The sequence below is a fragment of the Streptomyces hyaluromycini genome (assembly GCF_002217755.1).
GTDB lineage: Bacteria > Actinomycetota > Actinomycetes > Streptomycetales > Streptomycetaceae > Streptomyces > Streptomyces hyaluromycini.
Map to the genome: position 1 here is coordinate 1 of NZ_BCFL01000026.1, position 377,823 is coordinate 377,823.

At 71.8% G+C, this 377,823-nt stretch carries 306 protein-coding genes, 4 pseudogenes and 1 riboswitch; of the genes and pseudogenes, 148 read left to right on the top strand and 162 right to left on the bottom strand.

The features are described 5' to 3' along the window. Both SSP29_RS34220 and SSP29_RS34225 read right to left on the bottom strand, forming a co-directional pair. Positions 1-691 (bottom strand): ABC transporter permease (locus tag SSP29_RS34220; protein ID WP_368669275.1); only part of this gene is annotated, 691 nt, incomplete at its 3' end. Then, the gene (locus SSP29_RS34225) at positions 691-1,710 is read right to left on the bottom strand and encodes a sugar ABC transporter substrate-binding protein (RefSeq protein ID WP_089104784.1); all 1,020 of its coding nucleotides are present in this window, start codon (positions 1,708-1,710) and stop codon (positions 691-693) included. The genes SSP29_RS34220 and SSP29_RS34225, both read right to left, overlap by 1 nt. 457 nt (positions 1,711-2,167) lie before the next feature. Here SSP29_RS34225 and SSP29_RS34230 point away from each other — a divergent pair. Beyond that, positions 2,168-2,494, top strand: a pseudogene (locus SSP29_RS34230) (methylmalonate-semialdehyde dehydrogenase (CoA acylating)); the annotation flags it as partial. 40 nt (positions 2,495-2,534) lie between these two features. Here the strand turns inward: SSP29_RS34230 and SSP29_RS34235 are convergent. The 8 genes from SSP29_RS34235 to SSP29_RS34270 all read right to left on the bottom strand — a co-directional run bounded on the left by SSP29_RS34235 (position 2,535) and on the right by SSP29_RS34270 (position 11,888). Then, the gene (locus SSP29_RS34235) at positions 2,535-3,383 is read right to left on the bottom strand and encodes a sugar phosphate isomerase/epimerase family protein (RefSeq protein WP_089105035.1); all 849 of its coding nucleotides are present in this window, start codon (positions 3,381-3,383) and stop codon (positions 2,535-2,537) included. 169 nt (positions 3,384-3,552) lie between these two features. After that, positions 3,553-3,711, bottom strand: coding sequence for a hypothetical protein (locus SSP29_RS58755; protein WP_167450059.1), 159 nt, complete (start codon positions 3,709-3,711; stop codon positions 3,553-3,555). Beyond that, the gene (locus tag SSP29_RS34240) at positions 3,693-4,655 is read right to left on the bottom strand and encodes an NAD(P)-dependent oxidoreductase (RefSeq protein ID WP_089104785.1); all 963 of its coding nucleotides are present in this window, start codon (positions 4,653-4,655) and stop codon (positions 3,693-3,695) included. The genes SSP29_RS58755 and SSP29_RS34240 overlap by 19 nt, the downstream gene beginning before the upstream one ends. 4 nt (positions 4,656-4,659) lie before the next feature. Next, complete coding sequence (locus SSP29_RS34245; RefSeq protein ID WP_089104786.1) at positions 4,660-5,877, bottom strand: Gfo/Idh/MocA family protein; 1,218 nt, start codon at positions 5,875-5,877, stop codon at positions 4,660-4,662. 193 nt (positions 5,878-6,070) lie between these two features. Then, positions 6,071-6,841, bottom strand: coding sequence for an HpcH/HpaI aldolase family protein (locus tag SSP29_RS34255; protein ID WP_089104787.1), 771 nt, complete (start codon positions 6,839-6,841; stop codon positions 6,071-6,073). Then, positions 6,838-8,808 (bottom strand): 3D-(3,5/4)-trihydroxycyclohexane-1,2-dione acylhydrolase (decyclizing), encoded by a 1,971-nt coding sequence (iolD, locus tag SSP29_RS34260; protein ID WP_089104788.1) that lies wholly within the window; start codon positions 8,806-8,808, stop codon positions 6,838-6,840. The genes SSP29_RS34255 and iolD overlap by 4 nt, the downstream gene beginning before the upstream one ends. A 33-nt stretch (positions 8,809-8,841) precedes the next feature. After that, positions 8,842-10,284, bottom strand: coding sequence for an aldehyde dehydrogenase family protein (locus SSP29_RS34265; RefSeq protein ID WP_150135448.1), 1,443 nt, complete (start codon positions 10,282-10,284; stop codon positions 8,842-8,844). Between the two features lie 290 nt (positions 10,285-10,574). Continuing rightward, on the bottom strand, positions 10,575-11,888 hold the full coding sequence (locus SSP29_RS34270) for a metal-dependent hydrolase family protein (RefSeq protein ID WP_089104789.1): 1,314 nt from the start codon (positions 11,886-11,888) through the stop codon (positions 10,575-10,577). A gap of 38 nt (positions 11,889-11,926) precedes the next feature. On the opposite strand from SSP29_RS34270, the gene SSP29_RS34275 reads away from it, so the two are divergent. Further along, positions 11,927-13,138, top strand: a complete 1,212-nt coding sequence (locus tag SSP29_RS34275) for an Lrp/AsnC family transcriptional regulator (protein ID WP_089104790.1) — start codon at positions 11,927-11,929, stop codon at positions 13,136-13,138. After that, the gene (locus tag SSP29_RS34280; protein ID WP_089104791.1) at positions 13,138-13,917 is read left to right on the top strand and encodes an alpha/beta fold hydrolase; all 780 of its coding nucleotides are present in this window, start codon (positions 13,138-13,140) and stop codon (positions 13,915-13,917) included. Before SSP29_RS34275 ends, SSP29_RS34280 begins: the two co-directional genes overlap by 1 nt. On the opposite strand, the gene SSP29_RS34285 is transcribed toward SSP29_RS34280, so the two are convergent. The 7 genes from SSP29_RS34285 to SSP29_RS34315 all read right to left on the bottom strand — a co-directional run bounded on the left by SSP29_RS34285 (position 13,893) and on the right by SSP29_RS34315 (position 22,782). Beyond that, positions 13,893-14,897 (bottom strand): ABC transporter ATP-binding protein, encoded by a 1,005-nt coding sequence (locus tag SSP29_RS34285; protein WP_089105037.1) that lies wholly within the window; start codon positions 14,895-14,897, stop codon positions 13,893-13,895. The two genes, SSP29_RS34280 and SSP29_RS34285, sit on opposite strands and share 25 nt — an antisense overlap. Beyond that, positions 14,890-15,927: an ABC transporter ATP-binding protein gene (locus SSP29_RS34290; RefSeq protein ID WP_089104792.1), complete on the bottom strand. Its 1,038-nt coding sequence runs from the start codon at positions 15,925-15,927 to the stop codon at positions 14,890-14,892. Before SSP29_RS34290 ends, SSP29_RS34285 begins: the two co-directional genes overlap by 8 nt. Then, positions 15,924-17,504, bottom strand: a complete 1,581-nt coding sequence (locus SSP29_RS34295; RefSeq protein WP_245883372.1) for an ABC transporter substrate-binding protein — start codon at positions 17,502-17,504, stop codon at positions 15,924-15,926. Before SSP29_RS34295 ends, SSP29_RS34290 begins: the two co-directional genes overlap by 4 nt. Positions 17,505-17,590: 86 nt before the next feature. Then, positions 17,591-18,478, bottom strand: a complete 888-nt coding sequence (locus SSP29_RS34300; RefSeq protein ID WP_150135450.1) for an ABC transporter permease — start codon at positions 18,476-18,478, stop codon at positions 17,591-17,593. Next, on the bottom strand, positions 18,468-19,430 hold the full coding sequence (locus SSP29_RS34305) for an ABC transporter permease (RefSeq protein WP_089104794.1): 963 nt from the start codon (positions 19,428-19,430) through the stop codon (positions 18,468-18,470). Before SSP29_RS34305 ends, SSP29_RS34300 begins: the two co-directional genes overlap by 11 nt. A gap of 11 nt (positions 19,431-19,441) precedes the next feature. Next, positions 19,442-20,776 carry a metal-dependent hydrolase family protein gene (locus SSP29_RS34310; protein ID WP_245883374.1) on the bottom strand — a complete coding sequence of 445 codons (1,335 nt, stop codon included), beginning with the start codon at positions 20,774-20,776 and terminating at the stop codon, positions 19,442-19,444. Between the two features lie 569 nt (positions 20,777-21,345). After that, positions 21,346-22,782: an alpha/beta hydrolase-fold protein gene (locus SSP29_RS34315; protein WP_089104795.1), complete on the bottom strand. Its 1,437-nt coding sequence runs from the start codon at positions 22,780-22,782 to the stop codon at positions 21,346-21,348. Positions 22,783-23,277: 495 nt separating this feature from the next. Here SSP29_RS34315 and SSP29_RS60245 point away from each other — a divergent pair. The 7 genes and pseudogenes from SSP29_RS60245 to SSP29_RS60255 form a co-directional block, all read left to right on the top strand. Then, positions 23,278-23,606: pseudogene (locus tag SSP29_RS60245) on the top strand (Gfo/Idh/MocA family protein); the annotation flags it as partial. 60 nt (positions 23,607-23,666) lie between these two features. After that, positions 23,667-23,927 (top strand): annotated as a pseudogene (locus SSP29_RS56920) (substrate-binding domain-containing protein); the annotation flags it as partial. Positions 23,928-24,465: 538 nt separating this feature from the next. Next, positions 24,466-25,641 (top strand): extracellular solute-binding protein, encoded by a 1,176-nt coding sequence (locus SSP29_RS34325; protein WP_245883378.1) that lies wholly within the window; start codon positions 24,466-24,468, stop codon positions 25,639-25,641. A gap of 98 nt (positions 25,642-25,739) precedes the next feature. Then, a complete protein-coding gene (locus tag SSP29_RS34330) occupies positions 25,740-26,591 on the top strand; it encodes a carbohydrate ABC transporter permease (RefSeq protein WP_089105040.1) in 852 nt (283 codons plus the stop codon). Next, the gene (locus SSP29_RS34335) at positions 26,588-27,418 is read left to right on the top strand and encodes a carbohydrate ABC transporter permease (protein ID WP_089104797.1); all 831 of its coding nucleotides are present in this window, start codon (positions 26,588-26,590) and stop codon (positions 27,416-27,418) included. Before SSP29_RS34330 ends, SSP29_RS34335 begins: the two co-directional genes overlap by 4 nt. An 85-nt stretch (positions 27,419-27,503) precedes the next feature. After that, positions 27,504-29,018, top strand: coding sequence for a glycoside hydrolase family 3 protein (locus SSP29_RS60250; protein ID WP_150135454.1), 1,515 nt, complete (start codon positions 27,504-27,506; stop codon positions 29,016-29,018). After that, on the top strand, positions 28,925-29,851 hold the full coding sequence (locus SSP29_RS60255) for a glycoside hydrolase family 3 C-terminal domain-containing protein (RefSeq protein ID WP_368669276.1): 927 nt from the start codon (positions 28,925-28,927) through the stop codon (positions 29,849-29,851). Before SSP29_RS60250 ends, SSP29_RS60255 begins: the two co-directional genes overlap by 94 nt. Here SSP29_RS60255 and SSP29_RS34345 read toward each other — a convergent pair. Then, the gene (locus SSP29_RS34345) at positions 29,814-30,857 is read right to left on the bottom strand and encodes a LacI family DNA-binding transcriptional regulator (protein ID WP_089104798.1); all 1,044 of its coding nucleotides are present in this window, start codon (positions 30,855-30,857) and stop codon (positions 29,814-29,816) included. The genes SSP29_RS60255 and SSP29_RS34345 overlap by 38 nt on opposite strands. Before the next feature lie 99 nt (positions 30,858-30,956). Continuing rightward, entirely contained in the window at positions 30,957-33,125 is a 2,169-nt protein-coding gene (locus SSP29_RS34350) for an RICIN domain-containing protein (RefSeq protein ID WP_438363829.1), read from the bottom strand. Between the two features lie 1,125 nt (positions 33,126-34,250). On the opposite strand from SSP29_RS34350, the gene SSP29_RS34355 reads away from it, so the two are divergent. Further along, the gene (locus SSP29_RS34355) at positions 34,251-35,639 is read left to right on the top strand and encodes a hypothetical protein (protein ID WP_150135458.1); all 1,389 of its coding nucleotides are present in this window, start codon (positions 34,251-34,253) and stop codon (positions 35,637-35,639) included. A 51-nt stretch (positions 35,640-35,690) separates the two neighbouring features. Here the strand turns inward: SSP29_RS34355 and araD are convergent, their stop codons facing one another. The 3 genes from araD to araB are packed head-to-tail and all read right to left on the bottom strand — an operon-like array spanning position 35,691 to position 39,744. Then, positions 35,691-36,431, bottom strand: coding sequence for an L-ribulose-5-phosphate 4-epimerase AraD (gene araD / locus SSP29_RS34360; protein ID WP_089104799.1), 741 nt, complete (start codon positions 36,429-36,431; stop codon positions 35,691-35,693). A 56-nt stretch (positions 36,432-36,487) separates the two neighbouring features. Then, on the bottom strand, positions 36,488-38,005 hold the full coding sequence (araA, locus tag SSP29_RS34365; protein ID WP_089104800.1) for an L-arabinose isomerase: 1,518 nt from the start codon (positions 38,003-38,005) through the stop codon (positions 36,488-36,490). Positions 38,006-38,061: 56 nt separating this feature from the next. Continuing rightward, positions 38,062-39,744, bottom strand: a complete 1,683-nt coding sequence (araB, locus tag SSP29_RS34370) for a ribulokinase (RefSeq protein ID WP_218036945.1) — start codon at positions 39,742-39,744, stop codon at positions 38,062-38,064. A gap of 357 nt (positions 39,745-40,101) precedes the next feature. Here araB and SSP29_RS34375 point away from each other — a divergent pair, with 357 nt between their 5' ends. The 6 genes from SSP29_RS34375 to SSP29_RS34400 all read left to right on the top strand — a co-directional run bounded on the left by SSP29_RS34375 (position 40,102) and on the right by SSP29_RS34400 (position 49,052). Further along, positions 40,102-41,241, top strand: a complete 1,140-nt coding sequence (locus SSP29_RS34375) for a LacI family DNA-binding transcriptional regulator (protein ID WP_089104801.1) — start codon at positions 40,102-40,104, stop codon at positions 41,239-41,241. A gap of 358 nt (positions 41,242-41,599) precedes the next feature. Next, complete coding sequence (locus SSP29_RS34380; protein WP_089104802.1) at positions 41,600-42,991, top strand: extracellular solute-binding protein; 1,392 nt, start codon at positions 41,600-41,602, stop codon at positions 42,989-42,991. A gap of 85 nt (positions 42,992-43,076) precedes the next feature. Further along, positions 43,077-44,015: a carbohydrate ABC transporter permease gene (locus SSP29_RS34385; RefSeq protein ID WP_089104803.1), complete on the top strand. Its 939-nt coding sequence runs from the start codon at positions 43,077-43,079 to the stop codon at positions 44,013-44,015. An 86-nt stretch (positions 44,016-44,101) separates the two neighbouring features. Then, a complete protein-coding gene (locus tag SSP29_RS34390) occupies positions 44,102-44,977 on the top strand; it encodes a carbohydrate ABC transporter permease (RefSeq protein ID WP_245883413.1) in 876 nt (291 codons plus the stop codon). Between the two features lie 56 nt (positions 44,978-45,033). After that, a complete protein-coding gene (locus tag SSP29_RS34395) occupies positions 45,034-47,193 on the top strand; it encodes a beta-galactosidase (RefSeq protein WP_089104804.1) in 2,160 nt (719 codons plus the stop codon). A gap of 53 nt (positions 47,194-47,246) precedes the next feature. Then, positions 47,247-49,052 carry an RICIN domain-containing protein gene (locus tag SSP29_RS34400; RefSeq protein WP_089104805.1) on the top strand — a complete coding sequence of 602 codons (1,806 nt, stop codon included), beginning with the start codon at positions 47,247-47,249 and terminating at the stop codon, positions 49,050-49,052. 107 nt (positions 49,053-49,159) lie between these two features. Here the strand turns inward: SSP29_RS34400 and SSP29_RS34405 are convergent, their stop codons facing one another. Further along, the gene (locus SSP29_RS34405; protein WP_150135463.1) at positions 49,160-50,134 is read right to left on the bottom strand and encodes an enoyl-CoA hydratase/isomerase family protein; all 975 of its coding nucleotides are present in this window, start codon (positions 50,132-50,134) and stop codon (positions 49,160-49,162) included. Between the two features lie 50 nt (positions 50,135-50,184). On the opposite strand from SSP29_RS34405, the gene SSP29_RS34410 reads away from it, so the two are divergent. Both SSP29_RS34410 and SSP29_RS34415 read left to right on the top strand, forming a co-directional pair. Continuing rightward, positions 50,185-51,204, top strand: coding sequence for a CoA transferase (locus SSP29_RS34410; protein WP_089104806.1), 1,020 nt, complete (start codon positions 50,185-50,187; stop codon positions 51,202-51,204). After that, positions 51,144-52,463 carry an amidohydrolase family protein gene (locus SSP29_RS34415; RefSeq protein ID WP_150135464.1) on the top strand — a complete coding sequence of 440 codons (1,320 nt, stop codon included), beginning with the start codon at positions 51,144-51,146 and terminating at the stop codon, positions 52,461-52,463. Before SSP29_RS34410 ends, SSP29_RS34415 begins: the two co-directional genes overlap by 61 nt. An 11-nt stretch (positions 52,464-52,474) precedes the next feature. Here SSP29_RS34415 and SSP29_RS34420 read toward each other — a convergent pair whose 3' ends face one another. The 13 genes from SSP29_RS34420 to SSP29_RS34480 form a co-directional block, all read right to left on the bottom strand. Further along, entirely contained in the window at positions 52,475-53,251 is a 777-nt protein-coding gene (locus SSP29_RS34420) for an SDR family NAD(P)-dependent oxidoreductase (protein WP_089104807.1), read from the bottom strand. Positions 53,252-53,254: 3 nt separating this feature from the next. Next, the gene (locus SSP29_RS34425; protein WP_089105047.1) at positions 53,255-54,403 is read right to left on the bottom strand and encodes an acyl-CoA dehydrogenase family protein; all 1,149 of its coding nucleotides are present in this window, start codon (positions 54,401-54,403) and stop codon (positions 53,255-53,257) included. A 14-nt stretch (positions 54,404-54,417) separates the two neighbouring features. Then, positions 54,418-55,554: a thiolase family protein gene (locus tag SSP29_RS34430; RefSeq protein ID WP_089104808.1), complete on the bottom strand. Its 1,137-nt coding sequence runs from the start codon at positions 55,552-55,554 to the stop codon at positions 54,418-54,420. Then, positions 55,551-56,354: an enoyl-CoA hydratase/isomerase family protein gene (locus tag SSP29_RS34435; protein WP_245883380.1), complete on the bottom strand. Its 804-nt coding sequence runs from the start codon at positions 56,352-56,354 to the stop codon at positions 55,551-55,553. Before SSP29_RS34435 ends, SSP29_RS34430 begins: the two co-directional genes overlap by 4 nt. Continuing rightward, on the bottom strand, positions 56,351-57,535 hold the full coding sequence (locus SSP29_RS34440; RefSeq protein ID WP_089104809.1) for a CaiB/BaiF CoA transferase family protein: 1,185 nt from the start codon (positions 57,533-57,535) through the stop codon (positions 56,351-56,353). Before SSP29_RS34440 ends, SSP29_RS34435 begins: the two co-directional genes overlap by 4 nt. Position 57,536: 1 nt before the next feature. After that, positions 57,537-59,120, bottom strand: coding sequence for a FadD3 family acyl-CoA ligase (locus tag SSP29_RS34445; RefSeq protein WP_089104810.1), 1,584 nt, complete (start codon positions 59,118-59,120; stop codon positions 57,537-57,539). A 13-nt stretch (positions 59,121-59,133) separates the two neighbouring features. Next, positions 59,134-60,282 carry an acyl-CoA dehydrogenase family protein gene (locus SSP29_RS34450; protein ID WP_089104811.1) on the bottom strand — a complete coding sequence of 383 codons (1,149 nt, stop codon included), beginning with the start codon at positions 60,280-60,282 and terminating at the stop codon, positions 59,134-59,136. Then, a complete protein-coding gene (locus SSP29_RS34455; protein WP_089104812.1) occupies positions 60,279-61,244 on the bottom strand; it encodes an acyl-CoA dehydrogenase family protein in 966 nt (321 codons plus the stop codon). The genes SSP29_RS34450 and SSP29_RS34455 overlap by 4 nt, the downstream gene beginning before the upstream one ends. A gap of 2 nt (positions 61,245-61,246) precedes the next feature. Then, positions 61,247-62,047: an enoyl-CoA hydratase/isomerase family protein gene (locus tag SSP29_RS34460; protein ID WP_089104813.1), complete on the bottom strand. Its 801-nt coding sequence runs from the start codon at positions 62,045-62,047 to the stop codon at positions 61,247-61,249. A 125-nt stretch (positions 62,048-62,172) separates the two neighbouring features. Next, entirely contained in the window at positions 62,173-62,940 is a 768-nt protein-coding gene (locus tag SSP29_RS34465; RefSeq protein WP_245883382.1) for a FadR/GntR family transcriptional regulator, read from the bottom strand. Positions 62,941-63,006: 66 nt separating this feature from the next. Then, positions 63,007-63,774, bottom strand: a complete 768-nt coding sequence (locus SSP29_RS34470; protein WP_089104815.1) for an SDR family NAD(P)-dependent oxidoreductase — start codon at positions 63,772-63,774, stop codon at positions 63,007-63,009. 10 nt (positions 63,775-63,784) lie between these two features. After that, complete coding sequence (locus tag SSP29_RS34475) at positions 63,785-64,948, bottom strand: acyl-CoA dehydrogenase family protein (protein ID WP_089105049.1); 1,164 nt, start codon at positions 64,946-64,948, stop codon at positions 63,785-63,787. Between the two features lie 340 nt (positions 64,949-65,288). Continuing rightward, positions 65,289-66,182, bottom strand: coding sequence for a TetR/AcrR family transcriptional regulator (locus SSP29_RS34480; RefSeq protein ID WP_089104816.1), 894 nt, complete (start codon positions 66,180-66,182; stop codon positions 65,289-65,291). Between the two features lie 167 nt (positions 66,183-66,349). Here SSP29_RS34480 and SSP29_RS34485 point away from each other — a divergent pair, with 167 nt between their 5' ends. From SSP29_RS34485 to SSP29_RS34495, 3 genes are read left to right on the top strand one after another with little or no spacing between them, the layout of a single operon-like run. Beyond that, on the top strand, positions 66,350-67,213 hold the full coding sequence (locus SSP29_RS34485; RefSeq protein WP_089104817.1) for an acyl-CoA dehydrogenase family protein: 864 nt from the start codon (positions 66,350-66,352) through the stop codon (positions 67,211-67,213). Further along, entirely contained in the window at positions 67,210-68,367 is a 1,158-nt protein-coding gene (locus tag SSP29_RS34490; RefSeq protein ID WP_089104818.1) for an acyl-CoA dehydrogenase family protein, read from the top strand. The genes SSP29_RS34485 and SSP29_RS34490 overlap by 4 nt, the downstream gene beginning before the upstream one ends. Positions 68,368-68,379: 12 nt before the next feature. Continuing rightward, positions 68,380-69,171 (top strand): enoyl-CoA hydratase, encoded by a 792-nt coding sequence (locus SSP29_RS34495; protein WP_089104819.1) that lies wholly within the window; start codon positions 68,380-68,382, stop codon positions 69,169-69,171. Here the strand turns inward: SSP29_RS34495 and SSP29_RS34500 are convergent. The 4 genes from SSP29_RS34500 to SSP29_RS34515 are packed head-to-tail and all read right to left on the bottom strand — an operon-like array spanning position 69,158 to position 72,304. Then, positions 69,158-70,225, bottom strand: coding sequence for an NAD(P)H-dependent amine dehydrogenase family protein (locus SSP29_RS34500; RefSeq protein WP_089104820.1), 1,068 nt, complete (start codon positions 70,223-70,225; stop codon positions 69,158-69,160). The two genes, SSP29_RS34495 and SSP29_RS34500, sit on opposite strands and share 14 nt — an antisense overlap. Next, the gene (locus SSP29_RS34505; protein WP_089104821.1) at positions 70,222-70,779 is read right to left on the bottom strand and encodes a carboxymuconolactone decarboxylase family protein; all 558 of its coding nucleotides are present in this window, start codon (positions 70,777-70,779) and stop codon (positions 70,222-70,224) included. The genes SSP29_RS34500 and SSP29_RS34505 overlap by 4 nt, the downstream gene beginning before the upstream one ends. Continuing rightward, the gene (locus SSP29_RS34510) at positions 70,776-71,501 is read right to left on the bottom strand and encodes an SDR family oxidoreductase (protein ID WP_089104822.1); all 726 of its coding nucleotides are present in this window, start codon (positions 71,499-71,501) and stop codon (positions 70,776-70,778) included. Before SSP29_RS34510 ends, SSP29_RS34505 begins: the two co-directional genes overlap by 4 nt. Continuing rightward, complete coding sequence (locus SSP29_RS34515; protein WP_089104823.1) at positions 71,498-72,304, bottom strand: TauD/TfdA dioxygenase family protein; 807 nt, start codon at positions 72,302-72,304, stop codon at positions 71,498-71,500. The genes SSP29_RS34510 and SSP29_RS34515 overlap by 4 nt, the downstream gene beginning before the upstream one ends. A gap of 144 nt (positions 72,305-72,448) precedes the next feature. On the opposite strand from SSP29_RS34515, the gene SSP29_RS34520 reads away from it, so the two are divergent. The 11 genes from SSP29_RS34520 (at position 72,449) to SSP29_RS34570 (ending at position 83,524) form a co-directional block, all read left to right on the top strand. Beyond that, positions 72,449-73,180 carry an SDR family oxidoreductase gene (locus SSP29_RS34520; protein WP_089104824.1) on the top strand — a complete coding sequence of 244 codons (732 nt, stop codon included), beginning with the start codon at positions 72,449-72,451 and terminating at the stop codon, positions 73,178-73,180. Further along, positions 73,177-74,643, top strand: a complete 1,467-nt coding sequence (locus SSP29_RS34525) for an aldehyde dehydrogenase family protein (protein ID WP_245883384.1) — start codon at positions 73,177-73,179, stop codon at positions 74,641-74,643. Before SSP29_RS34520 ends, SSP29_RS34525 begins: the two co-directional genes overlap by 4 nt. Then, the gene (locus SSP29_RS34530) at positions 74,640-75,845 is read left to right on the top strand and encodes a CaiB/BaiF CoA transferase family protein (protein ID WP_089104825.1); all 1,206 of its coding nucleotides are present in this window, start codon (positions 74,640-74,642) and stop codon (positions 75,843-75,845) included. Before SSP29_RS34525 ends, SSP29_RS34530 begins: the two co-directional genes overlap by 4 nt. Before the next feature lie 57 nt (positions 75,846-75,902). Next, positions 75,903-77,285, top strand: coding sequence for an ABC transporter substrate-binding protein (locus SSP29_RS34535; RefSeq protein WP_089104826.1), 1,383 nt, complete (start codon positions 75,903-75,905; stop codon positions 77,283-77,285). Positions 77,286-77,302: 17 nt separating this feature from the next. Next, positions 77,303-77,494 carry a ferredoxin gene (locus SSP29_RS34540; RefSeq protein ID WP_089104827.1) on the top strand — a complete coding sequence of 64 codons (192 nt, stop codon included), beginning with the start codon at positions 77,303-77,305 and terminating at the stop codon, positions 77,492-77,494. Between the two features lie 33 nt (positions 77,495-77,527). After that, entirely contained in the window at positions 77,528-78,898 is a 1,371-nt protein-coding gene (locus SSP29_RS34545) for a cytochrome P450 (RefSeq protein WP_089104828.1), read from the top strand. After that, on the top strand, positions 78,895-80,571 hold the full coding sequence (locus SSP29_RS34550) for a thiolase C-terminal domain-containing protein (RefSeq protein ID WP_089104829.1): 1,677 nt from the start codon (positions 78,895-78,897) through the stop codon (positions 80,569-80,571). The genes SSP29_RS34545 and SSP29_RS34550 overlap by 4 nt, the downstream gene beginning before the upstream one ends. A gap of 16 nt (positions 80,572-80,587) precedes the next feature. After that, positions 80,588-81,502, top strand: coding sequence for an alpha/beta hydrolase (locus tag SSP29_RS34555; RefSeq protein WP_089104830.1), 915 nt, complete (start codon positions 80,588-80,590; stop codon positions 81,500-81,502). Continuing rightward, positions 81,495-81,995 (top strand): DoxX family protein, encoded by a 501-nt coding sequence (locus tag SSP29_RS34560; RefSeq protein ID WP_089104831.1) that lies wholly within the window; start codon positions 81,495-81,497, stop codon positions 81,993-81,995. The genes SSP29_RS34555 and SSP29_RS34560 overlap by 8 nt, the downstream gene beginning before the upstream one ends. A gap of 15 nt (positions 81,996-82,010) precedes the next feature. Next, complete coding sequence (locus tag SSP29_RS34565) at positions 82,011-82,826, top strand: NAD(P)-dependent oxidoreductase (RefSeq protein ID WP_089104832.1); 816 nt, start codon at positions 82,011-82,013, stop codon at positions 82,824-82,826. Positions 82,827-82,912: 86 nt separating this feature from the next. Further along, positions 82,913-83,524, top strand: coding sequence for a TetR/AcrR family transcriptional regulator (locus SSP29_RS34570; protein WP_089104833.1), 612 nt, complete (start codon positions 82,913-82,915; stop codon positions 83,522-83,524). Here SSP29_RS34570 and SSP29_RS34575 read toward each other — a convergent pair. From SSP29_RS34575 to SSP29_RS34585, 3 genes are read right to left on the bottom strand one after another with little or no spacing between them, the layout of a single operon-like run. Then, complete coding sequence (locus tag SSP29_RS34575) at positions 83,500-84,351, bottom strand: NAD(P)-dependent oxidoreductase (protein ID WP_089104834.1); 852 nt, start codon at positions 84,349-84,351, stop codon at positions 83,500-83,502. The genes SSP29_RS34570 and SSP29_RS34575 overlap by 25 nt on opposite strands. Continuing rightward, positions 84,348-84,719, bottom strand: a complete 372-nt coding sequence (locus SSP29_RS34580; RefSeq protein ID WP_089104835.1) for a carboxymuconolactone decarboxylase family protein — start codon at positions 84,717-84,719, stop codon at positions 84,348-84,350. The genes SSP29_RS34575 and SSP29_RS34580 overlap by 4 nt, the downstream gene beginning before the upstream one ends. Before the next feature lie 18 nt (positions 84,720-84,737). After that, positions 84,738-86,153, bottom strand: coding sequence for an aldehyde dehydrogenase family protein (locus SSP29_RS34585; RefSeq protein WP_089104836.1), 1,416 nt, complete (start codon positions 86,151-86,153; stop codon positions 84,738-84,740). Between the two features lie 136 nt (positions 86,154-86,289). Between SSP29_RS34585 and SSP29_RS34590 the strand changes: the two genes are divergently transcribed. From SSP29_RS34590 to SSP29_RS34620, 6 genes are all read left to right on the top strand, one after another. Continuing rightward, positions 86,290-87,573 carry an aromatic ring-hydroxylating oxygenase subunit alpha gene (locus tag SSP29_RS34590; RefSeq protein ID WP_089104837.1) on the top strand — a complete coding sequence of 428 codons (1,284 nt, stop codon included), beginning with the start codon at positions 86,290-86,292 and terminating at the stop codon, positions 87,571-87,573. A 34-nt stretch (positions 87,574-87,607) separates the two neighbouring features. After that, the gene (locus tag SSP29_RS34595) at positions 87,608-87,937 is read left to right on the top strand and encodes a hypothetical protein (protein WP_089104838.1); all 330 of its coding nucleotides are present in this window, start codon (positions 87,608-87,610) and stop codon (positions 87,935-87,937) included. Continuing rightward, positions 87,937-89,199 (top strand): metal-dependent hydrolase family protein, encoded by a 1,263-nt coding sequence (locus tag SSP29_RS34600; protein WP_089104839.1) that lies wholly within the window; start codon positions 87,937-87,939, stop codon positions 89,197-89,199. The genes SSP29_RS34595 and SSP29_RS34600 overlap by 1 nt, the downstream gene beginning before the upstream one ends. 443 nt (positions 89,200-89,642) lie before the next feature. Continuing rightward, complete coding sequence (locus SSP29_RS34610) at positions 89,643-89,891, top strand: hypothetical protein (RefSeq protein ID WP_089104841.1); 249 nt, start codon at positions 89,643-89,645, stop codon at positions 89,889-89,891. Further along, the gene (locus SSP29_RS34615; protein WP_089104842.1) at positions 89,888-90,355 is read left to right on the top strand and encodes a nuclear transport factor 2 family protein; all 468 of its coding nucleotides are present in this window, start codon (positions 89,888-89,890) and stop codon (positions 90,353-90,355) included. The genes SSP29_RS34610 and SSP29_RS34615 overlap by 4 nt, the downstream gene beginning before the upstream one ends. 23 nt (positions 90,356-90,378) lie before the next feature. Then, complete coding sequence (locus SSP29_RS34620; RefSeq protein WP_150135477.1) at positions 90,379-91,599, top strand: low temperature requirement protein A; 1,221 nt, start codon at positions 90,379-90,381, stop codon at positions 91,597-91,599. Here the strand turns inward: SSP29_RS34620 and SSP29_RS34625 are convergent. Further along, positions 91,530-91,919, bottom strand: coding sequence for a helix-turn-helix transcriptional regulator (locus SSP29_RS34625; protein ID WP_150135478.1), 390 nt, complete (start codon positions 91,917-91,919; stop codon positions 91,530-91,532). The two genes, SSP29_RS34620 and SSP29_RS34625, sit on opposite strands and share 70 nt — an antisense overlap. Positions 91,920-92,219: 300 nt before the next feature. Here SSP29_RS34625 and SSP29_RS34630 point away from each other — a divergent pair, with 300 nt between their 5' ends. Next, positions 92,220-92,888 (top strand): TetR/AcrR family transcriptional regulator, encoded by a 669-nt coding sequence (locus SSP29_RS34630; protein WP_167450060.1) that lies wholly within the window; start codon positions 92,220-92,222, stop codon positions 92,886-92,888. A gap of 503 nt (positions 92,889-93,391) precedes the next feature. Further along, a complete protein-coding gene (locus SSP29_RS34635; protein ID WP_089104844.1) occupies positions 93,392-96,058 on the top strand; it encodes a winged helix-turn-helix domain-containing protein in 2,667 nt (888 codons plus the stop codon). Positions 96,059-96,237: 179 nt separating this feature from the next. Here SSP29_RS34635 and SSP29_RS34640 read toward each other — a convergent pair whose 3' ends face one another. Continuing rightward, on the bottom strand, positions 96,238-96,420 hold the full coding sequence (locus tag SSP29_RS34640; protein ID WP_145968983.1) for a hypothetical protein: 183 nt from the start codon (positions 96,418-96,420) through the stop codon (positions 96,238-96,240). A 74-nt stretch (positions 96,421-96,494) separates the two neighbouring features. On the opposite strand from SSP29_RS34640, the gene SSP29_RS34645 reads away from it, so the two are divergent. From SSP29_RS34645 to SSP29_RS34655, 3 genes are all read left to right on the top strand, one after another. Beyond that, positions 96,495-97,034 (top strand): HdeD family acid-resistance protein, encoded by a 540-nt coding sequence (locus SSP29_RS34645; protein ID WP_089104846.1) that lies wholly within the window; start codon positions 96,495-96,497, stop codon positions 97,032-97,034. A gap of 221 nt (positions 97,035-97,255) precedes the next feature. Further along, the gene (locus tag SSP29_RS34650; RefSeq protein ID WP_275539778.1) at positions 97,256-97,474 is read left to right on the top strand and encodes a WhiB family transcriptional regulator; all 219 of its coding nucleotides are present in this window, start codon (positions 97,256-97,258) and stop codon (positions 97,472-97,474) included. A 508-nt stretch (positions 97,475-97,982) separates the two neighbouring features. Further along, the gene (locus SSP29_RS34655) at positions 97,983-98,618 is read left to right on the top strand and encodes a class I SAM-dependent methyltransferase (RefSeq protein ID WP_089104848.1); all 636 of its coding nucleotides are present in this window, start codon (positions 97,983-97,985) and stop codon (positions 98,616-98,618) included. 386 nt (positions 98,619-99,004) lie between these two features. On the opposite strand, the gene SSP29_RS34660 is transcribed toward SSP29_RS34655, so the two are convergent. The 4 genes from SSP29_RS34660 to SSP29_RS34675 form a co-directional block, all read right to left on the bottom strand. Further along, the gene (locus SSP29_RS34660; RefSeq protein ID WP_145968984.1) at positions 99,005-99,247 is read right to left on the bottom strand and encodes a hypothetical protein; all 243 of its coding nucleotides are present in this window, start codon (positions 99,245-99,247) and stop codon (positions 99,005-99,007) included. Positions 99,248-99,523: 276 nt separating this feature from the next. Next, positions 99,524-100,258, bottom strand: coding sequence for an alpha/beta hydrolase fold domain-containing protein (locus tag SSP29_RS34665; RefSeq protein WP_089104850.1), 735 nt, complete (start codon positions 100,256-100,258; stop codon positions 99,524-99,526). Continuing rightward, positions 100,248-100,967: an enoyl-CoA hydratase/isomerase family protein gene (locus SSP29_RS34670; protein WP_089104851.1), complete on the bottom strand. Its 720-nt coding sequence runs from the start codon at positions 100,965-100,967 to the stop codon at positions 100,248-100,250. The genes SSP29_RS34665 and SSP29_RS34670 overlap by 11 nt, the downstream gene beginning before the upstream one ends. A gap of 47 nt (positions 100,968-101,014) precedes the next feature. Continuing rightward, a complete protein-coding gene (locus SSP29_RS34675; protein WP_089104852.1) occupies positions 101,015-101,998 on the bottom strand; it encodes a ferredoxin--NADP reductase in 984 nt (327 codons plus the stop codon). Positions 101,999-102,080: 82 nt separating this feature from the next. Here SSP29_RS34675 and SSP29_RS34680 point away from each other — a divergent pair, with 82 nt between their 5' ends. From SSP29_RS34680 to SSP29_RS34710, 7 genes are read left to right on the top strand one after another with little or no spacing between them, the layout of a single operon-like run. Then, positions 102,081-103,643 carry an AMP-binding protein gene (locus tag SSP29_RS34680; RefSeq protein ID WP_218036946.1) on the top strand — a complete coding sequence of 521 codons (1,563 nt, stop codon included), beginning with the start codon at positions 102,081-102,083 and terminating at the stop codon, positions 103,641-103,643. Positions 103,644-103,678: 35 nt separating this feature from the next. Further along, positions 103,679-104,857, top strand: coding sequence for an amidohydrolase family protein (locus SSP29_RS34685; RefSeq protein ID WP_089104853.1), 1,179 nt, complete (start codon positions 103,679-103,681; stop codon positions 104,855-104,857). Continuing rightward, positions 104,854-106,296, top strand: a complete 1,443-nt coding sequence (locus SSP29_RS34690; RefSeq protein ID WP_150135480.1) for a FadD3 family acyl-CoA ligase — start codon at positions 104,854-104,856, stop codon at positions 106,294-106,296. The genes SSP29_RS34685 and SSP29_RS34690 overlap by 4 nt, the downstream gene beginning before the upstream one ends. Further along, positions 106,293-107,870 (top strand): methylmalonyl-CoA mutase family protein, encoded by a 1,578-nt coding sequence (locus SSP29_RS34695; protein WP_089104854.1) that lies wholly within the window; start codon positions 106,293-106,295, stop codon positions 107,868-107,870. The genes SSP29_RS34690 and SSP29_RS34695 overlap by 4 nt, the downstream gene beginning before the upstream one ends. Next, positions 107,870-108,271, top strand: a complete 402-nt coding sequence (locus SSP29_RS34700; protein WP_089104855.1) for a cobalamin B12-binding domain-containing protein — start codon at positions 107,870-107,872, stop codon at positions 108,269-108,271. Before SSP29_RS34695 ends, SSP29_RS34700 begins: the two co-directional genes overlap by 1 nt. Before the next feature lies 1 nt (position 108,272). Beyond that, entirely contained in the window at positions 108,273-109,229 is a 957-nt protein-coding gene (locus tag SSP29_RS34705) for a TIGR03564 family F420-dependent LLM class oxidoreductase (protein ID WP_089104856.1), read from the top strand. Continuing rightward, entirely contained in the window at positions 109,226-110,278 is a 1,053-nt protein-coding gene (locus SSP29_RS34710) for a CaiB/BaiF CoA transferase family protein (protein WP_089104857.1), read from the top strand. The genes SSP29_RS34705 and SSP29_RS34710 overlap by 4 nt, the downstream gene beginning before the upstream one ends. 133 nt (positions 110,279-110,411) lie before the next feature. Here the strand turns inward: SSP29_RS34710 and SSP29_RS34715 are convergent, their stop codons facing one another. Continuing rightward, positions 110,412-111,179 (bottom strand): SDR family NAD(P)-dependent oxidoreductase, encoded by a 768-nt coding sequence (locus tag SSP29_RS34715; protein WP_089104858.1) that lies wholly within the window; start codon positions 111,177-111,179, stop codon positions 110,412-110,414. A 47-nt stretch (positions 111,180-111,226) separates the two neighbouring features. On the opposite strand from SSP29_RS34715, the gene SSP29_RS34720 reads away from it, so the two are divergent. From SSP29_RS34720 to SSP29_RS34730, 3 genes are all read left to right on the top strand, one after another. Further along, on the top strand, positions 111,227-111,820 hold the full coding sequence (locus tag SSP29_RS34720) for a TetR/AcrR family transcriptional regulator (RefSeq protein WP_167450061.1): 594 nt from the start codon (positions 111,227-111,229) through the stop codon (positions 111,818-111,820). A 73-nt stretch (positions 111,821-111,893) separates the two neighbouring features. Next, a complete protein-coding gene (locus SSP29_RS34725; protein ID WP_089104860.1) occupies positions 111,894-113,219 on the top strand; it encodes an acyl-CoA dehydrogenase family protein in 1,326 nt (441 codons plus the stop codon). After that, the gene (locus tag SSP29_RS34730) at positions 113,216-114,280 is read left to right on the top strand and encodes a phosphotransferase family protein (RefSeq protein WP_218036947.1); all 1,065 of its coding nucleotides are present in this window, start codon (positions 113,216-113,218) and stop codon (positions 114,278-114,280) included. Before SSP29_RS34725 ends, SSP29_RS34730 begins: the two co-directional genes overlap by 4 nt. A 75-nt stretch (positions 114,281-114,355) precedes the next feature. Here SSP29_RS34730 and SSP29_RS34735 read toward each other — a convergent pair whose 3' ends face one another. Further along, positions 114,356-115,123, bottom strand: coding sequence for an SDR family oxidoreductase (locus SSP29_RS34735; RefSeq protein ID WP_089105054.1), 768 nt, complete (start codon positions 115,121-115,123; stop codon positions 114,356-114,358). Between the two features lie 54 nt (positions 115,124-115,177). Here SSP29_RS34735 and SSP29_RS34740 point away from each other — a divergent pair, with 54 nt between their 5' ends. Further along, positions 115,178-116,608: a class I adenylate-forming enzyme family protein gene (locus tag SSP29_RS34740; RefSeq protein ID WP_089104862.1), complete on the top strand. Its 1,431-nt coding sequence runs from the start codon at positions 115,178-115,180 to the stop codon at positions 116,606-116,608. Beyond that, positions 116,601-117,731 carry a thiolase family protein gene (locus SSP29_RS34745; protein WP_089104863.1) on the top strand — a complete coding sequence of 377 codons (1,131 nt, stop codon included), beginning with the start codon at positions 116,601-116,603 and terminating at the stop codon, positions 117,729-117,731. The genes SSP29_RS34740 and SSP29_RS34745 overlap by 8 nt, the downstream gene beginning before the upstream one ends. A 50-nt stretch (positions 117,732-117,781) precedes the next feature. Here SSP29_RS34745 and SSP29_RS34750 read toward each other — a convergent pair whose 3' ends face one another. Further along, on the bottom strand, positions 117,782-118,657 hold the full coding sequence (locus tag SSP29_RS34750) for an NAD(P)-dependent oxidoreductase (RefSeq protein ID WP_089104864.1): 876 nt from the start codon (positions 118,655-118,657) through the stop codon (positions 117,782-117,784). Between the two features lie 146 nt (positions 118,658-118,803). Here SSP29_RS34750 and SSP29_RS34755 point away from each other — a divergent pair, with 146 nt between their 5' ends. Continuing rightward, positions 118,804-119,202 carry a carboxymuconolactone decarboxylase family protein gene (locus SSP29_RS34755; protein ID WP_089104865.1) on the top strand — a complete coding sequence of 133 codons (399 nt, stop codon included), beginning with the start codon at positions 118,804-118,806 and terminating at the stop codon, positions 119,200-119,202. Positions 119,203-119,317: 115 nt separating this feature from the next. Here SSP29_RS34755 and SSP29_RS34760 read toward each other — a convergent pair whose 3' ends face one another. The 5 genes from SSP29_RS34760 to SSP29_RS34780 all read right to left on the bottom strand — a co-directional run bounded on the left by SSP29_RS34760 (position 119,318) and on the right by SSP29_RS34780 (position 124,536). Then, the gene (locus SSP29_RS34760; RefSeq protein WP_245883387.1) at positions 119,318-121,042 is read right to left on the bottom strand and encodes a tannase/feruloyl esterase family alpha/beta hydrolase; all 1,725 of its coding nucleotides are present in this window, start codon (positions 121,040-121,042) and stop codon (positions 119,318-119,320) included. Between the two features lie 382 nt (positions 121,043-121,424). After that, complete coding sequence (locus SSP29_RS34765; RefSeq protein ID WP_089104867.1) at positions 121,425-122,225, bottom strand: acyl-CoA thioesterase; 801 nt, start codon at positions 122,223-122,225, stop codon at positions 121,425-121,427. 8 nt (positions 122,226-122,233) lie between these two features. Then, positions 122,234-123,022, bottom strand: a complete 789-nt coding sequence (locus SSP29_RS34770; protein ID WP_089104868.1) for an acyl-CoA dehydrogenase family protein — start codon at positions 123,020-123,022, stop codon at positions 122,234-122,236. Positions 123,023-123,028: 6 nt separating this feature from the next. After that, the gene (locus SSP29_RS34775; protein WP_089104869.1) at positions 123,029-124,123 is read right to left on the bottom strand and encodes an acyl-CoA dehydrogenase family protein; all 1,095 of its coding nucleotides are present in this window, start codon (positions 124,121-124,123) and stop codon (positions 123,029-123,031) included. Beyond that, complete coding sequence (locus SSP29_RS34780; protein WP_245883389.1) at positions 124,120-124,536, bottom strand: nuclear transport factor 2 family protein; 417 nt, start codon at positions 124,534-124,536, stop codon at positions 124,120-124,122. The genes SSP29_RS34775 and SSP29_RS34780 overlap by 4 nt, the downstream gene beginning before the upstream one ends. A 156-nt stretch (positions 124,537-124,692) precedes the next feature. On the opposite strand from SSP29_RS34780, the gene SSP29_RS34785 reads away from it, so the two are divergent. The 8 genes from SSP29_RS34785 to SSP29_RS34825 all read left to right on the top strand — a co-directional run bounded on the left by SSP29_RS34785 (position 124,693) and on the right by SSP29_RS34825 (position 132,373). Next, positions 124,693-126,804, top strand: coding sequence for a branched-chain amino acid ABC transporter permease (locus tag SSP29_RS34785; protein WP_089104870.1), 2,112 nt, complete (start codon positions 124,693-124,695; stop codon positions 126,802-126,804). Next, positions 126,782-127,495, top strand: a complete 714-nt coding sequence (locus SSP29_RS34790) for an ABC transporter ATP-binding protein (RefSeq protein WP_150135485.1) — start codon at positions 126,782-126,784, stop codon at positions 127,493-127,495. Before SSP29_RS34785 ends, SSP29_RS34790 begins: the two co-directional genes overlap by 23 nt. Then, positions 127,492-128,211 carry an ABC transporter ATP-binding protein gene (locus SSP29_RS34795; protein ID WP_089104871.1) on the top strand — a complete coding sequence of 240 codons (720 nt, stop codon included), beginning with the start codon at positions 127,492-127,494 and terminating at the stop codon, positions 128,209-128,211. Before SSP29_RS34790 ends, SSP29_RS34795 begins: the two co-directional genes overlap by 4 nt. Continuing rightward, the gene (locus SSP29_RS34800; RefSeq protein WP_089104872.1) at positions 128,208-128,633 is read left to right on the top strand and encodes a hypothetical protein; all 426 of its coding nucleotides are present in this window, start codon (positions 128,208-128,210) and stop codon (positions 128,631-128,633) included. The genes SSP29_RS34795 and SSP29_RS34800 overlap by 4 nt, the downstream gene beginning before the upstream one ends. Beyond that, on the top strand, positions 128,608-128,916 hold the full coding sequence (locus SSP29_RS34805) for a hypothetical protein (protein WP_089104873.1): 309 nt from the start codon (positions 128,608-128,610) through the stop codon (positions 128,914-128,916). The genes SSP29_RS34800 and SSP29_RS34805 overlap by 26 nt, the downstream gene beginning before the upstream one ends. A 21-nt stretch (positions 128,917-128,937) precedes the next feature. Then, on the top strand, positions 128,938-130,236 hold the full coding sequence (locus SSP29_RS34810; protein WP_089104874.1) for an amidohydrolase family protein: 1,299 nt from the start codon (positions 128,938-128,940) through the stop codon (positions 130,234-130,236). A 298-nt stretch (positions 130,237-130,534) separates the two neighbouring features. Further along, positions 130,535-131,572 carry a hypothetical protein gene (locus SSP29_RS34820; RefSeq protein ID WP_089104876.1) on the top strand — a complete coding sequence of 346 codons (1,038 nt, stop codon included), beginning with the start codon at positions 130,535-130,537 and terminating at the stop codon, positions 131,570-131,572. Positions 131,573-131,668: 96 nt separating this feature from the next. Next, on the top strand, positions 131,669-132,373 hold the full coding sequence (locus SSP29_RS34825) for a TetR/AcrR family transcriptional regulator (RefSeq protein WP_089104877.1): 705 nt from the start codon (positions 131,669-131,671) through the stop codon (positions 132,371-132,373). A gap of 109 nt (positions 132,374-132,482) precedes the next feature. Here SSP29_RS34825 and SSP29_RS34830 read toward each other — a convergent pair whose 3' ends face one another. The 6 genes from SSP29_RS34830 to SSP29_RS58760 form a co-directional block, all read right to left on the bottom strand. Then, positions 132,483-132,905: an SsgA family sporulation/cell division regulator gene (locus tag SSP29_RS34830; protein WP_150135486.1), complete on the bottom strand. Its 423-nt coding sequence runs from the start codon at positions 132,903-132,905 to the stop codon at positions 132,483-132,485. A gap of 175 nt (positions 132,906-133,080) precedes the next feature. After that, entirely contained in the window at positions 133,081-133,434 is a 354-nt protein-coding gene (locus tag SSP29_RS34835; protein WP_145968985.1) for a hypothetical protein, read from the bottom strand. A 250-nt stretch (positions 133,435-133,684) separates the two neighbouring features. Next, positions 133,685-135,187, bottom strand: a complete 1,503-nt coding sequence (locus tag SSP29_RS34840; RefSeq protein WP_089104879.1) for a carboxylesterase/lipase family protein — start codon at positions 135,185-135,187, stop codon at positions 133,685-133,687. Positions 135,188-135,273: 86 nt separating this feature from the next. Continuing rightward, positions 135,274-135,639, bottom strand: coding sequence for a helix-turn-helix domain-containing protein (locus tag SSP29_RS34845; RefSeq protein WP_089104880.1), 366 nt, complete (start codon positions 135,637-135,639; stop codon positions 135,274-135,276). 1 nt (position 135,640) lies between these two features. Next, positions 135,641-136,255 carry a tyrosine-type recombinase/integrase gene (locus tag SSP29_RS34850; protein ID WP_167450062.1) on the bottom strand — a complete coding sequence of 205 codons (615 nt, stop codon included), beginning with the start codon at positions 136,253-136,255 and terminating at the stop codon, positions 135,641-135,643. After that, entirely contained in the window at positions 136,195-137,418 is a 1,224-nt protein-coding gene (locus SSP29_RS58760) for a hypothetical protein (protein WP_107436300.1), read from the bottom strand. Before SSP29_RS58760 ends, SSP29_RS34850 begins: the two co-directional genes overlap by 61 nt. Between SSP29_RS58760 and SSP29_RS34860 the strand changes: the two genes are divergently transcribed. Then, positions 137,413-137,712 (top strand): hypothetical protein, encoded by a 300-nt coding sequence (locus SSP29_RS34860; protein ID WP_107436302.1) that lies wholly within the window; start codon positions 137,413-137,415, stop codon positions 137,710-137,712. The genes SSP29_RS58760 and SSP29_RS34860 overlap by 6 nt on opposite strands. Before the next feature lie 37 nt (positions 137,713-137,749). On the opposite strand, the gene SSP29_RS34865 is transcribed toward SSP29_RS34860, so the two are convergent. From SSP29_RS34865 to SSP29_RS61365, 27 genes are all read right to left on the bottom strand, one after another. After that, on the bottom strand, positions 137,750-144,259 hold the full coding sequence (locus tag SSP29_RS34865; protein WP_167450063.1) for a type I polyketide synthase: 6,510 nt from the start codon (positions 144,257-144,259) through the stop codon (positions 137,750-137,752). Between the two features lie 74 nt (positions 144,260-144,333). After that, entirely contained in the window at positions 144,334-145,377 is a 1,044-nt protein-coding gene (locus tag SSP29_RS34870; protein ID WP_089104885.1) for a ketoacyl-ACP synthase III family protein, read from the bottom strand. Positions 145,378-145,441: 64 nt separating this feature from the next. Continuing rightward, positions 145,442-146,179, bottom strand: a complete 738-nt coding sequence (locus SSP29_RS34875; RefSeq protein WP_275539779.1) for an HAD family hydrolase — start codon at positions 146,177-146,179, stop codon at positions 145,442-145,444. Continuing rightward, positions 146,122-147,471 (bottom strand): NAD(P)/FAD-dependent oxidoreductase, encoded by a 1,350-nt coding sequence (locus SSP29_RS34880; RefSeq protein WP_089104887.1) that lies wholly within the window; start codon positions 147,469-147,471, stop codon positions 146,122-146,124. The genes SSP29_RS34875 and SSP29_RS34880 overlap by 58 nt, the downstream gene beginning before the upstream one ends. A gap of 11 nt (positions 147,472-147,482) precedes the next feature. After that, entirely contained in the window at positions 147,483-147,761 is a 279-nt protein-coding gene (locus tag SSP29_RS34885; RefSeq protein ID WP_089104888.1) for an acyl carrier protein, read from the bottom strand. Then, positions 147,758-148,498, bottom strand: coding sequence for a class I SAM-dependent methyltransferase (locus SSP29_RS34890; RefSeq protein ID WP_089104889.1), 741 nt, complete (start codon positions 148,496-148,498; stop codon positions 147,758-147,760). The genes SSP29_RS34885 and SSP29_RS34890 overlap by 4 nt, the downstream gene beginning before the upstream one ends. After that, positions 148,495-149,946, bottom strand: coding sequence for an AMP-binding protein (locus SSP29_RS34895; RefSeq protein WP_089104890.1), 1,452 nt, complete (start codon positions 149,944-149,946; stop codon positions 148,495-148,497). The genes SSP29_RS34890 and SSP29_RS34895 overlap by 4 nt, the downstream gene beginning before the upstream one ends. Beyond that, entirely contained in the window at positions 149,943-151,073 is a 1,131-nt protein-coding gene (locus SSP29_RS34900; protein ID WP_089104891.1) for an acyl-CoA dehydrogenase family protein, read from the bottom strand. Before SSP29_RS34900 ends, SSP29_RS34895 begins: the two co-directional genes overlap by 4 nt. A 10-nt stretch (positions 151,074-151,083) precedes the next feature. Continuing rightward, on the bottom strand, positions 151,084-152,139 hold the full coding sequence (locus SSP29_RS34905) for a ketoacyl-ACP synthase III family protein (protein WP_089104892.1): 1,056 nt from the start codon (positions 152,137-152,139) through the stop codon (positions 151,084-151,086). A 292-nt stretch (positions 152,140-152,431) separates the two neighbouring features. After that, positions 152,432-153,091: a hemerythrin domain-containing protein gene (locus SSP29_RS34910; RefSeq protein WP_089104893.1), complete on the bottom strand. Its 660-nt coding sequence runs from the start codon at positions 153,089-153,091 to the stop codon at positions 152,432-152,434. A gap of 139 nt (positions 153,092-153,230) precedes the next feature. Then, complete coding sequence (locus SSP29_RS34915) at positions 153,231-154,148, bottom strand: TIGR03619 family F420-dependent LLM class oxidoreductase (protein WP_089104894.1); 918 nt, start codon at positions 154,146-154,148, stop codon at positions 153,231-153,233. Between the two features lie 116 nt (positions 154,149-154,264). Then, a complete protein-coding gene (locus SSP29_RS34920) occupies positions 154,265-157,060 on the bottom strand; it encodes an AfsR/SARP family transcriptional regulator (protein WP_245883391.1) in 2,796 nt (931 codons plus the stop codon). Positions 157,061-157,161: 101 nt separating this feature from the next. Continuing rightward, a complete protein-coding gene (locus tag SSP29_RS34930; RefSeq protein WP_089104895.1) occupies positions 157,162-158,241 on the bottom strand; it encodes an MSMEG_0565 family glycosyltransferase in 1,080 nt (359 codons plus the stop codon). After that, positions 158,238-159,074, bottom strand: a complete 837-nt coding sequence (locus SSP29_RS34935) for a carbon-nitrogen hydrolase family protein (protein ID WP_089104896.1) — start codon at positions 159,072-159,074, stop codon at positions 158,238-158,240. Before SSP29_RS34935 ends, SSP29_RS34930 begins: the two co-directional genes overlap by 4 nt. Beyond that, the gene (locus tag SSP29_RS34940) at positions 159,071-159,922 is read right to left on the bottom strand and encodes a carbon-nitrogen hydrolase family protein (RefSeq protein WP_089104897.1); all 852 of its coding nucleotides are present in this window, start codon (positions 159,920-159,922) and stop codon (positions 159,071-159,073) included. Before SSP29_RS34940 ends, SSP29_RS34935 begins: the two co-directional genes overlap by 4 nt. Continuing rightward, positions 159,919-161,427: an MSMEG_0567/sll0787 family protein gene (locus SSP29_RS34945; RefSeq protein ID WP_089104898.1), complete on the bottom strand. Its 1,509-nt coding sequence runs from the start codon at positions 161,425-161,427 to the stop codon at positions 159,919-159,921. Before SSP29_RS34945 ends, SSP29_RS34940 begins: the two co-directional genes overlap by 4 nt. A 1-nt stretch (position 161,428) precedes the next feature. Next, on the bottom strand, positions 161,429-162,544 hold the full coding sequence (locus SSP29_RS34950) for an MSMEG_0568 family radical SAM protein (RefSeq protein ID WP_089104899.1): 1,116 nt from the start codon (positions 162,542-162,544) through the stop codon (positions 161,429-161,431). Between the two features lie 10 nt (positions 162,545-162,554). Further along, entirely contained in the window at positions 162,555-163,076 is a 522-nt protein-coding gene (locus tag SSP29_RS34955) for an MSMEG_0572/Sll0783 family nitrogen starvation response protein (protein WP_089104900.1), read from the bottom strand. A 42-nt stretch (positions 163,077-163,118) separates the two neighbouring features. Beyond that, complete coding sequence (locus tag SSP29_RS34960; RefSeq protein ID WP_089104901.1) at positions 163,119-163,934, bottom strand: amidohydrolase family protein; 816 nt, start codon at positions 163,932-163,934, stop codon at positions 163,119-163,121. A gap of 5 nt (positions 163,935-163,939) precedes the next feature. Continuing rightward, positions 163,940-165,292 (bottom strand): MSMEG_0569 family flavin-dependent oxidoreductase, encoded by a 1,353-nt coding sequence (locus tag SSP29_RS34965; protein ID WP_245883393.1) that lies wholly within the window; start codon positions 165,290-165,292, stop codon positions 163,940-163,942. A gap of 223 nt (positions 165,293-165,515) precedes the next feature. Next, entirely contained in the window at positions 165,516-166,178 is a 663-nt protein-coding gene (locus SSP29_RS34970) for a transposase (protein ID WP_167450064.1), read from the bottom strand. A gap of 20 nt (positions 166,179-166,198) precedes the next feature. Next, positions 166,199-167,239 carry an LLM class flavin-dependent oxidoreductase gene (locus tag SSP29_RS34975; protein WP_089104903.1) on the bottom strand — a complete coding sequence of 347 codons (1,041 nt, stop codon included), beginning with the start codon at positions 167,237-167,239 and terminating at the stop codon, positions 166,199-166,201. Between the two features lie 13 nt (positions 167,240-167,252). Beyond that, entirely contained in the window at positions 167,253-168,956 is a 1,704-nt protein-coding gene (locus SSP29_RS34980; protein ID WP_089105059.1) for a dipeptide ABC transporter ATP-binding protein, read from the bottom strand. After that, positions 168,953-169,876 carry an ABC transporter permease gene (locus SSP29_RS34985; protein WP_089104904.1) on the bottom strand — a complete coding sequence of 308 codons (924 nt, stop codon included), beginning with the start codon at positions 169,874-169,876 and terminating at the stop codon, positions 168,953-168,955. Before SSP29_RS34985 ends, SSP29_RS34980 begins: the two co-directional genes overlap by 4 nt. Further along, positions 169,873-170,832, bottom strand: a complete 960-nt coding sequence (locus SSP29_RS34990; RefSeq protein WP_089104905.1) for an ABC transporter permease — start codon at positions 170,830-170,832, stop codon at positions 169,873-169,875. Before SSP29_RS34990 ends, SSP29_RS34985 begins: the two co-directional genes overlap by 4 nt. Before the next feature lie 3 nt (positions 170,833-170,835). Next, complete coding sequence (locus SSP29_RS34995; RefSeq protein WP_089104906.1) at positions 170,836-172,455, bottom strand: ABC transporter substrate-binding protein; 1,620 nt, start codon at positions 172,453-172,455, stop codon at positions 170,836-170,838. A gap of 228 nt (positions 172,456-172,683) precedes the next feature. Continuing rightward, on the bottom strand, positions 172,684-172,800 hold the full coding sequence (locus tag SSP29_RS61365) for a putative leader peptide (protein WP_368669277.1): 117 nt from the start codon (positions 172,798-172,800) through the stop codon (positions 172,684-172,686). A gap of 33 nt (positions 172,801-172,833) precedes the next feature. After that, positions 172,834-172,947, bottom strand: a riboswitch (SAM riboswitch). Positions 172,948-173,262: 315 nt separating this feature from the next. On the opposite strand from SSP29_RS61365, the gene SSP29_RS60265 reads away from it, so the two are divergent. The 8 genes from SSP29_RS60265 to SSP29_RS35030 all read left to right on the top strand — a co-directional run bounded on the left by SSP29_RS60265 (position 173,263) and on the right by SSP29_RS35030 (position 179,240). Next, positions 173,263-173,400, top strand: coding sequence for a hypothetical protein (locus SSP29_RS60265; RefSeq protein WP_245883395.1), 138 nt, complete (start codon positions 173,263-173,265; stop codon positions 173,398-173,400). Beyond that, complete coding sequence (locus SSP29_RS35000) at positions 173,397-174,083, top strand: MFS transporter (protein WP_245883417.1); 687 nt, start codon at positions 173,397-173,399, stop codon at positions 174,081-174,083. The genes SSP29_RS60265 and SSP29_RS35000 overlap by 4 nt, the downstream gene beginning before the upstream one ends. Before the next feature lie 166 nt (positions 174,084-174,249). Next, positions 174,250-174,894, top strand: a complete 645-nt coding sequence (locus SSP29_RS35005; protein ID WP_167450065.1) for a 2OG-Fe(II) oxygenase family protein — start codon at positions 174,250-174,252, stop codon at positions 174,892-174,894. A 22-nt stretch (positions 174,895-174,916) separates the two neighbouring features. Further along, positions 174,917-175,732 carry a DUF427 domain-containing protein gene (locus SSP29_RS35010; protein ID WP_089104909.1) on the top strand — a complete coding sequence of 272 codons (816 nt, stop codon included), beginning with the start codon at positions 174,917-174,919 and terminating at the stop codon, positions 175,730-175,732. Between the two features lie 48 nt (positions 175,733-175,780). Further along, positions 175,781-176,095, top strand: coding sequence for a rhodanese-like domain-containing protein (locus SSP29_RS51865; protein WP_107436304.1), 315 nt, complete (start codon positions 175,781-175,783; stop codon positions 176,093-176,095). 52 nt (positions 176,096-176,147) lie between these two features. Beyond that, the gene (locus SSP29_RS35020; protein WP_218036948.1) at positions 176,148-176,765 is read left to right on the top strand and encodes a GntR family transcriptional regulator; all 618 of its coding nucleotides are present in this window, start codon (positions 176,148-176,150) and stop codon (positions 176,763-176,765) included. 95 nt (positions 176,766-176,860) lie between these two features. After that, positions 176,861-178,153 (top strand): ergothioneine biosynthesis glutamate--cysteine ligase EgtA, encoded by a 1,293-nt coding sequence (egtA, locus tag SSP29_RS35025; protein WP_107436306.1) that lies wholly within the window; start codon positions 176,861-176,863, stop codon positions 178,151-178,153. A gap of 202 nt (positions 178,154-178,355) precedes the next feature. Then, positions 178,356-179,240, top strand: a complete 885-nt coding sequence (locus tag SSP29_RS35030; RefSeq protein ID WP_245883397.1) for a quinone oxidoreductase family protein — start codon at positions 178,356-178,358, stop codon at positions 179,238-179,240. Between the two features lie 32 nt (positions 179,241-179,272). Here the strand turns inward: SSP29_RS35030 and SSP29_RS35035 are convergent, their stop codons facing one another. Together SSP29_RS35035 and SSP29_RS35040 are read right to left on the bottom strand one after the other, a co-directional pair. Then, entirely contained in the window at positions 179,273-180,673 is a 1,401-nt protein-coding gene (locus SSP29_RS35035) for an NtaA/DmoA family FMN-dependent monooxygenase (protein ID WP_089104911.1), read from the bottom strand. Next, positions 180,670-181,770, bottom strand: a complete 1,101-nt coding sequence (locus tag SSP29_RS35040; protein WP_089104912.1) for an LLM class flavin-dependent oxidoreductase — start codon at positions 181,768-181,770, stop codon at positions 180,670-180,672. The genes SSP29_RS35035 and SSP29_RS35040 overlap by 4 nt, the downstream gene beginning before the upstream one ends. Positions 181,771-182,543: 773 nt before the next feature. On the opposite strand from SSP29_RS35040, the gene SSP29_RS35045 reads away from it, so the two are divergent. The 4 genes from SSP29_RS35045 to SSP29_RS35055 all read left to right on the top strand — a co-directional run bounded on the left by SSP29_RS35045 (position 182,544) and on the right by SSP29_RS35055 (position 192,604). Continuing rightward, on the top strand, positions 182,544-185,783 hold the full coding sequence (locus tag SSP29_RS35045) for an alpha-L-rhamnosidase (protein ID WP_245883398.1): 3,240 nt from the start codon (positions 182,544-182,546) through the stop codon (positions 185,781-185,783). A gap of 249 nt (positions 185,784-186,032) precedes the next feature. Beyond that, positions 186,033-190,208 (top strand): beta-galactosidase, encoded by a 4,176-nt coding sequence (locus SSP29_RS35050; RefSeq protein WP_089104914.1) that lies wholly within the window; start codon positions 186,033-186,035, stop codon positions 190,206-190,208. 403 nt (positions 190,209-190,611) lie between these two features. Next, on the top strand, positions 190,612-191,694 hold the full coding sequence (locus SSP29_RS51870) for a C40 family peptidase (RefSeq protein ID WP_107436308.1): 1,083 nt from the start codon (positions 190,612-190,614) through the stop codon (positions 191,692-191,694). A 4-nt stretch (positions 191,695-191,698) separates the two neighbouring features. Beyond that, the gene (locus tag SSP29_RS35055; RefSeq protein WP_107436310.1) at positions 191,699-192,604 is read left to right on the top strand and encodes a hypothetical protein; all 906 of its coding nucleotides are present in this window, start codon (positions 191,699-191,701) and stop codon (positions 192,602-192,604) included. A 21-nt stretch (positions 192,605-192,625) separates the two neighbouring features. On the opposite strand, the gene SSP29_RS35060 is transcribed toward SSP29_RS35055, so the two are convergent. Next, positions 192,626-193,531 (bottom strand): hypothetical protein, encoded by a 906-nt coding sequence (locus tag SSP29_RS35060; protein WP_089104915.1) that lies wholly within the window; start codon positions 193,529-193,531, stop codon positions 192,626-192,628. Positions 193,532-193,712: 181 nt separating this feature from the next. Then, complete coding sequence (locus SSP29_RS35065) at positions 193,713-194,375, bottom strand: aggregation-promoting factor C-terminal-like domain-containing protein (RefSeq protein WP_174856034.1); 663 nt, start codon at positions 194,373-194,375, stop codon at positions 193,713-193,715. A 271-nt stretch (positions 194,376-194,646) separates the two neighbouring features. Here SSP29_RS35065 and SSP29_RS35070 point away from each other — a divergent pair, with 271 nt between their 5' ends. Then, on the top strand, positions 194,647-196,143 hold the full coding sequence (locus SSP29_RS35070) for a glycoside hydrolase family 3 N-terminal domain-containing protein (RefSeq protein ID WP_089104917.1): 1,497 nt from the start codon (positions 194,647-194,649) through the stop codon (positions 196,141-196,143). On the opposite strand, the gene SSP29_RS35075 is transcribed toward SSP29_RS35070, so the two are convergent. Then, a complete protein-coding gene (locus SSP29_RS35075; RefSeq protein WP_089104918.1) occupies positions 196,121-197,353 on the bottom strand; it encodes a glycoside hydrolase 5 family protein in 1,233 nt (410 codons plus the stop codon). The two genes, SSP29_RS35070 and SSP29_RS35075, sit on opposite strands and share 23 nt — an antisense overlap. Before the next feature lie 88 nt (positions 197,354-197,441). On the opposite strand from SSP29_RS35075, the gene SSP29_RS35080 reads away from it, so the two are divergent. Together SSP29_RS35080 and SSP29_RS35085 are read left to right on the top strand one after the other, a co-directional pair. Further along, entirely contained in the window at positions 197,442-198,464 is a 1,023-nt protein-coding gene (locus SSP29_RS35080) for a BadF/BadG/BcrA/BcrD ATPase family protein (RefSeq protein WP_089104919.1), read from the top strand. 65 nt (positions 198,465-198,529) lie between these two features. Continuing rightward, a complete protein-coding gene (locus SSP29_RS35085; protein ID WP_089105060.1) occupies positions 198,530-200,641 on the top strand; it encodes a glycoside hydrolase family 3 N-terminal domain-containing protein in 2,112 nt (703 codons plus the stop codon). On the opposite strand, the gene SSP29_RS35090 is transcribed toward SSP29_RS35085, so the two are convergent. The 6 genes from SSP29_RS35090 to SSP29_RS35115 all read right to left on the bottom strand — a co-directional run bounded on the left by SSP29_RS35090 (position 200,605) and on the right by SSP29_RS35115 (position 209,881). Further along, complete coding sequence (locus SSP29_RS35090) at positions 200,605-201,483, bottom strand: carbohydrate ABC transporter permease (RefSeq protein ID WP_089104920.1); 879 nt, start codon at positions 201,481-201,483, stop codon at positions 200,605-200,607. The two genes, SSP29_RS35085 and SSP29_RS35090, sit on opposite strands and share 37 nt — an antisense overlap. Further along, on the bottom strand, positions 201,480-202,487 hold the full coding sequence (locus tag SSP29_RS35095) for a carbohydrate ABC transporter permease (protein ID WP_089104921.1): 1,008 nt from the start codon (positions 202,485-202,487) through the stop codon (positions 201,480-201,482). Before SSP29_RS35095 ends, SSP29_RS35090 begins: the two co-directional genes overlap by 4 nt. 2 nt (positions 202,488-202,489) lie before the next feature. Continuing rightward, complete coding sequence (locus SSP29_RS35100; RefSeq protein WP_089104922.1) at positions 202,490-203,860, bottom strand: extracellular solute-binding protein; 1,371 nt, start codon at positions 203,858-203,860, stop codon at positions 202,490-202,492. A 136-nt stretch (positions 203,861-203,996) separates the two neighbouring features. Further along, entirely contained in the window at positions 203,997-204,626 is a 630-nt protein-coding gene (locus SSP29_RS35105) for a malonyl CoA-ACP transacylase (protein WP_089104923.1), read from the bottom strand. Beyond that, positions 204,623-208,888 carry a glycoside hydrolase family 38 N-terminal domain-containing protein gene (locus SSP29_RS35110; protein ID WP_089104924.1) on the bottom strand — a complete coding sequence of 1,422 codons (4,266 nt, stop codon included), beginning with the start codon at positions 208,886-208,888 and terminating at the stop codon, positions 204,623-204,625. Before SSP29_RS35110 ends, SSP29_RS35105 begins: the two co-directional genes overlap by 4 nt. A gap of 108 nt (positions 208,889-208,996) precedes the next feature. Beyond that, on the bottom strand, positions 208,997-209,881 hold the full coding sequence (locus SSP29_RS35115; RefSeq protein WP_089104925.1) for a MurR/RpiR family transcriptional regulator: 885 nt from the start codon (positions 209,879-209,881) through the stop codon (positions 208,997-208,999). A 165-nt stretch (positions 209,882-210,046) separates the two neighbouring features. On the opposite strand from SSP29_RS35115, the gene SSP29_RS35120 reads away from it, so the two are divergent. Further along, positions 210,047-210,835 carry a sugar isomerase domain-containing protein gene (locus tag SSP29_RS35120; RefSeq protein WP_089104926.1) on the top strand — a complete coding sequence of 263 codons (789 nt, stop codon included), beginning with the start codon at positions 210,047-210,049 and terminating at the stop codon, positions 210,833-210,835. A 120-nt stretch (positions 210,836-210,955) separates the two neighbouring features. Here SSP29_RS35120 and SSP29_RS35125 read toward each other — a convergent pair whose 3' ends face one another. The 5 genes from SSP29_RS35125 to SSP29_RS35145 form a co-directional block, all read right to left on the bottom strand. Further along, complete coding sequence (locus tag SSP29_RS35125; protein ID WP_089104927.1) at positions 210,956-213,253, bottom strand: FUSC family protein; 2,298 nt, start codon at positions 213,251-213,253, stop codon at positions 210,956-210,958. A 102-nt stretch (positions 213,254-213,355) separates the two neighbouring features. After that, positions 213,356-214,126 carry a polysaccharide deacetylase family protein gene (locus SSP29_RS35130; RefSeq protein ID WP_089104928.1) on the bottom strand — a complete coding sequence of 257 codons (771 nt, stop codon included), beginning with the start codon at positions 214,124-214,126 and terminating at the stop codon, positions 213,356-213,358. 193 nt (positions 214,127-214,319) lie between these two features. Beyond that, a complete protein-coding gene (locus SSP29_RS35135; protein WP_089104929.1) occupies positions 214,320-215,009 on the bottom strand; it encodes a DUF2306 domain-containing protein in 690 nt (229 codons plus the stop codon). A 100-nt stretch (positions 215,010-215,109) separates the two neighbouring features. Next, entirely contained in the window at positions 215,110-217,878 is a 2,769-nt protein-coding gene (locus tag SSP29_RS35140) for a helix-turn-helix transcriptional regulator (RefSeq protein WP_089104930.1), read from the bottom strand. Between the two features lie 239 nt (positions 217,879-218,117). Beyond that, positions 218,118-218,660 (bottom strand): nuclear transport factor 2 family protein, encoded by a 543-nt coding sequence (locus SSP29_RS35145; RefSeq protein ID WP_089104931.1) that lies wholly within the window; start codon positions 218,658-218,660, stop codon positions 218,118-218,120. A 512-nt stretch (positions 218,661-219,172) separates the two neighbouring features. Here SSP29_RS35145 and SSP29_RS35150 point away from each other — a divergent pair. Further along, positions 219,173-220,519 (top strand): DUF3500 domain-containing protein, encoded by a 1,347-nt coding sequence (locus SSP29_RS35150; protein ID WP_089105061.1) that lies wholly within the window; start codon positions 219,173-219,175, stop codon positions 220,517-220,519. An 81-nt stretch (positions 220,520-220,600) separates the two neighbouring features. Here the strand turns inward: SSP29_RS35150 and SSP29_RS35155 are convergent, their stop codons facing one another. Then, complete coding sequence (locus SSP29_RS35155) at positions 220,601-221,575, bottom strand: alpha/beta hydrolase (RefSeq protein ID WP_089105062.1); 975 nt, start codon at positions 221,573-221,575, stop codon at positions 220,601-220,603. Between the two features lie 326 nt (positions 221,576-221,901). Between SSP29_RS35155 and SSP29_RS35160 the strand changes: the two genes are divergently transcribed. Next, a complete protein-coding gene (locus SSP29_RS35160) occupies positions 221,902-224,658 on the top strand; it encodes an ATP-binding protein (RefSeq protein ID WP_089104932.1) in 2,757 nt (918 codons plus the stop codon). A gap of 158 nt (positions 224,659-224,816) precedes the next feature. Beyond that, on the top strand, positions 224,817-225,107 hold the full coding sequence (locus SSP29_RS35165; RefSeq protein ID WP_089104933.1) for a hypothetical protein: 291 nt from the start codon (positions 224,817-224,819) through the stop codon (positions 225,105-225,107). 22 nt (positions 225,108-225,129) lie between these two features. Here the strand turns inward: SSP29_RS35165 and SSP29_RS35170 are convergent, their stop codons facing one another. From SSP29_RS35170 to SSP29_RS35180, 3 genes are all read right to left on the bottom strand, one after another. After that, positions 225,130-226,188 carry an LLM class flavin-dependent oxidoreductase gene (locus tag SSP29_RS35170; protein WP_089104934.1) on the bottom strand — a complete coding sequence of 353 codons (1,059 nt, stop codon included), beginning with the start codon at positions 226,186-226,188 and terminating at the stop codon, positions 225,130-225,132. After that, positions 226,188-226,694 (bottom strand): SRPBCC family protein, encoded by a 507-nt coding sequence (locus tag SSP29_RS35175; protein WP_089104935.1) that lies wholly within the window; start codon positions 226,692-226,694, stop codon positions 226,188-226,190. Before SSP29_RS35175 ends, SSP29_RS35170 begins: the two co-directional genes overlap by 1 nt. A gap of 107 nt (positions 226,695-226,801) precedes the next feature. After that, a complete protein-coding gene (locus tag SSP29_RS35180; RefSeq protein ID WP_089104936.1) occupies positions 226,802-227,302 on the bottom strand; it encodes a winged helix-turn-helix transcriptional regulator in 501 nt (166 codons plus the stop codon). Between the two features lie 209 nt (positions 227,303-227,511). Here SSP29_RS35180 and SSP29_RS35185 point away from each other — a divergent pair, with 209 nt between their 5' ends. The 3 genes from SSP29_RS35185 to SSP29_RS35195 all read left to right on the top strand — a co-directional run bounded on the left by SSP29_RS35185 (position 227,512) and on the right by SSP29_RS35195 (position 230,230). Continuing rightward, entirely contained in the window at positions 227,512-228,210 is a 699-nt protein-coding gene (locus tag SSP29_RS35185) for an SDR family oxidoreductase (protein WP_089104937.1), read from the top strand. Positions 228,211-228,276: 66 nt separating this feature from the next. After that, on the top strand, positions 228,277-229,674 hold the full coding sequence (lpdA, locus tag SSP29_RS35190; protein WP_089104938.1) for a dihydrolipoyl dehydrogenase: 1,398 nt from the start codon (positions 228,277-228,279) through the stop codon (positions 229,672-229,674). A 133-nt stretch (positions 229,675-229,807) separates the two neighbouring features. Further along, complete coding sequence (locus tag SSP29_RS35195; protein ID WP_089104939.1) at positions 229,808-230,230, top strand: tautomerase family protein; 423 nt, start codon at positions 229,808-229,810, stop codon at positions 230,228-230,230. A gap of 71 nt (positions 230,231-230,301) precedes the next feature. Here the strand turns inward: SSP29_RS35195 and SSP29_RS35200 are convergent, their stop codons facing one another. After that, positions 230,302-230,730: a VOC family protein gene (locus SSP29_RS35200; protein WP_089104940.1), complete on the bottom strand. Its 429-nt coding sequence runs from the start codon at positions 230,728-230,730 to the stop codon at positions 230,302-230,304. A gap of 339 nt (positions 230,731-231,069) precedes the next feature. On the opposite strand from SSP29_RS35200, the gene SSP29_RS35205 reads away from it, so the two are divergent. Together SSP29_RS35205 and SSP29_RS35210 are read left to right on the top strand one after the other, a co-directional pair. Next, positions 231,070-231,432, top strand: a complete 363-nt coding sequence (locus tag SSP29_RS35205; protein ID WP_150135507.1) for an ArsR/SmtB family transcription factor — start codon at positions 231,070-231,072, stop codon at positions 231,430-231,432. 117 nt (positions 231,433-231,549) lie between these two features. Beyond that, positions 231,550-232,557 carry a zinc-dependent alcohol dehydrogenase family protein gene (locus tag SSP29_RS35210; protein ID WP_089104941.1) on the top strand — a complete coding sequence of 336 codons (1,008 nt, stop codon included), beginning with the start codon at positions 231,550-231,552 and terminating at the stop codon, positions 232,555-232,557. 37 nt (positions 232,558-232,594) lie between these two features. On the opposite strand, the gene SSP29_RS35215 is transcribed toward SSP29_RS35210, so the two are convergent. Together SSP29_RS35215 and SSP29_RS35220 are read right to left on the bottom strand one after the other, a co-directional pair. Then, a complete protein-coding gene (locus SSP29_RS35215; RefSeq protein ID WP_089104942.1) occupies positions 232,595-233,227 on the bottom strand; it encodes a TetR/AcrR family transcriptional regulator in 633 nt (210 codons plus the stop codon). Between the two features lie 159 nt (positions 233,228-233,386). Then, the gene (locus SSP29_RS35220) at positions 233,387-233,908 is read right to left on the bottom strand and encodes a MarR family winged helix-turn-helix transcriptional regulator (protein ID WP_089105064.1); all 522 of its coding nucleotides are present in this window, start codon (positions 233,906-233,908) and stop codon (positions 233,387-233,389) included. A gap of 62 nt (positions 233,909-233,970) precedes the next feature. Here SSP29_RS35220 and SSP29_RS35225 point away from each other — a divergent pair, with 62 nt between their 5' ends. Beyond that, positions 233,971-235,248 carry a multidrug effflux MFS transporter gene (locus SSP29_RS35225; RefSeq protein ID WP_089104943.1) on the top strand — a complete coding sequence of 426 codons (1,278 nt, stop codon included), beginning with the start codon at positions 233,971-233,973 and terminating at the stop codon, positions 235,246-235,248. An 89-nt stretch (positions 235,249-235,337) separates the two neighbouring features. Here SSP29_RS35225 and SSP29_RS35230 read toward each other — a convergent pair whose 3' ends face one another. From SSP29_RS35230 to SSP29_RS35240, 3 genes are read right to left on the bottom strand one after another with little or no spacing between them, the layout of a single operon-like run. After that, positions 235,338-236,714, bottom strand: a complete 1,377-nt coding sequence (locus SSP29_RS35230; protein WP_089104944.1) for a sensor histidine kinase — start codon at positions 236,712-236,714, stop codon at positions 235,338-235,340. Next, on the bottom strand, positions 236,711-237,373 hold the full coding sequence (locus SSP29_RS35235) for a response regulator transcription factor (protein WP_089104945.1): 663 nt from the start codon (positions 237,371-237,373) through the stop codon (positions 236,711-236,713). The genes SSP29_RS35230 and SSP29_RS35235 overlap by 4 nt, the downstream gene beginning before the upstream one ends. Positions 237,374-237,418: 45 nt before the next feature. Beyond that, positions 237,419-238,087 (bottom strand): DedA family protein, encoded by a 669-nt coding sequence (locus SSP29_RS35240; protein WP_089104946.1) that lies wholly within the window; start codon positions 238,085-238,087, stop codon positions 237,419-237,421. Positions 238,088-238,511: 424 nt separating this feature from the next. Here SSP29_RS35240 and SSP29_RS35245 point away from each other — a divergent pair, with 424 nt between their 5' ends. Continuing rightward, a complete protein-coding gene (locus SSP29_RS35245) occupies positions 238,512-239,303 on the top strand; it encodes a COG4705 family protein (RefSeq protein ID WP_089104947.1) in 792 nt (263 codons plus the stop codon). A 97-nt stretch (positions 239,304-239,400) separates the two neighbouring features. Next, positions 239,401-241,845: a tetratricopeptide repeat protein gene (locus SSP29_RS35250; RefSeq protein ID WP_150135511.1), complete on the top strand. Its 2,445-nt coding sequence runs from the start codon at positions 239,401-239,403 to the stop codon at positions 241,843-241,845. On the opposite strand, the gene SSP29_RS35255 is transcribed toward SSP29_RS35250, so the two are convergent. The 4 genes from SSP29_RS35255 to SSP29_RS35270 form a co-directional block, all read right to left on the bottom strand. Beyond that, positions 241,840-243,639 (bottom strand): hypothetical protein, encoded by a 1,800-nt coding sequence (locus SSP29_RS35255; RefSeq protein WP_089104949.1) that lies wholly within the window; start codon positions 243,637-243,639, stop codon positions 241,840-241,842. The genes SSP29_RS35250 and SSP29_RS35255 overlap by 6 nt on opposite strands. A gap of 51 nt (positions 243,640-243,690) precedes the next feature. Then, positions 243,691-244,890: a glycoside hydrolase family 3 N-terminal domain-containing protein gene (locus SSP29_RS35260; RefSeq protein WP_245883400.1), complete on the bottom strand. Its 1,200-nt coding sequence runs from the start codon at positions 244,888-244,890 to the stop codon at positions 243,691-243,693. 196 nt (positions 244,891-245,086) lie between these two features. Continuing rightward, positions 245,087-247,357, bottom strand: a complete 2,271-nt coding sequence (locus SSP29_RS35265) for a M4 family metallopeptidase (protein ID WP_089104951.1) — start codon at positions 247,355-247,357, stop codon at positions 245,087-245,089. 433 nt (positions 247,358-247,790) lie between these two features. After that, complete coding sequence (locus tag SSP29_RS35270; protein WP_089104952.1) at positions 247,791-248,195, bottom strand: winged helix-turn-helix transcriptional regulator; 405 nt, start codon at positions 248,193-248,195, stop codon at positions 247,791-247,793. Between the two features lie 125 nt (positions 248,196-248,320). Here SSP29_RS35270 and SSP29_RS35275 point away from each other — a divergent pair, with 125 nt between their 5' ends. The 3 genes from SSP29_RS35275 to SSP29_RS35285 all read left to right on the top strand — a co-directional run bounded on the left by SSP29_RS35275 (position 248,321) and on the right by SSP29_RS35285 (position 251,502). Then, positions 248,321-249,211: an NADP-dependent oxidoreductase gene (locus SSP29_RS35275; RefSeq protein ID WP_089104953.1), complete on the top strand. Its 891-nt coding sequence runs from the start codon at positions 248,321-248,323 to the stop codon at positions 249,209-249,211. 213 nt (positions 249,212-249,424) lie between these two features. Beyond that, entirely contained in the window at positions 249,425-250,156 is a 732-nt protein-coding gene (locus tag SSP29_RS35280) for an ABC transporter ATP-binding protein (protein ID WP_089104954.1), read from the top strand. A 320-nt stretch (positions 250,157-250,476) separates the two neighbouring features. After that, positions 250,477-251,502, top strand: a complete 1,026-nt coding sequence (locus SSP29_RS35285) for an ABC transporter ATP-binding protein (protein ID WP_438363831.1) — start codon at positions 250,477-250,479, stop codon at positions 251,500-251,502. A gap of 22 nt (positions 251,503-251,524) precedes the next feature. Here the strand turns inward: SSP29_RS35285 and SSP29_RS35290 are convergent, their stop codons facing one another. From SSP29_RS35290 to SSP29_RS35300, 3 genes are all read right to left on the bottom strand, one after another. Continuing rightward, positions 251,525-254,374, bottom strand: coding sequence for a hypothetical protein (locus SSP29_RS35290; RefSeq protein WP_150135513.1), 2,850 nt, complete (start codon positions 254,372-254,374; stop codon positions 251,525-251,527). Between the two features lie 35 nt (positions 254,375-254,409). Then, on the bottom strand, positions 254,410-257,649 hold the full coding sequence (locus tag SSP29_RS35295; RefSeq protein WP_245883402.1) for an FtsX-like permease family protein: 3,240 nt from the start codon (positions 257,647-257,649) through the stop codon (positions 254,410-254,412). Between the two features lie 223 nt (positions 257,650-257,872). Then, complete coding sequence (locus SSP29_RS35300) at positions 257,873-258,871, bottom strand: GlxA family transcriptional regulator (RefSeq protein ID WP_089104956.1); 999 nt, start codon at positions 258,869-258,871, stop codon at positions 257,873-257,875. Between the two features lie 103 nt (positions 258,872-258,974). On the opposite strand from SSP29_RS35300, the gene SSP29_RS35305 reads away from it, so the two are divergent. Next, complete coding sequence (locus SSP29_RS35305) at positions 258,975-259,613, top strand: HD domain-containing protein (protein WP_089104957.1); 639 nt, start codon at positions 258,975-258,977, stop codon at positions 259,611-259,613. A gap of 18 nt (positions 259,614-259,631) precedes the next feature. Here the strand turns inward: SSP29_RS35305 and SSP29_RS35310 are convergent, their stop codons facing one another. Further along, positions 259,632-260,246 carry a TetR/AcrR family transcriptional regulator gene (locus tag SSP29_RS35310; RefSeq protein ID WP_167450066.1) on the bottom strand — a complete coding sequence of 205 codons (615 nt, stop codon included), beginning with the start codon at positions 260,244-260,246 and terminating at the stop codon, positions 259,632-259,634. 166 nt (positions 260,247-260,412) lie between these two features. Here SSP29_RS35310 and SSP29_RS35315 point away from each other — a divergent pair, with 166 nt between their 5' ends. Beyond that, complete coding sequence (locus tag SSP29_RS35315; RefSeq protein WP_150135514.1) at positions 260,413-260,967, top strand: cysteine hydrolase family protein; 555 nt, start codon at positions 260,413-260,415, stop codon at positions 260,965-260,967. Positions 260,968-261,009: 42 nt separating this feature from the next. On the opposite strand, the gene SSP29_RS35320 is transcribed toward SSP29_RS35315, so the two are convergent. Further along, complete coding sequence (locus tag SSP29_RS35320; RefSeq protein ID WP_089104960.1) at positions 261,010-262,284, bottom strand: cytochrome P450; 1,275 nt, start codon at positions 262,282-262,284, stop codon at positions 261,010-261,012. A gap of 10 nt (positions 262,285-262,294) precedes the next feature. Continuing rightward, on the bottom strand, positions 262,295-263,650 hold the full coding sequence (locus SSP29_RS35325) for a glutamine synthetase family protein (protein WP_089104961.1): 1,356 nt from the start codon (positions 263,648-263,650) through the stop codon (positions 262,295-262,297). Positions 263,651-264,012: 362 nt separating this feature from the next. Here SSP29_RS35325 and SSP29_RS56940 point away from each other — a divergent pair, with 362 nt between their 5' ends. From SSP29_RS56940 to SSP29_RS35375, 10 genes are all read left to right on the top strand, one after another. Continuing rightward, positions 264,013-264,201, top strand: a complete 189-nt coding sequence (locus tag SSP29_RS56940) for a ferredoxin (RefSeq protein WP_089104962.1) — start codon at positions 264,013-264,015, stop codon at positions 264,199-264,201. A 2-nt stretch (positions 264,202-264,203) separates the two neighbouring features. Further along, positions 264,204-265,403, top strand: coding sequence for an NAD(P)/FAD-dependent oxidoreductase (locus tag SSP29_RS35335; RefSeq protein ID WP_089104963.1), 1,200 nt, complete (start codon positions 264,204-264,206; stop codon positions 265,401-265,403). Positions 265,404-265,413: 10 nt separating this feature from the next. Beyond that, on the top strand, positions 265,414-266,226 hold the full coding sequence (locus tag SSP29_RS35340; protein ID WP_089104964.1) for an acetoacetate decarboxylase family protein: 813 nt from the start codon (positions 265,414-265,416) through the stop codon (positions 266,224-266,226). A 126-nt stretch (positions 266,227-266,352) separates the two neighbouring features. Further along, a complete protein-coding gene (locus tag SSP29_RS35345; protein ID WP_089104965.1) occupies positions 266,353-267,813 on the top strand; it encodes an aldehyde dehydrogenase in 1,461 nt (486 codons plus the stop codon). Then, the gene (locus SSP29_RS35350; RefSeq protein WP_089104966.1) at positions 267,806-268,741 is read left to right on the top strand and encodes a 3,4-dihydroxyphenylacetate 2,3-dioxygenase; all 936 of its coding nucleotides are present in this window, start codon (positions 267,806-267,808) and stop codon (positions 268,739-268,741) included. The genes SSP29_RS35345 and SSP29_RS35350 overlap by 8 nt, the downstream gene beginning before the upstream one ends. 10 nt (positions 268,742-268,751) lie before the next feature. Next, complete coding sequence (locus tag SSP29_RS35355; protein WP_089104967.1) at positions 268,752-269,606, top strand: fumarylacetoacetate hydrolase family protein; 855 nt, start codon at positions 268,752-268,754, stop codon at positions 269,604-269,606. A gap of 43 nt (positions 269,607-269,649) precedes the next feature. Then, positions 269,650-270,288 carry a TetR/AcrR family transcriptional regulator gene (locus SSP29_RS35360; protein WP_089104968.1) on the top strand — a complete coding sequence of 213 codons (639 nt, stop codon included), beginning with the start codon at positions 269,650-269,652 and terminating at the stop codon, positions 270,286-270,288. 186 nt (positions 270,289-270,474) lie between these two features. Then, the gene (locus tag SSP29_RS35365; RefSeq protein WP_438363830.1) at positions 270,475-271,920 is read left to right on the top strand and encodes an APC family permease; all 1,446 of its coding nucleotides are present in this window, start codon (positions 270,475-270,477) and stop codon (positions 271,918-271,920) included. A gap of 60 nt (positions 271,921-271,980) precedes the next feature. Continuing rightward, positions 271,981-273,471 (top strand): aldehyde dehydrogenase, encoded by a 1,491-nt coding sequence (locus SSP29_RS35370; RefSeq protein WP_089104970.1) that lies wholly within the window; start codon positions 271,981-271,983, stop codon positions 273,469-273,471. Then, a complete protein-coding gene (locus tag SSP29_RS35375) occupies positions 273,468-274,172 on the top strand; it encodes a gamma-glutamyl-gamma-aminobutyrate hydrolase family protein (protein WP_089104971.1) in 705 nt (234 codons plus the stop codon). The genes SSP29_RS35370 and SSP29_RS35375 overlap by 4 nt, the downstream gene beginning before the upstream one ends. Positions 274,173-274,196: 24 nt before the next feature. Here SSP29_RS35375 and SSP29_RS35380 read toward each other — a convergent pair whose 3' ends face one another. After that, positions 274,197-274,769 (bottom strand): MarR family winged helix-turn-helix transcriptional regulator, encoded by a 573-nt coding sequence (locus SSP29_RS35380; RefSeq protein WP_089104972.1) that lies wholly within the window; start codon positions 274,767-274,769, stop codon positions 274,197-274,199. 306 nt (positions 274,770-275,075) lie between these two features. Here SSP29_RS35380 and SSP29_RS35385 point away from each other — a divergent pair, with 306 nt between their 5' ends. Together SSP29_RS35385 and SSP29_RS35390 are read left to right on the top strand one after the other, a co-directional pair. After that, the gene (locus tag SSP29_RS35385) at positions 275,076-277,391 is read left to right on the top strand and encodes a glycosyl hydrolase family 95 catalytic domain-containing protein (protein ID WP_089104973.1); all 2,316 of its coding nucleotides are present in this window, start codon (positions 275,076-275,078) and stop codon (positions 277,389-277,391) included. Positions 277,392-277,416: 25 nt separating this feature from the next. Beyond that, positions 277,417-279,324 carry a glycoside hydrolase family 97 protein gene (locus SSP29_RS35390; protein WP_150135520.1) on the top strand — a complete coding sequence of 636 codons (1,908 nt, stop codon included), beginning with the start codon at positions 277,417-277,419 and terminating at the stop codon, positions 279,322-279,324. On the opposite strand, the gene SSP29_RS35395 is transcribed toward SSP29_RS35390, so the two are convergent. Both SSP29_RS35395 and SSP29_RS35400 read right to left on the bottom strand, forming a co-directional pair. Further along, positions 279,315-280,229, bottom strand: coding sequence for a squalene/phytoene synthase family protein (locus tag SSP29_RS35395; protein ID WP_089104974.1), 915 nt, complete (start codon positions 280,227-280,229; stop codon positions 279,315-279,317). The two genes, SSP29_RS35390 and SSP29_RS35395, sit on opposite strands and share 10 nt — an antisense overlap. A gap of 52 nt (positions 280,230-280,281) precedes the next feature. Then, positions 280,282-281,244, bottom strand: coding sequence for an alpha/beta fold hydrolase (locus SSP29_RS35400; protein ID WP_089105067.1), 963 nt, complete (start codon positions 281,242-281,244; stop codon positions 280,282-280,284). Between the two features lie 169 nt (positions 281,245-281,413). Between SSP29_RS35400 and SSP29_RS35405 the strand changes: the two genes are divergently transcribed. Then, complete coding sequence (locus tag SSP29_RS35405) at positions 281,414-282,349, top strand: LysR family transcriptional regulator (protein ID WP_089104975.1); 936 nt, start codon at positions 281,414-281,416, stop codon at positions 282,347-282,349. 111 nt (positions 282,350-282,460) lie between these two features. Beyond that, positions 282,461-283,213 carry a YoaK family protein gene (locus SSP29_RS35410; RefSeq protein ID WP_089104976.1) on the top strand — a complete coding sequence of 251 codons (753 nt, stop codon included), beginning with the start codon at positions 282,461-282,463 and terminating at the stop codon, positions 283,211-283,213. A gap of 63 nt (positions 283,214-283,276) precedes the next feature. Here the strand turns inward: SSP29_RS35410 and SSP29_RS35415 are convergent, their stop codons facing one another. Then, the gene (locus SSP29_RS35415; RefSeq protein ID WP_089104977.1) at positions 283,277-284,803 is read right to left on the bottom strand and encodes an APC family permease; all 1,527 of its coding nucleotides are present in this window, start codon (positions 284,801-284,803) and stop codon (positions 283,277-283,279) included. 178 nt (positions 284,804-284,981) lie between these two features. Continuing rightward, positions 284,982-285,449: a nuclear transport factor 2 family protein gene (locus SSP29_RS35420; RefSeq protein WP_089104978.1), complete on the bottom strand. Its 468-nt coding sequence runs from the start codon at positions 285,447-285,449 to the stop codon at positions 284,982-284,984. A gap of 75 nt (positions 285,450-285,524) precedes the next feature. Between SSP29_RS35420 and SSP29_RS35425 the strand changes: the two genes are divergently transcribed. Continuing rightward, positions 285,525-286,190 (top strand): TetR/AcrR family transcriptional regulator, encoded by a 666-nt coding sequence (locus tag SSP29_RS35425; protein ID WP_089104979.1) that lies wholly within the window; start codon positions 285,525-285,527, stop codon positions 286,188-286,190. Continuing rightward, the gene (locus SSP29_RS35430; RefSeq protein WP_089104980.1) at positions 286,187-286,852 is read left to right on the top strand and encodes a Rossmann-fold NAD(P)-binding domain-containing protein; all 666 of its coding nucleotides are present in this window, start codon (positions 286,187-286,189) and stop codon (positions 286,850-286,852) included. Before SSP29_RS35425 ends, SSP29_RS35430 begins: the two co-directional genes overlap by 4 nt. A gap of 4 nt (positions 286,853-286,856) precedes the next feature. Here SSP29_RS35430 and SSP29_RS35435 read toward each other — a convergent pair whose 3' ends face one another. Beyond that, on the bottom strand, positions 286,857-288,023 hold the full coding sequence (locus tag SSP29_RS35435; protein ID WP_089104981.1) for an MFS transporter: 1,167 nt from the start codon (positions 288,021-288,023) through the stop codon (positions 286,857-286,859). 269 nt (positions 288,024-288,292) lie between these two features. Between SSP29_RS35435 and SSP29_RS35440 the strand changes: the two genes are divergently transcribed. The 5 genes from SSP29_RS35440 to SSP29_RS35460 all read left to right on the top strand — a co-directional run bounded on the left by SSP29_RS35440 (position 288,293) and on the right by SSP29_RS35460 (position 294,808). Then, on the top strand, positions 288,293-289,372 hold the full coding sequence (locus tag SSP29_RS35440) for a terpene synthase family protein (RefSeq protein ID WP_089104982.1): 1,080 nt from the start codon (positions 288,293-288,295) through the stop codon (positions 289,370-289,372). Between the two features lie 5 nt (positions 289,373-289,377). After that, positions 289,378-290,754, top strand: coding sequence for a cytochrome P450 (locus SSP29_RS35445; RefSeq protein ID WP_145968986.1), 1,377 nt, complete (start codon positions 289,378-289,380; stop codon positions 290,752-290,754). A gap of 216 nt (positions 290,755-290,970) precedes the next feature. Continuing rightward, entirely contained in the window at positions 290,971-291,741 is a 771-nt protein-coding gene (locus SSP29_RS35450; RefSeq protein ID WP_089104984.1) for a dienelactone hydrolase family protein, read from the top strand. Positions 291,742-291,892: 151 nt separating this feature from the next. Continuing rightward, entirely contained in the window at positions 291,893-293,455 is a 1,563-nt protein-coding gene (locus SSP29_RS35455) for a glycoside hydrolase family 30 protein (RefSeq protein ID WP_150135524.1), read from the top strand. A gap of 123 nt (positions 293,456-293,578) precedes the next feature. Then, positions 293,579-294,808: an alpha/beta hydrolase family protein gene (locus SSP29_RS35460; protein ID WP_089104985.1), complete on the top strand. Its 1,230-nt coding sequence runs from the start codon at positions 293,579-293,581 to the stop codon at positions 294,806-294,808. A 33-nt stretch (positions 294,809-294,841) separates the two neighbouring features. On the opposite strand, the gene SSP29_RS35465 is transcribed toward SSP29_RS35460, so the two are convergent. Both SSP29_RS35465 and SSP29_RS35470 read right to left on the bottom strand, forming a co-directional pair. After that, a complete protein-coding gene (locus tag SSP29_RS35465; RefSeq protein WP_089104986.1) occupies positions 294,842-296,338 on the bottom strand; it encodes a tryptophan 7-halogenase in 1,497 nt (498 codons plus the stop codon). Between the two features lie 37 nt (positions 296,339-296,375). Next, the gene (locus SSP29_RS35470; RefSeq protein ID WP_089104987.1) at positions 296,376-304,322 is read right to left on the bottom strand and encodes a type I polyketide synthase; all 7,947 of its coding nucleotides are present in this window, start codon (positions 304,320-304,322) and stop codon (positions 296,376-296,378) included. Between the two features lie 305 nt (positions 304,323-304,627). On the opposite strand from SSP29_RS35470, the gene SSP29_RS35475 reads away from it, so the two are divergent. Then, positions 304,628-305,779, top strand: a complete 1,152-nt coding sequence (locus SSP29_RS35475) for a glutathione-independent formaldehyde dehydrogenase (protein WP_089104988.1) — start codon at positions 304,628-304,630, stop codon at positions 305,777-305,779. Between the two features lie 57 nt (positions 305,780-305,836). Here SSP29_RS35475 and SSP29_RS35480 read toward each other — a convergent pair whose 3' ends face one another. Together SSP29_RS35480 and SSP29_RS35485 are read right to left on the bottom strand one after the other, a co-directional pair. After that, the gene (locus SSP29_RS35480) at positions 305,837-306,316 is read right to left on the bottom strand and encodes an acyl-CoA thioesterase (RefSeq protein ID WP_089104989.1); all 480 of its coding nucleotides are present in this window, start codon (positions 306,314-306,316) and stop codon (positions 305,837-305,839) included. Between the two features lie 230 nt (positions 306,317-306,546). Further along, entirely contained in the window at positions 306,547-308,724 is a 2,178-nt protein-coding gene (locus SSP29_RS35485) for an MMPL family transporter (protein ID WP_089104990.1), read from the bottom strand. Between the two features lie 292 nt (positions 308,725-309,016). Between SSP29_RS35485 and hglS the strand changes: the two genes are divergently transcribed. The 3 genes from hglS (at position 309,017) to SSP29_RS60270 (ending at position 312,276) form a co-directional block, all read left to right on the top strand. Next, positions 309,017-310,408 (top strand): 2-oxoadipate dioxygenase/decarboxylase, encoded by a 1,392-nt coding sequence (hglS, locus tag SSP29_RS35490; RefSeq protein ID WP_089105069.1) that lies wholly within the window; start codon positions 309,017-309,019, stop codon positions 310,406-310,408. 24 nt (positions 310,409-310,432) lie between these two features. After that, on the top strand, positions 310,433-311,962 hold the full coding sequence (gene amaB / locus SSP29_RS35495) for an L-piperidine-6-carboxylate dehydrogenase (protein WP_089104991.1): 1,530 nt from the start codon (positions 310,433-310,435) through the stop codon (positions 311,960-311,962). Between the two features lie 155 nt (positions 311,963-312,117). Next, on the top strand, positions 312,118-312,276 hold the full coding sequence (locus SSP29_RS60270) for a muconolactone Delta-isomerase (RefSeq protein WP_275539780.1): 159 nt from the start codon (positions 312,118-312,120) through the stop codon (positions 312,274-312,276). Positions 312,277-312,285: 9 nt separating this feature from the next. On the opposite strand, the gene SSP29_RS35505 is transcribed toward SSP29_RS60270, so the two are convergent. Continuing rightward, positions 312,286-313,422, bottom strand: a complete 1,137-nt coding sequence (locus SSP29_RS35505) for a PP2C family protein-serine/threonine phosphatase (RefSeq protein ID WP_089104992.1) — start codon at positions 313,420-313,422, stop codon at positions 312,286-312,288. 403 nt (positions 313,423-313,825) lie between these two features. Between SSP29_RS35505 and xynA the strand changes: the two genes are divergently transcribed. The 3 genes and pseudogenes from xynA to SSP29_RS35520 all read left to right on the top strand — a co-directional run bounded on the left by xynA (position 313,826) and on the right by SSP29_RS35520 (position 316,971). Continuing rightward, complete coding sequence (gene xynA / locus SSP29_RS35510; RefSeq protein ID WP_089104993.1) at positions 313,826-314,494, top strand: endo-1,4-beta-xylanase XynA; 669 nt, start codon at positions 313,826-313,828, stop codon at positions 314,492-314,494. Then, positions 314,494-315,180, top strand: a pseudogene (locus SSP29_RS35515) (polysaccharide deacetylase family protein); the annotation flags it as partial. The gene xynA and the pseudogene SSP29_RS35515, both read left to right, overlap by 1 nt. Positions 315,181-315,312: 132 nt before the next feature. Further along, a complete protein-coding gene (locus SSP29_RS35520) occupies positions 315,313-316,971 on the top strand; it encodes a tetratricopeptide repeat protein (RefSeq protein WP_089104995.1) in 1,659 nt (552 codons plus the stop codon). Between the two features lie 97 nt (positions 316,972-317,068). Here the strand turns inward: SSP29_RS35520 and SSP29_RS35525 are convergent, their stop codons facing one another. Beyond that, complete coding sequence (locus SSP29_RS35525; protein ID WP_089104996.1) at positions 317,069-319,132, bottom strand: SpoIIE family protein phosphatase; 2,064 nt, start codon at positions 319,130-319,132, stop codon at positions 317,069-317,071. A gap of 211 nt (positions 319,133-319,343) precedes the next feature. Between SSP29_RS35525 and SSP29_RS35530 the strand changes: the two genes are divergently transcribed. The 3 genes from SSP29_RS35530 to SSP29_RS35540 all read left to right on the top strand — a co-directional run bounded on the left by SSP29_RS35530 (position 319,344) and on the right by SSP29_RS35540 (position 325,295). Next, positions 319,344-321,818, top strand: a complete 2,475-nt coding sequence (locus SSP29_RS35530) for a SpoIIE family protein phosphatase (protein WP_089104997.1) — start codon at positions 319,344-319,346, stop codon at positions 321,816-321,818. A 251-nt stretch (positions 321,819-322,069) separates the two neighbouring features. Then, complete coding sequence (locus SSP29_RS35535; RefSeq protein WP_089105071.1) at positions 322,070-323,587, top strand: DUF308 domain-containing protein; 1,518 nt, start codon at positions 322,070-322,072, stop codon at positions 323,585-323,587. A 43-nt stretch (positions 323,588-323,630) separates the two neighbouring features. Next, entirely contained in the window at positions 323,631-325,295 is a 1,665-nt protein-coding gene (locus tag SSP29_RS35540) for a serine/threonine-protein kinase (protein WP_089104998.1), read from the top strand. Between the two features lie 112 nt (positions 325,296-325,407). Here SSP29_RS35540 and SSP29_RS35545 read toward each other — a convergent pair whose 3' ends face one another. The 3 genes from SSP29_RS35545 to SSP29_RS35555 all read right to left on the bottom strand — a co-directional run bounded on the left by SSP29_RS35545 (position 325,408) and on the right by SSP29_RS35555 (position 328,173). Beyond that, complete coding sequence (locus SSP29_RS35545) at positions 325,408-326,349, bottom strand: D-2-hydroxyacid dehydrogenase family protein (protein ID WP_089105072.1); 942 nt, start codon at positions 326,347-326,349, stop codon at positions 325,408-325,410. Between the two features lie 213 nt (positions 326,350-326,562). Then, a complete protein-coding gene (locus SSP29_RS35550) occupies positions 326,563-327,180 on the bottom strand; it encodes an NADPH-dependent F420 reductase (protein WP_150135532.1) in 618 nt (205 codons plus the stop codon). A gap of 18 nt (positions 327,181-327,198) precedes the next feature. Then, the gene (locus SSP29_RS35555) at positions 327,199-328,173 is read right to left on the bottom strand and encodes a zinc-dependent alcohol dehydrogenase family protein (RefSeq protein ID WP_089104999.1); all 975 of its coding nucleotides are present in this window, start codon (positions 328,171-328,173) and stop codon (positions 327,199-327,201) included. A 299-nt stretch (positions 328,174-328,472) separates the two neighbouring features. Between SSP29_RS35555 and SSP29_RS35560 the strand changes: the two genes are divergently transcribed. The 3 genes from SSP29_RS35560 to SSP29_RS35570 all read left to right on the top strand — a co-directional run bounded on the left by SSP29_RS35560 (position 328,473) and on the right by SSP29_RS35570 (position 332,423). After that, positions 328,473-329,033 carry a winged helix-turn-helix transcriptional regulator gene (locus tag SSP29_RS35560; RefSeq protein WP_245883406.1) on the top strand — a complete coding sequence of 187 codons (561 nt, stop codon included), beginning with the start codon at positions 328,473-328,475 and terminating at the stop codon, positions 329,031-329,033. A 137-nt stretch (positions 329,034-329,170) separates the two neighbouring features. Further along, positions 329,171-330,415 (top strand): ThuA domain-containing protein, encoded by a 1,245-nt coding sequence (locus SSP29_RS35565; protein ID WP_089105001.1) that lies wholly within the window; start codon positions 329,171-329,173, stop codon positions 330,413-330,415. Positions 330,416-330,818: 403 nt separating this feature from the next. Further along, on the top strand, positions 330,819-332,423 hold the full coding sequence (locus SSP29_RS35570) for an MFS transporter (protein WP_089105002.1): 1,605 nt from the start codon (positions 330,819-330,821) through the stop codon (positions 332,421-332,423). 70 nt (positions 332,424-332,493) lie between these two features. On the opposite strand, the gene gap is transcribed toward SSP29_RS35570, so the two are convergent. After that, a complete protein-coding gene (gene gap / locus SSP29_RS35575; protein ID WP_089105003.1) occupies positions 332,494-333,489 on the bottom strand; it encodes a type I glyceraldehyde-3-phosphate dehydrogenase in 996 nt (331 codons plus the stop codon). A 108-nt stretch (positions 333,490-333,597) separates the two neighbouring features. Continuing rightward, positions 333,598-334,554, bottom strand: coding sequence for a GlxA family transcriptional regulator (locus SSP29_RS35580; RefSeq protein WP_089105004.1), 957 nt, complete (start codon positions 334,552-334,554; stop codon positions 333,598-333,600). 123 nt (positions 334,555-334,677) lie between these two features. Here SSP29_RS35580 and SSP29_RS35585 point away from each other — a divergent pair, with 123 nt between their 5' ends. Beyond that, complete coding sequence (locus SSP29_RS35585; RefSeq protein WP_089105005.1) at positions 334,678-336,249, top strand: FAD-dependent monooxygenase; 1,572 nt, start codon at positions 334,678-334,680, stop codon at positions 336,247-336,249. Here SSP29_RS35585 and SSP29_RS35590 read toward each other — a convergent pair. Then, complete coding sequence (locus SSP29_RS35590; RefSeq protein ID WP_150135537.1) at positions 336,215-337,309, bottom strand: LacI family DNA-binding transcriptional regulator; 1,095 nt, start codon at positions 337,307-337,309, stop codon at positions 336,215-336,217. The two genes, SSP29_RS35585 and SSP29_RS35590, sit on opposite strands and share 35 nt — an antisense overlap. Positions 337,310-337,567: 258 nt before the next feature. Between SSP29_RS35590 and SSP29_RS35595 the strand changes: the two genes are divergently transcribed. Next, positions 337,568-338,632, top strand: coding sequence for a glycoside hydrolase family 5 protein (locus SSP29_RS35595; RefSeq protein WP_089105006.1), 1,065 nt, complete (start codon positions 337,568-337,570; stop codon positions 338,630-338,632). Between the two features lie 176 nt (positions 338,633-338,808). Here the strand turns inward: SSP29_RS35595 and SSP29_RS35600 are convergent, their stop codons facing one another. Genes SSP29_RS35600 through paaI form a run of 3 tightly spaced genes read right to left on the bottom strand, consistent with a single transcriptional unit; the run spans position 338,809 to position 341,111 of the window. Then, positions 338,809-339,294: a GNAT family N-acetyltransferase gene (locus SSP29_RS35600; protein WP_089105007.1), complete on the bottom strand. Its 486-nt coding sequence runs from the start codon at positions 339,292-339,294 to the stop codon at positions 338,809-338,811. 42 nt (positions 339,295-339,336) lie between these two features. Then, positions 339,337-340,683: a phenylacetate--CoA ligase PaaK gene (gene paaK / locus SSP29_RS35605; RefSeq protein ID WP_089105008.1), complete on the bottom strand. Its 1,347-nt coding sequence runs from the start codon at positions 340,681-340,683 to the stop codon at positions 339,337-339,339. After that, complete coding sequence (gene paaI, locus SSP29_RS35610) at positions 340,680-341,111, bottom strand: hydroxyphenylacetyl-CoA thioesterase PaaI (protein ID WP_089105009.1); 432 nt, start codon at positions 341,109-341,111, stop codon at positions 340,680-340,682. Before paaI ends, paaK begins: the two co-directional genes overlap by 4 nt. Positions 341,112-341,318: 207 nt before the next feature. On the opposite strand from paaI, the gene SSP29_RS35615 reads away from it, so the two are divergent. The 9 genes from SSP29_RS35615 (at position 341,319) to SSP29_RS35655 (ending at position 348,911) form a co-directional block, all read left to right on the top strand. Beyond that, entirely contained in the window at positions 341,319-342,539 is a 1,221-nt protein-coding gene (locus SSP29_RS35615) for a thiolase family protein (protein ID WP_089105010.1), read from the top strand. A 2-nt stretch (positions 342,540-342,541) separates the two neighbouring features. Next, on the top strand, positions 342,542-343,351 hold the full coding sequence (locus SSP29_RS35620; RefSeq protein WP_089105011.1) for an enoyl-CoA hydratase/isomerase family protein: 810 nt from the start codon (positions 342,542-342,544) through the stop codon (positions 343,349-343,351). After that, positions 343,348-344,199, top strand: coding sequence for a 3-hydroxyacyl-CoA dehydrogenase family protein (locus SSP29_RS35625; RefSeq protein ID WP_089105012.1), 852 nt, complete (start codon positions 343,348-343,350; stop codon positions 344,197-344,199). The genes SSP29_RS35620 and SSP29_RS35625 overlap by 4 nt, the downstream gene beginning before the upstream one ends. 159 nt (positions 344,200-344,358) lie before the next feature. Beyond that, a complete protein-coding gene (paaA, locus tag SSP29_RS35630) occupies positions 344,359-345,330 on the top strand; it encodes a 1,2-phenylacetyl-CoA epoxidase subunit PaaA (protein ID WP_089105075.1) in 972 nt (323 codons plus the stop codon). Further along, positions 345,327-345,617 carry a 1,2-phenylacetyl-CoA epoxidase subunit PaaB gene (gene paaB / locus SSP29_RS35635; RefSeq protein WP_089105013.1) on the top strand — a complete coding sequence of 97 codons (291 nt, stop codon included), beginning with the start codon at positions 345,327-345,329 and terminating at the stop codon, positions 345,615-345,617. Before paaA ends, paaB begins: the two co-directional genes overlap by 4 nt. A 9-nt stretch (positions 345,618-345,626) precedes the next feature. Further along, positions 345,627-346,457 carry a 1,2-phenylacetyl-CoA epoxidase subunit PaaC gene (paaC, locus tag SSP29_RS35640; RefSeq protein ID WP_089105014.1) on the top strand — a complete coding sequence of 277 codons (831 nt, stop codon included), beginning with the start codon at positions 345,627-345,629 and terminating at the stop codon, positions 346,455-346,457. Continuing rightward, the gene (paaD, locus tag SSP29_RS35645) at positions 346,451-346,966 is read left to right on the top strand and encodes a 1,2-phenylacetyl-CoA epoxidase subunit PaaD (protein ID WP_089105015.1); all 516 of its coding nucleotides are present in this window, start codon (positions 346,451-346,453) and stop codon (positions 346,964-346,966) included. The genes paaC and paaD overlap by 7 nt, the downstream gene beginning before the upstream one ends. Continuing rightward, positions 346,966-348,078, top strand: coding sequence for a 1,2-phenylacetyl-CoA epoxidase subunit PaaE (gene paaE, locus SSP29_RS35650; protein WP_089105016.1), 1,113 nt, complete (start codon positions 346,966-346,968; stop codon positions 348,076-348,078). The genes paaD and paaE overlap by 1 nt, the downstream gene beginning before the upstream one ends. Positions 348,079-348,206: 128 nt before the next feature. Next, on the top strand, positions 348,207-348,911 hold the full coding sequence (locus SSP29_RS35655) for a DinB family protein (RefSeq protein WP_089105017.1): 705 nt from the start codon (positions 348,207-348,209) through the stop codon (positions 348,909-348,911). Here the strand turns inward: SSP29_RS35655 and SSP29_RS35660 are convergent. From SSP29_RS35660 to SSP29_RS35670, 3 genes are all read right to left on the bottom strand, one after another. Next, complete coding sequence (locus SSP29_RS35660) at positions 348,908-349,594, bottom strand: TetR/AcrR family transcriptional regulator (RefSeq protein WP_089105018.1); 687 nt, start codon at positions 349,592-349,594, stop codon at positions 348,908-348,910. The genes SSP29_RS35655 and SSP29_RS35660 overlap by 4 nt on opposite strands. A 51-nt stretch (positions 349,595-349,645) precedes the next feature. Next, positions 349,646-350,470, bottom strand: coding sequence for a DUF1684 domain-containing protein (locus SSP29_RS35665; RefSeq protein ID WP_089105019.1), 825 nt, complete (start codon positions 350,468-350,470; stop codon positions 349,646-349,648). 157 nt (positions 350,471-350,627) lie between these two features. Next, on the bottom strand, positions 350,628-352,418 hold the full coding sequence (locus SSP29_RS35670; protein WP_089105020.1) for a CocE/NonD family hydrolase: 1,791 nt from the start codon (positions 352,416-352,418) through the stop codon (positions 350,628-350,630). A gap of 456 nt (positions 352,419-352,874) precedes the next feature. On the opposite strand from SSP29_RS35670, the gene SSP29_RS35675 reads away from it, so the two are divergent. Continuing rightward, the gene (locus tag SSP29_RS35675; RefSeq protein ID WP_089105021.1) at positions 352,875-353,216 is read left to right on the top strand and encodes a hypothetical protein; all 342 of its coding nucleotides are present in this window, start codon (positions 352,875-352,877) and stop codon (positions 353,214-353,216) included. 54 nt (positions 353,217-353,270) lie between these two features. Here the strand turns inward: SSP29_RS35675 and SSP29_RS35680 are convergent, their stop codons facing one another. Together SSP29_RS35680 and SSP29_RS35685 are read right to left on the bottom strand one after the other, a co-directional pair. Continuing rightward, the gene (locus SSP29_RS35680; protein ID WP_089105022.1) at positions 353,271-354,017 is read right to left on the bottom strand and encodes an SDR family oxidoreductase; all 747 of its coding nucleotides are present in this window, start codon (positions 354,015-354,017) and stop codon (positions 353,271-353,273) included. 102 nt (positions 354,018-354,119) lie between these two features. Continuing rightward, the gene (locus SSP29_RS35685) at positions 354,120-355,016 is read right to left on the bottom strand and encodes an RNA polymerase sigma-70 factor (protein ID WP_089105023.1); all 897 of its coding nucleotides are present in this window, start codon (positions 355,014-355,016) and stop codon (positions 354,120-354,122) included. Positions 355,017-355,392: 376 nt separating this feature from the next. Between SSP29_RS35685 and SSP29_RS35690 the strand changes: the two genes are divergently transcribed. Continuing rightward, the gene (locus tag SSP29_RS35690; RefSeq protein ID WP_245883424.1) at positions 355,393-356,886 is read left to right on the top strand and encodes a purple acid phosphatase family protein; all 1,494 of its coding nucleotides are present in this window, start codon (positions 355,393-355,395) and stop codon (positions 356,884-356,886) included. Between the two features lie 63 nt (positions 356,887-356,949). Here SSP29_RS35690 and SSP29_RS35695 read toward each other — a convergent pair whose 3' ends face one another. The 3 genes from SSP29_RS35695 to SSP29_RS35705 form a co-directional block, all read right to left on the bottom strand. Next, entirely contained in the window at positions 356,950-358,569 is a 1,620-nt protein-coding gene (locus tag SSP29_RS35695; RefSeq protein WP_167450067.1) for an MFS transporter, read from the bottom strand. A gap of 156 nt (positions 358,570-358,725) precedes the next feature. Further along, complete coding sequence (gene ilvC / locus SSP29_RS35700) at positions 358,726-359,724, bottom strand: ketol-acid reductoisomerase (protein WP_089105026.1); 999 nt, start codon at positions 359,722-359,724, stop codon at positions 358,726-358,728. A 91-nt stretch (positions 359,725-359,815) separates the two neighbouring features. Beyond that, the gene (locus SSP29_RS35705) at positions 359,816-361,018 is read right to left on the bottom strand and encodes a PucR family transcriptional regulator (RefSeq protein ID WP_150135544.1); all 1,203 of its coding nucleotides are present in this window, start codon (positions 361,016-361,018) and stop codon (positions 359,816-359,818) included. Positions 361,019-361,256: 238 nt separating this feature from the next. Between SSP29_RS35705 and SSP29_RS35710 the strand changes: the two genes are divergently transcribed. Next, positions 361,257-362,720 (top strand): aldehyde dehydrogenase family protein, encoded by a 1,464-nt coding sequence (locus SSP29_RS35710; RefSeq protein ID WP_089105027.1) that lies wholly within the window; start codon positions 361,257-361,259, stop codon positions 362,718-362,720. A gap of 64 nt (positions 362,721-362,784) precedes the next feature. On the opposite strand, the gene SSP29_RS35715 is transcribed toward SSP29_RS35710, so the two are convergent. From SSP29_RS35715 to SSP29_RS35745, 7 genes are all read right to left on the bottom strand, one after another. After that, on the bottom strand, positions 362,785-365,655 hold the full coding sequence (locus SSP29_RS35715; protein WP_150135546.1) for a glycosyl hydrolase family 95 catalytic domain-containing protein: 2,871 nt from the start codon (positions 365,653-365,655) through the stop codon (positions 362,785-362,787). 32 nt (positions 365,656-365,687) lie between these two features. After that, positions 365,688-366,653: an ROK family protein gene (locus tag SSP29_RS35720; RefSeq protein ID WP_089105029.1), complete on the bottom strand. Its 966-nt coding sequence runs from the start codon at positions 366,651-366,653 to the stop codon at positions 365,688-365,690. After that, positions 366,650-368,353 carry a class I mannose-6-phosphate isomerase gene (locus SSP29_RS35725; protein ID WP_089105030.1) on the bottom strand — a complete coding sequence of 568 codons (1,704 nt, stop codon included), beginning with the start codon at positions 368,351-368,353 and terminating at the stop codon, positions 366,650-366,652. The genes SSP29_RS35720 and SSP29_RS35725 overlap by 4 nt, the downstream gene beginning before the upstream one ends. Positions 368,354-368,401: 48 nt before the next feature. Beyond that, complete coding sequence (locus SSP29_RS35730; RefSeq protein WP_089105031.1) at positions 368,402-371,056, bottom strand: glucosidase family protein; 2,655 nt, start codon at positions 371,054-371,056, stop codon at positions 368,402-368,404. Further along, entirely contained in the window at positions 371,053-371,913 is an 861-nt protein-coding gene (locus SSP29_RS35735) for a carbohydrate ABC transporter permease (RefSeq protein ID WP_150135547.1), read from the bottom strand. Before SSP29_RS35735 ends, SSP29_RS35730 begins: the two co-directional genes overlap by 4 nt. Before the next feature lie 44 nt (positions 371,914-371,957). Beyond that, complete coding sequence (locus tag SSP29_RS35740; RefSeq protein ID WP_089105032.1) at positions 371,958-372,863, bottom strand: carbohydrate ABC transporter permease; 906 nt, start codon at positions 372,861-372,863, stop codon at positions 371,958-371,960. A 66-nt stretch (positions 372,864-372,929) separates the two neighbouring features. Next, positions 372,930-374,201, bottom strand: coding sequence for an ABC transporter substrate-binding protein (locus SSP29_RS35745; protein ID WP_089105033.1), 1,272 nt, complete (start codon positions 374,199-374,201; stop codon positions 372,930-372,932). Between the two features lie 167 nt (positions 374,202-374,368). Between SSP29_RS35745 and SSP29_RS35750 the strand changes: the two genes are divergently transcribed. After that, positions 374,369-375,391 carry a LacI family DNA-binding transcriptional regulator gene (locus SSP29_RS35750; protein ID WP_150135549.1) on the top strand — a complete coding sequence of 341 codons (1,023 nt, stop codon included), beginning with the start codon at positions 374,369-374,371 and terminating at the stop codon, positions 375,389-375,391. A gap of 457 nt (positions 375,392-375,848) precedes the next feature. Then, positions 375,849-377,756: an FHA domain-containing protein gene (locus tag SSP29_RS35755; RefSeq protein WP_245883409.1), complete on the top strand. Its 1,908-nt coding sequence runs from the start codon at positions 375,849-375,851 to the stop codon at positions 377,754-377,756. Positions 377,757-377,823 lie beyond the last annotated feature (67 nt).

A 377,823-nucleotide genomic window follows, 5' to 3' on the forward strand; every position in this document is an offset into this window, starting at 1 on the left:
TCCAGTTGCCGTACTTCGTGCGCAGCAGCACCCAGGTCGCGATGGCCGCGAAGAACAGCCACCAGAAGATGGTGATCTTCACCTGGACGCCGCCGATGTCGAAGGACGAGGCGAACAGCGCCTTGGCCTGGTCAAAGCCGTCCATGTTGCTGATGTCGTCGGTGGCGACGTTGCCGGTGACCAGCTTGGTCACCGCGAGGTTCACGCCCTGCAGGATCAGGAAGCTGCCCAGGGTGATGAGGAAGCTGGGCAGTCCGGTCCTGACCACCAGCCAGCCGTTGAGGAAGCCGATCCCCAGCGACACGACCAGAGCGGCGATCACACCCACCCACACGTTCATGGTCAGCTGGTAACTGAGCATGGCGGCGGTCAGCGCCGAGGTGATCACCGCGACACCCGCCGACAGGTCGAACTCCCCGCCGATCATCAGCAGGGCCACCGGCAGCGCCATGATGCCGATGGTCGACGACTGGTACAGGATGTTCGCCATCGCGCTGGCTTCCCGTACCGGCGGGGCCGAGACCAGGAAGAAGACGTATACCGCGACCGCACCGAGGAACACACCCACGTCAGGCCGGGCCAGCAGCCGGACGACCGGCGGCCGTTCAGACGTGCGACCGTCCCGTTCGCGGGCCGGCGGGGCCGGCGACGGGGAGTCCGTCGCCGGGGCCGTGGTCTGGGTCATGGTCATCACCGGGTGCCCTTCGCGGCGAACTCGGCGACCTTCTCGACATTGGACTTGTCGACGAAGGCCGGACCGGTCAGCACCGGCGCCTCACCGCCACCGCTGTAGTTTCCGTTCGTCTTGTAGAGCCACAGCGAGTCGATCGCCAGGTAGCCCTGGAGGTAGGGCTGCTGGTCGATGGCCCACTGGATCTTGCCGGACTTGATGGCGCCGACCGCGTCCTTGTTGAGGTCGAAGGTGGCGAGCTTGGCCTTGCTGCCCGCGTCGGCGATGGACTGGATCGCGGTCATCGCGAACGGGGCGCCGAGGGTCGTCACGTAGTCGATGGAGCTGTCCTGCTTGAGCTTGGCGGTGATCGTCGCCCGCACCGACGGCATGTCGGTGCCGTTCACATAGAGGATGTCGGTCTTGCCGCTGAAGGTCTTCTTCACGCCGGCGCAGCGGGCCTCCAGGGCGACCTGCCCCTGCTCCATGATCACGCAGACCGTGTGCTTGGCGCCGACCGAGTTGAGCTTGCGGCCGAAGGCCTCACCGGCGATGCTCTCGTCCTGGCCGAAGTACTCGAGCAGGCCCTGCTTCTTCCAGTCGTCCACGCCGCTGTTGAAGCCGACGACGGGGATGCCGGCCTGTTCGGCCTTGGCGACCGCCGCCTTCATGGCGTCCGGCTTGGCGAGGGTGACCGCGATGCCGTCGACCTTCTGGTCGATGGCGTTCTGGACCAGGCTGGCCTGGTTGGGGCCACTGGGGTCGGACGAGTAGATGAGCTTGACGTTGTCCTTGGCCGCGGCGGCCTCGGCACCCTTGCGGATGGTGTCCCAGAAGGTGTCACCGGGGGCGGCATGAGTGATCATCGCGACCGTCATACGAGGGGTGGAGGCCTTGCCGGCGGAGACAGCGGACCCGCTCTCCTCGGCCTGCTTGCCCCCCGAGCTGCTGGAGCATCCGGTGACGAGCAGTGCGGCCGCGGCCGCAGCTGCGACGACAGGGGCGAATCTGCGGGAGCGGGGGTGGGACGAACGGTCCATCTTTCCGGCACCTCACTGTGCGGCGGGGAAGGGAGAGGCGGTTGACCGGGCGAACGCTCCGGATCACATGCCGTTAACACGGCTGTTGCCTATGACGGAGATGGAACCGTCACGCAACCTCGGGGTCAACGCTTGTAATGACATCATTTCTCCATCAGGGCAGGATGTCAGGACAATTACTTGACGCTGGTTGCGTGAGACCTCTACACCTGAAATAGCCAGGCGTCTCAGCCTTTTCTCCGCACGCTTGCGGCGGGCGCCGGGAAGGTGCCCGCCGGACACGGGGGGTCTCGAATGGGGGAGCCCTTTTGATGCATGAACCATGAATCGAACGAGGGTCGAAATGAATGGGTGCGGAACCTGAGACCGTCGGCCGGACCGCGCCTCCCCTGCACCGCACTCAACACACGCTGCGACCACATCCGCGTCCGGCCGCCCGAAAGGAAACCCGCATCCGATGAAGCGCCTCCGCCACTGGATCAACGGCAAGCCCAGCGAGGGTTCGTCCGGCCGCTACGGGCCTGTTCACAACCCGGCCACCGGCCACCAGGAGAAGCCGGTACCCTACGCCTCGGTCGACGAGGTGGACGCCGCGGTCGCGGAGCTGATCACGGCCGAGCACGGCAAGGTGCACAGCGACGCCCTGGGCGAGGTCGCGCACGGTCTGGAGATCGTGGACCTGGCGTGCGGGATCAACGTGCAGCTGAAGGGCGAGCTGCCGACGCAGGTCGCCAGCCGGGTGGACGTCTCCTCGATCCGCCATTGGGCGAGGCTTGTTCCTGGTCGCTCAGCTCGCCGACCGGTGGCCTGCGGTTCCTGCGGGCTTACTTGAGTACCGCCACGGCAGTGCGGTACGCGGCGTCAGCAGCGTCGCGCACCGGCAGTTCCCGGTGCGCGTCCGACAGGATCTCCACGCCCCAGGGGCCGTGCCAGCCCGCCGTCCGCAGCGCGGCGATGATCCCCGGCAGGTCGAAGGAGCCCTCCCCGCACAGCCGGCGGCGCCGTACGGTGTCCTCGAAGAGGCTGCCGATGACGTCGTTGTCGGCGTCGTTGAGCTCCACGCCCACGATGCGCGAGAGCGGCACGTCCGCCAGTTCGGCCGGGGGAGTGTGGGCGCGCTCGGTGTGCCAGACGTCGATGATGAGCCCGCCCGCCGGGTGGCCGGCGGCCTCGACGAGCCGGAGTCCGTCGTGCACGGTCTTGAGGTTGGACCAGGGCAGGAACTCGATCCCGAGCCGGGCGCCCACGCCGTCGGCCTGCGCCGCCAGCGCGGCGAATTCCTTGGCCCAGACGTCGAGATCCCATGGCTGGTCCTCGACGTCGGGCCCGATCTTGAGGTGCCGTGCACCAAGTGCCTCGGCCGCCCTCAGCAGGTCCCGGCGCACCGCGTCCGACGCGGAGCGCCGGCGTCCGTCGGCCCACCAGTCGGTCAGGAGTTCCAACTCGACGTGGACGAGCCCGTTGTCCTCGAAAAGGGACCGGACGCCCGTGAGCCCGTACTCGCGCTCGGCCTCCACCAGATCCGCGTACAAAAGTCCGATGCCCTTGAAACCGGCGGCGCCGGCCGCCTCCGCCCGCGCCCGCAGGTTCAGGGGGCTGCGCTGGTCGTCACGGTCGGGAGCGGTGTCGCCCGCGGTGGTCCAGCAAGTGGCCAGCAGATCCTCAGTATCCATGTCCCGCATTCTAGTCTTCTCGGTTATTTTCTACCTGCATCGATATAACAAAGAATAAGGATTCCAAGCCGATCGAAAGGGCACCGCGCGGAATATGATTCCGAGTGCGGACGCCGGCTTTCCCTGGAATCGGATGCCCGGAGCGGAGGACCGCCCGTGCGGCAGGCGGCTATACGACGTTCCGGAGTGCTGAACGCAGATGCTCGGCGCCGGCCCAGATGTCCTCGACCGGGCCCTTCTCCTGGGGTTCTTCGGTGAAGCCGGGTACTTCGCACACGCCCCAGGAGATGGGCGCGCCGACGATCCGGTTCAGCTGTGGGGTGGGCATGCCGTGGCCTTTCGGTGGATCCAGCCGGGGTCGGCGACCGCGGCCGGTTCGCGGCCCGCGAGGACGTCCGCGACACCGCGGGCGGCGTCGACGAAGGTCAGGGTCGTCGCGCGGCGGGTCATGCCCATCAGGTGCGGGGTGAGCACGACGTCGGGATGGTCGAACAGCGGGTGGTAGAGGGCCGGTTCGGGGTCGAACACGTCCAGTCCGGCGCCCGCCAGCCGGCCCGACTCCAGGGCGGCCAGGGTGGCGTCCGGGTCGAGCAGGCCGCCCCGGCCGCAGTTGATGAGGACGGCCCCCGGTTTCACACGGGCCAGCAGCTCTTCGTTCACGAGGTGCCGGGTGCCCTCGGTGAGCGGGGCGTGCAGGGTGAGCACGTCGCTCGACTCGGCGAGTTCACCCAGGTCGGCGCAGGCGATCTCGGACGGCACCGGGCTGAACGGGTCGTAGGCGAGGATCCGCATCCCGAACACGGCGGCCAGTTCGCCGACCCGGCGGCCGATGCGGCCGTAGCCGACGATCCCGATGGTGGCGCCGTCCAGGTCGCCGACCGGTACGGTGCTCCGCTCGGACCAGCGGCCCTCCCGTACCAGGTCGGTCAGCGGTGTCAGCCGTTTGGTCAGGTGCAGGGCCATGGCGAACACGCCCTCGGCGACCGCGCGGCTGCCGCTGTCCGGCGTGATGACCACGGGTATGCCACGGTCGGAGGCCGCCGCCACATCGACCAGGTCGATGCCGACGCCGGTGCGGGCGATGACCCGAAGCCGTGGGGCCCGCCGCAGGAAGTCCGCGTCGATGTGCCGGTCGGCGCGGACGATGGCGCCCTCGGCGACCGCGAGGTCCTCGGGGGTGGGGTCGGTGACGAAGGTGACCCGCTCGCCGAGGACCGGACGCACCGTGTCGGCGTCGACGGGGCCGAGAGCCACTACGACGTGCCTGCTCATGCGATCAACTCCGCACCGGGTGGCCGAAGTTCGCGCCGGGGATCGCGGGCACCCGCTGCCAGGAACCGCTTTCCGCGGAGGCGGCGGCCGCCGCGATCACCTCGGCGACGGCGTGGGCGTCCTCGATCGTCGAGTTGTGGTGCTCGATGCCGGCCACGGCGGCGAGGAACTTCTTGGCCTCGATGACCTTCAGGTCGTCGTATCCCATGCTGTTGCCCGGGCCGGGCTGGAAGCTGGCGTAGTCGCCCATGTGGCCGTTGCCGAGCACGGTGGTGTAACCCTGGTCGGGGCCGCTGCGGCCGAGAGCGACCCGCAGTTCGTTCATGCGCTCGAAGTTCCAGGTGACCGAGCCGTCGGTGCCGTAGATCTCGAAGCCGATCCCGCACTGCGGGCCGACGATGACGCGGGACGCCTCCAGCGTGCCGACGGCTCCGTCGGCGAAGCGGACGAGGGCGGCGGTGTAGTCGTCGTTCTCGACCTCCGCCATCTCGCCGTCCTCGATCACCGCGAAGTGCGTTCCGGAACCCATGGGCAGGAGCGGTCGCTCGGTGTGGACGGTGCTGGTGAGCGCGGAGACCTCGCTGATCGGGGAGACGACGTAGCTGACGAGGTCGACCACGTGGCTCATCAGGTCGCCGAGCGCGCCGTGGCCGGCCAGGTCCCGCTTGAAACGCCAGGACAGGGCGCCCTTGGGCTCGGAGGCGTAGCCGGAGAAGAAGGTGGCGCGCACGTTGGTGACACGGCCGAGTCCGCCCTCGGCGATCAGCCGGCGGGCCCGCTCGACGGCGGGGGCGTGCCGGTAGTTGTAGCCGATGGAGGTGGCCACTCCGGCGGCGCGGGCGGCGGCGGCGACCTCTGCGGTCTCCTCGGCGCTGCGCCCGACCGGCTTCTCGATCCAGAACGGCTTGCCGGCCTTGGCGGCGGCGATGCCGATCTCGTGGTGCAGGATGTTCGGCGCGCAGATCGACACGACCTCGACGTCCGGGTCGTCGAGGACGACACGGTAGTCGGTCGAGGCCCTCTCGTAGCCGAGGACGTCACGGGCGTAGTCCGCCCGGTCCTGGACCGTGTCGGCGGCGTGCACGAGCCGGGGCCTGAGGCCCAGCTCGGGGTAGACGGAGGGCAGTACCTGGTAGGCGCGGCTGTGCAGCTTGCCCATCCAGCCGACGCTGATCAGGCCGACGCCGATCTCGCGTGCGGCGCCCGGGGTGGTGGGGGTCATCTGTGCCTCCTGAGGTCTCTAGGGCCTGTCTGACAATTCCCGTCGTCGCCCGGAGGGCGGCCTCGCGGCGTCAGGTGCGTGCTCTCGGCGTGCCGGGCGTAGGCCCTCGTACTGGACGTACTTGGGTCTGCGCCCGGTGCGGCGAGAGTGCGTGCATGGCGTCGCGAGGCAGACGGGAATTGTCAGACAGGCCCTAGGCCCGGGCTTGGTCCAGTGCGCCGGCCATGGCGGCGGCGAGCAGGGTCGAGTCGGAGCCGATGCCGATGAACGTCCAGCCCTCGGCTCGCTTGGCGGCCGCGGCCCCGCCGTCGGGAACGAGGAGCCCGCAGGCCTTGCCGTGGTCGGCGGCGGCCTTGCGGACGCGCTCAAGGGCCTCCCGGTAGACGGGCGCGCCGAACTCGCCCGGCACGCCGAGGTCGTGGCTGAGGTCACGGGGGCCGACGAAGAGGACGTCGGCGCCGTCGAGGGCCGCGATCGCCTCGACCTCCTCCAACGCCCGCGCCGACTCGATCTGGACCACACCGAGGATCTCTCCCGATCGGTCCAGAGCCGCAGGGTCGAGCCCGAAACGGCAGGCCCGGTTGTAGGTGGCCACGCCCCGATCCCCCGCGGGCGGGTACCTCAAGTGCCTCAGTGCTTCCTCGACTTCGGCCGCCGTGTCGAGGCGCGGCAGCATGACTCCGGCGACGCCCTGGTCCAGGACGCGCCCGATGCGGATACGGGCGGCGGACTCGACACGTACGACGGTCGGTACGCCGTAGGCCGCCGCGGCCGGGACGGTCGTACGGACCTGTTCCTCGCCGCCGGCGCCGTGTTCGAGGTCGAGCAGCACCCAGTCGGCCCCGGCGGCGGCGCACACCTCGGCCGAGACCGGGGAGGCGAGGCCGACGAAGGTGCCCAGGGTGGCCTCGCCGGCCGCGAGGCGGCGGCGCAGGCTGCCGAAGTCCAACGGCGAGCGATTCATCCGTACCACCTCTGGGACGCCAGACCCTCTTCGTATTCGCTGCGCAGTTGCGCGACCGCTTCCTGCTCGGACACCTCGGCCGGGGCCACGTCCCACCACACGCCCGCGCCGGGCAGGTCGGCGTGCGGGATCACGGGGACGACGAGGACGACGGGACCCTCGTGGTCACGGGTCTCGGCCAGGGCGGCGCGTACCTCGTCGGCGGTGGTGGCGCGGAGCGCGCGGGCACCCAGGCCCTCCGCCGTCCTGACGAGGTCGACCCGGAGGTAGTCGCCCTCCAGGCGGGCGGGCTTGCCGGAGCCGATCTCCAGGCTGCCGTCGCGGTAGCGGAACTCGTTGCCGAACTCCCGTCCGTTGCGGCCCATCTGGAGCCGGTGGATGACCTGGTAGCCGTGGTTCTCCGGGATCACGATCGTGACCGGGAGCTTCTCCTGCGCGGCCGTGACCAGTTCGGTGGGTGCCATCAGGAAGGTGCCGTCGCCGAGGAGGGACAGCACGCGCTTCGACGGGTCCGGCTCGGCGAAGCGGACGCCGAGCGCGGCGGGCAGTTCGTAGCCCATGCAGGAGAAGCCGAACTCCAGGTGGGCGAAGCGGCCTTCGGTGGCGTCCCACACCTTCTGCAGGTCGCCGGGCGGACCGCCGGCGGCGGCGATGATGGTGTCGCCGGCCTGCGCGTGCTCCTGGAGCAGGCCGATCAGCTGGCCCTGGGTGAGGACCGCGTCGGTGTCGCGTACGACGTCGGAGTCGTCGGGCAGTGACGCGAGGTCGAAGGGCGAGTCCGGGTCGAGCGCGGCGGCGCGCTGCCGCTGCCACTGCTCGTCGAGGGCGCGCACCTTCTCCTGCCAGGCGGCGGACGTGCTGGTGCCGTCCGTGCGTACGGCGTCGGCCAGCGCGGCCAGGGCTCGCTTGGCGTCGGCCACGATGCCGGTCGCACCCAGGCGGCCCGCGTCGTGCACGTTGACGTTGATGCTCGCGAACCGCACGTCCGGGTTCTCGAAGACGGAGTGCGAGGCGGTGGCGAAGTCCGTCAGCCGGGAGCCCACGGTGAGGACGAAGTCGGCTTCCCGGGCGAGGGTGTTGACGGCCGGGGTGCCCTCCAGGCCGATGCCGCCGAGCTGCCACCAGGCGCGGCGCTGTACCGCGCCCTTGCCGGCGAACGTCTCCGCGACGGGGATCCCCGCCGCCTCGGCCAGCGTCTCCAGCTCCTCGCCGGCACCGGAGTACACGACCCCGCCGCCGGCGATGATCAGCGGCTTCTCGGCCTCGGCGAGCAGGCGTGCCACCGTCGCGACCTCGTCGGCGTCCGGCGCCGGGCGGCGGATCGGCCAGTCGCGCTCGGCGAAGAACTCCGCCGGGTAGTCGTAGGCGTGCGACTGGATGTCCTGGGGGAGGGAGACGACCACCGCTCCGGTGTCCACGTCGGTGAGCGCGCGCATCGCGGCGGGCAGTGCGGTCAGCAGCTGCTCGGGCCGGGTGATGCGGTCGAAGAAGCGGGAGACGGGACGGAACGCGTCGTTGACCGAGGTGTCGGCCTCGATGGGGTGCTGCAACTGCTGGAGTACGGGGCCCTGGTGGCGGGTCGCGTAGGTGTCGCCCGGCAGCAGCAGGACGGGCAGCCGGTTGACGGTGGCGAGGCCCGCGCCGGTCACCATGTTCAGGGCACCCGGGCCGATGGAGGCGGTGACGGCGAGCGTGGCGTGCCTGCGCGTCGCCTTGCCGTAGGCGGTGGCGATGTGGACGAGTGCCTGCTCGTTGCGGCCCTGGACGAAGGGGAGCTGGTCGCTGAGCTGGTCGAGGGCCTGGCCGAGTCCGGCCACGTTGCCGTGGCCGAAGATGCCGAGGGCGGCGGGTATGAGGCGGCGGCGGTGGCCGTCGGCCACCGAGTACTGCCGCGAGAGGTAGGTGACGACGGCCTGGGCGACGGTGAGGCGTACCGTGCGCGGTGGCTGTGGCGTCCGGTCAGTCATGGGTCGGCTCCTGACAAGAGGTAAGGGGCAGGGTCACCAGGGACGGCCGTGCAGCACGATGGTCTTGACCTCGGTCATCTCGCTGACGGCGGCGCGGGGGCCCTCCTTGCCGTAGCCGCTGCCCTTCAGGCCGCCGTACGGCATCAGGTCGGCGCGCCACAGCGGCGTCCAGTTGATGTGGACGGAACCGGCGTCGATCTCCCGGACGGCGCGGACCGCTCCGGCGACGTCGGAGGTGAAGATGCCGGCGCCGAGGCCGTACGCGGTGCCGTTGGCCTGCGCGATGGCGGACTCCCAGTTGGCGGCCGAGCTGACGGCGACCGCGGGGCCGAACAACTCCTGCTGGCTGAACGGGGATTGGGGGTCGACGTCGGCGACGACGGCGGGCTGTACCACTGCTCCGTCGCGCGCGCCGCCGGTCAGGACCCGCGCACCGTCCACGGCTGCCTGGGCGATGGCCCGCTCGACGCGCTCCGCCTCCGCGGTGGTGATGAGCGCGCCCATCGTGGTGTCGGGGGAGGAGGGGTCGCCGGTGCGGATGGCCTCGACCTTGGGGACGAGGGCGTCCAGGAAGTCACCGGTGACGGCGGGGTGAGTGATCACCCGCTGGACGGAGATGCAGACCTGTCCGGCGTTGACGTACCCGCCGAGGGCGACGGCGCTGGCCGCGGCCTCGATGTCGGCGTCCGGCAGCACCACGACCGGGCAGGAGGCGCCCAGCTCCAGGGACAGCTTCTTCACCCCGGCCACGCGGGAGATGTGCTCGCCGGTGGCGGTCGAGCCGGTGAAGGAGATCTTCCGGACGCGCGGGTCGGTGACGAGCGCGTCGCCGAGGACCGAGCCCGAGCCGACGAGCACGGAGAGCACACCTTCCGGCAGGCCCGCGTCCACGAAGCACTCGGCGAGTTCCAGGGCGGTCAGCGGGGTGCTGGTGGCCGGCTTCAGGATGACCGCGTTACCGGCCGCCAGGGCCGGGGCGAGCTTGTGCAGGACCAGCAGCGCCGGGTAGTTGAACGGCGTGATGGCCACGACGATGCCGCAGGGCTGGCGCAGGGTGAAGCCGATCTTGTCCTGGCCCGTGCCGCGGTTGGCGTCGAGCGGCAGGGTCTCGCCGTAGAGCTGCGTGCCCTCGAAGGCGGCGAGCCGGATCAGGTCGCCGGAGCGGGACGCCTCGGCGGTGGCCTCGGTGATGGTCTTGCCGGACTCCGCGCTGATGGTCTGCGCGGTCTTCGGGGCCCGCTCGTCGGCGAGTTCCGCGGCGCGCAGCAGGATGCGCATCCGCTCGTGGGCGGGCGTACGGCGCCAGACCGCCGCCCCGCGCTCCGCCGCCGCGAGGGCGGCCTCGACGTCCTCGGTTCCGGCGAGGGCCACCGTGCCCACGGTCGAACCGTCGAACGGTGAGGAGATCTCTCGGGTCTGCCCGGTACCCCGGGCTACCTGCCACCGGCTGCCGATCAGCAACTCCACGGGCGCCATCGCCCTCTCCCTTCAGGAGATCGTCAGAGCACGGCCGTGCGGGACATGTCACGCGGGTCCCACAGGCCAACGGCCAGGCCGTTTACGTGCTCGCAACGCTAGGGCGATGCCAAGGAATTACTGAAGCCCTCGAATAAATCATTTGTCCATCATCGGTGCCGTCTTTTCTCCATCATCGTGAGTGGCTTGAGACCCCGGGGGGGTCTGCTCATCGGAACGGAGCGGTTCGGCGGAGCTCGGGTCGTCCCTATGCTCCCGGCATGAGTGACGGTCTGGCGCGGTGGCGGAGCTCAGCGGGCCTCCGCAGCGCTCGCTCCGGTCGTTCCGACGGGCTCGGGCGTGGGCAGGAGGTCCTTGCGCACGACGCCGTCCTGGACCACGCACACGATGTTCGCGGGATCCCCGAGTACGCCGATGTCCGCGAGCGGGTCGCCGTCGCACAGGACCAGGTCGGCGGTCTTGCCCGCCGTGAGCGTACCGAGACTGTCGGCGAGGCCCAGGAGTTCGGCCGAGGTGCGGGTGCCCGCGACGATCGCGGCCATGGGATCCATGCCCAGGTCCACGAGGTGGCCGAGTTCCCTCAGGTTCCGGCCGTGCGGGCAGACGGCGGCGTCGGTGCCGAGCGCGATCCGGGCGCCCTGCTCGATGGCGCGGGCGATGTTCTCCTTGGTGACGCCCGACCAGCGGACCTTCTTGCGGTAGTGGTGCTCCGGCATCGCGTCCTTGTCGATACCGCCGAAGACCGTCGACAGCGTCGGCACGATGAAGACGCCCCGTTCGCCCGCCAGCTCCAGCGCCTGGGCGTCCAGGCCGTAGCCGTGCTCGATGCTGGTGACCCCGCCGCGGATCGCGTTCAGGATGCCCGCGGTGCCCTGGGCGTGGGCGGCGACCGGCTTGCCGCCGTGGCGCCGGCACTCGTCCACGACCGCGCGGATCTCCTCCTCCAGCAGGCCCTCGTCCTCGGGCTGGTCGTAGGGGCTGGCCATGCCACCGGTGGCGCAGATCTTGATCAGGTCCGCGCCGGCGCGCAGCGTTCTGCGCACGGCGAGCCGCGACTCGTCCACGGTGTCGGCGAGTTCGGCCATCTCGCCGCCGGTGAGGTCGGTGCCGTCGAGCAGCCGGAAGTCGGCATGGCCGCCGGTGTGACTGATGATCCGTACGGCCGTGTGCAGCCGGGGGCCGGGGATGCGGCCGGTCTCGACGGCGGTCCGGTAGCCGGTGGAGAGGCCGCCCAGGTCGCGGGCGGTGGTGACGCCCGCGTCGAGCGTCTGCCGCAGCCGGGTGGCGGTGTCGTAGGTGACCAGGACCGGGTCGAGCTCGGCACGGCGGCCGGGCGGCGAACCGTACGCGTAGGCCAGGTGGGTGTGGCAGTCGAAGAAGCCGGGGAGCACGGTACGGCCCCCGGCGTCGATGACACGCAGCGCCGAGGCGTCCCCGGTGGCCGGCGGGGCCAGGGCAGCGGGGCCGGCGTAGGTGAGGACTCCGGCCGCGTCGGCGACCACGACGGCGTCGTCCACCGGGAGGGCGCCGGTGCCGTCGACGAGGCGGGCGTTCTCGACCCGCAGCGCGGTTCTGGAGGTCTGGTACGTCGTGGCTTCGGTCATGGAGATCGCAGCACTCCTCGATATCAGGAACAGGCGAAATGGAGTGTGGAATGAACAAGAGCGCCTCGTGCCGTGGTGCAGCTTCGCGTGGGGATTCCACGGAGACACGCAGGAATACGCCGGTCCGGAAAGCGCAGGATTCCACCGCGGAAAACCTTGATGAGCTGGACCTCCGTGTCGTGCACGCGCTCCAGGTCCATCCGCGGGCCCCGTGGACGCTGGTGGGTGACGTGCTGGCGGTCAACCCGGTGACGGCGGCCCGGCGCTGGCGGCGGCTTCGGGACGCGGGCCTGGCCTGGGTGACCGCCTATCCCCGGCTGTCCGACTACCGCATCGTGGTGACCGGCATCATCGAGGTCGACACCGAGCCCGGCCGGGCTCAGGAGGTCGCCCAGGCCCTCGCCGCGGAGCACTCGGTGGCGAACGTCAAACTCACCGCGGGCGGCCGCGATCTGATGGCCACCGTGCAGGCCACGGACCTCAACGAACTCGCCCGCCTCACCACCCAGCTGTTCCAGCGGACGCCGGGGGTCCGGGCGACCCGGACACACGTCTCCACCGGCGTGCCCACCGAGGGCAGCCGCTGGCGACTGCGCGAACTGGACGACGCGCAGTGCGCCCGCCTGGAGGCCGGCCGCCTCTCGGACGTCCCGCAGGATCAGCGGGCGACCACCGTGCCGGCCTGGGATCCGCTGGACGCACAGCTGCTGGAACTTCTCAGCACGGACGGCCGGATGTCCATCTGCGACCTCGCGGATGCCACCGGCGGCGGTGCCACCACGGTGCGCCGCCGGCTCCAGTCGCTGCTCGCCTCCCGGGTGAGCCTGCGCTGCGACCTGGCCAGGCCGCTGTCCGGTTGGCCGTTGTCCGCCGTGTACTTCGCGTCCGTGCCCGCCCAGTATCTGGAGGAGACCGGCCGGGTCCTGTCCGGCGTACGGGAGGTCCGGTCCTGCGCGATCACCACCGGTCCGCACAACCTGGTGATCGACGTCTGGCTGCGCACGCTCGCCGATGTGCACACCTTCGAGGTCCACCTCGCACGGCGGCTGCCGCGGCTGCGGATCGACGACCGTTCGGTGGTCCTCAGCACGATCAAGCACATGGGGCGACTGCTGGACCGGGACGGCCACTGCGTGGGCGTCGTACCGTTGCGGCACCCGCAGGAGACCCAGCAGGCGCCGGAGACCGCGGTGTCCCCGTACAGCGGCTTCGGCAGCCTGGACGGCTTCGCCAGGGTGCAGGAGCGGTGATGCGTTCCCTGTACGTTCCCTCGGCCGACGCTCAGGTGCGCTGGACCGACATCCCGGGCGAGGGCGCCCCGCATGTGTACCTGCACGGGCTGGGGTCCGCCGGTTCCGCGGACTTCCCGGGCGTCGCCACGCATCCGGGTCTGGCCGGGCGGCGGGCGATCCTCGTCGACCTGTTCGGGCACGGCTACAGCGACCGCCCGGAGACGTTCCCGGGCACGCTGGAGGCGCATGCGGAGACCGTCGCGGCCGTCCTCGACCACTGTGCGGTCCGGGGCGCGGTGCTCGTCGGGCACTCGATGGGCGGCGCGGTGGCGATCGTACTGGCCGCCCGGCGGCCGGAGTTGTGTTCACGGGTGGTCGCGGCCGAGCCCAACCTGCTGGCCGGCGGCGGGCTCTACAGCCGCGCCATCGCCGCCCAGCCGGAGCGGGACTTCGTCGGCCATGGCTTCCGGGCCCTGCTGGCCGGCCTGGCACCCGAGTACGCGGCCCGCATGCGGACGGCGGATCCGGCGATCGTGCACCGCAGCGCCGTCGGCCTGGTGCGGGGCACGACTCCGGGAGTGGCGGAGCTGTTCCACGGCCTGCCGCAGCCGCGAGTCCTGATCGTCGGTGCCCGCAGTCGGCCGTATCCGGGCGAGGACGGGGTGCGGCGGGCCGGTATCCCGGTCGTGGAGGTGCCCGACGCCGACCATCACATGGTGACAGACGACGTCCCGGGCTTCGTGGCGGCGCTGCTGCGGGCGCTGCCGTCCGATCACCCGGCCTCGCCCGGCTTGTGACAGGCCGTCAGGTGGCCGGGGGCCTGCTCGACGAGCGCGGGCCGCTCGGCACGGCAGCGGTCGTCGGCGAGCCAGCAGCGGGAGGAGAAGGGGCAGCCGGCCGGAACGTCCGTCGGTGACGGCAGTTCGCCCTTCAGCTCGATCCGCCCGCCCGTGCCGGAGCTGTCGCCCGGTTCCAGGACGGAGGACAGCAGCGCCCGGGAGTAGGGGTGCTGCGGGGCCTCGAACAGCCTCCGCGACGGGGCGAGTTCGACGATCGAGCCGAGGTACATCACGGCGACCCGGCTGCTGAGGTGGCGGACCACGCCGAGGTTGTGCGAGATGAACAGGTAGGCGATGCGGTCCTGTTGCTGGATGTCCTGGAGGAGGTTGAGGATCTGCGCCTGGATGGAGACGTCCAGGGCGGAGGTCGGCTCGTCGAGGACGATCACGGCGGGCTGCGGGGCCAACGCACGGGCGAGGGCTAGGCGTTGGCGCTGGCCGCCGGAGAACTCGTGCGGGTAGCGGACGGCGGCCGTACGGTCCAGACCGACCTCCTCCAGCACCCGCGCCAGCCGGTCCCGCCGGTCGGCGCGCGGCACCCGCCGTGCCCGCAGCGGCTCCTCGATGCTCGCGCCCACGGGCAGCCGGGGGTTGAGCGAGCTGTTGGGGTCTTGGAACACCATCTGCACCGCACGGCGGAAGGCCTTGAGGTCGGTGCCGTCCGGCCGGTGGGTCATGTCCCGGCCCTCGAACCGCACGGCCCCCTGCGTGGGCCGGTACAGCCGGGTCGCGATCCGGCCGAGGGTGCTCTTGCCGCAGCCGGACTCGCCGACCAGGCCCACGGTCTCGCCGCGGCCCAGGGTGAGCGAGACGTCGTCCACCGCGCGGACGCCCGAACGGCCGGGTCCGTGCCCAAAGGTGTGGCCGACTCCCGCGAGTTCCAGCAGCGGCGGCCTGGTGTCGCCGTCCGTCCTCACCTCGACCGGCGTCTCATTCATCGCCGTCACCCTTCGTCGTCGTCTCTTTCTCCGGCTCGCGCCAGCAGCGCGACGTCCGCCCGGCGCCGACCTCGCGCAGCGGCTGCGGGGCGGTGCAGGCCTCCGCGACGCTCGGGCAGCGGGACGCGAAGCGGCAGCCGGGGCGGCGGCGGTCGTCGTCCGTGAGCTGGCCGCGGATCGCGGTGAGCCGGCCGCCGTCGGCGTCCCGCATCCGCGGCACCGCCGCGAGCAGCGCGCGGGTGTACGGGTGCCGGGGCGCGGTCAGCACCTGGCCGGTCGTGCCGGACTCGACGACCTGGCCGGCGTACATCACCTGCACCCGGTCGCACATGGCGGTGATGACGCCGAGGTCGTGCGAGATGAGCAACATGCCCATGCCGTGCTCCTGTTGCAGCGAGCGCAGCAGGTGCAGGATCTCGGCCTGCACGGTGACGTCCAGCGCGGTCGTCGGTTCGTCGGCCAGCAGCAGCTGCGGGTTACCCGCCATCGCGATGGCGATGACGACGCGCTGCCGCATACCGCCGGAGAGTTCGTGCGGGAACTGCCGTGCCCTGCGCTCCGGCGAGGGGATCTCCACCGCGTGCAGCAGCTCCACGGCCCGGTCCCGGGCCTCCTGCCGGTTCGCCCGGCCGTGGATCCGCAGCACCTCGGCCACCTGGGCGCCGATCCGCATGCACGGGTTGAGCGAGGTCATGGGCTCCTGGAAGACCATGGCCACCCGGTCGCCGCGCAGGCTTTCGAGAGCGCGGGGCCCGCTGCTCAGCAGGTCGGTGCCACAGGCTTCCAGCCGGTCGGCGCCGACCGAGGCGCCGGGACCGAGCAGGCCCATCGCGGCGAGGGCGACGCTGGACTTGCCGCAGCCGCTCTCGCCGATCAGGCCGACCACCTCACCGCGTTCCACGCGGAGGTCCACGCCGGAGACGACCTCCGAGCCGCCGAAGCCGATGCGCAGCCCGGAGGTGTCGAGGACCCGGCCCCCGGCGCCGGCCGCGGTGGCGGCCGGCGCGGTGGTCGGTGCACCGGCCGTCACGAGGCCAGCCAGGTGCTCTTGAGTTCGAGACGGGTGGCCGTGGCGTCCGGCCGGTAGCCGCCCACCTTGTCGGTCCAGGCCTCGCCGCGTACCGCCTTGGCGTAGGGCACCATCAGGTAGCACTGGTCGGCGATGTACTGGGCGAGCTGGTGGTAGAGGGTGACCCGCTTGCTGTCGTCACTCTCGCTCGCCGCGGCCGCCATCTGGTCCCACAGGTGCTGGTCCTTGACCTTGGTGGCCGGGCTGCCCTTGGCGAACCAGAGGCTGACGTACTGGCTCGGGTCGGCGTTGAGCACGCTCGTCATCATGATCATGTTGCTGTAGTCGCTGGACAGCACGCGCGGGACGACCGTGGCGAACGGGATCAGCTTGAGGTTGAGGGTGATGCCGACCTGGGCCAGCTGGGCCTTCATCAGCTCCATGGCGGAGATGTCGGGGCCGTAGGCCGGGTCGCTGGGCGCGACCAGTTCGAGGCTGACCTTGGTCTGGCCGGCGGCCCGGAGCAGTTCCCTGGCCTTGGCCTGGTTCTGCGCGTACACGGTGTCGGCGGAGGTCGGGGTGGTGCCGTACGGGTCCTGGGGCGGGATGACATAGCCGAGGGTGGCGGAGTCGCCGCCGCCGAGGGTCTTGATCAGTGCCTGGCGGTCGACGGCGAGGTTGAACGCCTGCCGTACCCGCTTGTCAGCAAGGGGCCCGCTCAGCGTGTTCATGTTGATCCAGACGCTGGAGACGAGCGGCCCGTTGGCCTCGGTGATGCCGGCCGTCTTCTTGAGGTCGTCCACCAGCCGCAGGTCGCGGAAGGCCATCAGCTGGACGGCGCCCGAGCGCAGGGAGGCCACCCGCGAGGTCTCGTCGGGGATGAGCCGGTAGGTGACGGAGGAGAGGTAGGGCTTCGGCTTCTGCCAGTAGCCGGTGTGGGCGGCGAGCTGGATGGAGACGCCCTTGGTCCACTTCGTGAGCTTGAAGGGCCCGGTGCCGTTCTCCGCCGTCTTGATCTGGTCCTCGGTGCGGGCCGTGGTCCACTTCTTGCTCATGATGGCGCCGCTCCAGGGGCGGGCCAGGAAGTGGTAGAGGGACGGCTGCGGGGCGCTGAGCTTGACCTCCACGGTGGTGGCGTCCACCGCGGTGACCTTCTTGATCTTGTACTGCTGGGTGAACGGCGACTTGATGGCGGGGTCCATCAGCCGTTCCAGGCTGAAGATGACGTCGTCGGTGGTGAGTTTGCTGCCGTCGTGGAAGGTCACGCCGTCGCGGAGGGTGAAGCGGTGGGTGGTGGCGTCGACCTGCCGGTAGCTCTTGGCCAGGCCGGGCTGCACCTGGCCCTTGTCGTCCAGGCTGAGCAGACCCTCGTAGAACTGGGAGATGATCTGCTGGTCGTTGTACGCCTGCGCCACCTGCGGGTCGAAGCCCGTGGTCGGCTCGGCGTCGAGGCCGATGGTGAGGGAACCGCCGCTGACGGGCTTGCCGTTGCTCTTGCCGGCCGTCGTCGCCGTGCCGCCGCACCCCGAGAGGAGAGCCGCGGCCAGCGTGCCGCCGCCGAGCGCGAGGGTGGTTCTGCGGGTGTACCCGTGGTTCATGATCATGACCGCCTGTGCCTGAGGGTTGGGTGAGCGAGGAGAGGTGCCAGGTGGTGGGGGAAATCGAGAAGCGGAGGGGGCGTGGATCAGGGCGTACGGCGGGTGCCGCGCGGATCGATCCGCTCCTGGAGGCCGTCGGAGATCAGGCCGAAGGCCGCCGCGGCCACGGCGAGCGTGATCCCGGGGACGATCACGAGCAGCGGGTCGTGCGCCATGTAGCGCTGCCCCTCGAAGATCATTCGGCCCCAGCTCGGTGTCGGCGGCTGGATGCCGAGGCCCAGATAGCTCAGGGACGCCTCCACCAGCACGCAGGTGGCAGCCGTGTTGGCGTACTGGACGAGCGCGGAGGACAGCACGTTCGGCAGCACATGGCGGCCGATGACCACCGGCGGGCGCACCCCGGCGATCCTGGCCGCCGAGACGAAGTCGCGTTCGCGCACGGTCAGCGCCGGGGCGCGGACGATCCGGGCGAAGTACGGTACGAAGATCAGCCCCATGCCCACGACGAGGACCGCCGTGCCCGGCGTGAACACGGAGACCAGCACCAGCGCGAGCAGCACCGAGGGGATGGACATCGCGATGTCCATCACCGCCATCAGCACCCCGTCCACCCGTCGGCCGCTGTAGCCCGCGAGGAGACCGATGGGCACGCCGATCAGCGCGGCGAGCGTGGTGGCCCCGAAGGCGACCAGAAGGGAGTGCAGCGCGGCGACGAAGGTCCTGGTGAACAGGTCGCGGCCGAGGTTGTCGGTGCCCAGCCAGTGGCCGCCGGTGGGTCCGCCGAGCAGGGCGTTGCCGACGTCCTCGGCGGAGTAGGGGCCGAAGCCGGTGACGACCAGGGAGGTCAGCACCAGGCCGCCGAGCAGGCAGACACCTGTGGTGAGGGTCGGGTTCCAGCCGCGGAACGGCCGTCGCCGGGCGGCCCTCGCGGTCACGGTCGCGCCCGCGTCGGGCAGTACGGTCTCAGCCGTCACGACGTGCTCCTGTCGTCCGGATCCGGGGGTCGATGAGCGGGTAGAGCAGGTCGGTCACCAGGTTGATCACCACATAGGAGGCGCCGAGCGCGAGGACCGCCCCCTGGACCACCGTGAAGTCGTGCTGGGTGATGGAGCTGACGATCAGCGAGCCGAGCCCGGGAAGCGCGAAGACCTGCTCGACGATGACGGTGCCGCCGACCAGCACCCCGAGCTGGAGGCCGCCCGCGGTGACCACGGGCACCAGCGCGTTGCGCAGGGCGTGCCGCAGCATCAGGCGCCGTCGCCCGGCGCCCTTCGCCGCCGCGGTCCGCATGAAGTCCTGGCCGACCACGTCGAGGACGGCAGCCCGCATGTAGCGGCAGAGCGTGGCGCCGAACGGGATGCCCAGCGCCACCGCGGGCAGCAGCAGGTCCTGGAGGTTGAGCAGCGGGTCCTGGTCGAACGGCACGAAGGAGAACAGCGGCCAGCCCGGGGTCAGTCGGCTCACCAGCAGGACCATGACCGTGCCGACGACGAACGGCGGGAAGGCGAGCCCCAGGAACGCGGTGCCGTTGACCAGCCGGTCGACCGCCCGGCCCTGGTGCATGGCGGACCAGATACCCGCCGGGATGCCCCACACGGCCGCGATCACCGCGGCGTAGACGGCGAGTTCCAGGCTCACCGGGAGCCGTTCGGAGACTTGGGCGGCGACGCTCTGCCCGTCGAGCAGGGACGTTCCGAGGTCGCCGCGGACGGCGTGCCCGAGCCAGCTGAGGTACTGCGACCACACGGGCTGGTCGAGCCCCAGCTCCCGGGTGATCTGGGCGCGCAGCTCGGGCGTGGAGTTCTCGCCGGCGATCAGGGTCGCCGGATCGCCGGGGATCAGATGCGCGAGCAGAAACACGACGGCGCTCAGGCACAGGACGACGGCGAGCGCCCGGGCGATCCGGATCAGCAGATAACGCAGCACTGGTCGTCTCCCTATCCCGCGGTGGCGGATGCCGGCGAGCGAGGCGGCACCCGGTCGGTCTCTGCGGTCCGGCGCCTCGCGGCCAGGCCCTGGGGGACGGACGTGGCCGCGTTCGGGTCCGTGGCCCGGCCCTCGCGCAGCACCGCGCGCAACCGCCGCCGGTCCCCGAGCAGACCCAGGTCGGCGAGCGGGTCACCGTCCACGAGCAGCAGGTCCGCGCACATCCCCGGGGCGACGGTTCCGGTCCGGCCGCCGAGACCGAGGGCGTCGGCGGCCGTCGAGGTCGCCGCCACCAGGGCCTGCATCGGGGTCATGCCGACCTGCTCGTGCAGCAACTGCAGTTCCCGGGCGTGGGAGCCGAACCGCATGGTGTTGGAGGAGTCGCTGCCCGCGATCATCCGTACGCCCGCCTGATGAGCCCGGCGTACGGAGGAGAGCCGGCGCTCGCGCAGCCGTTCCGCCTTGTCCAGGTGCTCGGCGGACAGCCCGCGCCGCTGCCCGTGCTCGGCCATGAACTCGCTGAGGGTGAGGGTCGGGCAGAGGAAGGTGCCCTGTTCCAGCATCAACTCGATGAGGTCGTCGTCGAGTTCGGAGCCGTGCTCCAGGGTGTCCACCCCGGCGCACAGGGCCGCCTCGATCCCGGCCCGGCTGTGCGCATGCGCCGCCACCCGCAGGTCCAGGGCGTGCGCCTCGTCGACGATGGCGTCGATCTCGGCGTCCGTGTAGTTGCGCCACCCGGTCTTGTCGCCGATGGAGAGCGTGCCGCCGCTGGTGCAGATCTTGATCAGGTCCACACCCATCCGGGCGTACTCCCGGACGCGTTTACGGCACTCGTCCGCGCCGTCGGCCGGAGCCCACATCCGCTTCTCGTCGAGCGTCGCCGGGCAGAACATGTCACCGTGTCCGGCGGTCATGCCGACCAGACCGGAGGCGACGACCCGGGCCCCGTCGAGGACGTGCTCGTCCATCACGTGCTTGACGGCCACCTCGGGCAGCGAACCCGCGGTGTCACGGACGGTGGTGAAACCCGACCGCAGCGCCTCACGGGCGTTGGCGGCGGCGTGCAGGGTCGCCTCCTCGACCGAGGTCAGCATGTTCCACAGGTGCACGTCCCGCGGCCGGGCGCCCGCGTTGGACCGCAGATGCACATGGCAGTCGATGAGCCCCGGCAGCAGTGTCGTCCCCGGCAGGTCGTACACCTGGTCCTGAAGAGACGTCACCGTCCTGTCGGCCGGGCCCACTTCGGTGATCACGGCGCCGTCGATCACCACGGACATGCCCGTCCGCGGGGCACTTCCCGTGCCGTCGATCAACGTCACGCCGGAAAGGACCGTTCGCTCCGCCATCCAAAGCTCCTCGGTCTGTGGCCGGAAACCGGGCGGCGCCCAGTGGCCGTCCGCGTGCCCGGCCCGGACCATGACGGCGGTGCACCGAGTGGTGGAGGCGGTCGCGGCCGGGCCGGAATGAGTGACCGTTCCCTCGGCGCGGTGATGATCGCGACGGCCGGGGCGCACATCGCCCCGGTACCGTGCACCGGCCGTGCGATCCGCGCACGGTGCGGTGCGCACACCCGCGAGCTCGGCAGATTTCGTCATGCTTTGTTCACCTCCCGGTGGGAACTGACACCGAGGAGTGTGGGCGGGGGATTGCCTGCCGGTGTTACGGCGCAGATTTCGCCGGAGTTCCGCACCGGACGCGCAGGAATCCGCCAACGCCTGGAGGCGCAGATTTCCGCCACGGCCGAGTCGCGTGAGCGCACGCTCCCGCGAGGTGCCCCGAGTGGACGGCGAGCGAGCGGTGCGCGGGCGGTGAGCGGGCTGTCGGCCGAGCGGCCGACTGACCAGCTGCACCTCAACGAAGCGAAGGGGCGGGTTCGCGCCGAGTCGGCACCGAACCCGCCCCTTGCAGCGGCGTCTTACTTGGACTGCCTCATGATCCAGTCCCGGATACCCGGAATGGTGTACGCGATGTGCCACGTGCCCATGTGCGCGCTGGTGCCGGAGCCGGAGGTGACCGTCGTGCCGGTGAGGAAGGAGGCGTAGTTGACCGGCGCCTTCTGGGCCTTGAGGTTGCGGACGTCCGAGGCGAACTGGGCCGCGGTGGACTGGCCGTCCCACACCGCGGTGGCGACCTGGGTGCCCGCGTCCTCGATGGCCGCGGTGATGGCGTTCTCGCCGGGGTAGGCCTTGTCGTCGTCCTGGGACACGACGATCCACAGGTTCTTGTCGGCCAGCGGTGCGACCTGCTCCGCGGGCCACTGACCGGCGACGATGAACGCGGCCGCGAACAGGTCCGGGTACCTGATGTTCAGACCCAGCGACATCATCGCGCCCATGGACTGGCCGGTCGTGTAGCGGCGGTCCTCGTCGATGGAGTACTGCTCGGTCACGGCCTGGACGAGGTTGGCCGTGGCGTCGAACAGTGTCGAGGGCGCGTAGTCGTCGTCGATGACCACGGAGCCGTACTCGGGGGCGAGGACGAAACTCTCGTGCTTCGCCTGGTCCTCGGCACTGGCCCAGCACACGGCTCCCAGACCCTGGACCAGCGGGCCCTCGGTGGCCACGTTCACGACGCTCGCGTCGTGCATGAACAGCACGAGCGGATACCGCTTGCGGGGGTTGTAGTCCTTCGGGATGAAGAGGTTGTACCTGAGGGTCTGCCCGGTGGCGGGGTCGTCGAAGGTGAACTGCTGGAAGTCGTCCACGATGAGGTTCACGACGGCACTGGTCGTCAGGGTCGTGCCGGTGGCCGCATAGCGGGCGCCGTGCGTCGTCCTCACGGTGTCCTTCTGGATCACCGAGGCCGTCGCCGCCACGATCGTTCCGCCCGGCGTGCTGTCGCCGACCTTCGGCCCGCCGGCCCCCGGGGCACCGCCCGAGCCGCTCGACTCGCTCGGGCTGGGGCTCGGAGAGCCCGTCGAGGTGCCGCCACCACCACCCTGCTGCGTCACCCACAGCGCCGCCGCGGCGTCGTCGGGCGAGAGCTCGACGACGACGAACCGGCCGTCCCTGCCCCGCTCGGCCAGCGCGGCCGTCCTGTTCGCGTACACCTTGGTGACGGTCCGGCCGGTGACGGCGAACGTGGACGTCGAGAGGGCGGAGCCGTCGATGTCGCGGTCGTACTCGACGGCCACGGCGATGAGCTTCTGACCGTCTCCGAACACCTTCGTGATCGCGGTCGCGCCTCGGACGTGGCCGTCCGTGGAAGCCGTTTCGTTCGGCTCGGCCGCGGCACCGAGAGCCGTTCCACCCACAACAGCTGCGGCACCGGCCGCCGCGGCTCCCGCTATGAACGTACGCCTCTCCACCAATGCAGACTCCTTTGTCGGTGACGACTGATCGCCACAATTCATCGGCCCGCGCAGACCGCCCGGACAACGTCCGCAACGTTAAGAAGTCCTGCTTGGAAAACACTGTGCGAGTTTCAGCCACACAGCTGCGGCACGCGTATTTTCCACAGGTTGCGCACATATTTCCTGGTCGTGCCGTCACGTCGTGGTGTGCAAACTCATCTTTCACGAGATGTACTTGGCATCCCGTGCCGTTCGCCGGACCATCTGACCCAGTCCTGCCGACGATTCGAATGGGCCGTGCGTTCCATAGTTGGCGACGAGAAATACGGGCGTAGGTGGCGCGTCGGCGATCGCTGCCCATCCCGCACGTCTTCTGCACGCCGGTCGGAGCGCCATTGCCTTCCTGGGCTCCGCAACCCACCGAGATGCGCGAGGCAGCGGACCGACTTCGCACCAATGCCCGATGAATGCGGCCTCCGCATGAACCACCGAAATTCCGTGTCGGGTCTGTGTCGTCGTTCTGAGTTTCTCGGACACGCCTGTGCGCGGAGGGCGCGGTGGATGCGGCGTGAGACACCTCTTGTCGAGGTCTGCGCCACCGGCTCGAACCGCGGCGAGGAGTGGATCCGCGACCTCGGCGACGTCGACTCGGCGGCCACCGTCCTCACCATGGACGACGGAACCCTCGCCGTCATCTCCAACACCCGTTACAGCGCCCGGGGGGTGCGACGTCCGCCTGGAACTCCACGGTTCCCGCGACAGCGTCGCCGCCGGACTGGAGGACAAGCTGCCGCTCCGCTCCGTCGAGCCCGGCACCCGGCTGGGTCGCCGAAGCGGCCACGGCCTCGCTCCGCGAGCACCGCCCGGTCCGTATCGAGGAAGTATGCCGATATCCCGTGCTCTCCTCACTCACCCGGAAGGCTCCTGACGTGAGCGCTCCTACCCTGTGCCTCACCCCCGCGCGTCGCCTCGCGACAGTCCTGACCGCCTCCACATCGGCTCTCGCGCCGACCGCGTGCGGTGTCATCGACGGCGTCGACGGAGGCGGACGCTCGGCCTCCCCGAAGAAGGTCGACATCATCCTGGTGGACGCGCTGGACGCCGGCATCCCCGTCATCGCCTACGACCGCCTCGCGCAGGGCCCGATCGCCGCCTACGTCTCCCATGACAACGAACTCGTCGGCGAGGTCCAGGGCCGCGACATCCAGTTCGACGCGCCGACCCAGGACGCGGTCGACAGCCCGACCGAGAAGAGATCTGCACCGCGCAGTACGAGGCGGCCTGCGTCGCGATCGGCCTGAAGTAGCGGCCCCCTCCGCACGGTGACCGCCGGGCCGCCCACCCGGCCGACGGAATGTCGACTGTCGTGCCTGGCCGGAGGGAGCTTCCGCGACCGTACCTCTGCGCGAAAGTGTTTCGTAACCAAGAAATTTCCCCTTCTTGTCCCGGCTGTGAATTCCGTGCCAGTGTCCCGGTCCAGCAGGCAGGCAGTCCGCGGTGACGGCGTGCGAAAGGGTTTCGTACCGGCCGCTCGACTGCCTGGCACATGAGTACGGCACGGCGAGAGACGAGAGGCACACCATGCGCAGATTCCCTGGACCCGGAGCGAGGTACGCGAGCACGTCGAGAACGCGGCGCGGTATCGGTGTCGCGGTCACCTTGACGGCGGCCCTGAGCCTTGCCGCGTGCGGGACCTCGGGGCCTGCCGGATCGTCCGGGGGCTCGTCGTCGAAGGGCCTGACGATGTGGGCGCTCAACGACCAGACGATCCTGAAGGATTCGGTGGACGCCTACAACAAGGACCACCCGGACGAGAAGATCACGCTGCGGCTGTTCGCCGGCGACGACTACAAGCAGAAGCTGCGCGTGGCCTTCGGCGCGAACCAGGCCCCCGACATCTTCTTCAGCTGGGGCGGCGGCGCGCTGGACGACTACGTCAAGGCCGGCAAGGTCGACACCCTCTCCGACGCCCAGGTGGACCTGCTGCGGTTCACCCCGAGCGTCCTGAAGAGCGCCACCTTCGACGGCCAGGTCTACGGCGTGCCGGCCAACGGCCTCGCCCCGGTGGTCCTCTACTACAACAAGAAGGTCTTCAAGGACGCGGGCGTAGAGGCCCCGAAGTCGTACGACGACCTGCTGACGGACGTCAAGAAGCTCAAGGGCGCCGGCGTCACGCCGATATCCCTGGCGGCGAACTCCAAGTGGCCGACCCTGATGTACCTGGAGTACCTGCTGGACCGCGAGGGCGGCTCGGACGTGTTCGACGGGATCGCCTCGGGGAACGCGGCCGGCTGGAAGGACGCCTCGGTCACCGCGGCCAACACCCGCCTCCAGGAGCTCGCCAAGGCCGGCGCCTTCGGCGACAACGCCTCCTCCGTCAGCTACGACCAGGGCGCCTCCACGGCCCTGCTCTACACCGGCAAGGCCGGCATGGAGCTGATGGGCACCTGGGAGTACGCCAACCTGGTCAAGGCCGCACCGGACTTCGTGAAGAAGGACCTCGGCTATGTCGCCTTCCCTTCCCTGTCCGGCGGCAAGGGCGACGCGAAGGACATCGTCGGCAACCCCTCCAACTTCCTGTCGCTGAACTCGAAGAGCAAGAACAAGTCCGCGGCGCTCACCTACTTCAAGAACTACGTCCTGAACGACTCCCAGGTCGACGCCTACCTGGCGGCCGGCAGCGTGCCCCCGGTCAACAAGCTGGACTCCAAGCTGGCGGCGGTGAAGTCGGCCGACGACAAGAAGTGGCTCACCTTCGTCTACGGCCTGGTGCAGAACTCGCCGAACTTCCAGCTGTCCTGGGACCAGGCCCTGTCCTCCGACCAGGCCGACCCGCTGCTGACCAACGTGGACAAGTCGTTCCTGCGGCAGATCACTCCCGAGCAGTTCGGCACGAACATGAGCAAGGCGGCGCAGTAGTGACCACCGTGGTTCGTACGTCGCGGCCGGTCGCGTCCCACAGGGCGCGGCCGGGCACGGCCCGTGGTGGGCGCCGCCGCCGTTACAGCGGTCTGCTGATGGCCGCGCCCGCCCTGCTCCTGTTCGGCCTGTTCGGCCTGGTCCCGCTGGTCGGCGTGCTGGTGCTCAGCCTCGCCCGCTGGGACGGCCTCGGCTCGATCGGATGGGCCGGACTCACCAACTGGACCGGCGTCCTGACCGACGGCGCCACCTGGCAGGCGCTGTGGCTCACCCTCAAGGTGATGGTGGTCAGCTGGCTGGTCCAGACGCCCCTGGCCCTGGCGCTCGGCCTCTTCCAGGCTCCCCGTGGCCGGCTGCGGGCGCTCTTCGCCGTGCTGTGGTTCCTGCCGCTGCTGCTGTCCGCCGTGGCGATCGGTCTGACCTGGCAGGCCCTGCTCGACCCGTCCTTCGGCATCGGCGCCGCCCCCGGGCTGCACTGGCTGGCCAAGCCCCTGCTCGGCTCGCCCGACCTGGCGCTGTACACGGTGATCTTCGTGATCGCCTGGCAGTTCGTGCCGTTCCACGCGCTGCTCTACCAGGCAGGCGTGCGGCAGATCCCGGTGTCGCTCTACGAGGCCGCCGCCATCGACGGCGCCGGCCCCGTCACCCGGCTCCTGCGGATCACCCTGCCGCAGCTGAAGTACACGTTCGTCACGTCGAGCACGCTCATGCTGGTGGGCTCGCTGACCTACTTCGACCTGATCTACGTGCTGTCCGGCGGCACCGGCGGTCCGGGCACCGCGACCCGGGTGCTGCCGCTGGCCATGTACATCACGGGCTTCCAGGTCCACGACATGGGCCGGGCCAGCGCGATCGCCACACTCCTGGTGGTCTTCGGCCTCGCGCTGTCGCTGTTGACCACCCGACTGTCCGGCTTCACCCGGATGGACAGCCAGCAGGAGGGCATGTGAGCACCGTCGTCGCGACCCTGCGCCGTACCGCCACCGGCGGCGCCACCCTGGTGTGGACCGCGCTGGTCGTCGTACCCCTGTACTGGGTGATCGTGACCAGCCTCCGCGGCCAGGCCGACTTCACCACGGGCAACCCCCTGGCGCTGCCCGGCCACCCGACCCTGGACAACTACCGGACCGTCCTCGACGGCGACTTCACGACCTACCTGCTCAACAGCGTGATCGTCACCGTCGCCACGGTCGCGATCGTCATGGTCGTCGCCCTGATGGCCGCGTTCTCGATCGTCCGCTACACCAACCCCTGGTCCCGGCTGACCTTCCGCCTCTACCTCCTGGGCCTGGCGATCCCCCTCCAGGCGGTCATCATCCCGGTGTACCTGCTGATCATCCGGCTCCACATGTACGACAGCCTGCTCGCGATCGTCCTGCCGTCGGCGGCGTTCGCGCTGCCGGTCACCGTGATGATCCTGGTCAGCTTCCTGCGCGACGTGCCGCGTTCGCTGTTCGAGGCGATGGTCGTCGACGGCGCGGGCGACTGGCGCATGCTGTTCTCCCTCGCGGCACCGATGGCCCGCCCCGCCCTGGTGACGGTCGCGGTCTACGACGGCCTCCAGGTCTGGAACGGCTTCCTCTTCCCGCTGATCCTCACCCAGAGCGGCGACAAGGCCGTCCTGCCCCTGGCCCTCACGCTCTACCGAGGCCAGTTCGGCATCAACGTGCCCGCGACCATGGCCGCCGTCGTCCTCTCCACCCTTCCCATGCTGGTCGTGTTCGTCCTCGCCAGGCGCCAGCTGGTCGCCGGACTCACCGCCGGATTCTCCAAGTAGCAGACGCCTGGAGGGAATCGGCCGGGGCGACGAAGCCGCCGGCCGCCCTCGGCATGCCCTGAACAACCCCCACGAGGAGTCGTGAATGACGACCACCACGCCGGACCACGCAGATCTCTCCCCGGCGGACGACGACCGTCCCTGGTCCGACCCCGCCCGCCCGGTCGAGGAACGCGTCGAGGCACTGCTGGCGAGACTCACCCTGGAGGAGAAGGTCGCCCAGCTCGGCAGCGCCTGGGAGGACGTCGAACCGGCCGGCCCCGAGGTCGCCCCCGGCACCAACCTGTTCGGCCGGGTCGGCGACCTCGACGAGACCGCCCGGCACGGCCTCGGCCAGCTCACCCGCCCCTACGGGACGCTGCCCCGCCCCGCCCTGGAACACGCCCGCCTGCTGGCCGAGCGCCAGCGGCAGATCATCGCGCAGAGCCGCTTCGCCATCCCGGCGATGGCCCACGACGAGTGCCTCACCGGCTTCACCGCCTACGGCGCCACCATCTACCCCACCTCGCTCGGCATGGCGGCCACCTTCGACCCCGCCCTGATCCGCCGGGTCGGCGCCGCCATCGGCGCCGACATGGCCGCGGCCGGTGTCCACCAGGGCCTCGCCCCGGTCGTCGACGTCATCCGCGACTACCGCTGGGGCCGCTGCGAGGAGACGTACGGCGAGGACCCGTACCTGGCCGGCGAGATGGGCGAGGCCTACGTCCTGGGCCTGCAGAGCGCCGGGGTGTACGCCACCCTCAAGCACTTCGCCGGCTACTCGGCCTCCATGGGAGGCCGCAACCACGCCCCCGTGGGCATGGGCCGGCGCGAGCTCACCGATGTCATCCTGCCGCCCTTCGAGAGGGCCGTCGCCGCCGGCGTGGGCTCGGTGATGAACTCCTACGCCGAGATCGACGGCGAGGCCCCGGCCGCGAGCCGCCGGCTGCTGACCGGCGTGCTGCGCGACCAGTGGGGCTTCGAGGGCACCGTCGTCTCCGACTACTGGTCGCTGCCGTTCCTGGTGAACGCGCACCGGGTGGCCGCCGACCTGTCGGCCGCCGGAGCGCTGGGCCTGGCGGCGGGACTGGACGTCGAACTCCCGGACCAGCGCGGCTTCGGCCCGGCCCTGGTCGAGGCGGTACGGCGCTCCGAGGTCACCGAGGCCGACGTCGACCGGGCGGTACGCCGGGTGCTGCGGCAGAAGGTCGCGCTCGGGCTGCTCGACCCCGACTGGAGCCCCGAGCCGCCCGCTCTGCGCGCCGGCGAACTGGAGCTGGACAAGCCGGTGAACCGGCAACTCGCCCACGCCGTCGCCCAGTCGAGCGCGGTCCTGCTGTCCAACTCCGACGGCCTGCCGCTCCCCTCGGCCGGCCGAATCGCCCTGATCGGCCCGTGCGCCGACGACGTCCGCACGATGTTCGGCTGCTACAGCTTCCCCAACCACGTCCTCGCCGACCGCACGACCTCGGCAACGGGGTGGGGGCGCTGTCGCTGCGCACTGCGCTCGCCGCCGAACTGCCCGACGTGGACTGGGTGTTCGAGCAGGGCTGCCCGATCCGAGAGGAGGACCGGTCCGGCGTTGCGGCGGCGGTGGCCGCGAGCCTCGCGGCCGACGTGACCGTCCTGGTCGTCGGCGACAAGGCCGGCATGTTCGGTATCGGTACGTCCGGCGAGGGCTGTGACGTGGAGGACCTTCGGCTCCCCGGCGTGCAGGAGGAGCTGGTCGAGGCGGTGCTCGCGACGGACCGGCCGGTGGTGCTGGTGGTCAGCAGCGGGCGGCCGTACGCCGTGGGGCGGTTCGCGGCCGATGCGGCGGCCATGGTGCAGGTCTTCCTGCCGGGGGAGGAGGGCGGCCGCGCGGTCGCCGGACTCCTCTCCGGCGCCGCGAACTTCAGCGGCAGGCTGCCGGTCCAGATCCCCAACTCGCCCGCCGGGCAGCCGTACACCTACCTCCACCCGCCGCTGGGCGACCGGCAGAGCTGGCTGTCCAACCTGGATCCGACGCCCGCGTTCCCCTTCGGGCACGGGCTGTCGTACACGACGTTCGAGATCGACGGGCTGGCGGCCGATCGTGAACTGGTGCCCACCGACGGCCGGTTCACGGTCTCGGTGCGGGTGCGGAACACCGGTGCCGTGTCCGGTGCCGAGACGGTCCAGCTGTACTTCACCGACCCCGTCGCCCAGGTCACCCGGCCGGTGCGGGCCCTGCTGGCGTACGCCAAGGTGCCGCGGGAACCGGGGGAGGAGACGACCGTCCGCTTCGACGTCCACACCGACCGGCTGGCCTTCACCGGCCTGGACGGCCACCGGATCGTCGAGCCGGGCGAGATCCTGCTGTACGCGGGTTCCTCCAGCCGTACCACGCCGAACGAACTGAGCGTTCAACTGGTCGGTGAGCAGCGTGACGCCACGGTCATTCGGCATCACGGAGTGCCGGTGGCGCTGACGTAGAGGTCCGCAGGACCAGCTCCGTGGCGAGTTCGATGCGCAGGGAGGCGGGCGGGCGGCCCTCGGCCACCGCCAGCAGCACCCGGGTCGCCTCCCGCCCCAGCTCCTCGAACGGCTGGCGTACCGCGCTGAGCGGCGGGGACGCCATCGCCGCCACCAGGGTGTCGTCGAAGGACATCACCGCGAGGCCGTCCGGCACACGCAGTCCGTGCTGCCGGGCGGCCTCCAGCACGCCCAGCGCCTGTGCGTCGCTGGCCGCGAAGATCGCCGTCGGGGGGCGCTCGCCGCGCAGGATGTGCCGGCTCGCGCTGAGCGCCTCGTCGTAGTCGAAGTCGGTGGAGCGCACGATCGCCGGGTCGTAGTCGATCCCGGCCTCCTCCAGCGCGGCCCGGTAGCCGTGCAGCCGCGCCGAGCCGGCCAGTGAGTGGGAGCGGCCCGCGACCATGCCGATACGGGTGTGGCCGAGGCCGAGGAGATGCTGCACGGCCTCCCGGGCGCCGCTCCAGTTCGTCACACCGATGCTCGGGATGTCGGCCGACGGCGCACTCAGCGGGTCCACCAGCACCACCGGGAGATGCTGCTCGACGATCCGCCGCTGGTCCTCCTCGGACAGCATCGAGATCACGATGACCAGCCCGGCGGCACCGAGCGCCACGCACTCCTCCAGCCACTGGGCGATGGACCGCCGGTTCGTCGTCCCGGTCACCACGTTGACGCCCAGCTCGCCGGCGGCGTCCACGATCCCGCGCACCACCTCCAGCGTGTACGGGCCCGACAGGTCCCGGAAGACGGCGATGATCTGCTGTGACGCCGTGGTCTCCTGGTCCCACGGGCGGACGTACCCGTACCGGTCCAGCAGTTCCTCGACCCGGGTCCGGGTCTTCGCGCCCACGTCGCGGCGCCGGTGCACCACCTTGGACACCGTGCTGAGCGACACGCCCGCCTCCTGGGCGATGCTCGTCAGCACGCCGTACTGCGCGTCCAGCTGTCCCTTGTCCTGAACGGTCACTGCCCTCGTTCTCCCACCGGCCCCTGACCTGGCACTCCTGCGCAAGCCAACCGCAGCGGGTGCCGGCATACAACCCTCCGGCACCCGCTGCTGTGACTACTAGCTCCTGCTCCACTGCTGGGTGGCGGTCCCGAGGCCGGTCCACAGCTCGACCTTCGAGCCGTTCGCCGTGCCCCAGTTGGTGACGTCGATGACCAGTCCGTTCGATCGGTTGACGATGGTCTTGTCCAGGCGGAACGACCACTTCTGGCTGCTCTTGCCGTTGCAGGCCCACAGGATCAGCTGGGTGCCCGCCGTGGTGCCGTCGCCGTTCGCGGCCAGGCACTTCCCGGAGATCCGCAGCTCGCCCGCGGCGGTCTGGGTGATGGTCTGGTTGGCGTTGCCCGAGCAGTCGTAGATCTGCACCTGGACACCGGTCGCGCCGTTCGGGACGTCGAGGCAGCGACCGGAGTACGCGCCCTTCAGCGTGAACGTCGAGTCCGTGGGCAGCGGATCCTGGACCAGCTGCCAGTCCTGCGAGCCGTCATCGGTCGACGCGGCCACGGTGACGGAGCCGCCCGCGGTCGCGCCCGTCATGTAGAAGCCCGTGTTGAGCACCGAGCGGAGCTTGTAGTAGCCGCTGGTCGAAGAGGCGACCAGGGTCCACTGCTTGTCGGTGGCGCCGTCGTCGACCCACTGGGCCAGCTTCTGCCCGGCCGTCGCACTGCCCGTCCAGATGGCGACCGAGCGGCCGCCGGCCTTGTTGAGCAGGGTGATGTTGGAGCCCTTGGCCGTGGTGTGCCAGCGCTGGGTGTCGTCAGAGGCGCTCACGGCGCTCGTGACCAGGTCGGGGACGTTGCCGGTGAGGTTGGCGTCCTGCGTCTTGCCGGAGGCGGGGGCGAGCGCCTGACCGGTCAGCCGGTTGACGAGGGTGTAGTAGGCACCGTCGGACCGGCCGAGATCGACCTCGGCGTACTTCACCGGGCCGACGCTCGTGCCGCTCCAGGACGCCTGGAGGACCAGCACGCGTCCGGTCCCGTCGACGTACTGGAGGTCGCGGCTGTACCCGGCGGCGATCGGCGTCTGGTACTGCTTCCAGGTGCCGGTGCTCAGTCCCGACTCGTTCACCCACACGCTCCCGCTGCCGGCCGCGTTGTAGACGATCCGGCCGTCGGGCATCGGGAGGAGTACCGGACTGCCGCCCGTCGCCAGGGTGCTGCCCCCTGAGGGCACCGGCAGCGAGGTGATCGCCGCGTCCGTGCCCGCGTAGAACTTGGTCGGGTCGTCCGCGATCCGGTACCGGACGTTGGTCCCGCCGCCCCAGTACTCGTACGTCATGATCCACTTGCCGTCGGTGGTGGGCGCGACGGTCGTCATGCCGGGGCGTCCGCCGCCGATCTCCGTCTTGCCGCTGCCCATGTCCACGGTCGAGCCGGGCACGTCGACGACCGGACTGCTCCAGGCCGACGTGCTGGTGCCGTCCCACGTCCGGTGCATCAGGACCTGGCCGCCGGAGTCCGTCGCCGTGTCGTTGGCGGTGTCGAGGGTCGGGGCTCCGGTGCTCGTGTTGTAGCCCGTGTAGTCGTTCTCGTCGGAGTAGTAGGCGATCAGCTGTCCGTTGTGAGCCAGCAGATGCGGCTCCCACACCGGGTCGACCTGCTTGTACGTATTGGCGGTCGAGGTGCGGCCCAGGCTGCCCGCACTACCGCCCTGCCAGCCGCCGGCGGCGATGATGTTCTGGAAACTCCAGGTCGCCCCGTCATCGGTGCTGGAGTACAGGGCCAGCGACACGTTCTTGCGGTCGCCGTCGCTGGTCGGCGTCCAGCTGGAATTCGCCGCCTTCTGCTCCTGGTAGTAGGAGTCGTCCCCCGAGACGATGCTCGCGAGAAGGAGCGTGCCCGCGCTCAGATTCCCGACGCTCTGCGGAAGAACATAGAGATACGGGTTCGTCCAGTTGCTCGTGTATTTCGCGTACGCGGAGTCGGTGGACAGATAGGCGGGCGCTTTCACATCGGAGAGCTTCGCCCAGGTCGTGCCGTCGTCGTCGCTCTTGTAGATGGGCATCGTCTGCCCCACCGGAGCGGTCTCGCTGTCCTCGAAGGTCGCCACGATGCGCCCGCTGGGCAGCTGGGCCGACTTCGGGTAGAGCACGCAGGGACTCTTGTTGCAGGCAGCGGAATTCGTCGCCGTATAGAGGTTCGCGGGGCTCGGCTGGTATGCCGACGCACCCGTCGCGGCGGCGATGGTGAATGCAACACCGATGCCCGCGGCTGCTACTGCCCCGAGCACCTTTTGTATCAGATGACGTCTCAACTCGGTTCCTTTGAGCGGTTCCTCTGGGGGGAATGAGCGGAACGGAAATGTGAGGACAGTATTGGGATACGGCGGCGGCGTGTCACGAGCAGGTTTCCGAAAGTGTTTCGCGTACGGCCCGTGACCGGGTCTTGACGCGGCAACCGCGGTGCCGAGGCGCGCCGTGGGCCGGCGGCGGCTGCCGAGGGTGCCTACGAGATCCCCGCGCAGACCAAGGCCGGTGCGCTCCGGACACGCCCGGCGGGGCCCGGGACGGCTCCGTGCGGGTTGCCGGATGCCGGGGCGCCGTCGGCGTGCTGAACGACCGTCGAGCAGGTCCGGGCGGAAACGCGTCGTCCTGCCGGGCGCCCCGCCGAATCCGGCGAAGCCGCCCTCCGGTTGCCGCGGCATTCCCGCGCGCGGCCGGTCCACCGGTCGGTCGCGGACGATGTGCGCCGGAAGCGCTCCGCAGGTCGCCCCCGGCCCGGCCGGGCCCGACACGAAGCCCGTGGCCTCCCCCTTCCAGGCCATGGGTTTCGCTCCGGTTTCCAGGCGTTTCCCTGCGGGGGCGGGGCCCACCCGGCCATGGCCGACCTGATCTGGCCTGCCATCCGCCCCTCGGGGTCGACCACTCCTGGTGCGGGTGGCCGTGCCGACGGTTCCGTCGAGCCGTGTGCGGGTATCCGTGGCGGCACTCCCGGCGGGAACGGGCCGGTCCTGGCGGGGACGGCCGAGGCGCCGCGGCACCTCGACGGCAGCTCCATCGCCCGGATCGCCGGAGGGCCTCTTCTCAGGGCTCGGGTCGGCAAGGCATCCGAGGCTCTGAGGAAACTGTGAATTCACCCTGTGAGGTTGCGCTGCATTCCGTGTGATGAGATCGGGCGGATTTACGGCGTGCCTCCGACCGGTGTTCTTGCCGGGCGTGGCGAGAAGTCTCCCTGCGAAATCAAGCCGTCGATACCCGCTGTGAAAGCTGAGCTTGCGTCCCGCGAATTGCTGTTTCCCGGAAGCGCTGTGATGCTTCCTCGGTGTTATGGCGCCGCTGCCGACGCACGCCGAGTCAATCGATCGAAAGCGCCGGCAGTCGGTTACGGACCTGTCTTTTTCCTGTGGAGGACTGCAATGCCTGAGCGCAACGAGAACGAGATGGACGACGCCGGCTATTCCGGGGACGTGAGCCGTCGCTCGTTCGTCGCGGCGACGACCCTCGCGGTGGCGGCCACGGCCGTCCTGGGCAGCGCGACGACGGCCGGAGCCGCCACGAACGCGGCGGCCGGGCTGAAGGTGGGCGCCGGCAAGGCCGCGTTCACGCCCAGTGCCTCGATCCTGCCCCTGGACAACTTCACCTCGGTGCACGACGACCTGTACGCGCGGGTCCTGCTGGTCGAGTCCGGCTCCCGCCGTGTCGCCCTGGCCGTGCTGGACCTCACCTCGATCAGTGCCGAGGCGATCGGGCTGATGCGCGAGGCCATCACCGCGGCCACCGGCATCGCGGCGGCGAACATCATGGTCACCGTCACGCACTGCTTCTCCGCACCGCACGTCGCGGACAGCACTTCGTCGGCGGGTGCCGCGACGTACGTGCAGAACATCGTCACCGCCACCAAGAGCGCGGTCGCCGACGCGGTCAAGAACCTTCAGGACGCCCAGGTCGGCTACGGCCGCGGTGCGGCCGACGTCAACGTCAACCGCAACGCGCCCACCGCGGACGGCTACTGGCTGGGCGTCAACGAGCAGGGCACCTCGGACCACGGCGTGTACGTCGCCCGGTTCAACGATCTCGACGGCAACCCGATCGCCGTCCTGACCAACTACAACGTGCAGTCCTGTGTGATGCAGGACTCCGTCATGAGCGACGGCAGCCTGCCGATCACCGCCGACCTGGCCGGCGCCGCCACCGCGCACGTGGAGAGCCAGTACCCGGGCGCCGTCGGATTCTGGCTCGTCGGCGCCTGCGGCGACCAGTTCCCGGCCTACCGCTCGAAGCGGTACACGATCGACAAGAACGGGGCGTGGACCTACGGAGTCGACCTGCACGACGCCGGCTTCGCCCTGCTGACCGCGCAGGGCGAGCGCCTGGGCAACGAGATCGTGCGGGTGTCCCAGGCCATCACCAGGTACGAGAGCGGCAGGAACGTCACGGTCCGGCTGCTCACCGACGACGTCACCACCACCCAGATGGAGACCGACCACCCCACGGGCCCGGTGAAGACCGCCACCTACACCCCCACCGACACCGTCGAGGTACCGGTCTGGGTCTTCCAGGTCGGCAAGGGCGTGTTCGCCGGCGTGGAGCCGGAACTGTCCACCAGCACGGCGGACGCCATCCGCAAGGCCTCCCCGTTCGCCGGCACCTTCGTCATGTCGATGTTCGAGGGCGGCGCCAAGAACATGCCCGACCGCTGGAACTACGACAACTTCACCTACGAGGCACGCGACGGCTTCTACGTCGAGGGCACCGCCGAGAAGGTCGCCGCGCGGATCGAACGCCTCGTCAAGTCCCTCAACTGACAGGGGAGTTACGGGTGTCCCTGGCCCGAGCGCCCGCGCCGGTGGCGGTCGTCACCAGGAGCGGGCCGGGGCCGGGGCCGTCACCTCCGGGTTGCCGTAGTACGCGTCGGGGCCGTGTTTGCGGGTGTAGTGCCGTTCCAGGAGATGTCGGGGCGGCGGGGCGGTGGGGATCAGGGCGAGGGTGTGGATGGCGATGTCGGCGACGGCTTCGCAGATGATCGCGTGTTCCAGGGACTTGCGCGCGCTCGCACCCCAGGTGAACGGGCCGTGGTTGGCGACCAGCGCGGCGGGCACCTCGGCGGCCGTCCGGTCGTCCGACTTCAGCAGGTCCACGATGACGCGGCCGGTGTTGTACTCGTAGTCCGTGGCGCACTGCTCCGCGGTGAGGTCCGGAGTACACGGTATGGGGCCGTTGAAGGTGTCGGCGTGGGTGGTGCCCAGGACGGGGATGTCCCGGCGGGCCTGGGCGAAGGCGACCGCGTGGGTGGAGTGGGTGTGGGTGACTCCGCCGACGGAGGGGAACGCGAGGTACAGACAGCGGTGGGTCTCGGTGTCGGTGGAGGGGCGCAGGTCGCCGTCGACGACCGCGCCGTCGGCCAGTCGTACGGTGACCAGGCTGTCGAGGGAGAGGTCGTCGTAGGGAACCCCCGAGGGCTTGATGACGAACACCCCCGCCTCACGGTCGACTCCGCTGACGTTGCCCCAGGTCAGGGTGGCGAGACCGACCTGGGGTATGGCCAGATTCGCCGCCAGCACCTCCTGGCGCAGGCCGTCCCGTACGGTGAGGGTCATCGGTGCTCCTTGTTCTTGCCGTGGTGACGGGACGGTTCCGTCCGAGGGCGGGGTGCTCACAGCGGCTGGTCGAGCCGGTGGTAGGCGGCGTTCCACCGGATCTCCTTGGCGAACTGCCCGGTGGTGGTGTTCTCGTCGATGGTCAGCAGTTCGACGCCGGTCATGGCGGCGAAGTCGGTGAGCGTCTCGATGTCGACGGCCGAGCTGAGCACGGTGTGGTGCGGGGCACCGGCGAGCAGCCAGCTCTCGGCGGATTCGGCGAGTGACGGGCGTGGCTTCCACACGGCCCTGGCCACCGGGAGCCGGGGCAGGGGCTGTCCGGGGGCGACCACGTCCACGGTGTTCGCGGTGAGCCGGAAGCGATCGCCCACGTCGGAGAGGCCGACGACCACGGCGGGGCCGGGGGCGGCGTCGAAGACCAGACGGACGGGGTCCTCGCGGCCGCCGATCGACAGCGGGTGGATCTCGCAGCTGGGGCGGTCGGCCGCGATGGACGGGCAGACCTCCAGCATGTGGGCGCCGAGGATGCGCGGTTCGCCAGGCCCGAGGTGGTAGGTGTAGTCCTCCATGAAGCTGGTGCCACCGGGCTGTCCGGAGCCCATGACCTTCATCGTGCGCAGCAGGGCGGAGGTCTTCCAGTCGCCTTCGCCGCCGAAGCCGTATCCGTCGGCCATCAGCCGCTGGACGGCGAGGCCGGGCAGCTGGCGCAGGCCGCCGAGGTCCTCGAAGTTGGTGGTGAAGGCGGTGAACCCGCCCTCGTCCAGGAAGGTACGCAGACCGAGCTCCAGGCGGGCGGCGTACCGCAGCGCTTCGTGGCGGACGCCGTCCGGTCTCAGTATCGGGCGGACGTCGTACTCCTCGACGTAGCTCGCGGCGAGCTCGGCAGCCGCCTTCTCCTCGACGGCGTCGACGACCTTGACCAGATCGTTCACGCTGTAGGTGTTCACGGAGAACCCGAACCGCAGCTGGGCCTCGACCTTGTCGCCCTCGGTCACGGCGACATCGCGCATGTTGTCGCCGAAGCGGGCCAGCCTGAGGGTGCGCGACGCATGCCGGCCGGCGGCGGCCCGGCACCAGGTGGCCACGCGGCGCTGGACGCGGGCGTCGCTGGCGTGGCCGGCCACGATCTTGCGGTTCACCCCGAGTCGGGACCCGATGTGCGCGAACTCGCGGTCTCCGTGGGCGGCCTGGTTGAGGTTCATGAACTCCATGTCGATGCTCGACCAGGGGAGCGACAGGTTGTACTGGGTGTGCAGGTGGAGCACGGGCCGGTCCAGGGCACTGAGACCGGCGATCCACATCTTGGCCGGCGAGAAGGTGTGCATCCAGAGGATCACACCGACGCAGGCGTCGCTGGTGGAAGCTTCCTGGCAGAGCCGGCGGATGGAGTCGGAGTCGGTGAGGACCGGCTTCCACACGATCCGCAGGGGGATCTCGGCGCTTGTGTCCAGTCGCTCCGCTATGCGCTGGGACTGGTGGGCGACCTGGTTCAGGGTCTCCTCGCCGTACAGGCCCTGGCTGCCGGTCAGGAACCAGATCTCGCCAGGGAGCCGGTATGTGGGGTCGCTCGCCATGAGGTGTCCTTTCAGAGGGGAGTGCTGGGGGCCGCGAACCGCAGTGAGCCGCGCGTTCAGGCGGAGGCTTCGGTGCGGATGCGGCGCAGTCGGTGCATGACGTCGTTGGCGCCACGGCCGAAGTGGTCGTGCAGCAGCCGGTATTCGGCGTAGAGACGGTCGTAGGCCGCGGCCCGGTCCGGGTCGGGCAGGTACATGCCGGGACGGGCACTGCCCATCGCGTGTGCCGCGGCCCGGATGTCGGGATACGCGCCGGCCGCGACCGCGGCGTGCATGGCCGCGCCGAGGGCGGGACCCTGCGCGGAGTCGATGACGCCGAGCGGGCGGCGGGTGACGTCGGCGTAGATCTGCATGAGCAGCGCGTTCCTGGTCAGTCCGCCGGCGATGATCAGCTCCTGCACCGGGACCCCGGACGACTCGAAGGCCTCGATGATGGTGCGGGTGCCGAAGGCGGTCGCCTCCAGCAGGGCGCGGTAGACGTCCTCGGGGCGCGTGGACAGGGTGAGACCCAGCACCACGCCGCTGAGGTCGTGGTCGACCAGGACGGACCGGTTGCCGCTGTGCCAGTCCAGGGCGATCAGGCCGTGCTCGCCCACCTTCTGCCTCGCCGCGAGTTCGGTCAGGTACTCGTGCGGGGTGCGCTGCATGCGCTCGGCCCGCTCGGCGTACTCGACGGGGAACCCCGTACGCAGGAACCACGCGAAGATGTCACCGACTCCGCTCTGGCCGGCCTCGTAACCCCACAGACCGGGCAGGATGCCGCCGTCGACGACCCCGCACATGCCTGGCACCGTGCCCTGCCGGTCGGAGCTCATCACATGGCAGGTGGACGTGCCCATGATGGCCACCATCCGGCCGGGCTCGACCGCCGTGGCGGCCGGCGCCGTCACATGGGCGTCCACGTTGCCGACACAGACCGCGATGCCCTCGGGCAGCCCCGTCCATGCGGCCGCTTCCGCCGTGAGCCGTCCGGCCAGGGCGCCGAGCTGGGCGATCGGCTGGTCCAGCTTGTCGGTCACGAAGTCGGTGAACGCGGGGTTCAGGGCGGCGAGGTAGTCGGCCGAGGGGTAGCCGCCGTCCTGGAACTGGCCCTTGTACCCCGCGGTGCAGGCGTTACGGACGTACGTCCCGCACAGCCGCCACACGATCCAGTCCGCCGCTTCGATCCAGCGGTCGGTGAGGCCGTAGATCTCCGGGTCCTCCTCCAGCAGCTGGAGGGCCTTGGCGAACTCCCACTCCGAGGAGATCCGGCCGCCGTAGCGCTCCAGCCAGGGTTCCGCGCGCTCCGCGGCCAGGGCGTTGATGCGGTCGGCCTGGCCCTGCGCGGCGTGGTGGCGCCAGAGCTTGACGTAGGCGTGCGGGCGGCCGGCGAGCCCGGGAAGTTCACACAGGGGGGTGCCGTCGGCGCATACCGGCAGCACCGTGCAGGCGGTGAAGTCCGTCCCGATGCCGATCACCTGCTCGGGCCGCACCCCGGAACGGGCCAGAGCTTCGGGAACCGCATGGCGCAGGACGCCGATGTAGTCACCGGGCACTTGCAGAGCCCAGTCGGGAGGCAACGGGGTGCCGTCGGGCAGCTCCCGGTCCAGGACCGCGTGCGGGTAGGCGTACTCGCCGACCGCCAGCTCCGCGCCGTCGCTCACCCGGACCACCACCGCTCGCCCGGAGAGCGTCCCGAAGTCCACACCCACGACGAACTGATCGGCGGGTCGGCGGTCCTTGTCTTCGACGGTCACCACGATGGCGCCCTTTCGTTCGATGGGTCGGTCACTGGCCGGCGGGAAGAACCCCGGGACGCGTCACCGGGCAATGGGCTGAGGGTCAGTACGGCACCAAGGGTGACTGACTGCGCAGTCATCTCCGACTGCGCTGTCATGTCTACGCAGTCATATTTCGGCCGTCAAGGGGTTTCGCGCACGTTTCTCGGCTCGCCGATCCGGCGCCCCTCGGGCGCTCCCGGACTGGTGCCGGACGCGGGAACGTCATATTACGAATATGTTCCGCACTCTTGACGGACATCTTCTGACTGCGTAGACATGGCTGCGCAGTCAGGTCGTCGGAGCAACCGGCGCGGAACGCGGCCATCGGGAGACATCATGACGCCATCAGCAGGACGGGCCGGCGTTTCCGGCGCGCCCCGGAGCGTGGATGTGGCCCGGCTGGCGGGCGTGTCGCAAAAGACGGTGTCGCGGGTCTTCAACGACGAGGCGTACGTCTCCGCAGAGGTGCGCAAGCGCGTTCTCGACGCGGCCGACGAACTCGGCTACCGGCTGAACCACGCGGCCCGGGCGCTGGCCTCCGGCCGGACCCGCTCCATCGGCGTGGTGACGCTCGGGACGGCACTGTACGGACCCGCGTCACTTCTCATCGGCGTCGAGCGGGCCGCCCGGGACACGGGTTACGCGCTCCGCGTGGTCAACACCCTGGAAGGCGATCCGGGGGGCGTCGGCGGAGCCATCGACTCGCTCCTCAAACAGGGTGTGGACGGCATCGTCATCTCCGAGCCGATCGACGAGGAGGGGGACGGGGGAGCGGTCCCCGCCGACGTGCGCGTACCGGTGCTGGTCCTGGGTGCGCCCGTGGCCACGACGGGCCCCGGCACCGTGGCCGCCGGCGTCGGCGCCGACCTGCTGGCACGGGCCGCCACCGAGCATCTCCTCGACCTCGGACACCGGACCGTCCACCATCTCGCGGGTCCGCAGCGCTGGTATGCCGCCCGCGACCGCCTGCGGGGATGGCGTGAGGCTCTGGAGGCACGAGGCTGCGACGAGCCGTCGGTCGTCGAGGGCGACTGGTCCGCGGTATCCGGCTACGCGGCCGGCCGGGAACTGGCCGCCGACCCCGGCGTGACCGCGGTGTTCGCCGCCAACGACGACATGGCCATCGGCCTCATGCGCGCCCTGACGGAGGCCGGCCGCACCGTGCCGGACGACGTCAGCGTCGTCGGATTCGACGACATCCCGGTGGCCGCGTTCGTGACCCCGCCGCTGACCACCGTGCGCCAGCCGTTCGACGCCGTGGCCCAGGAAGGGCTGAGACTTCTCGTCCACGCCATCGAGAAGCCCGAAGCCGACCTGCCCCCGGCAAACGATCCGCCTGTCGAGCTCGTCCTTCGCGCGTCGACCGCGCCCGCTCCGTCCCGTACGGATCCGGGCGGAGTACGGCGCTCCACCACGCCTCCCCGTCGTGGCGCGAAGGCCGCGCCGCCGAATGGAGGTCCATCCGACCGTTCCTGATCGACTTCAGCCCCCGTCGGCCCTGACCACGGTCCCGGGCCGGACCTGTGACGCACACGCAGCCGCCGCACGGCCCGCTGCCCGGTCTGCCCCTCCCTGCCACGCCGGCTCAGCCGCCCGCGGGGACTCGGGCACCGCACCATCTCCTTCTCGCCGAGCGGGTTGCTGCACCGGCGCCTGCTCCGACCGCCCTCCCCCTCGTGGTCCGCCATCCGCACCGCGAGCCGGGAGCAGCCGATGACGACGTGCCCTTCCACGCACCGCACCCGAAGTCCCGGTCGTCACCTCCTCGCGTTCCCTTGCCCGGTATGCCGCCGCAGGCATGCCCTCACCTTCGCCCAACCGGCGGGAGTTCACCATGCCCAGATCCATCGTCACGTCCTCCTCCCCGAGCCGTCGCGGATTCCTCGCCGCCGTGGGGGCGGCGACCTTCAGCGTCGCGCTGTCCGCCTGCAGCGGCGGCAGCGGCAGCGGGGGCAGCGGCGGCAGCTCCGCCAAGCCGCTCTCCCAGGCCGACATCGACAAGGCGATGAAGACGCCGACCGAACTCACCTTCTGGACCTGGGTCCCGAACATCGACAAGGAGGTCGCCCTCTTCCAGCAGAAGTACCCGGCCATCAAGGTCAAGGTCGTCAACGCCGGTCAGGGCGTGGCCCACTACACCAAGCTGCGCACGGCGATCAAGGCCGGCAAGGGCGCACCTGACCTGGCGCAGGTGGAGTACCAGGCGATCCCCACGTTCACCATCACGGACAGCCTGCTGGACCTGAGCCCGTACGGCGCCGCCGATCTGAAGAGCAAGTTCGTGGACTGGACCTGGGCGCAGGTCAGCGGTTCCGGCGGGGAGATCTGGGCGATCCCGCAGGACACCGGCCCGCTCGGCATGCTGTACCGGCAGGACATCTTCGACAAGCACGGCATCAAGCCGCCGACGACCTGGGACGAGTTCGCCGCCGCCGCGCGCAAGCTGCACAAGGCCGACCCGGGCGTCTACCTGACCAACCTCGCGGCGAACGAGGCCGCCGCCTGGCACGGCCTGCTGTGGCAGGCGGGCGCCCACCCCTACGCCCTGTCCGGCAAGAGTGACATCACCATCGACGTGAACGACGCGGTCTCCAAGAAGCTCGGCACCTACTGGGGCGGCCTCGCGAAGGAAGGCGTCATCAGCACCGACCCGGACTTCACCGACGGCTGGTACGCCGGGCTCAACAAGGGCAAGTACGCCACCTGGATCACCGCCGCGTGGGGCCCGGCGTTCCTCTCCGGTTCCGCCAAGGCCACGGCGGGCAAGTGGCGGGCCGCCCCGCTGCCGCAGTGGGACGCGTCGAGCCCCGTGTCCGGGAACTGGGGCGGCTCGACCAGCGCGGTCATCCGCTCGACCAAGAACCCCGTCGCCGCCGCGCAGTTCGCCCAGTTCCTCAACAGCGACCCCGCGAGCGCGAAGATGTTCGCCACCGAGCAGTCGTTCTTCCCCGCGACCAAGGCCCTGCTCGCCGACCCGTCCTTCGCCGGCGCCACGCCGACCTTCTACGGCGGCCAGAAGGTGAACCAGGTCTTCGCCGACATCAGCGCGACGGTCAGCGACGACTTCCAGTGGCCGCCGTTCCTCGACCAGGCCGCCACCGACTGGACCGAGACCGTCGGCAAGTCCCTCGCCGACAAGACCGACAGCGGTGCCGCCCTCGACGCCTGGCAGCAGCGGCTCACCACCTACGCCAAGGGCCAGGGCTTCACCGTCAAGTCCGCCTGACCGCCGGCGGGTCCCGGCCCCGGCGCCCTCCGCCCGGGCCCCGGGACCCGCGGCCGGCCCTCCCCACATCCAGAAAGGCCCGTTGATGACCGCCATGACCGCGGCCTCCACCGAGGACCCGCGCCGAGCAGGGCCGCAGCGCCGCCGGCTCGGTGGCCTGCGCCACGGTGCGGCAGGCCCGTTGTTCATCGCACCGTTCATGGTGCTGTTCGTGCTGCTCTTCCTGACCCCGCTCGGCTACGCCGCCTATCTCAGCCTGTTCCAGGAACGGCTCATCGGCGGGACGACGTTCGTCGGGCTGGACAACTACATGACCGCCCTGAAGGACCCGCTCCTGCGGGAGGGCCTCCTGCGGGTCGCGGAGTTCTTCGCGATCCAGGTCCCCGTGATGCTGCTGCTGGCGCTGCTCTTCGCGCTCGCGCTCGACAGCGGCCTGCTGCGGCTCGCCAAGGTCATCCGGCTCGGCATCTTCGTCCCGTACGCGGTACCGAGCGTCGTCGCGACCCTCATGTGGGGCTACCTCTACGGCCCCGACTTCGGCCCCTTCGCCCAACTGGGCCGCAAACTCGACGTGCCGGTCCCCCACTTCCTCAGCGACACCTGGATGCTGGGCAGCCTGGCGAACGTGGTGACCTGGGAGTTCGTCGGCTACAACATGATCATTCTCTATGCCGCGCTGCGGACCATCCCGGGGGAGCTGTACGAGGCGGCCGCCGTGGACGGCGCCGGCGCCTGGCGCATCGCCTGGTCGGTCAAGCTGCCCGCGCTCCGGCCGGCGCTCCTGCTGACCCTGCTCTTCTCGGTGATCGGCAGCTTCCAGCTGTTCAACGAGCCGAAACTGCTGCAGACCATCGCCCCCGACGTGATCGACAGCTCGTACACCGCGAACCTCTACGCCTACACCCTCGCCTTCACCGGACAGCAGGTGAACTACGCGGCCGCGGTCTCCTTCCTCCTCGGCCTGGTCATCGTGGTCTTCTCCTACGCCGTGCTGATCACCGCGAACCGCAGGAGGACCTCGTGACGGTTGTCTCCCAGTCCTCGACCCGGGCCCCCGCGACCCCGGCCACGACCGCCTCCGGGGCCACCGCGTCCCGTCGGGCGGCCAGGATCCCGCGCGGGCGCCGCTCCCCGGTCCGGCGCCGCAGCACCCCGCTGACGATCGTCATGCTGGCCGTGCTCGCCTACTTCCTGCTGCCGCTGTTCTGGCTCGCCGTCGCCTCGACCAAGAGCACCCAGGACCTGTTCAACAGCTTCGGCCTGTGGTTCTCGCACAGCCCGCGACTGCTGGCGAACATCAGGCAGACCCTGACCTACGACGACGGCGTCTTCCTGCACTGGCTGCTCAACACGGTCCTGTACTCGGTCGGCAGCGCCCTCGGCGCCGCACTGCTGGCCACCGCGGCCGGATACGGCTTCGCCAAGTACCGGTTCCGGGGCAACGGCACGGCCTTCAACCTGGTCCTCGGCGCCATCATGATCCCGACCACGGCACTGGCGATCCCGACCTACCTGCTCTTCGCCAAGGTGGGACTGGTCAACACCCCCTGGGCGATCGTCCTGCCCTCGCTCGTCAGCCCGTTCGGCCTCTACCTGATGCGCATCTACGCCCAGGACGCCGTACCCGACAGCCTGTTGGAAGCCGCCCGGATCGACGGCGCCGGCGAGCTGCGGATCTTCGTCCGGATCGCCCTGCGGCTGCTGGCCCCGGGTCTGGTGACGGTCGTCCTCTTCACGCTCGTGGCGACCTGGAACAACTACTTCCTGCCGCTGATCATGCTCAACGACCCGAAGCTGTACCCCGTCACGGTCGGGCTCTCCTCCTGGGCGGCCCAGGCCCAGAACGGCGGGGCCGGCGCCAGCAGCGACATGCTCGCGCTCGTCGTGACCGGCTCGCTGATCTCGGTCATCCCCCTCGTCGTGGCCTTCCTGATGCTCCAGCGGTACTGGCAGAGCGGCCTGGCCGCCGGCGGTGTCAAGCAGTAAGCGCCGGCGACCACACCCCTGCTCCTTCTCCCATCCCCCCTCTTGGAGGTCCCTTCATGGCGGTCCTGCCCGCCCGTGTCCTGTTCGGCGCTGCCTACTACTACGAGTACACGCCGGCCTACGGCGGCACGCAGCCCGACGACCAGCTCAAGACCGACCTCGACCTGATGGCCGACGCGCACTTCACCGTGATCCGCGTCGGGGAGTCGGTCTGGTCGACCTGGGAGCCGGAGAACGGACGGTTCGACCTCGACTGGCTGCAACCCGTGCTCGACGGCGCCCACGAACGCGGCATCTCCGTGATCCTCGGCACGCCGACCTACGCCGTGCCGCCGTGGCTGGCCCGGCAGTACCCGGAGATCACCGGCGAGCGGCGCACGGGCGAGCGGATCGGCTGGGGCGCCCGCCAGGAGGTGGACATCACCCACCCGGCGTTCCGGTTCCACGCCGAGCGCGTGATCCGGAAGATCGCCGAACGGTACTACGACCACCCCGCGGTCATCGGCTGGCAGGTGGACAACGAACCGGGGCTGCACCTGCTGCACAACCGGGGCGTGTTCGAGCGGTTCGTCGACCACCTGCGCCACAAGTACCGGGACGTCGAGACCCTCAACCGCGAGTGGGGCCTGGTCTACTGGTCGCACCGCCTGTCCACCTGGGCCGACCTGTGGACCCCGGACGGCAACGAGCAGCCCCAGTACGACGTCGCCTGGCGGGAGTTCCAGGCCCGCCAGGTCACCGAGTTCATCGGCTGGCAGGCCGACATCGTGCGCGAGTACGCCCGGCCGGAGCAGTTCGTCACCACCTGCATCTCCTACACGCGAGGCGGCGTGGAGGACGACCAGTTGTCGGACCGCCTCGACATCGCGTCCGGCAACCCGTACTACGACATGCAGGACGGCCTGCTGCTCCCCGACCCCACGCCCGACGCGCACGAACAGATCTGGAAGACCACCGGAGTCTGGTCGATGTACCAGACCGCGGACTGGATGTTCTCCTCCCGCCAGGAGCCGTTCCTGGTCACCGAGACCAACGCGAACTCCATCGGCTTCCCCTGGGACAACCGCCCCGGATTCGACGGCCAGTGGCGCCAGGCCGCCTGGGCCCATGTGGCGCGCGGCGCCCGGATGATCGAGTACTGGCAGTGGCAGACCCTGCGCTTCGGCGCCGAGACCTACTGGGGCGGCGTCCTCCCGCACAGCGGCCGCCCGGGCCGGACGTACGCCGAGATCGCCAGGCTGGGCGCGGAGTTCGAGAAGGCGGGACCGCTTGTCGCGGGGCTGGAGCCGGACGCCGACATCACGATGGTCTACTCGACGCCGAGCAAGTGGCTGATGCAGAAGTACCCGCCCCTGGCGACCGCGGACGGCGCCCCGGACCCGGCCTCCTACCACCGTATCTTCGACCCGTTCTACCGGGGTGCCTTCGACGCCGGCCGTCAGGTCCGCATCGTGCACGTCCGGCAGCTCCACGACCCGGACGGCGACCGGGAGGGCATGGCACCCGCAGAGGCGGCCCGTCGTCACCCGGTCCTGGTGGTGCCCGCCCTGTACCTCGCCCACGACACCACCGTGGACTGGCTGGCCGCCTACGCCCACGCCGGCGGCCATCTCGTCCTCGGCCCGCGGACGGCCTACGCCGACCACGAGGCACGGGCCCGGCTGGAACCGGCCCCCGGCGGTCTCGCCGCCGCGGCGGGCGTGACGTACGACGAGTTCAGCAACCTGCCCGCCGGGATCACCGTCACCGCCACCCCCGACGGCCCGCTCGACCTCCCCGCGGACGCGACGGCCACGCACTGGGCGGACGGCCTGACCGTCCACGACGCCGAGGTACTCGCCCACTACGATCACCCCCACTTCGGCAGGTGGCCGGCGATCACCACCCGCCGCCACGGCGAGGGGCGCATCACCTGCGTCGGCACCGCCCCGGGGCGCGGTCTCGCCCGGGCCCTCGCCGACTGGCTGGCGCCCGCCGCGCGCAGCGGATGGCAGGACCTTCCGGCGTCCGTCACCGCCACCACGGGCACGGCCTCGGACGGCCGCACGGTGCACGTGATCCACAACTGGAGCTGGCAGCCCGCGCGGGTTACGGCTCCCGTCGAGCTGACCGATGTTCTCGACGGCGCTCCCGTCCCCGCGGGCACGGCGCTTGAGCTGGGCGCCTGGGACGTGAAGGTGCTCGTCGCCGCAAGTTCCGACGGAGCGAGGGTCTAGGACGAAGGCCCGTCGGTGTCACCCCGAGGACCACCCACCTCAAAGGAGAGGCTGTGCAGAGAAAGAGACTGAGACACCTGCTGGGAGCCGCCGTCGCGGCCGCGGCACTGCTGGCGATCCCCGCGTCCGGCGGTGCCCAGGCGTACGCCCCGACGGGCGGGACCATCTACCAGCTCGGCAGTGAGGCGTGCCTCAAGGGCCGGGGGAACTGCGCGGTCTACCCGAAGTCGGCGGAACTGCCGAACGGCCGGCTGGTCGCGTCGTTCGAGAAGTCGACGGTCCCGGCCTCGGGCAGCGCCGACGGGCAGACGCTTCCCGTCTACAAGAGCGACGACGACGGTACGACCTGGCAGTCGCTGTCCGAGGTGAAGGCACCGGCCTATCTGTCCAGCGACGCCAAGTACGCGAAGTACACCAGCAACTGGACCAACCCGTACCTGTACGTCCTGCCGCAGGACGTGGGCAACCTGAAGCAGGGCACCCTGCTGCTGGCGAGCGTCGTGTCGGGCGACGACTACTACTACAAGGAGCACAAGGCGGCCGACCCGACCTGGACGCCCACCAACGACGGCGACCGCAAGGACGTGGCGATCGCGCTCTACTCCAGCACGGACAACGGGGCCACCTGGAAGGTCGAGAACGTCGTCGCCACCGGCGGCTGGCAGGGCGGCAGCGCGGGCGCGGTCGGGCAGAACGTCTCCTCGGCGAACACCAACCACCAGGTGGACCCGGTCTGGGAGCCGTACCTGATGGTCTACAAGGGCAAGCTCGTCTGCTACTACTCCGACGAGAACGACTACACCGGCTTCGACGCGACCACCGGAGTCGCCACCCTCGACTCCGCCAACGACACCGCCACGGACTCACAGGGCCAGATCCTCGTGCACAGGACGTGGGACGGCCAGGCGGCGCAGTGGAGCGACCCGGTCGTCGACATCGCCGGGCTGACCCAGGACATGGGAAGCGGCAAGTCGGAGATCGGCGGTGGCCGGCCCGGCATGACGAACGTGGTCCGCACCACCGACGGCAAGTGGATGATCACCTACGAGTACTGGGGCGGCGGCGCCAACACCCGCTACCAGATCGCGAGCAACCCGCTGGAGTTCTTCAAGGGGTCCGCCACCGGAACCGGCGTCAACTCCCTGCCCGTCGACACCGGCTCCCACACCCTGGCGACCGGCGGCAGCCCGGTCCTCGTCCGGCTGCCCGGCGGCCGCCTGGTCTACAACGCGGCCGGCAGCGCGAGCGTCTGGGTCAACCAGACCGGACGCAGCGACGGCACCTGGAAGGAGTACCAGACCACCTCGAAGGCCGGCTACAGCCGCAACCTCCAGTACGTCGACGACACGGGCCGCCTCGTGATCCTCAACAACCAGGGGACCTCGACGATCGCGTACGCCGAGACGGACCTCGGCAACTCGGCCGGCACCTACTACCAGCTGTTCAACCGCAAGACCGACCAGGTCATAGGCACCGGGAACAAGACCAACGACGCCAACCTCGGCAACGGTGACGTGCCCGACGTCCGGCTGGAGGACGCGGGTTCGGCGGCCAACACCGACACCCAGTTCTGGCACGTGGTGACCGAGCCGGGCGGCGGAACCACGCTGCTCAACAAGTCGGGCGGCCGCGCGGCGGCGATCTGGACCGGCAGCGCGACGGCCGGGCAGAAGATCGGCCAGTGGGTCGACAACAGCTCCACCGGCAGCTGGAACCTCGTCAAGACCAGCGACGGCCTCTACAAGCTCCAGGCGGTCAAGAACACGAGCCTGTACCTGACCGGAGCAACCGCCGGCGGGCAGCTCACCCTGCAGACGGCGACCACGGACGGCTCCCAGGACTGGGAACTCGTCCGGTAGCCAGTAGCCGCCGCTGACGCGAAAGGACAGTCGGCACGAACCTCGTCACCGGTCCATCGGGGGATGGACGGACTCGGTGGCGAGGTTCGTGTCGATAGGGGGGTCCTTCATTCGCCGATGCCGGTCCGCGACCGAGTCATGCGGGGCGCGGCGGCCGGACCGGGGGACAACGCGTCGACCAGTCCCCACCTCAGTGCCGTTTCCACGTCTGTCGCGGCACCCGACAGGGCCAGGTACGCGGCTCGTTCGCGGCCGATGCGGGCAGGAAGGCTGACGGTGCCGCCGGCACCGGGGATCAGTCCCATCCCGATCTCGGGAAGCCGGAAGGTCGTACCGGCGGCGGCCGTGACCGATCCCGCGAAGGCGGCCAGCTCGATGCCCGCGCCGACGCAGGAGCCGTGCACATGGGCCGTCACCTTGGGGGCGCACCGCAGGAGCAGTGCGGCGGGGCTGCGGTGAACTCGTACGTGGTGCGCTTCGGCAGGGTCGCGCGACGTGCCGAACTCCGAGAGGTCACCGCCGCTGCAGAAGGCGGGCCCGTTGCCGTACAGGTCGACGCGGGTGACCGTCGGGTCCAGCACGGCGACCTCCAGTGCCTCGCACAGGGCGTCCCGGGTGGCGGCGTCGAAGGCGTTGCGCACCCATGGGCGGTCCAGGGTGAGTGTCATGCGTGCACCGTCGCGGCGCACCCGAACGGGCTCGGTGGCGGGGCGCGAGGCGCGGGGGCGGGCCGAGGCCAGCCAGGTGCGGAAGTCCCGGCCTGCCTGGAGCGTGGAGTAGGCGAGGGATTCGAGAACGAGACGGTCGGACCCGGAGAGCGCGCGGCCCATCCGGAGTACCTGGACGAGGCTCAGGCTGGCTGCCGGATGGCGGGCCACGGTGGTGTGCAGGAGCCGTGCGGTGGCGTACGGATCGGCACAGCTCACCCACGGGCGCGGGGGATCGGGGGCGGCCGTGAGCAGGACGTCGAACTCCTCGCTCGTCTCCCTTGGTCGGGCCGCGACGGCGACCCGCACGTGGTCCGTCCCGGCCGGTGACGGCGGGGCGCGGTCCAGGTCGACGCAAGTGAAAGGCGACTCCACGGTCGGGAAGTGTAATCTGGCGTCTCCTGAAGGAGAAGGGCGTTCACTTCATGGAGAAGGTAGTTCTCGATCAATGGGCGGCCGACGTCGAGCCCTTCCTCGGACCGCTGTTCGAGGTCGTGGACGACTTCACCCGGCTCACGGGCGTTCCGGTCGAGCTGCCCGACGTCCTGTTCCGCCGCGCCACGTCGGCCTCGTTCGAACGGCCCGGGAAGGTGTCCGCGGGCGGCTCCTGCCACCTCATGGCCGCCGAGGACGGCTGGGTGGCGATCAACCTGGCCCGGCCGGACGACGAAGCCTCCCTCCCAGCGCTGCTCGCGCTCCTCGACGCCGTGCCCGGCACCGATCTGCGAACGGCCGTACTGCGATCGTCGGCCACCCGGGCGGCCCGCGCCGCCCAGTCGCTCGGCATCCCGGCCGCGGTGCACGCGGAGGCCCTGGGCGGTCGTGGTCCGGTACACGCGGAACGCCTCGGTGCACGCGAGCCGCGCGACCTCGACGGGCTGCGAGTCGTCGACCTGTCCGCGCTGTGGGCCGGGCCGCTCTGTGCTCGGCAGCTGGGGCTGGCCGGAGCACGGGTCGTGAAGGTGGAGAGCACCGAACGCCCGGACGGGGCGCGCTTCGGGCAGCCCGCCTTCTACGAGTGGCTGCACGACGGCCACGAGAGCCTGGTGCTGGACTTCGCATCCGGTGCCCTGGCCGCCGCGGTCGCCGAGGCCGACGTGGTCATCGAGGCCTCCCGGCCGCGCGCCCTGCGGCGACTGGGCGTACACGCCGAGGAGTTCCTGGCCGCCCGCCCGGGCAGGGTGTGGGTCGGCATCACCGGGTACGGACGCGACGACGACCGTGTCGCCTTCGGCGACGACGCGGCCGTGGCCGGCGGCCTGACCGGCCTGGACGCGTACGGAGCCCCGGTGTTCCTCGGCGACGCGCTCGCCGATCCGGTCACCGGACTGTACGCCGCCCACGCGGCCGTGCGTTCCCTGGCGCGCGGCGGCGGCGAGCTGGTATGCGTGTCCATGGCCGGCTGCGCCAGTGCCCTCGCGGCGAGCCGGGCGGCGCGGTGCTGATCAGGGCGGTGGAGGTCGAGGGACACGGCCTGGTGGACGTACGGATCGGGGCCGACGGCCGGATCGCGGAGCTCGGCCCCCGCCTCACCGGACCGGCGGACGTGCACGGGCGCGGCGCGGCGCTGCTGCCCGGGCTGCACGACCATCACGTCCACCTCACCGCGCTGGCGGCGGCGACCGCCTCCGTAAGGGTCGGACCCCGCGACGTACGCGGACCCGCCGGACTCGCCGAGGCGCTGCGCCAGGGGCCACCAGGCGCATGGGTGCGGGCCGTCGGCTACCACGAGAGCGTGGCCGGAGAACTCGACCGGTGGACCCTGGACGCGATCGTGCCCGACCGGCCGGTACGGGTGCAGCACCGCAGCGGCGCCATGTGGTTCCTGAACAGCGCCGCACTGCGGTCGGCCGGCCTGGGCGACGGCGCGGACCGTGACGGTCGGCTGTGGCGGTCGGACGAGCGGCTGCGCCGCCTGGTTCCTCAGGTCCCGCTGGACCTGGCCGGGCTGGGACTCCGTGCGGCACGGTGCGGCGTCACGGGGTTCACCAACGCCGACCCGCGCCCGGCGCCCGGCCTTACGCGGACCCTTGCGGTACTGCCGCAGCGGGTGCTCGTCATGGGAGCGGACGCCACGGCACCGGTCAAGATCATGCTCGACGACCAGAGCCTGCCCACACCCACCGGCCTCGCGGACACCGTCGCCGGAGTGCGGCCCCGCCCGGTCGCCGTGCACTGCGTCACCCGGGTGCAGTTGCTGGTGACCTTGCTCGCCCTGGAGCAGGCCGGACCGGTCGAGGGCGACCGCATCGAGCACGGGGCGGTGATCCCGGACGAGGTCCTGCCGTGGCTGCGGCGGCTCGCCGTGACCGTGGTGACGCAGCCGCACTTCCCCGTCGAGCGAGGCATCGAGTACGCCACCGATGTCTCCCCGGACGACCGGCCCCACCTCTACCGCTGCCGCAGCCTGGCCGAGGCCGGCGTCCCGGCGGCGGCCGGAACCGACGCACCGTACGGCACCTCCGACCCGTGGGCGGTGATGCGGGCGGCCGTCGCACGCGAGGACGGGGAGGCCGTCACGGCCCGCGCGGCCCTGCGGCTCTTTCTCGGTGCTCCCGAACAGCCCGCCCGGCCACGGCGGTTGGCGGTCGGCAGCCCGGCCGACCTGTGCCTGCTCCATGTGCCGCTGCACGAGGCGCTGGACGTGCTGTCCGCCGATCTCGTCCGGGCCGCCTACGTCGGCGGCCGGGCGATCACTCCTTGACACGCGTTGCCTCAGACGCTGTAGCCGCCGTCCACGGCCAGGGCCTGCCCGGTGATGAACGCGGCCCGGTCCGAGGCGAGGAAGCAGACCGCTTCCGCGATGTCCTGACCGTGCCCGAACCGGCGCAGGGGAATGTTGCGCCGGGTGATCGCGAGGGCTTCCGCGTCGAGTTCGCCGGTGTCGATCAGCCGGGCGGCGATGCCGTCGTCGAGCATGCCGGGAGCCACGCAGTTGACCCGGACCCCGTACCGGCCCTCCTCGGCGGCGAGGGCGCGGGCGACGGCCTCCACCGCGCCCTTGGCCCCCGAGGACAGCCCGTCGCGGACCGGGAAGCGGCGGGTGGCGACGGTGGTGACGGCGACGACGCTGCCCCCGCTCGCCCTCAGCAGCGGCAGCGCCGGATGGACGAGGTTGAAGAACGCCACCGCGTCGGCCTCCAGTTGGGCACGGTACCGGGCGGGTGTGACCCGACTCAGATGGGTCATGGGTACGTGCGGCCCGGCGGCGTACACGAGAGTGTGCAGGCCTCCGGAGGTCTCGGCGGCCTCGGTGACGGCTCGGGCCGTCGCCGCCTCGTCGGTCAAGTCGAGCTGCAGGTACCGGACTTGCCGGTCATGCGTCTTTGCCTCGTCCACAAGGGCCGCCGCGGCCTCATGATTGCCCCGGTAGGTGAACGTGACATCGCTGCCGTGTTCCGCCAGTGTCCTTACGACCGCTGCGCCGATGCCGCCGGTGCCGCCCGCGACGAACGCGGTGCCGGGCCGGGCGGCGAAGTCCTCCACGGACATGGCTCACAACCCCAGTGACTTGGCGATGATGACCTTCATGACCTCACTCGTCCCCGCGTAGATCCGCGTGATGCGGGCGTCCGCGTACAGCCGGGCGATCGGATACTCCAGCATGTAGCCGTATCCGCCGAAGAGTTGAAGACATCGGTCCACGGCACGTGCCTGCATCTCGGTGCAGAACAGCTTGACCTTCGCCGCGTCCGCCCCGGAGAGCCGGCCGTCGACCAGGTCCAGGACGGCCCGGTCCAGCAGGGCCTGCGCCGCCTCGATCTCGGCCGCGACGGCGGCCAGTTCGAACTTGGTGTTCTGGAAGGCGGCGACCGGCGAGCCGAACACCCTGCGTTCCTTGACGTAGGCGACGGTCGTATCGAGCGCGGCCCGTGCCTGTGCCACCGAGCCGACCGCGACCGTCATCCGCTCCTGGGGAAGATTGTGGCCCAGGTACCCGAAGGCCGCGCCCTCCTCGCCGAGTCGGTTGGCCACCGGCACCCGCACGTCGTCGAAGGCCAGCTCGACCGTGTCCTGCACCTTGATGCCCATCTTGTCGAGGACTCGGCCGCGCCCGAACCCGGCCATCCCCTCCTCCACGACGAGCAGCGTGAGCCCCGCTCGCCGGTCGCCCGGATCGGTCGCCGTACGCGCCACCACGATCACCAGGTCGGCCAGCAGCCCGCCGGTGATGAAGGTCTTGGCACCGTTGAGGACGTAGGCGTCGCCGTCGCGCACGGCGGTCGTACGGATGCCTGCGAGATCGGAGCCCGTGCCCGGTTCGGTCATCGCGATCGCGGTGAGCAGTCGCCCGGACGCCAGACCGGGGAACCAGCGCTCCCGCTGCTCCTCGTTCGCGTAGGCCAGGAAGTAGGGGAGCACGACGTCCAGTTGGGTGCGGACGGTGCCCAGGGTGACCAGGGCGGCGGCCGCCTCCTCCTGGAGGACCACGTTGTAGCGGTAGTCGGGCTGTCCGCCCCCGCCGTACCGCTCCGGGACCGCCATGCCCAGCAGGCCCAGCGAGCCGAGCGTCGCGAAGAAGTCGCGCGGGATCCGCCCCGCCTTCTCCCACTCGCCGTAGTGCGGCACCACCTCCTTCGCCACGACCTCCCGTACCAGTCCCCGAAACGCCTCGTGGTCGTCGGTGAAGACATCCCGTCGCATGCCGACCGCCCCCGTCATTCCGCGAGTTCGACGAGGGTGGCGTTGGCCGTGCCGCCGCCCTCGCACATGGTCTGGAGGCCGTAGCGGATCCCGTGGGCGCGCATGTGATGGATCATGCGCGTCATCAGCACCGCCCCCGAAGCGCCCAGCGGATGGCCGAGGGCGATCGCGCCGCCGAGCGGGTTGAGGAGCTCCGGGTCCGCCCCGGTCTCGGCGAGCCAGGCCAGCGGGACGGGCGCGAAGGCCTCGTTCACCTCGAAGACCCCGACGTCCGACAGCGCCACCCCCGCTTTCCGCAGCACCTTCTCAGTCGCCGGGATGGGCCCGGTCAGCATCAGCACCGGGTCGGAGCCGACGACCGCGCCCGCCCGGTACCGCACGAGAGGGATCAGGCCCAGCTCACGGGCCCGCTCCGGCGTGGTGATCAGCAGCGCTGCCGCGCCGTCGGAGATCTGCGAGGCGTTCCCGGCGTGGATCACGCCGTCCTCCTGGAAGGAGGGCTTGAGCCTCGCCAGCGTCGCCACGCTGGTGCCTCGCCGGATGCCCTCGTCCGCCGCGACCCCGCTCACGGACACGATCTGCTCGTCGAAGGCCCCGCCGTCCTGCGCGGCCGCCGCCCGCTCGTGCGAGAGCGCGGCGTACCCGTCGAGCCGCTCCCGCGTGAAGCCCCACTTCTGCGCGATCCGCTCCGCGGAGATGCCCTGGTTGAAAGAGAAGTCCTCGTACCGGGCGAGGACTTGGGGACCGTACGGCATTCCCGACGCCCTCGCCGAACCCAGCGGCACCCGGCTCATCACCTCGACCCCGCCCGCCACCACCACGTCCTGCTGCCCCGACAGGACCGCCTGGACGGCGAAGTCCAGGGCCTGCTGGCTCGATCCGCAGGCCCGGTTGACCGTCGTCCCGGGGATGCTCTCGGGCCAGCCGGCGGCCAGCACCGCATAGCGGCCGATGTTGCTCGACTGGTCGCCGACCTGGGACACACAGCCCCAGATCACGTCGTCGACGACCGCCGGATCGACACCGGCCCGTTCGGCCAGCGCGTTCAGCACCACCCCGGACAGGTCGGCCGGGTGGACGCCGGCCAGGCCGCCGTTCCGTCTGCCGACGGCCGTACGGACCGCCGCCGCGATCACCGCTTCCCGCGTCATGTGTTGTTGTTCTCCGTTCGTCTCGGCACCGCCCAGCGGCCGGTGAACAGCGGTTCGCGCTTGTCGGCGAACGCGGTGAACGCCTCCCGGACGTCCGCGGTGGCGAAGTTGACCGCCTGCGCCCGCGCCTCGTTCGCCAGCGCGTCCCGCAGGCTGCGGTCGGCGCCCTCGTCGAGCAGCGCCTTGGTCTGCGCGAGCGCGACCGGCGCGCCGGCCGCCAGCCGTGCGGTCAGGTCGTCCACGAAGGCGTCCACCTTGTCGGCGGCCACGACCCAGGTCACCAGGTTCAGCGCCCGCGCCTCCTCGGCGTCGATCGTCTCCGCCAGCAGGGCGAGCCGCTTGGCCTGCTGGAGTCCGACGAGCTTCGGCAGCAGCCACGAGCCGCCGCAGTCGAGCGACAGGCCGCGGCGCGCGAAGATCTGCGAGAAACGTGCCTCGGGCGTGGCCACCACCAAGTCGCAGCCGAGCGCCAGGTTCCAGCCCGCGCCCACCGCCACACCCGTCACCTTGGCGATGGTGGGGAAGGGCAACTCGTACAGCAGCAGGGTCACTTCGGTGAGCGTCCGCATCCGGTGAAGGGGGTGCCGGTCGACCACCGGCCGCGAGATGTCGGCACCGGAACAGAACGCGCCGCCCGCCCCGGTGAGGACGAGCGCCCGTACGGTGGTGTCGTCGCCGGCCTTCCTCAGGGCCGTCGCCAGCGCCTCCCACAGCTCGGCGTCGATGGCGTTCCTGCGGTGGGGCCGGTTGAGGGTCAGCGTGCGCACCCCACCGGCGTCGCTCGTCAGCAGCACGCTCACCGCACCGCTCCCTGCGCGCGCAGCACGTCGATCTCCCGCTCCTCGAAGCCCAGTTCGGCCAGTACGGCATCCGTGTGCTCGCCCAGCGCGGGCACGGCGCCCATCGGCGGGTCGTACCCGGCGATGACGGGCGGTGGCAGCAGCGCGGGCACCGGACCCGACGGCGTGCCGATCTCCCGCCAGCGGTCGCGGGCGGCCAGCTGCTCGTGGGCCAGGACGTCCTTCGGCGTGTTGTAGCGGGCGTTGCCGATCCCGGCGGCGTCCGCGCGGTCCTGGACGTACGCCAGATCGTGCCGTGCACACCAGGCACCGATCGCGGCGTCCAGCGGCGCACGGTGCTCGACCCGGCCGGCGTTCGTGCGGAACCGCTCGTCGTCCGCCAGGTCCGGGCGGCCGATCAACTCCCTTGCCAGGCGCTGCCACTCGGCGTCATTGGTGGTGCCCAGGACGACGGTCTGCCGGTCGGCGGTGAGGTAGGCGCCGTAGGGCGCGACGGCGGGTGAGCTCATCCCGAGCGGCTGCTGCTCGATCCCCGAGTGCAGGGTGTACGTCAGCGGATACCCCATCAGCTCGGCCATGGTGTCGAACATGCTCACCGCCACGGCAGGCGCCGGACCGCCCCGGCCCCTGCCGTACAGGAGGGCCAGTACCGACAGCGCCGCGTACAGCCCGCTGCACACGTCCGCCACGGGCGGGCCCGGTTTCGCCGGTTCGCCGGGGCGTCCGGTCACCGAACAGGCTCCCGACTCCGCCTGGACCAGCATGTCGTAGGCCCGCTTGTGGGAGAGCGGGCCGCCAGGGCCGTACCCGTCGATCTCGACGGCGATCAGCGCGGGGTGCCGTACCTCCAGGTCGGCGGGGGACAGGCCGAGCTTCGCCGTGGTGCCCGGGGTGAGGTTGGAGACGAGCACGTCGGCGCGTTCCAGCAGCCGGTGCAGGACCGCCAGACCGCCCTCCGACTTCAGGTTGAGCGCTACCGACTCCTTGCCGCGGTTGGCCCACACGAAGTGCGCCGCCAGCCCGCCCACCACGTCGTCGTAGTGGCGGGCGAAGTCACCGCCCTTCGGGTTCTCCACCTTGATGACACGGGCGCCGAAGTCGCCGAGCGTGCGCGTGCACATGGGGGCCGAGACGGCCTGCTCCAGGGTCACGACCGTGACGCCGGTCAGCGGTCCGCCCATCTCAGTGCTCTCCGAGAAGGGCGCGCAGCTCGTGTTTGAGGACCTTCTGGCTCGCGTTGCGGGGGAGGCCGTCCACGAACCGGACCCGGCGGGGGACCTTGAAGTTGGCCATGTGCTCCCTGGCCCAGGCGATGACCTCGCGCTCGGTCGGGTCCGCCCCGGGCCTCGGCACGACGAACGCGCAGCCGACCTCGCCGAGCCGCTCGTCCGGGACACCGACCACCGCGACCTGCGCGATCGCCTCGCAGCCGAGCAGCAGCTTCTCGATCTCGGCGGGGTAGGCGTTGAAGCCGCCGACGATGAACATCTCCTTCTTGCGGTCGACCACGGCCAGGTTGCCGCCCGCGTCGAGACGGCCGATGTCACCGGTGTGCAGCCAGCCCTCGGGATCGATCGTCGCGGCGGTGGCCTCCGGGTCCTCCCAGTAGCCGCGGGTGACGTTGTAACCGCGTACCAGGATCTCCCCGTCCCCGCCCGCCCCGACGTCCTGTCCGGTGTCGTCGGCGATGCGGACCTCGACGTCCGGTACGGGCCTGCCGGTGGTGCGGGCCACCGTCTCCTCCGGGTCACCGACGCGGGTACTGGTCACCAGCGCGCTCGATTCGGTCAGCCCGTAGGCGCTCAGCACGATGTCGAAGGTCAGCTCCTTCTTCATGGCGCGGATCAGGGCCTCGGGGATCGTGGTGCCGCCCGTCATGGAGACCCGCAGCGACGACAGGTCGTACGACGGCCGGTCGGGGTGGTCGAGGAGGTCGTGGAAGATGGTGGGCGGGCCGAGGAGGATGCTGACCCGTTCGTCGGCGATGATCCGCAGGGCCCGTCCCGCGTCGAAGACAGCCATCGGGATCACCGTCACGCCGTGCATCAGGGAGGCGAGCCAGCCCGCCTTGTAGCCGAAGCAGTGGAAGAACGGCGGGATGACCAGGAAGGTGTCGGACGCGTCGAAGGTGTACTCCGTGGACATCCAGCCGTACGCCCGCAGGGACTGCCCGTGGGTGAGGGTCACGCCCTTGGGGTGGCCGGTGGTGCCGGAGGTGAACATCACGTCGGACAGGTCGTCCGGGGCGATCCGGTCGATGGCGGCGTGCGCGGCCGAGGGCGCGGTCGCGGCTCCCGCGTCGAGGAAGTCCTGCCAGCCCAGGGTGGCGTCCGCCGGCGGCCCGAGGAGCGATACGGCGGTGGCCAGGGCGGGCAGCTCGGGATCGGCCCGCCGCAGGTCGGCGATGTAGTCGGTGCCGAGGAAGGAGGCGGCCGCGAAGAGCGCCCTGGCACCGGACTTGCGCAGGATGTAGGAGATCTCCTGCGCCTTGAAACGGGTGTTCAGGGGGACGACCACACCTCCCGCGCCCTGGATGCCGACGGCCGCGACGATCCACTCCGCGCAGTTCGGTGCGCACAGGCCCACCCGGTCCCCGGGTCCGATGCCGAGTGCGAGCGCCGCGCGCACCGCCTGGACCATCCGCTCCGCCAGCTCCCGGAAGGTCAGGCGCACCGCGCCGTCGACGAGGGCCGGGGCGTCGCCGAACCGCCGCGCGGCGACCCTGATCACGTTCGGGATGCTGCGGAACTCCTGGTCGTGTCGCATCGGCGGGCTCCGTTCAGGCGCGGTCGTCGGCCGGCAGGCGCAACAACCGCTTGGCGATGATGTTGCGCTGGATCTGGGACGTCCCGCCGTAGACGGACGCGGCCCGGGAGTAGAGGTAGTCGGCGAAGACCTCGCCGCCCTCCGTGTGCAGTTCGTCCGGGAACACCAACAGGGCTGTCTCGTACAGCCGTTGCTCGGCGCGGGTCATGAGCAGCTTGTCGACGGACGACTCCGGTCCGGCGACCTGACCGGCGAGCCGCTGCGCCGTCCGGCGCCGGGCATGGGCGACGAGAACCTGGTAGTCGACGACGCACCGGCCGATCTGAGCGAGGAGGCCGTCCGGCAGGCTGTCGCTCCGCTCGTGCGCGGTGCGGCGCAGGCGGTCGACGAGCAGCCCGTACTTCGACAGATGCCCGGTGTCGAGCGCGTTGCGTTCGTACGACACCGTCGTCATCGCCAACGGCCAGCCGTCGCCCTCCGCGCCGACCCGCTCGGACTCCTCGATGCGGACGTCGTCCAGGAACAGCTCGCAGAACTCCTCGTCGCCGCTCGCCGCGCGCAGCGGACGTACGGTCACGCCGGCCCGGTCCAGGGGCAGGACGAACGCCGAGAACGAGGCGTGCGCGGGCGCGGTGCGGTCGGTGCGGGCCAGGAGCAGGCAGAGGCCGGAGTACTGGGCGTAACTCGTCCACAGCTTCTGTCCGTTGACGAGGTAGTCGCCGTCGGGCCGCCGCTGCGCGCGGGTGCTCATGCCGGCCAGGTCGGATCCCGCTCCCGGCTCACTGAAGCCCTGGCACCAGACGTCGTCGCCGGCGAGCATGCGCGGCAGCAGCCGGCGGCGCTGCTCCTCGCTGCCGAACTCCATGAGGGCGTGGGCGAGATAGCCGATCCGGGGCACCCCGGGGGCGCCGCGTGCCCCCAACTCGTCGCTGACGGCGACCTGGTGGAGCGGGGTGAGGCCACGACCGCCGTACTCCTCCGGCACGTCGAGGCCGACCCAGCCGCCGGAGTGCAGGATGCGGTGCCAGCGGTGCAGGAACGCGGGGACCGGCTCGTCCGGCCGCCGCTCGGGCAGCGGGTGGTCGGCCAGCCAGGCGCGGAAGTCCCGCCGCAGCCGCTCCAGGTCCGCCGGGTCGCCGAAGTCGAGGGGGCCGTCGGTCATCGGGTCGCCTCCGGTGCGGCCAGGGCGGGCAGCAGGTCGGCCGTGGTCGCCAGCACGGTGGCGCCCACGAGAACCCTGCGGAGGTACAGATGGGCCGGGTGCTCCCAGGTCTGGGCGATGCCGCCGAACACCTGCATCCCGGCGTACACCGCCTCGACGGCCGAGGCGTTGACCTCCGCCTTGGCCGCGCGGGCCGCCGCGAGCGCCCGGTCCGGCGGCTCGTGGTCCAGGCACCAGGCGGCGTACCGGGTGGCGCTGGCGCAGGCCTCGACCAGGACGGTCGCGTCGGCGAGCAGATGCTGGACGGCCTGGAAGGAGCCGATACGGCGGCCGTACTGCACGCGGTCGCGGGCGTACTCCACGCTCTGCTCGACGAACGAGCGTGCCGCGCCGACGAGTTCGCTCGCGACGACCACCAGCGCGTACCCCTGCCAGCGCTGCCGGTCCTGCGCTGCGAGCCGGCCGAGAGGCTCGCCCACGGCGTAGGCCTGCCGCGCACTACGCAGCAGGTCGGCCGTCGGTGTTGGCGAACCGAGTTCGGCGCGGGTCACGGTCCCTTCGGCGTCGGCACACAGCGCTGCTTCGGCTCCGTCGCAGTCCCAGGCGCGGAGATCGGCCGCTTGTGGACCGGGGAGACGAAGGTCGGGGGCGAGGGCGACAGTGAGCCGCGGGCCGTCCTCGTCCGCACCGAGGAGCCGCAGCAGCTCCGGAGCCAGCAGAACGGTGCCGAGCAGCGAGGTGGTCAGCGGCAGGCGGCCGTGCTCCTCGGCGAGCAGGGCGCACTCCTGGGCGGTGGCGGCGGGCGGGGTGGTGCGGCGGAGTTCGGCGAGTCCCAGTCCGTCCAGCGCCTGCTGCGCCGCCGCGCGGGACTTGGGCGTGATGTCGTCGGCCGATGCGACGGCGTGCCGGGTCGCGAAGGCGCGGACCATGTCGCGGACCAGCGTGAACTCCTCGGACTCCACGTTCAGTCCTCCTCGCGTCCGGCCGGGCGGGGGCGGGCGCGGGAGGCGAGGTCGTCGATGATGCGGATGTGGTCCGGGCTGGTCATCGTGGACCGCTCCGCGAGGAGCGCCGCCTCCATGCCGCCGCGCGAGACCTGCTCGACCACCGCGGCCAGCGCCGCCTTCGTCGCGCGCAGCGCCTCCGCGGGCTGCGCGGCGAGCCGGTGCGCCAGCGCGAGGGCCTCCGGCATCAGGTCGGCGGCGGGCACGACCCGGTTGGCGAGCCCGAGTCCGACCGCGGTGGCGGCCGGGATGCGGTCCCCGGTGAACAGGTACTCCTTCACCCGGAGCAGGCTCGTCAGCAGCGGCCACAGGGTGACCCCGCCGTCCCCCGCCACCAGACCGACCGAGACGTGCGGGTCGGCGAGGTAGGCGTCCTCGGCCATCAGGACGAGGTCGCAGCCGAGGGCCAGTGAGCAACCCAGCCCCACCGCCGGGCCGTTGACGGCCCCGACGACGGGCAGCGGGAAGCGGATCAGCTCCGTCTGGATGGTCCGGTCGAGCCGGATCGACCGTTCGCGCAGCTCGGGGTCGTCATGGTGGCGGCGCAGATGGTCGAAGTCGCCGCCCGCGCTGAACGCCCGGCCCGCGCCGGTGAGGACGACGGCCCGCGCCTTGGTGTCGTCGGCGAGCTCGCGCCACACCTCGGACAGCCTGCGGTGGAGCTCCTCGGACACGCCGTTGAGGCGTTCCGGACGGTTCAGGGTGACGATGCGGACGTCGCCGTCGGCGGTCACGGTCAGTACGGGACTCACCTCGCTCATGCCAGCGATGCTATTAAAGGTCAGGCCGTAACTGTCAATGGTGTTGCGCGAAAATGAGAATGAGATTCTCGCATGCTGTGGTCACACCCCTGACCGGTGCGGTGTGCGTCAGCTTTCGGGGTAGGTCAACTTTCGGGGTCGGTCAGCTCCACGTGCTCGCGCACGTCCACCTCCGCCGCCGCTCGGGCGAAACCGCACACGTGCCGGGACATCCGCCGCATCGCCGCGGCCTCGTCGCCGGCCCGGATCGCGTCGGTGATCCGGGCGTGCGCCCGCGCGGTGACCTCACGGATGTCGGCCGCCGTGAACCGCTCCAGGTCGGTGGCCGCGTGGATCGACTGGGAGAGCGCGCTCATGAACCCGATGAGCAGCTCGTTGTCGCCCGCCCGCGCCACCGCGTTGTGCCAGCGCACGTTCGCCCGCAGGAACCGCTGGGCGTCGTCACCGGCCTCCGTCAACTCCGCGTTCGCGGAGTCCAGTTCGGCCAGGTCCTGCTCGGTGCGCCGCCGCGCGGCCAGCGCGGCGCACGTCGGCTCGATCGCCTCCCGGGTCTCGTGCAGCGCCTCCAGCCGGATCTGCTGGCCGCGGATCACCAACCGCACGGTGTTCGCCAGGGACTCGCGCCCCGGCCGGTGCACGAACGCCCCGCCACCGCGCCCCGGCCTGATCTCAACCAGCCGCTCGACCTCCAGGATCCGCAGCGCCTCGCGTACGGTGGCCCGGCTCAGCCCGGTCTGCTCGACCAGCTGGCGCTCCGGGGGCAGTGCCGTACCCTCGCCGATCTCCCCGGACAGGATCCGCTCGCGGACCTCCGCGGCCAGCACGTCCGACGCCTTCGGCACGGTCAGCGTGTCGAAGCGCGGGGTGCGGGGGGAGGGCTCGGCGCTGGGCACGGGTTCAGGCCTCTCGTCGTACATCCGTTTCGGCTGAACCATTCAACACACGGACGTCCGGGGCTGTCACATGACCGTCCCCCCGTCGACCGGCAGTACCTGCCCCGTGATGAAGGAGGCCGCGTCGGAGGCGAGGAAGACGAACGCCCCCGCGACCTCCTCGGGCTCCGCCCAGCGTCCGAGCGGGATCCGGGCGAGCATCTGGGCGGCGAACTTCTCGTTCGTCCGGATGGTCTCCGTCATCGGCGTCGCGGCCAGGGGCGCGAGGGCGTTCACCAGGATGCGCCTGCGGGCCAGTTCGCGGGCCAGGGACTTGGTGAGGCCGATGATGCCGGCCTTGGCGGCGGAGTAGTTGACCTGCCCGAGCGTGCCGACGATCCCGGCCGACGAGGTGACGTTGATGATGCGGCCGCGTCCGTCGTCGGGCAGGAAGGGCAGCGCGGCCTGCGCACAGTGGAAGCTGCCGAGGACGTGGATGTCGAGGAGCCGCCGGAAGGCGTCCTCCTCCAGGTTCGCGAACATGGCTGGCGCGGTGATCCCCGCGTTGTTGACGAGGATGTGCAGGGTGCCGTCGGCGAGCGCGGCCGCCCGGGACACCGCCGCGTCGGCGCTCGCGCGGTCGGTCACGTCGAGGGCGGCACTGTCCGCGGTCAGTCCGGCCGCGGAGATCTTCCCGGCGACGGCCGCCGCGGCCGCCTCGTCGACGTCGGTCACGAGCACCGCGGCCCCGGCCCGGGCGAGCGCCTCGGCGACCGCCGAGCCGATACCGCCCGCGGCACCGGTCACCAGCGCCGAGCGCCCCGTGAGGTCGAACAGATCCGTTCGGTCGGTCATCTCCAACTCCTCAGTAGCTCCTGGGCAGTCCCAGCGTGTGCGACCCCAGATAGTTCAGGACCATCTCCTGGCTGACGGGCGCGATCCGCATCAGCCGTGCCTCGCGGAAGTAGCGGGCGACCGGGTACTCCTCGGAGTAGCCCATGCCGCCGTGCGTCTGCAGCGCCCGGTCCGCGGCGGTGAACCCGGCGTCCGCGCACAGGTACTTGGCGGTGTTCGCCTCACGTGCGCACGGCCGGCCCTGGTCGTAGAGCCAGGTCGCCTTGCGCAGCACCAGCTCGGCCGCGTCGAGCCGGGCGAGGGAGTCGGCGAGCGGGAACTGGATGCCCTGGTTCATGCCGATCGGCCTGCCGAAGACCTCCCGCTCCCTGCCGTACCGCACCGCCTGGTCCAGGGCCACCCGGCCGATGCCGAGCGCCTCGGCGGCGATCAGCATCCGCTCGGGGTTCAGGCCGTCGAGGAGGTAGCGGAAGCCCTGGCCCTCCTCGCCGACCCGGTCCTCGACCGGGATGCGCAGCTCGTCGATGAACAGCTCGTTCGACGTGACGGCGTTGCGGCCCATCTTCGGGATGGGGCGGATGTCGACCCGCTCGCGGTCGAGGTCGGTGAGGAACAGCGTCATGCCGTCCGTGCGCTTCTCGACCTCGTCGGCCTTCGACGTACGGGTCAGCAGCAGGATCTTCTCGGACTCCATCGCCTTGGAGATCCACACCTTGCGGCCGCTGACGACGTAGTGGTCGCCGTCGCGTCGGGCGTACGTCGTGATGCGCGTCGTGTCCAGGCCCGCGCCCGGTTCCGTCACGCCGAAGCAGACGTGCAGGCCGCCGTCCGCGATCCGCGGCAGGGTGCGCCGCTTGAGCTCCTCGGAGCCGTGTACGACCACGGGGTGCATGCCGAAGATCGACATGTGGATGGCGCTGGCCGCGTTCATCCCGCCGCAGCGGGCGACCTGTTCGAGCAGCAGCGTCGCCTCGGTGATGCCGAGGCCGTGGCCGCCGTACGCCTCCGGGATCGTGATGCCCAGCCAGCCGCCGCCCGCGACGACGTCGTAGAACTCCTCGGGGAAGGCGTGGTCGCGGTCCTTCTCCATCCAGTACCGGTCGTCGAAGTCGCGCAGGAGACCGGACACGGCCTTGCGGATCGTCTCCTGGTCCTCGGTCAGCTCAAAGTCCACGGCGGGGAACCCCTCTGCCGGCGGCTGATAGTGAAACATATCAAAGGTCAGACCAAAAGGGTCCGTCAAGAGGGCGAGGCTTCAAGGTCCGGCTCTGCCTGGGAAGTTGGGGGAGGGGGACGGGGCCTGGATGGGGGTGAAGGCCACGGGGTTGATCCGAGGGGGGCGAAAGGGCGTCGCCCGCGGGACGGCGAAGGGTCCTGCGGCACAGGGAAGGGGCCTGTGGGGCGGCGAGGTTCCGCGGTACGGCGTGAAGGGTCTCACGGTACGGCGTGAAGGGTCTCGCGGGACGGCGAAAGGCCTCCGCGGAAAATCCCGCGGAGGCCCTGGACCGGTCAGGTCACGCCTGGGAGCGGGCGGCCTTCGTGGTGGTGGTCGCCTTCTTCGCCGGCGCGGCCTTCTTCGCGGCGGCGGCCCGCTTCTGCGGCGTCGCCGTGGTCTTCTTCGCCGGGGCCGCCTTGCGTGCCGTCGCCGTGGTCGCCTTCGTTGCAGTCGCCTTCGTCGCGGGGGCGTCCTCGGCCGGTGCCGTCGTGGCCGGTGTGGTCGTGGCCGGGTCCTCTGCCGTGCCGGGCCCCCTGAGTCCGCCCAGGCAGAACGCCCACACCTCCTCGGCGGTGATGGGGGAGGGGTGCGCCCCGACCGGTGCCGCGGGGGCCTGGGCCGTGAACATCGCCGTCTGCATGATCAGGGACGCGGTGCGCCGCGGCTTCGCGGTCACGGCCTGACCGGCCGCGACGGCCTCCTCCACCAGCTCCGTGAAGTAGGCGAGCAGCGGCAGGTGGGCGGTGGCCACCTGGTCCGGGTGGGTGACCAGCAGCTGGATCGCGAAGTCGGTGAAGAGCGGGGACTGCTGGCCCTTGCGTGGCGTGGAGGAGCCGTACAGGAGGTCGACCGCGATCTTCAGCCGCTCCAGCGGGTCCCGCCCCGCGGCGGCCTTCTCCCGGATCTCGGCGGCCGAGGTGGAGAGCGCGTCCTCGAAGAGGGCGAGCAGCAGCTCGTGCTTGCCGTCGAAGTGCTGGTAGAAGCTGCGCAACGACTGCCGGGAGCGCTCCACGACCTCCTGCACGGTGAAGTCGGTGGTGCCCTTGTCGGCGATCAGCTCCTGGGCGGCGTCGAGGAACCGCTGGACGCGCTGCTCGGCGCGCAGCTTCGCGGCCCGGGTGGAGCGCTCGACGGCGCGCTGCCGCCAGGCGGGCTCGGGGGTCTCGACCGGTTCTGCGGGGACGGCACTCATGAGTAGAACGGTACTCCACGCATGTGAAAAGCAGGGGCACTCCCCCTACCGAATCGCCCTCTGTAAGAAACAAGAGCATTACTTTCGCGTAGCAAGAATGCTATTCTCGCCCGACGCGGGCTCGCGCCCGGCGTGCGGCCACCGGTACGGACAGGGCGGAGGCGGGCGTGGAGTTCGAACTCGACGAGGACCAACAGCTGCTGCGGCGCACGGTGCGCGAGACGGTCGCCAAGGTCCGCGGCCGACCCGAGGACCAGCAGTGGAGCACCTACCGGCGGCTCGGCTGGCTGGAGGCGCCCCCGCTCGAACTCGCCCTCATCCTGGAGGAGTTGGGCTACGCCGCCGACCCGACCCCGTTCCTGGCCACGGCCACCTGGTTCGCCCCGCTGACCGGCCGCCTCCCCGAAGGCAGCGGCACGGCGGTCTTCGACGGCACCGGGCGGTACGTCCTGGACGCCGACCGCGCCGACGAGGTCGCCCTGCTCACGCCGGACGGGGTGGTCGTCGTACCAGGAGCCGAACTGGCGGTGCGGCGGATCCCCGTGCTCGACCCGAACCTGCACCTGGCCCAGGTCGAGGCCGTCGAGGCCGGTGCCCTCGCCGAGGGTGTGCCCGACCTGGCGTTGACCGGTCTCGCCGCCACCGCGGTCGGCGCCTGCCGCCGGATCCTCGACCTGACCCTGGACCACGTGAAGCGGCGGGTGCAGTTCGGCCGCCCGCTCGGCTCCTTCCAGGCCGTCAAGCACAAGGCCGCCGACATGCACGTGGCGATCGAGCGCGCCCGAGCCCTCACCCACTTCTCCGCCCTGACCATCGCCGAGGACGACCCCCGGCGCACCCGGGCCGCCCACATGGCCAAGGCCGCGGCCGGGGAGTGCCAGCGCCTGGTCTTCCGGCACGGGCTGCAGCTCTTCGGAGCCATGGGCTTCACGTGGGAGAACGAACTCCAGTACCACCTGAAGCGGGCCCAGGCCTGCGACCTGCTCCTCGGCACCGCGTCCGCGCACAGGAAGGCTCTGCTGGCCTCATGAGACTCGCCGACGATCCCGAAGTGGCCGACTTCCGCGCCGAGTTCTCCGCCTTCCTGGACGCCAACCTGCCCGCCGAGGGCGAGGCGCGGGACCGCTCCCGCTCCAGCGCCCACGTGCCCGACTGGGCGCGCCGCTGGCAGCGCACCCTGTTCGACGCGGGCTGGCTGCTGCCAGGCCAGCGACCGGAGTTCGGGGGACGCGGGGCCACTCTGCCGCAACAGCTGGCGTATCTGGAGGAGTTGGCCCGCCGCCGGATCTACCACAGCTTCAACCCGCAGGGCCTCGGCATCATCGCCGCATCCCTGATCACCTTCGGCACCGAGGAGCAGAAGCGCCGCTGGGCCGTGCCGATCCTGCGCGCCGAGATCACCGCCGCGCTCGGCATGAGCGAGCCCGAGGCCGGCTCCGACCTTGCTTCCCTGCGCACCCGGGCGGTGCTGGACGGCGACACCTTCACCGTCAACGGCCAGAAGATCTGGACCTCCGGCGCCCACGACGCCGACGTCCTGCTCACCTTCGTCCGCACGGACCCCGACGCCCCCAAGCACAAGGGCATCAGCGCCCTGCTGATCCCCACGGCCACCGAGGGCGTCGTACGGCGTCCCTTCGGCTCGATCGCCGCCGCGGACGACCTCGACTTCAACGAGGTGTTCTTCACGGACGTCCGGGTGGCCCGCGAGAACCTCGTCGGGCCGCTGAACGAGGGCTGGCGGGTGGCCAACGGCTCCCTGGGGCACGAACGCACCCTGCTGTGGCTGTCGTTCGCCGAACGCCTGGAGGACCTGGTGCAGGACGCCGCCGACGTCGGCGCGGGCCAGGAGTGGTACGCCACCCTCCTCATGGACCTCCAGGCGCTGCGGCTGCTCGGCTACCGGCAACTCGGCCCGGACCGGGACCCCGCCGAGCTGTCCGTGCTCAAGCTGCTCGGCTCCGAGGCCGTCCAGTCCGCCTCCCTGCACGCCCTGGAGGCCCACGGCGCCGACGGACTGCCGCATCCCGCCGGTACCGGGCCGTACCACCACATGAACAACGAGGCGTTCATCTCCAGCTGGTTCGAGCGGTACGCGCGCAGTTTCGCCGGCACCATCGCGGGCGGCACCAGCGAGATCCAGCGCAACATCGTCGCCGAGCGCATCCTCGGCCTGCCGCGATAGAGGACACCCGCCATGGACCAGATCCTGTACGACGCCGAGGACGGCATCGCGACGATCACCCTCAACCGGCCCGAGGCCGCCAACGCCCAGACCATGGCCCTCCTCGACGACCTCGACGCCGCCTGGACCCGCGCGGCCCGGGACGAGACGGTGCGGGTGGTCGTGCTCAAGGCGAACGGCCGGCACTTCTCCGCCGGTCACGACCTCAAGGACCGCTGGCCCGGGCCCGGCGAGATCACCCTGGAGTGGATCTACGACGCCGAGACCCGCCGGTACCTCGAATACTCGCTGAAGTGGCGCAACATCCCGAAGCCCACCATCGCGGCCGTCCAGGGCAAGTGCATCGCCGCCGGGCTGATGCTGTGCTGGCCGTGCGACCTGATCGTGGCCGCCGAGAACGCGGAGTTCTCCGACCCGGTCGTCCACATGGGCATCGGCGGGGTCGAGTACCACGGCCACACCTGGGAGCTGGGGCCCCGCAAGGCCAAGGAGATCCTCTTCACCGGCCGGGCGCTGACCGCGCAGGAGGCCGAACAGGTCGGCATGGTCAACAAGGTCGTCCCGCTGGCCGAACTCGGCTCCGCGACCGACGAGTTGGCGAAGCGGATCGCGCAGATGCCGCCCTTCGGCCTGCGACAGGCCAAGCGCGCGGTGAACCAGACCCTCGACGTACAGGGCTTCTACGCCGCCCTCCAGTCCGTCTTCGACATCCACCAGACCGGGCACGGCAACGCCCTCAGCGTGGGCGGCTACCCGATCCTGACCCGGCTGGACGAGATGAAGGATCGCCTCAAGCAGGGCTGAGGTCCGCGGTGAACAGGGGGAGGTCCGCCGTCGTGCGGATGCCGGGGGCGGCCGTGCACACGGCGGGTACGGCGTTGACCGCGCGGTGTGCGGTGTAGCCGGGGGACACGGCGGCCAGCCGGTCCAGCGGTACCGGGAACCGCATGTCGACGTCCAGGGGCGTGTCGCCATCGACCTTCAGGTGCCAGCCGGTGGGACGGAGGTCCCACGCCTCGTCGAGGTCCGTGGTGCAGTACCAGGTCGCGTTGAACTCCAGCAGCGTACGTCCGGCGTGGCGACCGGAGAGCGTGATGCGCTGCGCGGCCACCGTCCCCGCTTGCAGGGCTCCGGCGGCGATGGCGGTCGTGCGGGCGGCGGTGGCGATCCGGCCCCGGGCCTCGACGGATTCGAGGGGCAGGCCCAGGGCGTCGGCGACCATCCGCAGGGACGGGCCGAAACCCGACCGGACGTGTGCCAGGCGGCCTTCGTCGAACGCACCGGCCGGTGCCTCGCCGAAGCCCATCACGTCGAAGAGCAGTCCCGGTGAGTTCCGCCGGGACAGATCGGCGTACTCGTGGATGGTCAGCTTCTCAAGATGCCGCTGCACGGAGGCCAGGACGAGCGGTACCGCCTCGGTGATGAAGCCCGGACTGCTGCCGGTGGCGTGCAGAGATGTGCCGCCCCGCCGGCAGGCCTCCTCGACTCTGTTCCGCAGGGCGGGATCCAGGCCGGCCGGGTGGTGGAATCCGCCCGCCGTGGTCACCACGTTCGCGCCGGACGCCAGCAGGGCGCACAGTTCGTCGTGGTCGGTCGCCCGGGGCATGTAGAGCACGCAGTCGGCACGCAGCCGGAGTATCTCGTCGGGGTCGGCGGTGGTGACGACTCCCGTCGGGCCGGTCCCGCAGAGTTCGCCGGCGTCGCGCCCGGCCTTGGCCGGACCGCTGACGAACACACCGGCCAGCGTCATACGAGGATGGTCGAGAACGGCACGCAGCGAGCGCGTACCGATGTTTCCGGTGGCCCACTGGACGACCCGGAGGGGCCGGTCCGGGCGCGGGGGACGCTGCGTGCTCACCCTTCCCCGGCCATTCCCGCGTCGTCCATGCCCGCATTGTCCATGCCCGCGTCGTCCATGCCCGCATCGGGCTCCACACCGAAGGTGTTGTAGGCCATGGCCTGCAGGCGGTACGCGCCGACGACGAACACGAACTCCATCAGCTGCCGCTCGTCCAGTTCCTTCGCCAGTTCCGCGTAGAGCCCGTCGGAGAGCGACGAGGTGGTGTCGAGCTCGTCCACCGCCCTGTTCACCAGGGTGTCCGCGCCCCGGCGCACCTCTTCCACCTCCTCGTCCGTGACGCCGGCCTCCCGGGCCAGCAGGACGTGATGGGCCCATTCGTACCGGCAGTGGTTGCGCCAGGCGACCCGGAGGACCGTCAGCTCGCGCATCCTGTCCGGCAGCGTGCCGCGGTAGACCAGTTGGGTGCTGAAGGTGAGGAACGCCCTGGCCAGGCGGGGATGGTTCAGCAGGAGGCCGAGGGCGTTGGAGGGCGGGACGGTGCGGCCGCCCGTGAGCGGGCGCAGGGCCTCGGCGTCCCATTCCTCGTACGGTATCGGCGACAGTCTCGTCATGTGTTGCGGCCCCCGTTCACGCCGATGATCTGGCCCGTGATGTAGCCGGCCTCCTCGCTCACCAGAAAGGAGCAGGTCGCGGCGATGTCCTCGGGCCGGCCGACCCGGCGTACGGGGGTGCGCGCGATGTGTTCCTCGATGGTGCCGCCGAGTCGCTGGTTGCGCTCGGCCGTGCGCAGCATCGGGGTGTCGATGAAGCCGGGCGGGATCGCGTTGACGGTGATACCGCGCGGTCCCAGCTCCAGCGCCAGGGACTTGGTGAGTCCGTTCACCGCGGATTTGGCGGCGACGTAGTGCGCCATGAACGGCTGCCCGGAGTGCGCGCTGGACGAGGAGATGTTCACGATCCGGCCCCAGCGGCCTTCCCACATGTCCGGCAGTGCCGACTGCACGCAGTGGAACACCCCGTTGAGGTTGACGTCCACGACGCGCTGCCAGTCGGCGAAGGAGAGCTGGGCGAAGCGGGTGAAGCCGTCCCGGCCGGCCGCGTTGACCAGCACGGAGACCGGGCCGAGACGCTCGCGCACCGCGTCCATCGCCTTGTCGACCTGGGCCCGGTCGGTGACGTCGACGGTGAACGCGCAGTCGTCGGTGCCGGGGGTGAGGTCGAGGACGGCGACCTTCAGTCCGTCGGCGGTCAGTCGGCGGACGATGGCCTGACCGATGCCGGAGGCGCCGCCGGTGACGACCGCCGTGCGGGCCACGTCCGCTGTCCCGCTCATGCGAACGCCTCGTCGCCGACGACCGTGGTCCGGTGCAGCAGCCGCTCGGAGCTCTCGTCGTAGGGCAGCGCCCGGTGCAGGATCCCGGTGTTGTCCCACACGACCAGGTCGCCGACCTCCCAGTCGTGGGTGTAGCGGAACCGGTCCTGGGTGGTCCAGTCGAGCAGGTCGTCGAGGAGGGCGCGGCTCTCCTCGGGGTCCATGCCGACTACGTGGTCGGCGGTGGCACCGGCGACGAGGGAGCGGCGGCCGTCCCGGCGCCGCCACACCAGGGACATCTCGTGAGCCGGCTGGGTGCGCCAGCCGGCCAGCTCCTCCGGGGTGGGGTCCGGGGTCACCAGCCGCTGCGCCGCCTCGAAGGTGTGCACCACCCGCAGGCTCTCGTAGCGCTCGCGGTCCTTGACCGGCAGGTTCTCGTACGCGGCGTAGGTGCTGGCGAAGTCCGTGCCGCCGCCGACCGTGGCCACGTGCCGGGCGGTGAGCGTGGTCGCCTTGACGGGCACGTCGTCGCTGGTGCCGTCGAGGTGCCAGAAGAAGGCCCCCTTCAGGTACTTGGCGCTCGCGCTCTTCGCCGGATTGATCGAGATGGGGAAGATCTCCTGGCCGCGCAGCGCGACCACCTCGCCGAGCCTGCGGCTGAACGCCAGCTGCTGCCCGTCGTCGAGGTGCAGCCCGCGCACGACGAGCACGCCCCGCCATTTGAGCGCCTCGACGCAGCGATGAACGAAGGTGTCGTCGAGCGGGTCCGTGACGCCCGTGAACTCCACGCCGAGCGACGGGCTCACGGCCTTCGAGTCGATCATGGAAACTCCCCTTTCGTTGGTGAGAACCTTATTCTCCTGGCGGTTGCAGCGGGAAGTGCAAGAGCATCAGATTCTCGTGTTCGAATCCTTGATTCGCTGAAAATGAGAATGTAGTTTCCAGACCAACCGAGCATGGAGGCTGCGATGCGGTTGAAGAACAAGGTGGTGATCGTCACCGGGGCCGGCCAGGGCATCGGTGAGGGATACGCCCGGGCGCTGGCCGCCGAGGGCGCGCGGGTCGTGGTGGCGGACCTCAACGAGGAGCAGGGCAGGCGCGTCGCCAAGGACATCGGCGACGCGCTCTTCGTCGCGGTCGACGTCGCCGACCCCGCCTCCGCCGAGCAGCTCGCCGCCACCGTGATGGCCGAGTACGGCACGATCGACCACCTCGTCAACAACGCGGCGATCTTCCACGGGATGCGCCGCGAGGGCGTCGTCACCGTCGACTACGACTACCTGGACCGGTTCCTCAAGGTGAACCTGCTCGGCGCGCTGCACGTCACCCGCGCCGTGCTGCCGCACCTGAAGGAGGGCGCGGCGATCGTCAACCAGTCGTCCACCGCCGCCTGGCAGGCCACCGGCTTCTACGGTCTCGCCAAGGCCGGCATCAACCACCTCACCGTGTCGCTGGCCTCCGAACTCGGCCCGCGGGGCATCCGGGTCAACGCCATCGCGCCCGGGCCGACGGACACCGAGGCGACCCGCAGCATCATCCCGGAGGCGCACCGCACGGCCATGGTGCAGTCCTTCCCCCTCAAGCGCATGGGGACCCCCGCGGACCAGGCGGGCGCGCTGGTCTTCCTGCTCTCCGAGGACGCGGCCTGGGTCACCGGCCAGGTGCTCGCCGTGGACGGCGGATCGCTGGTGCGGCTGTGAGCGCGCCCGCCGGCAGGTCCCAGCTGATCGACGGCAAACTCCTCACCGCCGACACCACGTTCCCCACCTACAACCCCGCCACCGGTGAGCTCCTCGGCCACGCCCCCGACGCCACGACCGCCAACGCCGCGGCGGCCGTCGCCGCCGCCCGCCGCGCGTTCGACACCACCGACTGGTCCACGGACCGGGACCTGCGGGTGCGCTGCCTGCGCCAGCTCCACCAGGCGCTCGACGAGCACCGCGAGGAACTGCGCGAACTGACCATCGCCGAGGTCGGCGCCCCGCGCCAGCTCACCCACGGACCGCAGCTGGACGAGCCCATCGGCATCGTGAAGTTCTATGCCGACCTGCTGGAGAGCTACGAGTTCACCGCGGACCTCGGCGAGATCGAGTCGCGCGGCCAGCGCCACCACCGCTGGGTGGAGAAGGAGGCGGCCGGCGTCGTCGCCGCGATCCTGCCGTACAACTACCCCAACCAGCTGGCCCTCGCCAAGATCACCCCCGCCCTCGCCGCGGGCTGCACCGTCGTCCTCAAGGGCGCCCCGCAGACCCCGCTCACCACCCTCGCGCTCGGTGAACTCATCGCCGAACACACCGACATACCGCCCGGCGTCATCAACGTGCTCAGCTCCGCCCGCCCCGAGGTCGGCGAACTGCTCACCACCCATCCCGACGTCGACGTGGTCACCTTCACCGGCGCCACCACCACCGGCCGCCGGATCATGGCCGCCGCCGCGGACTCCGTGAAGCGGGTCTTCCTCGAACTCGGCGGCAAGTCAGCCATGATCATCCTGGAGGACGCCGACTTCGTGAAGGCGGGCATGTTCGCCGCGTTCACCATCTGCTCCCACTCCGGCCAGGGCTGCGCCCTCACCTCGCGGCTGCTCGTCCCGCGCGAACACCACGACCGGATCGTGCAGTTGGTCGCCGCGGGCATGGCACGCGTCACCGTCGGCGACCCGACCGACCCCAAGACCACCATGGGCCCGCTGATCAGCGAGCAGCAGCGCGACAAGGTCGACGGCATGGTGCGGCGGGCCGTGGCGGCGGGCGCGACCCTCGTGCGGGGCGGCAACCGGATCGAGCCGGGCTACTTCTACGAACCCACCCTCCTGGCGAACGTCGACCCGGACAGCGAGATCGCCCAGGAGGAGGTCTTCGGCCCCGTCCTCGCCGTGATCCCCTTCGAGGACGAGGAGGACGCGGTCCGGATCGCCAACAACTCCCGCTACGGCCTGTCCGGCGCCGTGCACAGCGCCGACGACGAGCGCGCGATCCGCGTCGCCCGCCGCATCCGCACCGGCACCTTCTCCATCAACGGCGGCAACTATTTCGCCCCCGACGTGCCCTTCGGCGGCTACAAGCAGTCCGGCGTCGGCCGGGAGAGCGGGCGTTCCGGATTCGAGGAGTTCCTGGAGGAGAAGTCCTTCGCCCGGGTCGTCGTACCCCTGGAGCAGACGTGAGGCCGCTGGAGGGCATCCGGGTCCTCGAAGTCGCGATGTACGGCTTCGTGCCCTCGGCCGGGGCCGTGCTCGCCGACTGGGGCGCCGACGTCGTCAAGGTCGAACACGCCGTGAACGGCGACCCGCAGCGCGGACTGCGCCAGACCGGCACCTTCAGGGTCGACGGCGACCCCAACCCCAACGTCGCGCACGCCAACCGCGGCAAGCGGTCCATCGGCCTCGACATCTCCCGGCCCGAGGGCCGCGAGGTGCTGTACGAACTGGCCGAGGACGCCGACGTGTTCCTCACCAGCTTCATGCCCGCCTCCCGGGCCCGCCTCGGCATCGACGTCGACGACATCCGCGCCGTCAACCCTCGCGTCGTGTACGCCCGGGGCAGCGCCCTCGGGCCGCGCGGCCCCGAGGCGGACAGGGGCGGCTACGACATGACCGCCTTCTGGGCCCGCGCCGGCACCGCCGCCAGCATCACCCCGCCCGGCACCGAGGGCCTGATCAGCCCGCCCGGACCGGCCTACGGCGACACCATCTCGGGCACCAACCTGGCCGGCGGCATCGCCGCCGCCCTGCTGCGCCGCGAGCGCACCGGGGAAGCGGCGGTGGTGGACGTCTCCCTGCTCGGCAGCGGCCTGTGGGCGCTGGGCCACGCCATCGGCCTCTCCCTGCATCTGGAGCGGGCCTGGGAAGGCGTACGGCCCAGCGCCCACGGTTCGCCCCGCAACCCGCTCTCCGGGCTCTACCGGACGGCCGACGACCGCTACATCTCCTTCGTCATGCTCCAGCCGACGAGGTTCTGGCCGAGCGTCTGCCAGTGCCTGGGGCGGCCGGACCTCGCCGAGGACCCCCGGTTCGCGACCGGCGAGGCCATCGCCGAGCACACCGAGGAGGCGGTGAAGCTCCTCCGGGAGATCATCGCGGGCGGCACCCTCGCCGAATGGTCCGAGCGGTTCGCCGCCCTCGACGGGCCCTGGGCCCCCGTCCAGGACACCCTCCAGGCCGCCGCCGACCCCCAGGCCCGCGCCAACGGCTACCTCGGGCGGGCCGGCGACCTCGAACTCGTCGCCAGCCCCGTCCAGTTCGACGTCGAGGACACGCGCCTCGGCCCCGCACCGGAGTTCGCCGCGCAGACCGAGGAGATCCTCGCCGAGCTCGGCTACGACTGGGACCGCATCCTCGCCCTGAAGGCGAGCGGCGCGGTCACCTGACCCCGCACTTTCGCACCTCCCTCGGACGACGGCGTCCGAGCCCTTCGAGGAGGCACCATGCGCAGGCTGCTGATCGGCGCGGTCACCGTGACCGCGGTGCTGCTGGCCGGCTGTTCGACCAGATCCGACGACGGCACGCAGTCCGCCGCCGGGACGGCGACGCCCGCCGCGGGCGCGTCCACCGCATCGGCCGATTTCGGCACCTTGAAGAACGTCTGCGGCCCCGGCACCGCCAAGTCCTCGTCCGCCCAGGGCGTCAGCGACACGAGCATCCAGGTCGGCGTGATGTCCGACATCGGCTACACCAAGAACTCCGAGTTCCCCGACGCCGCCAAGGTGTTCACCTCCTGGTGCAACGCCGCGGGCGGCATCAACGGCCGCAAGATCGTCGCCGTCACCCGGGACAGCGCGCTCACCCAGGTCCGCCAAGCGGTCCTGGAAGCCTGCAAGTCCGATTTCGCGCTGGTCGGCGGCGGCTCCGCGCTGGACGCCCTCGGAGTGCAGGACCGCCTGAAGTGCCTGCTGCCCGCCTTCCCCGCCCAGTCCAGCCAGATCGGCGCCATCGGCTCCGACCTCCAGGTCCTCTCCGGCGGCGCCGCCCCCGGCTACTTCCAGTACGCCGGCTACTACACCTGGCTGCTGAAGGACAAGTACCCCGACTCCGCGCAGCAGGTCGGCATCATCTCCGGCGACTCCCCCGTCACCAAGGTGATGTCCGCCCAGTTCAAGGAGGCCGTCGGCGGCCTCGGCGGGAAGGTTTCCTACAACGACCTCTACCCGGCGGCCGGCGTCTCCGACTGGACCCCGTACGCCCAGTCCATCAAGAACAAGGGCGTCAAGGGCCTCGTCTTCCTCGGGGACTTCGCGAGCCTCGCCAAACTGGAGCAGGCGCTCACCGACATCGGCTACACGCCCGACTGGATCGACGCCAACAGCAACGCCTACGGTCCCGCCTTCCTGCAACTCGCCGGCCCCGCCCTGGCCAAGCAGCACAACTACGCCGAACTCTTCGCCACCGCACCGCTGGAGAGCGCCACCGACAACCCGGCCACCCAGCAGGTCCTCGACCTCTTCAAGAAGTACGCGCCGGGCAAGCAGGTCACCTACCCGGTGCTGCGTGCCTTCTCCGCCTGGCTGCTGTTCGCCGCCTCCGCCCGGGACTGCGCCGAGCTGACCCGCACCTGCGTGTACGACAACGCGGTCAAGCAGACCGCCTGGACCGGCGGCGGACTCCAGGCACCGGCCGACCTGAGCAGGTCGGACCTCCCCTCGAAGTGCTACACGATCGTCGAGGCCACCGCGAAGGGCTGGCAGCTCGCGGACTTCAAGCCCACCACGGGCACCTACCGCTGCGACGCCCCCACCTACAAGTACAAGGCCGACTACGGCAAGCCGGCCACCCTCGCGAGCGTCGGCAAGTCGATGGCCGACCTGAAATGAAACCGGAGGTGAGACACATGAAGGTACGCGTCGACCCCGAACGCTGCCAGGGCCACACCCTGTGCGCCATGCGGGCGCCGAAGGTCTTCGAACTCAGCGAGATCGACGGGCATTCCTCACCGGTCACCGAGGACGTCCCCGCCGACCAGGAGGACGCGGTGGTCGAGGCCGTCCGCTCCTGCCCCGAACGCGCCATCAGCGTGTTCTGAGCCGCACCCGGCGGACCGAGAGGAACCGACTCCATGACGACCGCACCGGACGACACGGGCGACGAGGCCCGCAAGCAGCCCCGGGTCCACTTCGACCGGCACGCCCCCGAGTACCGGCATCACTTCGAGGAGAAGACCCAGGAGTTCCACGGCGGTTGCCCGCTGGCCTGGTCCGACACCTACGGCGGCCACTGGGTGGCCGCCGGCAACCGCGAGCTGCTCGCCTTCGCCCGCGCCGGCGAGAAGCTCTCCAACGACCACGACGTGCACGGCGAGCGCCGCGGCTACCAGGGCATCAGCATCCCGGCGCCACCGCGCGGCAGGGGCCTGCGCGGCGGCTTCCTGGAGATGGACCCGCCCGAGCAGCGCGCCTACCGGGGCGCCCTCAACCCCTATCTCTCCCCGGCGGCGATCAAACGCTGGATCCCGTTCATCGACGAGGTGACCCGCGCCTGCCTCGACGAACGGATCGAGAGCGGGCGTATCGACTTCGTCGACGACCTCGCCAACATCGTCCCCGCCGTCTTCACCCTCGCCATGATGGGCATCCCGCTGAAGAAGTGGGAGCTGTACAACGAGCCCGCCCACGCCGGCGTCTACACCCCGCCCAACTCCCCGGAGATGGCCCGGGTGGTGGAGGCCCACATGGCGATGATCAAGGACATCGCCGCCACGCTCCAGGAGGTCCGGGCGACCCCGCGCCCGGGTCTCGCCGACGCCCTCGCCCGCATGGAGATCGACGGCAAGGCCCCGGCGGACAGTGACCTGATCGGTGCCCTCGCCCTGCTCATCGGCGGCGGCTTCGACACCACCACCGCGCTGACCGCGCACGCCCTGGAGTGGCTCTCCGAGCACCCGGCGGAACGGGAGCGCCTCAGCCGTGAGCGCGAGGCCCTCCTCGACACGGCGACCGAGGAGTTCCTGCGCTACTTCACGCCGGCGCCCGGGGACGGCCGTACGGTCGCCGAGGACTGCGAGATCTCGGGCAAGCAGTTCAAGGAGGGCGACCGGCTGTGGCTGTCCTGGGCGATGGCCAACCGGGACCCGGCGGTCTTCGCCGACCCCGACCGCGTCGACCTGGCCCGCGGCGGCAACCGGCACACCGCCTTCGGCCTGGGCATCCACCGCTGCATCGGATCGAACGTGGCCCGTGCGGTCTTCAAGCGGATGCTGCTCCATGTCCTCGACCGCGTCCCGGACTTCGTCTGCGATCCCGAGGGAACGGTCCACTACGAGACCATCGGCGTCATCCAGGGCATGCGCCATCTTCCGGCGACCTTCACCCCCGGCCGGCGGCTCGGCCCCGGCCTCGCGGAGACCCTGGAGACCCTCCAACGCGCCTGCGACGAGCAGGGGCTGGCGGAGCCGGTGACGGTACGCAAGGCGGAGGCGAAGCTCCGTTGAGCACGCCCGACGAGAAGCCCGGAGCCGTCCGTCCCCGGCCCGTGACCGTCCCGGAGACCGAGTTCTTCTGGACGTCCGGCCGCGACGGACGGCTCCGCTTCCGCTCGTGCGGCTCCTGTTCGTCCCTGATCCACCCGCCGCAGCCGGTCTGCCGGTACTGCCGGGGCCGCACCGGCGACCTCCGCGAGGTGTCCGGCTTCGCCACGCTCATCGGCTTCTCGGTCAACCACCGCTTCCCGTTCCCCGGCCTGCCCACCCCGTTCGTCGTCGCCCAGGTGGCGATCGAGGAGGACCCGAGGGTCCGGCTGACCACCAACGTCGTCGGCTGCACCTCGGAGGAACTGCGGCTCGGTATGCGCATGGAGGTGGTGTTCGAGCAGGTCGACGACGTCTGGCTGCCGCTGTTCCGGCCGTGCGCCGAGCAACCCCCGCCCGCACCGCTGCCCACCGACGAACCCGCACCCGAACGTATGCGGGAACACGTCCGTACGGCACCGGCCTCCCGCAGATTCGAGGAGCGCGCGGTCATCAGCGGCGCCGGAGCCTCCCGGATCGGCCGCCGCCTCATGGTCCCGCCCCTCGAACTCACCGTGGAGGCCTGCGAGAAGGCCGTCGCCGACGCCGGACTCACCTTCGACGACATCGACGGCCTCTCGACCTACCCGGGCGGCGGTGCCTACGGCGGCTTCGCCGAGGGCGGGATCACCGCGCTGGAGTCGGCGCTCGGCATCCGCCCGGGCTGGCACAACGGCGCGGGGGAGACCTTCGGCCCCGGCGGCTCGCTGATCGCCGCGATGCTGGCGGTCGCGGGCGGCCTGGCCCGGCACGTGCTGTGCTTCCGTACGGTCTGGGAGTCGACGTACGCCGAACTGCTGAAGCAGGGCAGGATCCGCGCGGCCCAACCGGCAGGCCCAGAAGGGTGGTTCAAGCCCTTCGGTGCCGTCTCCCCGGCGACGATGCTCGCGATGAACGCCCAGCGGCACATGCACCGCTACGGCACCACCCGCGAGACCCTCGGCTGGATCGCCCTCAACCAGCGCGCGAACGCCGCCCGCCACCCGGACGCGATCTACCGCGACCCGCTCACCATGGACGACTACCTCTCCGCACGCGCCGTCACCACCCCCTTCGGCCTGTACGACTGCGACGTCCCCTGCGACGCCGCGACGGCCGTCGTAGTCTCCGCCGCCGAGACGGCTCCCGACCTTCCCAAGCCCCCGGTCCGCTTCGAGGCCGTCGGCACCCAGATCCTCGAACGCCCCGAGTGGGACCAGTCCACCCTCACCCATGAACCCCAGGTGCTCGGCCAGGCCGCCCACCTCTGGACCCGCACCGACCTCGGCCCCGCCGACGTGGACGTGGCCCTGCTCTACGACGGATTCACCTTCAACTGCCTGTCCTGGATCGAGGCGCTCGGCTTCTGCGGCATCGGCGAGGCCCGGGACTTCCTGGACGGCGGCAAGAACATCGCCCGCGACGGGGTACTGCCCCTCAACCCGCACGGCGGCCAGCTCTCGCACGGCCGCACCCACGGCATGGGCCTGCTGCACGAGGCCGTGCTCCAGCTGCGCGGCGAGGCCGACGCCCGGCAGGTCGCCGGTGCGCGCACCGCGGTGGTCTCCAGCGGCGGGCTCACCCCCAGCGGCGTACTCCTGCTCAGGACGGACGGATGACATCCAGGACGGTCGCATGACCTCGCTCGAACCCGAACTCGCCCACGCGGTACGGCGGCTGGTGGCCGACGTGCACGGAGTGCCCGCCTCCGCGCTGCTCGCCGAGGCGCCCCGCCCGCAGGGCGTGATCGTGGCCCTGCACGGCGGCGCCACCACCTCCGCCTACTTCGACCATCCCGGCCACCCCCGCCTCTCCCTGCTGCGCACCGCGGCCGCCGCGGGCTTCACTGTCCTGGCCCTGGACCGCCCCGGCTACGGCAGTTCGGCCGGACACGAGGACCGGATGGCCACGCCCGAGCAGCGCACCGACTTCGCCTACGAGGCCGTGGCCGCACTCCTTGACGGCCGCGAGCGTGGCCTCGGCGTGTTCCTGTGGGCGCACTCGGCGGGCTGCGAACTCGCCGTACGCATGGCGAGCGACCGGCGGGGCGCCGACCTGCTCGGCGTGGAGCTGGCCGGGATGGGCCGCGTCCACCACCCCCGTTCGGTGCTGGCGATGGAGGAGTGGCGGCGCGATCCCACGCGCACCCGGCCCAACCTCCGCCGCGCGCTGTGGGATCCACCGCACGCCTACCCGCCCGACGTGCACGGCGGCCGGCACATCGGCTCCGCCTCGCCCGCCTACGAAGGGCTCCGGGAGAACTGGCAGGAGGAGTTCGCCCGGCTCTCCGGGCAGGTGCCGGTGCCCGTCCACATCACCCTCGCCGAGTACGAACAGGTATGGGCGAACGGCCCCGAGGGACTCGCCGACCTCGCCTCGATGTTCACCGGGGCGCCCCGGGTCGTCCTGCACGAGCAGGCGGGCGCCGGCCACAACACCAGCGTCGGCCGCACCGCCCTCGCCTACCACCTGCACGTCCTCGCCTTCGTGGAGGAGTGCGCGCTCGGCGTCCAGGCCCTGCCCACCGAGCGGCGGTACCGGGATGGGTGAGGCCTCGGACACCGCCCTGCTGGCCGTACGCCTCGTGCTGGGTGCGGTCATGGCGGCACACGGCTGGAACCACTGGCGCGGCCCGGGCGGGATCGACGGCACCGCGCGCTGGTTCGGCGGCCTCGGCCTGACCCGGCCCCGGCTCCAGGCCTGGCTGAGCGTCCTCACCGAACTCGGGGCGGGCGCCCTGCTCGCCCTGGGCCTGCTGACCCCCCTCGCCTGCGCGGCCGTGCTGTCGGTGATGCTGGTCGCCGGACTGCTCGCCCACCGGCCGCACGGTTTTTTCGTGTTCAAGGAGGGCTACGAGTACGTCCTCGTCCTCGGCACGCTCACGGTCGCGCTCGGCGCCTGGGGACCGGGAAAGTACGCGCTCGACACGGCGGCGGACATCGCGGTGACCGGCTGGGCGGGCGCCGGTGTCGTGCTCGCGGTGGGTGTGGTGGCCACCGCCGGTCTGCTGGCGGTGTTCTGGCGTCCGCGGAAGACGACCTGACGTGAGGAGGGCCCCGTGCGTGTGGGCTTCATCGGACTGGGCAGCCAGGGTGCGCCCATGGCCCGGCGGATCGCCGGGGCGGGACACGAGACGACCCTGTGGGCCCGCAGGCCCGCCACGCTCGCCCCGTTCGCGGACAGCGGCGCCAAGACGGCCGGCTCGCCCGCCGAACTGGCCGCCGCGAGCGACCTGGTGTGCGTGTGCGTGGTCGACGACGCCGACGTCGAGCAGGTGGTCACCGGCCCGGACGGGGTTCTCGCCGGGCTGCGCCGGGGCGGGGTGATCGCCGTCCACTCCACCGTGCATCCCGACACCTGCCGCCGCCTGGAGGCGCTGGCCCGGACCTCTGGTGTCTCTCTCCTCGACGCGCCGGTCAGCGGGGGCGGCCGGGCCGCCGAACAAGGCAGCCTCCTCGTCATGGCGGGCGGCGACCCCCAGGTCTTCGCCTACTGCCGCCCGGTGTTCGAGACGTACGGCGACCCCGTCGTCCACCTCGGCCCGACCGGCTCCGGACAGCTCGCCAAGATCCTCAACAACGTGCTGTTCACCGCCCAGTTGGGGCTCGCCGCCGACGCGCTCGGCGTGGGTGCCGCCCTCGGCCTGGACCGGGCCGCGCTCACCCGGGTCCTGCCCCGCGGCAGCGCGGCCAGCTTCGCGCTGGAGCGGGTCGCCGACGCGGGCGGCACCCTCGACCGCATCGCCGCCCACGCGGGCGGACTGCTCGCCAAGGACGTCCGCCTGTTCGCCGGCATCGCGGACACGGCCGGTGCCGGAGAAGCGGGAACGCTCCGGGAGGCCGCGCTCGCCGCCCTGGCCGCGATGGGGAAATGAGGCCAATCCCGTACGCCCTCTCGCCCTGCCGAGGCGCGCCTACATAGTGTGGGCGGGCACCTCTCCAACGGCGGAAGGGGCCCAACGTGGTGTCGGCGAGGCGTCAGCAGATCCTGGAAGCGGCCCTGGAGGTCTTCGCCGAACGCGGGTTCAAGGGCACCTCGATCGACGCGGTGGCCGAGCGCGCAGGCCTCACTCGGCAGGGTTTGCTGCACTACTTCCCCAGCAAGAAGCGGCTGCTCCTCGACCTTCTCGCCTTCCGCGAAGAGCTCGCCCGTGAGCACCTCGCGGGACGCAGGCTCGGGGAGGACTGGGCCGGCGACTTCGCAGAGGCCGTGGCCTTCGAGGTGCACCATCCCTCACTGGCCACCGTGCAGACCGTGGTCCTCGCCGAGGCGGTCACCGGCCAGGAACCGGCCTGCGGCTACGTCCGGGAGCGCAGCCGGTCCCTCCAGGAGCACCTCACCGCCCATCTGATCGAGCGATACGGGGAGCGGCTGCCCAGCGGACTGGACCCGCGGACCGCCGCGGCCGCCGTCCTGGCCCTCATCGAAGGCGTCCACCAGCTGTGGCTCGTCGACCAGGACGCCGAGCGCTACCCCCGGATCGTGCGCGAGGCGCTGTCCGTACTGCTCGGCACCGACAGCGCCCCGGAGCCTCAACTGCCGCAGCCTCAACTGCCGCTGACGAACGGATAGATACGGGTGAAGTCGACGCCCGGCTCGGCCGTGGAGAATGCCTCCCACACCGCGTCCGTGACGGCGGCGAGCGCCGCCGCGCCGCCCGACTCGTCCACCTCACGCAGAAACAGCCGTACGTCCTTCGCCATCAGCGTGTTGCTGAACCCGGAGGCGTAGCGGCCGGTCAGCACCTCCTGCGGGAACTTGTCGAGGGTGGCCCCGCTGCGGCCGCTGGACGCGTTGAGCACCTCCAGAAGCACACCCATGTCCAGTCCGGCGGCCCGCGCGAAGGCGATGGCCTCGCTGGCCGCCGCCAGTGCGGTCGCGGACAGGAAGTTGTTGGCGAGCTTCAACGCCTGCGCCTGCCCGGGTCGGTCGCCGACCCGGCGCCTGCGGTCGCTCAGCCCCGCGAGCACCGGCTCGACGTGCGCGCAGGCCTCGTCGGAGCCCGCGTACATGACCATCAGGGTGCGTCTGTGTGCCCCCGCCACTCCGCCCGACACGGGCGCGTCGACGTACGACAGCCCGGTGGCGGCCAGATGACGGGCGGCCGCCACCCCCACCGTGGAGGTGTCCACGACGTGGGTGACCCGCCGGTCCCGGGCGGCCAGGAGGTCGGCGACGACCTTTCCGCAGACCGTTCCGTCCGGCAGGCTGAGCACCACCGTGTCGGCGTCCCGGGCGACCTCGGCCGGGTCCGGCGCCCAGCGGGCGCCCACCGGAGTGCGGGCCGGACCGGCGTCGTCGTACGCCACCACCTCGAAGCCGCCGCGCACCAGGTTCGCGGCCAGCGCCCCGCCCATGTTGCCCAGTCCGATGAAGCCCACCGCCCCGCGCCCGCTCACACCGCCTCCCGGTCGGCGCGCACCTCGCGCAGGACCGCCGAGGCCTCGGTCCCGGCCGGGGCGCCGCAGTAGGCGGTCAGCTGGAAGAGGAGTTCGTCGATCTCGGCGTCGGTGACGCCGGCGCGCGGGGCCGCCTCCAGATGGATCCGGAAGGCACCCATACGGCCCGTCGCGGCCGTCATCGCCAGCACCAGCAGACTGCGGTCGCGCCGGCTGAACGGTCCGCCGCGGGCCCAGACCCCCCAGGCCGTCGCCGTGACGAAGTCCTGGTACCCGGCCGGCAGGGTGTCCGCCGCCGCCGTGCCGTCGTCGCCGATCACCTCACGGCGCACCGCCCGCGCGGCCCGCTGCCATCCCTCGTCGTACATCAGCCATCCCCTCCGTGGTCAGCCCAGGCTCGCGCTGACGGTCTTGAGCTGCGCGTACTCGTACAGTGCCGCCAGCCCCTTCTCCCGGCCGTAGCCGCTGTGCCGGTAGCCACCGAACGGCGTCTCGATCGTGAGCGGGCCGCCGTTCACCGCCACCTGGCCCGCCTCGATCCGCTCGGCGAGCCGCAGCCCGCGCGCCAGGTCGCCGCTCCACACCGCCGCCACCAGCCCGTAGTCCGTGTCGTTGGCCAGGGCCAGCGCCTCCGCCTCGTCCCGGAAGGGCAGCGTGACCAGGACCGGTCCGAAGACCTCCTCGCGGGCGATGCGGGCGTGCGGATCCACCCGGGCGTACACGGTGGGCCGGATGTACAGGCCGCGCGCCTCGGGCCCCCGCGGGTACGGGCCGCCGCCGGTCGCGGGCGGCACCGGGGCGTCCGCCAGGAAGTCCAGCACCCTGTGGTACTGCGCCTCGGTGATCAGCGGGCCGAAGTCCACGCCGGGGCGCAGCTTCTCCACGGCCGTGACCACCCGGTCCACCACCTCATCGTGCACCGGCTCCTCGACCAGCAGCCGTGCGGTGGCCGAGCACACCTGCCCGGAGTTCGCCGCGACCGCCGTCACCGCGACGGCCACCGCCCGGTCGAGATCCGCGTCGGCGAACACCACCAGCGGTGACTTGCCGCCCAGTTCCAGCGTGAGCGGGACCAGCCGGCCGCCCGCCACCCCCGCGAGATACCGGCCCGTGGCCACCGACCCGGTGAAGGCCAGGCGCCGTACGCCCGGATGGGCGGCCAGGGCCTCGCCCGCGTCCGGTCCCGTACCGGTGACGACGTTCAGCACCCCGTCCGGCAGCCCGGCGCGGGTGGCCAGCCGGGCCAGGTGCACGGTCGAGAGCGAGGTGAACTCAGAGGGCTTGGCGACGACCGCGTTGCCCATCGCCAGGGCGGGGGCGAGGGCCCTGCAGGCCTGGTTCAGGGGCAGGTTCCAGGGGGTGATCACGCCGACGACACCGTACGGCTCGTACCGCGTGTACGTGTGGACGCCCGCCCCCTGCTCGATGACCGTGCCGTGCCCGGCGGCACGCACGACCCCCGCGTAGTAGCGGAAGTAGGCCGCCGACATGTCCGTCTCAAGCCGCAGCTGCGCGGGGACCTTCCCGGTGCACTCCCGCTCCAGTCGCATCAGGGTGCCCGCGTCGGCGTCGATCGCGTCCGCGACCCGGTGCAGGATCGCTCCGCGCTCGGCGGGGGAGCGGGCGGCCCAGCCGAGCCGGGCCCGTTCCGCCGCGGCGACGGCATGCCCGACGTCGGCCGCGCCGCCCGCCGCTGTCCCGTCGCCGGGCAGCCCGGTGGCCGGATCGAGCGTCGCCAGCCAGGTGCCGCTCGCCGGCGGCTCGGGGCGGCCGTCGATCCAGTGGTCGTGGCGTGTCGTCAAGAGCGTCCTCCACTCGTGAGAGCCGCGATGCCGATGACACGACCATAGGTTCCATATGCAGAATACGGAAACGCTATTCTCCAAATCAGAGACGATTGTTATCGTGGGGCTGTCAACCGACCGGAGGTTCCCACTCATGGCGCACTTCCCGAAGCCCGCCGAGGGCAGCTGGACCGAGCACTTCAAGATCGGTACGGAGCCGGTCTCCTACGCGGACTCGATCTCACCGGAGTTCTACGAACTGGAGCGGGACGCCATCTTCCGGCGGACCTGGCTGAACGTCGGGCGGGTCGAACAACTGCCGCGCAAGGGCAGCTACTTCACCAAGGAACTGGACGCCGCCCGTGCCTCCGTCGTCGTCGTGCGCGGCACGGACGGCGAGGTGCGTGCCTTCCACAACGTCTGCCGCCACCGCGGCAACAAACTCGTCTGGGACGACTACCCCCGCGAGGAGACCAAGGGCACCTGCCGCGCCTTCACCTGCAAGTACCACGCCTGGCGCTACGACCTGGAGGGTAAGCTCGCCTTCGTCCAGCAGGAGTCGGAGTTCTTCGACGTCGACAAGTCCAAGTACGGGCTGCTGCCCGTGCAGACCGACGTCTGGGAGGGGTTCGTCTTCGTCAACCTCGACCCCGACAACACCACACCGCTGCGGGACTATCTCGGCCGGTTCGCCCACGGCATCGAGGGCTACCCGTTCCACAAGCTCACCCAGGTGCACAGGTACCGCGCCGAGATCGGCAGCAACTGGAAGCTGTTCATCGACGCGTTCGCCGAGTTCTACCACGCGCCGATCCTGCACGCGGGCCAGTACGTGGCCGAAGAGGCCGCCAAGATCAAGAAGTACGGCTACGAGGCACTGTCGTACGACATCGACGGCCCGCACAGCATGGTCTCCTCCTGGGGCGGCATCGCACCGCCGAAGGAGCGGGCGATGGTCAAACCCGTCGAACGGGCCCTGCGCAGCGGCCTGTTCGGCCCCTGGGAGGCCCCCGACATCGGCCTGACCACCGAGCAGCTGCCACCGGCCGTCAACCCCACGCGCAGCAAGGTCTGGGGCATGGACTCGTTCGTGTTCTTCCCCAACTTCATGCTGCTGGTCTGGCGGCCGAACTGGGTGCTGACCTATCACTACTGGCCGACGTCCTACAACACCCACATCTTCGAGGGCACCTGCTACTTCGTCCCGCCCAAGAACGCCTTCCAGCGGCTGCAACAGGAGCTCGCCGTGGTGTCGTTCAAGGAGTACGGCCTGCAGGACGGCAACACCCTGGAAGCCACCCAGGCCATGCTGGAGACGCGCACCGTGGACGAGTTCCCGCTGTGCGACCAGGAGGTTCTGCTGCGCCATCTGCACGCCACCGCACAGCAGTTCGTCCGCGCCTACGAGCAGCCGGTGACGCCGACCCCCGCGTCCTGAGACGCCCCATCGAGCAGACAGGGAGAGTGCAGACATGACCACGGTCTTTCCCGACGGGTTCCACGAGCTGGAGCCGTTCGCGGACTGGGCGATCCAGGGCGAGCGCGCCCGCTACGCCAAGCGCGTCGACAGCACCATGGAGGAGTTGCAGGCCTTCTACGACGTGGCGTTCCCGCTGCTGCAGAAGGGCACCACGTACCTGGAACAGGTCGGCATGGAGGACATCGGCGAGCAGGACAAGCGGCTGCTGTGGGCGTTCTGCTCGCTGGTCACCATCGCCTTCCCGGTGGAGGCGTGGGGCCAGCCGCGGGTCCCGGACAGCGGGCCCGCAGGCATCCACGCCGTCGTCGAACCCGCCGTGTGATGGCCGGGCGGGAGACGGCCCCCCGGCCGCCCGTACTGCTGCGGGCGGCCCGGCTGCTCGACGTCGACAAGGGCGAACTGGTCGAGCCGGGCGAGGTGCTGGTGGTCGGCGAGCACATCGCCGAGGTGCAGCCATGCCGCCTCCCCGAGGGCACCGTCGTACAGGACCTCGGCGATGTCACCCTGCTGCCGGGCCTGATGGACATGGAGGTCAACCTCTTCCTCGGCGGACCCGACCACCGCAGCCCGCTGATCCCGGTCCAGGAGGACCCGGCGCTGCGCACCCTGCGTGCGGTCGCCAACGCCCGCCGCACCCTGCACCGCGGGTACACGACCGTACGGAACCTCGGTCTGTTCGTGCAGACCGGGGGCGTGCTCCTGGACGTCGCCCTGAAGAAGGCGATCGACCTGGGGTGGGTGGACGGGCCACGCGTGGTGCCGGCCGGGCACGCGATCGCGCCGACCGGCGGGCACCTCGACCCGACCATGTTCCAGGCGTTCGCGCCCGGGGTGCTGCCGCTGACCGTGGAGGAGGGCATCGCCAACGGCGTGCCGGAGGTGCGCAAGGCGGTCCGGTACCAGATCAAGTACGGGGCGAAGGTCATCAAGGTCTGCGCTTCCAACGGTGTGATGTCACATACCGGCCCGGCGGGCGCGCAGCAGTACTCGGACGAGGAACTGCGCGCCATCGTCGACGAGGCACACCGGGCGGGCGTGCGGGTGGCCGCCCACTGCATGGGGGACTCGGCGATCCGGGCCGCCGTCGACGCCGGCATCGACTGCATCGAGCACGGCTTCCTCGCGAGCGACGCCACCCTCGACCTGATGGTGGAGCGCGGCACCTTCCTGGTCGCCACCACGTATCTCACCGAGGGCATGAACACCCAGCACGCCGACCCGGAACTGCGGGCGAAGGCCGCCGAGGTCTTCCCCCGCGCCCGTGAGTCCACCGCCCGGGCGATCCGGCGGGGCGTCAAGGTCGCCCTCGGCACCGACGCGCCCGCGATCCCGCACGGCAAGGGGTCCCTGGAGCTCCTCGCGCTCGTGGACCGGGGCATGCGGCCGCTCCAGGCCCTGCGGTCCGCGACCACGGTCGCCGCCGAGCTGATCGGCGCCGACGACCGGGGCCGGCTGCGGCCGGGCCTGCTCGCCGACGTCATCGCCGTCCCCGGCGACCCGCTCGCCGATCTGTCCGTCACGGGGCAGGTGTGCTTCGTGATGAAGGGCGGCCGGGTGTACCGCGACGACACGCAGGGACCCTGACCGCCGTACGGGGCCACGAACGCCGGTCGGTACCGCGCTGAGGAGAACTGGAGTACCGACGGGTTCGACCGCATCCAGCTACCGGGCGTTCGCCCTGTTCATGCTGGCTGGCGAATCGGGAACGACGTCCACTCGAAAGGGCGAAGTTCTGCCAGTAACTCGCAGATTCCAGGAGCTGCTTCCGTAATTTGCGGCGGGCGGTCGGCCAGAGCCCGGGTGCGGGCAGCGGCGGGCGGCTGCCGGCCGCGCTGGGTGCCGAGGGAAGGCTGAGGGAGGCTGTCTGCCGCCGGTGCGGCTGGCCGGGGATCGTCGGCGCGGACGGCACCTGCCGGGGATGCTGGATCGCGGTCCGGCCCGGTCAGGATCGTGTGTGGATGCATGCCGAGTTCGGACGGCCACTGCCCGCCCGCACCGGGTAACCGCCACAAGACCTCGACCTCGGAGTGTCGTCGGCGGCGCACAGCTCCGAGGAGTACGAGAAGATCACGTACGGCTACACCCTGGAGGCCGCGCGCGTCGTGGCGGCCGGCAATCCGCACCTGACCTTCGTGTACGTGTCGGGGGAAGGCACCGACAGTACGGAGCGGGGGAATCACCAGAATCCGGTGAGGACCTTTCACCTGCCCGGCGGCAACCCTGAACACGGGCGTGCAGTGAAGGCGCCGAGGCCCGTAAAGGAGATGCCGCCGTGAGTATCCATACGTCAGTCACCGAGGCGGAGGCCGCCGACCGGCTCTCCCTGCGCGAACTGGTCGACGCCTACGCGCACTGCGCCGACCGGCGCGACGCCAAGGGCCAGATGGCCCTGTTCACCGAGGACACCCACTTCGTGGTGTACATGGACGCGAGGGACCCCGAGCCCACGCAGGAGCTGCATGACCGCGAGTCGCTGGCGCCGGTCTTCGACGCGCTCAACGCCTATGCCGCCACCATGCACTTCAACGGGCAGAGCACGATCGAGCTGGAGGGCGACCGCGCGAGTGGGGAGACCTACTGCCTGGCCCACCATCTGACGGAGTCCGACGACGGGTCGCGGACGATGATGGTCGCCTCGATCCGCTACCTCGACACGATGGTCAAGCGGGAGGGGCAGTGGCTGTTCGCCGAGCGCCGCCTCCTGGTCAACTGGACCGACATGCGGCCCCTTGAGCTCTGATCTGATCCGGACGCACACGCATCATGCCTGAGGCATTCGAACGCTGGGCGCGGCCGCGCCGTCTGCTGTGGCAGCCGCCGCGCCCGCACGGCGAACAGCCGCTCGAACGCGCTGTCAGCCCGCTGGAACTCCTCTACGACCTGGTCGTGGTCGTGCTGGTCGGTGAGGCCGCCCATCACCTGTCCGCGCACCTGTCGTGGCGCGGGCTCGCGGAGTTCGCCGCGATGTTCACGCTGATCTGGATCGTCTGGCTCAACGGCAGCCTCTACCACGACCTGTACGGCCGCGAGGACGCCCGGGGCCGTACAGCGTTGCTCGTGCAGATCCTCGCCATGGTCCCGCTGGGCGCGTTCATCCCCCAGGCCAGCGGCTCGGGTGGCTTCGCCTTCTCGGTCAGCGCGGCGGTGCTGTTCGCGGTCCTCGCCCTGGTCTGGTTGTCCGCCGAGCGCGGCACGAGTGCGGAGTACCGCCGCTCCAGCCAGGTCTTCGTGGGCGGGACCATCGCCTGTGCGGCCCTGCTCGCCGCAACGGCCTTGCTGCCGGCCGACACTCGCCTCGCGGTCTGGCTCCTGCTGGATCTCCTCTATCTCGCGGGCTTGAGCGTCATGATCGGGACGGCTCCCCCCGGCCTCACCATCACGCCCGCGCTCATCGAGCGGTCCGGTCTGTTCACCATCATCGTGCTCGGCGAGACGGTGCTCGGCGTCGTCGACGGGCTGGCCCGCGAGAGCGCAGACGCCCTCACGATCGCCGTCGGTCTCGTCGCGGTCATGATCGGTTTCGGCGTCTGGTGGACGTACTTCGACTTCGTCGGCCGCCGCCCGCCGCGACCGACCCGCGCGGCGACCGTCCACTGGATCGTCGCCCACCTACCGCTGACCGCCGCCGTGACCGCCATGGGCGCGGCCATGCCGGGCCTGGTCGAGCACGCCCACGACGGGCGCACCTCGCCTCCATCGCGTGGCTGCTGTGTGCCGCCACAGTCGTCGCGCTCGCCGCCGCGATGGCCCTGTCGGCGAGCCTTGAGGCATGGCGCGCCGACCGTGCGCTGTATCGCCCCGCGCCTGCGCCGTGGTGGGAGTCCTCTGCCTGGCACTTGCCGTCGCCCGACCGGCTCCACTGCCTCACGGCCTTGCCCTCGTGGCCCTGCTCGGCGTTCCCTGGGGCGTCGCCGTCATCCGCCAGACGGCGAACGACACGGTCGACGAGTGGCCGCCGCATCGCCGACCCCGAGCTTGGCGTAGATGCCGCGAAGGTGCGTGCTGACAGTGTTCAGCGAGACCGTCACCCCGTTGGCGATCTCCTGCCGGGTCAGGTTGGTCGGCAGGCGGCGCAGTACCCGCAGTTCACTCGGGCTGAGCGGCTCGGCCCGGACCTGGCCGGTGTCGGCGGGACTGGCGGAGCCATGTACGGCGTCGAGGAGGTCACTGATCTGCGCAGGGTGTCCGGTGTCCCACGACGGGAGCGACTCCAGCAGTCTCCAGGCACCGGGCATGGCGAACGGCAGGATCAGCCGGTCCGGCTCGGCAAGAGCGAGCGCCCGCTCGACGCCTGAGCAGAGCACCGCATGAGCTTCACCGAATGCCTCGCTCGCTACCTGATCGGCTAAGACATGACCGGCCTCAACAGCTCAGCCTTCTACCCAGGCGCTGTGAACCTGTAGCACCTCCCGATGTCTGCCGACGAACGCCCCGAGCCTTGGTCCGGCCCAGACCGCGGCATGCGAGACGCCGGCACTCACCCGCAAGGGACGGCCCCAAACGAGTTGACCTCCAAACAAGAAATGCAGAAGCGGTTTAGAATGTGCACTCGATACAGCGCGTATTTGTCAGTTGCCCGAGGAGACCCCCAACGCCGCGAGCAGGTGCTCGCGTCCGCGCTGACCGTTTTCGCGGCCTTCGGATACCGCAAGACATCGATGGACGCGGTGGCCCAGGCCGCGGATGTTTCCCGCCCCGGCCTGTACTTCCTCTTCTCCAGCAAGGAGGAACTGTTCCGTGCGACCATGCAGCGGGAGTTGGAGCGGGCCCTGGGGGAAGTCCGCACGGTGTTGGCCACACCCGGCATGGACCTTGGTGCGCGCCCGGTGGCCGCGCTCGACGCTTATCTGGGCAGGTATGTCGGTACCCGCCTCAGCGAGGGTGTCGATGCCCTCCTGGAGCATGGGGCAGCAAAGCTCGACAGCATGTACGACGACTACCGGTCCGCTTTCCACGACGCACTCACTGAGGCCGTCACCACCTCCGGGTGGCCTGCCGGGAATGTCGTACCGCTGCACATCGCCGAGGTCCTGGCCGCCGCTGGTGAAGGGTGGAAGCACCGCGTGGCCGACCGCCCGGAATTCGTCGACAAGCTCGCCTTGGCCGTCGACGTGGTGTTGCGGCCCTGGGCCGGACGGTGTGCCGCCGATCCGTGTTGCGGACTTCGTCCCCACACGGCAGGAGCCGATCGCCGCACGAGGCGCGCCCGAAGGCGGCAGGAGGGCCGACAGCTGCTTCGGGCACCAGCCAGGCTCGGGCATAGCCGAGGCTGACCTGCCGGGCGCCCCGGCCGACGCCGATGGGTTCCTCGCCCTTGGGTACCGGCCCGCTCAGGTAGCCGCACCAGAGGCCAGGCCACGCCGCGGGGGCCGGCGCCGGGCACCGGCCTCACATGTGCCGGGCTGCAACGGGGCCCTCGGCTCGATGAGCCCAGGGCCCCGAGGAGCCGAGCAGTCGCAGGCCATGGGCATTTCCGCGCACCAGGTCGGGCCCGATCGCCGCGAGGGGGCGAGAGAGGACCAGCACCGGCCCTCGAAGCGCCGTCGCATGGCGCCCGGCACTGCTTCCCCGTCCGTTATCGGCTTCCAGCCTCGCCACGCAGTCGGCAACAGGCCATCCCTTGATCCCGGTGAGTTGCCTGATCGAATCGGCCCAAGATCACAGGGGCTGGAGGCCGCGGTGATCGCTGCATCCCAGGCGCGGTGGGACCACGAGGCTGCGCTCTCGACACACAGCGACCGGTAACGGAGTTCGGACGCGGGAAGGGAGAGGCACGATGACCAAACGGTCAGCAACGGCGACTTCTGGTCGCCCGACGAGCCAGGGGCGGCAGGGGCTGATCGACCGTCATGGTCTCGTCAGCCTGCTGGACCAAGCCGCCCAAATGCCAGTGACGATCGTTTCCGCTCCCGCTGGCAGCGGGAAGACGTCACTGCTGCGGGTCTGGGCCAACCGGCCTGGCCAAAGCCGTCACATCGCCTTCCTGTCCGTACGGCCCGGCCAGCACGACGCCCAGCAGTTCTGGCTCGCTCTCCTGGCCGCGGTCCGGTCTGCCACCGGCACGGGCGAGGTGGAGCAGCCGGTCGCTCGTGACTTCGACGGCAACGCCATGGTGGACCGGGTTCTCTCCGAGCTCATGGACTGGGGCAGGCCCTTCTTCCTGGTCATCGACGACCTGCACGAGCTCAGTTCTGCCGATGCTGTCGAGCAGCTCACGAGGCTCCTGATGAGTCTCCCGCCGGACGTCCACGCGATCGTGGCCACTCGACGGGACCGTTCACTGCGCCTCCACCGGCTGCGCCTTGCAGGGCAGTTGGCCGAGATCCGCGACGCACAACTGCGCTTCAGCCAGGAGGAGACGCGTGACCTCCTGGCCACCGCGGGAATTGCGCTGCCCGAAGCGGCTGCGGCGATGCTTCATCAGCGGACTGAGGGCTGGGCGGCCGGGCTACGGCTGGCGGTGCTCTCACTCGAAGGGCGAGCTGACGCAGCCCAGTTCGTCACCGAGTTCTCCGGCAGCGACCGTACGGTCGCCGAATACCTGATGGCGGAGATGCTCGACCGGCAGCCGCTGGACGTTCAGCGAATCCTGCTGCGGACTTCGTTCCTGGACCAGGTCAACGGTGAGCTGGCCGACCTGCTGAGCGGCTCCGCCGGGGCAGAGCGGATCCTGCTGGACCTGGAGGACGCCAACGCGTTCGTCGTCTCACTCGACGCCGACCGCACGTGGTTCCGTTACCACCACATGTTCGGTGACCTGCTCCGGCTCGAACTGCGCCGCACCTTCCCAGGAGACATCCCGGACCTGCACCGGATCGCGGCGCACTGGTTCACAGACCACTCGCACATCGCCGATGCCGTCCACCATTTCCAAGCCGCGGGCGACTGGAGTCAGGCGGCCGACCTGCTCACCGACCACGCCGTCAGCCTCACTCTCGACGGGCAGACCGAAACCGTGTCCGCGCTGCTGCGCGCCTTTCCCGCGCAGGCCGCCAAAGACCACCCCGGTCTGTCGTTGGTCCAAGCCATCACCGACCTCGACAGGATGTGTCTCGACGAGGCCGCCGCACACCTGGATGTCGCCCGGTCCTATGCCGCAACCACACCAGTGAACCGCCGGTCCCGACTCCGCATGGCCATCGCATCCCTGGAACTGCTGCTGGCACGCCTGCGCGGTCACTTCGACGGTGTGTCCGAACTGGTCGAAGCCCTGCCCACCAACGCCGCCAGCCAGTCGGGTGCCGAGACGGCGCTCAGCAGTGACCTGCGCGCCGTCGCCCTCCTCAACCACGGTGTCGTCAAAGCCTGGCTGCTACGGCTGGCCGACAGCGAGCAGGACCTGCTGGAGGGCGCCGCCCTGGCGAGGGACATCGGCCGCCCCTACCTGGAGGTGGCGTGCCTCTCCTACTACGGACTCGCTTCTTGCCCCCGTTCCTTCTCGCAGGCCCGTCGGCGCTGCGAGGAAGCCATCGCTCTCGCCGCTCGGCACGGCTGGGACAACAACTCGGTGATCGCGCCGGCGCAGGTGACACTCGCCGGGACACTGATCTGGACCGGCGAGTTCGACGGCGGCACACATTGGCTGAAGCGCGCCCGTAAAGCAACCGAAAGGTCGGGCGAACCCGGACTACGGGTGCTGGCCCATCTGCTCGCCGCATGCGTCCCCGCAGCGCACGGCCACCACCACGAAGCACTGGAGGAACTGGCCGCCGCCCGGCGGGTCCAGGCCCGCATGGTCGGCGAACACGCGCTGGCGATAAGAGTGATCGGCTGGACCGCCGCATGCCAGGCCCGGCTCGGCATGGTCGACCTGGCCCGCGAGACCCTCTCCGACCTCGACGAACGACAGGCTTCGAGCGGTGAAGCCTGCAACGCCGCCGCGGTCATCAGCCTGGCCGAAAAGGACCCTCAACGAGCCCGCCACGAACTCCGGCCGGTCCTGGACGGCACAGCCCCCGTCAACCCGTACCTCACGCGGGTCGAAGCCAACCTCCTCGACGCGCTCGCCTGCCGCGACCTGGGGGATGAGCGCGCCGCACAGGCCGGCATCGAACGGGCACTGACCATCGCGGAACCAGACCGGTTGATCTTCCCGTTCGCGATGACGGGTGCGTGGCAGTTGCTGGACACCCCGGGGCCACGGGGACAAGCACACGCCGCATTGATCGCCGACATCCTCGACATGGTCCACGACGGCACCCTGGCAGCAGCTGCCTGGGCGCCCGGCGGTCCAGCCGAGGCGCTCAGCCCGAGCGAGCTGAGGGTCCTGCGCCTCCTGCCGACGAACCTCACCAGGCCCGAGATCGCCAACGAGCTATCGGTCTCCCTCAATACCATCAACACCCACATGCGCCGCATCTACGCCAAGCTCGGCGCAACCGACCGCTCCTCGGCCGTACAGCGCAGCCGTGAACTGCGACTGCTGGCCCGAAACCGCGCCTGAAGGACAACGGGTCACCAGGGAACGTCTCGCCGACGCCAACGATGCGAATCGCCGGATTCGAGTGATGACCCGTCACACGCCCACCCGCGATCCTGGCAACGCATCGAACAGATCGGAATCGACAAGGGCCGGGAGCCGGCGCGACGGCGTCCTGCACCACCCGCGATACATCGACGACATCAACCCGTGCACGCCATCACGCTGGCCACGCTGGACCTGACTCCCGCCTTGCAGAACTGCGGTGCCGCCATCGCGGCCGCACCGAACACCTGCTCATAACCGGCGCGTCCGCCGCGCCGGTCCTTCCCAAGCCCCGGCTGCGCCTTCGCGTCCGCCGACATCGCGGCGTTGACCACCGGCACCGACCTCAGCATCCGCCTGTCGAGTTGCTTTGCCCTCGAAGGCGAGAGCCCTGACCTACCAAAGAGGAGAACGAATGCCGAAATCCACCACAACGCTCCTGTGGCGTGGCCTGCTCAGCATCGCTCTCGGGGCCACTTCAGTCCTCTGGCCCAGCATCACCATCGGCACGTTCGTCATTGTCTTCGCTGTCTTCGCCTTCCTTCTCAGCGCCGTGGAGTCACTGCGCGCATTCAGCAGTGACCGCGTCGGCCCTGTCCTCGGCTGGCTGTTCCTGGCACTCATCGCCTTCGGGGCAGGATGTGTCGCGCTGGCCTGGCCTGGCATCACAGCACTCGCCCTCACCGTGTGCATCGGCGTCTGGGCACTGATGGCCGGCGCCGGCGAGATCGCACTGGGCCTCCTCCCTGGTATGAGGGCCGGCTATCGCGCCTTCACGACCCTGACCGGCCTGATCTCGATCATGCTGGCATGCGTGCTCTTTGCGCGCCCCGACATCGGGGCGGTCTCGCTCGCCACGGTCTTCGGTCTGTTCAGCCTCGTTCACGGGGTCTCCACTCTCGTCCTTTCCATCCAACTGAGGTCCTGCGCCAACGTAAGCCCGAGCGCACGGTAGGCACATCGATTGAGGGCTCACACTGATCTTGTGGTGATCCCGCGTCCGCTTCGGCAGGGAGATGCCCTCGCTGGGCACGGGCTCGCGCTGGAAACCTTTCGCTATAAAGGCCGGCGCCATGACAGGCCCCTCTGTTTGATCGGGAAAGATCTACTTCCCTGGAGGGGAAAATGATCCTCATCAGACACCTTGCACCCCGCATAGATTTCTGGGACTGGCAAATGGAGGCCGCATGCCGAGGGATGGGAAGTTCTTTCTTCTATTCCCCATCTGGCGAACGGGGCCTGGACCGCCAAGCGCGGGAACAGGCAGCGACGGCCATCTGCTCCGAGTGCCCGGTACGGGAGAAGTGTGCTGATTTCGCGCTGTCAACACGACAGGAGTTCGGAGTTTGGGGCGGACTCACGGAGTCCGATCGCGAGTCGAGACGCATCAGATGACGCAAGAGCAGGACAGCGAGTACGCGTTGCACACCTCCGGCGCGATCTTCGTGGAGATCGGCTTCGACCCTGACCTCGGAATCCTGTGACTGTCTGCCCCTGCCGTCGAATGCCGGCGACGCAGCCAGCGGCTCCGCCGCCTCGTTCAGAGCACCACGGATCGCGCCGATCAGATCGAGCCGGAACAGCTGCGTTTCGGCCGGCCCACACCGAGACGAACGTGATTCGACGCTGCTGGCCCGGCTGAGCGGCCCAGAGCCGCAACACAGACGTTTCCCGCTGCCCGCGGGCGCCGAGATGATCGTCACTCGTTGCCGCGCGGCGAGATCCAGGGTCGCAACCAAGTCGTGCCGATCGATTGGCCCGACCCTGCCCGGCACATCGGCCATCGCGCTCTCTCCTGCATGCGAGCACCACAGCAGTCCCAGGAGATCACCCGAATCCAGTGACGACACCTCACCAGCGCGGCCGAGACCCTGCAGGCCCGACGACTGAGGGAAGCACCATCATGACCAGTCCGCCCAAGCAGACCGATCTCACCCTGTTCCTGGGGCAGTTGCTGCAGTCACCGGCCCAGCTGGGTGCGATCGCACCCAGTTCACAGCACCTGGCCCGACTGATCTGCGCACCGGTGTCAGAACGTGGCGAGCCCGTCGTGGTTGAGCTGGGTGCGGGCACTGGCCCCTTCACCGTGGAGATCCAGCGCAAGCTCGCCGGCCGCGGCCGTCACCTGGCCATCGAGGTCAATCCGCACCTGGCCGACCGCCTGCAGCAACGGTGCCCGGGCGCCGAGGTCATCCGGCAGGATGCCGCCCTCTTGCCCCTTCTGCTCGACGAACGCGGCATAGACCGCGCCGACGTCATGGTCAGCGGCCTTCCCTGGGCGCTCTTTCCAGCATCTCGCCAGCAGCAGCTCATGGACGTGGCGGCTGCCAGGCTGGGACCACACGGTGTCTTCACCGCGTTCACCTATCTCCACGCCGTTCCTCTGCCCCTCGCCAAGCGCTTCCGGAACCTGTTGGACGAACTGTTCGAGGAGGTTGTGCCCAGCCGAACGATCTGGCGCAACGCACCTCCGGCCTTCGTCATATATGCCCGCCGACCCCGGAGACAGGGGCAGCAGGGGACATCGGCAGCCTCATGAGGCCGGCTCACATTTGCTGCCCCGGATCCATTGGCGTGTCACCTCACCTGCCCAGGCCGGGCTTCATCTGCCGTAGGGCCCACATCTGCGACCCCAGCCGTGCCGAGCGTGCGGGCTCCTCGGAAGCTACCGGGCATGGGTAGGTCCGTCGTCGACTGCACCAGTCGACGGGAGGGGCCCTGTTGCCTGCGGGAGCGTGGTGCCATGGTGATGTGGATCCGCACGTACGACGAGCCCGGGATGCGCAACCCGTTCGCACATCCTTTGCTCCGCCGCTCCATCGCCTCTTGGCCTGGCTGCACTACGCCCCCAGAAATCACTCACGGTGACCACGGCCCTTGCTGGCTGAGGAATACGCGACTCTCGATTACGCGAGGTCGCCAGTTTCATGCCCCGTGAAGGACGCCGCTCGCCCCCGTACGCGAGGACGCCATGGCCGCAACGCTCCGGGAAGAGCCGATCCCCACGACCGTGCCCAGGCTGTACAAAGCAGCCGCCTGAAGCCGCAGCCGCTGCGCCAGACCGACCGGGCCGACACCGAACAGCCGCAGAGCGCCGCCCACCCGGGCAACGGCCGTCGGCGGCGCCAACGACTGGGCGAGTGGGGTAAACCGCTCGATCACCTCCATGAGTTCTCCGAGCCCTTCGCCCTGGCGAAGCCTCACGTGGAAGAAGACCGCTTCCTTCGCTACACCCTCCCGAGCGCAGGCCGTACGAGCGCCTGCTGCCACAACCGGATGGACGATCGCCGTCTCGATCTCAGGTGGCCAGCCAGTTCGCCGTCTTGGGCCTTCAAGATTCCGCGAACCTGTCGGCTTCGGGGCGGCGCGGTACCGACCGGTGGTTTCTGCGCGTCACGGACGGCCGTACTCATCTGCGAGAAGTCGTCCGCCCCGCCGTGCCGTTCAGCGTCGGTGGGGTGTGACCAGGCCGGTCGAGCACCAGGTGCGCAGAAACGCCGCTGTTGCTTCCAGCTGCCTGAGTCCCTGCGCGGAGGAGTCCTCGTAGATCCGCATGTCGACCTCGACCCCCGAGTGCGCCGCGCGGGTCGCGAGGGACAGCGTGTCGTCCAGGAGCATCTCCGTGCCCGCCGCGTGCAGTTGGATCGGCGGCAGGCCGTGGAGGTTGCCGTGCAGGGGGCTGAGAAGGGGGTGGGTGCGCGGCGTCGGGCCCGCGTACGCGGCCGCCCGGACGGTCAGGGCCTCCGCGTCCACCGTACGGTCCGCTGCCGCGTTGAGCAGCAGGCTCGACGCGTCCAGCGTGAAGTCCAGTACCGGTGACGACAGCACCGCACAGGACGGCGGAGCCGCCCCCTCGTCGCGCAGCCGCAGCAACAGACCGGCGGCGAGGGCACCGCCCAGCCGCTTGCCGGCCACGGCCGCGGGCCCCCGGCCGTGGCAGTGCTCCCAGGCGGCGTAGGCGTCCTCCAGGGCTTCGGGGAAGCGGAGCCGGTAGCGGGCGCACACGACCGCGTAGCCGGTGTGCCGGGCCAGTGCGCGTGCCGTGGGCAGGGCGTCCTGCGGGGTGCCCGCGAGCCGCGGGTCGCCGTGCAGATACAGCACCGTCTGCTCCACGGCCGCGCCCTCGGGCCGTACCTCCGGCCCGAACGGCCCTTCCTCGACGTGGATCTCACCTGCCACGGGACATCACCTTCTCCGCCGCCTGCCAGTGTTCGTCGGACACCCAGAGCCGGGCGAAGGCCGCCGCGGCCTCGTGCGGCGGCCGGGCCCGGGTGGTGAGGTTCTTGATCTCGCGGGCCTGCGCGGTGGCGAGCGACCGCGCCGTCTCCCGCCATCCGCCGGCGAACCCGGCCCGGGGCAGCACGAGGTCCACCAGCCCCAGCCGCTCGGCCTCGGCAGCGCCCAGGACGCGCCCGGTGCCCGCCAGCAGCAGCGCCCGGCCCGGCCCCACCAGCCGGGCCAGCCGCTCGGCGCCGCCCCACGCGGGCACGATGGCGAGCTTCGTCTGGTTGAAGCCGATACGGATGTCGTCGGCGGCGATCCGGATGTCGGCGGCGACCGCGACCTCCGCGCCGCCGCCGAAGGCGTGCCCGTTGAGGGCGGCCACCACCGGGCCGGGGAAGGCGGCGATCCGGTCGCACAGTGCCCGCATCCGCAGCGCCATCCCGGCCGCCTCGTCCTCGGTGCGCAGCCGCGCCAGCTCCTTGAGATCGCCGCCGGACACGAACGCCTTGTCGCCCGCGCCGGTCACCACCAGCGCCCTCGCCCCCTCGGCCGAGTCCAGGGCCTTGTCGAGTTCGCCCATGGTGGCCGGGTCGATGGCGTTGCGGGCGTGCGGGCGGTCGATGGTGACGACGGCCAGGCCGTCCTCCAGTTCCAGATCAACCATGCGTGGCCTTCCGGTCGAACGGGCGGGTGCCGGTGGTTCGGCGGGCGTCAGTCCTCGTAGACGACGGTCACCTCGGCGGTCGTGGGTTCGGCCTGGCAGGTGAGCACATAGCCCTCGGCGATCTCGTCGGGTTCCAGGGCGTTGTTCACGCGCATCTTGGCCTCGCCGTCGGTCAGCCGTGCCATGCAGGTGGCGCAGTCCCCGGACTCGCAGGAGAAGGGCGGGGTGAAGCCGGCCCGGCGCGCGCTCTGCAGCAGCGTCTCGCCCGCGCGTTGCGGCACGGTACGGCGCTGTCCGCGCAGGCCGACGGTGACGGTGCCCGGGACGGGCTCGGCCGACGACTCGGCGGCCGCCACCGGCGTGAACCGCTCGACGAAGATCCGCCCGGCGGGCGTCCCGGCCGCGAGCAACGTGCTCTCGACCAGTGCCATGAACGGCTCCGGCCCGCAGAGATAGTGGTCCGCGTCGCTGTCGGCGAGGGCCCGTATCTCGTCGGCGGCGACCAGTCCGTCCCGGTCGTCGAGGTGATCGTGGATGCGGAGCCGGCCGGGATGGCGAGCGGCCAGGGCGCCGAGTGCCTCGCGGAAGATGGCCGAGCCGGCGCTCTGGTGGGCCGTCAGCAGCCTGACCTCGCGCGGAGTTGTCGCCAGTGCGCTCTTGGCCAGGGAGAACACCGGTGTGATCCCGCTCCCGCCGGCGTATCCGACCAGCGGCCGGTCCGTCGCCTCCGTGCGCAGGCAGAAGGAGCCGCCGGGCCTGGTGGCCTCAAGGGTGTCGCCCGGCCGCAGCTGTGTGTGCATCCAGCCGGAGACCAGCCCGCCCGGCACCCGCTTCACCGTTACGCACAGCTCGCCGTCGGTGTCGGGCGAGGACGACATGGAGTAACTGCGCAGCGTTCCGCACACCTTGAAGGTCAGGAACTGTCCGGCCCGGTAGGGGAACGGCGCGTCTAGGGCGAAGGTGCGCGTGTCCGGCGTCTCGTCGACGATCCGGGTGATCCGCACCGGATGGAAGCCGTGGTCCCGTGCCATGTATGGAACTTACCTTCTCGCTATGGGAGAGTGCAATTCTCCTACAGGTGCAATGGTGACTGCGACGAGGAGATCCCCTGTCATGTCGACGACTTCCCTCGGTGCCCTGCGGCCGCTGCCGCCCGCACTGCCGGCGCGTTACGAGGCCGAGGGCTGGTGGACCCGCGAGACCCTCGGCGAGCTGCTGGCCGCCGGACTGGCCACGGCGGGGGACGTGGAGTTCCGTGTGCACTCCGAGGAGCGTCCGTGGGCCGGCACCTTCGCCGACGTCGAACGGGTGGCGCGGCGGCTCGCCGCCGGGCTGCGGGCGCGCGGGGTCGGCCCCGGCGACGTGGTCGCCATGCAGCTGCCCAACTGGGTGGAAGCCGCGGCCGTGTTCTGGGCCGCCGCCTTCCTGGGCGCGGTGGTCGTGCCGGTCGTCCACTTCTACGGGCCCAAGGAGGTCGGCTACATCCTCGGCGCGACGCGCCCCAAGGTGTTCTTCGCGGCCGAGCGCTTCGGCCGGTCCGAGTTCCGCCCGGAGGTGTGCGCGGACGTCCCGGTCGTCGGCGTCGTGGGCCGCGACTTCGAGGTGCTGCTCGCCGACGAACCCCTGGCCGGCGTCCTGCCCGTCGACCCGGACGCCCCCGCGCTCATCGCCTTCACCTCGGGCACCACCCGGGACCCGAAGGGTGTGATCCACAGTCACCGGACCCTGGGCTACGAGACCCGTCAACTGGCCGCGAGCTACCCGCCCGACCGGGGACGGCAGTTCACCGTGGCGCCGGTAGGCCACTTCATCGGCATGATCAACGCCTTTCTCATCCCCGTCCTCGACGGCACCCCGGTCAACCTCGGCGACACCTGGAACCCCGCCCAGGCGCTCGCGCTGATGCGGGCCGAGGGGCTCACGGTCGGCGGGGGAGCGACGTACTACATGACGAGCCTGCTCGACCACCCCGACTGCACGCCGGAGCACATCGCGCACCTCAAGTACGCAGGACTGGGCGGCGCTTCCGTCGCCTCCGCCGTGACGACCCGGCTGGAGTCCCTGGGCATCGGCGTCTTCCGGGCCTACGGCTCCACCGAGCACCCGTCCGTGACCTGCACCCCCTACGACGGCCCGGCCGCCAAGCGGCTGCACACCGACGGACTCCCCTTGCCCGGTGTCGAGTTGAGACTGGCCGAGGACGGCGAGATCCTCACCCGGGGCCCCGACCTCTGCCTCGGCTACACCGACCCCGCCCTGACGGCCGCCGCCTTCGACGAGGACGGCTGGTACCGCACCGGCGACATCGGCGTGCTCGACGCCGACGGATACCTGACCATCACCGACCGCAAGGCCGACGTCATCATCCGCGGCGGCGAGAACATCAGCGCCCTGGAGGTCGAGGAGGTGCTGCTCGGCCTGCCCGGAGTGGCCGAGGTCGCCGTGGTCGCCGTACCCGACCCGCGCCTGGGGGAGCGGGCCGCGGCCGTACTGCGGATGCGCCCCGGCTGGTCCGCGCCGGTCCTGGCCGAGGTGCGCACGCACTTCCAACGCTCGGGGCTGGCCCGGCAGAAGTGGCCCGAGGAGATCCGCTCGGTCGACGACTTCCCCCGGACACCGAGCGGCAAGGTCAAGAAGTTCGAGCTCCGGCGGAACATTGCCACTACCGCACAGTGAGAATACGATTCTCAAGATTGGTGAAGGAGGATCTCATGCCCTCTCGCGCGCTCGCGTATCCGCTGTTCGACGCGGACAACCACCTCTACGAGACGCAGGAAGCGCTCACGAAGTACCTGCCCAAGGAGTACGACGGGGCCATCGAGTACGTGACCGTCCGGGGCCGCACGAAGATCGCGATCCGTGGGCAGATCAGCGAGTACATCCCCAACCCCACCTTCGACGTGGTCGCCCGCCCCGGCGCCATGGAGGAGTACTTCAAGGTCGGCAACCCGACCGGCAAGACCCGGCGGGAGATATTCGGCGAACCGATGCGCTCCGTTCCGGCCTTCCGTGAACCGGCCCCGCGCCTGGAGCTCATGGACGAACTGGGCATCCAGCGCAGCCTGATGTTCCCCACCCTCGCGAGCCTCATCGAGGAGCGCATGAAGGACGACCCGGAGCTGATCCACGCGGTCATCCACGCCCTCAACGAATGGCTGCACGACACCTGGTCCTTCACCTACAAGGACCGCATCTTCACCGTGCCGGTCATCACCCTCCCCATCGTGGAGAGGGCGATCGACGAGCTGAACTGGGTCGTGGAGCGGGGCGCCCGCGCCATCCTGGTCCGCCCCGCGCCCGTGCCCGGATTCGGTGCCACCCGCTCCTTCGCGCTGCCGGAGTTCGACCCGTTCTGGAAGCGGGTCGTCGAGACCGGCGTGCTGGTCGCCTTCCACTCCTCCGACAGCGGCTACGCCCGCTACGCCAACGACTGGGAGGGCAACACACGCGAGTTTCTGCCCTTCAAGCCGAACGCGTTCCGCCAGGTCAACGAGTGGCGGCCGATCGAGGACGCCGTCTCGTCCCTCATCTGCCACGGCACGCTCTCCCGCTTCCCGGAGCTGAAGGTCGCGGTGATCGAGAACGGCGCCTCCTGGGTGGAGCCGCTGCTCGGCCGGCTCGCGGACGTGCACAAGAAGATGCCCCACGAGTTCCAGGAGGACCCGGTCGAGGTCTTCCGGCGGAACATCCACATCAGCCCGTTCTGGGAGGAGGACATGGCCCGGCTCGGCGACCTCATCGGCATCGAACGGGTCCTGTTCGGCTCCGACTACCCCCACCCGGAGGGCCTGGCCGACCCGGTCACCTACGTCGACCACCTGGCCAAGCTGACCGAGGCCGACAAGGCCAGGGTCATGGGCGGCAACCTCGCCCGGCTGATCGACGCATGACCGCGACGATGCCGTGGCGCAGCATCCCCGAACTGGTGCGCAGCGCCGCCGACCGGTTCGGGGACGCGGAGGCCGTGGTCGACGGCGAACTGCGTCTCACCTTCACCGATCTGGCCGACCGGGTACGGCGCACCGCCGGGGCGTTCGCCTCGGTGGGCGTCGGGCCCGGCGACCGGGTCGCGGTGTGGGCCCCGAACTCGGCCGAGTGGGCGGTCGCCGCGTTCGGCGCGCTCACCGCGGGAGGCGTGCTCGTACCGGTGAACACCAGGTTCCGGGACGAGGAGGCCCACGACATCGTCGTCCGCAGCGGCGCCAAGGTGCTGTGCGTCCAGAACGGCTTCCTGGACCGGGAGTTCACCGGCCCGCCCGGCGTTCCCGTCATCGACGTGCGCACGGACGGGTTCCTGGGCTCCGGGGAGCCGCTGGAGCGCGAGGTCGGCGAGGACGACCTCGCCGACATCATCTTCACCTCCGGCACGACCGGCCGCCCCAAGGGCGTGATGACCACCCACGGCCAGACCCTCCGCCTGTACGCCGAGTGGTGCGACCTGGCCCAACTCCGCCAGGGCGACCGCTACTTGATCGTCAACCCGTTCTTCCACATCTTCGGCTACAAGGCGGGCCTGGTCGCCTCCATGATCCGGGGCGCGACCGTCCTCCCGGTGGCCGTCTTCGACGTGGACCGCGTCCTGGACCTGGTGGAGCGGGAGCGGGTGACGGTCCTGCCGGGCCCGCCGACGCTGTACCACTCCCTGCTCCAGACGGGTGCCGGGCACGACCTGTCCTCGCTCCGGGTCGCGGTGACCGGCTCCGCCGACATCCCGGTCGAGCTGGTCCGCCGTATCACCACCGAGCTGCCCTTCACCCACCTCATGACCGGCTACGGGCTCACCGAGGCCGGCACCGTCACCGCGTCCCGGCCCGGCGACCCCTACGAGGCCGTCGCCACGACCGTGGGCAGGCCCTGCGAGGGCTTCGAGGTGCGCCTCGCGGCGGACCAGGAGGTCCTAGTGCGCGGCTACTCCGTCATGCTCGGCTACCTCGACGACCCCGAGGCGACCGCCGAGGCCGTGGACGCCGACGGCTGGCTGCACACCGGGGACCTGGGCGAACTCGACGGCGACGGGCGGCTGAGGATCGTCGGCCGCAAGAAGGACATGTTCATCGTCGGCGGCTTCAACGCCTACCCGGCCGAGATCGAGGGCTTCCTGCTCCGGCACCCGGCCGTCGCCCAGGCCGCCGTGATCGGCGTGCCCGACGCGCGGATGGGCCAGGTCGGCAAGGCGTTCGTGGTGCCCCGCGGCACGGTGACGGAGGCCGAGCTGATCGCCTGGGCCAGGGAGCGGATGGCCGGCTTCAAGGTGCCCCGGCAGGTCGAGTTCCGCTCGCAGCTGCCGCTGAACGCCACCGGCAAGGTGATGAAGGACCAGCTGTCATGACCGACGAACCCCGCACCGCGTCCGGCATCCCCCTCAAGCCGGTCTACGGCCCCGCGGACCTGCACGCCGAACCCCCGGCCCCCGGCGCCTTCCCCTTCACCCGCGGCAACTACCCCACCGGCTACCGGGGCCGTACCTGGACCCTGCGCCAGTACTCCGGCTTCGGCACCCCCGAGGAGTCCAACCGCCGTTACCGCTACCTCCTCGACCAGGGCGGCACCGGCCTGTCGGTGGCGCTCGACCTGCCCACCCAGTGCGGCTACGACTCCGACGACCCGGAGTACACGGACGAGGTCGGCCGCGTCGGAGTCGCCCTCGACACCCTCGCCGACGCCGAGATCCTCTTCGGCACGATCCCGCTGGACCGGATCAGCACCAGCTTCACCATCAACGGCACGGCGGCCATCCTGCTCGCCTTCTACGTCGCCGCCGCCGAGAAGCGCGGCATCCCGCGCGCGAAGCTGACCGGCACCATCCAGAACGACATCCTCAAGGAGTACGCCTCGCGCGGCACCTGGATCTGGCCGCCCACACCCTCGCTCAGACTCATCGCCGACACCATCGAGTTCTGCGCCGCCGAGGTACCCCGCTTCAACGCGATCTCGGTCGCCGGAGCGCACTTCCGGGACGCGGGCGCCAACGCCGTGCAGGAGATGGCGTTCACCCTCGCCGACGGGGTGACGTACTGCGAAACCGTGCTGGAACGCGGGCGTATGACCATCGACGAGTTCGCCCCGCAGATCTCCTTCTTCTTCTACACGCACGGCGATTTCTTCGAGGAGATCGCCAAGTACCGTGCGGGACGCCGGAGATGGGCGACCATCGTGCGCGAGCGGTTCGGCGCACGGACCGACAAGGCGTGCATGTTCCGCTTCGGCTGCGTGGCTGGCGGGGCCTCGTTGTACGCGCCGCAGGCCCGCAACAACACCGTGCGCGTCGCCTACGAGGCCCTCGCTTCCGTGCTCGGCGGCGTGCAGTCGATGTTCACCGCCGCCTGGGACGAGCCGTTCGCGCTGCCCAGCGAGGAGTCGGCCACGCTCGCCCTGCGCACCCAGCAGATCCTCGCCCACGAGACGGGGGTGGCACGGGTGGCCGACCCGCTGGGCGGCTCGTACTTCGTGGAGGCGCTCACCGACGCCACGGAGGAGCGGATCACCGCGATCATGGCCGACCTGGAGGCGCACGGCGGAATGGTCCGCTGCATCGAGGACGGCTACCTCCAGGGGCTCATCGCCGACGAGGCCTGGCGGCTGCACCAGGAGGTCGACTCCGGGCTGCGGCCCGTCGTCGGCGTCAACCGCTTCACCGCCGAGGAGCCCCCGCCCGACCTGGCCACCTACGAACTCGACCCCGAGGGACGGGAACGGCAGCTCAAGCGGCTCGCCCAGGTCAGGGGCGAGCGCAGCGGCGCAGAGGTACGGGCCCGCCTCACCGGGCTGAAACGCGCCGCCGAAGGAGACACCAACCTCATGGATCCCCTGATCGCCTGCGCCAACGCCTACTGCACGGTCGGCGAGATCGCCGGAGCCCTGCGCCAGGTGTGGGGCGAGTTCCGGCAGCCGGTGGTGTTCTGATGACCGCGCCGGTGCGGGTGCTCGTCGCAAAACCCGGGCTCGACGGGCACGACCGCGGGGCCAAGCTGGTGGCGCGCGGACTGCGTGACGCCGGGTTCGAGGTGGTGTTCACGGGCATCCGGTGGCGGGTGGCGGACATCGTCGCCACCGCCGTCCAGGAGGACGTGGCCGTGGTCGGCCTGTCGATCCTCTCCGGCGCCCATGTCACGCTGACCCGCCGCACGGTCAGCGGGCTGCGCGCGGCGGGAGCGCATGACATCCCCGTCGTCGTCGGCGGCACGATCCCGGCCGCCGACGTGGCGCTGCTGCGGGAGGCCGGTGCGGCGGCCGTGTTTCCCACCGGCACCCCGCTGCACGCCATCGTCGCGGACATCCGCGCACTGACCGCCCAGGAGGGCTGACATGCGAGTCGGAGTGATGAGCGGTCCCGAGCGGGGCGACGCGGCGCACAAGGCGGCGCGCATGGTCGACGACGCCCGCTGGGCCGAGGACGCCGGCTTCGACACCGTGTGGGTGCCCCAGGTGCCCACCGACTTCGACGCCCTCACCGCCGTCTCCCTGATGGGACAGGCCACTTCGCGCATCGAACTGGGCACGGCGGTGGTCCCGGTGCACGCCCAGCACCCGGTGGCCCTGGCCCGGCAGGCGATCTCGGCCCAGGCCGCCGCCGGCGGACGACTCGCCCTCGGCGTGGGCGCCTCCCACCACTGGATCGTCCGCGACATGCTCGGCGTCCCGTACGAGAAGCCGGCCGCCTACACCCGCGCCTACCTCGAAGTCCTCAACACGGCTTTCAGCGGCGCGAGTTCGGTGGACGTCGAGAACGACGTCTTCCAGGTGCACAATCCGCTCACCCTCGCCCCGGTCGCCCCCCTGCCGGTCCTGGTCGCCGCCCTCGGCCCGGTGATGCTGCGCATCGCGGGCGAGTACACCGACGGCACCGTCCTCTGGATGGCGGACGAACGGGCCGTGGCCGAGCACGTCGTGCCGACGCTCACCAAGGCGGCGGAGGCGGCGGGTCGTCCGGCCCCGCGCATCGTGGCGGGCATCCCGGTCTGCCTCTGCGCTCCGCACGAGGTGGACGCGGCCCGGGAGCGCGCCAACCGGATCCTCGGCGAGGCGGAGGTATCGCCCAACTACCGACGGCTCCTTGAGTACGGTGACGCGCGCGACGTCGGCGACCTGTGCGCGGCCGGCGACGAGGCGGCCATCGCGGCCCGCTTCCGGCGCTTCGCCGACGCGGGCGTGACCGACCTGTCTGTCCGCCTGCTGCCCATCGGTACCGGGCGGGACGAACTGGTCGCCTCCAAGCTCCGCACCCGGGACGCGGTCGCGGCCCTCGCCGCGGACGTCCGGTGACCGGCGGGCCGGGCCCGCTGGCGGCGCTGCGCGTCCTGGAGGTCGGCCACATCCTCGCCGGCCCCTACGCCACCATGCTGCTCGCCGACCTCGGGGCACAGGTCACCAAAGTGGAACCCCCCGGCGGCGACCTGTCCCGGCAGGTGTCCGACGCCTACTTCGCCAGCCTCAACCGGGGCAAGCGCTCGGTCCGCCTGGACCTGACCACGCCGGGCGGCCAGGACCGGCTGCACGACCTGGTACGCGAGGCGGACGCACTGCTCGTCAACCTCAAACCGTCCGCCATCCACCGCTTCGGTCTCACCTATGAAGCCCTGAAGCCCTACAACGAACGCCTGGTGTGCGTCGCCCTCACCGGCTGGGGCATGGCCGCCGGCGACGAACCCGCCTTCGACTACGTCGTCCAGGCCGCCACCGGCATCGCCGCCCTGACCGGCGACCCGGACGGCCCGCCGCTGCTGCCCGGCTACTCCTCCGCCGACAACTCGGCCGGACTCGCCGCCGCGCTCGGCCTGCTGGCCCAGGTGGTCTCGGGGCGGGGCGGACAGATCGAGGTCTCCCTGCGGGACGTGATGCTCTCCCAGCTCAACTACCACGCCTCGGGCTGGCTCAACGACGGAGTCGCCCCTCGCCGCCTCGGCGGAGCGCACTCCTACTACGTCCCCGCCCAGCTCTTCCCGACCGCCGACGGACACCTGGCCCTGTTCATCACCCACGACGGCTTCTGGCGTGCCTTCGCGGCCGAGGCCGGCATCGAGGGCTTCCCGACGATGACCGAGCGTGCGGCACGCCGCGACGAGGTGATCGCCGCGGTGACCAAGGCCCTGGCCGCCGACACGGCCGTGGGCTGGGAGGCCCGCCTGCGCCCGCTCCGGGTCCCCGCCGCGGCCGTCCGCACCCTTCCCGAGGCGCTCGCCGAGGCTCCGGACGCGGTGGTGGACGCAGGCGGCCACCGGCTGGTCGGCAGCCCGTTCCGCGTCACCGGCTACGAGCCGTCGTACGGGTCACCGCCGGCCCTGGGCGAACACGGCGATGCCGACACCCTCTAGGCGCCGTCAGCCGACCGCGGCACCGTCGTGGCTGGTCGCGCCCACGCGGCGGTAGCCGCATATCCAATACCGCCCCGCGCCCCTTCGGGGGCGCTCCCGAACCGCAGCGGACTTTGCCGGACCTGCTTAGGCGTCACGGCATCCCGCCGTCCACCCGTAGCGTCGCCCCGCTGGTGTACGAGGACGCTTCCGACATCAGGTAGAGCGCGGCGCCCACGACCTCGCGCGGGTCCCCGATGCGTTGCAGGGCGTGCGCGCGGACTCCCTCGGTGAGCTGCTCCGGGTCCTGCTGCCAGCCGCGGGTGGCCCACGTGTCGAACGGGCCGCACATCAGCGTGTTGACCCGTACCGCCGGGCCGAGCGCCTGTGCCAGACCCACGGTCACCGCGTTCAGCCCCGCCTTGGCGGCCGCGTACGGCACGATCGCGGGACGCGGCCGGACCGAGCCGGTGGAGCTGACGTTGACGATCGTGCCGCCCCCGGCCTCGGCCATCCGGGCCCCGGCCAGTACGGACAGCCGGAACGGGCCCTTGAGGTTGAGGCCCACCACCGCGTCGAACATCTTCTCCGTGACCTCGGTCAGGTCGTCGTAGACGGGAGACATCCCGGCGTTGTTGACCAGCACGTCGAGCCTGCCGAAGCGCGCGTGGACGGCGTCGACCAGGCCGGGCAGCTCGTCCCAGCGGCCCACGTGAACGGCGTACGGGAGCGCCGCGCGCCCCGTCTCCTTCTCGATCTCGGTGCTCACGGCGGCGCAGGCGTCGTACTTCCGGCTGGCGACGACGACGTCCGCGCCGCAGCGGGCCGCCCCGAACGCCATCGCCCGCCCCAGGCCCCGGCTGCCGCCGGTGACGAGGACCACCCGGCCGGAGAGGTCGAACAGCTCGTCCGCGTAGCCCATGCCCGCCTCCTGGAGTGTTCTCGATTATGAGAGTAGCGTTCTCCGGTGTGCAGAATAGCATTCGGGATCGTGATGCCGAGGCGTTGCTGGACGCCGGACTGGCCCTGATGGTGACGGGCGGTGGGCGCCGGCCCCGGGTGGCCGACATCGTGGCCGCCGCGGGTCTGTCGAACGACGCCTTCTACCGCTCCTTCGCGAGCAAGGACGCCCTGGTGGAGGCCATCGTCGAGCGCGGCGCGCGCACCCTCGTCGGGTATGTCCGGCACCGGATCGCGCGGGCGGCCGGGCGCGGTCCGGAGGCCCGGCTGCGGGCCGGGCTGGAAGCGGTCGTGCGGCAGGCTTCCGACGCGACCCTGGCCCGGCAGACCCGGGCGGTGCTGGCCAACGCGACCGGACACGCACCCCGGGCCTCGCACGTCACCGTCGCGCTGGTGGACGCCCTGGCCGCACTGTTCGCCCAGTCCGCCGCCGAGTTGGGGGCGGGCGACCCGATGCGCTCCGCCCGGACCGCGGCGGGCGCGGTCGTCGCGGCCCTGCAGTACTGGCTGTTCACCGAGGAGGTGCCAGGGCGTGCCGAGACCGAGCATCTGGTCGGCTTCCTGCTCGCGGGAGTGTGCGCCCCGGATCCGCGCAGAGGGTGAGTCCTGTTGCTGGACGACGAGAATGCCGTTCTGTTAATTTCAGAACGGCATTCTGACGGAAGGTGGATGCGTCATGTGGGACTTCAGTACCGACGCCGCGTTCCAGGAGAGGCTTGACTGGGCCGCGCGCTTCGTACGTGAGGAGATCGAGCCGCTCGACGTGCTGTTCCCGGGCAACGCCGAGCCCTACGACCGGGAGAGCGAGGTCTTCCGGGAAGTGGTCCGCCCGTTGCAGCGGCAGGTGCGTGAGCAGGGGCTGTGGGCCGCCCATCTGCCGCCCTCGCTCGGCGGCATGGGCATGGGTCAGGTGAACCTCGGCCTGCTCAACGAGATTCTCGGACGCTCCAGTTGGGCGCCGATGGTGTTCGGCACCCAGGCTCCTGACTCCGGCAACGCGGAGATCCTCGCCCACTACGCGACCGAGGAGCAGCGCAGGGAGTACCTGGAGCCGCTGCTCGACGGACGGATCGTCTCCACCTTCGCGATGACCGAGCCGACCGGCGGCGCGGACCCGGGCGGCTTCACCTGCCGTGCCGTGCGCGACGGCGGGGAATGGGTGATCAACGGCGAGAAGTGGTTCGCCTCCAATTACCCCCACGCCGCGTTCGTCATCGCCATGGTGGTCACCGACCCCGACGTGCCCGTGCACAAGGGCGCCTCCATGATCCTGGTCCCGGCCGGGACGCCCGGCATGGAGATGGTGCGCGGCACGGGCATGGCCGGCGAGCCGCTCGGTGAGGGCGTCCACGCCTATCTGCGGTTCACCGACTGCCGCGTCCCCGCCGCGAACCTGCTGGGCGAGCCGGGCTCCGGTTTCCTGATCGCGCAGACCCGCCTCGGCGGTGGCCGTCTGCACCACGCGATGCGGTCGGTCGGCCAGTGCCGGCGTGCCCTGGAGATGATGACCGAGCGGATCGCCTCCCGGCACACCCGTGGCGGCCCGCTCTCCGGCCAGCAGGCCGTGCGCCACCAGCTGGCCGACACCTGGGTGCAGATCGAGCAGTTCCGCCTCCAGGTCCTGCACGCCGCCTGGCAGACGGACCGGGCGGCCGACACCGGCGACCCGGCCGACGCGCGCCGGGCCCGGCTGCACGTCTCCGGCGTCAAGGTCGCCACCCCCAAGGTCCTCGTCGACGTTGCCTACCGGGCCCTGCACCTGCACGGTGCGCTCGGCGTCTCCAACGAACTGCCCCTGGCCAAGATGTGGCACTCCGGTCCCACCCTCGGAGTCGCCGACGGCCCCACCGAGGCCCACCAGGACGTCATAGCCCGGCTGTTGCTGAAGGACGCCATCCCGGCTGAGGACCCGCTCTTCGGCTCCTCGCACCTGCCCACCCGACTGGCCGCGGCGCGCGAGAAATACGCGGACCGCCTGAAGGAGACGGCGGTGACCTGGTGAGCTCCCAGGAGACGCACGGCGCCGAAAGCACCATCTCCGACCTCGACCGCCTCAACGCCTGGCCCGGCCTCCCCGGCCTCCCCGGCGACGGTCCCGTCATCGCCCTCGACCCCCTCACCGGCGGGGCACAGAACCTCCTGTTCACCCTCCGCAGGTCCGACGGGACCGAACTCGTGCTGCGCCGCCCCGGCCGGCACCTGCGGGCCGGCGCCTCCGACGCCTTCCGCCGCGAGGGCCGCGTCCTGGGCGCCCTCGCCGCCACCGACGTACCGCATCCGCACCTGCACGCCAGCGTCCAGGACGAGTCGGTGCTCGGCGCGCCCTTCTCCGTGCTGGAGAAGATCGACGGCTTCATGCCCCGGGGGCAGCTACCCGGCCGGTACGCCGAGGACCCGGAGTGGCGGCGCACGGTCGCCTTCGCGTTCGTCGACGGCGCCGCACGGCTGGCAGCCGTGGACCCCGGCGCGCACGACCTGGCCGACCTCGGGCGTCCGGAGGGCTGGCTGGAGCGGCAGACCCCCAAGTACCTGAAGATGCTCCACGGTTACCGGACCGACCCCGCCTACCTGGAGAGCGAGAACCCGCACGTCGACACCGTCGCCGACTGGCTGGTCGGGCACGCCCCGAAACAGGGCGCGACCGGCATCGTCCACGGGGACCTGCAGTTCGCCAACGCCATGTTCGCCCACGACGCGCCACGCCTCGCCGCCATCGTCGACTGGGAGATGGCCTCCCTCGGCGACCCGCTCCTCGACCTGGCCTGGATCCTGACCGCCTGGCGCGAGCCCGGCGACCCGCCCGGCAGCGACCCCCAACTCCAGCCCTGGGAGGGCATACCCTCCCGCGCCGAGCTCGTCGCGTACTACGCCGAGCAGACCGGCCGGGACGTGTCCGCGTTCCGCTGGTACCAGGTGCTGGCCTGTTTCCGCCTCGCTGCCCTCCTCGAAGGCAGCCACTCCCGCGCACTCGCCGGGAAGATGAACCGCAAGCTGGGCGAGGCGTTCCACGCCTACGCCGGCTGGCTGTGGGAGAAGGCGCGTCAGGAGATGGCGGGCGACTGATGTCGTTCGTCCGCGGCGGCGTCGTGGCTGGTCTCGCAGTTCCCCGCGCCCCTTTGGGGCGCGCTGTTCGGCACGTTACTTAGGAGGGAACCGCAACGCCCCGTCCAAGCGGACCACTTCGCCGTTGAGGTAGCCGTTCTCGCACAGGTGCTGGACGAGGGCGGCGAACTCCTCCGGGCGCCCCATCCGGCGCGGGTGGGGCACCTGCGGTCCCCAGTACGCCTCCAGTTGGTCGGCGGCCTTGCCGTAGGCGGGCGTGAGGACGGTGCCGGGCGCGATCGACACCACCCGGATGCCGAGCGGCGACAGATCGCGGGCGGCCACCAGGGTCATCGCGCTCACCCCGCCCTTCGCGGCGGCGTACGGGAGCTGGCCGATCTGTCCCTCGTACGCCGCGATCGACGACGTTGTCACGATCACACCGCGTTCGCCGTCCTCCCCGGCGGGCGCGGTGCGGGCGATGGCCGCGGCGGCCAGGCGCAGCACGTTGAACACGCCCGTCAGATAGACGTCGACCGTGGTCCGGAAGGCGGCGAGGCCCAGCGGCGCCCCGTCCCTGCCGACCAGCCGGCCGCCGGCCGCCGGACCGCCGTGGCAGTCCACCGCCGTACGGAACTCGCCCTCCTCCGCGGCCGCTTCGACCGCCGACGCCACCGAGTCCTCGTCGGTGGCGTCCGTGCGGACGTACCGCACCCCCAGCTCCTCCTGAAGGGCCTTGCCCTTGTCGTCGGCCAGGTCGGCGACCACGACCCGCACCCCTGCGGCGTGCAGTCGCCGTACCGTCGCCTCGCCGAGCCCGCCCGCGCCGCCGACCACCAGGGCCGAGGAACCCTCGATGAGCATCGTCATTCCCCTCTCTTGCTAGTGAGCCTCTGAGTGTATGAGAATGGCATTCTCATGAACATAGCCGTGATCCTGGAAATGGCCGCCTCCGCGGGGGACCGGCCGGCCGTCACCGAGGGCGGCCGTTCGCTCTCCGCCGCCGAACTCCAGCGCCTCGCGCGACATGCGGCCGCCCGCTTCCGCGACCGCCCCGCAGTCCTCTACCTCGGTGCGAACCACCTCGCCTACCCCGTCGCCCTGTTCGGTGCGGCCCTGGCCGGAATCCCCTTCGTTCCCCTCAACTACCGTCTGGGACACGAGCAGTTGGCGGCCCTGCTGGAGCGGCACCCGGGCGCCGCGGTACTGCGCCCGGAGGACCTCGACGCCCTCCTCGCCGCGTCCGGCGAAGCCGGGTGGCAGCCGACGCCCGACGACCGGGATGCCACCGCCGTCGTCCTCTACACCAGCGGCACCACCTCCGCGCCCAAGGCGGCACTGCTGCGCCACCGCCACCTGCTCGCCTACGTCTTCAACACGCAGGACTTCGGCTCGGCGGGCGCGGACGACGCGACCCTGGTGGCCCTCCCGCCCTACCACGTGGCCGGGTTGATGAACCTGCTGACGAACCTCTACGCGGGCCGCCGGATCGTCTACCAGACCTCCTTCGAGGCGGCGGACTGGCTGGCCACGGTGCGCGGCGAGCGCGTCACCCACGCCATGCTGGTGCCGACCATGCTCTCCCGCATCACCGCCGAACTCGGCGAGAACCGGGCCGAGACGCCCACCCTGCGCAGCCTCGCCTACGGCGGGGCACGCACCCCGCGCCCGGTGGTGGAGCGGGCGTTGCGGCAGTTCCCGGAGACCGGCTTCGTCAACGCGTACGGTCTCACGGAGACCGCGTCCTCCGTCTGCGTCCTCGGTCCCGACGACCACTGGCAGGCGCTGGTCTCCGAGGATCCGTCCGTACGGGCCAGGCTCGGCTCGGTCGGCCGTCCGCTGCCCGGGATCGAGGTCGAGATCCGGGACGAGGACGGCAAGGTGCTCGAACGAGGAGCGACAGGGCTCGTCTTCGTGCGCGGCGAGCAGATCTCGGGGGAGTACACCGGGACCCGGGCACTGGACGACCGGGGCTGGTTCGCCACCCGCGACCGGGGCCGGCTCGACGACGCGGGATACCTGTTCGTCGAGGGGCGCGCCGACGACACGATCATCCGCGGCGGCGAGAACATCGCTCCCGCCGAGATCGAGGACGTACTCCTGCAGTACCCGGGGGTGCGGGAGGCCGCCGTGCTCGGTGTCGCCGACCCGGAGTGGGGGCAGCGGCTGGTGGCCGTCCTCGTCGGCTCCGGAGACCCCGCGGACATCCGGGCCTTCGCCCGCCGGCACCTGCGCTCCTCGAAGACGCCCGACCTCGTCGTCTTCCGCCCCGAACTGCCCCGCACCCCCACCGGGAAGCTCCTGCGCCGCACCCTCGTAGCCGAACTGGAGGAGACCGCCGATGCCTGAGGCCGTTCTCGTCACCGCCCTGCGCACGCCGATCGGCACCGCGTTCAAGGGCACCCTGCGCAGCACCACCGCCTACGAACTGGCCGACCGTATCGTCACGGCGGTCGCGGAGGGGCTCGACCCCGACCTCGTCGACGACGTGGTGCTCGCCGAGTCCCACTACGGCGGCGGGGTCGTCGCCCGGCACGCGGCCCTCACCGCCGGGCTGCCCCGCGTCCCCGGCCTCGCCCTGAACCGGCACTGCGCCGCCGGACTCGCCGCCGTACAGACCGCCGCGGCCTCGATCAGGGCCGGCATGGACCGCCTGGTCCTCGCCGGCGGAGTCAACTCCACGTCCACCGCGCCCAGGTTGTCCTTCCAGGACACCGAACGCTGGGTGCCGCCCACCCACCCGGACCGCCCCGACGCGCCCAACCTCGACATGTCGATCACGGTGGGCTGGAACACGGCCGTACAGGAGGGCATCGGGCGCGAGGAGATGGACGCGTGGGCGCTGCGCTCGCACCGCAACGCCGTACGCGCCCAGGACGAGGGCCGCTTCAAGGACGAGCTTGTGCCCGTCGAGACGCCGTACGGCCCCTTCGAGGCCGACGAGCACCCGCGCCGGAACACCAGCGCGGAGCGCCTGGCCGCACTCAAGCCGCTGCACCCGGAGATCGAGGGATTCTCGATCACAGCCGGGAACGCCTGCGGAGCCAACGACGCGGCCGCCGCCCTGGCGGTCGCCGACGCGGGGCTCGGGCTTCCCGCACTGGCCCGGGTGCGCTCCTGGGCCTCCGTGGCCCTGGACCCGGCCGAGACCGGGCTGACCCCCGTGCACGCCATCCCCAAGGCGCTTCAGCGGGCCGGGATGTCGCTTCGGGACGTCGACCTCTTCGAGATCAACGAGGCGTTCGCCGTCGTACCGGTCGCCGTGATCCGTCGCCTCGGCCTCGACCCGGACACGGTGAACGTCAGCGGCAGCGGCTGTTCCCTGGGCCACCCCGTGGCCGCGACCGGTGCGCGCATGGTCGTCACCCTGGTCCACGAACTGCGCCGCCGGGGCGGGGGAGTCGGCGTGGCCGCGATGTGCGCGGGCGGCGGCATGGGCTCCGCCCTGGTACTGGAGGTGCCCGCGCCCTGATCCTGCCGGGGCCCTCACCGACGAGCCGTCCGTCCGCAAGCCGGCTCCGGTCAGTCCCGGGGACGGCTTGGACCGCTGTCGTAGTCGCCCGCCAGCACGGCGCCCATGCGCGGCAGCACGGCATCGGCGAACGGGGTGTGCACGCCCGTGTCCCGACCCAGTTCCTGTGCCGCCGCGAGGTCTTTGCGGGCCAACGCCTCGATGTGGTCGGCCTGCGCGCGGATGGTGCCCGCGGCGTCGAGATGGTCGTGCAGGAGGAACAACTGGGAGGTGCCGCCGGCCACCGCCGACTCCAGCACCTCGATCAGCTTCCGCGGGTCGACGCCTCCTCGTACGGCAAGCTGTACGGCCTCCCGCACCACCGCCCAGCTCGCGTAGGTCACGACATTGCGGGCGATCTTGGTGACCATGCCGGAACCCACCGGGCCGCAGTGCACCACGGTCCTTGAGAAGGACTCCAGCACCGGCCGCACCCGGTCGACCACCTCCTCGGGCCCGCCGACCATCGTCACCAGCAGTCCGTCGCCCGCCTGGGTCACACCGCCGTCGAGCAGGATGGCACCGTGCCGCTCGGCCAGCTCGGTGAACTCCCGCACAGCGGACAGTGCCACCGTGGACAGCAGGACGACGACCAGCCCCGCTCTGGCCGCGCTCAGCAGCCCCCGCTCACCGGCGAGGACCTCACGGACCTGTCCGGCATCCACCACGGCCACCAGGACCACGTCACTGGCGCGCGCCACGTCGGCAGGCGAGGCGAGCACCGGACCCACTCCGTCCAGGGAATCGGCCGCATCCGGACGGACGTCGAAGACCGACAGAGGCAGTCCCGCCCGGGCGATGTTCCTCGCCACCCCTGAGCCGATCACGCCCAGGCCGACGACACCGGCCGTGATCGTCTGCCGGGAAACCGCACGCGACTGTGCCATCACTGAAGCCCCTTCGTCCCTGGTCGGCCAACGGTAGGCAGCGTGTGCGGGCCGCCGGGGTCGCTGTCCCTCTCAGCGGGACATTCGCTGGGGCGCCGAAGCCGCCCGGCACTACCGTGCACGGGCCGACATGGAGGAGTGCGCGCATGACGACGAACGGCGACGAGCGGTGGAACCGCGGTACCGAAGCGATGGACGCGGTGTACGGGAAGGGATTCTCGGCGACGTACTACCCCGTCCCACGGGAGAAGCCCTACCACCGGGAGACCGTGGAGCATCTCTTCGGCGACATCTGGTCGCGTCCCGGTCTGTCGGTGCGTGACCGCAGACTCCTGGTGATCGGAGTGACCGCGGCCCTCGGCCGGGGCGACCTGATCCGCATCCAGGCCCTCGGCGCACTGCGCAACGGCGAACTGAGCCCGGAAGAACTGCGCGAGGGCGTACTTCAACTGGCCTACTACACCGGGTGGGGCAACGCCACCAGCGTGGACCGGGGCATCGAGGATGCCATCGCCGCTCACGAGAAGGAACGGGCCAGGGAGTAGACGGCGCTCGGCAGCGCCCGCGCAGCCGCACTGTCCAGGCGGGCAACGTTGATGGCCCGGCCTCTTTGAGGCCGGGCCATCAACCCGTGAAGCCGGTTCGGTGAGTCTGTCAGGGTCAGTTCTTGCCCTTGCTGACGACCCACTTGCGGCCCACCCAGTTGCCGACCGTCTCGTAGCCGGAGCGGAAGGAGCCGAGCCAGTTGAGCTTGAGGCCGGCCTCGGCGGCGGACTTGACGGGGGTGTAGCTGCTCGCGTCGGTGGCGGAGCCGCCCGTGGTGTTCTCGGCGTAGTACGGGAAGGGGTAGACCGGCCGGGAGGCGGTGGTGTTCCCGCTGCTGTCGACCGACTTGGTCGTCAGGCTGTCGGGGGCGTCGCCCTTCGTGACCCAGTCGGTGATCGCGGTCAGCGCGTCGAAGGTGGGCGGGCCCTGGCCGCCGCCGCAGTGCGCGACGCCGGGCAGCAGGAACAGCCGGGCGAAGGTCTCGGTGGCCGCCTCGCCACCCGTCACCTTCTCAACTGCCTTGTAGTAGGCCATCGTTCCCACGGCCGGGATGTGCTGGTCGCCGAGACCGTGCCAGAGGATCAGCTTGCCGCCGGCCTTCTTGAACGCGGTGAGGTCGGGGTCGGTGGCGTCGTACATGCCCTCGTTGGGCCCCATGACCTTCTTGTAGTAGGCCGCCGTGAACTTGATGTCCTTGTACGTCAGGGCCGGTTGGGGGCTGTCGAAGACCTGGTAGCGCAGGGTCTCCCGGACGAAGCTGATGTCGCCGCTGGCGCCGGTCGCGGTGGCCGGGGTGATGATGCCGGCCCAGTTCAGTTCGGAGCCGCGCAACTGGTAGCCCGGGTACAGGAGTCGGCCGTGTTCGTCGGTGGGTCCGGCGTAGATGCGGCGCAGGGTGGTGACCTGGTCGGCGGTCAGGCAGTAGGCGTCGGACGTCGAGGTCTGACCGGTCTTGCACTGGATGGTGCCGGGGTCCCAGGTGCAGCTCAGCGGGTCGGCGATGATGCCGTCGGCGGGGGCGCCGCAGCCCTTGAGGACGGCCTTGTGGAGGTCGGCGAGGTCGGCGTTGGTGATCGTCGCCGGGCCGCCGTCGAGGTAGACGGACTGGGCGGTCCAGGCGTGCGAGAAGGTGTTGAGCGCGGTGAAGTTGTTGGCCGGGGCGCCGGCGATGATGCCGTCGAAGTCGGTCGGGTAGCGCTGGGCCTCGGTGAGGCCCTGGTGGCCGCCCTGGGAGCAGCCGTCGAAGTAGGAGTGGGTGGCCGCCTGACCGTAGTACTGCTTGATGATCGCCTTGGCCGCCTGGACCAGTTCGTGGTCGGACTTGTAGCCGAAGTCGGCGCTCAGGGTGGGGTCGGTGGAGAAGAGTCCGCCGCCCACTTGGTGACCCTCGTCGCTGGAGGCGACGGCGAAGGCGCCGCTGGTCAGCGGGACGCATCCGGCGGAGGCGGGGGCGTTGGTGACGGTGGCGCCACCGCACAGGCCGCCGCAGCCCAGCTGGAGGTAGTCGGCCTGCCAGCCGGTCTCGGGCAGCTTGATCTCGAAGTGCAGCTGAGGGGCGATCACGCCCTTCACGTCGCAGGCCGCCCAGTTGCCCAACGTGTTGCTGCTCGCGGCCAGTTCGGTGGCCGAGGAGATCTCGAAGGGCACACCGGGAACGGCACTGGCGAGGTCCAGTCCCGCCACGCCGGCGCAGGACATGGCCGGTGCGATCCCGGAGGCCGTGCCGCTCGCGGCGAGCGCGGCGGCCGAAGCGGGCGGCTGCGCGCTGCCGGTCTGCGCGTTGGCGAGAGCGAAGCCCGCCCCGGTCACGAGCGCGAGCGCGGCCGCCAGGGTGGCCATGAAGGAAGCCGACGTCCTCCGGCACCATGTGGAGAGCATGAGCATGCTCGATCTCCGTTCGATTGCTGAGTCACCACGAGTGACAGCCGGACCGAGGTGCGCGGTGACCCGGTCAATACGCCTGGCCCAGCGCACGGCTCTGCTGGGCGCAGCCTCCCGGCCCTGGTCGGCTGCAACTCAAGTGGCGGTACGGCGACGAACTTAGCCCTGTGGCCAGTGCGGTCACAAGATTCGTCGACGAAATTGTCGACGATTGATGGTGGGGTGAGATCGATTCCGGCCAGAGCAAGAGCAGCGCACGAAGGGGCGCGAGGAACTGCGTGACCAGCCACGACGGCGCCGCAGACGATCGACGGCATTCCGCGGCACTTCCGCGGAGCGCTCAGCCGACGAACCGCAGCAGCGCCTCCTGGGCGAACGAGGCGAGGAGCATTCCGTCCTCGTCGAGGACGTCGCCGCGCCCGAAGCACCGTCCGTGTGCGGCGAGCGGGCTGTGCTGGCGCAGCAGCAGCCACCGTCCGGTGGTGAACGGGCGGTGGAACCAGACGGTGTGCGCGGTCACGGCCGAGGCGAACGCCCGGCCCGCGTCCGCCTGCGTGATGCCCTCCAGGGGGCGCAGTGCGGTGCCGATCAGGGTGAGGTCGGTGGCGTAGGCGAGCAGGGCCGGTCCGAGAGCCGGCGGGGCCGTGGGGATGCGCGTCCACAGCTCGTATCCCGGCGGCTCGGACTTCGCGGTGTCGAGGTCGGTGGCCGCCCGTGACTCCCAGGGCAGCAGCCCGAGTTCGAGGGCGCGCTCCGGGCCGGGCAGGGCCGGCGCGGGATCCACCGTCTGCCGGTCCGGCCCCTCCTCCCACGCATGCAGGCTCGCGCTCGCCGTCGCCACCACTCCATGGTCCTGGCGGGCGGTGAGCCGTACGGTCGCGAAGGTGCGGCCCTGCTGCGGCACATCGGTCTCGTAGCGCACCGGTTCACCGGTACGGCCCTCGCGCAGGAACTGCGTGTGCAGCGACTTCAGGCTCTTGCCGGGTGCGGCCAGACAGGCGGCCCGCGCGAACTGGGCGAGAAACTGACCGCCGAACAGCCGCCGATAGGTGAGCTGTTGTGAGCGGCCCTCGTAAGTGCCGGTGCCGTGCGTGGTGAGGTCGAGGCAGCCGAGCAGGTCTTGCCACAGGTCCGTGGTCACGTGCTTCCTCACAGGTCGACGAGTCGGCGCGTCCGTCGTTCGCGCAGCAGCAACGCGCCTGCCTCACGGGTCAGTTCACGGGTGGAGCCGAGCAGTCCGTCGAGGACGAGGGCCCGTTTGACATGCCGGTGCAGCGGGTGTTCCGCGGTGAAGCCGATGCCGCCCAGGGCCTGCTGGCAGTGGCGTGCCGTGGTGAGGGCGGCCCGCCCGGCCGCGGCCTTGGCGAGCAGCGCGCCGGTGTCGTCGTCGGTCGCGCCGAGCGCCGCCTCGGCTCCCTCCAGTGCCACATGGGCCTCGGCGAGCCGGTGCCGCAGGGCCTGGAAGGAGGCGAGGGGCCGCCCGAACTGGTGCCGTTCCAGGACGTGTTCACGGGCCAGGTCGAGCATGGCGTGACCGGTGCCGAGCAGCCACCAGCCCAGCGCCCGACGCCCGGCGGCGAGCGGGACGGCCTCGCCCGTGCCCACCCGGCGCAGCGGCAGCAAGGGATCGAGTGCGCTCGCCTCGGTGGCACCGTCCCGCGCCCACACCACCCACGTCCCGCCCGCGTACGGCAGCGGCAGCGTCCCCCCGACGGGCCGCCCGGCCGCCCGCAGGACTACGTCGTTGAGGACCGCGGCCTGTGTCCCGGTCTCGCCGAGGAGCCGGAAGACCAGGGGGACGGCGGTGTCCGGTGCCTCGGCGAGCATCTGCGTCCAGCCCAGGTCCGCGAGCGCGGTGTCGAGTGAGGCGCCGGTCGCGGCCGCCGTCATGGTCTTGCGCAGCGCCTCTTCCAGCAGGTCGCGTTCGGCGGTGTCCACTGCGGGTCACTCCTTTCCGAGGCCCAGGAGACGACGGGCGACGATGTTGCGCTGGATCTCGGCGGTGCCGCCGTAGATGGAGGCCGCTCGGGAATAGAGGTAGCCGGTGCGCCACGCGGCGTCCTCGGCCAGTTCGACCGCACCCGGCAGGAGGTCGCGGGCGGTGTCGAACAGCCGTTGCTCGGCGGTGGCCAGGAGGATCTTGTCGACGGACGTCTCCGGCCCGAGCCGCCCGCCCGCCGCCAGCGACCGCTGGGTCGAGGCCGACCGGCAGCGCACGGTGTGCAGGTCCAGCCAGGCGGCGCCGAGGGCATCGGCGTCCGCCTCGCAGCCGTCGGCCAGAAGACGGTCCAGGGTGGCGTAGAGGTGGGCGATGCGGTGCCAGAAGCAGGTGGAGCGTTCGTGCGGCAGCAGGTCCATCGCCAGCTGCCAGCCGTCGCCGGGCCCGCCCAGCATGCGGTGCGCCGGAACGCGCACGTCGTCGAAGAAGACCTCGGCGAACTCGTCGACACCGTGCATGGTGCGCAGCGGCCGTACGGTGATGCCAGGGTGATCCATGTCGACGAGGAAGGCGCTGATGCCGGCGTGGCCCGGCCCTCCGGTGCGGGCCAGCAGGACACAGCGGGCCGCGTACTGCGCGAGGCTCGTCCACACCTTCTGGCCGGACACCACCCAGGCGTCCCCGTCGGGCACCGCCCGGGTGGACAGCGAGGCCAGATCGCTGCCCGAGCCCGGTTCCGAGAAGCCCTGGCACCACTGCTCCCGGCCCGCCAGCAGCCGCGGCACCAGCTCGGCGGCGAGCGTGGGCGGCGCGTAGTCCACGACGGTGGGCACCAGCACCTCCACCATGGACCAGATGCCCGGCTCCGCCAGCGACCGGGAGGCGACCTCCTCGCCGAGCACCGCGCGCAGGGCGCCGCTCCCGCCGAGTCCGCCGACCCGGGGCGGCCATCCGTACCGCATCCAGCCGGCGGCCCACAACGCCCCGCGCACCCGGTTCAGTTGAGCGACCTGGGCGTCGAGGGAGTCGTCGGGCGGCGGCGTCAGATCGTGGTGGTCCAGCCAGTTCCGCAGGCCCTGCCGGAACTCGTCGACCCTCATGGACGCGAGCGTTCGAAGGCGTGCGGGCGGCCCGAGTCATGGGCACCGCTGCGGCGGATGAACGTCATGGCCCGGGTGCGCAGCCGCCATCCCGCCGGGGTGCGGACGTAGGTGTCGTTGTAGTACCCGATGCGCATCCGGTGCTCGGTGTGCTCGACGAAGCACAGCGGCTGGGTGCCGGCGGCGGTGTCGCCGTCCAGCTCGACGACCGGTGTGCCGACGAGGAAGAGGCCCTTGGGAGCGGCGGCGATCAGCGCCGGGAACTCGTCCAGCGGGTAGGTGTCGCCGAACGCGCTGTAGCTGCCGTCCGGGGTGAAGACGCCGAGCACCCTGTCCACGTCCCCGCGGGTCATGGCGACCGCGTAACGGGCGAGGAGCTGCTGGATTTCCATCAGGTCGTCGGTGGCACTCAAGGGGCCTCCATGGCAACTGAGGGGAGAACGTCGTTCTCGAAAACGAGTATCACGCTTCCATGGGTGGGGGGCGACGTCAACGCCGGAGGGCCGGGAAGGAACTTCCCCTTGTGTGAATGGTTGATTCTCCATTAGTGAGAAGCTAGTTTCCAACCCATGGATCAGTTCCTGGCCTTCACGGTGGTGGGCCTGAGCACTGCCGCCATCTACGCCGTGATCGGTAGCGGCCTGGTGCTCACCCACACCACGGCCGGAGTCTTCAACTTCGCCCACGGCGCGGCCGGGATGCTCGCGGCCTTCGCCTACTGGCAGCTGGCCGTCGGCTGGGGCTGGCCGGTGCCCGCGGCCCTGGCCGTCGTGCTCCTTGTCCTCGCCCCCGCCTTCGGCCTGCTGGCCGAGCGCGTCCTGATGCGTCCCGTACAGGCACTCGGGGAGGCCGAACGCCTCGTCATGACGGTCGCGCTCCTCACCGGATGCATCGCGCTCGCCCGCTGGGTCTGGGATCCCAACACCCCCCGCCCGCTCGCCGCGTTCCTCGCCGGCGAACCCGCCCTGCGCCTCGGACCGGCCGTCGTCACCTGGCACCAGGCCATCACTATGGCGACCGCGCTCGCCATCGCCGGCGGCCTGTGGTTCCTGCTGCACCGCACCCGGGCCGGCACGGAGATGCGCGCCTCGGTGGACGACCGCGCCCTCGCCGGGCTGACCGGCGCCGACCCGCTGCGCGCCGGCCGGCTGGCCTGGGTGCTCGGCATCCAGCTCGCCGCCGTCGGAGGCATCCTCATCGCCCCCACCGTCGCGCTCGACGCACAGCAGCTCTCCCTGCTCATCGTCAGCGCCTACACCGCCGCCGTCTTCGGACGGCTGCGCAGCCTGCCCCTCACCTTCCTCGGCGCGGTCGTCGTGGGCCTCCTGGAGGCCTACCTCGCTGGCTACCTGCCGCAGAACGACTACCTGCCCGGCCTGCGGCTGGCCGCCCCCGCCCTGCTCCTCCTCCTGGCCCTGCTCGCCTTCCCGCACCGCCGGCTGCCCGGACGCGACCGCACCCTGGTCCGCGTACCGCTTCCCGGCAGACGCGGCGGCCTGGTCCTGGCCGGCTGCGTCCTGGCCGTCGCACTGGTGCTGGTCAGCGTGCTGACCGAGGACGAGGTCATCTCGTACGGAACCCTCTTCCCGATCGGCGTGATCGCCCTGTCCTATGTGCCGCTCGCCGGATACGCCGGTCAGATCTCCCTCTGCCAGCTGTCCATCGCCGGTATCGGCGCGGTGGTGTGGGGACACCTCGGCGCCCACGGCGCACTGTGGGCGCTGCCGGTCGCCGTCCTCGTCGCCGCGGCCGTCGGAGCCCTGGTCGCCCTGCCCGCGCTGCGCCTGTCCGGCATCTACCTGGCGCTCGGCACCGTCGCCTTCGCCACCGTCCTCGACCGGTGGATCTTCACCCTGCCGGCCTTTCACGTCCTGGGCGTGCGCATCAGCCTGTTCGACCAGGGCTCGGTCTCCGTGGCCGGCCCCGACCTGTTCGGCCTGCGCCTCACGTCCCCGACCGACCTGGTGCTGTTCTCCGCCTTCTGCCTGGCCGTCACCTCGCTCGGCCTGGCCGCCCTGCGCCGCGGCCGGTTCGGGCGCCGCCTTGTCGCCCTGCGGGACAGCGAGGCCGCCTACGCCACCCTCGGCGGACGCCTGCTGGCCGCGAAGGTCGCGGTCTTCGCCCTCTCCGCCGGCATCGCGGGACTGGGCGGCGCGCTCTACGGCATGCAGCTGCAGACCGTCACCGCCGACCAGTTCAGCCTCGTCGCCGGACTGCCCGTCTTCCTGATCGCGGTGGTCGGCGGCCTCGGTTCGGTCGGTACCGGCCTGTTCACCGGACTCGCGTACGTCGTGCCCGTCCAACTGCTCGACGGGCTCGGCGGCTGGGCGCAGAACCTGCCCGCCCTGCTCGTCGCCCTCGCCGGTCTGGGCTTCGCCCACAGCCCCGCCGGCGTGATCGCGCGGCTGCGCGCCCAGTGGACGCCGCTCGGCCGTGACCGGCAGCTGCTGACCGCACTGCTCGGCGTACTCGCCCTGTGCTGGGCCGTCGCCGTCCTCGTTCCGGCCGGCGGCCGGCCGGCACTCGCCGCCGCCCTGGTGGTGGCCATGGTCCTGCGCAACCGTGCCGCCGCACGAGCGGCGGCACCCGCGGACGTCCCGCCGGAGTGGTGGGGCGTACGCCGTCCGTGGCGGCCCGAGGACGGGGAGGTGCTGAGCCGTGCCACCGCTGCTGCAAGCTGACGGGATCACCGTCGCGTTCGGCGGGCGGCGGGCCCTGGACCGGGTGTCGCTGGCCGCCGAGCCCGGCCGGGTCACCGGCCTGATCGGCCCCAACGGGGCCGGGAAGAGCACGCTGTTCGACACCGTCTCCGGGCTCCGCCGCCCGCAGACCGGCCGGGTACGGCTCGACGGCCGCGACATCACCCGCGAGGGCCCCGCCCGCCGGGCCCGGCGCGGTCTGTCCCGGACCTTCCAGCACCTCGAACTCTTCGGCCGGCTCTCCGTCCGCGACAACCTCCTCGTCGCCGCGGAACTCGGACCCCGACGCCGCCACGCGGCCCGTACCGCGGACGAGGTCCTTGACCGCCTCGGCCTGGCCGACACGGCCCAGGCCCCCGCGGACGCCCTGCCCACCGGCATCGCCCGCCTCGTCGAGGTCGGCCGCGCCCTCGTCCAGAGCCCCCGCGTCCTGCTCCTCGACGAACCCGCGGCCGGACAGGACGCCGAGGAGACCGAGCGCTTCGCCGACCTGCTGCGCTCCCTGGCGGCCGAGGGCACGGCGGTCGTCCTGGTCGAACACGACATGAGCCTGGTCATGGCCGTCTGCGACGACGTGTACGTCCTCGACCTCGGCCAGGTCGTGGCCTGCGGCCCGCCGGCCGAGATCCAGCAGGACGAGACCGTCCTCGCCGCCTACCTGGGGGAACCATGACGGTGAACGACAGCCCGCTGCTGGAACTCCGCGGCGTCCGCGCCGCCTACCACGGCATCACCGTGCTGCACGGCGTGGACCTGACCGTCGCCGCGGGCCAGGTGGTGGCACTTCTGGGACCCAACGGCGCCGGCAAGACCACCGTCCTGAAGGCCGCCGCCGGACTGCACCCTCCCAGCGCCGGGCAGCTGCTGATGGGCGGCCGGGACGTCACCGGGATCCGTCCCGGCCGCCTCGCGCGCGCCGGGGTCTGCCTGATCCCGGAGGGCCGCGGCGTCTTCCCCAACCTCTCCGTCCGCGACAACCTGCTGATGATGACCTTCTGCGGCCGCGGCCGGGAGGAGATCGAGGAGACCGCGTACGACCGCTTCCCCGTCCTCGCGGCACGCCGCACCCAGCAGGCGGGCACCCTCTCCGGCGGCGAGCAGCAGATGCTCGCCCTCGCCCGCGGCCTGGTGACCGACCCCGCCGTGCTCCTCCTCGACGAACTCTCCATGGGACTCGCCCCGCTGGTCGTCGCCGAGCTGTACGAACTGGTCGCCGAGATCGCCCGGCAGGGCGTCGCGGTGCTGGTCGTGGAGCAGTTCGCCGCCGCCGTACTGAAGATCGCCGACCATGCCGCAGTCCTCGTCCGTGGCCGGATCCAGTGGCAGGGGCACCCCGACAGCTCCCTGCAGGCCGAACTGTCCTCCTACTACCTGGGGAGCCCCACATGACGTCGACCCCGCTACCGGCCTCGCGGGCGGACCGGTTCGTCCGCGAACTCGCCGAACTGAAGATCCCCGACCCCGCCGCGGCCCGCACCGCCCTCTGGCGCCGGCTCGGCGGACTGCTCATGACCGCGGGCCTGGTACTCGGTGCCCTCGCATTCCCCCTCGCCCACGCCACGGACAGCTCGCTCGCGCAGGGCGACGCGCTCGCCCTCGGCCTCGGCGGCGTCACGGCCGCCGTGGTGGGCGGCGCGCTCTTCCTCCGCTATTCACTCACCGACTTCCTGCGCTTCTGGCTCGCCCGGCAGTCCTACGACCTGGACCGGCTGGGGGAGCGCCTCAGCGACCCCGCCGTGGCCGCGAAGACGGTCAACTCACCAGCACCAGAAGGAGAACCGCGCAATGGCGCTGCCCCCTCGCCCAGGTGACCAGCTCGCCTCCGCCACCTCCGCCACCCGGGTCATCGTCATCCGGGCCCCGGCCGATGCGGCGGCACCGATCGAGTGCGGCGGCGTCCCGATGATCCCGGCCCAGGGCGCGCCCGCCGCACCGACCGGCGACGAGCCGTCCGGAACGCTGATCGGAAAACGCTACGTCGACGCCACCGACAGCCTCGAACTCCTTTGCACCGCCTCCGGAGCAGGCGACCTCACCTACGGCGGACAGCCGTTGCAGATCAAGGCGCCCAAGGCGCTGCCCGCCTCGGACTGACCCAAGCCCCAAGGAGCCCCCATGAACCGTGACGACATGATCCTCATCAGCGTCGACGACCACATCATCGAGCCGCCCGACCTGTTCGCGAACCACCTGCCGGACCGCTACAAGAAGGACGCCCCGCGCCTGGTCCACCGCGAGGACGGCAGCGACGTGTGGCAGTTCCGGGACAACAGCGTGGGCAACGCCGCGCTCAACGCGGTCGCCGGCCGCCCCAAGGAGGAGTACGGCATGGACCCGCAGGGCCTGGACGAGATCAGGCCCGGCTGTTACGACGTCGACGAGCGGGTCGCCGACATGAACGCCGGCGGCGTCCTCGCCCAGATGAACTTCCCCTCCTTCCCCGGCTTCTCCGCCCGCCTGTTCGCCACCGAGGACTCCGACTTCTCGCTCGCCCTGGTCCGCGCCTACAACGACTGGCACATCGACGAGTGGTGCGCCGCCCATCCCGGCCGGTTCATCCCGATGGCCCTGCCCGCCATCTGGGACGCCGAACTGTGCGCCCAGGAGATCCGCCGGGTCGCCGACAAGGGCTGCCACTCGCTCACCTTCCCCGAGAACCCGGTCCCGCTCGGCTACCCCAGCTTCCACACCGAGTACTGGGACCCGGTATGGCGTGCCCTGACCGACTGCGGCACCGTGATGAACCTGCACATCGGCTCCTCCGGTCGGCTCGCCGTCACCGCCCCCGACGCTCCGCCGGACGTGATGATCACCCTCCAGCCCATCAACCTCGTCCAGGCCGCCGCCGACCTGATGTGGTCCCGGGTGCTCAAGGAGTACCCCACCATCAAGATCGCGCTGTCGGAGGGCGGCACCGGCTGGATCCCGTACTTCCTGGAACGGCTCGACCGCACCTACGAGATGCACGCCACGTGGACCCTCCAGGACTTCGGCGGCAAGCTGCCCTCGGAGGTCTTCCGCGAGCACTTCCTCACCTGCTTCATCAGCGACCCGGTCGGGGTACGGCTGCGCAACGAGATCGGCATCGACAACATCTGCTGGGAGGCCGACTACCCGCACAGCGACTCCATGTGGCCGAACGCGCCGGAGCAGCTGCACGAGGTGCTCACCGCCTACTCCGTGACGGACGACGAGACCGACAAGATGACCCACGGGAACGCGATGCGCTGGTACTCGTTCGACCCGTTCGCCCACATCCCGCGCGCCCAGGCCACCGTCGGCGCCCTGCGCAGGGCGGCCGAGGGACACGACGTGTCCGTCAAGTCCCGCAGCCGCCAGGTCATCGCCCCCGCGGACAAGCTCGCCACCTACCGCAAGAAGGCCCAGGCGGCACTGGCGGCCGCCGAGCAGTGAGACGGGGCTGACAACCGGGAGGGCCGGGTCGGTCTCCCCTGCTGGTGTCCTCGATCAGCAGTCGCCCGGCCTGCTGCCCCATCACGGTGGCAGGCCGTCCGACCGAGGCGAGCCGCACGACGGCGGAAGCCGCGAAGCCGATGTCGTCGCAGCCGACCAGCACGGTGTCGCAAGACACCCACCCTCAGCACCTTGATCCCCGACGGTCGCCTCACAGACACGGGTGCCGACGGGGCTGTCAGTGCAGGCATATAGAGTCCCGCCCGAGACTCGCGCGTGTGCTGGAGAAGGAGTCCTGTTGGCGAGAACCACACCACCTCGGCCTGTCGACATCGCGTCGGTGTTCCCGGAGCTGGCTCCACTGGCACGGCAGGCCGTGCGCCTTCATCCACGCCCTGGTGAGCCGACCGTCCACGAGAGTTCCGTCGGCGGCCCGCTGCTGTGGCCGGCCGACGACGAGTGGCCGGTCTGCACGAAGGAGCACCACCACTACGGCGACCTCCCTGTCTCCCTTGACGATGTCCGTCAAAGCCGGGCGCTGCTCGAAGCAGCCTGGTTGCGTCCTCGCGCTCCCCGCGAGGACCTCCTCAGCCCCGACCAACGGGCGTACCTCGACGAACTCGACACAGGGCATCCACCACACCCCGGGCCCAATGCGCTGCTCCCCGTCGCCCAGCTCTACCTGCGCGACATACCCGGGCTGGCCGGCCCCGAGGGAACGGACCTGCTTCAGGTGCTGTGGTGCCCCCTGGATCACGACGAGGGGATGCCCGCAGCCCACCTCGTCTGGCGGGACTCCGGGAGCGTCGGCAAGCTGCTCGCCGATCCGCCGGAACCGGTCGATGTGGATCACTACGGAAACTACGTTCCCGAGCCGTGCGTGCTCCAGCCCGAAGTCGTGACCGAGTACCCCGCGCCCCACGAGTTGCCCGAGGAACTCGCGCAGCGCCTGAACGACTGGGGACGCGAGCAGTGGGCCGAGGAAGACCCGGCCGAGGAGTTCAGCCCCGGCAGCGCCTACTACCAGTACGAGCACTCCGTCGCGCCCGGGTGGAAAGTCGGCGGCTGGGGCCCGTGGAGCTTCTGCGACCCCTGGCCCATGCACTGCGATGTCTGTAAGGCCACGTACCGGCCGCTGCTCACCGTGAGCTCCGGAGAATGGGACGGCGGGAGCGGCAGCTGGATCCCCCTCGAAGACCGGGAGGAACCTTCGGCGCCGGTCGGGCTGCGCAAACCGTCGGACCCGCCGATGGTGCAGATCGGGCGCGGATACAACATGCAGATCTACGTCTGCCCCGCGTCCTTCGATCACCCGCACCTCGAGAACATGCAGTGAGTCCGGGGTCCCGCACCAGCCCGGCTCAAGCGGCGTCCCTGCTGTGAGCTGGGTCATAGCCTGAATTCGAGGGGCCCCTCATGTTAGCGTGGATGCATGAGCCAGCAGCACGTCCTGTCCACGCCCCAGGCGTCGGCCAAGCCGTTGCGCCGCGACGCGCAGCGCAACAGGGACGCGATCGTGGCCGCCGCCCGCAAGGCCTTCGCCGAGCAGGGGCTGGACGCGTCCCTGGAGGGTGTTGCCCGTGAGGCGGGCGTCGCGATCGGGACGCTCTACCGGCACTTCCCCCGCAGACTCGACCTGGTCGAAGAGCTTTTCACCGCGAAGTTCACGGAACTGCTGGCCGCGTCCGAAGAGGCTGCGGCCATGGACGACGCCTGGGAAGGGTTCTGCCACTACCTGGAAAAGCTCTGTCAGCTGCAGGCCTGCGACCGTGCCTTCAACGATCTGGTCTCGGCCCGGCTGCCGCTGCACGCGCTCGGCAGGGGAATGTTCGAGCGCGCGGGAGAACGGGCCGCTCAGCTCTTCCGCAACGCCCAGGAGAAGGGCGTCCTCCGTGAGGATGTCACCCCGGAGGACCTCGCTTTCGTCATCTGGTCCCAGGCCGGGATCATCCAGGCCACACGTGCCGTCGCCCCCAACGCCTGGCGCCGCCACCTTCACCTGATGCTCGACGCCTTCCGCGCCCAGTGTGCCCACGAGCTGCCGGAACCGCCGCTGACCCCCCAGCAGGTCGACCAGACCCTCACCACTCTCGAGTGCCCCGAAGAGGAATGCCGCGAGTGCCACGAGGAGGCATGAGCCGCGGCAGGTGAGGTCGCCCGGCGACAGGACACACAGGGAGCCCGGTGCCGCAGTCGGCACCGGGCTCACTCGGACCCGCATGGGTGTCGCCGTCCAGCTGAGGCGTTCAGCTTCCCGCCAGCAGCTGGGCCAGCTCGGCGTCCAGGTCGAGCCGGCCGGACTCGGCCCCCGACGGCACCGCGGACCACGTCTCGCGCAGGAAGGATTCCACGCCCTGCGCGGGAAACCCGAGCAGGGCCGATCCCGTGGGTGTGCGGAGAGCGACGAACACCATGGCGCGTCCCGCGTCGACGGCCGGCCACATGTGCACGTCCCCCTGCCCGGTGTGCTCGCTCAGGGCCTGAGCCAGCATGTCGCGACTGAAGAACCACTCGACCGTTCGCCCCTGGCCCGGGGGGTGGAAGACCGTGCGGACGGCATAGGGGTCATCCGTCTCGTACCGCAATGCCGCACGCATCGGCACCGACAGATCGTGGGACAGGACAAGCTGCGCGGGCAGCTCGCACGCCACGGTTCTGACCGATCTCACTGTCCCTCACTCCTGCGTCCCGCTCGCCCGGCCTCGCCGAAGCAACCAGCAGCGACTTCATCGGGCCGGGCCTGATGCCGGCTCGGTGAGCGGTCGGTTTGACGAACCTCGACGACGTGATCCCCGACGACGGCGTCGCGGCTCGTCAAACCGACCGTGATGGCCTGCGGCCGCATCAGCGCTGCTGCTGATACCAGGCGACCTGGTCCAGGTACCAGCGGTCGAGGCCGACGCCGTACCGCGTAGTCGCCTCCGCCCGGTGGTGCGCGTCCTGGGCGTACAGGTGGCGGTCCTGGCGGTCCTCGGTCTGGTACCGGTCACGGGGTGCGTTCCAGCCGTCGTCCTGCTCCCCGTGGTGACCGCTCCCGTATCCCTCGTCGGTGGTGAAGGCGGTGACTGAGGGCCGCGTGTGCTCCGCGGGTCCCGAGGCCGTCGCCGCCGACGCCGAGCTGCCGGTTGCGAGAAGAGCTCCGCCTGCCAGTGCCGTAGAAGCAACAGCGATCGAGACGCGCCTGATCCACATGTTCATGATCATTTCCTTGTGATGTGCCGCGATTCCGCCGACGTGGCGGCCGCTGGGATGTCCCTGTTGTGCGACCCGGAAATTCCGGATCATCCGGGTGCCGACCCGATGGGGACATCCGGAGGGGTCCCTCATGTTCGGCGCTGCCCAGCGTACTCGAGGGGGGCCTCATGTTTACGGTGAAGCCCATCACAGCACGTCGGAAGGGGGAGAGGCTCACACGAGCGGTGTGAACGCACGCGAGACGGCCAGGTGGTCAGGGGGTGTCGGCGTCGGCGCGCAGCGAGTGGATCAGTTCGGTGACCGGGCTGATGTCCAGCACACGGCTTCGGGTTTCCTCGCCGATGACCGTCAGCTGTGGCGCTGTCGAAGTGGCGGTGGGCCAGGGTGTGCCGTCCGGGCTGCTGGGCACACCGGTGCGGGCGAACTCCGTCCAGGCGTGCATCATCACGTCCGGCACCAGGGCGTCCCGCTCGTCGAAGCCGTCGGCGGACGGGTCGACGTGCCCGAAGACGTAGGGGAACTCGGAGCAGTGGCAGGCGAGCAGGCCCGATCTGCGGTTGGCCGGTGAGACGCGGTCGAACCGGTAGGCGTAGACCGTACGGCCCAGGTCGACGAAGCGCCGGTACGAGGCGAGGGCCGGCTCCGTCCAGAGGGCGGTGGTGTACAGCTCCTCCAGAGCCTCGTAGGGGCTGCCGCCGAGCTTGGCGAGGAGGTCGTCGGCGCGGTGGCCGCCGAGGACGGCTGCCATGTTCGCCAGGGTCGCGGGTGTGTAGATCTCCGCAGGGTCCACGGCCCGGGGCGGACCGCCGTAGGGGCCGGTGGGCCTGATGAAGAAGCGCCCTTCGTTGCGGGTGTGGCCGAACAGGACGGGTACCCGGGGGTTCCACCAGGTCAGGTCCGCACCCACCACCTTGCCGTCCTCGGTGGGGCCCCAGGCCAGATTGGCCGGGGTGTGCACCTGGCCGGGCGGCGGCATCGTGTTGGACGACATGAGCGAGGCCAGGCGTACCTCCTGCACCGACTTCCCGCGTAGATGTGCGAGGTCGCTCCCGCCCATCTGCTCGAAGAACCTGGCGCTCGCCGCCAGCCGGCGCCCCTGGCCCGAGCCGGCGCCTGCGGCGTGCGGTTCGAGGCCCGCGCTCTGCAGGATGGCGCGATGGAACAGGCCTCGCGCGCTGGGCGTGGCGAGCAGGGTGCGTACCGCCTCCGCGCCGGCGGACTGGCCGAAGACGGTGACGTTCTCCGGATCGCCGCCGAAGGCGGAGATGTTGCGGGACACCCACTCCAGCGCCGCCACCCAGTCCTGGACGGCCGCGTTCCCACCGGTGTCGGGGTGGTTGAGGAAGCCGAACGCGCCCAGCCGGTAGTTGAACGACACGTACGTCACACCGCGCTCGGCGAGGGACCTGCCGTGGTACTCCCGCATGGAACCGGACCAGTTGATGAAGCCACCGCCGTGGATCCAGACCATGACCGGCCGGCGGGCCTCGGGGTCCAGGGTGGCGGACCACACATCGAGGTACAGACAGTCCTCGCTCTGGTCGGCCCCGAGATCCGCGCCCGCGTCCACGGTCTGGACGGCAGCGGGTCCGAACTCCGTCGCGTACCGCACGCCGTCCCACGGGGCGGGCGGCTGCGGCGCGGCCCAGCGGAGGTCTCCCACCGGCGGGGCGGCATACGGCACACCCCGGAACCGAAACACCCCGGACCGCTGGTCGCCCTCTAGGAGGCCTTGTTCCACACGGACTTGGCTCATGATCGCTCTCCTGTTCACCGGACCGGATCGAACCGGGGCGCGGCGCTTTCGGTGGCCCTCGTTCTTGACGTGAGCCACATAACTGGTCACTGAGATGCTGGTTGACTTGTTGAATCTGGATGGCCGATGGCGATGCGGGCGCGCACGGGGCGCAGGCCGCCGATGCGCACGCTGCCGGTCTGTCGTCCGTCGGCGGGGTCCTCGCGGTGTTCCCCCGGTACGACCACCGGCTCGATGAGCTCGTTCGGAGTGCATTCGAGGATGTCGCAGAGCGCGACGAGGAACTCCATGTTGAGTCTGCGCGGCGGGCTCGTCACCAGCCGGTGGACCTGCACCTGCGACAGGTGGACGCCGCGCTCGGCCAGCAGCGGCAGCAGGTCGGATTCCCGGAGCATGCCGCGGGCCGCCGTCAACTGCCGTGCATGCCAGCCGAACGTCATCCTCCGCGCCATTTCACGGGCCGCCTTCCCGGTGGGCGCCGGCCCGGTCGGACGCGCGGGCCGGTACCGCGTTCCGGAAGCCGTCCCCTGCCGGGGCGGCGGCCGCCGTCGCGGACGAGGCGGCGTGACCGACCTGCGCGCGGACGAACGGCTCCGGACAGCCGACATCAATCAGATGCGCGATATAGCTCTGCCGCAGGCACTCGGGCACCAGGTCCTTCGCGAATCCGAGTTCGTCGCGCAGCTCGGCGAACCGCCTGTCCAGGTATGAACCGGTCACCCGGCTGGCCCGCTCCGTCAGCCAGAGGGCCGGGTACGCCTCGCCGCGCATCCGTGGGCGCGCGAGCTCGACCCACTGCCGAAGGCCCTCCACCGCCCAGTCGAACTCGGGCAGCGACAGCACGACGCGCTCACCGGTCGGGCTGCCGCCCGCGGACCCGGCGTGGCGCACGTGCAGCGATCCGTACCGTCCCCACTGCGGCACACGCGGGTCCGGCCGCAGATCCGGTACGTCGAGACGGACCACCTCGCCCCGGCGCAACCCGTAGGCGTACATGACCTTGAACATCATGGTGTCGCGCAACGCGGCCATCGCACCCTTGCGGCCGCCGTCCACGGTCCGCTGCACGCGCCCGTCGGCATGGTCGAAGAAGGCCTGGAGCTCGTGGCGGGACATCGGCCGGCGATCGGGCCCGTCCTCGGTCTCGCCGAGGCCGGCCGGGGTGCTTCGCTCGGAGCGGAGCCGTGTCGGCGCGTCCCCGTATCGCTCCGTGCAGAACACGGCCGGCCGGTCGTCGGGACGAGCGCCCCCGACGAGCACCGGAGGTGCCGTACCCGGCAGCTCCTGACGCCGCATGCCGCCTCGTCCTCAGAAGCCGGAATCGATGTGCACGGGCTGGTTCGGGTCGGGGTCGGGGTCGACGTCGTACTCCTCGAAGCCGCCTCCGGGAGCACGACGGGAGGCAGGCCGATCAGGAGGATCTCCGCCTCGGAGGCGTCGGAGGTCGCCAGCTCCAGTTGCTCACCCGCGTCGGCCCGGAGCGTGCTCAGGTACCTGAGGTCCTCGCCCTCGCACCCGGCCTCGCCGGACAGCACCGTCAGGATCCGCTGTGCGCCGGGGTCGATCGAGGTCCAGCGGACGCCGGGGCGCAGCCTGACCATCTCGATCCGGACTCCCCGCTCGGAGAAGGAGCCCATGAACTTGTGGTCGACGCCCTTGGCTCCCTCGACCGGCAGCCAGTTGAACCGCTCGGGGTCCGCGATCACCGGGTGCTGGTAGCGGGGGCGCGGGTACTTGAGCCGCTCACCGAAGACGTGCTGCCAGACCGTGTTGAGCCCCCATTGCCGCCTGCCTTCGGGGCTCACGTAGAGCGCGCCCTCGAACTTTCCGCCGGCCTCGACGAGTTCCCTCATGGCCGTGCGCCGCTGCTCGATACTCATGAAGCCGTACCCGGAGGATCCGCCGAACTGGAGTGCCAGGGCCAGCGGTTCACCCGGCTTCAGATCGGTCAGCGGGGATTCCTGCGGACCGTACGACAGGCCCTCGGGGAAGTAGCCGATCTGCCCCTCCTTGAGCTCCACACCCCGTCCGTATGTGGTGTTCGAGCCGACCAGCGGGATCCGGATCTGCTCGAAGTTGTGACGGTGACGCGGCATGGACCACTCGCCGACCTGCTTGGCCAGGACGTACATGTAGTTGTCCGGCGATTCCGGTTCCCCCTTGAGCAGGTGCTGGAAGTGCAGCACGCCACTGGGGTGGTCCTTGAACCAGTTTTCCTCGTCGATGTGCACGATCTGCGATTTCTGATCGATATCCAGGTGGGCCTCGCCCTTGAGCTGGGCACCAGGCAGCCCAGTGCATGGAAGAAGGCGACGGCTCCGCTCCAGGACGACAGGATGGCCGTCGTCGCGGCATTGGAGGCACGCGATGCGGCGCGGGCGGTCCAGTGCACGCAGACCTGCCACGACCACATGGTCGACCTGATCGGAAAGGCCGCACAGTCGAGGTCGTTCCAGCTAGCCGACACCGAGTTCGCCCGACTCGTCTCGCAGTTGTCCGCGGCTCAGAAGCAGTTGCTGAGCTGATCTCCCCGGGTTCCCGGAGTGAACGACGACGGCAGGATCACTCGCCCCCTGGTCGTTCGCCGGTGTTCAGCTGGTCCGTCAGCTCACTGAGTGTCGCCCGGCTGAGGATCTTGCCGATCGGCAGCAGTACCCCGTGCGAGCGTTGCACCTCCTGCCGGAGCTGGGCCGCCATCAGCGAGTCGAGTCCCTGGCTGGTCAGGTCCCGGTCCGGGTCGAGGTGCGCGGAGTCGACGCGCAGGATGGCCGCGACCTCGGCCAGGAACAGCCCTGCCCGGTCCACGGCGGGCGCTGCCTCCTTCTGCGCTGTCCCGTTCCCGTTCCCGGACGCGGACGCGCCACCTGCACTCGGCGCGGGCCCGTACGCGGGTGATGCCTGCGGGCGCGGCGCCAGGGTTTCCGGGCGCAGTACGGGGGACGTGAGCGACTCCGGCCGTGCGCCACGCGGCACGTCGGCCACGACGTCCCGCAGGAACGGGGAAGCGGCCGCGACCGGGTACGCGGCCCGCCACTGCGCCCAGTCCACCGGCATCACCACGGTGTCCCCGGCACCCGTGGCCAGGAGGTGATCCAGCACCGCGAACCCCGCCGCGGAGGCGAAACCCGTCATGCCCCGCGGGATCAGGTCCCGGCCGAGTTCGGTGCCCGCCCTCGCGGCCATGCCGCGGTCGGTCCAGAAGCCCCAGTTCACCGCGAGGGCCCTGCGGCCCCGGCTGCGCCGGCCGCGGGCGATCGCGTCGAGGCCCGCGTTGGCGGCGGCCCCGGCCGCGACCTGGGGTGACGCCAGCAGGGCGTTCCCGGAGGAGAACAGCACGAAGTGGTCGAGGTCGTCCTCGAAGAGACGGTCGAGGACCCGGCCGCCCTCCAGCTTCGGCCGCAGCACGGCTTCCAGGTCCCGCAGCGTGGTGTCGCCGATCGGCTGGTACACGAAGACACCGGCGGTGTGGAAGACGCCCCGGACCGGTGGCCGGCCGGCCGCGCGGCGGTTCTCCACCAGCCGTCGCATCGACCGCTCGTCCGCCGCGTCCACCGGGGCGTACTGCACCTCGGCGTCCTGGCCGCGCAACTCCTCCAGGAGGGCCGCGATGTCACCTCCGGACGGCGACGCCGGGCCGGGTACGGAGCGACCGGTGAGCAGCAGATGCCGGGCGCCGCGCGCGACGAGCCAGCGGGCCAGTCCGGAGCCGATGCCGCCGGCACCGCCGGTCACGAGGTACGTGGCGTCCGGCCGCATCCGGGTGGGCGCGGGCGCCGGCGCCTCCACCGGGGCGGTACGCAGGTCGATGAGCACCTTTCCGACATGCCGGGCCTCGGTCATGTCGTCGAACGCCGAACCGACGGCGTCCAGCGGGTAGACCTCGGCGGGTAGCGGCGCGAGTTCACCGGCCGCGACCAGGCGCAGCACGCGGCCGAGCAGCGCGCCGGCCCGCCCCGGGTGCTCGCGGCAGAGGGCGGCGATGTCGAGGACCCGGAAGGATCCGTTGTGCGGCAGGCCGCCCAACCGGGTCGGGCGGTCGTCCGCCAGATCCCGCTCGGCCAGTTCCACATAGCGCCCGTACGGGGCGAGCATGCCGAGGTTCTGGTCGACGGCCGTCCCCGTCAGCGAGTTGAGGATGACGTCCATCCCCTCTCCCCGGGTCGCGTCCAGCAGCGGACCCGCGAAGTCGCCCCGGGAGTCGGCGACATGGGCGACGCCCATCGTCCGCAGGAGGGCCCGCCGCTTCTCGCTGCCGGCGGTGGCGTGGATCTCGGCGCCCCGCCACCGGGCCACCTGGATCGCGGCGAGTCCCACGCCGCCGGTGGCCGAGTGGACGAGGACCCTTTCGCCCTCGCGGAGCGCGGCCAGTTCCACAAGGCCGTACCAGGCTGTCAGGTAGGAGATCGGCACGGTGGCGGCCTCCGCGAGACCGAGACCGTCCGGGACGCGGTGCGTCAGGCGGCGGTCGGCGAGGACCCGCGTGGCCAGTCCGGGACGGACGACGGCGACCACCCGGTCGCCCACGTCCAGTCCCCGTACGCCGGCGCCGGTGGCCGTCACCACACCGGCGGTCTCCCAGCCCAGCCGGCCGTCGCCGTCCCGGTCCGGGTGGGCCCCGGCGGCCTGGAGCACGTCCCGGAAGCCCACCCCGCCGTAGGCCGCGGCGATCTGCACCTCGCCGGCGGCCGGGGGCCGCACCTCGACCGTCGCGCGTACCGGGCCCGCGCGGCGGTCGTCGGCCGGCACGATCTCGGTGACGTCGTCGGCACCGGCCGCCGTTGATGCGCGGCGCAGTCGCAGGACGTACCGGGCGCCCGCCCGCAGCGCGATCTGGTCCTCGGCCGCGTCGGCGGCCGCGATCTCCCGGGCCAGCGCTTCCGCCTGCGCCGTTCCGTGGTCCCCGTCGTGGGCCGGGTCGTGGGCCGGGTCGAGGTCGATGAGAGTGTGCCGGACCGCGGACAGTTCGCTCGCCGCCGTGCGTCCGAAGCCCCACACGGCGGACTGCTCCGGGTCCGGTGCCCCGTCGGTGTTCGTGACCGTCTCGGCGCCGCGGGTGACGAGCACGAGCCGGGGGAGCGGCGCGTCCCACCGGGCGGTGGACAGGGCCCGGTCCAGCAGCAGCGCACTGCCGAGCCCGAGCGGCACCGCCCCCACCGGCCGCGGCGCCCGCATGCTCCACAGGTGCACCACCGCGGTGACCCCCTCGGGGTGATCGCGGCCGACCTCGTACAGGAGCCGGGCGTAGTCGTCGAGGCGGGACGGGTCGATGCGGTACGTCCGGTCGCCGGTGCGCTCGTACCTCTCCCCGGGCAGTACGGTGATCCGCGCCCCGTTCGCCGGGGCGAGCCGCGGCCCGAGCTCCTCGTCCTCGAACACCAGCCAGGCGCCGGCGGCAGGCTTCGGCGCGGTCACGGGTGCGGGCGCGGCGGCCGGGGTCCACCGCGGCTGGTAGAGCCAGTCGGTCGGCGGGCCGGGCTGTTCCCGGCGCAGCAGCCAGCGGATCCGCAGGCCGCGGAACTCGGCCAGCAGCGCGCCCTGTTCGTCGCGGACGGCGATGTCGCCGCTGAACGACTCGGCCGTCAGGTCGCGTTGCACCACGTGGCTGTACAGGGTCCCGGACAGCGGTCCGTACCGGCGGAACGCGTCGATGGAGCCCAGGATGAAGGCATGCTCCTCGCCGGGGACCGCGGTGTCGGGGAGGGTGGCCGCGAGCACCTGTCCGCAGGCGTCGAGGACCGCCGGATGGACGTGATGCCGCTCGTACTCGGCGAGACCCGCCGGGACGACGACCTCGGCCAGCGCCTCGTTGTCCCCGCGCCACACCTGCCCGATGCCCTGGAAGACGCCGCGCCAGTCGTTGCCGCGGGCCGCGAACCGGCGGTAGAACTCGGCGCCGGTGAGATGGTCGGGGACGCGCGCGGCGATCCGGTGGGGCGTGCCCTCGGGGACGCCGAGGGCGGGTACGCCGGCCGGTGCCTGCTCCACCTGGCCGTGCGCGTGCCGCGTCCAGTCGGAGCCGTCGGAGGTGGCGCTGTCGGAGGTGGCGCTGTCGGAGGTGGCGACGTCGAAGGTCCACCGTCGCCCGGCCGGCCGCAGCGTCACCCGCAGCAGTGGCGGCGCCTCGGCGGTGAAGAAGAGCGCCTTGTCGTACCGGACGTCCTGGACGACGACGTCGGAGCCGACGATCCCGGTGGCGGCGGCCACCGCCAGCTCCAGATACGCGGTGCCGGGCAGGATGACCAGGCCCTGCACCTGGTGGTCCAGGAGGTAGGCGTTGCGCTCCAGGTCGATGGGGCCCTCCCACCGATGGGCGCCGTCGTCGAGGACGGTGTGCGTGCCGAGCAGCGGGTGCCCACCCGGAAGGTCCGGCGTAGCAGTAGCAGCAGCCATGGCAGCCGTCTGCGGGGCCGCCGTTCCGGCAGCCGGTTCGAGCCAGAACTCGGCGCGCTGCCAGGGATACGCGGGCAGCCCCACGTAGGCGGCCGGCCCGTCGAACAGCGCGCGGTGTCGCACCGGGTATCCGGCCTGGTGAAGCTGTCCGACGGAAGTCAGCAGCGCGGTCAGGTCGTCGGTGTCGCGCAGCAGCGACGGCACCACCTGGTCGTCGGTGCGCTCCTCGGGCAGGCACTCCTTCACCGCCGCGCTGAGCACGGGGTGCGGGCTGATCTCGACGACGGCCGCCGCCTCGGGGCCCGCGGTCTCGGCGTCGACGGCAGCGTGGAAGCGGACCTCGTCGCGCAGGTTGCGCACCCAGTAGCCGGCGTCCAGTTCTTCGCCGGTCAGCAGCTCCCCGGTCACCGTCGAGCGCAGCGGCACCTGTCCCTTGCGGGGCCGGATCGGCTCCAGGGCGGTGCGCAGCGCGTCCAGCAGGGGGTCGACCTGGCTGCTGTGCGAGGCGACGTCCACCCTCACGATCCTGGCGAGGACGCCCCGCTCGGCCAGTTCGGCCAGGACCTTCTCCACCGCCGGGGTGCGGCCCGAGATGATGGTGCGGCGCGGGCCGTTGCTCACCGCGACGTCGACGTCCGGCACGTCGGCGAGTTCCCGTCGCACCTCGTCGGCGGGCAGGTCCACCGCGGCCATCGACCCGGCGCCGGCGATCTCCCTGAGCAGGGCGCTGCGGCGGCAGATCACCGCCGCACCGTCGGCCAGGGTGAGGGCGCCGGCGGCGCAGGCGGCCGCGACCTCGCCCATGCTGTGCCCGATCACGACGTCGGGCTCGGCTCCCCACGACCGCCAGAGCGCGGCCAGGGAGACCTCCATCGCCCAGAGCAGCGGCTGCACCACGTCGATCGGCCAGTCGGCCTCGTCGTCACCGGTCAGTCTTTCGAGCACCGACCACCCGCGCTCGGCGCGGACGTGCCGGTCGCACTCCTCGATCGTCTCCCGGAAGACCGTGGAGGTGCGCAGGAGCCGGCGCCCCATTCCGGCCCACTGGGAGCCCTGGCCGGGGAACACGAAGACCGTCCGCCACCGCGCGGCGGTCCTGGCGGCGACGATCGGCCGGCCCTTGCGCAGCTGCCGGACGACCTGGTCGTGGTCCTGGGCGAGCACGGTCATGCGGTGCCGGTGATGGGTGCTGCGGGTCAGCGCGCTGAAACTGACGTCGCGCAGGTCGTGCCGGCGCCCCTCCCCGTCGGGCCCGAGTAAGTCGGCGTAGGTGTCGGCGAGTTCACGCAGCGCGGCCGGCGTCTGCGCGGACAGGGCGAGCAGGTACGGCCGCGGCTCGGCGGGCGGCGGCGGCACGGCCGCGGGGCGGTGCTCGCCGAGGACGACGTGGGCGTTGGTGCCGGAGATGCCGAACGAGCTGACGGCGGCGTACCGGGGAGTGCCGTCCCGGCCCCAGTCGCGGGCGGCCTGCGGTATCTCCAGCGCCATGCGGTCCCAGTCCACCGCGTCGGTCAGCCGGGCACTGTGCAGACTCGGCGGTACGACGCCGTGCGCGACGCACAGCGCCGCCCTGATGACCGCCGCGATACCGGCGGCCGCCTCGGTGTGGCCGATGTTCGTCTTCACGGAGCCGACCAGCAGGGGGTCCGCCGCGGACCGGCCCGCGCCGGTGCCGTACACCGCGTCCAGGCCGCGCAGTTCGATCGGGTCGCCGGTGGGCGTGCCGGTGCCGTGCGCCTCCACGAAGCCGACGGCGCGCGGGTCGATGCCGCCGCGCGCGCAGGCGTGCCGCATGGTGTCGATCTGGGCGGTCTCCGAGGGGGTCATCAGGTATCCGCTGCTGCGGCCCTCGTTCTCGACCGCGGAGCCGTGGATGACGGCGTGGATGCGGTCGCCGTCCGCCTCGGCCCGCGCCAGCGGTTTGAGGACGACGACGCCGACGCCGTCACTGCGGACGAAGCCGTCGGCGTCGGCCGCGCCGAACTTGCACCGGCCGTCCGCGGACAGCATGTCCGCCTGCGAGAAGGAGATGCTCTCCTCCGGCGTCAGCACCAGGTTGACCCCCGCGGCCAGGGCGAGGGTCGCCTCCCCGCCGCGCAGCGCCGCGCACGCCTGGTGCACGGCCACCAGCGACGAAGAGCAGGCGGTGTCCACGGAGGTGCTCGGGCCGCGCAGATCGAAGAAGAACGACAGCCGGCCGGACAGGACACTGCGCGACGTGCCGGTGTTGGCGTAGATGTCCAGCGCCCCGGCGGCGCGCAGCAGGTCCCAGTACTCGGCGGTCCGCTGCCCGACGACGACCGCGGTCGGGCTCCCCGCGAGCTGTTCCAGTGTCAGCCCGGCGTCCCGCACGGCCGCCGCGGCGGTCTGGAGGAGCAGCCGCTGCTGCGGGTCCATGTGGCTCGCCTCGCGGCCGGACACCCCGAAGTAGTGGGCGTCGAAGCCCCGGATGTCGGGCAGGAAACCGCCGCGGCGGCTGACGATCCGCCCGGGCGTCCGCGGGCGGGGGTCGTGGAACGCGTCGACGGGGAACCGGTCGGCCGGGACGTCCGCGGTGGCGTCGACCCCGTCGAGCTGCATCCGCCAGAACGCCGACAGGCCGTCCGCGCCGGGGAACTCGCAGGCCATGCCCACGATGGCGATCGGCTGCCGGGCTGCCGGGTCCTGCTGCTGCGCCGTCACGCGGCTTCCTCCTGTCGGCGTCGGTCCTGTCGGCGTCGGTCTCGTCGGCATCGTCCTGTCGGCATCGTCAACCCCTAGGTCCAGGACGGCGGTTCGGTGATGGTGAGGATCACGGCGACGGCCGACCAGCCCGGGGCGCCGCCGAAGAGCAGGACGTGGTCACCCGCGTCGAGCAGCCCGGTGCGCAGCAGATGGTCGAGGGCGATGAACTGGTCGCTGGACGAGGCGTGTCCGATCCCGCGGCCGAACTCCCACTGAGACCGGGAGACGTCCAGGCCGAGCGGGTCCATCATGCAGTTCCGGGTGGTCGCCTCGTCGCCGTTGGGCACGAGGACCCAGCGCAACTCGCCGACGTCGATGCCGGCCTCGTCCACGGCGGCGAGCGCCGTCTCGGAGCAGGCCTTCGCTATGCCGTCGGCGACGCTCACCCCGGCGATCTCCCGCACGCGTTCGTTGAACTGCTGGGCGCGTTCGACGGTGTCGATCCGCCGGCCCGCGGACCCGGTCGGCGGGAAGAGTGGCTCGTCCCCGCGCGCCATCGCCTCGAACTCGGGATAGACCCGGGAGACGACCGCGTCGACACGGGCGAAGCCGGCGGTCGGGCTGATCACGACGGAGCTGGCCGCGTCGGCCGCGATCACACCCATCGGACCGCTGTCCCACCGGTTGAACAACGGCGAGTTGAAGTTGTCCGCCGTGGTCAGCAGGATGTCCGGCCGCTCGGCCGACTGGTACGACAGCAGGGCGGCGGCCAGCTCGACACCGGTGAGCATGCTGTTGCACCCGTTGCGGATCTCGGTGCTGCCCGCCCCCGAGATGCCCAGCTCCCGCATGACGTACGCCGACGGCGACCACATCTCGGGCCCCTGGTAGAACGTCGAGCCGTGCAGCACCGTGCCGATCGCGGCGGCGCCGCCCGGGGAGCGGCCGAGTGCCGTCCGCGCGGCGCGTACGGCCATGTCGGGCGGCGACTCCGATCCTGCCACCAGAACGCTGCGCAGACCGCTCTCGGCGAAGACCGTGGCGTCGTACAGGCCCGCGGCGACCGCCTCGGACGCGGCGTAGGCGGCCGGCAGCCAGCAACCGAGTCCGCTGAGGAACACGTTCGGCGGCCTCATGCCGGTCCCTGGCCGGGACTCGTGGGCGTCCTGCCCTGTTCGATGCGCGGGGGCCGGGGCTCGTTCATCTCGATGCGTCGCTTTCTGTGGGAGATCGGAAGGGAGCGGCGGTGTCCACCAGGCGTGCGAGCCGTTCGACGGTCAGCTCGGACAGGCTCCGTACGCCGAGGTCCACCGGTTCCGGCGTCGGCGCGACCGAGACCGTCACACACCCCGCGACATGTCCCGAACGGAGCCCGGCGGACGAGTCCTCGACGACCACGCAGCGCCCCGGTGCGATGCCGAGCCGGGCCGCGGCGGTGCGGTACGACTCGGGGTCCGGTTTCGGGCGCCGCACCTCGTCACCCGCCAGGGTCACGGCGAACTCCGCCCGGCCGAGCGAGGGCAGCACGGCGTCCACCAACGCCCGGTACGAGGAGGAGACCAGCGCGCACGGAACACGCGCCCGCCGCAGCGCCCGGAGCAGGCCGACGGCTCCGGGCAGCGGAGCGATACCGAGGCGCAGCCGGTCCAGCAGGCGGCCGCTGACACGCGCGTACAGCTCCTCCGTGTTCATCGGCGGCCGCGCGAGACCGCTGAGCCGGGTCAGGTTCTCGGCGACGCCCCGCCCGCGCAGCTCCTCGGGCCGGATCGCGGCGGCCGGTACTCCCGCCGCGCCGAGCACCGCCAGCAGGGCGTCGTGCAGGAGTGGTTCGGTGTCGACGAGGGTGCCGTCCATGTCGAACAGGACCGCCCACGGCGCGGTCAGAACAGCGCCCGGGAGCTGAGGGACACCTTCATCCTGCCCAGCAGCGGGTGCCAGAGGTGGCCGGGGTCCGCCTCGACGGCGGCGATGAACTCGCGCATCGCCGTCAGCGCGGCCGGCTCCTGCTCGTCGTAGACGTCCCCCTGCAGCAGTTTCAGGACGTCGATCCGGTAGCGGGGGTCCTGGACGAAGGCGGTGAACAGGATGTTCAGGCGGTAGTAGATGGAGATGAACTCGTACCAGCTGGACACACCGCGCCGCAGCTTCGTCACGTAGTTCTCGAACCGGCCGGCGCCGAAGTCGCCGGCCTCCGCGGCGGCGATGATGTCGGCGCAGGCCAGCCGGGCGCTGTTCATGGCGACGCTGACACCGCTGGAGAAGATGGGGTCGACGAACCGGGCCGCGTCGCCGACCATGACCATGCCGTCGTCGCACACCTTGGTCATGCCGTAGCTGTAGTCGCCCTCTGCCTTGAACGGGCGGACCCGCACGGTGTTCTTCAGCGCGTCGTGCAGCAGGGGCCTGCTGGCCACGGAGTCCCAGAAGAAGCCTTCGAGATCGTCCTTGCCCTCCCTGAACCGCGCCTTCTGGGTGACGACCCCGACCGACGTGATCGTGTCGGTGATCGGGATCTGCCACACCCAGGTGTCGCTGAGCGGCAGGAAGTGGATGAAGATGTACTCGGCCTGGTTCTCGTCGTTCGCCAGGGCCTCCCGGTCGAGTCCCTCGAACCAGCTGTGCACCGCGTACTGGTTGAACACCGGGTCGGGCACCTTCACCTTGAGCTGCCGCCCCAGGAGGGTGCCGCGTCCGCTGGCGTCGACGACCATCCGCACCGCCACCTCCGCGGTCGTCCCGCCGAGCCCGACCCGCAGCACGGGACGGGTGGGGTCGGCGAAGTCCACGCCGCGCACCCGTACCCCGGAGAACACCTTCGCGCCCAGGCTCTCCGCGTGCTTGAGGAGGATGTGGTCGAACCGGCCGCGGTCCACATGGAAGGTGTAGTCGCGGTCGACGCCCAACTGGTCGCGTTCGTTGAACAGCACGTCGGCCGCACCGAGGCCGTGGTCGTGGACCTGGAAGCCGAGCGGGTCCACCCCGTCCGCGTTGGCCGACGTCCACGCGGCGCCGTACTTGCGCGGAAAGCCCGCCGCCTCGATCTTCTCCATGGCGCCGATCTCCAGCAGCACCGGCGTGGTGGCAGGCACCAGGGACTCGCCCACGTGCTCCCGCGGGAAGAACTCGCTTTCGAAGACCGCGACCGACAGACCGGCCCTGGCCAGGTAGGACGCGGCGGTGGAACCGGCCGGGCCGCCGCCGATGACGCCGATGTCGTAGTCGTGAATCATCTGTTCTCCAGTCAGAGGGAGGCGGCCTGGGAGCGGAGCAGCAGGATCAGGTCGGTGATCGTCGACGGCGTGCGGAAGTGCTCACCGGTCATGTGCACGGGCGGCACCCGGACGTCGTACGCGGTCCGGATGTGGGCCAGCAGGCGTGCGGTGCGGACCGAGTCCAGCACCCCCATCTCCAGCAGCGGGCTGTCGGGGGTGATCAGGTCGGCGGGCACGCCCGCTTCGAGCTCCTCGCGCACATAGCGGAGCAACTGGTCGAGCAGCACCGCGCGATCAAGGTCCGTCATGTTTCCTCCGGGGGTGAGAACCGTGCCGGAGCGCGCGCCACGAGGTACCTCGTCGGCAGTTCCAGCGGTCGTCCGTCGGACGTGCGCTCCGTGGTGTGCAGGGGCAGGTCGCCGTCGGCGACGACGTCGAATCCGTCTCCTTCGAACAGCAGCCGCAGCCGCCCGTCGTGGGCGGGGGCGACCCGGGCGCCGAAGTCGAAGTGGGCCGCGAGACCGGCCGTCTTCGGCAGGTGCGCCCCTGCGGCCAGCAACTCGGCGACGTACCAGCCGGTGCGCTCGGTCAGCTCCTGGGCGAACAGGACCCCGGACCCGCCGAGCAGGCACCTGATCGTCGCCAGCATCCTTCCGCGGTCGTCCGGGGCGAGCTGGTGCAGCACCCCGCGCATGTAGACGTTGACGTCGCCGAGCTCCGCGTGCAGCGCCGCCGCGGTGTCCCGGTCGAGCAGGTCGGCGCAGCGGTAGGCGACATTGGGCGCCGGGTGCGAGGCGGCGGCCAGCTCCACCGCGGCCCCGGCGATGTCGACTCCGACGACCCGCCGGAAGTGCCGCGCCAGCCACTGCGTCTGCCGGCCGCTGCCGCACCCGATGTCGACCAGCGGCAGCAAGGGGTCGGCATGGTCGCGGAACAGCGGCAGATGCCGCTCCGCGGTCAGCCGGGGCGACGAGTCCCACAGGGCCGTTCCGGGCTCGGCCGGGAGCGTCGACCAGAAGGCGTCCCAGACCGTGCCGCCGCTCATGCGCGGACTCCCCGCGCCACCAGGCCGCCGAGCACGGCGCGGTCGACCTTCCCGTTCGGGGTGCGGGGAAAGCCTCCGACCACGTGCACGCCGTCGACGGTCATGTACGGCGGCAGGAAGACCGCGCAGTGCCTTCGCAGCTCCGCGAGCTCGGGCGCACGGCCGGGCTCGGGGACCACGAAGGCGTGTAATCGCGCGTCCAGGCCGGTGCCCACGACGAGCACCACCGCGTCGCGCACCGTCTCGTGCGCGACGAGCGCGCCGGCCACCTCGGCCGGTTCGATGCGGTAGCCGCGGACCTTCGCCATGTCGTCGGCCCGGCCCCGGTACTCCAGCAGACCGCCGGCGTCGTACCGGCCGAGATCACCGGTGCGGTACGGACCGGCCTGGCGCTCCCCGCCCCAGTAGCCGAGCATGACGGTCGGGCCGCCGACCAGGATCTCGCCGTCGTCCAGCCAGACCGTGTCTCCGGCGACGGGCGATCCGATCGGGAGGGGCGTGGTGCGCGCGAGGTCGGCGGCCGTCACCTCGTAGGAGGTGCACACGTTGGTCTCCGTCGGCCCGTACCAGTTGAGCATCCGGACGCCGGGCCACGCGCCGCGCAGCTCCTTCAGCCGTTTCAGCGGAAAGGGTTCGCCGGCGAAGACGCACGCGCGCAGCGCCCCCGGCCCGCGCTCCAGCAGCTCGCCGTACTCGGCCATGAGCACCAGTGCGGACGGCACCGAGTACCAGACCGTGATCCGGCGCTCCAGCAGGAAGTCGACCAGCGGTCCCGCGGCCTGGGCGAGGGTCTCGCCGACGAGATGGACCGACGCGCCGGCCCGGAAGGCTCCGTAGAGGTCGAAGACCGACAGGTCGAAGCCGAACGCGGCGTGGTTGGCCAGCCGGTCGGCCGCCGTGAGGTCCAGCTCCCGGCAGGCCCAGTCGACGAACGCGAGCGCGTTCCCGTGGCTCAGGCAGACGCCCTTCGGAGTCCCCGTCGAACCGGAGGTGTAGAGGATGTACGCCGGGTCGGACAGCTGGACCGGATGATGCGCGGTGGCCGGGCCGTACGCCGCTTCCCGCAGGAGATCCGCTTCCCGGAGGAGATCCGGGCAGGGTACGCAGACGGCGCCCGGGACGTGATCGGCGTGGTCCGTGACGATCAGCGCCGGGCGGGCGTCGGCGGCGATCCGGGCGACCCGCTCCCGTGGATTGCCCCGCGCAACGGGAACGTGGATCGCGCCGCACCGTAGGACCGCCTGGGCTACGGCCACCGCTTCGGCCGTCTTGTCCGTCCACACCAGGACGCGGTCGCCCGGCCGGACCCCGCGTCCGCGCAGCGCGGCCAGATAGGCGTCCGCGCGTGCGTCGAGCGCGCCGTAGCCGAGGCCGGTGACGAGGTCGTGGACCGCGAGCGCGTCCGGGGTGCGGGCGGCAGCGTCCACCACCAGGCTGTAGAGGCTCACAGTCCCATCCCCCGGGCGATCAGCTGACGCTGGATGTCGGACGTGCCGGAGAAGGTCGTGGCGGGCAGGGCGTCGCGCACCTGCTCCTCGATCCCGTACTCCGCCAGGAAGGCACGGCCCCCGAAGATCCGGCCGGCGTCCAGCGCGGTGGCGACCGCGGCCTCGGACACGGCCAGTTTCGCCATGGCGACCCACAGGGAGGGGTCCTGGCCGTCGTCGATCTCGGCACAGGCCCGGTAGAGCAGCAGCCGTCCGCTCTCCAGCCGCAGTTTCATGTCCGCCATCCGGTTCGCGACCGGCTGGAGGTCGGCGAGCCGCTTCCCGAACTGCCGCCGTTCCCGCACATGGTGCACGCAGCGCCGGACGAGCCGCTCCTGCTGGCCCAGGTAGATCGCGAACAGGCAGGACCGTTCCCACTGCATCGACGTCTGGAACACCAGCTGCCCCTGACCGGGACGGCCCAGCATCCGGTCGTCCGGCACGAAGCACCGGGTGAACACCACCTCCCCGGCCTGGCAGGCCGCCAGTCCGGACTTCTCCAGCGGCGCACCGGCGTCCAGACCGGGGGAGTCGCGGTCCACGGCGAAGGCGGTGGAACCGAAATAGCCGCCCTCCGGATCCGTGGTCGCATAAGTGACGTAGATATCGGCCACGGGCCCGTTGCTGACGAAGCTCTTGACCCCGTCGAGGAGATATCCGCCGTCGACCTTGGTGGCCCGGGTCGCCAATCGGGAGACGTCCGATCCCGATTCCGGTTCCGTCATGGCGTTCCCCGCGACCAGTGCTCCCGCGCACAGGGCGGGCAGCAGCGCCTTCCGGGTCTCCGGGAGCGCGAACTCCAGCACCGGCCGGACACAGGCGAAGAGATGGGCCGCGGCGGCGAAGAGCAGTCCGGTGTCCGCGCCGCCCTCGCTCGCGGCCTCGTACAGGAGAGCCGTGTCCAGAGCACCGAGTCCCGCACCGCCGTGCTCCTCGGGGACGGCCGCGCCCAGCAGTCCGAGGCCGGCCAGTCTTTTCCAGCGGTCCCGGCGGAATTCGGCGGCGGAGGAATCCGCGGGAATTTCCTGCGCGGCCGCCTTCATCCGCGCATACCGCTCCTTCTGAAGAGCGCTCAGGCTGAAATCCACGACACGCCTTTCAGGCAGCGGTGGCCGGATGAGCGGAGGACCAGTGCGGAGTCTCGATGATCTCGATCACGGCGCACGCGATGTTCAGTCCGGGCCCCACGCCGAGCATCAGGAAATGGTCGCCGCGGCGCAGCTCTCCGGAGAGCAGCAGCTGTTCGAGTGCCACCACCTGGTCACTGGCGCCGATATGGCCGACGGTGCGCCCCTGTTCCCACGTCGAGAGGGACATCGGCAGACCGAGCGGCACCATCGCGCGTCCCTCGACGCGTTCCCGGGACCCGTTGGCATAGGCGACGCGGGAGACGTCGTCCATCGTGATACCGGCCTCGTCGAGTGTCCGGCCGACAAGTTCGTCCTGTGCGGCCACGAGTTTCAGCGGGCCGGCCGGATCCCGGTCCGGACCGTCCAGCCAGCGGTGCTTGGAGTCCCCGAAGTCGAGTTTCCCCGGCCGGCCGGCTCCCGGCGGGAACAGGGGCTCGGGCCCGCGGTGCATGGCCTCGTACTCGGGGAGCGTGACCGCGTTGACGGACTTGAGCCGGGCGAAACCCTCTCGCCGGCTGAGGACGACGGCGGAGCCCGCGTCACCCATCACGAAATGCGGACTGAAACGCCAGCGTTCCAGCAGTTCCGAGGTGAAGTTGTCCCCGGAGGTGACCAACGCCGCTTCGTGCTCGGCCGAGGCCATGAGATGACCCGCCGCGAGTTCCAGGGCGGAGAACATTCCCATGCAGCCCTGTCTGACCTCGGCCGCGGTGGCCCGGCCCGCGCCCGTGTGCCGCTGCACGTAATACTGCGGACACCAGCCGTGGGGACCCTGATACCACACGCTGACATAGAGTAATAAGCTCAAGGAGGCCGGATTCTGGTCGGCCCGTTCGAGCGCCTGCCGGCATGCCCGCACCGCCATCTCGGGCGCGGGAATGTCGCCCGCGACGGTGACACTCGTGATTCCGTATTCTTCCGCGGCGGCCGGGTCGATCAGCCCCCGCTCGACCGCCCATCCCATGGGTACCCGGTCGGGCAGAAAGGCGCCCAGGCCGCTGATGAGGACATCGGACGCCTTCATGACCCGATCCAGCTCCTTTGACAACGTTTTCTCATCGGAACAATGGCGCCAAGAAGCACTGTGCCTGAGGAGAATGGGAAACGAGCACGTGGCAGAGGATTCCGCGGAAGGGGGATGCATATTCCAGGACGTTCCGCTTGGTCAGTGCCTCTGCTGTGCGCGCGCTGTGCTGTCTAAAGGAGAAATACCGTCTCTACTTTGCACCGACACGCTCAGGCGCTGACTTGCGCAACTCCAGAATCCATCGCGATCAGCGTGCCCTCCGTTTCGGCGTGCGTCAAGACGCCGCGGCTCACGCCCCGTACAGGCGGGCCTCCCAACGCGCGTGCGAGCGGCGGCCGGACAGGCGCCACAGGAGGCGGGCGGGCAGAGGCGCCTTGGCGAGAAACGTGCGCTGCTCCTCGGGAGTTGCTACTGCCATCAACGCGCTGAAGGCGCGCAGCAGATGCTTCTTCTCCAGCTTCGCCAGGCTGATCTCGCCGAGTTCCTCCCATTCGGCGACGCTCAGACATTCGGCGGCCAACGGCAGGATGGTGTGCTCCTCCTCGTCCATGTGCGCGTTCAACACCGAGCCCAGTTCGGTGAGTTGCGCCCCCACCTGCTCGCGGAGAGGCTGCCGGGGATCGGCGGCCAGCTCGTCCAGCACGTTCGTCACCTGCGTGACCAGCTTGTCCAGCCGGTGATGCTGCTCCTCCATGCGCGCGATCACCTCGGCCTGCCCCGCCGTCCGTGCCGCGAGCCGGGGCCAGAGGAATTCGTCCTCGCTGACGTGGTGGGCTTCCAGGCCCATGAGCATGAACCGCACCGCGTCGACGACCAGCGCGGCCCGCGCGGCGTCACCGGGCCGCAGCCCACGCACCAGGTCCGGCAGATCCGCGCACGATCGACGGAAACTGCGGTGCACCACCACCATGTCGTGGACATCGGGCTTCGAGCTGACTGCATCAGGCATGGTCGGGTATTCCTTGATCTGGGTGTGCGGGCATACGGTCGTACGACCTGTGTGATGGGGAACCGCCGGGCAGCAAAGCCGGGCGATGGCGACTGTGAATGCCTGGGCCGACCAACGGTCGGCGGTGTCCTGGCGCTCCCTAGCCCTTGCGCAGGAGTTCGTGGAAGCGGTGTGCCAGGTCCGTCAGCTCTTCCGCGCTCCGCGCGGTCTGCTGCAGGTCGACGAGAACCTCGTCGGCCCCTGCCGCATGGGCGGCGAGCAGGTAGTCGGAAACCTGCAGGACCGTTCCCCGGTGCGGAACGGCGTCGCCGGGCGCGGCCTCGGCCGTCACCACGGGGTTCACCCGGACGACGGTGCGCAGAGCGTCCGGGTCACGCCCGTTGGCCTCGGCGATCTGCCGGATCTGGCTGATGACGTAGGCCAGTTGCGGGACCGGCAGCGCGACTCCCGCCCAGCCGTCCGCGCGCCGGCCGATACGTTCCAGGGTGGCCGGAGTGAAACCGCCGAGCAGCACCGGCGGCCGGGGACGCTGCACGGGGAGCGTCTCGAGGTGCGCACCAGGGATCGTCCACAGCGCCCCCTCGTACGCGGCCGACGTGCCGGACCAGACGTGTTCCAGCACGTCCAGGATCTCTTCCAGCCGTGCCCCGCGCCCCCGCCACGGCACACCGATGGCCTCGTACTCGTCGGACGACCATCCGAGCCCGAAGCCGATGTCGAGCCGCCCCTCGCTGAGGATGTCGACGGACGTCAGGGAACGGGCCAGCAGGAGCGGGGAGTAGAAGGGGGCGTTGAGCGTGCTGGTCCCGAGGCGCAGCCGTCGGGTGGCGTGGGCCAGGAAGGACAGGGTGGCGACGGGGTCCAGGAAGTTGCGGAACCCCTCCGGTACGGGACCACCGCCGGGATAGGGGTCACGGGGCTGCACCGGTACCAGGGCCCGGTCGCCCACCCAGAGGCTGTCGAAGCCGATCGCTTCGACCGAGGCGGCGAACCCGGAGATGGCGGAGGGGCCGGTGAACAATCCGTACTGGGGAGCGCCCAGACCGATCTTGAGCATGTCTGTCACCTGTTCGAGGGGGTGCTGCGGTTCGTTCTCGCATCACCGTGCCGCACACGGATCGACATCCGGTCGACGGCGCGTGAAAGCGGGGCCGACCCGTCGAGCGAGGACGTTCAGCGCTTCGCCGCCTCCTGCCGCAGGCGATCGCTCACCTCGTACACATGCTGTGCCGCGGCGATGTTGACCTCGGCCCGGTCCGAACTCAGTGCGGTGAACAAGCGGCCCACCTGCCGCAGGAAGTACGACGGGCTCTTCGGATCGTCCTCCGCGCCGGCGACGGTCTCCGACTCGACGAAAAACGCGACGGCCTCCGCGGCCCGCGCCTGGTCCGCCAGTACGACCGACAGCAGCCGGGCGGACATGAAGAACGTCACCGGGTCGTCGAGGGTGCGCTCGCGCCGGACGACCTCGCGCAGATCGGTTTCCGCCGCTGTCAGATCGCCGCGGATGAAGGCGAGCCAGGCCCGTATGTGGCGGATCTGCCCCTTCAGCTGCGGGTCGTCGCCCAGCTCGGCCGCCGCGACCGCCTGGTCCGTGATGCGTTCCAGTTCCCGCTGGTGCGCGGGCCCGGCGAAGAGTCCGCTCAACGCGATCACCGACAGCGCGGCGGAGACGAGCGGTGAAGCGTCCGGGACGTCGCGCAGCACCCGGGAGAACACCGAGACCAGCAGCGTGTGCTCGGCCAGCAGCCAGGTACGCGCCTCCTCGGCGTCGGCGAACCGCAGTCCGGTCAGTGGCACGGAGAAGAGGTGGATGCTGAGCGAGCCGGCCTGCTCGGTCGCGCTCATGGCCTGGAGCAGGGTGGCATGGAGGAACATCGTCAGCCGGACCAGCGCCGCCTCGCGATCCGCGACGGGATCCTCGCGGTCGGCACGACGGGCGGCGAACGCCCGTACCAGATCGTGGAAGCGGTAGCGGTCGGCCGAATGCGGTTCGAGGAGACCGGCCTCCACCAGGTGTTCGAGGTGCTCCTCGGTCTCCTGCTCGGGCCGGTCGAGCAGTACGGCCGCGACCGCGACCGGGAAGTCGGCGGCGTCGAGCAGCGCGCACAGGCGCATCGCCCGGGCCTGGGCGGGGGCGAGGGCCCGGTATCCGACCTGGAAGGTGGCCTCCACCGACATGCCTCCGGCCCGCAACTCGTCGAGCTGGTGCTCCTCGGCGCGCAGGCGCAGCAACTGCGCTCCGAGCCCGCGTCCGGGACGGGCCGCCGCACGGGCCCCGATGATGCGCAGCGCCAACGGCAGCTGCCCGCACGCGTGCACCAGTTCCAGCGCGAGTTCCGGGTCGGCGGCGATCTCGGCGTCGCCGGTGAACCGGCCCAGCATGGTCACCGCCTCCTGCTGACCGGGCACCGGTACCTCGAAACGCGTCGCACCCGGCGGTACGAGCGAGCGGTGCCGGGTCGTGATCAGCGCGGCGTTGCCGGATGTGCCCGGGAGCAGTGGTGTCACCTGGGCGGTGTCGGACGCGTTGTCGAGGAGCACCAGAACCCGGCGGTCGGCGGTCAGGGTGCGATAGGCCCCGGCGCGGGCGGTCGGCGTCGCGGGGATCGCGGCGGCAGGCATGCCGAGCGCGAGGAGGAAGTCGACCAGTACGTCCGCGGGATCGGCGGGCCGGTCGCCGTCACCCCGCAGGTCCACATAAAGCTGCCCGTCCGGATAGTCACCGCGGATGCCGTGGGCGACGCGCAGCGCGAGCGCTGTCTTCCCCACGCCGCCGATGCCGCTGAGTACCGCGAGCGCGACCGATTCCCCGCTGGGCCGCAGCGCGAGCCGGAGCCGCTCCTGCAACCGCTCCCGCCCGACGAAGTCGCCCGGCGCCGGAGGCAGCTGCTGCGGACGGACGCCGGCCGGGACCGACTCGACGTGCGCCGGCGCGGACCGGTCGGCCGCGTCGGCAGCGCCTGACTCGGTGCGCTGTCCCCGGCCCCCCGACCGTGTCGCGGCCACGCCGGAAGCACCGGCGGACGGCATGGCACCGGTCGCGGCCGTGGCACGGGTCGCGGCTGTGGCACGGGTCGGGGCCGTGGCACGGGGCAAGGCTGTGCCGCCGGTCGAGGTCTCGGCACGGGGCAAGGCTGTGGCACCGGTCGAGGCCCTGCCACCGGTGGGCGGCGCGGCATCGGCGCGGCTTCCCCCGGCATGCGACTCGACGGGGGCGGGCTCGGCGCCGCTGAGGATGCGGCCCTGCAACTCGCGCAGCTCGGGCCCCGGATCCATGCCCAGTTCGGCCACCATGGTGTCGCGGGCCGCGGCGTAGACCGCCAGGGCCTCCGCCGTCCGCCCGGCCTGGTACAGCGCACGCATGCGCAGCGTGTACAGGTCCTCGCGCAGCGGATGGTCGGCGATCAGTGAGACCAGTTCGGTCGCCACGCGGGCGTGCTCACCCAGCTCGTCGGCGCACTCCAACTGTCCCACCCGGGCGTTCAGCCGCAGATCGACGAAGCGCAGGCGGTGCCGCCGGGCGTAGGGGCCGGGCACGCCGGACAGCGGTTCCCCCGACCACAGCGCCAGCGCGGCGTCGAACGCACGCAGGGCGGGGCCGGTCCGCCGCGCGGCCCGCAGTTCCTCGCCCTCACGGACGAGTCGCTCGAAACGCAGGGCGTCGACGGCCTGCTCCGGGATGCCGAGCTGGTATCCGCCCTGCGTGGTTTCCAGCCGGGAGCGTTCCTCGCCCAACGAGAGGCGGATGCGGTAGACGTACGTCTGCACGGAGCGCACCGCGTTGCCGGGGGGCTCCTCCCACAGCGCGTCGACGAGGTGGTGGAGGCCGCACTGGCGTCCCTCTCCGAGCAGGAGCCGGACCAGGACCGCGCGCTGGAGCGGACTGCCCAGATCCAGCTCACGCCCGCCATGGCAGGCACTCAGTGGCCCCAGCAGCCCGAACTCGTACCCTTCACCCGCCGTCACCACCCGGCAGAGTCTAGCGGGCCGAACCGGCTCGTCAGACGGCTGCCGGGCCGTGCGCCGGAGCCCGGTCCGCCGGCCGGCGGCCGTCCGACGGCGGGCCGTCAGCCGAGGGACCGGTAGAACGCCAGGTGGTGCCGCGCGGCGGAGTCCCAGGTGTGGCGAGCGGCCAGTGCCCGGCCTGCCGCCCGGTGCACGGGGGTGTCCTGCGTGAGCGCGGCGTCGAGTGCGGCGGCCAGGTCCCGCGGCGTGTCGGCGAACCGGGCGGCGCCGTCGAACACCTCGCGCAGCACGGGGAGTTCGCGTACGACCAGAGGCACGCCGGCCGCGAGGGCCTCCATGGCGGCGAGGCCGAAGCCCTCTTTGACGGAGGGGAAGGCGAAGGCCCCGGCCGCGGCCACCAGGGACGGCAGTTCGGCGTCCCGCACCTGTCCCAACACCACGGGCCGCACGTCGAGTTCGGCTGCCCGTGCCTCCCAGCGGGCCCGGTAGTCGCGGTAGTCGAAGAGGGTCTCGCCGCCCGCGATCACCAGGCGTGCACCGGGGTGCTTGATGCGCAGCAATGCGTAGGCCTCCAGCAGGTCGAGGGAGCCCTTGCGGGGCTCGATGCCGCCGATCGTGAGGACGTACCGGCCAAGGAGGGAGCGCCAGTTCGCACGGGCCGCCGGATCCGTGGCGGCGAAGCGGTCGTACGCCACGCCGTTGGGGATGACCTCCGCCGTCAGGCCCCAGCCCGCGGCGAGTTCGTCCGCGACCGCCCGCGAGACGCAGATGCGGGCCCGCGGCTCGACGAGCGCCCGCTCGTGGCAGGCGGCCAGTTCGGGGGTGGTGAAGTGGTCGATGTGATGGACCGTGCGGACGCAGCGGCCGTCGACCGCGTTGGCGCTGATGCAGTCCTGTGCGTGGACGACGTCGTACGGCGACGGGTCGAAGGCGTCGCGGAGCGCGGCGATGGAACGCAGGATGCGGGCGCCGACGGCCTCCTCGGGCGGTCCGTCCGGGAACGGCACGATCCGCAGCCTTACGGCGGGCGCGACCGGGCGGAAGAAGCCCGCGTCGCCGCCGCGGCCCAGGGTCCACACGGTGACGTCCTCGCCCAGCGCGGCCAGGGCCTCGGCGAGGGCGAGGGTGTGGACGACGCCGCCGCGGGGCTTGGTGGAGTAACTGAGCAGCGCGATCTTCACGACGGGGTCTCCCGGTAGGCAGCGGGCCGACGCTCGTCGAGGTGGCGCAGGACCCGGCGGGCACGGTCGGTCTCGGCGGCGACGTCGATCTCGGCGACGGCCAGGCCGGCCTTGGACCAGGTGCGGGCGAGGATGTCGCCGCCGGGTCCGACGACCTTGGCCTGGCCGAGGAAGCGCATGCCGCCCATGGCGCCGGTCTGGTTGGAGGAGGCGAGGACGATCTGGTTCTCGGCGGCGCGGGCCTGGTCGTACAGATCGAAGAGCCTGGCCTGGCGGTCCTGGGCCATGCGCGGGGCGCGGTTGGTGATGGAGGTGGGCCAGGCGGACAGGCACGCCAGGACCTCGGCGCCGTCCAGGGCCAGGGAACGGGCCGACTCGGGGAAGGTCTTGTCGTAGTCGATGAGCATGCCGACGCGGCCCACCGGGGTGTCGAAGGCGTCGAACCGGTCGCCGGGGGAGTAGGCGGCGACCTCTCCGGCGGGCAGGTGCACCTTGCGGTGGCGGCCCAGGACCCCGTCGCCGCTGACGCAGACGGCCGCGTTGTAGCGCTCGTCGCCGGCGTCCTCGCAGTAGCCCAGGCAGACCACCATCTCGGCGGCCAGGCGTGCGACCTGGAGGATCAGCGGGTCGTCGGGCTTCAGCGCGGGCGGCAGGGCCTCGGGGTCGGGGTGGCGCAGGTCGGCGAGGTAGCCGCCGAGGGCGGCGTCGGGCAGTACGAGCAGTCCGGCGCCGGAGGCGCGCGCGTCGTCGATCAGCTTGGCGATGCGGGCCAGGTCGAATTCCAGGTCGCGGCCGAAATGGGCGGCCGCGGCCGCGATCCGGATCGTGCTCATGCGGTGACTGCTCCCGGTGACAGGTCGTAGGTCTCGGGCCGCCGGTCGCGCAGGTGCCCCATCGACCGCCGCGCGGTGAGAAGGGCCTGTACGACGTCGAGTTCGGCGACGGCGATGCCGGCCGTGACGCCCGTGTCGGCGAGGATCTCGCCGCCGGGGTCGACGACCTTGGCGCTGCCGACGAAGCGTAGCGACCCGAAGGTGCCCGCCTGGTTGGCCGACAACCACACGATCTGGTTCTCCAGGGCGCGCGCCCGGTCGAACAGGTCGAAGCGCCGCTTCCAGCGGTCCTCCTCGAGGTCGGCCGACGCGTTGGTGCGGGCCCCCGGCCAGGCCGAGACGCACAAGCCGATCTCGGCACCGTCCAGGGCCAGGGCCCGGGCGGACTCCGGGAAGGCCTTGTCGTAGCAGATCATCATGCCGATCCGGCCGACCGGGGTGTCGAAGGCGTGGAAGCGGTCGCCGGAGGCGTAGCTGGCGTCCTCGCCCAGCGGCTGGTGGACCTTGCGGTGGTTGCCGAGGACGCCGTCGCCGGTGACGCAGACGACGCTGTTGTACCGGGTGCCCCCGGCGGCCTCGCAGTAGCCGGCGACGACCGTCATCTCCCCGGCCAGCGCGGCCAGTCGGCGGATCTCCGGGCCGTCCAGGGCGAGCGCGGGCGGCCCCTCGTCGAGCTCCGCGGCGTCGTCGAGGCTCAGCAGGTACCCGCCCAGGCACGCCTCGGGCAGCGCGAGCAGCCGTACCCCCTGTTCCCGGGCCTCCTCGATGAGACGTGCGGCGATCCGGAAGTCCTCCTCCAGGTCGCGGCCGAATTCGGCGGCCACGGCGGCCATACGCAGGGCGCTCATGCGGCTCCCATCCCGGTCACCGTGGACGTGACCGCTTCGGTGATCTCTCCGTCGGGCCAGCGCAGCCCGACGCCTTCTCCTGTGGTCAGTTCGCCGCACACGGCACCGATGGCGGGACCCGCCGGGAGCGGCGGGGCGTCGGGGCGGTCGGCGGTGAGCATCGCAAAGCCCGGGAAGCAGGTCAGCCAGTCCCCCGCGGTCGCGGTGCGCGGCCGGGGCACGGCTGCCACGTCCAGGACCGCGCGGCAGCCACCGGCCTCCGCGAGCATGCCGAGGGTGCCGGCGATCCCCGCCATCGACACGTCCTTGGCGGCGGCCGGCCGGGCGGCGGCCACCGCACCCGTCATGGCGCGCAGTTCGTCCGTACGACGGTGGGTCGTCGAGTCCCACTGGCGGCCCCGGTAGCCCGGCCGCCAGCCGCCGCCCAGGTCGGCCGTGAGCCGGACGGCGTGCCCGGGCCGGCCACCACCGCCCGGCACCGGGTGCCGGGTGCGGCCCAGCGCGGTGACCGACAGGGCGGCGGGGACACCGAGCTGGGTGTGCCCACCCAGCACCGGAACGCCGTACGCCTCGGCCGCGCGCGCCAGTCCGGCGAGCACCCGGGCGGCGTGCGAGGCGTCCCGCGCGCCCAGCGCGTCGAGCAGTCCGACCGGCGAAGCGCCCATGGCCGCCAGGTCGTTGACGTTGACCAGCACCGAGCACCAGCCCGCCCAGTCGGGATCCCGCTCGACCATGGAGGGCACGATCGCGTCGCAGGCCGCTATCACGTCGGTGCCGGGGACCGGGGCGCCGTCGTCGCCGACGAAGCCGTCGCCGCCGAGGACGGCGCGGGCGCCGGTGCCCGGGGCTCGGCCGTCCGGGCGTGCGGCGGAGGCGCGCACCGCCGGCTCGCGCAAGGGCGCGAGGAGCGGCCCCAGCGCGGACTTCGTCCCTGCCGCGAGTGCCGCGACGCGGCCGATGGGCCGGCGCATCAGGACATGTGGCGTGTCCGCGACTGTGACGGCGCGGACCCGTTGCCAGCCGAGCCGCCGGAACAGCGGCTCGTTGCGGGTCTGCACCGTCGCGTCGAACCGCAGCGCGCCCTCGCCCTCGGCCCGTGCGCAGGCCGCTCGCACCAGCGCCCCGCCGATGCCCTGCGGCCCCCGGGCCCCGGGCGCCACGACCAGCCGCCCGCCCGTCCACCACCCGATGTCCGGGCCGTCCGCGACCGGACCGAGCCGCACTCCGCCGACGACCGTACCGTCCGGGTCCCTGGCGACCAGCACCACGGTGCGGGGGTCGGCATCGCGGTCGTCGACGTCATGACCGGCGAAGAGCCGTTGCTCGTACACGAAGACCTCCCGGCGCAGCCGTCGGTAGGCCGTCATGTCGGCCCGGGAGCGGGCCTCTTCGATCCGGAAGGCGGGCGCACGGCGCTCCAGCGTGCTGCGGTCGCCGAGCAGGGCCAGGATGTCGGGTACCGCCTCCTCCGCCACCGAGCCGGGCTTGGAGCCGTCGAGATACATCTCAGCCGCCCGCCGTCCGCAGCACACTGCACGCCCCGCAGGCCGCGCAGCCGGCCCTCTGGTCGGCGCCGCGCATCCCGGCGGCGCGCAGCTTCGCGGCGACACCCTCGGTGACGTACCGCAGTACCTCCGCACTCGGGGCGCCGGCCCCGTCGCGGGCGGCGAGGGTGCCGGACATCGGCCGGAAGGGGACCACGAAGGGATACACCCCGCGGTCGATCAACCCGCCCGCACCGGCGACGAGCTCGTCCGGATCCTCGCCGAGCCCGACGAGGAGGTAGGTGGAGACCCGGTTGGGTCCGAAGACCCGTACCGCCTCGTCCCAGGCGGCCTCGTACTCGGCCAGCGGGACGGTGGACTTGCCCGGCATCCAGCGCCGGCGCACCTCGTCGTCGAGGGACTCGACGTGGATGCCGACGGCGGTGGCTCCCGCGTCGTACAGGGCACGGATCCAGGCGAGGTCGCCGGGGGGCTCGCACTGGACCTGGACGGGGAGGCCGGGCACCGCCTCCAGCACCGCGCGCACGGACCTGACGAGGGCGCGGGCGCCCCGGTCGGGGCCGGTGGTGGTACCGGTGGTCATCACCATCTGCCGGACGCCGTCCAGCCGTACGGCGGCCTCGGCGACCTCGGCGAGCTGTGCCGGGGTCTTGGCCGCGACCGTGGCGCCGGAGCGCAGGGACTCCTCGATGGTGCAGAAGCGGCAGCGGTCGGCCTCGGCGTAGCGGACACATGTCTGGACGACGGTGGTGGCCAGGACGTCGGCACCGTGCAGGCGGGCGATGTGTTCGTAGGGGACACCGTCGGCGGTGGTGAGGTCGTAGAACCTGGGCCGCCGCACGGCGGTGAGGGTGAGGCCGGTGTCGGTGAGGTGTCCGCTCTCGTCGCCGAGCCAGACCCTGCCGTCGCGGACCGAGTAGGGGCTGTCGGGGTTGCGGGGGAGCGCGGCACCGGCTCCGTCGACGAGACCGTGCCCTATCAGGAAATGGCCGTCGTCGCTGGGCCCCGCACCGTCCGGGCGCCGTACGGGGGCGTCCATCGCCACGCCGTGCAGGGCGAGTTCGGCGCGGGTCGTGATCCGCACATCCACCGCCGTGGGGCCGGTGTCCACGCTCATGCCGGTCCCCTTACAGCTGGTAGGTGGAGTTGATGATGGCGCCCTTGCGCGCGTAGTGGATCAGCGCGTCCTGGACGTCCAGGGGATGGGTCGGGATGACGCCCTCGATGAGGTCCTCCTCGCGGGCGCCGTGCAGGGAGAGGCCGAAGCGGCAGCAGTAGACCTTGCCGCCCTCGGCGATGAATGTCTTGAGCTGGTTGTTGATGTTGTGCTCGCCGGGGAACGCGGAGTTCCCGGTGGTCGGGAAGCCGCGGGTGGCCAGGCAGTTGAGGGAGCCGGGGCCGTAGAAGTAGATGGCGGTCTCGAAGCCCTTGCGCAGGGCGCGGGTCGCCTGCAGCACGGCCACGAAGGACACGGACGACTCGTGCGCGATGCCGTGCACGAGGGTGAAGTAGGTCTCGCCGTTCTCGGCCTGGTAGTCCGGGAAGACCTTGGTGGAGCCGTAGATGCTGGAGCCCTCGGGGAGGGACGGGTGCGGGATCTCGTCGAGGGACTTCTGCTCGACCTCGGTGAGTTCCACGGTTTCGGACATGGCTGTCTCCTTGTGCGAGGCGTTGACGGGGAAGAGGGGGAGTCAGTCGTAGAGCGCGGCGAAGGTATCCCGGAAGACCAGGTCGCCCAGGTCGCCTCCGCCGACGGCGGTGGTCATCCGTGCGTACTCGCCGGTGAAGTCGCCCCAGGGCTGATCGCTGGCGAAGAGCACCCGGTCGTGGCCGAGGCCGCGGTGCTCGATCTCCCGGGCCAGCCAGTACGGCAGGAAGCCGATGGCCCAGGAGAGATCGGTGTAGACGCGCTTGCCGGCCGCGATCCAGTCGAAGAACCGGGAGCCGGCCAGCTTGATGTGACCGCTCATCCCGCCGCCGAAGTGCACCAGATGGAGCGGCACTTGGGCGGCGTACCAGTCGACGAGGTGGCCGACCTCGTCGATGTCGGAGGCGGCACCGGGCGAGGTGTGCACATGCACCACCAGGCCGTGCCGGGCCGCCGTGGCGAAGATCCGGTCGAGCAGCGGGCGGCAGGCGGGGTCGGTGGCGCGGCCGCCGAGCAGGAAGCTCAGTTTGAGTGCCCGCACGCCTCGTTCACCGGCCAACGCCAGTGCCTGCTCGGTGCGTTGTGCGTCCTCAGGCCGGGGCGAGACCCAGAGCCCCGCGCGGATCCGGTCGTCGGCCTGTGCGGCTTCGATCGCCAGCTCGTTGAAGGAGAAGGCCACCGCGGGATCCGGGACCCCGTAGTTCGGGATGACCAGGGCGCGTTCGGTGCCCTCGGCGTCCAGGTCGGCGAGCAGCTGCTTGACCGTGGCGCGGGCGGTGGTGTCGGGACGGACGGGCGGGCCGCCGTAGAAGGGGTGCGCCGGGAGGACGCCGATGTGCCGGTGCGCGTCGTGGACCATGGGCGTCAGCCGATCGGGAGGGCGGCGGCGAGTTCGGCGGGCGCGCCGGTGAGCGTGCCGCACACGTCGGCCAGCCGGCGGGAGGCGTCGATGTGGCCCGCGAGGAACTCGGCGTCCCTGCCCACCGCCTCGAAACGGCCCGAGCCCCACGAGTACTGCCAGGGCAGCCCCAGGAAGTACAGGCCGGGGACGCTGCTGACGCCCCGCCAGTGCATGGGGTAGCCGCGGCCGTCGAAGGCGGGCACCTCGATCCAGCGGTGGTCGCGGCGGAAGCCGGTCGACCAGACGACGGACGTGATGCCAGCGGCCGTCAGGTCCAGGGCGGGCGGCGGCCCGGACGGCTCCCAGACCGGCACGTACCGGGGCTCCTCGGGGGCGGTGATGCCGCGCGCGGCTATGTGCGCGTCGACGGCGTCCTTGATGCCCTCGGCCACCGCGTCCGCATGGTCCAGGTTCGCCTTGAGGTCGTCGGCGAACTCCAGCCTGCCGCCGTCGATCCCGGTCAGCCGCCCGTACAGCCGCATGCCGTCGCGGGCGAACGCGCGCAGGTCGATGTCGCGGCCGCCGTCACGGCCGGTGACGTAGTGGTTGACGCGCATTCGGACGGCGCCGGCGTCGTCGAAGTCGTCGATCGTCCTGGCGTAGTGCCCCATGTCGTCGAGCCAGGCCACACAGTCCCGGCCCCGGTAGAAACGCGCCACGCGCGGGGCGCCGCCGACCGCGAGATGCACCTGGCGGCCGGCCAGGTGCAGGTCCTCGGCTATCTGGCAGCCGGACTGGCCGGACCCCACCACCAGCACCGCGCCCGGCGGAAGCCGGTCCGGGCTGCGGTAGCCGGAGGAGTGCACCTGCGTCACCGCCGCGGGCAGCCGCTCGGCCATCCGCGGGACCGCCGGCGTGTGGTAGGGGCCGGTGGCCACCACCACCTGGTCGGCGGTGAACTCGCCGTGATCGGTGGTCAGTTCGAAGACCCCGCGCGACGCACGGCGCAGCCCGGTCACCGTGACACCCTCCGCCAACGGGGGCCGGGAGAAGGCGACGTACTCCTCCAGGTACCGCACGATCTCGTCCCGGACCATGAACCCGTCCGGGTCGTCCCCCCGGTAGGGGTAACCCGGGAGCCTGCACTGCCAGTTCGGGGTGACGAGGCAGAACGAGTCCCAGCGGCGCGCACGCCATTCGTGGCCGACCCGGTGTGACTCGACCACGATGTGCTCGATGCCGCGCTCGCGCAGGCAGTGGCTGACGGAGAGCCCCGCCTGTCCGCCGCCGATCACGGCCACGGGGTAGTGCGCTCCGGCCAGCCGTGCGGCCGGGCTCATCGCGGGCCGGCGCTCATCGAAATACAGCTCAGGCATGAAGTCCTCCATGCGAGGGACCGAGGTGTGGCACCTCGCCGCTGCTTGTGGACTCCACTTCAGCCACGCGGCATTTCGGATCGAAGTCATCCGGAATAAACGGGAGTTACGCAGATCTCACGGTGCGTGATTGCCCCATTGCGCCTGGTTGCCTGTGAGGCAAATCGAACCGGGAATGCCGGTGCGTGAGCAACCGTCGTGTGCGAAGACGGTGCCGGGCCCGTCAGTCGTGGTCGTCGGGACTCGGCGGCTCGGAGCGGATGCGGAGTCTGCGCTCCTCCTCGGCCGCCTTGCGCAGCGGGGCGAGCAGGTGCGGCCGGGGCGCCGTCGTCTCGGAGGCGCGCGCCAGCGACTCGAAGGTCCCGGCCAGTGCCCACTGCTGGAAACGGTGGTGGACGGTCTGCCAGGCGCCGTAGCGCGCGGGCATGTTCCGCCATGAACCGCCGGTGCGGAACCGCCACATGACTCCGTCGAACTGGTCGCGCAGCCCTTCCGGACAGGGGCCGCGCCCGCCGAGCGGGAGCAGCGGCACGACCGCCTTCCACTGGTCGTCGATCAGACCGTCCCGTGCCGTGCCATGGGCGTCGGCGACGGTGTCCGTCGTCGTTTCGGGAGTGGACGCGGTGGGCTTGCCGTCGTGCCTCGCCACCGGCAGGTCCAGCCGCAGCCCCCCGTCGACCGGCCGCAGGATCTCCACGTCACCGCTGAAGCGGACCAGACCGGTGTCGTCACGCGGCGCGAGAGCCAGGTCGGGCACGCAGCGGTGGGCAGGAGCCTCCGGGTCGACGGCGTAGTGGGCGGTCGCGGTGACCACCTCGTACGCCCCGGTGCCGGCGAAGCGGTGCCCGTCGGCGAACGGCTCGCGGGCGTGCACCTCCAGACGCACGGCCCCCTCCCGACCGGCACTCAACGGCCCGCCCCTTGAACCGCCGGAGCGGCCGGCCGCCAGCCCAGCTCGGGGGCGACGAGGTGCCGTATGTCGTGCAGGATCTGCTCGTACTCCTCCCGGTGGAACTCGTACGGCAACTCCAGGCGCAGCTCGGACACTTCGGCGAGCACCGGGTCGGCGGTCAGCCGCTCCAGGATCTGCTCGGCGGTGCCCACCACGTCCGGGGCGAACAGGATGCGCTTCGGGCCCTGCGGCGCGAGGGTGCGCTCGTGGCGGCTCGCCGCATAGGCCCGGTAGCGGGCCCGGGTGGCCGCGTCGGCGCTGTCCAGGGGCACGATCACCCGGCCCACGGCCACGCGGGTCGTACGGTCCTCCGGCAGGGTGCGGCGGTACTCCGACAGGAGGTTGAGCTGGGCGGTGGTGAAGTCGTCGGTGTCCTCGCCGGTGACGATGTTGCCGGAGAGCAGACCGAGGCCCTGCCCGGCGGCCCAGCGGACCGAGCGCAGGCTGCCGCCGCCGTACCAGATACGGCGCGCCAGGCCGGGGTTGTGCGGTTGCAGCCGGGGGCGCTGGACGTTGCCAGGGGAGTGGATGACCGTGTCCGGGTCGCCCAGATAGTCGCCGCGCAGGTTCGCCACGACCCGGGCGATCCTGCCGTACGACAGGTCGAAGCCGCGCCAGTCGCCGTCGTACACGAGGTCGCCGAGCAGGTCGGCGTGCGGCATGCCGGTGCTGAAACCGATCTGGAGCCGGCCCCGGGACAGCACGTCGGCCAGTGCCAGGTCCTCGGCGAGCCGGAACGGGCTCTCGTAACCGATCGGGATGACCGCGGTGCCGAGTTCGATCCGCTCGGTCCGCTGCCCGGCCGCCGTGAGGAACACGGCCGCCGAGCCGACGCCGTGTTCGAGGTGGCGCTGCCGGATCCAGGCGCCGTCGTAGTCGAGCCGCTCGCCGTACTCGAACAGCTGGAGGGTCTCCTCCAGGCCGGGGTAGGGGTCGTCGTCCGCGAAGTTGCCGGGCGTCAGGAAGGCCAGTGAGGTGATGTGCGGAGTGCTCATGTGTCGCCGGTCCTCAGCTCGTGGTGGTCTCGGGGGCGGGGACGCGCCCGCCCGGGATCGCCGCCAGCAGCTCGCGGGTGTACTCGTGGCGGGGCTCGGAGAACAGATCCTCCGGCGGGCCCGTCTCGACGATCCGTCCGGCCCGCATGACGGCGACCTGGTGCGCGATCTGCCGTACGACGGCCAGGTCGTGCGAGATGAACAGGTACGCCACGCCGGTGTCCGCCTGCAACTCGGCGAGCAGGTCCAGGACCTGGGCTTGCACGGACACGTCGAGGGCGGAGACGGGTTCGTCGCACACCACCAGGTCGGGGGAGAGGGCCAGGGCACGGGCGATGGCCACCCGCTGGCGCTGGCCGCCCGACAGCTCGGCCGGGCGGCGCTCCAGGGTCGCGGCGGGCAGCGCGACGCGGTCGAGGAGTACGCGGGCGCGGTCGAGCCGGGAGGCACGGTCGCCGACCTTGAACGCCCGCAGCGGCTCGGTGATCACCTCGCCGATGGAGAAGCGCGGGTCGAGCGAGGCGTACGGGTTCTGGTAGACGAGCTGGGCACGCCGGCGCAGCTCCCTGACCTCGGCGCCCTTGGCGGTGGTGACGTCGGTGCCGTCGAACAGCACCTGTCCGGAGGTCGCCTCGGCCAGGCGCAGCACCAGGCGGGCGGTGGTGGACTTGCCCGAGCCCGACTCCCCGACCAGGGCGAGGGTCTGCCCGCGCCGCAGGGTGAGGCTGACGTCGTCGACCGCGCGCAGGGTCCGGGTCTCGCCGCCGGCCCGCGGCAGCCTGAATTCCTTGACCAGGTTGCGTGCCTCGACCAGGGGAGGCGCCGGGGCGGCGGGGACCGGGGTACGGGGGCGGGCCGTGGTCAGGCTCGGGGCGCTGGCCAACAGCCGCCGCGTGTAATCGTGTTGGGGGTCGGCGAGGACGGCACGGGTCTCGCCCGCCTCGACCACCTTGCCCTGCGACATGACCACCAGGCGCTGGGCCCGGTCGGCGGCCACCCCGAGGTCGTGGGTGACCAGCAGGATCGCGGTACCCGACTCCTCGGTGAGGTGCTGGAGATGGTCGAGGATGATCCGCTGCACGGTGACGTCGAGCGCGCTGGTCGGCTCGTCGGCGATGATCAGCCGGGGCTTCGCCGCGATCGCGATCGCGATCAGGGCCCGTTGCCGCATGCCGCCCGACAGCTCGTGCGGGTACTGCCGGGCCCGGACGGCCGCGTCGGGCAGCCCGGCCCGGTCAAGGACGGCGACCGCCTCGGCCGCCGCTCCACGGCGGGTCGCCAGGCCGTGGATGCGCAGCACCTCCGCGACCTGCTCGCCGATCCGCTTCACCGGGTTGAGCGAGACCGTCGGATCCTGCGGGACCAGCCCGATCTGCGCACCGCGCACGGTACGCAGCTCCGCCTCGGAGAGGGCCGCCAGGTCGTGCCGGCCGAAGCGGACCGTGCCCGCGTCGATGGTGCCGTTCGCCGCCAGCAGCCGGGTGACGGCATGTGCGGTGGTGCTCTTTCCGGAGCCGGACTCGCCGACCACAGCGGTCACCTGTCCGGGCCATACGTCCAGGTCCACGCCCCGTACGGCCGGTACCGTGCCGCCCCGGGTGCGGTACGACACGGACAGGCCGCGGATCTCCAGGAGTGGTGTGGTCACGTTCTCACCGTTCTCGCGTGCGTCACGGTTCTCGCGTGCGTCACTGTTCTCAGGCGCGTCGTGGGTCATCGCTGCCGTGCCCATTCGCCGTCCAGCGCCCGCGCGATGCGGTTGGCGGCCAGCACGGTCGCGGCGATCGCCAGACCGGGCAGCGCGGTCAGCCACCAGGCGTTGGCCAGGTAGTTGCGGCCGTCGGAGATCAACGTCCCCCACTCCGGGGCGGGCGGCGGCGCGCCGTACCCGAGGAAGCTCAGCGCCGACACGGCCAGGATCGAGGAGCCGAAGTCCAGGGTGGCCAGCACGATCACCGGCCCCGCGGCGTTGGGCAGGACGTGCCGGCCGAGCACCGAGTACCAGCGGGCGCCGCAGGACCGGGACGCCTCGACGAACACGGCCTGCCGCACCCGCAGCACCTCGGCCCGGGCCACCCGGGCGAAGGAGGCCACGCTGGCGATGCCGACCGCGACGGCCACCTTCACCGTCCCGTACCCGAGCGCGGTGACCAGGGCCAGCGACAGGAAGAGCGCGGGGATGGAGAGCAGGACGTCGACGAAGCGCATCAGAACGTCGTCCACCCAGCGGCCCACGAACCCGGCGACCACGCCGAGCAGACCGCCGACCACGAACGCGACCAGGACCGCGATCAGCGTGGCCTTGAGGGAGAGCTGGGCGCCGTGGACCACGCGGGAGAAGACGTCGCGGCCCAGTTCGTCCGTGCCGAACCAGTGACTCCCGCTCGGACCGCGGAAGTTCTGGGACGGCACCCCCTTCAGCGGGTCCTGCGAGGTGAACAGGTCCGGCCAGAAGGCGGCCAGCACCACCAGCACGAGGACGACGGCGGACAACAGCAGACCGGGGCGGCGGATCAGGAAGCGGAGCACCCGGCGGATGCCGGCGGGCCGGCCGGGTTCCGCGGGGGATCCGTCCCCGACCGGCCGGCCGAGGCCGAGGGCGGCCTCGGCCTGGTCGTCGACAAGGCTCTGACTCATGCGAAGCCCGCCCTTCTGTCCGAGGCCACCACGATCCGCGGGTCAAGCAACGGATAGACGAGGTCGACGAGCAGGTTCGTCGCCACGAAGATCAGCGCGCCGAACACCACCACCCCCTGGACCAGCGGGATGTCCTGGGTGGTGACCGCCGCCGCGGTCACCCGGCCCAGACCGTCGCGGGAGAACACCGTCTCGACGACCACCGAACCGGCGATCAGCTGCCCGACCAGCAGGCCGACGACCGTCAGCGCGGGCAGCGAGGCGTTGCGCAGCGCGTGCCGCAGATGCACCCGCCACCGGTCGGCGCCCTTGGCCCGCGCGGTCTCCACATAGGCCTGGTCCAGTGCGGTGAGCAGGCTCTTGGCCAGCACCTGGGCGACCTGCGCGCCGGTCGGGACCGCCAGCGTCAGGGCCGGGAGCACCAGGCCGCGCAGCCCGTCGTTGCCGAACGCCGGGAACCAGTGCAGCTTGAACGAGAACGCCTCGACGAGCAGCAGCCCCACCCAGAACGTCGGCACCGACACCCCCAGCGGGGGCAACGACAGCAGCAGCTGCCGCAGCCACCGCCGCGAGGTGTACGTCGCCACCACCGCGAGGCCCCCGCCCAGGACCACCGCGAGCAGCAGCGCGGCCCCGGTCAGCTGGAGCGTCTGCGGCAGCGCGTCGGCCAGGGTGGAGGTCACCGGGCGGCCCGTGGAGACGGCGTCGCCGAAGTCCCCGCGCACGGCCCGGCCCAGATACTCGGCGTACTGGACCAGCACCGGCTTGTCGAAGCCGTACTCGTGCCGCAGCTTGGCGAGTTGGGCCGGATCCGTCTGACCCGAGTCCATCCCGGCCCCGGCCATCGCGGAGACCGGGTCACCGGGCAGGAAGTCCAGTACCAGGAACGACACCGTGTAGGCGGCCCACAGCACCCCGACCGCCTGGGCCAGCCGTTTGATCACATAGCGGCGCATCCGCTAGCCGATCCAGGTGTCGTGCAGCTGGACGCGGCTGCCGGAGTCGAATGTCAGGTCGTGCACCTTGTTCGAGACGCCCAGTTGGGTCTGGAGCTCGACCACCGGGACGTCGTACGCGTTCTGCACGATCAACTGCTGTGACTCGCCGACCAGTTGCTTGCGCTTCGCGGTGTCCGTGGTCGCGGCCTGTGCGGACAGTGCCGTGTCCAGCGAACTGGCGGGCAGGTGGTAGAAGTTGGCCAGCTGGGTGGAGAAGGAGCTGCGCAGGATGTCCGGGTCGGCGCGGGTCGTGTTCGCCCACACCACGTCGAAGTCACCGGACTGGAGCGTGGTGGCGAACTGGGTGACCGGAAGCTGCTTGAGCACCACGTCGATCCCGACGGCCTTGAGTTGCTGCTGGACCAGCTCCAGCGCGGGCTGGTTGGTGGCCGCGTTGGGGAACCAGCTGATGGTCAGGGTCAGCTTCTTGCCGTCCTTGGTGCGGCTGCCGTCACTGCCCGCCTTCCAACCGGCCTGATCAAGGAGGGACTTGGTCTTGGTCGTGTCGAGCGCCAGGTCCGCGGAGAGATCGGTGTAGTCGGGTGTGGTGTGTGCCAGGATGCTGGTCGCCGGCTGGGTGCCGGTCGGGAAGACGGTGTCGGCGATCTGCTTCCGGTCGATGGCGGCCGAAATCGCCTGACGGACCTTCGTGTCCTTGAGCAGGGGCCGCGAGTTGTTGAGCCCCAGGCCGAACACCACGCCGGGGTTGGCCCGGTTCTGCAGGGTGACCTGGCCGCCCTTGAGCGCCGCCTCGTTGGCCTTGCCGACGCTGCTGATGGCGTCCACCTGCCCGGACTGGAGACTGCCGGCGCGTACCCCCGCCTCGGGCACGACCTTGAACACCAGCTTGTCCAGGTAGGCCTCGCCCTTCTTCGACCAGAGCGAGGAGCCCCAGTCGTACCCGGTCCGCCTGGCCAGGGTGACCGACTGGTTCTGCACGTACTGCTTGAGCACGAACGGCCCGGATCCGACCACCCCGTCGCTGCACTTCTGCTGCGGGCTCTTCTTGACGCTCGCCGAGGACTCGATCCCCAGCGAGTGGGTCGAAGTCGCCTGCAGGAACTGGGCGTTGGGCTGCTTGAAGGCCACCTTGACGGTGAGCGGGTCGACCACGGCGGTGCTCTTGACGCCGCTCAGATAGCCCTCGGCGAGGGTGCCCAGAGCGCCGAGCTGCGGCACCGCGTCGAAGTTGTCCTTGACCACCTGCGCGGTCAGCTTCGAGCCGTCGCTGAAGGTGACCCCGGACCGCAGATGGAACGTGAACGTCGTCGCGTCGGCGCTGATGTCCCAGCTCTTGGCGAGCCACGGCACGATCTTGCCGGTCTTCGGGTCCTGGTCGGTCAGGGAGTCCACGGTCTGGCGCACCGAGTAGATGGTGTCGTTGCTGGCGACCTGCTGCGGATCCACGCAGCCGGCGTCGGATCCCACCGCGAAGGTCAGGGTGCCGCCGGACTTCGCCTGGCCGCTTCCGCCGCCGGAGCCGTCGTCGCCCGAACCGCACGCGGTCAGCAGGACGCTGGTGGTCAGGAGCGCGGCCAGGGGCGCCCATCGGGAGGGTCTGAAATCCGGGAGTGCAGTCACGGAGGGAGTTCTCCTACTCGTGTCACCAAGGCGCGGGGTGCCGGGCTACGGGCGCGGGGCACCGGCGCGCAGGGGCGTGCGGCCCGGCCGGATCCGCCCCGGCCGGGGAAGCGCTGTGCAGAGACAAGGGGTGGCAGGCGGACGACACCGAGAACCGGTGGCGCGGGGAAGGACGGCGCGCAGGAGCCGTGGCCGGTGACGGAGGTCAGCCGGCGGCGGGCGGGCTCGTCAGACCCGACAGAAGCAGCTGGCCGAGCGCTTCAGGTCGATGTGGCGCCGGCGCGAGAGCCTGGAGCACGCGGTGGCGTCGGTGAGGGAGACCGCAGGGTCATCGCTGTGCCGCATGCCGCTCCTCCCCGTCTCCGGCCCCGTCACGGGGCCACGCGCTTGCGGGAGTCGTCGGTGATCCCGCCGGGCTTTCACCTGGAGCACCCCACCGCGCGGGAGGGTTGCCGGTCAGCGAGCCAGGGCTTGACGCTGACACTCAATGCCGTTGGCGATCGTACGGATCGGTTTTGTCGTACGTCAATGCCCCAGCGGGGCGCCCCATTTGAGAACAGGGGGCCGTCTCACGTGCCGGGACGTCCGGTGGACGCACCCTGTGCCGTGTGCTTTGATCCGGCCATGGAGACCGCAGGTCAGGCACGGACCGTGCGGCTCGACCCGTTCTGGGCGGGCCGCCGCGCCGATCAGTTCGACCAGACCTGTCGCTGACCACTCGCTCCCTTCAGCGCCTTCTCAGCCCGCGTACCGCCGCGCCCGCGCGTATCCCGGCTCCCCCCGTACAGCCCGGTCGGAAAGAGAGGCATGGCCGTCAACAGCACCACTCCGACAGGGGTGTTCGCCGCGTTGCGGGTCCGTGACTACCGGATCTACTGGAGCACGGGCCTGGTGTCCAACATCGGCAGCGCCATGCAGGGTGTCGCGCTGGCTGGTTCGTCCTGACGCTCACCCACAGCGGGACCGCGCTCGGCTGGGTCGCCGGACTCCAGTTCGCCCCCGTGCTGCTGTTCGGCCTGTGGGGCGGGGTCGTCGCCGACCGGTACGACCGCCGGACCCTGCTGCTGTGGACCCAGACGCTGTACGCGGTCCAGGCACTGCTCCTGACGGTCATCGTGTTCTCCGGCCATGCCGCGCTGTGGCTGCTGTACGTCCTGTCCTTCGCGCTCGGCTGCGTGTTCACGGTGGAGAACCCGGCACGCCTGTCCTTCGTCACCGAACTGGTCGGCCGGGCACTGATCCCGAAGGCCGCGGGCCTGAACATCCTGTCCCTGAACGCCGCCCGCCTGATCGGTCCGGCGATCGCCCGTGTGCTGATCGGAGCGATCGGCACCGGGTGGGTCTTCGCGCTCAACGCCGTGTCGTTCACCGTCGTCCTCGCGGGACTGCTGTCGATCCGGCCGAGAGCGCGGGAGGCACGCGCCGTCTCCCGGCCGCCGTGGACAGGGGCGGGTGCGGAGGGGCTGCGCTATGTGGCGGCCCGGCCCGAACTCGTCGGCGTGTTCACCATCTTCGGCCTGGCCGCCACCTTCGCGGTCAACTTCCCCACCACGCTGACCCTGTTCGCCGGGCGCGTCTTCGACGTCGGCTCCCGCGTACTCGACCTCCCCCGCGAGGAGAAGGAGTAGCTGGCCAGCCCCACCGGGCACCCCTACCGCGGCTGGCGGCAGTGGCCCGACGGCTTCGGCCGCCTGGAACTCGAACCCTTTCGACATCGGCCAGTACGACGACTCGGACGCGGCCGAGGCCGCCGGGCTCACCCCCGAGCAGGCCACCCTCTACGCCCACACCGACGTGTGGCCGCCGCAGGAGCCCGGCCTGCGCGCCGCGACCCAGCGCTACCAGGACGCGTTCGCGGACGTCGCCCGCCGCGTCCTCGGCCTGTACGCGCGCGTGCTGGACGTGCCCGCGGAGACCTTCCCGCTCGGCGACGACGTCTACACGACGACGGTCGTCAACAACTACCCCAAGTGGCCGTACGACGGCGCGTCCGACGACGAGAAGCTCCTCCTCCTGGAACACGCCGACAGTTCCGCGCTCACCGTGCTCTACCAGGAGGGTGACTACGCGGGCCTGCAGGGCCGGCGCCCGGACGGCACCTGGACCTCCGTGCCGATCCGGCACGACGCACTCCAGGTTTTCACCGGCACGCTGCTGACCAACTGGACGGACGGCCGGCTGCGCCCAAGGCGGCACCGCGTGGTGGCCGGCGGCACGGTGACGCGCCGTTCCTCCGCGGTGTACGTCCACCCGAGCCTGGACGCGGTCGTGGAACCCCTTCCGGCCTTCGCCGACCCGGACGGCTCCGACTTCGAACCCGTCTCGGTGTGGGAGCGTGCCAGTGGCAACGTCGAGGAGTACCTGCGGGTCTTCGGCCGCCCCGAGCAACTCGCCGCATGGCGGGAGAACCGCCCCTACGTCGCCGAAGTCACCGCGTGAGCAAGCCGAAGGAGAGCTGGTCATGAGCACGTTCCCCACCGCGCAGGCTGTGCGGACCACGCCCGAGGGACTCCTGTGGGAGCCGAGCGAGCGCTGGGTGCGCGGCCGTAAGGGTGACGTCACGGTCGTCGACAGCCGGCACCCCGTCCTCGTCTGGGAGCCGGGTGTTCCCGTCCCGCTGTACGCGTTCCCGCGCGCGGAGGTGCGCGAAGACCTGCTCCGCCCCGCGAAGAACCCGCCGACGGGCACGCACACCGGCTCGCGGATCTTCTACGACGTCGAGGTCGACGGCGAGCTGCTGGAGAACGCCGCCTGGACCTTCCCGGCCGCCGACCTCGCCGACCACATCGCCTTCGAGTGGTTCCGGCGCGTGGGGCGGGGCCTGGAGCACTGGTACGAGGAGGAGGAAGAGATCTTCGTCCACCCCCGTGACCCGCACAAGCGGGTGGACGCCATCCCCAGCAGCCGCCACCTCGTGGTCGAGATCGACGGCACGGTCGTCGCGGACACCCGCCGCCCGGTCCTGCTCTTCGAGACCGGCCTGCCCACCCGCTACTACGTCCCGCGCGAGGACGTCCGCCTCGACCTGTTCGAGGCCACCGACCACCACACCGGCTGCCCCTACAAGGGCACGGCAGAGTACTGGTCCTGGCGCGGCGGGTCCGACGTGCCCCCGAACGTCGTCTGGAGCTACCCGGACCCGCTGCCCGCGGTCGGCGCCGTCCAGGGGCTCCTCGCCTTCTACAACGAGGCGGTCGACATCACCCTCGACGGCGAACGGGTGGAGCGTCCCGTCACCCACTTCACCAAGGCGCTCTCGGAGCAGCGGGGCACCTGACGAGCAACCAAGTACCTCGGCGACCCCGAGCGGCCTCGTTCCGGCCACATACCGCGGACGACCAGCCTGCCGTACGCCGACCTGCTCGGCCCCGACAACACCCTCGCCCGCGAGCGGACCGCCCGCCTCGCCGGTGCCCATGGGATACGGGCCGGCGACGGCACCGTGCTCTACTGCGGCGGGGCGATCAACGCGGCAGGGCTCGCCCTGGCCCTGCACGAGACCGGCATCGGCGGCGTGCTGCTGTACGACGGCTCGCTCTCGGAGTGGCGGGCCGACGCGGCCCTGCCCCTGACCGTCGGCCCGAAGGAGGACGACCCTGCCGATGCCCCGGCTGACCGCGGCCCGGGGTATCGGGCATGATCCGGGGCAGCCCGCGAAACGACTCCCGGGTCGCCCCGCGACGAGGAAACGGATGAAGAGCACAAGAGACACGATCTACGACGAGCTACGGCACCGGCTCACCGCCGGCCGGTACCCGCAGGACGCCTCCCTGGTCCCGCTGGCGCTGGGCGAGGAGTTCGCGGTGTCGCGCACGCCGGTCCGCGAGGCCCTGGCGCTGCTGGAGCGCGACGGACTCCTGGTGAGCACCCGGCGCGGTTTCGCCGTACGGCAACGCTCCGACGAGGAGATGCTCGAACTCTTCGAGCTGCGCGCCGCGCTGGACGCCCTGCTCGCCTCCTCGGCGGCGGCCCGGCGCAGCCCGGTGGACCTGGCCCGGCTCAACGCCCTGCTGGAGCACGCCGGGACCCTGGACGACCCCGGGCAGATCCGCCACAGCCTCAACGAGTGGCACTACACGGTACGCGCCGCCGCCCACAACACCACTGTCTCGTCCCTGCTGCACACCGTCGACGCCCAGGCTGCGCATGCTGGAACACCACGAACACGACCGGGACACGTGCATCCGGCAGAAGGTACGCCGGGACACCGGCGGCGCGCCGCCGACGGGCTGACGGCGGGCCGGGACCTCCCGGGTCCCGTCGCGGGCTGCCGAACGCTCAGTCGTCTGGAAAGTGCGCTCTTGTCATGACAGGGCAGGACGGCGGACTCTTGCAGCAGGCACAGCGGTACGCGTACCGGACGTCGGATCCCCGACGGCCCTGAGGCGGCTCAGGAGGCTCCCGGATGCCGGTTTCACCGGAGTGCGATGTTGATGGTCCTGCCGTCACCGAACAACAGGCGGAGGCGCTGGTCGAGGGAATCTGCTTCAAGACGGGCCCGCCGCGCAGCGTCGGGGTCGAAGTGGAGTGGCTTGTCCACCGGGAGCGTGCGCCGCACGACTCCGTGGGCCGGGAAGACCTGGAAGCGGCCCACGCCGACTTGCGGACCCTGCCGCTGACGTCCGGGCTGAGCGTCGAGCCCGGCGGTCAGGTGGAGCTGAGTTCCCGGCCGGCCCCGTCGCTGGCCCAGTGCGTCTCGGAGGTCTCCGCCGATCTGGCCGCCGTGCGCGCCGCGCTCGGCGAACACGGCCTGGCACTGGCCGGCATGGGCGTCGATCCCTGGCAACCGCCCCGCCGGTTCCTGCGGGAGCGGCGCTACGACGCCATGGAGGCCTGCCTCGACCGTACGGGTCCGGCGGGGCGAACCCTGATGTGCACGTCGGCCTCCGTCCAGGTGTGCCTCGACGCCGGACGGGAGGAACCCGGCGTCATGGGATTCGCGCGCCGCTGGTGGCTGGCACACCACCTGGGCGCGGTCCTGGTCGCGGCGTTCGCGAACTCGCCCATGGCCGAGGGCCGTTCCACGGGCTGGCTGTCCACGCGGCAACTGATGTGGGCGGAACTCGACCCGGGACGGGCCGGCGGACCCTCCCTGGCCCACGACCCGCGCCGCGCCTGGGTCCGCCGGGTCCTCGACGCACCGGTGATGTGCGTACGGCGGGACGGCCCCTGGGAGGTGCCGGACGGCGTGACCTTCCGCGACTGGACCCGCTCGCGCACCATGCGCCCGCCCACCCACGCGGACCTCGACTACCACATCAGCACGCTGTTTCCGCCCGTCAGGCCGCGCGGACACCTCGAACTGCGCATGATCGACGCCCAGCCCGGCGACGACGGGTGGCTCGTGCCGCTCGCGGTGGTCACGGCCCTGTTCGACGACCCGGGCGCCGCCGCGATCGCGCACCGGGCGGTGCAGCCCCTGGTGGAGCGGGCCGCCGGGGCCCCGGCACCGCACAATCCGCTGTGGACCGACGCGGCCCGCAGGGGGCTCGCCGACCCGCAGCTGAAGCGCGCCGCCGTGACCTGCTTCGCCGCGGCGCTGGACGCCCTGCCCCGGCTCGGCGCGAGCACCAGGGTCATGGACGCCGTCGCGGCCCACGCCGACCGCTACGTCCGCCGCGGCCGCTGCCCGGCCGACGACGTGCTCGACCGGCAGCGCGGCCGTGGCACCTCCGTACGGCGCCGGGCCCGGCGGTGACCCGGAGCGGAATGGCGTGGTGCGGTGCGCTGTTGCCGCAGGAGGGTGGCCTCGGGCCTGTGTGCCGATCGAACGGAGAACGACGACACGTGCGCGCATACGGATTCAAGTCGAACGGCGGACCGGAGGTCCTGGAGGAGATCCAGGTGCCGGTCCCGCGGCCGGGCCCGGGACAGGTGCTGATCGAGGTCGCGTACGCGGGGTGAACTTCGCCGAAGTGCAGCACCGGCGGGGCGAGTTCGGCGAGCCCGCCGGCCCCGGCGGCTACGACGTACCGGGGCTGGAAGTCTCCGGCACGGTCGCGGCGCTCGGCACCGGGGTGACGGAACCGGCCGTCGGCGAGCAGGTCGCGGCCTACCTTCCGGCCTTCGGCGGATACGCGGAGTTCGCCGTGGCCGACACGGACTTCGTCCGGCCGGTGGGCCGGCTCCCGCTCGCGCACGCGGCCGGGGTGCCGTGCGTCTATCCCACGGCCTACGGGGTGCTGACGGACGCGGGGCGGCTGCACCGGGGCGAGACGGTCCTGATCCACGCGGCGGCCGGCGGAGTCGGTTCGGCCGCGGCGCGCATCGCACGGACGCTCGGCGCCTCCCGGGTCTTCGGCACGGTCGGCTCCGAGACCAAGACACAGCTGGCCGAAGAGCTGGGCTACGACGCCCTGTTCGTCCGGGACGCGTTCGAGGACGCGGTCCTGGAGGCCACCGCGGGCCGCGGGGCGGACCTGGTGCTGGACCCCGTCGGCGGACCGGTACGCCAGGCCGGCCTGCGGGTACTGGCTCCTTTCGGCCGGCTGGTCGCCTACGGGGACCTCGGGCGTCACGCGGACTGGACGGCGGCTGTCTGGGAGCTGTGGAAGAACAACAGGACCGTCGCCGGCTACAACATCGGTGACGTCGCCCGCCGTTCCCCGGCCACCATCGGCGAGCACCTGTCCAGGGCGCTGTCGGCGCTCGCCTCCGGGGCACTGGCCTCCGTCCCTCCGGCCGTCGTGCCGGCGGTGGACCTCGTCGAGATCCACCGGCGCCACGAGGCCGGGCGCACCCACGGAAAGACCGTGCTCGCGCTCGCGGGGCACAGGGCCGGCTGAGCCGGCCGGCCCGTGCCCCTTCGGCGTGCCGGTCAGCCTGCTTCCTGCCGCCCGGGGGCGGAGCGGTGGGTGAGGGGCGCGCGCAGACCGAGGTGTTCGCGCAGCGTGCCGCCGGTGTACTCGGTGCGGTAGACCCCGCGCTCCTGCAGTTCGGGGACGAGCAGGTCCACGATGTCGTCGAGGCCGTCGGGGATGAGGTACGGCGTGACGTTGAAGCCGTCGACCGCGCCGTGCCGGACGAAGCGGGCGAACTTGTCGGCCAGGCCGGACGGCGAGCCGACGTGCCCGCGCTGCGGACCGAGCGCGATGACGGTCTCGCGCAGCGACCAGCCGTGCGCCTCCGCCTTCGCCCGCCACTCGGCCACCACCGCGCGCGGGTCGGCGATCCGCCGGGCCCTGAAGGAGCCGTCGTTCTCGGCGACGACCGGGTCCTCCGCGGGCAGCGGCCCGTCGGCGTCGCGGCCGGACAGGTCGATGCCCCACAGCAGCCCGGCGATGCCCAGCGCCGTGGCGGGCGTGACCTGCTGAAGCCGGATCCAGCGCTTCTTCTCCTGCGCCTCCTCCTCGGTGGCGCCGATGATGATCTCGGTGCCGGGCAGGATCCGCAGATCGTCGTCGGGCCGCCCGACCGCTCGCAGCCGGCGCCGGATGTCCTCGGCGAACGCCAGCGCGTCGTCGAAGTCGTTGCCGTGCGCGGAGAAGATGACGTCGGCGTTGCGGGCCGCGAAGTCGCGCCCCTCACCGGAGTCACCCGCCTGGAAGATCACCGGGTGGCCCTGGGCGCTGCGCGGCAGGGTGGGGGCGAGGTCGACGTCGAACTGCGGTCCCCGGTGGCGCACTTGCCGCACGGCGCCGGGCACCGACCAGGCGGGTGCGGCCACGGACGTGGCGACCGCCTTGTCGTCCCAGCCGTCCCACAGGGCGCGGGCCACGGTGAGGAACTCCTCGGCGCGCCGGTACCGGTCGGCGTGGTCGAGGTAGCCGCCGCGGCGGAAGTTGGCGCCGGTCCAGGCGTTGTCGGTGGTCACCACGTTCCAGCCGGCCCGGCCTTCGGAGAGGAGGTCGAGGCCGGAGAGGCGGCGGGCGAGGTCCGCGGGTTCGTTGAAGGTGGAGTTGGAGGTGGAGACCAGGCCGATCCGGCGGGTGACCGCGGCCAGCGCCGCGAGCTGGGTGATGGCGTCCGGCCGTCCGGCCACGTCGAGATCGTGGATCCTGCCGTCGACCTCGCGCAGCCGGAGCCCCTCACCGAGGAAGAACGCGTCGAACAGGCCCCGTTCGGCGGTCTGGGCGACCTTCCGGAAGGAGGCGGGGTCGATCTGCGAGCCGCTGTCGGGCGCGGACCAGATGGTCCAGTGGTTGACGCCCTGGAAGAACACTCCGAAGTGCAGCTGGGCGTGCGGCCGGGGGACGTCGAGGGGGTCGGTGCGGGTCATCGGGTCTCCTCCTGGACGGCCGCGGTCGCGAATCGGTTGGCGGGGCGCTCCAGGCCGAGGGCCGAGCGCAGGGATGTGCCGGGCAGCGGGCGGGCGACGAGCCGTCGTTCGGACAGGGCCGGCAGGACGAGGCGGGAGAGGACGGCGAGATCCTCGTCCAGCACCAGCGGATGCAGCCGTACCCCGTGGACGTGACGGCTCAACTCGTCGAGAAGTGCGACCAGTCCGTCCGCGGACCCGACGTGCCGCAGCCGTCGGCGGTCGGTCCAGGGCGCGTACCGTGCCAGGTCGGCGACGCGCTCGGCGCCGGCCGCGTCCGGCGTGTCCAGCGCCACCTCGACCTCGGCGAAGACGCGGGGCGTACCGGCGCCGGCGGCGGCCGCGGCGACCGACGCCGGGTCGCGGCCCTCGACCAGGGCGACGTCGAGCTGCGCGGCGGGCACCAGGTCCGGGCGGCCCAGGACGACGAGCTGTCCCTGCGGCGGGCGCGGCACGATCGCCGGGCCCTTGACGGCGTAGGTCTCGCCGGTGAAGTCGATGTAGTGCAGCCGGTCGCGGTCGAGGTAGCGGCTCGTGGCCACGGACCGGATGACCGCGTCGTCCTCCCAGGAGTCCCACAGCGCACGGGCCACCTCCACCCCGTCCCTGGACTCCGGGGCCCGCCCGGCCGCGTCGGCGACCGGCGGGCGCCCCCAGACCCGGGCCGCCTCGGGACGCTCCTCCTCCGTCACCACCCACCCGGCGCGGCCGGCCGAGATGTGGTCCAGGGACGCCAACTGGCTGGAGACATGGAAGGGTTCGGCATACGTGACCGGGACGACGGGCGCGATGCCGATCGTGCTCGTGGACGCGGCGACGAACGCCGCCCGCTCCACCGCGCCGATACGGCCCACGGGATCCGGCGCGGCACCGGGCGGCAGCACCCCGTCGTCCAGGGTGATCAGGGCGAACCCGGCGTTCTCGGCCACGGCGGCCAGCCCGGCCGCACGGCGCGGGGCGAGCAACCGGTCGGGTGCGTGGGCGGCGCGGCGCCAGGCCGCGGGGTGGGCGCCGTCACCGTCGATCTCGACGGCGAGGTGCAGGGCGGGGCCGGACAATGGACGTTCCTTCCGGAAAGCACGGGAACTCGTGGCCGTACGGCCACGACGAGCGGGCCGGACGGCGGCAGAGGAGCAGAGCGGAGCGGGACCACGACGAGCGGGCCCGACGTGGCGACGGCGCGCGGGACCCGATGCGGTCCGGCGCGCGGGACGGGATGCGGCCCGGCGTACGGGACCCGGCGTGGCCACGGCGTACCGGGCCTGCGGGACGGGCCGGCAGGGGTCAGCGGCGGTGGCCGGAAGGACAGACGGCGGAGCAGGTGCGGCAGTAGTCGACATGCCGGCGGATGATCAGTCGCACGCCACAGCGCCCACCCTGCGGTGTTGCGCCGGATACGTGCATCAAGGGCCTCCACCCGTCAGAAACCGATCGGTTCACCGTACGTCGCCCGCCCCGGCGGGTGTCAAGAACAAGCGACGCGGCCCACACCGGTGGTCACCGCCGCGTCAGCGCAGCGGGGCCGCGGGCCACAGCGGCTCGTTCCTCGGCGGCGGGCAGGAACCGCAGGACCTCGTTCCCTGCTTCCCGCCCGCTCTCTCCGGCTGCCCTCGACGCCCTTCGATTGAAACCGTTCAATCGCCTCGGCCTTCGCCCGGTGCGCCACCCGCGCCCGTCGCGACAACGAATCAGCCGCGTCACGAAATCGCCTGCACGACGATTGACCCCCGCCGCACCCGGCTTTACGTTACCCACGCCCCTCGGTACTGAATCGATTCAATTCTCGGTTCAACCCTCGGTTCACCCCATCCACGTGAGTGAGGAGTCGCAGGTGATCAGCAGGAGGAACATGCTCGCGGTCGCGGCCGCCACGGTCGCGGCCGCCGCCGTCGACGGCGTTTCGGCGGCGGCCGCGCCGGCATCCGGACAGCTTCCGGCGCAGGGACGGACGCAGGAGCGGACGCGCACGGCGGGTGACGGGCTGAGCGTCGTCGCACCGACGGTGGAGTACGTGCGGCACCCCCTGGGCCTCGATGCCCAACGCCCCCGGCAGAGCTGGCCGTTGGTCTGCGACCGGGTGGGTGTGCGGCAGAGTGCCTATCAGGTCCGCGTCGCGACCACCGCGTCGGGGCTGGCCCGCCCGGACGTCTGGGACAGCGGGAAGGTCGCCTCCGGCGAGTCCGTCCTCGTGCCGTACGCGGGCCCCGCCCTGAAGTCCCGGACGCGCTACCACTGGTCCGTGCGGGTGTGGGACGGCGAGGGCGGGGTCTCCGGCTGGAGCGCACCCTCGTGGTGGGAGACCGGGCTCATGGGCACCGGGCACTGGACCGCCGACTGGATCTCCGCACCGGCGAGCCTCGCCGACGCGCCGTCCTTCGAGGGCGGTTCGTGGATCTGGTTCCCCGAGGGCGACCCGACGAGCAGCGTGCCGGCGGCCACCCGCTGGTTCCGCCGCACCGCCGAACTGCCCGCCGGGATCACGGCGGCGACGCTCGCCATCACCGCGGACAACGTGTACGCCGTCTCCGTGAACGGCGCCGAGGTGGCCCACACCGACCTCGACACCGACAACGAGGACTGGCGCCGCCCGGCCGTGATCGACGTACTGGACCGCGTGCAGGCCGGTGACAACGTCATCGCCGTCTCGGCCGCCAACGCGACCGTGGGCCCGGCGGGGCTCGTCGCCGTCCTCGTGGTGCGTACCTCCTCGGGCGAGCAGAAGGTGTTCACCGACGCCTCCTGGAAGGCCACGGACACGGAACCGGCCGACGGCTGGCGGGAGCCGGGGTTCGACGACGCGGACTGGCCCGCCGCCAGGGTGGCGGCGGCCTGGGGCGCCGGGCCGTGGGGGAGGGTCGTCCCGGTGTCGTACGCCGTCACCCGGCTGCGGCACGAGTTCCGGCTCCCGCGCAAGAAGGTGTCCCGCGCCCGCCTGTACGCCACGGCGCTCGGTCTGTACGAGGCCCACCTCAACGGCAGCCGCGTGGGCGACGACCACCTCGCGCCCGGCTGGACGGACTACCGCACGCGCGTCCAGTACCAGACCTACGACGTCACCACGCTCCTGCGGCCCGGCGCCAACGCCGTCGGGGCGTACCTGGCACCCGGCTGGTACGCCGGTGACGTCGGCATGTTCGGGCCCGGCCAGTACGGCCAACACCCGGCCCTGCTCGCGCAGGTGGAGGTGGAGTACGCGGACGGCACGAGCGAGCGCGTCACCTCGTCCGCGGACTGGCTGGCCGCCCCCGGGCCGATCGTCGCCGCCGACCTGCTGAACGGCGAGACGTACGACGCCCGCAAGGAGACCCCCGGCTGGACCTCACCCGGCTTCGACGACGGGACCTGGCTCGGCGTCCGCGACGCGGGCGACATCGGCCCCGGGCTGATCGTCGCGCAGGCGGACGGGCCGGTGCGCGTGGAGCGGGAGCTGACCCCGAAGGAGGTGACCCAACCCAAGCCCGGCGTCTACGTGTTCGACCTGGGGCAGAACATGGTCGGCTCGGTACGGCTGCGGGTGTCGGGCGCCGCGGGCACGACCGTACGGCTCAGACACGCCGAGGTGCTCAACCCCGACGGCACCGTCTACACCGCGAACCTGAGGAGTGCGGCGGCGACGGACACGTACACCCTCAAGGGCGGCGGGGAGGAGGTCTACGAGCCGCGTTTCACCTTCCACGGCTTCCGCTACGTCGAGGTGACCGGATTCCCCGGCACCCCCACGGCGAAGGCCGTCACCGGGCGCGTCATGCACACGGACGCCCCCTTCACCCTGGACTTCGAGACCGACGTGCCGATGCTCAACCAGCTGCACCACAACATCACCTGGGGACAGCGCGGCAACTTCCTCTCCGTACCGACCGACACCCCCGCGCGCGACGAGCGGCTGGGCTGGACGGGCGACATCAACGTCTTCTCGCCCACCGCGGCCTACACCATGGAGTCGGCCCGGTTCCTGTCCAAGTGGCTCGTCGACCTGCGGGACTCGCGGACCTCGGCGGGTTCGTTCACGGACGTGGCACCGGTGGTCGGCACCCTCGGCAACGGCACGGCCGGCTGGGGCGACGCGGGCGTCACCGTCCCCTGGGCCCTCTACCAGGCCTACGGCGACCGCCAGGTCATCGCGGACGCCCTGCCGTCCGTCCGGGACTGGCTGACGTACCTGGAGCAGAACAGCGACCGGCTGCTGCGCCCCGCCCAGGGGTACGGCGACTGGCTGAACGTCGACGACGAGACCCCCAAGGACGTCATCGCCACCGCGTACTTCGCGCACAGCGCCGACCTCGCGGCCCGGATGGCGGCCGAACTCGGCGCGGACGCGGACGCCGTGGCGTACCGCGACCTCTTCGACCGGATACGGTCGGCCTTCCAGAGCGCCTACGTCACCTCCGACGGCAGGGTGCAGGGTGACACGCAGACGGCGTACGTCCTTGCGCTCTCCATGGACCTGCTGCCCGACGCCTCGCGCAAGGCCGCCGCCGACCGGCTCGTCGCCCTGATCGAGGCGAGGGACTGGCACCTGTCCACCGGCTTCCTCGGGACACCCCGGCTGCTGCCCGTCCTGACCGACACCGGGCACACCGACGTCGCCTACCGGCTGCTGCAACAGCGCACCTTCCCCAGCTGGGGCTACCAGATCGACCGGGGCTCCACCACGATGTGGGAGCGCTGGGACTCCATCCGGCCGGACGGGAGTTTCCAGGACCCGGCCATGAACTCGTTCAACCACTACGCCTACGGTTCGGTGGGGGAGTGGATGTACACCAACATCGCCGGTATCGCGGCGGGGCGGCCCGGCTACCGCGAGATCGTCATCCGCCCCCGCCCGGGCGGCGCCGTCACCACCGCAGACGCCCGCTTCACCTCGGTCTACGGCCCCGTCTCCACCCGGTGGCGGCAGCGCTCCGGCCGCTTCACCCTGACCTGCACGGTGCCGCCCAACACCACCGCCGAGGTCTGGATACCCACCGCCGCGCCGGAGACGGTGACCCACACGCACGGGACGTTCCTGCGCCAGGAGGACGGCTGCGCGGTCTACCAAGTCGGCTCCGGCACCCACCGCTTCACCGCCTGAGACCCGCTCCGTCGGCCCCGCGAGGCGGACAGCACACCTGCGCGTCCACACGTCCGCCTCGCGACGACCCCACCCACGCCGACTCTCTGATGCATGATCAGGGGCCGTCCGTGCGACGGGGGTTATGAGCCGACCCTGCCGTCTCGGCCGTGTTCTCCCGCCCCATTGTGTTGAGCCTTGCGCACCCTTACTGTTCGACTTTGCCCGAGTCTGTTTGGTGTTGGTTGCTCAGTCGCTCTGGAGGCCGCGGTGCGGAGTGGTCGGATCGGTTCAGAGGCTGCGAGACCCGGTGGCCGTCGATGGTGGCGGCCCGTTCTCGCGGCGGCCGCGACCATCGCCCTGGCCGCGGGCGCGATCGCGCCCGCCGCGGCGCAGGACGCCGGCGAGCAGGCACCCGCCGCCGCGGCCGCCGACGCCCCACAGGCGCACACGGTGAGTCTCGACGGCTACTCCTTCCTCGTCGACGGCAAACGCACCTATCTCTGGTCCGGTGAGTTCCACTACTTCCGGCTGCCGAGCCAGGATCTGTGGCGCGACATCTTCCAGAAGATGAAGGCCGCCGGCTTCAACTCCACCTCGCTGTACTTCGACTGGGGCTACCACTCGCCGAAGCCGGGTGTGTACGACTTCACCGGGGTCCGTGACGTCGACAAGCTGCTCGACATGGCCCAGGAGGCCGGGCTCTACGTCATCGCCCGCCCGGCGCCGTACATCAACGCCGAGGTCGACAGCGGCGGCCTGCCCGGCTGGCTGACCACCAAGGCCGGCGACAACCGCAGCGACGACCCGCGGTTCCTCAAGTACGCGGACGAGTGGCTGACGCAGATCGACCGGATCATCGCTCGCCACCAACTGACCAACGGCACCGGGTCGGTGATCGCCTATCAGGTCGAGAACGAGTACTACAACGGCTCGGCCGCCGGCCGTTCCTACATGCAACACCTGGAGGACAAGGCCCGCGCGGACGGCATCACGGTCCCGCTGACCGGCAACAACAACGGCACCTTCAACTCCGGCACCGGCGCCCTGGACGTCGACGGCCCGGACTCCTACCCGCAGGGCTTCGACTGCTCGAACCCCTCGAAGTGGAACGGCGTCCCCGACATCAGCTACGACCACCCGGCCGGAAAACCGCTCTACTCACCGGAGTTCCAGGGCGGCGCCTTCGACCCCTGGGGCGGACCGGGCTACGACAAGTGCGCCCAGCTGATCAACGATCAGTTCGCCGACGTCTTCTACAAGCAGAACATCGCCGTCGGCGCGACCGCGCAGAGCTTCTACATGACCTACGGCGGCACCAACTGGGGCTGGCTGGGCATGCCGGAGAACTACACGTCGTACGACTACGGGGCCGCGATCCGGGAGACCCGCCAGCTCGACCCGAAGTACTACGAGGACAAGCTGATCGGGTACTTCACCCAGTCGGTCGCCCCGCTGACCGAGACCGAGGCGATCAGGGCCACCCCGCCGGACGACTCCGCGGTCGTCGACACCGCCCGGATGAACCCGGACACCAAGACCCAGTTCCACGTCCTGCGGCACGGCAACTCCACGTCCACCGCGGTCGACAAGACCCACATCGCGCTGGACTTCAACGCGCAGCCGGCCGCGGACACCACCTACACCTGGGACGATCCCGACTCCGCGCTCCAGTACACCGGTTCGTGGTCGCACGTGGCCAACACCAGCTACACCGGCGGCGACTACAAGCACACCGAGTCGTTCTCGAAGAAGGCCGGTGACTCGCTCACCGTCCCCTTCGACGGCACCGCGATCCGCTGGATCGGCTCGAAGACCAACAACCACGGCTACGCCGACGTCTACCTCGACGGCACCAAGGAGGCGACGGTCGACGACTCCGGCAGCGAGAACCAGGCGGTGCTCTTCCAGAAGACCGGCCTGACGCCGGGCGCGCACACCCTGAAGATCGTCGTCGACGGGAACCACAGCTCGGCCTCCACGGACAACTACGTGGCCGTCGACGCCATCGACGTACCGACAGGCGACTCCGCCACGGAGCCGACCTACCCGGTCGTGCCCCAGCAGCCCGGCACCGCGATCACACTCGACGGACGCGACTCGCACGTGATCGTGGCGAACTACCGGCTCGGGGAAAGCCAGTTGCAGTACTCGACGTCGGAGATCATGACCAGCGCGACCATCGGGGACCGGGACGTCGCCGTGCTCTACGGCGACCAGGGCAGCGACGGCGAAACCGTCCTGCGCTACGCCGCCGAGCCCACCGTGACCGCCACCGGCGGCACCGTCACGACCACCTGGGACGCGGCCACCGGGGACCTGCGGCTGAACTACTCCCACCAGGGCCTGATCCGCATCAGCATCAGCGGCGAAGGCCAGCGCCCGCTCCTGCTGCTCGTCGGCGACAAGGCCACGGCGGAGACCTTCTGGCGCCAGGACACGGCCACCGGCCCGGTGCTCGTCCGCGGCACCCACCTGCTGCGCACGGCGACCAGCCTCGACGGCGGCCACACCGTGGCACTCACCGGCGACAACGCCGACGACAAGAACTTCGAGGTGTTCACCGCCGCCGACCGCGTCACCTGGAACGGCCGGACAGTGCGCACCCAGGCCACCGACACGGCGAGCCGCACCGGGACGATCCCGGTCGCCGCCCCGGTCGACCTGCCGGCACTCACGAACTGGAAGCACGCCGAGGAATCCCCCGAGTCGGCCACCGGCTTCGACGACTCAAGCTGGCAGGTCGCCGACAAGACCACCACCAACAGTGTCTCCGGCAGCGACTCGCAGCCCGTGCTCTACGCGGACGACTACGGCTTCCACACCGGCAACACCTGGTACCGCGGACGCTTCCGAGCCACCGGCAAGGAGACCGGCGTCCACCTCGTCTCGGACTCCGGCGGCGGTGCGCAGGCGTTCTCCGCCTGGCTCAACGGCGCCTTCCTGGGCAGCTCCACCACCGGCAGCGCCGACTTCACCTTCCCCGCCGGCTCGGTGAACGCCACGGGCGACAACGTCATCTCCGTGCTCACCGTGAACATGGGGCACGAGGAGGACTACAACTCGACCAACGGCAACAAGACCGCGCGCGGCCTCACCGGCGCCTCCCTCGTCGGAGCGCCGCTGACCTCCGTGACCTGGCGGGTGCAGGGCGTACGCGGCGGCGAGGACCTCCAGGACACGGTGCGCGGCCCGCTCTCCACGGGCGGCCTGTACGGCGAGCGGGCCGGCTGGTCCCTCCCGGGCTACCCGGACAAGAGCTGGAACCAGGTGTCCCTGCCGGCCACCGACACCCGTCCCGGCATCTCCTGGTACCGCACCGACGCCGACCTCGACCTGCCGCACGGCCAGGACACCTCGCTCGGGCTGACGTTCACCGACGACCCGTCCCGCAAGTACCGTGCCACGATCTTCGTGAACGGCTGGCAGGTCGGCAACTACGTCAACTACCTCGGCCCGCAGCACACCTTCCCCGTACCCAACGGCATCCTCAACCCCAACGGCCACAACAGCATCGCCATCGCCGTGTGGAACCTGGACGGCAGCACCGGCGGACTCGGCAAGGTCTCCCTCACCGACTACGGCAGCTACGCCTCCTCCCTGCGTGTCGCGCAGAACGACAGCCCCCGCTACGACGCCGGGAAGTACGCGATGCCGAAGCGTCCGGGAGCGGACGTCACCCTGGACGTGCCGGACACCGCGCAGTCCGCACAGGCCTTCACGGCCGAGGCCACGGTACGGGTGCCGAAGGACCGGCGGTCCGCCTCCCGCCTGACGGGTTCGCTCTCCGCACCCGACGGCTGGAGCGTGACCGCCACCAGCCCTGCCACCGTCAGGCGCGTACGACCGGGCGGATCGGCCACCTTCACCTGGCGGGTCCAGCCGCCGGACGGGACGCTGCCCTCCGCCTCGGCACTCACCGCCACGGTCGACTACCTGCAGAGCGGACGGCAGGCCACCGGCGGTGACGAGCGCATCGTCGGCGGGATACCGCCGGCCCCGCCGGCCGGCACGAGCGCGGTGAGCGACCTGCCGTTCCTGTCGTCCACCAACGGGTGGGGGCCGGTGGAGCGCGACACCAGCGTCGGCGAACAGGCGGCCGGGGACGGCCGTCCGATCACCGTCGCCGGCGTCGGGTACGCCAAGGGCCTGGGCACCAACTCGGTCAGTGACGTCGAGCTCTATCTCGCCGGAAACTGCTCCCGGTTGACGGCGCAGGTCGGTGTCGACGACGAGACCGGCGGCGCGGGCACGGTGACCTTCTCCGTCATCGCCGACGGCAGGACCCTGGTGACCACACCGACGATCCGCGGCAAACAGGCCGCGGTGCCGATCGACGTCGACGTCAGCGGCGCCCAGGTGCTCGACCTCAAGGTCGGCGACGCGGGCGACGGCAACGGCAACGACCACGGCGACTGGGCGGTACCGACACTGACGTGCGGCTAGCCGGATGACCGCTTCGGGTGCAGTGTTCGCGGGCTTGAGGGCACTTGGCCGTGCCCGCTCTCCTGGCCGAGTCGACCGTTTCGGAACGGAGCGGGTGGCCGGACGGTTGCGCATGACGAAGGCGCGACCTCGACCGGATGGTGGAGAGCGGGGCAGGCGGCGGTGGCTTCCGCACGGGACCGCCCTGCTCGGTGAACCTCCGTCAGTACTGCTGTGACCAGCAGTTCTTTCGTGCGCGCTGCGCCCCGGAGCCGGGGAACGCCGGGAAGGGACGATGCGGATGATCTCCCTCCCCTCAGCCGACCGCGTCCGGCCGCGGCGGCGGTGGACGGGTTGCGTGGGGGGAGGTTGACGCGTCCGGAGGCACAAGGGGCGGGTCGTTCATGGGAGGTACTGTGATCGGGTGAATGTGTCGACTCGCGGCAGACGGCTGCGGAGCCGAGCCGCCACAGCAGCCTTCGTCTGCGCGATCACCCTGTTACCCGGCCCGAGTTACGCGACCCCGGGCGAACCCGCTCCGCGGAACGACAAGTCGATCGAGGACATCCACGACGAGTTGAACGCCCTCTACCGCCAGGCAGAGGTGGCCACCGAGGCATACGACACCGCGGACGTGAAGGCGGCCGAGCAGGAGAAGCGGCTGGCCTCGCTCCACAAGGACCTGGCCCGCACCGAGGACAGGCTGGACGATCTGCACGACCTCGCGGGTGCGGCCGCCCGCACGCAGTACCGCGGGGGCAACCTCGACTCCACCGGCATCCAGCTGCTGCTCGGCGACCACCCCGACCACGCCCTGGACGACGCGGCCCAGGCCCGCCAGGCCCTGCGCAACCTGGTCACGGTGTCGGCGATCCAGAAGAACGCCCACGCGGAGCTGGGCCGGCAGTCGGACGCCGCCGCCGAGAAGCTGCGGGAGCTGAAGAGCACCCGCGCGGCCAAGGCCGACGCCAAACAGAAGATCGAGAAGAAGATCGCCGAGGCCGAGCGGATCGAGGCGGGGCTCAAGAAGGAACAGACCCGCCAGCTGGCCCAGTTGGAGAAGGACGAGGCGCAGCAGGCCAAGTCCGAGTGGACGGGCCCCGGTTCCGGCGACGGCACCTCGACCGGCACCGGCTCGGGCGGCCGGGTGAAGGCGAGCGGAGCAGCCGCCAAGGCCGTCGCCTTCGCGCTGGCGCAGATCGGCAAACCGTACGTGTGGGGTGCCGTGGGCCCCTCGTCGTACGACTGCTCGGGGCTGACCTCCACGGCGTGGGCGGCGGCCGGGCACCCCATACCGCGCACCTCACAGGCGCAGTGGCAGGGACTGACCCGGGTCGGCCTGGCCTCCGTGCAGCCCGGAGACCTGATCATCTACTACGACGCCACCCACGTGGGCATGTACATAGGGGACGGAGAGATCGTCCACGCCCCGCGGCCCGGACGCACGGTCACGACCGCCCCGGCCGCCTCCATGCCCATCCTCGGTGTCGTCCGACCCGGAGTCTGAGCGGATGACCTACTCACTGACCCCCCGCAACGAGGGAAACCTGCCCGCGGTGAGCGCACCGCCGCTGATCCGGCTCGACGCCTACGTGGCCGAGGACGGGTCGACGGTGGTCAACGGCCATCTGCTGGAGATGGGCGGCACGCGGCCCCCCAACGAGGCGATCCTCGACGCGATCGCCATGTTCGCCCGCACCCTGGGCGCCCCGGTGGCGGCCACCGTCATCGACCGCAGCGTGCTGCAGGTGGCGCGCCTCCGGGTCTACCCCGACGGCTCCAGCCGCACCATCGCCGACGAGGAGGACCTGCCGCCCGGGCGCGAGCGTACCGCCGCGGAGGAGGAGGCGTTCCCTCCGCTGGCCCGCGTCGAACGCATCATCCAGCACGCGCAGCGCGGTGAGCTGCACGCCGCGTCCGTCCTCGCCGGCGCGCTGCGGGAGCACCTCACGCTGCGCAGGGGCGCCGAGGACGAACTCTCGCTGGAGGCACGGGCGATCGAGGCGTACCTCGCGTACCAGCGCGGCGACTACATGCTCTCCACCGTCCTCGCACTGACCGTGGCGCGCATCCGCTGCCGCACCGACCTGAACCGGGCGGCGCCCGAGGTGGCCCGCGCCACCGCGGCGTGGCAGCGGCTGACGGACGAGGGTCAGGTGGCCAGCCGGGGGCAGGAGCTGCTGCACATGTGGGAGCACCTGTCCGCGGAGGGCCACCTGCGGGAACCGGCCCACCAGGCCATGGCCAAGGCCGTGCGGACCCGGCTCGCACGGGGCGACCGTGCCGTACCGGCCCCGGCCGCGGCCCCGGCCCTGACGGCGGGCCAGGGGCCGGTCGCCCCCGAGGACGAGCCCCTCAGGCCCACGCGACGGGGGCTGCGACGTTTCACCCGGAGGCCGGGCCGGCCCACCGAGTGACCGCCCTGGCGCGCCCCTCGGTCAGGTCCAGCTCGGCGACGGCCCTCCGGGCTCTCCGAAGGGTACGGGCCGGCCGGCGACGGCGTCGAGGAGAACGCGTTCCCCGAGCGGCCTGCGCAGCTCCACCTCGACGTCCTGCATGATCATCTGGTCGGTGCAGGGGCCGCTCTCGGCTCCCGCGACGGAGGCGTACAGCACGACGCTCTCCTCCGTCTCCAGCGCCCTGACGACGGGACCGTCGTCGCAGGCACCGTGCGTGGCCCGCACCGTGACGGACCCGCCGTCAGCCGCCGTCCCGGTGATCCTGGGGACACTCCAGAGGCCGCCGGCAGACCCCTGCGAAACCTCGGCGATCGGCGAGCGGGGAAGCTTCGACGGGGTGACGGCGACCCGTTCGAGCGGGGTGTCGTAGCCCTCCAGCGTGAACAGCCAGGCGGGAACGGTGGCCGTTCCCCGGCTCGTGGTGATGGTCGCCGTGCCGAGCTTCGCTCCCGTCACCGTCAGCCGGGGGCCGGCGCTGTCGTTGCGGGCGAACGAGTGATAGGCCTGCTCCGCTCCCCACAGCGGCCGGGTCAGTGTGTCGCCGCTCGGCCAGCCGACCTTCCCCTTCGCGGCGGTGGCGGCGGGCAGACGGCCCCGCAGCGTGAAGTTCCCGGTCTCGTAGGCGTGTTCGTCCGCCCGACTGTGCCAACCGGACTCCGGTATCCGTACCGTGTCGGCCATGGGGTAGTACCCCTGGCTCCAGGCGGTGGCCGCCGCGGATCCCCGCCAGGCGTCGGCCACTTGACGGGCCCGCTCCCGCTGCCGAGCCGACCGGGATGTGCCGTCGTCGTCGGCTCGCGAGCCGCTGTCGCAGCCGGCGAGGAGGCAGGCACCCAGCAGGGGCGCGAGAAGCAGGCGGACGAGGCGCTGCGCTCGTATGGTCATGACGTTCCCCCGGAATGTGTCCGACGGAGGATCTCCGCGATCCCCACCGGAGGCACGGCGCAGGGGCTGCTCGATTCCCGGCGCCGGCCCCGTGTCCACACCTATGACGCACAGGGACGCGTCGACGTTCGCCCGCTGCCGCCTTTCCCGGAACGCGCCGGACCTGCCGCGTCAGGGCCGCTCAGTACGCGTGGTGAACCTGCCAGAACGCCCAGGCCTGGCAGGGGCTGCCGTAGGTGGTGTTCATGTAGTTGAGGCCCCACTTGATCTGGGTGGCCGGGTTGGTCTGCCAGTCGGAGGCGACGGAGGCCATCTTGTTGCCGGGCAGGGCCTGGACGAGGCCGTAGGCGCCGGAGGAGGGATTGACCGCGAGGTAGTTCCAGGTGGACTCGTGATCCACGATGTTGCTGAAGCACTGGAACTGGCCGCTGCCCACGATCTCCGCGGCCATCGCCTTGATCTGCGCCACGGTGTAGGAGCTCTGCACGGGGAAGCTGGCAGCCGGGTCGCCGGCCGCGGCCTTGGCCTCTTCGCGCTGCTTGGCCTCGGCCTTCTTCGCCTCCGCGGCCTTTGCCGCAGCCGCCCGCGCGGTCTGCTCGGCGTCCTTCCGGGCGCTCGCGTCCGCCTGTACGGCCATGGCGTCGGCCTGCTGTGTCAGCGACGCGGTCTGCACATGCGCCTGCTGGCCCGTGGGCAGGTCCGCGAGGAGGGTGGCATCGGTCGCGGTCGCCTCCGCGTGGTTGCTCTGCGCGCTGCTGCCCGAGGCGACACCGACGACACTTCCGACAGCGGTGACCGCGGTGGCCGACGCCACTGCGATTCCCCGGACCGATATGCGGCTCACGCGCTTCTCTTCCTCTTCGCCCGGGCCACCGTGTGCGGCGGTCGACGGAAGCATCCGGCTCATTGGGTACGGCGGTTGGAACACTCTTGCGTGCCGGTCCGTCCGACGCAATGCCGTAGGGCGTGCGGATCCTCACACCCCGCCGAGCCGACGCCGGATCTGGACACAGGCGTCCGAGCCGCCGCCTTCCTGACCAGCGACGCACGCAAGGATGAATGAATGATCCGGTAGTTCATTGACTTTTGGTTGGGCGAGCCAGAGGATTCCCGGGGTGACCCACCACGCGTACGGCCCCGGTGACCTGTCCGAGTCCCTGGACGAGGCCGCACACCGCTGTCTGGTCGCGGGATTCGACGGTACGACGGCCGTCCCCGACACCCTGAAACGGCTCGTCGACCGAGGTCTGGGCGGCGTCATCCTCTTCACCCGCAATATCCGCGACGCCGGCCAGGTGCGTGAACTCACGGACACACTCAGGGAGTTGCGGCCCGATCTGCTGGTGGCCATCGACAACGAGGGCGGCGGCATCGGCCACCTGGCCGGCGCCGGAGCCCCCGAGGCGCCCGGTTCCCGGGCCCTGGGCGCCGTCGACGATCCCGCCCTGACGGGCGCTTGCGCCGACGCCCTCGCCGGGCACCTGGCCACGCTCGGCATCACCGTCTCCTACGCACCGGTCGCCGATCTCCAGCACCGCCCCGAGAACCCGATCGTCCGCACCCGCGCCTTCGGCGCCGAGCCCGACCTGGTCTCCCGGCATCTGCGCGCCTGGATCGCCGCCACCGAGGCACGCTCGATCGCCTCCTGCGCCAAGCACTTCCCCGGCCACGGCGGCACGGTCACCGACAGCCACCACGAGACCGCGGTCGACCCGCGGCCGTACGCCGAACTCGACCTCGCCCCCTTCCGGGCCGCGATCGACGCCGGCGTGCCGATGGTCATGAGCGCCCATGTGGTCTTCCCGGCCCTCGACCCAGACCGCCCCGCCACCCTCAGCCCGCGCATCCTCGGCGACCTGCTGCGCGGCGAACTCGGCTTCGACGGCGTGCTGGTGAGCGACGCGCTGGAGATGAAGGCCATCGCCGACCGCTACGGCGAGGCCGCCGCCGCCCGGATCGCGCTCGCCGCCGGAGCCGATCAGGTCGTCGTCGCCGTACCGCACCTGGAGACCACCCTCGCCTGCCGCGACGCCGTCCTGGACGGGCTGCGCTCCGGAGAACTGGCCCGGGACCGGGTCGAGGAGGCGGCAGCACGGGTAAGGAGGCTCGCGCGCCGGTACGCCACCCCGCCCGCGCCAAGCGCGGTGGCCCCCTGGGACGAGGGCGCGGGGCTGACGGCCGCACGGCGGGCCGTCCGGAGCCGGGGCGCGCTGCCCCAGCCCGTGCCCGGCGCGTACGTCGTCGACCTGTTCCCGCCGCCGCATCCCGCCCTGAACTGGGGCGGGGAGGACCTGCTCACCGAAGTGCGGACCCTGGACCCGGCGGCCGTCGGGACGGCGCTGACAGGCGAGCCCGGCCAGGCCGTCGTGGCCGAGGTGCTGCGGGAAGCGCAGGGGCGGCCGCTCGTGGTCGCCGTCTGCGACGCCGGACTGCATCCCTGGCAGCGGCGGGTGCGCGAGGCGCTGCTGGCCGCCCGGCCGGACGCGGTACCGGTCTCGACCGGGCTCCCGGAGGGCGAGGCGCTGTGCGCGTACGGGCGGGGGCGGGTCAACCTCCGCGCGGTGGCGGAGGTGCTGTCGGGCGTCGGTGCTACGGCCGGATCAGCTCCTTGATGCCCCGGGCCGCCAGCCAGTGGGCGTCCGCGGCCCGCTCCGCGAGGACGATCGCCGGCCCGGCGCCTTCCGCACGCAGGCTCGTCCACGCCTCGAAGAAGGCGCCGCCCGGGCCCGAGACCGCGCGGGTGGCCGGGGCGCAGTCCAGGACCAGCGCGGTCTGGCGGGCCGTCACCGTACGTCGGCCGCGCAGCTGCGCCACGGTCTCCGCGAGCGCGTGGGCGATCGGCTTCGGACGGCCCGCCGAGTCGAACAGGCCCAGGGTGTATTCGAGATCGGGGAAATCGGCGAGGGCGCGGTCCACGTCGTGGGAGCACCACCAGGTGACGCCCCACAGCTGTGTGCAGTCCGCCGCGTTCAGCAGGGTCGCGCGGGCGAAGTCCGGGGCGTCGGCGGCCGGGATGTGCGGCTCGGGCGCACCGGTCTCCTGGACCCAGACCGGGCGGGCGGGGTCGACGGCGTAGGCCTTGGCGAGTTCGGTGCCGTACTCGGCCAGGTGCCGCACCTGGGGGGAGCGGGGGCCGTAGCGGCGGGCGCAGTCGCCGGAGAACACCCAGGGGTGCACGGTGGTCAGGTCGCCCTTGCGGGCCGACGCCTCCGGGGCGAACGGGTGGTCGTCGCCGTACCAGGCCGCGTCGTACGCGGAGTGGGTGACCAGCCCGACGCCGTCGCCCAGTCCCTCCCGTGCCGCCGCCAGCAGCGTGTCCAGGTAGTGGTCCACCTCGGCGACCGTCACCGGGTTGTGCTCGACCAGGTTGTTGAGCTCGTTGCCGAGCTGGAGGCCGATGAGGTTCGGGCGGCCGGTCAGGGCACGGCCGAGGGTGCGCAGCAGGGTGGCCTGGGCGGCGACGGCGTCGGGGTCGGTGAAGACGTTGCGGTGGTGCCAACTGCGCGTCCACTCCGGGTAGAAGTCGAAACTCGACAGATGGCCCTGGATGCCGTCCACGAGGACGTCGAGGCCGAACTCGGCGGCCAGGTCGACCAGTTGGACGAGCTGCGCCACGGCGGCGGAGCGGACCAGGGTGCGGTTGGGCTGGAGCAGCGGCCACAGGTGGAAGACGCGGATGTGGTCGAGGCCCAGCCCGGCGATCTGCGCCAGGTCCTCGCGGACGTGGTCCGGGTCGACGTCGTGCCATGCGTGGAACCAGCCCCGACGTGGGGTGTAGTTGACGCCGAAGCGGAGCTCGGGGACGGGCGGGGGCGTGCTGATGGCGTCCTCCTCGGGGCCTCGGCCACTCCTCGGGCCTCGGCTGCTCGGATCTTGTGTGCGGCGAATGTATCAACCACCATGGACGACAATGAATAGTGATTTGAACCCGAGGCTCGGATGGGTCGTCGGGATCGACGCCGGCGGCACCCGGACCCGGGCCGTCCTCGCGGACGCCGTTGACGGGCGCCCGCTCGGGGAGGGCGTGGCCGGGCCGGGCAACGCGCTGACCGTCCCGGGCCCGGAACTCGCCGACCACCTGGCCGAGGCGCTCGCGTCGGCCGTGCCGGAGGCGGGACGCGCGCGAATCACCGCGGTGGCCGGCGGCTTCGCCGGGGCCGCCCGCGCTCCCGAGGAGGAGCCGGGGCGGGTGCGGGCGCGGGCCGCCCTCACCGCCGCGCTGACCCGGCTGGGCATCGGCACCGAGGCGGCCGAGGTCTACAGCGACATCGAGGCGGCCTTCGCCGGGGCGCCCGGGCAGCCGGCCGACGGACTCGCCCTGGTGGCCGGGACCGGTGCCGTCGCCGCCCGGATCGAGGGGCGCGTACTGGTCGCCACCTCCGGCGGGGACGGCTGGCTGCTCGGGGACGACGGCGGCGGTTTCTGGATCGGGCGCGAGGCGGCGCGGGCTGCCCTGCGCGCCGCGGACGGCAGGGGCGAACCGACGGCGCTGACGGCGGCGGTCGGGCGGGCACTGGGGATTCCGGCGAGCGCACTGCCCCCGGCCGAAGGCGCGCTCTGGAGGCAGGAGTCGCGCGCGGCCTACCGGGCGAGTCTCCTGCCTGCCGTGCTGGACCGCCCACCGGTACGGCTGGCCGATCTCGCGCCCCTGGTGCCGCGAGCGGCGGCGGAGAAGGACGCGGTCGCCCTGACCACTCTCCGGGAGGCGGCCGCTCATCTGACCGCAACCGTCGCCGCGTTGCGGCCGCGTCCGGGTGAAGCCCTGGTCGTCACGGGCGGACTGGTGGCTCCGGACGGCCCGTTGCTCGCCCCGCTCACCGCACGGCTCTCCCACCTCGACCTCACGATCACCCCGGTGACGGACGGCTGTGCGGGCGCCGTCGCGCTGGCGCGGCTCCTCGCCACCGGCCGCCGACCTGCGGAGGCCCCGTGACCGTCCCCGCCTACCGCGTCCCCACCGCCCCCCTCGACGACCGGGTCGCCGACCTCCTCTCCCGGATGACCCTGCGGGAGAAGGCCGGCCAGCTCAACCAGCGCATGTACGGCTGGCACGCCTACCGCCGCACCCCCGACGGCCGCTTCGAACTCACCGACGTGCTGCGCGCCGAGACCGACCGCTGCGCCGGACTCGGCGCCCTCTACGGCCTGATGCGCGCCGACGCCTGGTCCGGCGTCGGCCACGGCACCGGTCCCGGCGCCGACGACAGCGCCGAACTCGCCGACCTGGTCCAGCGCCACGTCCTGGGCAGCAGCCGCCTCGGCATCCCCGCCCTGTTCGTCGAGGAGGTCCCGCACGGACACATGGCCCTCGACGGCACGGTCCTGCCGGTCAACCTCGCCGTCGGCGCGACCTGGGACCCCTGCCTGTACGAGCGGGCCGCCGCCCACGCCGCCGCCGAACTGCGCGCCCGGGGCGGTCATCTTGCCCTCGTCCCGGCCCTCGACATCGCCCGCGACCCGCGCTGGGGCCGCACCGAGGAGTGCTTCGCGGAGGACCCGTACCTCGCCGCCCGCCTCACCGAAGCCCTCGTCCACGGCATGCAGGGCGACCGGACCGAGTTCTTCGCCGCCGACAAGGCGCCCGTCGTCCTCAAGCACTTCGCAGGGCAGGGCGCCACCGTCGGCGGCCGCAACTCCGCCGAGTCCGAACTGGGCCTCCGCGAACTCCACGAGATCCACCTCCCCGCCGCCCGAGCCGGCGTCCGCGCCGGGGCCGCCGCCGTCATGGCCGCGTACAACGAGGTCGACGGGATGCCCTGCTCGGGCAACCGGGCGCTGCTCACCGGGATCCTGCGGGAGCGCTGGGGATTCGACGGGCTGGTGATGGCCGACGGCTTCGCCGTGGACCGGCTGGCCCGGATCACCGGCGACACGCTCTCCGCGGGAGCCCTCGCCCTCAACGCCGGTGTGGATCTGAGCCTCTGGGACGAGGGGTTCACGCATCTGGAGGAGGCGGTCCGGCGGGGACTGGCCGCGGAGTCCGTTCTCGACGCCGCCGTCGCCCGGGTGCTGCGGCTGAAGTTCCGCCTCGGCCTCTTCGAGCAGCCGTACACCCGGCGGGTCCCGCTGCCGGAGGGCGGCCGGGAGCTGAGCACCGCCCTCGCGCGGTGCTGCGTCACCCTCCTCCACAACAACGCGGGGGTCCTGCCGGCAGGACCCGGAGTCCGCCGTATCGCCGTCCTCGGCGCCCATGCGTCGACCACCGCCCACCAGCTCGGCGACTACACCGCGCCCCAGCACCCCGGCGCGGGAAGCACGGTCCTGGACGCCCTGCGCCGACTCGCCCCGCCCGGCGTCGAGATCCACCAGGGGGAGGGCCCGGCCGACCTCGCCGTCCTGGTGCTCGGCGGCAGCAGTGCCCGAACGCCCGGCACCGGGTTCGACGCCAACGGAGCGGCGCGGACGGCCGGGCCGCAGACGACCTGCGGTGAAGGTGTCGACCTCGCCGGACTGCGGCTTCCGGCCGACCAGCGGGCCCTGTTCGAGGCGGTCACCGCGGCCGGTACGCCCACCGCCGTCGTCCTGGTCCAGGGCCGCCCGCACGCCGTCCCCGAGCCGGCCGACCGGGCCGGGGCACTGCTCACGGCCTGGTACCCGGGCCCCTGGGGCGGCGACGCGATCGCCGAGGTGCTGCTCGGCCGCATCGAACCAGCCGGCCGCCTCCCCGTCTCCGTCCCCCGGTCGGCGGCCCAACTCCCCGTCTACTACAACCACAAGGACACCGAGTACGGCGGCTACGTCGACGAGAGCGCCGAGCCGCTCTACTCCTTCGGGCACGGCCTGTCGTACACGCGTTTCGCGTTCGGGACACCCCGCCTGTCGGGGTGGACCGTCGAGGTCGACGTCACCAACACCGGGGAACGGCACGGGCGTACCGTCGTCCAGCTGTACGTCCGCAGGCTGCGCCCCGCCGCCTGGCCGCGCACCCTCGAACTGCGCGCCTTCGAGGGTGTCGAGCTCGCCCCGGGGGAGAGCCGTACGGTCGTGCTGCGCCCGGCGGTCGACGAAGCCGTCGAGATCAGGGTCGGCGGCTGCGCGCGCGAGGCGCTCACCGCGGCCCCGCTCGTCGTGGATCAGAGCTTCACGGCCCCGGCCGAGACACCCCTGTAGAACCACCTCTGCGTGATCACGAACAGCACCAGCACCGGGACGACGGAGATCACCGACCCGGCCATCACCACCCGCTGGTCGTAGCCGAAGGACGAGCTCTGCAGCCGGGACAGGCCCAGCGTCAGTGTCATGTGGTTCTCGGAGCGCAGCACGATCAGCGGCCACAGGAAGTCGTCCCAGGCGCTGATGAACGTGTTGACGACGACCACCATGATCGCGCCCCAGGCGGAGGGGAGATACAGATGGCGGAATCGCTGCCACTCGTTCGCGCCGTCGAGCATCGCCGAGTCCTCGATCTCGCGCGGAACGGCGAGGAACGCGCCGCGCATCAGCAGGACGTTGATGGCGCCCACGAACCCGGGCAGCCACACGCCCACCAGGTTGTCGACCAGGCCCAGGTCGCGGATGCTCAGGAACAGCGACACCATGATCGACTCGAAGGGGAACATCATCGAGGCGACCAGCACCACCCAGACCGCCTTGCGGCCCTTCCAGCCGGGCTTGGAGAGCATGTAACCGGCCGTGGTGGAGAACACCAGCTGACTGGCGACGGAGAGGGCCACCACGAGCAGGCTGTTCCTGATGTACGTGGCCACCGGCACCTGCTCGAACACCTCCCGGTAGGCGCGCAGCGTCGGGTGGTGCGGGAGCAGGCTCGCGTTCCCGCCGAAGACGTCCTCGCCCGTGCCCTTCAGGGAGGCCAGGAACTGCCAGAGCAGGGGGCCCACGGTGAGGCCGAGGACGAGGAGCAACAGCAGGTAGCGGACGACGAGTTCGCGCGGGCGGCCGTACTCCCGCCAGCGGGGCAACAGGCGCCGGGGCCGGTCGACGGCGGTCGTCATGCCTCCTCCTCCTTGGTCAGGCGCTGCGCCAGCAGGGTCAGGCCGAGAGTCAGCGCGAACAGGGCGACGCTGACCGCCGAGCCGTAACCGGCGTTGCCGGTGAGCGGGTCCAGGCCGACGTCCCGGATGTAGAACGGCAGGGTGCGGTCGGCACCGCCCGGGCCGCCGGTGGAGCTGCCCAGCATGTAGATCTCGGTGAAGACACGCAGCGAGCCGATGCCGGTGAGGGTGCCGACCAGCATCATGGCCTGCCGTACACCCGGCACGGTGATGTGCCAGAAGCGGCGGACCGCCCCGGCGCCGTCCATCGCGGCGGCCTCGTGCAGCTCCTTCGGTACGTTGCCGAGGGCGGCCAGGTAGAAGACCATGTACCAGCCGAGCCCCTTCCACAGCGTCAGGCCCATCGCACTGAGCAGGATCAGCCAGGAGTCGGACAGGAACGGGATCGCCGACCTGATCAGGTGGGCCTTCTGCAGCCAGGTGTTGACCAGCCCGTCGTCGGCGAGCAGCCACTGCCAGCTCAGCCCCACGACCACGCTGGAGGCGAGCACCGGGGTGTAGAAGGCGGACCGGAAGAAACCGATGCCGGGAAGGTTCTTCTCCACCAGCACCGCCAGCATCAGCGGGAGCAGGACCATCAGCGGGACGACGATCAGCGCGTACAGGACGCTGTTGCGGGTCGCCAGCCAGAAGTCCGAATCGCCCAGCATCCGGGTGTAGTTGTCCAGGCCGACGAAGCCCGCGGCGCCGCCGAGCGGCTTGGCGTCGGTGAACGACAGCAGCAGCGTGTTGAAGAAGGGGAACACCCCGAAGACGACGGCACAGCCGATCGCGGGCGCCGTCCACAGCCACGGCAGCCACCAACGGCGGTACAACGCCGCTCCGTTGGCGCCCGGCGCGGGTCCGGGCAGCAGACGGCGGAGCAGGGAGGGGGCCGGACCCGGGGCGGCGGTGGTCCGCTCCGCCCCGGGCACCGGAACCGGACGAGCGGTCTCGGTCGCCACGCTCAACCCGCCTGCTTCAGCAGCTCGTTCGCCTTCGCCTGGGCGTCCTTGACGGCCTGCGCTGCGCTCTTCTTGCCCTGCATGGCCAGCTGCACCTGGGCCACGATCGCGTTCTGCACGGCGGGAGACAGGTTGGTCTGGTAGGCGGTGGCCGTCTTCAGCTGCTCGGCGACCAGCTTGCGGGCGTCGGAGAACGGGTCGTTCCCGGTGACGTTCTGGAAGAACGGATCGTCCAGCGAAGCAGTGGTCGTCGGGAAGACGACCACGTTCGGGTCCTTGCACCAGGCCGTCTGGTTCTCGGCGTCGGTCAGGAACTCGGCGAACGCCAGCGCGACGGGCGCGTGATCGCTGGTCGCGGCGACGGATATGTACTGCGGAGCGCCGGTGGTGTGGCCGAGCGAGTCGAAGGGCTGCTGGCCGACGCCCGTCTTCGCGTACACCGACGGGCTGTTCTGCTTCACGAAGCGCACGAAGCTCGGGTTCGTCGAGCCGTACGCCACCTTGCCTTGGCTGTACAGCGTGGACGGGTCGTTGCTGGAGGACAGCGAGTCCTTCGGCATCGCGCCCTCCTTGTACAGCTTCGCCATCCAGGCGACCCACTGCACAGTCCTCGGATCATTCGCGAAGACCGCGGACTTTCCGTCGTCGGAGAGTGTCTTGATGTTCATCTGGTCCCAGTCGGCCGGGATCCGCCACACCGGGTTCGCCATCGTCGCGTAGTACGCGCCCTTGGCCGCCTTGGCGACCTTCTCGTAGTCGGCGAACAGGCCGAAGACGCTGCTCGGCGACTTCGAGGTGTCCACGCCGGCCTTCTTGAGCAGGTCTGTGTTGTAGGTCAGCACGATGCCGCCGGTGTACCAGGGGAGCACGGTGTGCACGGTCGCCCCCGAGGAGGCCGTCATGGTGCTGGACTTCCAGAACGCGGGGACGAACGGCTTTGCCACGTCCGGGTCCTTGACGCCCAGGTCCAGCAGGTAGCCCGCCTTCGTGAGGGCCGTCGCCGTCTCGGAGTTGAGGTTGATGACGTCCGGCAGGGTGCAGGCCTGGGCGTCGGCGACCGTGCGGGTGGTGAACGTGTTGTCGCCGGGGTCGTCGATCCACTTGACCGTGGCACCGGGGTGGGCCTTCTCGAAGTCCTTGATCACTCCGTTGAAGAACGACCCGAAGTCCTTCTTCAGGTTCGTGGTCTGGAAGGTGATCCGGCCCTTGACGTCCCCGGTGAGCTTCCCGGAACCGACGTTCCCCTGATCCACCTTGCAGCCGCCGGCCGTCGCGCCCCCGCCGCCGGAACCGCCCGACAGGCCGCAGCCCGCGGCGGTCAGGACGAGGACGAGGACGCCCGCCACGGATCCGGTCAGTCTCTTCGCACGCATGGTTGCCCTCCTGCGGCCACTTCCGGATGGTTCAAATCACCAACTTGAATTGTGATTGATGAAAATGTGGACCACAATTCATCGGAGGTCAATGGTTCGCGTGTTTCGTTTCGGTTCCGCGCGCCGGCGGACGGGCTCAGTGCCGGTGCTCGTGGTCCGGATGCGCCGGGTCGCCGGGGTGCTCGTGCCCGGCCGGGTACGCGACGCCGGCCCGGGCCCGGTCCAGCCAGTCGAAGAAGGCCTGGCGTCCCCGCGCCCGCCGCAACTCCCGCGCCACGTCCTCCCGTACGCGCTCGTACGGCTGGAAGTCCTCGGCCGCCGCCGTCCCGAAGGCGTCGACACCGCGCCGCAGCGCGTCCTTGGTGAGGAACCGGTCCCGGTTGCGGACGTAGTAGTCCCGCACCGCCTCCTCGGGCACCCGCTGTTCGCCCTCCAGGGCGGCCAGCAGGGCGCGGGCGGCGGGGGAGTGGGCGAGGGCCACCGCGACGATGCTGCCCAGGTCGGCGACATCCGTTCCGGACACGGCCAGGACGCGCTCGGGGGAGATCTCCCGGGGCGGTTCCAGACCGCGCTCCACGCAGGCCCGCCGGGCCAGTTCGTCCGTGACGACGACCTGCGTCGCCCACCGCCGGCGCTGCCGCTCGGCCCGGTCGAGCGCCTCCGGACGGGTGCCCGCCGGGTCCCGGGCGGGCACGGCCGCCAGCAGCGTCTCCACGCGTTCCACCGGCACGGATTCCCCGCCCACCACAGCCGCGTGCTCGCTCACGGCGTCACCTCCAGTACGACCGCCTCGGTGTAGGCGACACACCCGTGCCAGCCGGCCTTCGCCAGCAGCCAGTACGACCCCGGCTCCACCGCCGCGCCGTCCACCTCGATCCCGCACTCCAGCGACTCCCCGGCGGCCACCGTGAACCCCTGGCAGCCCGGGGCGACCCCGGCCCAGGTCCCCCACGAGGACACCGCCCACAGGGTGCCGCCGACCGGCCCCCGGGTCGGGTTCCGCAGCACGACCGGGACCGTCACCCGTTCACCCCGCCGGACGTGGATCCGCTCGACTCCGAGGCGGGCCAGGAGAGTCGGCCCGGTCCGCCCGTCCGGCTCGCCCTCGGGCACGGCACCCGGCACATCGACGGCGACCACGTCCTCGTACACCTGCCCGTCGCGGACCAGCCGCGCCCCCAGCCAGTACCGGCCGGGCGGGGTGTCCGGCGGCGGGGTGAGCGTGACCTCGGTGAGGGTGAAGCCGCCGGGGCCCAACGCGTAGGGCAGGCGCGCGGGTTCGGCCGTCCAGCCGGGCGGGTGACTGAAGTCTGCCGTGCCCGCGGCCGAGGCGTCGGTGAGCTCGGAGGAGATCCGCAGCGTCGCGGTGACCGGTCCGCAGGCGGTGAGCGCGGCCGGCGAGAGGTGGACGGCGACCGGGAGGTTGCCGCGGGGCGCGGGCCCGGAGTTGTGCAGCCAGTAGCGGGTGGCGACCGGCTGGGCGGGCTCGTGCGCGGCGACCCCGGGACCCGGCGCGGGCGGCGCGCCCCCGGGAGTCGCCCGTACGGTGGCCACCTCGAAGCCGGTGAGATCGAGGTCCAGCGCACCGCCCTCGGGGACCAGCGGCTCCCCGGGCCTCTCCAGCACGTCCGCCCGAGCGCCCGCCGTCCACGGCCGGGGACCGGTGACCCGGGCCCGCACCGGCCGCCCGTCCGCCTCGTGCAGCCGTACGACGACCCCGCTCGCCGGATCCGCGGCCGCCACGCTGCCGCGCGCGAGCGGCGCCCCGCTCGGCTTCAACGCGTCAAGGAGCACCCGGCCCTCTGGCTCCAGAGCGAGGAGGGTCGCGGTGCGCGGCAGGCTGCCCGGTGCCTCGGCGGGCGGCCGGACGCGTGCCGTGAGCGGGTGGTTGAAGGCGTGTCCTGCCTGCGGCAGCCCCAGCTCCCGCCAGTCGCCCGCACCCGCGACCACGGCGTACTCGAACGTGTGCGACCAGCGCTGGAGTTGGAAGCCGGACCCGTCGGGTGCGGTGCGGCGGGGCGGGTCCACCCAGATGCCGGAGGGCCAGCCGGTGCAGGACCGCATCAGGGACATGTACAGGTCGCCGGAGGAGGTGACGACACAGCCGGGCGTGCCCCGGTTCAGGACGGCGAAGCTCCGCCCGTCCCAGGCGTCACCCGGCGGCAGTGCCTCGCCGCGCCCCGCCGCCGTGGCCCGTACGACCGCGTCGTCCAGGTCGGCGACCAGCGCGCCGACCGCCTTCGCGTCGTCCTCGGCGCCGGCCACGACCAGCAGGGGGAGCTGCTCCGGTTCACGGAGATCGGCGCCGGGCACCCACTCCTCGCGCAGCGACGCCCGCGGCGCCACCCAGACGGCCGCGAGACCGCCCTCGGCCAGCTGCCGGTTCATCTCCCGGGCCGCCGCCGGATCCCAGCTCAGCGCCTCGGCGACCACGGCGTTGCGGTCCGGGGTGCCCACGGCGATCCGGAGGTCGGGCAGGTTGGAGTCCACCTCCAGGTCGCCGTAGCGCGGACCGCCCGCGACCGTCGACGTGGCCGTGACCCCCGCCCGCACCAGGGCCGCCGCGAGCGGGGTGCCCAGCTCACCGGCGGAGTCCCAGTCGGCATGGATGAGTTCGGCGACCCCGACCGCCCGTTGCCCGAGCAGCCGGCCGGTGTCGTCGTGCACGGCGATCCGGGCCGTCGAGCCCAGCCCGAACCAGGTGTTGGCCGGATTGTCGAGGGTCCACGGGAACCGCTCGCTGTCCACCTCCACGAACCCGAAGCCACGCCCGATCACCGCGTCCGCGACCTCGTGCACCGGCAGCCCGCCCTGCACGTCCGAGGGCCAGCGCACCCGGATCAGCCGGTCGGCGCCGTCGTACCCGTCGATGCTCGTCGTCGCGTCGAGCCGGTCGACGCCCGTCCAGAGGGTCAGCCGCTGCGTGTACCGGAAGAGCCCGAGGTCACCGCGGACGGTGATCCGCGACCCGGCGGGGGAGTGCTCGACCTCGACGTCCGCGGTGACGTCCCGGCTCCGGGCGGCGGTCGTGCCGGTCGGGGTGAGATGCCAGGGCCCTTCGCCGAACCGCGGATGCCGGGGGTACTCCTCCTGCACGACCAGCTCGTTGCCGATCTCACCGGCGCGCAGCAACTCCCGCCCGCCCTCGGCGAGCCGGCGCAGCCCGCAGACCCCACCCCCGCGCGCCGGATCGACCGTGACCTCGTAGAACTCGTTGCGGATGGTGAGCCCTTCGCCCGGCGCCCACCCGGGCACCGAACCGTCCGCCAGCGAAAGGGCCTTGAGGCCCAACCCCGGTACGTCCGGTACGACGACCCGGAGCCGGCCGTCCTCCCGGACGGCGGGCAGCGGCAGGCCCGTGAGGTCCAGCGGGACCAGGCCGCCCGGGTCGTCGACCGTGAGCACGTCCCGGCGGCGCCAGGTGGCGGAGTTGAAGACGACCAGGTCCGGGGCGCCGCCGGGCAGCGGGACGACCTCGCGGGCCAGCGCGTCGGTGGCGTCGGCGTGCACCGTCCCGGCCAGGTCGTACAACTCCCGCCAGCCGGTGAGGAGATCGACGTACACCTGGTCCGACTCCGAGCCGGTGATGGCGTCGTGATGGGCGCCGTAGACCAGTTGCCGCCAGGCCTTGTCGAGGGCCGCGTCCGGGTAGGGGTGCCCGGTGACGAGGGAGGCGAGGGTCGCCCAGGCCTCGGCGTCGGCGAGCAGCGTCTCGCCGTACCGCTGGGCCTGCTTGGTGTCGATGTAGGAGACGTCCTTGCCGGTGTAGACCGGGTTCATGTCCCGGGTCTGCGGCGAGGCCGTGCGGCCCTCCGTCGCCAGCTCGGCGCGCACGGCGGCGAAGAAGTCGCGGGGGATGCCGCTGACGAAGCGCGGCCAGACGTACCGCTCGTTCCAGTCGCGGTGGATGCCCGTCACCCAGCGGCACGGCGGCGCGTAGTCCCCGCCGACCGGCAGCAGCACGTTCCTGGTGAGCGCGACCTTCTTCAGCCCCTGGAACAGCCGGAACGCGGCCGCCTCCGCCTCGGGCAGGGTGGGCGCGTTGTCGATCGCCCAGCCGGCGCCGTAGTGGTTGACCATATAGGCGGTGAGCAGCCCGCGCCCCGAGGGCGCGATCCAGTTGAACTCGGCCGGGAACTGCATCCGCCCGGGATCGCGCGGCTCCTCGCCGAAGACGGAGAGCGTCGGCCCCCACTGGTGGAACGGCCCGCGCGCCCAGGAACTGGAGGTGATCCCGGCGTCCGCCATCAGCCCGGGGAACTGCGGATCGTGCCCGAACGCGTCCAGCTGCCAGGCGGTTTCCGGCGCCGCGCCCATGATCCGGCGCTGGAACCCGTCCCCGTACAGGGCGTTGCGTACGGTGGCCTCGGCGCCGGTGAGGTTGGTGTTGGGCTCGTTGTAGGTGCCGCCCATGATCTCGACGCGTCCCGAGCGGATCAGCTGGCGCAGGAAGGCCCGCTCCTCGGGGAAGGCGTCCCAGTAGGGTTTGAGGTAGTCGACCTCCGCGAGCACGAAGGTGTACAGGGGGTCGCGCCGGGCCAGGTCGCAGTGGGCGCGCACCAGGCTCATCCCGGACTGGCCGCGCGAGTCGAAGGTGCGGGCGGGCAGACCGCTGGAGGCCGGGTCGTCGGCGGTGTCCCAGGTCTCGGTGTAGGCGGCCTGGGTGTTCCACCAGACGGGGTCGTAGTGGAAGTGGCTGACCATGAACATGGTCCAGCCGGGCTCGGCGGCCGTGAACTCGGCCGCGTGGTGCAGGAGTCGGCCCGCACCCGCGTCCTCGACGGTCACCGTGATGTTGCGCCGGTCGCCGGGCGCGAGCCGCTCGGCGGACACGGGGACCTCCGCGCGTACGGTTCCGTCCTCGCCGGCGGTCGCCCGGTGCTCGCCGATGCTGCGCACCCCCGGCCCCTCGACGGTCAGCAGCACCGGACGGCCCGGGATGTGCTCGGCCCGGACGACGACCACTTGCAGTGGTTTCTCAGGAGTGCCGGTGAAGAGCTCGGTCGACTCGACAGAGGTCACACGCATGGGGCTCCTACGAGTGCTCGGCGGAGCCCCATCCTGGCATCGAGGGGTGGTTCAATCAACCACGCATGTGATTCATTGATGGTTCATCCATGCAGAAGGCGAGCCGGCTCAGCGCGACCGCCGGGGCTTCGCCGCGTGCTGCCCGGCGATGTGGTCGGTCAACGCCAGTGAGGCGCTGGCCCGTTGGTAGGAGAGCTGGGCGACCCGGACGTACAGGCAGTCGATGAGGACCAGCACCGAGTGGCGGGCGCCGATGATGCCGGTGGGGAAGCTGGTCTCCGAGGTGGAGGAGATGAGCCGGATGTCGGCGGTGCGGGCGAGCGGGGAACGCGGGTCGGCGGTGAGGGCGATCGTCGTCGCGCCGCGCTCCTTGGCCGTCTCGAACGGCTCGGTCGTCTCGCGGGTCGCCCCGGAGTGGGAGATGCCGATCGCGACGTCGGCGGGGGTGAGCAGGGCGGCCGAGGTGGCCGCGGCATGCACCTCGGTCCAGCCGCGCACCGAACAGCCGATCCGGAACAGCCGGGTCTCGGTCTCCTGCGCCACCGCGCCGCTGCCGCCCACGCCGTAGACGTCGATCCTGCGGGCGCGGGCCATGGCCTGCGCGGCCCGCTCGACCGCGTCCAGGTCGATCCGGTCCAAGGTCTGCTGGACGGCCCGCAGGTCCGCGGTGCCGACCACCTTCACCACCCGTTCCAGGCTGTCGTCCGGGGAGATGTCCGGACCGATCTCGGCCGTGCCCCAGTCGGAGACCTCGCCGCGGCCCCGCTCCTGGGCGAGCGCGATCAGCAGGTGCTGGTAGGAGTCGAGGCCCACGGCCCGGCAGAACCGGGTCACGGTCGCCTGGGAGGTGCCGGTGCGGCGGCCCAGCTCCGCGGCCGAACAGTGGGTGACGGCGGCCGGATCCTCCAGGATCAGCTCGCCGACCTTCCGCAGGGAGCCGGCCAGGCGCGGCAGCTCGGTCCGGATGAGTGTGGTGACGTCGGTCGAGGGCATGAGGAGAAGGTATCAGCCACCCTTTGAGCGGTCTGTTGAATACCAGGACCGGAAGGACGCGCCATTGCACAGCGTATGGCACGCATGATTTATTGATTCATCGACAGGCGTGTGGTTGGGGTGGTTCAATCCATCCGGTCGTTCCCGGCAGTGGGGAGTGCGAACGTGTCCGTCGAGTCCGCCAACGAGTCCGGGGCCGGCCCGGTGAGCTCCGAACGCTTCGCCCGCGAGGGCCTCGACGCCCTCCGTCGCCTCACCGAGTCCGCCCGCGCCGACGTCACCCGGGCCGCCGCACTGATCGCCGACTGCGTCCGCGCCGACGGGGTCGTCCAGGCCTTCGGCACCGGCCACTCCCAGGCCATGGTCCTCGAAGTCGCCGGCCGCGCGGGCGGCCTGGTGCCCACCAACCGGATCAGCATCGCCGACCTCGTCCTCTACGGCGGCGAGCACCCGAGCGTCCTCGACGACCCGCTCCTGGAACGCGAGCCCGGCGTCGCGGCCCGCCTCTACGACCTCGCCGCCCCGCACCCCCAGGACCTCTTCGTCGTCATCTCCAACTCCGGGGTGAACAACGTGATCGTGGAGATGGCCCTGCACGCCAGGGAACACGGACACCGCCTCCTCGCCCTCACCTCCCTCGCCCACACCCGGGCGGTCCCGGCCGGCCACCCGAGCGGCAAGAAGCTCGCCGACCTGGCCGACGTGGTCCTCGACAACGCGGCCCCGCGCGGCGACGCCCTCCTCGGGCTCCCGGGCGGCGGCGCGGTCTGTGCGCTGTCCACGCTGACCGGGGTGATGCTCGTGCAGATGGCGGTGGCCGAGGCGGCCGGCCTCCTCCTCGCCTCCGGCGACCGTCCCCCGGTCTACGTCTCGGCCAACGTGCCCGGCGGCTTCGAGGGCAACCTGGAACTGGAGAAGCGGTACGCCGGACGGATCCGGCGCACCGCGAGCTGAGCGGACCTCAGCCGACCGGCGGGCGACGGCCGTTCCAGGGGAGCGCGAGTTCCAGGGTGCGGGACACCTGCCGTGTTCCTCGGGAGACGCCGTGCCCAGCCGGTCCGTCCGGTGCCGTGTTCAGCCGGCGGGCGTCCTGCGCAGCCGGCGGTGGCGTGTCCTGGCCTGTGCCCTGGCGGCCTCGGACAGGCCGGGCTGGAGGCGGCGGGCGGCGTCCACGTGGTCGTCGGTCCAGATGATCCGGACCGCGACCGGGGTGGGCCGGCCCTGGCCGTCGCTGAGTTCGGTGCGGACGGACTCCACGAGCCGGGTGGCCCCCTCGGGCCGGAGCGGGACGGCGTCGGGGACGGGCGAACGGCCCCCGAGGCTCGCGGCGAAGTCGTGGTACCAGCCGGTGACCAGGGCCGCCGACCCGAGGACGGCGCGGTGGGCGTCGGCCCGGACGGCCTGGACGCGGGCCACGTCCTCGCCCTGCCACAGGGAGACGACGGCGTCGGCGGCCAGCCGCAGCCCGACGACGCCGGTGACGAGGGTGTTGGCGCAGGACAGCGACAGCGGCTTGGCGCCGCGTTCGGCGAGGTAGTTGCGGAACGCGTCGTCGAGGCGGCGGGCGGCGGCCGCCGCCACCCGGCCCTGCGGATCGGGGTCGACGGCGTGGCGGTGGCCGAGGGCGTAGTGCACGGCGTCCCCGAGGTATCGGGCGCTGTCGTCGTACGCCTCGGCGAGTGCCTTGTGGACGGCGCCCCGGGCGCCGCGCGGCCAGAAGAACACGGCCACGAGGACGCTGACCGCGCACCCCAGCGCGATGTCCTGGATGCGCAGCAGGACGATGTGCCAGTTGGGGTCATGGCCGATGTTGAAGAGCACCACGAGCGTGACGGTGAACGCGGCCTGCCCGGCGGCGAAGGAGACGGCGGCGGGCGCGATCCCGGCGAACAGGACGGCGACGGGGAGCACGAACCACAGCGCGGTGCCGTGGTGGCCGATCAGATGCAGCAGCCCGGCGCCGATCACGGACCCGGCCACCGTGCCGAGGACGGCGCGGACGGCGTTCTGCCCGGTGCTGAGCGCGTTGGAGCGCAGCACGGACAGAGTGCCGAGCAGCACCCAGAAGGAGTGCCCCACGCCGGTCACCCCGGCCAGGAACACGGCGATGCCGAGGCCGACGGCGCCGCGCAGGCTGTTGTGCAGCCACACCGAGTCGGGCCTGAGATGGGCGACGGCCCGTTCCCGGGCGGCGGCGAGAGGCGCGGCCAGAGCGCCCGGCTCCCGGCCGAGGAGCCGCTCGGGCCAGCTGCGCTGCCAGGCGGTGGCCGCCATGTCGACGTTGTCGGCGATCTGCAGCACGGCGAAGCCGAGCTCCTGGGCGCGGAAGGAGACGTCCAGCGTGGCGATGAACCCGAAGACCTCCGCCGGGCTGTTCCCGCCGGGATGAACGGCGGGCACCCGGACGGTGGAGCTGTGCTCCATCCCGGCCAGGACCGCCCGCAGCTCCTGCTCGCGGGCCCGCAGCGCACCGGTGTCCCCGTCGAGGTCCGTGAGCAGGTCGCAGGCCGCCTCCAGGACGTGGGCGGCGGCGCGGCGCACGGTGTACGCGGCCGGATCGCAGGTCGGAGGCTCGGCGGTGTAGTCGGACCGGTCGACGAGGACCGCGCACAGCCAGGTCAGCTCGTCCACCAGCCGGACCAGGGCACGTGAGGTCGCGGACAGGCCGGTGGGGCGGCACGTCGTCGCGTCGAAGACCCCGCGCAGGTCCGCGCCGGTCCGCGCGGTCTGCTCCGCCCCCACCCGGCAGCGCTCGGCGTCGGCCCCCGGCCCGTCCGGGCCCGGCAGGGCCGCGCGGATACGCAGATACCCGGCGGCGGCACGGCACACGGCCGCCGCCGGGGCGCTCAGCGCGTCGGCGACGGGGCGCGGCCACAACAGGGCGACGGCCGGCAGGGCCACCGCCGCCGCCAGGCCCGCACCGGCGAGGCGCTCGGGCAGCTGCGACAGCGGTACCGGGGCGCTGACCGGCAGCACGAAGGCCAGCAGCAGCGCCGTCGAACTGCCGGCCAGGACCGAGCTGACCACACCGGCGAAGAGGACCACGAACCCGATCACGACCGTGGCCGCCACGGCGAGCCAGGTCTCCCGCCCCGCCAGCGTCCCGGCGCAGATCAGCACCAGCCACGCCACCGCGAGCGCCGCCTGCGCCCGCAGCCGCTCCACCATCGGCCCGGAGTAGTCCACCAGCAGCAGCATCGAGAACGAGCCGAACGCGGCGTAGCTCGCCATCGTCGGCGAGTGCAGCACCTCGGTGCACAGCGCGAACAGGGCGGGCATCACCAGGGCCGTGCGCCCGGCCCGCCGGGTCGCCGCGAGATCCGGGTCCTTGCCGCGCAACCACGTCACCCAGCGTGGCGCCCGCCCCGACATGTCCACCTCCCGCCGGGCCCGCGGCAGCCGGCCCCACCGCCGTACCGCCCACACCACCCATATGCGGCCACCACCGTCCCGCCCGCAACATTTACCGGCCGCTCAGCGCACCGGGAAGCCGAACGAGTACCCCTGTTCCTTCAGCCACGGCAGCACCTCGCGCAGAGCGGCAACCGTCTCGGAGCGGTCGCCGCCGGCGTCGTGGAAGAGGATGGTCGGCCCGTTGGGCATCTCCTCCTTGACGGTGGTGACGATGGCGGCCGTGCCGGGGCGTTCGAAGTCCTTCGAGTCGACGTTCCAGCCCAGCGGACGCATACCGTGGGAGGCGGCGAGCTTGCGGCTGTACGGGGTGAAGGCGCCGCCCGGGGCGCGGTAGTAGAGCGGCCGTACGCCCCCGGACGCCTCGGTGATCATCTGTTCGGCGTCGAGGATCTGCTGGGACTGGTAGGCCTCGGACTTGGTGTCCATGGTCACGTCGTGGGAGACCGTGTGGTCGCAGAGCCGGTGCCCGGCCGCCACCACCGCCCTGACCAGGTCCGGGTGCGCCTTCGCCTGCGGTCCGATCATGCAGAACGTGGCCTTCACGCCGTACGCCTTGAGTACCTGGAGCACCTCGGGGGTCCAGACCGGGTCCGGCCCGTCGTCGATCGTGATGTTCACGCCCCTGGCGCCCCGGTCCGAGGCGTGCGCGATCGCCATCGACACCGGGGCCGCCTTCGGATCGCTGTGGTGCACCGGAGTCCCGGCTTGCACGCGCTCCTTGACGGGACCGGCCTGCGCGGTCCACAGCGAGGCGGCCACGGTCACGGCCGTGACCCCGAGCGCCGCCGCGACCACCTGGCCGTACCATCCCCGTCCGCCGTGCCGCGCCATGTCCGCCCCGTTCCCTGTCGTTGAGTCGACCTCGTGCACCCGTCAGGACGGAAGACGGCGGGCACCGGATCCATCCGTTACCGATCACGGACAATTCCGCGAGGATTCTGCGACAGGCTCCCTGCGAGATCTCTAACGCCGGGGACGGCAATCGGTGTTGGCGGTCACGCCTCTTTGTGCAAGGACCAGGCGGTCAGGAGTCGTACATGGGGATGCGCGGCTTGTTCGACCGCTTGCGCACCAGCGGAGCGAGTGTCCTGTGGATGATGAAGTACTCGGCGACGACCGCGCACACGAGGATCGACGCCCAGACGCTCGTGGTGTAGATGTCGTGGAAGGCCAGCGAGGGGAACGGGCCCTGCAGGACCAGGCCGAGACCGAGGAAGGCGCGGAGCGCGACCGCGGCGAAGCTCAGCGCGTAGTTGCGGATCAGCCAGATCCGGTGGAGCTGGATCTGGCCCTGCCGGATGGCGCGGAAACCCTGGAAGAGGGTGTACAGCCAGGCGGTGGACAACAGGTAGAACGCGACCTGCACGGAAATGCCGGAGACGGAGAAGGTGGCGGCCACATAGGCCGCGAGCGCGGCGACCACCACGCTGCCCATGTACACATAGCCGAGCGTGCGGTGCAGGGCGGGACGGCCGGCCAGCAGTCTGTTCGCGAACTGGAACGGCCCGATCAGCAACAGCAGGCTCGCGGGCAGGGCGTGCACCACGATCGTCAGGTAGTGCGCCGCGACATGCGGGTTGAGCGGGATCCGGCTCGCCGACGCGTCGCCGGTGAGGTAGGTGGCGCCCGAGAACACGGCGATGCCGGCGGCGGAGACCGCGAGCGCGGCCCAGGCGATCCGTCGCCTGCCGCTACGGGAAACGGGAAAGGTCATCACAAGCTCCTGCTAGACCGGGTGGTTGCAGCGAGCTTCCCGTGCCGCCGGCCGCGGCCGCGTCGGTGAGAACTACGTAGATCAGCCGCCTACGCGACGCTCAGAGAGGGAGTTCGCGCAGCTGGCGGCGGGAGGAGATGCCGAGCTTGCGGTAGCTGTTGCGCAGGTGCGTGTCGATCGTGCGCGGGCTGAGGAAGAGCGCAGCGGCGACTTCCTTGGACGTCGCGCCGCCGGCGACCTTCCCCACGATCAGCCGCTCCTGGGCGGTGAGCAGGTCGAGCGGGTTCGCCCCGTCCCGGCGCGGGCGTTGCCCGGTGGCGACCAGTTCACGGGCCGCCCGCTCGGCGAACGCGGCCGCGCCGACCGCGGTCAGTGTCTCGTGTGCCGCCCGCAGTTCGACGCGGGCGTCGGCGCGGCGGCCGGCCCGGCGCAGCCACTCGCCGTACAGCAGGCGGGTACGGCCGTAGTGCGCCCGCACCCCGGTCCGGGCGAACAGGTCGACGGCTTCCCGGTAGCGGGCGTCGGTGCTCTCCGCTTCGCCCGGATCGAGCAGCGCCTGCGCGAGCCGGTACCTCGCCTCGGCCCAGGCGGTCCGGCCGGTGCGCGCCAGGGCTTCGAGCCGGGCCATGACCGCGGCGCACTCCTGCGGCCGTCCGGCGCGGACGGCCGCCTCGACGAACTCCGGGTCGAGGCCCCACACCACGTAGGAACCCTCTTCCTCCTGTGTCCGGGAGGCGAGTCCGGTTTCGAGGGCGGCGGAGTAGTCGGCGAGCCCGTTGCACAGCACCGCCGTCGCGTACAGCTCGCCGACCGCCTCGTCGCGGCCGATGCGCCGGCGCATCGTGGCCCGCAGCTCGCCGACCCGATCGGCGTCACCGCGCCACCCGGCCAGGATGAGCTCGGCGAAGGAGAGGCTGACGGTGCCCGCCGCCTCGTCGATCGCACGGGCTTCCGCAAGACTCGCGGCCGCCTCCTCGTAGCGGCCGAAGACCGTCCGGGCGATCGCGTGGACACGCAGGGCCTGGGGCAGCACGGCGAAGGCGCCCTGTTCCCGGGCCAGCGCCACCTGCCGGGCGGAGAGCACCTCGGCGGAGTCGTCGTCGCCCAGATCGAGTGCCATCAGACAGGCGAGCTCCATCCACCACGGGCTCGTCGCGGTGCGGAACGCGGCCACCGCCCGCTGCATCGTGGGCACCGCTTCCTCGACCGGTGCCAGGACCTGGTCGAGCAGCGCGTCCAGCAGCAGGTCGACCGGGCGGGACTCGTCCTGCCGCCGCGGTGCCTGCTCGCGGATGCGGGTGCCGAGCTGCCGCAGCCGTCCCGGCAGCCGGTCGACGAACATCGACGAGGAGAAGGCCTCCAGGTAGGTCTCTCTGGCCCGGCCGGGCGGAAGGCCGGCCGCGGCGTCGACGAGCGCGACGGTCGCCTCCGGACTGCGGGCCACGTGGAATTCGATCAGGGCCCGCTGCAGCCGGGCGTCGGCGCGGTCCGCCGGTGCCAGCGGACGGCGCTCGGCCTGCGCGAGCAGTTCACGGGCCCGGGCGGGCGCGCCGGAATCCAGCCTCGCCCGGGCCGCGGCGAGCATCCGCTCACCCTGGCGGGCGGGATCGGGTGTCAGCTGCGCCGCGCGTTCGAGGAACGCCGCGGCCGCGGCCAGACCGCTGCGCCGCTGCGCCCGCCCGGCGGAGCCGACCAGCTCCGCGGCGACCGCCTCGTCGGTGTCGACCACCGAGTGCGCCCGGTGCCAGGCGCGGCGGTCGGGGTCGGTCTCCGTGTCGGTGGCCTCGGCGAGTGCGGCGTGGACCCGCCGGCGTGTGCCGGCGGTGGCCGAGCGGTAGGCGCCCGAGCGCACCAGCGGGTGGCGGAAGCGCAGCCGGGGCCCGAGGGTGACCAGTCCCTCGTCCTCCGCGGCGGTCAGCTCGGCCGGGTCCAGGGCGAGCAGACGGGCGGCACGGCCCACCAGGCCGAGGTCACCGACCGGTTCCGCGGCGGCGAGCACCACCAGTGAGCGGGCCGCGGAGGGCAGTTCGCGCACCTGTCGGGCGAACCGTGCCTCCAGCGCGTCCGCCACGTTGGCCCGCGGCCCGTCGTCGCTCCCGGCGGGCAGACCCAACGGCCCGGTCCGGTGGCCGAGTTCCAGCAGGGCCAGGGGGTTCCCGCCGGCCTCGGCGAGGATCCGTTCGAGCACCTCGCCGTCCAGGTCCGCGCGTGCGGCCGAACGCAGCAGCGTCCGGGCCTCCGCGTCACCGAGGCCCGGCAACGGCAGGCGCGGCAGATCGGTGAACCCTGGCTCGGCGGACGGGCTCCGCTCGGCCGACCGGTCCCGGTCGGCGGAGGCACTCAGCTCGACCGAACGGTCCCCGTCGGCGGACGGACTCCGCTCGGCGAGCACCACCGCGATCCGCTCGGCGGCGACGCGCCGCGCGACGAAGCCCAGCACCTGCCGGGTCCCCGCGTCGACCCACTGGACGTCGTCCACCACGCAGCACACGGGCCGGTCCCTGGCGAGCTCGTGCAGCAACCCCAGCACGGCCAGGCCGATCGTCAGCGGATCCGGGGTCGTCCCGCCGCCGAGGCCGAAGACCGACTCCAGCGCCAGCCGCTGCACCGCGGGCAGGCCGTCGCGATGCCCGATCACCGACGCGCAGAGCTGGTGCAGCGCGGCGTACGGAAGGTCCCGCTCGAACTCGGTACCGGCGGCGCGCAGCACCAGCCACCCGTCGAGCCCGCCGATCGCGGCGTCGACGAGCGCGGACTTGCCCATCCCCGCTTCGCCGGCCACCACCAGGGCCCCACCGCGCCCGTCCGCCGCCGCGCGGACCAGGTCGTCGAGCACGCGCAGCTCGCTCTTCCGGGCGACGAAGACCACGGCGTCGGCTCCCTTCCCCGGGCGGTGACGAACACTGTCACTCTATCGGGGGTGCAGGGAGGCCAAGGTTCCGGCCGATGGAAGGAGCCGACGGCTGCCGGGGCGCGCGGTGACTGCCGCACTTACCCGTGTTCGACGCCTGCAGTTCGCGCACTGCGGCTTGGCGTGAGCCGTTCCGTCCGGGGGCGGGGGAGTGTGTTCACGCCGAACGGGAGTGCGCGTCCGTGGTGCCTGGCCTGTCAGCCGAAGACGGTGTCGGCCGGAAGACCGGACTGGAGCAGGACGTCCTGCATGTTGTAGTAGTCGTCGTTGGTGAGGATCTTGTTCCCGCACAGCTGAAGGACGGTGGCGACCGGCACGGAGAACGGCTTGGGCGCGTTGAGCAACTGTCCGCTGAACGTCCAGCTGATCGACACCTGGTCGCGACCGGCGAACGCGCCGGTGACCTCGATCTTGGCGTTCTGGACGAAGTACTTGGTGTTGTTGAACCACTCCGCCATCCCGTCCCGGCCGGTGTAGGTCCTCCCGAAGGCGTGGTCGGTGTACCGGGAGCCGTCCTTGACGAACAGGGCGGCGAATCGCTGCGGGTCGTTGCCGTTCCACGCGGCCGCCCAGTCGACGGCAACGGCCGGAAGCCGGTGGTGGCTCGACAGGCCGACCGCGGTCACGGTCGCCGCGGAGGCCGGCCGAGCCGAACTCGACACGGCCGGGCCGACTGCTCCGGCGGTACCGAACACGGCAAGAGCCGCGACGGTGGTGACGCTGCGACGATTGATGGTCATGGTTTCTCCAAGAACAGTGATGCGCTCGCGTGCTGGTCGGCTGACGAACTCGGCGACGACGTACTGGACCCGAACGGGCCAGGCGCGTCCGCCGTGTCGGCACCCTCGTGACAAGGAAGACGGTCCCGCGGCGGGGCGGCTGCCCGCGTCGGCGAAAACCACGTAGATCCAGGCCTACGCAGTTACCTGTGCCGACCGACGAGCGGTGCTACCGGAACCGACGCCACCGATCCGGAGCGCGCACTGTCCGAAAAACTCTGTGGTAATTCAGAGAAAGGCCGGGAAACCGGCCGGATTTCGCAAAGTGGCGGTAAGGCCTTCCTTCTGTGAAATCAGCGCAGCCCGATCGTGGCTAAATCTCGCTGGTGGCCGACTTTCGATCCTGCGGAAATCGATAGGAGAGCGCTTTCATGGATTTCTCATTCTTCTCGGTGATAGTCATCGCGCAGCCGCTGACCAGAAAACCCGAAGACTTGAGAAAAGAGAGGTGCAACCTAGTGTCCGAAACCGGCATGGGTGACAGCACGGTACAAGAAGGGCACGCGGCGGAGGTACGGTCGGCGGAAGCGGACCGCCGTACCTTCATGCGCAGGGTCTTCCTGGCCGGCGGTGCCGCCGCGTTCACCGCCATGGGCGGAGCCGGCGCGGTGGCGTTCGCCGCCGACGCCTCCACCGCCAGTCCCTCGGCCGCGGCCGACGACAGCGCCGGCCCGTCCCCCAGCGCGAGCCCCACCGGCGGTGGCGGGGGCGGAGGCGGCGGCATCCTCGGTACGCAGACCATCACCGAGGACTTCTACGGCCTGACCACCGACGGCGGACAGATCGACGACCTCTTCACGCTCCGCTCCGAGGGAGTCGACACCGCACCCGTCGTCGCGGCCGCCCAGGCCTTCCTGGCCGGGCTCACCGACGCCCAGAAGGCGAAGACGCAGTTCTCGCTGCGCTCCACCGAGTGGCGGACCTGGAGCAATCTCGACCCGGGGGAGTTCAAGCGGCAGGGCGTGTCGCTGGCCGACCTGACGGACGACCAGAACGCGCTGGGCACCGCCCTGATGACGGCGGCGCTGAGCGCCGACGGCCTGGAGACCACCGAGAGGATCCGCCGTCTCAACAACGCGGCCGGCGTCATGCTCGGCAAGGCCGACGTCTTCAACGACGAACTCTTCTACTGGACCGTGATGGGCACGCCCTCGGCCACCGACCCCTGGGGTTTCCAGTTCGACGGCCACCACCTGGTCGTCAACTACTTCGTGCTCGGCGACCAGGTCGTGATGAGCCCCTGTTTCTGGGGCTCGGAGCCGACGAAGATGGTGATCGACGGCGAGACCGTCTCGGTCTGCCAGGAGGAGGTCGACGCGAGCCTGGCGTTCATCCAGTCGCTCACCGAGGCCCAGCAGGCGACCGCGATCATCAAGGCAACGAAGGCGAACGAGGACATGAAGGCCGGTGCCTTCGCCGACAACGCGGTCGTCGCTTACGCCGGCATCCGTGCCACCGAACTCACCCCGGCCCAGCAGCACAAGCTCCTTGCGGTCGCCGAGGCGTTCGTGAACCGGGCCAAGGCCGACGTGGCCAAGGTGCGCATGGCCGAGATCCGCAGCCACCTCGCGGACACCTACGCGGCCTGGGTGGGCGGCACCGGCGACGACGACCCCTTCTACCTGCGGGTCCACAGTCCGGTCGTCTGGATCGAGGTCGACTGCCAGGCGGCGGGGCCGCTGGGCGGCGCGTACGGCAAGACGCGCGGTGACGGCCCCACCCAGCTGCACATCCACTCCGTCGTCCGCACCCCCAACGGCAACGACTACGGCAGGGAACTGCTCCGCCACCACTACCTGACGTCACCGCACCACCACTGAGCCACGCGATCGAAGGGCCTGCTCCGGTTCCGCCGTGACACGGAGCAGGCCCGGCCCGGTGGCTTCGGCGGCAGCGGCGCCTCAACCGGTGTGCAGAGCCTCCCTGATGGAGTCGACGGCGAGGTGCCGTGCGACGTTCGTGGCGTTCGTGTCGCGCAGGCTGTCCAGCATCATGAAGTCGTGCACCATGCCCTGGACCCGCACGGCGGTGACCGGGACGTCGGCCTCCCGCAGATGCGACGCGTACGCCTCGCCCTCGTCGCGCAGCACATCGGCCTCGTCGGTGATCACCAGGGCCGGCGGCAGCCCCCTGAGGTCCTCGACGGAGGCCTGCAGCGGGGCCGCGTAGCGTTCCCGGCGTTGGCCTTCGTCGGTCGTGTACTGGTCCCAGAACCAGATCATGCCGTCCCGGGTGAGGTAGTAGCCGTCGGCGAACTGCCGGTAGGACGGCGTGTCGAAGTCGGCGTTCGTGACCGGGTAGAGCAGGATCTGCGCGGCGAGATCGATGTCGCCGCGGTCCTTGGCCATCTGGGCGAGGACCGCCGACATGTTGCCGCCCACCGAGTCGCCGCAGACGACCATCCGGGACGGGTCGAGGCCGTGCTCGGTGCCGTGTGCCACGACCCACCGGGCGACGGCGTAGTTCTGCTCGATCTGGGTCGGGTACCTGGCCTCGGGCGCCCGGTCGTACACGGGGAACACGACGGCTGCCTGCGCCCCGGCGGCCAGCTCCCGGACGAGACGGTCGTGGGTGTTCTCGTCGCCGAAGACCCACCCGGCGCCATGGATGTAGAAGATCACCGGGAGCGGCCCGTTGATGCCCTCGGGCTTGATGACGTGGGCGCGTACGGTGCCCCACTCGCCGGCGTCGACGTCGATCCAGCTCTCGTCGGCGGGCGGTTTGGCCACGCCCTTGCCCGTCTGCAGACCGGCGAGGATGTCACGCCCCTGCGGGGGCGGTACCTCGTAGATCCGCGGGTGGGGTGCGGTGGCGTCGGCGAGTTCGCGGGCCGCGGGCTCCAGGTAGGGGGTGGGCGGCGGGGGCAGATCCTTCATGACGAACCTCCAGAAAGTGCCGATGCCGCGGCGGTGGGGTTCGGCCGGCCGCTCGTCTCCGCGGGTCACCACCTGACGAGCGGGGCACCGCGGGTGCGTCGGCGGCGAGGCCGGGCGGCGGCATCGCCTTCCAGCCTGACACCGGACCGAGGAGGCGGCATCACGTGGCCGACGCCGTTCGGTAGTCCCGGTGCTACGGGCCGTGGGGGCAACTGGACAAAGGGCCCAGGCGCTGGCCAGTATGGGCCACACGGATCCGGTGACTGGACCCATGCGTGGCAGAGAGCAGCGGAAGCCGCCCCTTTCGAGCATCCTGGGGTTGACCATTGGACGAGCTGTTCGGGCGGGACGAGGAACGTGGCCGGCTGACGGCGGCGCTCGACGAAGCCCGGCGCGGGATGAGCGGCGTCCTGGTCCTGAGGGGCGGGCCCGGGAGCGGCAAGAGCACTCTGCTCGACCACCTCCAGGCAGGCGCGGCCGCCGACTTCGAGATCGTGCGCTTCGACGCCGTGGAGTCCGAGGCCGAACTGGGCTTCGCCGCCCTGCACCAGCTGCTCAGGCCGCATCTGTCCCAGCTGCCCAAGCTGCCCGACCCGCAACGCGCCGCCCTCGGCCAGGTCTTCGGATTCGAGGAGCGGACCAGCCCGCCCGACCGGTTCCTGGTCGCCCTCGCGTCGCTGGGGCTGCTCGACGCCCGCGCCGACGACCGGCCCCTGCTGTGCCTGGTGGACGACGCCCACTGGCTGGACGAGGAGTCGGCCGCGGTGCTCGCCTTCGTGGCCCGGCGGCTGCACGCCGACGCGATCACCATGGTCTTCGCCGCCCGCAACCACCCCGACCGGGTCGACCACCTGGCCGGACTCCCCGAACTTGCCGTGACCGGTCTCGACACGGACGCGGCCGGACGGCTGCTGGAATCGGCGGTCCCCGGCGCCCTCGACCCCGGCGTCCGCGACCGAGTCGTCACCTCGACCGGCGGCAACCCCCTCGCCCTCGTCGAAGCGGCCCGGGAACTCAGCGCCGACCAGCTCAGCGGCGAGGCATCGCTGCCCGAACCGATGCCGCTGGGCAGCGCCCTGGAACGCGTCTACCTGCGCGAGGCGCTGGCGCTGCCGCCGCAGACCCGTACCCTCCTGCTCACCTCGGCCGCCGACCCCACCAGCGACCCGAACGTGCTGTGGCGGGCCGGCCCCGAGCTCGGCTTCGACGCCGGCGCCGCCGCGGCGGCCGAGGAGCGCAGCCTCCTCTCCATCCGCGAGACCGTCAGATTCCGTCATCCGCTGATCCGTTCGGCCGTCTACTACGGCGCCCCCCTCGCTCAGCGCACCCGGGTGCACGCCGTCCTCGCCGAGGTCGCGGCGGATCTCGGCGAGGTCGACCTGCGTGCCTGGCACCTCGCGGCGGCCGCCACCGATCCGGACGACGTCGTCGCGGCGGAGCTCGACCGCGCCGCCGTACGCACCCGGGACCGCGGTGACTGGACCGGCAGTTCGTCGCTGCTGGCCCGCTCCGCGGCCCTGACCCCGGACCCGCACGCCCGGGCCCGGCGCCTGCTGGCGGCGGCCGAGGCGAGTGCCGTGGCCGGCTCCCCGGGCCGGGCACAGGCGCTGCTCGACGAAGCGGCCGCCTACCGCGACGACCGGCGCTACAACGGCCTGGTCCAGCGAGTCCAGGCACGGATCCACCGGCTCACGGGCGCACCGGCGGCCGCGACGTACGCCCTGCTGGCCGCGGCCCGGGAACTGGGTCCCGTCGACATCAGGCTCGCCCGCGACATCCTCGTGGAGGCGCTCGTCCAGGCGCAGATCAGCGGCTCACTGGCACCACCGGGGGCGACGCGCCGCAGCGTCGCAGAGACGGTCCGCTCGCTGCCGCTGCCCGCCGGGATGCGGGCCACCACGGGCGACGTGGTGCTGGAGGCCGACACCGCCGTACACCTCGAAGGCCTGGCCGGTGCCGGTCCGAGGCTCCGGCAGGCCGTGGCGGCGGTACGGCAGGAGGAGTCGACCGCGCCGGAACTGTTCCAGCTGCTGGCCGCGGCCTGCTCGCACGCCACCGTCCTCGGCGACGACGTCACCCTGCACGAACTCGCCTGGCGGCTGCACGCCGAAGCCGGCCGGCAGGGCGCCGCCATCCCGATGGCCCTGGCCCTCAGCCACACCGCCCTCTCGGAGCTGATCGCCGGCCGCCTCGACGAGTCCGAGCGCCTCTTCGACCAGCGGACGGCGCTGGAGGAGGCCCGCGGCTCCCAGCTGTATCTCGGCGCCCTGCTCATCGCCGCCTGGCGCGGCCGGTTCGAGGAGGCCCGCGCGCTGGCCGAGGCGGTACGCGAGCACGCCGACCGCACCGGACAGGGCTACCAGCTGGTCTTCCTCGACTACGCCCGGTGCGTGGTCGAACTGAGCCAGAGCCGGTACGAGGAGGCGTACCTGAGCCTCGCGGGCCAGATCGGGGAACTCTGCCAGGCGAAGTTCGCCCTCGCCGACATGGTCGAGGCGGCCACCCGCAGCGGCCGCCAGGACGAGGCACTGGGCCTGCTGGAACTCCTGACCCGGCTCGCCGAGCGCACCCCCGTCCCGGGCCTGCTCGGCGACCTCGCCCGCGCCCGGGCCCTGACCACCGCCGACCCGTCGTCGGCCGAGAAGCTGTACGTCCAGGCCATCCGGCACCACGAGGACGTCCGCGGCCCGCTGCGCCGGGCCCGCAGCCACCAGCTCTACGGCGAATGGCTGCGCCGGGAGCGCCGGACCAGGGACGCCCGGCACGAACTGCGCACCGCCCACGAGCTCTTCGACGCCATGGGCGCCCAGGGCTTCGCCGCCAGAACGGCACAGGAACTCTCCGCGGCCGGCGACTCCCTCCCGGCCGGTGCGCACGCACCGAGCGGCGGCGGCGAACTCACCCCGCAGGAGGCCCGGGTCGCCCGGCTCGCCGCGGGCGGCGCCACCAACGGGGAGATCGCCGCCCAGCTCTTCCTCAGTGTGCACACGGTCGACTACCACCTGCGCAAGGTGTTCAGGAAACTCGACGTCCACTCCCGCCGGGAACTCGCCGCCCGCCGCGACCGGCTCACCTCGGCGTAGTCCGGAATCCGGTCCACCGTTCGCGATGATCATATGGAGATGTGCGGAAGTCCTCAGGTGGCCCTGGCTCCGGGCTCGACGCGCCCCGAAACTGTCAACTGTCAGTCGGCGGCGGCCTGTTCGAGCAGTGTGTGCGCCCAGAGCCCGAGGGAGCAGTCATGAGATCGCGCCTCCAGTGGATCCACGGCCGCGGAGAGCACGCCGTTGTCGCACGCAGACAGACGTACGCGGCCGAGATCCTGGTCAAGTTCCTCGTCCTGGTCGGCCTGGTGTACATGCCGGTTCTGGTCTTCCACTGGGGTGTGTGGATCCCGTTCGCCGCGGCCGCCGGCTACCTGCTCTGGGAACTGGGCCGCGTCACCAGCGCGCTGGGCGAGCTTGCCGACCTCTGGAACGAGCGGCACACACAGCAGCGCGAGGAGCCGGCGCGAAGCGACGCCCTCAAGTGACCCGACACGCCGTCACCCGGGTTCAGCCGGTCCGGTCGACCTCGTGGACCAGCTCGATCGCCCGCCCCAGCGTGGTGAGCCGGTCCTCCAGGGTCTCGCCGGCCGGGTAGAGGCGGACGGTGTCGACGCCGGCGTCGCGCCAGACCGCGAGGCGCTCGCGCACCATGGCCTCCGTGCCGATCAGCGTCGTACCGAGCACCATCTCGTCGGTCACCAGACCGGCCGCGCCGTCCCGGTCGCCGGCCTGCCAGCGTTCGCGCACCTCGGCGGCGACCTCGGCCCAGCCCTGGCGGCTGTAGGCGTTGTTGTAGAAGTTGGTGGACGCCGAGCCCATCCCGCCGAGGCTGAAGGCCAGTTCCTTCCTGCGCCCGGCGACCATCGCGCCGAGTGCCTCCTCGTCGGCCGCGAAGGCGACCTCGGCGCCCTGGCAGACGTCCAGGTCCGCGCGGGTACGACCGCTGCGGGCCAGGCCCTCGTCGAGGTGGGCGAAGTAGGCGTCGGCGGCGCCCTCGGGCACGAAGCTGGTGCCCAGCCAGCCGTCGGCGGCCTCGCCGGTCAGCCGCAGCATGGCCGGGGAGAGCGCGGCGAGGTAGACGGGGATGTCGTGCTCGGCGCGCATCGACAGCCGCATCGGGACGGCCTCACCGCCCGGCAGCGGCAGGGTGAACTCCGCGCCGGAGTAGGAGAGCCGGCCGCCGCCGACCACCCGCCGTACGATCTCCACCGTCTCGCGCATGCGCCGCAGCGGCCGGGCGAAGGAGACGCCGTGCAGCCCCTCGATCACCTGCGGGCCGGAGGCACCGAGTCCGAGCAGGAAACGCCCGCCGGACAGGTTGGAGAGGGTGATGGCCGTCTGGGCCACCGCCGTCGGGGTCCGGGTGCCGAGCTGCATGACGCCGGAGCCCAGCAGCATCCGGTCGGTGAGCGCCGCGTAGTAGCCGAGCGCGGAGGGCGCGTCGGAGCCCCAGGCCTCGGCGACCCAGCAGACATCCAGGCCCAGCTTCTCGGCCTCGACCACGAAGTCGCTCTGCTGTGACCAGTGTTCGCCGCCAGAGGCCTCGATCGTGGTGGCCGTCCGCATCACGCCTCCGCCCGCTTCTTGATCTGCGCGAGGGTGGCGGTGATGCCACGCTCGAACTCCCGCAGCCGTACGAACACGATCTTCTGCTCCTTGTCGGGCATCCGGTCGATGGCGAGGGACAGCCCGGAACGCCCCGGTCCCAGCTGCATCCACTGCGACAGTTCGGTCCCGCCGTCCTTCGGACCGAGCCGGAACCGCCAGACCGCGGAGGGGTCGGCGGGATCCTCCACCGCCCAGGCGAACACCGACTCCGGCTCGCACTCGATCACATGGGAGGTGGTCTCCCACTTCCCGAGCGCCTCGTGCTCACTGCGACCGACGAACCTGGCCCCCACCGCCGGAGCGGCGGCCCCGTCCAGCCAGGAGACGGACCGGAGCTCCTCGCTCATCTCCGGCATCAGCTCGATGTCACTGACCAGGGCCCACACCGTGGCCGGTGAGGCGTCGATCCAGGTCCGCACCTCGATCGTGGGTTTGTCCGCGTAGCGCGCGCCCGTCCACTCCAAGACCGTCGGCCTCCTTGCCGTCCAGGGGTCTGACCTCCAGGGTTGCTAGATAAGACTCACCCTGTCAAGAGGTCACGCGGTTGCGCGGTCACGCAGCCACGCGGTGCTCAGTCGGTGCCGAACCGCCGGCGGATGTCCGGCCGCTGCCTGAGCCGCTCGGGATATCCGGGCCCCATCCGCATCGAGGTCTCCTCGGACCGCAGCGGCGTACGGCACTGGGAGCAGACGACCTCGGCGGTGGTGTCGTGGTCGCAGGCCTCGTGGTGGAAGACCACGGGCACGCCCCGCTCCCCGGCCAGCCACCGGTCGCCCCACGCGGACATCGCCGCGAGCACCGCGAACAGGTCCCGCCCTTTCTCCGTGAGGACGTAGTCGTAGCGCGGCGGCTCGGCCTCGTACAGCCGCTTCTCCAGGATCCGCTCGTCCACCAGGTGACGCAGCCGGTCGGTCAACGTGTTGCGGGCGATGCCCAGTTCCTGCTGGAACTCGTCGAAACGACGGATCCCGTAGAACGCCTCCCGCACCACCAGCGGCGTCCAGTGGTCACCCAGCAGGTCGACGGTCCGTGCGATGGAGCACGGCCACTTGGCGAACGAGGTCCGTTTCATGCCTCCACGATAGCGAGTCTCATGATGAAACCCAGCTGACTGGTGCGGATTGCGAGGGCGTGCGACCGGACGTGTTCCCGGCACGTAGTCGTCGGCCCGCCCGCACCACGAACCCCACGGGATGTGAGCGGCCCGCCCAGGCCGCAGCATGAAGCGGGGGCCCGGCCGTCCGCCGGGCGGCCGTGAACCGTGAATCGAGGTGTCCGACCATGAAGATCGAGGGATCGGTCGCGCTGGTGACCGGAGCGAACCGGGGGATCGGGGTGGCGTTCTGCCGCGCCCTGCTGGCCCGGGGCGCGGCCAAGGTGTACGCGGGCGTACGGCGGCCGGAGGACTTCGCCGAGCCGGGTCTCGAACCGCTGCGTCTCGACGTCACCGACCCCGAGCAGATCGCGGCCGCCGCGCGGACCGCGTCGGACGCGACCATCGTGATCAACAACGCGGGCATCCAGGCCGGGCCAAGCCTGCTGGAGGGCTCCCTGGACGGCGCGCGGCAGGAGCTGGAGGTGAACTATCTGGGCACCTGGGCCGTCTCGCGGGCCTTCGCACCGGTGCTCGCCGCCAACGGCGGGGGTGCCCTGGTGAACATGCTGTCCGTGGCGTCGTGGCGCTCGACGAAGCGGTTCCCCAGCTACGCCGCGTCGAAGGCGGCGCAGTGGTCGGTCACCAACGCGCTGCGGGTCGCCCTGCGGGAGCAGGGGACGCTGGTCGTCGGCGTGCACGTCGGCTGGGTGGACACCGGCGCCACCGCGGGGGTCGACGAGCCGAAGACGGACGCGGCCGAGGTGGCCGCGCAGACCATGGACGCGATCGCCCGCGACGAGCCCGAGGTCCTGGTCGACGAGACGGCCCGCCGGGTGCGCGCCGCACTGTCCGGCCCGCTCGATCTCATCTACCCGACCGGCTGATCGTACGACCTGATCGTGCGACGGTGGAGTCAGCAGATCGACTCGACACAACGGTGAGGTGGAGCCATGCAGACCGACTTCGACGTCGTCGTCCTGGGAGCCGGGCCGGGCGGCTATGTGGCCGCGATCCGCGCCGCCCAGCTGGGCCTGCGCACGGCCATCGTGGAAGGCCGCTTCTGGGGTGGCGTCTGTCTGAACATCGGCTGCATCCCGGCGAAGGCGCTGCTGCGCAACGCCGAGGTCGCCCAGCTGATCCTGCACGACGCGGAGAAGTTCGGCGTGAAGATCAGCGGGGAGGTGGGCCTGGACTACCGTGCCGCCTACGAGCGCAGCCGGGTGGTGGCCGACGGGCGCGTCAAGGGTGTCGGCTACCTCATGCGCAAGAACAAGATCGAGCAGTTCGAGGGGCAGGGCACCTTCCTCGACCCCCACACCCTGCAGGTCCGCATGAAGGACGGCGAGACGACGCTCTCCTTCCGCTCCTGCATCATCGCCACCGGCTCGACCGTGAAACTGCTGCCCGGTACGTCGCTGGGCAGGCGCGTCGTCACATACGAGGAGCAGATCCTCTCCGACAGCCTTCCGGTGAGCATCGTCATCGCGGGTGCCGGGGCCATCGGCGTCGAGTTCGCCTGTCTGCTGCGGTCCTACGGCGTCGAGGTCACTCTGGTGGAGTTCCTGGACCGGATCGCCCCGCTGGAGGACGAGGAGGTCTCGGCCGAGCTGACCAGGCGCTTCAAGCGGCAGGGCATCCAGGTCCTGACCTCCACCGCCGTGCAGTCCATCGAGGAGACGGCGGACAACGTCCGCGTCACGGTCAGGTCCGGTGACTCGGAGCAGGTCCTGGAGGCGGAGAAGGTCCTGCAGGCCACCGGCTTCCAGCCGCGGACGGCCGGCTACGGGCTGAACAGCACCGGGGTCCGGCTCACCGAGCGCGGCGCGATCGACATCGACGGGTACTGCCGCACCAGCCAGCCGCACATCTACGCCATCGGCGACGTCACGGCGAAGCTGATGCTCGCGCACACCGCCGAGGCGATGGGCATCGTCGCCGCGGAGAGCATCGCCGGCGCGGAGACCATGGAGCTGGACTACCGCATGATCCCGCGCGCGACGTTCTGCCAGCCCCAGATCGCCAGCTTCGGCTGGACCGAGGCCGAGGCCCGCGCCCAGGGCTTCGACGTGCGGGTGGCGAAGTTCCCCTTCACGGCCAACGCCAAGGCGCACGGCTTCGGCGACACGGTCGGGTTCGTGAAACTCGTGAGCGACGCCCGGTACGGCGAACTGATCGGCGGCCACATGATCGGACCGGATGTGACGGAGCTCCTGCCCGAGCTGACGCTTGCCCAGAAATGGGACCTCACGGTGCACGAGCTCGCCCGGAACGTGCATGCCCACCCGACCCTGAGCGAGGCGGTCCAGGACGCCCTGCACGGGCTCGCCGGCCACATGATCAACCTCTGACGGGCCGCCCCGGCCCCCGCGGCCTACGCATCCCACGCACCCGGACTACGCACATCACGGGATCTCCCGTGCTCCGGCGCCGGACACGATCGATGCGAAGAGTTCGACGCCAGACAAAGCGAGGATCCATCGCATGCCCATGATCGACGTGTACGCCGCCAAGGGGCTCATCAAGGACCGCAAGGCTCTCGCCCAGGATCTCGCTCAGGCGATCATGCGCTGGGAGAAGGTTCCGGCCATCCCGTTCTTCTCGGACAACACCGCCGCGTTCGTCCACGAGCTGGACGCCGACGGGTTCTCCACCGCGGGCGGCGGCAACGACCACGTGCGCGTCGCCGTCACCACCAACGCGGGCGCGCTCGACAGGGAGCAGCAGCTCGGCCTGGTGAAGGAGCTGTCGGAACTGGTGGCCGCCGCCGCGGGCGACCCCTCCCTCGCCGAGCGCACCTGGGTCGCCCTGACCGAGGCGGTTCCCGGCGGCTGGGGCATCGGCGGGCACGCCTACACCAACGAGGAAATCGTCCAGCACGTACGCGAGTTGCTGGGCAAGGCCTGACACTCCGGGTGTGCCCGTGCCGTCGTTGCGACGGCACGGGCACACCCGTTCCACGAGCCGGGGCCCGGAGGCTACGGACGGACGTAGGGCCGGGTCATGATCTCCATGTTGTGGCCGTCCGGGTCCTCGAAGTAGGCGCCGCGCCCGCCGAACAGGCCGTTGGTCCGGCCGGGCCGGGTGTGGTGCGGGTCGGCGTAGTAGGTGACCCCAGCCGTCTCCAGACGGCTGATCATGCCGTCGAACCGCTCCTCGGGGACGAGGAAGGCGTAGTGCTGCGACTGGATCGGCTCGTCGCGCTTCTCGTAGTAGTCGAGCGTCACGCCGTTGCCGAGGTCCATGGGCAGGAACGGCCCCAGCGGGGCGCCGACCTCCAGGCCCAGGATCGTGGCGAGGAACCCGGCGGAAAGCTGCCGGTTGCTGGCGTACACGGCGGTGTGGTTGAGCTGGACGGCTGCCGACGGCAGCTCGGACACGTGCGGGTGTGGCTGGTCAGGGGACATCGGTGTGGTCTCTCCGGTCTCGGAACATCCGCTGGGACGGGCGCCGCATACGGGCGCCGGGGCGAGGACGCGGAGATGGTGGCGGGCCTCTTGCCCGCCTCGGGCTCACGCCGAGGCCGGGAACCTCACTCGTGCATGGCCCATGGCCGACCCGGCAGTCACCCCGCCGACTTTAGTGACCGTCGCGAACCGGGGGCAACGCCTTTGCCCGCTGCGCCGGACGACCGCGGCCGCCGAGCGGTCCGGCGGAAGATTTCGGGGGCGAATGCGGTTCCGATGGCGGTCGTACTATGACTTGACCGCCCAGAAGCCGCTCAGCAGCCGCCCCGAGGAGTCACCGTGGCCCGCCCCCGCACCGCCGCCCGCACCGTGGAGCACCCCGAGCTGTCGGAGGTCTCGCTCCAGCAGGTGCTGGAGGCGCTGGTGGACCCGGTGCGCCGGATGGTGGTGTCGCAGCTGGCCCGCGCGGGGGAGGACCTGAGCTGCGGGACGTTCGTGGCGCCCGTGTCGCTCTCGACGCTCACGCACCACTTCAGCGTGCTGCGCGAGGCCGGCGTGATCCGGCAGTACTACGTCGGGACGACGAAGATGAACACGCTGCGCACCGACGAGATAGAGCTGCGGTTTCCGGGGCTGTTCTCCGCGGTGCTGGCCGCCGCGGCCGTGGAGGCGGAAGCGGACGCAGCCCGAGACGGCCGGTGACCTTATTTCGATCGCGCTCAAAATTTGACGGCCATCGAACCTTGGGGCAGGGTGAGTGGAGGCGCCGGGCCGACCCGGCGCGTCTTCTCCCATCCCTGCCCCTAGGACGGATGCGCCATGGCAAGACTCGTTCAGTTCGACCGGACCGGCGGACCCGAGGTCCTCACCCTCCGTGATGTCGAGGTCGGCGCGCCCGGCCCGGGGGAGGTCCGGATCCGCGTCGACGCGATCGGCCTCAACCGCGCCGAGATCATGTTCCGCGAGGGCGCCTACTTCTACGACCCGGTCTACCCCTCGCTGCTCGGCTACGAGGCCGCCGGTGTGGTCGAGGCGGTCGGCGAAGGCGTGGACGGGCTCGCGGAGGGCGACCCGGTGGCGGTCGTACCGCAGTTCCTGCAGACCGACTACGGCACCTACGGCGACCATGTCATCGTCCCGGCCTCGGCGGTCGTGCCCCGCCCCGCCGAGGTCGACCCCGTCCGGGCGGCGGCCGTGTGGATGGCCTACATCACCGCCTACGGACCCCTCGCCGAGAGCGGCCGGGTACGGCCCGGTGACCATGTCCTGATCACCGCGGCCTCCAGCAGCGTCGGACTCGCCGCCATCCAGATCGCCCGCCATGTCGGCGCGATCCCGATCGCCACCACGCGCGGCCCAGGCAAGAAGCAGCGCCTCCTGGACGCGGGCGCGGCCCACGTGATCGTCACCGACGAGGAGGACCTGCCCGCCCGGATCAAGGAGATCACCGGCGGCGAGGGCGTCCGCCTGGCCTTCGACCCCGTCGCGGGACCCGGCGTGGAGACCCTCGCCCAGGGCATCGCCCCGGGCGGCTTCCTGGTGGTCTACGGCGCCCTCGACCCGCGCCCCACCCCGCTGCCCAACGCCCAGTCCTTCCCGGCGCTGACCAGCAGCACGTACACCCTCTTCGAGATCACCACGGACCCCGAGCGGCTGCGCCGCGCGGTCGCGTTCGTCAACGCGGGCCTCAGTTCGGGTTCCTTCGACCCCGTCGTCGACCGCACCTTCGACCTCGCGGACATCGTCGAGGCGCACCGCTACATGGCGGCCAACGAGCAGGTCGGCAAGATCGTCGTCACCGTCACCCACGAGGGTGCGGCGTCCTGAGCCCGGATGCGCGCGCGGGGCGTTGACGCGCCGTCCGTCAGCGCTCCGCCGGTGCCGCCATCCGGGCGGCGGCGTCGTGGATGAGCCGCGCGTGCAGTTCGAACAGGGCCACCAGGTCGACGGAGTCGCCCGTGACCTCCCGGTGCACGAACAGGCCGTCGGCGCCGGCGACGGCATAGGTGGTCAGGGTGTCCACGACGTCCTCGGCCAGGGCCGGGAACAGGGTGGCGACGATCTCGGCGATGCGCTGGTGCGCGGTCTCGCGGACCTGGAGGAAGACCGTACGGCCGCGGGGCTCGGTGGGGCGGCGCTCCAGCGCGAGCATCAGGCCGAGGCGCAGGAAGTCGGGGGCGGCGACGAGGGACCTGGCCACGTTCGCGGCCATCATGGTGACCCGTTCCAGCGGGGTGCCCGCGTCCTCGCCGGGCAGTTCGACGGCCCTGAGCCAGGTCTCGAAGCTGCGCTCGATGACGGCGGCGATCAGGTCGTCCTTGTCCTTGAAGTGCCAGTAGATCGAGCTGGCGGGCAGCCCGCACTTGGCGCTGACGGCCGCGATGGAGGTGCCGTCGTAGCCGCGCTCGCCGGCGATCTCCACGGTGGCGTCGAGGATGCGCTGGCGCGACTCCACCCCGTTCGCACGCTTCCTGCGCGTCGTCTGCGGCCCGGTCATCTCTGCGCCTCTCGGGGACGGGATCGCGGCGGCCCCGGTGGCGGGCCGCCCCTGCAGTGACCACTTTAATTGGAACATCCCCTACAGCAGGAACCGCCTGCCCGGGTCCGGGGCCCCCGGGTCCGGGGCCCCCGGGTCCGGGGCCCCCGTGGCCGGGTGTCAGCCGAGGCCCAGGCGGGCCTCCATCACGGCGACCAGCCGTCGCAGCGCCCCGGTCACCCACTCGCGGTCCTCGCCCAGGCCGTCCAGCAGGCCGATCTCGACGGAGAGCTGCCGGGGGAAGAGGTCGTCGACCGCCTTCGCGCCGGCCTCGGTGATGGTGACCAGCGCGGCGCGCCGGTCGGCGGGGTTGGGCGTACGGGTGATGAAACCGCGCTGTTCCAGTCTGCCGAGGGTCTTGCTGACCCCCGCGCGGGAGAGACCCAGCCGCTCGGCGAGGCTCCGGGCGATGAACGGCTCGGTCGCGTGCCGCAGGGGGATCAGCATGTCGACCTCCGGCGCGGTGAGCGGAGCACCCGCGTAGAGGGGCTCGACGGAGCGGCTGAGCAGACCGGTGGCGTGCTTGAGCAGCCCGACCAGCTCCATGGGGGTGGTGTCCAGGCCGGGATTGTGCGCCGCCCACTGGGCGCCGACGTCCGCGGCGGACGGAGTGGACGGGGCGGAGGGGTTGGGGGAGGGCATGCGGCTCGTCTTCTCGCTCTCCATGTGTGTTAGCTGGTGAACTATCGGCTACCTTTATTTCCATGGTAGCTCCGTCATCCTCGCGCAACCGCGACGACGCCGTCCCCGACACCGCCGGACCTGCGCCTTCGGGTCGTACGGCCACCGCCCTCATCGTCGTGCTCGGCGCGCTGACCGCCGTCGCCCCGCTCGCCACCGACATGTACGTCCCCGGTTTCCCCGCGCTGGGGAAGGCGCTCGGTGCGAGCAGTTCGGCCGTGCAGCTGACGATGACCGCGTTCCTGGCCGGACTCGTCGTCGGCCAGCTGGTCATCGGCCCGCTCAGCGACGGCCTCGGCCGGCGCCGGCTGCTCATGGCCGGGTCGGCCGGATTCGTCCTCTGCTCGGTCGCCTGCGCCGCCGCCCCGGACATCGCCGCCCTCACCGGTGCCCGCTTCCTGCAGGGTGTGGCGGGCGCGGCCGGCATGGTGCTGGCCAGGGCCGTCCTCACCGACCGGTTCCACGGACCCGAACTGCCGCGCTACTTCGCGGTGCTGTCACAGGTGATCGGCGTGGCGCCGATCGCCGCGCCGGTGCTCGGCGGGGCCGTCCTCGCCGTCTCCACCTGGCGGGCGGTCTTCGCCGTGCTGGCCGTGCTCGGGGTGCTGCTCCTGCTCGCCGTCGTACGGGCGGTGCCCGAGTCGCTGCCGCCGGAGCGACGCCACGGCGGCGGACTCGCCGGGACCTTCCGGGCCATGGGCGCACTGCTCGCCGGTCGCGCGTTCATGGGATACGTCCTGGTGGTCGCCCTCGTCTCGGCCGCGATGTTCGCCTACATCAGCGGCTCCAGCTTCGTCTTCGAGAACCTGCACGGCGTCTCCTCGACCACCTACTCCCTCATCTTCGCCGGCAACGCCGTCGCCATGCTGGCCGCCGGGGCCTGCTTCGCCCGCCTGGCCGGGCGCGGCACCCGCCTGAACACCCTGCTCTCGGCCGGGGTCGGGATCGCCCTGCTGGGCGCGCTGGCGCAGGTCCTGCTGGTGGTGACCGTGGGCGAGACCCTCGCGGGCACCTGGGCCGCCCTGTTCGTGACCGCCGGTGGCATCGGCCTGGTCTTCCCGAGCGCCATGAGCATCGGCCAGGCGGTCGGCCGCACGGCTCCGGGCGCGGCGTCCGCGCTCCTGGGCGGCTTCCAGTTCCTGTTCGGGGCCCTGACCGCACCGCTGGTGGGCGTGTTCGGGGAGGACAGCTCCCGGCCGATGGCGCTCATCATGCTGAGCGCGCTGGCGGCGGCGGGGCTGGCGCTGGTGGGGCTGGCCCGGCCCTGGGAAGGGCGCGGGGAGCCGGTGCCGGCGGCGTAGCGACAGGAGGCCCTTGTCGCCCACGGCCTCACCCGCCCGCTCGGCGCGACCGCGGAGGCGCGGGACCGGTCCGGCGGTCCCGCGGTGGTTCACCCGGCGGGCAGGTCGGTCAGGAAGCGGGCTCCGGAGGTGTAGGCGGGATCGTGCGAGACCTCGCCGCCGACGGCCCGGGCCAGGCGCCTGGCGAGCGGCAGTCCGAGGCCCGCGCCGTCGTGCCCGTCCTCCGGATCGGCCCGGCGACCGGGCTGGAAGAGGTCGCCCACGAACGTCTCCGGCACGCCGGGGCCGTCGTCGGTGACGCTGATCCGCACACCGCCGGGCACCGGTCGCGCGGACACCGTCACCGTGGAGCGCGCGTACCTGACCGCGTTCGTCAGGAGCGGGCTGACGATGCGTTCCAGAAGGGCCGGCCGGACGCCCGCCGCCAGCTCCGGAACCGTCGCGTCCACGACGGCTTCCACCTGCTCCGGCGTCCCGAGGCGGTCGACCAGCCGGTACAGGACCGGCACGACGGCCGTGGCGCCGGGGGCCGTGGCGGTGGTGTGGGCTCCCTCCCGGGCGTCGTCCAGCAGGGTGTCGCAGATGGTGCGCATGGCCTGGGCGGCCTCGGCGATCACCTCGTGCGTGGCGCGGGTCTCGGCGGCGGAGCGCGGCCGGGCCCGCCACCAGTCCAGCTCGATGATGATCCGGGTGAGCGGGGTACGCAGTTCGTGGGACAGCTCCCCGGTCAGCTGCCGCTCGTGCCGCAGCACGGTACGGATGCGGTCCAGCAGCGAGTCCAACGAGGAGCCCAGGCGTGCGAGTTCGGCCGGATGGTGGGTCGCGCCGAAGCGTTGGTCGGAGCCCACGGCGCTCCACTCGGTGGCCTGGTCGGTCATGGTGCGCACCGGACGCAGCGCCCGCCCGACGGCGAGCCGGGTCAGCGCGTAGGTGCACGCGAGCATGACGGAGTCCAGGACCAGGGAACCGAGCAGCACGACGGCCGCGGAGTTGCGGTACGGGGCGAGGTCCAGGGCGGTGACGACCGTCGCCGTGCTGCGGCTCCCGGCCATGGAACGGGCGCACAGACGGACGGATCGGGGATGCCCGGCCGCCACGGTCGTGCAGACGCCGTCGCCCCGTACGGCGAGCCGCGCGGCGGCCTTGGTCAGGGTGCTGTCGGCGGCGGTGGACGGGGGCTTCTCCAGCAGACGTGTCCCCGTGTAGATCCAGACGTTGGCGTCGAGGAGCCGGTCGTTGACGGTCTCCAGGACCCGTACCTGCGGGCCGCTGGTGTCCACCGTGGTGGCGACGGCGTCCGCACGGCTGCGCAGCTCCGCGTCCGCCTGATGCTGCAGATGCCGGTCCAGCACGGTGTTGAACGCCACGGTCAGGACGGTCATCAGGAGGGCCGCGGTGGTCAGCGCCACGAGCGAGAGCCGGCCGCGCAGTGTGCGGGGGGCCAGGTGCCGCAGGAAGCCTTTCATGCCAGCCGGTGGCCGATCCCGCGCGCCGTCCCCAGGCTCAGGTCGCTGCCCGCCTCGCGGAGCTTGCGGCGCAGCCGGCTCAGGTACTGGTCCAGGGTGTTGTCGCTGACCTGGGCGCCGTCCGGCCAGGCGGCCCTGACCAGGTCGCGGCGGCTCACGATGCCGCCTCCCGCGGCCACCAGGGTGGCCAGCAGGCGGAACTCCGTCGGGGACAGCTCGACCTGGGCCTCGCCGACGCTCGCGCTGTGCCGGGTCGCGTCCAGGACCAGGTCTCCGGCGGTGGACACCGTCGTCGGGGCGGCCCGTTTGAGCGTCGCCCGCAGCCGCGCGACGAGTTCGGCGAGGTGGAACGGCTTGGGAAGGTAGTCGTCGGCCCCCGCGGAGAACCCGGACAGCCGGTCGGTGAGGTGGTGGCGGGCCGTCAGGAAGATGATCGGGGCCGAGAATCCGTTGGCACGCATCGCCTGGCACACGTCCCGCCCGTCCGCGTCCGGCAGTCCGACGTCCAGGACCACCGCGCCGATGGCGTGGGTGGCCAGCCGCAGGGCGGTGGCACCGTCGGCGGCGGGCACGGGCTCGAACCCCTCGTCGGCCAGCCCGCGGCGCAGCACGTCACGCAGGGCGTGATCGTCCTCAACGACCAGGATCTTGTGACGCATGGTCCTCCGTCGGAGCAACGGCCGTACGGCCCGAGTCCGGGACGATCACCCGCGTCCCTCCTCGGACCCGGCGGCCCGCCTCCCCCGGTACACCTCGGCGAGCACGGGGATCAGCGACACGAGCACGATCAGCGCCACCAGCGGCAGCAGGTACCGGTCGACATTCGGGATCGACGAGCCCAGCGCGTACCCCGCGAGGGTGAGGCCGACACTCCACACGAGTCCGCCGACGACCTGCCACTGGGTGAACGTCCTTACCGGCACCTCCAGCGCACCCGCCATCGGATTGAGGACCGTCCGCACCACCGGCACGAAGCGGGCCAGCACGATGGCCTTCGCGTGGCCGTACCGGTCGAGGAATTCCTCGGCGCGCTTCACACCCTCGTGCAGACGCCGGGAGCGGCTGCGTGCCAGCAGTGCTCCGCCGGCCTTCCGCCCGAGCAGGTATCCGCACTGCGCCCCGGCCAGCGCACCCACGGCCGCCGCCACCAGCAGCGGTCCCAGGGACAGGTGCAGACTCCCCTGCGCCGAGCCGGTGCACAGCAGGCCGGCGGTGAACAGCAGGGAGTCGCCCGGCAGGAAGAACCCGACCAGCAGTCCCGTCTCGGCGAACATCACCGCCCCGACGCCGAGCACGCCGAAGGCCGCCAGCAGCGAATGGGCGTCGAGCACGTTCACGGCCAGCTGTGACGTCGCGAGGATCGGAGTGGTCATGAACGGGGCCCTTTCCGGCGGACGGCTTCACGTGGACACCTGGGCGACTACATCATTGTAGACACTGCGGGAAACTCTAGACGATCGCCGGGACCGCTCGTCCCCTCGCCGCTTCGGGGCGGCCGACGGGACGGTTCGCCGTACGCAGGCCGCTACGCAATGTAGTGGAAGTCTCCCGGCCGTGGACAACGGCCGCCGGCCCGGGCTCCTCGGCCGAAGGCGCCGTCGAACCGCCGGGGGCACCCGCACGGCACGCGAACGTGCCTCCTATCACCTGCTCGGCCACCCTGACCAGGGGCTTCGCCGAGGCAGTCAGGTTGCGTTCAGGTTGGGCAGGCGGACCGGAAACTCATGCACCAGAGGCGCCAAAGCATTGGCAAAGACATCTGTGATGCCGGGAGCTCAGCGTGAAATCGTGCCGCTCATGACCACGGAGCACCTCCTCGACGACCGTTCCCGCGTTCCCCTCCGCACCATGGCGAACAAGGTGCCGGAAGTGACCGCATACTTCTGGATCATCAAGGTGCTCACCACCGGCATGGGCGAGACCGCCTCGGACCTGCTGGCCCACGTCCTCGGCCCGATACCCGCCGTCGGTCTCGGCGGCCTCGCCCTCGCCGCCTCCCTGGCCGTGCAGTTCGCCGTCCGCCGGTACATCGCCTGGGTCTACTGGACCGCCGTCGTCATGGTCAGCGTGTTCGGAACCATGGCGGCCGACGTCCTGCACGTCGGTCTCGGCGTGCCCTACACGCTGTCCACCCCGTTCTTCGTCATCGTGCTGACCGCGGTCTTCGCCCTCTGGTACGCCGTCGAGCGGACCCTGTCCATCCACGGCATCCGCACCCGCCGCCGTGAGATCTTCTACTGGGCTGCCGTCCTCGCCACGTTCGCCCTCGGCACCGCCGCCGGCGACCTGACCGCCACCGCCGGCCTCGGCTACCTCGGCTCGGCGGTCCTCTTCGCCGTCGCGATCTGCGTCCCCGCGATCGCCCACCGCGGCGGTGTCCTGAAGGCCGTACCCGCCTTCTGGACGGCCTACGTCATCACCCGTCCCCTCGGCGCCTCGCTCGCCGACTGGATGGCGGTCGGCCACGGCCGGGGCGGGCTCGCCCTGGGGCTGGCACCGGTGACCCTCGCCTGGACGGTCGCCATCGCCGGCTTCGTCGGCTACCTGGCCGTCTCCCGCCGGGACACCACCGGCCTCGAAGCGGCCTGAGAAGCACCGACGCCCCAGCCTCCTGGCGCCGATGTTCCGGCGACTCGCAGGACCGCATCGATACCATTGCGGGAACGGCGAGTTGGGGGAGTCCTGAGTGGAACCGTTGGTGGGAATGGTGCTCTCGGCTGTCGGCACGGTCGCGTCCGGCGCCCTGTCAGGGGCAGGCGGCGAGGCAGGCAGGCGAACCTCCGAGCGGCTCTACGACCTGCTCAGCAGGGGCCGCGCCGGGGACGCAGGGTCGGGCACCGGGGCCGACGGCGGCGATTCGGCCGCACCTTCCCTCCCGGTCACCGCGGACCAGCAGGCGGCCGCCGCTTCGCGCCTGCTGGAGTACGCGCGTACCTCGCCGGAGTTCTCCCGCGAGGTGACGGAATGGGTCCGGGAATCCGCCTGGCTGGCGCCGCGCAGCGTGCCCGCCGTGGCCTCCGGCGCCTCCCGGCCGCAGATGCTCCCACCGGGCACGGCGGCCTTCACCGACCGCGAGGACGTGCTCGCGTGGATCACGGAGCTGCTGGACGGCGGGGACCGCGCACCGGGCGCGCCTGTGATCGCCGTCCTCACCGGGCCGGGCGGCATCGGCAAGACCGCCACCGCCGTGCGGAGCGCGATCGAACTGCTCGATCGGTTTCCCGACGGTGCCCTGTTCGCCGATCTGGAGGGCGCGTCGGCCACCACCGCCCTCCCGCCCTCCGACGTGCTCGCGCGATTCCTGGAGCGGCTCGGCGTGCCGTCCGCCATGGTGCCGGGGGACGAGGCGCGGCAGCGGGACCTGTACCGCGACTGCACGGCCGACCGGCGCCTGATCGTCGTACTGGACAACGCCCATGACGACGCGCAGGTGATCCCCCTGCTGCCGGCCTCGCCGGAGTCGCTGGTGCTGGTGACGAGCAGGCATCGGCTCGGGCGTCTGGTCGCCGGTCACGGAGCTCGGCCGTGCGCGCTCGGGCCGCTGTCGACGGAGGATTCCGTCACCCTGATCAGGCGAGTCGCCGGCAGTGACCGGCCGCCCGCGTCGGACGCCGTCGTCCGGGCCGTCGCGGAGGGCACCGGTGGCATTCCCCTCGCCGTGTGCACCACAGGGGCGGGCCTGGCCTTACGGGAGCACCTGACCTGGGAGCGTGTCGCACAGCAGCTGTCCGGGCGGAACCACGGCGGCGGGGACCGGGAAGGCACCGACACGGACGAACCGACCCCCGGCGCCCCGGGCGACCCCGTCCGTCTCGTCCATGACGTCGCGTACCGCGAACTGACCCCCGAGAGCGCCGCGTTGTACCGGGCGATCGCGGTGTGGCCCTGGCCGACCGTGACCGTCCCGATCGCGGCCCACGCCGCGGGGATCGGCGCCGACGAGGCCCGGACGCTGCTGGAGCAGCTGGCCGGGGCGCACCTGCTGGAGGAGGTCGCGGAGGAGCGCTACCGGTTCCACGACGTGACCCGGGCCCACGCCCGCGGACTCGCGGCCGCCGAGGACGGACACGGCCGCATGGCGGCCGCGGTCCGCCGGGTGGCGGTCGCGCAGCTGCGCTTCGCGGCGGGTGCGGACTTCAGGGTGATGCCGCTGCGATGGCGGCTCGGCCCCGCATACCGGGGACTCGCCCTTCCGGAACACCGCGACCCGGCGGACGGCAGGCGCGCACTGGCGGAACTGCGGAGTGAACGGGAGAACCTCGCGGCCGTCGTCCGGGCCGCCGCGCACCACGAACTCCACGACCTCGTCTGGCAGTTGTGCGAGGCCATGTGGGGCCTGCACCTGATGCTCGGCTTCCACGCGCAGTGGATCGACACGCACCTGCTCGGCGTCGAGGCCGCCCGCCGCAGCGTCGAGTCGGAATTCGGCGACCCGCGTGCCGTGGGCCGGATGTGGACCCAACTCGCCTTCGGTTACATGGGAGAGGGGCGGGCGGACGATGCCGCCGCCGCCCTGGCGAACGCCCGGGCCGCGGACCGGGCCTGCGGGCACCACCGGGGCGAGGCCACCGCCGTCGAGGTCCTCGGGCTGCTCCATCTCAAACGGTGGGAGTTCCCCGCGGCCCAGCGGTGCTTCGAGGAGGCGCAGGAGATCCTGCGCCGCATCGGCCCGGGTGAGGACGGCCGGGAGGACCTGCCGCGTGCCACGGCCCTGCTGGAACACCACATCGGCCGTGCCCTGACCAAGCAGCGGCGCTTCGACGAGGCCGTCGTCCGGCTGAACGACGCCCTCGCGCGGTTCCGCCGCCTGCCGGACGGCGGCGACCCCTACAACGCCGCGCGCGTGTACATGAGTCTGGGCGACGCCCACCTGGACGCGGGAGACGCCGAGCAGGCGCGTGTGTGCCTGGACGAGGCCGTCAAGGCCATGACCGAGGCCGGTGCCGGGCTGCAACTCGCCGACGCCCTCGACGTGCGGTCCCAGTGCCATCGCCGCCTGGGCCACGGGGCGGAAGAGATCGCGGACCTCAGGGCCGCCGTCGCGTGCTACGAGGAGCACGGCGACCGGCTCGGCCTGGACAGGGTGCGGTCGCGGCTGGCCGACGCGGAGACCCGGGGCGCCGGCTCATGAGCCGGCCGCAGCCGCTGTCGCGACGGTGACCAGGTGTGTCGCGGAACCGGTGCGTACCGTGATCCCGGGCATGGCCCGGGCCAGGCCGCGGCCGCTCGCGAGCCACGCGTAGAGCGCCGAGGCGTAGACGGCGGGGTCGCACAGGTCGGGGCGACCGTCGAGGGCGGCGGCCGCGGACAGCCGCAGGAGATCGCCCTCGCGGGTCCGTACGACACACCGGTCCGGCCCGTCGACATAGGCGGCCAGTCCGCAGTACGGGTAACGGCCGAGCGCCTCCGCCGTCCAGGCGGCGGGAGGGCCCAGCCGCGGGTCGTCGGCGGGGGCGCGCCGCACCACGATGTCGGCGATGCGCAGCCGGCCGCGGTCCCGGGTCTCCTCGTCCACCAGCGTGTGCGCGAACTCGGCCGCCACGGCTGCCTCTTCCGACGGGTCGGGCTCGCCGCCCACCGTGGCGTACCGGCTGAGGGTGACCTCCGGCGGATCGACACCGATGCCGCCGACGAGCACCCGCACCGGCGTGGTGCGGCGGGCGGGCCGGCAGGGCGGCAGCGGCAGCGGGTCGAGCAGCGCCGGATGCCCCGGCTCCGGCATCCCCATGAGGCCGTAGAACAGGCGACGCAGGAGAACGGCCGACTCCTCGGGGGCCGAACTGGTCTGCTCCGCCAGCTCCTTGTACCGGGTGGCGTCGTGGCCGGCGATCACCTGGTCGAGCTGGGCGCGGAGACCGCGCCGGCGGGACAGGCGGGGAGCGGTGCGGCCGAGCGCGGCCACCGGCGAGAGCGGGTCGAGGTCCTCTTCGGGGAATGCCCCGAGCAGGACGGGAGTGCCTATGGAGGCCGCGTAGTAGGTGACGCTGGAGTGGTCGCCGAGGACGCAGTCGGCGGCGATCAGGGCCTGTCGCCAGCCGTCCAGGGGAGGGACGGCGTCGAGACCGGCCTGCTGTGCGTTGCTGAGCCAGGCCCGGACCTGACCCGGGCCGTGGCCGAACCAGATGTTCGGATGCAGGATCGCGACCGTCCGGTACTCGTCGGCGGGCAGTTCCGCCGTCAGGCGGGACAGCAGCCAGGGCAGCAGATCGTCCGTCTCCGTGTCTCCGGCTCCGCCGAACAGCGAGCGCGGTGCCCAGGTCGAGCTGACGAGGATCAGCCGCTGACCGGGCCCCACGCCCAGGGCGCGCCGGAAGCGTGCGCGTTCGGGAAGGGCGGCGAGGATACGGTCGTAGCAGGGGTCCCCCGCGAGTACGGCGGTGGGCACCGCCTCCGGGCAGGCCGAGCGCAGCCGCTCTAGCTGTTCGGGGTGCGAGAGGACGGTGGCGGTCGCGAGCGGACGCCCGTCCTCCAGCAGCCATTCCGGCGAGAGGCCGAAGACCGGCGCCTGGGCCTGGTGTCCGGTGTCCGGTGTCCGGTGTCCGGTGTCCGGTGTAGCCAGCCTCTTATTGTATCCGACGCCATGTGACAGAACGGCCAACCTGCCCTGAAGCGAGGCCAGTTCACCGCCGTAGCTCGCGGCGATCACCAGGTCGAACTCCGTGTCCTTGGCCTGTTCCCAGGGCAGGACCGGCAGTTCCGCGGCGGCCAGCAACTCGGGCACTCCCGCCAGAAAGGGGGAGGACCCTGTGCAGGTGGCGAACAACTGCACCCGGATGTCGCTGTGGAACAGCGGGAGTACGTCCAGCAGACGCGTCGCCGACGTCACGTTGTGCACGACGAACAGGACACGTCGGCAGCCTGTCCGGGTGATCCACCGCTCCGCGTCCTCGCCCACCGGCACCCGCAGTCGGACAGCCCCACTCATCACAGCTGACATGGTACCGAGGGCCCCGACGAGCGGCCCGGACGCCTTGGCTCAGCTGCAAGTGAGGCGGCCGGCCGCTGCCTTGGCGGTGAGGATGCGGTGCACGGAGGTGGCGACCTTGGCGCGGAAGGCGGCGTCCTTCGCCATCTGGGCCTGTACTCCCTGCACCATCGCCGGCACGGTCGACGCCTTGACCGTCAGGACCATGTCGCCGCCGGCGCCGATGAACTGCACCGCCCGCTGCGCCGGAGTGTAGGCACGTACCGCGACCGCCTGGCCGAGGTCGTCGGAGATGACGACTCCCTTGAAGCCGAACTTGGTTCGCAGCAGCGAGTTGATGACGGTCGGCGAGAACGCCGCCAGGTGCTTCGAGTCGATCTTGGTGTACTTCGCCGACGAGATCATCACGAACGGCGCACCTGCCTTGATCCCGCTCTGGAACGGCTGGAGGCTCGCGCTGGAGGCGGTGGTCACCGAGTCGACGACGTTGGCGGTGGTGTCGGTGTTGCCGATCACCTGGCCCAGTCCGGGGAAGTGCTTGAAGGTGGTCATCACCCCGGCCGTGCGGAAGCCCGCGGCGAAGGCACCGGTGTGCGAGGTGACAACGGCGGGGGTGTGGCCGTACTCGCGGTAGAAGTGGCCGATCGGAGCGTTGCGGGTACCGAGGCTCGCGGGCACCACGTCGGCGACCGGGGCGAGATTGAGGTCCAGGCCCGCGGCCTTGAGCTGCCCCGCCCAGGTCTGGGCGCGGCTGCGCAGGGTCGCCGTGCTCCACGTGCCCTGGGTCAGGGCGTTGGGCATGACGGAGAAGCCGGGACCGCTGAGCACCTGGACCTGGCCGCCCTCCTGGTCGGTGGAGACCAGCAGTCCGACCTGTCGCCCGCCGACCTTGTCGGCCTGCGTGCGGATCCCGTCGACCACCTTCCTCGTCGCGGCGGTTCCGGCGGAACTGCGCCCGGTGAGCATGACGGACCCGACGTGGTAAGTGCGCAGCGTCTGCAGATCCGTGGTGCTCGGGTGGGTGGCGGCGACCCCGCCCATGAACAGCTGGCCGACGCGCTGCGCCTGGGTCATTCCCGCATAGACCGTGTCGGCGCAGCCGGCCGCGGGGGCGGCGGGCAGCCCGGGGGCGGTCCCGGCCGCGGCCGGGACGGTGCACACACCGGCGGCGAGCACGGTGGTGACGAGTCCAACAGTGGTGCGCCGGGCGGCGGAGCCGCCGCGCGCGCGCCGACGAACAGGTGTCCCCACGATGCGCTCCTGACTCATGAGGGTGCACGCCACGGAGACCACCGGGCCGACGGACAACATCGGACCGCATGGCCCGCGACCGGTTCATTCGCACAACACGTTACGCCGAACGGGTGCTGTCGGCACCCGGGCGGAGCCGTTGTCCCGGGCCGCGAGGGCGGCCCGGGACAACGGCTCCGGAGCGGGCGGGAGAAGGTCAGGGGATGAGCCGCCACTGGTCGATGTAGCCGACGTCGATCGCGGCATGGTCCTGGACGCGGAGCTTCCAGGTGCCGGTCAGGGGCTGTGCGGAGGCGTCGACGGTGAACGTCTGGTCGACGTTGTCGGCGGAGCCGCCACTGCGGTTCAGGAGCGAGTAGACCGTTCCGTCGGGGCCGACCAGGTCGACCGTCAGGTCACCCCGGTAGGTGTGGATGATCTTCACGTAGACCTGGGTGGTCGTCGAGGCGTTACCGGTGCGGTCGGTGACGGTGATCGGGGACTCCACCGCGGAACTGTTGTCGGGGATGTCGACGCGGGTGGCGTTGGCGTAGACGTAGGCCACCTCCCACGAGAAGCTCACGGTGCTGCTCGCGCCGGTGTCGTCGGTGACCGTGATGGTGACGTCGCTGGTGCCGAGGGTGGTCGGGGTGCCGGAGATCAGGCCCGTGTCGCTCATCGTCAGTCCGTCCGGCAGGCCGGTCGCCGTGTACGTCAGGCCCGCGCCGGAGTTGGTGGTGTACGCGTCCGTCTGGAGGGTCACCGCCTGCCCGATGCCGCTGATCTGGTCGGTGATCGGTGCCACGTTGACGCCCAGCGCGATCCGGTTGCCCACGTTGATCGCCGCCCACGCGTCGGCCACGGCGAGGTAGGAGGGGCTGTAGGCGCCGAACAGGTCGGCCGCCGCCTGGAGCGTGGCCGTACGCGCGCCGGCGTAGTTCGTGCTCGACGTCATGTAGGTGGTGAGTGCCCGGTACCAGACGCGCTGGGCGTTGTCGATCCCGATCCCGGCCACCGGCCGGCCGTCGTAGGTGGGGCTGTCGTAGGCGACCCCGTTCACGGTCTTCGCCCCGCTGCCCTCGGAGAGCAGGTAGAAGAAGTGGTTGGCCGGGCCCGAGGAGTAGTGGACGTCGAGGCCGCCCAGCGAGGAGCTCCAGTAGTCGCTGGACGCACCGTCCTTGGAGGGCTTGTCCATGTAGCGCAGCGGGGTGCCGTTCCCGTTGATGTCGATCTTCTCGCCGACCAGGTAGTCCGGGACGTCGGCCGGCAGGTTCTCGTAGAACTCGACGGCGGCGGCGAAGATGTCGGACGTGGCCTCGTTGAGACCGCCCGACTCGCCGGAGTAGGTGAGGCCCGCGGTGGCCGCGGTGACACCGTGGCTCATCTCGTGGGCGGCCACGTCGAGCGCGGTGAGCGGGTGGGTGTTGCCCGAACCGTCGCCGTACGTCATGCAGAAGCAGGCGTCCTGCCAGAAGGCGTTGACGTAGTTGTTGCCGTAGTGGGCGCGGCTGTACGCGGCGACGCCGTCGTTGCGTATGCCGTTGCGGCCGAAGACGTTCTTGTAGTAGTCCCAGGTGGCCGCCGCGCCGAAGGCGACGTCCACGCCCGCGGTCTGCCGGTTGGCCGCGGTGCCGTCACCCCAGACATCGTTGTCGTCGGTGAAGAGCGTGCCGGTGCCCGAGGTGCCCTGGTTCAGGTCGTAGGTGCGGTGTCCGGCGCGGTCGCCGTCGACGAGCTGGTACGTCGAGCCGGAGAGCGTGGTGCTGAGCGGCACGGTGCCGTTGAACTGGCCGGTGCCGGTGCCGGTTTCGACGCCCTGGTACCTGAAGATCTGTTTCCCGGAGTCCGCGTCGGTGATCACGTGGAGTTCGTTGGGGGTGCCGTCGTCCTGGAAGCCGCCGACCACGGACTCCCAGGCCAGGGCGGGCTTGCCGGAGGCGGCCCAGACGACCAGACGCGGGGCGCTGTTGATCGCGGGCTGCTCGGCGCCGGCCTTCGCGGCGGTGGTGAGCGCCTGGGCCTTCGCCGTCGCCGAGGAGATCTTCGCCTTGGTGGACGGGAGCGCGAGGGCCGCCTTCGTGGCCCGCGACACCGTGAGGCGGCCGCCGCTGTCGTGGACGATCAGGTCGCCGCCGAGGACGGGAAGGCCTGCGTAGGTGCGTTCGTAGCGGGTGTGCGTCGTACCGTCGGCGTCCTGGGCCACGTCCTTGACGAGCAGCTTCTCGCCGGCGCCGAGGCCGAGGGTCCTCGCGGTGTCAGGAGCGTCCGCCGCGGCGCTCTTGAGCAGCGCCGTACGCCTCGCCGGCGAGAGCGGGGCGGAGGCCGCGCCGGCGTCGGGGGTGGCCAGGATCTTGGCGGGGGCGTGAGCGTCGGATGCGGCCAAGGCGGTGCCGTGCTGGATTCCGGCCACGAGCATGGCACTTGCGGCGGCCAGCGCCAGGGTGACGCTGTGTCTGGTGCGATGCTGATGACGGTCCTGCCGGAACATGCGTTCTCCTTCTGTGGGGTGATCGGGCCTGGTGGGCCCGGGAGAGCGGGTCGGCCTGGTGAGGCCGTCCGGCGGCGCGCGGGTGGGTGGCACGGCGCGAGGAGGGGTCAGGTCCTCGCTGCCGTGCGGGGTGAAGACAGGGGTCGGACACGGGAGTTGTGTGGGACAACCTGTGAGTAGACGGTGAACTTTCGGAGAGCAGATTGACACCCGGAGGCCACGAATGTCATGACCGCATCAGAACAACGGCTTGAACTGGCGGTTGCGAGCGGCTGGTTCGAACGCCCGGACAGTGCTTTTCGGCCGCTGGTTCGGCGCGGCCGCGTGCTAGCGGAGTCGCGTGCCAGCGGAGCCATGTGCTGGTGGAGTCGCGTGCCAGCGGAGCCACGTGCGTGCGGGGCCCGTCGAGCCGGATCGCCCGCGGTGTGACGGCCTAGCTCTCGGCCTCCGTGTCATAGCGCTCGCGTGCCTCGTGGACCTGCTCGATGTGGGTCTCCGCCCAGTCCTTCACGCCTGCCAGGAGCAGGGACAGGCTGTCCCCGAGCGGGGTGAGTTCGTAGTCCACGCGGACGGGGACGGCCGGGGTGACCGTGCGGGCGAGGATGCCGTCTCGTTCCAGTGAGCGCAGGGTCTGGGTGAGCATCTTGGGGCTGACGCCGGCGATCTTGCGGGAGAGCTCGCTGTAGCGCATCGGGCCGGGGGACAGTGCGCAGACGACGAGGCTGACCCACTTGTCGCTGATCCGGTCGAGGAGCTGGTTGGTGGGGCAGGACCGGATGAACGCGTCGTACTCCACGCGCGCCTGCTCGCGCCGCTGGGCCGCCGTCGTCGTCGGCATCGCTCACCTCTGGGGGACCTAGGCACCTTCAGGTAACTACTTACCAGAAGATAGTAGCTCTTCCTAGGGTTGCAGACAGCTGAGGAGAGACCGAAGCGAGAGCGACTTACAGGGAGCAGGCCGTCATGCGTGCAGCAGTGGTGAACAGGTTCGGCGGGCCCGAGGCCGTGGAGGTGGTGGAGACCGAGCGGCCCGAGCCGGGCCCGCGCCAGGTGCGGATCAAGGTCGCGGCGGCCGCGCTGAACCCCGCGGACGCGGGCGTGCGGGCCGGGTTCTTCGGCGGCGCGGGCAAGCGGATCGGGCTCGGCTGGGACGTCGCCGGGACCGTGGACGCGGCCGGCGCCGCCACCGCCTGGGGCGTCGGCGACCAGGTGGTGGCGCTGGACCCCGGCATGGTGCGGCCGCTCGGCACCCACGCCGAGTACGTCGTGGTGGAGGCGGACGCGGTGGCCTCGGCACCGGCCACGGTGGACGCGGTGCATGCGGCGACGCTGCCGCTGAACGGACTCACCGCCGTACAGGCCCTGGACCTGCTGGAGTTGGCCGAGGGGCAGTCCCTCCTGGTCACCGGTGCGGCGGGCGCGGTCGGCGGCTTCGCCGTCCAACTGGCCACCCACCGAGGGGTGTCGGTGACCGCACTGGCCCGCGAGGCCGACGAGGAGCTCGTACGGACGCTGGGAGCAGCGCACTTCACGGCGGGCGGGGTCGAGGCCGGGAGCTTCGACGCGGTACTGGACGCGGCGGCTCTCGGCGCGGCGGCCCTGGAGTGGGTGCGTGACGGGGGCCGCTACGTCGGCGTCCGGCCCGGAGCCGAGCCGGCGCCGGTGCGCGGGATACGGACGACCGCCGTCGCCGTGACCGCCGACGGGGCACGCCTCGCCGAACTGGCGGGACTCGTGGACGAGGGCGTGCTGACGCTCCGGGTGGCCGAGACATTCCCCCTGGAGGAGGCAGCCAAGGCACACGCCCGCCTCGCGGAGGGCGGGGTGCGGGGGCGGCTGGTGCTCATCCCCTGAAGGCTCGTCGTTGCCGTCGCCTTGAGCGTCCCGCCCCCGTGGGAACGAGTACTTGCCCGGCCGCCGCGATGTACCGGCGGCCGGGTCTTCGGGATCCGCCGGGCGGTGTGGCCATGACCGGCCTTCCGGCGGAGGTCCGGCGTACCGTACGGTGCGGATGAAGGACCGCTCCGGCCGAGCCGGGGCGGGGCGGGGCGGGGCGGGGAAGGAAGCATGAGCGAGCAGTCCGGCGGTCACGGCACTCTTGCGGACATCGGGACGCCGACCGGCCAGATGGTGGTGGTCGAGGACCTGCGCCGCACTTACGGCAGCGGCGACACCGCCGTCCACGCCCTGCGAGGTGTTTCCTTCAGCGTGCCGCGCGGCGAACTCGTCGCCCTCAGAGGTCGTTCCGGCTCCGGCAAGACCACCGTGCTCAACCTGGTCGGCGGCCTCGACACTCCGGACGGCGGCCGGATCATCCTGGACGGTACCGACCTGGCCGGGCTCGGCGACGACGACCTGCTGGCGCTGCGCCGCGACCGCATCGGCTTCGTCTTCCAGTCCTTCGGCCTCATCCCGATCCTGACCGCCGCCGAGAACGTCGGGGTCCCGTTGCGCCTGCGGAAGGTCCCGGCCCGCGAGCGCGAAGCCCGCGTCGGCCTCCTGCTCTCCCTGGTCGGCCTCTCCGACCACGCCGACCAGCGTCCCGGCGAGCTGTCCGGCGGCCAGCAGCAGCGGGTCGCGATCGCCCGCGCGCTCGCCAACAACCCCGCTCTGATCATCGCCGACGAACCCACCGGCCAGCTCGACGCCGACACCGGTCTCACCGTGATGGACCTGCTGCGCGCCGTCGTCCGCAGCGAATCGGTCACCGCCCTCGTCGCCACCCACGACACGCAACTCCTCGCGCTGGCCGACCGCGTGCTCGAAGTCCGCGACGGCCGCATCGTCGAGGACATCTGACGGCACCGCCCGCCGACCGGCGCCGGGAGCCTGCGCCGGGCGGCCCTCGACCGCTACTGGTGCTCCCTACGGTGGGAGCGGTGCCGCCCGGCACGCGTATCACTCGTCGCAGGCGCCGCCACCCGACCGTTCGGGACGGCAAGGCCGCCCCCGTCCCGAACCGGAAGCCGCGGGCACCGGAGCACCGGCCCCGCGCGCCACGCTGATCGGCGTGCCGCCGGCCCGGCGGATCCCGACGCTCGCACGGACTTCCGCATTACCCTGGCGGCTGTCCGGCAGGGTCATCCGCACACTTCACCTCCTCGGGGGACCGCGTGGCAGTGCACGAACAGCCGACCGGGGCACCGGACTTGGACGAGCTGCGCCGACGGGCCGCCGCGGCCGCCGCCCCGCAACGCGAGGAGGGGCTGGTCGTCTGCGAGAACCTGGTGCGGATCTACCAGACCGAGGGCGTCGAAGTGCAGGCCCTCCAGGGCCTCGACCTGGCCGTCGCCCAGGGCGAGATGATCGCGGTGATCGGCGCCTCCGGCTCCGGCAAGTCCACCCTGCTGGGCATCCTCTCCGGCCAGGACGTGCCCACCGCGGGTGCCGCCGAGGTCGCCGGACACGACCTGCTGGCGATGAAGCGCCGCGAGCGGCTGGAATACCGGCGTACCACCGTGGGCTTCGTCTGGCAGCAGACCTCCCGCAACCTGCTGCCCTACCTCACGGCGGCCGAGAACGTCATGCTTCCGATGACGTACACCGGGCTCAAGCGCTCCCGGCGCCGGGCCCGGGCCGAGGAACTGCTCGACCTGCTGTCCGTCGGCCACTGCCGGGACCGCACCCCCGACACGCTCTCCGGCGGCGAGCAGCAGCGGGTCGCCGTCGCCGTCGCCAACGCCAACGAGCCCCGCGTGCTGTTCGCCGACGAACCCACCGGCGAACTCGACACCGCCACCAGCGACGAGGTCTTCGCCGCGCTGCGCCGGGCCAACGAGGACCTGGGCGTCACCGTGATCGTGGTCACCCACGACGCGCTGGTGTCCGAGCAGGTCCAGCGCACCGTGGGGATCCGCAACGGCCGGACCTCGACCGAGGTGCTGCGCCGGGTCGCCACCGGCGAGGACGGCGTCGAGGTGCTCACCGCCGAGGAGTACGCGGTACTGGACGCCAGCGGCCGGCTGCAGCTGCCGGGCGAGTTCACCGAGCGCCTGCACATGCGCAAGCGGGTGCGGCTGGCCCTGGAGAGCGACCACATCGGCGTATGGCCCGACGAGGCCGCACGGCGCGCGAAGTCCGATGCGGAGGATGCGGAGGATGCGGAGGATGCGAAGCCCACGGCGCACGGCGGCCGGAGCGGCTGACGCACCTCGCCCGCGCAGCCGTTCAGGTGAGGCGCAGTACGGCCCCCAGGCGGCGTCGGCGGGCAAGGGCGGTCTCGGTGGTCGCGGCGGCCAGGACCAGGGCGGTCACGCCGGCGACGAGGGCGAGCGTCAGTGAGTAGTCGGTCCGCAGCGCCGGCTGGGCGGGGCCGCCCGTGAACTGCCGCAGGTCCAGCGTCCCCGCCATGAGCCGCGGTTCGAGCAGCCCGAGCAGTGTGCCGCCCACCGCCGAGGCCACTGCCAGCGGCAGGAGTTGGAGGAAGTGCAGCGCGCCGGCCTCCTTGCCGCCGAGTCCGAGGGTGCGCAGGAACGAGGCGGTGCGGCTGCGCTCGTGGGAGGTGAGGGTCAGTTCCAAGGCGAGCGCGAGCAGGCCCGACAGCGCGGCGAGGAGTGAGGTGACGGTGTAGATCGTGCCGAGGCCGCGCGTCAGGCCGTCCGCGCGCAGGGTGTTCAGCGTCTCGGAGCGGACGCGGATCCTGGCCAGCGGCCCGAGCGCCTCGGCCGCCGCCGACCGCAGTGCCGTGGGCTCGGTGGCGGCGGGACCGTCGCCCCTGAGGAGCAGGACGGTGCTGCCCGAGGGCTGCTGGGGCAGCAGATGTTCGGCGTCGGCGGTGGTGATCAGCAGGGGCGTTCCGGCCGCGATCTGTGCCGTGACCGGCCCGAGGAGGGGGTCGCGCAGTTCCGTGGTGGTGAGGGTGCCGACCGGTTTGAGGGTCAGGTTCACCGGGGGCTGCCCCGGGGTCACCGCCGTGGTGGTGAAGCCTCCGGTGCGCTCGCGCGCCCGCAGGTCGGGGGAGAGGAAGGACGGCAGTGGGGTGCTCGCGCCGGCCCGGGTGCCCGGCGGGGCGGCCAGCCCGGACAGCAGGGCGTCGGCCAGCGGCGACTTCGGGGCGACGGCGGCCAGTTGGCGGGGATCCATGGTGATCACGGCGACCTGGGTGATCGCCGCGCCGTCGGCCTGTCCGGCCAGGTCGAGGGTGCGCAGATGCTGGAGGGCGGTCCGTATGCCAGCAGGTGTGGCCCCGGCTGCCGTGGTGCCGGCGGAGGCTTCGGTCCCGGCCACGGTCGCGCTCGCGTCGGCGCCGGTGGTCCAGGCCGCGCCGGTGGTCAGGCCGTCGTCGATCGTACGGTGCACAAGGCCGCCGAACACGGCCGTGCCCAGGGTCAGGACCAGGACGAACAGGGCCAGCCCGGTCGCCGGGGCGTCGTGGGCGGCCCGGGCCGCTCCGATGAAGCCCACCGCTCCCCGGCCGCGCCGGGTCTGCCGCAGCACCAGGCGCAGCACAAACGGGTAGATCCGGAGCAGAATCAGTACGACGGCCAGCGCCACCAGTACCGGCACCGCACCCAGAATTCCGTCGGGGCCCTGCGAGCGCAGCGCGACCACGCCGGCCGCCGCCACGAGCAGCACCGTCAGCTCCAGGACCACGCGTCGGCCGACCACGGTCTTCCGGCGCGAGCGGCGGAACCGGCCGGGTCTGCGCGGCTCGCGGACCGCGAGCCAGGTCATGAGCGGTACCGTCAGAGCCACCACCGCGGTGGCGAGGGCGGCGGGCACCGGTTGCGGCGATCCGGAGGTGCCGGTCGGAGCGAGGGCCTGTCCGGCCGCCCAGCCGAGCAGCGCGGCGATGAGCACCACCGGCCAGGCCACGGCGCAGCGCAGCAGCACGAGCCGCGCGGTGGACGCGCCCCGCGCCCGCTGCAACCGCAGGTGCGGCTGCCGTCGGCGCAGCAGCAGCCGTACCGCGACGGCCACGGTGGCCAGCGCGACCGCGGCCAGCGAGTCGACGGCGAACGTCGCCAGCGACCTGGCCTGTCGGTCCTGAGCGGTGAACGCGGCGAGCAGCGGCGTCAGATAGTCGGTCAGCAGTACGGGCCCGGTGGTCTGGCCGCCGACCTGGCAGCCGATGTCGCCGGTGATCGGGTCGACCCCCTGGCACAGGGCGGCGCTCAGGTCCGCGCTGTACTGGGACAGCGGCCCGGTCAGTGCGCGGGCCTGGTCGAGCGCCGCCCCGGACAGGTCGGCGCGCAACTGCCAGGTCACCCGCGGGCCGCCCACCCCCGCGCCGGCCAGCAGGCCGGCGGCGTCGAGGCCGACGAGGCCGCGGACGGCGAGCACCGTGCCGGCGGAGCGTTCCGCCGGGTAGCGCGACGGCTGGTCCAGCGTCTCCCGGCCGCTCCAGAAGTCGTCGGTCGCGGCCGTGGTGCGGTAGACCCCGCTCACCAGCAGCCCCGCGTGGGGCGGTGCGTTCTGTACCCCGGGCGTCTTGGCGAACTCAAGGGTCAGTCGGCTGCCGGCCCGGACGCCCAGCGCCTGCGCGGTGGCCTGCGACAGACCGATCTGGGGCGCGGTGCCCAGCGGCGTGTGGTCGGCAGGCGCGTGGCCGCTGACGTAGTGCAGATGGGCCCGCGCGGACGGCAGATAGCTGACCGTCAGCTTGGTGCCGGCGTTCGCCGGGCCCGGCGGCTGCGGTGAGATCAGCGACGCCTGGTTGTAGTCGTAGCTGCCGCCGCCGACGGAGGCCAGGTGCCGTGCGGCGGAGCCGCCGAACCGGTCGGTGAGGGTGCGGCCGGCGCCGAGCAGGGTGGCCATGTCCACGGCGGGCGGCTGGGTGTCGAAGACCTCCGGTGTGGTACTCAGGCTGATCAGGGGCGCCTGGGCCTGCGCGGCGTCGACACGCTGCCGCAGCGCCCGGTCCTCCTGGCGGCCGGCGAAGGCGGGGGCCCAGGCGCACAGCGCCGTCAGCACCAGGACCAGTACCGCCAGGCAGGCCAGCAGCGGCAGGTCGCCGCGGGTCTCCTTGCGTATCAGGCGCCGCGTCACTGCCGCGCCCGTGCCCACGGGGCGCGTCACCGTCCGCCCTGTCCGGTCGTGTCCGGCCACCCGGCTCAACGGTCTTCCCCCGCTCGCAGTACACGTACCAGGTCCACCCGGGCCAGCAGCCGGGCCAGCGCCAGTACGACCGCGCTGATGGCCAGAGCGGTCGCCACCGCGGTCAGCGCCACGGTGCCCCAGGGTATGACCTGCGGCAGCGGGGGATAGGGGGCCTGTCCGCTGTCGTCCACGGTGACCAGCGGCAGCACCGCCGCTGCCAGGGCCGTGCCCATCAGCGCCCCCGGGACCACCGCGAACAGCGCCAGACTCAGTTGCTCCGCGCCCAGCAGCGCGGACAGGCTCTTGGCACGGACGCCGATCGCCCGCAGCAGGGCGAACTCCTTGCGGCGCTGCCGGGTGGAGACCACCGCGTGCACGGTGAAGGCGACGACCGCGAAACCGGGGGCCAGATACCGGACCAGTTCCAGCACCCGGCGCAGTCCGCTGCGGAACGGGTCGGCCTGCAGGGACGCGGCGGTGCGCGCCGTGGTGGTGACGCGGCCCAGCGCAGGCTGCGCCTCGGCGGCAGCGGCCGTGCGCGCGCTGTCGGTGCTGCCGATCCACCAGAACGCGGGATCCCTCTGGTCGGCACCGGCCAGCGTCAGCGCGGTGGCGAGTCGGCGCTGGTCGGCGATCAGCTGCCCCTGTCCGCGGCCCAGTCCGGACAGCGAGTCGACTCGGTCCACGATCTTGGCGGTGACCCGGCGGCCGCCCAGATCCAGTGTGGTGGTGCTGCCCACGCTCAGGTGTGCGTCGCGCAGCGTCGAGGCGTCGGCGCGCACCGGAAGCGGCGCCGGGTTGCCGGCCGGGCCCGCCACGAGTCGCACCTGGCTGCCGGGCTGGGTGTCGTAGTCGCTGTCGGCCAGGCCGCCGAAGGCGTCGCTGATGGCCCGGGAGGGCCGACTGCCGGTGCTGACGGTGGTCCGGAGCACCTCGGAGCCGCCGGGAACGATCGAGCACACCCCGGGGGTACCGGGATCGTAGCGGCCGGCCGGCTTTCCTCTGCAGGCCCCCGCGGTGGAGTCGGCGGCGTGGTCCGAGCCGTCGGCCCAGACCTGCCCACCCGGCAGCCCGGCGACCCAGGTGTCCGCGGTGCCGCGCGCGCCCAACCGGATCAGTTCCAGGTCCAGCCGCGCGGGACGCATGTTCGGCTGCGGCAGGACCTTCACGGCGGTCACCGTCACTGGATACGTCCGCGGGTGGCCGCCGCTCAGCGCCACGTCGAGCGGGACGACGACGGTGTGCCGGGCTCCGTCGGCGGCTGGGAGGTGGGCCGCCACGGCGCTGACGACGCCGGACGCGTCCTGCACGGTCAGTTCCAGGCTCGGCGCCGCACGGCTGCCGTCGCTGTGCACCCGCTCGTCCAGCAGCAGCGCGGTCGGACGCCCGGGGAGCGGTATCCCGAAGACGGCCGGTGCCGCGGTGCGGGGAGCGGGCCCGCCGATCGTGCCGACCAGGTTCTCGGTGGCGCCGCCTGGCAGGTTCACCGTCGACTGCGTCACCGGTGTCACCGCGGTCACCGCCGGCAGCGCGCGATAGGCGGCACCCAGTACGGAGGAGGGGTAACCGCCGTCTGCGGACGGGGAGATCCGCACGTCCGCGCCGACGGTGAACGCGGCCTGCTCGGACGCCAGACCGCCCAGGCAGGCCAGCGCGGTGGTGGCGAAGGCGCTCACCGACACGGCCAGGCACATCAGCACCACCGGTCCGGCGTTGCGCGCGGCCCGCCGGCTCAACTGCCAGCCGGCCAGCGCGGGGACCAGGCCCCGGCTGCGACGGCCGAACCGGTCCAGCAGCAGGGAGGTCAGCGGCAGCAGCCGCAGCAGCAGGAGAGCGGCGGCACCTGCCACCAGGGCCGGCGCCAGGACCAGTACCGGGTCCGCGGACGCGCTGCCGGTACCCACGTCGGAGATCAGCGAGTGATGCCGCCGCAGCTCCAGATACCCCAGGGCCGCGACGGCCAGCAGCGCCAGGTCGGCGCCCAGCCGCTGCGCGGCGGCGGCCCGTGCGCCGCGCCCCGGCCGGGACCGGGCCGACGGCAGCACGGGCAGCAGCACCGCCGCGGCGTGCACCAGCAGGGTCAGCCCCACCGCCGCCCACGCGTCGGTGCCCTGGCTGCCCGGGCCCAGCAGCCCGGCAAGGAAGGGCGCGACGGCGGCGGCCGGGACGCCGGTGAGTGCCCACTCGGCCGCCGCACCGCGCAGCAACCGCACGGTGCCGGCGCCTCTGGCCTGTTGGAGGGCCAGCTCACCGCGTCGGCGCTCGGTCAGCTGGCGGGCGGTCAGCACCAGGGTGGCCAGAGCGAGGACCGCCAGCAGCACGCTCGGCAGGTACAGCGAGGAGCGGGCCGCCGCCATCGGCACCGTCAGGTCGTCGATCGCGCCCGGCAGACCGGAGACCACCGTCAGGTCGTCCAGGGACGGCTGCCGCCCGCGGAACACCGACACACGGCTCTGGCTGCCGGAGAAGGCACCCAGCCGGTCGTGCAGCCCGGCGAGGCTGCCCGCGTCGAGACGGGAGAAGTCGGGCTGCACACTCCAGTGGACCGTGAGATGCCCGTTCAGGGCGGCGCTGTCGTTGAGAGCCGACGCCGAGACCACCAGCAGGTCCTGGTCGGCGGTCTCCCCCTGGGTCAGGTCGCCGGCCATCGCGGGCCAGAACCCGACGGCACCGGTCGCCCGGAAGACGCCGGTGATCCGCAGGGTCATGGCGCGCGCGAAGGCGTCCTGCACCTGGAGGCTGGAACCGGGTCCGACGCCCAGGCGCTTGGCCAGCGCGTCGGGCACCGCCGCGTCGACCGGGGCGGTGGACCCGGTGGCGACCCGGACATCGGGCAGCGAGGTGAACGCGCCGGCCGGGGCGTGGGCCGTGCCGGCGGGCCACCGTCCGGCGGTCAACCGCCCGAATCCGCCCCCGTCCTGCACCGCGACCGGGTGCAGCCCGCTGCCCCCGGGACCGCGCGGCGGGCCCGCGACCCCGTCGATCCCCGTCACCGACACCGGCGACGTGCCCAGCAGCCCCACATAGGTCCGCTGCGGCACCCCGGCGAACGCCCGGTCGGCGGCGGCCCGCACAGCTCGATCGGCGGCGGCCATTCCCCCGGCCCGGAAGGACGCGTTGACGTTCACCTGCGCGTCGAGGTCGGCAGCCAGCCGCCGTACGGCCCCGGCCTGCACCGAACTCCCTGCCAGCGCCGCGAGCGCGGCCAGCGCCGTCGCACACAGCAGGACGGTCACCGCGACAGCGGCCGGCACCAACCCGTGCTGGGCGGCCTGCCGGGCAACGGCGGGAAGCCGCCGGGCCGGGTGCGGAGCACCCGGGCGTCGCCGCGGCGAAGACCTGAAGGCCGTGGCGACCACATGAACCCCCGCGAGATCGAACATGTGACGGTGACGGCGCGCCACAGTCCTACCAGGCGTCCCCCAACCAGGCAATCATCGCTGATCTCTTCCCGGTCACCACGAGTCGCACAACCGGTCAGTCGTCCTCGATCGGCTGCCTGTTCCTCAGCAGCGCGGGTACGGGGCCGCCGGTGGTGGTGAAGCGGCTGCGGTAGTGGGTCGGGGTGGTGCCCAGGTGGCGGGCGAAGGCCCGGCGGAGGGTCTCGTCGGTGCCCAGGCCGCTGTGCCGGGCGGCCGAGGTGACGCTGTGGCCCGCCAGGAGCAGTTGCTGCGCGCGGTCCAGGCGGACCCGCTCGACCCAGCGTGCCGGTGTGGTGCCCAGCTCGGCGGTGAACAGCCGCGTCAGATGCCGGGGGCTGACGGCGGCGGACGCGGCCATGGCGGGCAGGCTGTGCTCGGCGGTCGGATCCGCGAGTACGGACGCGATCAGGGTACGGAGCAGGTCGCTGCGGGCCGGTGGTGTGGTGATGGCCGTGGAGAACTGCGACTGGCCGCCCGGGCGTTGCAGGAACACCACCAGCTCGCGCGCGATGTCCCGCGCCACGTCCGCGCCGTGGTCGTCCTCCACCAGGGCGAGGGTGAGGTCGATGCCCGCGCTGATGCCCGCCGAGGTGACGTACCGTCCGTCGCGGATGTGGATGGCGTCCGGCTCGACCCGAACCCGCGGGAACCGGCGCGCGAACGTGGCCGCGTGCCGCCAGTGGGTCGTCGCGCGCCGCCCGTCGAGCAGCCCCAGCTCGCCCAGCACGAACGCACCCGTGCACACCGAGGCGACCCTCCGCGCCCGCTCGGCGAGGTCGCGGGCCGTGGCGAGCAGCTCCGCCTCGATCGGCCGCTCGGCGAGCCGGTCGCCGCCGGCCACCAGGACCGTGTCGAGCGGGCCGGCGTCGGCCGCCCGGACCGTGCCGGTCAGCGCCGGCCCGGCGGAGGTGGTGACCGTGCCGCCCGCCGGGGAGACCAGCACCAGCTCGTAGGGGTCGGCGAGCCGGCCCGCCTGGTGCAGCACCTCCGACGGCCCGCTCACGTCGAGCATGGTCACCCCGTCGAAGACCACAAAGCCCACTCGATGCGTCATGTCCGAATCCGTGGTTTTCCTGGCAGTAGAGACATGGCCCAGCCTACGTCCCCCGGAGAACCCTGGAGGCACATCACCTATCCGGCATGGAGGCTGAGGAACGATGAGCGAAGAGATCGCAGGCGTACGGATCCCGGACACCGCCCTGGTGCGGGAGGCCACCGAGATGGTCCGTGACGTCGCCACCCCGCTGGTGTTCGACCACTCCCGGCGGGTCTTCCTGTGGGGCTCGCTGCGCGGCCGGGCCCTGGGCCTGGCCTTCGACCCCGAGCTGCTGTACGTCGGCGCGATGTTCCACGACCTGGGGCTCACCAAGAGCCTGCGCCGCACCGACCAGCGCTTCGAGATCGACGGCGCCGACGAGGCCCGCGCCTTCCTGCACGCCCACGGCATCACCGGCGAGCCCGCCGACCGGGTCTGGACGGGCATCGCCCTGCACACCACCCCGGAGATCCCGCTGCACATGGCACCCGAGATCGCCCTGGTCACCCGCGGGGTCGAGCTGGACGTGCTGGGCATCGGCTACCACGATGTCACCGACGAGCAGCGCGCGGCGGTCGTCGCGGCGCACCCGCGACCGGACTTCAAGAACCAGATCCTCGCCGCCTTCACCGAGGGCATCCAGGACCGCCCCGACACCACCTTCGGCAACGTCAAGGCCGACGTGCTCGCCCACTACGTCCCGGGTTTCCGGCGTGGCGACTTCGTCGAGGTCATCAAGAGCTCCGCCTGGCCCGAGTGACCCGCCAGGCAGCGGGGATCAGTCCGGCGGTGGCTTGAGGAGCCCCTCCACGATGTCGTGGAGGGGACCCAGGAGGTCCTCGGGCGTCGCGTCGGCCAGCGGCCGCAGGCCCACGGCGGAGCGTACGACGGCGACCCCGACGCCGAGGGCGACCAGGAGCTCCGCCCGCAGCTCGGCGTCGGGCGCCGACGAGGCACCCGACGCTTCGAGCACCTGCCGGCCGAACTCCGCCAGGGCCTGCCGGCGCAGCTCCGCCACCTGTTCGTCACCCGAGTCGCGCAGCAGCATCAGCACCGGATGCTCGCCGAACTCCGCCCACGCCCCGGCCGCCAGCTGCCGGCTGAGCGCCTCGGCGAGCGCGGCACGGTCGCGCGGGAACTCCCCTTCGCGGCCCAGGAACCGGGGCGTCGACGCCAGCGCCGCCTTGAAGAGGCCCTCCTTGGAGCCGAAGTACCGCTTGATGAGCGCCAGGTTGACCCCCGCGTCCGCGGCCACGTCCCGCAGCGTCGTGCGGTCGTAGCCCAGCTGCGTGAACCGGGCGCGGGCGGCCAGGAGCAGGGCCTGGCGGGTCGCCGTGGCGTCCCGGCGCCGGGGCCCGTCGGCGGCCTGACCGGTCACGTCGTCCGACGACACAGCGGCTCCTCTCGTCGACGCCGGCACGGCCTCTTCGCGGAACGAGGCTGCGCCACCAAGTAATCATGCGTTGACATGGTCCCGCAGCGCGGGCTACGTTGCCAAGTAATCACTTGATGACTAACCGCCTGATGACCGACGGGGCCGCGTGGAAGGAACAGAGACGGTGCCTCAGCAAGCCCTTCTCGTCATGGATGTCCAGCAGGTCGTCGTCGACCGTTTTCCCGACGGCGAGTACCTGCCCCGCCTGAGCAAGGCGATCGACGCCGCCCGGGCCGCCGGCGTTCCGGTGATCTACGTGGTCGTCGGCTTCCGCCCGGGCTACCCGGAGGTCAGCGCCCGTAACAAGATGTTCCGCGGTCTGGTGGGCGCCGCGGTGCGGCCGGCCGGGGACGACCGGGCCACGCAGGTCCACCCGGACGTGGCTCCCGCGCCCGGCGAGCCGGTCGTCACCAAGCGGCGCGTCAGCGCCTTCGCCGGCAGCGACCTCGACATGGTGCTGCGGGCCGGCGGGATCGATCACCTCGTTCTCACCGGCATCGCCACCAGCGGTGTCGTGCTGTCCACCCTGCGCCAGGCCGCCGACCTCGACTTCGAGCTCACTGTCCTGTCCGACGGCTGCCTCGACTCCGACCCGGAGGTGCACCGGGTGCTCACGGAGAAGGTGTTCCCCATGCAGGCGGAGGTCGCTACCGTCGACGCGTGGGCGGCAGCACTCTGACCGCGCGCTGACCGCACTCGGACCGCACCCCGGCCCCGGCCGTCAGGCGAGCGTCACCTCCACCGGCAGCTTCTTGATGCCGTTCACGAAGTTCGAGCGCACGCGCGGCACCTCGCCGACCAGACGGATGTCGGCGAGCCGGGGGATCAGCTCCTCGAACATGATGCGGATCTCGGTGCGCGCGAGCAGGTTGCCCAGGCACAGGTGCGGGCTGCCCTTGCCGAAGGTGACGTGGTCGTTCTTGGAGCGCGTGACGTCGAAGTCGTACGGGTTCCCGAAGACCTCCTCGTCACGGTTGCCCGAGGCGTACCACATGACGACCTTGTCGCCCTCCTTGATCCGCTTGCCGCCCAGCTCGACGTCACGGGTCGCGGTACGTCGGAAGTGGTAGACGGGGGACGCCCAGCGGAGGAACTCCTCCACCGCCGTCGGGATCAGCGAGGGGTCGTCCCTGAGACGGGCCAGCTGCTCGGGGTGCTGGAGGAGGGCCAGCATGGAGTGGGTGATGGTGTGCCGGGTGGTCTCGTTGCCGGCCACCACCAGGAGCAGGAAGTAGTTGTCGAAGTCCTGGGCGGAGAGCGGGACTCCGTCGCGCGGGGTGGTGTTGACCAGCTTGGAGATCAGGTCGCTCCCCTCGCCGCCGCGCCGCTGCCGGGCCAGCTCCCGCCCGTACTCGAAGACTTCGAGCGAGGCGGGGGAGCGGAACGGCAGGTCGCGGTACTTCTCGCTCTCCGCGCTGTGCAGCAGGACGTCCGCGTAGTCGGGGTCGGTGTTGCCGATGATGCGGTTGCCCCAGTCGATCAGCTGCTGGTTGTCCTCCGGCGGGACGTCCAGGAGCCGGGCCAGGACGTTGATGGGGAAGTCCGCGGAGACCTCCTTCACGAAGTCGAAGGTCCCCTTGGCGAGCGCCGCGTCCAGCGTCTTCGCCGTCAGCCCGCGCAGGAAGTCCGTGTAGCTGTTGATGACCCCTGCCCCGAACTGCCGCTGGATCACGCTGCGCAGGGCGCGGTGGCGGACGCCGTCCATCTCCAGGACCGAGGCGCGTTTGCGGATCTGGTCCTCGTCCAGCTCCTCCAGGTTCACGAACTTCGTGGAGGTGAACGTCTCGGCGTCCCGGTCGACGCTCGCGATGTCGGCGTGCCGGGTCACCGCCCAGAAACCGGAGTTGGGCGCCTCCTCCGGCTGCCAATGGACCGGGTCCTGGTGGCGCAGGGTGTGGAACATCCGCCAGGGTGTGACCCCGTCGGTGAAGTTGTCGAGGTTCGCGAGGTCGACATCGGCGAGGCGCATGGCCTCGACGCCGGTGGCTGTGGTCATCGTCGGTCCTTCACAGGTGGTAGGCGTACTCGGTGAACTCCCAGTCGGTGACATGCCGTTGGAAGCGTTCGACCTCGTTGCGCTTGTAGGTGAGGTAGGAGTCGGTGAAGTCCTTGCCGAGCAGTTCGGCGAGCGAGGTGTCCGCCTCCAGTGCGTCCAGCGCGGCGGACAGGTCCATCGGCAGCACGGCCGCCTTCGCGGTGTCGTAGCCGTAGCCCTCCAGCGGAGCGGGCGGCTCCTCGCCGGCCAGGACACCGAGGAGCGCGGCGGCCGTGGTCGCGGCGATCGCCAGATAGGGGTTGGCGCTCGCGTCCCCGAGCCGCAGTTCGAGCCGGGCACCGGCGCCGCGCTCGGGCGGCACGCGGACCATCGCGCTGCGGTTGTCCAGGCCCCAGTCGATCAGCCAGGGGGCGAGGGTGTCCGGTCCGAAGCGCTTGTACGAGTTGACCGTCGGGTTCAGCAGCGCGGCGAGGGCAGGTGCGTGCGCGAGGACGCCGGCGATCGCGTACCGGGCGGTGGCCGAGAGGCCGTACGCGCCGGAGGGGTCGTCGAAGGTGTTGCGTGCCTCCTCGCCCTCGCCCTCGCAGGACAGGTGAAGGTGGAAGCCGGAGCCGCCCGCGTCGTTGAAGGGCTTCGCCATGAAGGTGGCCAGCCGGCCCTCGCGCCGGGCCAGCTCCTTCACCGCGGCCTTGAAACGGAACGCCCGGTCGGCCGCGGACAGGGCCTCCGAGTGCAGCAGGTTGATCTCGAACTGCCCGCCGTCGAACTCGTGGTTCCCGCTCAGCACCCCGATGCGCAGGTCGCGCACCTGCCGCAGGGTGCGCAGCAGATGGTTGTCGGGGTCGGCGCGCAGACCGGCGGTGTAGACGACCCCGGGATTGGCCGCGTAGCGACGCCATCCGCCCGCCGGATCCGGCTCGCACAGGAAGTACTCCAGTTCGGGTCCGACGACCGGGCTCAGCCCGTGCTCACGGCACCGCTCCAGGACCGACCGCAGCAGGTCGCGTGGTGACTCGGGGGCGGGCGCCCCGGTGGCCGGATCGGTGACATCGGCCAGGCAGGCCGCCACGCCCGGCTCCCAGGGCAGCGCGACCAGGGTGGCGAGGTCCGGCCGTACGCAGACGTCCGGCAGCCCGGCGTCCAGACCGCCGCTGACCGGGACCACGTCCCCCTGCGGACTCGTGTGGTACACGGCCCGGCAGAAGGCCAGCCCGTGCTCCAGCGTCCGCGGCAGCTCCTCCACGAGCACGTCACGCGCCCGGTCCGTGCCGATGAGGTCGGGATATGTCACCCGGACGACATCGATGCCGTCGGCGGCGAGCCGGTCCAGGTGCCGGCGGATTTCTGCATGGTCTTGATCGCTCACCGTTGTCTCCTCGGGCGGACGGACGTCGGGACACCACCTGAGGGATCCGGGGAGCCGGTGATCCGGGAGGTGGGTGGCGTGAGAGGTGAGGGCCGGGGCGCGATGACGCGGACAGCTCTCCGGCCTGCTGTTTGAAGCCAAACGGTAGGCAGGGGTGCACCTTGCCGCAAGAGGGTGGTGCAAAGAATTTATCCATACGGATAGGTATTGACCAGGGGGTGGCGGCTGGCTACCTTGTTTGAAGCCAAACGAGTCCGGGGTGCGGTCCGCCGCAACCCGTTGGCAGGGCCCGGCCGGCAGGACCGGCCGGGCCCACTTCCTCCCCCTCTCCCTTCGCTCCCGCTCCCTCAGGAGGACCGGCCATGAAGGTCGTCGTCGACATGAACAAGTGCCAGGACCACGGCCAGTGCGTCTTCGCGGCCCCCGACGTCTTCTCCCTGGACGACGCCGGCCACCTCGCCTATGTCTCCGACCCGGACGACGCGCTGCGCGACGAGGTCGAGGAAGCGGCCGACGTCTGCCCGCTCCAGGCCATCCGGATCGAGGCCTGACCATGAACGCGCGCATCGTCGTGGCCGGCGCCTCCATGGCCGGCCTGCGCGCCGCCGAGCAACTGCGCGCGGCCGGCTGGAGCGGCGCGATCACCCTCGTCGGCGACGAACCGCACCTGCCCTACAACCGGCCGCCCCTGTCCAAGGAGGTCCTGGCAGGCAAGGCCCCCTTCGAGTCCCTCGCCTTCCGGCCGCGCGCCAGCGTGTCCGACGTGGAGTGGCGGCTGGGCAGGACGGTGGTCGCCGCGGGACTGGACGAGCGGACGGTTCGGCTCGACGACGGCACCGAGCTGTCGTACGACGGACTGGTCGTCGCCACCGGGATGCGCCCCCGGCGCCTGAACTGCCCAGGACCCAAGGCCGGTCGCCACACGGTCCGCACGCTCGACGACGCCCAGGGGCTGCGCGAGGCGTTGACCCGGCCCGGCGCCCGGGTCGTCGTGGTCGGCGCCGGGTTCATCGGCTGCGAGGTCGCCGCGACCGCGGTGGGTCTCGGCGTCGCCGAGGTGACCGTCGTCGACCCGCTGCCGCTGCCGATGGCCGGGCCGCTCGGAGAGCTGCTGGGCCGCGCCCTGCTCAAGCGGCACGAGGAACGCGGGGTGCGCTTCGCGCTGGGGGCCGGTGTCGCCGGGTTCACCGGAGGCGACCGCGTCACCGGTGTGGTCCTGAGCGACGGCTCGGTGCTGCCCGCGGACGTGGTGGTCGAGTCGGTGGGCTCGGTCGCCAACACCGAGTGGCTCGAAGGCAACGGGCTCGACCTGACCGACGGAGTGCTCACCGACGCCTGCCTGCGGGCCGGCGGCCGGCCGGACGTGGTCGCGGTGGGAGACGTGGCCCGGTTCCCCAACGCCCGCTACGACGGTGTCCCGCGCCGGGTCGAGCACTGGTGCATACCGACCGACACCGCCAAGCACGCGGCGAAGACGCTGGTCGCCGATGCCGCACCGGGGCCGTTCGCGCCGTTGCCCTCCTTCTGGAGCGACCAGCACGACTTCCGGCTCCAGTCCTTCGGGGCGCCGGTGCTCGGCAGACAGGACGTCCGCGTCCTCGACGGCGACCCGGAGGGGGACGTGCTCGTCGGCTACCACCACGACGACCGGCTCGTCGGTGTCGTCGCACTCGGCGGCCAGGCCGTGGCCGCGTCCGCCGCCCGATACCGCGCCGAGCTGCTGAAGCAGCCCGCCCTGACCATGACCGTCTGAGGAGCCTCAAGTGACCGGTGTACGTGGCTTTTTCCACCCCCGGACGGCGAGCGGCGCCTCGTCGCTGATCCCGGCGCCGCCGTGGCGGTACTCCGGTGACCTGCTCACCGTCGAGTACCGCACGGATCCCTCGCGGGTGCGTGAACTGCTCCCCGAGCCGCTGGAGTTGGCCGACGAGGATCCCGGCGCGGTGGCGCTGATCTGGGCCGACTGGCAGTCCTGCTCTGCGGCCGGGGACGAACTGCTCGATCCCGTGCGCGCACAGTACAAGGAGGCCTTCGCGGTCGTGCGCTGCCAGTACCGGGGACAGACGTACTCGCGATGCGTCTACATCTGGGTCGACAAGGACTTCGCGATCGCCCGTGGGCTGCACCAGGGGTATCCCAAGAAGCTCGGGTCGATTCACCAGACGCGGCCGCATCCGCACGGGCCGGCTCCCCGGATCGAGGCCGGGGCGCGGTTCGGGGCGACGCTGGCGGCGGCCGACCGGCGGCTGGCACAGGTGGTGGTGACCCTGCGCGAGCCGTCCGGGACGAACGGGTTCGTCAACGGGCATCCGATGGCTCATCACCGGTGGCTGCCTTCCATCGAGAAGGGCAAGGGGCTGGCTCTGGACGAGCTGATCGAGTCGGGGGCCGCGGACTTCGCAGGGGGGCAACCGTGGGTGGGGGAGGCCGAGTTGGAGTTGTTCGAGGCACCCACCGAGGAGCTGGCTCGGCTGGAGGTCCGGGAGCCGGTCGCCGCGTACTACCGGCAGGTGGGGGTGGTTTGGGATGGGGGGCGGCTTCTTGAGTCCGGGATGTCCGGAGCGGTTGCCGAGTGAGGTGCGTGGTCGGGTGCGGGTGCGTTGTGGCTGGTCGCGCCCACGCGGCGGCAGCCGCACATTGAACACAGCCCCGCGCCCCTGAGGTAAGTGGCCGACCCCTTCGTATGAATGGAAACCCTTCTCATGGCTGACAAGATCACCGTTGCCGGAGTCTCCGTGGATACCCGGCACTGGGTCGGTGGCCAGCGTGTCGCCTCCGTCGACACTTTCACCGATACCTCTCCGATTGACGGCAGTGCCCTCGGTGAAATCGCCCGCGGCGGGCCCGCCGAGGCCCAGGCAGCCGTTGCCGCTGCCCGTGCCGCCTTCCCCTCCTGGGCCGCCACCCCCCGTGCCGAGCGCGCTCGTCTCCTCCACGCCATCGCCGACGGTGTCGAGAAGCGGATCGAAGAGCTGGCGATCGTCGAGACCACCGACAACGGCGCCCTTCTGCGCTCGCACCGGCGTGGAGTCATGCCCCGTGTCGCCCACAACTTCCGTTTCTTCGCGGACTGGTTGCTGACGCTGGAGCACGAGGACTTCGAGACGCGCGGACACTCCAACCACGTCAGCTGGGACCCCGCCGGCCCCTGCGTGCTGATCACCCCGTGGAACGCCCCGCTCATGCTGGCCACCTGGAAGGTCGCCCCCGCCCTCGCGGCCGGGAACACCGTGATCCTCAAGCCCGCCGAGTGGTCCCCGCTGACCGCCTCCCTCCTCGCCGACATCGCCGCCGAGGCCGGGCTGCCGGCCGGTGTGCTCAACGTCGTGCAGGGATACGGCGCCGAGATCGGCGACGCGCTCACCTCCCATCCGGACGTGCGCCGGATCAGCTTCACGGGGTCGGTGCCCACGGCGAAGCGCATCGCCGCCTCGGCCGCCGCCAACCTGACGCCACTGAGCCTCGAACTCGGCGGCAAGTCACCCCTGTTGGTGTTCGCCGACGCGAACCTGGAGCTCGCCGTCGACCTGGCGGTGGAGCAGTACGACAACGCCGGGCAGGTCTGCCTGGCGGGTACCAGGCTGCTGGTCGAGGATTCGGTCGCCGAGGAGTTCACCCGGCGGTTCGTGGCGAAGGCGGGCGCGCTGCGGCAGGGTGACCCGCGCGACGAGGCCACCGACATCGGACCCAACATCCACCCCCGTCAGCTGGAGAAGATCGACGGCTTCGTGCAGCGGGCGATCGCCGAAGGGGCGCGGACCGTGATCGGCGGGCACCGCCGGGACGGGCAGTTCTATGCGCCGACGCTCCTCACCGACGTCGCGCAGGACAGCGAGGTCGTCCAGGAAGAGGTCTTCGGGCCCGTCCTCACCCTCCAGACCTTCGCCGACGAGGAGGAGGGGGTTCGGCTCGCGAACGACACGCGGTTCGGGCTCGCGGCCACCCTCGCCACCGGAGACCCCGAGCGTGCCGAGCGGGTCACCGCGCAGCTGGTCGCCGGCACCGTCTGGGTCAACTGCTTCTTCGTCCGCGACCTCCAGGCCCCCTTCGGCGGCTCCCGCCTCTCCGGTGTCGGGCGCGAGGGCGGCACCTGGAGCTTCGACTTCTACTGCGACCTGAAGAACACCGTCACCGCACCGAAGGGCTTCAAGGACCATGGGTGAGATCGTCGGGGCGGGGCTCCTCGCCCATGTGCCCACCATCGTGCTGCCGGAGGCCGACCGGCTGGAGCTCAACGAGGGCAAGGAGATCACCCTCGTCTCCGGTCTGCGCGAGCTGCGCAAGGACGTCTTCGAGCGGGACGACTACGACACCGTCGTCGTGCTTGATTCCCACTGGGCGACGACCGTCGAGTTCGTCGTCACGGCACAGCAGCGCAGAGCGGGGCTGTTCACCTCCGAGGAACTGCCGCGCGGGATGTGCCGGATGCCGTACGACTTTCCCGGCGACCCGGAACTCGCCCACAGCATCGCCTCGTTCGCCGACAAGCACGGCACCTGGATCACCCCGATCGACGACGAGTACCTGCCGATCTACTACGCCACGATCAACCTCTGGAAGTTCCTGGGGGAGGGCCTGCCCGACAAGCGCTGGGTGACCATCGGGGTGTGCCAGACCGGGGACATGGAGGACCATCTGCGGCTCGGGCGGGCGCTCGCCGACGGGATCGCCGCCATGCCGGGGCGGCGGGTGCTGCTCATCGCCTCCGGTGCCCTCTCGCACACCTTCTGGCCGCTGCGCGAGCTGCGCGACCACGAGGCCAGCGATCCGGTGCACATCCGTACACCGGAGGCTCGGGAGGCCGACTACGAGCGCATCGAGTGGTTCAAGGAGGGCCGGCACGACAAGGTCCTCGACACCATGGACGCGTTCTGGAAGTTCAAGCCCGAGGCGAGGTTCTCCCACTACCTGATGCTGGCCGGCGCCCTCGGCGAGCAGGCCTGTGCCGCCCCGGCCCGGCAGTACGGCGAGTACGAGAACTCCGTCGGCACCGGCCAGGTCCACCTCTGGTTCGACCGGCCCGCCGACGGCTGGACCGGCACCGGCACGCCCGTGAGCGCCGCGCCCCACCACCCGCACCGTCGCCCCTAGGAAGGCTGCCATGGCTGTTTTTTCCGAGTATCGCCGCATCCTCCTCGACGGCGCCGCCGTCCAGGTCACCGTCGACGGGGACGAACTCGTCGCCGGTGACGGCCGCCGTGTCAAGATCGAGGAGGCGCGGCATCTGCCGCCGGTCGTGCCGTCCAAGGTGATCGCCGTCCATCTCAACCACCGCAGCCGCGTCGAGGAGTTCCGGATCGGGCTGCCCGACACCCCGACCTACTTCCACAAGCCGACCTCCGCCCTCAACTCCCACCGGGGCGCCGTCGTCCGGCCCGAGGGCTGCAGGTGGCTCAACTACGAGGGCGAGGTCGCCATCGTCATCGGGAGGACCGCGCGGAACGTCTCGCCTGCCGAGGCGGGGGAGTACATCGCCGGGTACACGGTCGCCAACGACTACGGGCTGCACGACTTCCGGGACACCGACGCCGGCTCCATGCTGCGGGTGAAGGGGTCGGACACGCTGTGCCCGCTGGGCCCCGGCCTGGTCACCGACTGGGACTTCCACGGCAAGCGGCTGCGCACGTACGTCAACGGCGAGGTGGTGCAGGACGGTTCGACCGACGAGATGAAGTGGGACATGCACTACCTCGTCGCCGACATCGCCCGCACCATCACCCTGTACCCGGGCGATGTGCTGCTGTCCGGTACCCCGGCCAACTCACGGCCGGTCCGGCCCGGCGACGTCGTCGAGGTCGAGGTGGAGGGCCTCGGGCGGCTCACCAACCACATCGTCACCGGGCCCACCCCCATCCGCACCGACGTCGGCGCCCAGCCCACCGAGTCCGAGGAAGTGCTGTCCACCGCGCTCGGCGGGGACTGGGAGTTCCGTGGCATCCGTGCGCCCCGCAGGTAGACACCACGGCAGGCGCCGGGACCCGGCGGGTAGGGTCGCGACCATGACCGAATCCGCCGAGACCTCGCACCTGCCGGACGACCGGCCCGATGCCCGGTCGCGCAAGCGGCTCGGCTACGGGGAGGGGCGCGAGGCGCTGCTCAAGGCCGCGGTCCGGGTCGTCGGCGCGCGAGGCCTGCGGCACCTCACCTACCGTGCCGTGGCCGAGGAGGCCGGGGTCACCCATGGCCTGGTCGTCCACCACTTCGGCTCCCGGGACGCGCTGATCGAGGAGTCCCTCGCCTACGCGGTGCGCCTCAGCCTCAGCAGCAGCCTGCTGGAGCCCGGCACCGGCAGGCCCGAGGACTTCGTGGCCGGTCTGACGGACATGGTCGAGGACGACGCGGACGGCCAGGCGTACCAGTACGAGCTGCTGCTTGAGGCCCGCCGCCGGCCCGAGCTGCTCCCGCAGGTCCGCGCGCTCTACGACGAGTACTTCGGCGCCTCCCAGCGCGAGCTGGACCGCATACTGCCCGGCGGCGCGAGCCCGGCGTTCAACCGGCTGGTCTTCGCCGCACTCGACGGCCTGGTGCTGCACCAGCTCACCGGCATCGGCGACCGCGCGGACACCGGGGCGGCACTGGAAGAGCTGCGTTCCCTCCTGCGCACCCTGGGTGAGCGGCCGCCGGAGGACCACGACTGAGCGTGCCCGGCCCGGAACCCCCCGTCGCGGTCGCGCCGGGGGGTTTGCCATGCCCTGGGATCACCGGTTTCCCTGGCGTAAATTCCCTTTCCCACCCCCTTGCCAGATGGATAGTTCCGGCCCACCATGAGGCAACTCGTTTGGCTCAAAACGAAAACTCTCCCTTCCCCTCAGCAGGTGATCCGAGTGGACAGTCAGACGGTCGACGCCTCTCCGCAGGCCGGAGCGGGCCCCCAGCCCGCGGCCACCCTCAAACGCAACGCCCTGGGTGTCCTGGGCATCCTCTTCTTCGTGCTGTCCGCCCAGGCACCGCTCACCGGTATCGCGGGCGCCGTGCCGATCGCCGTCGCCGTGGGCAACGGCGCCGGGGCACCGGCCGCCTACGCCCTCGCCGGAGCGGTGATCCTGCTGTTCTCGGTGGGCTTCGTGGCCATGGGCCGGCACGTCGTCAACGCCGGCGCCTTCTACACGTACATCGGCAAGGGGCTGGGCCGGACGACGGGCAGCGGAAGCGCCGCTGTGGCACTGTTCGCCTACTGCACGGTCCAGGCCGCGATGTACGGGCTGTACGGGTACACCGTCAGCGGGCTCGTCGAGCACTACTCCGGCCCGCACATCGCCTGGTGGGTGTGGGCCCTGGTGACCATGGTCGTGGTCCAGGTGCTGGGCGCCGCCGGCATCGAGCTGGGCGCCAAGGTCCTCGCCGTGTTCGTGCTGGCCGAGTTCAGCATCCTGCTCGCCTTCGCCCTGGTCACCTTCGTCAAGGGCGGCGGCCCCGAAGGACTCGACTTCGGCGGTACGTTCTCGCCCGGCGCCGTACTCCAGGGCGCGCCCGGCGTGGCCCTGATGTTCGCCGTCGCCTCGATGTTCGGCTTCGAGGCCACCGCCATCTACGGCGAGGAGGCCCGCGAACCCCGCAAGACCGTCCCCCGGGCCACCTACCTCTCGGTCGCCGTGGTCACCGGCTTCTTCGCCTTCGTGTCGTGGATGCTGGTCTCCTCGTACGGCCCCTCGAAGGTCACCGCGGCCGCGGGCAAGGCGCTGGCCGGCGGCGACTCCACCGTCTTCGTCTTCGCACCCATCGCCGACCAGTTCGGCGGCTGGGTCAACGACGTCCTGCCGATCCTGCTCGCCACCTCCCTCTTCGCCGGCATCCTCGCCTTCCACAACTCCGCCAACCGCTACCTGTTCTCCCTCAGCCGCGAGGGCCTGCTGCCGGGCCGGCTGCGCACCCTCAACCACCGGCACTCGCCGTGGGCCGCGGGCCTGGTCCAGACGGCGATCGCGGTGCTCCTGGTGATGCCCTTCGCCCTCGCCGGCAAGGATCCGGTCCTCACCCTCTTCTCCTGGTTCAGCGGCGTCGGAGTCCTGGCCTGCATGCTGCTGTACTTCCTGACCTCGGTCTCGGTGATCGTCTTCTTCCGCCGTGAGCGCCTCGACACCCGGCCCTGGAACACGCGGATCGCCCCGGCCCTCGGCGCCCTCGGCATCGCCGCCATGATCTGGGTGATCCTGGCCAACTTCACGACCCTCATCGGCGGCGCCACCAGCACGGCCGTCTGGCTCGTCCTCGCCGTCCCCGCCGTCCTGGGTCTCGGGGCGGGCACCGCACGGCTCGTCCACCGCCGCTGACGCACCCCGCCGGGCCCGGCCCCCGCACGGCCGGGCCCCCGCCTTCCGATTGGGAACACCATGCTGGACCTCACCCCCGACGAACTGGTCGGCCGGGCCAAGGCCCTCGACCTGCCCGCACAGCACCACATCGACGGAGTCGAGGAGCCCGGGGGCGGAGCGGCCTTCGCCGTCGTCTCCCCCCGGGACGGACAGCTCCTCACCCAGGTCGCCGACGCCGGCCAGGCCGAGGTCGACCACGCCGTGGCCGCCGCCCGCCGCGCCTTCGACGCCGGGCCCTGGCCCCGCCTGGCGCCCGCCGAGCGCGGCCGGATCCTGCTGCGCCTGGCCGAACTCCTCGAAGAACACCGGGAGGAGCTCGCCCTCACCATCACCCTGGAGATGGGCAAGCCGATCACCGAGGCGTACGCCATCGAACTGCGCGCCGCGATCACCACCTTCCGCTGGTACGGGCAGCTGGCCGACAAGCTCACCGACGAGTCCCCGCACACGGCATCCGACGCCCTCGCTCTGGTCACCCGCGAACCGACCGGCGTCGTCGGCGCGGTGGTCCCCTGGAACTTCCCGCTCACCCTGGCGAGCTGGAAGGTGGCCCCGGCGCTCGCGGCCGGCTGCACGGTCGTCCTCAAGCCCTCCGAGTCCTCGCCGCTCTCCGCCCTGCTCCTCGGCCGGATCGGCACCGAGGCCGGACTGCCGCCCGGCGTCCTCAACGTGGTCACCGGCGACGGCCCGACGGCCGGGCGGGCGATCGGCCTCCACCCCGGCGTCGACGTACTCGCCTTCACCGGCTCCACCGCCGTCGGCCGCCACTTCCTGCGCTACTCCGCCGACTCCAACCTCAAGCGGGTCTGGCTGGAGCTCGGCGGCAAGTCGCCCAACCTCATCCTCCCGGACGCCCCCGACCTGGACCGGGCCGCCGCCACCGCCGCCTGGGGGATCTTCTTCAACCAGGGCGAGATGTGCACCGCGCCCTCCCGGCTCCTGGTCCACTCCTCGATCGCCGAACGCGTCACGGACGCCATCGTGCGGCGGGCCGAGGAACTGCGGATCGGCGACCCGCTCGACCCCGCGACCGAGATGGGCGCACTCGTCGGGGAGGCGCACCTGGAGCGTGTGCAGGGGCACATCGCCGCCGGGCGTGAGCAGGGGGCCCGGCTGCGCACCGGCGGCGAACGCACCCTGGCGGAGAGCGGCGGCAGCTATCTGCGGCCGACCGTCTTCGACCGCGTCGACCCCGGTATGCGCCTGGCCCGCGAGGAGATCTTCGGCCCGGTGCTGTCCATCCTCGCCTTCGACGACCTGGACGAGGCGGTCCGGCTCGCCAACGCCACCGAGTACGGGCTCGCGGCCGGCCTGTGGACCTCCGACCTGTCCACCGCGCACCGGGTCTCCCGCGCCCTGAAGGCCGGCACGGTCTGGGTGAACTGCTACGAGGAGGGCGACCTGACCGTGCCCTTCGGCGGGATGAAGCAGTCCGGCAACGGCCGGGACAAGTCCGCGCACGCCATCGACAAGTACACCGAACTCAAGACGACCTGGATCCAGCTGTGACCCGTCCGCCCCGCCCGCTCATCGCCGTACCCGCCCGGTTCTCCGCCACCACCTCGGCGCTGCGCTTCGCCGCCGAGGTCAACGCCCGGGCCCTGATCGAGGCCGTCTGGCGGGCCGGCGGCGAACCCGCGAGCATCCACCCGGCCGACACCGACGTGCCCGGCAGGCTCGCCCTCTTCGACGGCGTGCTGCTGCCCGGGGGCGGCGACCTCGCGCCGTACCGCTACGGCGCCACCGACACCCACGACAGCGTCTACGACGTCGACGACCTCCAGGACACCTTCGACCTCCAGGTCGCCCGCCACGCACTGGAGTCGGGGGTGCCGCTGCTGGCGATCTGCCGGGGGCTCCAGGCCGTGAACGTGGCGTTGGGCGGCACGCTGGAGCAGGACATGGGCGGCCCGGACCGCACGCACCGGCACCTGCGCCACCCGGTGACCGTCCGTCCGGGGTCGCTCGTCGAGCAGGCGATGGGGGAGGAGAAGGCGGACGCCTCCTGCTACCACCACCAGCGCGTGGACCGCCTCGGCACCGGTCTCACCGTCACCGCGACCGCGGCGGACGGCACGGTCGAGGGTCTCGAACTGACCGGCGCCCGGGGTTGGTTCACCGCCGTGCAGTGGCATCCCGAGGACACTGCGCACGCGGATCCGGTGCAGCAGCGCCTGTTCGACGCGTTCGTGCGGGCGGCAGCGTCATGAAGGAGGCCTGATCAGGCGTCCTGATCAGGCCTTGGGGCGTCGCCCGCTGCGGCGTGGTGCGGGTTCGGCGCCGTCGAGCAGCTCCCGCCGCCGCTCCTCGCCGTGCTCCTCGACCTGGAGCACGACCCGCCGCAGCAGCTCCGCGAGGGTCCGGCACTCGGCGTCGCTGAGCCCGGAGGTCACGAAGGCCTCCTCCTCGTTGAACGCCGGGAACACCCGCTGCATCAGCTCCTCGCCCTTCTCGGTGAGGCTGAGCAGGACCAGGCGGCCGTCGCCCGGATGCCCGGCACGGCCGAGCAGCCCACGCGACTCCAGGGTGCGGGCCACCCCGGTGAGCGTGCCCTTGGAGATGCCGGCCTCCTCCGCCACATGCCGGGTCTCCGACTCGCCCCACACCCAGACGACCCACAGCACCACGAACGCGGTCCAGGTGAGGTCCGAGCCGCGCAGCACGGAGTTCTCCAGGTGCTGGCGCACGGCGGAGGCGGCCCGGTGGATGTTGGCCACGGCCGCCATCTGGTCCCGGCGGATCGGGATGCCGCCGAGCTTCGCCGAGGCGAGTTTCTCGGCTTCGGTGATGGACCGCTGACCGGGCACGGACGGCTCCTTCGCAAGCTTCGCCGGGGACCGCACGGCCCTGACGGTCACACGGTCGTTCGGCCTCAAATTGTACGGCCGCCGGGTTGTGGGACGGAGAAGGCGAACACAGGTAATCCCAATACATCGGATGAGTCAAGGACTTGGGTCAGGGTTGGTGATGTGAACGACGAGCTCACGGGCGTATAACGGCTCCGAGTTGACGAATTCCCGTCACTGTTGGGGTTGTTGACAGGTGCAAGTCGGGTGCCTAGGTTCCCCGATACACCCGATGTATCGATGATCCGTCAGGTATGGAGGACGATGATGACCTCGCACCCGGAGAACCGTTCACCGGTGCCCCGCAGAGCCGTACTCGGCACCGCCCTGGGCGGCGCGGCGGTCGCGGCCCTGTCCGGCACCGCCCACGCGGCACCGGCGGGAGGACCGGCCGGCGCCGGGGCCGCCGCACGCCCCTGGAAACTCCGCGACACCATGACCACCGACGGCGCCTGGGGCCGTTTCCTGCGCGGCCAGGACCTGCTGTGGGGCAGGCTGCCGACCCTCTGGTACGAGGGGCCGTTCCTCGGCGACGGGCTGCTCGGCAGCATGGTGTACCAGGAGCCGGGCGCCAACCAGATCCGCCTCACCGTCCAGCACGGCCGGGTCCAGGACCACCGGCCGGAGTTCGGCAGCGGCTGGGGTACCGCCCGTCTGCCCGTCGGGCACCTCACCCTCGAACCGGCCGGCACCATCACCGCCGTCGACTGGCGCCTCAGCCTGTGGAACGCCGAACTCACCGGCACCGTCACCACCACCGCCGGCACCCTCACCCTCGCCGCCATCGTCCACGACGAGGTCCTCGCCGTCCGCGCCACGGCCGCCGGCGGCGAGCACGTCACCTGGACCTTCCACCCCGAGGAGGCCATCAGCCCCCGCAAGATCCAGGAGTCACCGCCCGCCGGCTACACCGCCAACCCGCCCTGGACCACCCGGACCACGGCCGACGGCACCGAACAGGTCCTCCAACCTCTGACCGGCGGCGGCCAGACGGCCACCTCCTACCGCCGTACCGGCGACGAACTGCTGCTGAGCGTCGGCCACAGCTTCCCCTCCGACAGCGCCGCGGAGGCCGACTCCCGGCGGAACCTGCGGAGTGCTATGTCATACAGCACGCTCAGGCGACGCCACACCCGCTGGTGGCACGCCTTCTACCGCAAGAGCTTCGTGTCCTTCCCCGACCAGCGGCTGCAGAGCTTCCACTGGATCCAGCTCTACAAGGTCGCCTCCGCCAGCCGCGCCGACGGCCCGGTCATGGCCACCCCCGGCCCCTGGCTGGAGCCCACCCCCTGGCCCGCGGTCTGGTGGAACCTCAACGTCCAGCTCGAATACTGGCTGATCCATGGCTTCAACCACCCGGAACTGGACGCCCTCGCCACCACCCTGCGCCAGAGCCAGGAACAGCTCACCGCCAACGTGCCCGCCGCCTACCGCCCGGACAGCTCCGGCATCGGCCGCAGCTCCGACATGTTCGCCGACCGGGAGGTGGGACGACCCGGCACCGGCGCCGAGACCGGCGACCTCACCTGGGCCCTGCACAACGTCTGGCTGTCGTACCGCCACTCCATGGACAAGTCCCTCCTCCGCGACACGATCTACCCGCTGCTGCGCCGCACGATCACCTACTACTGGCACTTCCTCACCCCGGGCAGTGACGGCAGGCTGCACCTCCCGAGCACGCTCTCGCCCGAATACCCCGTCGTGCCGCCGCAGGACACCAACTACGACCTCGCCCTGATCCGCTGGGGCTGCCAGACCCTCCTCGACTCGGCCGAACTGCTCGGCGTCGACGACGAGCTGAAGCCCCGCTGGCAGGAGATTCTGGCCCGGCTCGCCCCGTACCCGGTCGACGACAACGGCTTCATGATCGGCGCCGACACCCCGTACGACCAGTCCCACCGCCACTACTCGCACCTGCTGATGGTGTACCCGCTGTACCTCGTCAACTGGGACCAGCCCGAGAATCGCGACCTGATCACGAGGTCCGTCGTGCGCTGGCACGCGCTGACCGGCGCCCACCGCGGCTACAGCTACACCGGGGCCGCCTCGATGTACGCGATGACCGGCGACGGCGACACCGCCCTCGGCTACCTGCGGAAGTTCTTCGACCCCACGACCCGCTACCCCTGCCGGGCCAACACCCACTACACCGAGGCCGGTCCGGTCATCGAGTCCCCGCTGTCCGCCTCGCAGTCCCTGCACGACATGTTCTGCCAGAGCTGGGGCGGGATCATCCGGGTCTTCCCGGCCGTCCCGACCGCCTGGGCGGACCTCACCCTGCACGACTTCCGCACCCAGGGCGCCTTCCTGGTCAGCGCGGTGCGCAAGGCGGGCAGCACCCGGTTCATCCGGATCCGCAGCCTGGCCGGCGAGCCGCTCAGGCTCCGGCACGGCCTGACCGGCCCCCTCACCGTCCTGCTCGACGACGGCACCCCGGCCCACACCCACGACCTCGGCGACGGCACCCTCGCCATCGACCTGCCCCGCGGCCGCGAGGTCCTCGTGCACGCCGGCTCCCGCCCCGACCTCGTCATCGCCCCCGTCGCCGTCAGCGAACCGGGCGCGGCGTGGGGACTGCCGTAACCACCGACCGGAAGGCAGGGTTCTCATGACCGCTCCACTCACCAGAACCGTGGCCGCCGCGCTCTGTACCGGGCTGGCGGCCACCCTCCTCGCGACCGCGACCGCGCCCGCAGGGGCCGAGCAGCAGCACCAGCCGCCGGACACCTGGGCCGTGTCCGAGGCGGCGCACGCGCCCCGCGCCCGGGTAGCCCTCGACGACACCACCGGCACCCTCAGCCTCACGGTCTCCCGCGACGGGCATACGGTCATCGAGCCGTCGCCCGTCGGAATCGTCACCCAACAGGCCGATCTCTCCCAGGGGTTGCGCTTCCTGCACCGCAAGGACCGTACGGTCGAGGAGCGTTACCGGGCGAAGTCCGGCAAGCGGCTGGACCGCCGGGTGCGCATGAACGAGACCCGGCTGTCCTTCGCCACCGCCGCCGGTGCCCGTCTGGACCTCGTGGTCCGCGCCTCCGCCGACGGCGTCGCCTACCGGTACGTGCTGCCCGCCGGGTACGGCGACGTCCTCGGCGAGACCTCCGCCTTCGAACTGCCGGCGGACGCGGGCGCCTGGCTCAGCACCTACCGGGTCGACAACGAGGGCCAGTTCAACCGGTACACCGCCGCGACCGCCCCGACCGGCGAGTACTCGGACCAGGCCCTGTTCGCCACCGACGGCGGCTACACCCTGCTCGCCGAGTCCGACCTCAGCGGCAGCTACTCCGGCGCCGGGCTCGCCCACACCCAGGGCACCGGCACGTATCGCATCAAGCTCGCCGACAGTCAGGTCCACACCGAGGGCCCGCTCACCACCCCGTGGCGGGCCATGATCACCGGCGACCTCGCCACCGTCACCCGGTCCACCTTCACCGACGACCTCGCCCCCGCGTCCAAGGTCGCCGACACCTCCTGGATCCGCCCCGGCACCGTGCTGTGGACCTGGCTGGCCGGCGGCCGCACCGCGGGGCAGAGCCTCGACGCGCAGAAGGCGTACGTCGACTACGCGGCCGCACACCACTGGCCCTACGAGGCCGTCGACTCCGGCTGGTACTTCAAGAAGGACGAGTGGGACGTCACCGACCCCGACTGGCAGACCGACAGCTGGATGCCCGAACTCGTCGACTACGCGCGGGCCAAGGGCGTCGGGATCATCGTCTGGATCCACCAGCGCGACCTCGACACCCCCGAGGAACGCGCCCAGTGGCTACCCACGCTGGAGCGCTGGGGGATCAAGGGAGTCAAGATCGACTTCATGGACTCCGAGGCGCAGTCCATGTTCCAGTGGTACGACACCATCCTCGCGGAGACCGCCGCGTACCACCTCATGGTCGACTTCCACGGCGCCACCCTGCCCAAGGGCATCCAGCGCACCTGGCCCCAGGTGATGAGCATGGAGGCCGTCGGCGGCGAGGAGAAGCGCACCAACACCGCCGCCCACCTCACCACCCTGCCCTTCACCCGCAACGTCATCGGCTCCATGGACTTCACCCCCGGCGGCTTCCAGCGCGTCGGCCTGCGCCCGGACTCGGACGCGGCCGAGGCCGGGCTCACCGTCGTCTACGAGTCGGGGCTCCAGATGTTCGCTGGCACCCCGCAGTCGTACGACCAACGGCCCCTCGCCCGGGACTTCATGGACCAGGAGCCCGCCGCCTGGGACGACACCCGCCTCCTCGCCGGCAGCCCCGGGCAGGAAGCCGTCCTCGCCCGCCGCAGCGGGGACCGCTGGTTCCTCGGCGGGGTGTACGCCGGTGCCGCCCACGCCGCCACCGTGCCGCTGACCTTCGGCCGGGGACGCTGGCTGGTGGAGACGGTCCGGGACGGCGCCGACGGACTCGTGCAGGACCGGCAAGTGCTGAGCGGCGGAGACAGGTTGAGTGTCGACGTCGTCGCCAACGGCGGTTTCGCCGGGATCGCCTGCCGCTGGCACCCGGGCGTCACCACCTGCTATCGCTGAGCGCGTACCGCCGCACGGCGGGCACTGAACAACAGCCTGAGTGTGCCCGCCGTGGACGGTGACGCCGAACCCCGCAGCACCCCCGTACCGCGGGCCAGTACCGCCTCGGCGGTCATCAGTTCGATCTCGATGAGGGCGCTCACCATCGGCCGGTGGGGCGCCGGCATCAGAGCCAGCACCTCCCGCCCCGACCGCAGATCGGTCCGAGCCCTCTCGACCTCGTGCTCCACGAGGGAGCGCAGCCCGTCGGAGGCCCGGCCCGCTTCGAGGTCCTCCACGGTGACCGAGAAGTGCTTCAGAGTCTCCGCCGGGATCCCCAGGTGCCCCTCCCGCAGGTCCTCGGCCAGGTCGTTGACGAAGTCCAGCCGCTGGCTGCCGTCGATGAGCGTGCGGCAGCCCGCCCGGAACCGCCCGTCCGTGTCGCTCTCTGGACCCAGCAGCCCGGCGATCGGCAGAAAGGCGGGCAACGAGTAGGCGTCCACATAGGCCTGGTAGTCGGCCTCGGTCGCGAAGCCGTCGAACTCCAACTCGGCGGCGGCGGTGGTCAGATACGACTCCACGACCTCCCGGTGCCGTGGATACGAGGAGACCGTGTGCAGCAGGGTGCGGATGAGCGGATCGTCACTGGTGCCGGTCTCCAGCGCGGTGCGCACCCGCCGCTCCCAGGCGGCCCAGGCCACCGCCCGATCCGGCTTCGGGCCGCTGTCCAGGAGAACGTCCCCGTGGTGCATCACGGCCGTCGCGGCCACCACATGCGGCAGCACGGCAGGCGGCAGCAGCACCCGGCAGGCCAGGTAGGCGCTGCGCCGGTACTGCCGCACCGCCCGCCGCTGGGTGCCGTAGTCCCGGCGCAGTTCCGGGTCCGTGATGCCTGCCGCGGTCAGGGTCTTGTTCCACGCGCTCACAAGATGATCGTAGAGGTACCCGCGGACAGCGGAGCCCGGCCGCCGAGGGGACTCAGGAAAGGGACTTGAGGAAGTCCAGCAGCGCCGCGTTCACCTCGTCCGGCCGCTCCTGCTGGGTCCAGTGTCCGCAGCCCGCCAGCTTGAGGGGCTCGCGCACCAGGTTGGGCATCAGGGCGGGGAGACGCTCGATGAGTTCGGGCGTGCCCGGGAACGCCGGGACCAGATCGCGGTCGCCGTAGACGTACAGCGCGGGCGGGGTGACCACGGCGCCCTGCCAGGGGGCGGTCAGTTCCCAGTTGCGATCGAGATTGCGGTACCAGTTGAGGGCGCCGGTGAAGCCGTGGGAGAAACTCTCGGTGAGGGCGTCGAGGTCCGCCTCGGTGAACCAGTGCGGCAGGGTCTCCGGATCCGGCATGTCCGCGAGCCAGCCGCGCTCGGGGTCGACCAGCGGCTGCCGGACCTCACCGGCGCCGGCGCCCTCCCCGGACGCCATGGTGAAGAACTTCCGCAGCGTGGTGCGCGGATCGCGGCCGAACTCGGCGTCGGCGACACCCGGGCGGTTGAAGTAGTTCCAGTAGAAGCGGCCGCCGAACCTCTTGTCCATCGTCTGCAGGGGCGGTTGCGCCCCGCGGAACGGCGGCGGCACGCTCAGCCCGGCCACCCCGCGCACCAGGTCGGGCCGGAGCAGCGCGGTGTGCCAGGCCACCGGCGCGCCCCAGTCGTGCCCGACGACGAAGGCCTGCTCCTCGCCCAGTTCCCGGATCAGCCCGACGACATCGCCGACCAGGTGGAAGATGCTGTACGCCGCGACGTCCTCGGGATGATCGCTGCTTCCGTACCCGCGTTGGTCGGGGGCGACCACGTGGAAGCCGGCCGCGGCCAGCGGGCCGAACTGGTGCTGCCAGGAGTGCCAGGACTCGGGGAAGCCGTGCAGCAGTACGACCAGCGGGCCGGAACCCTCCTCGGCGATGTGCAGCCGGATCCCGTTCACGTCGACCATTCGATGCTGAACCATGTGCACGAGCGTACGCGCAATGATCTTCGGCTACCCGTCCTGCCCTGCTCCGGCGGCGTCGAAGGCGTGCGTCCCCTCGGGCATGGTGCCGGGCAGCCGGGTCCGGGGCGTGACGGATCTGCCAGGCCTATTGATTGACGGGGATGCATCGGCAGGAGAGATTGACCCCATGGAGCTACGGCATCTGAAGTACTTCCTGGCGGTCGCCGACACCCGTAACTTCACCCAGGCCGCCGCCCGTTGCCATGTGGCGCAGTCGGCACTGAGCCAGCAGATCGTCCGGCTGGAGAAGGACGTCGGCGCCCCGCTGTTCAACCGCACGAGCCGGTCGGTGCGGCTCACCGCCGCCGGTGAGCTGCTGGAACCGCTGGCCCGGCGCATCCTGTCCGACGTCGACAACGCCCAGGCCGCCCTCGACGCGCTGGCCGGGCTGCACCGGGGGCGGCTGCGGCTGGGCCTGGTGCAGACGATGGCCGTGTCCTTCGACATGGTGGAGGTGGCCGCCGAGTACCGCGCCCGCTACCCCGGCATCGACCTGCGCGTGTCGAACGCGCCCAGCTCCCGGATGGCCGCCGCGGTCCTCGCCGGCACCCTCGACGTCGCCGTGGTCGGCCTCGGTGCCGGGGAGGTGCCGGAGGGACTGGACCACCGGATGCTGGGCAGCGCCCCGCTGGTCGCCGTCGTACCACGCGAGCACGCCCTCGCCGGCCGCGAGGCCATCGACCTCGCCGAACTGCCCGACAGTCACCCGCTGATCCAGTTCGCCCGCGGCAGTGGCCTGCGCCGACAGGTCGAGGCGGCCTTCGCCCGCGCGGGAGTCGAGGCGGGCCGGCACTTCGAGGTCGGCCAGATCCACGACATGATCCGGCTCGCCGTACGCGGGGTGGGCGTCACCGTCGTCCCCCGCTCCACCGTCGTCGGGCCCGGTTCCCTGCTGGGCCTCGACACCGCCGACGACCTGCCCCGCGGCGCCCGGATGCTGCGCCTGACGGACGACGAGGCCGTGCACCACATCTGCGTGGTCTACGACGGCGCCCGGCTGGCACCGGCAGGCGCGGCCTTCCTCGACGTGCTCGACCGGCACGCAACCCATCGATCGGTATGAGCGATCGCTGCGTGCGAATCCATATGTTGGACAGCGGGACCGGTTCGGCCTGAGGCTGGAGGGGACGCACCGCACGAGGCGCGCCCCCGTTCCCGACCCGAATGGACCACCATGTCGATCAAGGATGCGGTCCTGCCCGTGGTGCGTGACGCACGGGCCACCGTGCTGCCCGACCCGACCGACCGCCACGGCCCCCTGCCCCCGGTGCTGCTCGCCCTCACCGTGGTCACCGGCCTCGTGGACTCCTTCAGCTACCTGGTGCTCGGCCACGTCTTCGTCGCCAACATGACCGGCAACGTCGTCTTCTCCGGGTTCGCGATCGCGGGCGCCGCCGGCTTCTCCCTGGCCGCCTCCCTGGCCGCGCTGGCCGCCTTCGGCGCCGGCGCCCTGGTGGGCGGCCGTATCGCCCACGCATGCCGGGCCCATCGCGGCCGCGTCCTGCACCTGGCGCTCGTCCTGGAGACGGTCCTGGTCCTGGCGGCCTACGCCGTCGCCCGGTTCGACGCCCCGTTGGACGCGCCCGGCGCCCGGTACCCGCTGATCGCACTGCTCGGCCTCGCCCTGGGCATCCAGAACGCGATGGCCCGGGCCCTGGCCGTACCGGACCTGACCACGACCGTCCTGACCATGACCATCACCGGCATCGCCTCCGACAGCAGGGCCGCCGGAGGCCACGGCGGCAGGACGGGCCGCCGCGCCCTCTCGATCCTGGCGATGTTCGCCGGAGCGCTCGCCGGCACGTTCGCCGTCCGCTACAGCGACCCGTCCCTGCCGCTGCTGCTCGCCACCCTGCTGCTCGCCGGCTGCACACTGACCGCGTTCACCCTGACCCGCTCGGACGCGACCTGGACCGACCCGCTGTGAGCGACCCGCTGTGACCGGCGTGCGGATGCCGGGGCGCATGGCGGGTCCGGTCGGTCGCCGCCCCTACTTCCCTCCGGCCGCAACCCGGGTCGGCCGCCCCAGGGCCCAGAACAGGACACCGAGGAGCATGAATCCGACGAGCGGGACCAGCTCCGTGAGCAGGTACTTCCCGCGCTCGGCGTGTGTCCAGCCGTCCGGCGCGTAGTCGGCGCCGAACCAGTGGTCGCCGGCCCCGGGCGCGACCAGCTGCACGCTGGCGAAGAGGATGAGCAGGGTGAGCACCACGCTGATGACCCAGGGGAACGGCGCCCGGTACGGGCGGGGCGTGTCCGGGTACTTGCGGCGCAGGAACGGCAGCGCCGGGAAGATGCCCAGGTAGCTGACGAGGGTCGTCGACACGGCGAGCCCGAGGACCGCGCCGAAGAGCTTGGCCGCGCTGCCGTTGGTCAGCTGGTGGGCCAGGATCAGGACACCGGTCGAGACCAGGCCGCTGAGGATGTTCACCCGCACCGGGGTGCCGAACCGGCTGGAGATCACGCCGAGGAAGCGGGGCGCCGCGCCGTCGTAGCCGGAGACGGCCAGGGCACGGTCCGAGCCCATGATCCAGGTGACGCCGGAGGACAGCACCGTGAGGATGAACATGATCGCGGCGAGGTCCCCGAGCACGGTGCCGAACCCGCTGAGCGTGGGCGTACCGTCGGCGGCGACGTGGCCGCCGTACACCGTGAAGACCTGCCGGATCGCGTCGACGAAGCCGCCGAGGCCGGTGATCGCCTTGACCGGCAGGACGAGCAGGATGCCGAGGATCGGCAGCGCGTACAGCAGGACCGAGATGACCGCGCTGCGGAAGATGCCGTAGGGGACGTCCTTCTGCGCGTTCGTCATCTCGTCGCCGGCCGTGTTGGGCAGCTCGAAACCGACGTAGTTGAACATCAGGACCGGCACCAGGCCGACGAATCCCGCGTAGGTCGGCGAGAAATCGCCGATCCCGAAGCCGTGCAGCCCGTGCTGGATGCCGTAGAACACGACCGTGACGGTGAACAGGCCGAGCAGCACGAACCGGCTCCAGGCGCCGATGGTCGGGATCCACTTGCCGACGTCGAAGGAGAGGATCGCGGCGAGCACGCCCACCCAGACGAAGACGAGGGTGAAGACGTAGAAGGCGGGGGTGCTCAGATCCTTCCCGTCGTTGAAGAAGGTGGTGTACGCCGTGACGGCGGAGACGGCGAGGGTGCCGCCCAGCCACACCGGGTTGGTGATCCAGTACAGGAAGTTGTTGACGGCACCGGCCAGCCGCCCGAAGGCCCGGCTGGTCCAGATGTAGGGGCCGCCCTCGTCGGGGAAGGCGGCCCCGAGCTCGGCGATCAGCAGCGCGGAGGGCACGAAGAACACCACGGCCAGCACGATCAGCCAGGTGAACGCCTCGGCACCGGAGGACGCCACGGCGCCGATGGTGTCCACCCCGACGATGGTGCACAGCAGGAAGAACAGGATGTCGAAGCGGCCGAAGTGCTTGCGCAGCTTCTGCCGCTCCTCCTGGGCAGCGGCCGGCGCGTCGACCGGCTCGGATGCGATGGGGCCAGCGGTCACCTATTGCTCCAGCGTGCTCGGGTGAGGGGCGGAATTCGGCCAATGATCCGCCGCACCGCACAAGCACACAAGCGCCCGGACCCAAGTCGTGACCATCGCCCCGGCACTCACAGCCGCCGGAAACCTCCGGGAAATCCCCAGGGAACAGGAACCACCCGCCCCTGCCTCCCGGCGCCGGTCAGGGCGTCGAGGGGCGGGTCTCCGTCCAGTCGACCAGCAGGCGGCGCTCGGCGAACAGCCACTCCCCGTCCTGCTTGACGAACTCGTCGAGATAGCGGATCGACGCGATCATCAGGGTGCGCCGACCGTCGTCCGCCACCGAGAGGTGGTGTGCCAGGCAGTAGCTCTCGCCGGTCGCGCGGTCCCCGTCCAGGGAGACGGTGCTCTGGCCGTTGAAGTGGGTCGTCGTCCGGTACGTGTTGAGGTTGTCGAACACGGGGGCCAGGGAGTCGCGGCCGTGCAGTTCCTGCGTCGGCTGTGCCGCCGTGGCGTCCATGAACACCAGGAAGCGTGTGTCCTCGGTGAACAGGCTCATCTGGCCCTTGGCGTCCCGCCGGTCCGCGCAGTGGGCGTAGGCGTCGATCAGCTCGCGGATGGCCAGCCGGTCGGCGGCCTCCTGCGGGGAGACAGAGGTGTGGGCGGCCATGAGGGGTTCCTCCCGCTTTGCCGCACCCGTCTATTTGACAGGTGTCTATTTAACGGAGGTATAAAAGCACTGCCGGTGTGGCCACGCAACGGCTTCGCACAGGATGGCCAGGAGGGCAGTGCTCTGAACGACCGGATCGATCCGCGCATCACCCGAACGGTCCGCGCCTTCGAGCAGGCCGTCGTGGAGCTGGCCTCGGAGCGTCCCGTCTCCCAGATCACCGTCGCCGAGCTCGCCGACCGGGCCGGTGTCACCCGGGCGACCTTCTACAACCGTTACAGCACCCCGCTGGACCCGCTCATCCAGGTTCTCTACGACGACCTGGAACGCGCCCACCGCGAGGAGGACGCGCTGCGGGCCCAGGGCGGACACTCCGCCCAGGAACTGCTCCGGCTCGCCACCGCCGGGGTCGCCGACCACGTCGAACGGTTCATGGACGTCTACCGGAACTCCCTGGCCGACCCCGCGGACAGCGGTGTCTACGAGGCACTCGTACGGCACTTCGGCGAGTACACCCTGGCGTTCCTGTCCCGCGCCGGGCAGTCCGGCCGCCCCGGCGCCGACCGCCAGATCATCGCCCAGTTCATGGCCCACGGGTTCGCCGGGGCCATCAAGGCCTGGCTCGACGACCCGTCCGTCACCAAGGACGACCTGGTCGACGCGGCCGTGGCCTGCGCCCCCGCCTGGTGGACGTCCGGCCTCGCACCGGACGCCGCCTCCCAGCAACGGAGAACCTCGTGAACGTCGTCGTGTTCGGTGCGTCCGGCATGGTCGGACAAGGCGTCCTGCGCGCCTGCCTCCTGGACCCCACGGTCGGCAGTGTCCTGGTGGTGGGCCGCCGCCCGCTCGGCATCACCCACCCGAAACTGACCGAGGTCCTTCACGACGACTTCACCGACCTGTCCGCCATCGGCGACCGGCTGGCCGGCCTGGACGCCTGCTTCTACTGCCTCGGCGTCTCCTCCGCCGGCCTGAGCGAGGCGGAGTACACCCGCGTGAGCTACGACTTCACGCTCGCCGCCGCCCACGCGGTGCTCGTCGGCAGTCCCGGACCGACCTTCACCTACGTCTCCGGCGAGGGCACCGACAGCACCGAAAAGGGCCGCACCATGTGGGCGCGCGTGAAGGGCCGCACCGAGAACGCACTGCTCGCCCTGCCGATGAACGCGTACATGTTCCGCCCGGGCTACATCCAGCCCCGCCACGGAGCGGTCTCCCGCACCCGCTCCTATCGCGTCATGTACACCCTCACCTCCTGGTGCTACCCCCTGCTGCACCGCCTCGTCCCCGCCCACACCACGACCACCGAACACCTGGGCCGCGCCATGCTGGCGGTGACCCGCCCGGGCGTGACCGAGAGCAGGGTGCTGTACAGCAAGGACATCAACCGCCTGGGCGCCTGACGGTTCACTGCCGTACCGAGGGCCCGGCCCGCCGTGCGGCCACGAGCATGACGACCAGGGCGGCCAGCGCGAGCGCGGCACCGGTGTAGAGCGGTGCCGTGTAGCCGAGGCCCGCAGTGATGGCCAGGCCGCCGAGCCAGGCGCCGAGGGCGTTGCCGACGTTGGACGCGGACACGTTGGCACTCGCGGCCAGCGCCGCCCCGCGGGCGGCGTCGGTCACCCTGGTGATCATGCCGGGTACGGCGGCGAACCCGGTCACCCCCATCAGGAACACCAGCACCACCGACGCCACGGCACTGCCGGCCAGCAGCCCGAACAGGGTCAGGGTGACGGTCAGTCCGAGGAGCGCGAGGACCAGGGCGCGGTCCCGGTCGCGGTCGGCCGCCCGGCCGCCGACCAGGTTCCCGACCACCAGACCGACGCCGTACACCATCAGCAACCAGGCGACATCCGCCGAGGAGAACCCGCCGACCTCGGTGAAGGTGTACGCGATGTAGCTGAACGCCCCGAACATCCCGCCGTAGCCGAGCGCGGTGGCCGCCAGCGTGAGCCAGACCTGCGCGGACCGGAACGCACGGAGCTGCTCCCGCAGGCCGCCGGGTGCCCCTCGCTCCGTCTCCGCGGCCGCCCGGCCGGGGACGAGGGCGACGATGCCGGCCAGCGCCAGCACACCGATCGCGGTGACGGCCCAGAAGGCCGCCCGCCAGCCCCAGCGCTCGCCCACCAGCGCACCGAACGGCACACCCAGGACGTTCGCGAGCGTCAGCCCGGCGAACATCACCGCCACCGCGCGGGACTTGCGCTCCGGCGCGACCAGACCACGGGCGACGAGCGAGCCGATGCCGAAGAACGAGCCGTGGCACAGGGCGGCGACGATCCGCCCGAGCAGCATCACGGAGTAGGTGGGCGCGACCGCGGACAGCAGGTTCCCGACGACGAACAGCGCCACCAGGCCGACCAGGACCTGCTTGCGGGGCAGCCGCGCCGTCGCCGCGGTGAGCGCGATCGCGCCGACGGCGACACTCAGCGCGTATCCGGAGATCAGCCGGCCCGCGGTCGCCTCGGACACCGCGAAACCCGCCGCGACCTGCGGCAGCAGCCCGGCGATCAGGAACTCGGTGAGCCCGATGCCGAACCCGCCGAGGGCCAGCGCGATCAGGCCGCTCGGCATCCGTCGCGCCCCGAATCCACCCATGGACCGACCCTCACCGCTGACGGCGGCCCCGTCCATGGACAAAGATCGACGGGGCTTGGACGAATCAACGGGGCACGGTCGCGCTTCGGTTGCCCGTTCGTACCAACTCGGCCAGTGGACAAGGCAGTTGACTCTGACGAGCGTCGTGACCGCGGCGACGCCGTCGTAGCCTGGCGAGGTTTGTCGATCACAGCCGATCGCAGCCGATCGCAGGTGCGCCACCTCGGAAAGAGAGTGGAATTCCCATGATTGCCGTGCCGCCGTTCTACTGTCCGATACCTTCCGCGGAATCCCCCCACACCGCGGCCGCCGAACGCACGGTCGTGGAGTGGCTCGACAAGTTCGAGCTCTTCGAAAGCCCCACCCAGCGCGACTACTTCGCCCGCTCGCACTTCCCGGCCTTCCCCGGACGGTCCCTGCCGGACGCCGACGCGGAACTGCTGGTGCTCCCCGGCAAGGAGGTGATGTGGCTCCAGTCGTTCGACGACGTGCACAGCGACGAGAAGCCGGGCGCCACCCCGCCCGAGGAGTACATCCCGCTGCTGGCCGGGCTGACCAGGATCATGGAGGACCCGCAGGCCCCGCTGCTGCCGGACAACCCGTGGGCACACGCCCTGCGCGACCTGCGGCTCGACGTCGGCGAGCGGGCCACGGACGTCCAGACCGAACGCTGGGTGCAGGCCAACGTCGAGTACTTCGACGGGCTGCTCTGGGAGGCCGTCAACCGTGCGGAGGGGCGGATCCCGTCCCTCGACGACTACGTGGCCATGTGGCTGAAGCAGTCCGGGGTCTACCCCTGCATCGTCTTCACGGACATCGCCTGCGGCTACGAGGTGCCCGCCGCCGACTGGGCCGCCCCCCGGGCCCGCACCCTGCGCGAGATGACCTCGGTCCTCATCGGCTGGGACAACGACCTGACCTCGTACGACAAGGAGGTCGCCCGCGCCGCCGAGCGGAACTTCCCCGTGGTGCAGAACCTGGTGTCGGTGCTGGCGGCGCAGTACGCCCTGCCGGAGGCGGAGGCCGTCGCACTCGCCGGGGCGATGCGGGACCGTGCGATGGCGAGGTTCCTGGCACTGCGGGACGAGACGGTGGCCACCGGCGGTCCCGAACTCGCCCGGTACGCCATGGGGTTGGGCCAGTGGATCCGCGGCTACCTCGACTACAGCGGCCGCTCCCCGCGCTACACCGACCCCACCAACCCGGACGACGCGGCCGTGGCCGATCCGGCCCGCCCCGGCTGGACGGTGGCCGACACCCCCGGGCCCGGCGCCGTCCGTACCGACCTGCCGGCCCTGGCCTGCATCGACTCCTGGTGGGCGTGATCGACATGACGCAGTCACTGAACACGCGTGAGCAGACGTCGGCCGGCTTCCGTCCGGTGCCGGTGGCGCCCGGCCGGCTGCCGCTGCTGGGGCACGCCGTACCGCTGTTCCGCCGCCCGCTGCACTTCCTGCGCTCGCTGCGACAGGTCGGCGAGCTGGTCCGGGTGGACATCGGCGCACTGCCGATGGTGATGATCACCGACGCCGGGCTGACCCGGCAGGTGCTCACCGACAGCCGCACCTTCGACAAGGGCGGCGCCCTGTTCGACAAGGTGCGGGAACTGACCGGGGACTCCCTCCTCACCAGCCGGTTCGAGACGCACCGGCGGCAACGCCGGCTGATGCAGCCCGCGTTCGGCCGCGCCCGGGTCCAGACCTACGCCAAGGTCATGAACTCCATGATCGACGCCGTCCTGGGGGAGTGGGAGGAGGGTTCGGTGATCGACGTCGCGGCCGCGACGTACGACATCACCTCGCGTACGGCGGCCCGCACCATGTTCGCCGCCGACGTCGCCGGACCGGCGGCCGCACGGGTCGTGGCAGCCCTCTCCGTCTACCTGCACGGGCTGTTCCTCCGCATGATGGAACCCACCGGAGCGCTCGGCCGGGTGCCCACCCCGGGCAACCTCCGGTACGAGCGGGGCGTGCGACTGCTGCACTCCTCGGTCGACGAGATCATCGAGGCGTACCGGGCCTCCGGCGAGGACCACGGGGACCTGCTGTCCATGCTGCTGGCCGCCGGCGATGACGACGACGGCGAGCGACTGAGCCCGCAGGAGATCCACGACCAGGTGATCACCCTGTTCCTGGCCGGGATCGAGACGACGGCCGCCGCCCTCTCCTGGTCGCTGTACCTGCTCGGCACCCACCCCGAGGCCGCCGAACGGCTGCGGACCGAGGTGGACTCGGTGCTCGGCGGCCGCTCCGCCGACTGGGCGGACATCGGCTCGCTCCCGGAGACCCGACGGGTGATCACCGAGGCGCTGCGGATGTACCCACCGGGCTGGATCTTCACCCGGGTCACCACGGCGGAGGTGGAACTGGGCCCGCACCTGCTGCCCGCGGGCACCGGCCTCGCCTACAGCCCCTACCTGCTCCACCACGACCCCGAGGTGTTCGCCGACCCCGACCGGTTCGACCCGGACCGGTGGCTGCCGGAGCGGGCCGCGGCTGTGTCGAAGGACGCGTTCGTGCCCTTCGGCGGCGGTGTCCACAAGTGCATCGGCGACACGTTCGGGATGACCGAGGCGACCCTGGCGCTGGCGACGATCGCGGCCCGCTGGACCCTGACCCCGGAGTTCCAGGGCCCGGTCGAACCGGCGCCACGGCGTGCCACGCTCAGCCCGGCCCGACTCCCGATGCGGGTGACCAGACGGCCGTAGCAGCCTCGGGAACCGGACGCGGACGGCGGGAAAACGCAGTGGACGGGCGGGCGTTCGATGCGTAACGTCCGTGGGGCCGTGCTGATCCGCGAGGAGGTGAGACCCATGAACGCTGTATACGAGTGGGTGCTCCCTCTCTCCGTCACGGTCGGGCGATTGACGTAGGTGTCGCCGGGAGCGCCTGAACCACAAGGCCATCCCGAAAGGCAACAACCCATGCATTCAGTGCAGTTCACCGCCGAGACGTCGTCCGACGGCGTCGTCGAACGCGACTTCGTCGTGGACGGGATCCCCGGCGTGCTCTGGTCGCCCGTGTCCGGCTCCGAGCGCGCGCCCCTGGTCCTGATGGGCCACGGCGGCGGCACCCACAAGAAGTGGCCGGCGATGCCGGGCCGCGCCCACCGTCTGGTCAACGGCGGCGGGTTCCACGTCGCCTGCATCGACGCGCCCGGCCACGGCGACCGGCCGCGCACCGCGCACGACGAGCAGGAGATCGCCGCGCTCTACCGGGCGCGGGAGGCGGGCGAGCCGGAAGGCCCGGTCGTCGTCCGCTACAACGCCCATCTCGCGGAGCGCGCCGTGCCCGAGTGGCAGGCCACCCTGGACGCCCTCCAGGCCCTTCCGGAGATCGGCGCCGATGGACCGGTGGGCTACTACGGCCTCAACATGGCCACCGCGATCGGGATACCGCTCACGGCGGCCGATCCCAGGATCACCGCCGCGGTCTTCGGAATGCACTGGCCCGACGCCCTCGCCGCGACGGCACAGCGGATCACCGTCCCGGTCCAGTTCCATCTCCAGTGGGACGACGAACACATCCCGCGCGAGGCCGGTCTCGCGCTGTTCGACGCCTTCGCCTCCAAGGAGAAAACGCTGCACGCCAACGCGGGCCGGCACAAGGAACACCCCAGGTTCGAGGCCGACAGTGCGGCCCGCTTCTTCGCCCGGCACCTCACCCGGTCCGTACCGGCAGCAGCCCTGAGCTGACGGCCCGTCGGCGCCCGGCAGTCTGCCGGGCGCCGGCACCGCTCCTCGCGAAACCCTTTCTTCACACCTTGACTTAACATCGCGGATATTGCTTGGATCTCGGTTCGGCACGGCACCACCCCCGACACCCCCGCAGAGTCCAGGAGTTGCTGTGAGACGTACGATCACCGCGATCGCGGCCGTCACTGTCATGACACTGCCACTCATCGGCGCGAGTCCCTCCGCGCAGACCGGCCGAGCCCCGAGCGGGAGCACCGGGCACGGCCAGGCCGTGACCGGCACCTACTCCACCGGCGGCGCGCAGGCGTGGCAGCCCCTGCCGATCGTCAGGACGGGCGCGGACCCGGGCGGTGCCGTCGACGCCACCGTGGTCGCCGACCCGACCGCCCTCCGGCAGAAGTACACGGGCATCGGCTTCTCCCTGGACGAGACCAGCGTCTCCAACCTGTGGAAGCTCACCCCCGACGAGCGGGCGGCGGCCATCCGGCTCCTTGTCGACCCGAAACACGGCGCGGGACTCGACCGGTTCCGGCTGACGATCGGCAGCCCCGACCTCATCGAGCACCTGCCGTTCTGGTCGGAGGACGACCTGCCCGCCGGCGTCACCGACGACTTCGGCCTCAAGCACTTCTCAGTCCAACGGGACCTCGACCTGCACATCATCGACACCATCAAGCTCATCCAGCACTACAACCCGCACGCCACCTTCTTCGCGTCAGCGTGGAGCGCCCCGGCCTGGATGAAGACGAACAACCGCTTCCTCGGCGAGGTCGCACTCAAGCCCGGGAGCAGCACGGACTACTACCAGGTCGGCAAGTTGCGGGACGACTGCATCGAGGTGTTCGCCCGGTACTACGTCAAGTTCGTCCAGGCGTACGCCAGGCACGGCATCCGCGTCGACGCGCTCACCCTGCTGAACGAGCCCGGCATGGACGTGGTCTACCCGGCCATGGACATCAGCATCGCGCAGCAGCAGAAACTGGCCCTCGCCATCAAGCGCGAAATGCGCGCCGCCCACCTGGACACCCAGCTCTACGTGCACGACTTCAACTTCTGGGACTGGCACGACCCCAACAGCACCGCGACCAAGAACTACTACCGCATCTTCCAGGACGCCCCGGACGGCTCCGTGACCGGCGCGCAGGTCCGCAAGGCGGCCGACGCCATCGCCTTCCACCCCTACTGGGGCGACCCGACCGTCATGCGTGACGCGTTCGAGGAGTTCGGCAAGCCCGTCCAGCTCACGGAGACCAGCGACCTGTCGCCCTCGACCGTCCTGAACGACTTCCGCCTGGACGCCGGTTCCTACATCCTGTGGGCCCAGACCACCGACCAGGACGGCGGCACCCTGCACTGGACACCGGCCCGGGACAACAACATCGACTGGAACCAGGTCGCCGCCACCACCAAGTGGAAGGACCGGCTGGTGACCGTCGACACGGAGACGAAGAAGTTCACGGTCCGCGACGAGCTGTACGGGCTCGGGCAGTTCGCGAAGTACCTCTTGCCCGGTGACGTCCGCCTGGAGTCCAGCGCCACGGAACACGGCGTCAGCAACGTCGTCTACCGCACCCGTGACGGCGGATACGTCACCGTCCTCGGCAACGGCAACGCCACCGACAGCAAGGTCCGGGTCGTCGTCGGCGGCCAGTCCTTCGTGACGACCGTACCGGCGGGCTCCTACGCCACCTACCGCTGGCAGGGCCGGGCATAGGGCTAACCCCCCGGGGTGACAACCGGCTTGCCGGATGGTGACGGCCGGGCCGGTCCACAAAGCTGAGAGGAGTCGCTGAACACGCGCCGTCCGCGCAGTCTGCGCTGTCAAGGAGGCCCTGCCGTGCTCACCCGCCGTACCGCCCTGCTGTCGGCCGTCGCCGCCACCACCCTGTCCGCCGTCTCCGGGCGCACCGCGTCGGCCGCGCCGCGCCCGGCAGAGCTGGTGCGGCTGACCTTGCCCACTCCCAGCGGGCCGCATCCGGTGGGCACGGTCTCCCTGCGCCTCGTCGACACCGCGCGCCCCGATCCCTGGATCACCGCACAGCCGTACCGGGAGCTGATGATCAGCGTCCGCTATCCGGCGCGGGAGGCCGGCGGCCACCCCCGGGCACCGCAGATGCTGCCCGGGGAGGCCGCCGGCTTCGCCGCCGTCAACAACCTCGCCGACGTGCCCGCTGACAAGGTCGACTGGGCGGCCACCCGCACCCACGCGCACGAAGGCGCCCCGGTCGACCGGGACCGCGGCCCGTATCCGGTCGTCTGCTACTCACCCGGTGCCGGCGACCCGCGTTCCCTCGGCACCACCCTCTGCGACGACCTGGCCTCCCGCGGCTACGTCGTGGTGATGCTCGACCACACCTACGACGCCACCGCCGTCCAGTTCCCCGGCGGCCGGGTCGAACGCACCGTGCTGCCCGCCGAGTACGACAAGGCCTACCCGGACAAGAAGCGCATCACGGCCCTCCTGAAGAAGACGGTCGCCGTGCGGGTGGCCGACACCCGCTTCCTGCTCGACGCACTGCCGCGTGCGCTGCCCCGGGAACTGCGCGGCACGCCGGACTGGGACCGCGTCGGCATGTTCGGTCACTCGGCCGGCGGCTTCACCGCCCTCCAGGCGATGCACGACGACCGGCGTATCGCGGCGGGAGCCAACCTGGACGGCGTGGTCGCCTACGTCCAGGAGGACGGCGACTCCGGAAACCTCTCCACGGTCGCCGTCGAAGGCCTCGACCGCCCCTTCCTGCTGCTCGGCAAGGACGGCAACGACCTGAGCACGGTCCCGTCCTGGAACTCCCTGTGGCGGCACAGCCGCGGCCCCCGCGAGGGCCTGACCCTGCGCGGTGCCGAACACGCCACGTTCACCGACCAGGAGGCGATGGTCCCGCAGCTCGCCCGCCGGCTCGGCCTGCCCCGCAAGACGGTCGTGAATCTCATCGGCACCATCGCCCCGGCCAGCGCGATCTCCGCCGAACGGGCCTGCCTCGCGTCCTTCTTCGACCGTCGGCTGCGCGACCGGAGCGACACCGGGCTGCCGGGCCGGGTGCCGGAGGTGCAGCCCTTCGCTCGGTGAGCGGCCATCTGATCGACAGGGGTCGTGGGGGAGTCACACCGGAAGCCAGGACAGACCGTCCTCGGTCACCCCGAGCGACCCGTGGGCGGACGGCGCCAGGACCGGGCCGTCCAGCGGGGCGCCGTACAGGGCCTGTTCCTGGAGGTCGTTGCCGGTGCGGAAGGTCTCGGTGACGACCCGGGTGGTCAGGAGCGGGTTCGCGCGGTCGCCCGCGGTGGCCAACCGGCCCACCGCGTCCTCCAGTTCGGCCGCCGCGCTGCTCCGCCGCATGCCGAGCCCGCCGGCGCCGGGAATCCCGGTGTCACCCGATGCCACACCCCCGGCCAGCTCGGCGAAGGCGGCTGCCTCGTCGACGTCCACCCGGGTGATCTTCTTCGCCGACCAGAAGTACGAGTCCTCGTCCCGCTCCATGTCGTAGAACGCGACGAGGAACTCGTAGAACACCCCGTACTCCCGGCGGTAGCGCGCCTCGAACTCGGCGAAGCCGCGCTCCTCCGGCACCCTGCCCTCCAGGGCCGCGTTCACCGCACGGGCCGCCAACAGGGCGCCGTAGGTGGCCAGTTGGACCCCGGAGGAGAGCACCGGGTCCACGAAGCAGGCGGCGTCGCCGACCAGCGCCATGCCCGGGATCCACAGGGACGTCTTCCAGTAGGAGTAGTCCTTGCGCACCCGGACCCGGTCGTACGGCGGCTCGGTCGCGACCGGTACGTCCGTCAGCAGCCGGTCGACCTCGGGGCAGGCCTCGATCATGTCCTGCCACGCGGCACGCGGGTCGCCCTGGACGGCCGCGTAGTGCTCCGGCGCGATCACGGCGCCGACGCTGGTCAGGTCGGAGCGCAGCGGGATGTACCAGAGCCAGCCGGCGTCGAACGCGGCGCAGAAGATGTTGCCGTCGTTCGGCGCGGGCAGCCGGCGGCCGCCCGCGAAGTAGCCGAACACGGCGAGGTTGCGGAAGAAGTCCGAGTACACCCGTGCCCCGCCCACCCGGCCGTGGATCCGGCTGGTGTTGCCGGACGCGTCGACGACGAACCGGGCGTGCGCGGTGCGCGGGGTGCCGTCCCGGCCGGTGTACTCGACACCGCGCACCCGCCCGCCCTCGCTGAGTACCCGGCGCACCGGGCAGCCTTCACGGACGTCGGCGCCCGCCCTCGCCGCGTTGCGCAGCAGGATCTCGTCGAACCGGGAGCGCTCCACCTGGAAGGCGGTCGCGGTGGGATCCGGCAGCCGGGGCGTCGTCGCGAAGGAGAACTGCCAGGGCTCCGGATCCCGGCCCCAGCGCAGGGTGCCGCCGCGCTTGAGGGTGAAACCTGCGCCCGCGACCTCGTCGGCGACGCCGAGCAGACGGCACAGGCCGTGGACCGTGGCGGGCAGCAGCGACTCGCCGATCTGGTAACGGGGGAACGTCTCCCGCTCCAGCAGAAGCACGCGGTGCCCGCGCCGGGCCACGGCCGTCGCGGCGGTCGAGCCGGCCGGCCCGCCGCCGACGACGATCAGGTCGTACTCCTCGTGCTGGTCGTGCCGCGAAGTCATGCGGGAGCTCCTCTTCCGAACGAGCCGGGGACGGTGGTCACTTGGGCAGCCAGGCACGGATCGCCGTGGCCGTGCCGTCGGCGTCCTGGTGGAGCAGGGAGTAGTGGTCGCCGGGCACGTCCACGCCGTCGTGCGGCAGCGGCCAGTGCGGCCGCCAGTCGTCGCCGGGCGCGATGCGCAACATCTCGGCCGTGGGCCGGCCGCGCAGCAACAGGGCCGGGACCGGAGACGGTTCGGGCCGCCAGTTCTCCATCACACGGACGTACCCGCCTCCGACGATCAGCAGGGAGTCGTCCAGCCGGTCGACCACCTCGGGGTCGAGCGCCGCGCCCGCGGACATCAGCGCCTGCCCGCGCACATCCCCGCGGTGCAGCACCCCGGCATGGGAGTCGAGCAGGACCACCCCGGCCGGCGGCTCTCCCTCCGCCGCCAACTGCCGCGCCACGGCATGGGCGATCGCCCCGCCCGCGCAGTAGCCGACCAGCACGGGCGCCCTCTCGACCGGCAGCGAGCGCACGGTGTCGGCGTGCGCCCGCACCAGCGTGGCCACGCTGTCCGGAACGGCCCGCCGGGTGCCGAAACCGGGATGCTCCAGCACATGCAGATCCCGCTCGCCGTCGAACTGCCGGGCCAGGCCGGTGGGCAGGCGCAGGTGCGGTGCCATGTAGTCGGGGAGGTAGACCAGCGGGGTGCCGTCGCCGTGGGCGAGCTGGAGCGGCGGGACGGTGTGCCGGGCCCGCTCCTGGTCGGAGAAGACCGGCAAAGCGTACGACGCGAAGAAACGCAGCGTCATCGCCTCCTTCGGCCCTTCCTCGCGCAGGACACGGTGGTAGAGAGGGCTGAACCGGTAGGGGGCGTGGGGGAGTTGTGCGGGGGCGGTGGCCTGTGGCACGGGGGCGGGCGTGGGCGCGGGCCGGGGTTCCCGAGGGGCATCGGCGGTCTCCGGTTCCGCTCCCCGCACCGCGTCCTCGTCGAGCAGAACCCCGTGGACGTGTGCCGTCAGCTCGGGCAGCGTCGGGTACTCGAGTACGACGGTCGGTGACAGGCGGACCCGGGTGAACGCGCTGAGGCGGTTGCGGACCTGCACCGCGGAGAGGGAGTCGAAGCCGATCTCGGCGAAGGAGCGTTCGGCGGGCAGGGCGGACGGGTACGGGAAGCCCAGCACCGCCGCGATCTCGGCGCGGATCAACTCGGCCAGCAGCGCCGGACGTTCGGGCGCCGCGACGGCGGCGAGCCGCTCGCGCCAGGCACCGGGCGCCCGGGTGGCGTCGGCCGGGGGCGCTGCGTCGGCCGCGGCCGGGCTGCGCGGCAACAGGTCGGCGAGGACGGCCGGCGTGCCCGGCCCCGCCGCGGCCCGCAGGTCCAGTGGTACCGGCACCAGGACCGGTTCCGGACGGCGCAGCGCGGCATCGAGGAGAGCGATGCCCTCCCGCTCGCCGACGGGCAGCACACCGCCCTCGCGCAGCCGGTCCGGCGCGACCCGGCCCGCCATGCCCGCCGCGCCCGCCGTGGTCCACGGCCCCCACGCCAGCGACTGCGCGGGCAGGCCGCAGGCCACCCGATACCGGGCGAGCGCGTCGAGAAACCCGTTCGCGGCGGCGTAGTTCGACTGCCCGGGCCTGCCGAGCACACCCGCGGCCGAGGAGTAGAGCACGAAGGCGGCCAGGCCGAGGTCCCGCGTCGCCTCGTGCAGATGCCAGGCACCGTCCGCCTTCGGCGCGAGCACGGCCGCGAGCCGCTCGGGCGTCATGGCCTCTGTCACGCCGTCGTCCACCACCCCGGCCAGGTGGAAGACCGCGGTGAGCGGCGGTCGGCAGGACGCGACCAGCGCGTCCACGGCCGCCCGGTCGCTCACATCGCACGCCACCACGCGTACGTCGGCGGCCAGTTCGTCCGCCCAGTCCGGGACCTTTCCGCCGCGGCCGGCCAGCAGCAGGTGCCGGACCCCGCGTTCGGCGACCAGGTACCGGGCCAGGCTCGCCCCGAGCGCACCGGTGCCTCCGGTGACGAGGACGGTCCCCTCGGGATCCAGTCCGGGGGGCTCGGCGGTCGGCGGATCGGCGGGGACCAGCCGGGGCACGACGGCGACACCGGCGCGCAGGGCGAGTTCCGGCTCGCCGGAGCGCAGCGCCGCCGCCGCGGCCCGCGTCGTGGCCGCGGTGCCCTGCAGGTCGGCCAGCACGATCCGGCCCGGATGTTCGGCCCCGGCGCTGCGGACGAACCCCGCGACGGCGGCCTCGGCCAGGTCGGGGGCGTCTCCGGTGGCGTTCCCGGTGAGGACCAGCAGCCGGCCCGGCCGTGCGTCGGCGGTCCAGTCCCGCACCCGCTCCAGCACGGCGCCGAGCAGCGCCCGCACCCGGTCGGGCACGGGCATGTCCGCGGGCAGAGCGGCAGCCTGCCCGGCCACGTCGAGCAACTCGTGCTCCGGGCTTGCGGCGCCGGTCGGGCTCGCGGCGTCGGTCGGGTTCGCGATGCCGTCCGGCCTCCCGGTGCCTTCCGGGGACACGGGCCGCCAGATGAGCCGGTACGTCTCGGCCGGCGGCGGGGTCGTCGGGATCGTCCGGGTGACCACGGACTCCACGGCCGCCACCGGCTGCCCGGCCCCGTCGGTGAGGGTGACGCCGAACTCGTCCGGACCGAGCTGTCGTACGACCGCTCGCGCGGCGGCGGCGCCGGTGACGTGGACCGTCACCCCGGAACAAGTCACCGGCGCTTTCGGCTCGCCCGGCTCCTCGGCCAGCAGCGCGGCATGCAGGGCGGCGTCGAACAGGGCCGGGTGCAGGGTGTACGACCGCGCGGTCGCCGCCTCCCCGGGCGGCAGCGCCAGTTCGGCGAAGGTCTCGTCGTCCCGGCGCCACAGCGCGGTGACCGCGCGGAAGGCGGGCCCGTAGCGATGGCCGTGGTCGGCGAGGCGCTCGTAGTCGACGGCGATCCGCTCCGCGCCCACCGGCGGCCAGTCGCCGGGCGTCTCCCCGGGTGTCTCCCGGGTCGGTGCACCGGCCGGGGCGGCCGTCGCGGTGGCGTGCCGGGTCCATGGCTCGGACGTGTCGGCGCGGCGGCCCCAGACGGTGACCGGCCGCCCGCCCGTCCCGTCCGGCGACCCGGCCACCACCTGCACCTGCGCCCCCTGCCCCGGAGTGAGGACGAGCGGGGCGTGGAGAGCGAGTTCGGCCAGCCGCACCGGCCCGGCGGAGCCGTCGGCGCGGGCCGCCAGCTCGGCGAAGACGGTCGCGGGCACCACCACCCGGCCGCCGATCACGTGGTCGGCCAGCCAGGGACGGCCGTCGAGGGAGAGCACGGCGGTGTGCCGGATGCCGGGTCCGTCGGCATCGGGCACCGGCTCGCCCAGCAGCGGATGGCCGGACCCGGTCTGTGGCCGGACGGCGTCCAGCCAGTAGCGCTGCCGCCGGAAGGGGTGGGTGGGCAGCGGACGCCGTCGGGCACCGGACTCCGCGTACACCGACCGCCAGTCCACCCCGACCCCGTGCACATGCAGCGCGGCCAGCGCCTCGACCGTCGTCCGCCCGTCGCCGCACGACACGAACACCGCGCCCGCGTCCGGCCCCACGCACTCCTCGGCCGCGACGCCGAGCGCGGGGGACGGCCCCGCCTCGACGAAGGCCGTGACGCCCCCCTCGGCGAGCACGCCCACCGCATCGGCGAACCGGACCGTCTCCCGTGCCTGACGTACCCAGTGCTCGGCGGTGGCGAGCGCGTCCGCCTCCGCTCGCCCGGTCAGCGTGGACACGACCGGCACGGCCGGCCGCCGGTAGGTCACCGACTCGGCGACCGCACGGTACTCGGCCAGCACCGGGTCCAGCAGCGGCGAGTGGAAGGCATGGCTCACCCGCAGTTGCCGCCGCGGCCGTCCGACGGCGGCGGCCAGCGCCGTCACCGCGTCCTCGGGCCCGGAGAGCACGACCGACTCCGGTCCGTTGACCGCCGCGAGCGCCACGGTCCGGTCGGGAACCTCGTCGAGCAGGGGAGTCACCTCGGCGGGCGACGCCCGGACCGCGATCATCGCGCCGCCCGCGGGCAGGGCCGTCATCAGCCGGCCCCGCGCGGCGACCAGCCGTACCGCGTCGGCACGGGAGAACACCCCGGCGACATCGGCGGCGGCCAGCTCGCCGACCGAGTGCCCGACCAGACGGTCCGGCCGGACGCCGAAGCCGGCGAGGAGGGCGTGCAGGGCCACCGCGTAGGCGAAGAGCGCGGGTTGCGCGTAGTCGGTGCGGTCCAGCAGGCCCGGCTCGTCGATCACCTCCAGCAGAGGGCGGTCGAGCCACGGGGTGAACTCCTCGCACAGACCCGTGAACGCCGCGTCGAAGGCGGGGAAGGCCGCCCGCAGCTCGCTGCCCATCCCGGCGCGCTGGGCCCCCTGGCCGGGGAAGAGCAGCGCCACCTTCGGTCGTGGGCGCGCGGCGCCTCGCAGCAGTGCCGGACCGTCGGCGCCGGCGGCCAGCTCGCGCACCCCCCTGAGCAGACCTTCGGCGTCCGGGGCCAGCACGGCCGCCCGGTGCGACAGCGGGGCCCGCGTCGTGGCCAGCGAGAACGCGACGTCCAGGGCGTCCGCGTCGTCCCGTACATCGGCGAGCTCGGCCGCCAGCCTCGCGGCATGGGCACGCGTCCCGGCCTCGTCACCCCCGCCGACCAGCCAGGGCATCGGGGGCAGCGTACGGGGCGGCGGCGCAGCCGAGTCCGTGCCGTCCGCCGGATCGGCCTCCGTCGGCTCCTCGATGATCACGTGGGCGTTCGTGCCGCCGATGCCGAACGACGAGATCGCCGCCCGGCGCGGACGGTCGCGGCGCGGCCACGGGCGGGCCCGTTCGAGCAGCCGTACCGCACCGCCGGACCAGTCGACATGCGGCGACGGCTGCTCCGCGTACAGCGAGGCGGGCAGTTCTTCGTGGCGCATCGCCTCGATCATCTTGATCAGGCCCGCCACCCCCGACGCGGCCTGGGTGTGCCCCAGGTTCGACTTCACCGAGCCCAGCCACACCGGGTCGCCCAGGTCACGGCGCTGCCCGTAGGTCGCGAGCAGGGCGCCCGCCTCGATCGGGTCGCCGAGCGCGGTGCCCGTGCCGTGCCCCTCGACCGCGTCGACGTCGGACCCCGCCAGCCCCGCGTCGGCCAGCGCCAGCCGGATCAGGTCCCGCTGCGCCTCGCCGTTGGGGGCGGTCAGGCCGTTCGACGCGCCGTCCGAGTTCACGGCGGAACCGCGCAGCACCGCCAGCACCGGATGACCGTTGCGGCGGGCGTCCGACAGCCGCTCCAGCAGCACCAGACCCACCCCCTCGGCCCAGGCGGTGCCGTCCGCGCCCGCCGCGAACGACCGGCAGCGCCCGTCCGGCGACAGCCCGCGCAGCCGGCTGAACACGACGAACGGCCGCGGATTCGACAGCACCGTCACCCCGCCCGCCAGCGCCAGGGAGCACTCCCCGGCCCGCAGCGACCGGGCCGCCAGGTCAAGCGCCACCAGGGAGGACGAACACGCCGTGTCCAGGGTCAGCGCCGGACCGCGCAGCCCGAGGACGTAGGAGATCCGGCCGGACGCCACGCTCGGCGACGAGCCGATGCCGAGCTGGGCCTCCAGCTCGTGAGCCGACCGTCCGCCGCCGTACCCGCCGGCGTGCATCAGTCCCACGAACACGCCGGTGTCGGTGCCGCGCAGCTCCGGCGCCGGGACACCCGCCCGTTCGAAGGTCTCCCAGGCGACCTCCAGCAACAGCCGGTGCTGGGGATCGGTGGCCAGCGCCTCGCGGGGCGACATGCCGAAGAACAGCGGGTCGAAGTCCGCGACCCCGTCGAGGAACCCGCCGCGGCGGGTGTACGTCGTCCCGGGCCGGTCGGGGTCGGGATGGTGCAGCGACCCGAGGTCCCAGCCCCGGTCGGCGGGGAACTCGCCGGTGGCGTCGCGGCCTTCGGCCACCAGGTGCCAGAGGTCCTCGGGCGAGCTCACACCGCCCGGATAGCGGCAGCCGGCCGCCACGATCGCCACCGGTTCGGCCGCCGGACCACGCAGGGAGGGGGACATCGTTCCGGCCGGCGCGTGCCCGGCCGTCCTGGCGAGTGCGGCCCCGGCAACCCCGGCAGGTACCGGCGCGGCGGTCCCGTGCAGCAGGGCGTCCAGGTGGGCCGCGACCGCGGCCGGGCTCGGGTGGTCCCACACCAGCGTCGCCGGCAGCCGCAGCCCGGTGCGGGTACCGAGCCGGTGCCACAGGGTCATGGCGTCCATCGACGTCAGACCGAGATCGGCGAACGCCGTACCCGGATCGGCGGGCGTCCCCCGGATCGCGGCCGTCTCCGTGCACACCAGGTCGGTCAGCGCGGCCCGCCGCTCACCGGGCGTCCGTCCGGCCAGTTCGGCGAGTCCCGGATCGGCCGGGCGGTCGGTGAGTGCCCGGCGCAGCAGGGCCCGGCGCGGTTTGCCGCCGGGGGTGCGCGGTACCGCCGGGGTCAGCAGCACCTCCTCGGGCACCTTGTGCGCGGAGAGCACCGCGGCACAGGCACGCAGCAGCGGCGCCGGATCGAGGTCCGGGCGGTCCGGCACCACGAACGCCACCGGAACCTCACCCAGCAGCGGATGGGCCCGCCCGACCACGGCCGCGTCCCGCACCCCGGGCAGACCGCACAGCACCCGCTCCACCTCGGCCGGGTCGACGTTCTCGCCGCCGCGCACGATACGGTCGCCCGCCCGGCCGGTGACGGTCAGGAAACCGTGCTCGTCGAGCCTGCCCAGGTCACCCGTGCGATACCAGCCGTCGCGCAGGACGGCGGCGGTCTCCTCGGGCCGGTTGTGGTAGCCGAGCATGACGCCGGGGCCGCGGACCCAGATCTCGCCGACGCCCCCGTCCCCGCCAAGCCCTCCGTTCCTGTCGAACCCGCCGACGCCCCTGTCCCCGCCAGGCCCTGCGTTCCTGTCGAACCCGCCGTTCCCGCCGGCCTGCTCCTCCCCGGCGGCCGCCCGCACCTCCACCTCCATACCGGGCAGCGGCGTACCGCTGCTGCCGCGCACCCGCGGCCCGGCGGGCGACTCCACCGCGATCTTGCCGCAGGTCTCGGTACTGCCGTACCCGTCCAGCAGCGGGGCGCCGAACCGTGCCTCGGTCTCCTCCCGCAGCTCGGGGTCGCTGGGCGCGCCGGCCGTCACGCACAGCCGCAGCGAGGGCACGGCACCCAGGCCGGCGTCCAGCAACTGCCGGTAGGTGAGCGGCACCCCGGCCAGCACGGTCGGCGCGTACTCGCCGGCCAGCCGTGCCAGTGCGGCCGGTTCCCGGGCCGTGGTGATCCGGGCGCTCGCCCCGGCCATGGTGGTGCCGAGGACGCAGAGCGAGTGGGCGTAGGTGTGCGAGAGGGGCAGCGGCCACAGGACGCGGTCCGCCGCCGACAGCCCGAGCCGGGGCAGATAGCAGGCCGCCGAGGACCACAGCGCGGACCTTTGGCTGGAGATCGCGGCCCGGCTGGCACCGGAGGTCCCGGACGTGTAGAGCAGCCAGGCCGGCTCGTCCAGGCCGAGGTCGTCCGGGGGAGCGGACGAGGGTGTCGCGGCCGGCGCTTCCCAGGCGGTGACTCCGTCGGGCAGCGGTCCCGCACCGGTGACCAGCAGCCGGACAGACCGTCCGGCCGTCAGCCGCATGATCCGTGACAGGTGGTGCCGGTCGGTGACCAGCACGGCCGGATCGCAGTCGGCCAGCAGCTCGGCGAGCTCCGCGTCCGTGGCGCGGGAGCTCAGCGGCACCCCCACCGCGCCGGCCCGCACCGTGGCGAGCAGCCCCTCGACCAGCTCCACGCCGTCAGCCAGGCAGAAGGCCACCCGGGCCGCGCGGCCGATCCCCAGCCCGGCCGCCAACCGGCCGGTCCTGCGCTCCAGCTCGGCCCAGCTCACCGTCCGCCGGTCGTCGGCGAAGGCGACCTTCCCGCCGTAGCGCACGGAGTTTTCGACGAGCAGTTCCGCAACGGGCCGCACGGCCGACGCCCCCGTCATTCCCACCAGGCTCCCCCTTGGTGCCAACACCCCTGCCGCCCATGCCTGTTGGCGAGCCTACGGCCGACCGCTCGGCAGCCGTCCACGGCTCGCTGGGCCGGGTGCTTTCCCCGTAGGAGGGCGTCGCCGGGGCCGGGGTTGCAGCGCCTGTGCGATCGGCGTTTTCTGGAAGTATCCGATGGTGAAACAAGAGCGCCCAGGGTTGCGGCACGGACCGGGGGCTCTGTCCCGGCTGTTCCACCTGGCCAGGCCCCGGCCCGCGCGGTCCGCGTCGTCGCCCGGCGTTCGACGCGGAGGTGAGCCAGGTGAAAGCCGTCGTCTACGAGAAGCCCTTCAGCGTCACGATCAGGGACGTCGAAGATCCGCGGATCCAGCACCCGAACGACGTACTGGTACGGGTCACGTCGACCGCCATCTGCGGATCCGACCTGCACATGTACGAGGGGCGTACGGCCGCCGAGTCGGGCATCGTCTTCGGACACGAGAACCTCGGCATCGTCGAGGAGATCGGCTCCGGCGTGACCTCGCTCTCCGAGGGCGACCGTGTGGTCATGCCCTTCAACGTCGCGTGCGGCTTCTGCAAGAACTGCCTGGCCGGCAAGACCGGCTTCTGCCTCACGGTGAATCCGGGCTTCGCCGGCGGAGCCTACGGCTATGTGGCCATGGGCCCCTACAAGGGCGGCCAGGCAGAGCTGCTGCGGGTCCCGTTCGCCGACTTCAACTGCCTGAAGCTGCCGCCGGGCAACGAGTTCGAGACGGACTTCGTGCTGCTCGCAGACATCTTCCCGACCGGCTACCACGGCTGCGAGCTCGCCCAGGTGGTCCCGGGCGAGAGCGTCGCCGTCTTCGGGGCCGGCCCGGTCGGGCTGATGGCCGCGTACTCCGCGCTGCTGCGCGGTGCGGCCAAGGTGTTCTCGGTCGACCGCGTGCCCGAGCGGCTCGCCAAGGCCGAGCAGATCGGAGCGATACCGATCGACTTCACCAAGGGCGACCCGGCCGAACAGATCAAGGAACAGACCCGGGGCGAGGGAACGGACAAGGGCGTCGACGCCGTCGGCTACCAGGCCCAGGCGCACGATGCGAGCCACGAGGAACCCGCCGTCGTCCTGAACACCCTCGTCGAGACGGTACGTCCGACCGGCATGCTCGGCGTACCGGGCCTGTACGTCCCGTCCGACCCGGGCGGACCCGACGAGCACGCCAAGCACGGCCAGCTGCTGGTGTCCATCGGCAGGATGTTCGAGAAGGGGCAGCGGATGGGCACCGGCCAGTGCAACGTCAAGCAGTACAACCGGCAGTTGCGTGACCTGATCATCGCGGGGCGGGCCAAGCCCAGCTTCGTGGTCTCCCACGAACTGCCGCTGGAGGAGGCGCCGGGCGCCTACGAGAAGTTCGACCAGCGGATCGAGGGCTACACCAAGGTCGTCCTGCACCCCGGGCACGCGCTCGCGGCGTAGCACCGGCGACGACCCGGCGCGGCGGGCCGCCACCCGTGACCGGCCCGCCGCGCACGGCTACGGCTGCCGGGAGCCGCCCCCGCCCGTCCCGGCACCCGGGGCCGGAGCCGGGGTGAGGGCGGTGATCCACTCGGCGGGCCAGGGAGCGCTCGCCCGGTCGGCCCGCTGCGGTACGTGCACGACCGTACAGCGGCCGGACGCGGCGAGCTGCCGGGGACGGCCGTCGAACTCCTCGCCCCACACCTCGAACCGGAACGTCATCGAGGAGGTGCCGACGCGTTCGACGGTCAGGACGGTCGTCACCTCCTGCTGGAACCAGAGCGGCGCGGTGAAGTCGACCTCGTAGCGCACCCGCGGTGCGGCACCGAAATAGCCGACGAGGCCCCGCTCGCGCACGAGTGCCGCCTCGGCCGCCTCCATGAACCGCACCACCGCAGAGTTGTGGTAGTGCCCGGAGGCATCGGTGTCCGACCACTCCACCCGGCACCGGTGGACGGCCCGGACCTCTTCAGCGGGTTCGGGAGCCGGAGAAGCCAAAGAAGTGTCCTTCCGGGAGCTGGTATCTCGTATTTTTCACGATCGTCACGTGAAGTCAATGCCAGAGGGGTCTGTCGGGCCCGGACGGCCCGGCAGACCCCTCCTGCCGCTCTTCCCGCCGCTCAGCGGGTCCGGCGAAGTCCGCTGCGGGCCGGGGGAGGAACTGCGCGACCAGCCACGACGGCGCCGCAGTCGGCAGTCGGCACATCGCGGCACTTCCAGCGGAGCGCTTAGCTGGTACGGCCCGCCGGAGCGTTCCGGTCCTCCCCGGCCACCGGCGTCGCGCCCTCGTACCCCGTGTCCGTGCCCGCCGCCGGTTCCGCCCGGTCGGCGTGGCCCGGCCACCAGGCCGCGTGGCCGATCAGCGCCGTGAGGCTCGGGGTGAAGAACATCGCCATGACGAAGGCGGCCACCGCGATGCCGAAGAAGACCGCGAAGCCCATCTCCGTGAGCAGCGAGTTGCCCGCCAGCATCATCGTGGCGAAGGTCGCCGCCAGGATGAAGCCCGCCGCGGCGACCGTGGGACCGGACTGCCGCACCGCCATGCCGGCCGCCTCGCGCGGCTCCCGGCCCTCACGGGCCTCCTCGCGGAGCCGGGCGATCATGAGGATGTTGTAGTCCGTGCCGATGGCGACCACGAAGAGATACATGATCACCGGCAGCATGAACATCAGACCGGGCTTGTTCTGCGCCTCCTGGAAGATCCAGACCGTGGCGCCGAGCGTGGCGCCGAAGCCGAGCCCGACCGAGGCGATCAGGTACCAGGGCGCGACCACACTGCGCAGCAGCAGCCCCAGGATCACCATGATCAGCAGGGCGGCCACGGGGAACACCGTCCGGTAGTCGTGGTTGACCGCGGAGTCGATGTCCTTGTAGATCGAGGACATGCCGCCGACGACCGCCTCGGTGCCCGAGGGGGCACCGGTGTGCGCGACGTCACGCACCCGGCCCACGGTGTCTATGGCCTTGTCCGTGGACGCCTCGTACTTGAGGGTGACGGTGAAGTCCGCAGTGGTCCCGGCCTTGTTCACCTGGGCCATCCGGGCGCTCGCGACACCGTCCACGGCCCCGAGCTTCTCTGCGTACGCGTCGAAGGAGGAGGTGTCCAGCGCCTTGCCGTCGGTGCTGGACAGGTAGACGTCGGTCGGCGCGGCGGCACCGGCCGAGTACGCGTTCTGCATCCGGTCCTGGACGACCATGGACTCCTTGGTCTTGGGCATCGAGCCCGAGGCCAGGTCGAACGTGGCGTGGAAGCCCAGGGTGCCCAGGGACAGGACCACCAGCACGAGACCGGAGACCGCGGCGGTCAGCCCCGGGCGGCGCTGCACACCACGGCCCAGGGCCGCGAAACGGGCGTTGGCCGGCTCCTGCTGCCAGGACTTGGACGGCCAGAACACCTTCGGGCCGATCAGCGACACGACGGCCGGGATCAGGGTCAGGCCCGCGACCAGGGTGACGGAGACCGCGATGGCCAGCGCCGGGCCCATCTGCTTCAGGAAGCCCAGTGTGGACAGCACCAGCGCGAGGAACGCGATGATGACCGCACCGGCCGCCGAGGCGATGGCCTCGCCGACCCGGGCGACCGCGTTGACCATGGCCTGCTTGGGTTCGTCCCCCGCACGCAGGCGTTCGCGGTACCGGAACATCAGGAACAGGAAGTAGTCCGTGCCCACGCCGAACAGCACGACGATCAGGATCGACGACACGGAACTGTTGGCCTGGAGGCCGAACAGCTTGGTGGCGTACGCGATGAGCCCGTTGGCGATCGCGGACACCACGCCGATCACGATCAGTGGCAGGAACGCGAGGATCGGTGCCCGGAAGATGATCAGCAGGGTGACCAGGATGATCACGAAGGTGCCGATGCCGATCAGCGCCTCACCGCGCTTGGACGAGTCCTGCTGGTCGAGGGCCTGCGCGGCCGAACCGCCAAGCTTGACCTCCAGGTTCGTGCCTTTGGCCAGTTGTTTGACGTCGTCGCGCAACACCTTGGCGGCGTCCGCCTGCACGGGCTGACCGGCGTTCTTGCTGTCCATCTGCACCAGGATCAGGTCGTACCTGCCGTCCTTCGACGGCTGGCCGGGGACGACCTTCTGGACCTGGTCGATGTGCTTGCCGCCCAGCTCGGTGGCGAACCGGGAGACGTCCTTCTTGTCCTCGGCGGTGAGCTTGCCGCCGTCGGTGCGCTGGTAGAGCGCGATCGCGGAGGGGGTGAAGGCGCTGGGGAACGCCTTCGCCTGGAGATCGGCCGCTTTGATGGACTCGTAACTCTTGGGCAGGAAGCTGCTCTCGTCGCTGTTCGAGGGCAGGCTCGGGGCGGTGGCGACGATCGCCACCGCCGCGATCAGCCATGCCACGATCGTCCAGACTGGATGTCGGACGACGGCAGTGCCAATTCGTCGGAACATGCGGAAGGTCCTCCTGGGTAGGAAGATCACCGCAGCCCGGGGAGCGGACCCTGGCATCGGCGACCCCGACCGGCCCGCGTTCCAACGAGCCGGTCGCATGGTTGTCTTGACGCCATATGTTAGGGATCACCTGTGAAGATCGGTCCACTGGGTTTTTTGCGCCGCGCGTATCTGCGCCTTTCCCGGCGCCCGCCGGCGGCCCTGTCATCTGTACGGCGGCGGTCCGGTCGGCGACCATCGAAGACGTGATCGCGGCACCGTCGCCCGTCCCCGAAAGGGCCGAACCATGTCCATGATCGGTCAATGGCAGCTGCGGGCCGCGTTCGCGGTGCGGCTGTCGGAGATGTACGGCCGGGAGGTGCCCGCCTACACGACGCTGGTGGACGTCTCCCGCGAGGTCAACGAGGACGTCCTGCGCGCCCGCGGCGCCGACGCCGAACGCCTCGGCTCCATCGGCAGGGTCACCGCCGAGCGGCACGGCGCCATCCGCGTCGGCACACCGCGCGAACTGCACCAGGTCGCCCGCGTCTTCGGCGCCCTCGGCATGCACCCGGTCGGCTTCTACGACCTGCGGGAGGCCGCGGCCAGCGCCGTCCCGGTCGTCTCCACCGCCTTCCGGCCGGTCGACGGCGAGGAACTCGCCCGCAACCCCTTCCGGGTGTTCACCTCCCTGCTCACCCCGGCCGACCCCCGCTTCTTCGACGACGGCCTGCGCGCCCGCCTGGAGACCTTCCTCGCCGCCCGCGAGCTCTTTCCCCCGGAGCTGCTCGCGCTGGCCGACCGCGCCGCGGCCGACCGCGGACTCCCCGCGGACGACGCCGAACGCTTCCTCCACCTGGCCGTGCAGGCCTTCGAGCTGTCGGCCGAGCCGGTGGACCGGGCCTGGTACCGGACCCTGGAGCGGGTCTCCGCCGTCGCCGCGGACATCGGCGGCGTCCGCAGCACCCACATCAACCACCTCACGCCGCGCGTCCTGGACATCGACGAGCTGTACCGCCGGATGACCGACCGCGGCATCGAGATGATCGACACCATTCAGGGCCCACCGGCCTGGAAGGGCCCCGACGTCCTGCTGCGCCAGACCTCCTTCCGCGCCCTGGCCGAGCCCCGCGCGATGCGCACCGAGGACGGCGGCGTCGTCAGCGGCGCCCTGCGGGTGCGCTTCGGCGAGGTCGAGGCCCGCGGCATCGCCCTCACCCGGGCGGGGCGTGCCCTGTACGACGAACTGCTCGGCCGCGTCGACGAGCAGGCGGCCCGGCACCCCGCGACGGCCCGCGACGACATCGCGCGCACCGTCTGGGAGCGGTACCTGCCCGGCAGCGAGGAGGAACTGGCGGCCCAGGGACTGGCGTACTTCACCTACCGGCTCGCCGACGACCGGCCGCGCGACGGCCGCACACCGCCCACCGGTGTCGCCGAACTGGTGCGCCAGGGCTGGGTACGCGCCGAACCCGTCGTCTACGAGGACTTCCTGCCCCGCTCCGCCGCCGGCATCTTCCAGTCCAACCTCAGCGGCGAGGGCACCCGCGACAACGACCGGCAGGGCACCGCCTACGACGCCGACTGGCTCTCCGGCGCCGTCGGCCGCGAGGTCCTCGACCCCTTCGCCCTCTACGAACAGCAGCAGAACCGCTCCCTCGCCCAGGCCGCCCGGGCCCTCGGCCTCACCGACCCCGTCCGCTGACCCCTCACCCCCCGGAGGACCAGGATGACCAGCACCGTGCTGCCCACCACGGACGAACTGCGGGCCCACGCCCGGGCCTGCCTGCGGAACATCGGTGCGGAGGTGGCCGAGGGCGACGACTTCCCGGCCCGCACCCCCATCACCGGCGAGCACCTCTTCGGGCTGCGGGCGGCCACCGGAACCGACGTCGAGGAAGCCCTCACGGCCGCCCGGACCGCCTTCCTCACCTGGCGCACCACCCCGGCCCCGCGCCGCGGTGACCTGGTCCGCCGCCTCGGGGAGCTGCTGCGCGAGCACAAGAGCGACCTGGCCGACCTCGTCACCGTCGAGGCGGGCAAGATCCGCTCCGAGGCGCTCGGCGAGGTCCAGGAGATGATCGACATCTGCGACTTCGCGGTCGGCCTGTCCCGCCAGCTGTACGGCCGTACGATCGCCTCCGAACGCCCCGGCCACCGCCTGGCCGAGACCTGGCACCCGCTCGGCGTGGTCGGTGTCATCTCCGCCTTCAACTTCCCCGTCGCCGTCTGGTCCTGGAACACCGCCGTCGCCCTGGTCTGCGGCGACACCGTGGTCTGGAAGCCCTCGGAACTCACCCCGCTGACCGCCCTGGCCTGCCACCACCTGCTCGCCCGGGCCGCCGAGGAGACCGGCGCCCCGCGCGACGTACACCGCCTGCTGCTCGGCGACCGCGCGGTCGGCGGGCGGCTCGTCGACGATCCCCGGGTGGCCCTGGTCAGCGCCACCGGCTCCACCCGCATGGGCCGCGAGGTCGGTCCGCGCGTCGCCGCCCGGTTCGGCCGCAGCCTGCTGGAGCTCGGCGGCAACAACGCCGCGATCGTCACCCCCTCCGCCGACCTCGGCCTCGCCGTCCAGAGCATCGTCTTCGCCGCGGCGGGCACGGCCGGCCAGCGCTGCACCACACTGCGCCGGCTCATCGTCCACCGGGACATCGCCGACGCCCTCGTCGAGCGCCTGACCGCCGTCTACGGAAAGCTCCCCGTCGGCGATCCGTTCGACGCCACGACACTGGTCGGCCCGCTCGTCACCACCGGCGCACTGGACCGCATGCACGACGCACTCGGCCGCGTCCGGGCCGAGGGCGGCAAGCTCCTGGCCGGCGGGAACCGCCGCCTGGCCGAGGCGGCACCCGCGGCGGCCTACACCGAGCCCGCCCTGGTACGCGTCGACGAACAGACCGACGTCGTACGGGAGGAGACCTTCGCACCGATCCTGTACGTCCTCGGCTACGACACCCTCGACGAGGCGATCGCACTCCACAACGACGTCCCGCAGGGCCTGTCCTCCAGCATCTTCACCCGCGACCAGCGGGAGGCCGAGGTCTTCCTGTCCGCCGCCGGCTCCGACTGCGGCATCGCCAACGTCAACATCGGCACCTCCGGAGCCGAGATCGGCGGCGCCTTCGGCGGTGAGAAGGACACCGGCGGCGGCCGCGAGTCCGGCTCCGACGCCTGGAAGGCGTACATGCGCTCCGCCACCAACACGGTCAACTACTCCGGCGAACTCACCCTGGCCCAGGGCGTCAGCTTTCTCTGACCACGGGTCAGGCATCCTCCCGGAAACGGGCGGCCAGTTCGCTTGCACGAGCGCCTGTTCGAACTCCTTGCGGGAGGTGTCGATGTCACCCCGGGCCGCGGTCAGCCGGGCCCGGGCCAGACCGAGCCGGGCCAGCGCCGAGCGCGTGGCGGCACATCTGGCGGTGCGCGGGACAGTACGCCGACATCAGCGTCTTCGACGTCGCCGACAACGAGGCCCTCCACCGGCTTCTCCGGAACCTGCCGCTCTTCCCCTACCTGACCATCGAGGTCACCGCCCTGGCCCAGCACCCCTCGGACCTGGCGGCCGGCTGAGGGCGTGTGTCACGGCAGTGGATCGCCGAACTCCCCGGCGTTCGCGTCGTCCTGGCTGCTCACCGGCGTCTCGGCCGCTCCCTCGGGCAGCAGGAAGGCGGTGAGGGCGGCCGTGTCGTCCTGCAGCTGGTCGTGGCTGTAGGCCAGCAGGTCCTGATGGAGCCGTTCCAGCAGGTCCGGGGGCGGCATGGGGCCCCACGAACGCAGCCGATGGAGCAGGGGGTAGAAGGAGCCGGCCGGGTCACGGGTCTCCGTGACGCCGTCCGTGTACAGCAGCAGCTGGTCACCGGGGCCGAAGGGGTAGGCCTCGACGCGGTAGGGATCCCCGACGAGCATGCCGAGGTTCAGCGGCGGTCCCGGCTGCCCCCGGTCCAGTTCGCGCACCTCGCCGGGGCGGATGAGCAGCGGCGGCGGGTGGCCGCAGTTGACCATGCGGACGACCCTCTCGTCCCCGGGGACCTCGGCGAAGACGGCCGTGACGAACCGCTCGCCGAGCTCGGTCCCGCCCAGCCGGTCGGCCCGCCGCGTCATGCTGATGTCCACCCGCTCCACCAGGGCCCGCAGGTCCGGTTCGTCGTGCGCGGCCTCGCGGAACGCGCCCAGCATCGCCGCCGCGGTCTCCACCGCGAGCAGCCCCTTGCCGCGCACGTCACCGATGAGCAGCCGTACCCCGTAGGCGGTGGGCACGGCCTCGAAGAGGTCGCCGCCGATGCGTGCCTCCGCGGCGGCGGACAGGTAGAAGCTCTCCAGGAGCAGGTTGCCGATCCGGTGCGGGACCGGTCTGAGCAGGACGCGTTGCGCGATCTCGGCCACGAACCGGACGTCGGCCAGGGTGCGTTCCCTGCGGGTCCGGTGTGCCGCCAGGATCGTCCCCAGAGCGCCCACCAGGGCCGTACACGCATAGGCTGCCACGTAGTGGCGGTCCCAGAGGTAGCCGACCGAGCGCCCCGCACAGCACGGGGTTCCGGCCAGTAAAAGTTCGAGGCCGATGGCGAAGACGGTGGCGCAGGCGACGACGACCGGCGGATGCGCGAAGGCGGTCACCAGGGGCAGCGCGATCAGTGCGAAGCTCACCGGCCACTCCACGGGAGTGATCGGTTCGAGCAGCAGCACGCCGGCGACGTACAGGACGGGAAGCCAGCGCATCCACGCGGGAGGAGCCGGGGGTGCGGGCAGTGATGGGTTGTGACCGGCGTGCCTCACCCGGGACTCCTGGCATACGGATCTCGACAAGACACCCAGCCTCCCGGGCCGTTGTCCGGAACACCGGTGATTGCTCCACTCAGCGGCATGTTCCGGCGCCCGCAGCAGCATTCGCGCCAGGCGTCGAAACATTCGGGATTTTCCTGCCGATGCAGTGGATCTTCTTCCGGTCCCCCTTCGGTCGATTCGACCCTTGGTTCACCCATTGAGTGTTCGAGCTGGGGAGATGGTCGATTCACCGCTTCGAAGGTTTCGAAATAATCACCGAAACTGTTGACAGGTGACATGGGCAGACCAAAACTCCCCACCAGGCCACACCCGCACAAGCCACACAAGGAGGCATCCCATGAACCCGCTCGACCACGCCCTGAGCCGAAGGAGCGCCGGCGCCTTGCTGCTGGGCGCAGCCGCCGGACTGGCCCTGCCCGGCACCGCCCGGGCCGCCACGGTCGTCACCACGAACCAGACCGGCACCAACAACGGCTACTACTACTCGTTCTGGACCGACGCGCAGGGCACGGTCTCCATGACCCTCGGCTCCGGCGGCAACTACAGCACCAGCTGGAGCAACACCGGCAACTTCGTCTGCGGCAAGGGCTGGAGCACCGGCGCCCGCCGGAACGTCGCCTACTCGGGCGGCTTCAGCCCCTCCGGCAACGGCTACCTGTCCCTCTACGGCTGGACCTCGAACCCGCTCGTCGAGTACTACATCGTCGACAACTGGGGCACCTACCGGCCCACCGGCACGTACAAGGGCAGCGTCACCAGCGACGGCGGCACCTACGACATCTACCTCACGACGCGGTACAACGCCCCGTCCGTCGAAGGCACCAAGACCTTCAACCAGTACTGGAGCGTCCGCCAGGCCAAGCGGACCGGCGGCACCATCACCACCGGCAACCACTTCGACGCCTGGGCCAGGGCCGGCATGTCCCTCGGCAGCTTCAGCTACTACCAGATCCTCGCGACCGAGGGCTACCAGAGCAGCGGCAGCTCGAACATCACGGTGGCGTGATGAGTGCCGTTGCGGAGCGCTCCTTACGTCCCCTGGTCGCGACCGCCGCCGCCGTCGCGCTGGCCGCCGCGGGCACCCTCGCCGTCGGTACCGTCCCCGCCGACGCCGCCACCTGCAGCGGCTACGTCGGCCTCACCTTCGACGACGGGCCGTCCACCGCCCACACCCCGGGCCTGCTCGGCGCCCTCGGGGCGAACGGACTGCGGGCCACCATGTTCAACGAGGGCCAGTACGCGGCCGCCTACCCGGCCCAGGTCAGGGCCCAGGTCGGCGCGGGCATGTGGGTCGGGAACCACAGCTACACCCACCCGCACCTGACCCAGGAGACCCAGGCGCAGATCGACTCGGAGATCTCCCGCACCCAGTCGGCGATCGCCGCTGCCGGCGGCGGGACACCGGTCCTGTTCCGGCCGCCGTACGGCGAGACCAACGCGACCGTGCGGGCGGTCGAGGCCAAGTACGGGCTCACCGAGATCATCTGGGACGTCGACTCGCAGGACTGGAACGGCGCGAGCACCGACGCGATCGTGCAGGCCGTCTCCCGGCTCACCAGCGGCCAGATCATCCTCATGCACGAGTGGCCGGCCAACACCCTGGCCGCGATCCCGCGCATCGCACAGACCCTCGCGGCCAAGGGGCTGTGCTCCGGGCGGATCTCCCCGCAGACCGGCCGCGCGGTCGCGCCCTGAGAGCCCACGGCACGAGTGGCCATGAACGGCCACGAGCGGCGCGGCGGTGTCCGTCAACCGCCGCGCCCTTCTCATGACTTCGGATGAACGGGAATCATCCGTCCGGTCCGCGTCGGTAGGTTCGTCGCCGTGGACTACTACGACCTGGGCAGTCACAGCCGGCGCGTGACGACGTCGTCCCCCGAGGCGCAGACCTGGTTCGACCGGGGGCTGAACTGGGCCTACGCCTTCAACCACGAGGAGGCCGTCCGCTGTTTCGAGGCGGCCGGCGCGGCGGACCCGGACTGCGCCATGGCCGACTGGGGCGTGGCCTACGCCCTCGGCCCCAACTACAACAAACCCTGGGAGTTCTTCGACCAGGAGGACCTGGCGCACACGGTGGAGCGGACGCACGCCGCCGTGGAACGCGCCCACGCCAAGGCCGCGCACGCGACTCCCGTCGAACGCGCCCTGATCGAGGCGCTGCGCGCCCGCTACCCGCAGGCCGCGGCCCCCGACGCGGCAGCCTGCTCGGTGTGGAACACCGCCTACGCCGACAGCATGCGAACCGCGTACGAACTGGCCCCCGACGACCTCGACGTCGCGACCCTCCACGCGGACGCCCTGATGAACCTCACCCCCTGGCAGCTCTGGGACATCCGCAGCGGCCGGCCGGCCGCCGGGGCCCGCACCGAGGAGGCGAAGGCCGTGCTGGAGCGGGCCCTCGGGACCGAGGCCGGCACCGGGCACCCCGGGCTGCTGCACATGTACATCCACCTCATGGAGATGTCGCCCACGCCCGAGAGCGCCCTGCCGGTCGCCGACCTGCTGCGCGACCTCGTGCCCGACGCCGGGCACCTCCAGCACATGCCCTCGCACCTGGAAGTGCTCTGCGGCGACTACCGGCGCGTCGTCTCCGACAACGCCGCGGCCCTCGCCGCCGACGAGAAGTACCACGCCCGCGCCGGCGCGATGAACTTCTACACCCTCTACCGCTGCCACAACCTGCACTTCGGGATCTACGGCGCGATGTTCCTGGGCCGCCTCCAGGACGCCCTCGCCACGGCCGAACGGCTCGAAGCCGCCGTACCGGAAGAACTGCTGCGCGTGCAGAGCCCGCCGATGGCCGACTGGCTGGAGGGCTTCCTGGCCATGCGGGTGCACGTCCTGGTCCGCTTCGGCCGCTGGGACGACATCCTGCGCCTGCCACTGCCCGCCGACCCCCTGCTGTACTGCGTGACCACCGCGATGCTGCACTACGCGCGCGGTGTCGCCCACGCGGCCACAGGCCGGATCCCGGAGGCCGAGACCGACCGGGCCCGCTTCCGGGACGCGGTCGCCGCGGTCCCGGAGACCCGCATGCTGTTCAACAACACCTGCACGGACATCCTGGAGATCGCCTCCGCCATGCTCGACGGCGAACTCGCCTACCGCAAAGGCGACTTCGACACGGCCTTCACCGCCCTGCGCCGCTCCGTCGACCTGGACGACAACCTCCCGTACGACGAACCCTGGGGCTGGATGCAGCCCACCCGGCACGCCTACGGCGCCCTGCTCCTCGAACGCGGCCGGATCGCCGAGGCCGAGGCGGTCTACCGCGCCGACCTCGGCCTGGACGACACCCTGCCCCGGCCGTTGCAGCACCCGGGCAACGTCTGGGCCCTGCACGGCTTCCACGAGTGCCTCCGGCGGCTTGGCAAGGAGGGCGAGGCGCGGATCGTGGGGCAGCAGCTGAAGCTTGCCGCGGCTACCGCGGACGTGCCGATCAGGGCGTCGTGCTTCTGTCGTGCGGAGTGCTGCGCTTCGTAGTAGGCGCCGCGATGGGCCGTCGGTCGACCGCGGCGCCGTCGTGGCTGGTCGCGCAGTTCCCCGCGCCACTTACGGGGCGCTGATCTTCGGGGCGTTGTCAGAGTGCCCGGGCCACCAGCAGTGCCACGTCGTCGTGGTCGTCGGGGTGGCGCAGGCCGTGGAGGAGGAGGTCGCAGGTCTCCTCCAGGGGGCGGTGGGGCTCGTCGAGGAAGCCCAGGAGGACGTCGAGGCGGTCGTCGATGGGGTGGCGGCGGGTCTCGACCAGGCCGTCGGTGTAGAGCACCAGCAGGTCACCCGGGTCCAGGCCGACGGTCGTGGTCTCGAAGGGAATGCCGCCGACGCCGAGCGGGGCGGCCGTCGGCAGCTCCAGCAGGGCCGGCGGCCGGCCGGAGTGCACCAGCGCGGGCGGCATGTGGCCCGCGTTGGCGATCTCGCAGCTCCTGGTGTGCGGGTCGTAGACCGCGTACAGGCAGGTGACGATGTAGTGCTCCAGATCGCAGGTGATCCGGTCCAGGTGCCGCAGCACCGCGGCCGGGGGCAGCTCCAGGTCCGCGTAGGCGCAGGTGGCGGTACGCAGCCGGCCCATGGTGGCGGCCGCGTCGATGCCGTTGCCCATCACGTCGCCGACCACCAGCGCGGTCCTGTCCTGCGACAGCGGGATCACGTCGTACCAGTCGCCGCCCACCTCGCTGGTCGCCTGGGCCGGTTCGTAGCGGGACGCCAGTTCGAGACCGGTGTGCTCGGGCGGATGGTCGGGCAGCAGGCTGCGCTGGAGGGTGAGGGCGGTGTTGCGGACGCTCTGGAACCAGCGGGCGTTGTCGATGGCCACGGCCGCCCGGCCCGCCAGCTCGGTGGCGAGGACGACGTCGTCCTCGTCGAAGGGAAGCGGATTGCGGGTCCGTTTGAGGTCGAGGGCGCCCAGCACCTCGCCGTGCGCGATCAGCGGCACCACGAGATACGAGTGGACGCCCGCCTGCTCCAGCAGGGCGCCGGCCTCCGGGCTGCGCGCGATGCGCGGCAGATCGTGCTTGCCCACCCGCGGCACCAGCACCGGGCGGGCGGTGTGCACGCACAGCGTGACCAGCCGGTCGCCGTCATAGGCGGCGAGGTCGCCGGGCGGGTCGGCCGCCCGCAGGGCGACCGTGGGGTGGTCCGCCTTGAGGGCGAGGGCGCGGAACAGCTCCGGGCCGTTGTCCGGACGCCGCGAGCGGCGCAGGGCCAGCGCCGCGTCCAGCACGTCCACCGCGACCACGTCCGCGAGCACCGGGGTGGCGATCTCGGCCAGCTCGTGCGCCGTGCGCTCCACCTCCAGCGAGGTGCCCACCCGCGCCGAGGCGTCGGCGATCAGGGCGAGGCGGCGCCGGGCCCGGTCGGCCTCGGCGGCCGCGCGGTGCCGTTCCGTCACGTCGACGACCGAGATCGCGGCGCCCAGGACCCGGCCGCCGGGATCCTCCAGCCGGTAGAACGACAGCGACCAGGCATGCTCGTTCTCCGAATCGGCCGGCGGACGGCCCACGTGGTACTGGTCGAGCAGCGGCGTGCCCGTCGTGAGCACCTGGCGCAGCGCCGACTCCACGGTGTCGATGTCCGGCAGCGGCAGCGTCTCCCGCAGATGACGCCCGATGTGCTCCTCGGCGGGCACGCCGTCGATCCGCTCCAGCGCCGGGTTCACCAGGAGATAACGCAGGTCCGGGTCGAGCAGGGCCAGGCCGATCGGGGACTGGCTGATCAGCCGCTCGCACAGCGCCAGGTCGGTCTCCACCCGCTGCAGCAGGGTGTGGTCGGCGACGATGCCCAGGGCATAGACATCCCCGAGATCGTCCAGCAGCCGCATGGTGCGGAACTCCATCAGCCGGCTGCTGCCGTCCTTGTGCCGGACCGGGAAGGCACCGGCCCAGCTGCGCCCGGTCTCCAGCACCTCCGTGAAGACCTTCACCGCGGCCTTCAGATGCTCCGGGTGAACGAGCAGTCGCGCCGCGTTCTTGCGGAGGGCCTCCTCGGACGTGTAGCCGAAGAGCTCCTCGGCCTGAGGGGTCCAGAACACGATCCGGCCCTGCGAGTCCAGCGCCACCGCGGCCACGCTCAGCACGTCCAGCAGACTGGTCGTACGCGGTCTGCCGGGACTGTCGGCGTCACCGGACCGCAGGGATTCCATCGCCATCCCTCAACCACCTCCACCGGCCGCCGGACCGATGCCGATGTCACGGCCCTTCCATGCTGCCCCCGCCCGCGCCCCGCCCCAACTCCAGACCGGGTACCCCGGACCGCGCAGGACCCCACCCGGCGCGTCCACCCGCCCGTCCCGGTACCGCGCGGGCCATGCGCAACGGGTGGACAAGCAGGAACATGGGGGTACGTACAGGATGTAGCCAATGGATTCTCCGCAAGAAGACCGAGAAGACTTCGACGTGCCGACCGCCGTGGGGCCGCACGACCTCCTGGACGCCTCCAGCGACGCTGCGGCGGTGCTGTCGGCCGAGGGCGACGTGATCGGCTGGACCCGTGGCGCCGAGACCCTGCTCGGCCGTCCGGCCGCCGCGGTGCTGGGCCGCCCCGCGGCGCGGCTGCTCGCCATGCGCGTCGACCCGGCCCGTGCCGCCGGTGTCGCCGAGCGCTGCCGCTCCGGCATGGGATGGAGCGGGCTCGTCCCGGTACGGCACCACGACGGCCGCAGTGTCGTCGTCGACCTGCGGGTCTCCGCGGCCTTCCGGATCGCCGGCGAGGAGTGCTTCCTGCTCTCGGCGCGAGAGCAGCGCCCGCAGTGGACGGTGGGCCAGTCCGTCCTCGACGGGTTCCTCACCCGCTCACCGATCGGCATGGCCGTGATGGACCTGGAGCTGCGGTACGTCTGGCTGAACGACACCCTGGAGCAGTTCGGCGGCGTCCCGCGCGAGCAGCGCCTGGGCCGCCGGCTGACAGAACTGCTGCCCGGGCTGCAGGGGACCACCATCGAAGGCCTGATGCGCAAGGTGCTGTCGACCCGGGAGCCGGTCACCGACTACGAGTACCTCGGCTGGAGCTGGTCCGACCCGCACCGCCAGCGTGCCTATTCGACGTCGTTCTTCCCTCTCGTCGACCCCGAGGACTCCGTCACCGGCGTCTGCTACATGGTCTCGGACGTCACCGAACGCTGGAACGCCCGCCAGTTGCTGTCACTGGTCAACGAGGCCGGCACCCGCATCGGCACCACCCTCGACGTGCTGCGCACCGCCCAGGAGCTGGCCGACTTCGCCGTTCCCCGCTTCGCCGACTTCGTCATCGTCGACCTCCTGGAGCCCGTCCTCGCCGAGGGGCACGGCGCCTGGCCGACCGACGCGGGTCCGGCGCCCGCCCGGCCGGCGATGCGGCGCGCCGCGCTGCGGACCGTCCGCGAGGGCAGCCCCGAGGCCGTGGCGCGGATCGGCGACCAGGTCGACTTCCTGCCCCCGCCGCACGGCGTCGACCTGCTCATCAACGGCGAGCCGGTCCTCATCCCCGAACTCGACGCCGAGGACCGCCTGTGGGTCACCCACCAGCCCGCGCGGACGGCCCGTATCCGGGAGTTCGGACTGCACACCCTCATCTCGGTGCCGATGCGGGCGCGCAACACCGTCCTGGGCCTCACCACGTTCGCCCGCTCGCTCAACCCGGTCTCCTTCGGACCCGACGACGTCCTGCTCGCCCGGGAACTGGTCGCCCGTGCCGCGCTCTGCGTCGACAACGCCCGCCGCTACACCAGGGAGCACACGGCGGCCGTCACCCTCCAACGCAGCCTGCTGCCCCAGGTTCTGGCCGGCGGCACGGCCCTGGACGTGGCCTCCTCCTACCTGCCGGCGGACGCGACGGACGGCGTCGGCGGCGACTGGTTCGACGTGATCCCGCTGTCCGGTGCCCGGGTCGCCCTGGTCGTCGGCGACGTGGTCGGCCACGGCCTCACCGCGGCGGCGAGCATGGGCCGGCTGCGCACCGCCGTGCAGACCCTCGCCGACATGGACATGCCCCCCGACGAGCTCCTCGCCCACCTCGACGACCTCGTGCTGCGGCTGGGCGACGAGGAGAACGCGGGCGCGGTCGCGGAGGGCAGCACGGACACGTTCGTCGGGGCGACCTGCCTGTACGCCGTCTACGACCCGGTGACCCGGCGGTGCGCGATGGCCCGGGCCGGACACCCGCCGCCGGTCGTCGTCTCGCCCGACGGGCACGTGCACTTTCCCGAGATCCCCGCCGGACCGCCGCTCGGACTCGGCGGCATGGCCTTCGAGGCCACCGAGATCGAACTCGCCGAGGGCAGTCTGTTCGGCCTCTACACCGACGGCCTCATCGAAGGCGCCGACCAGGACGTCGAGCTGGGCATGGCCCGCCTCCGGGGCGCGCTGGCCAGCCCCGGTGCCGACCTCGACACGCTGTGCACGTCGGCCGTGCACCAGCTGCTCCCCGTTCCCCAGCCCGACGACATCGCCCTGCTGCTGGCCCGCACCCACGCCCTGGGCGCCGGCCACGTCGTCTCCTGGGAGGTGCCCGTCGACCCGTCCGCCGTCGCCGACGTCCGGGCCGAGGCGGTACGCCAGGTGACCGCGTGGGGCTACGACGAGCTGGCGACGACCACCGAACTCATCGTCAGCGAACTGGTCACCAACGCCATCCGCTATGCCGAACCCCCCATCCGGCTACGGCTGTTGCGCGACTCCCGGCTGACCTGCGAGGTCGCCGACGGCAGCAGCACCGCACCCCGGCTGCGGCATGCCCGCAGCACCGACGAGGGCGGCCGCGGTCTCTTCCTCGTCGCCCAGCTCGCCCATCGCTGGGGCGCCCGCTACACCGGAGAAGGCAAGATCATCTGGGCCGAGCAGGAGATCCCCGGGGTGTGACCGGGGCGGTACGGACCGTCGTCGTACCCTGTCGAATTCGCACGTATGGCCGTACACTGTCAATTCATAGGGATTCGGCAGCAATTGGGGGAGCCGCCATGTCCGGGGACGTGTACGGTCCGCGCCAGGAACCGCCCGACCAGGGACCGCCGAGCCACGGCCTTCCGAACCAGGGCTTCCCGAATCAGGGCTTTCCGAACCAAGGCTTTCCGAACCAGGGTTTCGCGGGCCCGGGTTCCTTCGTGCCGCCCATGCCGTCGGGTCCGCCGCCCGCACCGCCGGACGCCCTGCGCGCCACCGCCGTGGCCCTGCTCAACCTGAGCGGCCTAGGCCTCGGCTACCTGCTCCTGCGAAGATGGATCCCGACGGCCGCGTGTCTGGCGGCCACCGTCGTCCTGCTGCTCGTGGCCCTGCCCGCGGACGCCGACGGCGTGTCCGGAACCGCGCTCGCCCTGTACGCCGTGTTCCTCCTGCTGGCCGCCGTCCACGGCTGGTTCGCCGGCCTGCGCACCCGCCTGGTGTGGCCGGGACAGCGGCCCGTCGCGCTCGTGCTGGGCATCGCCCTGCTCGCGGTCCCTGTCGGCGGTGCGCTCTGGTACGACAGCGCACAGAACGAAGCCGTCGAACGCGCCCTCCTCACCCGTCTCGACCGCGCCGACCAACAGGTCAGCGCGGCCGGCCGGCAGGACTTCGCCACCGCCAAGTCCGGCTACCGGGACGCCCTGGCCGTCTACCGCGACCTCGCCGTCCACCACTCCGGCTCCCGCGCCGCCGCCCAGGTCCCCGACCGCCTGAAGACCTACTACACGACGGTCGCGGCGGCCTACAGCCACCGCGACTACTGCTCGGCCGTCGAACCGCTCCAGTTCCTGCGGACGGTGCCCGACTCCATGCCGAAGGACCAGCTCGGCACGCTCGCCCACTGGCCCGACGACCGGCTGGCCACCTCGCTGTACGAGTGCGGTGCGGACGGCCTCGCCAAAGGCGGGACCGACTGGGTCACCCAGTTCGGCGACCTGCTGAGCACCTTCCCCGACTCCGGCCAGGCCGCCAAGGTGGCACCCGCCGTGGACGCGGCCGAGAAGAAGGTCGCCAAGGCCGTCTCCGGCAAGTCCCCCTGCACCGCCGTCACGCGGCTGCACACGCTGAACACCCAGATCATCCAGCTGTCGAACGGGACGTCCGCACAGGCCGACAAGCTGACCGCGGTCGCCGGCCGCGCCGACCGCAGCGGTGACTCGGGGGAGTACGAGTGCGGCGTCAAGCAGTACCAGGACGGTGACTTCGAGCAGGCGCAGCAGACCATGCAGCAGTTCATCACGGACAACCCGCACCACAAGAACCTCGCCCGGGCCCGGAAGATATCCATCGGCGCCGAGGTCGCCCAGACCCTCCCGGCCGCCGGCAAGAAGCTGCCCACCACCGCCTCCGGCGGCGGCATCCCCGTGACCGTCAAGAACGACAGTCCCGACGACATCACCGTCCTGTACACGGGCCCGGTCACCGGCAGCTTCACCCTGAAGGCGTGCGGCAGTTGCAAGGCGTACTCGTTCGCCAGCTCGCTCATCAGCGGCTGGGAGCCGTGCAGCGACAGCGGCAAGAACTACCCGCAGCGCACGATCAGCCTGCCGCCCGGCACCACGTACTTCGTGCACAAGCCGAAGAACGACAGCACCGCCACCCCGGGCTCCGACACCGCCAAACTGCGCTACGGCTACATCTACACGGAGTGCGCCTACACGACGCAGTCGCTGGGGTCCGGTTACTGAGCAGGGTGAGAGGCTGTCGGACCGGCCAACTAAGCTCCCGCGCATGAACGACGAGGGCAGGGACGACCCCGCGAGACGGGTCGTCGACGGGCGGTTCGAGCTGGCGGCACGGCTCGGTGGCGGCGGCATGGGCATGGTGTGGCGGGCCACCGACCTGGTGCTGCGGCGCAGCGTGGCCGTGAAGGAGGTCAGACCGTCCGACCCCGGGCTCGCCGAGTGGGACCCGGAGGCCGCGCGGCTGCTGCGGGAACGGGTGCTGCGGGAGGCCCGCGCCCTGGCCCGGCTCGACCACCCGAACGTGGTGACGATCCATCACATCGTCGACGGCGGCCCGGGGACCTACCCGTGGATCGTCATGGAACTCGTGACCGGCGGCTCGCTGGCCGACCGCCTCGCCGCCGGCCCGATGAACCCGGTCGAGGCCGCGCGCATCGGCCGCGAGGTGCTGGCCGCGCTCCGCGCCGCCCACGAGGCGGGCATCGAACACCGCGACGTGAAGCCGGCCAACGTCCTGCTGCGCCCCGACGGCCGGCCCGTGCTCACCGACTTCGGCATCGCCGCCGTCCGCGAGGCCACCGCCCTCACCGCCACCGGGTCGGTCATCGGCACACCCGACTACATGGCACCGGAGCGCGTCTCCGGCAAGGACGGCGGGCCGGCCGCGGACCTGTGGTCCCTCGCGATGATGCTGTACGTCGCCGTCGAAGGCCACCATCCGCTGCGCCGGGGCACGACCCTCGCCACGCTCGCCGCGGTCCTCGGCGAGGACGTCCCGCCACCGGTCCGGGCCGGGGTCCTGACGGACGTCCTCACCCGCGTCCTCGTCCGCGACCCGGCGGCCCGCCCCGGCGCCGCCGAACTGGAGCGGATGCTGGCCCGGGCCGCGCGGCAGACCGACTCCCCGACGTCCTTCCCCCTGCAACCCCCGTCCGCGCCACCGCAGGACGTCCCACCGCAGGGCGCCTCACCACAGGACGTCCTGCCCCGGGACACCTCGCCGCAGGACGCGCCGCCCCAGGGCGCCGTACCGCAGGACACCGCGCCCACGTCCCCCCGGCCCGCCCCGCGCCGCCGGCTGCTCCTCCTGCTGCCCACGGCCGCGGTGGCCGTCGCCGGCGCGCTCGTGTGGACGCACCTGCCGGACACCGGCAGCCACACGTCCGGGGCCACGGACTCCGGCACCGCGCCCGCGACGACATCGCCCTCGGCCGGGAGCACCGCCTCGCCCACCGCCGCGCGGACGGCCGCCACCACCGACCTGCTCACCCCGCAGGGCATCCGCACCGCCGCCGCGGCCTTCCAGAAGCAGACCGGCCGGGACCGGTTCGGCAAGTTCGCGGTGTACCCCGACTACGTCATCGCCTGGGTGATGGTGAAGGGCAGCGACACCGCGTACGACATGTACACCTACCGCCCCGGCCAGGGCGTGCAGAAGGACATCATCGAGGGCGACCTGTCCGGCGACGGGACGCCCGTCCGCCTCGACGGCTTCGACTGGGACAAGGTCCCCTCGCTGCTGGCCCAGGCCCGCAAGCAGCTCAAGGTGCCCCACCCGACCAGCCGCTACCTGCTGGTGGACCTGCCGGGCAACGCCTTCGGCGACCCCGCCGGGATGTCCGTCTACCTCAGCAACGAACACAGCCAGGGCGGGTACCTCCAGACGGACACGAAGGGCAAGGTCGTCAGGGTGATGCCGTACGACGGCTGAGCGGGCTCACCTGCCCGGAGCGGTCGTCGAACCCGACGGGGACCACTGGAGACGGGCGCGAGATGGGCGACGCCCTCGCGGGACACATGGGGCCATCAGGCACATGGGGCCATCAGGAAATGGTCCGGACCGGCGTGCCGGCCTGCCACGCCGCGATGTCCTCGACCGCGTCCCGGTAGAACACCTCGTACAGATCCCGGCTGACATAGCCGATGTGAGGGGTCACCACGGCGTTCGGCAGGGAACGCAGCGGGTGGTCGGACGGCAGGGGCTCGCGATCGAAGACGTCCAGCGCCGCCGAGGCGATACTCCCCTCGGTCAATGCCCTGATCAGCGCCGCCTCCTCCACCACGGGCCCGCGTGAGGTGTTCACCAGGATCGCCGTCGGCTTCATGAGGCCCAGCTCGCGGGCACCCACCAGGCCCCGGGTGCGCTCGCTGAGCACGACGTGAATGCTCAGCACGTCGGAGCGCTCGAACAACTCGTCTCGTGCAACGTAGGTCACCCCCTTCGCCTGCGCATCCGCAGGCGTCAGGTGCTGACTCCAGGCGATGCACCGCATGCCGAAGGCGCGCCCCACTTCCGTCACCGCGGTCCCCAGCCGGCCGAGGCCCAGCACTCCCAGCGTGGCGCCCCGCAGGCTCGTCCCCAGGCCCTCCTGCCAGCCGCCCCGGCGCACCGAGTCCACCTGCTGCGGGATCAGGCGCGCCGCGGAAAGGATGAGCCCCCAGGTGAGCTCGGCCGTCGGGTACGACAAGTACCCGGTACCGCAGACCGTGATCCCCAGCCGGCGCGCGGCGTCCACGTCGATCGCCGCGTTGACCGGCCCGGTCGTGACCAGCAGCTTCAGGCGCGGCAGCTTGCCCAGGGTCGACGACGGAAAGGGGGTGCGCTCGCGCATGGCCACGACCACCTCGTGGTCGGCGAGCGCGGCGACCACCTCGCCTTCGCTGTCGAAGGCATCCGTGAAGACGTGCACGTCGGCGCCGAGCGAGTCCCAGTCCGCCAGGCTCAGTGCCACGCCCTGATAGTCGTCCAGGATCGCGATCCGCATGGTGCGCATTCCTCTCGTTCTCGGCTCCGGTGCCCAGGCTGGCACCCGGGCCGTGCCCGAGGCATCCCGTGCGGCACGTGGTCTGCGGGGCAGGCCGCGCCGATGCCGGTCATGCCGGTCATGCCGGAGACGGTGATGCCGGATGACACAGCCGAGCTGTCCATGGTCGTGTCGTCCAGTCTATGGTTCGGAACGATCACCTCGAACGATGTGTCAGCCGACGTCCTGCAGCAGCAGATGCCTCCCGCTGAGCGGGCCGTCCAGCTGCATGAGCCGTCCACCGTCCCGCAGACCGCCGAGGTCCAGGGCGGCGAACCCGAACGAGCCCAGCACATCGGCCACGGCTGCCTTCGCACCGGCATCGTCACCCGCGTAGAACGCGACCTGCCGGCCCTCGGGGTGCCGGGGGTCCGCGGCGATGAACGGGGCGAACAGGGTGTTGAGCGCCTTCACCACCCGGGCGCCGGGAAGATGCCGGGCGACCCACTCGCTGCCCGTCAGGTCACCGACGTCGTACCGGCCCCGCCAGGGGCCGGCCGCGGCGAACTGGTTGGTCGTGTCGACGACGATCTTCCCTGCCCAGGCGGTGAGGCCGGTCAGCTCCGGAACGGCGAAGAACGGCACCGCGAGAAACACGAGTTCCGGTTGCGCGGCCTCCTCGGCCGTCCCCGCGCGGGCCGTCGGCCCCAGCCCGCTCACGAGGGCCTGGAGGGAGGCCGGGCCCCGGCTGTTGCCGATGACCACCTCATGACCGTGCCGGACGGCCTGGCCGGCGACGGCCCGGCCCACCTCGCCCGCGCCGAGTACACCGATGATGCCGTGCATGGCCATGATGCTCTTCCTCCGTCGTCACGCGCGGCGGGGGTTGAAGTCCAGGAGGACCTTGCCGCCCTGCCGCAGGTGGGCGAGGGCCTCGGGGAAGTCCGCGGCCCGGTGGACGGGAGCGGGGGGCAGGGTCAGCCTGCCCTCGGCGACCAGGCGCGCGGACTCCGCGCCGAGGGCCGGATGGCGGGGCAGGTACTTGTCCTCGTACATCCAGAACTCGGTCGTGGTGATGTCCTTCGCCCGCAGTACGTTGCGGTCGGGGGCGAAGGGCTCGCCGCTCATGTAGCCGTAGAGCACCAGCAGGGCGCCGTCGCTGAGCACGTCCAGAAGCAGTGCGGTGGCCTTCCCGCTGACGCCGTCGAGTCCCAGGAGGACCGGTTCGCCGCCGACGGCCGCCCGCACGCGGGTGGCCACGTCCGGGTGGTCGACGCATACGAGGTCGGCGCCCAGGTCCTGGAGCTCGGTGACCAGGTTCTCGCGCCGGACGATGTTGATCGTGCGCAGCCCGCGCTCCCGGGCGAACGCGATGACGGACCGGCCGACCCCGCTGTTCGCCGCGTTCTGCACCACCCAGGATCCGGCCGGCAGGTCACGCGACTCCACCAGCAGGCCCGCGGTGGTGGGGTTGACGGTGAGCATCGCGGCCTGTTCGAGGCCGATGGATTTGTCGAGGGCCGTCAGCTTCGCGGCCTCCGTCAGGACCCGCTCGGACCAGGAGAAGGTGCCGAAGGGGAGCAGAACGGTGTCGCCGGGGCGGACCCGCGTCACGTCCGGCCCGACGGCCAGGACCGTGCCCGCTCCCTCGTTGCCGATCACGCTGGGCAGCTCCGGGCGGACCGGATAGACGCCCCGTGCGAGCAGCAGGTCGTGGTGGTCGAGCGGGGCGTACTCGACCTGGACCAGCGCCTGGCCGGAGGCCGGAGCCTGCGGCTCGGGCAGGTCGACGACCTTCAGGCTCTGCTCGGGCTCCCCGAACTGCGTGAGCTGAATCGCGAGCATGTGACTCGTCTCCTTGCCCCGGATGCCTGCGCCCGGGCCACCCGTCGCCGCCGACACCTCGCCGCTCACCCACACTGCCGTATGCGGCCCGGCGCCGCATCACGTGCGGTGCGTGGTGGTACGCGGCGCACCACCACGTGACCGCCGGACACCGTCCGGCGCGGTCAGACGTAACGGAGGTCGCTCAGAGGCACGTGCTGTCCCACGGCATCCCGTGCGGTCCGTAGCCCGCGGCCGCCCAGTTCGCTCACCGGATCCAGTCAATGGACCCGTGGTGCCCGCTGTGGTTCCATGGCGGAGTGTTGCCCAGCACTTACACGAATCAGGACTGCCCGCTGGCGCGCGCCCTTGAGGTGGTCGGTGAGCGCTGGACGCTGCTGGTCATGCGCGACGCCTTCTACGGTGTCCGCCGCTTCAACGACTTCTCCGCGCACCTCGGCGCGCCCCGGTCCGTGCTGAGCGCCCGGCTGGCCGCCCTGGTCGACGCGGGCCTGCTCGAACGCCGGCCCGACCCGGCGCACGGCGGGCGCCGGCTGTACGAGGTCACGGACAAGGGGAAGACGCTGTGGCCGCCGCTGTACGCCCTGCGCGCCTGGGGCGAGGCGTATGCGGCCGGTGACCGCGAGCCCCGCCGGACGTTCACGCATGCACACTGCGGCGAGCCGCTCGACCCCACCGCACGCTGTGCCCCATGCGACGTGGTCCCGGAGCCGCAGGACGTCATGGTGAGCTCCCTGGAGACCCCGGCCGAGGGCGGGCACACGGATCCGGTCGAGCTCGGGCTGCGCGGGCCCCATCGCCTCCTCGACCCCCTTCCGGGCACGGACACCCGGCCGGGAAGGCGGCCCGAGGCCCGCTGACCGTCACACAGGGCGCCAGGGCGGTGCTGCCGCCGGTGCGCACTTGGTCTGCACCATTGACATGTACGCGCGCCCGGGCCTTCAATGCGGCTCACCCGCATATGTATCCGACGGTCACGTATGAGGAAGGCCCCCGCATGCTCACCCCCCACCCGCACCTCGCCTGGCCCCGCACCCTGTTAAGACTGTTCGCCCTGGTCGCGGTCGTCCTCGGCATCCAGGCCGGCCCCGCCCCCAACGCCCACGCCGCCACCACCGTCAACGTGATCGCCTTCTACGACGGCACGTACGACGCCGCGCACATCAGCTTCGACCACGAGGCCAACACCTGGTTCCCGCAGGCCGGCGCGCAGAACGGCTTCACGTACACCGCGACCACGGACTGGAGCCGGCTCAACGCCTCGACCCTGGCCAACTACCAGGTCGTCATGTTCCTCGACGACTATCCCCACACCGCCTCGCAACAGTCCGCCTTCCAGACCTACATGGCGGGCGGCGGCGGTTTCATCGGCTTCCACGTCTCCGCGTACAACGACAACACCAGCGACTGGCCCTGGTACCACAACACGTTCCTCGGCACCGGCACCTTCAAGAGCAACACCTGGGGACCGACGCAGGAGACCCTGCAGATCGACGACCCCTCGCACCCGGCGACCGCGAACCTGCCGTCCACCATCACGTCCTCGGTCAGCGAGTGGTACAGCTGGCAGAACGACCTGCGGCAGAACCCGGCCATCGACATCCTCGCCTCGATGGCCCCGTCCACCTTCCCGATCGGCACCGACCCCAACCAGACCTGGTACAGCGGCTACTACCCGATCGTCTGGTCCAACCGCAACTACAAGATGGTCTACAACAACTTCGGCCACAACGCGATGGACTACTCGACCAACACCACGTTGTCCTCGACCTTCGCGAGCGCCCAGCAGAACCAGCTCCTGCTGCAGGAGATCAAGTGGGCGTCCGGCCAGTCCGGTCCGGTCACCCCGCCCACCGGCGCCACCGGCCCGATCCACGGGTACGGCGGCAAGTGCGTGGACGTGGCGGGCGCGAGCAGCACCAACGGCACCGCCGTACAGCTCTACGACTGCAACGGCACCACCGCGCAGAACTGGACGGTGGGCAGCTCCGGCACGCTCACCGCGCTCGGCAAGTGCATGGACGTCACCGGGGCCGGCACCGCCGACGGCATCAAGGTGCAGCTGTACGACTGCAACGGCACGGGATCACAGGTCTGGCAGCCCGGCACGAACGGCTCCCTGGTCAACCCGCAGTCGGGCAAGTGCCTCGACGCCACCGGCCCGAGCTCGGCCAACGGCACCCGGCTCCAGATCTGGTCCTGCTCGGGAGCCGCCAACCAGAACTGGACCCTCCCTTCCTGAACCGCCCAGCACTCCCACGGGACGCGGGCATGCCACCACGCAGCACATGGCATGCCCGCGTCTCACGCAGTCCCCGAGCAGGGCACCTCCAGGGGCAAAGGGGCAGGCGTCAGCGCCGTTCACCTTAGGTTGCAGGTCCAAGGGCATCTCCGCAGGCGGCACGTCGGTATACGGTCCGTAGCGCTTGCCCCGACAGAAGTGGCTCACCGTCAATGGAGATTCCGGCCGAACCCGCCGCGCAGGCGCCGCGCGGACGGCAGCCGGGACCGACATGACGCGGCTCCCGCTGTCGGCCCGGCGGCAGAGCCGCGGTGAAACCTTCGATCGGGAGTCGACGGGTCACCCCAGCGCCGCCCCCCGTACGTCGCCCTGTCACTCCACTGCTCCGAGGTGCCCTGTGGCCATGCCTTCTCCTGCCTCGTCCCCGTCCGCGCCGCCCGACACCGGCAACCGGCACATCACGGCCACCATCGTGCTGGCCTGCCTCGGGGTGTTCGTCTCCTACCTGCCGGTCGTCGGCGTCTCCGTCGCGCTCCCCGTCATGCAACAGGCACTCGACGCCTCCACCGAGGGCCTGCAGTGGATCACCGACGCCTTCATCCTGCCCACCGCGGCCCTGCTGCTGACCTGCGGCATGGTGGGTGACCTGTACGGGCGCAAGAAGACCTATCTCGCCGGGCTCGTGCTGTTCTGCCTCGGCTGCCTGGTCTGCCTGACCGCCGGGAGTGTCGTACAGGTCTGTGTCGGCCAGGCCCTCACTGGCGTCGGCACCGCCGCGCTGCTTCCGTCCACGCTCGCCCTGATCGGCCATGTCATCCCGGACCCCCGCAAACGCGCCCGTGCGATAGCCCTGTGGACGGCCGCCCTCGGCCTCGGACTGACCCTCGGCCCGGTGGTCAACGGCGTGATCGTGGCGCACGCGAGCTGGCGCTGGATCTTCCTGCCCTCGCTCGTCCTCGCCGTGGTCACGGCCGTGATCGGCGCCGTCGTCCTGACCGACTCCCGCTCGGACCGCGAACGCCACCTGGACATCCCGGGCCAGCTGCTGGCCGTCGTCGCCATCACCGGACTGGTCTACGGCGTCATCGAGGGCGGCAGCGCCGGCTGGTCGTCCGCCCAGGTCGTGATCGCCTTCGTGGCCGCCGCACTCGGCGCCGTCGGCTTCGTCCTCGTGGAACTCCGCTCCGCCTGCCCGATGCTGGACATGCGCCTCTTCAAGTCGTCGGCGTTCTCCGGCGCGGCGCTCGTCATGGCCGTCACCCTGTTCGCCCAGGTCGGCCTGGTCTTCGCGCTCAGCGAGTACTTCGGGCTCGTCCACCACGCCTCGACGCTGGACATCGGCATCCGGCTCATCGCCATCAACGGCTTCACGGTGGTGCTCGGCCCGCTGGTCGGACGGCTGATGAACCGGGCCACACCCGGGCTGCTGCTGGTCACGGGCCTGGTGATCGGCGGGATCGGGGCGCTCCTCATGAACGCCTTCCAGGCCGACACCGGCACCGGCGAGGCCGCCCTGGTCATCGGCGTCCTCGGCATCGGCATCGCGCTCGCCATGGCACCGATCACCACCATCGCCATGGACGCCCTGCCGCACCGGCTCGGGGGCACCGCCGCCGCGGCCAACAGCGCGCTGCGCCAGATCGGCAGCGCCCTCGGCCCCGCCGTCTTCGGCGTCATCCTCACCCACCGCACCCTGGCCACCCTGCCCGGTCACCTCGCCGCGTCCGGGCTGAGCCCCGCCGACCAGGGCCAGGTGAGCGGACTGGTGTCCAACGTCGGCATCCAGGCGGGCGCCTTCCTGCACCTGAAGACCCCGGCGAGCACCGGACAGGCGCAGGCCGCCTATGGCGCGAGCTTCACCGACGCCCTGCACACCTGCGCCCTCGTCGGCGGTGTCGGGATGCTGGTGGCCGCGGTGATCGCCGTGGCGCTCATCGGGATCCGCCCGGCGCGGGCCCCGCAGGCGGCGCCGGAGGCCGCGGCGCACCCCGCCGGGGCCGCGAGCTGACGTACCGAGTACAGCACTGAGCGGTCGGCCACCGGACGGCGGCCGACCGCTCAGTGCCGGTCAGTACCCCTTAACGCGCGAGCAGTTCCAGTGTGTCGATCACCCGGTTCGAGAAACCCCACTCGTTGTCGTACCAGGCGACCACCTTGACGTGGCGGCCGTCGACGCGGGTGAGGGCCGAGTCGAAGATCGACGAGGCCGGGTTGCCGGTGATGTCCGACGACACCAGCGGGTCGTCGGAGTACTCGAGGACGCCCGCGAGCGGCCCCTCCGCCGCCGCGCGGTACGCGGCCAGCACCTCGTCGCGCGTCACGTCACGGGACACGGTCGTGTTGAGCTCCACGATCGAACCCACCGGCACCGGTACCCGGATCGAGTCGCCCGACAGCTTGCCGTCGAGGTTCGGCAGCACCAGACCGATCGCCTTGGCGGCGCCCGTCGTGGTCGGCACGATGTTGACCCCGGCGGCACGGGCGCGCCGGGGGTCGCGGTGCGGACCGTCCTGGAGGTTCTGCTCCTGCGTGTAGGCGTGCACCGTGGTCATGAACCCGTGCTCGATACCGGCGAGTTCGTCGAGGACGGCGGCCAGCGGCGCGAGCGCGTTGGTCGTGCACGAGGCGTTGGAGACGATCGTGTGCAGCTCCGCGTCGTACGCGTCGGTGTTCACGCCGTACGCCAGCGTCACGTCGGCACCGTCCGACGGCGCGCTGACCAGCACCTTGCGGGCGCCCGCGTCGAGGTGGGCACGCGCGGCCTTCGCCGAGGTGAAGCGGCCGGTCGACTCCAGCACGATGTCCACGCCGAGGTCGGCCCACGGCAGCTGCGCCGGCTCGCGCTCGGCGAGCACCTTGATGCGCCGGCCGTCGACGACGAGGACGTCTCCTTCGACGCTCACCGGGCGCCCGAGGCGGCCGGCCGTGGAGTCGAAGGCGAGCAGCCGCGCGAGGGCGGCCGGCTCCGTGAGGTCGTTGACGGCGACGATCTCCAGGCTGCTGTCCCGCTCCAGCAGGGCCCGCAGCACATTGCGTCCGATGCGGCCGAATCCGTTGACGGCGATACGAGTCATAAGTGGTGTCCCTTCGCTACGCCTCCAGGTTCGCGGCCCCCGCCCGTCCGTGACAGCGGCGAGATCGCCATGGTTCAAAAGGATCCCGCCAGCCTCACCCGGGCAGCCCTACTCGCCCTTGGTGAAGGTGCGCCGGTAGTCGCTCGGCGTCGTGCCGAGAATCCGCTGGAAGTGCAGCCGCAGGTTCGCCCCGGTGCCGAGACCGACGTCGTCGGCGATCTGCTCGACGCTCCGCTCCGACCGTTCCAGGAGTTCCCGGGCCGTATCGATCCGGGCGCGCATCACCCACTGCATCGGCGTGTACCCGGTGTCCTCCACGAACCGCCGCGAGAAGGTGCGCGCCGACACCCCCGCGTGCCGGGCGAGCGCGTCCAGGGTGAGCGGCTCGGCGAGCCGGTGCAGCGCCCACTCGCGGGTCGCGGCGAACCGCTCGCCGAGCGGCTCGGGCACGCTGCGCGGCACGTACTGCGCCTGACCGCCGCTGCGGTAGGGGGCGGCCACCAGCCGGCGGGCCGCGTGGTTGGAGGCGGCCACGCCGAGGTCGCCGCGCAGGATGTGCAGGCACAGGTCGATCCCGGAGGCCGCGCCGGCCGACGTCAGTACGCTGCCCTCGTCGACGAACAGCACGTTCTCGTCGACCTTGACCAGCGGATGCCGCTCGGCGAGGGCCCGCGTGTAGTGCCAGTGCGTGGTGGCGCGCCTGCCGTCGAGCAGCCCGGTCGCCGCGAGCGCGAAGGCGCCGGTCGAGATGGCGGCCAGCCGGGCCCCTCGCTCATGCGCGGCGAGCAGCGCGGCCACGACCGCCGGCGGCGGATCCTCCCGGTCCGGGAACCGGTATCCGGGCACGAACACGATCTCCGCCCACTCCAGCGCTTCCAGGCCATGGGCCACGTGGTACGACAGCCCGTCACCGCCGGTGACCAGACCGGGCGCGGCACCGCACACCCGCACCTCGTACGGCATGCTCGCCCGGGTCGTGAACACCTGCGCCGGGATACCGACGTCGAGTGGCTTCGCCCCCTCCAGCACAAGGACGGCGACGCGATGCAGGCGGACGGCAGACACATCGAACAGGGTACGAGGACCCGCCCCGCGCCCGGCGCACCCGGCCCACGGCCTCGGTACTCGTTCGGGTGGCGGCCCGCGGGCGACGAGTGCGGCCGGCCGCCGGCACCGGATGATGGAGCCATGTCTGGAGCGGACGCAGAGGTGCCGGTGCTGATCGTCGGCGGGGGACCGGTCGGGCTCACCGCGCGGGCGCTGCTGGAGCGCTGGGGTGTGCCGGCTCTGCTGGTCGAGAAGCACCGGGAGCTGTCCCCGTTTCCCCGGTCCCGCCTGGTCAACGTGCGGTCCATGGAGATCTTCCGGCAGCTCGGGATCGCCGCCGGGGTGACGGCGGACGCGTTCGCACCCGAGTACGGACGGGTGCGCTTCCGGGACACCCTGTACGACCCGGACTTCGCCAGCGCCGCGATGGTCGGGGTACGGGCCCCGGTCGCCGAGAGCCCGGTCGTCGGCGTGGTCACCTCGCAGGACCGGCTGGAGCCCACCCTGCTCGCCGCCGCCGGGGGAGAGGTGCGGTTCGGGACCGAGCTCCTGGACCTGGAGGAGGACGCGGAGGGCGTTCTCGCCGTGCTCGTCGACGGCCAGAACGGCGCGGAGACCAGCGTCCGGGCCCAATACGTGGTCGCCGCCGACGGCGCGAACTCCACCGTCCGCGAGCGGCTGGGCATCGCCATCGCCGGCCCCGGAGCGCTCGGCGACTACACCACCGTCGTGTTCGACGCCGACCTGGCCCGCTGGTGCGCGCACCAGCCCGCCGGGGTCTACTTCACCGCGTTCGGCACCTTCACCCCGCTCTACCCGGAGGGCGGCTGGGCCTGGTTCGGCGCCACGCCCGACGGCAACGGGCAGACCGACTGGTCCGGCCGCGTCTCGCACGCGCTCGGTCCCGGTGCCGGCGTACGGGCCGACGTGGTGCGGGTCCAGCACTGGTCGATGACCGCGTACGTCGCCGAGGGCTTCGGGCGGGGCCGGGTGCTGCTGGCCGGCGACGCCGCGCACGCCGTCCCGCCGATCGGCGGCCTCGGCATGAACGCCGGCGTCGCGGACGCGCACAACCTGTCCTGGAAACTGGCCGGCGTGCTCCAGGGCTGGGCCGCGCCCGCCCTGTTGGAGACATACGAGGCGGAGCGGCGGCCGGTGGCCCACGAGACCCTCCGCCAGGCGGTCGCCAACACCCACCTCCTGCTCCAGGTGCAGAACCTGCGCAAGGAACAGCTCCGCAGCGGCTCCTCGGCGCAGGTCGAACTACCCTGGTCGGAAAGGTACTTCGCACAGCTGGGCCTGGTGCTCGGCACGGCGTACGACTCCGCCGCCGTCCTCGGCCACGACGGCGGCCCGCCCGAGGCCGCCGGCACCGAGTACGTGCCCACCGCGGAGCCGGGGCACCGCATGCCCCACCACTGGGTCACCCCCGACCGTTCCACGCTCGACGCGTTCGGGGAGTGGTTCACCGTGCTCACCCCGGACCCCGGCCGCTGGCGGCAGCACGCCACCGGGCCATGGCCGCTGCGCGTCGAACCGCTGCCCCGGGAACACGCCGAGGCCTACGGCCTGAGCCCGCAGGGCGGCGCGGTCCTCGTCCGCCCCGACGGCCACATCGCCGCCCGCTGGGACGGCCCCCCGTCGGCCGGCTCGGTCCTCCACGACGCCCTGACCGCCGTCACCTCGTGCGCGGCGGGGCGGTGCTGTCCCTGATCACCAGGCGGGCCGGGACGAGGTCGGTGCCGGGCCGGGAGTCGTCGCGGGTGCGGATCTGGCGCAGGACGCCCTCCACGCAGCGGCGGCCGACCTCGGCGAAGTCCTGGTGGACGGTGGTGAGGGGCGGGATGAAGAAGGCCGCGTCCGGGGTGTCGTCGAAGCCCACCACGCTGATCTCCGCGGGGACGGGGCGGCCCCGTTCGTGGAAGGCGCGCAGCAGGCCCAGGGCCATCTGGTCGTTGGACGCGAACACGGCGGTACAGTCCGGCTCTTCGGCGAGCGCCAGCCCGGCCGCGTAACCGGACTCGGCCGACCAGTCGCCGCGCAGGGGCGCCGGAACCGGGCACCCCGCCGCCTCCAGCGCCGCCCGCCAGGCCTCGGTACGGCGCTGGGCCGCGTACGAGGAGCCGGGACCCGCCACATGCCACACCGTCCGGTGGCCCAGCTCCAGCAGGTGCCGTACGGCCCTGCGCGCGCCGTCGGCCTGGTCGGTGTCGACCACGCTGTGGCGGTCCCCGGCGTCCGAGTCCACGACCACCACATGGACACCGGGCGGCAGTTGCACGGTGGCCGTGTCGAGCAGATGGATCTCCATGATGACGATGACGGCGTCCACCGCCAGCTCGCCCATCCGCGTGAAGGCGCCCAGCACATTGTCCTGCGTGGCCACGTCGACGGGGATGAGCGTGATCGCGTAGCCCTCGGCGGCGGCATGCGTGGCGATCGCCTCCACGGTGCGGCTGTTGCCCGTGGAGGACAGGCTGAACAGGATCACGCCGATGGTGTTGAACCGGCCGTAACGCAGGGCGCGCGCCGCGCTGTTGGGCCGGTAGCCGAGGTCCCGCATCGCGGCCAGCACCTGCTCCCGGGTGGAAGTGATCACCCCGGGATGCCCGTTGGAGACCCGCGACACCGTCTGCGAGGAGACACCGGCGAGCTTGGCGACGTCCGCCATGGAGACACCCTGCTTGCGGCGCCCGCCGGGTACCCCCGACCCGCCCCGCCGCACACCGTCCGCGGCCGGTGTGACCCGCTGCTCCGGCCCGTTCAGGTCCATCGCCTCACCCCTCAAGTCTCCTTCGCACACCGGATGTTACGGAGCGGGAAACCTTGACGGCCGCAGGAGCGGATGCCACGATTCCGACGCTTTCGAGTTTACGTAAACATCGCCGCGTGACCAGCCCCGACGGAGATCCCGCCGGCGCGGTCGCAGAGGAGATGTTCACGTGAACATGCCGCGTCGATGTTCACGTAAACACGCGGTCGGGCCCGCAAGCCCGTGCGTCGAGCCGCCGTCTTCCGAAAGGGCACGTTGATGCGCAAGACCCCCGCCAGAACCCGTATCGCCCCCCGCACCCGTGCCGCCCTCGCGGCGGTCGCGATCGCCGCGGTCGGCGCCACGACCCTCACCGGCGGCCCCGCCTCGGCCTCCGCCGCCGTACCGGGCCACGGCACCAGCCAGTTCAAGGGCGTCAACTGGGCCGACCCGCGCGACAACTACGCCGACGACCCCGTGGTCCTCTCCGGCCTGTCGCTCTCCGACACGTACGCCCAGACCTACGCCAAGGCGACCCGGGTGATCGCGGCCTTCCGCGCCAACCTCGGCGCCAACACCGTACGGCTGCCCATCAACCCGTACACGGTCAACGGCGCGTACTGGAAGTCGTACCGCGGGGTCATCGACGCGGCCTCGGCGCAGGGCTTCAAGGTGATCGTCTCCTACTGGGAGGGCACCGGCGCCGACAAGGACGGCTTCATCGACGACGAAGCCACCTACTGGCCCATGTGGGACACCGTCGTGAAGGCCTACCGGCACGATGCGCACGTCTACTTCGAGCCGATGAACGAGCCGCACGGCTACACCGACGCCGAGTGGGCCGACCTGGCGGCGAAGTGGCTGGCAACCTACCCGTCCGTCCCGCACGACCGCGTCTTCGTCAGCGGCGCCGGCTACAACGACCACGTCACCACCGTCTGCGCCGACCCGCGCCTGAAGGGCACCTATCTCTCCCTCCACCACTACGGCTTCTGGAAGAGCTACGCCACCTACGACCAGTGGGCGGCCGACCTGAAGGAGCGGCTCGGCGACTGCGCGGGCCGTACCGTCGCCGACGAGTTCGGCGCCCCGATGACCACGGGCCTCGACTACGACAAGCCCGCTCCCGACGACAACTCCGTCAACTTCATCCAGGCCGACACGGACACCTTCCGCAAGCTCGGCATGGGCTCGGTGTACTGGCCGGGCCTGCGCACCGACGACACGTACTCGATCCAGAAGCTGATCGGCGACGCGTCCCGCCCCTGGCTGGCCACCACCAACCAGTCCGGCGCCGACCGCCTCGCCTGGGCCTGGGGCCGCGGCAGGCCGGTCAGCGGCTGACGGTCTCCTCGGCGACCGCGGTGCCGACGAGCACCGCGGCCGCCGTGCAGCAGGCGGCTCGGCAGCGCCCCCGAAGGGGCGCGGGGAACTGCGCGACCAGCCACGATGGCGCCGCAGACGAATGTCGGCGCATCGCGGCAAGGTCGGCGAAGCGCTCAGGGCTCCCGTGTGCATGCCTACGGTTGGAGACGCCGCACATACGTCAGCCCCGGTCGACCGGAGAGCCGTGTCTCACCGGTGACGGTGAACCCCGTACGGGCCAGCACGGCCCGGGACGCCGCGTTGTCGACTCTGGCCGCAGCCCGTAGCGTGGTCAATCCGTAGCCGGTGGCGGCGAGTTCGCACACCTCCCGCACGCCCCAGGTGGCGAGGCCCCGCCCGGCGGCACGCTCCGCGATCCGGTACCCCAGGTCGGCACCGCCGTCCTCGACGTCCACCAGATTGACCCGCCCCAGCACCTCGCCCGGGGCGTCGACCAGCACATGGAAGTAGCAGATCCCAGCCTTCTGTTCGGCCAGCAGCGCCCGGAGCCGCTCGTCGAACCGGGCGAAGAAGTCGTCGCCGCGATCAGGAACGGTCGCCGCGAAATAGGCGCGGTTCTCCTGCTCGAAGGCGAGCAGTGCCGGAAGGTGGTCCGGGCGGAGCAACTGGAGTTCGGGCATGGGGAGGACGGTAGGCACCCCGGCCGCCGGCCCGCCAACAAATTAGGGCTTGCGCAGGTCCTTCACCCGGCGGAGCTTGCCGAGCGAGCGCTCCAGCGTCTCCGGTTCGACGACGGCGACCTCCACGGTGACCCCGACGCCGTCCTTGATGCCCTGGGCGATGGTCCGTACGGCGGCCTCACGGTCGGCGGGGCCGGCGTCCGGCCGTGCCTCCACCCGGACCGTCATGTGGTCCATCCGTCCGCGCCGGCTGATCTGGATCTGGAAGTGCGGGGCCACCCCCGGCGTCCGCAGCACGATCTCCTCCACCTGGCTGGGGAAGACGTTGACCCCCCGAAGGATGATCATGTCGTCGCACCGGCCGGTGATCTTCTCGATACGGCGGAACCCGGGACGCGCCGTACCGGGCAGCAGCCGGGTCAGGTCCCGGGTGCGGTAGCGGATGATCGGCAGCGCCTCCTTCGTGAGCGAGGTGAAGACCAGCTCGCCGCTCTCGCCCTCGGCCTGCACCTCGTCGCCCAGCGGGTCCACGACCTCCGGGTAGAAGTGGTCCTCCCAGACGTGCAGCCCGTCCTTGGTCTCCACGCACTCCTGCGCGACCCCGGGGCCGATGACCTCGGACAGCCCGTAGATGTCGACCGCGTGGATGTCCAGGCGCTCCTCGATCTCGCGGCGCATCTCCTCCGTCCACGGCTCCGCGCCGAAGATGCCGACCTTCAGGGAGGTGGAGCGGGGATCGATGCCCTGCTTCTCGAACTCGTCGAGGAGGGTGAGCATGTAGGAGGGCGTGACCATGATGATCTCGGGCTTGAAGTCCTGGATGATCTGGACCTGGCGGGCGGTCATGCCGCCGGAGGCGGGGATCACGGTACAGCCGGCGCGCTCGGCGCCGTAGTGGGCGCCCAGACCGCCGGTGAACAGGCCGTAGCCGTAGGAGACATGGACCTTGTGGCCCGGGCGGCCGCCCGCGGCCCGGATGGAACGGGCGACGACGTCCGCCCACATGGACAGGTCGTTCTCGGTGTAGCCGACCACGGTGGGGCGGCCGGTGGTGCCGCTGGAGGCGTGCACACGCCGTACCTCGGACATCGGCACGGCGAACATGCCGAAGGGGTAGGTGTCCCGCAGGTCCGCCTTGGTCGTGAAGGGGAAGCGGGCGAGGTCGGCGAGGGTGCGGCAGTCGTCCGGGCGCACGCCGGCCGCGTCGAACTTCCTGCGGTACAGCTCCACGTTGTCGTACGCGTGCCGCAGCGTCGCGCGCAGCCTGGTGAGCTGGAGCGCCTGGACCTCCTCGCGGGACATCCGCTCGGCGTCGTCCAGCAGTGCCTCGGGAAGCGGCTCTCCCCGGCGGACGCCCCTGGGTCCGGACGCGGTCACTTCGCTGCTCATTGCGGCTCCTCTTTCTGCGTGCGGAGGGTGCGACTGCGGCCGCGGAACTCCGCGATCACCTCGTCGCCGCGCACGACACTCACGTCGTAGACACCGCTGCGGCCGAACCGGACGCGCTCCCGCGCGGTGGCGACGAGCACATCGCCCTCGTACGCGGGCGCGACGAAGTCGATGTCGGCCCCGGCGGCGACCGTCACCGGCCCGTGGCTGTTGCAGGCACAGGCGAACGCCGTGTCGGCGAGCAGGAACACATGGCCGCCGTGGGCGATCCGGTGTCCGTTGACCTGCGAGGCGGTCACGGTCATCCGCAGCACGGCCGTCCCCTCGCCATGCTCCAGCAACTCGATTCCCAGTCGCCGGGACGCCTCGTCCGCGGCGAACATCGTCTCGACGGGGCCAGGTGTCGTCCCGGGTACCTGGGGCGTCATTTCCACCACCTTGTGAACCGACCGAACATTCGGTTAGCGTGCGGTTCGGCCAAGGTAATCCAGCAACACACCTGCATGTCAAGAGGCGGACCGCAGGCCGCCGAAGCGCCCCGCGCCGCCCCTGTCCGACGCCCTCTTCGCCACCGGCCGCTGTGCCGTCCCGAAGCCGCGGCGACCCGTCCACCCCGAAGCCGAGGAGACTGCCCGATGCCCGACGTCTACCTGATCGACGGGGCCCGCACCCCGCAGGGCCGCTACGGCGGCGCCCTGGCAGCCGTACGGCCCGACGACCTCGCCGCCCTCGTCGTCGGCGAGGCCGTCCGGCGCGCCGGGACCCCCGGCGAGGCAGTGGACGAGGTGATCCTCGGCGCGGCCAACCAGGCCGGCGAGGACAACCGGGACGTGGCCCGGATGGCGGTGCTGCTCGCCGGACTGCCGCACACCGTGCCCGGCTACACCGTCAACCGGCTGTGCGCGTCGGGCCTCACGGCCGTCGCCTCGGCTGCCCAGACGATCCGGGCCGGCGAGGCGGACCTCGTGGTCGCCGGGGGAGTGGAGTCCATGACCCGGGCGCCCTGGGTCATGGAGAAGCCCGGCACCCCGTGGGCCAAGCCGGGGCAGGTGCACGACACCGCCCTGGGCTGGCGGTTCACCAACCCGCGCTTCACCGCCGCCGACCGCGCCGTGCCCGGGGACGCCGGACCCGAAGCGGCCAGGGTCACGCTCTCCATGGGGGAGACCGCGGAGGAGGTCGCCGCCCTCGACGGCATCACCCGCGCCGACTCCGACGCCTTCGCCCTGCGCAGCCACCAGCGGGCCGTGGCCGCCCAGGAGGCGGGCCGCTTCGACCGCGAGATCGTGCCCGTACCGGTGCGCGACGGCGAGGTCACCCGGGACGAGGGCCCCCGCCCCTCGACCACCCTGGAGAAGCTGGGCTCGCTGCGCACCGTCTTCCGCGCGGACGGTGTCGTCACGGCGGGCTCCTCCTCGCCGCTGTCCGACGGCGCGGCCGCCCTGGTGGTCGCGAGTGCGGAGGCGGTCGAGCGGTACGGCCTCACCCCGCGGGCCCGCATCGTCGCCTCGGCCTCCGCCGGTGTGCAGCCCAACCTCATGGGCCTGGGCCCGGTCCCCGCCACCGAGAAGGCCCTGGCCCGCGCTGGCTGGCAGACCGGCGACCTGGACGCCGTGGAGCTCAACGAGGCCTTCGCCGTCCAGGCGCTGGCGGTGATCCGCCGCCTCAAGCTCGACGAGGACAGGGTCAACGCCGACGGCGGGGCGATCGCCCTCGGTCATCCGCTCGGCTGCTCCGGCGCCCGCATCCTGCTCACCCTGCTCGGCCGCCTCGAAAGGGAGAACGGCCGCCGCGGCCTGGCCACGCTCTGCGTCGGCGTGGGCCAGGGCGTCGCGCTGCTCGTGGAGCGGGTGTGAGCATGTCGTACGACACCCTGCTGGTCGAGGAGCGCGCCGACCGGGTCGTCGTCACCCTGCACCGGCCCGAGGCCCGCAACGCCATCAGCGGCCGGATGATCAGCGAACTGCACCAGGTCTGCGAGCGGCTCGAGCGGGATCCCAAGCTGCTGCTCCTGACCGGCCACGGCGGGGTCTTCGCGGGCGGCGCCGACATCGCCGAACTGCTGGAGCGCGGCCGGGACCAGGCGCTGCAGGGCATCAACAGCCGGTTGTTCGAACGCGTCCGGCGGCTGCCCATGCCCACCCTGGCCGCCGTCGAGGGTTGGGCCCTGGGCGGCGGGGCCGAGCTGGCCTACGCCTGTGACCTGCGGATCGCCGGGCCCGGTGCGGTCTTCGGCAACCCCGAGCCCGGTCTCGGCATCCTCGCGGCGGCCGGCGCCTGCTGGCGGCTGCCGGAACTGGTCGGGGAGTCGGTCGCCAAGCAGATCCTGCTCGCCGGCCGCAATCTCGACGCCCCGGCCGCGCTCGCCGCGGGCCTGGTCATCGACGTCGTCCCCGCCGAGGAGCTGCCGGCGGCGGCCCACGCGCTGCTCGACCGGATGGCACGGTCCTCGGCCACGGCCCTGCGGCTGACGAAGCTCGTCGTCGACTCGCCCGGCGCCCACCCCGTCGCCGACGACCTGGCACAGGCCGTGCTCTTCGAGGGCCAGGACAAGAGGGACCGCATGACGCGTTTCCTGGAGAAGAACAGGTCCAAGAACACGTCCGAGAGGGCGTCGCAGAGCAAGGACACGTCGGAGAACCCGGAACAGGAGAGGAACCGCGCATGACGTCGGCACCCAGGACCGTCGCGGTCATCGGCGGCGGCCGCATGGGCGCGGGGATCGCCCAGTCCTTCGCCACCGCCGGCTCGGCCGTCACCGTGGTGGAGAGCGGGGCGGAGGCCGCCGCCGCGGCGCTGGAGCGGATCGGCGGCAGCCTGCGGCGGGCCGCGGAGCGGGGACATCTGGCCGAGGCCGCGGGGCTGGTGGCCGGCCGGGTGACCGTCGTACCCACGGTGGCGGCCCTGCCGCCGGAGGCCGAGCTGGTCGTGGAGGCCGTACCCGAGGACGCGGCGCTCAAGGCCCGGCTCCTGAAGGCCGCCGAGGAGGCCGTGGGCGACACCACCGTGCTGGCCACCAACACCAGTTCCCTGTCGGTGACCGACCTGGCCGCCGTCCTGCGGCGCCCGGAGCGCTTCCTCGGGATGCACTTCTTCAACCCGGTGCCCGCCTCCGCGCTCGTCGAGATCGTCGTCGCCCCCGGCACCGCCCCGCGCACCGTCGAGGCCGCCCTGGAATGGACCAGGGCGCTGGGCAAGCAGGACGTGGTCGTCAAGGACTCGCCCGGCTTCGCCAGCAGCCGCCTCGGCCTGGCTCTGGGGCTGGAGGCGATCCGCATGGTCGAGGAGGGGGTCGCCGGGCCCGAGGCCATCGACGACGCCATGCGGCTCGGCTACAAGCACCCCATGGGCCCGCTGCGCCTGACCGACCTGGTCGGACTCGACGTACGGCTCGCCATCGCCGAGTACCTGCACACGACCCTCGGCGACCGTTTCGCACCGCCGCAGCTGCTGCGCGACAAGGTGGCCCGCGGCGAACTCGGACACAAGACGGGGCAGGGTTTCTACACATGGTGACCGCGGCGGGCCGGTGCGGCGCGGTGCCCCCTGCGGTGCACCCCTTCGGTACCCGGCAGCCGTGCTGCTCACCGCACTGATCGGCGCAGACCCTTGCCAGACCGGGGAGGGCGCACCTTATGATGAACCGAACGAATGGTCGGTTGGGAGTTGGTGGAGATGACTGAAGCGGCCGGAAGGGACGCCGAGCACGATCTGGAGTCCCGTTTCGAGGCGACGATCTCGCGTGACCAGCGGATCGAGCCGCGCGACTGGATGCCGGAGGGCTACCGCAGGACGCTGATCCGGCAGATCGCCCAGCACGCGCACTCGGAGATCATCGGCATGCAGCCGGAGGGCGAGTGGATCACCAGGGCGCCCTCGCTGCGCCGCAAGGCGATCCTGTTCGCCAAGGTCCAGGACGAGGCCGGCCACGGCCTGTACCTGTACTCGGCTGCCGAGACCCTCGGCATCGACCGCGCGGAGCTCACCGAGCGCCTCCTGGAAGGCCGCCAGAAGTACTCGTCGATCTTCAACTACCCGACGCTCAGCTACGCGGACGTCGGTGTCATCGGCTGGTTCGTCGACGGCGCGGCCATCTGCAACCAGGTGCCGCTGTGCCGCAGCTCGTACGGCCCCTACGCCCGCGCGATGGTGCGGATCTGCAAGGAGGAGTCCTTCCACCAGCGGCAGGGCTACGAACTGCTGATGACCATGATGCGCGGCACCGACGCCCAGCGGGAGATGGTGCAGGACGCGGTGGACCGCTGGTGGTGGCCCTCCCTGATGATGTTCGGCCCGCCCGACGACGACTCGCCCAACTCCGCCCAGTCGATGGCCTGGAAGATCAAGCGGCACAGCAACGACGAACTGCGCCGCCGCTTCGTCGACATGACCGTGCCGCAGGCCGCCAAGCTCGGCGTGACCCTGCCCGACCCCGAACTGCGCTGGAACGAGGAGCGCGGCCACCACGACTTCGGCACCCCCGACTTCAGCGAGCTGAAGGAAGTCATCAGCGGCAACGGCCCGTGCAACACGGAGCGGATCGAGCGCCGGCGGGCCGCCCACGAGGAAGGTGCCTGGGTGCGTGCGGCCGCCAGTGCCCACGCCGCCAAGCAGGCCGCCCGAGCCCGCGAGGAGGCAGTGGCATGAGCGACTCCGAGAACTGGCCCCTGTACGAGATCTTCATCCGCGGCAAGCGCGGCCTGAACCACGTCCACGTCGGCTCGCTGCACGCGGCGGACGACCAGATGGCCCTCACCCACGCCCGCGACCTGTACACCCGACGCAACGAGGGCGTCAGCATCTGGGCCGTGCGCTCCGAGTACATCGCCGCCTCCACCCGGGACGAGAAGGACCCCTTCTTCGCCCCCAGCGCCGACAAGGTCTACCGGCACCCGACCTTCTACGACATCCCCGACGATGTCCCGCACATCTAGGAGCCGGTGATGAGCGACGACCACGTCTACCTGAGCCTGGCCGAGGGCCACGACGACAGCGACGCGCGCTGGGCGTTCGGCACCGGCTTCGAGGACCCGCTGTACGGCGTCGACACCGCCGTGCCCGAGGGCCTCGACGCCGCCGCACTGGCCGCGGACTGCCTGGCGCTCGGCGACGACGCCCTGGTGCTGGCCCAGCGGCTCGCCGAATGGGTCACCCGCGCCCCCGAGCTGGAGGAGGAGGTGGCACTGGCCAACATCGGACTCGACCTGCTCGGTCAGGCCCGCCTGCTCTACTCCCGCGCCGGCCAGACCGACGGCACCGGCCGCACCGAGGACGCCTACGCCTACTTCCGCGACGCCGCCGACTTCCGCAACGTACGCCTCGCCGAACTCCCCAACGGCGACTTCGCCTTCTCCGTGCTGCGGCTCCTGGTGTTCGCCAGCTGGCGGCTCGCCCACTTCACCGAACTGGCCTCCGCGCCCGACCCGGTGCTCGCGGCGATCGCGGCCAAGGGCGTCAAGGAGCTCGCCTACCACCGGCAGTACGCCGCCGAGTGGGTCGTACGCCTGGGCGACGGCACGGCGGAGTCGCACGCCCGGATGCTGACGGCCCTGGAAGCGCAGGCACCGTACTGGGAGGAACTGTTCGCCGCCCACGACGTGCGCGAGGCGGTGCTGGCGGATCTCCGCCAGGTCCTCGACGCGGCCGGGCTCCCCATGCCGGCTGTCCCGCCGCTCCCCGGCCAGGGCCGCGGCGGCGGGCACACCGACCACCTGGCCCCGCTCCTCGCCGAGTTGCAGAGCGTGGCCCGCGCCCACCCGGAGGCGACATGGTGACCGTCCTGACCGACGTCCGGCGAGCCCGGCACATCGCCGAACAGGTGCCCGACCCGGAACTTCCCATGCTCACCCTCGCGGACCTCGGAGTGCTGCGGGACGTCACCGTCGAGCCGGACGGCACGGTGGTCGCCGACCTCACCCCGACCTACTCGGGCTGCCCCGCCATGGCCGAGATGCGGGCCGGGGTCGCCGCCCGCCTGCGGGACGCCGGCTTCGGGCGCGTGGCGATCCGCACGGTCCTCGACCCGCCGTGGACCAGTGACTGGATCACCCCCGAAGGCCGCCGCAAACTCGCCGAGCACGGCATCGCACCGCCCAACAGGGCCCCGCGGCGCCCCGCGGGTCCCGTCCCGCTGGATCTGTCGCCGACCCGGCGCACGGTTCTGTGCCCCCGCTGCGGATCGGCCGCCACCGAGGAGACCTCCCGGTTCGCGGCCACCTCCTGCAAGGCACTGTGGCGGTGCCTCAGCTGCCAGGAGCCGTTCGAGTACGTCAAGGAGATCTGATGGCAGAGCTGACGGCACCGACCGCCGGTGCCCCCGCGACGACAGCCCGCCGGCGCCGCCCTGCCTTCCATCCCCTGCGCGTCGCCGCCGTCCAGCCGCTGTGCGAGGACGCGGTGGCGGTCACCTTCGACATCCCCGCCGCCCTGACGGAGGAGTTCGCCTTCGGCCCAGGCCAGTCGCTCACCCTCCGCCGCGAGGTCGACGGGCGCGACGAGCGGCGCTCCTACTCGATCTGCTCGCCGGCCGGCGCCCCGCCCCGCATCGGCGTCCGCGAAGTGCCCGGCGGACTCTTCTCCTCCTGGCTGGTCCACGAGGTACGGCCGGGCGACACCGTCCAGGTGATGGCCCCCACCGGAGCCTTCACCCCCGACCTCACGGTCCCCGGCCACCACGTGCTCATCGCGGCCGGCTCGGGCATCACCCCCATGATGTCCATCGCCGAGTCGGTCCTCGCCGCCGACGACCGCTCGAAGGTGACGCTGTTCTACGGCAACCGCCGCACCGACACCGTGATGTTCGCCGACGAACTGGCCGACCTGAAGGACGAGTACCGCACCCGCTTCCACCTCGCCCACGTCCTCTCGCGCGAGCCCCGCGAGGCCGAGCTCCTCTCCGGCCGCCTCGACGGCGACCGCCTGGGCGCGCTCATCGACGGCCTGGTCGACATCGAGGGCGCCGGCCACTGGTGGCTGTGCGGCCCGCACGGCATGGTCCTCGACGCGCAGAAGGTGCTCGCGGAACTGGGCGTCCCCGCCCACCGGATCCACCAGGAGCTCTTCTTCGCCGACGAGCCGATCGAGCCCGTCCGGCACGAGGAGGCGGTGGCGACCGGTCCGGCCAGCGAGGTCACCGTCACCCTGGACGGCCGCTCCACCACCGCACGGCTCCCGCGCGGGCGCACCATCCTCGACTCCGCCGCCCGCATCCGCCCGGACCTGCCGTTCGCCTGCAAGGGCGGCGTGTGCGGGACGTGCCGGGCCCGCATCACGGACGGCGAGGCCGACATGCGCCGCAACTACGCCCTGGAACCCGCCGAGGTGGACGCCGGCTACGTCCTGACCTGCCAGTCCTACCCGGTCTCCGAGTCGTTGACGGTCGACTACGACAGCTGACGGCCCACGCTCTCCGTCCACGGCCTCCTCCGACGGCCCCGGAATTCCGTCGCGCATCCCGCGGGGAGTCGTTACCCTCCGCCTGACGCGTGACGGGACGGGACGGGTGACCGCGAGGGGAGCCAGGCATGGGGACCGGCCGACTGGACTTGCTGCTCGACCAGTTCGACTGGGCCAGGGAGAGGGCACAGGTACGTCTGACGGGCCTCGGCGACGAGGAGTACCTGTGGGAACCGGTACCGGGCTGCTGGTCGATCCGGCCGCGCGGCGAGGCGACGACGCCCAGAGCGTACGGTCCCGGTGACTGGGTGCTCGACCTGGGCGCCCCGGACATCCCGGCCGGCGAGTACGCCGAGGTCGCCCGGCAGGCGGCCGCCGGCATGACCGTCGCCAAGATCGCCGACGACTGGAGCGTGAGCGTCGAACGGGTCGAGGAGATCCTCGACCACACGGGCCCGCCGGAGCCCGACCGGACCGCGGTGACGACGATCGCCTGGCGGCTGGGACATCTGCACTCGGGCTTCGCGGGCGGATGGGAGTGGACCTTCGGCGAACGCCGCCGGGATCCGCGGCAGATGGTCGACTTCACCCCCAGCGCCACCCTGGCCCTCGACCGGTTCTGGGCGGAGGTGGACCGCTGGCGTGACAGCGTCGCCACCGTCACCGACGAGCAGCTCGACACCGTCGGCTTCTCCCAGTACCCGTACGGCTCCGACCCCGACGACCCCTTCGTCGACGTACTGTGCGGCACCAACCTCGAATTCATCCACCACATGGCCGAGATCGCCCTGCTCCGCGACCTGTGGCAGGCCCGCCGCCCCTCCTGTACCTAGTCCTTCGAAGGTGCGGGCCGTACCAGGCCCATCACCTGCTCCACCAGTTCGTTGCTCAGGCTGGGTGTCGTCAGGGGAGGGTCGTCGGGACGCTGCCGCAGGCCGTTCAGGAGGATCTCGATGTAGCGGCGCCAGATGTCGGGCCGCCGGCCCTGGGTGAACTGGGCGGCGGCGCTGAGCATCTGCTGGATCACGGGGATGTCGGAGGCGGTCACCTCCGGCCGCAGCTGCCCGCTGTCCTGGGCCCGGTGGATCAGCGCCTCCAAGAACGGGAGCATGCCTCCGCGGGCCGTCTCCATGGGCTCGGAACTGTGGCTCCCCAGCATGATGACCTCGTGCAGGCCGCGGTTCTCGGCGAGATCGGCCGCCATCGTCATGAGGAAGTCGACGAGCCCCTGCCAGGGATCGGGATGGGCGAGGGCCTGCTCCGCGGACTCCTGCCGCATCGCGAGGTCCTGCTCGAACACGGCCCGTACCAGGGCTTCCTTGGTGGGGAAGCGGCGATACATCGTGCCCACGCCGACTCCGGCGTGCTTGGCGACGTCGTCCAGGGTCACCCCCAGTCCGCGCCGGCCGAAGACCTCCCGCGCCGCCAGCAGGATCCGTTCCCGGTTGCGGGCGGCGTCGCGCCGCAGGGGACGTTCGCCGTCCTTCGACGTGCTCTCCTGGGAACCCTCGGCCATGGGCACATCGTAGCCCTGTGGATCATGCATGCCGAAGGGCTGCCGCCCGGGTCAGGAACCGCCGCGCTCGCGCGGGATCTTCTGACCGGCCTCGACCGCCACCGGCAGCCGGTTCTCGGCCGGCGGCAGCGGGCAGGTGGCCAGGTCCGTGTAGGCGCACGGCAGGTTCGCTGCGCGGTTGAAGTCCAGGACCACCGTGCCGTCGGCGGCGGGCGGCCCGACGGTGAGGACCCGGTTGGCGGCGTAGGTGGTGACCCCGGAGGTCGCGTCGGTGAACAGCACCGTCAGCCCGCCGGGACCGCGCCCCGGGAACGCCGTCAGGGACAGCTGCCGCCCCTCCAGCTCGAACTCGACCCGGCCCGGGGCGTCGTACACGTGCTCAAGGCCCTCCACCGCGGCGCCCACGGTGGTCGGCCGAGGTTCGTCGAAGGGGACGTACCGGCCGGTCACGGCCCAGCGCGGGTCGGGAGCGTAGGCGGGTGTGCCGGTGAAGGCGGTGCGCAGCGGAGCGTCCGGGTGCCGGGGGCGCACGATGTCGTTGCCGCCGCGCTTGGCGACCTCGATGACGGCGTCGCCCCAGACCGCGTCGACGCCGCTGCGCTCGGCAAGCACGCCGAAGCGGTGTTCGCCCCGCACCGGCGTTCCGTCGACGACCAGTTCCTCCCCGTCGTCCAGGGTGACGACGACGCCGTCGGGGCCGGTGTGCCAGGCGCCGGGAGCGTCGGGGAAGCGCTGCGGCCGGTCGTCGAGCCAGTGCAGACCGGTGATGGCCAGGAACCCGTGCGGGGCGGAGATGCGGTCCTCCTGGGCGCGGTGCCAGTCCTGCCAGCTCGCGGTGAAGACCTGGGGATCCGTCGTGGTGGCCTCAGTCGTCATGCGTCCTCCTTCGTCGGGCTCGGCTCTTCAACTGCCGTGCCAGTCAGAACGGGGGCGGACGAACCCGCATTCCGGTCCACGTATGACAGCTTCTTGTCAGTCATGTGACACGGTGGCCCGGGTCCCGGCGCCGGGACCCGGGCCACCGCCCGGTCGTTCAGGACGCGGGCCCCCAGGAGCTGTCGCTCGGGTGTGCCGTGCCGGGGGACGTCAGGGGCAGGTTCACGAACGACGCGGCGTCCGCCGAGCGCTCGACCGTGTACACGCCGCCGGCGAGGTCGGCCAGTTGCCGTGGGGTGGGGGAGACCGGGTAGTGGAAGTCGGCCGGCGGCCCGCTGGTGAGGGAGACGCGGATGCGGTAGCCGGCCGGGATCCTCGTGAGGCTGGGCAGGAGGGAGATGTCGTACCGGGTCGTCCTGCCGGGGGTCACGGGCTGTTGCGAGGCCTGGGTGAAGGGGTGGACGGGCTTGAGCAGCGTCCCGTTCGCGCCGTACCAGCTCTGCTCGGTGTCCACGGCGCGCCGGCTGCCCAGCAGCACGCCGTCGGCCTGTTTGGTCACCGTTCCGTCCGGCGCGACGATGCTCAGCGTCGCCGACAGTTCGGTCTCGGGCGTGGTCGCCTCGGCGTAGACGGTGACGTCGGCCGGACCGTCGAGCAGCGCCGCCTCGGTGAGCGGGGCGGTGGTGTAGGTCAGGGTGTCGTCCGAGGTGCTGGACACGGCCCAGGCGAGCCGGTCGTCCCCTTGCCCCGCCGGCCTGGCCGCCGTGAGGGACCCGTCGCCGAGGTAGTAGGTCCGGGCCCGCGGTGACAGCGGCCAGGCGGCGCTGTCGGTCCAGGAGCCGGCGCCGTTCTCGAAGAGGTGCAGGGGCGTCGACGTGTCGGCCATGCCGGTCGGCGCGTCCTTGAGCCAGGTCTCGAACCACTCCAGCCGGATGGCCTGCAGCGTCGCCTCGTCGGCGTGCTCGCCGTGGGTCCAGGGGCCGACGATCGCCTGGTACCGGCCGGTGACGGGTTCGCCCGCCCTGATCGGAGCGGTCGACGGCCGGCCGAAGCAGGCGTTCTGGGCGGCCGCGTAGGCGCCGAGATTCCCGCCGGGGAACAGGTCCTGCCACCCGGCCTCGCTGAGCGCCGGAATGCCGTTGCGCACGATCCGCGGCATGAGCTTCTGGACGTTCCGGTCCTGCCAGTAGGCGTCGTCGTACGCGCGTGAGCCGCCGGCGGCCTGCTGGGCGACGGTCACGGACTGCGGGTCGGTGGCCGGATCGTCCTCGGGACCGCGGGGCTCGGCCCGGCCGATGCCGGCCACGAAGGAGGTGGGGATGCCGCCGTCGGCCGTCAGGTCGTTGTAGAAGTCGGAGTCGGTGCAGAACGGCGCGATGGCCTTGAGCGGGGAGTCCTTGCCCACGGCCGCCGCCGTGAACCACTGGTTCACCCCGAGATAGGAGCAGCCCTCCAGTCCCACCTTGCCGTCGGACCCCGGCAGGGTGTGGGCCGCCCAGTCGACCAGCGCGGCGCCGTCCTCGCCCTGCCGGTCACCGAACCAGTCGACCTGTCCGCCGGAGTCCCCCGTGCCGCGGACCGCCGAGGCCACGTAGACGTAGCCGCGCCGGACGAAGTAGGCGCCGTTGTCCGCCGGGTCGGAGCGCTGTGTGCCGTACGGGTTCTGGGTCAGCAGCACCGGGAACGTGCCGGACGCGCGCTCCCCGGTGCCCGGGTCCGTCGGGTAGACGATCTCGACGGCGATGCGCACACCGTCGTCCATGGTCACCGTGGTGTGCACGGGTTGGCTCACCGCGTACGAGGCCGCGGGCGGCTGCCATGCGAGGGGCTGTGCGGTCGCGGTCGCCGTCTGTCCTGCCGCCACCAGCACCAGCGCGGCCGAACTGCCCGTCAGCACCGAGACGGTGCGGGACGAGCCCAACCTGTAACGGGCCTTGCTCTTCGTCATACGGGTTCCTTGTGATGGGGGGATCTCCGTCTGAGCTGCACCATGGCCATGAGTCATCGACCGAATGGTCGGTAGCCTGAGAAGTGCGCGCGGGGACTGTCAAGGTCCGCAGAGCGGGGAGAAGTGCGGCCCTCCGGAGGCTTCCGCCGGGGCCTAAGTGGAGATACTCTCTCCGTCTTGAGGTGGCTCTGTCCAGCCGGTGGAGGCAGGTGGCGACGGCGCGCGGGATCACGCCGTGCCGACACCCTTGCGGCTGCGTGCGGAACTTGCCACGCTGGTCTTTCGCACCGTTTGCTCCAGCTCCCGCCACGGCGTTCGCGAGACCGCCGGCCCGACCAGTCCCGGCTCGATACGTTCGTGCGCGCTGCTCTCCCTCCCGGCGCTGATGCGCGTACACCGCGCCCGAGCACCACAGCGACCGGCCGGACAGCCGCCGCCTCACCTGCGGAGCACACCATGGACACGAGCGAGGAGGCCGCCCGCGGCCTGACCGACATCCAGGACTTCCTGTACCAGCAGGCCCATCTGCGAGCGGCACGCCGACGCGTCTCGGACTTCGTCGCACGCGAACCGGGGCTGACGCGGGAGCAGAAGTCGGACATCGAGCGCTGGTATCTCCAGGAACAGACCTACGTGGCCCACATGGTGACCGAGCACATCGCCGCCAGCGTCAGCGCGGTGGAACGGCGGCATCGGGCCCGCTTCGGGCACTGGCTGCGCGGAACGCTGACCGCCATGCTCCTGATCACCGCGGCGATGGCGATCTGCGTCACCGTGGTGCTGGTCGGCGCGTCGTAGGCAGGGGAGCGCAAAGGAAAGGGGCCCGGCGTGCGCGCCGGACCCCTGCGCGGCCTACCGCTGCCGGGCGAGCCAGTCGGCGAACCGGACCTCGCCGAGGTGCGCGTCCGGGCCCGGCAGGAGTGTGTCCTCCTGGAGCTCGGCACCCCAGTACGTCGCCCGCGGATCCGTGACGATCTTGCGGGAGTCGTTCTGGGCGGCGAGCCCCATGCGGATGAACTCCTCCAGCTCGAACACCTCCGGGCCGGCCACCTCGACCACGCCGTTCACCGGGGCGCCGACCGCGGCGCGTGCCACGGCCGCGGCCACGTCGTCGGAGACGATGGGCCGGATCCGGCCGGCGGGCAGGCGCACGGTGTCGCCCTCGGTGACCCCGTCGGCGAGCCCCTTCGCGAACTCGAAGAACTGCGTCGCGTGGACGATGGACCAGGCAGTGCCGGACGCCTTGATCAGCTCTTCCTGGACCTGCTTGGCCCGGAAGTACCCGCTCCCCTGGAGCCGGTCGGTGCCCACCACGGACAGCGCCACATGGTGCCCCACACCCGCCTCGGCCTCCGCCTTGAGGAGGTTCGCCGTGGAGGCGCGGAAGAAGTCCATGACGGCCTGGTCGTCGAACGACGGGGAGTTGGACACGTCGACCACCACCGGGGCGCCCTCCAGGACCTCGGCCAGCCCCTCGCCGGTGAGGGTGTCGACGCCGGTGCTCGGCGAGGCGACCACCGCCTCGTGCCCCTGCTCGCCGAGCCTGCGGACCAGCTTCGAGCCGATGAGCCCGGTGCCACCGATCACTACGACCTTCATGACGGAATTCCTCTCGGGATCTCTCTGGTGCTTCCACTTGAAGAGACCGGGCAGCCTCCTCGCGTGTGACACGCGGCCCGAGAAGCCGGGAGGACGGGAGCCTCACCCGTCCAGCGACGCCACGTAGGGAGCCAGCTTGGCGGGGTTCATCACCCACATGAGGCGTTCGATGCCGCGCGCCGACACGTCGGCGGAGAGCAGGGCCACCGCGGTCCCCGAGGCCGAGACCAGGACGGCCGGCCTGCCGTTGGCCTCGACCCAGCGCACCTGAGCCTGCGGCCAGAAGCGCGGGGCGAAGGCGACGAGGTACCGGGAGACGTGCGGCCGCCCGAGCACCGGGATCTTCGACGCCCCGCGGATTCCGCCACCGTCGGCGTAGCTGACCACGTCCTCGGTGAGCACCTCCTCCAGCACCGGCAGGTCGCCGTTCTGCGCGGCGGCGAGAAACACCTCGAGAAAACGCCGGTGCTCGGCGGAGCCGACCGGCTCCCGGCGCTCCGCCGACAGCCGCTTGCGGGCCCGGCTCACCAGCTGGCGGGCATTGGCCTCACTCGTCTCCACGATGTCCGCGATCCGCCGGTACGTGTAGTCGAACGCCTCCCGCAGCACGTACGCGGCCCGCTCCACCGGGTTCAGCTTCTCCAGCAGGAACAGGACCGCCATGTCGAGCGCCTCCGCGCGCTCCGCGCCCAGCTGCGGATCCGCGCTCGTGTCGACGGGCTCGGGCAGCCAGGGGCCGACGTACGACTCCCGGCGCACCCGGGCCGACTGCGTGAAGTTGATCGCCAGCCGGGCGGTCACCGTGGCCAGGAAGGCGGCCGGCTCCCGGACGCCGGCACGGTCGGTGTTCTGCCACCGCACCCACGCCTCCTGGACGATGTCCTCGGCCTCCGCCGCGCTGCCGATCACGCGATAGGCGATGCCGAAGAGCTGCGGACGTGCCGCGACGAACTCCTTCGTCGCCCGGTCAAGGGAGTCGGCGTGGTCACCGGCGTGCATCGATGTCCTCCAGGGTCGGACCAGCATGCTACAAGTCGGCCCCGCCCCGCCCCGTCCGGCGCACGGCCGCCGGGGTGTCGCCGGCCCCCGGAGGTCAAGGGCGGGGCGGATTCCGGTAAAGGCACGGGCATGGGTCGGTCTTGCCGGCCTGATGCCTGACGTGTGATGGCCGTGTGGTCATGTGGCGTTCATGTGGCAGCAGTTGGGCTGGGCCAGGGTGCGGTCGTTGTCTGCTCAGGTGCACGTCGGGAGGGCGTCATGACCACACACAGAGTCGACAGAGGACAGATCCGCGGGGGGCCAGGAGGGACTCAGCCGTCGTCACGCGCTGGGGCTGCTCGGGACCGCGGGGGCGGGCGCCGCCGCCACCGGCCTGCTGGGGGCGGGTACGGCACAGGCCGCACCGCTCGCCGCTCCGGCCTTCCACATCACCGCGGACTCCTCCGGCGCGCCCCCCGTCCAGGGCCTGCACCTGACCTTCGGGGCCGACCCCCGCACCCAGATGACGGTGTCCTGGATCACGGACCGTCCGGTGACCAAGCCCGTCGTGCGCTACGGCACCCTGGAGCACGGCTTCGGCTCCAGCAAGAAGGCCCAGACCGTCACCTACGTCGACGGCACCTCGAACCGCACCGTCTACGTCCACCACGCCCTGCTCAAGGGGCTCACCCCGGACACGGACTACCTGTACCTCGCCACGCACGAGGGGGCGACCCCCGACAGCGGTACGTTCCGCACGGCTCCGCAGGGCCGCCGGCCGGTCACCTTCACCAGCTTCGGCGACCAGTCCGCCACGCAGGTCACCTGGGCGGCCGACGGCAGCGTCGGCCTGGACGCCAACTCCACTCCCGCGACGAAGGACATCGTCACCGGCATCGAGCAGGTCGCCCCGCTGTTCCACCTGCTCAACGGCGACCTCTGCTATGCCAACCTGGACGTCGACCGGGTACGCACCTGGAACAACTTCTTCACCAACAACACCCGTTCGGCGCGCTTCCGCCCCTGGATGCCGGCGGCCGGCAACCACGAGATCGAGAAGGCCAACGGCCCGCTCGGCCTCGGCGCCTTCCAGACGTACTTCTCGCTGCCCTCCACCGAGACCGACGCCGAACTCGCCAACCTGTGGTATGCGTTCACGGCGGGCTCGGTGCGGGTCATCGTGCTGCAGAACGACGACAACTGCCTCCAGGACGGCGGCGACGTCTACATCAGCGGCTACTCGGGCGGCCGCCAGCTCGCCTTCCTTGAGAAGGAACTGAATGCGGCCCGCTCCTCGAAGGACGTCGACTGGGTGGTCGTGGCCATGCACCAGGTCATGGTCAGCTCCTCGGACGCCAACGGCGCGGACCTCGGCCTGCGCGAGAAGTACGGCCCGCTGTTCGACCGGTACGGCGTCGACCTGGTGCTCTGCGGTCACGAGCACAACTACGAGCGTTCGCTGGCCGTGCGCGGCGTCGTCAACGGCAGCGAGACCCTGACGCCCAACCCGGTCTCCCAGGCCACCGACGACATCGACGCCAACCTGGGCACCGTGCACATGATCCTCGGCGGCGGCGGTGTCTCGGGCACCACGAACCAGAAGTTCTTCAACGACGGCACGGGCAAGGTGATCACCGCCGTGTCGTCGACCGCCGGGTCGAACGGCAAGCGCACCTCCACCTACGTGCAGGAGAAGGCGGTGTGGGTGGGCGTCCGGGACGTCGAACACCCCTACGGGTTCGCGGCGTTCACCGTCGACCCCGGCCGGCACGCCGGTGACACCACCCGGATGCACGTCACGTACTACAACGTGAACAAGCCGAACGGCGAACTGTCGGTCTTCGAGACCTTCAGCCTGCACCGCAAGCGCTCCGACGGCCACGCCGGCTGATCGCGCGACCAGAGCGGAACGCGGGCCGGGCGGCGACCGCCCGGGCCCGCGCCACGTTCCGGTTCAGGGCTCGCGTACGACGCCCTCGAACCCGTCCGTGACGTCTGCCGCCTCCGCCGCACCGCCGGGCCGTGCCGGTGCCGTCACCACGACGGCCTCCGGTACCGGCGTCTCCCGCCGGATCGTCAGGAGCGCGACCACCGCGCAGACGCCCGCGGCGACCGCCCCGATGCGCAGGATGTCGTCGAGCCCGGAGGCGGTGGCCACCCGGGCCGCCTCGGTGACGGCGGGCCGCAGCGGCCCGGGGACCCCGGCCGCGGCACGGGCACCCGCACCGGAGCCGACCGCCTCGGACAGCGCCGCGATCGTGTCGTGCGGCAGCCCGGTGGCGGCGAGCCGGTCGCTCATGGCGTCGGTGACCCGCCGCTGGAAGACGGAGCCGAGCACGGCGACGCCGGTGGCCAGGCCGATCTGGCGCATGGTGTTCACCGTTCCGGTCGCCATGCCGGTGCGCGAGGGCTCGGCCAGGGACAGCGCCGCGTTGGAGGTGGCGGCGCTCCCCGCGCCGAGGCCGACGCCGGCGACGACGAACCCGGCGACCAGCGCGGTCCACCCGGAGCCGCCGTCGAGCCGGGCGGTCAGCGCCAGCCCGGCCGCCGTCAGCGCGAGACTCCCGCCGATGGTCAGCCGCGGCGGCACCCGGTCGGCGAGGGCGGCGGTCACCGGCGCGGCGACGAAGGAGGCGACGGTGAGCGGCAGGAAACGCAGACCTGTGGCCGAGGGACCGTAGCCCAGCGTGTTGGCGACGTAGAGCGCCGCGTAGTTCATGGCCGCGACCAGCGTGGCCATCATGGCGAACACGGCGACCGCGACCCCCAGGAAGGACGGACGCGTGAACAGCCGCAGGTCCAGCATGGGTTCGGCCGTCCGCGACTCCCGGACGAGCAGCGCCGTCAGCAGGATCGCCGCCGTCGCGAAGAGCGCGAGGATCGGCGCCGAGGCCCACCCCTCGTCGTTCCCGCGGATGACGGCCAGCAGCAGCGCGAACAGGCCCGCGGTGAGCAGCACGGCCCCCGGCGCGTCGGTGCCGCGGACGGCGGCGGAGCGGGACTCGCGCAGCCGCAGCCGTCCCGCGGCCAGCGTCGCCAGCCCGATCGGCACGTTGACCAGGAAGATCCAGCGCCAGCCCGGTCCCTGCACGAGATAGCCGCCGACGAGCGGGCCCACCGCGGTGGCGGCGGCCATGGTGGCGCCGAACGCCCCTATCGCACCGGCCCGTTCCCGGGCCTGCGGGAAGGCCTCGCCGAGCAGCGGCAGCGCCACCCCGAACAGCAGGGCGCCGCCCGCACCCTGTGCGGCACGGGTGATGTCGAGGGAGAGGGACGACCAGGCGAGCGCGCAGCCGAGCGAGCCGGCGGTGAACAGGGTCATCCCGGTGAGGAAGACCCGGCGCCGGCCGATGCGGTCGCCCAGGGTGCCCGCGGTGAGCAGCAGCCCGGCGAGCGGCACGGTATAGGCGTCGACGACCCATTGCAGGGAGCCCAGGCCGGAGTGGAAGTCCGCCTGGATGCTGCTGAGGGCCACGAAGACGACGGTGAGGTCGAGGAGGAGCATGAACGTCGCCGTGCACACCACGGCGAGGGTCCAGCGCTGGACGTTCCAGGTGGGGGGAGAGTCGGACATGGTGGTCTGGTGTCTTCCGTTTCTTCCGCTCGGTGGGCCCGGGACGCGGGCAGGCGTCATCGCGCGAAGCGGTGCGCGCACGGGGACGCGCGGCGCCGGTCCGCGGGAGCCGGGTCGGACAGGGGTGCTTCGGCCCGGTGACACCGGGCCGGGGGCTCAGCGGCTCTGGTCCACCCGGCTCATGAGCTTGCGCAGCTCACGGCCGGTGGTCTCCAGCAGATGCTCGCCGTCGGCCTTCCGGTATTCGTGGTACCGGGGCAGGCCCGCCCGGTACTCGGTCATCCACGCGGCCGCGAAGGACCCGTCCTGGATCTCCGCGAGGATCTCCCGCATCTCGGCCTTCACCGCGTCCGTGACGATGCGCGGCCCGGTGACGTAGTCGCCCCACTCGGCGGTCTCGGAGACGGACCGGCGCATCTTCTCCAGACCGCCCTCGTACATGAGGTCGACGATCAGCTTGAGTTCGTGCAGGCATTCGAAATACGCGACCTCCGGCTGGTACCCGGCGTTCACCAGCGTCTCGAACCCGGCCTTCACCAACGCGCTGGTCCCGCCCGCCAGTACGGCCTGCTCGCCGAACAGGTCCGTCTCCGCCTCCTCGGTGAAGGTGCTCCGGACGACCCCGGCCCGGGTGCCGCCGATGGCCTTGGCGTAGGACAGGCCGAGCGCCAGCGCGCCCCCGGTGGCGTCGTGGTCGACGGCCACCAGGCACGGCACGCCCAGGCCCGCCTCGTACTGGCGGCGCACCAGCTGTCCCGGCCCCTTCGGCGCCACCATCACCACGTCCACGTCCGCCGGCGGATCGATGAACCCGAAGCTGACGTTGAACCCGTGGGCGAAGAACAGCGCGTCGCCGGGCCGGAGCCGGGGCTCCACCGCCGCGGTGTAGACGTCGGCCTGGACCGGGTCCGGCACGAGCATCATGACGACGTCCGCCTCGGCGGCGGCCCGCTCCGGGGTGAGCACCCGCAGGCCCCGCGCCTTGGCCCGCGCCCGCGAGGCGGAGCCCTCCCGCAGCCCGACGCGGACGTCCGCACCGGAGTCCCGCAGGGACAGCGCGTGGGCGTGCCCCTGGCTGCCGTATCCGATCACCGCGACCTTCCGGCCCCGGATGACGGACAGGTCCGCATCGTCGTCGTAGAACATTTCGGCCATGGCGGACACGCCTTTCCTGGGAGTGGAAGTGGGAGCGGGGGTGAGAGGTGACGAAGGTGCGCCGCGCCCGCGGTCGCGCGGGCGGTCGCGGCTACGGGGTCTCTGTCGTGCGCCGCGGGTTCTGCCTGAGCGCGTAGAGCGCGATGCAGAGTTCGGCGATCCCGTGCGGCTCGGAGGTCGAACGGCCGGTGTACTCGGTGATCCGGCGGAAGCGCTGGCGCACGGTGTTGGGGTGGCAGTACATGCGGCGGGCGGTCTCCTCGGTCGAGCCGCCGCAGGCCAGCCAGGTCTCCAGGGTGTCGAGCAGGACGTCCCGTTCGGCCTGCTGGAGGGTGTCGAGCGGGCCGAAGACGTTGCGGGCCAGGCGCCGGCTGATCTCCGGCGCGGCCGCGGCGGCGACCGCCACCAGGCAGTCGTCGAACACGGTGACGGCGCAGCCGCCCGCGCGTCCGCCCTGCATGGCGGTCTTCGCGTACCAGAGGCTGGTGCCGGTGTCGTACAGGTCCTCGTACGGCGGGCTGACGCCGGTCCTGCTGACCGCCTCGCCCTCCAGCACCTCGACGAGCTGGTCGTACTGCCGGTCCGTGCCGAGCTGGACGATGCCGACGTGGGTGTCCGGACGCAGATGCCAGACCGAGTGGATACCGCTTCTGCGCAGGGCCTGTTCGGTCCTCGCCAGCGGGTGGCGGCCGAACGACGACACCTCCGCCGCCACCACCGCGAAGCGGCCGTAGCGCGGCATGCGCAGCACGTCGATGGCGGCCAGCAGCGTGCCGGCGTCGAGGCTGCGGTTGGTGAGGAGGGCTTCGAGCAGCGCGGAGCGCTCCTGCTCGGCGTTGCGGAGCAGTTCGGTCGTGGCCTCGCGGTGCCCGGCGATGGTCTCCTCGATCAACCGGTCCTGCACGGCCCAGATCGAGGACACCGCGGTGACCAGGCCTTCGTGGTCGACCAGTCCGGTCTCGGCCGCCTCCGCGATCAGCAGCTCCCAGATGAACCTGATGCCCACGCGGTAGCTCGCGATCAGCGTGGTCTCCGGCACGTTCTGCCGGGCGCGTCTGCGTCCCGTGTCGGCGCCGAGCGAGGGGTCGAGCGGGGCCTGCCCGGCGAGCGCCCGCAGCACGTTGCGCAGCTCCACGCGGCACGACTCGCGCAGTTCAGCCAGCGGAACGCAGTTCCCGCCGTGGTCGCTGGCCTCGGACCGGATGCGCTCGGCCATGGCGTCGCCGAGTTCGTCCGCCCGCTCCAGGAGACCGGCCACGAGCTTGGCGAGACCGTCGGCGGGTCCGTCCGTCACCTTCACACCTCAGTCCTGCCGCTCCGGCCCCGGCCGGTCGCCGGGGCGCTGTCCCCAGGATGATCGGCCGCACGTCCGGCTGTCGATGTGCCCCGCAACAGGCTTGTCCTGCCCGCACAGTGGATTCCCACCGCACCCTCAAGATTTGCTTTACAAAGCAAGTATGTGGCTCCTAGTCTCTCGCCGGGAGGGGCACACAACTCGGTGTGAAGCCCGGTGCTGTGGAGGTAGTGACGCGATGTACGGCAACGACGGGACGGCCCGGCACTGGATAGACGGGCAGTGGCGGGACTCGGCCGCCGTCTCCGAGTCGGTCAATCCGGCCGACGGCGAGGTCGTGGGGGAGTACGCGGACGGCGGGCGCGCGGAAGCGGTGGCGGCCGTGGCCGCGGCCCGCCGCGCCTTCGACTCGACCGCCTGGTCCACGGACCGGGACCTGCGCCGCACGGTGCTCACCGAGCTGGCGGCCGCCTTCGACACCCATGCCGAGGAACTGGCCCGGACCCTCACCGCGGAGAACGGCAAACTGCTCCGCGAGTCCCGGCTGGAGGCACGTTTCGCGACCGGCGCGCTGAGATACGCGATCGCCGACCTGACCACCGACACGGGATCGTTCGCGCAGACCGACCGGCACATCTGGTTCAGCAGCCTGCGCGAGCCCCTGGGCGTCGTGGCGATCATCGTGCCGTGGGAGTCGCCGATCGCGCTGTTCCTGCGTTCGCTCGGCCCCGCCCTGGCCGCGGGCAACGCCGTGGCGGTGAAGCTGCCGGGGCAGACGGCACAGACCAACGCGCTGATGGCGCGCATCATCTCCGAGGTGCCCTCGCTTCCCGCCGGGGTGGTCAACATGTTCACCGAGTCCGGCAACACCGGGTCCCCGTTCCTGGTCGCCTCGTCCGAGGTGGACGCGGTCAGCTACACCGGCAGCACCGCCATCGGCCGGCTGGTGGTCGCCACCGGCGCGGTCACCCTGAAGCGGATGAACATGGCGCTGGGCGGCAAGACCCCCATGATCCTCTTCGCGGACGCCGACCTCGACCACGCCCTGCCCCTGCTGACGCTGGGCGTCACCCTGGGCGCCGGTCAGTTCTGCATGGCCGGCAGCCGCATCCTCGTCCACCGCTCCATCGCCGACCAGGTCCGCGAACGGCTGGGAGCCGCCCTGGAGTCGGTCGTCGTCGGTCCCGGGGACGACGAAGGCTCCCAGATGGGCCCGCTCGTCGACCGCAACGCCGTGTGCCGGGTCGACGCCCTCGTCGAGGAGTCCCTGGAACAGGGCGGCAAGGCCGTCGTGCGCGGCGGACCGGTCACCGAAGGGCCGCTCGCCGCGGGTGCGTTCTACCGACCCAGCCTGATCGAGATCGCCGACCTCGACGCCACCCTGGTCCAGGAGGAGGTCTTCGGACCGGTCGCCACCTTCGAGGTCTTCGACGACGAGGCCGAGGCGGTGCACCGCGCCAACGCGACCGAGTTCGGCCTGGCGGCCGCCGTCTTCACCCGCGACGGCGACCGCGCCCGGCGGGTCGGCCGCGCGGTACGGGCGGGCACCGTCTGGACCAACTCCTGGTTCGTGCTGGACGAGGGCTTCCCCGAGGGCGGCTTCAAGCAGAGCGGCCTGGGCCGGCTGCGCGGACCCTTGTCCCTCGCCGAGTTCCAGGAGACCAAGACCTATGTCCACGTCGCCCTCCCCGAGACCGCCTGACCGCCGACGCACCGCGGGGGTGGAGCGGCGGCAGCCGCCGGCCCACCCCCGCGGATCCTCGGAGTCAGCCGATGCTCACGTCGTCGACGTAGCCGCGGTACCCGCCCGTGGCCCCCGAGCGGTCGAAGCCGAGGAGCACCTTGCTGACCGCCTGCCCCGCCTTGACCGTGCCGAGGTCCACGGTCACGTGGTTCCAGGTGTCCGGCGTCAGATGCCCGCACTGCTCGGCCGGATGGATGCCGTTGCCGGACCCGTCGGTGGCACCGGAGTCCCGCAGGGCACTGCCGTCGGTGAAGACCAGGTCGACGGCGACGCAGGTGCTGTTGTCGGAACCGGCGTCCACCCATGGGGTGGTGGCGTTTGACTGCGGGAAGATCCAGTAGCTGAGCGTCGTGTCGCCGCGGACGGTGAGCGGCGCGCCGTTGAAGCCGTAGACCTGCAGGTAGGCGTGGTCGTACGAACCGCCGTTGGCGTAGCCCGAGTACATCAGCGCGGCGTCGCCCGTGTGGGCCTGTTCGCCGGTGCGCACGGCTGCCTGGGGCCCTGTGAGGCCGCAGCACAGGCCGGTGATGTTGTAGTTGCCGTCGCCGTGGGTGTCGGCGTTGTCGACGGTGTCGGTCCAGGTCGGCTGGGTCTGCCCGGTCTCGAAGCCGGTGGTGAGCGACGTGGTCGTCGCGGCCTTGGCCGGCTGGGACAACTGGTGCCGGACGGTGGCCTCGCTGGTGCCGGCCGGGGCGAGATCGATGGTCTCGCCGACGGTGGTGTGCAGCTTGATCGTGCTGCCCGAGAGGGTGCCCTTGTGGACGCCGTCCGCGTAGTACTCCACGGTCCTGCCGGGCCACGGGTTGGTGACCGTGACGTTCCCGCCGGACCGGCTGGTGAGCCGGACGTACTCGACGGCGTTGTCCCGGATGCTGCTGGAGACCAGGACGTTGCCGTAGGCGAGCAGGCCGCCGAACTTGGCGTTCGAGTCGGTGGGCCAGTTCGGGAAGACCTTGATGTCGTGCTGCACGGACTGGAGGAGCATCTCGTCGAGCCCCGACGTGGTGACGTTGAGGTTCTCGATGCCGCCGCCGTAGTGGTGCACCGCCATGTTCGGGTACGAGTGGGCGGTGGCCTCGGCGTGCAGCTCGTCCATCAGCGTGCTGGGGTTGTAGCCGACCATCGCCGCGGCCGCGTACAGGGTGGCCGGGGAGTTGTCGCTGTGCCAGTTGTTGAGCTGCGCGACGGTGTTCCGGGCGGTCTGCAGCAGGTCGGCCGAACTGTTCAGCCCCACTTGCAGACCGGGGTAGACGGCCTGGACGGCGACGTCGTTGCCGTCACTGACCCAGCCGGAGCCCTCGGAGGTCTGCCGGAAGACGGTCTGGCCGTTCCGCGACATCGTGGGCAGCGGCGCGAGGTTGCTGTCGATGTGCTGCCAGGCCGGGACGAGTGAGTCGTTGATGTGCAGGTCGCGGCTCATGTCGATCAGGCCCTGGAACAGCAGGTGCACAAGGCCGAGCGAGAGGATGCTGTTGGTCTGCGGGTACACGCCGCCTTCCTGCGGCGCGTCGTTCTCGATGATGTACGTGCCCGTGGCCGCGTCCCAGGTCAGGTAGTGCTGCCAGAACAGCCCGACCTGCTGGAGGTAGGGAAGGACCTTGCGCGCGTAGGAGGCGCTGCGGGTGTACTCGTACTTCATGACCATGTCGCTGGCGAAGTTCACGGCGTCGGACTTCTGGTTGTACAGGTCGTCGGCGGCGCTGGTGCCGTTGGGCGAGATGCCCACGGGGTAGAGCACGCCCTGGTAGCCGGCGGCCGCGGCCTTCGCCCTGCCTCTGGGTATCCAGTCCAGGACCGGGTCGTCGTAGGAACCCATCTGGGCCACGTGGTTGGTCGACAGCGCCGGGTAGAACGCCGCTTCGTAGTTGTAGTTGGCGTGGTAGTCGCCGTACCAGTTCATGTCGCCGGTGATCCAGTTGCCCCACAGGCCCGGGGCGTACTTCCCGGCGCGGGAGACCGAGCCCAGCAGATAGAGCGAGCCGTACCAGCTCTTCTCCACGGCCTGGTCGGGGATCTGCACGAACGACCGGGACCAGTACTCCCGCCACCAGGACTCGTGGTCCGCGTACAGCCTGGCCAGCGAGCCGCCGGTCAGCGTGGCGGCCGCCGCGTGGGCGACGGATTGGTAGCGGGGTGTGTCGTGGCTGCTCCGGATCGCCGCGGCGACGGTGTAGGTGACGCCAGGTTCGAGGGTGAGGCTGATCCGGTTGCCCGACACGCTCGCGGCGGTGCCGCGCACGCTCGTCGCGATACGGGCGTGGGGGTTGCCCGGCGCGTCGGTGGTGCCGGCCTGCACGTCGGCGTCGAGTACCCCGTTCTCGCCCGACGTCGCCGGGGTCTTCCCGTGGCCGTCCTGCACGGTGACGGTCGCCTGCTGCGGGCGTGAGCCGGACAGCCGCAGGGTGGTGACGAACAGGTTCCGGGTCGCCGCGACCCAGCTCCTGGACGAGAGCTGCTCGTCGCCGAGCGTGTAGGTGCCCTCGACCTGCGCCTGCGCGATGTTCTGTACGACGCGATAACCGGAGCCGGCCAGGCCCGGGACGGACAGCACGATCCGGCCCAGCGGCTCGATGCCGTTGGTGGCGGTGGAGAAGAAGTCGTTCTTGCCGAGGTAGAAGGTCTGGTCGTCGACGGAACCGCCGACCGCGACGCCGACATCGCCGTTGCCCAGCAGCGGGGCGTCGACGGTCTCGCCGTTCGCCAGCGTGGTGGGCGGGGAGTCCCACACGCCCTGGAACTGCGCCACGGTACGCAGCGCCTGGGCCGGCGTGGGATCACCGGCGCTCTGTGCGGCGGCGGACGAACCGCCCTGGACGGCGCTCAGGCCGACGGCCACGAGCGCCGCGGCCAGCAGCGTGCCGACCCGTCTCCGGTAACGAAGTGAGGATGTCACTGCGGTGTGACCTTTCTTCTCGTCCGGTCTTCTCATCCGGTGTCCCGCCTTTGCCGAGCGGGTGTTTCCGAGCGGCCTGGTGCGGCCGCCCGGCCGTACGTCGTGGCCAGGTAGGCCGCGCCCAGCAGCGGGGCCCCGGCCGGTTGCCGCGCCGCGGTGACGACGAGCTGCCCGTCGCGGACCCCGCCCGCCTCGGCGAGCCCGGCCCGCAGCGGTTCGGCGACGAGGTCCCAGGCCCCCGCGATGGCACCCCCGACCACGAGAACCGTCGGTTCGAAGGCCGCGACACACGGCCCGAGCACGCCGCCCAGCGCACGGAACGCCCCGGCGAACACACCGGCCGCGGCACGGTCCCCCTGCCGCGCCCGGCGGGCGATCTCCCTTACGTCCGGAGCCTGTTGGCCGGTGGACCGGGCGTAGGCCCGGCGCAGGGCACGTCTGGACACCGTCTCCTCCAGCGGGGCGTCCGCGTACCGCAGGGCGTGGAGCCGCCCGTCCGGCGGGACCCCGGGCCCGTGCCGGACGATGCGGCCGTCGCGCAGGAAGCAGGAGCCCACCCCGGTTCCGAGGGTGATCCCGACGGCACTCCGGTGCCCGCGCGCCGCCCCGGCCCACCACTCGCCGAGGGCGAACGCGTCCGCGTCGTTCCAGAAGCTGACTCCCGAGGCGCCGGGCAGCGCCGACGTCAGCGCGGCCCGGAGATCGAACCCGCGCAGGGCGTCGAACTTGCCGACCCCCTCGTACCGGCCGACGCCCCGCGCGTAGTCGAAGGGACCTGGCAGCGCCACCGCCCACCGGGCCGGGCCCCGCACGGACAGCCGGGCGGCGCAGCGGACCAGGGCCGACACGAAGTCCTCGGCACTGCCGTCACCGTCCACCGCCTCCCGGAACAACCGGTCCTCCCGCAGGGCGCGGCCTGCGACGTCCACGCTCGCCGCGGTCACATGGGTGCCGCCGACCTCCAGCACCGGTACGACGGTCGCGTCGCCGGGGCTCATCGCACCAGCGCCTTGACGTACCGCACCGGCCCCGCGCCGAGGGCCCGCACCCGGTAGGCGCCGGCCGCGGCGGGCACGGTCAGGGTCTCGGCGTAGGCCAGCACCCGACGGTCCCCGCCGCTCGTCTCCAGCAGGATCCCGTCGCCCGCCACGACGTTGACGACATGGAAGCGGTGCTCCGTGTCGTCGTCCACGACGGCGTCCGGAGCCAGTTCGAGGCGCCGCACCTCGAAGAACATCTCCGGAAGACGCCCAATGACGTCCTCGCGCCAGCCCTCGCCCGAGCGCAGCGTCCGGGGTTCCTGGACCAGGTCCCTGACCACGGCCTCCCCGGACCGGGCGGGATCGAGGTTCTCGAAGGCGTGGCCCACATGGACCGGCCGCTGCCTGCCCGCGCCGTCCCTGCGCAGCCAGTCGTAGAAGCGAAGGCTGTACAGGTACGGCGTCGCGCTGATCTCCAGGACGACATTGCCCGCCCCGCTGCCGTGCGGGGTGCCGCCCGGGATGAGGAAGAGCTGGTGCCGGTCGGCGGGGAAGGTCTGCACATAGCGCTCGATGTCGAACGGCACACCCTCGTGGACCGCCCGGTCCGCCTCCCGCCGGAAGGCCGCGAGGTCGGCGCCCTCGCGCAGCCCCAGGAACACCTGGCTGTCGGCTCCGCCAAGCATCATGTAGTAGGTCTCGTGCTGGGTGTACGGCCAGCCGAACACCCGCCGCATGTAGTCGGACTGCGGATGGCAGTGCACGGACAGGTTGCCGCCGCCGACGGTGTCGAGATAGTCGAATCGGATCGGGAACGAGGTGCCGAACATCGCGTGCACGGGTCCCCCGAGGACCTCCTCGGGGTGCAGCGCGACCAGCGCCTGCAGCGGGACCTCGACCCGCGGTCCGTCCGGCCTGCCGACGAGGATTCCGCTCTCCGGCGCGATGAGCTCGTAGCCCAGCGCGGTGTTGGCCGCCTCCCGGTTGAAGCCGAGCCGTTCCTGGGCCCAGTGCCCGCCCCACGAGGTGGTGTTGAAGGTGGGGCGGGTACGGAAGGGCCGGCGGGCCAGGCCGGCCAGGGCGTCGCGCAGGGCGGTGCCGTCCAGCCAGGCCGGAGCCTGCGGGTCCTGGACGTCCAGCCACAGGTCGACGCCGGCGAGGAGGGTGTCGCGATGCCGGTCCAGGACGGGCCAGTCGATGTAGAACAGCCGGCGTGTCGTACCCGCCCCGGTACCGGCCGGCTGCCCCAGATTGCGGCCGCTCCCACCGGTGATCCCGGCCTCGGCGTACCGCTTGGGCAGGTCGGCGTACCAGAGCCGGTCGTGCGGCACCAGCGCCGCCCCCGGCCCCACGACGACGGTGACCGCGTCGGCGGCGGCCCCGGGCTCAGGCAGCCCGGTGAAGAAGTCGGCGAGGCCCGCCCGGGACAACGGAGCGAAGTCCGGGTCGTCCTCCAGTACGGCGGACCCGGTGCGGGCGAGGATGTCCGGCCAGGGCGCGAAGTGCTCCCGCATGTCGATCTGCTTCACCGCGACACCGCGGGCGGCCAGCGCCTCGCTGATCCCGGCGGCGACCGTCTCCCAGTCGACGGCCACCGGGCCGTCCACGGCGAGGACCGGCCCGGGAGCGAATCCGGCGAGCGCGTCGCGGTATCCGGTGCCGACCTCCCCGGTGATGCGGTGGCAGGGTTCGGCTTCGTAGCCACGGACTGCAGACATGGCGATGTCGGCCTTTCTGTGGGGCCTTGGCGGTGCGGCTCGGGCTGTTCAGGCGACCGGGCCGAGATGGGTGAGCGTCCCGATGCCCTCGACGGACAGGGCGGCGGGCAGTCCTGCGATGCGGCCGGTCCCGAACGCCGGGTTGATGTCGAACAGGGCCGAGAGCACCGCCTCGGCTCCGGCCGCGCCCGCGATGTTGTCACGGGTCGCGGTGCCGCGTTCGGCCACGCGGGCCCGGTGCCGGCCGTCCGGCCCGGTGACGATCTCCATGGCCTGTCCCCACAGCCCGCCCGAGGCGGCGGACGGGAGGTCGCGCAGCAGAGCGACCGCCCGGTCGCGATGGCCGAGCAGCGCCAGGCCATGGGCGGTGACGCCGGGCCAGGCGGCGAAGGCACCGGCCGCGCCGTGGTCGGGACGGTCGGAGGCGGCGGCGATCGGATCGTCGGGACTCAGCGCCCGCATCCAACCGCCCACCAGCAGACGTCCGGTGACGAAGTCGGCCATCTCCCGCCGGGTCCGGTCCGGGAGTTCGCGGTGCAGGGCGGAGGCGACCAGACCGAAGTCCAGACAGTGCCCGATCGTGTCGGTCCCGTCCGGGCGGAGGATCCGCCAGCGTCCCGACCCGGCGTACAGGTCCAGCAGCGCCTCGGCCAGCCGACCGGCCTCGGCCTCGGCCCGCTCGGCGTCCTCGTGCCGGCCGAGCAGCCGGTACAGACCGGCCAGCGAACGCGTCGAGGCGACGTACGCGGCGTTGAAGGAGGCGACGACACCGGTGTAGGTGGGCACACACTCCAGCAGCTGCCACGGATCGTCCCCGAAGTCGGCGAGCACGCCCCCGGTGGCCGCGGCACGCCTGTCCCGCCACCCGAACCCGAGCCGCTCCAGGTGCCCGAGGACGGTCGTGCCGCCGGGCGTCTCGTCCAGGAAGGCGAGGTCGCCGGTGACGCAGACGTAGTGCTCGACGAGCCGGAACAGGGCGTGGTCGTTGGCGCTGTAGGCGTTGCCCAGGGGCCCGCCGCCGAGGTTCTCGACCCCGAAGGAGTCACCGTACGGCCCGGCCAGCACCCGCAGCAGCCAGGAGCGCAGCCCGGCCGGTTCCAGCAGGGCGTACAGGCGGCTCCACTCGCAGTGGTCCCAGAAGTAGGTGGTGGTCGGCCCGAGCCGGGGGCCGCCGGTGAGGAACACCGGCTCGCCGGGCCGGATCCGGGTGGTGCGCAGGTACAGCGCCTGCAGGGCCCCCATGTAGTAGGTGCGCGCGAGGCCGGCGTCCTCGGTGGTGAAGGTGGGCAGGTGCCCGGAGAAGTCGGGATTGCCCGGGGTGAACATGGCGGCCCACAGCCGGCGCCACCCGTCCCGGCCGGCCCGCGTCGTCGCCTCGAAGTCCTCCGCCGCGGCCCGGGCCTGTGCCGCGACCGTGCCGGCGTCGGTTCCGTACGCGCAGGCGATCCCGATGACCACGCTTCGGCCGGGCTCGATCCGGCAGGTCCAGGTCGCCCGGCGGCCGGCGCCCTCGGCCCGCAGCTCGCCGGCCGGCCCGGCGAAGGCGAAGGCGGCGCGGGCCGGCGACCGGGAGTCCGCGAAGGCGACCGTGCCGTCCTCGACGCGGGACATCCAGCGGCGCGACTCGGTCCAGTGCCGGGTACGGGCCGTCTCGGCACCGGCGAGGCGCAGCACGACCTCGTCCGCCGCCACCTGTATACGGACGTGGTGCCAGCTCCCGACGGCGAGTTCGGTGTCGGTGGGCTCCCGCTCCCCGGTGATGCCGAGCCACAGCCGGCCGTCCTCGACACCGATCTGGAGCGAGTCGGGGTGGTTGCCGTGGGTGAGGACGGTCCCGGACTGCCCCGCCGCGTCGAGCCGCAGCTCGAACTCGATCGTCAGGCCGGGGGAGAGCACGAAGGATTCCAGGTTCGTCTCGCCGTCGGGGGTCAACGCGATCGTCCCGTCGGCCCGCAGGATCGCACCGCCGTCGGCGCCCGTCACCCCGAGCCCGCGCACGGCCCCGGCCACGCCGGTCCGCGGCTCCGGCTCCTTGTCGTGGCTGACGTGTGCCGGGAGCGCGTCGTCCAGGAGCATCGGACCGTGGTCCTCGTCCCGTTGGATCCCCGGCACCCGGGGCCTGCCCAGCCTGAGCCGCCGTGGCGCCGGGGAGAGCAGGTAGTGCCGCCCGCCGCCGCCCGTGGTGGCCCGGATGCGCTCCAGCGCCATGAAGTCGTGGTGCATGCCGTGGTTCCACGGACCGTCGTACAGCCAGCCGTATCCGACCTCCGAGTGGGCGGCCATCGCGAACAGGTCCTGGGCCAGTTCGACCGTCCTGGGCTCGTCGCTCTCGTTGGTGACCTCGATCCGCCACAGGAGCAGGTCCCGGGAGAGCGCCATGCGGGTGTCGGTGGTCAGCAGCAGCCCGTCCGGGCGGCGGTGTTCGCGCAGCACGCCCCACGGCTTCCAAAGGAAGCGCTGCGCGGCCGGGACCACGCCGTCCACCTGCAGCTCACCGGTGTGGTAGCCGAAGGTGAACGGCGGCGCGGCCAGCCAGGACAGCGAGGTCAGGTCGTGGTTGACGTGCGCCTGCCCCTGCTGGTTGCGCAGGGAGGGCAGGTGCGCGATCTCGCCCAGGCCGACCCAGTGCCCGGCGACGTCGTCCAGGTCCGGGACACCGGCCCGGCCGAGGGTCGCGGGTCCGGCGGCGGTCTGCGCGGTCACTTGGTCGCTCCCGAGGTGAGTCCGGCGATGAACTGCTTCTGCAGGGCGAGGTAGCCGGCCACGGGAACGACCGCCGCCAGCAGCATCACCCCGAACAACTGGGCGTAGTCGGTGGAGAACTGGCCGACCGACAGATAGATCCCGGTGGTGATCGTCTGGCCGTGCAGCGGGCCGAGGATGAACTGCGGGTTCATGAAGTCGTTCCAGATCCACAGCGACAGGAAGATCGCGACGGTCGCGGTGGCCGGGCGCAGCAGCGGCATCACGATCGTCCACCAGACCCGCAGCGGGCCGGCGCCGTCCACGGTCGCGGCCTCCACGATCTCGCCGGGGACCGACCGCAGGAAGCCGGAGTAGACGAACACCGCGAACGACAGGTAGCCGCCGCCGGCATTGGCCAGGATCAGTCCCGGATAGGTGTGGTCCAGGTGCAGGAAGGCGAGGATGCGGATGGTCGGCAGCAGGACCACCGCGGGCGGGATCATCAGACCGGCGGCGAAGCCGGCCAGGACGATGCGGCGCAGCCGGGCCGAGCGCCGGGTCAGCCAGAAACCGAGCGCCGAGCCCAGCGGGATGACCAGCAGCACCGAGACGACGACGGTGACCACGGAGTTGGTCAGTCCGATCTGCACGATCCTGTCCGGCCGGGCCAGGGCGTCCGTCAAGTTGTGCGTGGTGGGCGGGGCGGGCGGGGCCGCCGGGTCGCGGATGATCTGGTCCTGTGTCTTGAAGGCGTTGACGAGGGTGAGATAGACGGGGCTGACGAAGGCCAGCGTGAGCAGGGCGGCTGCCGTGAGGTGCCCGCGCGTGACCCAGGCGCGGCGGCTCACGCGCGGCGCGGCCGCGACCGGTGGCATCGGTGCCCTCCTGAGGACCGCAGGCCGTTGAGACGTCGACGTGCTCACAGGTCCACCTCCCGGCGGCGCAGCAGGGCGGTCACCGACAGCGCGATGACGACCGAGACGACGAGCAGCAGCATCGAGACGGCCGACGCGTAGCCGTACCGGTCGTCCGTGAAAGCGAGCTGGATGATGTAGAGAGCGGTCGACTGGGTGGAGTCGGCCGGGCCGCCCGAGGTGAGCACCGCGATGATGTCGTACAGCTTCAGCATCGTGATCAGCGAGATGGTGACGCTGATGGTGGTGCCCGGGGCGAGCATCGGGAACGTGATCCGCCGGAACCGCTGCCAGCGGCCGGCTCCGTCGACCATCGCGGCCTGGTACAGCTCGACGGGGATCGACTGGAGCGCGGCCAGATGGACGACGGTGGTGAATCCCGTCAGCACCCAGGCGGCCACGATCCCGACGGACAGCACGGCCAGGTGCGGGCTGCCCAGCCAGGTGACCGGCCTGTCGATGACGCCGAGCGAGACCAGGACGTGGTTGAGGATGCCGTCCCGGGCCAGGATATAGCGCCAGACGTAGCCGACGATGACCCCGGACAGCACCTGGGGCAGGAACGCGACGGTGCGCATCATCCGGAAGCTCAGCGACGTCCTGTTGAGCAGCATCGCGAACCCGATGCCGGCGGCGTTGGCCACGACGGTCACCGCGCCGGCCAGCAGGAGGGTGAAGCCGAGACTTGCGGTCAGGGCACTGTCGTGCGCCATCTCCCGGTAGTTGGAGAGGCCGACGAAGTCGGCACGGGCCAGCAGCGGGTTCTCGTTCGTGAGGCTCTTCCAGGCGCTCATCAGCACCGGAACGACGATGAACAGGACGTACAGGCCCAGCGCGGCCAGCGCGACCGCGCTCAGGGCGGGGTCGCCACGGCGTGGGCGGACTCGAATGGACACGGCTCGGGTGGTCATGGCTCTTCCCTCGGAGGAGATCTGCGGCGCCGCAGCCGGTGGTGCGGCCGGGGCCGGTGACGTGGCCTACTTGGTCGCCGAGTCCCAGGCGGCGTCCAGCTTGGCGAGCTGCCCGTCGACGTCGTCAGAGGAGAACAGCGCCTGACTGGCCGAGTAGAAGGCGTTGTTGAGCCCGGAGGGCATGGAGTCGTCGTTGGTGGCCCAGCCGAACGCGGAGACCTTCGTGTTCGGCTGGGTGACGTAGGAGTACGAGTCCTTGAAGACCTTGGTGACGTGCACGCCGTAGTCGTCCAGGGTCTTGCCCTTGAGCATCGGGAACGCGCCGTCACCCTCGATCAGGGCCTTGTAGTTGGCCGGGTCCAGCGACCAGGCCTCGGCGAACGCGGTCGCCTTGGCGGGGTCGGAGGTCTTGGCGCTGATCGCCATGGAGCCGCCCACCGAGAACGGCACCACGAGCGAGCCGTCCTCGGTGGGGGTGAGGAAGGCGCCGTAGTCGTCGGCGTGGTCCTTGGGCACCGAACCGAGGAACCAGCTGCCCATCATGTACATCGCGGCCTTGCCGGACGTGAAGTTCGTGATGGAGTCGGCGTACTTGACCCCGAGGGCGCCGTCCTCGAAGTAGCCCTTCTTCACCATCGTCCGGTACTTGGTGGCTGCCGCCTTGACGTTGGCGTCGGTGAAGTGGACCTTGCCGGCGTAGCGTTCCTTCAGCCAGTTCGGGTCCTTCCCCAGCACATCGGCGGAGAGGATGCCGACCAGCGGCATCGACGCCGCGAACGGATCGCCGCCGCCCAGCTCGACCGGGGTGACACCGGCGGCCTTGAGCTTGGCGCACACGGCCATGAACTGCGACCACGTCTTCGGCGGCGCGGCGATGTGGGCCTTGGCGAACAGCTTCTTGTCGTAGAAGACCTCGGGGATGATCTGCGAGTTGGTCGGCGGGATGTACACCTTGCCCTGGTAGGCGTTGCCCAGGGGCAGCAGGAAGTTGGCGTTCACCCACTTCTGGTCGTACGGCCTGAGCAGCCCGGCCGTGGCGAACGTCGACGGGGTGATCGACTGGAGCAGATCCGGGAACTGCCCCGACGCCTGCAACTGCTTGGCGTACGCGTCCCGGTCCGTGCTCGGCGCGACGATCTTCTTCACCGTGACGTCCGGGACCTTCTTCTCCGCGTTGGCGATCGAGGTGTCCCAGAACTTCGCGGTGAGACTGGGCGTCTCGAAGGTGAGATAGGTCAGGGAGCTGCCGCCCTTCCCGCTCCCGGTCGACGCGGCAGAGCATCCGGTGAGGGCGAGCGCTGCGGCGAGGCAGACAACGGTCGGACGTTTGCGCCTCATGGAAGTCTCCTGGGGGACGATGCGGCCCGATGGACGGGGGCGGACCGGAGAGGATCGACGCCGCGGCATCCTTCGAGATAACGTTATCGCGAGAATAGAAGCGCGTTGCGGGAATGTGTCAAGGGCCGGTCTGATATCGGTCCGATGTTTCGAGGAGGAGCTGCCGGATGACGCGAGCACGGCGTGAGAGCGGGGGACGGCCCAGGCGCCCGACGATGGTCGACGTCGCCCGCGAGGCCGGGGTTGCCCTGCGCACCGTCTCCCGGGTGGTCAACAACGACCCCACGGTGGGGCCGGAGTACGTCGCCAAGGTCGAGGCCGCGATCGCCGCGCTGAACTACCGCCCGGACGAGCGCGCCCGGCAGCTGCGCACCGGCGTCACCGGCACCATCGGCGCCGCGGTCCGCAGGATCGCCGAGGTCAACCCCGAACTGGCGGCCATCGAACGCACCGCCCGCGACTCGGGGCTCACCCTCCTCGCCGCCTCCACGGACTTCGACGAGGCCAGGGAACGCGACATCCTGGTCTCCATGTGCCGGCAGCGCCTCGACGGCATCATCGTCGAGCCGTTCGGCGAGAACCACGCCTACCTCCAGCCCGAACTGGACGCGGGCATGCCCGTGGTGGCCATGGACCGCCCGATGAGCGGGATCTCCGTGGACTGCGTGATGTCGGACAACGCCTCCGGCATCGGCATCGCCTTCCACCACCTGCATCAGCACGGGCACCGCCGGATCGCCTACATCGGCGACAGCGAACGCGTCTTCTCCGGCCGGGAGCGCGCCGTCGCCTTCCGCGCGGCCCTGCGGGCCCACGGCGAGGGCGTGGAAGGCCTGGTGCACCCGGGCGAGATCACCGCCGAGCGGGTGGCCGCCGCCCTGGACACCGCACTGCGCGGCCCGGAGCCGGCGACCGCCCTGGTCACCGGCAACATGGACACCACGCTCACGGTCCTGCGGCAGCTCGGCCCGCAGGCCGCCGCCCGCCTGGCCCTGGTCGGCTTCGACGAGGTGCCCCTGGCCGACCTCCTGCAGCCCGCGCTCACCGTCGTCGCCCAGCAGACCGCCGAGATCGGCCAGACGGCCGTGGAACTGCTCCGCGCCCGCATCGCCGACCCCGGCCGCCCGGTGCAGACGGTGATCGTCCCGGTCACCCTGAAGGTCCGCGGCTCCGGGGAGATCCCGGCCTGAGACCGGGGCGCCGGTGCCTCGCCGGGGGCTCTTTGCGGGGCACAGTCTCTGCGATAACGTTATTCGAAACGGGCTGGAGAACGATATGGCGACAGCCCCTCGAGACCGCCGTGACGGCGCGGACGCCGCCCGTGCGAGGCGCCCCGCGCACTCCGGCGTGGGCCACTGGCCGAAAGTGCTGAACTCCCGCCGCGCCGAAACGAGATCGCAGCGTGGCGCCCACTGGAAATACTTGGCTGAGCAAGTATAGGCTCCCGGATGGGGGCGATTTGGTGAGGAAAGCCGGACGCCGTCAGGGGAACCGTGACACCGTCACACCTGATCGATCTCACGGTTCGGCCATATGTCAAACGTGTTGCTGTTCCGCCGGTTGACTGCCGCCCGGCGTGGACGTGCGTGGCAGTGTCCGGTGGTGCCGCAACGATGTTGATGTCATCCACTCCTGGAAGGAAGTGCCGTGGCACCGGTGCTCGTCGGGCTCGAAGGTCTGCTGGCGGGAGAGCGCATCCCGATCCTGGACACCCGCGTCACCTTCGGACGTAACTCGGAGAACACTGTCGTCATCTCCAGCCTCAGTGTCTCCCGCTTCCATGCGGAGATCGTCTTCGACCAGGACGCGGGCTACGTCCTGAATGACCTGGCCAGCAGCAACGGCACCCTGGTCAACGGGGACGAGGTGGAGTCCCGGCTGCTGCAGCCGGGCGACGAGATCACCCTGGGCGACCAGGAGTTCCGCTTCGAGGTGGCGGACGCGATGGAGACGCTGATGGCGCTCTCCCTGCCCCGGTCCGTCACACACGCCGGGCAGGAGAGCGACCGGGGGCCCGTTCTGCAGGTCACCGTCGCCGGCGGCGGCCCCGTCGGTCTGTCCCTGGCCCTGCTCCTGGAGCACTTCCTCGGGCCCCAGGTGAAGATCACCGTCTACGACGGCAGGTGGCGCAAGCAGGGCCGTACCGTCGTCTGGAAGGGCCAGGACGAGGGCAACGTACGGCGCCAGCAGGTGGTGACCGTCCAGAGCCGCCAGTACCTCGCGTGGCCGGAGGAGGTCCAGGCGCGCCTCTTCGACCCGGAGCACTTCACGGAGATGTGGCCCTCCGGCCCGGACTCGGTCGGCGACCACAGCCCGCGCAACATGCGCATCGCCTACATCGAGGACCGGCTGCTGGAGCTGGCCAACGAGAAGCGGGACCGGATACGTCTGATACCCGCCAAGTTCGACGCGGCGAAACAGCAGGAGGCGCTCGCCGGCCAGCAGGTGCTCGCGATCTGCGACGGCGGCCGGTCGCGCACCCGGGACCACTTCGCCGCCCGGTTCGGCAAGGCCGACGAGTCGATCTACTCCCTCGACGGCCGCCACCTCCAGGACGTCGTCCTCGGCCTGCGCGTCAAGTCCGGCCTGACCGACCCCATGGCGGTCCTGATGACGGTCGCCCAGAACCGGTTCCTGCTCAACTCGCTGCGCGGTGAGGGCTTCCTCAACATGCGGCTGACCGACGCCGAGGCCGCCGAGGTGATCGGCCTGGACCCGGTCCGCCGCGTCTTCGAGGAGTGCATCGCCTCCCGGCCGTGCCTGATGGACCGTGACGAGTACGGCGACTTCCAGTGCTCGACGCACGGCACGCTGTTCCTGCCCGCCCTGGTCAAGGGCTCGGCCCTGTGGCGGCGGGTGCAGGAGGGGCTGCTGCTGTTCGGCGTCGAGGCCGACGACCTGTCGGCGGTCACCAGCTTCCGCCTGGACATGGTGCAACGCCCCCGCTTCTCCGCCGAGTTGCTGCCGCCCACGACCAACTCGCCGGGCACGTACGGCTTCCTGCTCGGCGACGCCGCCAACGCGATCCACTTCTGGCCGGGCCGCGGCCTCAACAGCGGCCTCGCCTCGGCCATCTCGCTGGCCCGCTCCCTCAACGGGGCGTGGAACGGAAGGTCGTTCCGCGACGCGGACTTCCTCCGGCACGAGGCGGCGATGTCGATGCTGCAGTACCGGCACAAGAGCCGGGCGTGGAAGGCGATGGTCACCACCGACGACCAGGGTGTCACCTGGGCGATCAAGGACATCATCGGCCACGGCATCGACGGGATCCCCGAAGAGCCCGACCGCGAGGCGGACACCAAGACGTTGCTGGAGCGCATGCAGGCCATCCGCGCCCGGCTGGCTCCCCGTATGCCCGGAATGCCGGACGACGAGGCGATCCTGGAGCGCCTGCGCACCCTGCAGCCCGCCACCCTGCGCATGCTCGTCCTCAGCGGCGCCTGGGACACGCTGACGATGGGCGGCGAGGAGGTCGACATCGACATCTTCTACGGCCAGGACTCGTCCGCGGCCGCCGCGGCGGTGGAGGCACTGGAACCGGCCGCCCAGGCCTAGGGCCTGTGTGACAATTCCCGTCGTCGCCCGGAGGGTGGCCTCGCGGCGTCAGGTGCGTGCTCTCGGT

What these genes read in the sequence shown, in the direction of transcription:
- SSP29_RS35400 (WP_089105067.1), bottom strand. Translation starts at nt 281,244, where the DNA reads ATGGTTCAGCATCGAATGGTCGACGTGAACGGGATCCGGCTGCACATC.
- SSP29_RS34310 (WP_245883374.1), bottom strand. Translation starts at nt 20,776, where the DNA reads ATGGCGGAGCGAACGGTCCTTTCCGGCGTGACGTTGATCGACGGCACG.
- SSP29_RS35530 (WP_089104997.1), top strand. Translation starts at nt 319,344, where the DNA reads ATGGATTCTCCGCAAGAAGACCGAGAAGACTTCGACGTGCCGACCGCC.
- SSP29_RS34425 (WP_089105047.1), bottom strand. Translation starts at nt 54,403, where the DNA reads ATGCGACGGGATGTCTTCACCGACGACCACGAGGCGTTTCGGGGACTG.
- SSP29_RS35420 (WP_089104978.1), bottom strand. Translation starts at nt 285,449, where the DNA reads ATGGCCGCCCACACCTCTGTCTCCCCGCAGGAGGCCGCCGACCGGCTG.
- SSP29_RS34800 (WP_089104872.1), top strand. Translation starts at nt 128,208, where the DNA reads ATGACGTCGACCCCGCTACCGGCCTCGCGGGCGGACCGGTTCGTCCGC.
- SSP29_RS35710 (WP_089105027.1), top strand. Translation starts at nt 361,257, where the DNA reads ATGTACGGCAACGACGGGACGGCCCGGCACTGGATAGACGGGCAGTGG.
- SSP29_RS35600 (WP_089105007.1), bottom strand. Translation starts at nt 339,294, where the DNA reads ATGCCCGAACTCCAGTTGCTCCGCCCGGACCACCTTCCGGCACTGCTC.
- SSP29_RS34890 (WP_089104889.1), bottom strand. Translation starts at nt 148,498, where the DNA reads ATGAGCGGCGGCACGGTCTGGGACGCCTTCTGGTCGACGCTCCCGGCC.
- SSP29_RS34905 (WP_089104892.1), bottom strand. Translation starts at nt 152,139, where the DNA reads ATGAAGGCGTCCGATGTCCTCATCAGCGGCCTGGGCGCCTTTCTGCCC.
- SSP29_RS35100 (WP_089104922.1), bottom strand. Translation starts at nt 203,860, where the DNA reads ATGCGTGCGAAGAGACTGACCGGATCCGTGGCGGGCGTCCTCGTCCTC.
- SSP29_RS35115 (WP_089104925.1), bottom strand. Translation starts at nt 209,881, where the DNA reads ATGCCCTCGACCGACGTCACCACACTCATCCGGACCGAGCTGCCGCGC.
- SSP29_RS35620 (WP_089105011.1), top strand. Translation starts at nt 342,542, where the DNA reads ATGTCGTACGACACCCTGCTGGTCGAGGAGCGCGCCGACCGGGTCGTC.
- SSP29_RS34670 (WP_089104851.1), bottom strand. Translation starts at nt 100,967, where the DNA reads ATGGTTGATCTGGAACTGGAGGACGGCCTGGCCGTCGTCACCATCGAC.
- SSP29_RS34965 (WP_245883393.1), bottom strand. Translation starts at nt 165,292, where the DNA reads ATGCCTGAGCTGTATTTCGATGAGCGCCGGCCCGCGATGAGCCCGGCC.
- SSP29_RS34380 (WP_089104802.1), top strand. Translation starts at nt 41,600, where the DNA reads ATGCCCAGATCCATCGTCACGTCCTCCTCCCCGAGCCGTCGCGGATTC.
- SSP29_RS34635 (WP_089104844.1), top strand. Translation starts at nt 93,392, where the DNA reads ATGACCAAACGGTCAGCAACGGCGACTTCTGGTCGCCCGACGAGCCAG.
- SSP29_RS34840 (WP_089104879.1), bottom strand. Translation starts at nt 135,187, where the DNA reads ATGAGCCAAGTCCGTGTGGAACAAGGCCTCCTAGAGGGCGACCAGCGG.
- SSP29_RS34255 (WP_089104787.1), bottom strand. Translation starts at nt 6,841, where the DNA reads ATGAATCGCTCGCCGTTGGACTTCGGCAGCCTGCGCCGCCGCCTCGCG.
- SSP29_RS34295 (WP_245883372.1), bottom strand. Translation starts at nt 17,504, where the DNA reads ATGAACCACGGGTACACCCGCAGAACCACCCTCGCGCTCGGCGGCGGC.
- SSP29_RS34880 (WP_089104887.1), bottom strand. Translation starts at nt 147,471, where the DNA reads ATGATTCACGACTACGACATCGGCGTCATCGGCGGCGGCCCGGCCGGT.
- SSP29_RS35720 (WP_089105029.1), bottom strand. Translation starts at nt 366,653, where the DNA reads ATGAGCCCCGGCGACGCGACCGTCGTACCGGTGCTGGAGGTCGGCGGC.
- SSP29_RS35725 (WP_089105030.1), bottom strand. Translation starts at nt 368,353, where the DNA reads ATGTCTGCAGTCCGTGGCTACGAAGCCGAACCCTGCCACCGCATCACC.
- SSP29_RS34750 (WP_089104864.1), bottom strand. Translation starts at nt 118,657, where the DNA reads ATGGCACAGTCGCGTGCGGTTTCCCGGCAGACGATCACGGCCGGTGTC.
- SSP29_RS34985 (WP_089104904.1), bottom strand. Translation starts at nt 169,876, where the DNA reads ATGAGTCAGAGCCTTGTCGACGACCAGGCCGAGGCCGCCCTCGGCCTC.
- SSP29_RS34590 (WP_089104837.1), top strand. Translation starts at nt 86,290, where the DNA reads ATGGCGCACTTCCCGAAGCCCGCCGAGGGCAGCTGGACCGAGCACTTC.
- paaE (WP_089105016.1), top strand. Translation starts at nt 346,966, where the DNA reads ATGGCAGAGCTGACGGCACCGACCGCCGGTGCCCCCGCGACGACAGCC.
- SSP29_RS35215 (WP_089104942.1), bottom strand. Translation starts at nt 233,227, where the DNA reads ATGACCGGGCCGCAGACGACGCGCAGGAAGCGTGCGAACGGGGTGGAG.
- SSP29_RS56940 (WP_089104962.1), top strand. Translation starts at nt 264,013, where the DNA reads ATGAAGGTCGTCGTCGACATGAACAAGTGCCAGGACCACGGCCAGTGC.
- SSP29_RS34935 (WP_089104896.1), bottom strand. Translation starts at nt 159,074, where the DNA reads ATGAGCACGATCCGGATCGCGGCCGCGGCCGCCCATTTCGGCCGCGAC.
- SSP29_RS34660 (WP_145968984.1), bottom strand. Translation starts at nt 99,247, where the DNA reads ATGGAGGTGATCGAGCGGTTTACCCCACTCGCCCAGTCGTTGGCGCCG.
- araD (WP_089104799.1), bottom strand. Translation starts at nt 36,431, where the DNA reads ATGACCCTCACCGTACGGGACGGCCTGCGCCAGGAGGTGCTGGCGGCG.
- SSP29_RS34940 (WP_089104897.1), bottom strand. Translation starts at nt 159,922, where the DNA reads ATGAGCGCCCTGCGTATGGCCGCCGTGGCCGCCGAATTCGGCCGCGAC.
- SSP29_RS35695 (WP_167450067.1), bottom strand. Translation starts at nt 358,569, where the DNA reads ATGTCCGACTCTCCCCCCACCTGGAACGTCCAGCGCTGGACCCTCGCC.
- SSP29_RS34460 (WP_089104813.1), bottom strand. Translation starts at nt 62,047, where the DNA reads ATGAGCGAGGTGAGTCCCGTACTGACCGTGACCGCCGACGGCGACGTC.
- SSP29_RS35450 (WP_089104984.1), top strand. Translation starts at nt 290,971, where the DNA reads ATGCATTCAGTGCAGTTCACCGCCGAGACGTCGTCCGACGGCGTCGTC.
- hglS (WP_089105069.1), top strand. Translation starts at nt 309,017, where the DNA reads ATGATCGGTCAATGGCAGCTGCGGGCCGCGTTCGCGGTGCGGCTGTCG.
- SSP29_RS35465 (WP_089104986.1), bottom strand. Translation starts at nt 296,338, where the DNA reads ATGACTTCGCGGCACGACCAGCACGAGGAGTACGACCTGATCGTCGTC.
- SSP29_RS34555 (WP_089104830.1), top strand. Translation starts at nt 80,588, where the DNA reads ATGACCTCGCTCGAACCCGAACTCGCCCACGCGGTACGGCGGCTGGTG.
- SSP29_RS35195 (WP_089104939.1), top strand. Translation starts at nt 229,808, where the DNA reads ATGCCCATGATCGACGTGTACGCCGCCAAGGGGCTCATCAAGGACCGC.
- SSP29_RS35090 (WP_089104920.1), bottom strand. Translation starts at nt 201,483, where the DNA reads ATGACGACCGCCGTCGACCGGCCCCGGCGCCTGTTGCCCCGCTGGCGG.
- SSP29_RS34490 (WP_089104818.1), top strand. Translation starts at nt 67,210, where the DNA reads ATGAGACTCGCCGACGATCCCGAAGTGGCCGACTTCCGCGCCGAGTTC.
- SSP29_RS35085 (WP_089105060.1), top strand. Translation starts at nt 198,530, where the DNA reads ATGACCCTGCGGGAGAAGGCCGGCCAGCTCAACCAGCGCATGTACGGC.
- paaC (WP_089105014.1), top strand. Translation starts at nt 345,627, where the DNA reads ATGAGCGACGACCACGTCTACCTGAGCCTGGCCGAGGGCCACGACGAC.
- SSP29_RS35270 (WP_089104952.1), bottom strand. Translation starts at nt 248,195, where the DNA reads ATGCCGACGACGACGGCGGCCCAGCGGCGCGAGCAGGCGCGCGTGGAG.
- SSP29_RS34645 (WP_089104846.1), top strand. Translation starts at nt 96,495, where the DNA reads ATGCCGAAATCCACCACAACGCTCCTGTGGCGTGGCCTGCTCAGCATC.
- SSP29_RS34515 (WP_089104823.1), bottom strand. Translation starts at nt 72,304, where the DNA reads ATGATCGACTCGAAGGCCGTGAGCCCGTCGCTCGGCGTGGAGTTCACG.
- SSP29_RS34275 (WP_089104790.1), top strand. Translation starts at nt 11,927, where the DNA reads ATGGAGTGTGGAATGAACAAGAGCGCCTCGTGCCGTGGTGCAGCTTCG.
- SSP29_RS34700 (WP_089104855.1), top strand. Translation starts at nt 107,870, where the DNA reads ATGACCGCGCCGGTGCGGGTGCTCGTCGCAAAACCCGGGCTCGACGGG.
- SSP29_RS34595 (WP_089104838.1), top strand. Translation starts at nt 87,608, where the DNA reads ATGACCACGGTCTTTCCCGACGGGTTCCACGAGCTGGAGCCGTTCGCG.
- SSP29_RS58755 (WP_167450059.1), bottom strand. Translation starts at nt 3,711, where the DNA reads ATGCCCACCCCACAGCTGAACCGGATCGTCGGCGCGCCCATCTCCTGG.
- SSP29_RS34650 (WP_275539778.1), top strand. Translation starts at nt 97,256, where the DNA reads ATGGAGGCCGCATGCCGAGGGATGGGAAGTTCTTTCTTCTATTCCCCA.
- SSP29_RS35360 (WP_089104968.1), top strand. Translation starts at nt 269,650, where the DNA reads ATGACCGAATCCGCCGAGACCTCGCACCTGCCGGACGACCGGCCCGAT.
- SSP29_RS34325 (WP_245883378.1), top strand. Translation starts at nt 24,466, where the DNA reads ATGTGGGCGCTCAACGACCAGACGATCCTGAAGGATTCGGTGGACGCC.
- SSP29_RS35130 (WP_089104928.1), bottom strand. Translation starts at nt 214,126, where the DNA reads ATGGCGCGGCACGGCGGACGGGGATGGTACGGCCAGGTGGTCGCGGCG.
- SSP29_RS34825 (WP_089104877.1), top strand. Translation starts at nt 131,669, where the DNA reads ATGAGCCAGCAGCACGTCCTGTCCACGCCCCAGGCGTCGGCCAAGCCG.
- SSP29_RS34915 (WP_089104894.1), bottom strand. Translation starts at nt 154,148, where the DNA reads ATGCTCAAGATCGGTCTGGGCGCTCCCCAGTACGGATTGTTCACCGGC.
- SSP29_RS35275 (WP_089104953.1), top strand. Translation starts at nt 248,321, where the DNA reads ATGCGTGCAGCAGTGGTGAACAGGTTCGGCGGGCCCGAGGCCGTGGAG.
- SSP29_RS35670 (WP_089105020.1), bottom strand. Translation starts at nt 352,418, where the DNA reads ATGACGAAGAGCAAGGCCCGTTACAGGTTGGGCTCGTCCCGCACCGTC.
- SSP29_RS34715 (WP_089104858.1), bottom strand. Translation starts at nt 111,179, where the DNA reads ATGGGCTACGCGGACGAGCTGTTCGACCTCTCCGGCCGGGTGGTCCTC.
- SSP29_RS34785 (WP_089104870.1), top strand. Translation starts at nt 124,693, where the DNA reads ATGGATCAGTTCCTGGCCTTCACGGTGGTGGGCCTGAGCACTGCCGCC.
- SSP29_RS35470 (WP_089104987.1), bottom strand. Translation starts at nt 304,322, where the DNA reads ATGACGGGGGCGTCGGCCGTGCGGCCCGTTGCGGAACTGCTCGTCGAA.
- SSP29_RS60250 (WP_150135454.1), top strand. Translation starts at nt 27,504, where the DNA reads ATGACGACCACCACGCCGGACCACGCAGATCTCTCCCCGGCGGACGAC.
- SSP29_RS35545 (WP_089105072.1), bottom strand. Translation starts at nt 326,349, where the DNA reads ATGCGGATCGCGATCCTGGACGACTATCAGGGCGTGGCACTGAGCCTG.
- SSP29_RS34745 (WP_089104863.1), top strand. Translation starts at nt 116,601, where the DNA reads ATGCCTGAGGCCGTTCTCGTCACCGCCCTGCGCACGCCGATCGGCACC.
- SSP29_RS34280 (WP_089104791.1), top strand. Translation starts at nt 13,138, where the DNA reads ATGCGTTCCCTGTACGTTCCCTCGGCCGACGCTCAGGTGCGCTGGACC.
- SSP29_RS35055 (WP_107436310.1), top strand. Translation starts at nt 191,699, where the DNA reads ATGACCTACTCACTGACCCCCCGCAACGAGGGAAACCTGCCCGCGGTG.
- SSP29_RS35150 (WP_089105061.1), top strand. Translation starts at nt 219,173, where the DNA reads ATGGGTGACAGCACGGTACAAGAAGGGCACGCGGCGGAGGTACGGTCG.
- SSP29_RS34945 (WP_089104898.1), bottom strand. Translation starts at nt 161,427, where the DNA reads ATGTATCTCGACGGCTCCAAGCCCGGCTCGGTGGCGGAGGAGGCGGTA.
- paaA (WP_089105075.1), top strand. Translation starts at nt 344,359, where the DNA reads ATGACTGAAGCGGCCGGAAGGGACGCCGAGCACGATCTGGAGTCCCGT.
- SSP29_RS35570 (WP_089105002.1), top strand. Translation starts at nt 330,819, where the DNA reads ATGCCTTCTCCTGCCTCGTCCCCGTCCGCGCCGCCCGACACCGGCAAC.
- SSP29_RS35660 (WP_089105018.1), bottom strand. Translation starts at nt 349,594, where the DNA reads ATGGCCGAGGGTTCCCAGGAGAGCACGTCGAAGGACGGCGAACGTCCC.
- SSP29_RS34755 (WP_089104865.1), top strand. Translation starts at nt 118,804, where the DNA reads ATGACGACGAACGGCGACGAGCGGTGGAACCGCGGTACCGAAGCGATG.
- SSP29_RS34385 (WP_089104803.1), top strand. Translation starts at nt 43,077, where the DNA reads ATGACCGCCATGACCGCGGCCTCCACCGAGGACCCGCGCCGAGCAGGG.
- SSP29_RS35060 (WP_089104915.1), bottom strand. Translation starts at nt 193,531, where the DNA reads ATGACCATACGAGCGCAGCGCCTCGTCCGCCTGCTTCTCGCGCCCCTG.
- SSP29_RS34240 (WP_089104785.1), bottom strand. Translation starts at nt 4,655, where the DNA reads ATGAGCAGGCACGTCGTAGTGGCTCTCGGCCCCGTCGACGCCGACACG.
- SSP29_RS35145 (WP_089104931.1), bottom strand. Translation starts at nt 218,660, where the DNA reads ATGACCATCAATCGTCGCAGCGTCACCACCGTCGCGGCTCTTGCCGTG.
- SSP29_RS35685 (WP_089105023.1), bottom strand. Translation starts at nt 355,016, where the DNA reads ATGCACGCCGGTGACCACGCCGACTCCCTTGACCGGGCGACGAAGGAG.
- SSP29_RS34375 (WP_089104801.1), top strand. Translation starts at nt 40,102, where the DNA reads ATGACGCCATCAGCAGGACGGGCCGGCGTTTCCGGCGCGCCCCGGAGC.
- SSP29_RS34355 (WP_150135458.1), top strand. Translation starts at nt 34,251, where the DNA reads ATGCCTGAGCGCAACGAGAACGAGATGGACGACGCCGGCTATTCCGGG.
- SSP29_RS35445 (WP_145968986.1), top strand. Translation starts at nt 289,378, where the DNA reads ATGACGCAGTCACTGAACACGCGTGAGCAGACGTCGGCCGGCTTCCGT.
- SSP29_RS34725 (WP_089104860.1), top strand. Translation starts at nt 111,894, where the DNA reads ATGTGGGACTTCAGTACCGACGCCGCGTTCCAGGAGAGGCTTGACTGG.
- SSP29_RS34680 (WP_218036946.1), top strand. Translation starts at nt 102,081, where the DNA reads ATGTCGACGACTTCCCTCGGTGCCCTGCGGCCGCTGCCGCCCGCACTG.
- SSP29_RS61365 (WP_368669277.1), bottom strand. Translation starts at nt 172,800, where the DNA reads ATGCGGCACAGCGATGACCCTGCGGTCTCCCTCACCGACGCCACCGCG.
- SSP29_RS35410 (WP_089104976.1), top strand. Translation starts at nt 282,461, where the DNA reads ATGTCGATCAAGGATGCGGTCCTGCCCGTGGTGCGTGACGCACGGGCC.
- SSP29_RS35185 (WP_089104937.1), top strand. Translation starts at nt 227,512, where the DNA reads ATGAAGATCGAGGGATCGGTCGCGCTGGTGACCGGAGCGAACCGGGGG.
- SSP29_RS35675 (WP_089105021.1), top strand. Translation starts at nt 352,875, where the DNA reads ATGGACACGAGCGAGGAGGCCGCCCGCGGCCTGACCGACATCCAGGAC.
- SSP29_RS34885 (WP_089104888.1), bottom strand. Translation starts at nt 147,761, where the DNA reads ATGACGGACCTTGATCGCGCGGTGCTGCTCGACCAGTTGCTCCGCTAT.
- SSP29_RS35485 (WP_089104990.1), bottom strand. Translation starts at nt 308,724, where the DNA reads ATGTTCCGACGAATTGGCACTGCCGTCGTCCGACATCCAGTCTGGACG.
- SSP29_RS35300 (WP_089104956.1), bottom strand. Translation starts at nt 258,871, where the DNA reads ATGACGCATCGAGTGGGCTTTGTGGTCTTCGACGGGGTGACCATGCTC.
- SSP29_RS34495 (WP_089104819.1), top strand. Translation starts at nt 68,380, where the DNA reads ATGGACCAGATCCTGTACGACGCCGAGGACGGCATCGCGACGATCACC.
- SSP29_RS34265 (WP_150135448.1), bottom strand. Translation starts at nt 10,284, where the DNA reads ATGGCGCCCGTGGAGTTGCTGATCGGCAGCCGGTGGCAGGTAGCCCGG.
- SSP29_RS35655 (WP_089105017.1), top strand. Translation starts at nt 348,207, where the DNA reads ATGGGGACCGGCCGACTGGACTTGCTGCTCGACCAGTTCGACTGGGCC.
- SSP29_RS34420 (WP_089104807.1), bottom strand. Translation starts at nt 53,251, where the DNA reads ATGTCCGTGGAGGACTTCGCCGCCCGGCCCGGCACCGCGTTCGTCGCG.
- SSP29_RS34675 (WP_089104852.1), bottom strand. Translation starts at nt 101,998, where the DNA reads ATGGCACGGGACCACGGCTTCCATCCGGTGCGGATCACCCGGATCGTC.
- SSP29_RS35350 (WP_089104966.1), top strand. Translation starts at nt 267,806, where the DNA reads ATGGGTGAGATCGTCGGGGCGGGGCTCCTCGCCCATGTGCCCACCATC.
- SSP29_RS34805 (WP_089104873.1), top strand. Translation starts at nt 128,608, where the DNA reads ATGGCGCTGCCCCCTCGCCCAGGTGACCAGCTCGCCTCCGCCACCTCC.
- SSP29_RS35585 (WP_089105005.1), top strand. Translation starts at nt 334,678, where the DNA reads ATGTCTGGAGCGGACGCAGAGGTGCCGGTGCTGATCGTCGGCGGGGGA.
- SSP29_RS35740 (WP_089105032.1), bottom strand. Translation starts at nt 372,863, where the DNA reads ATGACCACCCGAGCCGTGTCCATTCGAGTCCGCCCACGCCGTGGCGAC.
- araA (WP_089104800.1), bottom strand. Translation starts at nt 38,005, where the DNA reads ATGGCGAGCGACCCCACATACCGGCTCCCTGGCGAGATCTGGTTCCTG.
- SSP29_RS35345 (WP_089104965.1), top strand. Translation starts at nt 266,353, where the DNA reads ATGGCTGACAAGATCACCGTTGCCGGAGTCTCCGTGGATACCCGGCAC.
- SSP29_RS35440 (WP_089104982.1), top strand. Translation starts at nt 288,293, where the DNA reads ATGATTGCCGTGCCGCCGTTCTACTGTCCGATACCTTCCGCGGAATCC.
- SSP29_RS34450 (WP_089104811.1), bottom strand. Translation starts at nt 60,282, where the DNA reads ATGACCGACGGCCCCCTCGACTTCGGCGACCCGGCGGACCTGGAGCGG.
- SSP29_RS35590 (WP_150135537.1), bottom strand. Translation starts at nt 337,309, where the DNA reads ATGGACCTGAACGGGCCGGAGCAGCGGGTCACACCGGCCGCGGACGGT.
- SSP29_RS34870 (WP_089104885.1), bottom strand. Translation starts at nt 145,377, where the DNA reads ATGAGGCCGCCGAACGTGTTCCTCAGCGGACTCGGTTGCTGGCTGCCG.
- SSP29_RS34955 (WP_089104900.1), bottom strand. Translation starts at nt 163,076, where the DNA reads ATGTCCGAAACCGTGGAACTCACCGAGGTCGAGCAGAAGTCCCTCGAC.
- SSP29_RS35390 (WP_150135520.1), top strand. Translation starts at nt 277,417, where the DNA reads ATGACCGCTCCACTCACCAGAACCGTGGCCGCCGCGCTCTGTACCGGG.
- SSP29_RS34810 (WP_089104874.1), top strand. Translation starts at nt 128,938, where the DNA reads ATGAACCGTGACGACATGATCCTCATCAGCGTCGACGACCACATCATC.
- SSP29_RS34690 (WP_150135480.1), top strand. Translation starts at nt 104,854, where the DNA reads ATGACCGCGACGATGCCGTGGCGCAGCATCCCCGAACTGGTGCGCAGC.
- SSP29_RS35665 (WP_089105019.1), bottom strand. Translation starts at nt 350,470, where the DNA reads ATGACGACTGAGGCCACCACGACGGATCCCCAGGTCTTCACCGCGAGC.
- SSP29_RS35405 (WP_089104975.1), top strand. Translation starts at nt 281,414, where the DNA reads ATGGAGCTACGGCATCTGAAGTACTTCCTGGCGGTCGCCGACACCCGT.
- ilvC (WP_089105026.1), bottom strand. Translation starts at nt 359,724, where the DNA reads ATGGCCGAAATGTTCTACGACGACGATGCGGACCTGTCCGTCATCCGG.
- SSP29_RS35555 (WP_089104999.1), bottom strand. Translation starts at nt 328,173, where the DNA reads ATGCTCGCGATTCAGCTCACGCAGTTCGGGGAGCCCGAGCAGAGCCTG.
- SSP29_RS35540 (WP_089104998.1), top strand. Translation starts at nt 323,631, where the DNA reads ATGAACGACGAGGGCAGGGACGACCCCGCGAGACGGGTCGTCGACGGG.
- SSP29_RS35135 (WP_089104929.1), bottom strand. Translation starts at nt 215,009, where the DNA reads ATGACCTTTCCCGTTTCCCGTAGCGGCAGGCGACGGATCGCCTGGGCC.
- SSP29_RS35165 (WP_089104933.1), top strand. Translation starts at nt 224,817, where the DNA reads ATGAGATCGCGCCTCCAGTGGATCCACGGCCGCGGAGAGCACGCCGTT.
- SSP29_RS35595 (WP_089105006.1), top strand. Translation starts at nt 337,568, where the DNA reads ATGCGCAAGACCCCCGCCAGAACCCGTATCGCCCCCCGCACCCGTGCC.
- SSP29_RS35200 (WP_089104940.1), bottom strand. Translation starts at nt 230,730, where the DNA reads ATGTCCCCTGACCAGCCACACCCGCACGTGTCCGAGCTGCCGTCGGCA.
- SSP29_RS35305 (WP_089104957.1), top strand. Translation starts at nt 258,975, where the DNA reads ATGAGCGAAGAGATCGCAGGCGTACGGATCCCGGACACCGCCCTGGTG.
- SSP29_RS35550 (WP_150135532.1), bottom strand. Translation starts at nt 327,180, where the DNA reads ATGGCCATGCACGGCATCATCGGTGTACTCGGCGCGGGCGAGGTGGGC.
- SSP29_RS35565 (WP_089105001.1), top strand. Translation starts at nt 329,171, where the DNA reads ATGCTCACCCCCCACCCGCACCTCGCCTGGCCCCGCACCCTGTTAAGA.
- SSP29_RS35210 (WP_089104941.1), top strand. Translation starts at nt 231,550, where the DNA reads ATGGCAAGACTCGTTCAGTTCGACCGGACCGGCGGACCCGAGGTCCTC.
- paaB (WP_089105013.1), top strand. Translation starts at nt 345,327, where the DNA reads ATGAGCGACTCCGAGAACTGGCCCCTGTACGAGATCTTCATCCGCGGC.
- SSP29_RS34835 (WP_145968985.1), bottom strand. Translation starts at nt 133,434, where the DNA reads ATGAACATGTGGATCAGGCGCGTCTCGATCGCTGTTGCTTCTACGGCA.
- xynA (WP_089104993.1), top strand. Translation starts at nt 313,826, where the DNA reads ATGAACCCGCTCGACCACGCCCTGAGCCGAAGGAGCGCCGGCGCCTTG.
- SSP29_RS34440 (WP_089104809.1), bottom strand. Translation starts at nt 57,535, where the DNA reads ATGGGCGGACCGCTGACCGGCGTCACGGTCGTGACCCTGGAGCAGGCC.
- SSP29_RS35535 (WP_089105071.1), top strand. Translation starts at nt 322,070, where the DNA reads ATGCCGTCGGGTCCGCCGCCCGCACCGCCGGACGCCCTGCGCGCCACC.
- SSP29_RS35245 (WP_089104947.1), top strand. Translation starts at nt 238,512, where the DNA reads ATGACCACGGAGCACCTCCTCGACGACCGTTCCCGCGTTCCCCTCCGC.
- SSP29_RS35435 (WP_089104981.1), bottom strand. Translation starts at nt 288,023, where the DNA reads ATGCCGAGCGGCCTGATCGCGCTGGCCCTCGGCGGGTTCGGCATCGGG.
- SSP29_RS35240 (WP_089104946.1), bottom strand. Translation starts at nt 238,087, where the DNA reads ATGACCACTCCGATCCTCGCGACGTCACAGCTGGCCGTGAACGTGCTC.
- egtA (WP_107436306.1), top strand. Translation starts at nt 176,861, where the DNA reads ATGCCGGTTTCACCGGAGTGCGATGTTGATGGTCCTGCCGTCACCGAA.
- SSP29_RS35255 (WP_089104949.1), bottom strand. Translation starts at nt 243,639, where the DNA reads ATGAGTGGGGCTGTCCGACTGCGGGTGCCGGTGGGCGAGGACGCGGAG.
- SSP29_RS34795 (WP_089104871.1), top strand. Translation starts at nt 127,492, where the DNA reads ATGACGGTGAACGACAGCCCGCTGCTGGAACTCCGCGGCGTCCGCGCC.
- SSP29_RS34480 (WP_089104816.1), bottom strand. Translation starts at nt 66,182, where the DNA reads ATGAGTGCCGTCCCCGCAGAACCGGTCGAGACCCCCGAGCCCGCCTGG.
- SSP29_RS34235 (WP_089105035.1), bottom strand. Translation starts at nt 3,383, where the DNA reads ATGGATACTGAGGATCTGCTGGCCACTTGCTGGACCACCGCGGGCGAC.
- paaD (WP_089105015.1), top strand. Translation starts at nt 346,451, where the DNA reads ATGGTGACCGTCCTGACCGACGTCCGGCGAGCCCGGCACATCGCCGAA.
- SSP29_RS34910 (WP_089104893.1), bottom strand. Translation starts at nt 153,091, where the DNA reads ATGCCTGATGCAGTCAGCTCGAAGCCCGATGTCCACGACATGGTGGTG.
- SSP29_RS34695 (WP_089104854.1), top strand. Translation starts at nt 106,293, where the DNA reads ATGACCGACGAACCCCGCACCGCGTCCGGCATCCCCCTCAAGCCGGTC.
- SSP29_RS34980 (WP_089105059.1), bottom strand. Translation starts at nt 168,956, where the DNA reads ATGACCCACGACGCGCCTGAGAACAGTGACGCACGCGAGAACCGTGAC.
- SSP29_RS35020 (WP_218036948.1), top strand. Translation starts at nt 176,148, where the DNA reads ATGAAGAGCACAAGAGACACGATCTACGACGAGCTACGGCACCGGCTC.
- SSP29_RS34510 (WP_089104822.1), bottom strand. Translation starts at nt 71,501, where the DNA reads ATGAGCGGGACAGCGGACGTGGCCCGCACGGCGGTCGTCACCGGCGGC.
- SSP29_RS35235 (WP_089104945.1), bottom strand. Translation starts at nt 237,373, where the DNA reads ATGCGTCACAAGATCCTGGTCGTTGAGGACGATCACGCCCTGCGTGAC.
- SSP29_RS34655 (WP_089104848.1), top strand. Translation starts at nt 97,983, where the DNA reads ATGACCAGTCCGCCCAAGCAGACCGATCTCACCCTGTTCCTGGGGCAG.
- SSP29_RS35110 (WP_089104924.1), bottom strand. Translation starts at nt 208,888, where the DNA reads ATGCGTGTGACCTCTGTCGAGTCGACCGAGCTCTTCACCGGCACTCCT.
- SSP29_RS34760 (WP_245883387.1), bottom strand. Translation starts at nt 121,042, where the DNA reads ATGGCCACCCTGGCGGCCGCGCTCGCGCTCGTGACCGGGGCGGGCTTC.
- SSP29_RS34740 (WP_089104862.1), top strand. Translation starts at nt 115,178, where the DNA reads ATGAACATAGCCGTGATCCTGGAAATGGCCGCCTCCGCGGGGGACCGG.
- SSP29_RS34600 (WP_089104839.1), top strand. Translation starts at nt 87,937, where the DNA reads ATGGCCGGGCGGGAGACGGCCCCCCGGCCGCCCGTACTGCTGCGGGCG.
- SSP29_RS35615 (WP_089105010.1), top strand. Translation starts at nt 341,319, where the DNA reads ATGCCCGACGTCTACCTGATCGACGGGGCCCGCACCCCGCAGGGCCGC.
- SSP29_RS34950 (WP_089104899.1), bottom strand. Translation starts at nt 162,544, where the DNA reads ATGAGCGTGGACACCGGCCCCACGGCGGTGGATGTGCGGATCACGACC.
- SSP29_RS35750 (WP_150135549.1), top strand. Translation starts at nt 374,369, where the DNA reads ATGACGCGAGCACGGCGTGAGAGCGGGGGACGGCCCAGGCGCCCGACG.
- SSP29_RS34545 (WP_089104828.1), top strand. Translation starts at nt 77,528, where the DNA reads ATGACGACCGCACCGGACGACACGGGCGACGAGGCCCGCAAGCAGCCC.
- gap (WP_089105003.1), bottom strand. Translation starts at nt 333,489, where the DNA reads ATGACTCGTATCGCCGTCAACGGATTCGGCCGCATCGGACGCAATGTG.
- SSP29_RS35335 (WP_089104963.1), top strand. Translation starts at nt 264,204, where the DNA reads ATGAACGCGCGCATCGTCGTGGCCGGCGCCTCCATGGCCGGCCTGCGC.
- iolD (WP_089104788.1), bottom strand. Translation starts at nt 8,808, where the DNA reads ATGACTGACCGGACGCCACAGCCACCGCGCACGGTACGCCTCACCGTC.
- SSP29_RS34245 (WP_089104786.1), bottom strand. Translation starts at nt 5,877, where the DNA reads ATGACCCCCACCACCCCGGGCGCCGCACGCGAGATCGGCGTCGGCCTG.
- SSP29_RS34580 (WP_089104835.1), bottom strand. Translation starts at nt 84,719, where the DNA reads ATGTACGACGAGGGATGGCAGCGGGCCGCGCGGGCGGTGCGCCGTGAG.
- SSP29_RS34315 (WP_089104795.1), bottom strand. Translation starts at nt 22,782, where the DNA reads ATGAATTGTGGCGATCAGTCGTCACCGACAAAGGAGTCTGCATTGGTG.
- SSP29_RS34560 (WP_089104831.1), top strand. Translation starts at nt 81,495, where the DNA reads ATGGGTGAGGCCTCGGACACCGCCCTGCTGGCCGTACGCCTCGTGCTG.
- SSP29_RS34520 (WP_089104824.1), top strand. Translation starts at nt 72,449, where the DNA reads ATGCGGTTGAAGAACAAGGTGGTGATCGTCACCGGGGCCGGCCAGGGC.
- SSP29_RS34620 (WP_150135477.1), top strand. Translation starts at nt 90,379, where the DNA reads ATGCCTGAGGCATTCGAACGCTGGGCGCGGCCGCGCCGTCTGCTGTGG.
- SSP29_RS35180 (WP_089104936.1), bottom strand. Translation starts at nt 227,302, where the DNA reads ATGAAACGGACCTCGTTCGCCAAGTGGCCGTGCTCCATCGCACGGACC.
- SSP29_RS35220 (WP_089105064.1), bottom strand. Translation starts at nt 233,908, where the DNA reads ATGCCCTCCCCCAACCCCTCCGCCCCGTCCACTCCGTCCGCCGCGGAC.
- SSP29_RS35230 (WP_089104944.1), bottom strand. Translation starts at nt 236,714, where the DNA reads ATGAAAGGCTTCCTGCGGCACCTGGCCCCCCGCACACTGCGCGGCCGG.
- amaB (WP_089104991.1), top strand. Translation starts at nt 310,433, where the DNA reads ATGACCAGCACCGTGCTGCCCACCACGGACGAACTGCGGGCCCACGCC.
- SSP29_RS34705 (WP_089104856.1), top strand. Translation starts at nt 108,273, where the DNA reads ATGCGAGTCGGAGTGATGAGCGGTCCCGAGCGGGGCGACGCGGCGCAC.
- SSP29_RS35080 (WP_089104919.1), top strand. Translation starts at nt 197,442, where the DNA reads ATGAATAGTGATTTGAACCCGAGGCTCGGATGGGTCGTCGGGATCGAC.
- SSP29_RS34330 (WP_089105040.1), top strand. Translation starts at nt 25,740, where the DNA reads ATGGCCGCGCCCGCCCTGCTCCTGTTCGGCCTGTTCGGCCTGGTCCCG.
- SSP29_RS35355 (WP_089104967.1), top strand. Translation starts at nt 268,752, where the DNA reads ATGGCTGTTTTTTCCGAGTATCGCCGCATCCTCCTCGACGGCGCCGCC.
- SSP29_RS35385 (WP_089104973.1), top strand. Translation starts at nt 275,076, where the DNA reads ATGACCTCGCACCCGGAGAACCGTTCACCGGTGCCCCGCAGAGCCGTA.
- SSP29_RS34505 (WP_089104821.1), bottom strand. Translation starts at nt 70,779, where the DNA reads ATGACGAGACTGTCGCCGATACCGTACGAGGAATGGGACGCCGAGGCC.
- SSP29_RS34395 (WP_089104804.1), top strand. Translation starts at nt 45,034, where the DNA reads ATGGCGGTCCTGCCCGCCCGTGTCCTGTTCGGCGCTGCCTACTACTAC.
- SSP29_RS34430 (WP_089104808.1), bottom strand. Translation starts at nt 55,554, where the DNA reads ATGACGCGGGAAGCGGTGATCGCGGCGGCGGTCCGTACGGCCGTCGGC.
- SSP29_RS34415 (WP_150135464.1), top strand. Translation starts at nt 51,144, where the DNA reads ATGCGTGTCCATGGCCGGCTGCGCCAGTGCCCTCGCGGCGAGCCGGGC.
- SSP29_RS35680 (WP_089105022.1), bottom strand. Translation starts at nt 354,017, where the DNA reads ATGAAGGTCGTAGTGATCGGTGGCACCGGGCTCATCGGCTCGAAGCTG.
- paaI (WP_089105009.1), bottom strand. Translation starts at nt 341,111, where the DNA reads ATGACGCCCCAGGTACCCGGGACGACACCTGGCCCCGTCGAGACGATG.
- SSP29_RS34685 (WP_089104853.1), top strand. Translation starts at nt 103,679, where the DNA reads ATGCCCTCTCGCGCGCTCGCGTATCCGCTGTTCGACGCGGACAACCAC.
- SSP29_RS34845 (WP_089104880.1), bottom strand. Translation starts at nt 135,639, where the DNA reads ATGGCGCGGAGGATGACGTTCGGCTGGCATGCACGGCAGTTGACGGCG.
- SSP29_RS35225 (WP_089104943.1), top strand. Translation starts at nt 233,971, where the DNA reads ATGGTAGCTCCGTCATCCTCGCGCAACCGCGACGACGCCGTCCCCGAC.
- lpdA (WP_089104938.1), top strand. Translation starts at nt 228,277, where the DNA reads ATGCAGACCGACTTCGACGTCGTCGTCCTGGGAGCCGGGCCGGGCGGC.
- SSP29_RS34470 (WP_089104815.1), bottom strand. Translation starts at nt 63,774, where the DNA reads ATGACCGACCGAACGGATCTGTTCGACCTCACGGGGCGCTCGGCGCTG.
- SSP29_RS34270 (WP_089104789.1), bottom strand. Translation starts at nt 11,888, where the DNA reads ATGACCGAAGCCACGACGTACCAGACCTCCAGAACCGCGCTGCGGGTC.
- SSP29_RS34775 (WP_089104869.1), bottom strand. Translation starts at nt 124,123, where the DNA reads ATGAGGGTCGACGAGTTCCGGCAGGGCCTGCGGAACTGGCTGGACCAC.
- SSP29_RS34975 (WP_089104903.1), bottom strand. Translation starts at nt 167,239, where the DNA reads ATGAGCACTCCGCACATCACCTCACTGGCCTTCCTGACGCCCGGCAAC.
- SSP29_RS35155 (WP_089105062.1), bottom strand. Translation starts at nt 221,575, where the DNA reads ATGAAGGATCTGCCCCCGCCGCCCACCCCCTACCTGGAGCCCGCGGCC.
- SSP29_RS35370 (WP_089104970.1), top strand. Translation starts at nt 271,981, where the DNA reads ATGCTGGACCTCACCCCCGACGAACTGGTCGGCCGGGCCAAGGCCCTC.
- SSP29_RS35170 (WP_089104934.1), bottom strand. Translation starts at nt 226,188, where the DNA reads ATGCGGACGGCCACCACGATCGAGGCCTCTGGCGGCGAACACTGGTCA.
- SSP29_RS34410 (WP_089104806.1), top strand. Translation starts at nt 50,185, where the DNA reads ATGGAGAAGGTAGTTCTCGATCAATGGGCGGCCGACGTCGAGCCCTTC.
- SSP29_RS34735 (WP_089105054.1), bottom strand. Translation starts at nt 115,123, where the DNA reads ATGCTCATCGAGGGTTCCTCGGCCCTGGTGGTCGGCGGCGCGGGCGGG.
- SSP29_RS35125 (WP_089104927.1), bottom strand. Translation starts at nt 213,253, where the DNA reads ATGTCGGGGCGGGCGCCACGCTGGGTGACGTGGTTGCGCGGCAAGGAC.
- SSP29_RS35505 (WP_089104992.1), bottom strand. Translation starts at nt 313,422, where the DNA reads ATGCGCTGGCTTCCCGTCCTGTACGTCGCCGGCGTGCTGCTGCTCGAA.
- paaK (WP_089105008.1), bottom strand. Translation starts at nt 340,683, where the DNA reads ATGAGCAGCGAAGTGACCGCGTCCGGACCCAGGGGCGTCCGCCGGGGA.
- SSP29_RS35280 (WP_089104954.1), top strand. Translation starts at nt 249,425, where the DNA reads ATGAGCGAGCAGTCCGGCGGTCACGGCACTCTTGCGGACATCGGGACG.
- SSP29_RS34535 (WP_089104826.1), top strand. Translation starts at nt 75,903, where the DNA reads ATGCGCAGGCTGCTGATCGGCGCGGTCACCGTGACCGCGGTGCTGCTG.
- SSP29_RS34540 (WP_089104827.1), top strand. Translation starts at nt 77,303, where the DNA reads ATGAAGGTACGCGTCGACCCCGAACGCTGCCAGGGCCACACCCTGTGC.
- SSP29_RS35320 (WP_089104960.1), bottom strand. Translation starts at nt 262,284, where the DNA reads ATGACCACAGCCACCGGCGTCGAGGCCATGCGCCTCGCCGATGTCGAC.
- SSP29_RS34285 (WP_089105037.1), bottom strand. Translation starts at nt 14,897, where the DNA reads ATGAATGAGACGCCGGTCGAGGTGAGGACGGACGGCGACACCAGGCCG.
- SSP29_RS34225 (WP_089104784.1), bottom strand. Translation starts at nt 1,710, where the DNA reads ATGGACCGTTCGTCCCACCCCCGCTCCCGCAGATTCGCCCCTGTCGTC.
- SSP29_RS35745 (WP_089105033.1), bottom strand. Translation starts at nt 374,201, where the DNA reads ATGAGGCGCAAACGTCCGACCGTTGTCTGCCTCGCCGCAGCGCTCGCC.
- SSP29_RS35625 (WP_089105012.1), top strand. Translation starts at nt 343,348, where the DNA reads ATGACGTCGGCACCCAGGACCGTCGCGGTCATCGGCGGCGGCCGCATG.
- SSP29_RS35265 (WP_089104951.1), bottom strand. Translation starts at nt 247,357, where the DNA reads ATGTTCCGGCAGGACCGTCATCAGCATCGCACCAGACACAGCGTCACC.
- SSP29_RS34990 (WP_089104905.1), bottom strand. Translation starts at nt 170,832, where the DNA reads ATGCGCCGCTATGTGATCAAACGGCTGGCCCAGGCGGTCGGGGTGCTG.
- SSP29_RS34960 (WP_089104901.1), bottom strand. Translation starts at nt 163,934, where the DNA reads ATGGTCCACGACGCGCACCGGCACATCGGCGTCCTCCCGGCGCACCCC.
- SSP29_RS35735 (WP_150135547.1), bottom strand. Translation starts at nt 371,913, where the DNA reads ATGCCACCGGTCGCGGCCGCGCCGCGCGTGAGCCGCCGCGCCTGGGTC.
- SSP29_RS35010 (WP_089104909.1), top strand. Translation starts at nt 174,917, where the DNA reads ATGAGCACGTTCCCCACCGCGCAGGCTGTGCGGACCACGCCCGAGGGA.
- SSP29_RS60265 (WP_245883395.1), top strand. Translation starts at nt 173,263, where the DNA reads ATGGCCGTCAACAGCACCACTCCGACAGGGGTGTTCGCCGCGTTGCGG.
- SSP29_RS35525 (WP_089104996.1), bottom strand. Translation starts at nt 319,132, where the DNA reads ATGGCGATGGAATCCCTGCGGTCCGGTGACGCCGACAGTCCCGGCAGA.
- SSP29_RS35035 (WP_089104911.1), bottom strand. Translation starts at nt 180,673, where the DNA reads ATGACCCGCACCGACCCCCTCGACGTCCCCCGGCCGCACGCCCAGCTG.
- SSP29_RS34445 (WP_089104810.1), bottom strand. Translation starts at nt 59,120, where the DNA reads ATGCGACACGACCAGGAGTTCCGCAGCATCCCGAACGTGATCAGGGTC.